Origin of the sequence: Microbacterium oxydans (genome assembly GCF_006540085.1) — a bacterium.
Classification (GTDB): Bacteria; Actinomycetota; Actinomycetes; order Actinomycetales; family Microbacteriaceae; genus Microbacterium; species Microbacterium oxydans.
The window spans coordinates 286,122-734,120 of sequence record NZ_BJOG01000001.1; the positions used below are offsets into that span (position 1 = coordinate 286,122).

424 protein-coding genes, 4 tRNA genes and 5 pseudogenes (1 of these 433 cut by a window edge) are annotated in these 447,999 nt (G+C 68.4%); 235 read left to right on the forward strand and 198 right to left on the reverse strand.

Going from position 1 to position 447,999, the window contains the following annotated elements; all coding sequences use genetic code 11:
- On the forward strand, nt 1-1,274 hold the 3' portion of the coding sequence (mobF, locus tag MOX01_RS01305; RefSeq protein WP_230979362.1) for a MobF family relaxase. The gene continues 322 nt to the left of window position 1, outside the view; 1,274 of the gene's 1,596 nt are visible here — the last part of the coding sequence; the start codon falls outside the window, past its left edge; it ends in the stop codon at nt 1,272-1,274.
- On the opposite strand, the gene MOX01_RS01310 is transcribed toward mobF, so the two are convergent.
- The 4 genes from MOX01_RS01310 to MOX01_RS01325 form a co-directional block, all read right to left on the reverse strand.
- Nucleotides 1,184-2,361 (reverse strand): IS3 family transposase gene (locus MOX01_RS01310; RefSeq protein WP_141368782.1). Its coding sequence is split into 2 segments (ribosomal slippage): nt 1,184-2,079 and nt 2,079-2,361, totalling 1,179 coding nucleotides; the frame shifts between segments, so codons are not numbered across the junction. The two genes, mobF and MOX01_RS01310, sit on opposite strands and share 91 nt — an antisense overlap.
- Complete coding sequence (locus MOX01_RS01315; protein WP_141368128.1) at nt 2,313-2,846, reverse strand: zeta toxin family protein; 534 nt, start codon at nt 2,844-2,846, stop codon at nt 2,313-2,315. The genes MOX01_RS01310 and MOX01_RS01315 overlap by 49 nt, the downstream gene beginning before the upstream one ends.
- On the reverse strand, nt 2,843-3,133 hold the full coding sequence (locus MOX01_RS01320; RefSeq protein WP_046747997.1) for a hypothetical protein: 291 nt from the start codon (nt 3,131-3,133) through the stop codon (nt 2,843-2,845). The genes MOX01_RS01315 and MOX01_RS01320 overlap by 4 nt, the downstream gene beginning before the upstream one ends.
- A gap of 100 nt (nt 3,134-3,233) precedes the next feature.
- Nucleotides 3,234-3,458, reverse strand: a complete 225-nt coding sequence (locus MOX01_RS01325) for a helix-turn-helix domain-containing protein (protein ID WP_197077685.1) — start codon at nt 3,456-3,458, stop codon at nt 3,234-3,236.
- A gap of 94 nt (nt 3,459-3,552) precedes the next feature.
- Here MOX01_RS01325 and MOX01_RS01330 point away from each other — a divergent pair, with 94 nt between their 5' ends.
- Nucleotides 3,553-4,206: a helix-turn-helix domain-containing protein gene (locus MOX01_RS01330; protein WP_141368129.1), complete on the forward strand. Its 654-nt coding sequence runs from the start codon at nt 3,553-3,555 to the stop codon at nt 4,204-4,206.
- Nucleotides 4,203-5,471, forward strand: coding sequence for a tyrosine-type recombinase/integrase (locus MOX01_RS01335; RefSeq protein ID WP_046747996.1), 1,269 nt, complete (start codon nt 4,203-4,205; stop codon nt 5,469-5,471). Before MOX01_RS01330 ends, MOX01_RS01335 begins: the two co-directional genes overlap by 4 nt.
- An 8-nt stretch (nt 5,472-5,479) precedes the next feature.
- On the opposite strand, the gene MOX01_RS01340 is transcribed toward MOX01_RS01335, so the two are convergent.
- A complete protein-coding gene (locus MOX01_RS01340) occupies nt 5,480-5,941 on the reverse strand; it encodes a GNAT family N-acetyltransferase (RefSeq protein WP_046747995.1) in 462 nt (153 codons plus the stop codon).
- Between the two features lie 169 nt (nt 5,942-6,110).
- Nucleotides 6,111-6,193: transfer RNA gene (locus tag MOX01_RS01345), tRNA-Leu, on the reverse strand.
- Nucleotides 6,194-6,338: 145 nt separating this feature from the next.
- Here MOX01_RS01345 and MOX01_RS01350 point away from each other — a divergent pair.
- Genes MOX01_RS01350 through pknB form a run of 7 tightly spaced genes read left to right on the forward strand, consistent with a single transcriptional unit; the run spans nt 6,339 to nt 15,199 of the window.
- Nucleotides 6,339-7,064, forward strand: a complete 726-nt coding sequence (locus MOX01_RS01350) for an FHA domain-containing protein (RefSeq protein WP_058630930.1) — start codon at nt 6,339-6,341, stop codon at nt 7,062-7,064.
- Nucleotides 7,061-7,579, forward strand: a complete 519-nt coding sequence (locus MOX01_RS01355) for an FHA domain-containing protein FhaB/FipA (protein WP_046747993.1) — start codon at nt 7,061-7,063, stop codon at nt 7,577-7,579. The genes MOX01_RS01350 and MOX01_RS01355 overlap by 4 nt, the downstream gene beginning before the upstream one ends.
- Nucleotides 7,580-7,586: 7 nt before the next feature.
- On the forward strand, nt 7,587-8,891 hold the full coding sequence (locus tag MOX01_RS01360; RefSeq protein ID WP_046747992.1) for a PP2C family protein-serine/threonine phosphatase: 1,305 nt from the start codon (nt 7,587-7,589) through the stop codon (nt 8,889-8,891).
- Entirely contained in the window at nt 8,888-10,273 is a 1,386-nt protein-coding gene (locus tag MOX01_RS01365; protein ID WP_141368130.1) for an FtsW/RodA/SpoVE family cell cycle protein, read from the forward strand. The genes MOX01_RS01360 and MOX01_RS01365 overlap by 4 nt, the downstream gene beginning before the upstream one ends.
- A 1-nt stretch (nt 10,274) precedes the next feature.
- Nucleotides 10,275-11,729, forward strand: a complete 1,455-nt coding sequence (locus tag MOX01_RS01370) for a peptidoglycan D,D-transpeptidase FtsI family protein (protein ID WP_141368131.1) — start codon at nt 10,275-10,277, stop codon at nt 11,727-11,729.
- Entirely contained in the window at nt 11,726-13,465 is a 1,740-nt protein-coding gene (locus MOX01_RS01375) for a protein kinase domain-containing protein (RefSeq protein ID WP_230977766.1), read from the forward strand. Before MOX01_RS01370 ends, MOX01_RS01375 begins: the two co-directional genes overlap by 4 nt.
- Nucleotides 13,466-13,510: 45 nt before the next feature.
- Nucleotides 13,511-15,199 carry a Stk1 family PASTA domain-containing Ser/Thr kinase gene (gene pknB, locus MOX01_RS01380; RefSeq protein ID WP_058630932.1) on the forward strand — a complete coding sequence of 563 codons (1,689 nt, stop codon included), beginning with the start codon at nt 13,511-13,513 and terminating at the stop codon, nt 15,197-15,199.
- Between the two features lie 31 nt (nt 15,200-15,230).
- Here pknB and MOX01_RS01385 read toward each other — a convergent pair whose 3' ends face one another.
- The 3 genes from MOX01_RS01385 to MOX01_RS01390 are packed head-to-tail and all read right to left on the reverse strand — an operon-like array spanning nt 15,231 to nt 16,838.
- The gene (locus MOX01_RS01385) at nt 15,231-15,863 is read right to left on the reverse strand and encodes an anthranilate synthase component II (protein ID WP_061016328.1); all 633 of its coding nucleotides are present in this window, start codon (nt 15,861-15,863) and stop codon (nt 15,231-15,233) included.
- On the reverse strand, nt 15,860-16,015 hold the full coding sequence (locus MOX01_RS19035) for a membrane protein (RefSeq protein ID WP_046747986.1): 156 nt from the start codon (nt 16,013-16,015) through the stop codon (nt 15,860-15,862). The genes MOX01_RS01385 and MOX01_RS19035 overlap by 4 nt, the downstream gene beginning before the upstream one ends.
- 28 nt (nt 16,016-16,043) lie before the next feature.
- Nucleotides 16,044-16,838: a class E sortase gene (locus MOX01_RS01390; RefSeq protein ID WP_058630934.1), complete on the reverse strand. Its 795-nt coding sequence runs from the start codon at nt 16,836-16,838 to the stop codon at nt 16,044-16,046.
- Between the two features lie 103 nt (nt 16,839-16,941).
- Between MOX01_RS01390 and MOX01_RS01395 the strand changes: the two genes are divergently transcribed.
- Entirely contained in the window at nt 16,942-17,181 is a 240-nt protein-coding gene (locus tag MOX01_RS01395; protein WP_045263578.1) for a cell division protein CrgA, read from the forward strand.
- A gap of 323 nt (nt 17,182-17,504) precedes the next feature.
- Here MOX01_RS01395 and MOX01_RS01400 read toward each other — a convergent pair whose 3' ends face one another.
- Nucleotides 17,505-18,401 carry a rhomboid family intramembrane serine protease gene (locus tag MOX01_RS01400; RefSeq protein WP_141368132.1) on the reverse strand — a complete coding sequence of 299 codons (897 nt, stop codon included), beginning with the start codon at nt 18,399-18,401 and terminating at the stop codon, nt 17,505-17,507.
- Between the two features lie 21 nt (nt 18,402-18,422).
- On the reverse strand, nt 18,423-18,980 hold the full coding sequence (locus MOX01_RS01405; protein WP_046747983.1) for a peptidylprolyl isomerase: 558 nt from the start codon (nt 18,978-18,980) through the stop codon (nt 18,423-18,425).
- Between the two features lie 147 nt (nt 18,981-19,127).
- Between MOX01_RS01405 and MOX01_RS01410 the strand changes: the two genes are divergently transcribed.
- A complete protein-coding gene (locus MOX01_RS01410; RefSeq protein WP_046747982.1) occupies nt 19,128-19,634 on the forward strand; it encodes a hypothetical protein in 507 nt (168 codons plus the stop codon).
- Between the two features lie 56 nt (nt 19,635-19,690).
- Nucleotides 19,691-20,146, forward strand: a complete 456-nt coding sequence (locus MOX01_RS01415) for an aminoacyl-tRNA deacylase (protein WP_171011004.1) — start codon at nt 19,691-19,693, stop codon at nt 20,144-20,146.
- Nucleotides 20,147-20,168: 22 nt separating this feature from the next.
- Here MOX01_RS01415 and MOX01_RS01420 read toward each other — a convergent pair whose 3' ends face one another.
- Nucleotides 20,169-20,591 carry an NUDIX hydrolase gene (locus tag MOX01_RS01420; protein ID WP_058630936.1) on the reverse strand — a complete coding sequence of 141 codons (423 nt, stop codon included), beginning with the start codon at nt 20,589-20,591 and terminating at the stop codon, nt 20,169-20,171.
- A gap of 157 nt (nt 20,592-20,748) precedes the next feature.
- Here MOX01_RS01420 and MOX01_RS01425 point away from each other — a divergent pair, with 157 nt between their 5' ends.
- The 4 genes from MOX01_RS01425 (at nt 20,749) to MOX01_RS01440 (ending at nt 23,231) form a co-directional block, all read left to right on the forward strand.
- Nucleotides 20,749-21,195 carry a DUF1801 domain-containing protein gene (locus MOX01_RS01425; RefSeq protein WP_061016333.1) on the forward strand — a complete coding sequence of 149 codons (447 nt, stop codon included), beginning with the start codon at nt 20,749-20,751 and terminating at the stop codon, nt 21,193-21,195.
- A 45-nt stretch (nt 21,196-21,240) separates the two neighbouring features.
- Nucleotides 21,241-22,365 (forward strand): M24 family metallopeptidase, encoded by a 1,125-nt coding sequence (locus MOX01_RS01430; RefSeq protein ID WP_061016335.1) that lies wholly within the window; start codon nt 21,241-21,243, stop codon nt 22,363-22,365.
- 103 nt (nt 22,366-22,468) lie between these two features.
- Nucleotides 22,469-22,753 (forward strand): HNH endonuclease, encoded by a 285-nt coding sequence (locus MOX01_RS01435; RefSeq protein WP_307723489.1) that lies wholly within the window; start codon nt 22,469-22,471, stop codon nt 22,751-22,753.
- 31 nt (nt 22,754-22,784) lie between these two features.
- Nucleotides 22,785-23,231 (forward strand): GNAT family N-acetyltransferase, encoded by a 447-nt coding sequence (locus tag MOX01_RS01440; protein WP_061016339.1) that lies wholly within the window; start codon nt 22,785-22,787, stop codon nt 23,229-23,231.
- Nucleotides 23,232-23,286: 55 nt separating this feature from the next.
- Here the strand turns inward: MOX01_RS01440 and MOX01_RS01445 are convergent.
- From MOX01_RS01445 to MOX01_RS01465, 5 genes are all read right to left on the reverse strand, one after another.
- Nucleotides 23,287-23,359: transfer RNA gene (locus MOX01_RS01445), tRNA-Ala, on the reverse strand.
- 25 nt (nt 23,360-23,384) lie between these two features.
- A tRNA-Ile gene (locus MOX01_RS01450) sits at nt 23,385-23,458 on the reverse strand.
- Nucleotides 23,459-23,542: 84 nt separating this feature from the next.
- Entirely contained in the window at nt 23,543-24,460 is a 918-nt protein-coding gene (locus tag MOX01_RS01455; protein WP_113680668.1) for a DUF4097 family beta strand repeat-containing protein, read from the reverse strand.
- Nucleotides 24,457-25,146, reverse strand: coding sequence for a LuxR C-terminal-related transcriptional regulator (locus tag MOX01_RS01460; protein ID WP_058630950.1), 690 nt, complete (start codon nt 25,144-25,146; stop codon nt 24,457-24,459). The genes MOX01_RS01455 and MOX01_RS01460 overlap by 4 nt, the downstream gene beginning before the upstream one ends.
- Complete coding sequence (locus tag MOX01_RS01465) at nt 25,134-26,402, reverse strand: sensor histidine kinase (protein WP_046747974.1); 1,269 nt, start codon at nt 26,400-26,402, stop codon at nt 25,134-25,136. Before MOX01_RS01465 ends, MOX01_RS01460 begins: the two co-directional genes overlap by 13 nt.
- Before the next feature lie 126 nt (nt 26,403-26,528).
- On the opposite strand from MOX01_RS01465, the gene MOX01_RS01470 reads away from it, so the two are divergent.
- On the forward strand, nt 26,529-27,239 hold the full coding sequence (locus tag MOX01_RS01470; RefSeq protein ID WP_046747973.1) for a VIT1/CCC1 transporter family protein: 711 nt from the start codon (nt 26,529-26,531) through the stop codon (nt 27,237-27,239).
- A 70-nt stretch (nt 27,240-27,309) separates the two neighbouring features.
- Here the strand turns inward: MOX01_RS01470 and MOX01_RS01475 are convergent, their stop codons facing one another.
- From MOX01_RS01475 to dnaA, 7 genes are all read right to left on the reverse strand, one after another.
- Nucleotides 27,310-27,714, reverse strand: a complete 405-nt coding sequence (locus MOX01_RS01475) for a DUF3566 domain-containing protein (RefSeq protein WP_017829919.1) — start codon at nt 27,712-27,714, stop codon at nt 27,310-27,312.
- A complete protein-coding gene (gene gyrA / locus MOX01_RS01480) occupies nt 27,711-30,266 on the reverse strand; it encodes a DNA gyrase subunit A (protein ID WP_046747972.1) in 2,556 nt (851 codons plus the stop codon). The genes MOX01_RS01475 and gyrA overlap by 4 nt, the downstream gene beginning before the upstream one ends.
- A 43-nt stretch (nt 30,267-30,309) precedes the next feature.
- A complete protein-coding gene (gene gyrB, locus MOX01_RS01485) occupies nt 30,310-32,400 on the reverse strand; it encodes a DNA topoisomerase (ATP-hydrolyzing) subunit B (protein WP_082108635.1) in 2,091 nt (696 codons plus the stop codon).
- A gap of 118 nt (nt 32,401-32,518) precedes the next feature.
- Nucleotides 32,519-33,037: a DciA family protein gene (locus tag MOX01_RS01490; RefSeq protein WP_058630953.1), complete on the reverse strand. Its 519-nt coding sequence runs from the start codon at nt 33,035-33,037 to the stop codon at nt 32,519-32,521.
- Entirely contained in the window at nt 33,030-34,220 is a 1,191-nt protein-coding gene (recF, locus tag MOX01_RS01495; RefSeq protein ID WP_058630954.1) for a DNA replication/repair protein RecF, read from the reverse strand. Before recF ends, MOX01_RS01490 begins: the two co-directional genes overlap by 8 nt.
- Nucleotides 34,221-34,315: 95 nt before the next feature.
- Nucleotides 34,316-35,458, reverse strand: a complete 1,143-nt coding sequence (gene dnaN, locus MOX01_RS01500) for a DNA polymerase III subunit beta (RefSeq protein WP_046747969.1) — start codon at nt 35,456-35,458, stop codon at nt 34,316-34,318.
- 495 nt (nt 35,459-35,953) lie between these two features.
- Entirely contained in the window at nt 35,954-37,348 is a 1,395-nt protein-coding gene (dnaA, locus tag MOX01_RS01505; protein WP_046747968.1) for a chromosomal replication initiator protein DnaA, read from the reverse strand.
- Between the two features lie 316 nt (nt 37,349-37,664).
- Between dnaA and rpmH the strand changes: the two genes are divergently transcribed.
- The 11 genes and pseudogenes from rpmH to MOX01_RS01560 all read left to right on the forward strand — a co-directional run bounded on the left by rpmH (nt 37,665) and on the right by MOX01_RS01560 (nt 46,799).
- Complete coding sequence (gene rpmH, locus MOX01_RS01510) at nt 37,665-37,802, forward strand: 50S ribosomal protein L34 (RefSeq protein ID WP_013584598.1); 138 nt, start codon at nt 37,665-37,667, stop codon at nt 37,800-37,802.
- Between the two features lie 6 nt (nt 37,803-37,808).
- Nucleotides 37,809-38,165, forward strand: a complete 357-nt coding sequence (rnpA, locus tag MOX01_RS01515) for a ribonuclease P protein component (RefSeq protein WP_082108634.1) — start codon at nt 37,809-37,811, stop codon at nt 38,163-38,165.
- Nucleotides 38,162-38,512: a membrane protein insertion efficiency factor YidD gene (yidD, locus tag MOX01_RS01520; RefSeq protein WP_141368133.1), complete on the forward strand. Its 351-nt coding sequence runs from the start codon at nt 38,162-38,164 to the stop codon at nt 38,510-38,512. The genes rnpA and yidD overlap by 4 nt, the downstream gene beginning before the upstream one ends.
- Before the next feature lie 3 nt (nt 38,513-38,515).
- Nucleotides 38,516-39,586: a membrane protein insertase YidC gene (gene yidC, locus MOX01_RS01525; protein WP_058630955.1), complete on the forward strand. Its 1,071-nt coding sequence runs from the start codon at nt 38,516-38,518 to the stop codon at nt 39,584-39,586.
- The gene (locus MOX01_RS01530) at nt 39,583-40,074 is read left to right on the forward strand and encodes a Jag family protein (RefSeq protein ID WP_046747964.1); all 492 of its coding nucleotides are present in this window, start codon (nt 39,583-39,585) and stop codon (nt 40,072-40,074) included. Before yidC ends, MOX01_RS01530 begins: the two co-directional genes overlap by 4 nt.
- A pseudogene (gene rsmG / locus MOX01_RS01535) lies at nt 40,040-40,734 on the forward strand (16S rRNA (guanine(527)-N(7))-methyltransferase RsmG). The gene MOX01_RS01530 and the pseudogene rsmG overlap by 35 nt, the downstream one beginning before the upstream one ends.
- Before the next feature lie 1,832 nt (nt 40,735-42,566).
- On the forward strand, nt 42,567-43,442 hold the full coding sequence (locus tag MOX01_RS01540; protein WP_230977767.1) for a ParA family protein: 876 nt from the start codon (nt 42,567-42,569) through the stop codon (nt 43,440-43,442).
- A complete protein-coding gene (locus MOX01_RS01545) occupies nt 43,442-44,413 on the forward strand; it encodes a ParB/RepB/Spo0J family partition protein (protein WP_174799742.1) in 972 nt (323 codons plus the stop codon). Before MOX01_RS01540 ends, MOX01_RS01545 begins: the two co-directional genes overlap by 1 nt.
- A gap of 60 nt (nt 44,414-44,473) precedes the next feature.
- On the forward strand, nt 44,474-45,922 hold the full coding sequence (locus tag MOX01_RS01550; protein WP_211368687.1) for a sugar porter family MFS transporter: 1,449 nt from the start codon (nt 44,474-44,476) through the stop codon (nt 45,920-45,922).
- 9 nt (nt 45,923-45,931) lie between these two features.
- Nucleotides 45,932-46,267 (forward strand): hypothetical protein, encoded by a 336-nt coding sequence (locus MOX01_RS01555; RefSeq protein WP_046747959.1) that lies wholly within the window; start codon nt 45,932-45,934, stop codon nt 46,265-46,267.
- Nucleotide 46,268: 1 nt separating this feature from the next.
- Nucleotides 46,269-46,799, forward strand: a complete 531-nt coding sequence (locus MOX01_RS01560) for a GrpB family protein (RefSeq protein ID WP_170224074.1) — start codon at nt 46,269-46,271, stop codon at nt 46,797-46,799.
- An 85-nt stretch (nt 46,800-46,884) separates the two neighbouring features.
- On the opposite strand, the gene trxA is transcribed toward MOX01_RS01560, so the two are convergent.
- The 4 genes from trxA to MOX01_RS01580 form a co-directional block, all read right to left on the reverse strand.
- Nucleotides 46,885-47,208, reverse strand: coding sequence for a thioredoxin (trxA, locus tag MOX01_RS01565; protein WP_021201395.1), 324 nt, complete (start codon nt 47,206-47,208; stop codon nt 46,885-46,887).
- A 65-nt stretch (nt 47,209-47,273) separates the two neighbouring features.
- A complete protein-coding gene (gene trxB, locus MOX01_RS01570) occupies nt 47,274-48,254 on the reverse strand; it encodes a thioredoxin-disulfide reductase (RefSeq protein ID WP_046747958.1) in 981 nt (326 codons plus the stop codon).
- Nucleotides 48,255-48,373: 119 nt separating this feature from the next.
- Nucleotides 48,374-49,990 carry a murein biosynthesis integral membrane protein MurJ gene (murJ, locus tag MOX01_RS01575; RefSeq protein ID WP_141368137.1) on the reverse strand — a complete coding sequence of 539 codons (1,617 nt, stop codon included), beginning with the start codon at nt 49,988-49,990 and terminating at the stop codon, nt 48,374-48,376.
- On the reverse strand, nt 49,983-52,205 hold the full coding sequence (locus MOX01_RS01580; RefSeq protein ID WP_230977768.1) for a DUF6049 family protein: 2,223 nt from the start codon (nt 52,203-52,205) through the stop codon (nt 49,983-49,985). The genes murJ and MOX01_RS01580 overlap by 8 nt, the downstream gene beginning before the upstream one ends.
- Before the next feature lie 97 nt (nt 52,206-52,302).
- On the opposite strand from MOX01_RS01580, the gene MOX01_RS01585 reads away from it, so the two are divergent.
- From MOX01_RS01585 to MOX01_RS01605, 5 genes are all read left to right on the forward strand, one after another.
- On the forward strand, nt 52,303-53,814 hold the full coding sequence (locus tag MOX01_RS01585) for a DUF7059 domain-containing protein (protein ID WP_174799743.1): 1,512 nt from the start codon (nt 52,303-52,305) through the stop codon (nt 53,812-53,814).
- Between the two features lie 28 nt (nt 53,815-53,842).
- Nucleotides 53,843-54,898: an LLM class flavin-dependent oxidoreductase gene (locus MOX01_RS01590; protein ID WP_141368138.1), complete on the forward strand. Its 1,056-nt coding sequence runs from the start codon at nt 53,843-53,845 to the stop codon at nt 54,896-54,898.
- 111 nt (nt 54,899-55,009) lie between these two features.
- The gene (locus MOX01_RS01595; protein WP_061015201.1) at nt 55,010-55,660 is read left to right on the forward strand and encodes a dihydrofolate reductase family protein; all 651 of its coding nucleotides are present in this window, start codon (nt 55,010-55,012) and stop codon (nt 55,658-55,660) included.
- Between the two features lie 35 nt (nt 55,661-55,695).
- Nucleotides 55,696-56,118: a GNAT family acetyltransferase gene (locus MOX01_RS01600; RefSeq protein ID WP_061015202.1), complete on the forward strand. Its 423-nt coding sequence runs from the start codon at nt 55,696-55,698 to the stop codon at nt 56,116-56,118.
- 50 nt (nt 56,119-56,168) lie between these two features.
- On the forward strand, nt 56,169-58,115 hold the full coding sequence (locus tag MOX01_RS01605; RefSeq protein ID WP_141368139.1) for an MSCRAMM family protein: 1,947 nt from the start codon (nt 56,169-56,171) through the stop codon (nt 58,113-58,115).
- A 20-nt stretch (nt 58,116-58,135) separates the two neighbouring features.
- Here MOX01_RS01605 and MOX01_RS01610 read toward each other — a convergent pair whose 3' ends face one another.
- The 10 genes from MOX01_RS01610 to MOX01_RS01655 form a co-directional block, all read right to left on the reverse strand.
- A complete protein-coding gene (locus MOX01_RS01610; protein ID WP_141368140.1) occupies nt 58,136-59,902 on the reverse strand; it encodes an alkaline phosphatase family protein in 1,767 nt (588 codons plus the stop codon).
- A gap of 41 nt (nt 59,903-59,943) precedes the next feature.
- The gene (locus MOX01_RS01615) at nt 59,944-60,987 is read right to left on the reverse strand and encodes an ABC transporter ATP-binding protein (RefSeq protein ID WP_141368141.1); all 1,044 of its coding nucleotides are present in this window, start codon (nt 60,985-60,987) and stop codon (nt 59,944-59,946) included.
- The gene (locus tag MOX01_RS01620) at nt 60,987-61,787 is read right to left on the reverse strand and encodes an ABC transporter permease (RefSeq protein WP_218867878.1); all 801 of its coding nucleotides are present in this window, start codon (nt 61,785-61,787) and stop codon (nt 60,987-60,989) included. The genes MOX01_RS01615 and MOX01_RS01620 overlap by 1 nt, the downstream gene beginning before the upstream one ends.
- A gap of 2 nt (nt 61,788-61,789) precedes the next feature.
- The gene (locus MOX01_RS01625; RefSeq protein WP_046748493.1) at nt 61,790-62,617 is read right to left on the reverse strand and encodes an ABC transporter permease; all 828 of its coding nucleotides are present in this window, start codon (nt 62,615-62,617) and stop codon (nt 61,790-61,792) included.
- Nucleotides 62,614-63,696: an ABC transporter substrate-binding protein gene (locus tag MOX01_RS01630; RefSeq protein WP_058630968.1), complete on the reverse strand. Its 1,083-nt coding sequence runs from the start codon at nt 63,694-63,696 to the stop codon at nt 62,614-62,616. The genes MOX01_RS01625 and MOX01_RS01630 overlap by 4 nt, the downstream gene beginning before the upstream one ends.
- A gap of 41 nt (nt 63,697-63,737) precedes the next feature.
- Nucleotides 63,738-64,208 carry a DUF3830 family protein gene (locus MOX01_RS01635; protein ID WP_017829890.1) on the reverse strand — a complete coding sequence of 157 codons (471 nt, stop codon included), beginning with the start codon at nt 64,206-64,208 and terminating at the stop codon, nt 63,738-63,740.
- Entirely contained in the window at nt 64,205-64,978 is a 774-nt protein-coding gene (locus MOX01_RS01640; protein WP_141368142.1) for a gamma-glutamyl-gamma-aminobutyrate hydrolase family protein, read from the reverse strand. The genes MOX01_RS01635 and MOX01_RS01640 overlap by 4 nt, the downstream gene beginning before the upstream one ends.
- Nucleotides 64,960-66,450, reverse strand: a complete 1,491-nt coding sequence (locus tag MOX01_RS01645; protein WP_141368143.1) for an aldehyde dehydrogenase family protein — start codon at nt 66,448-66,450, stop codon at nt 64,960-64,962. Before MOX01_RS01645 ends, MOX01_RS01640 begins: the two co-directional genes overlap by 19 nt.
- Before the next feature lie 115 nt (nt 66,451-66,565).
- Nucleotides 66,566-67,591: an Lrp/AsnC family transcriptional regulator gene (locus MOX01_RS01650; RefSeq protein ID WP_170224078.1), complete on the reverse strand. Its 1,026-nt coding sequence runs from the start codon at nt 67,589-67,591 to the stop codon at nt 66,566-66,568.
- Between the two features lie 239 nt (nt 67,592-67,830).
- Nucleotides 67,831-70,413: a fibronectin type III domain-containing protein gene (locus MOX01_RS01655; protein WP_141368145.1), complete on the reverse strand. Its 2,583-nt coding sequence runs from the start codon at nt 70,411-70,413 to the stop codon at nt 67,831-67,833.
- A 261-nt stretch (nt 70,414-70,674) separates the two neighbouring features.
- Here MOX01_RS01655 and MOX01_RS01660 point away from each other — a divergent pair, with 261 nt between their 5' ends.
- On the forward strand, nt 70,675-72,102 hold the full coding sequence (locus MOX01_RS01660; protein WP_141368146.1) for a CCA tRNA nucleotidyltransferase: 1,428 nt from the start codon (nt 70,675-70,677) through the stop codon (nt 72,100-72,102).
- Nucleotides 72,103-72,196: 94 nt separating this feature from the next.
- Here MOX01_RS01660 and treZ read toward each other — a convergent pair whose 3' ends face one another.
- The 5 genes from treZ to MOX01_RS01685 all read right to left on the reverse strand — a co-directional run bounded on the left by treZ (nt 72,197) and on the right by MOX01_RS01685 (nt 79,553).
- Nucleotides 72,197-73,948, reverse strand: coding sequence for a malto-oligosyltrehalose trehalohydrolase (gene treZ, locus MOX01_RS01665; RefSeq protein ID WP_141368147.1), 1,752 nt, complete (start codon nt 73,946-73,948; stop codon nt 72,197-72,199).
- 78 nt (nt 73,949-74,026) lie between these two features.
- Nucleotides 74,027-76,375, reverse strand: coding sequence for a malto-oligosyltrehalose synthase (treY, locus tag MOX01_RS01670; protein ID WP_141368148.1), 2,349 nt, complete (start codon nt 76,373-76,375; stop codon nt 74,027-74,029).
- The gene (glgX, locus tag MOX01_RS01675) at nt 76,372-78,546 is read right to left on the reverse strand and encodes a glycogen debranching protein GlgX (protein WP_141368149.1); all 2,175 of its coding nucleotides are present in this window, start codon (nt 78,544-78,546) and stop codon (nt 76,372-76,374) included. Before glgX ends, treY begins: the two co-directional genes overlap by 4 nt.
- On the reverse strand, nt 78,543-78,845 hold the full coding sequence (locus tag MOX01_RS01680) for a hypothetical protein (protein WP_046748502.1): 303 nt from the start codon (nt 78,843-78,845) through the stop codon (nt 78,543-78,545). The genes glgX and MOX01_RS01680 overlap by 4 nt, the downstream gene beginning before the upstream one ends.
- Nucleotides 78,846-78,980: 135 nt before the next feature.
- Entirely contained in the window at nt 78,981-79,553 is a 573-nt protein-coding gene (locus MOX01_RS01685) for a dihydrofolate reductase family protein (RefSeq protein WP_058631916.1), read from the reverse strand.
- 70 nt (nt 79,554-79,623) lie between these two features.
- On the opposite strand from MOX01_RS01685, the gene MOX01_RS01690 reads away from it, so the two are divergent.
- From MOX01_RS01690 to MOX01_RS01705, 4 genes are all read left to right on the forward strand, one after another.
- Nucleotides 79,624-80,190, forward strand: a complete 567-nt coding sequence (locus tag MOX01_RS01690; RefSeq protein WP_113680729.1) for a TetR/AcrR family transcriptional regulator — start codon at nt 79,624-79,626, stop codon at nt 80,188-80,190.
- A gap of 76 nt (nt 80,191-80,266) precedes the next feature.
- Nucleotides 80,267-81,595: a sigma-54-dependent transcriptional regulator family protein gene (locus MOX01_RS01695; protein ID WP_113680730.1), complete on the forward strand. Its 1,329-nt coding sequence runs from the start codon at nt 80,267-80,269 to the stop codon at nt 81,593-81,595.
- Between the two features lie 110 nt (nt 81,596-81,705).
- Complete coding sequence (gene exaC, locus MOX01_RS01700; protein WP_061017535.1) at nt 81,706-83,271, forward strand: acetaldehyde dehydrogenase ExaC; 1,566 nt, start codon at nt 81,706-81,708, stop codon at nt 83,269-83,271.
- Nucleotides 83,272-83,333: 62 nt separating this feature from the next.
- Entirely contained in the window at nt 83,334-83,690 is a 357-nt protein-coding gene (locus MOX01_RS01705) for a DUF779 domain-containing protein (protein ID WP_230977769.1), read from the forward strand.
- Between the two features lie 68 nt (nt 83,691-83,758).
- Here the strand turns inward: MOX01_RS01705 and MOX01_RS01710 are convergent, their stop codons facing one another.
- The 6 genes from MOX01_RS01710 to MOX01_RS01735 are packed head-to-tail and all read right to left on the reverse strand — an operon-like array spanning nt 83,759 to nt 89,397.
- Nucleotides 83,759-84,514, reverse strand: coding sequence for an ABC transporter ATP-binding protein (locus MOX01_RS01710; protein WP_113680731.1), 756 nt, complete (start codon nt 84,512-84,514; stop codon nt 83,759-83,761).
- On the reverse strand, nt 84,511-85,308 hold the full coding sequence (locus MOX01_RS01715; protein WP_141368150.1) for an ABC transporter ATP-binding protein: 798 nt from the start codon (nt 85,306-85,308) through the stop codon (nt 84,511-84,513). The genes MOX01_RS01710 and MOX01_RS01715 overlap by 4 nt, the downstream gene beginning before the upstream one ends.
- The gene (locus MOX01_RS01720) at nt 85,305-86,165 is read right to left on the reverse strand and encodes an ABC transporter permease (RefSeq protein WP_058631921.1); all 861 of its coding nucleotides are present in this window, start codon (nt 86,163-86,165) and stop codon (nt 85,305-85,307) included. Before MOX01_RS01720 ends, MOX01_RS01715 begins: the two co-directional genes overlap by 4 nt.
- Nucleotides 86,162-87,124, reverse strand: a complete 963-nt coding sequence (locus MOX01_RS01725) for an ABC transporter permease (RefSeq protein ID WP_061017527.1) — start codon at nt 87,122-87,124, stop codon at nt 86,162-86,164. Before MOX01_RS01725 ends, MOX01_RS01720 begins: the two co-directional genes overlap by 4 nt.
- 52 nt (nt 87,125-87,176) lie before the next feature.
- Complete coding sequence (locus tag MOX01_RS01730; RefSeq protein WP_141368151.1) at nt 87,177-88,673, reverse strand: ABC transporter substrate-binding protein; 1,497 nt, start codon at nt 88,671-88,673, stop codon at nt 87,177-87,179.
- A gap of 28 nt (nt 88,674-88,701) precedes the next feature.
- Nucleotides 88,702-89,397 (reverse strand): DUF1684 domain-containing protein, encoded by a 696-nt coding sequence (locus MOX01_RS01735; RefSeq protein WP_141368152.1) that lies wholly within the window; start codon nt 89,395-89,397, stop codon nt 88,702-88,704.
- Nucleotides 89,398-89,512: 115 nt separating this feature from the next.
- On the opposite strand from MOX01_RS01735, the gene MOX01_RS01740 reads away from it, so the two are divergent.
- Nucleotides 89,513-89,797 (forward strand): type II toxin-antitoxin system TacA family antitoxin, encoded by a 285-nt coding sequence (locus MOX01_RS01740; protein WP_061018296.1) that lies wholly within the window; start codon nt 89,513-89,515, stop codon nt 89,795-89,797.
- Entirely contained in the window at nt 89,751-90,293 is a 543-nt protein-coding gene (locus MOX01_RS19475; protein WP_170224080.1) for a GNAT family N-acetyltransferase, read from the forward strand. Before MOX01_RS01740 ends, MOX01_RS19475 begins: the two co-directional genes overlap by 47 nt.
- A gap of 16 nt (nt 90,294-90,309) precedes the next feature.
- Here MOX01_RS19475 and MOX01_RS01750 read toward each other — a convergent pair whose 3' ends face one another.
- Together MOX01_RS01750 and MOX01_RS01755 are read right to left on the reverse strand one after the other, a co-directional pair.
- The gene (locus MOX01_RS01750; protein ID WP_046748514.1) at nt 90,310-90,591 is read right to left on the reverse strand and encodes a DUF1905 domain-containing protein; all 282 of its coding nucleotides are present in this window, start codon (nt 90,589-90,591) and stop codon (nt 90,310-90,312) included.
- A 17-nt stretch (nt 90,592-90,608) separates the two neighbouring features.
- Entirely contained in the window at nt 90,609-90,989 is a 381-nt protein-coding gene (locus tag MOX01_RS01755) for a DUF1761 family protein (RefSeq protein ID WP_141368154.1), read from the reverse strand.
- A gap of 75 nt (nt 90,990-91,064) precedes the next feature.
- Between MOX01_RS01755 and MOX01_RS01760 the strand changes: the two genes are divergently transcribed.
- The gene (locus tag MOX01_RS01760; RefSeq protein ID WP_061018300.1) at nt 91,065-91,682 is read left to right on the forward strand and encodes a TetR/AcrR family transcriptional regulator; all 618 of its coding nucleotides are present in this window, start codon (nt 91,065-91,067) and stop codon (nt 91,680-91,682) included.
- Nucleotides 91,683-91,924: 242 nt separating this feature from the next.
- Here the strand turns inward: MOX01_RS01760 and MOX01_RS01765 are convergent, their stop codons facing one another.
- Nucleotides 91,925-93,004 carry a hypothetical protein gene (locus MOX01_RS01765; RefSeq protein ID WP_061018301.1) on the reverse strand — a complete coding sequence of 360 codons (1,080 nt, stop codon included), beginning with the start codon at nt 93,002-93,004 and terminating at the stop codon, nt 91,925-91,927.
- Nucleotides 93,005-93,014: 10 nt separating this feature from the next.
- Nucleotides 93,015-93,983, reverse strand: a complete 969-nt coding sequence (locus tag MOX01_RS01770; protein WP_058631926.1) for a hypothetical protein — start codon at nt 93,981-93,983, stop codon at nt 93,015-93,017.
- 135 nt (nt 93,984-94,118) lie between these two features.
- On the opposite strand from MOX01_RS01770, the gene MOX01_RS01775 reads away from it, so the two are divergent.
- Together MOX01_RS01775 and MOX01_RS01780 are read left to right on the forward strand one after the other, a co-directional pair.
- Nucleotides 94,119-94,937 carry a hypothetical protein gene (locus MOX01_RS01775; protein ID WP_141368155.1) on the forward strand — a complete coding sequence of 273 codons (819 nt, stop codon included), beginning with the start codon at nt 94,119-94,121 and terminating at the stop codon, nt 94,935-94,937.
- A gap of 191 nt (nt 94,938-95,128) precedes the next feature.
- The gene (locus MOX01_RS01780; protein WP_141368156.1) at nt 95,129-95,716 is read left to right on the forward strand and encodes a GNAT family N-acetyltransferase; all 588 of its coding nucleotides are present in this window, start codon (nt 95,129-95,131) and stop codon (nt 95,714-95,716) included.
- Nucleotides 95,717-95,766: 50 nt separating this feature from the next.
- Here the strand turns inward: MOX01_RS01780 and MOX01_RS01785 are convergent, their stop codons facing one another.
- Nucleotides 95,767-98,118, reverse strand: coding sequence for an arylsulfatase (locus tag MOX01_RS01785; RefSeq protein WP_141368157.1), 2,352 nt, complete (start codon nt 98,116-98,118; stop codon nt 95,767-95,769).
- 128 nt (nt 98,119-98,246) lie between these two features.
- On the opposite strand from MOX01_RS01785, the gene MOX01_RS01790 reads away from it, so the two are divergent.
- On the forward strand, nt 98,247-98,603 hold the full coding sequence (locus MOX01_RS01790) for an avidin-fold protein (protein ID WP_230977771.1): 357 nt from the start codon (nt 98,247-98,249) through the stop codon (nt 98,601-98,603).
- A gap of 6 nt (nt 98,604-98,609) precedes the next feature.
- On the opposite strand, the gene MOX01_RS01795 is transcribed toward MOX01_RS01790, so the two are convergent.
- Entirely contained in the window at nt 98,610-99,200 is a 591-nt protein-coding gene (locus MOX01_RS01795) for an Lrp/AsnC family transcriptional regulator (protein ID WP_269140002.1), read from the reverse strand.
- A gap of 150 nt (nt 99,201-99,350) precedes the next feature.
- Between MOX01_RS01795 and MOX01_RS01800 the strand changes: the two genes are divergently transcribed.
- From MOX01_RS01800 to MOX01_RS01820, 5 genes are read left to right on the forward strand one after another with little or no spacing between them, the layout of a single operon-like run.
- On the forward strand, nt 99,351-100,934 hold the full coding sequence (locus tag MOX01_RS01800) for an ABC transporter substrate-binding protein (RefSeq protein WP_046748521.1): 1,584 nt from the start codon (nt 99,351-99,353) through the stop codon (nt 100,932-100,934).
- 11 nt (nt 100,935-100,945) lie between these two features.
- Nucleotides 100,946-102,007, forward strand: coding sequence for an ABC transporter permease (locus MOX01_RS01805; RefSeq protein ID WP_058631931.1), 1,062 nt, complete (start codon nt 100,946-100,948; stop codon nt 102,005-102,007).
- Nucleotides 102,004-102,915, forward strand: coding sequence for an ABC transporter permease (locus MOX01_RS01810; protein ID WP_017203805.1), 912 nt, complete (start codon nt 102,004-102,006; stop codon nt 102,913-102,915). Before MOX01_RS01805 ends, MOX01_RS01810 begins: the two co-directional genes overlap by 4 nt.
- The gene (locus tag MOX01_RS01815; RefSeq protein ID WP_046748523.1) at nt 102,912-103,733 is read left to right on the forward strand and encodes an ABC transporter ATP-binding protein; all 822 of its coding nucleotides are present in this window, start codon (nt 102,912-102,914) and stop codon (nt 103,731-103,733) included. The genes MOX01_RS01810 and MOX01_RS01815 overlap by 4 nt, the downstream gene beginning before the upstream one ends.
- Nucleotides 103,726-104,565: an ABC transporter ATP-binding protein gene (locus tag MOX01_RS01820; RefSeq protein WP_058631932.1), complete on the forward strand. Its 840-nt coding sequence runs from the start codon at nt 103,726-103,728 to the stop codon at nt 104,563-104,565. Before MOX01_RS01815 ends, MOX01_RS01820 begins: the two co-directional genes overlap by 8 nt.
- Nucleotides 104,566-104,725: 160 nt before the next feature.
- Here MOX01_RS01820 and MOX01_RS01825 read toward each other — a convergent pair whose 3' ends face one another.
- A complete protein-coding gene (locus MOX01_RS01825) occupies nt 104,726-105,430 on the reverse strand; it encodes a hypothetical protein (RefSeq protein WP_227751218.1) in 705 nt (234 codons plus the stop codon).
- A 255-nt stretch (nt 105,431-105,685) separates the two neighbouring features.
- On the opposite strand from MOX01_RS01825, the gene rpsF reads away from it, so the two are divergent.
- The 4 genes from rpsF (at nt 105,686) to rplI (ending at nt 107,368) form a co-directional block, all read left to right on the forward strand.
- The gene (gene rpsF, locus MOX01_RS01830) at nt 105,686-106,054 is read left to right on the forward strand and encodes a 30S ribosomal protein S6 (RefSeq protein ID WP_021201450.1); all 369 of its coding nucleotides are present in this window, start codon (nt 105,686-105,688) and stop codon (nt 106,052-106,054) included.
- Nucleotides 106,055-106,059: 5 nt separating this feature from the next.
- The gene (locus MOX01_RS01835; protein ID WP_045262453.1) at nt 106,060-106,572 is read left to right on the forward strand and encodes a single-stranded DNA-binding protein; all 513 of its coding nucleotides are present in this window, start codon (nt 106,060-106,062) and stop codon (nt 106,570-106,572) included.
- Nucleotides 106,573-106,649: 77 nt separating this feature from the next.
- Entirely contained in the window at nt 106,650-106,904 is a 255-nt protein-coding gene (gene rpsR, locus MOX01_RS01840) for a 30S ribosomal protein S18 (protein WP_017829850.1), read from the forward strand.
- Between the two features lie 11 nt (nt 106,905-106,915).
- Nucleotides 106,916-107,368, forward strand: a complete 453-nt coding sequence (gene rplI / locus MOX01_RS01845) for a 50S ribosomal protein L9 (RefSeq protein WP_045262454.1) — start codon at nt 106,916-106,918, stop codon at nt 107,366-107,368.
- Between the two features lie 71 nt (nt 107,369-107,439).
- Here rplI and MOX01_RS01850 read toward each other — a convergent pair whose 3' ends face one another.
- The gene (locus MOX01_RS01850; RefSeq protein WP_046748527.1) at nt 107,440-108,138 is read right to left on the reverse strand and encodes a helix-turn-helix transcriptional regulator; all 699 of its coding nucleotides are present in this window, start codon (nt 108,136-108,138) and stop codon (nt 107,440-107,442) included.
- Between the two features lie 73 nt (nt 108,139-108,211).
- Here MOX01_RS01850 and MOX01_RS01855 point away from each other — a divergent pair, with 73 nt between their 5' ends.
- On the forward strand, nt 108,212-108,952 hold the full coding sequence (locus MOX01_RS01855) for an alpha/beta fold hydrolase (RefSeq protein WP_141368159.1): 741 nt from the start codon (nt 108,212-108,214) through the stop codon (nt 108,950-108,952).
- A gap of 13 nt (nt 108,953-108,965) precedes the next feature.
- On the opposite strand, the gene MOX01_RS01860 is transcribed toward MOX01_RS01855, so the two are convergent.
- Nucleotides 108,966-112,649: an efflux RND transporter permease subunit gene (locus MOX01_RS01860; protein ID WP_141368160.1), complete on the reverse strand. Its 3,684-nt coding sequence runs from the start codon at nt 112,647-112,649 to the stop codon at nt 108,966-108,968.
- 370 nt (nt 112,650-113,019) lie between these two features.
- Here MOX01_RS01860 and MOX01_RS01865 point away from each other — a divergent pair, with 370 nt between their 5' ends.
- Both MOX01_RS01865 and MOX01_RS01870 read left to right on the forward strand, forming a co-directional pair.
- Nucleotides 113,020-115,155: a CapA family protein gene (locus MOX01_RS01865; RefSeq protein ID WP_141368161.1), complete on the forward strand. Its 2,136-nt coding sequence runs from the start codon at nt 113,020-113,022 to the stop codon at nt 115,153-115,155.
- A 240-nt stretch (nt 115,156-115,395) separates the two neighbouring features.
- Entirely contained in the window at nt 115,396-115,740 is a 345-nt protein-coding gene (locus MOX01_RS01870; RefSeq protein ID WP_141368162.1) for a hypothetical protein, read from the forward strand.
- A 252-nt stretch (nt 115,741-115,992) separates the two neighbouring features.
- Here the strand turns inward: MOX01_RS01870 and MOX01_RS01875 are convergent, their stop codons facing one another.
- A complete protein-coding gene (locus MOX01_RS01875) occupies nt 115,993-117,546 on the reverse strand; it encodes a chaplin family protein (protein ID WP_141368163.1) in 1,554 nt (517 codons plus the stop codon).
- A gap of 104 nt (nt 117,547-117,650) precedes the next feature.
- Nucleotides 117,651-118,667 carry a hypothetical protein gene (locus MOX01_RS01880; protein WP_141368164.1) on the reverse strand — a complete coding sequence of 339 codons (1,017 nt, stop codon included), beginning with the start codon at nt 118,665-118,667 and terminating at the stop codon, nt 117,651-117,653.
- A gap of 557 nt (nt 118,668-119,224) precedes the next feature.
- Between MOX01_RS01880 and dnaB the strand changes: the two genes are divergently transcribed.
- The 3 genes from dnaB (at nt 119,225) to MOX01_RS01895 (ending at nt 121,633) form a co-directional block, all read left to right on the forward strand.
- Nucleotides 119,225-120,598, forward strand: a complete 1,374-nt coding sequence (gene dnaB, locus MOX01_RS01885; protein WP_082066285.1) for a replicative DNA helicase — start codon at nt 119,225-119,227, stop codon at nt 120,596-120,598.
- Between the two features lie 94 nt (nt 120,599-120,692).
- Nucleotides 120,693-121,151, forward strand: a complete 459-nt coding sequence (locus MOX01_RS01890) for a VanZ family protein (protein WP_141368165.1) — start codon at nt 120,693-120,695, stop codon at nt 121,149-121,151.
- Nucleotides 121,152-121,333: 182 nt separating this feature from the next.
- Nucleotides 121,334-121,633, forward strand: a complete 300-nt coding sequence (locus MOX01_RS01895) for a DUF1330 domain-containing protein (RefSeq protein WP_046748534.1) — start codon at nt 121,334-121,336, stop codon at nt 121,631-121,633.
- A gap of 62 nt (nt 121,634-121,695) precedes the next feature.
- Here the strand turns inward: MOX01_RS01895 and MOX01_RS01900 are convergent, their stop codons facing one another.
- The 4 genes and pseudogenes from MOX01_RS01900 to MOX01_RS01915 form a co-directional block, all read right to left on the reverse strand.
- Complete coding sequence (locus tag MOX01_RS01900; RefSeq protein ID WP_141368166.1) at nt 121,696-122,817, reverse strand: hypothetical protein; 1,122 nt, start codon at nt 122,815-122,817, stop codon at nt 121,696-121,698.
- Complete coding sequence (locus MOX01_RS01905; RefSeq protein ID WP_170224083.1) at nt 122,804-123,427, reverse strand: RNA polymerase sigma factor; 624 nt, start codon at nt 123,425-123,427, stop codon at nt 122,804-122,806. The genes MOX01_RS01900 and MOX01_RS01905 overlap by 14 nt, the downstream gene beginning before the upstream one ends.
- A 66-nt stretch (nt 123,428-123,493) precedes the next feature.
- A pseudogene (locus MOX01_RS01910) lies at nt 123,494-124,692 on the reverse strand (MFS transporter).
- Nucleotides 124,689-125,225, reverse strand: a complete 537-nt coding sequence (locus MOX01_RS01915) for a Chromate resistance protein ChrB (RefSeq protein WP_230977773.1) — start codon at nt 125,223-125,225, stop codon at nt 124,689-124,691. The pseudogene MOX01_RS01910 and the gene MOX01_RS01915 overlap by 4 nt, the downstream one beginning before the upstream one ends.
- An 86-nt stretch (nt 125,226-125,311) precedes the next feature.
- On the opposite strand from MOX01_RS01915, the gene MOX01_RS01920 reads away from it, so the two are divergent.
- Complete coding sequence (locus MOX01_RS01920) at nt 125,312-125,926, forward strand: class I SAM-dependent methyltransferase (RefSeq protein WP_061017386.1); 615 nt, start codon at nt 125,312-125,314, stop codon at nt 125,924-125,926.
- Between the two features lie 25 nt (nt 125,927-125,951).
- On the opposite strand, the gene MOX01_RS01925 is transcribed toward MOX01_RS01920, so the two are convergent.
- Complete coding sequence (locus MOX01_RS01925; protein WP_141368167.1) at nt 125,952-127,088, reverse strand: epoxide hydrolase family protein; 1,137 nt, start codon at nt 127,086-127,088, stop codon at nt 125,952-125,954.
- Nucleotides 127,089-127,149: 61 nt separating this feature from the next.
- Between MOX01_RS01925 and MOX01_RS01930 the strand changes: the two genes are divergently transcribed.
- The gene (locus MOX01_RS01930) at nt 127,150-127,860 is read left to right on the forward strand and encodes a helix-turn-helix transcriptional regulator (protein ID WP_197429237.1); all 711 of its coding nucleotides are present in this window, start codon (nt 127,150-127,152) and stop codon (nt 127,858-127,860) included.
- Here MOX01_RS01930 and uxaC read toward each other — a convergent pair.
- Together uxaC and MOX01_RS01940 are read right to left on the reverse strand one after the other, a co-directional pair.
- The gene (gene uxaC, locus MOX01_RS01935; protein ID WP_141368168.1) at nt 127,855-129,282 is read right to left on the reverse strand and encodes a glucuronate isomerase; all 1,428 of its coding nucleotides are present in this window, start codon (nt 129,280-129,282) and stop codon (nt 127,855-127,857) included. The two genes, MOX01_RS01930 and uxaC, sit on opposite strands and share 6 nt — an antisense overlap.
- On the reverse strand, nt 129,279-130,325 hold the full coding sequence (locus MOX01_RS01940) for a LacI family DNA-binding transcriptional regulator (protein ID WP_046748541.1): 1,047 nt from the start codon (nt 130,323-130,325) through the stop codon (nt 129,279-129,281). Before MOX01_RS01940 ends, uxaC begins: the two co-directional genes overlap by 4 nt.
- Before the next feature lie 116 nt (nt 130,326-130,441).
- On the opposite strand from MOX01_RS01940, the gene MOX01_RS01945 reads away from it, so the two are divergent.
- The 9 genes from MOX01_RS01945 to MOX01_RS01985 are packed head-to-tail and all read left to right on the forward strand — an operon-like array spanning nt 130,442 to nt 139,407.
- Nucleotides 130,442-131,800, forward strand: coding sequence for an ABC transporter substrate-binding protein (locus MOX01_RS01945; RefSeq protein ID WP_141368169.1), 1,359 nt, complete (start codon nt 130,442-130,444; stop codon nt 131,798-131,800).
- Between the two features lie 18 nt (nt 131,801-131,818).
- Nucleotides 131,819-132,748 (forward strand): carbohydrate ABC transporter permease, encoded by a 930-nt coding sequence (locus MOX01_RS01950; RefSeq protein ID WP_046748543.1) that lies wholly within the window; start codon nt 131,819-131,821, stop codon nt 132,746-132,748.
- Nucleotides 132,745-133,656 (forward strand): carbohydrate ABC transporter permease, encoded by a 912-nt coding sequence (locus tag MOX01_RS01955; RefSeq protein ID WP_046748544.1) that lies wholly within the window; start codon nt 132,745-132,747, stop codon nt 133,654-133,656. The genes MOX01_RS01950 and MOX01_RS01955 overlap by 4 nt, the downstream gene beginning before the upstream one ends.
- Entirely contained in the window at nt 133,653-134,486 is an 834-nt protein-coding gene (locus MOX01_RS01960; protein ID WP_141368170.1) for a sugar phosphate isomerase/epimerase family protein, read from the forward strand. The genes MOX01_RS01955 and MOX01_RS01960 overlap by 4 nt, the downstream gene beginning before the upstream one ends.
- The gene (locus tag MOX01_RS01965) at nt 134,483-135,601 is read left to right on the forward strand and encodes a Gfo/Idh/MocA family protein (RefSeq protein ID WP_141368171.1); all 1,119 of its coding nucleotides are present in this window, start codon (nt 134,483-134,485) and stop codon (nt 135,599-135,601) included. The genes MOX01_RS01960 and MOX01_RS01965 overlap by 4 nt, the downstream gene beginning before the upstream one ends.
- A complete protein-coding gene (locus tag MOX01_RS01970; protein WP_141368172.1) occupies nt 135,598-136,458 on the forward strand; it encodes a sugar phosphate isomerase/epimerase family protein in 861 nt (286 codons plus the stop codon). The genes MOX01_RS01965 and MOX01_RS01970 overlap by 4 nt, the downstream gene beginning before the upstream one ends.
- Nucleotides 136,455-137,681, forward strand: a complete 1,227-nt coding sequence (locus MOX01_RS01975) for a mannitol dehydrogenase family protein (RefSeq protein WP_170224085.1) — start codon at nt 136,455-136,457, stop codon at nt 137,679-137,681. Before MOX01_RS01970 ends, MOX01_RS01975 begins: the two co-directional genes overlap by 4 nt.
- Nucleotides 137,678-138,916 carry a D-mannonate dehydratase ManD gene (manD, locus tag MOX01_RS01980; protein WP_141368174.1) on the forward strand — a complete coding sequence of 413 codons (1,239 nt, stop codon included), beginning with the start codon at nt 137,678-137,680 and terminating at the stop codon, nt 138,914-138,916. Before MOX01_RS01975 ends, manD begins: the two co-directional genes overlap by 4 nt.
- Before the next feature lie 5 nt (nt 138,917-138,921).
- Nucleotides 138,922-139,407, forward strand: a complete 486-nt coding sequence (locus tag MOX01_RS01985; RefSeq protein ID WP_230977774.1) for a gluconokinase — start codon at nt 138,922-138,924, stop codon at nt 139,405-139,407.
- A 26-nt stretch (nt 139,408-139,433) separates the two neighbouring features.
- Here MOX01_RS01985 and MOX01_RS01990 read toward each other — a convergent pair whose 3' ends face one another.
- A complete protein-coding gene (locus MOX01_RS01990) occupies nt 139,434-139,889 on the reverse strand; it encodes an Lrp/AsnC family transcriptional regulator (RefSeq protein WP_141368175.1) in 456 nt (151 codons plus the stop codon).
- A 98-nt stretch (nt 139,890-139,987) separates the two neighbouring features.
- Here MOX01_RS01990 and MOX01_RS01995 point away from each other — a divergent pair, with 98 nt between their 5' ends.
- Both MOX01_RS01995 and MOX01_RS02000 read left to right on the forward strand, forming a co-directional pair.
- Nucleotides 139,988-140,611, forward strand: coding sequence for a LysE family translocator (locus tag MOX01_RS01995; protein WP_141368176.1), 624 nt, complete (start codon nt 139,988-139,990; stop codon nt 140,609-140,611).
- Between the two features lie 98 nt (nt 140,612-140,709).
- Nucleotides 140,710-141,198, forward strand: coding sequence for a hypothetical protein (locus tag MOX01_RS02000; protein WP_371861827.1), 489 nt, complete (start codon nt 140,710-140,712; stop codon nt 141,196-141,198).
- A gap of 188 nt (nt 141,199-141,386) precedes the next feature.
- Here the strand turns inward: MOX01_RS02000 and MOX01_RS02010 are convergent.
- A pseudogene (locus MOX01_RS02010) lies at nt 141,387-141,701 on the reverse strand (serine hydrolase); the annotation flags it as partial.
- A gap of 172 nt (nt 141,702-141,873) precedes the next feature.
- Between MOX01_RS02010 and MOX01_RS02015 the strand changes: the two are divergent.
- Entirely contained in the window at nt 141,874-142,476 is a 603-nt protein-coding gene (locus MOX01_RS02015; protein WP_141368177.1) for a hypothetical protein, read from the forward strand.
- Between the two features lie 54 nt (nt 142,477-142,530).
- Here MOX01_RS02015 and MOX01_RS02020 read toward each other — a convergent pair whose 3' ends face one another.
- From MOX01_RS02020 to MOX01_RS02045, 6 genes are all read right to left on the reverse strand, one after another.
- Nucleotides 142,531-142,758 (reverse strand): RNA-binding S4 domain-containing protein, encoded by a 228-nt coding sequence (locus MOX01_RS02020; protein WP_141368178.1) that lies wholly within the window; start codon nt 142,756-142,758, stop codon nt 142,531-142,533.
- 127 nt (nt 142,759-142,885) lie between these two features.
- Entirely contained in the window at nt 142,886-143,695 is an 810-nt protein-coding gene (locus tag MOX01_RS02025; protein ID WP_141368179.1) for a hypothetical protein, read from the reverse strand.
- A 79-nt stretch (nt 143,696-143,774) separates the two neighbouring features.
- Nucleotides 143,775-145,091: a sensor histidine kinase gene (locus tag MOX01_RS02030; protein WP_170224086.1), complete on the reverse strand. Its 1,317-nt coding sequence runs from the start codon at nt 145,089-145,091 to the stop codon at nt 143,775-143,777.
- Nucleotides 145,084-145,761, reverse strand: a complete 678-nt coding sequence (locus MOX01_RS02035; RefSeq protein ID WP_141368180.1) for a response regulator transcription factor — start codon at nt 145,759-145,761, stop codon at nt 145,084-145,086. The genes MOX01_RS02030 and MOX01_RS02035 overlap by 8 nt, the downstream gene beginning before the upstream one ends.
- A gap of 50 nt (nt 145,762-145,811) precedes the next feature.
- Nucleotides 145,812-146,345 carry a putative immunity protein gene (locus MOX01_RS02040; protein ID WP_058631951.1) on the reverse strand — a complete coding sequence of 178 codons (534 nt, stop codon included), beginning with the start codon at nt 146,343-146,345 and terminating at the stop codon, nt 145,812-145,814.
- A 2-nt stretch (nt 146,346-146,347) separates the two neighbouring features.
- Entirely contained in the window at nt 146,348-146,788 is a 441-nt protein-coding gene (locus tag MOX01_RS02045) for a DUF6194 family protein (RefSeq protein WP_141368181.1), read from the reverse strand.
- Nucleotides 146,789-146,867: 79 nt separating this feature from the next.
- Here MOX01_RS02045 and MOX01_RS02050 point away from each other — a divergent pair, with 79 nt between their 5' ends.
- Complete coding sequence (locus MOX01_RS02050; protein ID WP_141368182.1) at nt 146,868-147,608, forward strand: MerR family transcriptional regulator; 741 nt, start codon at nt 146,868-146,870, stop codon at nt 147,606-147,608.
- Here the strand turns inward: MOX01_RS02050 and MOX01_RS02055 are convergent.
- Entirely contained in the window at nt 147,580-148,329 is a 750-nt protein-coding gene (locus MOX01_RS02055) for a DeoR/GlpR family DNA-binding transcription regulator (RefSeq protein ID WP_141368183.1), read from the reverse strand. The genes MOX01_RS02050 and MOX01_RS02055 overlap by 29 nt on opposite strands.
- A gap of 54 nt (nt 148,330-148,383) precedes the next feature.
- On the opposite strand from MOX01_RS02055, the gene MOX01_RS02060 reads away from it, so the two are divergent.
- Both MOX01_RS02060 and MOX01_RS19040 read left to right on the forward strand, forming a co-directional pair.
- Nucleotides 148,384-148,749: a DUF4406 domain-containing protein gene (locus MOX01_RS02060; RefSeq protein WP_174799744.1), complete on the forward strand. Its 366-nt coding sequence runs from the start codon at nt 148,384-148,386 to the stop codon at nt 148,747-148,749.
- Between the two features lie 9 nt (nt 148,750-148,758).
- Nucleotides 148,759-148,935 carry a hypothetical protein gene (locus MOX01_RS19040; protein WP_046748560.1) on the forward strand — a complete coding sequence of 59 codons (177 nt, stop codon included), beginning with the start codon at nt 148,759-148,761 and terminating at the stop codon, nt 148,933-148,935.
- A 7-nt stretch (nt 148,936-148,942) separates the two neighbouring features.
- On the opposite strand, the gene MOX01_RS02065 is transcribed toward MOX01_RS19040, so the two are convergent.
- The gene (locus tag MOX01_RS02065; RefSeq protein ID WP_141368184.1) at nt 148,943-149,884 is read right to left on the reverse strand and encodes an SDR family oxidoreductase; all 942 of its coding nucleotides are present in this window, start codon (nt 149,882-149,884) and stop codon (nt 148,943-148,945) included.
- A gap of 121 nt (nt 149,885-150,005) precedes the next feature.
- Here MOX01_RS02065 and MOX01_RS02070 point away from each other — a divergent pair, with 121 nt between their 5' ends.
- Complete coding sequence (locus MOX01_RS02070) at nt 150,006-150,848, forward strand: helix-turn-helix transcriptional regulator (RefSeq protein ID WP_141368185.1); 843 nt, start codon at nt 150,006-150,008, stop codon at nt 150,846-150,848.
- A gap of 73 nt (nt 150,849-150,921) precedes the next feature.
- Here the strand turns inward: MOX01_RS02070 and MOX01_RS02075 are convergent, their stop codons facing one another.
- On the reverse strand, nt 150,922-152,304 hold the full coding sequence (locus MOX01_RS02075) for an LLM class flavin-dependent oxidoreductase (protein WP_141368186.1): 1,383 nt from the start codon (nt 152,302-152,304) through the stop codon (nt 150,922-150,924).
- A gap of 121 nt (nt 152,305-152,425) precedes the next feature.
- Between MOX01_RS02075 and MOX01_RS02080 the strand changes: the two genes are divergently transcribed.
- From MOX01_RS02080 to MOX01_RS02110, 7 genes are all read left to right on the forward strand, one after another.
- The gene (locus MOX01_RS02080; protein ID WP_211368690.1) at nt 152,426-153,883 is read left to right on the forward strand and encodes an adenosylhomocysteinase; all 1,458 of its coding nucleotides are present in this window, start codon (nt 152,426-152,428) and stop codon (nt 153,881-153,883) included.
- Entirely contained in the window at nt 153,880-155,175 is a 1,296-nt protein-coding gene (locus MOX01_RS02085) for an amidohydrolase family protein (protein WP_141368188.1), read from the forward strand. Before MOX01_RS02080 ends, MOX01_RS02085 begins: the two co-directional genes overlap by 4 nt.
- The gene (locus MOX01_RS02090) at nt 155,172-155,600 is read left to right on the forward strand and encodes a cupin domain-containing protein (RefSeq protein WP_046748566.1); all 429 of its coding nucleotides are present in this window, start codon (nt 155,172-155,174) and stop codon (nt 155,598-155,600) included. Before MOX01_RS02085 ends, MOX01_RS02090 begins: the two co-directional genes overlap by 4 nt.
- Nucleotides 155,601-155,679: 79 nt before the next feature.
- Complete coding sequence (locus MOX01_RS02095) at nt 155,680-156,531, forward strand: ABC transporter substrate-binding protein (protein WP_141368189.1); 852 nt, start codon at nt 155,680-155,682, stop codon at nt 156,529-156,531.
- Complete coding sequence (locus MOX01_RS02100; RefSeq protein WP_141368190.1) at nt 156,528-157,394, forward strand: amino acid ABC transporter permease; 867 nt, start codon at nt 156,528-156,530, stop codon at nt 157,392-157,394. Before MOX01_RS02095 ends, MOX01_RS02100 begins: the two co-directional genes overlap by 4 nt.
- Nucleotides 157,391-158,128 carry an amino acid ABC transporter ATP-binding protein gene (locus MOX01_RS02105; RefSeq protein ID WP_061018172.1) on the forward strand — a complete coding sequence of 246 codons (738 nt, stop codon included), beginning with the start codon at nt 157,391-157,393 and terminating at the stop codon, nt 158,126-158,128. The genes MOX01_RS02100 and MOX01_RS02105 overlap by 4 nt, the downstream gene beginning before the upstream one ends.
- 251 nt (nt 158,129-158,379) lie before the next feature.
- On the forward strand, nt 158,380-159,618 hold the full coding sequence (locus tag MOX01_RS02110) for a heparan-alpha-glucosaminide N-acetyltransferase domain-containing protein (protein ID WP_151485307.1): 1,239 nt from the start codon (nt 158,380-158,382) through the stop codon (nt 159,616-159,618).
- Nucleotides 159,619-159,678: 60 nt separating this feature from the next.
- Here MOX01_RS02110 and pnuC read toward each other — a convergent pair whose 3' ends face one another.
- Both pnuC and MOX01_RS02120 read right to left on the reverse strand, forming a co-directional pair.
- Complete coding sequence (pnuC, locus tag MOX01_RS02115) at nt 159,679-160,392, reverse strand: nicotinamide riboside transporter PnuC (protein WP_141368192.1); 714 nt, start codon at nt 160,390-160,392, stop codon at nt 159,679-159,681.
- 2 nt (nt 160,393-160,394) lie between these two features.
- The gene (locus tag MOX01_RS02120) at nt 160,395-160,922 is read right to left on the reverse strand and encodes a GNAT family N-acetyltransferase (RefSeq protein ID WP_141368193.1); all 528 of its coding nucleotides are present in this window, start codon (nt 160,920-160,922) and stop codon (nt 160,395-160,397) included.
- Nucleotides 160,923-161,507: 585 nt separating this feature from the next.
- Between MOX01_RS02120 and MOX01_RS02125 the strand changes: the two genes are divergently transcribed.
- The 3 genes from MOX01_RS02125 (at nt 161,508) to MOX01_RS02135 (ending at nt 165,623) form a co-directional block, all read left to right on the forward strand.
- A complete protein-coding gene (locus MOX01_RS02125; protein WP_141368194.1) occupies nt 161,508-162,380 on the forward strand; it encodes a hypothetical protein in 873 nt (290 codons plus the stop codon).
- 140 nt (nt 162,381-162,520) lie between these two features.
- Nucleotides 162,521-163,678, forward strand: a complete 1,158-nt coding sequence (locus MOX01_RS02130; protein ID WP_218028586.1) for a peptidoglycan-binding domain-containing protein — start codon at nt 162,521-162,523, stop codon at nt 163,676-163,678.
- A gap of 25 nt (nt 163,679-163,703) precedes the next feature.
- Nucleotides 163,704-165,623 (forward strand): ABC transporter ATP-binding protein/permease, encoded by a 1,920-nt coding sequence (locus MOX01_RS02135; protein ID WP_061018153.1) that lies wholly within the window; start codon nt 163,704-163,706, stop codon nt 165,621-165,623.
- A gap of 42 nt (nt 165,624-165,665) precedes the next feature.
- Here the strand turns inward: MOX01_RS02135 and MOX01_RS02140 are convergent, their stop codons facing one another.
- Nucleotides 165,666-166,880, reverse strand: coding sequence for a hypothetical protein (locus tag MOX01_RS02140; RefSeq protein WP_141368196.1), 1,215 nt, complete (start codon nt 166,878-166,880; stop codon nt 165,666-165,668).
- Between the two features lie 81 nt (nt 166,881-166,961).
- Between MOX01_RS02140 and MOX01_RS02145 the strand changes: the two genes are divergently transcribed.
- Nucleotides 166,962-168,311, forward strand: coding sequence for an HNH endonuclease (locus MOX01_RS02145; RefSeq protein WP_141368197.1), 1,350 nt, complete (start codon nt 166,962-166,964; stop codon nt 168,309-168,311).
- Nucleotides 168,312-168,444: 133 nt separating this feature from the next.
- Here the strand turns inward: MOX01_RS02145 and MOX01_RS02150 are convergent, their stop codons facing one another.
- Both MOX01_RS02150 and MOX01_RS02155 read right to left on the reverse strand, forming a co-directional pair.
- Nucleotides 168,445-169,362, reverse strand: a complete 918-nt coding sequence (locus MOX01_RS02150) for a DUF808 domain-containing protein (RefSeq protein WP_061018146.1) — start codon at nt 169,360-169,362, stop codon at nt 168,445-168,447.
- Between the two features lie 93 nt (nt 169,363-169,455).
- Nucleotides 169,456-170,181 carry a FadR/GntR family transcriptional regulator gene (locus MOX01_RS02155; RefSeq protein WP_046748580.1) on the reverse strand — a complete coding sequence of 242 codons (726 nt, stop codon included), beginning with the start codon at nt 170,179-170,181 and terminating at the stop codon, nt 169,456-169,458.
- Nucleotides 170,182-170,310: 129 nt separating this feature from the next.
- Between MOX01_RS02155 and MOX01_RS02160 the strand changes: the two genes are divergently transcribed.
- The 11 genes from MOX01_RS02160 (at nt 170,311) to msrA (ending at nt 183,508) form a co-directional block, all read left to right on the forward strand.
- Complete coding sequence (locus MOX01_RS02160; protein ID WP_052748768.1) at nt 170,311-171,909, forward strand: ABC transporter substrate-binding protein; 1,599 nt, start codon at nt 170,311-170,313, stop codon at nt 171,907-171,909.
- 90 nt (nt 171,910-171,999) lie between these two features.
- Nucleotides 172,000-172,956 carry an ABC transporter permease gene (locus MOX01_RS02165; RefSeq protein WP_141368198.1) on the forward strand — a complete coding sequence of 319 codons (957 nt, stop codon included), beginning with the start codon at nt 172,000-172,002 and terminating at the stop codon, nt 172,954-172,956.
- 1 nt (nt 172,957) lies between these two features.
- Nucleotides 172,958-175,009 carry a dipeptide/oligopeptide/nickel ABC transporter permease/ATP-binding protein gene (locus MOX01_RS02170; RefSeq protein ID WP_141368199.1) on the forward strand — a complete coding sequence of 684 codons (2,052 nt, stop codon included), beginning with the start codon at nt 172,958-172,960 and terminating at the stop codon, nt 175,007-175,009.
- Nucleotides 175,006-175,806 carry an ABC transporter ATP-binding protein gene (locus MOX01_RS02175; RefSeq protein WP_046748582.1) on the forward strand — a complete coding sequence of 267 codons (801 nt, stop codon included), beginning with the start codon at nt 175,006-175,008 and terminating at the stop codon, nt 175,804-175,806. Before MOX01_RS02170 ends, MOX01_RS02175 begins: the two co-directional genes overlap by 4 nt.
- Nucleotides 175,807-175,822: 16 nt before the next feature.
- Complete coding sequence (locus MOX01_RS02180) at nt 175,823-176,770, forward strand: dihydrodipicolinate synthase family protein (RefSeq protein WP_141368200.1); 948 nt, start codon at nt 175,823-175,825, stop codon at nt 176,768-176,770.
- Nucleotides 176,770-177,705 carry an ROK family protein gene (locus MOX01_RS02185; RefSeq protein WP_061015848.1) on the forward strand — a complete coding sequence of 312 codons (936 nt, stop codon included), beginning with the start codon at nt 176,770-176,772 and terminating at the stop codon, nt 177,703-177,705. Before MOX01_RS02180 ends, MOX01_RS02185 begins: the two co-directional genes overlap by 1 nt.
- On the forward strand, nt 177,702-178,388 hold the full coding sequence (locus tag MOX01_RS02190) for an N-acetylmannosamine-6-phosphate 2-epimerase (RefSeq protein WP_141368201.1): 687 nt from the start codon (nt 177,702-177,704) through the stop codon (nt 178,386-178,388). Before MOX01_RS02185 ends, MOX01_RS02190 begins: the two co-directional genes overlap by 4 nt.
- Entirely contained in the window at nt 178,385-179,314 is a 930-nt protein-coding gene (locus MOX01_RS02195; protein WP_141368202.1) for a DUF4862 family protein, read from the forward strand. Before MOX01_RS02190 ends, MOX01_RS02195 begins: the two co-directional genes overlap by 4 nt.
- Nucleotides 179,315-179,383: 69 nt before the next feature.
- On the forward strand, nt 179,384-182,338 hold the full coding sequence (locus MOX01_RS02200) for an exo-alpha-sialidase (protein WP_141368203.1): 2,955 nt from the start codon (nt 179,384-179,386) through the stop codon (nt 182,336-182,338).
- A 139-nt stretch (nt 182,339-182,477) separates the two neighbouring features.
- A complete protein-coding gene (gene msrB, locus MOX01_RS02205; RefSeq protein WP_113680086.1) occupies nt 182,478-182,966 on the forward strand; it encodes a peptide-methionine (R)-S-oxide reductase MsrB in 489 nt (162 codons plus the stop codon).
- On the forward strand, nt 182,963-183,508 hold the full coding sequence (gene msrA, locus MOX01_RS02210; protein ID WP_058632294.1) for a peptide-methionine (S)-S-oxide reductase MsrA: 546 nt from the start codon (nt 182,963-182,965) through the stop codon (nt 183,506-183,508). Before msrB ends, msrA begins: the two co-directional genes overlap by 4 nt.
- Before the next feature lie 84 nt (nt 183,509-183,592).
- Here msrA and MOX01_RS02215 read toward each other — a convergent pair whose 3' ends face one another.
- From MOX01_RS02215 to MOX01_RS02225, 3 genes are all read right to left on the reverse strand, one after another.
- On the reverse strand, nt 183,593-184,408 hold the full coding sequence (locus tag MOX01_RS02215) for an alpha/beta fold hydrolase (RefSeq protein WP_174799745.1): 816 nt from the start codon (nt 184,406-184,408) through the stop codon (nt 183,593-183,595).
- 156 nt (nt 184,409-184,564) lie between these two features.
- Nucleotides 184,565-186,016 carry a catalase gene (locus MOX01_RS02220; protein ID WP_113680087.1) on the reverse strand — a complete coding sequence of 484 codons (1,452 nt, stop codon included), beginning with the start codon at nt 186,014-186,016 and terminating at the stop codon, nt 184,565-184,567.
- Between the two features lie 67 nt (nt 186,017-186,083).
- A complete protein-coding gene (locus tag MOX01_RS02225; RefSeq protein WP_058632292.1) occupies nt 186,084-186,506 on the reverse strand; it encodes a Fur family transcriptional regulator in 423 nt (140 codons plus the stop codon).
- Nucleotides 186,507-186,706: 200 nt separating this feature from the next.
- On the opposite strand from MOX01_RS02225, the gene MOX01_RS02230 reads away from it, so the two are divergent.
- Entirely contained in the window at nt 186,707-190,255 is a 3,549-nt protein-coding gene (locus MOX01_RS02230; RefSeq protein ID WP_170224088.1) for a CLIPPER-2 domain-containing protein, read from the forward strand.
- Nucleotides 190,256-190,279: 24 nt separating this feature from the next.
- On the opposite strand, the gene MOX01_RS02235 is transcribed toward MOX01_RS02230, so the two are convergent.
- The 10 genes from MOX01_RS02235 to MOX01_RS02280 all read right to left on the reverse strand — a co-directional run bounded on the left by MOX01_RS02235 (nt 190,280) and on the right by MOX01_RS02280 (nt 201,203).
- Nucleotides 190,280-191,245 (reverse strand): squalene cyclase, encoded by a 966-nt coding sequence (locus MOX01_RS02235; protein WP_141368205.1) that lies wholly within the window; start codon nt 191,243-191,245, stop codon nt 190,280-190,282.
- Between the two features lie 42 nt (nt 191,246-191,287).
- A complete protein-coding gene (locus MOX01_RS02240) occupies nt 191,288-193,324 on the reverse strand; it encodes a hypothetical protein (protein WP_141368206.1) in 2,037 nt (678 codons plus the stop codon).
- Nucleotides 193,325-193,328: 4 nt separating this feature from the next.
- A complete protein-coding gene (locus MOX01_RS02245) occupies nt 193,329-194,312 on the reverse strand; it encodes a glycoside hydrolase family 130 protein (protein ID WP_113681481.1) in 984 nt (327 codons plus the stop codon).
- Nucleotides 194,313-194,341: 29 nt separating this feature from the next.
- Entirely contained in the window at nt 194,342-195,184 is an 843-nt protein-coding gene (locus MOX01_RS02250; RefSeq protein WP_141368207.1) for a carbohydrate ABC transporter permease, read from the reverse strand.
- Nucleotides 195,181-196,077, reverse strand: a complete 897-nt coding sequence (locus MOX01_RS02255; RefSeq protein ID WP_141368208.1) for a carbohydrate ABC transporter permease — start codon at nt 196,075-196,077, stop codon at nt 195,181-195,183. Before MOX01_RS02255 ends, MOX01_RS02250 begins: the two co-directional genes overlap by 4 nt.
- 4 nt (nt 196,078-196,081) lie before the next feature.
- Nucleotides 196,082-197,347 carry an extracellular solute-binding protein gene (locus MOX01_RS02260; RefSeq protein WP_141368209.1) on the reverse strand — a complete coding sequence of 422 codons (1,266 nt, stop codon included), beginning with the start codon at nt 197,345-197,347 and terminating at the stop codon, nt 196,082-196,084.
- Nucleotides 197,348-197,400: 53 nt separating this feature from the next.
- Complete coding sequence (locus MOX01_RS02265; protein WP_141368210.1) at nt 197,401-198,390, reverse strand: LacI family DNA-binding transcriptional regulator; 990 nt, start codon at nt 198,388-198,390, stop codon at nt 197,401-197,403.
- Between the two features lie 130 nt (nt 198,391-198,520).
- On the reverse strand, nt 198,521-199,462 hold the full coding sequence (locus tag MOX01_RS02270) for a J domain-containing protein (RefSeq protein ID WP_141368211.1): 942 nt from the start codon (nt 199,460-199,462) through the stop codon (nt 198,521-198,523).
- A 70-nt stretch (nt 199,463-199,532) separates the two neighbouring features.
- Nucleotides 199,533-200,186 carry an IMPACT family protein gene (locus tag MOX01_RS02275; protein ID WP_141368212.1) on the reverse strand — a complete coding sequence of 218 codons (654 nt, stop codon included), beginning with the start codon at nt 200,184-200,186 and terminating at the stop codon, nt 199,533-199,535.
- A 30-nt stretch (nt 200,187-200,216) separates the two neighbouring features.
- Nucleotides 200,217-201,203: an aldo/keto reductase gene (locus tag MOX01_RS02280; protein ID WP_061015895.1), complete on the reverse strand. Its 987-nt coding sequence runs from the start codon at nt 201,201-201,203 to the stop codon at nt 200,217-200,219.
- Between the two features lie 218 nt (nt 201,204-201,421).
- Here MOX01_RS02280 and MOX01_RS02285 point away from each other — a divergent pair, with 218 nt between their 5' ends.
- The 4 genes from MOX01_RS02285 to MOX01_RS02300 all read left to right on the forward strand — a co-directional run bounded on the left by MOX01_RS02285 (nt 201,422) and on the right by MOX01_RS02300 (nt 206,034).
- Nucleotides 201,422-203,545, forward strand: a complete 2,124-nt coding sequence (locus tag MOX01_RS02285) for an MMPL family transporter (protein ID WP_141368213.1) — start codon at nt 201,422-201,424, stop codon at nt 203,543-203,545.
- Entirely contained in the window at nt 203,511-204,842 is a 1,332-nt protein-coding gene (locus tag MOX01_RS02290; protein WP_141368214.1) for a sensor histidine kinase, read from the forward strand. Before MOX01_RS02285 ends, MOX01_RS02290 begins: the two co-directional genes overlap by 35 nt.
- Nucleotides 204,839-205,462, forward strand: a complete 624-nt coding sequence (locus MOX01_RS02295; RefSeq protein WP_141368215.1) for a response regulator — start codon at nt 204,839-204,841, stop codon at nt 205,460-205,462. Before MOX01_RS02290 ends, MOX01_RS02295 begins: the two co-directional genes overlap by 4 nt.
- A gap of 146 nt (nt 205,463-205,608) precedes the next feature.
- The gene (locus tag MOX01_RS02300; RefSeq protein ID WP_141368216.1) at nt 205,609-206,034 is read left to right on the forward strand and encodes a DUF2871 domain-containing protein; all 426 of its coding nucleotides are present in this window, start codon (nt 205,609-205,611) and stop codon (nt 206,032-206,034) included.
- 17 nt (nt 206,035-206,051) lie between these two features.
- On the opposite strand, the gene cycA is transcribed toward MOX01_RS02300, so the two are convergent.
- Nucleotides 206,052-207,521, reverse strand: a complete 1,470-nt coding sequence (gene cycA, locus MOX01_RS02305) for a D-serine/D-alanine/glycine transporter (RefSeq protein WP_113680369.1) — start codon at nt 207,519-207,521, stop codon at nt 206,052-206,054.
- Between the two features lie 155 nt (nt 207,522-207,676).
- On the opposite strand from cycA, the gene MOX01_RS02310 reads away from it, so the two are divergent.
- Complete coding sequence (locus MOX01_RS02310; RefSeq protein ID WP_061015887.1) at nt 207,677-209,149, forward strand: MATE family efflux transporter; 1,473 nt, start codon at nt 207,677-207,679, stop codon at nt 209,147-209,149.
- 134 nt (nt 209,150-209,283) lie between these two features.
- Nucleotides 209,284-209,706, forward strand: a complete 423-nt coding sequence (locus MOX01_RS02315) for a hypothetical protein (protein WP_127012806.1) — start codon at nt 209,284-209,286, stop codon at nt 209,704-209,706.
- Between the two features lie 4 nt (nt 209,707-209,710).
- On the opposite strand, the gene MOX01_RS02320 is transcribed toward MOX01_RS02315, so the two are convergent.
- Complete coding sequence (locus MOX01_RS02320; protein WP_141368217.1) at nt 209,711-211,420, reverse strand: AMP-binding protein; 1,710 nt, start codon at nt 211,418-211,420, stop codon at nt 209,711-209,713.
- An 83-nt stretch (nt 211,421-211,503) separates the two neighbouring features.
- On the reverse strand, nt 211,504-211,971 hold the full coding sequence (locus MOX01_RS02325) for an Lrp/AsnC family transcriptional regulator (protein WP_052748772.1): 468 nt from the start codon (nt 211,969-211,971) through the stop codon (nt 211,504-211,506).
- A gap of 112 nt (nt 211,972-212,083) precedes the next feature.
- Between MOX01_RS02325 and MOX01_RS02330 the strand changes: the two genes are divergently transcribed.
- Nucleotides 212,084-213,334, forward strand: coding sequence for a trans-sulfuration enzyme family protein (locus MOX01_RS02330; RefSeq protein ID WP_141368218.1), 1,251 nt, complete (start codon nt 212,084-212,086; stop codon nt 213,332-213,334).
- A gap of 54 nt (nt 213,335-213,388) precedes the next feature.
- On the opposite strand, the gene MOX01_RS02335 is transcribed toward MOX01_RS02330, so the two are convergent.
- Nucleotides 213,389-213,862, reverse strand: a complete 474-nt coding sequence (locus MOX01_RS02335; RefSeq protein ID WP_046748603.1) for an acyl-CoA thioesterase — start codon at nt 213,860-213,862, stop codon at nt 213,389-213,391.
- Between the two features lie 215 nt (nt 213,863-214,077).
- On the opposite strand from MOX01_RS02335, the gene MOX01_RS02340 reads away from it, so the two are divergent.
- The 3 genes from MOX01_RS02340 (at nt 214,078) to MOX01_RS02350 (ending at nt 216,884) form a co-directional block, all read left to right on the forward strand.
- Complete coding sequence (locus MOX01_RS02340) at nt 214,078-215,505, forward strand: hypothetical protein (protein ID WP_170224090.1); 1,428 nt, start codon at nt 214,078-214,080, stop codon at nt 215,503-215,505.
- 177 nt (nt 215,506-215,682) lie between these two features.
- Nucleotides 215,683-216,297, forward strand: coding sequence for a ClpP family protease (locus MOX01_RS02345; RefSeq protein WP_141368220.1), 615 nt, complete (start codon nt 215,683-215,685; stop codon nt 216,295-216,297).
- Complete coding sequence (locus tag MOX01_RS02350; protein ID WP_141368221.1) at nt 216,294-216,884, forward strand: ClpP family protease; 591 nt, start codon at nt 216,294-216,296, stop codon at nt 216,882-216,884. The genes MOX01_RS02345 and MOX01_RS02350 overlap by 4 nt, the downstream gene beginning before the upstream one ends.
- Nucleotides 216,885-217,009: 125 nt before the next feature.
- On the opposite strand, the gene MOX01_RS02355 is transcribed toward MOX01_RS02350, so the two are convergent.
- The 4 genes and pseudogenes from MOX01_RS02355 to MOX01_RS02370 all read right to left on the reverse strand — a co-directional run bounded on the left by MOX01_RS02355 (nt 217,010) and on the right by MOX01_RS02370 (nt 219,569).
- Nucleotides 217,010-217,339, reverse strand: a complete 330-nt coding sequence (locus MOX01_RS02355) for a helix-turn-helix domain-containing protein (RefSeq protein WP_058632823.1) — start codon at nt 217,337-217,339, stop codon at nt 217,010-217,012.
- A gap of 66 nt (nt 217,340-217,405) precedes the next feature.
- Nucleotides 217,406-218,322 (reverse strand): annotated as a pseudogene (locus tag MOX01_RS02360) (helix-turn-helix transcriptional regulator).
- Between the two features lie 69 nt (nt 218,323-218,391).
- Nucleotides 218,392-218,880 (reverse strand): MarR family winged helix-turn-helix transcriptional regulator, encoded by a 489-nt coding sequence (locus tag MOX01_RS02365; RefSeq protein ID WP_141368222.1) that lies wholly within the window; start codon nt 218,878-218,880, stop codon nt 218,392-218,394.
- A 29-nt stretch (nt 218,881-218,909) separates the two neighbouring features.
- Complete coding sequence (locus tag MOX01_RS02370; protein WP_061016920.1) at nt 218,910-219,569, reverse strand: GTP cyclohydrolase II; 660 nt, start codon at nt 219,567-219,569, stop codon at nt 218,910-218,912.
- A gap of 128 nt (nt 219,570-219,697) precedes the next feature.
- On the opposite strand from MOX01_RS02370, the gene MOX01_RS02375 reads away from it, so the two are divergent.
- Entirely contained in the window at nt 219,698-220,717 is a 1,020-nt protein-coding gene (locus tag MOX01_RS02375; RefSeq protein ID WP_141368223.1) for a zinc-dependent alcohol dehydrogenase family protein, read from the forward strand.
- Here MOX01_RS02375 and MOX01_RS02380 read toward each other — a convergent pair.
- Nucleotides 220,707-221,630: a DMT family transporter gene (locus MOX01_RS02380; protein ID WP_170224092.1), complete on the reverse strand. Its 924-nt coding sequence runs from the start codon at nt 221,628-221,630 to the stop codon at nt 220,707-220,709. The genes MOX01_RS02375 and MOX01_RS02380 overlap by 11 nt on opposite strands.
- A gap of 170 nt (nt 221,631-221,800) precedes the next feature.
- Between MOX01_RS02380 and MOX01_RS02385 the strand changes: the two genes are divergently transcribed.
- On the forward strand, nt 221,801-222,640 hold the full coding sequence (locus MOX01_RS02385) for a sulfurtransferase (RefSeq protein ID WP_058632828.1): 840 nt from the start codon (nt 221,801-221,803) through the stop codon (nt 222,638-222,640).
- Here the strand turns inward: MOX01_RS02385 and MOX01_RS02390 are convergent.
- Nucleotides 222,628-223,551 (reverse strand): hypothetical protein, encoded by a 924-nt coding sequence (locus MOX01_RS02390; protein WP_046748613.1) that lies wholly within the window; start codon nt 223,549-223,551, stop codon nt 222,628-222,630. The two genes, MOX01_RS02385 and MOX01_RS02390, sit on opposite strands and share 13 nt — an antisense overlap.
- A 306-nt stretch (nt 223,552-223,857) precedes the next feature.
- Between MOX01_RS02390 and MOX01_RS02395 the strand changes: the two genes are divergently transcribed.
- The 4 genes from MOX01_RS02395 (at nt 223,858) to MOX01_RS02405 (ending at nt 226,574) form a co-directional block, all read left to right on the forward strand.
- The gene (locus MOX01_RS02395) at nt 223,858-224,508 is read left to right on the forward strand and encodes an acyl-CoA synthetase (protein ID WP_141368224.1); all 651 of its coding nucleotides are present in this window, start codon (nt 223,858-223,860) and stop codon (nt 224,506-224,508) included.
- Entirely contained in the window at nt 224,505-224,861 is a 357-nt protein-coding gene (locus MOX01_RS02400; RefSeq protein WP_046748615.1) for a hypothetical protein, read from the forward strand. The genes MOX01_RS02395 and MOX01_RS02400 overlap by 4 nt, the downstream gene beginning before the upstream one ends.
- Nucleotides 224,862-224,906: 45 nt before the next feature.
- Nucleotides 224,907-225,074: a hypothetical protein gene (locus tag MOX01_RS19045; RefSeq protein WP_170224094.1), complete on the forward strand. Its 168-nt coding sequence runs from the start codon at nt 224,907-224,909 to the stop codon at nt 225,072-225,074.
- A gap of 66 nt (nt 225,075-225,140) precedes the next feature.
- Nucleotides 225,141-226,574 carry an MFS transporter gene (locus MOX01_RS02405; protein WP_141368225.1) on the forward strand — a complete coding sequence of 478 codons (1,434 nt, stop codon included), beginning with the start codon at nt 225,141-225,143 and terminating at the stop codon, nt 226,572-226,574.
- A gap of 12 nt (nt 226,575-226,586) precedes the next feature.
- On the opposite strand, the gene purB is transcribed toward MOX01_RS02405, so the two are convergent.
- Nucleotides 226,587-227,969: an adenylosuccinate lyase gene (gene purB, locus MOX01_RS02410; RefSeq protein ID WP_141368226.1), complete on the reverse strand. Its 1,383-nt coding sequence runs from the start codon at nt 227,967-227,969 to the stop codon at nt 226,587-226,589.
- 23 nt (nt 227,970-227,992) lie between these two features.
- Complete coding sequence (locus tag MOX01_RS02415) at nt 227,993-228,442, reverse strand: low molecular weight protein-tyrosine-phosphatase (protein WP_230977858.1); 450 nt, start codon at nt 228,440-228,442, stop codon at nt 227,993-227,995.
- Nucleotides 228,443-228,649: 207 nt separating this feature from the next.
- Between MOX01_RS02415 and MOX01_RS02420 the strand changes: the two genes are divergently transcribed.
- A complete protein-coding gene (locus MOX01_RS02420) occupies nt 228,650-228,907 on the forward strand; it encodes a hypothetical protein (RefSeq protein WP_061015386.1) in 258 nt (85 codons plus the stop codon).
- Complete coding sequence (locus MOX01_RS02425) at nt 228,904-230,250, forward strand: hypothetical protein (RefSeq protein WP_141368227.1); 1,347 nt, start codon at nt 228,904-228,906, stop codon at nt 230,248-230,250. Before MOX01_RS02420 ends, MOX01_RS02425 begins: the two co-directional genes overlap by 4 nt.
- Before the next feature lie 31 nt (nt 230,251-230,281).
- On the opposite strand, the gene MOX01_RS02430 is transcribed toward MOX01_RS02425, so the two are convergent.
- From MOX01_RS02430 to MOX01_RS02440, 3 genes are read right to left on the reverse strand one after another with little or no spacing between them, the layout of a single operon-like run.
- Nucleotides 230,282-230,683: a phage holin family protein gene (locus MOX01_RS02430; protein ID WP_046748621.1), complete on the reverse strand. Its 402-nt coding sequence runs from the start codon at nt 230,681-230,683 to the stop codon at nt 230,282-230,284.
- Between the two features lie 34 nt (nt 230,684-230,717).
- Nucleotides 230,718-231,098: a type II toxin-antitoxin system death-on-curing family toxin gene (locus MOX01_RS02435; protein WP_141368228.1), complete on the reverse strand. Its 381-nt coding sequence runs from the start codon at nt 231,096-231,098 to the stop codon at nt 230,718-230,720.
- A gap of 3 nt (nt 231,099-231,101) precedes the next feature.
- Entirely contained in the window at nt 231,102-231,308 is a 207-nt protein-coding gene (locus tag MOX01_RS02440; protein ID WP_141368229.1) for a ribbon-helix-helix protein, CopG family, read from the reverse strand.
- Nucleotides 231,309-231,407: 99 nt separating this feature from the next.
- Between MOX01_RS02440 and MOX01_RS02445 the strand changes: the two genes are divergently transcribed.
- From MOX01_RS02445 to MOX01_RS02460, 4 genes are all read left to right on the forward strand, one after another.
- Nucleotides 231,408-232,475, forward strand: coding sequence for a histidinol-phosphate transaminase (locus tag MOX01_RS02445; protein WP_061016369.1), 1,068 nt, complete (start codon nt 231,408-231,410; stop codon nt 232,473-232,475).
- 106 nt (nt 232,476-232,581) lie between these two features.
- Nucleotides 232,582-233,709: a pyruvate dehydrogenase (acetyl-transferring) E1 component subunit alpha gene (gene pdhA, locus MOX01_RS02450; RefSeq protein ID WP_141368230.1), complete on the forward strand. Its 1,128-nt coding sequence runs from the start codon at nt 232,582-232,584 to the stop codon at nt 233,707-233,709.
- 11 nt (nt 233,710-233,720) lie between these two features.
- Nucleotides 233,721-234,686: an alpha-ketoacid dehydrogenase subunit beta gene (locus MOX01_RS02455; RefSeq protein ID WP_058633009.1), complete on the forward strand. Its 966-nt coding sequence runs from the start codon at nt 233,721-233,723 to the stop codon at nt 234,684-234,686.
- A 28-nt stretch (nt 234,687-234,714) separates the two neighbouring features.
- On the forward strand, nt 234,715-236,061 hold the full coding sequence (locus MOX01_RS02460; protein WP_058632980.1) for a dihydrolipoamide acetyltransferase family protein: 1,347 nt from the start codon (nt 234,715-234,717) through the stop codon (nt 236,059-236,061).
- A 26-nt stretch (nt 236,062-236,087) separates the two neighbouring features.
- On the opposite strand, the gene MOX01_RS02465 is transcribed toward MOX01_RS02460, so the two are convergent.
- A complete protein-coding gene (locus MOX01_RS02465) occupies nt 236,088-237,308 on the reverse strand; it encodes an ROK family protein (protein WP_061016357.1) in 1,221 nt (406 codons plus the stop codon).
- Between the two features lie 100 nt (nt 237,309-237,408).
- Between MOX01_RS02465 and MOX01_RS02470 the strand changes: the two genes are divergently transcribed.
- From MOX01_RS02470 to MOX01_RS02550, 17 genes are all read left to right on the forward strand, one after another.
- Nucleotides 237,409-238,728: an ABC transporter substrate-binding protein gene (locus MOX01_RS02470; RefSeq protein WP_141368231.1), complete on the forward strand. Its 1,320-nt coding sequence runs from the start codon at nt 237,409-237,411 to the stop codon at nt 238,726-238,728.
- Nucleotides 238,725-239,663 (forward strand): carbohydrate ABC transporter permease, encoded by a 939-nt coding sequence (locus tag MOX01_RS02475; protein ID WP_058632982.1) that lies wholly within the window; start codon nt 238,725-238,727, stop codon nt 239,661-239,663. The genes MOX01_RS02470 and MOX01_RS02475 overlap by 4 nt, the downstream gene beginning before the upstream one ends.
- Entirely contained in the window at nt 239,663-240,541 is an 879-nt protein-coding gene (locus MOX01_RS02480) for a carbohydrate ABC transporter permease (protein WP_046748628.1), read from the forward strand. The genes MOX01_RS02475 and MOX01_RS02480 overlap by 1 nt, the downstream gene beginning before the upstream one ends.
- A 40-nt stretch (nt 240,542-240,581) precedes the next feature.
- A complete protein-coding gene (locus MOX01_RS02485) occupies nt 240,582-242,270 on the forward strand; it encodes a glycoside hydrolase family 13 protein (RefSeq protein WP_141368232.1) in 1,689 nt (562 codons plus the stop codon).
- 160 nt (nt 242,271-242,430) lie between these two features.
- Entirely contained in the window at nt 242,431-243,486 is a 1,056-nt protein-coding gene (locus MOX01_RS02490) for a metal ABC transporter solute-binding protein, Zn/Mn family (protein WP_141368233.1), read from the forward strand.
- Nucleotides 243,483-244,316 carry a metal ABC transporter ATP-binding protein gene (locus MOX01_RS02495; protein WP_058632986.1) on the forward strand — a complete coding sequence of 278 codons (834 nt, stop codon included), beginning with the start codon at nt 243,483-243,485 and terminating at the stop codon, nt 244,314-244,316. The genes MOX01_RS02490 and MOX01_RS02495 overlap by 4 nt, the downstream gene beginning before the upstream one ends.
- On the forward strand, nt 244,313-245,191 hold the full coding sequence (locus tag MOX01_RS02500; RefSeq protein WP_371861830.1) for a metal ABC transporter permease: 879 nt from the start codon (nt 244,313-244,315) through the stop codon (nt 245,189-245,191). Before MOX01_RS02495 ends, MOX01_RS02500 begins: the two co-directional genes overlap by 4 nt.
- Before the next feature lie 46 nt (nt 245,192-245,237).
- On the forward strand, nt 245,238-245,654 hold the full coding sequence (locus MOX01_RS02505) for a Fur family transcriptional regulator (protein WP_045263847.1): 417 nt from the start codon (nt 245,238-245,240) through the stop codon (nt 245,652-245,654).
- A complete protein-coding gene (locus tag MOX01_RS02510; protein ID WP_141368234.1) occupies nt 245,651-246,691 on the forward strand; it encodes a permease in 1,041 nt (346 codons plus the stop codon). The genes MOX01_RS02505 and MOX01_RS02510 overlap by 4 nt, the downstream gene beginning before the upstream one ends.
- A 4-nt stretch (nt 246,692-246,695) precedes the next feature.
- Entirely contained in the window at nt 246,696-247,586 is an 891-nt protein-coding gene (locus tag MOX01_RS02515) for a TIGR03943 family putative permease subunit (RefSeq protein WP_230977779.1), read from the forward strand.
- Entirely contained in the window at nt 247,576-249,465 is a 1,890-nt protein-coding gene (locus MOX01_RS02520) for a hypothetical protein (RefSeq protein WP_230977781.1), read from the forward strand. Before MOX01_RS02515 ends, MOX01_RS02520 begins: the two co-directional genes overlap by 11 nt.
- Nucleotide 249,466: 1 nt before the next feature.
- The gene (locus MOX01_RS02525) at nt 249,467-250,225 is read left to right on the forward strand and encodes a DNA-3-methyladenine glycosylase (protein WP_141368235.1); all 759 of its coding nucleotides are present in this window, start codon (nt 249,467-249,469) and stop codon (nt 250,223-250,225) included.
- A 190-nt stretch (nt 250,226-250,415) separates the two neighbouring features.
- A complete protein-coding gene (gene rpmB / locus MOX01_RS02530; RefSeq protein WP_017203559.1) occupies nt 250,416-250,652 on the forward strand; it encodes a 50S ribosomal protein L28 in 237 nt (78 codons plus the stop codon).
- Nucleotides 250,652-250,822 (forward strand): 50S ribosomal protein L33, encoded by a 171-nt coding sequence (gene rpmG / locus MOX01_RS02535; RefSeq protein ID WP_017203558.1) that lies wholly within the window; start codon nt 250,652-250,654, stop codon nt 250,820-250,822. The genes rpmB and rpmG overlap by 1 nt, the downstream gene beginning before the upstream one ends.
- 3 nt (nt 250,823-250,825) lie before the next feature.
- Nucleotides 250,826-251,131 (forward strand): 30S ribosomal protein S14, encoded by a 306-nt coding sequence (rpsN, locus tag MOX01_RS02540; protein ID WP_017203557.1) that lies wholly within the window; start codon nt 250,826-250,828, stop codon nt 251,129-251,131.
- Nucleotides 251,132-251,442: 311 nt separating this feature from the next.
- Nucleotides 251,443-251,730 carry an HU family DNA-binding protein gene (locus tag MOX01_RS02545; protein ID WP_017203554.1) on the forward strand — a complete coding sequence of 96 codons (288 nt, stop codon included), beginning with the start codon at nt 251,443-251,445 and terminating at the stop codon, nt 251,728-251,730.
- Nucleotides 251,731-251,818: 88 nt separating this feature from the next.
- Nucleotides 251,819-253,819, forward strand: coding sequence for a bifunctional copper resistance protein CopD/cytochrome c oxidase assembly protein (locus tag MOX01_RS02550; protein WP_082108679.1), 2,001 nt, complete (start codon nt 251,819-251,821; stop codon nt 253,817-253,819).
- 18 nt (nt 253,820-253,837) lie between these two features.
- On the opposite strand, the gene MOX01_RS02555 is transcribed toward MOX01_RS02550, so the two are convergent.
- Nucleotides 253,838-254,908 (reverse strand): hypothetical protein, encoded by a 1,071-nt coding sequence (locus tag MOX01_RS02555; protein ID WP_046748633.1) that lies wholly within the window; start codon nt 254,906-254,908, stop codon nt 253,838-253,840.
- Between the two features lie 113 nt (nt 254,909-255,021).
- On the opposite strand from MOX01_RS02555, the gene MOX01_RS02560 reads away from it, so the two are divergent.
- Nucleotides 255,022-256,416, forward strand: a complete 1,395-nt coding sequence (locus MOX01_RS02560; protein ID WP_046748634.1) for an ATP-dependent DNA helicase — start codon at nt 255,022-255,024, stop codon at nt 256,414-256,416.
- Between the two features lie 7 nt (nt 256,417-256,423).
- Here the strand turns inward: MOX01_RS02560 and MOX01_RS02565 are convergent, their stop codons facing one another.
- Together MOX01_RS02565 and MOX01_RS02570 are read right to left on the reverse strand one after the other, a co-directional pair.
- Nucleotides 256,424-257,071 (reverse strand): biliverdin-producing heme oxygenase, encoded by a 648-nt coding sequence (locus tag MOX01_RS02565; protein WP_046748635.1) that lies wholly within the window; start codon nt 257,069-257,071, stop codon nt 256,424-256,426.
- Between the two features lie 62 nt (nt 257,072-257,133).
- A complete protein-coding gene (locus MOX01_RS02570) occupies nt 257,134-257,448 on the reverse strand; it encodes a DUF2470 domain-containing protein (RefSeq protein WP_113680122.1) in 315 nt (104 codons plus the stop codon).
- Nucleotides 257,449-257,544: 96 nt separating this feature from the next.
- Here MOX01_RS02570 and MOX01_RS02575 point away from each other — a divergent pair, with 96 nt between their 5' ends.
- The 3 genes from MOX01_RS02575 (at nt 257,545) to MOX01_RS02585 (ending at nt 260,576) form a co-directional block, all read left to right on the forward strand.
- Nucleotides 257,545-258,837, forward strand: coding sequence for a serine hydrolase domain-containing protein (locus MOX01_RS02575; protein WP_141368236.1), 1,293 nt, complete (start codon nt 257,545-257,547; stop codon nt 258,835-258,837).
- Nucleotides 258,838-258,872: 35 nt separating this feature from the next.
- Nucleotides 258,873-259,889 carry a magnesium/cobalt transporter CorA gene (gene corA, locus MOX01_RS02580; RefSeq protein WP_046748637.1) on the forward strand — a complete coding sequence of 339 codons (1,017 nt, stop codon included), beginning with the start codon at nt 258,873-258,875 and terminating at the stop codon, nt 259,887-259,889.
- Between the two features lie 93 nt (nt 259,890-259,982).
- Entirely contained in the window at nt 259,983-260,576 is a 594-nt protein-coding gene (locus MOX01_RS02585) for an isochorismatase family protein (RefSeq protein WP_141368237.1), read from the forward strand.
- 16 nt (nt 260,577-260,592) lie between these two features.
- On the opposite strand, the gene MOX01_RS02590 is transcribed toward MOX01_RS02585, so the two are convergent.
- Together MOX01_RS02590 and MOX01_RS02595 are read right to left on the reverse strand one after the other, a co-directional pair.
- A complete protein-coding gene (locus tag MOX01_RS02590) occupies nt 260,593-260,808 on the reverse strand; it encodes a hypothetical protein (protein ID WP_058632992.1) in 216 nt (71 codons plus the stop codon).
- Nucleotides 260,795-262,180, reverse strand: a complete 1,386-nt coding sequence (locus tag MOX01_RS02595; protein WP_141368238.1) for an APC family permease — start codon at nt 262,178-262,180, stop codon at nt 260,795-260,797. The genes MOX01_RS02590 and MOX01_RS02595 overlap by 14 nt, the downstream gene beginning before the upstream one ends.
- Before the next feature lie 240 nt (nt 262,181-262,420).
- On the opposite strand from MOX01_RS02595, the gene MOX01_RS02600 reads away from it, so the two are divergent.
- Nucleotides 262,421-263,071: an MIP/aquaporin family protein gene (locus tag MOX01_RS02600; RefSeq protein ID WP_141368239.1), complete on the forward strand. Its 651-nt coding sequence runs from the start codon at nt 262,421-262,423 to the stop codon at nt 263,069-263,071.
- Nucleotides 263,072-263,147: 76 nt separating this feature from the next.
- Here the strand turns inward: MOX01_RS02600 and MOX01_RS02605 are convergent, their stop codons facing one another.
- Together MOX01_RS02605 and MOX01_RS02610 are read right to left on the reverse strand one after the other, a co-directional pair.
- A complete protein-coding gene (locus tag MOX01_RS02605; protein WP_141368240.1) occupies nt 263,148-264,158 on the reverse strand; it encodes an NADP-dependent oxidoreductase in 1,011 nt (336 codons plus the stop codon).
- Nucleotides 264,159-264,196: 38 nt separating this feature from the next.
- Entirely contained in the window at nt 264,197-265,393 is a 1,197-nt protein-coding gene (locus tag MOX01_RS02610; protein WP_061015131.1) for an MFS transporter, read from the reverse strand.
- Nucleotides 265,394-265,508: 115 nt separating this feature from the next.
- Between MOX01_RS02610 and MOX01_RS02615 the strand changes: the two genes are divergently transcribed.
- The 9 genes from MOX01_RS02615 (at nt 265,509) to MOX01_RS02655 (ending at nt 270,159) form a co-directional block, all read left to right on the forward strand.
- A complete protein-coding gene (locus MOX01_RS02615; protein ID WP_046748644.1) occupies nt 265,509-265,970 on the forward strand; it encodes a MarR family winged helix-turn-helix transcriptional regulator in 462 nt (153 codons plus the stop codon).
- Between the two features lie 10 nt (nt 265,971-265,980).
- Nucleotides 265,981-266,796 (forward strand): Rossmann-fold NAD(P)-binding domain-containing protein, encoded by an 816-nt coding sequence (locus tag MOX01_RS02620; protein WP_141368241.1) that lies wholly within the window; start codon nt 265,981-265,983, stop codon nt 266,794-266,796.
- Between the two features lie 44 nt (nt 266,797-266,840).
- A complete protein-coding gene (locus MOX01_RS02625) occupies nt 266,841-267,476 on the forward strand; it encodes a DUF1684 domain-containing protein (protein ID WP_046748646.1) in 636 nt (211 codons plus the stop codon).
- Nucleotides 267,477-267,629: 153 nt separating this feature from the next.
- A complete protein-coding gene (locus MOX01_RS02630) occupies nt 267,630-268,148 on the forward strand; it encodes an Asp23/Gls24 family envelope stress response protein (RefSeq protein WP_141368242.1) in 519 nt (172 codons plus the stop codon).
- Nucleotides 268,145-268,333, forward strand: a complete 189-nt coding sequence (locus tag MOX01_RS02635) for a DUF2273 domain-containing protein (protein WP_046748648.1) — start codon at nt 268,145-268,147, stop codon at nt 268,331-268,333. The genes MOX01_RS02630 and MOX01_RS02635 overlap by 4 nt, the downstream gene beginning before the upstream one ends.
- Nucleotides 268,333-268,725, forward strand: coding sequence for a hypothetical protein (locus tag MOX01_RS02640; protein ID WP_058632999.1), 393 nt, complete (start codon nt 268,333-268,335; stop codon nt 268,723-268,725). The genes MOX01_RS02635 and MOX01_RS02640 overlap by 1 nt, the downstream gene beginning before the upstream one ends.
- Complete coding sequence (locus tag MOX01_RS02645; protein ID WP_141368243.1) at nt 268,722-269,306, forward strand: DUF6286 domain-containing protein; 585 nt, start codon at nt 268,722-268,724, stop codon at nt 269,304-269,306. Before MOX01_RS02640 ends, MOX01_RS02645 begins: the two co-directional genes overlap by 4 nt.
- The gene (locus MOX01_RS02650) at nt 269,303-269,917 is read left to right on the forward strand and encodes a hypothetical protein (RefSeq protein WP_046748651.1); all 615 of its coding nucleotides are present in this window, start codon (nt 269,303-269,305) and stop codon (nt 269,915-269,917) included. The genes MOX01_RS02645 and MOX01_RS02650 overlap by 4 nt, the downstream gene beginning before the upstream one ends.
- Before the next feature lie 38 nt (nt 269,918-269,955).
- The gene (locus MOX01_RS02655; protein WP_141368244.1) at nt 269,956-270,159 is read left to right on the forward strand and encodes a hypothetical protein; all 204 of its coding nucleotides are present in this window, start codon (nt 269,956-269,958) and stop codon (nt 270,157-270,159) included.
- 43 nt (nt 270,160-270,202) lie between these two features.
- Here MOX01_RS02655 and MOX01_RS02660 read toward each other — a convergent pair whose 3' ends face one another.
- Nucleotides 270,203-271,207 carry a LacI family DNA-binding transcriptional regulator gene (locus MOX01_RS02660; protein ID WP_141368245.1) on the reverse strand — a complete coding sequence of 335 codons (1,005 nt, stop codon included), beginning with the start codon at nt 271,205-271,207 and terminating at the stop codon, nt 270,203-270,205.
- A gap of 162 nt (nt 271,208-271,369) precedes the next feature.
- On the opposite strand from MOX01_RS02660, the gene MOX01_RS02665 reads away from it, so the two are divergent.
- Genes MOX01_RS02665 through rhaI form a run of 6 tightly spaced genes read left to right on the forward strand, consistent with a single transcriptional unit; the run spans nt 271,370 to nt 277,623 of the window.
- Nucleotides 271,370-272,896 carry a sugar ABC transporter ATP-binding protein gene (locus MOX01_RS02665; protein WP_058633002.1) on the forward strand — a complete coding sequence of 509 codons (1,527 nt, stop codon included), beginning with the start codon at nt 271,370-271,372 and terminating at the stop codon, nt 272,894-272,896.
- A gap of 23 nt (nt 272,897-272,919) precedes the next feature.
- Nucleotides 272,920-273,912, forward strand: coding sequence for an ABC transporter permease (locus MOX01_RS02670; protein ID WP_113680124.1), 993 nt, complete (start codon nt 272,920-272,922; stop codon nt 273,910-273,912).
- Nucleotides 273,909-274,961 (forward strand): ABC transporter permease, encoded by a 1,053-nt coding sequence (locus MOX01_RS02675; RefSeq protein ID WP_141368246.1) that lies wholly within the window; start codon nt 273,909-273,911, stop codon nt 274,959-274,961. The genes MOX01_RS02670 and MOX01_RS02675 overlap by 4 nt, the downstream gene beginning before the upstream one ends.
- 46 nt (nt 274,962-275,007) lie before the next feature.
- Nucleotides 275,008-276,039: a rhamnose ABC transporter substrate-binding protein gene (gene rhaS / locus MOX01_RS02680; RefSeq protein ID WP_046748657.1), complete on the forward strand. Its 1,032-nt coding sequence runs from the start codon at nt 275,008-275,010 to the stop codon at nt 276,037-276,039.
- 58 nt (nt 276,040-276,097) lie between these two features.
- Complete coding sequence (locus MOX01_RS02685) at nt 276,098-276,460, forward strand: L-rhamnose mutarotase (RefSeq protein WP_058633004.1); 363 nt, start codon at nt 276,098-276,100, stop codon at nt 276,458-276,460.
- On the forward strand, nt 276,457-277,623 hold the full coding sequence (rhaI, locus tag MOX01_RS02690; protein WP_174799746.1) for an L-rhamnose isomerase: 1,167 nt from the start codon (nt 276,457-276,459) through the stop codon (nt 277,621-277,623). Before MOX01_RS02685 ends, rhaI begins: the two co-directional genes overlap by 4 nt.
- Before the next feature lie 2 nt (nt 277,624-277,625).
- Here the strand turns inward: rhaI and xylB are convergent, their stop codons facing one another.
- The 5 genes from xylB to MOX01_RS02715 all read right to left on the reverse strand — a co-directional run bounded on the left by xylB (nt 277,626) and on the right by MOX01_RS02715 (nt 283,923).
- Entirely contained in the window at nt 277,626-279,023 is a 1,398-nt protein-coding gene (xylB, locus tag MOX01_RS02695) for a xylulokinase (protein ID WP_141368247.1), read from the reverse strand.
- 118 nt (nt 279,024-279,141) lie between these two features.
- Nucleotides 279,142-280,158, reverse strand: a complete 1,017-nt coding sequence (locus MOX01_RS02700; protein ID WP_171011038.1) for a substrate-binding domain-containing protein — start codon at nt 280,156-280,158, stop codon at nt 279,142-279,144.
- 125 nt (nt 280,159-280,283) lie between these two features.
- Nucleotides 280,284-281,291, reverse strand: a complete 1,008-nt coding sequence (locus tag MOX01_RS02705; RefSeq protein WP_061015123.1) for an ABC transporter permease — start codon at nt 281,289-281,291, stop codon at nt 280,284-280,286.
- Entirely contained in the window at nt 281,288-282,880 is a 1,593-nt protein-coding gene (locus MOX01_RS02710; RefSeq protein ID WP_082738358.1) for a sugar ABC transporter ATP-binding protein, read from the reverse strand. Before MOX01_RS02710 ends, MOX01_RS02705 begins: the two co-directional genes overlap by 4 nt.
- Nucleotides 282,877-283,923 (reverse strand): NAD(P)-dependent alcohol dehydrogenase, encoded by a 1,047-nt coding sequence (locus MOX01_RS02715; RefSeq protein WP_141368248.1) that lies wholly within the window; start codon nt 283,921-283,923, stop codon nt 282,877-282,879. Before MOX01_RS02715 ends, MOX01_RS02710 begins: the two co-directional genes overlap by 4 nt.
- Before the next feature lie 156 nt (nt 283,924-284,079).
- Between MOX01_RS02715 and MOX01_RS02720 the strand changes: the two genes are divergently transcribed.
- Nucleotides 284,080-285,012 (forward strand): sugar-binding transcriptional regulator, encoded by a 933-nt coding sequence (locus MOX01_RS02720; RefSeq protein WP_046748663.1) that lies wholly within the window; start codon nt 284,080-284,082, stop codon nt 285,010-285,012.
- A 19-nt stretch (nt 285,013-285,031) separates the two neighbouring features.
- Here MOX01_RS02720 and MOX01_RS02725 read toward each other — a convergent pair whose 3' ends face one another.
- Nucleotides 285,032-286,480 carry a rhamnulokinase gene (locus tag MOX01_RS02725; protein WP_141368249.1) on the reverse strand — a complete coding sequence of 483 codons (1,449 nt, stop codon included), beginning with the start codon at nt 286,478-286,480 and terminating at the stop codon, nt 285,032-285,034.
- A gap of 53 nt (nt 286,481-286,533) precedes the next feature.
- Entirely contained in the window at nt 286,534-287,319 is a 786-nt protein-coding gene (locus MOX01_RS02730; protein ID WP_141368250.1) for an SDR family NAD(P)-dependent oxidoreductase, read from the reverse strand.
- A 117-nt stretch (nt 287,320-287,436) separates the two neighbouring features.
- On the opposite strand from MOX01_RS02730, the gene MOX01_RS02735 reads away from it, so the two are divergent.
- From MOX01_RS02735 to MOX01_RS02745, 3 genes are all read left to right on the forward strand, one after another.
- On the forward strand, nt 287,437-288,198 hold the full coding sequence (locus MOX01_RS02735) for a DeoR/GlpR family DNA-binding transcription regulator (RefSeq protein WP_058630755.1): 762 nt from the start codon (nt 287,437-287,439) through the stop codon (nt 288,196-288,198).
- 102 nt (nt 288,199-288,300) lie between these two features.
- Complete coding sequence (locus MOX01_RS02740) at nt 288,301-290,337, forward strand: bifunctional aldolase/short-chain dehydrogenase (protein ID WP_141368252.1); 2,037 nt, start codon at nt 288,301-288,303, stop codon at nt 290,335-290,337.
- Nucleotides 290,334-291,743, forward strand: a complete 1,410-nt coding sequence (locus MOX01_RS02745; protein WP_141368254.1) for a rhamnulokinase — start codon at nt 290,334-290,336, stop codon at nt 291,741-291,743. Before MOX01_RS02740 ends, MOX01_RS02745 begins: the two co-directional genes overlap by 4 nt.
- Before the next feature lie 74 nt (nt 291,744-291,817).
- On the opposite strand, the gene MOX01_RS02750 is transcribed toward MOX01_RS02745, so the two are convergent.
- The 3 genes from MOX01_RS02750 to MOX01_RS02760 form a co-directional block, all read right to left on the reverse strand.
- Complete coding sequence (locus MOX01_RS02750; RefSeq protein ID WP_141368256.1) at nt 291,818-293,359, reverse strand: serine hydrolase domain-containing protein; 1,542 nt, start codon at nt 293,357-293,359, stop codon at nt 291,818-291,820.
- A 163-nt stretch (nt 293,360-293,522) separates the two neighbouring features.
- Complete coding sequence (locus MOX01_RS02755) at nt 293,523-294,446, reverse strand: DUF1295 domain-containing protein (protein ID WP_141368258.1); 924 nt, start codon at nt 294,444-294,446, stop codon at nt 293,523-293,525.
- Nucleotides 294,447-294,463: 17 nt separating this feature from the next.
- Entirely contained in the window at nt 294,464-296,302 is a 1,839-nt protein-coding gene (locus MOX01_RS02760; protein ID WP_141368260.1) for an AMP-dependent synthetase/ligase, read from the reverse strand.
- 150 nt (nt 296,303-296,452) lie between these two features.
- Between MOX01_RS02760 and MOX01_RS02765 the strand changes: the two genes are divergently transcribed.
- Nucleotides 296,453-297,133: a hypothetical protein gene (locus tag MOX01_RS02765; RefSeq protein WP_141368262.1), complete on the forward strand. Its 681-nt coding sequence runs from the start codon at nt 296,453-296,455 to the stop codon at nt 297,131-297,133.
- A gap of 344 nt (nt 297,134-297,477) precedes the next feature.
- On the opposite strand, the gene MOX01_RS02770 is transcribed toward MOX01_RS02765, so the two are convergent.
- The 4 genes from MOX01_RS02770 to MOX01_RS02785 all read right to left on the reverse strand — a co-directional run bounded on the left by MOX01_RS02770 (nt 297,478) and on the right by MOX01_RS02785 (nt 300,030).
- Entirely contained in the window at nt 297,478-297,789 is a 312-nt protein-coding gene (locus MOX01_RS02770; protein WP_141368264.1) for a nucleotidyltransferase domain-containing protein, read from the reverse strand.
- The gene (locus MOX01_RS02775; RefSeq protein ID WP_141368266.1) at nt 297,786-298,415 is read right to left on the reverse strand and encodes a hypothetical protein; all 630 of its coding nucleotides are present in this window, start codon (nt 298,413-298,415) and stop codon (nt 297,786-297,788) included. The genes MOX01_RS02770 and MOX01_RS02775 overlap by 4 nt, the downstream gene beginning before the upstream one ends.
- A gap of 14 nt (nt 298,416-298,429) precedes the next feature.
- Nucleotides 298,430-299,113: a hypothetical protein gene (locus MOX01_RS02780; RefSeq protein WP_141368268.1), complete on the reverse strand. Its 684-nt coding sequence runs from the start codon at nt 299,111-299,113 to the stop codon at nt 298,430-298,432.
- 116 nt (nt 299,114-299,229) lie between these two features.
- Complete coding sequence (locus MOX01_RS02785; protein WP_141368270.1) at nt 299,230-300,030, reverse strand: hypothetical protein; 801 nt, start codon at nt 300,028-300,030, stop codon at nt 299,230-299,232.
- A gap of 705 nt (nt 300,031-300,735) precedes the next feature.
- Here MOX01_RS02785 and MOX01_RS19350 point away from each other — a divergent pair.
- From MOX01_RS19350 to MOX01_RS02805, 3 genes are all read left to right on the forward strand, one after another.
- On the forward strand, nt 300,736-300,987 hold the full coding sequence (locus MOX01_RS19350) for a type II toxin-antitoxin system RelE/ParE family toxin (protein WP_230977784.1): 252 nt from the start codon (nt 300,736-300,738) through the stop codon (nt 300,985-300,987).
- Between the two features lie 12 nt (nt 300,988-300,999).
- Nucleotides 301,000-302,097: a HigA family addiction module antitoxin gene (locus tag MOX01_RS02800; protein ID WP_141368272.1), complete on the forward strand. Its 1,098-nt coding sequence runs from the start codon at nt 301,000-301,002 to the stop codon at nt 302,095-302,097.
- A gap of 87 nt (nt 302,098-302,184) precedes the next feature.
- Complete coding sequence (locus MOX01_RS02805; RefSeq protein WP_141368274.1) at nt 302,185-303,735, forward strand: GAF domain-containing protein; 1,551 nt, start codon at nt 302,185-302,187, stop codon at nt 303,733-303,735.
- 10 nt (nt 303,736-303,745) lie between these two features.
- Here MOX01_RS02805 and MOX01_RS19050 read toward each other — a convergent pair whose 3' ends face one another.
- The 3 genes from MOX01_RS19050 to MOX01_RS02815 form a co-directional block, all read right to left on the reverse strand.
- Complete coding sequence (locus tag MOX01_RS19050) at nt 303,746-303,907, reverse strand: hypothetical protein (RefSeq protein WP_170224096.1); 162 nt, start codon at nt 303,905-303,907, stop codon at nt 303,746-303,748.
- Between the two features lie 197 nt (nt 303,908-304,104).
- Nucleotides 304,105-304,329 carry a zinc-ribbon domain-containing protein gene (locus MOX01_RS19555; protein WP_141368813.1) on the reverse strand — a complete coding sequence of 75 codons (225 nt, stop codon included), beginning with the start codon at nt 304,327-304,329 and terminating at the stop codon, nt 304,105-304,107.
- 16 nt (nt 304,330-304,345) lie between these two features.
- Nucleotides 304,346-304,419 (reverse strand) — tRNA-Gly (locus MOX01_RS02815).
- Nucleotides 304,420-304,521: 102 nt separating this feature from the next.
- On the opposite strand from MOX01_RS02815, the gene dcd reads away from it, so the two are divergent.
- Together dcd and MOX01_RS02825 are read left to right on the forward strand one after the other, a co-directional pair.
- Nucleotides 304,522-305,127 (forward strand): dCTP deaminase, encoded by a 606-nt coding sequence (gene dcd, locus MOX01_RS02820; RefSeq protein ID WP_045263886.1) that lies wholly within the window; start codon nt 304,522-304,524, stop codon nt 305,125-305,127.
- Between the two features lies 1 nt (nt 305,128).
- Entirely contained in the window at nt 305,129-305,638 is a 510-nt protein-coding gene (locus tag MOX01_RS02825; RefSeq protein ID WP_141368276.1) for a hypothetical protein, read from the forward strand.
- 10 nt (nt 305,639-305,648) lie between these two features.
- Here the strand turns inward: MOX01_RS02825 and MOX01_RS02830 are convergent, their stop codons facing one another.
- Both MOX01_RS02830 and MOX01_RS02835 read right to left on the reverse strand, forming a co-directional pair.
- Entirely contained in the window at nt 305,649-306,680 is a 1,032-nt protein-coding gene (locus MOX01_RS02830) for an FUSC family protein (protein WP_170224098.1), read from the reverse strand.
- 43 nt (nt 306,681-306,723) lie between these two features.
- Nucleotides 306,724-307,128 carry a hypothetical protein gene (locus tag MOX01_RS02835; protein ID WP_058630804.1) on the reverse strand — a complete coding sequence of 135 codons (405 nt, stop codon included), beginning with the start codon at nt 307,126-307,128 and terminating at the stop codon, nt 306,724-306,726.
- Nucleotides 307,129-307,198: 70 nt separating this feature from the next.
- Here MOX01_RS02835 and MOX01_RS02840 point away from each other — a divergent pair, with 70 nt between their 5' ends.
- A complete protein-coding gene (locus MOX01_RS02840; protein ID WP_058630805.1) occupies nt 307,199-307,621 on the forward strand; it encodes a MarR family winged helix-turn-helix transcriptional regulator in 423 nt (140 codons plus the stop codon).
- A 15-nt stretch (nt 307,622-307,636) separates the two neighbouring features.
- On the opposite strand, the gene MOX01_RS02845 is transcribed toward MOX01_RS02840, so the two are convergent.
- Together MOX01_RS02845 and MOX01_RS02850 are read right to left on the reverse strand one after the other, a co-directional pair.
- Nucleotides 307,637-308,542: an NAD(P)-dependent oxidoreductase gene (locus tag MOX01_RS02845; protein ID WP_211368697.1), complete on the reverse strand. Its 906-nt coding sequence runs from the start codon at nt 308,540-308,542 to the stop codon at nt 307,637-307,639.
- A gap of 24 nt (nt 308,543-308,566) precedes the next feature.
- Nucleotides 308,567-310,027, reverse strand: coding sequence for an MFS transporter (locus MOX01_RS02850; RefSeq protein ID WP_141368280.1), 1,461 nt, complete (start codon nt 310,025-310,027; stop codon nt 308,567-308,569).
- 116 nt (nt 310,028-310,143) lie between these two features.
- On the opposite strand from MOX01_RS02850, the gene soxR reads away from it, so the two are divergent.
- A complete protein-coding gene (gene soxR, locus MOX01_RS02855; protein WP_046748766.1) occupies nt 310,144-310,584 on the forward strand; it encodes a redox-sensitive transcriptional activator SoxR in 441 nt (146 codons plus the stop codon).
- Between the two features lie 27 nt (nt 310,585-310,611).
- Here the strand turns inward: soxR and MOX01_RS02860 are convergent, their stop codons facing one another.
- The gene (locus MOX01_RS02860; RefSeq protein ID WP_046748679.1) at nt 310,612-310,938 is read right to left on the reverse strand and encodes an NIPSNAP family protein; all 327 of its coding nucleotides are present in this window, start codon (nt 310,936-310,938) and stop codon (nt 310,612-310,614) included.
- A gap of 18 nt (nt 310,939-310,956) precedes the next feature.
- On the reverse strand, nt 310,957-311,814 hold the full coding sequence (locus MOX01_RS02865; protein ID WP_141368282.1) for an alpha/beta fold hydrolase: 858 nt from the start codon (nt 311,812-311,814) through the stop codon (nt 310,957-310,959).
- A 73-nt stretch (nt 311,815-311,887) separates the two neighbouring features.
- On the opposite strand from MOX01_RS02865, the gene MOX01_RS02870 reads away from it, so the two are divergent.
- Nucleotides 311,888-312,532 carry a TetR/AcrR family transcriptional regulator gene (locus MOX01_RS02870; RefSeq protein WP_046748681.1) on the forward strand — a complete coding sequence of 215 codons (645 nt, stop codon included), beginning with the start codon at nt 311,888-311,890 and terminating at the stop codon, nt 312,530-312,532.
- Nucleotides 312,533-312,602: 70 nt separating this feature from the next.
- Here MOX01_RS02870 and MOX01_RS02875 read toward each other — a convergent pair whose 3' ends face one another.
- On the reverse strand, nt 312,603-313,355 hold the full coding sequence (locus tag MOX01_RS02875) for a winged helix DNA-binding protein (RefSeq protein WP_141368284.1): 753 nt from the start codon (nt 313,353-313,355) through the stop codon (nt 312,603-312,605).
- 118 nt (nt 313,356-313,473) lie between these two features.
- Here MOX01_RS02875 and MOX01_RS19355 point away from each other — a divergent pair, with 118 nt between their 5' ends.
- Nucleotides 313,474-314,061, forward strand: a complete 588-nt coding sequence (locus tag MOX01_RS19355; protein WP_230977786.1) for a MarR family winged helix-turn-helix transcriptional regulator — start codon at nt 313,474-313,476, stop codon at nt 314,059-314,061.
- A gap of 46 nt (nt 314,062-314,107) precedes the next feature.
- Here MOX01_RS19355 and MOX01_RS02885 read toward each other — a convergent pair whose 3' ends face one another.
- The 5 genes from MOX01_RS02885 to MOX01_RS02905 form a co-directional block, all read right to left on the reverse strand.
- Nucleotides 314,108-314,287 (reverse strand): hypothetical protein, encoded by a 180-nt coding sequence (locus tag MOX01_RS02885; protein ID WP_141368286.1) that lies wholly within the window; start codon nt 314,285-314,287, stop codon nt 314,108-314,110.
- A 282-nt stretch (nt 314,288-314,569) separates the two neighbouring features.
- Nucleotides 314,570-315,487: a cation diffusion facilitator family transporter gene (locus MOX01_RS02890; RefSeq protein ID WP_058630809.1), complete on the reverse strand. Its 918-nt coding sequence runs from the start codon at nt 315,485-315,487 to the stop codon at nt 314,570-314,572.
- A gap of 49 nt (nt 315,488-315,536) precedes the next feature.
- Nucleotides 315,537-316,943, reverse strand: coding sequence for an MFS transporter (locus MOX01_RS02895; RefSeq protein WP_141368288.1), 1,407 nt, complete (start codon nt 316,941-316,943; stop codon nt 315,537-315,539).
- Between the two features lie 82 nt (nt 316,944-317,025).
- Nucleotides 317,026-317,535 (reverse strand): DUF3253 domain-containing protein, encoded by a 510-nt coding sequence (locus MOX01_RS02900; RefSeq protein WP_058630811.1) that lies wholly within the window; start codon nt 317,533-317,535, stop codon nt 317,026-317,028.
- 59 nt (nt 317,536-317,594) lie between these two features.
- Nucleotides 317,595-318,503, reverse strand: coding sequence for an Lrp/AsnC family transcriptional regulator (locus MOX01_RS02905; protein ID WP_227750885.1), 909 nt, complete (start codon nt 318,501-318,503; stop codon nt 317,595-317,597).
- Nucleotides 318,504-318,713: 210 nt separating this feature from the next.
- On the opposite strand from MOX01_RS02905, the gene MOX01_RS02910 reads away from it, so the two are divergent.
- The 4 genes from MOX01_RS02910 to speB are packed head-to-tail and all read left to right on the forward strand — an operon-like array spanning nt 318,714 to nt 324,380.
- On the forward strand, nt 318,714-320,051 hold the full coding sequence (locus tag MOX01_RS02910; RefSeq protein WP_058630812.1) for an MFS transporter: 1,338 nt from the start codon (nt 318,714-318,716) through the stop codon (nt 320,049-320,051).
- A gap of 52 nt (nt 320,052-320,103) precedes the next feature.
- Nucleotides 320,104-321,771 (forward strand): amidohydrolase, encoded by a 1,668-nt coding sequence (locus MOX01_RS02915; RefSeq protein WP_141368290.1) that lies wholly within the window; start codon nt 320,104-320,106, stop codon nt 321,769-321,771.
- Between the two features lie 10 nt (nt 321,772-321,781).
- Nucleotides 321,782-323,398 carry a thiamine pyrophosphate-binding protein gene (locus MOX01_RS02920; RefSeq protein ID WP_141368292.1) on the forward strand — a complete coding sequence of 539 codons (1,617 nt, stop codon included), beginning with the start codon at nt 321,782-321,784 and terminating at the stop codon, nt 323,396-323,398.
- A 34-nt stretch (nt 323,399-323,432) separates the two neighbouring features.
- A complete protein-coding gene (gene speB, locus MOX01_RS02925) occupies nt 323,433-324,380 on the forward strand; it encodes an agmatinase (protein ID WP_141368294.1) in 948 nt (315 codons plus the stop codon).
- Between the two features lie 105 nt (nt 324,381-324,485).
- Here the strand turns inward: speB and MOX01_RS02930 are convergent, their stop codons facing one another.
- The gene (locus MOX01_RS02930) at nt 324,486-325,436 is read right to left on the reverse strand and encodes a serine protein kinase RIO (protein WP_141368296.1); all 951 of its coding nucleotides are present in this window, start codon (nt 325,434-325,436) and stop codon (nt 324,486-324,488) included.
- Between the two features lie 277 nt (nt 325,437-325,713).
- Between MOX01_RS02930 and MOX01_RS02935 the strand changes: the two genes are divergently transcribed.
- On the forward strand, nt 325,714-326,910 hold the full coding sequence (locus MOX01_RS02935; RefSeq protein WP_058632341.1) for an MFS transporter: 1,197 nt from the start codon (nt 325,714-325,716) through the stop codon (nt 326,908-326,910).
- A 13-nt stretch (nt 326,911-326,923) separates the two neighbouring features.
- Here the strand turns inward: MOX01_RS02935 and MOX01_RS02940 are convergent, their stop codons facing one another.
- Nucleotides 326,924-327,856, reverse strand: a complete 933-nt coding sequence (locus tag MOX01_RS02940; RefSeq protein WP_141368298.1) for a helix-turn-helix domain-containing protein — start codon at nt 327,854-327,856, stop codon at nt 326,924-326,926.
- A gap of 169 nt (nt 327,857-328,025) precedes the next feature.
- Between MOX01_RS02940 and MOX01_RS02945 the strand changes: the two genes are divergently transcribed.
- Nucleotides 328,026-328,487 (forward strand): DUF3817 domain-containing protein, encoded by a 462-nt coding sequence (locus MOX01_RS02945; RefSeq protein ID WP_061015245.1) that lies wholly within the window; start codon nt 328,026-328,028, stop codon nt 328,485-328,487.
- Between the two features lie 25 nt (nt 328,488-328,512).
- Here MOX01_RS02945 and MOX01_RS19055 read toward each other — a convergent pair whose 3' ends face one another.
- From MOX01_RS19055 to MOX01_RS02960, 3 genes are all read right to left on the reverse strand, one after another.
- Nucleotides 328,513-329,172 (reverse strand): hypothetical protein, encoded by a 660-nt coding sequence (locus tag MOX01_RS19055; protein WP_058632338.1) that lies wholly within the window; start codon nt 329,170-329,172, stop codon nt 328,513-328,515.
- 48 nt (nt 329,173-329,220) lie between these two features.
- Nucleotides 329,221-330,171, reverse strand: coding sequence for an NAD(P)/FAD-dependent oxidoreductase (locus MOX01_RS02955; RefSeq protein ID WP_058632337.1), 951 nt, complete (start codon nt 330,169-330,171; stop codon nt 329,221-329,223).
- A gap of 129 nt (nt 330,172-330,300) precedes the next feature.
- Nucleotides 330,301-331,101, reverse strand: a complete 801-nt coding sequence (locus tag MOX01_RS02960) for a MerR family transcriptional regulator (RefSeq protein WP_141368300.1) — start codon at nt 331,099-331,101, stop codon at nt 330,301-330,303.
- Nucleotides 331,102-331,218: 117 nt separating this feature from the next.
- Between MOX01_RS02960 and MOX01_RS02965 the strand changes: the two genes are divergently transcribed.
- The 6 genes from MOX01_RS02965 (at nt 331,219) to MOX01_RS02990 (ending at nt 337,649) form a co-directional block, all read left to right on the forward strand.
- The gene (locus MOX01_RS02965) at nt 331,219-331,968 is read left to right on the forward strand and encodes a phosphotransferase (RefSeq protein WP_141368302.1); all 750 of its coding nucleotides are present in this window, start codon (nt 331,219-331,221) and stop codon (nt 331,966-331,968) included.
- A gap of 109 nt (nt 331,969-332,077) precedes the next feature.
- On the forward strand, nt 332,078-333,415 hold the full coding sequence (locus MOX01_RS02970) for an HNH endonuclease signature motif containing protein (protein WP_141368304.1): 1,338 nt from the start codon (nt 332,078-332,080) through the stop codon (nt 333,413-333,415).
- A gap of 162 nt (nt 333,416-333,577) precedes the next feature.
- Nucleotides 333,578-335,443 (forward strand): molecular chaperone DnaK, encoded by a 1,866-nt coding sequence (gene dnaK / locus MOX01_RS02975; protein ID WP_045263917.1) that lies wholly within the window; start codon nt 333,578-333,580, stop codon nt 335,441-335,443.
- Nucleotides 335,444-335,445: 2 nt separating this feature from the next.
- The gene (locus MOX01_RS02980) at nt 335,446-336,102 is read left to right on the forward strand and encodes a nucleotide exchange factor GrpE (RefSeq protein ID WP_046748698.1); all 657 of its coding nucleotides are present in this window, start codon (nt 335,446-335,448) and stop codon (nt 336,100-336,102) included.
- A gap of 7 nt (nt 336,103-336,109) precedes the next feature.
- The gene (locus MOX01_RS02985; protein WP_046748699.1) at nt 336,110-337,093 is read left to right on the forward strand and encodes a DnaJ C-terminal domain-containing protein; all 984 of its coding nucleotides are present in this window, start codon (nt 336,110-336,112) and stop codon (nt 337,091-337,093) included.
- Between the two features lie 142 nt (nt 337,094-337,235).
- Nucleotides 337,236-337,649 (forward strand): heat shock protein transcriptional repressor HspR, encoded by a 414-nt coding sequence (locus tag MOX01_RS02990; protein ID WP_058632345.1) that lies wholly within the window; start codon nt 337,236-337,238, stop codon nt 337,647-337,649.
- Between the two features lie 66 nt (nt 337,650-337,715).
- Here MOX01_RS02990 and MOX01_RS02995 read toward each other — a convergent pair whose 3' ends face one another.
- Nucleotides 337,716-338,648: a hypothetical protein gene (locus tag MOX01_RS02995; RefSeq protein WP_230977787.1), complete on the reverse strand. Its 933-nt coding sequence runs from the start codon at nt 338,646-338,648 to the stop codon at nt 337,716-337,718.
- Nucleotides 338,649-338,716: 68 nt separating this feature from the next.
- Between MOX01_RS02995 and MOX01_RS03000 the strand changes: the two genes are divergently transcribed.
- From MOX01_RS03000 to MOX01_RS03025, 6 genes are all read left to right on the forward strand, one after another.
- Nucleotides 338,717-339,877, forward strand: a complete 1,161-nt coding sequence (locus MOX01_RS03000; RefSeq protein WP_141368306.1) for a glycoside hydrolase family 183 protein — start codon at nt 338,717-338,719, stop codon at nt 339,875-339,877.
- 155 nt (nt 339,878-340,032) lie between these two features.
- Entirely contained in the window at nt 340,033-341,400 is a 1,368-nt protein-coding gene (locus MOX01_RS03005; protein ID WP_046748702.1) for an ABC transporter substrate-binding protein, read from the forward strand.
- Nucleotides 341,401-341,471: 71 nt separating this feature from the next.
- A complete protein-coding gene (locus MOX01_RS03010; protein WP_046748703.1) occupies nt 341,472-342,398 on the forward strand; it encodes a carbohydrate ABC transporter permease in 927 nt (308 codons plus the stop codon).
- Complete coding sequence (locus MOX01_RS03015) at nt 342,398-343,291, forward strand: carbohydrate ABC transporter permease (RefSeq protein ID WP_046748704.1); 894 nt, start codon at nt 342,398-342,400, stop codon at nt 343,289-343,291. The genes MOX01_RS03010 and MOX01_RS03015 overlap by 1 nt, the downstream gene beginning before the upstream one ends.
- Nucleotides 343,292-343,348: 57 nt before the next feature.
- The gene (locus tag MOX01_RS03020; protein ID WP_058632329.1) at nt 343,349-344,449 is read left to right on the forward strand and encodes a glycoside hydrolase family 183 protein; all 1,101 of its coding nucleotides are present in this window, start codon (nt 343,349-343,351) and stop codon (nt 344,447-344,449) included.
- Between the two features lie 109 nt (nt 344,450-344,558).
- Nucleotides 344,559-344,999, forward strand: coding sequence for a DoxX family protein (locus MOX01_RS03025; RefSeq protein ID WP_058632328.1), 441 nt, complete (start codon nt 344,559-344,561; stop codon nt 344,997-344,999).
- Between the two features lie 12 nt (nt 345,000-345,011).
- Here the strand turns inward: MOX01_RS03025 and MOX01_RS03030 are convergent, their stop codons facing one another.
- Nucleotides 345,012-346,145, reverse strand: a complete 1,134-nt coding sequence (locus MOX01_RS03030; protein ID WP_141368308.1) for a glycoside hydrolase family 172 protein — start codon at nt 346,143-346,145, stop codon at nt 345,012-345,014.
- A 103-nt stretch (nt 346,146-346,248) separates the two neighbouring features.
- Here MOX01_RS03030 and MOX01_RS03035 point away from each other — a divergent pair, with 103 nt between their 5' ends.
- Nucleotides 346,249-347,232 (forward strand): LacI family DNA-binding transcriptional regulator, encoded by a 984-nt coding sequence (locus tag MOX01_RS03035; protein WP_046748707.1) that lies wholly within the window; start codon nt 346,249-346,251, stop codon nt 347,230-347,232.
- Here MOX01_RS03035 and MOX01_RS03040 read toward each other — a convergent pair.
- Nucleotides 347,229-347,549 carry a hypothetical protein gene (locus MOX01_RS03040; RefSeq protein WP_046748708.1) on the reverse strand — a complete coding sequence of 107 codons (321 nt, stop codon included), beginning with the start codon at nt 347,547-347,549 and terminating at the stop codon, nt 347,229-347,231. The genes MOX01_RS03035 and MOX01_RS03040 overlap by 4 nt on opposite strands.
- A gap of 195 nt (nt 347,550-347,744) precedes the next feature.
- Here MOX01_RS03040 and MOX01_RS03045 point away from each other — a divergent pair, with 195 nt between their 5' ends.
- The 3 genes from MOX01_RS03045 to MOX01_RS03055 are packed head-to-tail and all read left to right on the forward strand — an operon-like array spanning nt 347,745 to nt 353,433.
- Nucleotides 347,745-349,238, forward strand: coding sequence for an FGGY-family carbohydrate kinase (locus MOX01_RS03045; protein ID WP_141368310.1), 1,494 nt, complete (start codon nt 347,745-347,747; stop codon nt 349,236-349,238).
- Complete coding sequence (locus tag MOX01_RS03050) at nt 349,235-351,802, forward strand: GH116 family glycosyl-hydrolase (protein ID WP_141368312.1); 2,568 nt, start codon at nt 349,235-349,237, stop codon at nt 351,800-351,802. The genes MOX01_RS03045 and MOX01_RS03050 overlap by 4 nt, the downstream gene beginning before the upstream one ends.
- Nucleotides 351,799-353,433: a fucose isomerase gene (locus tag MOX01_RS03055; protein WP_061015236.1), complete on the forward strand. Its 1,635-nt coding sequence runs from the start codon at nt 351,799-351,801 to the stop codon at nt 353,431-353,433. The genes MOX01_RS03050 and MOX01_RS03055 overlap by 4 nt, the downstream gene beginning before the upstream one ends.
- Before the next feature lie 14 nt (nt 353,434-353,447).
- Here MOX01_RS03055 and MOX01_RS03060 read toward each other — a convergent pair whose 3' ends face one another.
- On the reverse strand, nt 353,448-353,726 hold the full coding sequence (locus tag MOX01_RS03060; RefSeq protein ID WP_141368314.1) for a hypothetical protein: 279 nt from the start codon (nt 353,724-353,726) through the stop codon (nt 353,448-353,450).
- A gap of 238 nt (nt 353,727-353,964) precedes the next feature.
- On the opposite strand from MOX01_RS03060, the gene MOX01_RS03065 reads away from it, so the two are divergent.
- Nucleotides 353,965-354,792: a Rossmann-fold NAD(P)-binding domain-containing protein gene (locus MOX01_RS03065; RefSeq protein ID WP_211368699.1), complete on the forward strand. Its 828-nt coding sequence runs from the start codon at nt 353,965-353,967 to the stop codon at nt 354,790-354,792.
- Nucleotides 354,789-355,658, forward strand: coding sequence for an alpha/beta fold hydrolase (locus tag MOX01_RS03070; RefSeq protein ID WP_141368316.1), 870 nt, complete (start codon nt 354,789-354,791; stop codon nt 355,656-355,658). Before MOX01_RS03065 ends, MOX01_RS03070 begins: the two co-directional genes overlap by 4 nt.
- On the opposite strand, the gene MOX01_RS03075 is transcribed toward MOX01_RS03070, so the two are convergent.
- Complete coding sequence (locus tag MOX01_RS03075) at nt 355,655-356,509, reverse strand: helix-turn-helix transcriptional regulator (protein WP_141368318.1); 855 nt, start codon at nt 356,507-356,509, stop codon at nt 355,655-355,657. The genes MOX01_RS03070 and MOX01_RS03075 overlap by 4 nt on opposite strands.
- On the reverse strand, nt 356,506-358,449 hold the full coding sequence (locus MOX01_RS03080; RefSeq protein WP_061018003.1) for a heavy metal translocating P-type ATPase: 1,944 nt from the start codon (nt 358,447-358,449) through the stop codon (nt 356,506-356,508). Before MOX01_RS03080 ends, MOX01_RS03075 begins: the two co-directional genes overlap by 4 nt.
- A gap of 166 nt (nt 358,450-358,615) precedes the next feature.
- Between MOX01_RS03080 and MOX01_RS03085 the strand changes: the two genes are divergently transcribed.
- Nucleotides 358,616-359,545, forward strand: coding sequence for an endo-beta-N-acetylglucosaminidase H (locus MOX01_RS03085; RefSeq protein ID WP_230977788.1), 930 nt, complete (start codon nt 358,616-358,618; stop codon nt 359,543-359,545).
- Between the two features lie 16 nt (nt 359,546-359,561).
- Here the strand turns inward: MOX01_RS03085 and MOX01_RS03090 are convergent, their stop codons facing one another.
- From MOX01_RS03090 to MOX01_RS03105, 4 genes are read right to left on the reverse strand one after another with little or no spacing between them, the layout of a single operon-like run.
- A complete protein-coding gene (locus MOX01_RS03090) occupies nt 359,562-362,843 on the reverse strand; it encodes a glycoside hydrolase domain-containing protein (protein WP_141368320.1) in 3,282 nt (1,093 codons plus the stop codon).
- Complete coding sequence (locus tag MOX01_RS03095; RefSeq protein WP_113680770.1) at nt 362,840-363,772, reverse strand: carbohydrate ABC transporter permease; 933 nt, start codon at nt 363,770-363,772, stop codon at nt 362,840-362,842. Before MOX01_RS03095 ends, MOX01_RS03090 begins: the two co-directional genes overlap by 4 nt.
- The gene (locus MOX01_RS03100) at nt 363,769-364,656 is read right to left on the reverse strand and encodes a carbohydrate ABC transporter permease (protein ID WP_058632343.1); all 888 of its coding nucleotides are present in this window, start codon (nt 364,654-364,656) and stop codon (nt 363,769-363,771) included. Before MOX01_RS03100 ends, MOX01_RS03095 begins: the two co-directional genes overlap by 4 nt.
- 41 nt (nt 364,657-364,697) lie before the next feature.
- Entirely contained in the window at nt 364,698-365,999 is a 1,302-nt protein-coding gene (locus MOX01_RS03105) for an ABC transporter substrate-binding protein (protein ID WP_061018009.1), read from the reverse strand.
- 214 nt (nt 366,000-366,213) lie between these two features.
- Here MOX01_RS03105 and MOX01_RS03110 point away from each other — a divergent pair, with 214 nt between their 5' ends.
- A complete protein-coding gene (locus MOX01_RS03110; protein WP_141368322.1) occupies nt 366,214-367,524 on the forward strand; it encodes a glycoside hydrolase 5 family protein in 1,311 nt (436 codons plus the stop codon).
- Between the two features lie 36 nt (nt 367,525-367,560).
- On the opposite strand, the gene MOX01_RS03115 is transcribed toward MOX01_RS03110, so the two are convergent.
- On the reverse strand, nt 367,561-368,592 hold the full coding sequence (locus tag MOX01_RS03115; protein WP_061018012.1) for a LacI family DNA-binding transcriptional regulator: 1,032 nt from the start codon (nt 368,590-368,592) through the stop codon (nt 367,561-367,563).
- Between the two features lie 159 nt (nt 368,593-368,751).
- Between MOX01_RS03115 and MOX01_RS03120 the strand changes: the two genes are divergently transcribed.
- The gene (locus MOX01_RS03120; protein ID WP_141368324.1) at nt 368,752-371,745 is read left to right on the forward strand and encodes an alpha-mannosidase; all 2,994 of its coding nucleotides are present in this window, start codon (nt 368,752-368,754) and stop codon (nt 371,743-371,745) included.
- Nucleotides 371,746-371,859: 114 nt separating this feature from the next.
- Nucleotides 371,860-372,270 (forward strand): MmcQ/YjbR family DNA-binding protein, encoded by a 411-nt coding sequence (locus MOX01_RS03125; RefSeq protein WP_046748722.1) that lies wholly within the window; start codon nt 371,860-371,862, stop codon nt 372,268-372,270.
- Nucleotides 372,271-372,325: 55 nt separating this feature from the next.
- Here MOX01_RS03125 and MOX01_RS03130 read toward each other — a convergent pair whose 3' ends face one another.
- Entirely contained in the window at nt 372,326-372,913 is a 588-nt protein-coding gene (locus MOX01_RS03130; RefSeq protein WP_046748723.1) for a hypothetical protein, read from the reverse strand.
- A 125-nt stretch (nt 372,914-373,038) separates the two neighbouring features.
- Here MOX01_RS03130 and MOX01_RS03135 point away from each other — a divergent pair, with 125 nt between their 5' ends.
- Nucleotides 373,039-374,271 carry a glycosyltransferase gene (locus MOX01_RS03135; protein WP_061018016.1) on the forward strand — a complete coding sequence of 411 codons (1,233 nt, stop codon included), beginning with the start codon at nt 373,039-373,041 and terminating at the stop codon, nt 374,269-374,271.
- 6 nt (nt 374,272-374,277) lie between these two features.
- Complete coding sequence (locus MOX01_RS03140; RefSeq protein WP_061018019.1) at nt 374,278-375,522, forward strand: glycosyltransferase; 1,245 nt, start codon at nt 374,278-374,280, stop codon at nt 375,520-375,522.
- A 40-nt stretch (nt 375,523-375,562) separates the two neighbouring features.
- Here the strand turns inward: MOX01_RS03140 and MOX01_RS03145 are convergent, their stop codons facing one another.
- Nucleotides 375,563-376,081: a hypothetical protein gene (locus tag MOX01_RS03145; RefSeq protein WP_141368326.1), complete on the reverse strand. Its 519-nt coding sequence runs from the start codon at nt 376,079-376,081 to the stop codon at nt 375,563-375,565.
- Nucleotides 376,082-376,116: 35 nt separating this feature from the next.
- The gene (locus MOX01_RS19060) at nt 376,117-376,278 is read right to left on the reverse strand and encodes a hypothetical protein (protein WP_170224101.1); all 162 of its coding nucleotides are present in this window, start codon (nt 376,276-376,278) and stop codon (nt 376,117-376,119) included.
- 85 nt (nt 376,279-376,363) lie between these two features.
- Between MOX01_RS19060 and MOX01_RS03150 the strand changes: the two genes are divergently transcribed.
- Nucleotides 376,364-377,338 (forward strand): GlxA family transcriptional regulator, encoded by a 975-nt coding sequence (locus MOX01_RS03150; RefSeq protein ID WP_046748727.1) that lies wholly within the window; start codon nt 376,364-376,366, stop codon nt 377,336-377,338.
- A 134-nt stretch (nt 377,339-377,472) separates the two neighbouring features.
- On the opposite strand, the gene MOX01_RS03155 is transcribed toward MOX01_RS03150, so the two are convergent.
- Nucleotides 377,473-378,177 carry an NRDE family protein gene (locus tag MOX01_RS03155; protein ID WP_061015603.1) on the reverse strand — a complete coding sequence of 235 codons (705 nt, stop codon included), beginning with the start codon at nt 378,175-378,177 and terminating at the stop codon, nt 377,473-377,475.
- 68 nt (nt 378,178-378,245) lie between these two features.
- On the opposite strand from MOX01_RS03155, the gene coaBC reads away from it, so the two are divergent.
- The gene (gene coaBC / locus MOX01_RS03160) at nt 378,246-379,445 is read left to right on the forward strand and encodes a bifunctional phosphopantothenoylcysteine decarboxylase/phosphopantothenate--cysteine ligase CoaBC (protein ID WP_061015604.1); all 1,200 of its coding nucleotides are present in this window, start codon (nt 378,246-378,248) and stop codon (nt 379,443-379,445) included.
- Nucleotides 379,446-379,572: 127 nt separating this feature from the next.
- On the forward strand, nt 379,573-381,795 hold the full coding sequence (locus MOX01_RS03165) for an ATP-dependent Clp protease ATP-binding subunit (protein ID WP_082738409.1): 2,223 nt from the start codon (nt 379,573-379,575) through the stop codon (nt 381,793-381,795).
- A 118-nt stretch (nt 381,796-381,913) separates the two neighbouring features.
- On the opposite strand, the gene MOX01_RS03170 is transcribed toward MOX01_RS03165, so the two are convergent.
- The 4 genes and pseudogenes from MOX01_RS03170 to MOX01_RS03180 all read right to left on the reverse strand — a co-directional run bounded on the left by MOX01_RS03170 (nt 381,914) and on the right by MOX01_RS03180 (nt 386,887).
- A complete protein-coding gene (locus tag MOX01_RS03170; RefSeq protein ID WP_197429156.1) occupies nt 381,914-384,190 on the reverse strand; it encodes an ATP-binding cassette domain-containing protein in 2,277 nt (758 codons plus the stop codon).
- Between the two features lie 64 nt (nt 384,191-384,254).
- Nucleotides 384,255-384,842, reverse strand: a complete 588-nt coding sequence (locus tag MOX01_RS19360) for a nitroreductase family protein (RefSeq protein WP_058631747.1) — start codon at nt 384,840-384,842, stop codon at nt 384,255-384,257.
- A 138-nt stretch (nt 384,843-384,980) separates the two neighbouring features.
- A pseudogene (locus MOX01_RS19365) lies at nt 384,981-385,901 on the reverse strand (SLAC1 family transporter); the annotation flags it as partial.
- A gap of 77 nt (nt 385,902-385,978) precedes the next feature.
- Complete coding sequence (locus MOX01_RS03180; protein ID WP_058631741.1) at nt 385,979-386,887, reverse strand: LysR substrate-binding domain-containing protein; 909 nt, start codon at nt 386,885-386,887, stop codon at nt 385,979-385,981.
- 147 nt (nt 386,888-387,034) lie between these two features.
- Here MOX01_RS03180 and MOX01_RS03185 point away from each other — a divergent pair, with 147 nt between their 5' ends.
- Nucleotides 387,035-390,505, forward strand: a complete 3,471-nt coding sequence (locus tag MOX01_RS03185; protein ID WP_141368330.1) for a proline dehydrogenase family protein — start codon at nt 387,035-387,037, stop codon at nt 390,503-390,505.
- A gap of 107 nt (nt 390,506-390,612) precedes the next feature.
- Here MOX01_RS03185 and MOX01_RS03190 read toward each other — a convergent pair whose 3' ends face one another.
- From MOX01_RS03190 to MOX01_RS03215, 6 genes are all read right to left on the reverse strand, one after another.
- Nucleotides 390,613-391,701: an ABC transporter permease gene (locus MOX01_RS03190; protein WP_141368332.1), complete on the reverse strand. Its 1,089-nt coding sequence runs from the start codon at nt 391,699-391,701 to the stop codon at nt 390,613-390,615.
- Nucleotides 391,698-392,582 (reverse strand): ABC transporter ATP-binding protein, encoded by an 885-nt coding sequence (locus MOX01_RS03195; RefSeq protein ID WP_058631738.1) that lies wholly within the window; start codon nt 392,580-392,582, stop codon nt 391,698-391,700. The genes MOX01_RS03190 and MOX01_RS03195 overlap by 4 nt, the downstream gene beginning before the upstream one ends.
- Nucleotides 392,583-392,678: 96 nt before the next feature.
- Entirely contained in the window at nt 392,679-393,851 is a 1,173-nt protein-coding gene (locus MOX01_RS03200) for a benzoate/H(+) symporter BenE family transporter (RefSeq protein ID WP_141368334.1), read from the reverse strand.
- A 38-nt stretch (nt 393,852-393,889) separates the two neighbouring features.
- The gene (locus MOX01_RS03205) at nt 393,890-394,720 is read right to left on the reverse strand and encodes an SDR family oxidoreductase (protein WP_141368336.1); all 831 of its coding nucleotides are present in this window, start codon (nt 394,718-394,720) and stop codon (nt 393,890-393,892) included.
- Between the two features lie 272 nt (nt 394,721-394,992).
- Nucleotides 394,993-395,682, reverse strand: coding sequence for a response regulator (locus MOX01_RS03210; protein ID WP_141368338.1), 690 nt, complete (start codon nt 395,680-395,682; stop codon nt 394,993-394,995).
- A complete protein-coding gene (locus tag MOX01_RS03215) occupies nt 395,679-396,944 on the reverse strand; it encodes a sensor histidine kinase (RefSeq protein ID WP_141368340.1) in 1,266 nt (421 codons plus the stop codon). Before MOX01_RS03215 ends, MOX01_RS03210 begins: the two co-directional genes overlap by 4 nt.
- 149 nt (nt 396,945-397,093) lie before the next feature.
- Between MOX01_RS03215 and MOX01_RS03220 the strand changes: the two genes are divergently transcribed.
- From MOX01_RS03220 to MOX01_RS19280, 7 genes are all read left to right on the forward strand, one after another.
- Nucleotides 397,094-397,531, forward strand: coding sequence for a VOC family protein (locus tag MOX01_RS03220; RefSeq protein ID WP_171011015.1), 438 nt, complete (start codon nt 397,094-397,096; stop codon nt 397,529-397,531).
- Between the two features lies 1 nt (nt 397,532).
- Nucleotides 397,533-398,225 carry a winged helix-turn-helix transcriptional regulator gene (locus tag MOX01_RS03225; RefSeq protein WP_141368342.1) on the forward strand — a complete coding sequence of 231 codons (693 nt, stop codon included), beginning with the start codon at nt 397,533-397,535 and terminating at the stop codon, nt 398,223-398,225.
- Nucleotides 398,222-398,893, forward strand: a complete 672-nt coding sequence (locus MOX01_RS03230) for a dihydrofolate reductase family protein (RefSeq protein ID WP_141368344.1) — start codon at nt 398,222-398,224, stop codon at nt 398,891-398,893. The genes MOX01_RS03225 and MOX01_RS03230 overlap by 4 nt, the downstream gene beginning before the upstream one ends.
- A 35-nt stretch (nt 398,894-398,928) precedes the next feature.
- The gene (locus tag MOX01_RS03235; RefSeq protein WP_170224102.1) at nt 398,929-399,486 is read left to right on the forward strand and encodes an RNA polymerase sigma factor; all 558 of its coding nucleotides are present in this window, start codon (nt 398,929-398,931) and stop codon (nt 399,484-399,486) included.
- Between the two features lie 279 nt (nt 399,487-399,765).
- Entirely contained in the window at nt 399,766-402,396 is a 2,631-nt protein-coding gene (locus MOX01_RS03240) for a LamG-like jellyroll fold domain-containing protein (RefSeq protein WP_141368348.1), read from the forward strand.
- Between the two features lie 16 nt (nt 402,397-402,412).
- Complete coding sequence (locus tag MOX01_RS03245; RefSeq protein WP_170224104.1) at nt 402,413-408,700, forward strand: RHS repeat-associated core domain-containing protein; 6,288 nt, start codon at nt 402,413-402,415, stop codon at nt 408,698-408,700.
- Nucleotides 408,691-409,161, forward strand: a complete 471-nt coding sequence (locus MOX01_RS19280; protein ID WP_061015048.1) for a hypothetical protein — start codon at nt 408,691-408,693, stop codon at nt 409,159-409,161. The genes MOX01_RS03245 and MOX01_RS19280 overlap by 10 nt, the downstream gene beginning before the upstream one ends.
- A 604-nt stretch (nt 409,162-409,765) precedes the next feature.
- On the opposite strand, the gene MOX01_RS03255 is transcribed toward MOX01_RS19280, so the two are convergent.
- From MOX01_RS03255 to MOX01_RS03265, 3 genes are all read right to left on the reverse strand, one after another.
- Nucleotides 409,766-412,651, reverse strand: a complete 2,886-nt coding sequence (locus tag MOX01_RS03255; RefSeq protein ID WP_141368352.1) for a LamG-like jellyroll fold domain-containing protein — start codon at nt 412,649-412,651, stop codon at nt 409,766-409,768.
- A gap of 93 nt (nt 412,652-412,744) precedes the next feature.
- Nucleotides 412,745-413,554, reverse strand: coding sequence for a Cof-type HAD-IIB family hydrolase (locus MOX01_RS03260; protein WP_141368354.1), 810 nt, complete (start codon nt 413,552-413,554; stop codon nt 412,745-412,747).
- A gap of 11 nt (nt 413,555-413,565) precedes the next feature.
- Entirely contained in the window at nt 413,566-414,426 is an 861-nt protein-coding gene (locus tag MOX01_RS03265; RefSeq protein WP_061015384.1) for an exodeoxyribonuclease III, read from the reverse strand.
- 228 nt (nt 414,427-414,654) lie between these two features.
- Between MOX01_RS03265 and pyrE the strand changes: the two genes are divergently transcribed.
- Nucleotides 414,655-415,215 (forward strand): orotate phosphoribosyltransferase, encoded by a 561-nt coding sequence (gene pyrE / locus MOX01_RS03270; RefSeq protein WP_082108509.1) that lies wholly within the window; start codon nt 414,655-414,657, stop codon nt 415,213-415,215.
- Nucleotides 415,212-416,114 carry an ROK family protein gene (locus MOX01_RS03275; RefSeq protein ID WP_046746377.1) on the forward strand — a complete coding sequence of 301 codons (903 nt, stop codon included), beginning with the start codon at nt 415,212-415,214 and terminating at the stop codon, nt 416,112-416,114. Before pyrE ends, MOX01_RS03275 begins: the two co-directional genes overlap by 4 nt.
- Nucleotides 416,115-416,161: 47 nt before the next feature.
- On the opposite strand, the gene MOX01_RS03280 is transcribed toward MOX01_RS03275, so the two are convergent.
- From MOX01_RS03280 to MOX01_RS03295, 4 genes are all read right to left on the reverse strand, one after another.
- Nucleotides 416,162-416,398 carry a hypothetical protein gene (locus MOX01_RS03280; RefSeq protein WP_058631724.1) on the reverse strand — a complete coding sequence of 79 codons (237 nt, stop codon included), beginning with the start codon at nt 416,396-416,398 and terminating at the stop codon, nt 416,162-416,164.
- Nucleotides 416,399-416,402: 4 nt separating this feature from the next.
- Nucleotides 416,403-416,696: a hypothetical protein gene (locus MOX01_RS03285; protein WP_141368356.1), complete on the reverse strand. Its 294-nt coding sequence runs from the start codon at nt 416,694-416,696 to the stop codon at nt 416,403-416,405.
- Between the two features lie 119 nt (nt 416,697-416,815).
- Nucleotides 416,816-417,964 (reverse strand): MFS transporter, encoded by a 1,149-nt coding sequence (locus MOX01_RS03290; protein ID WP_141368358.1) that lies wholly within the window; start codon nt 417,962-417,964, stop codon nt 416,816-416,818.
- The gene (locus tag MOX01_RS03295) at nt 417,961-418,863 is read right to left on the reverse strand and encodes a MurR/RpiR family transcriptional regulator (RefSeq protein WP_058631721.1); all 903 of its coding nucleotides are present in this window, start codon (nt 418,861-418,863) and stop codon (nt 417,961-417,963) included. Before MOX01_RS03295 ends, MOX01_RS03290 begins: the two co-directional genes overlap by 4 nt.
- A 164-nt stretch (nt 418,864-419,027) precedes the next feature.
- Here MOX01_RS03295 and MOX01_RS03300 point away from each other — a divergent pair, with 164 nt between their 5' ends.
- The 9 genes from MOX01_RS03300 to MOX01_RS03340 all read left to right on the forward strand — a co-directional run bounded on the left by MOX01_RS03300 (nt 419,028) and on the right by MOX01_RS03340 (nt 429,049).
- A complete protein-coding gene (locus MOX01_RS03300) occupies nt 419,028-420,575 on the forward strand; it encodes an ABC transporter substrate-binding protein (RefSeq protein WP_046747452.1) in 1,548 nt (515 codons plus the stop codon).
- Between the two features lie 66 nt (nt 420,576-420,641).
- Nucleotides 420,642-421,613 carry an ABC transporter permease gene (locus MOX01_RS03305; RefSeq protein ID WP_046747453.1) on the forward strand — a complete coding sequence of 324 codons (972 nt, stop codon included), beginning with the start codon at nt 420,642-420,644 and terminating at the stop codon, nt 421,611-421,613.
- Nucleotides 421,610-422,497, forward strand: a complete 888-nt coding sequence (locus MOX01_RS03310; RefSeq protein WP_058631719.1) for an ABC transporter permease — start codon at nt 421,610-421,612, stop codon at nt 422,495-422,497. The genes MOX01_RS03305 and MOX01_RS03310 overlap by 4 nt, the downstream gene beginning before the upstream one ends.
- A complete protein-coding gene (gene murQ, locus MOX01_RS03315; protein ID WP_141368360.1) occupies nt 422,494-423,399 on the forward strand; it encodes an N-acetylmuramic acid 6-phosphate etherase in 906 nt (301 codons plus the stop codon). The genes MOX01_RS03310 and murQ overlap by 4 nt, the downstream gene beginning before the upstream one ends.
- Complete coding sequence (locus MOX01_RS03320) at nt 423,399-424,589, forward strand: anhydro-N-acetylmuramic acid kinase (protein WP_141368362.1); 1,191 nt, start codon at nt 423,399-423,401, stop codon at nt 424,587-424,589. Before murQ ends, MOX01_RS03320 begins: the two co-directional genes overlap by 1 nt.
- A complete protein-coding gene (locus tag MOX01_RS03325; protein ID WP_170224106.1) occupies nt 424,586-425,104 on the forward strand; it encodes a GNAT family N-acetyltransferase in 519 nt (172 codons plus the stop codon). Before MOX01_RS03320 ends, MOX01_RS03325 begins: the two co-directional genes overlap by 4 nt.
- Entirely contained in the window at nt 425,101-426,300 is a 1,200-nt protein-coding gene (locus tag MOX01_RS03330) for an enolase C-terminal domain-like protein (protein WP_141368366.1), read from the forward strand. Before MOX01_RS03325 ends, MOX01_RS03330 begins: the two co-directional genes overlap by 4 nt.
- The gene (locus tag MOX01_RS03335; protein WP_061015770.1) at nt 426,297-427,424 is read left to right on the forward strand and encodes a serine hydrolase domain-containing protein; all 1,128 of its coding nucleotides are present in this window, start codon (nt 426,297-426,299) and stop codon (nt 427,422-427,424) included. Before MOX01_RS03330 ends, MOX01_RS03335 begins: the two co-directional genes overlap by 4 nt.
- On the forward strand, nt 427,421-429,049 hold the full coding sequence (locus MOX01_RS03340) for an ABC transporter ATP-binding protein (protein ID WP_141368368.1): 1,629 nt from the start codon (nt 427,421-427,423) through the stop codon (nt 429,047-429,049). Before MOX01_RS03335 ends, MOX01_RS03340 begins: the two co-directional genes overlap by 4 nt.
- 44 nt (nt 429,050-429,093) lie before the next feature.
- On the opposite strand, the gene MOX01_RS19065 is transcribed toward MOX01_RS03340, so the two are convergent.
- Genes MOX01_RS19065 through MOX01_RS03360 form a run of 5 tightly spaced genes read right to left on the reverse strand, consistent with a single transcriptional unit; the run spans nt 429,094 to nt 431,986 of the window.
- Nucleotides 429,094-429,258, reverse strand: a complete 165-nt coding sequence (locus tag MOX01_RS19065) for a hypothetical protein (protein ID WP_170224108.1) — start codon at nt 429,256-429,258, stop codon at nt 429,094-429,096.
- Nucleotides 429,255-429,833 carry a YdeI/OmpD-associated family protein gene (locus tag MOX01_RS03345; RefSeq protein WP_046747459.1) on the reverse strand — a complete coding sequence of 193 codons (579 nt, stop codon included), beginning with the start codon at nt 429,831-429,833 and terminating at the stop codon, nt 429,255-429,257. The genes MOX01_RS19065 and MOX01_RS03345 overlap by 4 nt, the downstream gene beginning before the upstream one ends.
- Before the next feature lie 3 nt (nt 429,834-429,836).
- On the reverse strand, nt 429,837-430,658 hold the full coding sequence (locus MOX01_RS03350) for an HAD-IIA family hydrolase (protein WP_046747460.1): 822 nt from the start codon (nt 430,656-430,658) through the stop codon (nt 429,837-429,839).
- A 32-nt stretch (nt 430,659-430,690) separates the two neighbouring features.
- On the reverse strand, nt 430,691-431,320 hold the full coding sequence (locus MOX01_RS03355; protein WP_046747461.1) for a metal-dependent transcriptional regulator: 630 nt from the start codon (nt 431,318-431,320) through the stop codon (nt 430,691-430,693).
- Between the two features lie 9 nt (nt 431,321-431,329).
- The gene (locus MOX01_RS03360) at nt 431,330-431,986 is read right to left on the reverse strand and encodes a TetR/AcrR family transcriptional regulator (RefSeq protein WP_113681522.1); all 657 of its coding nucleotides are present in this window, start codon (nt 431,984-431,986) and stop codon (nt 431,330-431,332) included.
- 81 nt (nt 431,987-432,067) lie between these two features.
- On the opposite strand from MOX01_RS03360, the gene MOX01_RS03365 reads away from it, so the two are divergent.
- Nucleotides 432,068-433,681: an amidohydrolase gene (locus MOX01_RS03365; protein WP_141368370.1), complete on the forward strand. Its 1,614-nt coding sequence runs from the start codon at nt 432,068-432,070 to the stop codon at nt 433,679-433,681.
- A gap of 62 nt (nt 433,682-433,743) precedes the next feature.
- The gene (locus MOX01_RS03370; protein ID WP_141368372.1) at nt 433,744-435,189 is read left to right on the forward strand and encodes a Na+/H+ antiporter NhaC family protein; all 1,446 of its coding nucleotides are present in this window, start codon (nt 433,744-433,746) and stop codon (nt 435,187-435,189) included.
- A gap of 15 nt (nt 435,190-435,204) precedes the next feature.
- Here the strand turns inward: MOX01_RS03370 and MOX01_RS03375 are convergent, their stop codons facing one another.
- Both MOX01_RS03375 and MOX01_RS03380 read right to left on the reverse strand, forming a co-directional pair.
- Nucleotides 435,205-435,504, reverse strand: a complete 300-nt coding sequence (locus MOX01_RS03375) for a hypothetical protein (protein ID WP_046747465.1) — start codon at nt 435,502-435,504, stop codon at nt 435,205-435,207.
- A gap of 19 nt (nt 435,505-435,523) precedes the next feature.
- Entirely contained in the window at nt 435,524-436,792 is a 1,269-nt protein-coding gene (locus MOX01_RS03380) for an Nramp family divalent metal transporter (RefSeq protein WP_046747466.1), read from the reverse strand.
- Between the two features lie 94 nt (nt 436,793-436,886).
- Between MOX01_RS03380 and MOX01_RS03385 the strand changes: the two genes are divergently transcribed.
- Nucleotides 436,887-437,525: a TrmH family RNA methyltransferase gene (locus tag MOX01_RS03385; protein WP_046747467.1), complete on the forward strand. Its 639-nt coding sequence runs from the start codon at nt 436,887-436,889 to the stop codon at nt 437,523-437,525.
- A gap of 19 nt (nt 437,526-437,544) precedes the next feature.
- Here the strand turns inward: MOX01_RS03385 and MOX01_RS03390 are convergent, their stop codons facing one another.
- Nucleotides 437,545-437,856: a hypothetical protein gene (locus MOX01_RS03390; RefSeq protein ID WP_141368374.1), complete on the reverse strand. Its 312-nt coding sequence runs from the start codon at nt 437,854-437,856 to the stop codon at nt 437,545-437,547.
- Between the two features lie 118 nt (nt 437,857-437,974).
- On the reverse strand, nt 437,975-439,297 hold the full coding sequence (locus MOX01_RS03395) for an MATE family efflux transporter (protein WP_141368376.1): 1,323 nt from the start codon (nt 439,295-439,297) through the stop codon (nt 437,975-437,977).
- An 84-nt stretch (nt 439,298-439,381) separates the two neighbouring features.
- Here MOX01_RS03395 and MOX01_RS03400 point away from each other — a divergent pair, with 84 nt between their 5' ends.
- A complete protein-coding gene (locus tag MOX01_RS03400; RefSeq protein WP_061017836.1) occupies nt 439,382-439,951 on the forward strand; it encodes a DnaJ family domain-containing protein in 570 nt (189 codons plus the stop codon).
- A 66-nt stretch (nt 439,952-440,017) separates the two neighbouring features.
- Here the strand turns inward: MOX01_RS03400 and MOX01_RS03405 are convergent, their stop codons facing one another.
- Both MOX01_RS03405 and MOX01_RS03410 read right to left on the reverse strand, forming a co-directional pair.
- Complete coding sequence (locus tag MOX01_RS03405) at nt 440,018-440,506, reverse strand: DoxX family membrane protein (RefSeq protein ID WP_061017834.1); 489 nt, start codon at nt 440,504-440,506, stop codon at nt 440,018-440,020.
- Nucleotides 440,503-440,958, reverse strand: coding sequence for a DM13 domain-containing protein (locus MOX01_RS03410; RefSeq protein WP_061017832.1), 456 nt, complete (start codon nt 440,956-440,958; stop codon nt 440,503-440,505). Before MOX01_RS03410 ends, MOX01_RS03405 begins: the two co-directional genes overlap by 4 nt.
- Before the next feature lie 167 nt (nt 440,959-441,125).
- Here MOX01_RS03410 and MOX01_RS03415 point away from each other — a divergent pair, with 167 nt between their 5' ends.
- The 5 genes from MOX01_RS03415 (at nt 441,126) to MOX01_RS03435 (ending at nt 446,524) form a co-directional block, all read left to right on the forward strand.
- Nucleotides 441,126-441,860: a response regulator transcription factor gene (locus tag MOX01_RS03415; protein ID WP_058631705.1), complete on the forward strand. Its 735-nt coding sequence runs from the start codon at nt 441,126-441,128 to the stop codon at nt 441,858-441,860.
- Nucleotides 441,857-443,011 carry a sensor histidine kinase gene (locus MOX01_RS03420; protein WP_082738548.1) on the forward strand — a complete coding sequence of 385 codons (1,155 nt, stop codon included), beginning with the start codon at nt 441,857-441,859 and terminating at the stop codon, nt 443,009-443,011. The genes MOX01_RS03415 and MOX01_RS03420 overlap by 4 nt, the downstream gene beginning before the upstream one ends.
- A gap of 10 nt (nt 443,012-443,021) precedes the next feature.
- Nucleotides 443,022-444,986: a M13 family metallopeptidase gene (locus MOX01_RS03425; protein WP_141368378.1), complete on the forward strand. Its 1,965-nt coding sequence runs from the start codon at nt 443,022-443,024 to the stop codon at nt 444,984-444,986.
- A gap of 110 nt (nt 444,987-445,096) precedes the next feature.
- Nucleotides 445,097-446,062: a serine hydrolase gene (locus tag MOX01_RS03430; RefSeq protein ID WP_046747475.1), complete on the forward strand. Its 966-nt coding sequence runs from the start codon at nt 445,097-445,099 to the stop codon at nt 446,060-446,062.
- Between the two features lie 42 nt (nt 446,063-446,104).
- Nucleotides 446,105-446,524, forward strand: a complete 420-nt coding sequence (locus MOX01_RS03435) for a hypothetical protein (protein WP_141368380.1) — start codon at nt 446,105-446,107, stop codon at nt 446,522-446,524.
- A 12-nt stretch (nt 446,525-446,536) separates the two neighbouring features.
- Here the strand turns inward: MOX01_RS03435 and MOX01_RS03440 are convergent, their stop codons facing one another.
- A complete protein-coding gene (locus MOX01_RS03440; protein ID WP_058631700.1) occupies nt 446,537-447,979 on the reverse strand; it encodes an MFS transporter in 1,443 nt (480 codons plus the stop codon).
- Between the last annotated feature and the right edge of the window lie 20 nt (nt 447,980-447,999).

Here is a 447,999-nt window from a genome sequence, read left to right on the forward strand (position 1 = left end):
CCGCAGCGCTGCACCCCGAGGTATCTGAGGCGTTGGACCGTGCGCAGCAGGATGCGCTGGCGGAGATTCGGCGGTGGTTGGCGCTGCATTCGGTGACGCGGGTCGGCCCACGCGGCAAGCAGGAGGTGATGCCGGTCGAGCATATGCAGGTGGTCGGCATCACGCACCGCACCTCCCGGGCCGGTGACCCGCACCGGCACATCCACATGCAGATCGGGACGAGGGTGTGGGCTGCCGGGAAGTGGCGGGCGCTCGATACCGCCGCGGTCTTCCGCCAGCAGGGCGCGATCCGAGCCCTCGGCACCGCGGTGATCGCGGCGCATCCTGAGCTTGCGGAGGTGCTGGATCGGCACGGCCTCACCCTCGATCCCGTCACCGGTGAAGTGGTCGAACTGGAGCCGTATAACCACCTGATGAGTAAGCGCGGCGAGCAGGTGCGCCGGAACCTGGAACGCCTCGAAGCCGAATGGGAGGCCGCGCATCCCGGCGAGACGATGGGGCCGGTCGTCTCGTCGCGGTTGATGGCGCAGGCATGGGCGCACGAGCGGCCTGCGAAGAAGCCCACGACCCTGCGCGAAGAAGAAGCCTGGCTCACCGAACTCCGAGAGGCCGGCTACGACCCCGCGACCCTGCGACGGGCCACGCCCCGCGAGCCGGTTGCGCTGGATGAGCTGTCGGTGCAGCAGATCGCATCGCGCGCACTTGACCGTTGCGCGGCAGGCAGCTCGGCGTGGACGCGGCACACCGTGCAGGAGCACGCCACGCAGATCATCACCGAGGCCCGGGTGCGCGCAACCGGTCAGGAGTTGCGCGACCTCATCACCGTTGCGACGTGGCTGGCGCTGGAAGATTGTTTCTCCGTGCTCGCCCCTGGCGCTGCGACACCCGAGCATGTGGCGCATCTCACCTCTGTGCGCGTCGTGCAGGCCGAGGCCGAGCTGCGCGACCTGATCGCCGCACGAGTGCCGAAGCGCGAGCCGCGGCACCCCGACGTGCGCGAGGCGGCGCAGGCGCGCGGTATCGATGCGGGGCAGCAGCAAGCTGCTGCCGCCGTCGCATCTCCCGATCCGCTCGTGATCGTGGAGGGCGCAGCAGGCGCAGGCAAGACCACGATGCTGGGTGTCGCAATTGAAGTCGCGGCGCATCAGGGTCTGATGTCGGTTGTGTTGACTCGGGTTTCTCTTCACGCCGCGAGTGCGACGCTGCCTACATTAACAACTTCAAACTCCACTGGCGTCAGTCTGCCCAATCGACGCTGGCGACGTTTACGGTGATACTTCCCCTCGACCCAGGAAACGATCGCTAAACGAAGTTCTTCTCTGGTCGCCCACACCGTCCGATCAAGCACGTTCTTCTGCAGTAACGAGAAGAAGCTCTCCATCGCCGCGTTATCCCCGGCAGCACCCACACGCCCCATCGACCCCTGTAACTGATGCCGACGTAGCGCACCTTGGAAGTTTTGGGAACGAAATTGGCCGCCCCTGTCGGAGTGCACCACCGTCCCGACCGGACTATCGCGCTGTGTGACTGCGTTCTCAAGCGCCGTCACCGCAAGCGATGCCTGCATACGATCACCGATCGAGTAGCCCACGATCCGGTTCGACCAGACGTCTTTCACCGCGCACATATACAAACGACCTTCGTTCGTCCATTGCTCCGTAATATCGGTCAGCCACAACCGGTTCGGGCCGTCTGCGGTGAACTCACGCTCAACCAGATCATCACCAACCGGCTCACCCGTCTTGAGGTTACGGCGCCTGCGTTTGGTGATCACTGAACGAATACCTGCTTGGTTGCACAGCCGCCATACGCGCCGCTCGGTGACGGCGTAGCCGAGGTCCTGCATCTCGTCAGTGAGGAATCGGTACCCGAACTCGGGGTCCTCAGTATGGAGCTTACGCAGCACCCCGATGAGCTGCTGATCATCAGCTTCGCGTTTCGACACTGGCTGTTTCACCCACTGGTAGTACGCCTGTTTTGAGAAACCGAGCACCCGGCACGCCACCACGATAGGCACCCGCACCGGGGCATCTTTCGCGGCCATTTCTTGGACGAGCGGGAACACTATTTTGGGGGCGTGATGTGGATCTGTGACAAATATGCGGCCGCACGCCTGAGCACTTCGTTCTCTTGTTCGAGGAGCCTGTTACGGCGCATCAACTCACGGATCTGCGCATCCTCTGCCGGGGACACGTCTTTCGTTACGGGGAGGCCAGCATCTCGCCGGTCAGCGTCAGCCACCCATTTCGACAGCGCCGATTTCGAGACGCCAAGGTCGCGTCCCACTTCTCGTTGTGTTGCGCCCTGCCGCACTAACGCGACCGCGTCTTGTTTGAACTCTTCCGAGTATTTCGCCATGATGTACATCCTCCCTGCCAGCCCCGAAGAACTGGCGGACAAGAGTCAACCAAACCGACATCAGACCCGACCCGGTATCCGGCTTCCGCGAACCGGGTCGCGGTGCCGGTGACCATGCCCGGGTCGCGGAAGGTGCCTTCCAACAACACCGAGTACCGCCGCTCCAGGGCGTGATCCAGAGCGAGCTTCACCAGGCCGCCGGAGACGGGAGCGGTCGCCGCGGGCATCTCGAACGGGGCCCGGGTCGCGAGCCGCCGAAAGTCGGGATGGTACTCGCGGAGGTCGTCTCCCGTGATCTCGACCAGATCATCCGCGACGTGCTCGGCGAGGATCGCGTGCTGGGCGCGGGTCTTGCCCGCTGCGGGCTGCCCACCCAGGAGCACGAGCACCGGCTGCTCTTGCGGGGCGTGACCTGCGAACAGGTCATCCCGGGCCTCCTCCTCGAAGACCCGGCGCAACCAGGCACTGCTGCCGACCGTTTCGGTCATGCAGCGGCGGGGAGGGCGAGGTTCTCGAGTCGCCACACCTCGTTCTGCGCGATGATCTCGGCCCGATCCTCCGGGTTCAGCACGCGCGCCTGCTGCTTTACGAGGCGACGCCTGGCAACCCAGTGGCCACGGTCCTCATCGTCCTTGGCGTTGCGGGCCAGGTTCAGCAGTCCTGCGGACAGTACCGAGGCGTTGTGGCGGGCGATGTCGTAGAGCATGGCATCGGAGATTCCCGTGTAGTCCGGCCGGGCCTGCGGGGCAGGGGCAGTCAGGATGGTCTGGCTCATCGGCTGTTCCTCCGTTCCTGAACTCTTAGTCTACCGCGGCACCCTGACCGTGCCCAGGGCACGGCGGTGCCGAATCGGCACACCCGCACCCGGGGGGCGTTCAGGACTCGCGGCCCGGGGTGTCGTCGGCGAACAGGGCGAGGAACTTCTCGCGCGGGATCACGACCCGACGGCCAAGCCTCACCGACGGGATCGTACCCTCGTTGATGCTCGTGGTGATCGTGCGCGGATCGACGCCGAGCGCTTCGGCGGCTTCCTTGCGGGTGATGACCAGGCTGCGCCGCTTGCGCAGGTCTTCCATATCGAGAGTGCTCTGCCGCATCATCACACCATCCGTTCCAATCCACGCGCGAGAAGGTGCCCACCAGAATAGATCCACGGGTCTTGCGCTGTCAAGTATCGCAGTGTAGATTTCTTGTATGGAAACAGTACGGGTGCGGGGCAACCCCGCAGGACTCACGAACACGCACGTCGCCAACAACATCCGCGCCGCCAGGCAGGCGATCGGCATGGACTTGCGCACGCTTTCCGACGGGATCGCCGCCGCGGGCCGCAAGCTCTCCCCGTCGGGGATCAGCAAACTGGAGGCCGGGGATCGCCGGGTAGACGTGGACGACCTCACCGTCATCGCCTACCTGCTGCGCACCACCCCCGCCGCCCTCCTCACACCACCCGAGGGACAGACGACCCTCACCGGGGTGCCCGACGAGTACGAGTCGGAAGAGATCGACCGGTGGATGCGCGGCGAACTCGTCCTCACCGATGAGGGGCTGTTCAACTACTGGCAGCAGGAATGGGTGATCTGCACCGACCGTATCCACCACCTCGAAACCACCCTCGCGGGCATGACCGCGCCGAGCCCCGACGATCCCGAGAAGCCCAGCGCGCACCCGAAGACCATCGCCGCGTACCAGGAGCGCCTGGATACGGCGCGAGCCCGTGCGCGGGTGATCCGGGAGCGGGGTGTGCAACTCGACCCGGAGGGGCGCGTGTTCAACGCCGCCGACTACATCGACAACTACGCCGACACCCACCAGCCCGGCACGACAACAGCAAGGAGTAGCCTGTCATGACCGTCAAGAAACCATCCGCCCCCGAGCAGAACGGCGGAGGTGAGAAGCAGCAGCGTCGTTCGCGTTCCCGGCAGCCCGGCTCGATCCAGGAGTACCAGACGGACAATGGCAAGCGGTGGCGGTTCCAGATCTACGTCCTGAAAGACCCCGAGTACCCCGAGATGGGATCGCGCCGTCTCACCCGTTCCGGGTTCACGAGCACCGACGAGGCTAACGACGCCTTGCAGGAGGCGTTGAAGCAGCGCAAGCAGAACGAGAAGTTCGGAAACAAGGTGCCCGCCCTGGGCGCGTACGCGGATGAGTGGGTGGCGGGCTTGAAGCTCGCGGCGTCCACGATCAAGGGCTACAAGAAGATCATCCGCAACCACATCAAGCCCCAGCTCGGCACGATCCGGCTCGACAAGCTCACCGCCACCAGGATCGCCCGCCACTACCGCGACCTCGAAGACCACGGCCGCAAAGACGAATACGGCAAGGGCAAGCCCTTGTCGGCCAACTCGGTGCACAAGGTGCATGTCGTGCTCGGTGCGATCCTCGATGCCGCGATCGACGACGGACACCTGAAGGTGAACCCGGCGAAGAAGAAGCGCACCGTCAAGCCGCCGACCACGAGCGAGGTACGGGCGCAGAAACCCGAGATCGTCACCTGGAGCGCCGACCAGCTCACCCTGTTCCTCACCTGGAACCGCGACGAGCGAGAAGACGAACTGTTCCCGCTGTGGCGCCTCATCGCCTACACGGGCATGCGCAGAAGCGAAGCCCTCGCCCTGAAATGGAGCGACCTCAACACCAAGACGATGCGGGTCAGCATCCGCCGCGCGGTCGATACCGACGACTGGACGAAGACCAAGACCACGAAGACCGGCAACGCGCGCGTGATCGACGTGGACGAAGACACCCTGAAAGTGCTCGCCTCCTACAAGGTCGCCCGCGCGGAACTCTCGTTCACACTCGCCAAGGCCGACGCCTACATCTTCGGCGACGACGACGGCAAGCTCCGCTCACCCGACGCGATGACCAGCCGCTGGGATCGCCGCATGAACTGGCTCACCAAGAAGTACGACACCATGAACCGCGTCACCATCAAAGGGCTCCGTCACACCCACGCGACCCTGCTGCTCGAACTCGGCGAGCACCCCAAAGTCGTGCAAGAGCGCTTGGGGCACTCAACGATCACCACGACGATGAACATCTACTCCCACGTCACCCCGACCATGCAGAGGTCGGCCGTAGACCGCTTCGCCAACCATCTCCGAGGAACGTGACCCCAGAGCTACCGGAGCGGTTTCGTCAGATAGACGAACTCAAGATCGTCGTTGATCCTCTCGCGGCGAGACTCGACATACCCCTCACGCTGGTAGAGACGGATGTTCCCCTCGCTCAGATGCCCGGTGAACAGTTCCGCAGTCCTCGCACCGGCCTCACGCTCAGCAAGGTTCAGCAGCCGGGTGCCCCACCCCTGACGTTGCTGGTCGGGCGCGACGATCAACCGGCCGATACGCACGACATCGCTGTCGACCACCCACCGCACAGACGCCACAATCCGACCGCTCGCAACCCCGACCAGTCCGTCACTGCTCGTGAGTTCGTCTCGAAGCTCTTCAAGCGACTGGACAAGTGGAGGCAGAAACGGGTCGCCGTACAACTGCGCCTCGGTCGCGTAAGCGGCCCGCTGCAGAGTCAACACTTCACCTGCATCGGCCATCTCGATCGCTCGGGTTGCTGCCTCGGTCATGCCCCTATCTTCTCAGGCCGCGCCGGGCAGCCGAGAGTCATCCCCGGAGGTTGCAAGGCCCCGCACGGGGCACATCATACAGAGGCTTAGCACTTTTTCTAGCACTTCCAACGAAAATGGCCCCCGACCCGGAGTATAAAACTCCTAATCAGAGACCATTTTCCATTCGTGCGCGAGGGGGGACTTGAACCCCCACGTCCTTACGGACACTGGCACCTGAAGCCAGCGCGTCTACCATTCCGCCACTCGCGCGAGTGGTCTCGTTCCGAAGAACTCAACTTCCCAAAGATATCATGCGTTTTCGGGCTCGTTGCACACTCGACGGGGGTCTTCGGCGGCGTTCCCCCAGGACACCTGGCTACGATGTCCCTACCAGCCGGCATGCCAGAGGAGCCCAGTGGGACTACTTGACAGCTTTGAGAAAGGTCTCGAGCGCGCAGTGAACAGCGCGTTCGCCAAGACCTTCCGCAGCGGCATCCAGCCCGTGGAGATCGCTTCGGCGCTGCGGCGCGAAGCCGACACGAAGGCCGCTGTCGTGAGCCGCGACCGCATCATCGCGCCCAACAGCTACATCGTTCGCCTCAGCGACGACGATGCCGAGCGGATGCGCGGGCTCGGTGGCGCTCTCACCGATGAGCTGCATGCCCTCCTCACCAAGCACGCCACGTCGCAGGGGTACAGCTTCGCCGGCCCGCTCTCGATCACCCTCGAGGCCGACGAGAAGGTCGCCACCGGCACGGTGCGCGTCAGCTCCGGAACGGTCGAGGGCCGCGTCAGCTGGCAGGCCGTGGTCGACGTCGACGGCCGCCGCCACTCGATCTCGCGCGCTCGCACGGTGATCGGACGCGGTTCGGATGCCGACATCACGATCGCCGACGCCGGTTCGAGCCGCAAGCATGTCGAGATCCTGTGGGACGGCGAGCGCGCCATGATGCGCGACCTGGGATCCACCAACGGCACGAAGGTGAATGGCCAGAAGCTACGCGAAGCCGCGCTCCCCACCGACACCACGATCACGATCGGACGCACCGACCTGGTGTTCCGCATCGTCCCCGTGGCCGCCCCCTCGCGGCCGACGTCCAGAGGCGACGACGCCACCCGAGCGTTCGGAGCCCTCGGGTGAGTGAACTGATCCTCCTTCTGCTCCGCATCGGGTTCCTTCTCCTGATGTGGTTCTTCGTGTTCGGGGTGGTGTACTCGCTCCGGGCAGACCTGTTCGGAGTGCGCGTGCGCAAGCTGCCCGCCGAGGCGACCGCCGGAGCCCCCGCACAGGCGGCTGCGCCCGCGGCACCCGTCGCGAAGCCGGCTTCCGCCCGCCCCTCCACGGGCCCGGCGACGGTCGCGACAGCCAAGCGGCTCGTGATCACCTCCGGCCCGAAGGCAGGCCTGGAGCTGCCGCTCAGCGCCGACTCCCTCACGATCGGCCGCTCCAGCGAATCCGCTCTCGTGATCCGCGACGACTACACGTCCAGCCACCATGCGCGCCTGATGCTGCGCGGCGACGCCTGGGCGATCCAGGACCTCGACTCCACCAACGGCACCTTCGTCGCAGGCCAGCGCGTCTCCGGCTCGCCGGTCGCCCTCTCGCTCGGCACCCCCATCAAGGTGGGCGCCACGACCTTCGAGCTGCGAGCCTGACGCCGGCATGGTCTTCGAGGGCTCGAGCGTCGCGATCTCCCACACCGGGAAGGTCCGCTCCAACAACCAGGATTCCGGCTACTCCGGAGCGAACCTCTTCGTCGTCGCCGACGGCATGGGCGGTCACGCCGGCGGTGACGTCGCATCCAGCATCGCGATCCAGCGCCTCGAGCCGCTCGATCAGGCGTATGCGACGACGGAAGACGCACAGGCCTCGCTGCAGGCGGCGGCAACCACGGCCGCGGGCGACCTCATCCGTGCCGCGAAGGACCGTCCAGAGCTGGCGGGTCTCGGCACCACCCTCAGCGCGATCATCATGGTCGACGAGTACGCGGTCATCGGCCACATCGGCGACTCGCGCATCTACCTCTATCGCGACGACGCCCTGACGCAGATCACCGCCGACCACACGTTCGTGCAGCGTCTGGTCGACTCTGGCCGCATCACCCCGGAGGAGGCGCGCTACCACCCGCGCCGATCCGTGCTGATGCGTGTGCTCAGCGACATGGACTCCGACCCCGAGCTCGACATGTTCGTCATGCACACGCAGCCCGGCGACCGCTGGCTGCTCTGCTCCGACGGACTCTCCGGCGTGGTCGACGAGCCGCACATCCTCAAGGCCATGCAGCTCGGTCTCGCCCCCGGACGTACGGCCGACATCCTGCTCAAGCAGGCACTCGACGGCGGCGCGCCCGACAACGTCACGATGGTCCTGGTCGACGTCGGCGGACAGCACCCGATCCATTCGGGAACCCCCACGATCGTCGGCTCAGCGTCGAACCCCGACGGCGTGTACGTTCCTCCCGTGCGGGCTCCCCGCGGCAACTGGCTGCACCCGGTGCGACAGGCCGCGAACGAGCCCAGCCACTTCGAGCCGGCGCCCGAGTACCTCGAGGAGCTCATCGAAGAGGACCGTCGTCGCGCCAAGCGCCGGCGCCTCGGGTGGATCGCCGGCGCTCTCGTGGTGATCGTGATGCTCGGCGTCGCGGCCTTCGCTGCCTACAGCTGGACCCAGACCCGGTACTTCATCGGCGCCGATGAGGACAGCGTCGTGATCTTCCAGGGCGTGCAGCAGAACATCGGTCCGATCACGCTGTCCACCCCGATCCAGGACACCGACATCCTCCTCGCGAACCTGCCTCCGTATCAGCGGGCATCGGTCGAGCGCACGATCACCGCGCGCTCGCTGTCCGACGCGATGGCGATCGTGGACCGGCTCAAGGCGGGTGCCGACGCGAACACGATCGAGCAGACGCCGCTGCCCACGCCCATGCCGACCCCTGTCGAGACTCCGGCCGGGGGTGACGGATGACCACCGACGTCACAGCCGACACCAGCGTCATCAAGGCCCTCAAGCGCATCCGCATGCCCCAGAGCCAGCGCAACCGCGAGTTCTGGCTGCTGCTCTTCGCGTGTGCGATCAGCGGTGCCGCGCTCACGCTCGTCCAGCTGGGCGCGCTCGGGGTGATCGACCCGATGATCCTGGCGATCGGCGGTGGCCTCGCCGCCCTCGCGTTCGCGCTGCACATCGTGTTGCGCTTCGTGGCATCCGACGCCGACCCGTTCGTCGTACCGATCGCGACCCTGCTCACCGGACTCGGCATCGCGATGATCTACCGCATCGACATCGCCTTCAAGAACACCGGCTGGAACGCCTACTCGACCAAGCAGCTCGCGTGGACCGCGATCTCGCTGGCCGGTGCGATCGTGGTCGTGATCCTGCTGCGCAACTACCGGATCCTCTTCCGATACACCTACATCTTCGGACTCGCCGGAATCCTGCTCCTGCTGCTGCCCTTCGTCCCCGGGCTGCGCATCCCCGACGCGAACGCTGCGGTGTGGGTGTCGCTCGGCGGGGCCTTCGCGTTCCAGCCGGGCGAGCTCGCCAAGATCTGCCTGGCCATCTTCTTCGCGGGATACCTCGTGCGCACCCGTGAGAGCCTGACGTCGGTCGGCAAGCGGGTCCTTGGCATCACCTGGCCACGCATGCGCGAGCTCGGACCCGTGCTGGTCGTCTGGCTGATCTCGCTCGGGATCATCGTCTTCCAGCGCGACCTCGGAACCGGAACCCTGATCTTCGGGATGTTCGTCGCGATGCTCTACGTCGCGACGGGGAAGACCAGCTGGGTGCTCATCGGCCTGACCCTCGTGGTCGCCGGCGTCGCGCTCGCGACGCAGATCCTCAGCTACGTGCAGGGTCGCTTCATCAACTGGCTCTTCCTCTTCGACGCCAACCAGGTCGACCCGGACGGCGCCGGGTACCAGCCCATGCAAGGGCTCTTCGGCCTCGCCCGCGGCGGTCTGATGGGCACGGGTTGGGGCCAGGGACGCCCCGAGGTCACTCCGCTGGCCCACAGCGACTACATCATCACCAGCCTCGGCGAAGAACTCGGGCTGATCGGACTGTTCGCGATCCTCTGCCTCTACATGGTGTTCATCAGCCGCGGCATGCGCATCGGCCTCGCCGGTCAGGACGACTTCGGCAAGCTGCTCGCGACGGGTCTCTCGTTCACGATCGCCCTGCAGGTGTTCATCATGGTCGGCGGTGTCACGCGCCTCATCCCGCTGACCGGTCTGACCACCCCGTTCCTCGCGGCAGGTGGATCCTCCCTCGTGGCCAACTGGCTCATCGTGGCTCTCCTGCTGCGCATCTCCGACGGTGTGCGGCGCCAACCCCGGGTGGTGATCGGCTGACATGACGAAGGAACTCCGCCGCCTCAGCATCATCATGCTGTTCATGTTCATCGCGCTGTTCGCCGCGACCAGTTGGATCCAGGTCGTCGAAGCGGATGCGCTGGCCCAGAACAGCAACAACAAGCGCACCCGGCTCGACAGCTATGAGATCCAGCGCGGATCGATCATCGTCGACGGCGTCGCGATCGCGAGCTCGGTGCCGAGTGATGACCGCTACCAGTTCCAGCGCACCTACGCGGATGCTCCCATCTGGGAACCGGTGACGGGATACTTCAACCCGGCTCTGGGCTCGAGCACGGGCATCGAGAAGGCCATGAACGCTGAGCTATCCGGCACGGGGTCGAATGCCTTCCTCGGCGAGGTCGAGCGCATCCTCTCAGGCCAACCGCAGCGCGGGTACAGCGTCGAGCTCTCACTGAACACCGCGGCGCAGCGAGCGGCCTACGAGGCCCTCGGCGGCCTCAAGGGTGCTGTCGTGGCGATGGATCCGAAGACCGGACGGATCCTGGCCATGGTCTCCACGCCCGGCTTCGACACGAACCTGATGGCCACGCACGATGCCGATGCCGCGAACGCCACCTACGACCAGCTCGTCGCCGACGCCAACAAGCCGCTGTCCAACCGCGCCATCGCCGGCGACCTGAATCCTCCCGGTTCCACGTTCAAGGTCGTGGTCGCCGCTGCGGCCTATGCGAGCGGCAAGTGGACCCCGGAGTCGACGCTGCCCAACCCGGCCGTCTACACCCTTCCCGGGTCGTCCAACCGCGTCTCCAACGCGTGGGGCGGCACCTGCGGCCCCGGAGAGACCGCCACGATCGCCGAGGCGATCCGCCTCAGCTGCAACATCCCCATGGCCGAGCTCGCGGTCGAACTCGGCGACGACGCGATCCGCGAGATGGCCGACAAGCTCGGGTTCAACCGATCGTTCGACACGCCCCTGACGTCGACTCCCTCCAGCTACCCGCGGGCCCTCGACGACGCACAGACCGCTCTGACCGGTTTCGGCCAGGGAAAGGTCACCGCCACTCCGCTGCAGATGGCCATGGTCTCCGCCGGACTCGCGAACGACGGCGTCGTGATGAATCCGCGGATGGTCGACGCCGTGATCGGCAATGACCTCTCGGTCATCAAGGCGTTCCAGGACAGCGAGTTCGGACGTGCGATGGAGTCCGATGTGGCGAACGACGTGACCGCCGCGATGGTCGCGAGCGTCGCAACGGGAGCGGCCCAGGGTGCAAGAATAGACGGGATCGACGTGGCCGGTAAGACGGGCACCGCAGAGAACGGAAACAGGCCGCATACATTGTGGTTCACCGGCTTCGCGCCGGCGAACGATCCAGCGGTCGCAGTAGCGGTCGTCGTCGAAGACGGCGGCGGACAGGGACAATCAGGCAGCGGCGACACCATCGCCGCTCCGATTGCGAAGAAGGTCATAGAGGCGGTGCTGGGCAGATGAGGCCGACGCAGGGTGTGTCGTTCGGTGGTCGTTACGAGCTGCAGTCGCGTATCGCGATCGGTGGCATGGGCGAGGTGTGGGAAGCGACGGATCACGTCATCGGACGTACCGTCGCCATCAAGATCCTCAAGGACGAGTACATGGGGGACCCCGGGTTCCTCGAGCGCTTCCGAGCCGAGGCTCGGCACGCCGCACTCGTCAACCATGAGGGCATCGCCAGTGTCTTCGACTATGGCGAGGAGAACGGCAGCGCCTACCTCGTCATGGAGCTGGTGCCCGGCGAGGCTCTCTCGACCGTGCTCGAGCGCGATGGAGCACTCAGCGCCGACAAGACCCTCGACATCGTCGCCCAGACCGCGTCCGCTCTGCAGGCCGCTCACGCGGCGGGTCTCGTGCACCGCGACATCAAGCCGGGAAACCTGCTGATCACGCCCGACGGCCGCGTCAAGATCACCGATTTCGGCATCGCCCGCATCGCCGACCAGGTACCGCTCACCGCGACCGGCCAGGTCATGGGCACGGTGCAGTACCTGTCGCCCGAGCAGGCGTCCGGTCACCCGGCCTCCCCCGCCACCGACACCTACTCGCTCGGCATCGTCGCCTACGAATGCCTGGCGGGCAAGCGTCCGTTCACGGGTGAGTCGCAGGTGGCCATCGCCATGGCGCAGATCAACGAGCAGCCCCCGCCGCTGCCCCCGACCGTGCCGATCCCCGTCCAGAACCTCGTCATGGCGATGATCGCCAAGAAGCCCAGCGATCGCCCCTCGTCTTCTGCGACGGTGGCGCGCGCGGCTCAGGCTCTTCGCCGAGGCGACCTCAACTCCGCGGCCATCGCCGTGCCCGCGATCGCGACCGGCGGCATCGCCGGCGGAGACGACGCGACACGGATCCTGACGGCATCGGGAGACGACGGCACCACGCGCATCCTTCCCACCACGGCTCAGCTTCCCACCGAGGCTGCAGCCGAGGAGGAGAAGGAGAAGAAGAAGCGCAGCCCCTGGACCTGGCCGCTGATCGCTCTGATCGCTCTGCTGGTGATCGTGCTCGGCGGCACGTTGTGGGCGATGCTGGCGAACCAGGGCGGCGATGCCGATCCCACGGGTTCGCCGAGCAACACGCCGCCCCAGACCCAGACGCAGACGACACCGCCGCCGACCACTCCGACGCCGGAAGTGACGCGTGTGGACGTGACAGCCCTGAACCTGAACGGCATGGACTGCGGCGCCGCCACCTCCACTCTCAAGGAGGCGGGCTTCAACAGCGAGATCACCTGCGTCGACGGCGATCCTGCGCCGACCGATGCGGACGTCGGCAAGGTCTACCGCGTCGCACCGACCGGCAACGTCGAGACGACGCAGGCCATGACTCTCACGGTCTACGCGGCTCGTGCGGGCATCCCGACGCCGACCGACGCGCCGACGATCACCGGAAACCCAGTCGCGGGTTCGATGGTGACCATCTCCTGGGGAACCGGATTCACGTGCCCGAGCGGAACGACGCTTTCCGGCTACGTCGTGTCGGTGCAGAACGGCAGCTTCGTCTCCGGTGGGCCGAACTTCCAGCCGACGCAGCGCAACACGCAGGTGAAGATCGCCGACGCCGAGGGGCAGCAGCTCATCGTCACATACCAGGGCATGTGCTCCGGTGGCGATCAGCGCACTTCCGCGGCATCGCCCCCGCTCTCGGTGACGATCACGGCGGCCCCCGGCGACGGGGACACCGACACCGACGGGTAACCTGTAGTTCAGTTCAGCAAGCGTAGTTTTCCAGGGGGGTCATCCGTGTCCACAGAGCCACGAATCGTCGCGGGCCGGTACCGCGTCGACGAGCTCATCGGGCATGGCGGTATGGCGAAGGTCTACCGCGGGTACGATCTGACGCTCGGTCGAGACGTCGCGATCAAGATCCTCGACGCCGATCTGGCACGGGACACCACGTTCCGCAATCGATTCCGGCTCGAGGCCCAGGCCGCGTCACGGATGTCTCACCCTTCGATCGTCCGCGTGTTCGATGCCGGCGACCCCTCGACGAGCGACATCGGTTCCGACGAGCCGCCCTATATCGTGATGGAGCTCGTCAAGGGCACCCTCCTCAAGGACATCATCGCGGCGGGACCGGTGCCGGCGGCCGACGCCGTGCGCTATGTCGACGGCATCCTCGAGGCGCTCGACTACTCGCACCGCGCAGGCGTCGTGCACCGCGACATCAAGCCGGGCAACGTGATGGTGACCGACAAGGGTCAGGTCAAGGTGATGGACTTCGGCATCGCCCGTGCCGTCTCCGACTCGTCCTCCACGGTGGCTGAGACCACTCAGATCATCGGCACCGCCGCCTACTTCTCGCCGGAACAGGCCAAGGGCGAACCCGTCGATGCGCGAGCCGACCTCTACTCCACGGGTGTCGTCCTGTACGAGCTGCTCACCGGACGCCAGCCGTTCCGTGGCGAGTCGCCGGTGGCTGTCGCCTACCAGCATGTGAGTGAGACACCGGTCCCTCCGACCGAGGTCAACGAGGACGCTCCTCCAACGCTCGACCCGATCGTGCTGCGCGCACTCGCGAAGGATCCCTACCAGCGGTATCCGGACGCCGCTCACTTCCGCGCCGCCCTGGATTCCGCCATGACCGGCAATGCCCCGACGCGCAAGGAACTGGGAGCACTGACCAGCGAGCTGTACGGCGCGAGCCCGCGGCAGGCGCAGGAGACCGCGCGGTCGCTGCGGCAGTTGAGTGCGGACACCACCATGACCCGAACCCAGTCCGGACCACCGGTCGCCTGGATCTGGGCCGGAGTGGCACTGCTCGCGGTGCTGCTGGCATCGGTGCTGTTCTGGGTCGTCACGATCAGCATGCGCCCTCCCGAGGTGTCGAGCACGTCGCGAACGATCCCGAACCTCGTCAACGTGTCATCCGAGCGCGCACAGGACGACCTCGCGAACCTCGACCTCTCGTCGAAGATCGTGATCGAGACGAGCTCCGAGGTCTCCGAGGGAAACGTGATCCGCACCGACCCCGAGGCGGGGGTGTCGGTCGAGGAGGGCTCCACGGTCACGCTGTACGTCTCCAAGGGCGAGGAGACGGTCGTGATGCCCAAGATCGAGGGCATGGCACTCGACGACGCCACGAACGCGCTGAAGGCGGCCGGACTCGAACTCGGAACGGTCATCCAACGCAACGACAAGGCGTTGGCCGCGAACACGGTCATCTCCGCCAGTGAGAAGGCCGACGCCGAGCTCGATCCGGGTACCGTCGTCAACCTGGTCGTGGCCAGCGGCACGGTGACGCTCACCGACCTCGCCGGCTGGACCGTCGACGCCGCCACGGCCAACCTCACCGATCTCGGCCTGGTGGCCGTGCCGACGGAGACGGCGGAGTGCCCGGCCACGGAGCCGCCGACCGTGCACTCCATGTCGGTCGCACCCGGTGACGTCCCGGTCGGCTCGTCCGTCCAGATCTTCTTCTGCACCGGTTGACGCGCAGGTCCCGGTGAGCCGGACCGTACCTTCAGCGTGACAGGGGGTGCAGCGTCTCGGCGCGCGCGACCGCTCCGTCGTCGCCGCACAGTTCCAGCCAGTTCGCCAGGAGTCGGTAGCCTCCCTCTGTGAGCACGCTCTCCGGGTGGAACTGCACGCCCCACACCGGCAGGTCGCGGTGGGCCAGCGCCATGACCGTCCCCTCCTCTGTCCAGGCCGTCACCATGACCTCGGGTGGCAGGTCGGAGGCCGCGAGCGCGAGCGAGTGATACCGCCCTGCATCGAACGGCGAGGGGATTCCTGCGAACAGGGGAGAAGCGTCGTGCGTGACCGACGAGACCATCCCGTGCATGAGTTCGGGCGCCGCGGTGACGGGAGTCCCGAAGGCCTCTCCGATCGCCTGGTGTCCGAGACACACACCGAGCGTCGGCACCCGCAGCCGCGTGGCGACGCGCACGGCATCGATCGACGCTCCAGCATCGGCAGGTGCACCTGGGCCCGGAGAGAGCATCACCGCGTCGTACGCCGGCACCAGCTTCTCGAGTCGGGCGGCATCCGTCGCATCCGCTTCGATCATGTCGGCGTCTGCGCCGAGCTCCTGCAGGTATCCGACCAGGGTGTGCACGAAGCTGTCGTGGTTGTCGACCACGAGCACTCGCGTCATTCGACGTCGACCTCGCCGGGGGCGATGATCGGGCTCACCCAGGGGAACACGTACCAGAACAGTCCGTAGAGCACGGCGGCGATGACGATCACGAGGATGAGGACTCGCAGCCACCACGGGCCGGGCAGCAGGCGCCAGAGGGCGGCGTACATCAGGCTTCTCCCTTTCGGATGTCCATGATCACACCGAGGGTGCGGCCGGCGGAGGCGGCGGATCGGTCAGAGCGGTCGGCGGACCCTCGGCGCGTGGCTGGAAGCTCTCGAACACCCCGTAGGCGACGATGCGCTCGGCCAAGGAGTACAGCGGAGAGCAGGCCGTGAGCGTGATGTACTGCTCCCCGGTCTGCTGCTCGGGCATCTGCGGCACGTCGGCGAGCACATCGGTCTGGCTGGGCTTCACGTACTCGAGCGTGCGGAACCGGTAGGTGTACCAGCCGTCAGGTGTCTCCACGACGATCGCGTCGTTCAACTGCAGCTTGTCGAGCTGGTTGAACGGCTTTCCCCACGTGGTCCGATGCCCGGCCAGCGAGAAGTTGCCGACCTCGCCCGGCATCTTCGAGTTGGTGTAGACCCCGATCCCCTGCTGGTCGAGCGTGCGGGCACGGCTCGTCCCGCCGAAGATCCCGAAGTTGTAGTCCGCGCCGAAACGCGGGATGTGCATCTGTCCGAACCACTGCGCATCGGCTGGGGCCGCGGGCACGGGGGGCACGTATGCCGTGGTTCCGTCGTCTTCCTCGACGACGGGCGGGAGCGCCGGGGGCTCGGCCTGTGCCAGCGCCTGAGACACGGCTGCACCCTCGTCGTTCTTCTGGGCGCTGATGATGATGTCGCCGATCCACATCTGCCACGCGACGAAGAGCAGGACGATCACGCCGGCGGTGAGGAGCAGCTCTCCGAGCACGCTCGCGAACGTCGCGCGCGAGCGCGGCCGCTGTCGCCGCGGACGCCGCCCCCCAGGCACGACGGATGCAGTCATGCGGTGATCATATCCGGGAACGCTGAGCGCGCGCCGTGGCCTCTCCGTCTGCGGCGGCATCCTGGCCTCGGCGGAGGACAGGTCTCATGGGTACAATGACGGAATGGCACGTGACCGCAAGACTGAAGAACCCGCCGTCGAGCGCGCCGAAGGCGACGCCGCTCCCAACGCCGTGTGGTTCAAGCCGGTGATGATCGGCTTCATGCTCCTGGGGCTCGTGTGGATCCTTGTCTTCTACATCTCCGGCATGCAGTACCCGATCCCGGGGCTGTCGAACTGGAACCTGGCGATCGGCCTCGGCATCGCGCTGATCGGCTTCCTGATGACCACTCGCTGGCGCTGACGCCTCCACCTCTTCCAGAAAGGCCCCCTCGCATCGCGAGGGGGCCTTTCTCATACCCATCCCGGATTCCAATCCGCTCCGGTGTACAGCGGCAACGCCACCGAAGGTCGTAGGCGGGTTCCCGGAGCGAGCATCGGGAGGGACCCGCGAAGCGGGAGGGAGCCCGTTCTGCGAACGAAGGGAATCCGCCTACGACCGTCCCCCGGAGATGCCCGCCCACAAGTCCAGCCAGAGCGAAAGTTATCCACAGGTCCATCCACAGCCTGGGGAGAATTACACCGGTGTTATTCACAGGGGTTAACAACCCTGTTAACAACTCGGGATCAGGACAAAAGGATGAGCGGCGGCACGAAGGCGACGACGACGATCAACAGGACGACCAGCGCGGACAGCAGAACGATCTGCAGGGTTCGCTGGTCTCGACGCTTCGTCTTGACATAGATGAAGGCCACCAGCGCGCCGATGACGACTCCGCCGAGGTGCGCCTGCCAGGAGATCCGTCCACCCCCGAAGACCAGGCCGTAGACGAAGTTGATGCCGAGGATGACGAGAAGCCCGGTGACATTGGCGCCGAGGTGCCGGCCGACGATGAGCAGAGCGGCCATCATGCCGAAGATCGCTCCCGAGGCCCCGACCGTGGAGGTCAGCGGGGCGAGCACCGCCACCATGACCGAGCCGCCGAGACCGCTGATGAGGTAGAGGGCGAGGAACCGGACGCGGCCGAGCATGGGCTCGAGGCTCTGTCCGAGCATCCACAACGCGAGCATGTTGAGGGCGAGATGGATGAAGCTGCCGTGGGCGAAGACGGCGGTGAGCAGTCGCCAGGGCTCGAATGGCAGCGGCGAGAGGTTCGGGTACAGATACGGGGCCGCGAAGAGCATCTGCCCGGTGATCTGCTCGCCGATGCCGGGGATCAGCTGAACCAGTCCGATGAACGACGTGACGGCGAGGAGAGCGTAGGTGACGACCGGCTTGCCGCTGCGGGCCATCGCCATGGTCGCGCCGTTGCCGCCCCAGCGCCGGGCCGCCTTCTTCTGAGCGGGGGTGCGGTTCTTCTTGTCCGCGTTCATGCACTCGGGACAGATGACGCCGACAGCCGCCTGCGTCTGGCACTCGGGGCAGATGGTGCGCATGCACCGCTGGCAGAGCACGAAGCTCTGCCGATCCGGATGGCGGTAACAGAAGTTGTCGCGATTGCTCGTGAACTCTGGCGTGGTCATCCGGATCGGCCGCAGCTGTCGTCAGGCCGCGACGATGTCGATCGACTGCAGCACGACGGGCTCGACCGGACGGTCGCCCGGGCCGGTCTGCACGGCGCCGATCGCGTCGACGACTGCGCGGGAAGCGTCATCGGCGACCTCGCCGAAGATCGTGTGCTTGCCCTGCAGCCACGGGGTGGGGTCCGTCGTGATGAAGAACTGCGAACCGTTGGTGCCCTCGGGCTTGCCGGTGATGGCGTTGCGACGCAGGCCGGCGTTGGCCATCGCGAGGATGTACGGCTTGTTGAAGTCGAGCTCCATGTTGATCTCGTCGTCGAAGTTGTAGCCGGGGCCGCCGACGCCCTGTCCGAGCGGGTCGCCGCCCTGGATCATGAAGTTCGGGATGATGCGGTGGAAGATGACGTCCTTGTAGAGGGGTCCGTCGCCGGGCTTGCCGGTGGCGGGGTCGGTCCACTCCTGGGTGCCGTCGGCGAGGCCGACGAAGTTCTTGACCGTCTTCGGTGCGTGATCGCCGAAGAGGTTGATGACGATGTCACCGTGGTTGGTGTGCAGGGTTGCGACATGAGAAGCGTGAGCCATGCCTTCATTCTCGCAGAGCTTCCGGTGAGTTGGCCGAGGCCTGTACCCCTGATCAGGCGAAGAAGCAAGGGTCGGGCGATTCCCTCCCGGCTTCCAGCCTGTCGTGGCAAGATGGGGAACCCGTACTCCAATGGACAGGAGAGCATCGTGAGCCTCAGCCGCAAGCGGAAGAAGGAACTGCGTCGTCTTCAGAAGGAAGCGAACCAGCTCTGGGAGAACCAGCAGGTGCTCGTCGGTCACGCCGCCGATGTCGCCCGGGAGGCCGGACGTCAGCTCGGCAGCCTCAATCGTGAGCAGGTCGTCCCGGTCATCCAGGACACGTACAACCGTCGCGTCGCCCCGGTCGTCGACCGTGGCGTAAAGATCGGCAAGCACGTCGTCGACGACAAGGTCGTCCCGATCGTGGGCGGAGTCGTCGGTTCCGCCCTCACCGCGTGGGATGTCGCCAACGCGAAGCGTCACGGTGTGGCCGTCCCGGCACCCCGCGGTGCTTTCGGGAAGAAGCAGAAGTCGGGCCCGGGTCTCGGCTCCGTCATCGCTATCGTCCTCGGCGCGGCCGCGGCCGTCGGCGTTCTCTACGCCGCTTGGCAGGCACTGCGCGCCGACGACGAGCTCTGGGTCGCGGACGACCCGCTCGCCGCACCCGACGCGTGACCCCGTCCGATATCGCCTCCGTCGCCCCGGGTGACGGAGGCGATCGGCATGCGCGGGTGCGTGAAGCGGCCGCAGCCCGCGGTCTCGAGATCGAGATCCGTGAGCGCCCGGCGGCAGGCAGCCTGTTCGAGGCAGCCGAGCTCCTCGGCATCCCGCCGTCGGGCATCGTCAAGACACTCGTCGTGAAGCGCTCCGACGACACGTTCCTGTTCGCGCTGATACCGGGCGGACGCTCGATCTCCTGGCCGAAGCTCCGCGCCCTGGTCGGAGTGAACAAGCTTCGGCTTCCGGAAGCGGAGTTGGCTCTCGCGGCGACAGGCTACGAGCGCGGCACCATCGTCCCGATCGGCAGCACCACCGACTGGCCGATCTACGCCGACGAGTCCATCGTCGGTCAGCGCATCGCCATGGGTGCGGGGGCCCACGGATACAGTCTGTTCGTCGACGCAGACGACCTGATCGCCGCCTACGGGGCGACCGTCGCAGACATCTCCGTTCCCGAAGAGCGCTGACCCCGGCCGGGGCTCGGTCGGTTCAGAGGATCCCGGCCATCCGCATGGCGATGTCGACCAGCCGCACCCGCTGCAACTCGGCCACCGCCTTCACCGGAAACCACTCGGCCATGTCGGTCGAACCGCCGGTCTCGAAGCGCAGCTTGCCACCGGTGACCTCGGCTCGGTATACGATGCGCAGCGTGTGCAGCGGTTCTGCTGCCTTCTGCACTCGACGCCCCGCGGGAATCACACGGGAATGGATGCCGAGGAGCTCGCCGACCTTGACCGTGTAGCCGGTCTCCTCGCGGAGCTCTCGACGTACGGCGTCTTCCGGAGATTCACCCGGCTCGAGCCCACCCCCGGGCATCGTCCACGCGACGCGACGACCCTCCGTCCAGCGCGCCAACAGCAGCCGTCCGTCGTCATCGGTGACGACCGCGTACGCCGCGACACGCAGGTCCATGGACACACACTATCCGTCAGCGAAGGCGGTCAATGACCGTGCGTCACGCTCCGGAACCCGACGGTCCGCTCCGATCGATCAGGAATCGAGAAGCGCTCGGTCCTCCGGCCTCCGTAATGTGATCTCCACAACGGACAGCACCAGGAGAGGACCGATCATGGCCGAGAAAGAGAAGAACTTCAGCGCCGAGGAACGCGAGGCCATGCAGGCTGCCGCGAAGGAAGCCCGCACGCGCCGCTCCAGGGCGAAGAAGTCCCCGGAGGAGCTCCGCGCCGCGGGGGAGGCCGACATCAAGGAGGCGATCGAGAAGCTCACACCCGAAGACCAGGCCCTGGCGAAGAAGCTGCATGACCTGGTCTCCGAGGTCGCCCCCGACCTGGTCCCCCGCACCTACTACGGGATGCCGGCGTGGGGTCGCGACGGCAAGGTGCTCTGCTTCTTCCAGCCGGCCAGCAAGTTCAAGGTCCGCTACGGAACGTTCGGGTTCGAACCGATCTCGAACCTCGACGACGGAACCGTGTGGCCGACCGCCTATGCCGTGACCGACCTCACGAAGGCCGACCTCGAGTTCCTGGGCGAACGCATCCGACAGGCGATCAGCTGACGACACCCTGCTGCCCCGAGGCCGCTCGGGCAGTACCGTTGAGCCGTGAGCACTCTGCCCTTCCCCGCATCCGTGTACGCCGCCCGCCTCGCCGACGCCGCAACGCTCGCGGCTGAAGCGGGAATCGATGCCGTCATCGTGGGTCCCGGACCCGACCTGCAGTACCTGCTGGGCGTGGAGGGCGACACCATCGAGCGGCTCACCGCACTCGTTCTCGGTCCCGGAGTCACGCCCACGGTGGTGGTGCCGCGGATGGAACTCGCCAAGCTGCGAACCACGGCCGCCGGTGAGCTCGGCATCCGCGTCGCGGACTGGGTGGACGGAGAGGATCCCTACGCGCTGGTCGGCGAGGCAGCGGGTGCGGTGGCACGCGTCGGTGTGTCCGACGCCCTCCCCGCCCTGCACGTCATCCCGATCGGTGAGCGCCTGGGTGTGCGCCTCGAGCTCGCCACACCGGTGCTGCGCGAGAGCCGCATGATCAAGGATGCCGAGGAGATCAGAGAGCTGCGCCGTGCCGGAGACGCCATCGACGCGGTGCACCGGCGCGTGCCTGAGTGGCTTCGTGCCGGACGCACCGAACGCGAGGTGGCTGCCGACATCGCCGAGGCGATCGTCGCCGAAGGGCACCGCACGGTGGAGTTCGTGATCGTCGGATCGGGCCCGAATGGTGCGGACCCTCACCACGAGGTCTCGGACCGCGTGATCGAAGAAGGCGACGTGGTCGTGGTCGACATCGGTGGGGCTGTCCCGAGCGGCTACAACTCCGACAGCACCAGGACATACGTGGTCGGAACCCCCGACCCCGCCGCAGCTGAGCGCATCGGAGTGCTGGTGCGCGCGCAGCAGGCTGCGGTCGATGCCGTGCGCCCCGGAGCCACCGCCTCCGAAGTGGATGCCGCAGCGCGAACCGTTCTCGACGAGGCGGGCCTCGGGGAGGCGTTCCTGCACCGCACCGGCCACGGAATCGGAGTCTCGGTGCACGAAGAGCCGTACATCGCCCCTGGCAACGATCTGGTGCTCCGCGAGGGCATGGCCTTCAGCATCGAACCTGGTATCTACTTCGCCGGCGAATGGGGTGCCCGCATCGAGGACATCGTCGTCGTGACGGCCGAGGGTGGCCAGCGACTGAACGTCGCACCGCACGGGCTGACTTCGGTCGGCTCCGACTGAGACGCACCCGGATATGCAGCGCCGTCGCAAGGTATCGTCCGCCAATGCGTCGCCGGCGACCCGCGCGCGCTACGCCCGACGTCGACAGAATCGCCTCGCGCGCGTGGACAACGACCTCACCGATGAGCAGTGGTACGCCCTGATGGACGCCTGGGGCGGGTGCGCGTACTGCGGGGGAGACGGCGCCGCTCTGCAGCGCGACTGCATCCAACCCGTGTCCCGCGGCGGCCGCTACACGCTCGAGAACGTGGTTCCGGCGTGCGCCTCCTGCAATGCGAGCAAGCACAATGACGAGGTCACGGGCTGGCTGCGCCGCAAGAAGCTCGACGAAAGGACATTCCTCGTGCGGCACGCCACGATCCTCCGGGGGCTTCGGCCCGCCGAATGAAGCCGGTGTGCGCACTCGCTACTCTCGACTCATGACGACGATCGCTGCGATCACTGCCGAGGACCGCCCCGAATGGGAGGTGCTCTGGAAGGGGTACCTGTCCTTCTATGAGACCGACCTCGATGACGCGACCACGGCGGCGACCTTCAGGAGACTCGTCGACCGCGGATCGGGGATCCGTGGTGCGATCGCCCGCGATGACAACGGCGTCGCGGTCGGCATCGTCCACTGGCTGACGCACGCCGGCACCTGGACGATCACGGACTACTGCTATCTGGAAGATCTCTTCGTCGCGCCAGACGTGCGCGGCGGTGGTGTCGGCAGGGCGCTGATCACTCACGTGCGCGCATGGGCGGAGCAGCACGGGTCGTCCAAGCTCTACTGGCTCACAGCGGAGTCGAACACCACGGCGCGGGGCCTCTACGATCGTGTCGCGTCGCGGTCGGGCATGATCCACTACGAGATCGATCTCGACTGAAACGGTGACCGAATGAAAGAAGCCCCCGGCAGGTGCCAGGGGCTTCTTCATCCTGTGGAGCCTAGGAGATTCGAACTCCTGACATCCTGCTTGCAAAGCAGGCGCTCTACCAACTGAGCTAAGGCCCCGTGAGGGATTTCTTGAGTTAAGGAGTGGGGCTACCAGGACTTGAACCTGGGACCTCTTCATTATCAGTGAAGCGCTCTAACCGCCTGAGCTATAGCCCCGTCAACCTCCAAGACTTTACCGGAGAAAGACGGAAAATCCGAATCGAGGGGGAGCGCCCGGGAGTGTCTCCCCCTCGATCGTCTTCAGCGACCCGGTCGGATGGTCGCGGTGCCGGCCGAGAGGGAGACGTCGATCGTCCTCCGCGAGCTCGACGCCTCATCCACTTCGGCGTTCAGCGTGCCCGCGCTGATCTCCTGGGAGATCGCGTACTCGACGTCGGGAACGGTCAGATCGAGAGTGCCGGCACTGACGTCGATGGATGTCAGCGCGGGAGGCGTTCCCGTCAGCTCCACGGTGAGATCACCCGCGGAGACACCGAGGTCGGCCTGGGCGATGCCGTCGAGCAGGATGTCGGCACGACCGGCGCTCATCTGCACGTCGAGCTCTTTCGCGGCTCCTTGGATGTCGAGAGCACCCGCGTTCACACTGACATCGAGGATCCCGAAGTCTCCGGCCACATCGAGGCTGCCCGCATTGAGGTTCAGGTCGGCATCGAGTCCCGCGTCGCGAAGGCTCTCCGGGAGCGTGAGCACAGCGACCTCCTCCTCACCGAACCAGCCGCCGATCCACCATCCGAAGACCCCCTGCGGGCTCCGCACGACCAGCTCGTCGCCGTCACGTTCGAATCTCCACGGGGTACCGCGTCCGTTCGTGATGGCGAGTGTGGCCTCGTCGACGTCGCCGAACTCGACCCGCATGCTGCTGGCGTCGGCGGAGAGGTCGATGCTCTCCAGCCCGGCGACACCCACGCTCTGCACGGAGTCGGCACGGTTCGAAGTGGCGATGGTGCCGACGGCTGCCGCGGCTGCTGTTCCGCCGGCGCCGAGAAGTGCGAGCCCACCGACCACCGCCGTCACGACCATGACCGCGGTCGCACCGGACGAGCGGCCGGCGGGAGGAGGGGTCGGAGCCGCGTGCGGAGCGTCAGACTGCGGAACGGAGGCGGGTGGCGGGGTGAGCGGGGTGTGTCCGCCCTGGTCCCCGTTGTTGTCGGTGGTCATCGTGCCACTCCTGTCTGGCCGGTCGGCGGCGTCGTGCCACCGGTGTTCTCGATGTGGGCGAGGGCGGCGAGCACACGGCGGTTGCCCGACTCGTCCTGTTCGAAGCCCAGTTTCTGGAAGATGGAGGTGATGTGCTTCTCGACGCTGGCTTCGGAGAGGAACAGCAGTCCGGCGATCGCCTGATTCGACTTGCCCTCGGCGATCAGTGCGAGCACGGTGCGCTCGCGCTCGGTGAGCCGCAGCATCCGATCATCACGGTTACGCCGTGTCAGCAGCTGGGCGACGACCTCGGGGTCGAGCACGGTGGCTCCCTCGGATATCCGCTGCACGGAGGCGAGGAACTCCGAGACGTCGGCGACCCGATCCTTCAACAGGTAGCCGAGAGGGCCACCCTGCGCCGCGATCAGGTCGGAGGCGTAACGCTCCTCGACGTACTGGGAGAGCACGAGGATCGCGAGCGACGGGTGGGTCGACCGCAGACCGAGAGCGGCCCGGATCCCCTCGTCTGTGAAGGTCGGAGGGAGACGCACATCCAGGATGCACAGATCGGGTGCCTCCGTGACGACGGCCTGGTCGAGACCCTCGATGTCGGGAAGAGCGGCGACCACCTGGTGACCGGCGTCTTCGAGCAGACGGACCAGGCCCTCGCGCAGCAGGACCGAGTCCTCGCAGATCAGGATGCGCACGGGACGCTCACCTCCAGGCTGGTCGGGCCGCCCTGCGGACTGTCGAGGCGGAAGGTTCCGCCGGCGGCGAGGATGCGGTTCGCGATGCCGTCGAGGCCGCCGCCCGGCTGCACCTGCGCTCCTCCGATGCCGTTGTCCTCGACCCGCGCCCACAGCGTGTTTCCGTCACGCAGCCGCACGACCACACGGGCCTCGCTGGCTCGGGAGTGCTTCGCCGCGTTGGTCAGGGACTCGGCGATCGAGAAGTACACGGCGGCCTCGGCCTCGCGACTGCACCGACCGTCCATCCGCACGTCGAGGTGCACGGGGATGTGGGAGCGTCCCGCGAGTGCCGACAGTGCGGCGTCGAGCCCCCGGTCGTCCAGCACAGAGGCATGTATGCCGCGTGCGAGCTGACGCAGCTCGGTGATGGCCGCCTTCGTCGAGGTGTGAGCCTCGTTGATGAGTTCCTTCGCCGCACCGGGATCGCTGTCGATCTTTTGCTGAGCGAGCCCGAGCGTCATCCCCACGGAGACGAGACGGGGCTGGACGCCGTCGTGCAGATCGCGCTCGATGCGGGTGCGCTCGACATCGGCGGCGCGCACGGCCCCCTCGCGCTGGGCCGTCGAGGTGCGCACACGCTCGGTGAGCTCCGTCTCCCTGCTGCGGATGACGATCGCGAGCGACAGGGTGCGATGCAGCAGTGCGAGGCCGATGATCCCGACGACGCAGGCTGCGATGCCCAGGATCCCGATGAGCGGGGCCCACTCGGCAGGAATGCCCCCGCCGCCGAACGGTCCCATCACGGAGTCGACTCCGGTGAGCGGTGCGAACGAGACGACGATCGACCAGATCAGGCCCCAGAACAGCCGAAGCACGACCCACCCGAGCACGGCGGAGATGGCGAAGTTGGCGACAGCGCGCCACATGCGTCCATCGATCGCCTGCCGGCCCAATGCGCGCAGCCATCCGACGAAGCCGGGGCGGTCGCGTGGCTGCAGCCGCAGGGGGCCGACCGGAGTCCGGTACAGCGACCCGACCCGAGCGATCTCGAACCAGCCGAGACCGTAGAGGGCATAGACCAAGCCGACGAGCAGGACCAGACCGATACCGGCGACGAAGAGGAGTCCGAGTCCGGTACCGAGGAGGCCTCCGAGCGTGCCGAAGATGGCGCCGCCCAGGACGCCGACGCCTGCCAGATGCAGGATCGTGAGGAAGATGCGCAACGGCGGCTTCACCGCTGTTGCGGAAGCCGGGGTCGCAGTCTGAGTGGTCATGGTTCCAAGGTACGGCGGTGGGGGAGGCCACGACAGCGAGCCAACCGGACACTCCGATTCGGGTTTTCCGTAAGAGTTCCCGTGGTCGTCGCGGTTCGACCACGACGGTTCTGCTTCACTGGGGGCATGAGTACGCATGAGGGGGAACCGCACGGCACCGGTCTCGGTCAGCGGCTGAACTGGCTGCGCGCAGGAGTGCTCGGCGCGAACGACGGCATCGTCTCGGTCGCCTCACTCGTCGTCGGGGTGGCCGGCGCCACGACCGACAACGCCGCACTTCTCACAGCGGGAATCGCCGGCCTCGTCGGAGGCGCGATCTCGATGGCCCTCGGCGAGTACGTGTCGGTGAGCAGTCAGCGTGACAGTGAGAGGGCACTGATCGCGAAGGAGCGCGAGGAGCTCCGTACGATGCCGGCCGTGGAGCTCGACGAACTCACCCAGCTTTATCGCGACCGCGGGCTCTCGCCGGAGACAGCGCGCCAGGTGGCCGAGGAGCTCACCGCGCACGACGCCCTCTCCGCCCATCTGGAAGTGGAACTGGGCATCGATCAGGATGACCTCGTGAACCCGTGGCACGCGGCGCTCTCCTCCGCGGTGGCGTTCACTCTCGGAGCACTGCTGCCGTTGCTGGCCATCCTCCTTCCCCCTCCGGAATGGCGCGTGCCCGTGACGTTCGTCGCAGTGCTTCTCGCGCTCGCGGTGACGGGAACCCTGTCGGCGAAGATCGGCGGCTCCGCTCCGATGCGCGCATCCATACGGCTGGTCGTCGGCGGCGGACTCGCACTGGCGGCGACTTGGCTCATCGGCACCCTCCTCGGTACGACCGGCGTGGTCTAGCGATCCCGCGCCGAGCAACGACGAAGGGCGGGTGCCGCAGCACCCGCCCTCCGTGGATCCGTACCGAGGATCAGTTCGACATGAAGCCGACCAGCAGTCCGCCGGTCACCTTCACCGCGAGGTTGTAGATTCCGGCGACCACGGCGCCGAGCACCGTGAAGACGATCAGGTTCAGGATCGCCACCACGGCGGCGAAGGCCATCACCTGCGGCAGTCCCACGACCTCGGACAGCACGAACGTGTTGTCGGTGATGCCGAGCAGGAAGCTCTCCGCCGTCGTCATGATCCCCGTCGCCTGGAACACGAGGAAGATGAGGAAGAACGAGACCATCGTGACGACCGCGAGGGCCACGGCTCCGAGGAACGAGAGCTTCACGGCCGACCAGAAGTCCACGTAGACCAGTCGGAGGCGTACCTGCTTTCCGCTGGTCTTGCGGGTCGACTTCTTCGCCAGCTTGTCGGCCACTGTGCTCATGCGTCTGTATCCTCAGGGGTCTGGGTCGTCTCGGGGGCCTGGGTCTCTGCGTCCTCCGCATCGGCCTCTTCTTCGGCGAGGCCGCGCTCACCGTTACGGGCGATGGCGAGGATGCGGTCGGCCTCCGTCGTACGGGCGAACACCACTCCCATGGTGTCTCGACCCTTGGCGGGGACCTCGGCCACGGCAGAGCGTACCACCTTGCCGCTGGACAGAACCACCAAGACCTCGTCGTCCTCGGAGACGATCAGACCACCCGCGAGAGTGCCCCGATCATCGTTGAGTTTGGCGACCTTGATGCCCGTTCCGCCGCGACCCTGAACCCGGTACTCCTCCACCGCGGTGCGCTTCGCATAGCCGCCGTCGGTGACCACGAAGACGAACTTCCCCGGCGCGGCGACGGATGCCGAGAGCAGGCAGTCCTCATCGATCTTGAACTTCATTCCGCGGACACCGGCCGTCGCCCGGCCCATCGGGCGCAGGGCTTCATCTGTCGCCTCGAAGCGCACCGACATGCCTCGACGGCTGATGAGGAGGATGTCGTCCTCGGCGTTCACGAGCAGCGCGCTGACGAGCTCGTCCTCCTCGTTCAGACGGATCGCGATGACACCGCCCTGACGGTTGGTGTCGTAGTTGTCGAGACGGGTCTTCTTGACCAGTCCGTCACGCGTCGCGAGCACCAGATAGTCCGCCACCTGGTAGTCGCGGATGTCGAGCACCTGGGCGATGTTCTCGTCGGGCTGCAGGGCGAGCAGGTTCGCCACGTGCATGCCCTTGGCGTCGCGACCGGCCTCCGGCACCTCGTACGTCTTCGCGCGATAGACGCGACCCTTGTCGGTGAAGAACAGCAGCCAGTGGTGCGTGGTCGTCACGAAGAAGTGCTCGACGATGTCGTTCGCCCGCAGCTGGGCACCCTTGACGCCCTTGCCGCCGCGGTGCTGCGAACGGTAGTTGTCGCTGCGCGTGCGCTTGATGTAGCCCTCGCGCGTGACGGTGACCACCATCTCCTCTTCGGCGATGAGGTCCTCCATCGAGACGTCGCCGTCGAAGCCGTGCAGGATGTGGGTGCGGCGCTCGTCGCCGAAACGCTCGACGATGCCGGTCAGCTCTTCCCGGATGATGGTCCGCTGACGGCCCTCGTCGGCCAGGATCGCCTTGTAGTCGGTGATCTGCGCCTCGAGCTCGTTCGCCTGATCGATGATCTTCTGACGCTCGAGGGCTGCGAGCCGGCGCAGCTGCATCTGCAGGATCGCATCGGCCTGGATCTCGTCGATGTCGAGAAGCTTCTGCAGGCCCTCGTTGGCGTCGGCTGTTGTCTGCGAACGACGGATCAGCGCGATGACCTCGTCGAGCGCATCGAGCGCCTTCAGGTACCCGCGCAGGATGTGCATGCGCTTCTCGGCCTCGCGAAGGCGGAACTCGGTCCGTCGCACGATCACGTCGATCTGATGGGAGATCCAGTTCGAGATGAACCCGTCGATCGCGAGCGTCCGGGGGACGCCGTCGACGATCGCGAGCATGTTCGCGCCGAAGTTCTCCTGCAGCTGCGTGTGCTTGTACAGGTTGTTCAGCACGACCTTGGCGACCGCGTCGCGCTTGAGCACCACGACCAGGCGCTGACCCGTGCGGTCCGACGACTCGTCACGGATGTCGGCGATGCCGGTGATCTTGCCGTCACGGGCGAGGTCGCCGATCTTCACCGCCACGTTGTCCGGGTTGACCTGGTACGGCAGCTCGGTGATGACGAGGCAGGTGCGACCCTGGATCTCCTCCACATTGACGACCGCGCGCATGGTGATCGAGCCGCGGCCGGTGCGGTACGCCTCGTGGATGCCCTTGGTGCCGAGGATCTGCGCGCCGGTCGGGAAGTCCGGGCCCGGGATGCGTTGGATCAGGCCTTCGAGCAGTTCCTCGCGGGAGATGCCGGGGTTGTCGAGTGCCCAGAGCGCCGCGTCGGACACCTCGCGCAGGTTGTGCGGCGGGATGTTGGTGGCCATTCCGACCGCGATGCCGACCGAGCCGTTGACGAGCAGGTTCGGGAAACGGGCGGGCAGGACCGTCGGCTCCTGCGTCTGGCCGTCGTAGTTGTCGGTGAAGTCGACGGTGTCTTCTTCGATGTCGCGCACCATCTCGAGCGCGAGCGGAGCCATCTTGGTCTCGGTGTATCGCGGAGCCGCGGCACCCATGTTGCCGGGGGAGCCGAAGTTGCCCTGCCCGAGGGCCAGCGGATACCGCAGAGACCACGGCTGCACCAGTCGCACGAGGGCGTCGTAGATCGCCGAGTCACCGTGCGGGTGGTACTGACCCATGACCTCGCCGACCACACGGGCGCACTTCGAGAACGACTTGTCAGGACGGAATCCACCGTCGTACATGCCGTAGATGACACGGCGGTGCACCGGCTTGAGGCCGTCGCGCACATCGGGGAGCGCACGCCCCACGATGACGGCCATGGCGTAGTCGAGGTAGCTGCGCTGCATCTCCGACTGCAGGTCGACCTGATCGATCTTGCCGTGGTCGTGTTCCGGCTCGGTGCGTTCTTCGTCAGTCATCAATCAATCTCTCTGTCACACATCTGGTCTGAGCCCGCGGGCATCAGATGTCGAGGAAGCGGACGTCCTTGGCGTTGCGCTGGATGAAGCTGCGTCGGGACTCGACGTCTTCGCCCATCAGCACACTGAAGATCTCGTCGGCCGCGGCCGCGTCTTCGATGGTGATCTGCTGCAGGGTGCGAGTGGTGTGATCCATCGTCGTCTCCCACAGCTCCTTCGGGTTCATCTCACCGAGACCCTTGTAGCGCTGGATGCCGGCATCCTTCGGGATGCGCTTGCCGTTCTCGATGCCGTGCTTCAGCAGGGCGTCGCGCTCGGCGTCGCTGAACACGTACTCGTGAGCCGAGTTCGACCACTTGAGCCGGTAGAGCGGCGGCATGGCGAGGTACACGAAACCGGCCTCGATGAGCCCGCGCATGTAGCGGAAGAGGAGCGTCAGCAGCAGGGTGGTGATGTGCTGACCGTCCACGTCGGCATCGGCCATCAGCACGATCTTGTGATAGCGCGCCTTCTCGATGTCGAACTCTTCGCCGATGCCGGTGCCGAAGGCCTGGATCATCGCCTGGACTTCCTTGTTGCCGAGCGCCTTGTCGAGACGCGCGCGCTCCACGTTGAGGATCTTTCCTCGGAGGGCCAGGATCGCCTGGGTGTGAGGGTCTCGACCCTGCACGGCGGAACCACCTGCCGAGTCACCCTCGACGAGGAAGATCTCGCTGATCGACGGATCCTTGCTCGTGCAGTCCTTGAGCTTGTCCGGCATGGCCGCCGACTCGAAGACGCTCTTGCGACGCGCCGTTTCACGGGCCTTCCGCGCGGCGAGACGAGCCGTGGCCGCATCGATCGCCTTGCGGATGATGTTCTTCGCCTGGTTCGGGTTGCGCTCCAACCAGTCGCCGAGCTGATCGCCGACCACTTTCTGCACGAACGCCTTCGCCTCGGTGTTGCCGAGCTTCGTCTTGGTCTGCCCCTCGAACTGCGGCTCGCCGAGCTTGATCGAGATGACTGCGGTCAGTCCCTCGCGCACGTCGTCGCCGGAGAGGTTGTCGTCCTTCTCCTTGAGGAGGTTGTTCGCTCGCGCGTACTTGTTGACCAGGGTCGTCAGTGCCGCACGGAAGCCTTCCTCGTGCGTTCCACCCTCGTGGGTGTTGATGGTGTTGGCATAGGTGAACACGTTCTCGGTGTACGAGGTCGTCCACTGCATCGCGACCTCGAGCGAGATCTTGCGCTCGGTGTCCTCCGACTCGAAGGCGATGATCTCGTCGTTGACCACTTCGGCGTGGCGCACCTTGTTGAGGTACTCGACGTAGTCCACCAGACCGCGCTCGTAGAAGAACACATCGCCGGGCTGCTTGGTGACGGTCGCGCCGTCCTCCTCGACCTCGTAGGCCGACGACTCGCGCTCGTCGCGCAGCTCGATGCGCAGCCCCTTGTTGAGGAACGCCATCTGCTGGAACCGCGTGCGGAGGGTGTCGTAGTCGAACTCGGTCGTCTCCTGGAAGATCTCCGCGTCGGGCCAGAACGTGATGCTCGTCCCGGTCTCGTCGGTCGCCTCGCCCTTCTCGAGCTTCTGCTGGGGGACACCGCCGTCGGCGAAGCTGTGCCGCCAGACGAAGCCCTTCTGCTTGACCTCCACGTCGAACCGCGTCGAAAGGGCGTTCACGACGGAGGAGCCGACGCCGTGCAGTCCACCGGAGACGGCGTACGCGCCGCCGCCGAACTTTCCGCCGGCGTGCAGGATCGTGAGGACGACCTCGACCGTCGACTTGTTCGGGTCCGACGAGTGCGGGTCGACCGGGATTCCTCGGCCGTTGTCGACGACGCGCACGCCGCCGTCGGCGAGCATCGTCACCAGGATCGTGTCGGCGTAGCCGGCCAGCGCCTCATCGACCGAGTTGTCGACGATCTCGTAGACCAGGTGGTGCAGGCCTCGGGGACCGGTCGACCCGATGTACATGCCGGGGCGCTTGCGCACAGCCTCGAGGCCCTCGAGGATCTGGATCGAATCCGCGCCGTACTCTCCGGGCTGCTTCGCCTTGGGTGCGGGCTGTGGAGTCTGGGTCCCTGAGCCAGTCGAAGGGGCGGGGGTTCCCCCGGTGTTCGATTCCGTCTCGTCAGCAGGGGATTCAGGCGTCATCAGAGGGCATTCTCCACATCGATATCACGAACTCCCATTCTAGCGGAGTTTCGTCGAGAAATGCCGCTCAACGGCCGTGTGTGGGCCTCTGAGCGTTTCGACCCCCTCGGATGGTGCCCTACCCGTAGGTATCGCGTGGGCCCCGTCCTGGAACGGCTCTGGGACCCCATTTCCACGAGGGGACGTCCGGTCCGATGAACCGGAGGTTCTCCACGCCCGCATCCGGATACCGTCGACCGATCTCCGTGAGGATCGTCGCCCGCATGAACTGCAGGTTCTTCGCCCACGCCGTCGAATCGCACTTGACGGTGAGCAGACCGCGCTCCAGAGACACCGGCTCCGAGTGCTTCGCGGTGTCGGCCCCAGCGAGGTCGGCCCACTGCCGAACGAGGTCTTCCCGCGCGAGGGTGATCTGCCATCCCGAGTCCCGACTCAGCTTGTCGAGCACGGCGCCGAGCGCGCCGGGATCGCGCCCCGGCGTGAACGGAGCGTTGTCGTCGTCCGTGGTGATGCGCCGCTTGCGCTTCCAGCTCTTCGAGCTCGGCTGCAGGCCGCGCAGTCGCAGGTACGTGCCGATCGTCTCCGGGACGTCAGCCGGCGGAGTGGAGACCGGGGGAGTCGATGCCGCGTCAGTCATCCGTCCCCCTCTCGTCGCTGATCGTTCCAGCGCTGATCCGCACCACGTGCGCGTGCAGCACCTCGGGGATATCCTCCTCCACCGCTGCCGTCACCACCACCTGTTCGTATCCTGCCGTCAGGGCGGCGAGGCGCTGTCGACGATCGGCATCGAGTTCCGCGAAGACGTCGTCGAGGATGAGGACGGGATCTCCGGCCGGGGACTCGCTGCGCAACAGCTCGGCCGAGGCCAGCCTCAGCGCGAGGGCGACAGACCACGACTCGCCATGCGATGCATAGCCCTTCACAGGGAGGTCGCGAACACGCAGCACGAGGTCATCGCGATGCGGACCGGTGAGGGTGAGTCCGCGGTCGAGTTCGTTCGACCGCTTCGCCGCGAGCGAGGCGCGGAACAACTCGGCGATGTGCCCGGGATCTCCGAGCCGGTCGACCGATGATCCGGCGTTTCCTCCGTCCGCGGCATCTTCGCCCTCTTCGGGATCTCCTCCGCCGACCGAGAGGGCCCATTCCAGCTGCGGGCGGTGGTCGGCCCCGGCGATCGCCTCGTACGCATCGGCGACCGGCTGCTGCAGATCCACGGCCAGCCGCTGTCGAGCGGTGATGATCTCCGAACCGAGGGAGACGAGCTTGTCGTCCCACACATCGAGAGTGCTCAGCGCCTCGCCGCGGATTCCCCTGGCCCTGGCCGACTTCAGGAGCGCGTTCCGTTGCTTGAGCACACGGTCGTAGTCGGCGAGGACGGCGGCGAGTCTCGGAGTGCGCTGGATGAGGAGCTGATCGGTGAACCGACGACGAGCCGAGGGATCGCCTCTCACGATCTGCAGGTCCTCCGGAGCGAACAGCACGACGTGTGCATACCGGGGGAGCTCGTTCGGCTTCGACGGCGACCCGTTGATGCGCGCCTTGTTCGATCCCTGCCGGTTGACCTGCACCTCGGCGAGGACACGGCGCTCCCCGTGAGAGAGGCGAGCCCTGATGACGGCGAACTCCTGTCCGTCGCGGACCATCGGTGCGTCCGAGGAGACACGATGGGACCCCAGAGTCGCCAGGAACACGACCGCTTCGGCGAGGTTCGTCTTGCCCTGGCCGTTCCTGCCCACGAGGACGTTCGGACCGCGGTGGAGAGCGAGCTCGGCGGTCGCGTAATTGCGGAAATCGACCAGACTCAGGTGCTCCACAATCACGGAGTCAGCCTACCTTCGGTGTCCGACACCTGATTCAGTGTCGGTGAATCTCGGGGATGGGGAGGCGTTAAGCTCCCTGCTCTCGCCGAGCGGGGTCAGCGCAGGAGGAGGTTGGGCTGCAGCAGGTACTTGAACGAGTCGAGGCCGGCCTGATCGACCGAGGTCTGACTCGTGATGAGGACCGGGCTGAGCTTGTTGGCGTTGTCGCTCGATGTGAAGGTGACGCGCACGAACTCGCTCTTCACGGCGCCGAGAGCCTCGATCAGGTACTGCGGATTCAGTCCGAGCGTGACCTCGTCACCGCCGGAGAGGATCGCGTCGACCGACTCGGAAGCGCGCGCGTGGTCTCCGCCGGAGGCGTCCATGGTGACGCTGTCGTTCGAGAACGTGAAACGCAGCGGAGCGGCGCGATCGAGGACGAGCGATACGCGGCGGACCGCTTCGACCAGGTCGGCGGTGTTCACGACCGCGTAGTGGTCCGTCTGCTCGGGGAACAGACGACGCACCGGCGGGAAGTTGCCCTTGATCAGGAGCGAGGTGACGGTCTTGTTTCCTGCGGTGAACGCGATGATCTCGCGGTCGCCGGCTCCGGAGAACGCTACCTGGATCGTTCCGGCGTGTCCGAAGGTCTTCCCGACCTCCAGCAGCGTGCGCGCGGGAACCAGCGCGGTGGCCTCGACCGCTTCACCGTCCCACGGCACGTCTCGGAGCGAGACGCGGTAGCGGTCGGTGGCGACAAGACTCAGGGTCTGGCCGGAGACCTCGAGCTGCACACCCGTGAGGACCGGCGTGACGTCATCGCGTGAAGCCGCGAATCCGACCTGCGCGATGGCGGTGCCGAAGTCGTCGGCGGGAACGACTCCCGACGAGCCGGTGACCTCGGGGATGGACGGGTATTCCTCGACCGGCATGGCTGCGAGGGTGAACCGCGCGGAGCCACAGGTCACCGCGATGCCGCCGTCTTCCTCGACCGCGATCTCGATCGGAGCGTTCGGGAGGCGGCTGGCGATGTCTGAGAGAAGTCGACCGTGGACCAGGATCGTGCCCGGGGTCTCCACCGTGGCCTCGATCGTGGTTCGAGCGGAGGCCTCGTAGTCGAATGCCGAGAGCGTGAGGCCGGAACCGTCCGCCTCGATCAGCACTCCCGCGAGGATCGGCTGTGGGTTGCGCTGCGGCAGGAGCTTGACGACGAACGAGACAGCCTCGCTGAAGACATCGCGGTTGACCTGAAACCTCACGGGTGCTCCCTTGTCGTCGAACTGTGACGCGTTGTCGTCGGCCCTGCCGGTGCAGGGCTTCCCATGCTAGCCCCACAGTCCGGCGTATCCCTACGCCGAGGTTCCTGTCATTCGACGGTCGGCTCTCCACACCGTCTGGTGATCGGATCGCGCCCTGAATGACTTAACTCCTTAACGGTGTTAACAGCTGTGGATACTGTGGATAAGTCGGTGGATAGCAAGAGCGAGTAGGGAACTACACAGTTGTCAGTTGTGGAAACCCTGAGGAATCCGCGGGTTGGCGGGGGTGAGGTGCTCGAAGCCCCTCCCGGAGTTATCCACAGGTTTGGGTGATCGACCCACATTCGTCCCGATCGAATCCACGGTCATCCACAAGTTATCCACATGTGCATAGAGGTATCAATCGAGAGATCAGAACCCCAGTCCGGGTGACAAAAAAGGGGAGGTCCGCACCCGATCAGGTGCGGACCTCCCCTTTTTCCGAGACGCGGCGTGTCAGCGCCGTCCCAGCTGGGTCGTGATCTCGGTGACCTGGTTGTAGATGGAGCGACGCTCCTTCATGAGCTCGCTGATCTTCTTGTACGCGTACATGACGGTCGTATGGTCGCGGTTGCCGAACAGCTGCCCGATCTTGGGGAGGGAGAGGTTCGTCCGTTCCCGGCAGAGGTACATGGCGATCTGTCGAGCGGTGGCGATCTGCTGCGAGCGGCTGGACCCGTACAGGTCGTCGACGGTGAGCTTGAAGTACTGCGCGGTCGCCGTGATGATGTCGGTCGGCGAGATGATGTTGTCCTCTGCCGTGTCGATGATGTCGCGCAGCACGGTCTGGGCGAGCGCGATGTCGAGAGGCGATCGATTGAGGCTCGCGAACGCGGAGACGCGGATCAGTGCACCCTCCAGCTCGCGGATGTTGGATGACACCACCGTGGCGATGTACTCGAGCACCTCGTCGGGGATGTGCAGAGACTCGCTCTGGGCCTTCTTGCGGAGAATGGCGATGCGGGTCTCCAGGTCGGGCGCCTGGACGTCGGTGATGAGACCCCACTCGAAGCGGCTGCGCATCCTGTCCTCGAAGCCGGTGAGGAGCTTGGGAGCCACGTCGCTGGTGATGACTACCTGCTTGTTGTGGTCGTGCAGGGTGTTGAACGTGTGGAAGAAGGCTTCCTGGGTCTCGGCCCGCCCCTGCAGGAACTGGATGTCGTCGATGAGGAGGATGTCGACTTCCCGGTATCGCGCCTGGAAGGCAGCACCCCGGTTGTTGGCGATGGAGTTGATGAAGTCGTTCGTGAACTCCTCGCTGGAGACGTATCTGACCTTCACCCCCGCGTAGAGGGACTGCGCGTAATCGCCGATGGCGTGGAGGAGGTGGGTCTTGCCCAGTCCGGAGTCGCCGTAGATGAAGAGGGGGTTGTACGCCTTGGCCGGTGCTTCGGCGACCGCGACGGCGGCTGCGTGGGCGAAGCGGTTGGATTGTCCGATCACGAAGTTGTCGAAGGTGTACTTCGGGTTGAGGCGCGACTCGTGGCGCATCGGGGTGGGCGCAGGCTCCATGGGGGATTCGCTGCGCGTCTGCTCCTGACGACCGAAGTCGCCGACGGCGATCGGCGCGGTCTGCTGCTCGGCGAGCTCGTGGTTGACCACGACGCGGTAGGAGGTGACCTCCTCGCCGATGTGCGAGAGGGCCTCCATGATCGGGAGACGCAGACGCTTGTTGATCTGCGCGGCCGTGAGATCGTTCGGAACCTCGAGATAGAGCGTGGCCGACATCACTCCGGCCGGGACGGCCAGGCTGAGGAAGCCCTGCAGTTGGGGTGTCACCCGGTCGTCGTCGACCAGAAGCTCCTGCACCGTGGTCCAGATGGGGACATCGGGCTGGGCAGGTGAGGACATGACGCTCCGGACGGGTGATCGAGGCGGGGTCTACGTGCCGTGTCCCCTGTGGATAACTTAGGATGCCACGGTAGTCATCCCGGCTGTGAACGGCAACCTGCCCTTGGAATCACGCGGGCGTGTTGCGTCGACGCGAGGTCCGGAGGTTGTGGATAATGGCTGTGCACCCGGTACCGCGCGACGGCTCCGTGAGAGCCCAGATTTGCTCTGTGCGCCGGTAAGACGTACCCTTAGTTGGTTGACTTATGCCATTTTTGGCAGTACCCCATGTCTCCGGTCGAAGTGAACCCGGTGGCAGCATTCCCGGAGTGATTCCATGAGCAAGCGCACCTTCCAGCCCAACAACCGTCGTCGCGCCAAGAAGCACGGCTTCCGCGCCCGCATGCGTACGCGTGCCGGCCGTGGCATCCTCGCCGCCCGCCGCGCGAAGGGCCGCACCGAGCTCTCTGCGTAGTCCGCTGTGCTCGCCCGCCCGTATCGGCTGACTCGCGGGAGCGACTATCGTCTGGTCGTTCGTCGCGGATCCCGTTGTGGCGGGGCGCGTGTCATCACCTCGGTGTTGACCACGGGCGAGAACAGAGCCGCGAGGTTCGGATTCATCATCAGCAAGCAGGTGGGCACCGCAGTGGTGCGCAACTCCGTGCGTCGTCGGCTCAAGGCGGTGTGCGCGGAGGCGCTTCCACGGGTTCCTGAGGGCACGGATGTCGTCATCCGTGCCCTTCCTGCGTCTGCGACCGCCTCTTACGCGGAGCTTCGAGCCGATGTCGATCGGTGCCTCCGCCGCCTGGAGCCGGCGGCTTCCGCGGTGTCGGCATGACCGCCCTTCCGGGGTCGTCCGTCGGGACCGCACATCTGCATGCGCAGGACCTGGTGCGGAGCATTCCGGTGATCCCGCGGAATCTCGTGCTGGGGTTCCTCACCGCCTACCGCAAGGTCATCTCGCCGATGTATGGAGATGTCTGTGCGTACTACCCCAGCTGTTCCGCCTACGCTGTAGGTGCGGTGCAGCAGCACGGCGCAGTGAAGGGGGCGGCGCTCTCCGCATGGCGCATCCTCCGCTGCAACCCCTGGACCACCGGCGGCGTCGATGACGTCCGTCCGCACGAACACTTCCGTTACGACCTGACCGCACACGGTTTCGTCGTCCCTTCCCGAAAGGACTGATCGGTGGGTCTTGACCTTCTGCTCGCCAGCGCGACTCCCAGCCCTCAACCGGCGGGGGGTGGCTTCGATCTGATCGGCACCATCCTGTGGCCGCTCAAGTGGGTGGTCGAGCTGATCCTCGTCGCCTGGCACTGGCTGCTGACGGCTGTCGGTCTGCCCGCGGCCTCCGGCATCACCTGGGTGCTGTCGATCGTCGGACTCGTGATCGTCGTCCGCGCTGCTCTCATTCCGCTGTTCGTCAAGCAGATCAAGAGCCAGCGCAAGATGATGGAAATCGCTCCTGAACTGCGAAAAGTTCAGGAGAAGTACCGCGGCAAGAAGGATCAGCTCTCTCGTGAGGCCATGAGCCGCGAGACCATGGCGCTGTACAAGAAGCACGGTACGACACCGATGTCGAGCTGTCTGCCGCTTCTGGTGCAGATGCCGATCTTCTTCTCGCTCTACAGCGTGCTGAGCGATGTCAGCAAGCACGCTCGAGACAACATCGGTGGTGTCGGTCTCCTCAGCCCGGAGCTGACGAAGGAGTTCTACGACGCGAAGCTGTTCGGCGTGGCGTCGCTGCACGAGACGCTGGGTAACGCGATCGATGCGCAGAACACGACGGCCATCATCATCCTGGTCACACTCGTGGTGCTCATGATCGGGTCGCAGTTCTTCACGCAGCTGCAGATCATCTCCAAGAACCTGTCGCCCGAGGCCAAGACCGGCCAGGCGTACCAGATGCAGAAGATCATGCTGTACGTGTTGCCGCTGGGCTTCATCTTCTCGGGTGTCTTCTTCCCGCTCGGCGTCGTCGTGTACTGGTTCATCTCGAACCTCTGGACCATGGGTCAGCAGTTCCTCGTCATCCGCGAGATGCCCACTCCCGGTTCCGAAGCTGCCAAGGCACGCGAGGAGCGTCTTGCACGCAAGGGCAAGGCGATCGATTCCTCCGGCAAGGTCGTTCCGATGGCCGCCTACGAGGCTGAGCAGCAGCGTCTGCTCGAAGAGGCCGAGAAGGCGAAGGCAGAAGCACCGAAGCGTCAGCAGCCGGTCGGCAAGAAGCGTGCGAAGAAGAAGGGGAGCGGTTCATGAGCGAGACCATGACCGACAACACCGAGCCGACTGTGGCCCAGCTCGAGAACGAGGGAGACGTCGCGGCGGACTACCTCGAGGAGCTTCTCGACATCGCGGACATCGACGGTGATCTGAACCTGGATGTGCGGCAGGGCCGGGCATACGTCTCCGTCGAGGCTGAGGGCGATGCGCTGGCGTTGCTCTCCGCTCCGGAGACCGTGCAGGCTCTGCAGGAGCTGACTCGTCTCGCGGTGCAGAGCAAGACCGGTTCCTTCTCACGACTGATCCTCGACATCGCAGGCTCGCGCGACACGCGTCGTCGTCAGCTGGAGACCCTGGTCGACGCCGCGGCCGCCAAACTCGACGAGGGTTCCTCCCAGGCATCTCTGCCCTCGATGTCGAGCTATGAGCGCAAGCTCGTCCATGACATCGCCGCCGACCGGGGCCTTGTCTCCGAGTCCTACGGCGAGGGTGCTGACCGTCACACGGTCCTGCGCCGACGCTGACGTTTCACGTGAAACATCGGTCGAACGGGGACGATCATGAGTGATCTCGAGCAGGAGCCCTCTTCCGCTGCAGGTCTCTTCGGGGATCGTATCGACGTGGCGCGTGCCTTCACGGCTGCTCTTTCCCGCGAGGGGGAGGAGCGCGGCCTCATCGGCCCCCTCGAGCTCCCGCGCCTGTGGACGAGACACATCCTCAACAGTGCGATCGCCGCTCCGCTGTTCCACGGTTCGGTGGCGGATATCGGTTCGGGGGCCGGCCTACCGGGGCTCGTGCTCGCGATCGCGCGTCCTGATGTGCAGTGGACGCTGATCGAGCCGATGGAACGACGCGTCACTTGGCTCAACGAGCAGGTGGAGGCGCTGGATCTGTCCAACGTCGTGGTGCTGCGAGCTCGCGCGGAGGACGTACGTCCTCCGGAGGGCTTCGATGTCGTCACTGCTCGTGCGGTGAGTGCGCTCCGTACCTTGATCCCGCTGACCGCACCGCTGGTTCGTGACGGTGGCGAGCTCACTCTGCTCAAAGGCATGAATGCAGCGAACGAGATCGATGCCGCACAGAAGCAGATCAAGAAGTTCCGCCTCTCGGACGTTCGCGTCGAGGTGCTGGGTGAGGGAGTCATCCCCGAGACGACTCGGGTGATTCGCGCGCGCGTCCGCTAGTCACGTCTTCATCGAAGGGGGATGTTTCACGTGAAACATCCCCCTTCGTGTTCATCGGCAGGATCTCATCGCTCGGGCATCACCGTCTCCGTGCTTTCGCGCCCGTAATGCCTCGCTCCGCGCGCGACCAACCAGGGCTATCACGACCTCGACGAGACCGACTGCCCATCTGAAAGCGGATTCGCGCGCCGCACGCAGCGCGATGTTCGCCGGGAGAGGAGGCCCTATCGCCGCAGCTCCCCAGTTAGGACACCTCACCATCGCCATCACCATCGGCATCATGTCGCTCGAATGGTTCTGCATCGCTGGGAGAAGCTCGGAATCGTTGTGCACTACGTCTCGTGAGCACCACTAGCCAGGCATACTCGTGCGCTGCGTCGTGATGGCTCTGGTGCCGTCCGCGTACGCGGTGTTTCACGTGAAACGGGTACGCCAAAGAGGTGGCGTTCCGGGCGCGTGCCGATCTGGGAGGAGGGTTGTCGACTCGGACATCCGGCGTATAGCCCCGTGACATCCGGGGTGCGACATTCGCGGCACAACACCCCTGACGTGAAGCTCTGGCATAGACCCGGGGCGTTCGTGTTGCGCCAGCCCCGCATGATGGGGCGGTCCACGTGAGAGCTCGGTGGCCGGGAATCGTCCGGACTAGGTTCAAGTGAATCCCGACATCGAAGGGTGGCGGCTTCATAATGTTGCTCTTCTACCGTGTTTCACGTGAAACATGCAGATCGGACCGCTGATGAAGCCCTCTCCGTCGAGGAGGGGGCTTGCTCTGCGCGGTAGAGAACAGATCTGTCGCGCGCCCAAGTCCCTGAGACTAGACGGAGTGTCGCAGGCAGCCGGCGGTGAGAAGCTCCTGGTGGCTGCTCGGTGGATGGCCTACGACGGCTTCATGGTCTTGCCTCTCGACGGTGTTTCACGTGAAACATGCAGACCGGACCACCTATGCCGGCCCTCTGGTCGAGGAGAGTGGGCTGAGTCATCCTCTGTCGCGCGTCCGGTCCCTGACAACAGACGGAGTGTCGCAGGCAGCCGGCGGTGAGAAGCTCCTGGTTGCTGCCCGGCGGATGGCATACGACGGCTTCGTGGTTTCGCCGGTCGACGGTGTTTCACGTGAAACATGCAGACCAGACCGCCTCGGACGGCCCTTTGGTCGAAGAGAGTGGGCTGAGTCATCCTCTGTGCGGTAGAGAACAGATCTCGACGTGCGCCGGAAGCGCCTGAGGATAGACGGAGTGTCGCAGGCACCCGGGGGATAGAAGTTGTTGGTGGCTGCGAGTCGGATGGCGCCCGCCGGCTCTGCCGACACAGGGACATCTGAAACCACACGCGTGGCGCAACGCAGGGGCGGAGTTCCTCGCCGTGGCCGGTCAGAGGCGTGAGGACCACTCCCGTCTGAGTCAGTGGGTGGTGACACCGAAATATGACCGGCGCGACGGTGCCGAGCGCAGCGAAGCTCGTCACTCTGTCGGCGATACCATCAGGCGGCCCCGGCACACTCCGTCTACTGTGGAGACTCCTGCAAGTGGGGTGCGCTGTACCCGCCAGCACGGGAGAGGGCAGCCCGGCACGCTAGCTGTCGTCATCATCGCCACAGTGCGCACTGTTTCACGTGAAACATCCGCCGTGCGGCGCATGAAGCGGAGCGGGAGAAGCCGGTATGGCGGAGACTGGCCGCGGGAACGAGGACCCCGACGTGCTTCGCTCGAGCTGCGACAGTGCTCTCGTCATCTAACGTCTCTGCTTGCGATTAGAGTGGAACGCGGCCCCGAAAGGAGTGGATGTTTCACGTGAAACCATCCGAGAAGACATCCTCGAGCGAATCGTTCGGGATGGACACGCCGCTTGCGCGGGAACTCGCTGACCTCTCCGCCCGCAGGCGCGCACTCGAAGGGGTTGCCGTGGAGTTCACCGGCGAAACCCGCGTTCTCACGGTGTCGAACCAGAAGGGTGGAGTGGGAAAGACCACCACCGCCGTGAACATCGCTTCCGCACTGGCAGGGATGGGCGGGAATGTGCTGGTCATCGACCTCGACCCGCAGGGAAACGCATCCACAGCCCTGGGAGTACCCCACAGTGCTGAGGTCTCCAGTGTCTACGACGTGCTGATCGACGAGCTTCCGCTGGCAGACATCGTGCAGCAGAGCCCGGAGGATCCCAACCTCTTCTGCGCACCGAGCACGATCCACCTCGCGGGGGCGGAGATCGAGCTGGTCGCGCAGGTCGCTCGAGAGCATCGTCTTCGTCGCGCGCTCGACGTGTACCTCGCAGAGCACCCGATGGACTTCGTCATCATCGACTGCCCACCCTCCCTGGGCCTGCTCACGATCAACGCCTTCACCGCCGCGACAGAGGTTTTCATCCCCATCCAGTGCGAGTACTACGCACTGGAAGGATTGAGCCAACTGCTCGGCAGCATTCAGATGATCCAGAAGCACCTGAACCCGGTGCTCCACCTCTCGACGATCCTGCTGACGATGTTTGATGGGCGTACCCGTCTGGCACAACAGGTCGCGGAGGAAGTGCGGACGCACTTCCCCGAGCAGGTGCTGGAGACCGTGATCCCTCGATCCGTACGGGTATCCGAGGCCCCGAGTTTCGGCCAGACCGTGATCGCCTACGACGCCCAATCCGCCGGCGCGATCGCATACCGTGAGGCCGCTGTTGAGATCGCGTCGCGCAGAGCGACGCAGAGCAAGGAGAAATGATGGCGAAGCGCACTGGACTGGGCCGGGGCATCGGTGCCCTCATCCCCACGGCGGATCAGTCGGAACGTCCCGTCGATGTCTTCTTCCCGGGCGCGAGCCTGCGACAGACGAGCACCGAGGCGGCTCCCGTGGCCGATGCCGAGGCGCCGGAGCTCGAGAATGTCCCCGGCATTCATCTGGTCCAGGTCGACCCGAACAGCATCGTCGCGAATCCGCGTCAGCCTCGGACGCACTTCGACCCCGAGGATCTCGCAGAGCTGGTGCACAGCGTCCGCGAGTTCGGGGTGCTGCAGCCCGTCGTGGTTCGAAAGAACGCCGATGGCGAGTACGAGCTCATCATGGGGGAGCGCCGCACGCGCGCCGCGCGCGAGGCCGGCCTCGACGTCATCCCCGCGATCGTCCGTGACACCGCAGACGAGGATCTGCTGCGCGACGCCCTGCTGGAGAACCTCCACCGTTCAGAGCTGAACCCGCTCGAAGAGGCCTCTGCATACCAGCAGCTGCTCGACGACTTCGGAATCACCCAGGAGGAACTGGCCACGCGCATCGGCCGTTCCCGCCCGCAGATCAGCAACACGATTCGACTGCTGAAGCTCCCCGTCCCGGTGCAGCAGCGGGTGGCTGCCGGAGTGCTCACTGCCGGGCACGCGCGAGCGATCCTGAGTCTCGAGACACCGGAGTCGATGCAGCGCCTTGCGGACAAGGTCGTGAATGAAGACCTCTCGGTGCGCGCGACGGAGGAAGCGGCGAAGGCACAGCCCCGTGCCGGGTCGTCCGCGAAGCCGACCCCGGGTGCGCGACGCGCGTATCTGGATGAGGTGGCCGGCAAGCTCGGCGACCGTCTCAACACGCGTGTGAAGATCGCACTGGGAGCGCGAAAAGGGCAGGTCACTATCGATTTCGCTTCCATCCAGGATCTCAATCGGATTCTCGAGGAGCTCGGAGAAGGCGGTTACGGCTCGTCGAAGTGAGGTCCCGCCAGCGGCAGCGCTAGCCTAGACTCGCGTCATCGTGACGACGAGGGGGATGTCATGTCGAGAACAGCCGGTCCAGCAGCCATCAAGCGCCGTGTGATCGCGGTGAGCATCGCCGCCGCGTTGGGTGGATTCCTCTTCGGATTCGACACCGCAGTGATCAACGGGGCGGTCGACGCGCTCGCGGGCGACGTCTCCGGATTCGACCTCGGTACTGCGCTCAAGGGATTCGCCGTGTCGTCGGCCCTCATCGGCTGTGCCGTGGGCGCGTGGTTCGCCGGCCCCGTCTCCAACAAGTACGGACGCATCCCCGTGATGGTGGTCGCGGCCACGATGTTCTTCATCTCCGCGATCGGATCCGGTCTCGCCTTCAGCGTCGTCGACCTCATCATCTGGCGAGTGATCGGGGGACTGGGTGTCGGTGCCGCCTCCGTGATCGCGCCCGCGTACATCGCCGAGGTGTCACCCGCAGCGATCAGAGGTCGCCTGGGCTCGCTACAGCAGCTGGCGATCGTCACCGGTATCTTCGCCGCGCTGCTCTCCGATGCGCTGCTCGCAGGCATCGCCGGCGCGGCGGACCAGCCGCTGTGGGGACTCACCGCCTGGCGCTGGATGTTCATGGTCGCCGCGATCCCTGCGCTGGTCTACGGACTGGTCTCGCTGCGACTCCCGGAATCTCCGCGCTATCTGGTGCGCAAGGGCGAGCTGAAACGGGCGGCAGACGTGCTGGAGACCGTCACCGGCACGGTCGATGTCCAGGGCAAGATCGACGAGATCACCGGCACGATCAACACAGAGCGCTCGGAATCGTTGCGTGATCTGCGTGGTAGTCGCCTGGGGCTGAAGCCCATCGTCTGGATCGGCATCCTGCTGTCCGTTTTCCAGCAGTTCGTCGGTATCAACGTCATCTTCTACTACTCGACGACGCTCTGGCAGTCGGTGGGCTTCGATGAGTCCAGTGCTCTCCTGACCTCCGTCATCACCTCGGTCACGAACATCGTGGTCACGATCGTGGCGATCCTGCTCGTCGACAAGGTCGGTCGCCGGATCATGCTGCTGGTGGGCTCGGTCGGCATGACCGTGACGCTCGGCCTCATGGCAGTGGCCTTCTCGTTCGGCACACTGGATGCGCAGGGGACGGCGACGCTCCCCGACCCGTGGGCCACGATCGCCCTGGTCTGTGCGAACGGATTCGTGGTGTTCTTCGGTGCGAGCTGGGGGCCGCTGGTCTGGGTTCTGCTCGGCGAGATCTTCCCGAACTCCATCAGAGCCGGAGCCCTCGCGGTGGCCGCAGCGGCACAGTGGGTCGCCAACTTCTTCATCTCCACCACCTTCCCGGCCTTCGCCGAGATCGGCCTCACGTTCGCCTACGGGTTCTACGCGTTCTTCGCGCTCCTGTCGTTCTTCTTCGTGTTCTTCAAGGTGCCGGAGACCAAGGGCAAGGAGCTCGAGGACATGACGGAGAACATGAAGGTGGAGCGCCGGCGGGGTCCGCAGCCGACGTAGGCTGGGAGTATGACCGAGTCCGTACAGCGCCGCGCCAGCCTGGAAGTGTTGCGCGCCGAAGCGTCGGACGAACTCGCGGTCCTCATCCAGGAGCGGCTTCTCGGCGGAGAGGATCCGTGGGAGTTCATGGAGGAGCTCCCGAGCGTCGACGAACTCGTCGTCTACCTGTTGCGCGCCGACAACATCAATGCGAACGACGGTGTGCGCCCCAACGCGGCCAGGCACTACCGGGTGCTGCGGCAGATCGCCCTGGAGTACCCGGAGCTGACCTCGGCCGTCTGGGGCCTCCTCGACGAGAAGCAGCGCCATCGCCGCTGGGACCCGACCGTCGCCGACGCCTCCTGACGTGGAGGTCGTGCTCGTCCCGCATGACCCGACGTGGTCGGAGACCTTCGCACGTGTCGCGGCGGAACTGCGCAGGCATGGGAATCCGGACTGGCGCGTCGAACACGTCGGATCCACGGCGATCCCCGGGATGAGCGCCAAGCCGATCATCGACGTCGCGGTGCGCATCGCCGATGACGAAGACCTCGAGCTGCATCGACCTGGGCTCGAGGCCGCAGGATGGGCGGTCGGGAGCAGTGTGCGAAGCCATCGGGTGATGATCATCGAAGAGAACGGTGTACGCACGCGAATCGCCCACTTCTTCGAAGCCGCCGATTGGGATCAGGTGAACCAGCGCATCCTTCGCGACTGGCTGTTGCAGAACCCGGAGGATGCCCGGCTCTACGAGCGGGCGAAGCACGCTGCGGTTGACGCCTCGCGCAGGGGAGACGAGTCGTACAACGCGGGGAAGACCGCGGTGGTTCAGCTCCTCGTCGACCGTGCACGTGCTGCTCGCGGGCTGCCGTCGGTCTCCGTGTACGACAAAGACTGACCAGAGCGGTCCGCGGGACGACTCGGGGCGGACACGAGAAAGGGCCGCACCTCCCCGGGAGGTGCGGCCCTTCGTCTCGGGGGACTCAGCCGATGAACGCGGCCAGGTCCTTCTCCAGCGCGAACTTGGGCTTCGCGCCGATGATGGTCGTCTTGACCTCACCGCCGTGGAAGACCTTCATCGCCGGGATCGACGTGATCTGGTACTTCATCGCCAGCTCAGGGTTCTCGTCGACGTTGAGCTTGAGGATGGTGATCTTGTCGGGGTTGTCCGCCTGGATCTCGTCCAGGACCGGTGCGACCATACGACACGGACCACACCACTCGGCCCAGAAGTCCACCAGCACGGGACCGTCGGCCTGCAGAACGTCCTGCTCCCAGGTCGCCTGGCTCGTAGCCTTTGCACTCATCAGAGTTCTCCTTGATTCGAGGTTCGCCTGCTACAACAGCGGGCGAGGGAAAAGTGTTCCCGCCCCTACGCGGTGGCGGTGAGGATCTCCGCGGCCTCGGCGGCCGGAACCTCCACGGAAGGGTCTTCGAGGTCGGCCAGGAAATGCTCCGCGTCGAGAGCAGCGACCGTGCCGGAGCCGGCCGCCGTGATGGCCTGACGATAGGTGGGGTCGATCACGTCACCGGCAGCGAAGACTCCCGGAACCGACGTCTTCGACGAGCGGCCGTCGACCCAGATGGTGCCTTCCGGCGTGAGCTCGAGCTTGTCGTGCACGAGGTGCGTGCGCGGGTCGTTGCCGATCGCGATGAAGAGCCCGTCGAGCGGGAGGTCGCTGAGCGTGCCGTCGACCGTGGAACGCAACTGCACACCGGTCACGGAGTCGCCTCCGAGGACCTCGGCGACCTCGCTGTTCCACACGAACTCGATCTTCTCGTTCGCGAAGGCGCGCTCCTGCATGATCTTCGAGGCCCGCAGGGTGTCCTTGCGGTGGATCACGTAGACCTTGTCTGCGAAGCGGGTGAGGAACGTGGCCTCTTCCATGGCGGAGTCGCCACCGCCGACGACGGCGATCGTCTTCTCGCGGAAGAAGAACCCGTCGCACGTGGCGCACCAGGAGACGCCGTAGCCGGAGAGGCGCTCTTCGCCGGCGATGTCGAGCTTGCGGTACGCCGAGCCGGTCGCGTAGATGAGGGACTGCGTCTCGTGCTCCGCACCGCTGCCGAGGATGACCTTCTTGACGGGCCCCTCGAGCTGGAGTTCGGTGACATCGTCGTAGACGACCTCGGTGCCGAACTTCTCCGCCTGCTCCTGGAACTTGGCCATGAGCTCAGGTCCCTGGATCCCCTCGGGGAAGCCGGGGTAGTTCTCGACCTCGGTGGTGTTCATCAGCTCTCCGCCGACCTCGACGGAGCTCGCGATGAGCAGCGGCTTGAGGTTCGCCCTGGCCGCGTAGATGGCAGCCGTGAATCCGGCGGGGCCGGAGCCGATGATGATGACCTGACGCATGTGATCTCCGTCTTAGAAACTGCAGTCGAATGACCTTCGAATGCTTCAACCCATGGTAACCGCGAGGCATTCCCTGCGCAGGGTGGGGCGCAGGCGGCGGAGCGGGCTGGGTGGGTGGATCAGCGCCCGGGGAGGAACCGGCGGACGAGAGCAGTGCCGGCCTTGAGCTCGGGGGCGCGCATCACGGCGAGGATCGCGACGTAGACGACCACCACGACGAGGCCGATGATCGCGGTACCTACGGCGCCCTGGATCTTGTCGACCATCATCCATCCTGAGGTACCGCCGAGCAGGACGAATGCTCCCCAGCCGGCCAGCCCCGCCGGGATGCCGGCGATCGCGAACCGGCCGATGGCCGACATCCAGGAAGCCACCTGAAGGCCACCGATCTTTCGATGCAGCAACCAGGTGGCGAGGATCGTCTGCAGGATGCTCGCGATCGACTGTCCGAGCGCGACCGCAGCGGCGAGCGACGTCAGAGGGATGATCCCCGCCTCTCGCATGCCGAGGGCGACGAGAGCGGTGACGACGATGAGGACGCACTGGATGATCGTGAACCAGAACGGGGTCCGGGTGTCGTCGTAGGCGTAGAAGGTTCGCTGCACGATGAAGAGGATCGTGAGGGGGATGAGTCCGACGAGGTAGGCGATGAGCACCAGAGCAGCCGCCTCAGCGTCGTCGGCGGAGTCAGTGAATACACGGGATGCGGGGATGGCGGCAGCGGCGACGGCGGCGGCCGCTGCCACGATGAAGAACAACAGGGTTCGAATGCTTCGTGCGATGTCGGCCCGGACCTCATCGTCGCGTCCGGCGGCGGCGTGGCCGCTGATCTGGGTGAAGTACGGAGTCCCGATCGAGAGCACGATCACCGAGTACGGCAGCATGAAGATCAGCCAGGCGTTCGCTGTCACCGTGGCGGAGGCGCCGAGACCGGCCACCTCACTGACGATGTACCCCTGAAGAACCCCGGCGGAGAGGCTCGCGAAGGCCATGAGGAACGTCCAGCCCGCCAGGCGACCGACGTTGCCGAGCCCCACCCCCCGCCAGTGGAAGTCGGGTTTCAGTGCGAGGCCGGTGCGACGCCAGAAGACGAGGAGGACGACCGCCTGGAGCGCGATGCCGAGGGTGGCAGTGGCGCCGAGCAGGGTGATCATCTCCGGCGTCCAGTCGGAGGCCTTCGTGGACACGGGACCGAACAGTGCTCCGAGCGCGAGGAAGCCTGCGATGGACACGATGTTGTTGACGACAGGAGCCCAGGTGAACGGACCGAAGATCTTTCGTGCGTTGAGTGCCTCGCCCAACATGGCGTAGAGGCCGTAGAGGAGGATCTGCGGCAGGCACCAGTAGGCGAGTGCCGTGGCGAGGGCGAGAGTGGACTCGTTCGCCTTGCCGGCGACCAGATGCACCAGCCATGGAGCTGCTGACGTCGCGAGTCCCGTCACCACGACCAGAACGACCGTGCCCAGGGTGAACAACTTGGAGATGAAGGCGTTGCCGCCGTCGGCGTCCGCCGTCGCCTTGACGATCTGCGGGACGATCACGGCCGTGAGGATCCCCACGGAAATCAGGGAGAACACGCTGTTCGGAAGCTGGTTCGCGTAGGTGAACGCGTCGGCCGCTTCGGATGCGACAGATCCGAGCACACCGACGAGGACGATGCTGCGCAGGAGCCCGGTGACGCGTGAGACGAGGGTGCCGGCGCCGATGATGGCGCTCGCCCGGCCGAGGCTACTCATTCGTATCCGGGGTCGAGGACGTGTCGTGGGCCGATGACGTGCCGTTGCTCGGTGTCCCATCCGGTCGGGCGTTCACGGCGTCCTCTTCCAACGACTCGATCTCTGCTTCCACAGCCGCCTCCTCGGCGGCCTCGCGGCGCTTGCGGCGGACGGTGCGGATCACGCCGAGCACGATGAGGAGTGCGGCGAGGCCCCCGAAGACGATGAGGCCGATGGTCTCCCACTCCGCTCGTACAGCCACCCTGATCTTCTGCTGATCCTGGATCTGCACGCCGGTGGGGCTGTAGAGGCTGAGGCGCAGGTCGACCTCGCCGCTGCCGACCCGTGCGGACACCGGGACCTTGACGCGCTTGGTGGAGTTCGCCTCGACGACCGTCTCCGTCACCGGCTTCACCTCGAGTCGAGGGTCGGTGGGGGAGACGAACAACTGCACCGTCACCGGCCACGGCAGGTCGTTGCGCACGGCGATCGGCAGATCAGCGTTGGCGGTGAGCAGTTGGATCGTGCTCGACGGGGGGATGCTCACGGCGGCGAGCGTCTCCGAGGTGCGCTTCTGGTGCTCTTCGACCTTCTTCGCGAAAGCCTTCGCCGACGATCCGACGGACAGCGTCCGGAGGATCCTGATGCGTTCAGGGCTCAGCAGTACCTGCGGGTCAGCGAGGATCGACGAGAAGGCGGTGAGCGTTCCCTCGTCGGCCAAGAGGGTCGTCACCGCTGCCGCACGCGCGGGATCGGCTTCCGATGTGAGCGCGGCCGATGCGGGCGGGGTGGCGCGCAGTGCCGAGAGTTCGAATCCGATCGAATCGGCCGTCGAGATCGCGTCCCGCAGCGCGTCCGCATTGCGGTTCTCGTCGCGGTCGAGCCCGATCAGCAACGGGGCACCCGCGACGCGGCTCTCAGCCAGTGTCAGGAGCGCGGCGGCTTCGGCCAGGAGCCGTTGACGATCGACGGAGTCGGCCTCCGCGGCGACCTGGGAAAGAGTCTGCGACAGGCCGCTGTCGGTGACCAGGAGGTCGTGCCCGCCGACGGTGGCGTGCGCGGCGCTCTGTCCGCCCAGCGCTGCGGAGGAGACGATGGTGCTCGTCCCCTCACCCAGGTAGCTCGCGAAGGTGTCGAGATCCTCTTCTCGCAGTTCGTCGTCCGGCCAGAGGATCTGAGGGAGCGCGCCATCGATCGCCGTGAGCTCCGCGTCGTCGGGCAGCTGAGGAGTGCCGGTCGGGCTGGGCGTCGGGCCCGGTGTCGCGGTCGAGTCCGCCGTCGGCGACGACGTGGCAGGCGTCTGCGGAAAGTCGGCGGGGTTCAGGAACGTCGCCAACGTCGTCGGCTGCAGCAATGCGGGTAGACCCGCCTGCGCTTGCGCCGTCGCATCCGCATCACCGAACTGCAGTGCGAACCGCGTGTTCGGCAGAGCTTCCAGTCGGTCGAGCCAGTCCCGGGCGGTCTCCGGAGCCGCGGAACCCAGAGCGCGGATTGCGGCGAGAATAGCGGGATCGATGGCGAGCACCGCAGTGGTGCCGGCCACACCGTCGAGCTGAGCGGTCAGGGCACCCTCGGGTCCGGTGAGAGTACTGAGTTCCTCCGCGCTCAACAGCACGCCGTTGTCGGGGGTCGCCGTGAGCGGGACCATCACGCCGACCTGAGCGGTCTGGGAATCGGCGACGACGAGCACGCTGGTCGCCGTGGCCTCGACCGTCGCCGAACGATCCTCAGGCGTGTTCACCGTCTTGGCACCCGTGAGCTCCGCCCGCAGCGGGTAGACACCGGGGGCGAGGGCGCCGAGGGTCTCGGCAGGGACGAAGACCGTGTTCATGCCGGAGGCACCGGCATCGAGCGCGGCCGTCGTGTCGGAGCCGATCGTGTCGAAATCGCCCGGTGCCTCGCCCTCATCGAGCCAGTTCGTGACCGAGGCTTCGTCCGTCAGGGGAGTTCTGCTGAGCTCTACCTGCACCTGACCACTCGACAGCTTCGATTCCGTCTCGTTCTGCACCGTGAGCATCGCGGTGGTGGAGGAGCCGGGGGCGACGAGGCCGCGCAGACCCGCGGAGACGTGGAAGGCGACGCTCGCTTCCTCGTTGGAAGCGGACCCGCCGGCGGCGACGGCCGTGCTCGGTGCGACGACAGCGCACGCGCCCAGCACGATAGCGAGGACGGCGGTCCTGCCGGCGAGCCTTCGCAGGCGCGCACGGAGGCCGTGCTCGGGGGTGATGGCGGTCATGAGGGTCTTCCTCGAACGCCCGGAACGGGGCTGCTCGTGAGTACTGACCTCCTGATTCTAGGAGGCACAGGGAAGGAGAACCCTGAACACGCGTAGAGTGACGGCCGTGTCCGACACCCCCACACCTCACCCAGACCCTCTTCGCACCTCCGCGCTGGCCGCTGATCTCGATGCCGCCGACTTCCGGTCCGCACCTCTCCGTCGCCTGTGGGGCGAGGAGGCGGACGACGCCCTCGCCAGGGGGATGCGGGAGCCGATCCTGCGGGCCATCGCCGAGGACTCCGGAGTCCTGGCCACCCTCGGCCGTCTGCTGGTACTCGGCATGAGTCAGCCGCGTGCGGCGGTCGCCGCCGCGCTGCCGAACCTCGGAGTGGACGGACTCCAAGCGCTCGGACTCGCCACCGCGGATGCCGAGGTGGTGACCCCGACGGCCCTGTTGCGTCCGCAGTCCTTCGTGGATGCCGAGGGTGTCGGCGAGTGGTGGATCGCCAGCGACCTCGACGAGGTCGCCCTCGACGGCCCTCTCCCCGCCGATCATGTGCTCGGCGTCGGTGGAGCCTCGCGCACCCTCGCCGAGACGATCGTGCCCATCCAGGTCGATCGCGCTCTCGACCTCGGCACCGGGTGCGGGATCCAGGCGCTCCTCGTCGCCCGTCGTGCCGGCACGGTGGTCGCGACCGACATCTCGGTCAGGGCACTGGCGTTCGCCGAGCTCAACGCGCGGGTCAACGGGGTGACCAACATCGAGTTCCGTCACGGCAGCATGTTCGACCCCGTCGCGGGCGAAGCGTTCGATCTGATCGTCTCCAATCCGCCGTTCGTCATCACACCGCGGGTGGAGGGCGTCCCCGCGTATGAGTACCGCGACGGCGGACTGGTGGGCGATGCCCTCGTCGAGCAGTTCGTGCGGAGCGCTCCGGCGCATCTGACGCGGAACGGAATCGCGCAGCTGCTCGGCAACTGGGAGTCGCGGGCAGGGGTCACCGGTCTCGCCCGTCTGGAGGCCTGGGTGCCGAGCGAGCTCGACCTCTGGGTCGTCGAACGGGAGGAGCTGTCGCCGTTGGGGTATGCCGAGCTGTGGATCCGCGACGGGGGCACCACCCCGCGTGACCCGGCATTCACTCCGTTGCTGACCGCCTGGCTCGATGATTTCGCCGCCCGCGGCGTGACCTCGATCGGCTTCGGTTACGTGCTGATGCGTCGAGGTCTGTCGTCCCCTCCACTCCGGCGCACGGAGCGGATCTCCCAGCAGGTGTCGAACGTCGGTGCCGCGCTCGGAACCGGGCTTGTCGCGCATGACGCGCTCGCCGAGGGGATCCCCTCGACACTGCTGACGGCGCCCGATGTCACCGAGGCCCGCCACCTGCTGCCGGGCAACGACGACCCCAGCGTCATCGAACTGCGACAGGGTGGCGGTTTCGCGCGCACCGTGAACGTGGACCCTGCGCTCGCCGGGTTCGTCGGGGCCTGCGACGGCGACCTCACCGTGGTGCAGATCGTCTCGGCCCTGGCCGACCTCTTCGAGGTTCCCCTCGCAGACCTGTGGGCCGAACTCGAGCCCCGCATCAGATCGCTCGTGCTGGACGGCATCCTCGTACCGGGGGAATAGCTGAGGGATACATGCGTTGGAATAGATCATGAAGGCTTTCGGATTCCTCTCCTTCGGGCACTATGCAGACGTGCCCGGCTCAGCCACCCGCACCGCGGGCGACATGCTGAAGCAGACCATCGAGATCGCCGAGGGCGCAGACGAGATCGGTGTGAACGGCGCCTACGTGCGCGTGCACCACTGGGCGCGTCAGGCCGCCTCGCCGATGCCCCTGCTGAGCGCCATGGCCGCGCGCACGAACCGCATCGAGGTCGGGACGGGCGTGATCGACATGCGCTACGAGAACCCGTTCCAGTTCGCCGAGGAGGCCGCCGCTCTCGACCTGATCTCCGACGGCCGCATCGCCCTGGGCGTGAGCCGCGGTTCACCCGAGACGGCTCTGCGCGGCTATGAGACCTTCGGATACGTCGACGAGGAGGACACCGAGCGGGGCAGCGTGATCGCTCGGGAGAAGTTCGACCTGTTCCTCCGTGCGATCGACGGCGAAGGTATCGCCCCCGGAGATCCCCGCATGGTGGGTGCCGGCCGCTACCTCGCGATCGAGCCGCAATCCCCGACCCTGCGCGACCACATCTGGTGGGGATCAGGTTCGCGTCCGACGGCGATCGAGACCGGCCGCAAGGGACTCAACATGATGAGTTCGACCCTGGTGACCGAGGCCACAGGGCAGCCTTTCCACGAGTTGCAGCGCGAGCAGATCGACCTCTTCCGCTCGGCCTACAAGGAAGCAGGGCACACGGGCACGCCGCGCGTCTCCGTCAGCCGCAGCGTGTTCCCCCTGGTGTCCGACATGGACCGCGCCTACTTCGGACTTCGCAGCGAGGAGAACGCCGATCAGATCGGCATCATCGACGGATTCCGTTCCACGTTCGGCAAGACCTACGCGGCAGAACCCGACGTGCTGATCGAGCAGCTCCGACAGGACGAGGCGGTGATGGCGGCCGACACGCTGATGCTGACCATCCCGAACCAGCTCGGACCCGAGTACAACCTGCACGTGCTGGAGTCGTTCGCGAAGCATGTGGCTCCGGCGCTCGGGTGGAAGCCGAACACGGAGGGTCCCGTCCAGGGCGATCCGGTCTGAGCGGGATCGCCGCTCTTGACACGAGTCGCTTGACACGGAGCGCTGGAGCACTGACGCTGGGGAGGCTGCGCCGATCGACGCAGCCTCCCTTCATGCCTTCGGAGGCAGACCATGACCCGTGTTCGCGTCGATCTCAACATCTCGCTCGACGGCTTCGCCACGACGACGGACCAGACCCCCGAGAACCCCTTCGGTGAGGACTGGGGCCGGCTGACGGCGGCGTACACGGCCACGCGCACGTTCCACGAGCGTGTCTTCCTCGACACCAGCGGGACGGGAACGACAGGCGTCGACGAGAAGTACGCCGCGCACTACTTCGAGAACATCGGCGCCGAGATCATGGGCGCCGGGATGTTCGGGCTCCACGCCAACCCGGACGACCCGGACTGGCGCGGCTGGTGGGGCGAGGAGCCGCCGTTCCACGCCCCGGTGTTCGTGCTGACCCACACCCCGCGGCCTTCGATCGAGTTCGCCAACGGCACGAGCTTCCACTTCCTCTCGGCTTCTCCCGAGGAGGCGCTGCAGAAAGCGGTCGAGGCGGCCGCCGGAGCGGACGTTCGGATCGGTGGAGGACCCACGACCGTGCGCGAGTATCTGCGCGCGGGGCTGGTCGACGACCTGCACGTCGGCATCACCCCGATCCTCATCGGCAGCGGGATCCGACTCTGGGACGACCTGCGCGGACTCGAGTCCGGTTACCGCGTCGCCTCGGAGGTCGCGGAGTCGGGCGTCACGCACATCACCTTCTCCCGCGAGGATTGACGCCCGCAGCAGGGCGGGTCTGGGAGGCTGGACCGGTGCGCATCCGACCCTTCCACCCTGAAGACACCGATGCCGTCGTCGCCCTGTGGGAGGCGGCGGGGCTCACGCGGCCGTGGAACGATCCTCGGAAGGACATCGCCCGGAAGCTGACGGTGCAGCCCGAGCTGTTCGTCGTGGCGGAGGACGAGACGGGGCGCATCCTCGGCTCGGTCATGGCGGGCTACGACGGGCATCGCGGGTGGATGAACTACCTCGCCACGCAGCTCGACGCGCGAGGACTCGGAGTGGGCAGGGAGCTCGTGGCCCACGTTGAGGCCCGTCTGCGCGACCTGGGATGCCCGAAGGTGAACCTGCAGGTGCGTTCCGGCAACGCGCAGGTGGTCGACTTCTACCGCAGGCTCGGCTACGAGATCGATGACACCGTCGATCTGGGCAAGAGGCTCATCCCCGACGTGTGATCGCGGAGAATTCCCTTCTCGACGATCCGGTATACCAGTACTCTGACCGCATGCGTCTGCGTCGTAGGGGGATCATCGCCGGAGTCATCGGGCTCGTCGCCGTGCTCGTCGGCGCCATCCCCGCTGTTGCCGCCACCACGTCATGGGCCACTTGGCAACCGCTCGCGGGCACTGGAGGTGCCTTCACGACGACAGTCCAGGTGGCACCCCACCCTGCACTCACCGCCACCATGACCAGCGATTCGCGCGCAGGCCAGGTCGGCGTGATCACCGGTGCATCCACGTGGCTGGCCGAAGGGACCCCCATCGGAGCCGAGTACGGATCCAGCAGGGATCAGCCGTACCTGAACTTGCGGCCCAGGGCCGACAACGCCACGAGCCCGTCGACGACGACCTATTCGTTCGCCGCGCCGACCCCGACGTCGGGCTGGGCCTTCGCGTTGGGTGACATCGACTCCGACAGCGTGCGGATCCATGCCGTCGCTCCTGACGGGCACGTGCTCACAGCGGCGGAGATCGGCCTCAGGGACCTCTTCAACTACTGCGCTCCCGGGGTCGTGGGAAAGCCCGCGTGCACCGGCGCGGTCGGCGACGTGCCGACATGGGATGCCGCGACCCTCACCCTCACCGGGAACGCGGCAGCTGCCGACACCAACGGATCCGCGGCGTGGTTCGAGCCGTCGACTCCGATCCGCTCCCTCAGCTTCATCTTCACCCGGCGATCCGGTCTTCCCGTCTACCAGACGTGGTTCGTCTCGGCTGCGAATGACATCCGAGGATCGGTCGTCGACGTGGACACCGGGGCGCTGGGCGGTGTCGCCCTCGCACTCACCGACGGCAACGGCACGATCGTGGGCAGGACGACCACCGCGCCGGACGGCACCTACTCGTTCCCCGGGTTCATCGCCACGGACGGCTACCGGGTGAGTGTGACGGCACCGCAGGGCAAGATCGCGGTCGGTGAGACGACGACGTCGGTGAACCTCAGCAGCGGCAATGCGGAAGATGTCGACTTCACGGTGCGCGACATCGTGCCGTCCCCCGTCACCGGGCGCGTGGTGGACACGGAGGGAAACCCCATCGCCGGCGTCGTCGTGACGATCGACGCACAGACCAGGACCACCGACGCCGACGGCAGATATTTGTTCGACATGGTCCTCGATGGGCTGCAGGAGGTGACCATCGCCGTTCCAGCCGGGTACGCCGTCGACACGGCGCCGCCGGGCTTCGTGGTCCCGGCGGACAACGAGGATCTGATCACACTCACCGACTTCGTCATCGAGGCGAACCCGAGCCTGAGCGGGGTCGTCCGATGGAACGGCGGCGGTGTGCCAGGTGTCACAGTCACGGCCGTGCAGCAAGGGGGCGGCACCCTCACCACGGTGACAGGCGCGGATGGAGGCTACACGTTCCCCCGCCTTCCGGCCGGCAACTACACGGTCACGATGACGACGCCCGATGGCTACGCCGCGACATCTCCGCTCAGCCGCACAGCACCGGTCGCGGAGATGGACGTCACAGGCGTGGACTTCGACCTCGCCCGGCTGGGGGCGCTCGACGGCACGGTGCGCACCGACGGCGGTGAACCCGTCGGAGGTGTGGTGATCGATGTCTCCGGTCCCGTCTCGGCACAGCTCACGACGGGTGCCGACGGCACCTACAGTCTCGGCAGCCTCCCTCCGGGCAACTATGAGCTGATCGTGCGCGCGCCCGAGGGCACCACGATCGTCGGGGCGGGAACCCGCAGCGTCATGATCTCCGATGTCGGCGAGTCCGTCGAAGGACAGGACTTCACCCTCGCCGCGGCCGTCGTCCCACCGTCACCGTCGCCGTTACCCGAGCCGTCGACCGGGAGCTCGGACAGCAACGGCAGTGGTCGCCTTCCGGCGACCGGCCTCGGTGCCGAAACGTTCGCCTGGGCGGCAGGTGGTGCCGCGGTGATCCTGCTCGGGGCGACTCTTCTGGTCGTCGCCCGCCGTCGCGCCGGCCGGAAGTAACGCGGCGCCCGCTTTCGTGGTCAGCTGCCCTCGGGCGGTCCGAACAGCTCTTCGCCGTGCTCGTGGAGGAGCTTGTAGGCGTCGGCGAAGGTCTCCGGTTCCGGCTCCCCAGGTTTCCCGTAGCGCGCGAGGAGCAGGCCGAGCAGTCCGCGTGCGGGCGGAGTGAGCGGCTTCAGCTGATCCTTCTCACCGGGCTGGGGTGCCGTGTCCTCTGGATTCGGAGGCGTGTACGCGGGCGTGGTCACCGGCCAGTCGGACGGGTGCCGGGGTTTGTCGAGATTCACCACGTTCAGGAGAGTGTTCGCCGACGCGTCGCGGTCGTTGAGCGGCTTGAGTCCGTGCAGGCGCGAGAGGGTGGCGGTCACCGAGCCGTGATGCATCTCGTCGTGGATGATGCTGCCCCGCTTCGTGTAGGCCGACACCGCGATGGCCGGGACACGGCAGCCCAGTCGATCGAACGTGAAGCCCATCTCGCCCGGCCCGGTATCGGGGGTGGGCTTCGTCACGGCGGGCGGCGGCACGTGGTCGTAGCAGCCGCCGTGCTCGTCGAAGGTGATGAGCAGCAGAGTGTTGACGGCGTTCGACCCCTTCGGCGAGGCACTCGTGCGCACCGCCTCGTAGATGTCGTGGATGAGCCTGTCGCCCGCCCGCACATCCGAGATCGCGCTGTCGAACACGGGCTCACCGTCGACCTCGCTCTCACGCGGCGACCCGAAGGGCGGATGGAAGTCGTTGTGGTCGTAGACCATCCGCGGCTCGATGAAGGCGTAGGCGGGGAGGGTGCCGGCCTTCGCCTCGGCGTAGAAGTCCTCCATCGTGCCGAAATGGTCGGTACGCCAGTACTTCTCCAGCACCGCGGCATGCAGCATCCCCGTGAACGAGACGAGCTGGAGCTTGTCGATGTAGATCTTCCAGCTCACCTTCTCGTCCTCGAGCCGGTTGAACACCGTCGGCGCGGCCGGTGCATCCAGCCATTTCCGGTAGCCGCCGCCGGCCTGATTGGTCACGAAGCCGTGAGACGTGGAGGCGTGGAAGAACGAGCGGTTGCAGAACGTCTGCGATGGCACTCCGGCATACCAGTGGTCGAACACCGCGAACTCCGCGGCAAGCGTGGACAGGACGGGCAGCATCTCGGGGGAGAACGAGCCCATGATGTGCGCCGCCTCTTCGGGCTTCGGGTCGACGCCCTTGCGTAGACGCCGGAAGTTGATGATGTAGTCCTCGAGAAACCCCGACATCGTCGCCTTCTCGCCGTGGGTTGGGGCGTTGAAGGGGGCGGTCATCTCGTCGACGAAGAGGTCGGCGTTGGTCTTCGGGTCGACCGTGCCGAAGATCTGCGTGTTGACGTGCGGATACTCCTCGCCCGGATCCGGGTCGGGGAGGCTCATGATCCGGTCGGTGTCACCGGTGTACACGTGTGCATCGACGACCGTGCCATCGGACGAGGTGTTGCTGTACGAGCCGAAGTCGAGCCCCTCGAACGTCTCACCCTGCGGCAGGGTCTGCTTCGAGTAGAGGTAGCCGAGCAGGTTGTCGAACGAGCGGTTCTCGCCCATCACGACCACGAGATGGTCGAACCCCGGCTCGCTGCGCGGAGTGAGGGCGGCGAAGGGGTCGGCGTCGGCCGCGAAGCCGTCACGTGCATTGCCGGCGATCGACGCGCCGATCGCTGCCCCACCCACGCCGCCGACGACCGCGCCCGCGAGAGCTGCTCCGCCGACCTTGAAGAATCCCCGGCGGGAAGCATCGCGGGGAGCATCGGGGGAGGGGGACTCTTCTTCGGCCATGTCGCGATCCTACGACCGCGGGACGGTTGCCGTAGGGAGGACTAGGCGGCGGCGATCCAGAGCACGGCGCCGTCGCGCCAGCCCAGACCGGCCCTACCCTCAGGGATCGGCTCCTCGTGCCGCGGGCGGACGACGCGCATCCGCTTACCCGCAAGCTCCACGATGTAGACGATGTCGGCGCCGCGGTAGACGTGCGCGACGACCTCGACGCTCACCGGGGCATCCGCACCCACGACGGGGGAGAGGCGCAGGTCCTCCTGGCGGAGCACCACTTCTCCCGCTCCATCGGGACCGGCGCCGGTCATCGGCACCTGGATCGTGGTGCCGTCGAGGGTGGCCACCGCTCCGGAACGGGTCGCCGGAAGCAGGTTCGCCGCGCCGATGAAGTCCGCGGCGAAGGGGGTGCGGGGAGCACCGTAGAGCTCGGCGGGTGCGCCCTCCTGCTCGATCACGCCCGCGTTCATGAGCACGATGCGGTCGGAGAGGCTCATCGCCTCCTCCTGGTCGTGCGTGACGAACACGGTCGTGAGCCCGAGCGTGCGGTGCAGTTCCTTCAGCTCGACCTGCATGTCCTCACGCAGACGGGCGTCGAGGTTCGACAGCGGCTCGTCGAGCAGCAGTACGCGGGGCTCGAACGCGATGGCACGGGCCAGAGCCACGCGCTGCTGCTGTCCGCCCGAGAGCTGCGCAGGCATCCGATCGGCGAGGTGGCCCATCTGCACGCGCTCCAGCGCCCGCACGGCGAGCTCCTTCTGCTCGGCCTTCGACTTCTCGCCGGACATCCGCAGGCCGAAGCGCACGTTCTCGGCGACGCTCATGTGCGGGAAGAGCGCATAGCTCTGGAACATCATGCCGAGGTGCCGCTTCTCGGGCGGGAGCTTGGTCACATCCTGCCCCGCGATCTCGATCGTGCCGCTCGTCGGCGACTCGAGGCCCGCGATGCAACGCAGCAGCGTCGTCTTCCCGCACCCCGAGGGGCCGAGCAGGGAAACGAACTCTCCGGACTGCATGGAGAGATCGATGCCCTTGAGCACCGAGGTCCCCTTGAAGTCCTTGGTGAGTGAGGTGATGGTGAGTGTTGTCATCAGACGAACAACCTTCCCAGGCCGATGATGCGTTCGAGCACGATCATGAGGACGACGGTGAGCAGGACCATCAGGGTCGAGACGGCCGCCACGGTGGGCGACGTGCTGAACTCCAGCTGGCCGTAGATGGCGATGGGCAGCGTCTCCAGCTGCGGGGTGCGCAGGAAGAGGGCGATGACCGCATCGTCGAACGAGATGTTGAAGGCGAAGAAGGCGCCGGCCGCGATACCGGGACGGGCGATGGGGAGCACGACCAGGCGATAGCGATTCCAGGTGCTGGCGCCGAGGGTGCGCGCCGCCTCTTCCGTGAAGTGGTCGGCGCGGGTCATCACCCCGGTCACAGTGCGCATGACGTAGGGGATGGCGATCACCACATGGATCGCGATCAGCACACCCACGTTCGGCGCCCCGATCGTGAGGGACGAGATGGACAGCGCCCCGATCGCGAGGATGATCGTGGGGATCGTCAGCGGCGACATCAGCAGACCCTGGATGGCGGCACCGCCGGGAACCTTGAAGCGCGTGAGCGCGAGCGCAGCCGCGGTGCCGATGGAGGCGGCGACGATCGCGACCGTGACGCCGACCAGCAGGCTCAATCGGAACGGCTCGAGGTAGGTGTCGGAGGTGAGCGCCTCGACGTACCAGTCGAGGGTGAAGCCCTGACCGGGGAATGTCAGGAAGCGGTTCTCTCCGATGGAGGCACCGGCGACCACCATGAGCGGCACGAGCATGTAGAGCGTCACGACGACGCCGAGGATGATGGCGAGGACCCTGCCGAGGATCGGAACGGAACGGACCATGGTCACACCTTCTGCTTCCCGAGTCGGGACGTGGCCGCGAGCACGAGCATGACCCCGGCGAACAGCAGCACGGCCTGCGCGGCCGCGAACGACCAGTCGAGGTTGGTGGTCGCATCGATGTAGATCGTCTGGGCGAACACCGGGATCTGCGCTCCGCCGATGAAGCGCGGGGTGATGAACGAGCTCACCGAGAGGACGAACACGAGCGAGGCGCCGGCCACGATGCCGGGGATCGCGAGGGGGAGGACGACGTGCCACAGCGTGCGCCAGAACCCGGCGCCGAGGGTGCGTGCGGCTTCTTCGAGCTGCGGGCGGATACCCGAGATCACGCCGAGGATGCTGAGCACCGCGAACGGCAGGAGCACCTGGACCATCGCGATCACGACGCCGGTCTCGGTGCCGAGGAAGCCCTGTGTGCCCCCCACGAGGAACTCGGCCCCGGGGATCTTCATCAGCAGCCCTGACGGGCCCATCAGGACCACCCAGCCGAACGTGCGGACCACGACGCTGGTCATGAGGGGCAGGATGACGACGATCAGCAGGAAGGAGCGCACCTTCGAGCCGGCGCGTGCCATGACGTAGGACAGCGGGATGGCGATGATCAGCGTGATCACCGTCTGGATCACCCCCAGGCGGAGCGAACGGAGCGCCGCCTGGAGGTGATATTCACTCGTGAACAACCGGGTGAAGTTGTCGAGGGTGAACCCGCCTGCCGACGACTGCACGCTCATGAGGAGCATGCCGGCCACCGGGGTGACGAAGGCGAGCGCGAGCAGCACGATCGCCGGCAGGAGCAGGAGCCAGGGCTCCCTACGGGTTCGCACACTCATTTGGTGATCAGCGCATTCCACTCATCGGTCCAGGCCGGTCGCGAAGCCGCGACATCGCCGGGAGCGTAGACGACGACCGTCTCGAGCTCGTCGCCCGTCAGCACGTCGTCAGCGGCTTCGTCGGAGAGCTCGGTCTTGGTGTTGACCGGCGAGTACCGCATGTTCTCCGCGAAGACGGCCTGCGCTTCGGGGCGCAGTTCGAAATCGATGAAGAGCTTCGCGAGGTCGGGGTTGTCCCGGCCTTCGACTACGTTCGCCGTGATGAGAGAGGCGGTGACGCCCTCTTCCGGGACGATGAACTCCACCGGAAGGCCCGCGTCCTGCAGCGTGCCGGCGTAGTCCATCGCGTACGGTGCGAGCCACGTGTCGCGCTGTGCGAACGCGGTCTGCAGATCGGGCGAGGTCGGGACGACGATCGCGTCACCCGACGACGCCAGCGCACCCAGGTCGGTGATCGCCTGCGAGGTGTCGTCGATCCCGCCGCCGAGGGCGTCCGCGACACGGAGCATCGAGAGCACGCCGTACGTGTTCGAGAAGTCCGTGAGTGCGACGTGACCGGCGTAGGCCTCGTCGAACAGGTCGAGCCACGAGGTGGGCGCAGGAGCGTCGGCCTCGGTGTTGTAGACGAGTCCGATCGGTGCGAGCTGGATGACCGGGCCTTCACCGCGCTCGAGCCCGGCGGTCGCCAGGTCGATCAGGTCGCCGGTCTCGGAGAGGTCATCCGCGGCGATCGGGGCGATGAGCCCCTGCTCCGCAGCGGTGAATTCCTGCCCGCCGGAGAAGTGCACGACATCGATCTGCGGGCTCGCCTTCTGGGCGGTGACCTGCGCGAGGGCGTCGGCGCTGTACAGCGTGATCAGCTCGACCTTGGCGCCGGTCTCCTCCTCGAAGGGATCGACGACGGCCTCGATGAAGGCCTTCTCCCAGTCGCCGCCGAACGACGTGACCACGATCGTCTCGCCGGCGAACTCCTTGTCGCCGCCTGACGCTGCGGTGTCGTCACCGGTCGAGCATCCGGCGAGGACGAGGGCACCGGTGGCGACGAGCGCTCCGGCGGTGAGGATTCTTCGGGTATTCATGCACTGCTCCTTCGGGATGGGTCCAGCACTGAGTGAACGCCTTAGACCAGGCGTCCGATGGTGAGCTGCTTCGCGCCGTCGATGCGGATGGCCGCGCTCTCCTTGGCGAACTCGGCGAGTCCTTCGGTGATGCCGCCCCAGATGTTGACGGGTGTCCATCCGAGCGGGCCGAGAGTACGGGCACCACGATCGTAGAAGACGCCGATCTCGTACCACTCGAACGGCAGGCCGCCCATCTGCATGGGACGCTGCCAGTACCACTGCAGGTCACCCGGCGCCGGCACGACCTGCTGGTTCTCGAACGGTACCTTCTCGGGGTCGAAGTTCTGCGCCTCCTCGGGAAGGCCGACCATGACCTCGGGGCCCGCGTACATGGCGTGCATCGCCTGCATGGTGACCGGCTTCTCCAGCGCACCCCACATGGCCTCGCACGTGCGAGGGGCGAGGTCCTCGAACAGGGTGGCGACGGCGCGGACGCCGTTCTCGTACTCGAGGAAGACCTGCTTGGTCATCGTGTTCCTTTCTCTGCCGCGGGGTGTTCCGCTGCTCTTTCACGGGCGGCCGAGACGAACGCCGCGAACAGCGGCATCTCCTCTGCGGCCTCATCGGGGGCGATCATCTTCTCGGGGTGCCACTGCACAGCCCAGAACGGCCAGTCGCCGTCGGCCTCCACTGCTTCGACGATCCCGTCCGGTGCCCAGGCGACCGGGCGGAGGCCGGGTGCGGGGGCGTCGATCGACTGGTGGTGGATGGTGTTCACGGTCCGCTGTCGGGTGCCGTAGAGCGAGGCGAGGCGACTGTCCTCGGCGAGGAGGACCGGGTGCCGCGCCGCGAGCTGCTGGTCGGCGCCGCGCACCGGCTCGTGGTGCTCGGTGGCCGGGATGTCGACGAGGAGTGTGCCCCCGAAGGCGATGTTGCTCACCTGGAGCCCGCGGCAGATCGCCAGGACGGGGATCCCCCGGCGCCGAGCACCGAGTGCGAGCGCGATCTCATAGCCGTCGCGGGAGGGGTCGTAGTTCTTCCCCTCCTGCGGCTCGGCACCGTAGCGGGAGGGGTGCACGTCCTCGCCGCCGGAGAGCACGAGCCCGTCGAGGCGGTCGAGCACCTCGTCGACCCCCGCCGTGGGAGGCAGCAGCACGACCGCACCGCCGGCCGCCTCGACGGGAGAGGCGTACTCGGTGCCGAGGGTGTGCGCCGGGCGACCGCTGCCCAGGTCGGTGTCGATGGAACGGCGCCAGGTGGTGATGCCGATCAACGGGCGGGTCACGAGAGCTCGATCCACGTGGTCTTCAGGTCGGTGAACTTCTCGAGGGCGTGCAGGCTCTTGTCCCGTCCGAAGCCCGACCCCTTGACGCCGCCGAAGGGGATCGTCATGTCGCCCTCCTCGAAGCAGTTGACCCAGACCACGCCAGCCCGGAGCCGCCGAGAGAGGGTGTGGACGGCGTTCAGATCGTTGCTCCAGAGCGCCGCGGCGAGGCCGTACTCGGTGCCGTTGGCGATGGCGAGCGCGTCTTCCACGTCGTCGTAGGCGATGACCGAGAGCACGGGTCCGAAGACCTCGCGCCGGGCCACCTCGTGCGCGGGCGTGACGCCGAGCACGACGGGGGCGAAGTAGCTGCCGCCGTCGACGGCCTGGAATCGCTCGGCGCTGCCGGCGGCCAGCTCCGCGCCCTCGGCCTGGGCGCGCTCGACGAAGCCCGCGATGCCCGCGAGCTGCTTCTCGCTCACGATCGCCCCCATCGAGGTGGACACGTCGAACGGGTCGGCGGGAAGGCTCGTGCGGGCGACCTCGGCGGCGATCTCCAGGGCGAGGTCGCGCTCGGAACGCGGTACGAGCAGCCGAGAGGATGCCGTGCACATCTGGCCCTGGTTGTAGAAGCAACCGTCCGCGGTGGCGCGGACAGCACGCTCGAGATCGGCGTCCGGCAGCACCAGGCTCGCGGTCTTGCCGCCGAGCTCGGGCCAGACGCGCTTGCCGTTCGACGCGGCCGAGTAGCCGAGGAACATGCGGCCGACCTCGGGTGAGCCGGTGAAGGTGACGACGTCGACGTCGTGGTGCTCGCCGAGTGCGCGACCGGCGACCTGCCCGGTGCCCGGTGTGACGTTGAGCACACCGGCGGGGATGCCGGCCTCGTGGGCGAGCTCGGCCAACCGGAGTGCGGAGAAGGTCGTGTGCTCCGCAGGCTTGAGCACCACGCTGTTGCCGACCGCGAGTGCCGGGGCGAGCTTCCAGGCGGTCATGGTCAGGGGGAAGTTCCATGGCACGACGGCCGCGACGACGCCGGCCGGTTCGCGGGTGACGAGCGCGAGGCTGTTCGGGGCGGTGACGGGCATCTCGTCGAGCACCTTGTCTGCCGCCTCGCCGTACCAGCGGAAGCAGTTGACGACGGCGCGGAGCTCGGTCTGCAGCGCCTCGCGCACGGGCTTGCCCATCTCGAGGGAGATCGTGAGGGCGAGTTCTTCGGCGTTGTCGTGGATCTTCTGCGCGAAGGCGATCAGCAGCTGGCCGCGCTCCCTGGGGGCGATGCGCGACCAGGCGCCCGAGTCGAAGGCCGTGCGAGCCGACCGGACGGCGCGGTCGACGTCGGCGACGGATGCGGTGCTGATCGGCGGAAGGGCACGACCGTCACGGGGGCTCACCGGGATGAGGGGTGCAGCCGAGCCCTCCTCCCACACGCCGTCGATGAACATGCGCGTGCGCAGGGGCAGGGTCGCGACGCGATCCGCCCAATCGTCTCCAGTAGCCGTGAACACGGTGATCCTCTCCAGGGGTGATGGCCCTGGAGAGGATACTTGCTCTATTTCGCCACTAGGTCAAGCTGTTAAGAACGATCTCGCCATTTCGTTACATGTCAGTAACAGAATCAGACTACAAGCGGATCGCGCCGGTCGGCATATCGTTGGCCAGCGCCTCGGGTGCCTCATCGACGATCAGCGATCCGCGCAGCACCGGAGTGATGACCACCAGCGACTCCACGACTTCGAGGCCCTCGTGACCGGCCACCGCCGGGCCCGTGAGGAAGTCGTAGAACTCATCGGCGTCCTTCACGAGCACGTTCGCGAGCAGCTGTGAAGTGCCCGTGGTGGCGGCGATGAACTTGACCTCGGGCGCGGCCGCCAGAGCCGTGCCGACCTTCTCGAGGCGCGCCATCGGCACCCGAAGCCACACGAGCGCCTCGAGGCCCAGTCCGAACAGACTCGGCACGACCTCGGTGCGCGGATGCATGAGACCTCGACGGCTCAAGGACTCCATGCGACGCCGCGTGGTCGTCACGTTCAGCCCCAGGGAGCGGGCGAGCTGAGCCACCGGCATCCGCCCGTCCTTGAGCAGCAGTCGGATGAGGGCCTCCTCGTCCTCACTCAGGGAGTCGGCGGGATCGACCTCGGAGCCGGAGGACTCGTCGAGCATGCGGGCCTGCTCGTCGCTGAGAACCCCTGCACGCCAGTCGTGCCCCGACCGGAAGAACTTCAGCACCGTCGTGACATTGATCGAGTCGATGCCCTCGAGCTCGGGGAAGTCGGTGAACAGCAGCTCGCGGATCGAGGCGTCATCGTGAGGGAGCAGCATCCCGGCGATGTCGCTGCTGCCCTCGAGCACCGAGACCGAGGAGGCATCCGCGCGCCGGGCCAGGGAGCGCGCGACCTGCCACAGCGCGTGGGGTTCCGTCGTGATGCGGAAGAGCACTGCGCGAGCATGCAGCACTCGGGCGGGATCGACGTATGTGGAGACCCGCACCAGTCCGCGGTCGAGCAGCCGTTGCCCTCGCCGGGCGACCGTGCGCTCGGGCAGGTCGACCACGCGGGCGATCTCACCCCACGACGCGCGGCCGTTCACCTGCAGAGCCGCGGCGACGATCCGATCGGTCTCGTCGGCCATCACATCGTTCGCGGGCACGTGCTCTCCTTCACCGGGGACTCGGTGGAAGGTTATCTCAGTCGGCGGTGCCGTCGCGTGGCGGGGAGGGCTGGGTGGCTGGGGCGGCTGGGGCGGAAACGGAGACGATCCGAGCAGCGCAGGGCGTGTCGCGGAGCGACGCGCCGGGTGCAAGCCCATGGATCTGGGTTTTCGCCGGCTTCAGCGGCTGGGAGAGGGGCGTCGCCCGGGCTAGAGGCCCGGGCGACGCCCCTCTCGGACTACTCCGCCTCGGTGGTGTCCACCGTGGCGTGCCGGCGACGGCGGCGCATCGCGAACAGGCCGAGGCCCGCGGCGAGGAGCACGACGGCAGCGGCGATGTAGGGAAGGCTGTCGGCTCCCGTGGTGGCGAGGTCGCCGCCTGTGGAGCCGCCGTTACCTGCGGATCCGCCGTTACCCGCGGAACCGCCGTTACCCGGTGTCGTCGCTCCGCCACCGGACGCGGCCGTGACGCTCAGAGCTGCAGTGACCTCGGTGCCGTCGGGCTGGATCACGGCGAGCGTGTGCGCACCGGCCGGAGTGTTCGCCGGAATGGTCACCGTGCGCTGGAACGAGCCGTCCGCACCGGCGGTCGCCGTGCCCAGCTGCACCGGGTCGGAACGCAGCTCGAGCCGCAGCTGAGCGCCCTCTGCGAAGCCGCTGCCCGTCACCGTGACCGTGCCACCGGCCTGCACGGATGCCGCGCCGAGCTCGACCTTCGCCGGAGCCTCGGGCTCGGGGGTGACCGGAGGTGTGACGCCGGCCTCGGTCACCCACTTCTCGCCCGCATCCGACTTGGTCACCGTGAACGTGTCGTAGACGGCACCGACGGGGAGGTCCGTCGTGGCGTCCGTCTGCTTCTCGGCCAGGTACGACCGGTAGACCAGCTGATTCTTCGAGACGTCGATCACCTGGTAGGTCGTCACGCCCTGACCGCGCAGCACCTGGGTGGCGCCGTTGTTGGTCCAGACGTTCTTCTCCGGCGTCTCCAGGTCGTAGTGCTTCGCGCCCGAGTTCGAGACGACGTAGACCGGGCCCGTGGTGAGGCCGGGGGTCTCGGTCGCGTCGGTGTTCACGTATCCGCGGGCGTACGTGTGGTCGTGTCCCATGAGAACCAGGTCGATGTCGTTGCGCTGGAAGACCGGCAGCCACTCGGCGCGGAGGATGGGCTCATCGCGCCCGGCCGAGGCCGAGAACACGGGCTGGTGGAACGTGACGACGTTCCACTTCGACGGGCTGTTCTGCAGCAGCAGGTCGAGCCATGCACCCTGGAAGCGCGTCCACAGGGTGCCGATCTGCGACGAGGGGCACTCCGCCCCCGTGCACGACGGGAGGCCGGCCGGGGTGAGGAACGTCGTGTCGCGAGTGGCGTTCAGGGTGATGAAACGCACGCCCTGGTAGTCGGTGTAGTACGCGGTCTCTGCGGCGAACGAGCTCCAGTGGTCGAAGAACGCGCGGTACTGCTGCGCGACCTCGGAATCGCCCTTCGCCAGGTTCGCCAGTTCGCCGATGGAGCTGGTCGACGGGTTGTTGCGCGGGTACTCGAACGCCGCCTTCCACGCCGTGAGCAGCTTGTCGCCGGAGTACTCGTGGTTGCCGGGGGCGGCCATCACGTTCGTACGGACGGCCGAATCCTTCATGCCCTTGAACCAGTTGACCCACTCGTTCTCGTTGCTCGACGTGTTGATCAGGTCACCCGCGTGCACGGAGCCGATCGAGCGGGGAGCCTGCGCCTCGGCCTGCTTCACGACGCTCGGCCACGTGGTGTCCAGACCGATCTGGGCGTCGCCGTAGTAGATGAACTGGAAGTCGGTCGCGGACGGATCCGCGGTGCGGAAGGTGAACCAGTCGCTCCAGCTTCCGGGCAGGCCGACGCGGTAGCGGTACTCGGTGGCAGCGGTGAGACCCGTCACCGTCGCCGAGAAGTGCTTGTTCGGGTTGCCGTTCACGACACCCGCGTCGTACGCGTCGACCGTGCGGGTCTCTCCGCCGGCGGACGGGGCGATCTCGACCTGTCCGACCGTGTGCGAGGCGTCGCCTGCGAGCCAGGAGAACGACTGCGAGACGGCCGGCTGTTCGGTCGGGGTGAGGATGACGCGCGTCGGCGGCGCGACGACGGGGGTGCCAGGTGCGGAGGCCTTCACGAGGGTCAACGCGGACATGTCGAAGAAGATGTCGGAGCTGGTTGCGCGGTCCTGGAACAGCGACACCGCGATCGTGTTGGTGCCGTCGTGCAGGAGGGTTCCCTCGGCGCTGAACGTGCTCGTGAGCGGGTCGCCGTTGCCATCGCCCGCGTACTCGACGTTGGTGGTGTCGGTGATCCTGCCGTCGACGTAGCGGGCCACCTCCTGGCCGTTGATCCACACGATGATGGCGTCGTCGTAGGTGATGGTGCTCTGCAGGGCGGCGACCTGCTCGGCGACGCCTGCCTCGAGCTCGAACGTCGTGCGGAAGAAGTAGGTCGGCACGGTCGGGGCCGCCGTGCCGTCGAGGTAGTGGTTGAGCAGGGTCTTGGGCGTCTGCGGGCCGACCGGTGCGAGCTTCCCGCCCTTGGCGCCGAACGAGCCCGGAGCCGTCTTCCACGCGCTGTCGTCGTAGGCAGGCAAGGTCCAGTCGCGGAGGGCTGCGGGTGCGGGAGACGGGTCGGATCCGTCGTCGAGGTAGTGCCAGGCGGTGTCGCCGGTGATCAGCGAGCCCGTCGGCACTTCGGGGTCGGGGGCGGCAAGAGCCGCGGGGGCGACGACGGCGCCGCCGAGCAGGGCGAGGAGCGCGACGGACGTCAGTCCGCGACGCCGCCACCGCACCGCAGGGGTGGGGGAGGTCATGTCAGTCCTTCGAGGTGGGGTTTCCGTGCTCAGCCGCACGGGGCCCCTCCACCCCATCGAAGCGGGATGACCGGGCGCTGACCTCCTGGCGACAGGAAGGTGAACTCCGTTCACGATGTCGCCCGGCCGAAACGGAGACCGACTGCGCGGGGAGCGGCGTGTCGAGGGATGGCGCGCCGGCGCGCGGACGGATGGTCTGGGTTTTCGCCGGGGCGGGAGACGGCCCCGGCGCGGACGGCTCGCCCCGGTACGCTGGAACCCATGCTCAACATGGCTGACGGCCTCGCTCGTCTCGGTGCGCTCGCCGAGAACCCGGTCGTCCGCACCCTGGCGACTGCCTTCGACAAAGCGGGCTTCGACCTCGCGGTCGTCGGCGGTCCGGTGCGTGATGCCCTGCTCGGCCGTGACACGCACGATCTCGATTTCACGACGAACGCGTCCCCCGACGACATCCTGGCCATCGTCACGCCCATCTCCACCGCGCAGTGGGACATCGGTCGCGCGTTCGGCACGATCGGCGCACGCGTGCAGCGTGAACAGGTCGAGATCACGACCTATCGCGCGGACAGCTACGACGGCGTGACCCGCAAGCCCACCGTGGAGTTCGGCGACACCATCGACGGCGACCTCGTGCGCCGCGACTTCACCGTGAACGCCATGGCGCTGCAGGTGCCGTCCGTGAAGCTCGTCGACCCGACCGGCGGGGTGGAAGACCTCATCGCCGGCGTCCTGCGCACGCCGGCGGATCCTCGGGTGTCGTTCGGCGACGACCCGCTCCGGATGCTGCGCGCCGCTCGCTTCAGCGCCCAGCTCGGCTTCCAGGTCGAGGAGGCGACGGCCGCGGCGATCACCGAGCTGCGCGAGACGCTGAAGATCGTCAGCCCCGAGCGCGTCCAGTCCGAGCTGGTGCGCCTCATGCAGACCGACGACCCGGTGCGCGGCATCCGCGTGCTGGTGGACACCGGGCTGATCGACGAGTTCCTCCCCGAAGTGACCGAGCTGCGCCTCGAAGTCGACGAGCACCACCACCACAAGGATGTCTACGAGCACTCGCTGACCGTGCTCGCCCAGGCCATCGAGCTCGAGCACTCCCGTCATCCCGGAGCCGTACCGGATGTGCCGCTGCGCATCGCTGCGCTGTTGCACGATATCGGCAAGCCGCGCACGCGCAAGCTCGAGGCCGGGGGCGTCGTCACGTTCCACCACCACGACGTCGTGGGTTCGCGCATGGCGCGCAAGCGGCTGCAGGCGCTGCGTTTCGACACCGAGACCACGAACGCCGTCGCCACGCTCATCGAGCTGCACCTGCGCTTCTTCGGCTACGCCGAGGGGGCGTGGACGGACGCAGCCGTGCGCCGCTACGTGCGCGACGCCGGCGACCTGCTGGAACGCCTGCACATCCTCACCCGTGCCGACGTGACCACACGGAACAAGCGCAAGGCCGGCCGTCTCGCGAGCGCGTACGACGACATCGAGTCGCGCATCGCCGCGCTCCGCGAGCAGGAGGAGCTCGACGCCATCCGCCCGGAGCTCGATGGCAACCGCATCCAGCAGGTGCTCGGGATCGGACCGGGCCGCGAGGTCGGTGAGGCCTATCGGTTCCTGCTCGACCTACGCCTGGACGAGGGTGTGCTCGGTGCGGACGTCGCCGAGCAGCGACTGCGCGAGTGGTGGGCTGCGCGGGACTGACCGCGCACGGTGACCACGCACAGTGACCGCGCTCGGTGGCCGCGCTCGGTGGCCGCGCTCGGTGGCCGCACTGTGGTGGCCGAACTGTGGCGGCTCAGACCAGGGGCGAGGTCATGATCGCTGCACTGTCGGGCGGCAGCGTCACGAGCGAGTCCTCCCGACGGAACCCCGACGTGGAAAGCAGCACCCTGGTGCGGGCTCCCACGTCGAACGCCTGCGACGTCGATGCGAGGTTGACCACCACGGAGAGGTCTCCGCGGTCGATGCGGTAGACCCGCCGTTCGGGCGTGCCGTCGGTCTCTCGGACCTCCACCGCGGTGTGCGTGGAGTCGGGGTCGGTGAGGGCGGGCCACTCTCTTCGCAGCGTCACGAGGTCGCGGTACAGGGTGAGCATCCGCGCGTGCTCCGGATCGTCGAGCTCGCTCCAGTCGAGGTGGGAGCGGGCGAACGTGTCGGGGTCCTGTGGGTCGGGCACCGCATCCGGATCCCACCCCATGCGGGCGAACTCGGCGGTCCGCCCCTCGGCGACGGCGCGGCCGAGCTCGGGTTCGGGGTGCGAGGTGAAGAACTGCCAGGGGGTGGAGGCACCCCACTCCTCGCCCATGAAGAGCATCGGAGTGCCGGGGGCGGTGAGGGTCAGGACCGCAGCGACGGCCAGGCGATCCGGAGAGAGGGTGGCGGAGAGGCGGTCGCCTGCCGCGCGGTTGCCCACCTGATCGTGGTCCTGCGCGAAGGTCACGAGTCGCCACGTCGGCACTTCGGGTGGGATCGGCGCGCCGTGGGGGCGTCCGCGGAAGGACGAGAACGTGCCGTCATGGAAGAACCCGTGCTCGGTCACCTTCGCCAGGGCATTCTCTGCGGCGAAGTCGGCGTAGTAGCCGCCGGTCTCCCCCGTGAGGGCCACATGGACGGCGTGGTGCCAGTCGTCTGACCACTGCGCGGTCAGGCCGTAGCCACCGGCCTCACGGGGCAGGATGAGCGTCGGATCGTTGAGGTCGGACTCGGCGATCAGGGCGAGCGGACGATCGAGCTGCACCGACAGCGCGTCGACGCGTTCGGCGAGTTCGCGGAGGATGTGCACAGGGCTCTGATCGTGCAGAGCATGCACCGCATCGAGACGCAGCCCGTCGACATGGAAGTCCTGCAACCACATCAGGGCGTTGTCGAGGATGTAGTCGCGCACGGCCGGTTCGTCGAGGTTGACCGAGTCGCCCCACGCCGTGCTCTCGCCCTCGCGCAGGTAGGGGCCGAACAGGGGCAGGTAGTTGCCGCTCGGACCGAGGTGGTTGTAGACCACGTCCTGCACCACGGCGAGCCCGTGCCCGTGCGCGGCATCCACGAACCGCTGGTACGCGGCAGGGCCCCCGTACGCCTCGTGCACCGCGTACCAGAGCACTCCGTCGTAGCCCCAGTTCCAGCGCCCGTTGAAGGCGTTGACCGGAAGCAGCTCGACGTGCGTGACCCCCAGCTGCACCAGGTGAGGCAGGCGCGTGATCGCGGCGTCGAGCGTCCCCTCCGGCATGAACGTGCCGAGGTGCAGCTCGTAGACCAGGCCTCCGGCGAGCTGCCGTCCCGCCCATCCCGCATCGCTCCAGGCGAAGTCGCCGACGTCGAACGCCGCGGATGCCGCGTGCACACCGTCGGGCTGTCGGCGAGAGCGCGGATCCGGCCGCAGCTCGGGATCGTCGTCGAGGAGGAACCCGTAGCGTTCGCCGGTTTCGAGCTCGTCGCCGGCTCGCCACCATCCGCCTGACGTCGGATCGAGATCGGTCTGCGTCGTGCTGCCGTGTCGAGAGGTTCGTCTCAGCCGCACCCTGCTCGCCTTCGGTGCCCAGACCTCGATCATCGATACCCCGCCGTCATCGACACCCCGCCGTCATCGATACCCGCCGTCACCGTCGTGCCGTCATCGAGCACACGGATTTCATCGGGCGAGCTCGAGCAGAGCCACCGGATACGTGTCCAGCAGCTCGGCCAGCCGGACCGGCCCCGGTCCGATGCGTCGGCCGGTCAGCAGGTCGGTGGCGGGGAGGTCGGGGCGCATCATGACAGTGTCGCCCCATCCTCCGCGGCGCGCCAGCCCCATCGGAAGACGGGTGGCCACGACGGTGATCCCTCCGCGATGAGCCGCGACAGCATGGTCGGCTGCCGCGCCCTCGACGACAGCGGGACGGTAGAACCGGAACAGCTCGGGGTTGTCTCGACGGGCCCGCAGTGCTCGCGACGTGACGAGCAGCTTCGCCCGCGCAGAGTCGTCGACGGCGGGGAGGATGCCCCGCGCGACCTCCGCGTCGAGCTCCGCGAGCATCCGCCTCCGCAGCTCGAAGTCGACCGGTCGACGGTTGTCGGGGTCGACGAGGGAGAGGTCCCACAGCTCCGTGCCCTGATACACGTCGGGGACGCCGGGCGCGGTGAGCTGCAGCAGCTTCGCGGAGAGCGAGTTGGAGCGGCCGGCCGCCAGGATCTCGTCCACGAAGCGTTCCAGGATCGGGGCGGCTTTGCCCTCGAGCGCCTGCGCGATCGTCGCGAGGCCCTCCTCGAACGGCGCATCCGGATGCTGCCAGGTCGTGGCCTCCGCGGCCTCGCGTGCCGCCTTGGTCGCATAGGCGAGGAAACGCTCGGAGGAGAGGGGCCACGCACCGACCGCCGCCTGCCAGAGCAGGGCATCCAGCGGACCGTGGCCGGTGGTCGCGATGGTGCGGAGTTCACCCAGCACCTCGGCCCAGCGCTCGGGGATCTCGGAGAGGACCGACAGTCGGGCGCGCACATCCTCCGAGCGCTTCGTGTCGTGCGTCGACAGCGTGGTCATCGAGTGGGGCCATGCGCCGAGCCTGGCGTTCTGCCGCCGATGGAAGTCGTCGACCGTCACGGCGGGGATCGCGGGGTCGGCGCCCACCTCGGTGAGCGTTCCCAGTCGGGTCAAGCGGTAGAACGCGGTGTCCTCGACGCCCTTCGCCATCACCGCTCCAGTTACCTGTGGGAAGCGCTGCGCGACCTCGAGTCGGGGGTCGGACAGCAGCGGCTCGAGCTCGGCGAAGGCCGCCGAGAGGTCGGGGCGGCGTCGACGGGCCTCGGTGAACGCGACGCGCAGATGCTCGCGCCCCTCGGGGAGGTACGAGCGATAGACCGGGAAGCATGCCACGAGTTCAGCCAGGGCGTCATCGGCGTGCACGATCCCGTGGGGCAGAGTGCGCACGAGCCGGCGCACCTCCGCCTGCAGCAGCCCGTCGGCGATCATGCGCTTGGTGTCGTGGATCAGGTCAGGCCAGGCGGGGGCGGCCGGGAGCCCGGTCTCCGCACGCAGCCTCTCGTCGAGACTGTCGAGAGCGTCGACTCCCGCACGGTCGACGAAGAGCCGATCGATGTCGGCGAGAGCGTCGTATCCGGTCGTTCCATCGGTGCGCCACCACGCGGGCAGGGCTTCGCCCGGTTCGAGGATCTTCTCGACCAGCGTGTACGCCCGCCCCGTCGCGTCAGCCAGGCGCTCCAGATATCCGGTCGGATCGACGAGCCCGTCGGGGTGATCGACACGCAATCCGTCCGCGAGCCCGCTGCGGATCCATCGGATGATCTCGCGATGCGACTCCGCGAAGACGTCCGGCAGCTCGACTCGGAGGCCGGCGAGCTCGGAGACGGCGAAGAACCGTCTGTAGTTGAGATTGGTGTTCTGCTCCTCCCAGTAGCGGAGGTCGTAATGCTGGGCGGCGAGCAGTGCGGGAAGGTCGTCGGCCAGCTGCGCCGTGCCGGGGGCGAGCGGCAGCACGTGCTCGAAGTACGTCAGCACCCCGTCGGGCGCGTCGGGTGCCGGGGTCGTGTCGACGGCGAAGAGGCGCTCGGTGATCGCCTGTTCCGGTGATGAGCCCAGGATCGGCAGGATCAGACGCCCACCGCCGGCCGCCCAGTCGATGTCGAAGGCCGCCGCGACACGGGTCTCCCTCCCCAGACGCAGCACCTCCCACCACCAGGCGTTCTGGCGTGGGGCACCGACTCCCATGTGGTTGGGCACGATGTCGGCGAGGATCCCGAGCCCTGCGGCCCGAGCGGCGGCGGCGAAGCGCTCGAGTCCTTCCTCGCCTCCGCGCTCGGGGTCGACGCGTCCGTGGTCGACCACGTCGTAACCGTGGTTCGAGCCGCTGACCGCCGCGAGCACGGGGGAGAGGTACGCCCAGGAGACGCCGAGGTCGGCGAGGTAATCGGTCACCCCTGCCGCGGAGTCGAGGGGGAAATCGGCGGTGATCTGCAATCGGTAGGTGGAGAGCGGACGCAGGGTCACGACGCCGCCTGCCCGCTCTGGGCGCGGAGGGAGGCGTCGACCGAGTCGTCGGCGGCCTCCGGCACTCCGTCGATCTCCTGCAGCACCAGGGTCGCCTTGCCGTCGAGCGGGATGCCGTCCCCGGGCTCCAGCGCGCGATCCGCGGCCAGTTCGCCTGCGGTGTCGACGACGATCCGCCATTGCGCACCGTGGCGCTCGTCGGGGATGACGAGGTCGATCGGCTCGTCGCCGCTGTTGAAGTAGACGAGGAAGTTCACGTCGGTGACGGGGCGCCCTCGCGAATCGTTCTCGCGGATGCCCTGTCCGTTGAGGAACATCCCCACGGAGCGCCCGAATCCGGAATCCCAGTCCTCCGGGGCCATCGGTCGGCCATCGGGGCGCAGCCAGACGACGTCGGGGATGCGGTCGTCGTCGGACCGGCCGGGGCGACCGTCGAAGAAGCGGCTGCGGCGGAAGGTGGGATGCTCACGGCGGAGTCGGGCCACGGCGGCGGTGAACTCGACGAGGGGCAGGTCGGCCGCCTCCCAGTCGATCCAGGTGAGCTCGTTGTCCTGCGCGTAGCCGTTGTTGTTGCCGTGCTGCGTGCGGCCGAGCTCGTCGCCGTGGGAGATCATCGGCACGCCCTGCGAGAGCAGCAGCGTGGCGAGGAAGTTCCGCTGCTGACGCGCGCGGCGCCGGTTGATGTCGATGTCGTCGGTCGGTCCCTCCGCGCCCATGTTGTCGGAGCGGTTGTGGGATTCGCCGTCGTTGTTGTCCTCGCCGTTCGCCTCGTTGTGCTTCTCGTTGTACGAGACGAGGTCGCGCAGGGTGAAGCCGTCGTGCGCAGTGACGAAGTTGATCGAGGCGACGGGTCGTCGGCCGGAGTGCTCGTACAGGTCGGCGGACCCGGTGAGGCGGGAGGCGAACTCGCCGAGTGCCTGCGGCTCACCGCGCCAGAAATCGCGCACGGTGTCTCGGTACTTGCCGTTCCACTCCGTCCACTGCGGCGGGAAGTTGCCCACCTGGTAGCCCCCGGGGCCGATGTCCCACGGCTCGGCGATGAGCTTCACCTGCGAGACGATCGGGTCCTGCTGCACGAGCTCGAAGAACGCCGCGAGGCGGTCGACGTCGTAGAACTCGCGGGCGAGGGTCGCCGCGAGGTCGAAGCGGAACCCGTCGACGTGCATCTCGGTCACCCAATAGCGCAGCGAGTCCATCAGCAGCTGCAGGGCATGCGGGTTGCCCGCGTTCAGACTGTTGCCCGTGCCGGTGTAGTCCGTGTAGTAGCGCTTGTCCTCTTCGAGTCGGTAGTACGCCTCGTTGTCGATACCGCGCATCGAGAGCGTCGGGCCGAGGTGGTTGCCCTCCGCGGTGTGGTTGTAGACCACGTCGAGGATGACCTCGATCCCGGCCTCGTGCAGGGTGCGCACCATCGCCCGGAACTCCTGCACCTGCTGGCCGTGCTCGCCCGTCGCGGAGTAGGTGTTGTGCGGGGCGAAGAACCCCAGGGTGTTGTAGCCCCAGTAGTTCGACAGCCCCTTCTCCTCGAGCACGGAGTCGTCGACGAACTGGTGCACGGGCATGAGCTCCAGCGCCGTGATGCCGAGGCGCTGGAGGTGTTCGACCACGGCGGGGTGGGCGATGCCGGCGTAGGTGCCTCGGAGCTCTTCGGGGATGTCGGGATGCCGCTGGGTGAGGCCCTTCACGTGCGCCTCGTAGATCACGGTCTCGGCATAGGGGGTCTTCAGCGGTCGATCACCCGCCCATTCGAAGAAGGGATTGACCACGACGCTCTTGACCATCGCGGCCGCGGAGTCGTCGTCGTTGCGCGAGTCGGGATCGCCGAAGTCGTAGCCGAAGAGGGGCTGGCCCCAGTCCATCCGCCCGGCGACGGCCTTGGCGTACGGGTCGAGCAGCAGCTTGTTCGCGTTGAAGCGCTGCCCCTGGGCGGGGTCGTACGGTCCGTGCACGCGGTAGCCGTAGAGCTGCCCCGGCTGCACCGTGGGAAGGTAGCCGTGCCAGACGAACGCGTCCACCTCGGTGAGGGGCACGCGGGTCTCCGTGCCGTCCTCATCGAACAGGCACAGCTCGACACGCTCGGCGCCTTCGCTGAAGAGGGCGAAGTTCGTCCCCTGACCGTCGAAGGTCGCCCCGAGCGGATATGCGGTTCCGGGCCAGATCTCGCCGCTCATCCGGCGACGGTGTGGTTGCGGGTGCCGGCTGCCATGGCATCGACGATACTCACTGCACGCTCGAAATCGTAGACCTGCGCGACCTCCACCGAGCGGGGATACGGGTGGCCCAGATAGCAGACGAAAAGCGGTGGCACGACGTCGATGTAGCCGACGGGACGATCGTGGCTGACGACGTAGCGGTCGAAGCCGACGCGCTCGCACACGGCTTCGACCGCGGGCCGGTGAGCCGGGCTGTCGGCGGGGTGCGCGGAGGCGTGGCGGGCAGAGCCAGTGGGGGTGGGGGTTCGGACGTTCATGGCGCCTCCTGACTCGTGGGGTGCTCCCACGCTAGGAACCAGACCGCCCTTCGGGAACACCGTTGCCAGGGCGGCGAGGAGGAGGTATGGCGCGTCGTCCTCCTCGCCGTCCGGGCGTCAGGTCTCGTCGGGATGTCAGCTCTCGTGGGGGCGGCGTTGCAGTTCCGTGACGACGACGCCCGAGTCGTAGGCGACCGTCTGCACCGCATCGAACCGCTCGGGACGGTAAGAGCGCTCACGGAAGAGCGGGATGCCCGCCCCGAAGAGCAGCGGCTGCCGCTTCAGCACGAGTCGATCGATCTCGTCTGCGAGGGTTGCCGCGAGTGCGCCGCCGCCGCACAGCCAGATCGCTGCTCCCTCCTCCTGCTTCAGGCGTCGCACCACCGACACCGGGTGCTCCGCTGTCACTTCGAGGTTCTCGCCGTCCGCTGTTCTCGTACTGCTGAACACGATCTGGCGGAGGTGTCGATAGGGACTCGACAGCCCGCCCACGGCGTAGGTGTTCCACCCCATGAGGACGGTGTCGAACATCTCGCGCCGCTGCGGAACCCCGAGGGCTTCGGCGGCGACGGTCGGCAGCGTGTCGGCGAAGCGGGCATTGATGCCGTCCATGTGGTCGCCCTCGATGAGGAACGCGTCGAATTCACCGTTCGGACCGGCGATGTACCCGTCGAGGCTGACGGCGGCGTAGTACACGAGCTCTCGCATGGTTCTCCAATCACTACATCTGTAGCGGTTAAAGTACAACAGGCGTAGTGATTGCGCTAGGGTTCCTTCCATGGTGAAGAACGACTCGCGACGACGGACCATCGCGGATGCGGGACTCGCCGTGCTCGCACGCGAAGGATCACGGGGGCTCACGCACCGCGCCGTCGACGTCGCCGCTCAGGTCCCGATCGGCACGACGTCGAACTACTTCCGCAGCAGGGACGCCCTGATCGAAGGACTGGTCGAGCGGATCGGGGAGCGTCTCGCACCGAGCGCCGATGATCTCGAACGCCGGTCGAAGGCCGCCCCGGGACCCGCGCTCTTCGCCGACTACCTCCGCGACATCGTGCGACGCCTGACCGACGATCGGGACGTGACGCTCGCGCTGTTCGAGCTGCGGCTCGAGGGCGGTCGGCGGCCCGAGGTCGCAGCCGTCCTCGGTGCGTGGCAGCGCGCCGGGTTCGACGCCGACGTGGCTTTCAACACCGCGGCGGGACTCCCGGGAGGACGCCGCGAGATCGCCCTGTTCCACTATGCGATCGATGGACTCCTGCTCGACAGGCTCACGACGCCCATCGATCAGGAGACCTCCACCGACGACGTCATCGACGACCTGGTCGCCGGGCTCATCCGCTGACCCGACGGGGTGTTCCCTCGGGGGCGCGCTGCTCGTACACTGAGGCAACGCACGCTCTCGACGATCGGAGACCGCTGTGTCTGCGCCGTGGCAGGTATCCCGCGAGTCGCTTCCCCCGACATCGCGACTTCTCATCGAGCGTGCGCACGAGGAGCTGCTCGCCGGGAACCTCGAAGACCGGCGTCTGCAGGAGGTGCGGCCACTCGTCCGGGAGTCGTGGGAGCGGGCATGGCGCAGTCGCGTCGGCCCCGAGGGCGCTCCTCCTCTCGATCTCGTGAGCGACGAGCTGGACGCCTATCGGCTGGCGCATCCGCTCGCCTCCGTCATGGACATGATCCGTGCCCTCCTGCTGCCCGGCGAGGCCCAGGATGCCGGCGTCGTCATCGCCGTCGGCGACCAGGCGGGCCGTCTGCTGTGGATCGAGGGCGACAGGCAGCTGCGGTCGCTCACCGACGACATGGGCTTCGTCGCGGGAGCGAACTGGTCGGAGGATGCCGTCGGCACCAGCGCACCCGGAACCGCTCTGGTGCTCGGACAGTCCGTGCAGATCCGCGGCGCGGAGCACTACAACCGTCTCGTGCACCCCTGGTCCTGCACCGCGGCTCCCGTCCGCGACCCGGAGACGCACCGCGTGCTCGGGGTCATCGACATCACCGGGGGAGCGGAGGTCGTCTCGCTGCAGGCACGGCTGCTCGTGGATGCGACAGCCCGCGCCGTGGAGTCGGAGCTGATGGTGGCGCGTCTGCGGGCGCGCAGTGAGGCGCACCGGCCTCGTGCGTCGGCTGCGAAGTCCCGGGTGCCGGCAACGGCGCGGGCGACACTTCACGTGCTCGGACGCGATCGTGCCCGATTGGAGACGGAGTCGGACCACGAAGAGTCCGTGATCGAGCTCAGCGCCCGTCATGCCGCGATCCTGCTGATGCTCGGCGTGCACCGACAGGGACTCTCGGCCGAGCGCCTGTGCGAGCTCGTGTACGGACCGGGCGTCTCGCCCGACACGCTCCGCCCCGAGATGGTCCGGCTGCGGAAGGTGCTCGAGCGCACGGCTCCCGACCTCGTGCCGGAGTCGCGACCGTACCGCCTTCCCGTCACCCTCGACACCGACGCGCACGACGTTCTGTCGCTGCTGGACCGAGGTGCCCACAGGGTGGCGCTCACCGCTTACCGAGGACCGGTGCTGCCCGAGTCGACGTCGCCGGGTGTGGAGGAATTCCGCGAGTCGGTGCGCGCGGCGCTGCGGGAGGCGATGCTGTCCGAGGCGAGTCTCGACGTGCTGCTCTCCTATGCGGAGATCCCCGAGGGCCAGGGTGACGCCGAAGCCCTCCGCCTCGCGCTGGAGATGCTCCCCGCCCGGTCGCCGAAGCGCGCGGGACTGGTCGCGCGGATCGAGCGTCTCGAGGCCTGAGCCTCTGCAACCGGTCGCAACGTTGCGCATCGGGTCGCAACGTCGGTCGACCTAGCTTCGGGGAAGAGCCGCAGCACCGAAGCGCGGCGCACCCGTCGAAGGAGACCCCCATGACCATCGTCGAAGAAGACGTGTCCGTCGCCCCATCGTCCACCGCATACGCCGCCCCCGGGCAGCCCGGAGCCGTCGCGAACTATCGGGCGCGCTACGGCCACTACATCGGTGGCGAGTTCGTGGAACCCGTCAAGGGCCAGTACTTCGAGAACGTCAGCCCCGTCAACGGCAAGCCCTTCACCGAGGTCGGGCGCGGCACCAGCGAAGACATCGACCGGGCGGTCGAGGTCGCCTGGCAGGCATTCGCCGGCTGGGGCAAGACGAGCCCAGCCGAGCGGTCGGTGATCCTCAACCGCATCGCCGACCGCATCGAGCAGCACCTGGAGGAGATCGCGGTCGCCGAGACGTGGGAGAACGGCAAGCCCGTGCGGGAGACGCTCGCGGCCGACATCCCTCTCGCGGTCGATCACTTCCGCTACTTCGCCGGAGTGCTTCGGGCTCAGGAGGGCGGCATCAGCCAGCTCGACGAGAACACCGTGGCGTACCACTTCCATGAGCCGCTCGGCGTGGTCGGACAGATCATCCCGTGGAACTTCCCGATCCTGATGGCGGTGTGGAAGCTGGCGCCCGCGCTCGCCGCAGGCAACTGCGTGGTGATCAAGCCGGCCGAACAGACCCCGGCCTCACTGCTGTTCCTGTTCGACATCATCGGCGACCTTCTGCCCGCCGGCGTCGTCAACATCGTCAACGGGTTCGGCATCGAGGCGGGCGCTCCGCTCGCGCAGCACAAGCGCATCCGCAAGGTCGCCTTCACCGGAGAGACGACGACCGGGCGACTGATCATGCAGTACGCATCGCAGAACCTCATCCCGGTGACGCTCGAACTCGGAGGCAAGAGCCCGAACGTGTTCTTCGAAGATGTCGCCCGCTCGACGAAAGACCCGTTCTACGACAAGGCGCTCGAGGGGTTCACGATGTTCGCGCTCAATCAGGGCGAGGTCTGCACCTGCCCGTCTCGCGCCCTCATCCAGCGCTCGATCTACGACGGCTTCCTCGCCGACGGCCTGGAGCGGGTGGGCAAGGTCGTGCAGGGCAACCCGCTCGACCCCGCCACCATGATCGGAGCTCAGGCGTCGAACGACCAGCTGGAGAAGATCCTCAGCTACATCGACATCGGGAAGCAGGGCGGTGCGCGGCTGCTGACCGGTGGCGAGCGCGTCGACCTCGGCGGCGATCTCAGCGAGGGCTACTACGTGGCTCCGACCGTGTTCGAGGGCACGAACGACATGCGCATCTTCCAGGAGGAGATCTTCGGCCCGGTGCTGTCGGTCACCTCGTTCGACGGCTTCGACGACGCGATCTCGATCGCCAACGACACCCTGTACGGACTGGGCGCCGGGGTGTGGAGCCGCAGCGGCGACACGGCCTACCGCGCGGGACGGGCGATCGAGGCCGGACGGGTGTGGACCAACACGTATCACCAGTACCCGGCGCATGCGGCATTCGGCGGATACAAGCAGTCCGGCGTCGGACGGGAGAACCACAAGATGATGCTCGACCACTACCAGCAGACGAAGAACCTCCTGGTCTCGTACGCCGAAGGCCCGATGGGCTTCTTCTGAGTCACCTCTCCGGGCGGGCGCACGAGCGTCCGCCCGGACATATTCTCTGAAGGGAATGAACCGTGATCGGCGACGAGACCGTGGAACGCGTGGCCGTGACGGAAGCAGCGGCATCGCTCGTGCGCGACCTCACGGCCCAGCACGGACCCCTCATGTTCCACCAGTCCGGCGGCTGCTGCGACGGCTCATCACCCATGTGCTACCCGGTCGGCATGTTCATCACCGGGCAGGGCGACGTACTTCTCGGGGCGCTCGACGTCGGCCTGGAGCGGCCCGTCGAGGTGTACATGTCGGAATCGCAGTTCGAGTACTGGAAGTACACGCACCTGACGATCGACGTCGTGCCCGGCCGCGGTGCGGGTTTCAGCGTCGAGGGCCCCACCGGCATGCGGTTCCTGATCCGCTCCCGGATGCTCTGACCTACTCCGGTCGCGATATGACAGCCGAATCGGCGAATCCAGCTGTCATATCGCGACGGGAGCGGCACTCAGCGCGGCAGCCGCGGAACAGCGTCGACGAGTGCCCGCGTGTAGGGGTCCTGTGGAGCGTGCAGCACGTCGGACGTGGCGCCCTGCTCCACCACGCGGCCGTCCTTCAAGACCACCGTCCGGTCGCAGGCCGAGGCGATCGCGGTGAGGTCGTGCGACACCATCACGAGCGAGAGGCCGTTCTCGCGGCGCAGTCGATCGAGCAGTTCGAGCACCTGCACGCGAGTGGTCACATCGAGCGCGCTGACCGGTTCGTCGGCGAGCAGTACCCGGGGGCGGGAGACCACGGCTCGGGCGATCGCGATGCGCTGACGCTGGCCTCCCGAGAACTCGTGCGGGTAGCGGCGTGCGGTGTCGGCAGGAAGCCCGACCGCGTCGAGGGCCTCAGAGATGCGGCGCTGGGCATCCGCACCGGACGCCAGCCCCAGCGACCGCAGCGGTTCGCCGACGATGCGGTCGATGCGCTGTCGGGGGTCGAGCGAGGAGTACGGGTCCTGGAAGATCGGTTGCACGCTCGCGCGGAAGCGACGCATCTGGGCGCGGTCGCGCGGGTTCAGGGCGGTGCCCTCGAACAGCACCTGCCCGCCGAGCGGGGTGGCGAGCCCGAGCAGCAGTCGTAGGATCGTGGACTTTCCCGCACCCGACTCACCGACCAGGCCGAGCGAGTCGCCTTCATCGATGCTCAGAGAGACGTCGTCGAGCACGCGACGGGATCCGTAGGCGAAGCCGGCGCCGTGCAGTTCGAGGAGCGTCATCGTCCGCCCTCCTCGGCGTCGAGGAATGCGTCCAGAGCCCGGGCGCTGTCGACCAGCATCCGCGTGTACGGCTCGGCCGGCTCGTGCAGCACCTGCGCGACCGTACCCGATTCGACCACGAGGCCGTCGCGCAGCACGACGATGCGTTCGACCATGCGAGACACCACGGCCAGATCGTGGCTGATGAACAGCAGCGCCATGCCGCGCTCGTCGACGAGGCGTTCGAGCAGCGTGAGCACGCCGTCCTGCACGGTCACATCCAGCGCGGTGGTCGGCTCGTCGGCGATGAGCAGCTGCGGGCGCGCGGCCAGGGCGATGGCGATGGCCACACGCTGACGCTGACCGCCGGAGAGCTCGTGCGGGTAGGAGCGGGCGATGCGGGTGTCGGTCAGGGCGACCTCGCCGAGCGCGGTGGCGACGGCCTTCGCGAGCTCACCGCCACGCAGCCCGAGATGGCGTCGCAAGGGCTCCGCGATCTGACGCCCCACCCGCATCAGCGGATCGAGCGCGGTGAGGGGCTCCTGGAACACGATCTGAGCGACGGGACCGCGCAGCGGTCGCAGCTCCGCATCCCGCGCGCCGACGACCTGGTGCCCGCCGAGCAGCACCGAGCCCGATGCGCTGAGGGCGTCAGGGAGCAGGCCGGTCACCGCGAGCGAGGTCAGCGACTTGCCCGAGCCGGACTCGCCGATCAGCCCCAGGCGCTCACCCGCCGCGAGCGAGAACGACAAATCGCGCACGAGGGTTCCGGCGCCCGAGCGGACTGTGAGGCCCGTGACGTCGAGAATACTCATCGACTCCTCCGGCGGGTCGGGTCGGCGAGGTCGCGCAGACCGTCGGCGAGGAAGTTCACACCGAGCACCAGCGCGATGATCGCGATACCGGGAGCGATGGCACCCACCGGGGCGACGAGGACGGTGCCCTGCGCTTCTTGCAGCATCCGTCCCCACGATGCGTTGGGCGGCGGGGCACCGAGGCCCAGGTACGACAGGCTCGCCTCGGCGAGCACCGCGGCGCCGAACTGCAGCGCGAGACTCACGGCGAGGGTGGGAGCGATGTTGGGCAGTACGTGCTGGAACACGATGCCGAGCACCCCGGTACCGCTCGTGCGCGCGGCGGTGATGTACTGCTCCTGCAGCACGCGGCGCGCCAGGATGCGGGTGAGGCGGGCGACGACCGCCGACATCGCGAGTCCGATCGCGAGCACCGCCGACCACAGCGACGCGCCCTGCACGGCGACGACCAGCATCGCGAGCAGCAGCACGGGGAAGGCGATCACGACGTCGAGTCCCGCCGAGAGCGTGTCGTCGACCCAGGGGCGGGCGAAGGCGGCGATCAGCCCGATGATCGTGCCGAGGAGTGCGGCGATCGCGACGGCACAGGTGCCGACGATGAGGGCGATGCGTGCGCCCCACATCAGCTGCGAGAACAGGTCGCGTCCGAGCCGGTCGGTGCCGAGCAGGTGCAGCGCGCTGGGCCCTTCGAGGCGGCCGCCACTGGTGTCGGCGAGCGGATAGGGCAGCCAGAACAGCGACACCAGAGCAATCAGCACGATGAGACCCGTGAGCACGATGCCGATCAGCAGCGTCGCCTTCGGACGTCGCCGCACGGGTACGGATGCGGTGACCAGCTGTTCGGCGACGCGGCTCATCGGTTCCCCGAGACGCTCGTGCGCAGGCGCGGATCGATCAGGCGCTGCACGATGTCGGCGGCGAACCCGACCAGCAGCACGAAGAGGGTGCTGACGACGAGGACACCCTGGATCACCTGGAAGTCATGCTGCTCGATGGCCGACAGCAGCAGGCTTCCGAGTCCGGGCAGCGTGAAGACGCTCTCGACGACCACCGCGCCCAGCAGGGTGGTCGACAGCTCGATGCCGAGCACCGCGACGACCGGCACCGCGCCGTTGCGCACGCCGTGACGCAGCAGCGCCTCGCCCATGCCGGAACCTCCGGCTCGGGCGGTGCGCAGGTAGTCGCTGCCGAGCACATCGAGGGTGGCCGAGCGCACGTAGCGGCTGAGGGATGCACTCATGACGATCACGATCGTGATCACCGGCAGCGCGAGTGAGCGCAACGCGTCGGCCGGGTCCTCCCAGTCCTTGCGGGGGAAGCCGCCGGAGGGCAGCACGCCCAGTCCGAGCGCGAACACCCAGACCAGCACCACGCCGACCCAGAACACCGGAACCGCGACGCCGAGCTGCGCGAACCCCGACAGCACGATGCCGTACCAGCGGTCGGACTTCACCGCGGCGGTGATGCCGATCACGAGCGAGACGAGCAGCGCGATCGCGAAGGCGATGAGCGTGAGCGGAAGGGTCACGGCAAGGCGATCGGCGATGTCCGGTCCGACCGGACGCGAGCTGAGGAAGGACTCGCCGAGATCGAAGCGCAGCAGTTGGCCCGCCCACGTCGTGAACTGCTGGAGCAGCGGCTGGTCGGAGCCGACCTGGGCTCGCGCGGCCGCGATCTGTTCGGGGGTCGCATTGACCGAGAGCAGGGCATTCGCAGGGTCACCGGGGAGCAGGCGCAGCAACACGAAGATCGCGATCATCGCGACGACGAGCGAGATCGCGAGGAACGCGAGGCGGCGCAGCAGATAGGCGAGCATGGCTTCTCAGGATGACGTGGGGGATGCCGACGCGCGGCATCCCCCACGCACGTCAGGACTTGACGATGTCGTAGGCGAAGAACTGCGAGTTCAGGCCGTTGACGGGGTAGCCGCTGAGGTCGCTGGAGGCGACCACGATCTGCGGGTACAGGTACAACCATACGCTCGCGGCATCAGCGGCGATCTTCTCGTTGACCTGCTTGAGCAGGGCGGTCTGCTCATCCGTCGTGGCTGCCTGCTCGGCGTCGGCGACCCACTTCTGCACGTCGGCGTCGTTGTAGCCCCAATAGAAGTCGGGGTTGCCGTACCAGACCACATCGCGGTCGTTCACGTGCTCCTGCAGCGTCGCCTGGAAGTCCTGCTCCTTGAAGACCTTCGTGTACCACTCGTCGGCGCTGATGGTGTTGATCTCGACCGTGATGCCGACCTCGGCGAGCTGCGACTGCAGGAACTCCGCGACGGCGGGGTGCGGGTCGTAGCTCGGGGTGTCGAGGGTGAAGGTGAACCCGTCGGCGTAGCCCGCCTCGGCGAGGAGCTTCTTCGAGAGGTCCACGTCGTACGGGTTGACCTGCGTGAGGTCCTCGTACCAGGGGTCGGTGGGCGGCACCATCGAGCCGATCAGCGTGCCGTAGTCGCCCCAGATCGATTCGAGGAGCTTCTTCGTGTCGATCGCGGAGTAGATGGCCTTGCGCACGAGGGTGTTGTCGAAGGGAGCGACGCGGTCGTTGAAGGCGAGCAGCTCCTTGGTCGTGGACGTGCCCTCGCTGACGACGTAGTCGTCGGAGTCGAACTGCGTGAGCGAATCGGGGCTCTGCACGCTGGTGATGACGTCGATCTCGCCGGTGACGAGGGCGTTGTTCTCGGCCGTCGCGTCGGTGAAGTACGTGTAGACGACCTCCGCGTTCTTGGCCGGGTCGCCCCAGTAGTCGTCCCAGCGCTCGAGGGTGAGGGTCGAGCCCTTCTTCCACTCGTCGAGCGTGTAGGGGCCGGTGCCGTCTTCGGTGCTCGTGATGTCGCCGGCCTCGTCGTTCACGATCCAGACGTAGCTGAGGTTGTACAGGAACGAGATCGATCGCTGCGAGAGCGTGAACACGACAGTCTTGTCATCGGGGGTCGTGATGTCGGAGATCGTCTTGAAGCTCGACTTGCGGGCGGAGACCGAGTCCTCGGCGGTGACGGCCTCGATGCTCGACTTCACGTCTGCGGAGGTGAGCGGGTCGCCGGAGTGGAAGGTCACGTCGTCGCGCAGCGTGATCGTGTACGTCAGGCCGTCGTCGGACACCTGGGCATCTTCGGCGAGGAGCGGCTCGACCTCGCCGTCGTCGGTCAGCCGGTACAGGCCTTCGTAGACGTTTCCGGTCAGCGCTTCGGTCACGCCCTGGCCGCCGCCCTGGGTGTTGCTGAGGTTGGTGGGCTCGTACAGCGAACCGATGATGATCGTGGCGTCTTCGCTCGCGGTGCCGTCGTCGTTCGCGCCGGACGCGCAGCCGGCCACGAGGGCGAGCGTGGCGACGGCGCCGAGCGCGCCGAGGATGCGGGTTCTTCTCATGAGTACTCCAGGGTGAGCGGGTGCGGCGTCACGCCGCGTAGATGTCGAAGCCGTCGCGGAAAACGACGTTCTTCTCGCCTGCTCGGATAGGCAGGGGGAAGCGGTTGGATGCCGGCGGGAGCGGGCAGTTGTACTGGGCGCTGAAGCCGCAGGGAGGCACGAAAGCGCGGTTGAAGTCGAGGACGACGGAGCCTTCGTCGTCACGCAGCTCGACGAACAGGAAGCGCCCGGATCCGTAGGTCTCCAATCCGTTCGTCTGGTCGCCGAACACGAGCAGCAGCGTGCCGCCGTCGTCGAAGGCGGCGAGGGTGTACTCGTGGCCGTCGAGCTCGAGGCGGATGTCGCCGGGGACGACCAGGTCGCGCGTGCCGCCGTTGTCGCGGATGTGCTCGAACGACACCCTGCGTTCGCCGGAGACCGGGGTGAAGTGTCCTTCGAGCACCCATGCCGGGTCGTACTCGTAGGTGTCGATGCGGTCGAAGGCGCGGATGGCGGGGGAGTCGGCGTCCCAGACGCGCAGTCCGTGCTCGGCCACGCCGGTCTCGATGTTCGTGCGCTCGATCGGCGTCACGGTGACCGTGTCGGCCGCGGCGCGCTGTTCGGCGTCGAGGTCGGGGCGCTCCCCGGTCCAACGGGTCTCGACCAGGGCGAGGTTGCCGGTCGCGGACGTGACGGCGGTGCGGCGCTCGGCCTGCCAGTGGGTGTGATCTTCGCGTTCAGACATCACTTTCAATTCTCTTGCATGCAGAACGCGGTGGGGTCGGGCACGTCACTCGGGGTAACGCGGGTGTGGTCGCGGGAGATGCCCAGTGTACGGAGATCCGCCGTACACTGATCCCATGACCGCATCTGCATCTCCGCTCAAGAGCGCCCGGCTGGAATTCCGCGTCACGGCGGATCAGAAAGCGGCGATCGAGGAAGCGGCCGCGATCGAGGGTCGCACGGTGACGGACTTCTCCGCGTCTGCGCTCGTGGAGCGCGCGCAGGAGGTCATCGAGCGCGAACGCCGATTGCAGGTCGACGCTGTACGGTTCGAGGCCTTCATCGAAGTCATGGAGCGTCCTGCGCGTTCCATCGATGGTCTGCGCGAACTGCTGCGACGCGAAACCGTCTTCGTTGACTGACTTCCTGACTCCGCGACCACTCGCTGCCGGTGACCGGCTGTCGGAATTCCGTTGCGGCGAGGAGAGCCTCGATATCTGGCTGCGGGGCCGGGCGCGCTCGAACGAGAAGCGCGGGGCATCGCGCACAATGGTCTCCGCTACGCGGGAAGGGAGAGTGGCTGGCTACTACTGCCTGTCTTCCAGTGCCATCGACCGCGCAGGCGGACCGCCGCCACTCGCCGCAGGTATGCCCGCGTCGATCCCCATCGTGCTGCTCGGGCGTCTGGCGGTAGACCTCGAGTATGCGGGCCGCGGGCTCGGCTCCTCGCTTCTGCAACACGCGACCATGCGGGCGCTCGAGGCCGCGGAGGCGATCGGCGTACGGGCGATCCTCGTGCACGCGATCAACGACGAGATCGTGCCGTTCTACGAGAGATTCGGCTTCACGACATTCCCGGAGGCCCGGCGCACGCTCTTCCTCCCTGTCAAGGACGCGCGCGCGACCCTGGCCATCTGAGGCGAGTGGAGAGACCTCACCCGTTGAGGCGCTCGGTGAGATGCACCGTCACCTCGTCGCCGTCGCTCTTGCCGATGCGCTTGCGGATCGCGGCCGCGATCGGGAGCTTGTGCGTCCCGTCGCCGAGCGCCATGAAAGCTCCCCGGAAAGGCTCGCCGTCGACGGTGCCGGCGACCTTCACGAGTCCGCGCGTGCCGAAGATCGTCGCGGAGTCGCCGAGTTGCACGCAGGTCCAGGTATCGCCTTCGCGAACCTTTCCGAGGGTGGCGGTGAACGTGATGTCGAGTGGCGTGGGCATGGCAGTCTCCTTCTGGATCAGAGGAACGATCCGACGATCGCCCCGATGATGACGAGTTTGAGGGTCCAATCGAGCAGGTGGATGCCCGCCGCAGAGGGTGCGGTGCCCTCGTGTACGACACCGCCCATGAGCAGGGTGAGGGGGAGCGCGCTCAAAGCCAGCCCGAGGAGGGCCCCGGTGCCGATGCCGTGCCACCCGGCCGCGAGCATCAGACCGGCCACGAGGCACGAGGCGATGAGGCTGCGAAGCACGACGGATGCCATCTGCGCGACGACCGGAAGGCCCGGTCGGGGTGTGCTCGTCCGTGAGATGGCGGCCGAGACCGGGGGCAGGGCGTACAGCGCGGCGCTCGCGATGAACAATGCCAGCGTGGCGAGGGCGACGGCCAGAATGATCATGTCGACTCCTTTAGTACTTGCTGGTACTCAAAGTAGATCCGCAGCGCGGAACTGTCAAGTACTAAACTCTCAGGCGTGACTACGACGCCGCGAACCCCAGGGCGCCCCGCCGGTCTCACCGGTGATGCCCTGCTCGACACCGCCCGCGATGTCTTCCTCGAATTCGGGTACGCCGGGGCGTCCATGGACGAGGTGGCGAGGCGAGCGCGCATCTCGAAGGCGTCGCTGTACCGGGAGCACGACTCGAAGTCCGCTCTGTACGCGGCTGTCGTACGACACTGGGCGCTCGCGGGGCGAGACGCCATGCGACCCGCTCTCGAAGCGCTGAAGGCGAACCCCGACATCCGGGCGGGGCTCGTGACGCTCGGTGAGACCATGCGCGCCGGAATGCTGAGCGCTCCGGTCATGGCGATGCGTCGCCTCGTGGTCGCTGAGGCCCCCGCTCATCCCGAGGTCGCGCGAGATTACCTGGCGCAGAGCTGGGACACCAACATCCGCAATCTCGCTGAGGCGATGACCGAACTCTCCGATACGCACGGACTGGTCGTCGACGATGCGGAAGCCCTCGCGAGCGAGTTCACCTGGCTGGTCGTCGGTGCGCCGCTGAACGCCGGGCTTCTCGGTGGGGAGGGCGCTGCGCAGCCGGTGACCAGGGCCGTCGACCTGTTCTTGACCGCCTACGATCGTCGCTAGCTCGGAGCCAGGTACGTCGAGTCTCAGTCGCAACATATTGCAACCTCTGCCGGTATACCATTTGGGCATACGCCCAGCAGCGTCAGTCCCCAGCTGACCGTGGGCGGGGCGGCTCAGCCGTCATGCGGAGGGAGAGCGGATCTCTTTTCGATCCCGAGGGGGGATGGGGTGGGAGCTCGGTCCCCAGCCGGCACCCACCCCCACACTCGGGCTCTCCGCCACCGCCGCTCCGGCGCGATAGCTCAGTTCAGTCTGCTCAGGATCCAGAACCCGACGATCGCGACCAGGACGATGAAGGGTATCCACGTCCCTCCCCGCTTCAGGCGACGACCCTGCGGTGCGACGCCTGGTGGTGGGGTGAGCATGCCCGCAGGCGGGGCGAACGGGAGTGCGGGCGTCGACGGCAGCGCCGTGGCCGCTGTCTCGGCCGCGAGGCGTTCGTCGCGCCACCGCGCCCACTGATCGAACTTCGTCAGCAGTGCTCCGACGGTGCCGAACAACCAGGCCCAGGTGGCGGGGTCGAGGGTCGCGACCTTGCGCTGCGTGTACAGGAACAGCCAGTCGTCGACGATCTCCACGTCGAGCTCTGCGGCGTTGTCGATGAACCGCGCCATGATGTCGGGCGTGAACAGGTACAACGCATCGCGTTCGTATCCGCGGGGGCAGTAGAGCGTGAAGTGCTCGTCGAAGTCGCCTTCGAGCGACAGCCGTTGGCTCTTCTGGAACGACGCCGGCAGATTCGATCCGAATCCGTTGTTGCCCTTGGCGTCGAGCACGATGTTGGGCAGCGGCACATCGAGCTTCACGGCCACGTACCCCCAGCGATAGGTCGTGGAGTTCTTCCCCGACTGCACCGTGTACTGGTAGTTGCCGAACTCGACGAATCGCGGCCTGGCGCCCCTGATCAGATCGGTCGCCTGCCGTGCGCGCCCCAGGTGGAAGATCATGCCGGGCAGGGGCGGGTCGGCGACCTTCGGCTCATAGGTCATGCCGTTCGCCTCGGCGAAGCCGTGCAGCCGGTACCGCCGCACCCGCGCGTTGCGGACGCTCATCCAGATCATCACCCCGACCGCGGCCAGGAGCAGCGCGATCAGCACGAGGGGGATCGCCGCGGCGGCGGGAGACTCGCCGAACGACGCCAGGCTCAGCACCACGCCGACGAGGGTCGGGATCAGGACGACCGCGGCGATCGCGATGGCGACGATCCCGATGATCGTGGAGGCCGAAGGTCCCCCGGTGGGTCGGGAACGGAGCTCGGCCGCGAAGGCACGCACCTTCGCGGGATCGACGGGGTCGGTGAGGGGGCGGGCGTCGAAGCTCATCGGCGGGCGCTCAGCTGTTCACCGTGTCGGCGCCCCAGGTGAGGTCGGCGCCTTCCGGGATGGGGAGGGCTTCCAGCCGCTCGTCTGCGCAGAGCGCCTCGACCAGTGCGGGGGAGCCGGCCACGATCGTGGAGTCGAAGTCGACCTCGCTGACCATGACCCAGGAGCGGTCCTCCGGCCACAGCAGGCTCGGGCTCTGCGCCGAGGGCGGGAACCCGTGCTCCTCGGCAGGGCGATCACGCCACGGCACCTGCAGCACCCACTCCGGATCGGCGAAAGCGCGAGGGGGTGCGGAGAACAGCACGTGGTCGCGGCCGGGCAGTGCGAACCTCGGGCCTTCGGAGATCTCCCTCGACAGGATGCCCTCCTGCCAGGTGGGCCTGCGGAAGACGTTGTTGAACGGGTCGCGTGCGCTGCGGTCGAGCATCGCCTGATGGTTCGGGTCGTCCGAGAACGTCAGGAAGGATCGTGAGGGGGTGATCCCGAAGAAACCGAGCAGTCCCCCTCGTCCCTCCCACAGCGCGGCGAACCCGGAGTCGGGGGTCTTGGTGTGGTCCACGAGGTGAGCGGCGATGGTCGCCAGGAGGTGCGGATCGAGTTCTCCCTCCATCGGGGCCGTGAACTCGCGACCGTCGGGAGCGATCCGCGCGCCCCAATCCTCCTCGGGCGGGGTGCGCACGATCCGCTGCCACTGCGCGAGCGGATGCAGGACCGTGCCGAAGACCGCGGCGGTCTGCGCCCAGGAGACCGGCTCGTCGACGAACTCAGCCATGAGTGCGCGCTGCGCGGGCTCGGGCATGCGCACCAGCTCGTCGGCCGTCGGGATCGTCCGACCGCGCAGCGACCGGGCGATGGCCGGATGGAAGATGCGTGCGTACGCGGGGAATCCGCGGGGCACCGTCCCGTGCATGGTCTCGTAGTCTGCGTCGAGCCGCTCGCGCAGCCACGCTCCCGCCGAGGGATTGGACATCCACTCCATGCCCCCACGCTACCCGCCACATCGTTCTACGCGCGGTCGGCGGTTGCTGCGCAGATCTGACGCGGTGCTCTCCAGGGCCGGGCACTACGGTAGGAACCGCGTCACGCGAGCCGACGGTGGTGGGGGAGGGTCCGAATGCTGAATCAGGCCGAAGCGGTGCCCGGTGAGCGGGTCTTCCATCGGAATCCGCTCCGCTCGGCAGTGGGAGCGGTCGTGCTCTCGGCAGTGCTCTCCGCGGCGACGCTCTTCCTGCTCCCGAGGTTCCTGCCGGGCACCATGAAGATCTCGACCCGCGGCGTCGTGGTGCTCGTGGTCGCGATCGCGCTGACCGTGGCCGTGTTCGCCGGATTCTTCTGGTTCCGCAACATCCGGATCGTGGTGCGCCCCCATGAGGTCGAGATCGGCAAGCCCGGCAGCCGTGAGACGTTCGCGAGGGCGACGACGGCCTTCCGCTCGAAGATCACAGAGCACCGCACGAACGGACTGCCCAGCGGAACGACGCGCGCCCTGGTCGTGCACACCGGTGACCGCGAGATCACGATCGAGCTGCCCGGCTACACGCGGCCGCTTTTCAACGAGCTGATGGCGACGCTCAACCCGATCGCGCAGCCGGTGTTCGATGACCCTGTCGCGGCCGCGAGGGCCGGAGCGCAGCTTCCGACGCAGTTCACGGTCGACGCCACGGGGGAGCGGCGCCTGGCTTCGCGCATCACGATCGCCGCGGTCGTGTTCCTCGTCATCGCCGTCGGCGTCGGATTGCTCGTGCTGGTGCCGGGCTTCGTCGAGGGCGAGCTCTCGGCGCTGATCCTCCTCGCACCGTTCGCCGCGGTCGCGGCCATCGGATTCGGATTCGGGGCTGTGCAGCGCCGACGCCTCGTGCGGTCGATCCCCGCCCTCGTGTCGATCGACACCCACGGCATCCGCATCGATGGCGTGGACAACCCGTACACGTAGCTCAGCCGCATCTGGCTGACCCCGCCGGCCTATCCGGTCAAGCGCCTGCGACTCGCACGCGCCGGAGGCAAGACGACCACCCACCTGCTCGCCTCCTCTCGTGTGGGGATCACACCCGACTACGGCGACCTCCTGCTCGCCGTACGTGCGAGGACGGCGCACCTGCCGGGCCTCCTCTCCCTGGATCTCGAATGACAGGGCAGGGAGGGCACGACCCCGAGTACCCGATCGGCACGGAACGACTGCTCCTGCGTCCGATCGCCGCGTCCGATGCCGTCGCGATGCACCTCTACAAGTCGGATCCGGATGCCGTGCGGTATGTGCCGTATGCACCGTTGACGCTCGCCGATGTCGAGCAGCGCATCGCGACGACCTGGTCGAACACGCACTTCGCGAAGGAGGGCGACGCCGTGTCCCTCGCCGTCGAAGAGCGCGAGTCCGGTGCCCTGGTCGGCGACGTGGTGCTGTTCTGGCGCAGCGAGACCGACCGATCCGGCGAGGTCGGGTACATCTTCGACCCGCGGGTCGGCGGCCGTGGTTATGCGACGGAGGCCGTCGAGGCACTGCTCGCGCTCGGATTCGACGGACTGGGTCTGCACCGGATCGTCGCGCGAATCGACGAGCGCAACACGTCATCGGCTCGCGTCGCCGAGAGGCTCGGCTTCCGGCGTGAGGCGCGGCTGGTCGAGAGCGAGTGGTTCAAGGACGAATGGACGACGCTGCTGGTCTATGCGCTCCTCGAGGACGAGTGGCGCTCGCGCAGCGCTCCCCTGAGGTGATCGAGGGCGGCGGGGATCGGTGATCGCACGCCGCCCTCGATCAGGTTCGGCTACTGCTTGAGCATCGCCACGGCGAGCTTGTGCTTGTCGTCGATCAGGTGGGAGTGGTCGTCGTCTCCGAGGTCGATGCGCACCCAGTGCAGGGTTCCGGTGAAAGCGTTGCCCACCGCCTGGTAGTCGGGCGATACCGGTGAAGCCAGGTCGCAGCCGACGTCGACGGTCTCGTCGAAGGTGAATTGGAACGGGATCGTCTTGTGCACGCGACCCTCGCCGATCTTGTCGTCGCCGACGTAGAGCGAGACCGTGCCGCCCTTGGCGAGACCACCGCCGTCGTAAGCGAAGTGGGCCCGTACCTCCTGCTCACCGACCGGAATCTCGGTGTCGGAGCGAATGATGTCGACGTCGATGCCGAGCAGGTTGTAGGCGAACGCGAGGCGTCCGTCCTTCGTATAGAACGACCAGCCGCCGTACGCCCCTCCCTGCGCGATGAGCACGCCGTCCACACCGGAATCGGGCACCGACACCTGTGCGGTCACCGTCCAGGACTTGTTCTTGATGTTGATGGTGGTGTTCTCGCTGAGGCGCTTCATGCCGGGGTAGAACTTCTGGGTGCTGCTGAGCGAGAGGACCGGCCGGCCAGCGAGGTCGGGGTTGAACCGCTCGGCGGTGCGGATGTCGAGGGGAAGCACGTTGAACCGGGCCGCCTGGATGAGGAACAGCTGTTGCAGGTGGGCGAGCTTCTCCGGCTCCTGCTCGGCGAGGTCGTGGGACTGGGTCCAATCCTCGTCGACGTTGTAGAGCTCCCAGCGATCGTCGTCGAGACCGTGGTCGGAGCCGAGCCAGGGATCCTTGTGCTTCGCGACCGCCGTCCAGCCCTTGTGATAGATCGCGCGATTTCCGACCATCTCGAAGTACTGCGTCACGTGGCGTTCCTCTGCCGTGGCATCCGTGAAGGTGTAGTTCATCGCCGTGCCCTCGTAGGGGCGCTGGGTCACCCCGTTGACGCTCGTCGGCTCGGGGATGCCGGCGGCCTCGAGCACGGTCGGTGCGACATCGATGACGTGCGAGAACTGGTTGCGGATGCCGCCCTTCTCCACACCTCCGTTCGGCCAGCTGACGATCGTGCCGTTGCGGGTGCCGCCCCAGTGGCTCGCGACTTGCTTGGTCCACTGGTACGGCGTGTCCATGGCGTGCGCCCAACCCACCGCGTAGTGGTTGTACGAGCTCGGGGTGCCGATGTCGTCGATGTGGTCGGCCACGTACTGCTCGGTCTCGATGTCGTTCATGTGGTTGATCGTGAAGCCCTCGTTCGTCGTGCCGTGCATCGACCCCTCGGCACTCGCGCCGTTGTCGCCGATGATCACGTAGACGAGGGTGTCGTCGAGGATGCCGAGGTCTTCGTAGGCGTCGAGCAGGCGGCCGACGTGGTGGTCGGCGTAGGCGAGGAACCCGGCGTAGACCTCCATCTGACGTGCGAGAGCGGGCTTGATGAGGTCGCTCATCTCGTCCCACGAGGGGATGCCGGGGCTCCGCTCGGTGAGCACGGCATCGGCCGGGATCACGCCGAGCTCGAGCTGGCGGGCGAAGGTCTCCTTGCGGATCTCGTCCCATCCCTGGTCGAACTGCCCCTTGTACTTGTCCGCCCACTCGGCGGGCACATGGTGCGGGGCGTGCGTCGCGCCCGGTGCGAAGTAGGTGAAGGCGGGCACGTCGGGGGCGAGCATCTTCTGCTCCCGCGTCCAGGCGATCGCCTTGTCGGTCATGTCACCCATGAAGTGATAGCCCTGCTCGGGTGTGCCCCACGGCTCGACGGGTGTCGTGTTCTCGTAGATCGCCGGGTACCACTGGTTGGTCTCGCCGCCGATGAAACCGTAGAAGTACTCGAAGCCGTTGCCGGGGGTGGGCCATCCGTCGAACGGACCGATCGCGCTCGCCTGCCACACCGGGACCTCGTGGCACTTGCCGAACTGGGCGGTGTTGTAACCGTTGAGCTTGAGCGTCTCGGCGAGCGGAGCGCAGCTGTTCGGACGCAGCGAGTTGTACCCGGGGGCCGACGTCGCGATCTCGGTGATGCCGCCCATGCCGACCGTGTGGTGGTTGCGTCCGCTGAGCAGAGCGGCACGGGTCGGCGAGCACAGGGCCGTGGTGTGGAAGCGGGTGTACTTCAGCCCTGCAGCCGCCACGCGCTCGAAGTTCGGGGTGTGGATCGGGCCGCCGAAAGCGCTGGATGCGCCGAAGCCGACGTCGTCGATGAGCACCACGAGCACGTTCGGAGCTCCCGCAGGTGGGCGCACGGGAGTGATCGGCGGGAACGACGTGTCCGGGTCGGTCGCGTCGTAGGTGACCGTGCCCGTGTAGGCCAGGTCGGGGATCGGAAGACTGGAACGCTGGGGCTCGGACATGCTCACTCCTACGGCTCTCAGCGAGCAGAGCAGCCCGCTTCGCGCTCAGCCTAAGCAGGGCGGTGCGGGGTGTCACTACCCCGGGCGGGTGACTTTGCGGGTGAGTTCCGACGGGCATAATCAAGGGTGTGACTGCGACTGCAACCCTTCCCTCCCTCGACGGCCGCCGATTCCGGATGGTGTCGTCCACGACCTCGGCGGTCGACCCGGAATCCCCGAGCATCTTCGAGTACTTCGAACGCGACGGCGCGATCTGGGGCGGGTACGAGGGCGACACGGTCACCTTCGGCAAGTTCGTCGGCACCCGCACGGGCGACACGATCTGGGTGTCGTTCGTCCATGTGCTCAAGAGCGACGGCACGGTCGTGACCGGCGACGGCGAGAGTGAACTGGAGCTGACCGTCGACGGCGGCATCCGTCTCGTCGAGCACTACGAGATGCACGGTCTGCCGCAGCTGAGCGTGTGCGAGGAGATCTCGGCCTGACGCGGGTCAGCGCGGCGGAAGCGTGTCGCGCCCCGGCGAGGCGGGCGTCCACCGCGTCATGCCCAGTGGTGCGGTGACGCTGCTCCGTTCCGGAAGGTCGCCCGGCAGCAGGTAGGGGCGGCGGATCACCTCGTCGAGCACGACGACGCTGACCACCGTACGCACCTCGGGCAGCTGGGCGATCACCCCGGTGGAGAACTCGTGCACGCCGCTGACATCGACGGCCCGGATGAGGAGCATCGCATCGTGCTCGCCCGTCGTGATGGCGCACCATTCGACGTCCGGCATCTCCGTCACGCGTTCGCGGAACGACGCCCACGCCTGCGGCATCACCGTGACGAACACGAGCGCCCCGATCGACAGCCCGGCCTTCGCCTGATCCACGCGGGCACTGAAGCCGGTGATCACCCCGTCGTGCACGAGCGACTCGACGCGGGTGTAGGCGTTCGCGCGAGAGATGCCGACCTTGTCGGCGAGGGCGGCGATCGAGACACGACCGTTATCACGGAGCACTTCGAGGATTCTGTACGCCGTCTCGTCCAAGGGCGCGGCACTTCGTCCAGAAAGCTTCGACTCTTCCGCATGCTTGCTGGACATATTGTTACCCACAATCGAGGTTCTGGACAGAGCGTGCCGAGGTGACCCGCTCTTGCTGGACACATCGTCGCATATGATGCGAATCTGATCCACGGTCGTCCACATCGGTGGCGGCTCACCCGAATGTACTCCTCGCCCTTGGAGGCCCTCATGTCGTCACGCCGTATCACGCCGGTCATCGCGCTCGGAGCCGTCGCGCTCCTCGCGCTCGCAGGTTGCTCGGGAGGGAACTCGGCGAACAACGGCGGGTCTTCCGGGAGCTCCGACTCCCTCGTCATCGACACCGCGTTCTCGATCGAGACCACCGACCCGGGTCACACCTACGACCCGACCGGCAACATGATCGCCAAGGCGCTCTACGAGACCCTCGTCGACTTCGAGGGCTCCGACGTCTCCACCCCGGTTCCGGGCCTCGCGTCGTGGGAGCAGAACGACGAGGCGACCGAGTTCACCTTCACCCTCGAGGGTGACCGCGTCTTCTCCGACGGTTCGCCCATCGAGGCGAAGGACGTCGTGTTCTCGCTGCAGCGCATCCAGGGCATGGAAGACGCCAAGCCCAACTTCCTCCTCGGCGGCCTGACCATCACCGAGGTCGACGACAAGACGATCCAGTTCACGTCCGAGACCCCGCTGCTGCAGCTGCCCGCGATCCTCGCGAACCCGGCACTCGGCATCGTCAACTCCGATGTCGTGATCGAGAACGGCGGCGCGACCGACGGCACCGACTCGGCGCAGAAGTTCCTCGACGGCGCATCCGCCGGCTCCGGACCGTTCGTGCTCGACACCCTCGACCTCAGCTCGCAGGTCGTGCTCACCAAGAACGACGAGTACAACGGCGACGAGGCGACGGACTACAAGCGCGTCGTCGTGCGCAACGTCTCCGAGAGCGCGACGCAGCTCGCCAACCTCAAGGGCGGCGACTCGATGGTCGCGATGGACCTGAACGGCGACCAGGTCGCCGGTCTCGGCGACGACATCACCGTCGACTCCGTTCCTTCCGGTCAGACCATCTTCCTGCTGCTGAACCAGGGTGCCGCCGGCGGCGACCTGGCGAACGTCAAGATCGCCGAGGCGATCCGCTACGCACTCGACTACGACGCACTGCTGGAGCTGGCCGGTGCCGGCTCCGTCCAGGCGACCGGGGTCATCCCTCCCGGGTTCGAGGGCGCGCTCGACAGCGGTGTGAAGCAGGACCTCACCAAGGCCAAGGCCGCACTCGCCGAGGCCGGATACACGGGGCAGACGCTCAAGCTGCAGTTCCCGAACGACTACCCGGTCGGCGGCGTGGAGTTCACCCCCCTCGCCGAGCGCGTGCAGGCCCAGCTCGAAGACGCCGGCATCACGGTCGACCTCGCCCCCGCGCCGTTCGCGACCGAGCTCGACGCCTACGTCAACGGCACCGAGGGCTTCGGCCTGTGGTTCTGGGGCCCGGACTACGCCGACTCGGCGAACTTCCTGCCCTTCGCTCCGGGTCTGAAGGTCGGCCTCCGTGCCGGCTGGGCGGCCGAGGCCAACCCGGAGATCGCGGGCATCGCCGCCGGTGCTGCCGCAGCGACCGACTCCGAGCAGCGCACGTCCGCGTTCACCGCGTTCGCCGAGGCGATGCAGGCCGAGGGTCCCTTCGTCCCGCTCATCGTCCCCGGTCGCAACATCTCGTCTGCCGACAGCGTGAAGGGCGCCGTGTACAACTCCGTGTGGGAGATGGACATCGCCGAGATCACGCCCGCCGGCTGATCGGACGACTCATGACGACAGTGGCCGTGCAGAGGCAGGCGCAGCGGCGCCGCTCGCCTCTCGTCGGGTACCTGCTGCGGCGGGCCGGCACCTCCCTGCTCCTGCTGGTGGGCGTGACGATCGTCACCTTCGCGCTCACCAACCTGGTGCCGGGAGACCCGGTCTCGGCAGCGCTCGGTGAGGGCGCGTCGCAGAACCCCGCGACGCGCGAGGCGTTCATCAAGGCGAACGGACTCGACCAGCCACTGTTCGTGCAGTACTTCATCTATATGGGGAACCTCCTGCGCGGAGACCTCGGCACGTCGCTGGTGACCGGACGCCCGGTCACCAGCGACCTCGCCACCGCCGTTCCCGCGACGATCGAGATCGCGATCGGGGCGATCATCGTCAGCCTCGCCGTCAGCATCGTGCTCGGCACTCTTGCGGCCTACCGCCGCGGACTCGTCACCGACCAGGTCATCCGCGTCGTGACGCTCGTCGGCCTCAGCGTCCCGACCTTCTGGCTGGCGCTCGTCAGCTTCTACGTGTTCTTCCTCGAGCTGCGCATCGCGCCGGGCTCCGGCCGCATCTCGCCGTCGATCACGCCACCCCCGCGCGTGACCGGGCTCTACACGGTCGACTACCTCTTGAACGGCGACGCGGTCGGCTTCTTCGATGCCCTTGCGCACCTCGCCCTCCCGGTCATGGTGCTCTCGCTCGTGACCATCGGCCTGCTGACCCGCTTCATCCGCACCTCGGTGCTCGAGGTGCTCGGCAGCGACTACGTGCGAGCCGCCCGCGCCAAGGGACTCCCGGCCATGCGCGTCATCCTCGACTACGTGCTGCGCGGAGCCTCGCTGCCGATCCTCACGGTTGTCGGCGTCGCATTCGGTGCCCTGCTCTCCGGCACGGTGCTCGTCGAGTCGGTCTTCGCGTGGCCGGGCCTGGGAACCTACGCCTACAACTCCGCCGCGAACCTCGACCTGCCCGGCATCATGGGCGTCGGTCTCGTGGTCGGCGTCATCTACCTCCTCATCAACTTCATCGTCGACCTGCTCTACGGCGTGCTCGACCCGAGAGTGAGGATCGCATGAGCCGCATCGCTGCAGCGACCCCTGCCGGACGCTTCCGTTTCCGCTGGCCGCGTGCCTGGCGCACCCCGCTCGGCATCATCGGCACCGTGATCGCCGGTGCGTGGATCATCGTCGCCTTCACCGCGCAGTGGTGGGTGCCGTACCCGCCGAACGCGCAGGTGCTCCCTCGACTGCAGGCGCCGGGCATCGACACGCTTCTCGGCACCGACGGCAACGGCCGCGACATCTTCTCGCGTCTGATGACCGGTGCGACCGTGAGCCTGCCGCTCGCGCTCATGCTCGTGATCGCGGCCATGATCATCGGCACGCTCATCGGCGCGCTCGCCGGATACTTCGGCGGCTGGGTCGACGAGACCCTCATGCGCATCACCGATCTGTTCATGGCGTTCCCGACCGTGATCCTCGCGATGGTGGTGGCCGCCTCCCTCGGGCCGTCGCTGTTCAACGCCGTGATCGCGGCGATCGTGGTGTCGTGGCCGCAGTACTCCCGCGTCACCCGCAGCATCGTGCTGGGCCTGCGCGGGCAGAACTACGTGATCGCCGGTCGCCTGCTCGGCCACTCGCCGGCTCGCACGCTGTTCGTCGACATCCTCCCGAACATCGCCGGTCCGGTTCTCGTGCTCGCGACGCTCGACATCGGTGCGGCGATCCTACTCCTCTCGGGACTCTCCTTCCTGGGCCTCGGCGCCCAACCGCCGACGGCCGAGTGGGGGTCGATGATCTCCGGAGCGATGCAGAACTTCGACGCCTGGTGGCTCGGAGTCTTCCCCGGCCTCGCGATCCTCACGGTGGTGCTGGCGTTCAACTTCCTCGGAGATGCGATGCGCGACGTGCTCGACCCGACCGCCGAGATCACGCACGAGAAGGCGGCGGAGCACAAGGCGTCGGCGACGGGAGTGGCCGCATGACCTCGGCGCAGGGAAACTCGTCCCTCAGCATCCGTGACCTGACCATCGACATCGGGCGCCCGCTCGTGAAGGGCGTCTCGCTCGAGCTCGAGGCCGGCCGCATCCACGGCCTCGCCGGGGAGTCCGGTTCCGGCAAGACCCTCACCTCGCTCGCCGTGCTCGGGCTGCTGCCGCGTCAGGCGCGCGTCGGGGGATCGATCCTGCTCGCGGGGGAGGAGCTGGTGGGCCTGAAGCGCCGCTCCCTCAACACGGTGCGTGGTAAGCGGATCGCCATGGTGTTTCAGGATCCGTCGGCGTCGCTGCACCCGCAGCTGCCCGTCGGTCGTCAACTCACCGACCACATGCGCGTGCATCTCGGGCTCAAGGGTGCGGCGGCGCGGGCACGCGCCGTCGAACTGCTCGAGACCGTGCAGGTGCCCAATCCGACGGAGGCGCTGAAACGGTATCCGCACCAGTTCTCCGGCGGCCAGCGTCAGCGCATCGCGATCGCCTGCGCCCTCGCCTGTGACCCCGAGGTGCTGCTGGCGGATGAGCCCACCACCGCGCTCGACGTGACCGTGCAGGCGGGGATCCTCCAGCTGCTGCGAGACCTCGCCGTGGAGCGGAACCTGGCAGTGCTCCTCGTGACGCACGACCTCGGCGTGATGAGCGCGATCGCCGACACGGTGGCCGTGATGAAGGACGGCCGGATCGTGGAGCTCGCCGATCGCGAGACCCTGTTCCGCGATCCGCAGCACGAGTACACGCGCATGCTGCTCGCGGCCCTCCCGGGTTCGCGCATCGATGAGGCACCGGAAGGGCAGGCCGCAGATGAGTGAGGTCGCAGTCCTCGATGCGCAGGACGTGGTCGTGCGCTACCCGGGCAACCCGCCGGTGATCGCCGTGAACGGCGTGTCGATCCGGGTGGCCGCGGGGGAGACCGTCGCGCTCGTCGGTGAGTCCGGCAGCGGCAAGTCCAGCCTCGCCCGTGCCGTGGTCGGCATCGAGAAGATCGCCGCGGGGACCGTGCTCTTCCGGGATGCTCCGGTCGCCCCGCTCGGCATCCGGCGGCGGGGGCTCGCGCTCACCGGCATCCAGATGGTGTTCCAGGACCCGGCGACCTCGCTGAACCCCCGGCGCCGGGTCGGTGACCAGATCGCCGACGGGATCGCCACCGCCAAGGCGCGGGGTGCCGAAGGGTCCACGGTCGAGGAGTGGCTCGAGCGCGTCGGGCTGCCGACGAATGTGAGCACCCGCTTCCCGCACCAGTTCTCGGGCGGGCAGAAGCAGCGCATCGCGATCGCGAGGGCGCTGGCGGCTCGGCCTTCGCTGCTCGTGGCCGATGAGCCGATCTCGGCGCTCGACGCGTCGACCCAGACGAGTGTCGCCGGCCTGATGCGCGACCTGGTGGCCGAGTCCGGCGCGGGCATGCTGTTCATCTCGCACGACCTCGCCGTGGTGCGCCGCATCGCCGACCGCACGTTCGTGATGTTCGGCGGTCGCGTGCTCGAGTCGGGTCCGACGGATCAGCTCTGGGCCGCGCCGAGGCATCCTTATACGCAGGCGCTCCTGGCGGCGATCCCCGAGCCCGACGGCGCCGGGCGCATCCCTGCCGCCCCCACGGTCGACGACCGCACCGTGTGGGCGGAGGTTCCCCCGGTCGCGTACTGACCCGCGGTGCCTCCTGCGAAAACGGAGACGACCCCTCCCTCGGGCGGAGTGTCGAGGTGCGACACTCCGCGCTGAGAAGGGATCGTCTCCGTTTTCGCCGGCGGCCCTGCGGATGCAGCTCCTGCGGATGCAGCTCCTGCGGAAGCAGAGCGCGCGGATGTCAGAGTGGTGCGACGATGTCCTGCTTCACGTCCCACTCGGTGACTTCCTGGATGCTCTCGATCTTCTGGCCCTCGACCTCGGTGGAGGCGTTGGCGGCGAGCACCGCGTAATCGCTCGTGACCTCGAAGACCATCGCGACGCTGGTGCCCTGCGCCTCCGAGGTGCCGGTGAGGAGGAACACGTCCTGGCCCAGACGCGTGCCCTTGCCGGTGACGGTGTACTCGCCGGACAGCGTGTCGGCCACGCCCATCGGGTCGGACGCGTCGACGGCCTTCGCGGCCGTGCTGAGCGTGCTGATCTCCTGGTCGGTCGAGTTCTCGTCGGCGACCTGCCACTCGCCCGTCGCGGACTTGACCCACGCGTCATCGCCGATCACGATGACCGACCCGAACGTGGTGGTGGTCTCGACCGCGTCGTCGGCCGGGTTGTAGCGCGTGGTCGACTCCATGCCCAGGGTCGTCATCTTCGCGGAGAACCCGGCGGTGTCGGTCATGGCGGCCGTGACGCACTCCGCGAGAGTGGCACCGTCGATGGTCGTGCCCTCCTTCAACTCGGGGCAGTCCGCCTGCGGTGCTTCCGCCTCCTGCGAGGCTCCGGCACTGGGCTTCTTCTCGGCGGTCGAGTCCGATCCGCTTCCGGTGCATCCGGTGAGCAGCACGGCGGCGGCGAGCACGACGCCGACCCCCCATTTGTTGACGCGCATCGCGTTCCCCCTCTGGTCGAACGCCCGATGACCGTCATCGGGCACTCTTTCCAGCATGCCAAACACCCTAGGAGTTCCCGTCACCACCGACCGCTGTGTCGGGGTCTTGTTCGCGCCCGCACCGCTCTTCCGCTAGACTGTCGAGGTTGTCTGCCTTGCGGCGTCCATTCGGGATTCCAGAGGCGGGCACGTGCACACACCCTCCTGCTCCCGGGAAATTCCCGAGAGCCGTTCTAGTCCGAAGGAGGTGGGTAAGTGACGCACCAGTACGAACTCATGGTCATTCTGACCCCCGAGATCGACGAGCGCCAGGTCGCACCTACGCTCGACAAGTTCCTGAAGGTCATCACCAACGATGGTGGCTCTATCGAGAACGTCGACATCTGGGGCAAGCGCCGTCTCGCCTACGAGATCCAGAAGAAGACCGAGGGCATCTACGCCGTCGTCAACTTCACCGCGACCAGCGCCGCCACGCAGGAGCTCGACCGTCAGCTGAAGCTGAACGAGCAGATCATGCGCACCAAGGTGCTCCGCGCTGAAGAGGCTCAGGCGATGATCGCTTCCGAGGCCAAGCGCTCCGAAGAGAAGGCTGCCCGCAAGGCCGCCAAGGCTGCGAAGGCCTAAGTCTCATGGCCGGCGAAACCGTCATCACCGTGGTGGGAAACCTCACGGCCGACCCCGAGCTGCGCTACACGCAGAACGGGCTGCCGGTGGCGAACTTCACCATCGCATCGACGCCTCGGAACTTCGACCGTGCCGCGAATGAGTGGAAGGACGGCGACGCGCTGTTCCTCCGTGCATCCGTCTGGCGCGAGTTCGCCGAGCACGTGGCAGGTTCGCTGACGAAGGGCATGCGCGTCATCGCGCAGGGCCGTCTGCGTCAGCGCTCCTACCAGGACCGCGAGGGCAACCAGCGCACCGCGATCGAGCTGGAGGTCGACGAGATCGGCCCCTCGCTCCGGTACGCGACCGCGCAGGTCACCCGTGCGGCCTCGACCGGCGGTGCCGGCGGCGGTGGCGGTGGACAGTCTCGCCCCGCGCAGCAGCAGGTGTCGGAGGAGCCGTGGTCCACGCCCGGCTCGTCGACCAGTGCCGATGCCTGGAGCACTCCGGGCAGCTTCGGCGACGACACCCCGTTCTGAAAACACTTCTCTGGCCCTGAGCTGGACCCCTGGGTCCCTGAGCTCGTCGAAGGGCCGCTCATCACTAAGGAAAAACTATGGCTGGAAAGTCGAGCGGCGACCGCCGCAAGCCGCGGAAGGGTGGCAAGCCCACCGCTCCCGCGAAGTCCATCCGGGTCGGTGTCATCGATTACAAGGATGTCGCCACCCTCCGCAAGTTCGTCTCGGAGCGCGGCAAGATCCGCGCCCGTCGTATCACCGGTGTCTCGGTGCAGGAGCAGCGTCTGATCGCCACGGCGATCAAGAACGCGCGCGAAATGGCGCTCCTGCCCTACGCTGGCGCCGGCCGGTAAGGGGTATCGAGATGGCAAAGCTGATTCTCACGAACGAGGTCGCCGGGCTCGGTAGTGCCGGTGACGTGGTCGAGGTCAAGAACGGGTACGCCCGTAACTTCCTCATCCCGCAGGGCTTCGCTACGGCGTGGACCCGCGGTGGCGAAAAGCAGGTCGCTTCGATCCAGGCCGCGCGTCAGGCACGCGCGATCCACGATCGTGACGACGCTGTCGCACTGAAGAACGCTCTCGAGGGCACCAAGGTGCGCCTCACGGTCAAGGCCGGCAAGGAGGGTCGTCTCTTCGGCTCCGTCAAGACCGACCACGTCGCGGATGCTGTCGCAGCCGCGGGCCTGGGTTCGATCGACAAGCGCAAGGTGCACATCCCGTCGCCCATCAAGGTGACCGGTGAGCACGAGGCGACCGTGCGTCTGCACGACGATGTCACCGCAGTCATCACGCTGCAGGTCATCGCCGCCAAGTAAGCACACGCGGCAAAGCCCCCTGTTCTTCGGGACGGGGGGCTTTCTGCATCCTCGGATGAGGGAACGTCGCCTCAGAGGTCGCGGCCGTGCACGGGTCTGGCGTTCGCCGGGGGATCTCCGACCTCGTCGACGGTGTGGCCGGTGCAGGCCGCCGCTGTCACGCTGGCTCGTTCGACGCGCGAGACGGCGAACCACCGGATGGCATCGCGCAGTCGACACCAGCCGACCAGGTACCACCGCCCACCTGTGGAGGCGAACAACACGGGTTCGACGTCTCGGGTGGTCGCGACGCCGTCTCCCGATGTGTAGCGGATGCGCACGACGCGCTGCTCCGACATAGCCTCCTCCAGCGCCGACCGGACCGCGCGCGACGGCGACGGGGGTGCGTCGACCCAGACGCGGTGGGCGAGCTCGTCCGCACCGGCGCGGGTGCGCGGGTCGAGGACGTCGATGATCTTGCTCACGGCGGCTGCGGCCAGATCGCCGTACGGGGCATCCGGGCTCGCCGATACGGCCGCCATCAGGGCTACGGCCTGCGCGGGCGAGAGCGTCACGGGTGGCAGGGATGCGCCCGCCGCCAGCCCGTAGCCCCCACCCGGGCCGGGGCGTGACCACAGCGGCGCGCCGCTGCGCCCGAGAGCGGCCAGGTCGCGCTTGACGGTGCGCACGGAGACCTCGAACTCGCGCGCCAGACGCTCGGCCGACACGCCCCGCGAACCGCTGCGGCGCAGCATCTCCGACAGGGCATGCAGTCGCTCCGCACGTTTCACGGGCGGACCATCACGGAATTCATGACATAGATAGTGACACACACCTGTCTGCCGTGCAGCGCAGGCTGGTGGCATGACACACACGAAGAGCAGCCCGACCATCCTTCTCATCGCCGGACATTGGCTGGGGGCGTGGGCGTGGGACGAGGTCCTCCCGCACCTGGACGATGACGGCACTCGCGCGTCCGCGATGACGCTGCCCGGCCTCGACGCGGACGACCCCGACCGCGTCGCGAGGACCCTCGACGACCAGACGGAGGCGATACGCGAGGAGCTCGCCCGACTCGGGCCTTCGGCGGAACGGCGCGCAGTGATCGTCGCGCACAGCGGTGCGAATGCTCCGGTCAGCCTGATCCTCGATCGGCACCCTGAGCTGGTCGCACGCGTCGTCTGGGTCGATTCGGGACCGGTCGCATCCGGGAGTGTGTTCGCGCCCGACCTGCCGCACGACGTGGACGAGCTTCCCGTTCCGCCCTTCGACGTGCTCGGGCAGCAGGCGAGCCTGGAAGGCCTGAGCCCAGAGATGCTCGCCCGCTTCCGTGAACAGGCCGTCCCCGAGCCGGGCCCCGTGCTGCGCCAGTCCGTCGAGCTCGTGAACGACGACCGTCGTGCCGTACCCACCACCCTGGTGTGCTGCTCGATCCGGAGCGGGCAGGTGCGGGAGCTGGCGCAAGCGGGTCATCCGATGTTCGCGGAGGTCGCCCATCTGATGGACGTCGACATGATCGACCTCCCCACGGGGCACTGGCCCATGTGGAGCCGGCCGGGCGACCTCGCCGAGCTGGTCCGGGCGGCGGCCGCCCGGACCAGCTGATCGAGTCGGAGCGCTACTCGCGCTCGCCTGCGACCTCGAAGATGTCGGTCGGGATCTCGGCTGCCGCGGCACGCCGTTCCTCGCGCCGTGCGCGTCGCTCCGCGCGCTTCGCGATGCGGCGGTCCCGCCGGCGCTCCACCAGTGTGTAGAGGATCGGCACGAGCACGAGCGTGAGCAGCGTCGAGGACACGAGCCCGCCGATCACCACGATCGCGAGGGGCTTCGAGATGAACACGCCGCCACCGGTCAGCCCGAGGGACATCGGGATCAGGGCGAACACCGTGGCGGCCGCCGTCATCAGGATCGGACGGAGTCGCAGACGCGTGCCGTGCTCCACGGCGTCGTCGAGACTCGCGCCCGCCTCGCGGAGGCGGTTCACCAGGTCCATGAGCACGATCGCGTTCGTCACGACGATGCCGATCAGCATCAGCAGTCCGATCAGCGCGGGCAAGCCCATCGGAGTGCCAGTGAGGAGCAGCCCGAGGATCGCCCCGGTCGCCGCGAACGGGATCGAGATGAGCAGCACGAGCGGACCACGGAAGTTGCGGAACGTCGCCACCATCACCAGCAGCACGAGCACGATGGCGCCGAGCATCGCCAGACCGAGCTGGCTGAACGCCTCGTCCTGCTGCGCCGAGGCGCCGCCCTGTTCGAAGGTGACCCCTGCCGGCAGGTCGGTCTCGGCGATGGCCTTGTCGATGGCCAGTCCGGCGGCGGACAGTCCGCCCTTCTCCGGCGTCACCGTGAGCGTGACCTGGCGCTCGCCATCGGCGCGTGTGATGGTCGGAGCAGTGAGCTCCTCCTCGACCGTGGCGATCGCGGCGAGCGGGATCGCGGTGCCGGTGACCTCGGCGGCCGCCTTCTGCTCGGCCTCGGCTGCCTCGGCCTCGGCCTGCTGGGCGGCGGCGTCGGAGCGGCTCTGACGCAGGGCCTTGATCTGCTCGTCGGCGGCCGTGATCCCGGACTGCGCGCCGTCGATCGCACTCTGGAGTGCGGCCAGCTGTTCTGCACGCTCCGTCTGGGCCTTGAGCATGGCCTCGTCGTCGGGGCTCAGCGGGTCCGCCGGAACGATGGGTGCTGCCGACAGCTCGGCCAGTTGACGGTTGAGGGCACCGATCTGACCGGCCATCTCCGCGCGCTGCTTCGTGGCCGTGTTGATCTGCGAATTGAGTTCGTTCTCCGCCTTGACCTTGGCCTCGTTCGCCTTCGCATCGGCCTTGGCCTGGAGGGCGTCCGCTGCCGCCTTCTGCGCTTCGGCGGTCTGCTGGGGCGTGACCGGAAGCATGATCTCACCGAGCTTGTCGGCCGTGCGTGCCGATCCCGGCGTGCGCACGACGATGTCGCGCTCCTGGCCCTCGTACATGAGGGTGCCGACCGTGGTTCCGGACAGCGCCTCCTGAACGGCCTTGGCGATCATGGAGCGGTCGAATCCGAGGCGCGTGGCCAGAGGCTCGTCGACCTTCACGCGCAGCACCGGCTGTTCACCGGACAGCTCGCTCTTCACGGAGCGCACTCCGTCGGCGTCGGCCAGCTGCTTCTCGAGCAGGTCGCTCGCCGTCCGCAGCGCGGTGGGGTCGTTGCCCTGGATCTGGAGGGCGATGCCGTCACTCGCCCCCGCCAGGGAGGCGTCCTGCGCGGCGAGCTCGATCTCTCCGCTGTCGGGCAGCCCGTCGAGGGCCTTCTGCACCTGTGCTTCGACATCCGCGACCTCGGCGCCGTCCTCCACGCGGAGGTCGTACGTGATCGAGGTGGGTGTGCCGGGGGTCGGCACCGGGATCGACGTGGTGATGTCGGCGATCCCGTCGATCTTCCCGAGCGTCTTCTCGACGGGTTCCGCCGCGGCGACCAGATCGGCCGTGGCCTCCTTCGGCGGGGTCTGCACGACCTGGAGGCTCGCCTGGCCGGACGACCCCAGGAAGTCCGTCTGGATGAACGGGGTCATGCCGAGGGTCACGACCAGCAGCAGCGCGGAGGCCACGAGTGTGATCACCGGATGCCGACGGGTCGCGTTGAGGGCCGGCATGAACGTGCGCTGCAGGCGGTCCGGAGCGGAGTGGATCTCGTCGAGCTCCGACGGGATGTCGCTCTCGCGGGCGGGTTCGGCGGAGGCGGACGCCGTCCCGAGCGCTGCCGTCACCGCTGTCGTCGTCGCCGCGGCGGCAGTACTCCCATCCTCGACCGACTCCTCCGACGAGGGCTGCGCCTCCTCGGGGGTCGACGTCCGGTGTCGGGGTGCCTTGTTCAAGAACCACGAGGCGAGCACGGGCACGATGGTGAGCGACACCACGAGCGAGGCGAGCAGGGCGATCGAGACGGTCACAGCGAACGGGCGGAACAGCTGACCGGCGATACCTGAGACGAACGCGATCGGAAGGAACACCGCGACGGTGGTGAGCGTCGATGCGGTGATGGCGCCGGCGACCTGCCGCACGGATGCGACGATGCCGTCGATCGTGAGCGGACCATCGCCGCGTCGCCGCGAGATGTTCTCGATCACGACGATCGAGTCGTCGACCACGCGTCCGATCGCGATCGTGAGCGCGCCGAGGGTCAGGATGTTGAGAGTGTTGCCGCTCCACCACAGGCCCACGAGAGTGATGAGCAGCGACAGCGGGATCGAGACCGCCGCGATGATCGTCGAGCGCCATGAGCGCAGGAAGGCGAGGATCACGAGCACCGCGAAGAGCAGGCCGAGACCGCCTTCCACGGAGAGGTCGTGGATCGACTGCTCGATGTAGGGCGCCTGGTCGAAGATGGTGACGAACTCGGCGTCCAGGATCGGTGCGAGCCGGTCGAGCTCGGCGTTCACGCCGTGCGAGATGTCGACGACGTTGGCGCCCTGAGAGGGGATGACCTGGAGCGTGAGGGAGGGCTTGCCGTTGACGCGCGAGATGGTCTGCGCCGGAACCGTCTCGATCGAGACGTCGGCGAAGTCGGCCACCGCGACCGCGCCGTCGGGGGTGGGGACGGAGAGGGTCTGGATGTCCTCCAGGGTCGCCAGCCGGGATCCGACCGTGATCGAGAGGGGGCCCTCGGCCGAATCCGCCTGACCGGCGGGGAGCGCCGCTCCGTGGGCCTCCAGGAGCGGTCCGAGTGTGGAGGGCTCGACCTTGAGGCGCGTGACGTCTGCGGAGCGGAGGTCGATCGTGATGCGCTGCGTCTCCTGACCGGCGAGCGTGACGTCGCGAACACCTGAGACGGTCTTCAGCGCCGGGACGACCGTCTGCTGCAGGGCGTCCCCGAAGGCCTCCTGGTCGCCGCTGGTCCCCGCGCTCAGCACCATCGCGGGCAGGTCTCCCGCGCCCCCCGAGGCCACGTTCACCTCGGTGCCGGAGGGGAAGCCGGGCTTCAGGGACTCCGCCGCGCTGCGGATGGTGCGCAACGTCTCCTCGTCGTCTTCGCCGAAGGTCCACTCGACGAGGACCTGCGCGTCGCCGGTCGCCGTCGTCGAGGTGACGCTGGTCACGCCGGGTACGGCGCGGACCGCCTGCTCCAGCGGCTCGGTGATGGTGCTCGCCATCTCCTCGGGGGCAAGACCCTGCGACTGCGCCGAGATGAAAGCCATGGGCGCCTGCAGCGACGGCATCAGCTCCTGCTTGAGCGAGTTCATCGATATCAGCCCGAGGGCGACGATCGCGAGCGTCGCGAGCGAGAGGATGAGGCGGTTCTTGAGACTGCTGCGGGTGAGGAACGACATGGCGCGGTGGCGTGCTTTCGTGTGAGGCGCGACGGACGGACAGGCGGACGCGCGGCGGGTGCGGCCGGCGGGCAGCCGCCAGTCGTCGGGCCGTACCGGTTCCCGCCCGGTTCCTGCACAGATCGATGAGAGGCGACTGCGCAGCGGCGACACGGTCGATGCTTCGAGCCTGCCGGTTCGGCCGCACCGGGACATCCCCCCGAGGGCTGATACCGGTCATCCCGCGGGACGATGATCGGCCGGGAAGAGCACGGTTGCGGGAACGTATGCGGTTCTGCATACACTCCCGCAACATCGGCTGCGCTTGGCTCGAAGGCATGAGTGCTCTCCTGGTGAACCCCACGTCTCGTCGCCGAACCGGCCTCCGCGCGTGACCGTGGTCTCGTCGCCACCCCGGGCGGCGTGGGGAGATGCCGCGAAGGGGCTGCTGATCGTCCTGGTGGTCTTCTGGCACGTCGTGCTGAAGACGTACCTGCAGGTCGATTGGCGCATCGGCATCCCGATCCCCGGTGTCTGGGGACTCGCCAGCGATCTCATCTGGCCGTTCCTGATGCCGTTGTTCCTGCTCGTCTCCGGCTACTTCGCCGCCGGTGCACTGGCGCGGCCGTGGGCTGCCGTGTGGCGACCTCGGGTCGTGCGCTTCCTCTACCTCTATCTGGTGTGGACCCTCATCCACATGCTCGCGATGTGGGCGTTCCCCGACTTCCCCACGTTCGTTCCCCGCAGCGTGTCCGAGTTCGTCGAAGGGGTGACGATCAGCCCGCCGAACACCTGGTACCTCTACGCGCTCGCGCTGTACTTCCTCGTGGCCAAGGGGCTGCAGCGTCTTCCGCGCTGGACGCTCCTGGTCGCCGCATCGGCGCTGTCTGTCACAGTCGCCGCCGGCGTGGTCGACGTGGTGAGCAATCGAGGCTCGCTCCTCTACAACCTGCTGTTCTTCCTGGTCGGGGCCTATCTCGCGCCGCGGATCGGTCGTTTCACGGCACGGCCGCGGCGTCTCGCGGCAGGGGTGCTCCTGCTCGCCTACCTTGCCGCCTACGCCGTGATGCGAGTGACGGGCGCGGAGCAGGTGCCCGGCGTCTGGCCGATCGTGTCGTTCGTCGGAGTGACGATGGGTCTCGCCGTCGCGACCCTGCTCCCGGGGGTGCCGTTGCTGGGGAGAGGGCTGACATGGCTGGGGGCACGCACCCTGCCGGTCTACCTCCTCCACATGCCGCTCCTGGTGCTCGCGGATGCCGCACTGGTGGGTCCCCTGTCCGACGCGGGGAGCGCCGCACAGCTCGTGGGCGCGCTGGTGCTCCCGCCGTTGCTGACGGGTGCACTCGTGGCGGCCTGCGTCTTCCTCGCGCGGCTCACGGAGCGCGATGGGCTGTCCTGGCTCTGGGATCTTCCCCGGTTGCGGGCCGACCGGAAGAGTGGTGCCGCTCGCCCGCGCATCCCCTGGCGCACTCCGGTGGCGGTGCTGGTGCTGGTCGCCATCGCCGTCGGGCTGAGCGCGGCGGCGGCGTTCCCGGCGCGCACGTCAGAGGCGCGCGCTTCGTCTGCGACGCGCTCGGGGGAGGTGAGCATCGGAGCGGTCGGGGACGTCCTCCTCTACGACGTGCAGCACGCCGTGCCGGATGATCGCGGCCGGGCATACTTCGACGATGTCCGGCCGTGGTTCACGGAGGACATCGTCACGGGGAACCTCGAACAGGCGATCAGTGCGGAGACCGGGTACGACAAGTGCGGCCGCAGCGCGAGCTGCCTGGCGTTCCGGAGCGATCCCGATGCCGCCGCCCACCTGCAGGGCTTCGTCCTGCTCAACCAGGCCAACAACCACAGCCACGACTACGGGAGGACGGGTTTCGACGAGACGAGGACGCTCCTGCGTGCGGTGGGGATCGACGCCGTGGGGGAGCGCGACGAGATCGTCGTCACCCGCGTCGGGAGCACCTCGGTGGCGATGGTCGGATTCGCGCCCTACAGCGGCTTCAACCGCATCACCGACCTGCGGCACGTGCGGCAGCTGGTGCGCGCTGCTGCGGCGCAGGCCGACATCGTGGTCGTGCATGCGCACATGGGGGCGGAGGGCCCCGGCGCCGACGCGGTGACACCGGGCACCGAGTTCATGTACGGCGAGAACAGGGGAGACCCGATCGCGTTCGCGCACGCAGTGGTCGACGCGGGCGCCGATCTGGTGATCGGACATGGCCCGCATGTGCTCCGCGGGGCGGAGTTCTACCGCGGGCGTCTGATCGCCTACAGCCTGGGCAACTTCGGGGGCGGGGGAGTGTTCGGCGCCGAGGAGGAGACACGCTACGGCGCCTATCTCTCCGTCCGGCTGCGAGCGGACGGCAGCCTTGTGGCCGGGCGGGTGCGACCCGTGCGGTTCGAGTTCGACGGTGGCGCGCCGCATCCCGACTCGACCGGTCGGGTGACCGACCTGATGAACGAGCGGAGTCGGCGTGACTTCCCCGACACGGCGGCGCTCATCGACGAGGGCGGTGTGCTGCGGGTGCCATAGCGCGCGTCGGGGCTGGTCGAAGGTCGTCGAAGACTGGACGAAAGTCTCCCCGGTTCGGCGTAATGATCCGACCTCCCGTTCCATCTCTCAGGTGTGAGGGTTGCTCGGTCGAAAGGGGGCCGGGCATTGCGAGGGGTGAGGGAAATCGTGAGTGGTCGAAGCCCAGCGGATCGGCTTATGGATGAGTTGGAGGTCGAGTGCGGGGCGAGCGTGCAATGCGTCACGGATCGGGTCTCCGCCATGATGGGGATCGATATCGAAGTGCAGGTTCTCGGGGAGGCGGAATGGCAGGCGACGCCCAGGCACGTGTTGGTGGAGGGTGATCGCGCCAGGATCCCCGTCCGGGCTTCCGACCCGCGCTGGTACCGGTTGCATGTGGTCGTCCACGAACTCGCGCATCTGCTGAGCGGAGACTCCCGCTGCACCGCCCTTCCGATGTCGTTCGATCAGCTCCGGCGCCCTGCCCAGGCGCGAGTGCTCATGCATGCGGGTATCAGCGGCTTCGAGCCGGACGAACCGGGTGCAGACGAGATCGCCGAGCAGCAGGCCGATGTCCTCGCTCGTCGCCTGGGCGCCTTGCTCTGAACCATCGCGCGGGAGCGCATGAACCGCCCGGGCATCCGTCCGCACTCCCGGCCGGCACGCCGATAACCAGCTTCCGGGCGCGACGGATGCCCCGTGGGTGGGGATTCCACGGGGCATCCGCCCTTCTGCGCCGGCGTCGAACGACGGTGTGAGCTGGGGGCTACGACTCCGTCGACGTATGGGGTGGACGCAGCGGCGCACCGGCGGTGCGGGTCTCCTCCCCCGAGGACGAGCGCACCGCCGGCGTCATCGCTACGCCGTCAGCCGGCGGCGTCGCAGCAGTCCAGCGCCTCCGAGGAGAAGCAGGATCGCGGCGAGGACGATCAGTCCTTCAGCGGGCGCTCCACCCGTCATCGCGAGCCCGTGGGCCTGGCCGGTGGTCGCTGCGCCCGAGGCGAAAGCGGCTCCGGACGTGCCGGGGGTCGAGCTGGCGGGGTTCGTGCCCGGGATGGTGCCGGGGTCGGTGCCCGGGTTGGTGCCGGGATCCGTTCCGGGGTCCGTTCCGGGATCCGTGCCTGGGTCCGTTCCTGGGTCCGTACCGGGGTTGGTTCCCGTGCCGGGATCGGTCACCGTGGCCTCGCCGATCACGGAGATGGCGTTGCCGCCGAGCGTGATCGGCACGTTGACCGGCAGCGCCACCTGGGTGCCGCCGAGGATGCCGTCGGTTCCGGTGGTGGTGTTGCCTCCGGTGGCCGGGGCGGGAGTGTTGGTCCCGCCGGTTCCGGTGCGGGTGACGGTGGCGTCATCGAGGACGGAGATCGCGTTGCCGGTCACGCCGATCGGGGCGGTGACGGGTGCGGTGATCTGGGTGCCGCCGAGGACGCTGTCGGTTCCGGTGGTGGTGTTGCCTCCGGTCGCGGGAGCGGGGGATGCGGTCGCAGCCGCTCCGCTGCCCGTGGACGAGGTGTCGCCGAGCAGGGAGATCGCGTTGCCCGACACCGTGACGGGTGCCGTGACGGGCGCGGTCGCCTGCGTGCCGCCGAGGATCGCGTCGTCGCCCGAGGTGCCCGCCGACGTGGCCGGAGCGGACGAGCCAGACGGACCGGCGGTGCCGGCGCCCGTCGAGCTCGTGTCGCCGAGCAGGGAGATCGCGTTGCCCGACACCGTGACGGGTGCCGTGACGGGCGCGATGACCTGTGTGCCACTGCCGACGCCGTCCTCACCGGACGTCGTCGATCCGGTCGGGGTGGAGGGCGCCGGTGCTGCGGCTCCCTGCCCGGTCGGAGCCGTGCTCTCGGTGTCGCCGAGAACCGACACGGCGTTGCCCGTCACGGTGATCGGCGCGTTGACCGCGAGCAGTGCCTGGGTGCCCGAGAGCACTCCGTCCACGCCGTTCGTGGTCACGAGAGGCGCCCCGGCCGATGTGTCGGTCTGGGGAGCCGAGCTCTGGGGAGTCCCGGCCGGGGCGCTGGTCGTCGACGTGTCGGTCACGCTCACGGCGTTGTTCGACACGGTCACGGGAAGGTTGACGGTGACGGCGGCCTGAGTACCGGACGCCGTCCCCGACTCGCCGCTCGTCTCGGCAGGTGCCGGAGCGGGTGCAGGTGCAGGTGCCGGAGCGGGTGCAGGCGCCGGGGCGGGCGCCGGCGCAGGGGCTGGCGGGCTCGACACGACGGCGTCGCTCACCACGGAGATGGCGTTGTTCACGACGGAGACCGGGGCGGTGATCGCCGTCTCCGCCTGGGTTCCGGAGAGCAGTCCGTCGTCTCCGGTCGTCTCGGCCGCGTTCGCGACCGTCGCGCCGAAGAGCGTGATGCCCCCGGCGATGAGCGTGCCCCAGAGGGCCCGCTTCAAGGAAGTACGCATGATGGTTCTCCTGACTGGGTGGATCGTCTGATGGGTGCACGCGATCGGAGTGCGCGTGCAGCACGGCATCTGTCGTTCCTCGGAAGGAACGACGTGACGATCCGTCAGTCAGGAGAGACGTCGGTGTCGGCGACCGGCGAGGAGGGTACCTCGTCGTCGGAAGCGCCGGAGGTCCGCTCGCCAGCACGGAGCGGAGAAGCGTTCGCGTCGCTGAGACGCGCGGGGGACGTGCCGCTTCCGCCGCCGGAACCGGCAGAGGAAGACGCGGGAACCGCGGTGCCGAGCGGGCCTCCGGGCGGAGACCCCGCGGGCACAGGAGTGGTGTGGTCGAGGGCAGCGGTGGTGCTCTCGATCGCTGAGCGCAGGGTCGATGGAGGTGCCACGGGGGCGGACCCCGAGGTCGGTGTCCCTGATGGTGTCGCTGCGGCAGGCTGCGTCGCGAGGACGGCGGCCGCCACGACCGCGGGTTCGGCGATGACGCCGGAGACCTCGCCTGGATCCTGGATCGGTTCCTGGGTCGTCGGAGGATTCGTCGGGTCGATGGCTTCCAGTACGGGAGGGACGATCTCGTTCGTCACGTTCCCGAGGAGGGCCGTGGTGTGGTCGACGACATCGACCACGTCGCCGACCGCCGAGATCAGGCCGAGGTCGGAGGCGAGTCCGCCGACGACGGGGATGCCGGACACGGCCTCGAGAACCGGGTCGGTGATCTGCGAGACCGGCGCTCCGGTGAGGGTATCGGTGACCGGGGCGACGACGGTGGCCGCCGTCTCGGTCACGGCGTTCACGACGGGTGCCACTGTCGGCCCGACGACCGGTGCACTCGTGACCGGCTGCGTGACGGCGGCGACCACGGCGGGGGCGGCCTGCTGCACGGGGGCGACCACCTGAGTGACCACGGGAGCGACCACCTGCGTGACCACCGGAGCCACGGGGGTCGTGACGGTGGACACCGTCTCGCTGACCAGTGTGGTGAGTCCGTCGAGGGGGCCGTCTTCCTGTTCGTCCGCGTGCGCGGACCCGCCCGCGAAGAGCACGGCGAGCGTCGTCAACGCGAGCACGCCGATGCCACCCCAGAAGACGCCGGCAGATATGCCGCGTCGGGTGGCTCGAGCGTCCACGTCAACCTCCCCCTCAGAAGGCCAAGCACGTGTGCCTCCCCCTCAGAAGGCAACGCCTGTCGACGCAGGTGCGTCGATTGCGGGTGACGATACTCGCGCGCAGGCGATCTGTCTAGGGGGTTGTCCGCGGGTTTCTGCGGATGTCAGCGCGTGACGCGCCCGAGGAAATCTCGGCTTGACTTTCCCCAGGTTCTACACATCCCGAACGCGCAGAGGGCAACCTTCAACGCCCGATTTAAACTGATTTTCATCCACAGCCTGGGGAATCGATAAAAGCCTGTTCAAAGGCGATAAAAAAGTTTGGATACGCGCTCCTCCACGGGGTTATCCACACCCGTTGTGCACAGACACTCCAGGCTTGTTCGCACGCTCTCCACAGAGTTATCCACAGGCCGTCTTGCATGGGGAAACAGTCGCTCGTAGCGTGGGCGAGCGACCGAATGTCGGAAGCCTCTGTTCTGCTGTTCAGGACGGTGTGAGCGCCGAGACCCGAGGGGCCCGCCCCCGGACGTCGCACCACGACATCGCATCGGAAACGTCGCATCGAAGGGAAGACTGTGTCGATCGCCGACATCTCAGAGGAGCGCATGGGCGCGAAGCGCGCGCCGGAGCGCACGCCTCCCCACGATCTCCTCGCCGAGCAGAGCGCCCTGGGCGGAATGCTCCTGTCGAAGGACGCGGTCGCGGATGTCATCGAGACCCTCAAGGGCGCCGACTTCTACATCCCGAAGCACGAGCTGATCTTCGAAGCGATCCTGTCGCTGTATTCGCACGGCGAGCCCACCGACGTCGTCGCCGTCACCGATGAGCTCATCAAGACCGGCGAGCTCGGTCGCGCCGGCGGCGCCGACTACCTGCACACGCTGACGTCGATCGTCCCCACGGCCGCGAACGCCGGCTACTACGCCGGTATCGTCTCGGAGCGCGCCATCCTGCGCCGCCTCGTCGACGCCGGCACCCGCATCGTGCAGCTCGGCTACGCCGGTGAGGGCGATGCGACCGACATCGTCAACAACGCGCAGGCCGAGATCTACTCGATCACCGGATCCGAGACAGCCGAAGACTACGTGCCGCTGCAGATTGCCGTCGATGCCGCGCTCGAAGAGATCGAGGCTGCCAGCGGTCGCGACGGGTCGATGACCGGGGTGCCGACCGGCTTCAAGGAGCTCGACGAGCTCACCAACGGCCTGCACGGTGGTCAGATGATCGTCGTCGCCGCTCGACCCGCCATGGGTAAGTCCACGCTCGCGCTCGACTTCGCGCGCGCGGCGTCCATCGGTCACAACCTCCCCTCCGTCTTCTTCTCGCTCGAGATGGGCAAGAGCGAGATCGCCATGCGTCTGCTCAGCGCCGAAGGTGCCATCCCCTTGCAGAACATGCGAAAGGGAAACCTCGACCCGCGCGACTGGACCACGGTCGCCGCGACGCGAGGGCGCATCAACGACGCTCCGCTGTACATCGACGACAGCCCCAACATGACGCTCGTCGAGATCCGCGCGAAGTGCCGTCGCCTGAAGCAGCGCGAGGGTCTGCGCATGGTCATCATCGACTATCTGCAGCTCATGACCTCGGGCAAGCGCGTCGAGTCGCGTCAGCAGGAGGTCTCGGAGTTCTCGCGAAGCCTCAAGCTCATCGCCAAGGAGTTGCAGGTTCCGGTCATCGCCCTGTCGCAACTGAACCGTGGTCCGGAGCAGCGCACCGACAAGAAGCCCGCCATCAGCGACCTGCGAGAGTCCGGCTCGATCGAGCAGGACGCCGACATGGTCATCCTGCTGCACCGCGACTCGGTCTACGACAAAGACGTGCGTCCCGGTGAAGCCGACCTGATCGTCGCCAAGCACCGTAACGGTCCGACCGCGACGATCACGGTCGCGTTCCAGGGTCACTACTCGCGCTTCGCCGACATGGCTCCCGGCGGCGACTTCAACTGACCCGGGGATTCCGGCGCTGATCGCGTTCCACCTCTGAAGGTTGCCGACCGAAACGCATACGCTCACGCAACATCGGATGCGGTGGGGTGGACGTATGAACCCCTCTGCTCGCCCTCGCGCATCCTCCGGTCCCCGGCTGCTCGTCGCGGGTCTCGCAGCGCTGGCGGTCGTCGCCGTCACACTGACACCGCGCCGATTCGCGGGTCCTGCCCGCGCGCTCTTGATGGACTTCGCCCACGTCTTCGCCGCGCCGCTGGTCGAACCGATGAGCTATCTCCAGCTGGAGAGCACTCTCAATGCTCTGCTCTTCGTCCCGCTCGGAGCCGCAGTGGCGCTCGCGCTCAGCAGGCGCCTCTGGATACTCGCGCCCGCGCTGGTGTTCGGTACGTCGTTCGCGATCGAACACGTACAGGCCTCGATACCCGGTCGCGTTCCCGACGTGCAGGACATCGTCTGGAACACGGTGGGCGGCGTCGTGGGAGCAGTCGTGGTGGGGATCGTCCGAACAGTTCTCCGGCCGATCCGCCGATCTCGCGCTGGCGACGGAGAGTAGTCGTTGATGCTGCTCCGGTAGCGGTCAGCCCGGTCCTGGCCCGCACGAACACCGAGTCGGCGCCGAGCCCGCGTTCGAGCGGAATCGGCAGGATCGAGTCGATCGTCGGCGGTTCTCGGCCTGGTCGGACATACGCCGGTCGCTCAGGATGGATTCTCCGAGATCGACGGGAGAGCATCACGGTGACTGTCTATTGGGTGAACACGTTCACGAGCATTCGAGATCACGAGACGCTTGCGCGGTACGTCGAGCGCGCAGGTCCCGCGATGCGGGCCGGCGGCGGAAGGTTCCTCGCACGGGGTGCGCCTCTCGCAGTGCTGGAAGGCGAGTCGGCGTTGCGCACGACGATCATCGAGTTCCCGGATCTCGAGGCTGCGGTGGCGGCGTACCATTCCGAGGCCTATCAGGAGGCGCTGCGCATCCTCGGTGATGCCGCGACGAGGGAGATCCGGGTGATCGCGGCGGTGCCGGCGGCGGACTGAGCCCGGCGACAGTGCGCCTCCGCACCCGAGAGGATGCGGAGGCGCACTGCGGAGTGCCGGGCTCAGCCCACCGGTTCCGTCGTGAAGGTCACCGCGAAATCCGGAACCTCCTTCGGGAGGAAGGATGCGGAGCCGACCTCGACGGGAGTGGTGTCTTCGATGGACACGTTCCCGGGACCGGGGGGAACCCGGAGCAGGAACTTCTCGATCCGGAGGATGGAGCCGGTCGGGGGATTGACCGTCAGGCGGAAGCGGGCGTCGTCGGTCTCGTACACCAGGATCTTGTCGGCGGAGGCGTCGTTCTCAACGGCCATCCCGTCTGCCAGGGCGAGTGCCTCCAGGAACGTCGCGCGATACTCCGGGGAGGCGGAGAGGATGGGCACTGAATGTCCGAGTTCGTTGAGCATATGCTCCGCGGCGGGGATGTCGAGCCGTTCCTCGATGCTCGCGTACAGTCCGTTCGACTCCGGTTCGCCGTCCATGGGCATCCTCGCCGCTTCTGCTTTGGCAGCGATCAGTTGATCCTCCATGCCGGTCGTCCATGCGGCGAGGAAGGCCGCGGGGTCCGACGGGAAGTCGGTGGTCGACACCGGGAGTTCCCCGATGGGAGGCGCGTCGACGTCGACATCGCGCACCGTGAGGGGCTCCGCGCCGATGGGGAAGGATGACCCGTAGTACGAAGTCCAGGCGCGGTGGACGGCCGTGGCGTCGCCGTAGGTCTCGGTGGCGTGCAACTCGGTGTGCGACGTCTGCGACGAGCTTCCGTCCGCCGCATGGAGATACGTCACAGCCGATTCGGTGACGACGGCACCCGTGGCATCCGTCCTGAAGCTGCCGAACGGAGGGGACTGCTCATTCCGACCACCGACGAGGCGCAGGTGTCTGGTCGCCATGGTCACCTGGACCGGCTGCGCGGCAGCCGATCGGATGGAGGCCGCGGTCTCGTTGAGATAGGTCGATGCCGAGGCGGCCGGCGGTTGGCCGACGACTCCCGGCGGGATGAGTACGGAGGCGGCGACGGCGACCGCTGCGACCGCCGTGCCCGCGAGGGAGATCCCGATGATCCGTCCGAGTGGGCGGCGACGTCGCGACTGCGCGATCGCCTGGTGGAGGGCGCGGCGAGGTGCCTGCGGCGATGTGGGGTAGGTGGGCTTCATCTCCCGCACCGTGTCAAGGATGTCCATGGATGGTCTCTTTCTCGGCAAGTCGGATGTGGGTGGTCGCCGCGCGCGGCCGGTGGGGTGGAGCCGGCGACGGCGGGGGAGGAGCGGCGAGCTTCGCCCTGATGCGGCTGAGGCGTGAACGCACGGTACCGACCGGGATCGCGAGCGCCGCGGCGATCTGCTCGTATGTGAGATCGCCCCAGGCGTGCAGGAAGAGCACCTCGCGGTCACGGGCCGTCAGCGCGGCGATGCGGGGATAGAGGCGCTCGATCTCGCCTGCTGCATCGAGCTGCGAGGAGGAGCGGTCGTGATCGTCGGCAGCCACCTGGTCGTGCTGACCGACGGACGCCTGCAGCGCGCGCCAGTGTTGCGCCTGGGCCCTTCGGTGCTGTCCGAGGACATTCGTCGCGATGCCCATCAGCCAGGGCAGCGCGGAACTCCGCGTCAAGTCGTAGCGCCTCCGCTTGCGGAACGCGATCAGGAACGTCTCGCTCACGATGTCATCGCTCGCAGCCGGTCCGACGCGGCGGGCGACGTAAGCCGAGACGGCGCCGATATGTCGCTCGAAGATCTCGGAGAACCGTTCCGCGGCCTCGAGCGATTCGCGGATGATGTCGTTGTCGTTGCTCACACTAGGTATTCGTTCGGCACGGAGATCCGGTTCCATCGGGCGGCCTGCGTCGGCGACGAAAGTGCATCAGGTGTCGCTCTCCGCCCGCTCTCCTCCCGGTGATCGCGGCAGGACCCGGGTGGTCGCTCCCGAAGCGGCGACCACGACCGCGAGTGCCGCGAGACCCCAGGGAAGCGTCGCCGCCACCGCGACGGCTCCGACCAGCAGCGCCCACCGGCATCGCCGAGCTCGCGGCCGAGTTCGGCCGTGCCCATCGTGCGCCCCATCCGTTCGAGTGGTGTCGTCTCGGCGAGATGCGCGAAGGCGAAAGGCGTCGAGACGCCGATCCCGATGCCGAGCAGGGCGGCGGCGACGTAGAGACACGGGAGCACGGGGACGAACGCGGCGACCAGGATGCCGGCCGTGATCACCGCGAGGCCGAGTGTCATCGCGGTCCGATCGCTCAGGCGGCCGCTGTCGCGGAGCCTGCCCGCCCAGGGCTGGGTGAGTGCCGAGCTCAGCGCCAGAACCGAGGCGATCGCGATGCTCGCGAAGAGGGGAGCACCTTCACTGCTGGCGAGAGCGGGGAGGAAGCCGATCGCCGCACCGAGCGCGCCGGTGGACGCGGCGAGCACGAGCGTCGGGATGAGGAAGCCCCGCTCCGTCGTCTGACGGACCAGGTCGGCGACCGTGTACCGGGGTCGAGGCAGCGGCTCGAGTCGGGGCAGGGAGATCGCCACCCAGATCGCGGTGAGGACGGCGAGCGCGCTCAGGCACGTGAAGAGGAGGGGGAAGCCGCCCAGGAAGATCAGTGCGGCGCCGAGGAGAGGACCCAGTGTGTAGCCGAGGCCCTTCCAGGACCCGTATCTGCCGAAGTATCGCCCCTTCGCGCCCGGGGCAGCGAGCCGTGCGACCGTCGCCGAGGAAGCGGGCGAGAACGCCGAGGCTGCGGCGCCCTGCCCGAGCCGTGCGATCGCGAGGGCTGCCGTGCTCGACGACCACACCCCGACGAGCGATGCGACGCCGAAGCCCAGAAGCCCGAACACGATCACCGGCTTGGCGCCGATCCGGTCGGACAGCGAGCCGAAGACGGGTTTGAGGAACACCTCGGCGAGGTCGTAGATCGCCAGAAGCGCTCCCAGACGCAGGAGGTCGAGACCGATGTCCCCGCCGGTCGCCCCGATGCCTGCGGCGATGCTGTGGGCGCCGAACGCCGTCACGAAGCCGGCTGCATACAGCGGTGCGACCTGGCGGGTCGCCGGTGCGGCGGCGGTCGGCAGGCTCACGCGTGGACGGCCTGGTAGACGAGGTCGGCGAACCGGGCGAGATCCTGAACGCACGCGGCCAACTCGCGGTCGGCGTCCTTGGACGAGGCGGAGTCGAACACGTCGCGGGCGCGGATCGTGCGGTGCCAGCGCTGCAGTCGGTCGAGGCTCTGCTCCTCCTCTTCGAGCTCGGCCAGCGTGAACTTCTTCTTCTCGATCTCACGCGCGATCTCGGCGCGGTACTTCGCGCAGTCGGCGACGAACTCCGCCCAGTCATCTGCTCTCGCGGCGTCGAAGAGCTTCCGAAGGGCGGCGGTGTCACCGCCGTCGGCCTGGGTGCGAAGCACGAGGATGTCGCCGTTGCCGCGCTGTGCGAGCGCCCGCGCCCGGTCGACCCCCTCGACGCACGCAGGCACATCTGGCGTGACCCAGGTGCCCTGCCCTGCGGGTACCGCACCGAAATGACGCAGCTCGCGCCAGACCGCGACGCGATGCCGCGAGGGTGATGCGGGTACCTGCACCAGGAGCACGAGCCAGCCATCCGATTTCGTCACACTCGAAACTGTAACAGGTGTTACATCCATCTGTGGGCGAGACCTCGATAGCGTGGAGTCCGATCATCGCGAGAGCGGGGAGGGCCATGGCTCAGCAGGAGACGGAGGATGCGCGCGTGCGCGACGGGTATGCGGCGCGTGCGGTCGAGTACACGGAGTTGTTCGGCGACATCGCGCAGATGGATGACGTCGACCGGGAGCGCATCGGTCGCTGGGCGGACGGCGTCGACGGACGCATCCTCGACGTGGGGTGCGGTCCTGGACACTGGACGGCGTTCCTCGTCGAGCGCGGTGCCGATGCCGAGGGCATCGACCTGGTGCCGGACTTCATCGCCGGCGCCTCGGCGCGATTCCCCCACATCTCGTATCGGACGGCGTCTCTGGCCGATGCCGACATCCCGCTCGGTTCCTTGGGCGGCGTGCTGGCTTGGTACTCGCTGATCCACGCGACTCCGGATGGGCTTCCGCATCTGCTCGAGGCCGCTCGCCGCGGGACCCGTGAGGGCGGACATCTGCTGGTCGGCTTCTTCGACGGGGCGGACGGGCAGCCTTTCCCGCACGCCGTCACGACGGCGTACTACTGGTCGGTGCAGGGTATGTCGAACCAGCTCGAGCGCGCCGGCTTCTCGGTGCTCGACAGCGAGACCAGGGTGCAGGAGAGAAGGCGCCCGCACGCATCGATCAGCGCGGTCGCGATCTGATCGATGCGCACGGTGCCTGAGCGGATCAGGCGAGACCGCGGAAGAACCTGCGGATGTCGTCGGCCAGCAGCTCCGGCTCCTCCATCGCCGGGAAGTGCCCGCCCGCGGCGAACTCGCTCCAGTGGTCGATCGCACCGGCGGGATCCATCGTGCGCCGGATCAGGGGATGCGCGTCGAAGACGGCCCAGCCGGCGCGCACCCCGGAGGGCATGACGAAGTCCAGCTGGGCGTGCTCCGACTCGTAGAAGAACTGCGCGACTGAAGCACCGCTGCGGGTGAACCAGTAGAGACTCACGTTCGTCAGGAGCTGGTCGCGGTCGACATCCGGCGCCCCGTACCCGCCGTCGATCCTGCGCTTGAACTTCTCCACGATCCACGCGAGCTGGCCGACGGGCGAGTCGGTGAGGGCCGGTCCGACCGTGTCGGGTCGATGGTTGTGCATGCCGATGTAGCCGCGTTCCGCAGCGCTCGCAGCATGTGCGGCCTCGAGCTGGGCGAGCTCTTCCTCGGACAGACCATCGGGGGCGGGGAACATGGTGCCGACCAGCCCGAGCCACACGCGGTCGCTGGCGAAGTGCGTGCCGATGACGTGCTCCGGGTGCAGCGCGGCCAGTCTGCCGATGATCCCGGTGCCGACGTCCGTGCCGTGCGCCGCGAACCGGTCGTAGCCGAAGCGCGTCATGATCTCGGCGTAGGCGTCGGCGGTTCGAGCCAGATCCCACCCGGTCCCGGAGAGCGGGTTCGAGAACCCCAGTCCGGGCAGGGACGGGATGACCACGTGGAAGTCGTCCGTCAGCAGCGGGATCAGTCGCTGGTACTCGATGAACGACGCCGGCCAGCTGTCGCTGAGAAGCAGAGGCGTGGCTGCCGGGTTCGCCGAGCGCACATGGAGCACATGGAACGTCTGACCGTCGACGACCGTCGTGAACTGCTCATGCGCGTTGAGGGCCCTCTCCTGCGCCTGCCAGTCGAATCCATCGCGCCAGTGATCCGCGAGCTCCTGCAGGTAGGGAAGCGGGATCCCGCGGCTGAAGTCGGTGCGATCGTCACGTCCGGGAACGGGGAGCGGCCAGCGCGTGCGGGTCAGACGATCGTGCAGGTCATCGATGGCATCCTGCGGGATGTCGATGCGGAAAGGGCTGAGGGAGGTGTTCTGTGTCATGCTGTTGACGCTCTCAGGCAATGCGGAAGACCAGCTTCCGCATTTGCTGAGAGGATCAGACATGCTCGAGACCTCGGCCCGTCTGCTGGAACTGCTGTCATTGCTTCAGCTCAGACGCGACTGGACGAGTTCCGCACTCGCCGACCGACTGGGTGTGAGCACGAGGACCGTGCGCGCCGACATCGGCAAGCTCCGCTCGCTCGGTTATCCGGTGGATGCGCGCCCCGGCGTCGCGGGCGGATACCGCCTGGCCGCCGGAACCGCGATGCCTCCGTTGCTGCTCGACGACGACGAGGCGGTCGCGGTCGCCGTCGGGCTGGGGGTGGCCGCCACCTGGCGGCTCGGCGTCGAAGAGACCTCGCTCACCGCCCTCGCGAAACTCGAGCAGGTCATGCCCTCGCGACTGCGCCGTCGCGTCGACGCGATCCGTGAGGCGACGAGTGTGGTTCCTGGGGCCGAACCCCCGCTCGACCTCGCGGCGCTCAGCACGGTCGCCGCGGCCGTCCGTGCCCATGAACGGCTTCGCTTCGGCTACACGAAACCCGGCGGAGACGAAGAGAAGCGGCACACCGAACCGCAGCGCCTGGTGAGCTGGGGCTCGGTCTGGTACCTGCTCGCGTGGGATCTCGATCGTGACGACTGGCGCATCTTCCGCGTCGATCGCATGGTTCCACGGGCGTCGACCGGTGTGCGCTTCCGGCCCCGCGCGATCCCGGAGAGCGACGTCGTCGAGTACGTCGTCCGCAGGGTGACGAAGGCGTCCACGTCATGAAGCTGAGGCGGTACCCCCGGGCAGGCGGAACGTCGTCCTCGGGATGTCGTCCACGAAACGGTGCGCCAACGCGAAGGCCTGTTCTTCGGTGAGCCGGTGCTCGGAGACGAGTGCCGCCAGGTAGCCGGCGTCGAGTCGTCGGGACATGTCGTGCCGGGCGGGGATCGAGCAGAAAGCCCTGGTGTCGTCGACGAACCCGCTCGTCTTCGTGAACCCGGCACTGTCCGTCACCGACCGCCGGTAGCGGGCGATCGCGTCGGGGGTGTCGAGGAACCACCACGGCGCGCCGGCGTAGACGGACGGATAGAAGCCCGCGAGTGGTCCGATCTCACGGCTGAACGCTGTCTCGTCGACCGTGAACAGCACCATCCGGAACGTCTCGTTCGTGCCGAAGTCGTTGAGGATCGGGGTGAGCGGCCGCGTGAAGGCGGCGACGTCCGGCAGATCGTGCCCGCTGTCTGGGCCGAACCGCGCGAGCGTGTCACGGTGGTGGTTGCGGATGACGCCGGGGTGCAGCTGCATCACGAGTCCGTCTTCGGACGACATCTCGGCCAGCCGGTAGAGCATGTTGCGACGGTAGGCGGTCGCGTCTTCCGTGGTGGCGTCGCCCCGGAGCCCGGCGGCATGGATGCGCTCCGCATCGGCGCTCGTGAGCGGCTGCGACCCGGCATCGAGCACGCCGGTGTCGGTCGCTGTGCCGCCCGCTGCCCGGAATGCGGCACGGCGGCGGCGCAGGGCCTCGAGCAGCCCGGCGTAGTTCCCGGCATCGGTGCCGGCAGCTTCCGACAGCTCCGCGATCGCGATCGTCCAGCCCGCAGCCGATGGGTCCATGTAACGGTCGGCACGGAATGTCGGGAGCACATGCCCGTGGAAGGACGGATCGTCGCGCAGTCGTGCGTGAGCTGCGAGGTCGTCTGCGGGGTCGTCGGTCGTGGCGAGCACCTCGATGCGGAAGCGCTCGAACAACGCACGTGGGTGGAACTCGGCGGTGCGCAGCTGCGCGTCGATGTGCGCGTAGAGCTCGTCGGCGTTGCCCGCACTCGGCTGCTCCGTCACCCCGAACACCTCGGACAGCGAGGTCTCGAACCAGTAGCGCACCGGGGTTCCGAGGAAGACGTCCCAGTTCGCGCAGAACGCCCGCCATACCTCTTGCGGATCAGCGGGCGCGGCTCCCCGGCCCAGCGCGTCGAGGGGCACGCCGACTGCGTGGAGCAGACGCAGCACGTAGTGGTCGGGCGTGATCAGCAGTGTCGCAGGGTCTGGGAAGGGCTTGTCGTCGGCGAGCAATGCAGCATCGACATGGCCGTGCGGGGAGAGGATCGGCGCCGCGGCGACGGCGTCGTACAGCCTCCTGGCGAGCTCTCGCACGCCGGGATCGGCGGGGAGGAGTCGGTCGACGTGCGGGCTGAGTTCTCTGCTCATGATTCTCCTCCAGGGGTACGGCGCGGTGCGGAGCCGGTCGACTCCCGCACGGTCAGATGGGTCGGCAGCGCGGCGATGTGGCGGCGGGTGAGTGCGCTCGCGCCGATGCGCTCGCTCTGCAGTCGATCGAGCAGCATCGATACCGACAGCCGTGCGGCCTGTTCGACCGGAGCGGTGAGGGTGGTCAGCGGCGGGTTGCAGAAGTCGGCGCCGAAGATGTCGTCGCAGCCGACGATGCTCATGTCCTCCGGAACACGCACGCCTCGTTCCTTGAGCCGGATGAGCATGCCGATCGCGAGGAGGTCGTTGAACGCCACGCACGCGGTTGCTCCGGTGTTGAGTGCCGCATCCGCCGCGGCGGCGCCCGCTTTGGTGCGCGGCTGGTACGGCCCCACCTTCGTGTACTCGATGCCGAGCCGCTCGCACGCGGCCGCCACGGCCCGCCAGCGCAGGTTGCTCGCCCAGCTCGTCGGAGGGCCCGCCACGTAGCAGATGCGTCGATGGCCCAGCGAGGCGAGGTGCTCGACGGCCTGGTCGAAGCCGAGCGGTGTGTCGATGAACACCGACGGCACTCCTGGTACCGCCCGGTTCAGCGCGACCAGAGGAAGCTCGGCGCTGAGCTCGGCGAGCCGCTCGTCGGACAGGCGGGACGCGGTGAGGATCGCCCCGTCGTAAGAGCTGCGCAGCTCTTCGAGGGTGCTCTCCTCCATCTCCGGCGACTCCTCGGTGTGCACGAGGATCTGGGAGTAGCCCGCCACCCGCAGGGCCTGCTGGGTGCCGCGGATGATGCCGAAGTAGAACGGGTTGGTGACGTCGGATACGAGCACGGCGACCATGCGGGTCGATGGTGTCGCCGAGGCGTTCGACGCGGTGACGGGGGTGTAACCGAGGTCCTTCGCGATGCGGATGATGCGCTCGCGGGTGTCGGGGTTCCCGCGACCGGGGACGGCGAGTGCGCGCGAGGCCGTGGAGATCGCGACGCCGGCGGCATCGGCCACGTCTGCGAGGGTCGGCCGGTGCGGAGGCGGTGTGAGGGACGACATGGGGCAACAGAATCACAGGATGGCAATTACTGGCAATGGATTGCTAACAATTGCCACGCTTGCCTACCTTGGCGGAGACGCAGTCACGTCCACTCACTGTCTCGAAGGAGAGTTCAATGAAGTCTCGACCCCTGATCGCCCTCGGGGCGATGACCGCAGCAGCGATCGCGTTGACCGCATGCTCGGGATCCGGCGCTGGTACGGATGACGGCGGCACCGGTGGCGCTGTCGATGGGACAGGCCAGACGCTCACCGTGATGATGGCCGCGAACGGCCTCTACCCCGAGCAGCAGAAGGAATGGTTCGGGAAGGTCTCCGATGCGTTCGAGGAGAAGACCGGAGCCACCGTCGAGTTCGAGACCTTCGCCAGCGCCAACGACGAGCTCACGAAGATCCAGACCTCCGTGCTCTCCGGACAGGGCCCCGACGTCTACGGTCTCGGCACCACCTTCACACCCACCGCCTACGCCACGGGAGCCTTCGTGAAGCTCACCGATGCCGACTGGGACAAGGTCGGGGGCCGCGACCGCTTCGTGCCATCCACCCTGGGTATCTCCGGCCCGAGCGAGGACGACGAGATCGCCATCCCGTTCGTGAGTCGTCCCTTCGTGATGGCCTACAACACCGAGCTGCTTGCCGCCGCCGGCATCGAGGAGCCGCCGACGACCTGGGATGAGCTGACGGCTGCGGCCGCGAAGATCGAATCCGGTGATGTGCACGGCCTCGCGATCGGCTACGCCGACAGCTTCGACCCCTGGAAGTTCGTCTGGGGGATGAGCGTGCAGGCAGGCAATCCGCTGATCGACGTCGACGCCAAGAAGGCGGAGATCGACGACCCAGCCGTGGCCGCTGCGTATGACACCTACTTCGGCTGGTACCAGGACGGGCTCGTCGACCCGGCGTCTGTCGGGTGGAAGAACGCGCAGGCCGTCGCCGCCTTCGCCGACGGAAAGGCCGGCTTCCTGCCGATGACCTCCGCCAACTCCAAGCCCACGTTCGCGGGCTCGCCCGTCGCGGACTCCTACTCTTACGCGCTCCTGCCGACCATCCCGCCGGGGGAGACCGAACTCCCGAAGGGCGGAGAGGAAGCGGCGAGCATCCTCTCCGGCGACAACCTCGTCGTCGCGCAGTATTCGCCGAACCAGGACCTCGCCTTCGCGTTCATCGAGATGCTCACCAGCACCGAGTCGCAGCTCGACTACTTCGACACCTTCGGAGAGCTGCCCACCGGCGTGGAAGCTGCCGCGCAGGTCGAGAAGGACAACCCCGATCTGAGCGCCAACGTGCAGGCCGCCTCGCAGTCGGTGGCCACCCCGTTCACGGGCGCCTGGGGGGACACGCAGCTCGCCCTGACCAACGTGGTCGTCCAATCGCTGCCCGCCCTGCAGGGGGGATCGCTCAGCCAGAGCGCGATCGCCGCATCGATCGCCGAGGCTCAGGCGAGCGCGCAGTCGGCGCTCGACAAGTCCAAGTAGCGACGCGAGGACACGCACATGGCGATCGCCACCGACACGCGTCGGAAACGGACCGACGACACCCCGCCGAGCGAGCGGCCCCGCCCGCTGTGGATGCTGCTGCCCGGCGGGGTGCTGATGACACTGCTGATCCTGGTGCCGCTGCTGCTGGCCTTCTGGATCTCGATGCTCGACCTGGACCAGTACACGATCCGGCAGTGGCTGCAGGCGCCGTTCGTCGGATTGGGCAACTTCGTCGAGGCGTTCTCCTCCTCGCCGCTGCTGCGCGGGATCGGGCTGAGCGTCAGCTATGCGCTGATCGTGTCGGTGGCGGCGATCCCGATCGGAGTCACGGCGGCGCTGGCCACGCAGAACGCCTTCCGCGGTCGCGGGCTGGTGCGCTCCGTCTACCTGATCCCGTACATCCTCCCCGCCTTCGTGGTGGCCACGGTCTTTCGGGCGATGTTCCAGCCCGAAGGAGTGGTCGACGAGGCATTCGGCGTGTTCGGGGTCGACCCGGGGCTGTGGCTCAACGGGCCGCAGAGCTATTGGACCCTGGTCATCGCGCAGCTCTGGGTGAGCTGGCCGTTCGTGTACCTGTTGACGCTGGCCGGACTGCAGGCGGTGGATGCGGAGGTGCACGAGGCCGCGGCGCTCGACGGCGCGGGGTGGGGCATCAAGCTGCGCAAGGTCATCCTCCCGTATCTGCGCGGATCGATCCTGCTGGCATTCATCCTCACCTTCCTGCACAGCATCAACGCCTTCACGATGCCGTTCGTGCTCTTCGGGATACCGGCGCCGGTCGATGTCGAGGTGCTGCCGGTCCTCACCTACGTCACGGCGTTCCAGAGCTTCCGGTTCGGCCTCTCGGCGGCCATGGCGGTGGCCTCGCTCGCGATCGTCGCGATCCCCCTGTTCATCTACCTGCGCGCCGTGCGCCTGGACACCGGAGAGGACGCGAAGCGATGAGCGCCACCACCACGATCGCGCAGGTCAACCCGCGCCGGAGCCGCCCCGGCGGTCACAGCCAGGTGGATCGGCTGCTGCCGCGCCCGCTTCTGGCTGCCGCGAACATCGTCCTGTGCCTGCTCGTGTTCGGGCCTGTCTCGTACATGCTGTTCGCCTCGATCAATGCGGATGTCGCGGTCGCCGGCGGCGCGTACTGGCCGACCGAGCTCCGGCTCGACAACTACGTCAAGGTGTGGCGCAGCGTCGATCTCGCGGGAGGGCTGGCCAACAGCCTCCTGATCTGCGGCGCGGTCGCCGTCGTCTGCGCGGCCGTCGCGGTCTCGATGGCGTGGGTGTTGGTGCGCTTCACCTTCATCGGACGCGTCACGATCCTTCGAGGACTGCTCGGGCTGCAGTCGGTCCCCGGCACGCTCATGCTGCTTCCGGTGTTCGTGATGTTCTCGACGCTCTCATCGGTGCTGCGCATCCCCACCATCGGCACCCACTGGTCGGTGTTCGTCACTTATCTCACCTTCGCGCTGCCGTTCTCGACCTGGGTGATGGTGACGTACATCCGCGGACTGCCGCGCGAGCTCGAGGAGGCCGCGCGCATGGACGGTGCCTCGAACTTCCGGGTCCTCACGCGCATCGTGCTGCCGCTGAGCTGGCCGGGGATCGTGGTCTCCGCGATCTTCGCATTCCTGCAGGGCTGGAACGACGTGCTGTTCGCCTCGGTCATGACCAACCGCGACAGCCGCACCGCCGCGGTGGCCCTGCAGATCTTCGGCGCGACGCAGGAGACGGGAGCCGTGCCCCTGTACGGGCAGATGATGGCGGCCTCGCTCATCTGCGCGATCCCCGTCGTCGTGCTCTACCTCGTGTTCCAGCGTTATCTCGTAGGCGGTCTCACCGCAGGAGGAGTGAAATGACCCCGTGGAAGCTCTCAGGATTCGGTGACGAGATCGATCCCGATCCGGCCGTGCAGATCGCCGTGCTCCAGGCGCTCGGCGCGCGGCACATCGAGGTGCGCAGCGCGTGGGGGGTGAACGTCGTCGATCTCGACGAGTCGCAGCTCGCGCAGCTCGCGGCCGTGGTGCGCGAGCGCGGCATGGCGGTGTCGGCGATCGCGTCGCCGATCGGCAAGGTCGATGTGTCTCTGCCGGTCGAGCACGAGGTCGGTCGGCTGCAACGGGCGATCCGTGCGGCCGAGGTGCTGGAGACCCCGTACATACGCATCTTCTCGTTCTTCCGTGCGGAGCACCTCTCAGCGGACGACATCCGCGACGACGTGCTCGTGCGCATGACAGCGCTCGCCCGCACCGCCGAAGCGGCCGGGGTCACCCTCGTGCACGAGAACGAGAAGGACATCTACGGCGACATCCCCTCGCGCGTGCTCGACGTGATCGAGTCGGTCGGCTCCGACCGACTGCGCGTCGCCTGGGACAACGCCAACTTCGTCCAGGTCGGCGTCCGGCCGTTCACCGACGGCTACGCCAAGCTGCGGCCGCACCTCGAGTATCTGCAGCTGAAGGACGCTCTCGCCGCGACGGGTGAGGTCGTCCCGGTGGGTGACGGCGACGGCGAACTTCGCGAGACACTCACGGCCCTGCGCGACGACGGCTATGCGGGGTTCGCCTCGCTCGAACCCCACCTCACCGACGTCAACGCGCTCGGCGGCTTCTCGGGGCCTGAGGCCTTCGGTCGTGCCGGACGAGCCCTTCGCACACTCACAGACGAGATCGGAGTCACCCTCTCATGACCGACGGAATCCTCGACGTCGCCATCGTCGGATGCGGCATCATCGGCGTCAACCACGCCAGAGCGATCGCGGCCACCGCCGGCCTGCGCATCGTCGCGGTCGTCGACGAAGTGCCGACCGCGACCGATCGGCTGGCCGACCTCATCGTCGAAGAACTGGGCGGAGAGCGCCCATCCACGCACGCCGATATCGAGTCGATCCCCGACGACATCGATGTGGTCGTCATCTGCACCCCGAGCGGTTCCCATGTCGAACTCGCCGAGCGGGCGGTCACGCGGGGGATGCACGTCGTGCTCGAGAAGCCCCTCGACGTGTCGATGGAGCGCGGTCGCCGTCTGGCCTCGATCGCACGGGACGCCGAGGCGCACGGCATCCGGATCTCAGTGATCAGCCAGCACCGCTTCGACCCGGGCGCGGTGGCCGTCGCTGAGGCCGCCCACACCGGACGCCTGGGGCGGATCACGAGCGCTGTCGCCTCCGTGCCCTGGTGGCGCTCGCAGGAGTACTACGACTCGGGCGCCTGGCGGGGCACGTGGGAGCTCGATGGCGGAGGTGCCGTGATGAACCAGGGCGTGCACACCGTCGACCTGCTGCTGTGGTTCCTCGGCACCCCTGTCGACGTGTTCGCCCACACCGCGCTGCTCGCGCACGAGCGGGTCGAGGTCGAAGACGTGGCGGTCGTCACGGTGCGTTTCGAGTCGGGCGCGCTCGCCGTTCTGCACGCCACGACCGCCGCCTTCCCCGAGCAGCCGGTGCGGCTGGCCGTGCACGGCGCGCAGGGGACCGGCATCATCGAGAACGACCAGCTCGCGCGGTTGTGGGTGGACGGCGACACCGCCGACCGCAGCGTCGACTGGGTGCCCGAGGGGCATCGGCTCGGCGACGACCGTGACCCGCAGGCGTTCGCCGAGGGTCACGCCCGCCAGTACGCCGACATCGTCGAGAGCATCCGTGAGGAGAGAGCCTCGCGGGTCGGCGTACCCGAAGCGCTGCTGGCGCTCGCCGTGGTGCGCGGCATCTACGTGTCGGCGACCACCGGCTCTGCGGTACGCGTCGCCGACCTGATCGACGGCACCGTCGACGATGCGGACGTACGGACGGGAGGCATCGCATGAAGTTCTCGGTGTTCACGGCGGCGACCCCCGACTGGGAGCCGGCGGAGGCGGCTCGCCGCATCGCCGCGATCGGCTACGACGGCATCGAGTGGCGCATCACCGACCAGGACGAGGCCGACCCGCCCGGATTCTGGGCCGGGAATCGCGCGACCTGGCCGCTCGCCGGGCTCGAAGGGTCGGTCTCCGAGATCGCCCGCATCACCCGCGAGGCCGGGCTGGAGTTCAGCGGCATCGGCGGCTACGCGCTCGCACCCGACCACGACGATGTGCTGCGGACGCTCAGGGCCACCGCAGAACTCGGTGCGCGTCAGGTGCGCGTGCGCATCCCTTTCAACGACACCCAGGACTATCGCACGGTGTTCGCGCAGACCAGGGACGACCTGGAGTGGGCCTCCCGCGAGGCGGGGGCACTCGGCGTGAAGGTGCTCGTCGAGCTGCACCATCAGACGATCTCGGCGTCGGCGTCGGCTGCCCTCCGCCTGGTCGACGGCATCGACCCGCGCACCATCGGTGTGATCCACGACCTGGGCAACCTCGTGATCGAAGGGCAGGAGGACACTCGCGCCGGCCTGCAACTCCTGGGGGAGTACCTCGCGCACGTGCATGTGAAGAACGCCGTCTGGCAGCGCACCGGGCAGACCGGGCTCGACGGCGATGTGCGCTGGGAGTCGGCATGGGCTCCGCTTCGCGAGGGCATCGCCAGCGTGCCGGACTATTTCCGCGCCCTCGCCGAGGTCGGCTACGACGGCTGGGTGACGCTGGAGGACTTCTCGACGGATGCTCCGCTGGAGGAGCGCCTGATCGACGACCTCGCCTTCCTCCGCGCGTCTGCCGGCGCCGCCGGCATCGGATCGTGACCGGGCCTGCGCGCACGCAGCATCCCCCGCTCCGTGCCGCTCATCTGGGTCTCGGCGCCTTCCATCGGGCTCACCAGGCCTGGTACACCCAGCAGGCGAACGAGCGTGCAACCGCAGACGACGGGTGGGGCATCGCCGCTTTCACCGGGCGTGCCCCTGAGGCCGCAGAGCTGCTGTCGCGCAACGACGGCGTGTACACGGTGCTGGAGCGCTCCGCCGAGGGAGACCGGGCGACGACCGTGCAGTCGATCGTGCGGGCGGTACCCGGATCGGATGAGCGGGCCTGGCTCGACACTCTCACCGATCCTCGGGTCGCGGTTCTGACCGTGACGGTCACCGAGGCGGGGTACTCGGCCGGTTCCGGGGTTCCGCGGCGCATCGCCGACGGCCTCGTCGCGCGAGCGCGGGCCGGTGCAGGACCCATCGCGGTCGTGAGCTGCGACAACCTGCCGCAGAACGGTCGGGCGCTGCGGGACGTGGTGCGCAAAGCCGCCGGGCCCCAGGCTGTGCGACTCTCAGACATCGCGTCGTTCGTCGACACGGTGGTGGACCGGATCACCCCTGCCGTCACGCCGGCCGACATCGACGCCGTGCGGAAGCTCACCGGCCTCGACGATCCGTCCGCGGTGGTCACCGAACCGTTCGCGGAATGGATCCTCGCGGGCGAGTTCCCCGGGGGTTCTCCGGACTGGGCGCAGGTCGGAGCCAGATTCGTCGCCGATGTCGGGCCGTACGAAGCGCGCAAGCTCTACCTGCTCAACGCCGGGCACACCTTCCTCGCCGCAGCAGGGCGGTTGCGGGGCTACGACACGATCGCAGAGGCGTTCGGCGATGCCGACCTGCGCGCCGACACCGAGGCGCTGTGGGCTGCGCAGCGCACCGCGGTCGACCTGCCGGTCGCGGAGCTCGACGGATGGCTCGACGATCTGCGCCTCCGCTTCTCGAATCCGCGCATCGCCCATCGGCTCGACCAGATCCGTCGGGACAGTCCGATCAAGGTGGCGCTGCGCCTCGTCGCTCCCCTGCGGAGACGCCGAGAGGCCGGCGATGCCGCCGACGACGCGCAGCTGCACGCCGTGGAGAGCTGGATCCGCTCCCTCGTCGAACTCGACCCGACCGACCCCGCGACGGCCCTGATCGCCCGCACCATCTCCGCCCTGCCCGCGGCTGACCGCGCACGCACCGTCATCGACCACCTCACTCCCGAAGGGACCCTCGCATGAGCATCGACAAGGCTGAGGTCATCGTCACCAGCCCCGACCGGAACTTCGTCACTCTCAAGCTCACGACGGCCGACGGCATCTCCGGCCTCGGCGACGCGACCCTCAACGGGCGTGAGCTCGCCGTCGTCGCGTACCTCACCGAGCACGTCGTGCCGCTGCTGATCGGCGCCGACGAGGACCGCATCGAAGACACCTGGCAGTTCCTCTACCGGAGCGCGTACTGGCGCAGGGGACCCGTCACGATGGCCGCTGTCGCGGCGGTCGACATGGCGCTGTGGGATATCAAGGGCAAGAAGGCGGGGATGCCCGTCTACCAGCTCCTTGGCGGAGCCAGCCGCACCGGGCTTCTCGCCTACGGTCACGCGTCGGGCAAGGAGCTGCCTGAACTGTTCGACTCCGTGCGCGCGCACCTCGACCAGGGGTATCGGGCGATCCGGATCCAGACCGGTGTTCCCGGGCTCAAGGCCATCTACGGCATCGCTTCGCAGGCCGCCGACACCGGAGGGGGAGAAGCCCGGTACGACCATGAGCCGGCACGTCGAGGGGCGAGGCCCGTCGAAGAGGACTGGGATACCCGCGCCTACCTGAACCACCTGCCCGGCGTCTTCGAGGCGGTGCGCAACGAGTTCGGCCCCGACATCCCGCTGCTGCACGACGGCCACCACCGGATGACGCCGATCCAGGCGGCGAAGCTCGGCAAGGCTCTCGAGCCGTACGACCTGTTCTGGCTCGAGGACTGCACCCCCGCCGAGAACCAGGAGGCGCTGCGACTCGTGCGCCAGCACACGACCACGCCCCTCGCGATCGGCGAGATCTTCAACACCGTCTGGGATTTCAAGGACATCATCCGCGACCAGCTCATCGACTACGTGCGCGGGGCCGTGACCCACATGGGCGGCATCAGTCCGCTGAAGAAGACACTCGACTACGCGGCGATGTACCAGATCAAGTCCGGCATGCACGGGCCCACCGACATCTCGCCGGTCGGCATGGCGGCGGCGATGCACCTCGGCCTCGCGATCCACAACTTCGGCATCCAGGAGTACATGCAGCACGGCTCGCGTACCGACCAGGTGTTCCAGCAGTCCTTCACCTGGCGTGGCGGACTGCTGCACCCCGGCGACAAGCCGGGCCTGGGCGTCGAGCTCGACGTCGATGAGGCGGGCAAGTACCCGTACGAGCGGGCGTACCTGCCCTATAACCGGCTGGCGGATGGAACGGTGCACGACTGGTGACTCTGGTGACCAGGCCGATCGTCGTCATGGGGGTGTCCGGGGCGGGCAAGACGACGGTCGGCCGGGACCTCGCACATCGGCTCGGGGTCTCGTTCATCGATGCGGACGATCTGCACGGCTCGGAGAACGTCGCCAAGATGGCGGCAGGGATCCCTCTCGATGACGATGACCGGTGGCCGTGGCTCGACCGGGTCGGGGTGGCGCTCGCCGCGGACCCCGGGGTCGTCATCGCGTGCTCGGCGTTGAAGCGGAGATACCGCGATCGGCTGCGCGCATCGGCCCCTGACACGGTGTTCGTGCACCTCGACGCACCGAAGGAGCGGGTCACGGAGCAGGCGACTGCGCGCCGCGGTCACTTCATGCCACCCGCGCTGCTGGCGTCGCAGTTGCAGACGTTGGAGCCGCTCGGGGCGGACGAGGACGGGATCACGGTGACGGTGGATGGCACGGCCGGAGAGCTCGTGGAGCGCATCCGTCAGCATCTCGTCTGAGAACGTCCGCCACCTTCGAGCCGCGCTCAGGGGATCGGCACTGCGCGGTCCGCGCCGAGTCGCTTCATCACCATCGTCGACGTCAATCGCTGCACGCCCGGCAGGGCTCCGAGGGTGTTGTCGTAGAGCTCCTGGTACGAACCCATGTCACGCGTGAGGATGCGCAGCATGTAGTCGGGGTCGCCGAACAGGCGCTGTGCCTCGACGACCGCGGGGATGGACACCACCGCCTCTTCGAAGGCGACGATGGTGTCCTTGTCGGTGCGTCCGATCGTGACGAACACGATGGCCTCGAAAGTCAGGCCGACGGCTGCAGGGGCCACCACCGCCCGGTACCTCTCGATGGCTCCGGACTGCTCCAGCTCCTTGAGGCGACGATGGCACGCGGACAGGCTCAAGCCGACCTGGGAGGCGAGGTGGGTCGCGCTCATCCGGCCGTCGTCCTGGAGAAGAGAGAGAATCTCCCGGTCAAGTGCATCCATGGTGACAATCCTTGCAGCTCGAGGCGGCGATGGTCCGAAGAATCGAAGCACCTTTCGCGTGATCCTTCGTAGTCTCTTCCTCGAATCGAGGAGAACCGATGGATATCGCGCTGGTCATGCAGTTCTGGGTGGTCGCCGTCATGCTCGCGCTGACGCCGGGCGCTGATTGGGCCTATGCGATCTCCGCCGGCCTGCGTGCTCGCTCGATCGCGCCATCGATCCTCGGGATGATCGCGGGTTACACCGTCGTGATCGTCGCCGTCGCGCTCGGCCTCGGCGCGCTGGTCACCACGTATCCCGTCACCCTCACGACGCTGACGGTGGTCGGCGCGCTCTACCTGATCTTCCTCGGGGCGACGACGCTCGCCAGCCGCCCGGCGCCGATCGCCGAGAGCGGCGAGCCGATCGCCACGGGCGGATGGGCGCAGTTCCTGCGCGGCTCCGGCGTGAGCGGCATCAACCCGAAGGGCCTGCTACTCCTGCTCGCGCTGCTGCCCCAGTTCACGAGCGCGAGCGGATGGCCGTCGACGACGCAGATGCTCGCCCTCGGTGGACTGCACCTCCTCAACATCGCGATCGTGTACACGACCGTCGGCCTGCTCGCCCGTCGTCTGCTGCGCACGCGACCGCGCGCCAGCTCGGTGGTCACCCGGATCGCCGGCATCGCCATGACCGTCATCGGCGTGGGGATCCTCCTCGAGCAGGTGCTCGAGTGGCTGTGAGAACCGTGCGCTTTTCACCGGCCATCGACCGCCGCAACCCCGCACCGTCGAGGTAGCGTCGAAGAGGCGGACTGTGATCGGCGGGAGATGAGGACTGCGTGACTTCCATGGTGCGTACGACCACTGCACTCCGGCTGCTGCTGCCGGCCTTCCTGCTCGGCGCGATCATCGCGATCTCGTTCCTCGAGGCGCCGTTGAAGTTCCTCGCGCCGGGGGTCACGATCCCGATCGGACTCGGTATCGGACGACTCGTCTTCACCGCGTTGAACGTACTCGTGGGTGTCGTGCTGCTCGTGCTCACCGTCGTGACCGTGCGGGCGAGGGCCGGCCGTGCGGCACCGGGCATCCTCGCCGCGATCTGGGTCGTGTACCTCGTCGAGGTCGCGGTCATCCGTCCGGTGCTCAATCAGCGCAGCGATCTGGTGATCGCGGGTGCCGAGACCCCGGGGACGAACTGGGCGCACTATGCGTACATCGCCGCAGAAGTGGCCATCGTCGGGCTGCTCGTCGCTCTGACACTGGTCACGGTGCGCTCGGTGCTCGCCCTGCACGAACCGCGAGAATCGGTGGGTGAAGGGGCGTCCTGACGTTCAGTCCGCCGATGCCGAGAGCTGGTCGTGCAGGTTGAACACCTCGGTGAGAGGCGTGGCCGCCTGATCGGCGCGGCCTTCGAGCCCGACGAAGAACTCCGACATCGATGCCTCCCATCGCGCTGCGACCGGAGAGGCTGCGAGGTAGGCGCGTGCCGCCTCGTCGTCTCCCGCTCCTTCGCGGGGACGCCGGAGAGGAATCCCGCGGCGACGAAGACTTTGAGGGTGGAGGCGTAGCCGAATCTCTCATCCGCCCGGTACGAGATGGTCTCCCCTGTTCCGGTGTCCACGGCGCTGACGCCGATTCGGGCGGAGTAGTCCTTTTCCAGGCGCTGCAGCGACGCAGACAGGTCGATCGAGGTGGATGCTGTCGCGGTCGGCGGCGTGCTGGGTGTGGGAGGTCTGCTCGCGCCGTCGGACCCGGTGCACCCGGTGAGCGCGGCGAGCGTGAGGGCCATGGACAACGCGATCTGTCCACGCAGGCGGTTGGCCTTGCGCATGGAGTTCCTTTCGAACGGATTCCAGGGTTCCAGGTCCTCTGCAGGGGGTAACCCCACACATTCCGATCTATCGGCATACTTACAGCCTCAGCGCCTCCCGACTCCGTTAAGAGTGAAATGTTAGATGACAGCGGCCCAGATCGTGGTCGTACCGCACTGTCTGGAGGAAATCATGAAGTTGAAGAGTCGAATCGTCGCGGCGGGCGTCACCGCCGTCATGGCCGCGGGTGTCGCGTTCATCGGCGCCCCGGCCGCCAGCGCCGCGGATGGCGCACAGGTCGATCACCTCGGTGAGATGAACCACCCCTTCGCGCCGAGCGCCGACCCGAGACTGGGTGGCCAAGCCGGTGTCGGCTGGCTCCGAGGGCCTGACGGCTCGATCGGCGGCATGTCGAACGACCAGACCTTCGGCTCACCCGCCGCGGTCACGCTCGACGACAACGTCGATACGGTCCGTGCCGGCGAAACGATCAGCATCACGGTCTCGGCGACGAACACGTCGACGTTCGCTCGGGGTATCAGCATGGCCGTTCCGAGCATCAAAGGTGTGACGGCGACCGCGGCGGAGTCCACCAGCGGCACGCCGATCCTCAGCAACACGCATGTGTTCGTCGCGTTCGATGAGCTCGACCCCGGTGAGACCGGAACCATCGTGATCGACGCGAAGATCGGCAATGTCCCCGCGGGCACGAAGCTCCCGACGAAGGCGTATGTGTATCAGACGATGTACGGGCCGTCTTCGCAGATCGTCGACACCGACACCGTCGTCGACTAGTCCGTGCAGGTGGGGTGCGGTCGGTCTTTCGGGTCCAGCCGTGCCCCGCTGCGGTCAGGGACGGACGCGGACCGTGCGGCCCTCGAACGACACCAGATCGCCGTCGCGCAGCTGGCGTCCTCGCCGCCGATCCACCTCGTCGTTGACGGTCACGTATCCGTCGATGATGACCTCTTTGGCGTCGCCGCCCGAGTCGAGGAGGCCGGCGAACTTCAGGAACTGTCCGAGGCGGATCACCTCACCGCCGATGGAGATGTCGTCGATCGGATCGGTGTTCGTCATCCTTGAATGCTAATCGCCTTCGAGGTGGGGGCGTGCGCGCTCGCCGCGGTGCGGACAGCCACGATCTGAACGGCGACAGCACCCCCGGCGAAACGAGGGTGCTGTTCATCGGCCCGGCCCGGCCGGCTCAGTCGATATCGGTTCCGACGACCGCGAAGTCGGCGTTGAAGTCGATGTCCACCGAGCGGTTGTCGGTCGTGAGGACCGACGCGTCATAGGGGCTCACGTCGTCGCCGTCCACGTCGAGGTCGGTGATCATGCCCTCGGCCTCGGCGAGTGCGGCGGAGACCAGTGCGCGGATCGTCTGGTCGTCGAGAGCGAGTGCGGGACCCGTGTCGTCGCCGTCGGCCACATCGGTCGAGATGACGGATGCCGCCAGGCTGCTGTCGACGCGTACCTCGGTCTCGTCGCCGGAGGTCGTGGTCAGCTGCACCTCCCACGTGCCGTCGCGCTTGGCGTCGATCGAGGTCACCTCGCCGTCGGCGACCCCGCGTGCGGCGGCCGCGATCTTGATCAGCTCGTCGGCCGATGCGCTGCCGATGCCGGTCACGGGGCCTCGATCGTTCGAGGGGGCGTTCCCGCGGTCGTCGCCGCGGTCGTCTCCTCGCTGACCGTGGTCGTCCGCGTCGTCATGGCGGGGGCCGTCGGAGATCGAGGATCGATCGTCGTCGCCGAACTCGTCGCCGATCGCCGCACCTACGGCGATGCCGCCACCTGCGAGGACCACGGCCGCCGCGATGCCGCCTCCGATGAGGAGAGCGCGCTTGCGTCCGGGCTTCGGCTCGGCCGGTGCGGCAGGAGCCGCCGCCGGAGCGGTCGGGTACGCGGTGGCGTCAGGCGCCTGGGGCGCGGAACCCGGAGCCGGGGCCACCGGCAGTGTCTGCGCGTCCGGGGTGCTCTCGGGCGTCTGGTCGGGAGTGGGTGTCTTGTCGTCCATATCTCGATGGTCCCGCGCCGGCGCTGAAGCCTCCCTGAAGCGTCCTGAAAACGTCTTCAGGAACCGATACTCCAGGCTTTCAGCCGGCGAGGGGCAGGGTGAGGACGAAGCGTGCGCCGCCCCAGCGGGAGTCGTCGACCACGAGGGTGCCGCGGGCGGAGCCGGCGATTCCTCGGGCGATCGCGAGGCCGAGGCCGCTGCCTCCGGCGTCACGGCTGCGGGCCTCGTCGAGCCGGACGAAGCGCTCGAAGATCCGCTCCCGCTCCTCGGCGAGAACCCCGGCTCCGTCGTCTTCCACCGTCACGAACACGTATCCGTCCGAGGGGATCACCGCGATCGCCACCCGACCTCGACTGTGGCGGGCGGCATTGTCTGCGAGGTTGCGCACCAGCTGGCCGAGCAGGCGCGGGTCGCCGTGCACCCGTGCGGCATGGATGCCGGTACCGTCGACGTCGAGCCCCGCCGCGCGGAGTCGGCGCACCTCGCCGAGCGCGATGTCGTCGAGGTCGACCGCCTCGTCGAGCGTGCTCGCACCCTCGTCGAGGCGGGCGAGAAGCAGCAGCGATTCGACGATGCCCTGCAGTCGGAGCCCCTCTTCCGAGACGACCTCTGCGAGCTCGCCGATGCTGGTGACCTCGGGGTGGGCCTGGGCGAGCTCTGCGTGCTGACGGATGGTCGCAAGGGGAGAGCGCAGCTCGTGCGAGGCGTCGGACACGAAGCGTCGCTGAGCGGTGGCTGCGGCATCGAGGCGGTTGAGCATGCCGTTCATGGTGGTCGCGAGGGCAGCGATCTCATCCGCCGTCTCGGGCACCGGCACCCGCTGGTGCAGGCGTTCGGCAGTGATGCCGTCGACCTCTTCGCGGATGCGTTCCACCGGACGCAGCGCGCGACCCACGACCAGCCAGGTGGTCACGGCCACGAGCAGCAGCAGCAGCGGGACCGCGATGGCGAGCAACGTCGCGACCGTCGCCAGGGTCTCTGCGTCGTCGTCCATCGAGACCGCGAGCACGAGCGTCTGATCGCCGTCGATGTCTTCCGAGACCACCAGGACGGTGTCGCCGTCGACGGTGGTCGTCTGCGGGTCGTCGTCGGCGGGGAGCGGGGTCGAACCCAGTTTGTCGCGAGCCTCCTCGCTCGCGGCACGTACCGAGCCGTCCGGACCGAGGATCTGCAGGATCTCGTCTTCGAGAGCGTCCACCCCCTTGCCGCCCGGCCCGCCGGCACGTTCGGCGAGCTCGCTGAGCCGCTGTTCCGCAGCGCGCTCGGTGCTGCTGTGGATGCTCGCGCTCAGCACACCGTAGAACGAGAAGGCTCCGATCAGCAGGGCGACGGCGACGACGACGGTGGCACCGAGTGTGGTCCTGCCGCGCACCGTGCGCCAGCTGCGGTTAGCCACCGTCGGCCGCCAGTCGATAGCCCGCACCGCGGATGGTCTCGATGGCCTCACGACCGAACGGCTTGTCGAGTTTGCGGCGGAGGTGCCCGACGTAGACCTCGACGATGTTGGGGTCGCCGTCGAAGTCGTCGTCCCAGACGCCGTCGATGAGGGCGCGCTTCGACAGCACCTGCCCGCGATGACGCATGAGGTACTCGAGCACGGAGAACTCCCGAGCGGTGAGGCTCACCGGGGTCTCGCCGCGCCAGACCCGGTGTGCGGCAGGGTCGAGCCGCAGATCGCCCGCCTCCAGGATCGCCGGGCGGGCGACGGCTCCACGGCGCACGAGGGCGCGGAGCCGTGCGACGAGGATCGCGAACGAGAACGGCTTGGTGACGTAGTCGTCGGCTCCGGTCTCGAGTGCCTCGACCTGGTCCCACTCGCCGTCCTTCGCGGTGAGCATCAGCACGGGCGTCCAGTTCTCCTCGGCGCGCAGTGCTTCGCAGACCTTCCATCCGCTCATGCCCGGCATCATCAGGTCGAGCACGATCGCGTCGTACCGCGTCTCGCGTGCACGCCAGAGTCCGTCGACGCCGTTGTGCGCGACGTCGACCGCGAAGCCCTCGGCCTCGAGCCCGCGGCGCACGCCTTCGGCCAGGCGCACCTCGTCGTCAACCACCAGGATCCGCATTCCTCCAGTGTGGTCGGTCGACGCTGAATCCGGGCTGAAGCGGTCGAGGATCAGGTGGAGAGGTGTGCCTGGATCTCGAGGATCACTTCGCCGAGGGCTCCGGAGGAGAGGAGCCCGGGCCCGAGGGGTCCGGCTGTATCGGTGCCGAGCGGCGGGAGGTGCCGCAGCGCCGCGGCTGCTTCGGGGGAGAGGCGCGCGAGCTGCCAGCGCACCTCTGCGGCGCGGGCATCGGGTTCGTTCGGGTGCGCCAGCTCGACGCTTTTCGCGGCGTATGCGGCTGCTCCGAGGGCGTGAGCACCCATGTGTGCGACTCCTGCGGCCTGGGCTGCCGCACGGGCCGCGGCGACGCCGGCGGGGGAGGTGGCGCTGTGGGCGGCGCGTCCAGCGACGAAGCGTCGTCGGATCTCGCCCGCAGCCGTGAGCTCGCCCCGCGCGAATGCTCGTGCCCTGGCGATGGCGTCACGAGCCCGAGCGTCATCGGGTGCCTCGGCCTCGAACAAGGGCAGTACGCGTTCCGCGCAGTCAGCCGCCCACACCGCGACGATCCGGCGGTCGGCCTCGGTCATGCCCTGTGGGGTCGTCATGCTCACCTCGCCCGGCGCGCGGTGCGGCCGCGTGCTGCCTCGTGCGCTTCGCGAAGAAGGCTGAGCACCGCATCCGCCGTCCGCTCCGCGGGATTGATCACGCACACCCAGCCGGAAGTGCCGTAGAGCGGATGCCGGTGGAACACGTCGGCCGCGGTCGGATCGACGTCAGCACCCACGATCGACTCCGTCCTTTCACGCCCGATGTGGATGTTCACCCGGAAGCGCCCCGGAGTATCCAGGGCGGACGAGGTGTCATCGGGGTAGTCCTTCGTGATGATCGTGCCGTACGGCTGGGTGCGCTCCGGCATCCGCCCATCGGGGGCGTAGTAGAGGTAGGTGTCTCCCCACGACAGCTCCGGAAAGTCGCTGCCGGCTTCGGGTGTGACGACGAGGACGCCGTCGAGTCCACGGACCGTTTCGATGATCTCCTGCATTTCCATCCTTCAATGGTGAGGCGGAAGTGCTTATGTGGACTTGGGTGCGCAAAAGACAGGGGACCGGATGCAGAACCCTCAAGTCATGACGTTCACGACGATGCGGCTCGGAATGCTCGTCGGATACTCGACGCAGCAGGTGCGCGACCTCGAGAGTCTCGGCGTCATCCCCGCAGCGGAGCGTGGCGTGAACGGCTATCGCCGGTATCGGATGCAGCACGCCACGGCGCTGCGGGCCTATCGTGCGATGGCGGCCGCGCTCGGACCGGTGCCTGCTCGCCGGTTGATGCCCGTATTGATCGGCGGCTCGATCGAGGATGCCGCCGATCGGATCGACGATCTGCATGCGGACCTCGCCCACGAGCGTTCCCGGGTGCGCGAGGCGCTCAGGGCGCTCGACATCGCGGTGGCGGAAGCCGACGACGTGTTCGCCGCCGATGACGCGATGACCATCGGCGAGCTCGCCCAGGCTCTCGGCGTGCGCTCCTCGGCACTGCGCCATTGGGAACGCGCGGGTCTCGTGCATCCGCTTCGTGGCGACACGTCGACCCGTTCGTACGGATCGGTCGCGATCACCGAGGCGCGAGTCGTCGCTGCCCTTCGCTCCGGCGGTTACGGCATCCCCGCCATCTCACGCATTCTCGATGAGGTGCGCGCGCACGGTCGGACCGGGGAGGTGCAGCGCATCCTCACCGCGCGCCTGGGCGACCTCACCCGTCGTAGCGTCGCTCTTCTCGGCGCGGCAGGACACCTGCACGACCTGCTCGCCGATCGCTTCGGGGAGCAGGGGCATTCCTTCACGCCCGACCGCCGACCAGCGCCATGACCTCCCCGATCAGCGGATTCTCGTCGAGCGGGTCGGTGATGATCGCGGTGACGGCATCGAACGGCAGCACCGGGTAGCGCGAGGCGGCACCGATCTTCTCCTCGCTCGCCAGCACCACAGTCTCGGCGCATCGCGAGGCGATCGCCCGCTTCGTGACCGCATCGTCGAGCTCGCCGGTGGTGAGCCCGTGCACGGGGTCGACGCCCGTCGCGCCGACGAAGAACACGTCGGCGGCGAGGTGCTGGATCGCCTCCATCGCGAGACCGCCCCCGGCCACCAGGGAGTGCCGGGTGAGTTCCCCGCCGATCATGATCACGCGGGCGTCGGAATGCTCGGCCACGGTGAGGGCGACGGCGGGACTCGGGGTGATGACCGTGATGCCGGCGCCGGAGGGGAGCAGTCGAGCCATCGCGAGGGTCGTGGTCCCGGCATCCACGACGATCGTCGCTCCGGGACGGACGCGGGCGACGGCCTGACGCGCGACCCTCTCCTTGCTCTCGGTCGCGACGTCGTGACGTTCGCGCACCGGGGGTTCGGGGGCGGGGTTCGGCAGGGCGCCGCCGTATACGCGCTGGAGCTTCCCTTCGTCGGCGAGCTCGCGGAGATCCCGGCGGATGGCATCTTCCGACACCCCGAGTTCGTCGGCCACCGCCTTCGCGACGACCCTCCCGTCGCGGACGAGAAGATCGAGCAGGTGGTCTTTGCGCTGAGCGGCGAGCATATGTTTCCTCACGAAGTTGCACGATTGTGCATGATTAAGACTACAGTCATCCCCATGACGAAACCACTCCTGATCTTGATCGCCGGCCCGTACCGCTCGGGCACGAACGGTGATCCAGCCCTCATCTCCCGGAATCTCGCCCGTCTCGAGGAGGCTTCGGGTCCGATCTTCCGCCTCGGACACGTGCCGATGATCGGCGAGTGGGTCGCGCTGCCGATCCTGCGCACGCTCGATGCCGCCGACGCCGAGGGCGGTGACGTAATGTACGAGACGGCGCACCGACTGCTGCAGCACTGCGACGCCGTCCTGCGGCTGCCGGGGGAGTCGTCCGGCGCCGACAAGGACGTCGAGATCGCGCTCGATCGCGGGCTCCCGGTCTATCGGTCGCTCGAGGAGATCCCTTCAGCTTCGACTCCGTAGGCTGGAGGCATGACCAAGAACCTCTGGACCATCCTCGGCGTCATCCTCGCCGTCGTGATCGCGTGGTGGATCGTGAGCGCGCTGTTCTCGGTCCTCGCGTTCATCTTCAAGCTCGGGATCGTCGCGGTCGTGGCCGTGGTGGTCTTCCTCGTGCTGCGCGGGATCTTCAGCCGCAGCGACGACTGACCAGACGTCACCGCGGGTAGGTTACGCCGCTTAGCTGCTCCGAGAGGTCCCAGCTGCGCGCGGCATCCGCCGTGCTCCGCAGCGGACGGTACAGGGCCTGCTCGGCCGGAGCGCCGCCCATGTGGCCAGGACCGCGCGGGCCGTACAGGCGGCCGGGCAGAGCGGACGACGACGCTGCCGCGAACAGGGCGGGCAACGCGGCGCTCTCGGCCGTGCCGACGATCAGCCCGCGCTGGGACGCCCACCGGATCACCCTCACCTCGACGGTGTCGTCGGCGCGACCGAGTTCCGGACGGGCGGCGAGCAGGCTCGTGGGGGCGACTCCGGGGTGGGAGAGGTTCGACGTGATGCCCCAGCCGAGCGCTCGGCTGCGCCGGTCGAGTTCGAGCCCGAAGAGTCCGAACGCGATCTTCGACTGCCGGTAGGCCCGCATCCCGTCGTACGACTGCTCCCCGTTCGGATCCTGCCAGTCGATCGTTCCGCGGGCCGCGGCCACGCTCACCTGGGAGGTCACGCGCGCCTGCCCGGCGCTGAGCAGGGGGAGGAGGTGCGCGACCAGGGCGAAGTGCCCGAGATGGTTCGTCCCGTACTGCACCTCGAACCCGTCGACGGTCGTCTGACGGTCAGGCGGGGTCATCACCCCGGCGTTGTTGATGAGCAGATGCACGGGGCTGCCGTCCCTCCGCATCGCCTCGCCGAATTCCGCCACAGAGTCGAGCGATGAGAGGTCGAGCGGCGACGTCTGCACCTGCGCATCCGGCGCAGCGTCCCTGATGGTTGCGGCGGCGGCATCCCCCTTCCGCGGATTGCGCACGGGGAGCACGATCTCGGCTCCGGCACGGGCGAGACGCGTGGCGATGTGCAGGCCGATGCCGTCGCTCCCTCCCGTCACCATCGCACGGCGGCCGGCGAGAGAGGGGATGCGGATGTCGGGGATGCGCGTGCTCATGATGTGCTCCTTCGGGTCTTCCTCCAGCGTGCGTGCTGGGCGTCGCCGCAACCAGGACTCCCCATGCAGTGGATACCGGCACGGACGGATGCGAGGATCGGGGCGTCGGGAGGAGGGCCGGATGGTCATCGACAGGACGGCGCTCGCGGGGTTCCTGCGACTGCGGCGAGACAATCTGCAACCGGAGGACGTGGGTCTGGCGCGGGGGGCGCGACGGCGCACCGAGGGGCTCCGTCGCGAGGAAGTGGCCGCGCTCAGCCACATGTCGGCCGACTACTACGCGCGACTCGAACGGGGTGACGGGCCGCTGCCCTCGGAGCAGATGCTCGCCGCGATCGCCCAGGGGCTGCACCTCACGATCGACGAGCGCGACCACCTGTTCCGCCTCGCCGGACATCAACCGCCCGCGCGGGGCGGAGTCGGCGACCACATCGGACCGGGGATGCTGCGGATCCTCGACCGGCTGCAGGACACTCCGGCCGAGATCGTGAGCGAACTCGGAGAGACCCTGCGGCAGACGCCCCTCGGTGTAGCGCTCACCGGCGACACGGCACACCTCACGGGCATGGAGCGGAGCCTCGGTTATCGCTGGTTCCGCGAGCCATCCACGCGGGACCTGTACGACCCCGCCGAGCACGAGTTCCTGTCGCGGCTGTGGGTGTCTGGTCTGCGGGAGGTCATCGCCCGGCGGGGCCCCTCATCGCGCGCTGCCCGCATGGCCGACGCGCTGCAGGAGCACAGCGCGGAGTTCCGCGAGATCTGGGACCGTCATGAGGTCGGCCTCCGGCCCCGCGAGACGAAGCGCTTCGTTCACCCCGACCTCGGGCCGCTCGAGCTGACGTGTCAGAGCCTCGTCGATCCCGAGCAGTCGCAGTTCCTTCTCGTCTACACCGCGATCCCGGGGTCGGAGAGCTATGAGAAGCTCGCTCTGCTGTCGACCCTGGCTCCCCGGGTCTTCGTGTAGGGGACCTTCGAATCGCGCAAATGGTGGGAAACGGCGTCCACAGCACCCGTTTGCGCGATTCGAGGCGAGAGGGCTACGCCTTCGCGAAGGAGCCGACGCGGTACTTCGCGGCGCGGTGCGTGTCCTGCACGCGGTCGCCGCGGCCGTGGAGCTTGTTGCGGAGCGTGCCGGGCGCATATTCCTCGGGGTAGGCGCCACGCGCGCGCAGCACCGGGATCACGTGCTCGATGATGTCCTGCCACGTGCCGGGGGTGACCGCATAGGCGAGGTTGAAGCCGTCGATGTCGGTCTCGTCGACCCAGGACTGCAGCTCGTCGGCGATCTCCTCGCCCGAGCCGACGATCGTGGGGCCGAGGCCGCCGATCGCGTTGTGGCGCCCGAAGTCGCCGACCGTCCACTCGCGACCGAGGTCGGCCTCTTCCTTCAGGTGCTGCAGCACCGACTGGATCGCGTTCGACTCGACGTTCCCGACCGGCTCGTCCTCCGCGTACTGGGACAGGTCGACGCCCATCCACCCCGACATGAAGGTGAGTGCGCCCTCCGGGCTGGCGTAGGAGAGGTACTCGGCGTGCTTCGCGGTGGCCTCTTCGCTCGTCGCGGCGGTGATCACGGTGAGCAGCGTGTAGATGCGGGCGTCGTAGCGGTCGCGCCCCGCGGCTTCCAGGGCGTCGCGGATGCGCTTCACCGTGCCGGCGAGCACCTCCTTCGAGGGGGCGGCGACGAAGATGGCCTCGGCGTTCTCGGCGGCGAACTTCACCCCGCGCGGGCTCGCGCCGGCCTGGTAGATCACCGGTGTGCGCTGTGGTGACGGCTCGGAGATGTGGATGCCGGGAACGCTGAAGTGCTTCCCCTCATGCCCGATCGGGTGCACCTTGCCGGGGTCGGTGAAGATGCCGCGCTCGCGGTCCTCCACCACCGCGTCGTCCTCCCACGATCCCTCCCAGAGCTTGTAGAGCACCTCGACGTACTCGTCCGCGTGGTCGTAGCGGTCGTCGTGGGCGAGCTGGTCCTCCTGGCCCATGTTCCGTGCGGCGCTGGGCAGGTAACCGGTCACGACGTTCCAGCCGACGCGGCCCTGCGTGAGGTGGTCGAGCGTGCTGAGTCGTCGAGCGAACGGGTAGGGATGCTCGAACGCGGTGCCGGCCGTGATGCCGAAGCCGAGGTTCTCGGTCACCGCGGCCATCGCGCTGACCAGGAGGATCGGGTCGTTCACCGGCACCTGGGCGCCGTTGCGGATGGCGGCCTCGTTCGTGCCGCCGTACACGTCGTAGGTGCCGAGCACGTCGGCGATGAAGATGCCGTCGAAGGTCGCACTCTCCAGCAGCTTCGCCAGGTCGGTCCAGTACGAGATGGTGTTGTACTGCCGCGACCGGTCGTCGGGGTGGCGCCACAGCCCGGACGACTGGTGGGCGACGCAGTTCATGTCGAAGGCGTTGAAGCGGATCTGACGGGTCATGGGCTCCATGAAAGGCGAACCGCGCCGGGGAATCCAGGGTCGCCGACATGCACCGACACATTCGGGTGCGACAGCCTCCGCTCTGGCAGTCGGCACACCCGGCGGGCTCTACCCTTGACTGGTGACCGACGAGACCGCGACAGCCCAGCGTCTGGTGCGGCGCTTCGCCCGCGAGACCAACCTGCTCGTGGCCGGTCGGGATTTCTCCGTCGTCGGGACGGATGGTGTGGCCGACGAGCTGCGTCGACTGCTCCCCGCGTTCGGCGCGCATCTCGGCGACGCTGGCACGGTCGGCCACGGAGTCGTCTTCGCACCCGGTGCGACGCCCGAGATCCTGCTCGACGGCAAGGCTCTCCCTGCGCGTGAGACGGCTCCCGACCGTGTCGATGCGGCCGGACGTCACATGCCCGTCGCCACCGATCGCGCGCGACGCCTGCGCGAGGCCGGCACGGTGAAGGGTGTGCGGATCGGCATCGCGATGGTGCTGGAGCCGAAGACCGCCCAGCTCGCCCTGCTGCTGCGGGATGCCGGAGCGACGGTCGCCGTCTACGCCCACCCGGATGAGATCGACGTCGAGGTCGCCCAGGTGCTGCGATCCCGCGGAATCCCCGTCGACGGTGACCCGGCCCTGTCGGCAGCTGCGGAGCGCGCCGCCGCCGTGGCCTTCCTGCGCCGCGGCTTCGACCTGCTGCTCGACGACGGCTCGCACCTGATCCGTCTCGCGCACGAGGAGGGGATCGCGGCCGCGCTGCGTGGGGCGGCCGAGGAGACCACGAGCGGACTCACGCCCCTGCGGCTCATGGAGCGCGAAGGAGTGCTCGAGATCCCGGTCATCGCGGTGAACGACGCCCTCACCAAGACCTCTTTCGACAACCGCTACGGCACCGGGCAGTCCTGCGTGTTCGCGATCGCCGATGCCCTGGACGACGCCGGCATCGACCTTCGCGACCAGCCGGCCGTGGTCGTGGGCTACGGGCCCGTAGGAGAGGGCGTCGCCGCCCACCTGCGGGCGCTGGGCGTGCAGGTCGGCGTCACCGAGACCGACCCGGTGCGCGCACTTCGCGCCACGCACGACGGCTACCGCATCGGGCGTCTGCACGACCTCGCCCCCGGAGCGCTCGTCGTCTCGGCCACCGGTGCGCCGCACACGGTCGATGCCGAGGTGCTGCGCACGGCGGCGATCGTCGCGGTCGCCGGCGGTGTTCCGCACGAGGTCGACCTCGATGTGTCGACGCTGCAGTCGTACGCGGGAGCGGACGGGCAGAGATCGCCGTTCGTCGAGCGTGCGGGAGACGGCGCGCTCGTGATCGCGAGGGCCGGATGCGTGAACCTCGCAGCCGGCGAGGGCAACCCGATCGAGATCATGGATCTGTCGTTCGCCGTGCAGTTGTACGCCGTCGAGCACCTGCTCTCGCTCGCGCTGCCCGTCGGAGTGCATGCCCTTCCCGCCGAGGCCGACACCGCCATCGGCACGGCCGCTCTCGCCCTGCGCGGAGAGCGCATCGACCAGCGCAGCGCCGCCCAGATCGACGCGCTGCGCGAATGGCGCTCGCCGCGTTTCCGAGGAGAGTCCGCATGACCGCCGTGACCGTCTACTCCGCGGGGCTCGTCGTGCCGATCACCGCCCCGCCGATCGTCGACGGTGCGGTCGCCGTGCGCGACGGACGGATCATGCACGTGGGCGAACGCGAGTGGGTGCTGCGGTCGCTCTCGGAACGCGGGATCGAGGCGGAGGAGGTGCACTGGCACGGCGTGCTCACCCCCGGTCTCGTGAACGCGCACACCCACCTGCAGTACACGGGCATGGCCTCGGTCGGGCGCGGGCAGTACGACGGCTTCGACGACTGGGTGCGCGCGTTCGATCCGGTCTACGAAGGTGGGCGCGACTGGGCGGCGGACGCGGCCTACGGTGCCGCACAGGCACTGCGTTTCGGCACGACGGCCGTTGCGGATGTCGTGACCGACAGGGCGGCAGCGACCGCATTGCACGACGCCCGCCTGCACGGCATCACCTACTGGGAGGTGATGAGCTGGACCAACGCCGACTGGGCTCGCACCGGGCGCGAGCAGGTGGAGCAGGCGCTCGACGCGCTGCCGACGCCGCCGGGGACGGGCCTCTCACCCCACGCTCCCTACTCGCTCGACATCGAGCCGCTGCTGGAGATCCCCGACATCGTGCGCGAGCGCGGCGGACGCATCCACATCCACCTCGGCGAGGCTGCTTTCGAGAGCGAGTTCGCGCACGAGCACCCGCAGGCCTGGCACACGGCGGGGCTCGCGAGCTTCCAGGAGCTGCGCAAGGCCGGATTCGGCACCAGCGCCACCGAGTTCGTCGATCAGCTCGGCGTGCTCGGACCGGACTGCCACATCGCGCACGGGGTGTACATGAGCGCCAGGGACCGTGCCATCCTCCGGGAGCGCCGCACCACCGTGGCGCTGTGCCCGCGATCGAACGCCGTCATCGGGCTCGAGGAACCCCCGATCGCCGCGTACCTGCGCGAGGGCAGCCCGATCGCCGTCGGCACCGACTCGTTGTCGTCGAGCCCCTCGCTCGATGTGCTGGCCGATGTGGCCGAGCTCGCGCGCATCGCCCGCTCGCAGGGGTACACCGACCGCGACCTGCACGCCCGCCTGCTGGGTGCGGCCACCCTCGGAGGGGCGCACGCCATGGGCATCGACGTCGGTCCCGACCGCACCGGGTACCTCGCGGTGGGGGCACTCGCCGACCTCACGTTCTTCGACGTCCCGTCAGGCCCCGATGCCGTGGTCGAACTCGTCGAGCACGGGGCGGGCCGCACGGCCGCCACCATCATCTCCGGCGAGGTCCGCTACGCCGTCGACTCCTTCCCCGAAACCGGAGCACCCGCATGACACAGCGCCCCGCGACCGCCGAACGGCTCGACCTCGCCCCGCACCCCGAGGGCGGCTGGTTCCGTCGCACCTGGACGAGCCCGCTTCCCGTCGAGACGCCGAACGGTCCGCGCCCGGCGGCCACCTGCATCCACTACCTGCTGCTGCCGTCGGAACGGAGTGAGTGGCACGTCGTGACCAGCGACGAGCTGTGGCTGTGGCACGGCCCGGGGCGGCTCGAACTGAGTCTCGGTGGCGACGGCGCGGAGCCGGGGGTGGCGACCCCGGTGGTGCTCGGACCCGACGACGCGGCGCAGGTGCTCGTGCCCGCCGGTGTCTGGCAGGCCGCGCGGCCGCTCGACGCCGACGAGGTGCTGGTGTCGTGCTTCGTGTCGCCAGGTTTCGACTTCGCCGATTGGCGACTCGCCGCATCGCCTACTCTGTAGAGGCAGACCCGCCTCGACACCTGGCGGACCCGCCCTGCCCCGCGCTCTCCTCCCTACCCTTCTTCGCCCTGGAGTCATCGTGCCCTTCGCCCTCTCCCTCCGCCGCGCAGCCGCCGTCACCGCTGCGGCCGCCGCCATCGCGCTCACTCTCTCCGCGTGCACCTCGCCGTCCTCCGACTCCGGCAGCGGTGACGGGTCGGGCCTCTCGACCGTGACCGAGGGCAAGCTCACGATCGCCACCGGCGAGCCCAACTACGAGCCGTGGTTCGTCGACGACGACCCCTCCAACGGCGAGGGCTTCGAGGGCGCGGTCGCGAACGCGGTCGCCGAGCAGCTCGGGTACGCGGCCGGCGACATCGTCTGGGTGCGCACCACCTTCGACGGCGCCATCGCTCCCGGTCCCAAGGACTGGGACATCAATCTGCAGCAGTTCTCCATCACCGACGACCGCAAGAAGGCCGTCGACTTCTCGTCGCCGTACTACACGACCACCCAGGCCGTCGTGGCAGTGGGCGATTCGCCCGCCGCATCCGCGACCACCATCGACGAGCTCAAGGCCACCAAGGTCGGCGTCGCCAGCGGCACCACGAGCTACACGGTCGCGAAGGCTCAGATCGGCGAAGGCAACCTCAGCGTCTTCAACTCGGTCGACGACGTCGTGCTCGCGCTCAAGGGCGGCCAGATCGACGCCATGATCACCGACCTCCCCGGTGCCTTCTACGTCGTCGGCGCTCAGCTCGACGACGGCGTGGTCACCGGACAGTTCGCCGACGCGAACGGCGGAGACGACTTCGGCATCGTGCTGCCCAAGGGCTCCGCCCTCACGGCCGACGTCACCAAGGCGGTCGACGCCCTGCGCGAAGACGGCACGCTCGACGAGCTGCAGCAGAAGTGGCTCAGCGACGCGGTCGACGTCCCCGTCCTGAAATGACCTCGACCCCCGTCGACGCGCAGTGGCAGCCGAGCGAGCTCGAGCTGTCACGCCGCGCTCTGCGGCGCCGGGCCACCACGCGCTCGGTCCTGATCGCCTTCGGCAGCAGCCTCGCGCTCGCCGTAGTGCTGATCGTCGTCGTCGTCAACACGCCCGGTTGGGCGATCGTCAGCCAGACGTTCTTCGACCCCCAGGTGGCGCTCGAGAGCATCGGTCCGATCTTCCAGGGGCTGCTCGTCAACCTGCTCGTGCTCGTCATCGCCGTGGTCTGCGTCGCGATCCTCGGCACGCTCCTGGCCACCCTGCGCTCTTTGCGTGGCCCCGTGTTCTTCCCGCTGCGTGCGCTCGCTGCGGCGTACACCGACTTCTTCCGCGGCATCCCGCTGCTGATCGTGCTGTACCTGGTGGGCTTCGGCATCCCCGCGCTCGGGATCTTCCCGCGCATGCCCGCGATGTTCTGGGGCACAATCGCGCTGGTCCTCACCTACTCCGCGTACGTCGCCGAGGTGCTCAGGGCCGGCATGGAGGCGGTGCACCCCTCGCAGCGCATCGCCGCGCGCTCGCTCGGACTCACGCACGGGCAGACGCTGCGGATCGTCGTGATCCCGCAGGGCGTCCGCAAGGTCGTGCCCGCACTCATGAACGACTTCGTGTCGATGCAGAAGGACGTGGGTCTGATCTCCGTCCTCGGTGCGGTCGATGCCGTCAGGGCCGCGCAGCTGATGGTCGCCGAGACCTACAACTTCACCCCCTACGTCGTGGCTGGCCTCATGTTCATCGTGCTCAGCTGGCCGATGATCCGCCTGACCGACGTCGTCACGGCACGTCTGAACAAGCGCGAGCAGGCCGGAGGAGTCGTATGAGCGTGCCGGTGATCGAAGCCAAGGGCGTGCGCAAGCGCTTCGGCGACCACGACGTGCTGCGTGGCATCGACCTCTCGGTCGGCACGCACGAGGTGGTCGTGCTGATAGGCGCATCGGGTTCGGGCAAGTCGACGCTGCTCAAGACCATGAACCTCATCGAGGGGATCGACGACGGGCAGATCTTCCTCTCCGGCGAGGACATCACCGACCCGCGGGTGGATGCCGACGCCGTACGGGGGCGGATCGGGGTCGTGTTCCAGCACTTCAACCTGTTCCCGCATCTCACCGTGCTCGACAACGTCACGCTCGCCGCGGTCCGCGTGCACGGGATGCGCAAGGCCGAGGCGCGGGCGAAGGCGCGCGCGCTGCTCGAGACGCTCGGGCTCGGCGCCAAGGCCGACGAGTACCCCGACCGGCTCTCCGGCGGTCAGCAGCAGCGCGTCGCGATCGTGCGGGCGATCCTCACGCAGCCCGAGGTGCTGCTGCTCGACGAGATCACCAGCGCGCTCGACCCGCAGCTGGTCGGCGAGGTGCTCGACCTGGTGCGCGAGCTGAAGGTCCAGGGCGCCACGATCGTGATGGCCACCCACGAGATGTCGTTCGCCCGCGAGGTGGCCGACCGCATTGTGTTCCTCGAGCACGGCGTGGTCGTCGAGCAGGGTCCGCCCTCGCAGGTGTTCGACGCCCCGCAGCAGCCGGCCACGGCGGAGTTCCTGGCCCGCGTGCGGCACTGACACCCGCTAGGACCCGCACGCGCCGACTTCATCCGATCGACGGATAGAAGCGGTACTGAGGGTGGATGTGTGCCCTCGGGCGTTCGTATTGAGCTTGAGATCTCCGCTGAATCCTCGAGAGGTCTCCTTTGAGCACGCCCCACATCATCCCGTCATTCTCTGCGCCGACGGAGGACGCTTCGGTCGCAGACTCCGGCGACCGTCCGCGACGCGGAGGAGCCACCTCCACGGGTAGGCGCCGTATCGTCGGCGTGGATGTCGCGCGCGGACTCGCGCTGGTCGGGATGTTCGGCGCCCACCTGATGGTCGCAAGCGGTCCTGACTTCACTCTCTCGGATCCGTCGACGTGGCTGGACATCGTCAACGGGCGCTCCTCGATCCTGTTCGCCCTGCTGGCGGGGGTATCTCTCGCGCTGATGACCGGCGGTGCGCAGAACGCGACTGCGGACGAGCTGCGGAAGATCCGGTTGCGCCTGGTCGGTCGAGGAGCGGCGATCTTCGTGATCGGGCTGCTGGTCGAGCTGTTGGGCTCCGGGATCGCCGTGATCCTCACGCTGTACAGCGTGCTGTACATCCTGGCGGCGTTCACGGTGCACCTGCGCACCAGGGTGCTGGTGATCGCGGGGGCGGCGCTCGGCATCCTCGGTCCTCCGCTGCTCGCTCTGATCGGCACGCTCTCGCCGGATCTGGGTGGCCCTGGGCTGTCGCTGGTGCTGTTCGGCACCTACCCGATCACGGTGTGGGCGGCGCTGCTCTGCGCAGGTCTGGTCATCGGCCGCCTCGATCTGACCCGCGTGAAGACGGCTGTGGTCATGCTCGTCTGCGGTGGGCTGGTGGCGATCGGCGGATACACGCTGGGTGGGCTGCTCACGCCGCCGCAGCAAGATGTCACGACGTCGAGCTCCGCCTCCGGCTCGAGTTCGGGTTCAGTTCCGGGCTCGATGAGCATGGTCCCGGGTGACGAGGTCGACATCTCCGGGCTGACGTGCCAGACGAGCGACGGCATCGTCGCCTGCTTCGCGCCGGAGAAGGCCTCGCTGTTCGGTGGCGACGGCGGTGGCGACGTCGACGGCCAGTCGTACTTCGACCGGGTGGCGTCGCAGGACCCGCCGGCGAAGATGCTCGAGGCCGTCACCAACTTCTCCGCCCACTCCGGCGGGGTGCTCGAGATCCTCGCATCCGGCGGATTCGCGGTGGCGATCCTCGGGCTGTGCCTGATCGTCACCCGCTACGCGAGGTGGGCGGTGGCACCACTGGCCGCCTATGGTGCTGTGCCCCTCACCGGCTACGTCATCCAGGCGATCCTCATCCTGGCGGGTGCGGCGACCTGGCTCCCGAACCCGGTGCTTCCCAGGATCGCGTTGTCGCTGCTGATGATGGCCGGCGCACTCGTCTGGACGCGCACGGTCGGCAAGGGTCCGCTCGAACGGCTCACGGCGCGTGCGGCCGATGTCATGGCGCTGACCGTGAAGGGGAAGAGCCGGGCCTGAGGACTGCCTCGTTTCGAGGAGGGGCGACAGCGAGGCGGAAGGGCCGGGGGAGGGCGGAGCTCAGGCGAGCTCTTCCTCCTCCGGACGTCGTGGGCTCGGGTCGGGCGGCAGGATCTCGATCGGATGCGCGGCGGTGCGCTGTGCCCGCCACCAGATCACGAAGCCGACCGCGGTGAAGACGCCGTAGAAGACGTACATGAAGCCGGTTGCGTAGTAGCCGGAGCTGAACAGCAGCGGCACGCCGACCACGTCGACGGCGATCCAGATCAGCCAGAACTCGGTCCAGCCCTTGGCCATGCCGTAGGTCGCGAGCAAGGATCCGACGAACGTCCAGGCATCGGCCCACACCGGCTCCCACGATCCGAGCAGACGGAACAGCGGGGTCAGGGCGACCGTGCCGACGATCATCACGAGCACCATGCCGATGCGTGCGCTCGTCGGGGCCCAGCGGGGAACCACTCGCCCGCCGTCGAGATTCCGCCAGCGGATCCAGCCGTAGATGGCCACGGCGATGAACATGATCTGCCGACCGGCCTGCCCGAGCAGGTGCGGCAGCGACGGGTCGGGGCTCAGCGCTGAGCCCAGGAAGACCGTGAGAAGCAGCAGGTTGCCGATGATGCCGACCGGCCACGCCCACACCTTGCGGCGCATCCCGCCGAGGGCGCTCGCGAGGCCGAAGGCATTGCCGACGACCTCACGCACGAGGAGGGTCTGCCCGCCCGGCAGGATCCACTGCGAGTTGAAGGCTTCGACGAACCACTGCAGCAGGTCCATCGTCAGCTTCTCGCGTCGGGTGCGGTGCGATCGTCGAGCACGAGCTGGAGCATGCTCAGATCGAGCCAGCGGCCGAACTTCGCGCCGACCTGCGGCATGCGCCCGACCTCGACGAAGCCCAGGCGCTCGTGCAGGGCGATGGAGGCGGCGTTCCCGCTTTCGATGCCGGCGATCATCACGTGCATCCCGGCGTCCCGCGCGCGATCGACGAGCGCGGCCATCAGCGCCGTGCCGATGCCGCGTCCGTGCTGGCCGCCGAGGACGTAGACCGAGTGCTCCACCGTGAGCCGATAGCCGCTGTGCGGTCGCCACTGCGCGTACGACGCGTAGCCCAGCACCCCGGTGTCGTCGACGGCCACGATGACCGGAAAGCCACGGACGGTGCGATCGGCGAGCCAGGCGGTGCGGTCGGCGAGGTCGACAGCCTCTTCGTTCCAGATCGCGGTGGTGTGCAGCACGGCATGGTTGTGGATCGCGGTGATCGTCTCGAGATCGGCAGTCTCGGCATCCCTGATTCGCACGGCTGTCATCGGCGGGCGGTCTCTCTTCTTCTGCGCTTCGGGTGCGCATCCTTCATCGGCGCTCGGGTGCGCATCGCCGACGCTAGCAGGAGGAGCGCTGTTCGGGCGCGCTGCGACCGAACAGTTACGAGAGGCGGGGTGCGGGTGTCGCTCTTGTCCCCCGAACGGCCTACAGACGCGCGCAAAGATCATGTCTACTGTGTAGAACGTATTGTTTTAGTTGGCGGGTGCATCGGAGGATCTCATGTCGCTGGAACACGCGCGTCGCGCAACCTGGCGCACAAGAGCGGCCAGCGCGCTGATCGCACTCGTCCTGTCCGGGGTGGGAGTTCTCGCCTTGGCGGGCCCTGCCGCAGCCGCGCCGAGTGATTGCCCATCCGGGTACTTCAACAACGGGCGCTCCCAGAACTCCTACCTCTACAAAGGACAGAACCAGACAGGAGGGAAGGCCCTCCTTATCCTCCGGGGGCAGGGCTTCGGCAATGTGGGTAGCTACAACGACGAGATCGAGTCGGGATACTTCAGCGGCACCCTCAGTAGCGTTGGTTCGGCTCTATGCCGGTGACTTCTCCGCGCGTAGGTGGCCGCCTGGTCATGGCGACCGTCCTTGCGGTCACGGTTGCCGGGGGTCTGGTGGGGTGTACCGCGTCCGACAGTGAGACGGATGCGGGGGTGAGGAATCAAGCGGCTTGGAAGATGCCTCTTGATGAGTTCGTCGTGTATTCCCCGGACCTGGACAACTATGCGGAGCAGTTGTTGATCTCGGATTGTCTGGGTGCGCAGGGGTATGAGTGGCCGGTGCCGTGGCAGGATACCGACTTCCCCCGTGCGGAAGACTTCAACCGGGTAGGTCTGCGGCTGTTCAATCTGGAACTGGCAAAGAAGTGGGGTTACCATTTCGCGCGGCTGGATGATCCGGAGAGCGCTGAGCTGTGGTTGACATACACAGAGACAGTGGATTCGTACTTTCCGAATCAGGAACTGGATGACGCGCTCGTGGCCTGCACTGACAAGATCCGCGCGAAAGACAAGGACTTCGCATCCACCGCCGACGGGCTGAACTACAACGCTGAGCTATCCGCCCAGGCTTGGGACATCGTGGAGCAGGATCCGGATGTGGTCAAGGCGGTGAAAGCCTGGCGGGAGTGTCTGACCCCACAGGTGGATTACGCGGTGACTCAGGAGCAACCTTGGGAAGGAGCTCCTTATGAGGTGGCAGAGGTGTGGGGTGCGGTGACCGGGTCGTCGTCCGCGCCTTCGGCGGAGGAGCTTGCTGCGGCTGTTGCTGATGCGGAGTGCCAGGAGTCGAGTGGGTGGGCCTCGCTCTGGTATGAGCGGAATTGGGAGGAGCAGGAGAAGCTCGTCGCGGAGAACAGGGACAAGCTCGATCGGATCCGTGCGGACGCGATCGAACGGAAGAAGAAGCTGTTGACGATCGTGGCGGAGAACGCGCCAGCCGCGCCCTAGAGAGGCGGCGCGAGAGTTGGCTCGGTAACGAGCCTTGGCCGATCAGTGAGTGATGAGAGTCCGATGGATGAAGTCCGATGGATGAAGTAGGTGTGCCGGAGACGGCGAGACGGTCCCGTTGGATGGCCGTGATCGCTGTGGTGCTGATCGTGGCGCTGATTGGGGCGGGATTCTGGTTTGCTGCGCAGTTCCAGTCTTCGGCGCAGCAGGAGGCTAATGCCAAGGCGCCCGCCCCCGGGCCGGTCTTCGCGGAAGTCACGCAGGGTTCGCTGGCCGGAGAGGTTGGCTTCACCGGGCAGGCGGGGCCGTCGACGCAGACTCCGGTGACGGTGCTTCCGGTCGCGGATGCGTCGCTCACCGTCGTCACCGGACGCCCATTGGCGACGGGTGCAACCGCTTCTTCGGGGCAGGTTCTCACCGAGGTCAATGGGCGCCCTCTCTTCGGTGTGCAATCGGCTTTCTCCTTCTATCGCGACATGGGCGTCGGGGATCGTGGACCGGATGTCGAAGCATTACAGGCCGCACTGGTGGCGCGGTCGTACCAGCTCAACGCTGATGGGCGATTCGGAAGCGAGACGGCCACGGCGGTGAAGCGCTGGTATCAGGACAGCGGCTATGAAGCCCCCACTCGCAGTGCCGCGGCAGAAAAGACGAGCCCGGGAGAGGGCGAGAAGTCGGCGGAGACGAGCGCGAAGGTGCCGACTGCTGAGGGGTATGTTCCTGTCGCCGAAATTCTGGCGATGCCTTCGGCGTCCGCTCAGGTCGTGCAGGGCGTTCAGGTCGGACAGCGTCTGGCGGCGGAGGGCGTGCCGGACTTCATCCTCGGGTCGGCGGATCTGGTGGTCACGATCACGGTTCCCGTCACCGATCTCGGGGATGTGGTCGCAGGAGACGCGGCAGTGATCTCGATCGGTGGCACTGAGGTCGAGGGCACTGTGGGGGACATCCGCCCCTCCGGCTCGGCCGAAGACCCAGAGGGAACGGGCGCAAGCGCGGACGCGGAACAGGTCGCACCTGAGGTCACTTTCGCCGTGGTCCCGAAGGCAGCACTGCCGGGATCGGCCGGGCGGGCGCGGGTGACAGTGGTCAAGCAGATCGTGGCCGAGGACGCTTTGATCGTCCCGGTTCTCGCAGTCTCGGACCGAGGGCCTGACAAGACTGTTCTGACAAAGCAGCAGGCGGACGGAACGCTCTTCGAGGTGCCGGTCACGGTCCTGGGCACACTGCAGGGCGAGGTCGCCGTCGAGCCGCTCGAAGAAGGCGCCCTGGAGACCGGCGACCTGGTTCGAGTCGGTTGACGTGACGCTGATTCAGTTACGGGGAGTGCGTCGGACGTACTCGTCGGCAGGTCGGCCCGATGTCGATGCACTGCGCGGTATCGACCTGGAGATCGACCAGGGGGAGTTCGTTGCGATCGTTGGGCCATCGGGCGGTGGCAAGACGACACTGATGAACATTCTGGGTCTCCTCGACGACCCGACGGCGGGCAGCTATGTTCTCGACGGCGAGGAGGCTCGTGCCGGCGACGGCCGCCGTGCGGCGAGCGTGCGGGCACGGACGATCGGATTCGTGTTCCAGGCCTTCCATCTTCTCGAGGCCAGACCAGCCGTCGACAGCGTCGAGCTGAACCTGCTCTACCGGGGCGTGCCGCGTGTCGAGCGGCGTGAGAGTGTCCTCCGCGCCATCGACTCTGTCGGGCTCGCGGAACGCGCGTTCCAGAGCACCTCGACGCTGTCGGGCGGGCAGCGTCAACGCATCGCGATCGCCCGGGCGATCGCCGGGGACGCGAAACTGATCCTTGCCGACGAGCCGACCGGAAACCTCGACTCGGTCAACGCCGCTCGTGTTCTGGACGAGCTTGGACGCATCAATCGCGACGGGGCGACGGTCGTCGTCGTCACTCATTCGGCTGAGGTCGCGGCCCGGGCGCGTCGTGTGGTCCACATCGCCGACGGGGCGATCGTGTCCGACGAGCGACAGCCCGGCACCGGAGCGGATCCGGCACCCAAAGAGTCCGGGGATAGGTCGCTGGCTTCTGCAGTCGACGAGGGGCCCTTCCCTGTTCCGGGCGACGACGAGCAGGCGCAGCTCACCGGGCGCATCCGACTCGCCGACATACTGCGCGACGCCTGGGCGTCGGTGATGTCGAGAAAGTACCAATCGATCGGACAGGGGCTCGCCGTCGCCATTGCCGTGGCATTGACGATCACCACCCTCGGGCTTTCGGCATCGGCACGGGCCCAAGTGTCCGCCACGTTCGATGCTCACCTGAACCGCGAGGTCTCGGCGACGTGGTCGACGGGAGCCAAGCACTCGCTTCCGCCCGAGGAGGTTCCGCAGGCGATCGAGCGACTCAGCGGAGTGGATGCGGCCGCGGTCGTCATCGATCTCAATGTCAGCACGGTCTCGACGTTCGCGGAGGCACGCCAGATCCGGCCGCACGTCGCCATCGGAGACATCGTCGGCGCTGCGCGTCTCACCGTCGATGAGGCACCGTGGCATGAGGGACCTCTGGCTGCCGGTGAGGCCTACGTCGGAGATCTTCTCGCGAAGGACATGCAACTCAGCAGCATCGACGGCGCCCCCACGATCTCGGTTGATGGCATCACCTATGTCGTCGCCGGCATCATCACCACGTCCTCGCGCCTCCCCCTGCTCCGCGGTGAAGTGGTCGTCGGACCCCGCGACGACATCACGGCGAAAGGGGCCGTCGATGTGACGATGTTGGCCGTGACTTCCTCCGGCGCAGCGCAGCAGGTCGCCAAGCAGTTGCCTTCGGCACTGAACCCGTACGAGCCGGACCGGATCGTCGTCGCTGCGCCGACCGATTCTGCACAATTGAGAGGACAGGTCGAACAAGGGGTGCAGGCCACCCTCACCGCGTTCACGCTGCTCGCGCTGATCGTCGCGATCGCCGCACTCATGAACGCCACGCTCCTCGCTGTCAACGCACGCCGGGGTGAGATCGGCATGCGCAAAGCGCTCGGAGCCCGAGACCGACAGATCGGGGAACTCATCACCCTCGAATCCGCAATCGTCGGTGTCGTCGGAGGGGCCGCAGGTCTCGTGCTCGGCATGGCGGCAATCCTCGTCGTCACAGTGAGCCAACGATGGGCGCCCGTGTTCGATATCGTGCTGCTTCCCATCGCCATTGCCGTCGGCCTGATCGTCGGTGCCGGAGGAGGTGGATTGGCCTCCATCCGCGCCGCGCGTCTGCGCCCCGCCGAGAATCTCCGCAGCTGACATCCCTGCTGGACGTCGTGCGGGCGCGCTGCGGCCGAACAGTTACGAGGAGCGGCGCGCCGGTGTCGTGCTGACGGCCTCGCGCACGAGGATCGCTCGCCGCATGTCGGCCATGATCGGATCGAAGAACCGCTCCCGGTAGCGTGCCTCGCTCACAGCGGAGAACACGAAGGGGAGGGCGGCGATCACGGCGAGCAGAGTGGCGGCCTTGAGCAGGTTGACGGTGAGCGGCAGCTTCGCCCCGAAGAACTCCAGGGGCTGCACCGCGAGCGGCTGGGCGGCGCTGCCGGGACCGAGCCAGATGCCGACGACGCCCTGGGGGATCGCGATGCCTCCGATCACGATCAGCAGCGCCGCGAGGAGCCCGGCGAAGAACAGCGCCTGCACGAGTTGCGCGACGGTCATCGCGAGCAGGATGTTGATGCGCTGCGGAGCGTGCAGGCGCCCCGGTCGCCCGGGTGCGGGACGCCCCTCCGCCGGGGTGCCGACGAGCAGGGCGGCTCGCTGCTCCGCGGTCGGCGCGTGCGCGTGGTCATCGATCTCCGACGCGCTGACGCGCAGCACGACGATGCCGGCGAGCACCGCGACGACGAGGCCGACGAGGGCGATCGATCCCCATGACAGCGCGGAGGCCATCTGCCAGACCTCGGCAGAGAAGAACGAGAAAACCACCAGCATGAGGATCACGGGCAGCGCGATCGACGCCATGTGCCCGATCGCCGACGCATTGCGCACCGCCAGGCGCGAGGCCCAGGAGATCATGGCACCGCCGCCCATGCCGGTCACCAGGATGCAGAGGGCGAGCACGAGCGCCGTGCGGAGGACCGGCCCCACGGTTGAATTCGGGTGGGTGCTGTAGTCGTAGACGATCGTGAAGGCGAGGCTGACGGCGATCAGGACGAGGGCGACCGCCGTGCCGATCCCCGCAGGGAGACGCCGCAGCAGGGCTCGGACGAGGAAGTAGGCGGCCCAGGCGAGCGCCACCGCCAGCAGGAAGATCGTGAGGGCGAGGGGGACGATCAGAAGCTCCCACCCGATCGAGTCGTCGTCGAGGGCGAAGTCGAACACGACCTCGATCCCGTCCTGGAAGAGGTAGGCGGCCACCGCGACCCAGGCGATGAGCGGTGCGACGCGACGGGGGAGGTCGGTGAACCAGCGCCGCAACGGCACGAAGGTCGGAAGCCCCTGCTCGCGGAACCAGCGGTCGGCGTCGCGCTTCGTGCTGCGGGACTTCGGCGACGGCGAGGTGGCGGACATGGCGATGAGACTACGGCACGGCGGCGCATCGACTTATCCACACCCCTCCAATATATCGAAGATATGTTCTAAACTGGGGGCATGACGAACCCGCATCTGAGCCCCCTCCTCGAGGCCGTGGAGTGCCTCGAAGACGTGTGGGCGGATGCGTCGAACGCGGCCGAGCTGACCAGAGCACAGCTGCTCGAGGCGCATCGCACGATGGGGCTGGTGCGGCGTCGACTCGACGGCATCCACGCCGAGATCGCGGCGAGCATCGCGCGGGAGTCGCGCCCCGAGCTGGGAGCGGCGAGCCTGGCGAAGGAGCAGGGGTTCCGCAGCCCTGCGACCATGATCGCGGCGACGACCGGCGGATCGACGGGAGATGCGGTGCGCCTGGTGAAGGTGGGGGAGGCTACGGCTCCCCGGGCGAGCCTCCTGGGCGAACCGCTGCCGCCGCGTTATCCCGCGGTGCAACAGGCGATCGGCGCGGGCGCGCTGAGCGCCGCAGCAGCAGCGTCGATCGTGACCCTGCTCGATCGGGCCCGGCTGAAGGTCGGTCTGGAGCGGATCATCGAGGCCGAGCGACTGCTCGTCGAACGCGCCGCGGAGCTGTCGCTCGACGACGTGCGCAAGCTGGTCGTGCACGCCGAGGCCTGGCTCGACCCCGACGGTGTGGCTCCGCGCGAAGACGAGGCTCGTTCACGGCGCTCGCTGACGATGTTCGAGCGCGACGGGTCGCTGCACCTGACGCTGCAGACCGATGTCGCCTCCGGCGCGCCGGTGAAAGCGGCGATCCAGGCCCACGTCACTGCGACGTTCCAGGCCAGGGCGCACGTGCTCGATCCCGAGGCGCCCGATGCCGATCGACGCACGGTCGCGATGCTCCAGGCCGATGCGTTCGTCGAGATCTGCGCACACGCGAGCGGATGCGACAACGGCGGTCTCCCCGTGTCCGGAGCGACGGTCGTCGTGCGGGTGGGGCTCGACGAGCTGACCGGCGGCACCGGGTTCGCGACGGTCGACGGCCTCGGTGAGCCCGTCAGCATCGCCGCCTGTCGCCGGATGGCGGCGGGCGGTGGCATCATCCCCGTCGTGCTCGGAGGCGGAGGCGAGATCCTCGACTGGGGTCGTGAGAAGCGGCTGTTCACCCGTGCTCAGCGGCTCGCGCTGGTGGAGCGTGACGGCGGCTGTGTGATGTGCGGGCTCGCGCCGCAGCTGACCAGGGCGCATCACCTGCGTTGGTGGCAGCGGGATGCCGGGCCGACCGACCTCGACAACGGGGTGCTGCTCTGCGAGAGCTGTCACCACCGCATCCACGACAACGACTGGGAGATCAGGATCGAGGGGGTCGGGGTCGCGGCACGGGTGTGGCTCATCCCACCGCCCAACGTCGATCCGGAACGCAGACCGAGACTCGGGGGTCGAGCGCGCTACGACATCGCAGCGTGACTGCGTGTCGCGTGGGTGTGTGCGTGGAGTGAGGCGCGGGCGCGCGGGTTCGACTAGGACGAGGGTGCGGCTCGAGAGCGGCTCGAGAGCGGCTCGGGAGCGGGAGCGGGAGCGGCTCGGGAGCGGATGCGGCTCAGACGTGCACGTCGGCGGGGGAGGTCTCGCCCTCGTGGAAGCTGGGCGTCTTGCCGAAGAGCCGCGCGATGCCGAGGACGATCACGACGATCAGCAGTCCCAGTGCGAGGCCCGCGATCGCCGACACGAGCGTCTCGACCAGCCAGACCACGAATCCGCCGGCCGGCTCCAGGGCGTGCTCGATCCCGTGCAGCAGGTCGGTGGTGACGTGCAGCCCCACCTCGCCCAGGTTCACGAGCACCAGGTGGCCGCCGACCCAGAGCATCGCGACCGTGCCGAGGATACTGATGAAGCGGAACACCGCCGGCATCGAGCGCACGATCCTGGTGCCGGTGTGGCGCACGCGCTGCACCGGATTCTTCGCCATCCTCAAGCCGATGTCGTCGATCTTCACGAGCAGCGCGACCGCACCGTAGACGACGCCCGTCATGAGGAGGGCGATCACGGCGAGGATGGCCAGCGTCGCCCAGATGTCGAGCCCCTTCTCGAGGCTCGCGAGCGAGATGAGCATGATCTCGGTGGAGAGGATCAGGTCGGTGCGCACGGCGCCCAGCACGAGCTTCCTCTCGTCGCGCGCGCCCTCGTCGGCGTGGCCGTGCTGCACGCCGAACCACTCCAGCACCTTCTCCGCGCCCTCGAAGCAGAGGTAGGCCCCACCGAGGATCAGCAGATAAGGCAGCACCCACGGCGCGAACGCGGTGAGCAGCAACGCCACCGGGATGATGATCAGGAACTTGTTCGCCAGCGAGCCCAGGGCGATCTTGCCGACGACGGGCAGCTCCCTCGCCGGAGTGAGTCCCTGCACGTACTGCGGGGTCACCGCGGCATCGTCGATCACGACGCCCGCCGCCTTCGCCGACGCCTTCATCGCGGCGCTCAGGATGTCGTCGACGACGGCCAGAAGTCCAACGGACATGCGTGGGTTCCCCTCGTGAAGAGTGCAGTGCGGAGGCAACTCTATCGAGGAGGAGAGCCTCCACCGCGTCGGGCGGGGGCTCCGCATGTGATCTCAGCCCTGAGCGTCGCCCGCGGCACTCGCGAGCACGCGCTGCAGCGGCTCGTAGTGCTCGACGACAGCCCGGCGATACCGGTCGACGTCGCCGGAACGCGCCGCTTCGAGCATGTCGCCGTGCGCCTTCGCCGTCTTGTGGATGTCATCGGGCTGCGGGATCCCCAGCTGGGGGAGCACCGCCGTGTGGACATCCCAGAAGGCGCCGACGAGCTGCCCGACCAGGCGGTTGCCGATCGTGCCGAACAGGCGGGTGTGGAAGGCGCGGTCCTCCTCGAGGAAATGCTCGCCGCGCTCGGCCTTGTCGACCATGTCGGCGACCAGCGCGTCGAGCTCGGGGTCATCATCCGCCTTGGCCGCCTCCACGATGCGTTCGGCCATCGAGAGGTCCAGCGCCAGGCGCACCTCGACGACCTCGCGCAGCGCCTGCAGCGACCCCTCCGGCGACAGCACCCCGCGGAAGACGAGGGCCTCCACCATCGGATCCAGCGACATCGGTCCGACGTACGTGCCGTGGCCGTGACGCACGTCGACGATGTCGAGGGTCGAGAGGGTGCGGATGGCCTCACGCACGGAGGATCGCGAGACGTCGAGCTCGTCGCAGAGCTCCGCCTCCGTAGGCAGCGGGTCGCCCGGGGTGAGCCCGCGCGTCAGGATGAGCTGCTTGATCTGATCCGCCGTGGTCGAGCGCCGCATGCGTGACGCCCTACTCGTGGTGGACTTCATGGGGCTCCCTCTCGTGCCTGGCAGAAACGCTCCGATCATCTCACTCTTGTGATCTGATCGAACCTGTGTTTAGAGTACATCAGACATCAGATGTCCTCAAGATGTTCCCCCCACCACCCTGGAGCACACATGAACCGACACTTCACCCGCCGTCGCGCGGGTCGATTCGCGATGGCGGTCGCCGGCACAGTCGCCGCATCCGTCGCCCTCGCGGGCTGCGGCGCCGGCACCACCGCCACCCCCGACGAGAGCGCGGCCGCGAGCGAGATCGACCCGGACGCCATCATCGAGGCGGGGATCTCGTACACGCTGAACGGCAGCTTCGACCCGATGGTCGCCTCCGGCGCCGTCACGGTCTCGGCGAACTGGCATGTCTTCGAAGGTCTCGTCGACCTCGACCCGGTCACCCAGAAGCCGGCCCCTGCGCTCGCCGCCGACCTCCCGACGAAGATCGACGACACGACCTACGAGATCGACATCCGCGAAGGCGCGACCTTCCAGAACGGCGACCCGGTCACGGCGGACGACGTCGTCTTCAGCTACGACCGCGTGCTCGACCCGGACAACAACTCGCTCTTCCTGTCGTTCGTCGACTTCATCGACACCGTCACCGCGGTCGACGAAGACACCGTGCGCATCACGACGGACTACCCCTTCTCGCTGATCAACGACCGCCTCGGCGTCGTCAAGATCGTCCCGAAGGCGGTCGTCGAGGCCGATCCCGAGGACTTCGCCGCCAACCCGGTCGGCTCCGGCCCGTACTCGCTGGTCTCCGCGGTCCCCGAGGACAAGCTCGTCTTCGAGCGCTACGACGACTACAACGGCCCGCGCCCCGCGCTCGCCGCCGGCATGAACTGGAACCTGCTCGCCGACGCCTCGGCCCGCGTCACCGCGATGTCCACCGGCACCGTGCAGGCGATCGAAGACGTGCCGTACATCGACGTCGACACCCTCGCCTCGTCGGCCGACGTCGAGAGCGTGCAGTCGTTCGGCCTGCTGTTCATGATGTTCAACACCAAGGCGGCGCCGTTCGACGACGTGCGTGTGCGGCAGGCACTGCACTACGCCCTCGACATGGACAAGATCATCGGCACGGGCATGCTCGGCAACGCCACGCCTGCGACCTCGTTCCTGCCCGAGACGTACCCGAACTACCACGAGGCCTCGACGGTCTACACCTACGACCCCGAGAAGGCGAAGGAGCTGCTGGCGGATGCCGGCGTCTCCGACCTGTCGATCACGCTGCTGACGACCGACACCGGATGGGTCAAGGAGGTCGCCCCGCTGATCAAGGAGTCGCTCGACGCGATCGGCATCGACACCACGCTCGACATCGGACAGTCCGCGTCGATGTACGAGAAGGTCGACTCCGGCGACTACACGGTGGCCGTCGCCCCCGGTGACCCCTCGGTCTTCGGCGTCGACCCCGACCTGCTCATGAACTGGTGGTACGGCGAGAACGTCTGGACCCAGACCCGCACCAACTGGGCTGACTCTCCCGAGTACGCCGAGCTGCGCACGCTCCTCGACACCGCCGTCCAGCAGGAAGGCGACGAGCAGCAGAAGACCTGGGACCAGGCGTTCGACCTGCTCTCCGATCAGGCCGTGCTCTACCCGCTGTTCCACCGCAAGCTGCCGACCGCCTGGAGCAGCCAGGAGCTCGTCGGGTTCCAGCCCGTCCCCACCACCGGACTGTCGTTCCTCGACGTCGGCGTGGCCGCGAAGTAGCACCCGCACAGAAGCAGCACCCGAACAGGGGGCGCGCTCACCCGACGAGCGCGCCCCCTGCACCTCCCTCACCCTCGGAAGGAGCGGCACGTGTCCCACACGCTCCGCCTCATCGGCCGGCGACTGCTGCAGTTGCCGCTGATGATCCTCGGCATCACGTTCCTGGTGTTCTTCGTGATGTCCTTCTCGCCCGTCGACCCGGCCCGCACGGCGCTCGGCGAGACGGCGTCGCCCGCAGCCCTCGAGGCCTACCGCGAGGACCACGGCCTCAACCTCCCCCTGCTCGTCCGCTACGTGAACTTCCTGTTCGGACTCGTGCAGGGCGACCTCGGCACCTACTCCGCGCGCAGCCTTCCCGTGATCGATGAGGTCGCCCGTGCCTTCCCGGTCACCCTGGCGCTCACCTTCCTCGGGCTCATCATCGCCGTGATCGTGGCCTTCGTGATCGGCGTCCTCGCCGCCGTCTATCGCGACCGCTGGCCCGACCAGGTGATCCGCGTCTTCGGCGTCGCGGCGCTCTCCACCCCGTCGTTCTGGCTCGCCATCCTGCTCATCCAGGTCTTCACCCTCGGCCTCGGACTGCTCCCCGCCTCCGGCCCGCTCCCCGACTTCTGGGCCGATCCCTCCGGTTGGCTCGCCCGCATGACCCTCCCTGCGATCGCGCTCGCGGTGCCGGTGATCGGTCAGCTGTCGCGCGTCGTGCGCACCTCGATGGTCGAGGAGCTCGACCGCGACTACGTGCGCACCGCCCTCGGCGCCGGCATCCCGCGGGCGATCGTCGTCGGCCGCAACGTGCTGCGCAACGCCCTCATCACCCCCGTCACGGTGCTGGGGCTGCGCATCGGCTACCTGCTCGGCGGCGCCGTGGTGATCGAGATCATCTTCGCCATCCCGGGGATGGGAACCCTCATCCTCAACGGCGTCACCAACAACGAACCCAACCTCGTGCAGGGAGTGACGCTCGCGGTGGCGCTCGCCTTCGTCGTGATCAACATCATCGTCGACCTCCTGTACGTGCTCATCAATCCTCGAATCCGGGCGGTGTGACATGCGACGCAAACTCACGGAACGGCTTTCCGTCCCGGGCCTCCGCTGGGGCCGCCTGTCCCTCGGGTCGATCATCTGCATCGCCGTGCTGGCGATCATCGCCCTGGCCGCGATCTTCGCGCCTCTCATCGCGCCGTTCGACCCGCTGGCCTCCGGGACTCCCGTGCAGCCGCCGGGAGCGGAGCACTGGTTCGGCACCGACCGTCAGGGCCGCGACATCTTCTCGCGCCTCGTCTACGGCGCCCGCTACTCGCTCGTGATCGGTATCGGGGCGACCCTCGTCGCCCTGGTCGCCGCTTGCGTGCTCGGCACGATCGCCGCCACCGCCCCGAAGTGGATCTCCGAGACCCTCATGCGCGTCATGGACGTCGTGATGTCGTTCCCCGGCATCGCGCTCGCCGCGGTGTTCGTGGCGGTGTTCGGCAAGTCGCTGCCCGTGCTGGTGCTGACCATCGCGTTCCTCTACGTGCCGCAGCTCACCCGCATCGTCCGTGCGAACATCCTCGACCAGTACGGGGAGGACTACGTCTCGGCCGTGCGTGTGATGGGAGCGGGCACCCCGCGCATCATCGTGCGACACGTGGCGCGCAACGCGATGGCGCCGGTCCTCGTCTTCGCGACCGTGCTCGTCGCCGACGCGATCGTGTTCGAGGCCTCGCTGTCGTTCCTGCAGGCCGGCGTGCCCGATCCCGAGCCGTCGTGGGGCAACGTCATCGCCGCGGGCCGCAACCTGCTCATGAGCGGAGCGTGGTGGGCGACCTTCTTCCCCGGCATCCTCATCATGATCACGGTGCTGTGCCTCAACATCCTCTCCGAGGGGATGACCGACGCCATGGTGTCGCCGCGGGCGCGCAAGATCACGGCCGACGCCGCGAACACCGAGGAGTCCACGCACGAGCTCGAGGTCGCAGCGATCCCGGACGACACGCACGTGATCCCCACCGTCGACACCGCGGTGAACCTCTCCGTGCCGAGCGGCGTCCCCGACACCCTGGTGCCGCGCGCGGAAGTCGTCCCCCTCGCCGAAAGACTCGCCGAGCTGCGACGGCGCGAACTCACCCGCACGGATCGCCTCGAGTACACGGGCGACGAGAAGCCGCTGCTCGAGGTGCAGGACCTGTGCATCTCGTTCCCCCGGCACGGCGACGTCGACGTGGTCGACCACGTCAGCTTCACGGTGCGCCCCGGCGAGACCATGTCGCTGGTGGGGGAGTCCGGATGCGGCAAGTCGATCACCTCGCTCGCGATCATGGGCCTGCTCGACCCGAAGGCCGACATCCGCGGACGCATCCTGTTCGACGGCAAGGACCTGCTGCAGATGGCCCCGAAGGAGCGCAACGCGCTGCGCGGACACGACATCGCGATGATCTATCAGGACGCGCTGAGCTCGCTCAACCCGGCGATGCTCATCCGCTCGCAGATGAAGCAGCTCACCTCGCGCGGCGGCACCCGCACTGCCGAGGAGCTGCTGACGCTCGTCGGTCTCGATCCGAAGCGCACACTCTCCTCGTATCCGCACGAGCTCTCGGGAGGGCAGCGGCAGCGCGTGCTCATCGCGATGGCCCTGACCCGGGATCCGCGGCTGGTGATCGCCGACGAGCCGACCACCGCGCTCGATGTCACGGTGCAGGCCCAGGTCGTGGAGCTGCTCATGCGGCTGCAGCAGGAGCTCGGCTTCGCGCTCCTGTTCGTCTCGCACGACCTCGCCCTGGTGGCCGAGCTCACCCACCGGATCACGGTGATGTACGCGGGCCAGGTCGTGGAGCAGGGCACCACCCGCGAGGTGCTCACCCAACCCGTGCACGAGTACACCCAGGGCCTCCTGGGCGCTGTGCTCTCGATCGAGGCCGGCTCCGACCGTCTGCATCAGGTCTCGGGAGTCGTGCCCTCACCGCGCGACTTCCCGGCGGGCGACCGCTTCGCCCCGCGGTCCAGCGACCCCTCGCGGTATGCCGGCACCACCCCGGTGCGCCGACACATCGAGGGGACGGAGCACTACTACTCCGCGCATCCGGACGATGCGCCCGTCGAGGCGATCGGAGCAGGACGATGAGCGAATCCGTCATCGAGCTGAAGGACGTGCACGTCCGCTACAAGACCCGTGCGTCCTCACTCTTCCGTCCCGAGTACGTCGATGCGCTCGCGGGCGTCTCGCTCACGGTGAAGCGCGGGCAGACCCTCGGCATCGTCGGCGAGTCCGGATCGGGCAAGTCGACCTCGGCCAAGGTGCTGATCGGCCTCGAGAAGCCCACGAGCGGGCAGGTCGTGTTCGGCGGCGAGCCGGTGCGATCGTTCACGCCCGCCGTGCGCAAGCGGCTCGGGCGCATCCTGTCCGTCGTCTTCCAGGACCCGGCGACCGCGCTGAACGCCCGGATGACGGTGCGCGATGCGCTCCTCGATCCGCTGCAGGTGCACCGCCTCGGCAGCGCGGCGACCCGGAGCCGCAAGGTGCGCGACCTGGTGGGTCTCGTCGGGCTGCCGCCCTCGGCCCTGGACGCGCTGCCCAGCCAGCTCTCCGGAGGGCAGCGCCAACGTGTCGCCATCGCCAGGGCGCTCGTGCTCGACCCGCAGGTGATCGTCGCCGACGAGCCCACCTCGGCGCTCGACGTCTCGGTGCGGGCGCAGATCCTGAACCTGCTGACCGACCTGAAGGAGCAGCTCGGCCTCGGCATGGTCTTCATCTCCCACGACATCCAGACCGTCCGCTACCTCTCCGACGAGATCGCCGTGATGAACAAGGGGCGGGTCGTCGAGTTCGGCGACGCGGCCCGTGTGTTCGACGCTCCCTCCGACGACTACACCAGAACGCTGCTGGGCGCTGCGCCCTCGCTGCTCGAATCCCACCACTGAAACGACCGGAACACACATGTCTGCTGCCCCCTCCGCCCCCGTCTTCGCGGGCGTCGTCCCGCCCGTCGCCACCCCGTTGCTCGAGGACGGCTCGATCGACCACGCCTCGCTCTCCCGTCTCGTCGACCGTCTCGTCGACGAAGGTGTCTCCGGACTCTTCGCCCTCGGTTCCACGGGCGAGACCGCGTACTTCACCGACGACCAGCGCGTGGAGCTGCTCCGCACGATCGTCGCGGCGAATGCCGGCCGGGTGCCGATCATCGCCGGCGCGATCGAGCTCACGGCTCCCCGCATCATCGAGACCGCCCGCCGTCTGGTCGACGCCGGCGCGCAGGCGATCGTCACGACGGCTCCGCTGTACACGCTGAACTCCGCCGCCGAGGTCGCCGACCACTTCCGCACCATCGCCGCGGCCATCGACGCCCCGCTGTGGGCCTACGACGTCCCGGTCCGCGTGCACTCCAAGCTCGGCATCGAGCTGCTCGTGCAGCTCGGCAGCGAGGGCGTGATCCAGGGCGTGAAGGACTCCTCGGGCGACGATGTCTCGTTCCGCCGTCTGATCGCGGCGAACCGGGCGGCGGGGAGTCCGCTGCAGCTGCTCACCGGTCACGAGGTCGTCGTCGACGCCATGGCGCTCGCGGGTGCCGACGGCGTGGTCCCCGGACTCGCGAATGTGGAGGCCGCGGGATACGTGCGGCTGTGGGAGGCGGCCAAGAGCGGCGACTGGGTGACTGCCCGGGCCGAACAGGAACGCATGAACCGTCTGTTCGACATCGTGTTCCAGCCGCAGGGGCTGTCGGGGGATGCGACCGGTGTCGGCGCGTTCAAGGCCGCCATGCACGCCCGCGGCATCATCGATCACGCCACCATGGCTCGCACCGTGCAGGCGCTCGACGACGATGCGGTCTCCAAGATCCGCGACATCCTCGACGAGCTGCACCTGCTCCCTGTCGCCGTCGCCTGATGGGCGAGGTCGTCCTCGCCGTCGACATCGGCGGCACCAAGACGGCCGCAGCGCTCGCCGACCGCCACGACACGCTGCTGCGCACCGAGGTGGCCACGACTCCCGCCGCGGAGGGGCCGACGGCCGTCGTGGCCACCGTCGTCGCCCTCGCCGAGCGGCTGCTTTCCGGCACCGGGCTGCGCCTGTCGGGAGTCGGCATCGGCGCCGCCGGGGTCGTCGATGCCGGGAGCGGGACGATCGTCTCGGCCACCGACACCTTCGCGGACTGGCCGGGCACCCCTCTTGCCGCCCTCGTGCGCGCCGGGCTGGGGGCGCACCTGATCACGGATGCTCCCGTGCGGGTGCAGAACGACGTCGATGCGCACGCGGCGGGAGAGTACCGGCACGGGGCGGCGGCCGGGGCGGCGAGTGCGCTCATCGTCGCGGTCGGCACCGGTGTCGGCGCCGGACTGATCCTGGGCGACGATGCCGTGCGCGGAGCGCATCACGTCGCGGGGGAGATCGCGCACCTCCCGGTGCCGGGAGCCGCACACCTGCGCTGCCCCTGCGGCAGACCCGGACACCTCGAGGCGATCGGCTCCGGCATCGGCATGCACCGGCACTTCCTCTCGCTCGGAGGAGACCCCGGGATCACCGATGCCCGGGGGATCGCGGCGGAATCCGTTGCCGGTGACCCCATCGCCCGCCGCGCCATCGGCGAGTCAGCCGCAGCGGTCGGACGCGCCATCGCGGGAGCGGCCACGATCCTCGATCCCGAGCGCATCGTGGTCACCGGCGGCGTGCCGAACATCGGTGAGGACTGGTGGCGCCCGATGCGCGACGCCTTCCACGCCGAGGCGATCGATGCGCTGCAGAGCACGCCCATCCTGCCGGGTACTCTCGGCGACGACGCCCCGCTGCGGGGAGCTGCGGCATCCGTCTGGAGGAACCCATGAGACTCGCCGACCCCCTCGAGCAGCTGCGTGGCGGCCTGATCGTCTCGTGCCAGGCCTACCCCGGTGAGGCGATGCGCGACCCGCGGACGATGGCCCAGGTGGCCGCGGCTGCCCTCGTCGGGGGTGCCGCGGGCATCCGGGTGCAGGGAATCGGCGACATCCGTGCGACGGCCCACCTCCCCGTGCCCGTCGTTGGTCTGTGGAAGGACGGCGATCGCGACGTGTTCATCACTCCGACGCTCGACCATGCCAGGGCCGTCGCCGACGCGGGAGCCGACATCATCGCGGTCGACGGGACCCGTCGCGATCGTCCGGACGGGTTGACTCTCGGGGAGACGATCCAGGGTCTTCGCATGCACACCGACGCCCTGATCATGGCCGATTGCGGTTCGCTCGACGATGCGCTCGCCGCAGAGGAAGCGGGCGCCGACATCCTCGGCACCACCCTGTCCGGCTACACGGGCGAGCGCCCGAAGACCACCGGCCCCGATCTCGAGCTCATCGAGCTGATGGCGGCCCGCTGCCGTCGTCCGATCGTCGCCGAAGGGCGCATCCACACGCCGGCGCAGGCCGCGGACGCGATCGCCGCCGGTGCCTTCGCCGTCTGTGTCGGCACCGCCATCACGCATCCCTCGACGATCACGACGTGGTTCGCCGATGCGGTCGCGCGAGCCCGCGCATGACTGCGCCCGTCCTCGTCAGCGCCTATCCGGCCTCTCCGGCGCACGCGCGCTGGGACCCGGAGCTCGAAGGGGAGCTGCTGCCCGCGCTGTGTGCGCTTCCCGGGGTCGCCGGGCTCGAAGTGCCGTGGATGGGAGGCATCCACCCGCACGACGAGGCCTGGTTCCTCGCGAACGTGCCCGCCGTGCCGCTCGCCGTGACGCCGATCCCCTTCGTGATGGGGCGCCTGGGGAGCGACTCGCGATACGGTCTGGCGTCGACCGATGAAACGGGTCGCGCGGCAGCCGTCGACGACCTGCGCCGCGTCGCCGCCGACATCGCGCGCATCGACCGCGAGAGCGGCGCGACCGTGGCCGTGGTGACCCTGCACACCGCCCCGCGGGTGGCGGGAGCCGTGGAACCGTTCGTGCGTTCGCTGCAGGAAGCCGCCGCCCTCGACTGGTCGGGAGCGCGCCTGGTCGTCGAGCACTGCGATGCGTCGGTGCCAGGGCAGATCCCGGAGAAGGGTTTCCTCTCCCTCGACGATGAGATCGCGGCGATCCGGGCGGCCGGGGCATCGGTCGGGCTCTGGCTCAACTGGGGTCGCTCGGCGATCGAGCTGCGCGATGCGCACGCCGTGACCGCGCAGATCGCCGCAGCCGCAGCCTCCGGTTTCCTCGTCGGCCTCGCCTTCTCCGGCGCTGCGGCCGTGCAGAGTCCGTACGGTCCTCCGTGGGTGGATGCGCATCTGCCGATCGCCTCGACGCATCCGGAATCGGCCTCGCTCCTCGATGATGCACACGTCGCTGCGGCACTCGCGGCAGCGGGCGACGTCGCCTGGCTGGGGCTGAAGACGGCCCGACGCCCTGACGACGCCAGTGCCCGGGACGCCCTGCGCACCGTCGCGCGGAACCTCGAGGTGCTGCGTCGACCCTTGTTCGACGTCTGACCTCTCGCTAGAGTGACTTGAAATCAGACATCAGACGTCTGATTTCCGCACGAACAGAAAGGTCTGTCCATGCACGTTCCTCTCCCGCCCGCCTCTCGGAATGGCCGTGGCCGCCGTCGCCCGCTGCTGCGATACGGCACTATCGCGGCGCTCGTCCTCGCCCTCACCCTCCCCGCCACCGCAGCTTCGGCGGCCCCCGCCCCCGGGTACCTGACCGATCCGAACGCCGATCCGGGCGACTACCTCGAGCTGAACATCGGTGCCGACCGTACCGCCGCGAACTACTTCTACCGCATCCCCGCGCTCGCCCACCTCGGCGACGGCGTGGTCCTCGCGTCGTGGGATGCCCGACCGGGGAGCGCGGCCGACGCCCCCAACCCGAACTCGATCATCCAGCGCCGTTCGACCGACAACGGTCGCACCTGGGGCCCGCTGCAGATCATCGCGGCAGGGAAGACCGGAAGCGGCCAGTACGGCTACTCCGACCCGAGCTACGTCGTCGACCGGGAGAGCGGCCGCGTCTTCGCGTTCTTCGTGCACTCCAAGGACCAGGGATTCCAGGGGAGCGCCTACGGAGACGACGACGCGAACCGGCAGGTCATGGGCGCCGCGGTGATCCACTCGGACGACGGCGGTGCGACATGGAGCGCCCCGCGGCTGATCACCGACGTCGCCAAGACCTCGAACGGCACCACCAGCGCAGGCGTGTACACGCCCGTGGCGGGGGACGTGAAGGGCACGTTCGCGACGTCGGGCGAGGGCATCCAGCTGCGTTACGGCGCCCACGCGGGCCGACTCATCCAGCAGTACGCCGGCACGGTGCGGCAGTCGAACGGATCGACGGCGATCCAGGCGTACTCGGTGTACTCCGACGACGGCGGTGTCACCTGGGAGCGCGGCGAGTATGTCGGCACCGGCATGGACGAGAACAAGGTCGTCGAGCTCTCCGACGGCCGCGTCATGCTCAACTCGCGCGACAGCTCCAACGGCCGTCTGCGCAAGGTGGCGATCTCGACGGACGGCGGCCACAGCTACGGGCCGGTCACCCGTGACCCCGAGCTGCCCGACCCCACGAACAACGCCTCGATCACGCGCCTGCACCCGGACGCCCCTGCGGCCAGCGTCGACGCGAGGAAACTGGTCTTCACGAACGCCAACAACGGCGCCGACGGCAACCGCGTGAACGGGGCGGTGCGGCTCTCGTGCGACGACGGCGAGACCTGGCCGGGCCTGCGCACGCTCGAGACCGGCACGTTCGCCTACTCCAGCGCCACGGCGATCGACGACGGCAGGGTGGGGGTGCTGTGGGAGGCCGGATACACGAACACCATGCAGTTCTCCTCGTTCGACGAGGCGTGGATGAACGCGGTGTGCGCCCCGCTGTCGGTGCCGCAGACCGCTCTCACCCCCGGTGCGGCCACCACGGTTCCGGTCACCGTCACGAACCAGGAATCGACAGCGCTCAGCGGTGCCGTCACCTTCCACACTCCGACCGGCTGGACGGCGACCACGGCGCAGGTCACCGGCCTCGCACCGGGCGCGAGCGCCACCGTGAACGTGCAGGTCACCGCACCGCAGGGAGCCGCGGGCGCCCAGCGTCTGCAGGCCGCCTTCACCGCGGCCGACGGACGGCTGAGCCAGACGACCGCGACGCTCACGCTGCCGCAGTCGTCGGTGCTCGGCGCGACGCTCACAGCGACCAACACGTCGGCGGCGCGGAACGTCGTGACGAATCCGTACACCGTCGGCGAGCAGCTGAGCTTCCAGGTGCGGGTCGTGAGCACGGCGGGCATGAACACGGTCGTGACCCCGGCGGCGAACACCTTCACCACCGGCTTCGCCCCCACCGCGTGCCGGTGGCTGAACCTGCCGGCGTACGACGCCTACAACTGCAGCACCCCGCGGCGTACGCTCACGCAGGCCGACATCGACCGCGGCTGGTACACGCCGGAGTTCAGCTTCACCGTCGCGCCGGTCGACGGCTCGGCCCCCGCTGTCACCGTGACCCACGCGGCCGCGCCCGTGGTGCTGCGCGACGGCGTGCTCGCGGCGACGATCACGGGAACGCGGGCGGATGCCGGGCGAGACCTGGCGGCGACCCCCTACGCGGTGGGTGAACAGGTGCCCTACGGCTTCCGGGTCGACAACCGCAGTCCGGTCACGGTCTCGGTGGTTCCCGCATCCGGCGACTTCTCGCCCTTCCTCCCGCCGGGGGCAGGAAACTGTCGGTATCGGGACCTGCCGGTCGGCGCGGGGTACGACTGCGGGACCGCGCGCCACACGGTGACCCAGGCCGACATAGACCGCGGCTTCTTCGTCGCCGACACGACGTGGACGGTCGAGGCGGCAGGGCAGTCGACGAAACGCATCGCCGTGGTGGGCGGCGAGGTCGATGTGATCGTGCGCACCCCCGGGGTGTCCGGCGCAGCAGTGGGTGAGTGGGCGGACGGGAACGGGAACGGCGTGGCCGATGCCTCCGACACCGTGACGTGGACCCGCACCGTCGAGAACATCGGCAACGTCGCGCTCGATGCCGTGACCGCTGCCGGAGCGGACGTGGGGGTGCTCGCCCCCGGTGAGAGGACGACCCTCGATCCGATCGTCGTCCGGCTCACGACCGACGACATCGCGCGCGGGTCGATCGATTCGGCCCCCTTCGATGCGGCGGCGGTGAACGGGGCGCTCGAGGTCTCCGCTTCGATCGACGCCTCGCCGCTCGTGCTTCCCATCGCCGCCGCATGGAGCACCGGGACCGTGTATGCCGAGGGGCAACTCGTCTCGCTCGACGGGCGCCTGTGGCAGGCGTCGTGGTGGACGCGCGACCAGCGCCCAGGCGACCCCGTCGGTCCGTGGCAGGAGCTCGTATCCGACGCGGAGGGAGCGACCGTGTGGACGGCCACCCGCGTCTTCACCGCCGGCGATGCTGTCGTGCACGACGGCATGCGTTTCGAGGCGAAGTGGTGGACCCGCAACCAGCAGCCGGAAGCTGCGACGACCGGCGGCCCGTGGCGGACGCTCGACTGACGCTCCTCCGCAGAGGGGGCAGCCGACGAGCGTCCTGAAAACTCACAGCCCGTTCCCAGGGCTGCGGGACCAAATCGGGCCGCTCGTCGGTTCTTCTCTGAGACGGCGCAGCCAGCGACGTCGGAGAAGGAGCCAGATCATGTCGAACGACTACGGCAAGACCCCCGAGGCCGTCAGCGGCCTCACCCACCTGCAGTACGAGGTGACGCAGCAGGACGCCACAGAGCCGCCGTTCCGCAACGCCTACTGGAACAACCACGACGACGGCATCTACGTCGATGTCGTGTCCGGCGAGCCCCTGTTCTCGTCGACCGACAAGTTCGACAGCGGTACCGGCTGGCCGAGCTTCACGAAGCCCATCGACGCCGACGCGGTGACCACGCGCACCGACCGGTCGCTGTGGATGAAGCGCACCGAGGCCCGTTCCGCCGGTGCGGACAGCCATCTCGGACACGTCTTCGACGACGGACCCCGCGCCGAGGGCGGTCTGCGCTACTGCATGAACTCCGCGGCCCTCCGCTTCATCCCGGCGGACAGCCTGGAGGAAGAGGGGTACGGTCGCTACAGCGTCCTCTTCGCACGCCCCACCACCACCGACACCCCCGACACCGCTGAGGAGCAGTCATGACCGACGACGGAAACATCACCCGCACCCCTGGAACCGAGACGGCCGTGCTCGCCGGCGGCTGTTTCTGGGGCATGGAAGACCTGATCCGCCGTCAGCCCGGCGTGCTCGACACCCGCGTCGGCTACACCGGGGGCTCGAACGACCACGCGACCTATCGCAACCACCCCGGCCATGCCGAGGCGGTCGAGATCGTGTTCGACCCGACGAAGACGACGTACCGCGACATCCTCGCGTTCTTCTTCCAGATCCATGACCCGTCGACCAAGGACCGTCAGGGCAACGACATCGGATCGAGCTATCGTTCCGCGATCTTCCCGCTCACACCGGAGCAGGAGACGGTCGCGCGCGACACGATCGCCGACGTCGACGCGTCCGGTCTCTGGCCCGCGAAGGCCGTCACCACGATCGAGCCGGCCGGTCCCTTCTGGCAGGCCGAGGAGGAGCACCAGGACTACCTGATCAAGTACCCGAACGGCTACACCTGCCACTTCCCGCGTGCGGGATGGGTGCTGCCGAAGCGCGACGAGGCCGCCGCCGTCTGAGCGCATCCCGACGTGTGGCCCGGTCGCCTGTCGACCGGGCCACACGTGTGTCGGATGGGTCTCTGCGGGCTAGGACTCGGCGGGCTAGGACTCGGCGGGCTGGGACTCTGCGAGGAAGGCCACGGCCGCTTCCTTGAAGTCGCGGGAACCGGGGGCATTGAAGTGGTTCCGGTTCGGGATCTCGAAGAACCGACCGTCGGGGGCGGCCGCGGCCAGAGCCCGCGAGCCCTCGATGATCGCGTCCTTCGACCCGGTGGCGAAGAGGATCGGTCGAGTCGGCGCATCCGAGGGGTCGGGGTCGATCATGCCCGATGCCCGCATGCCCTCGGCGAGTGCGACGAGCGCCTGCAGGTCGTTGCCGGGCACCCGCTCGGTCAGCGCGATGTAGTTCTGTGTCGTCCGGTCGGCCACCGGCGTGCCATCGGCGATGTAGGCCCGCACCTGATCGAGGTCGAGCCGCGCGAGAGGGATGCCGTCCGGCACGCCTCCGAGCACCGCCCGTCCGATGCGATGCGGCAGCTCGCGGACGACCTCCCAGCCCACCCGCGCGCCGAGGGAGTACCCGACGTAGAACGCGTCGTCGACGAGGTACGTGTCCATCACGGTCTCGACGTCGGTGACCAGGGTGCGGATGCGATAGCCGTCGGGGTCGTGCGGCTTCTCGCTGAGGCCGTGCCCCCGCTGGTCGAGCGCCAGCACCCGATAGCCCGCACGCGTGAGCTCACGCACCCAGCCCGTGAGCACCCAGTTGTCGCGCGCGTTCGATGCGAAGCCGTGCACGATGACCACGACCGGGGCGTCGAGCTCACCCCAGGTGTAGGTCGCCAGCCGGGTGCCGTCGGCGGCGTACACGTGTTGGGGTGCGGGCATGCTGGTCAGGTCGGAGAGAGGGACGGCCACCTCTCCATCTTGGCCCTGTTCGCGGACGCGGGGCTCAGACGCCTTCGCGGGTCTGGGTGATGGGGCGGGCATCACCGGGCCACGGGGCACTGTGAGAAACGGCCCCCGGGGACCGAAGTCACCGGGGGCCGTTTCTCGTTCCGACGATCGCGAGGGTCAGACCCGATCGCGCAGGGCGGCACCGAGCTCGGCGTCGACGTTCGTCCAGTACTGGAAGAAGCGCTCGCGGATGGCGTCGACCGTGATCGAACGCCCCTGACCGGTCAGGGTCTCCAGGAAGCGCGCGCGCTGCTCACCGTCGAACACGTCGCGGTAGAGCGTGCCCGGCTGGCCGAAGTCGTCGTCCTCGGCGTGCAGGGTCGCGGCGGAGCGCTGGATCTCGCCGTCGGCTTCCCAGTTCACCTCGATGCCCTTCGACGGGTCGGCCTCCGGTCCGCCTGCCGCTCCGTAGGAGTTCGGCTGGTAGGTGCGGTGCGCGGCATCGTTGAACTGGTAGCGCATCGAGCCCTCGTGCTGGTAGTTGCGCGCCTCGCTCGCGTGCGGCTGGTTCACCGGCAGCTGGTTGTAGTTCGGGCCGATGCGGTGACGCTGGGCATCCGGGTAGGCGAAGATGCGCCCCATCAGCATCTTGTCGGGGGAGATGCCGGTGCCGGGCACCTGGTTCGATGGCGAGAAGGCGGCCTGCTCGATCTGCGCGAAGAAGTTCTCCGGGTTGCGGTTCAGGGTCAGGGTGCCGACCTTGATGCGCGGGTAGTCCTTCTTGGAGATGGTCTTGGTGAGGTCGAACGGGTTGAACCGGTAGTCCTTGGCCTCGTCGTACGGCATGATCTGCACGTAGAGGTCCCACTTCGGGAACTCGCCGTCGGCGATCGAGCGGAACAGGTCGCGACGGTAGTGGTCGGCGTCCGACCCGGCGAGCTGCTCGGCCTCTTCGTTGCTCATCGCCTCGACGCCCTGCTGCGAGATGAAGTGGTACTTCACCCAGAAGACCTCGCCCGCGGCGTTGATCCACGAGTAGGTGTGAGAGCCGTAGCCGTTCATGTGGCGCCAGCTGAGGGGGAGACCGCGGTCTCCCATGAGATACGTGACCTGGTGGGCGCTCTCCGGCGACAGGGTCCAGAAGTCCCACTGCATGTCGGGGTCGCGCAGGCCCGAGTCGGCCAGTCGCTTCTGCGAGTGGATGAAGTCCGGGAACTTGATCGCGTCGCGCAGGAAGAACGTCGGAGTGTTGTTGCCGACGATGTCGAGGTTGCCCTCCTCGGAGTACATGCGGAGCGAGAAGCCGCGCACATCGCGCCAGGTGTCGGGCGAACCCTGCTCGCCGGCGACCGAGGAGAAGCGGATCAGGGTCTCGCTCGTCGCTCCTGGCTGGAAGACGGCTGCCCGCGTGTAGGCGGACACGTCTTCGGTGACGACGAACTCGCCGAACGCGCCGCCGCCCTTCGCGTGCGGGTTGCGCTCCGGCACCCGCTCGCGGTTGAAGGCCGCGATCTTCTCGACCAGGTAGTGGTCGTGCAGGACGGTGGGGCCGTCGGCACCGACGGTGAGCGAATGCGTGTCGCTCGCGATCGGGGCTCCGGCCTGCGTGGTGGTGGCAGGTTTCGTCATGGTGTTCTCCTTCTCCGCGTGGGCACGACGATCACCCCCATCCGGGGACGGGCGATCGGCGGCCCTGCTACTGCGCGGCGTTCTGGCAACTGGGGCACAGGCCCCAGAAGGTGACTTCGGCTGTCTGGACGGTGAATCCCCCCGTCGAGGACGGGGTGAGACACGGAGCTTCACCGACGACGCAGTCCACATCGCCGATCGCACCGCAGGAGGTGCAGACGACGTGGTGGTGGTTGTCATCGATGCGCCGCTCGTAGAGCGCTGCGGAACCTGCCGGTTCGATCCGGCGGATGAGACCCGCCGTCGTCAGGTCCGCGAGGATGTTGTGCACCGACTGGATCGACGTGGTCGGCAGCACTTCGGACACGGCGCGGTAGACCCGCTCCGCATCCGTATGGGCCATGGAGTCGAGAGCCTCGAGAACGGCGACGCGGCCCGCGGTCGCCCGAAGCCCAGCGCCGCGAAGCGCCGAGTCGAGTTCTGTCTCCATCCCCCGAGGCTACCTTGTTTTTTGAATAACTCAAAAGAAAGAATTCCGGCATGCCGCGTCCGGCTGCGGGGAGAACCGGAGATCTAACCCAGGTGAGGTCCCAAAAGAGTCCTGGGAATCCGGCGAGCCCTCCGCTACTCTGGGCAAAATCACAGCTTGGGCGGCGTGGTGGTCGCGCGAGCGAAGCCGAGGGAGCCTCGATGCCGTCTCAGACCAGCCAGCCCGGTGTCCTGTCGTCTGCGCGAGAAAAGCAGCGCCGATCGTTTCTGGCTCGTCTTCGCGTCTCCCGTGCGCGTCGGAAGCCCTTTGCCGTCGTCGCGCTGCTGACTCTCGTGCTCGCTGGGCTCGTCGTCCCCGCGACGACGGCCACCGCCGCCCCCGGTGACGCCGCACAGCTGTACCTGGGCCCGTCCTACGAGGGGCCGACCGTCGGATCGGACAAGGATCTGACGGCACCGACCGAGTGTCCGTCGAACTCCGTCCTCACCGGGGTGCAGACGGAGAACCGGCAGAACGTCCCCACGAACAGTGCGAACTCGATCCTGGTGCGATTCAGCATCCAATGCTCGACGATCACCGTGAACAACGCCGGGATCGTCACCGGCACCGTGAATCCGACCTGGATCACCGGACCCACCTGGGATCAGAGCCGCGGCAACGTGCAGACGGGCACCTGCCCCGCCAACACTTTCGTGCACCGCATCACCGGCACGACTTTCGTCGGTGACAACGGCAGCCGTTGGCCGTCGTCGGTGCAGATCACCTGCCGCCCCATGACTCTCGCGCCGGCGGGCGCGATCCGCGTCGATCTGGCCGCGACCCCGACGGTCATCACCATCGGTGAGAACTTCAACACGAACGGGGGCCTCGACACGCCGACCCCGCGCTGCGGCCCCGCAGACACGACCGGCACCAGCGACATCCTGGTCCGCGGCTACCGCGCGCAGAGCGGCGGGGAGGGCATCGACGGGTTCAACCCCTCGTGCGCCACGGTCCCCGACGACTTCGGCGACGCGCCAGCCAGCTACGGTTCCGTCTCCCACGAGCTGAACGCCGCGACCTACCTCGGCTGGTCGGCCGATGCCGAGACCGCGATGCAGTACAGCGCGAACGCGACCGGCGACAACCAGGTCGGCGGAACCGCGCCGAACCAGTTCATCAACGATGAGAACGGCGTCGCGACCTTCGGGCCGATCACGGCAGGGGTCACCGGCAGCTACTCGGTCTCGGTGCTGGTCTCGAACAAGGTGGAAGGTGTGGCCGCGACGCTCGTCGGCTGGGTCGACTTCAACCGGAACGGCGTCTTCGACGCGAATGAAGGCGTGTCGACGGTCGTGCCGGCAGGAACTCCCGATGGCTCCTCCGTCACGCTCACCTGGCCGGGCATCATCTCCCAGACCGTGGCGGGGCCGACGTTCGCGCGGTTCCGGATCGCCAACGGCACCGGCTTGACCACGTCTACGCCCACGGGTACCGGAGACCCCGGTGAGGTGGAGGACTATGCCCTCACCATCGCTGCGGCGAACCCCGGAATCTCGCTGTTCAAGTCCGCGTCGCCGTCCGGTCCGGATGACTTCACGGTCGGACAGGTCATCGACTACACGTTCGTGGTCACGAACACGGGCGATGTGCCCCTCACCGACATCAGCGTCGACGAGACCGCCTTCACCGGCTCCGGCACTATGTCGACCCCGGTCTGCCCGACGACGCCTCTGGCTCCTGGGGCACAGGCGACCTGTACTGCGAGCTATACGCTCACACAGGCCGACATCGACAGCGGTTCCCTCTCCAACACCGCGACCGCGACGGGCGTCCCGCCGGGCATCCTCGTGCCCCCGGTCTCCCCACCCTCGACCGTGAACGTGCCGGCGACATCCACGGCCGCGCTCACCCTCGTGAAGAGCGCTGACACCGCAGAGATCACCGCAGCGGGGCAGGCCATCGCCTACTCGTTCCAGGTGACCAACTCCGGCAACGTGACGCTCACGAACGTGACCGTGGATGAGACGGCGTTCTCCGGCACCGGAACGCCCCCGGTGATCACCTGCCCGGCGGGAGCCGCCTCGATGATCCCTGGCGCGCAGATCACGTGCACGGCGACCTATACGACGACCGTCGCCGACTACAACTCCGACTCCCTCGACAACACGGCCACCGCGACCGGCACCCCGCCCTCGGGCACGCCGCCGGTGTCGCCGCCGTCGAGCGTCGAGATCCCCGTCGCCTCGGCACCGGGGCTGACCGTGGCGAAGACGGCCGATCGCACGCAGCTCACGGCGGCGGGCGAGACGATCAACTATTCGTTCCTGGTGACGAACACCGGCAACGTCACGCTCACAGGCGTGACGGTGAACGAGACGGCGTTCTCCGGGACGGGGACGCCTCCGGTGGTCACGTGTCCCGCCGGCGCGGCGTCGCTCGCGGCAGGGGCGACCGTGACCTGCACGGCGTCGTACGTCGTGACACAGGCCGACATCGACTCGGGCGGCGTGACGAACACGGCGACGACCACCGGTACCCCGCCTACGGGTGAGCCTCCGGTGTCTCCGCCGTCGACCGTCGTCGTCCCCCCTAACCCCGTGCCCGGCATCAGCGTCGTCAAGTCGGCGAGCCCGAACACCCCTGACGCCTATCAGGTGGGACAGGAGATCACCTACTCGTTCGTCGTGACCAACACCGGCAACGTCACTCTCACCAACGTGACCGTGAACGAGGAGGACTTCTCCGGTTCGGGAACGCTGTCTCCTATCCAATGCCCGGCAGGCGCGGCTTCCCTCGCTCCGAGCGTTCAGATCGTCTGCACCGCCACGTACGTGCTGACCCAGGCGGATGTGAATGCGGGGCAGGTCACGAACAGCGCGACGGCGACAGGGGTTCCGCCCGGTGGTCTCGTTCCTCCGGTCTCGCCGCCTTCTGAGACCGAAGTCCCCATCGTCCCGGCTCCTGCGATCAGCATCGTGAAGTCGGCGACTCCTGCGACGATGACGGCCGTGGGCCAGACGCTCGCGTACTCGTTCGTGGTGACCAACACCGGAAACGTCACCCTCACCGACGTGACGGTCGACGAGACGGCGTTCTCCGGCTCCGGTTCACTGTCCGCGATCGTGTGCCCGGCGGAGGCTGCGAGCATGCTGCCCGGTCAGATCGTCACGTGCACGGCGGAGTATCAGACGACGCAGGCCGACGTGGACTCGGGTCTCCTGACGAACACCGCCATCGCCACGGGCACCCCGCCGTCGGGGCAGCCACCGGTCTCGCCGCCTTCGACGGTCGAGGTCCCGTTCGACGGGACCAACTCGCTCGCCCTCGAGAAGCGAGCGAACCCGGTCGACGTCAACGGCAACGGTGTCATAGACCCCGGCGACCGTATCGAGTGGACGATCATCGTCACGAACACCGGCGCGCAGACCATCGACGACATCGTCGTCAGCGACCCCACGGCTGGTCCGGTCACCTGTCCCGCCACGAGCCTCGGCTCGGGAGCGCAGATGACCTGCACGGTGCCTCCACACACCGTCACCACCGCCGACGTCGGTCGCGGCCAGGTGCGCAACGTCGCAACCGCGACGGGTGTCCCGCCCGGCGGCGGAACGATCGTGCCGCCGCCGTCGGAGACGACCACGCGGGTGTTCCCGCCGCCGCCGCCCACGCTGGCGGTCACGGGAGGCACTCTCTCGGCCGCTCTCATGGTCGGGGGACTGATGCTCGTCCTCGGGGCCGCTCTCCTGCGCCGTCGGCGCACGACGTGACGTCGGCTCGTCGGTGCGGACGGTTCAGCGGCCGTCTGCACCGTCGAGCACGCGCGTGCCGATGAGGGTGAGCCATCGCGACGGCGCTCCCTCCTCGGCATCGACCGGGAACCAGGTGCGCCCGGGGAGCGCAGCGCCCTGCAGCCAGGTGCCGTCGTCCTGACGTGACCGCCTCACGAGATCGAGCGCATCGGTGATCCGCGGATCGGACACGCCTCCCTCGTGCAGGCGGGCGTCGCGGAAGTGGTCGAGTGCGGTCAGCGCGCTGTACTGGTGCCGACTCGGGTAGACGAAGTGCGAGACGAACGGGCCCACGAGCTTGCCCGTCGACTCGCGGTACAGCAGTCGGCGGCGCAGCAGATACTCCTCGCCCCGGTGCCTCGCCTCGCGCAGGGAATCGTCGCCGGTGAGACGCTCATACGACAGCATGCCGCGCAACGCATTGAGGGTCGAGTGGAACGAGGAGCGCACGGAATCGCCCTCCTCCGCCTCGCAGTTCCATCCGCCGTCGTCGAGCTGGTGCGCCGGGAACCAGCGGGCGAGTTCGGAGACATCGACTCCCAACCAGGCGCCGTTCGCCAGCGTGAAGGCGTTGATGCACACGTCGACCTCACCGCCCCAGAACGGCAGATCCTCGTACTCCCATCGGCAGTTGCGCGCAAGGCGCTCGGCTGTGTCTCCGAGCGCCGCGGCCTCGACGCCCCATTCCCGAAGCTGATTCAACGACCAGCTCGTGGCCGTCCAGGGCTGTATCGGCTGACGCGCCTCCTCGGTCTCGAAGTAGCCGCCCGGGAAGTGCGCTCCGCCGGCCCACTGCCCGTCGGCGTCCTGATGCGCGAGCAGGGCCGCACCCAGTCCCTCGGTCGCCACGCGTCGCCGGGTCGCCTGCCACACCCGTTCCGGTGCTCCCAGGAGGTCGCGTTCCACCTGCCAGCGCAGCGCCGGATCGGAATCGAGCAGCCAGTCCTTGGTCCGAGCCGTGATCGCCATGGGGGCACGCTACCCGTCGACCTGCGCCCCGGGAAGGCGGGTCTAGCTGCGCGTGACAGTGAAGCCGGCTCCGCGGACGCGCACCCTTCCCCCACCGACAGCCTGCCCGCGCTGCGAGCCATCGGCCTCGTAGGCGCGTCCCGACCCCGCAGCCAGGGGCGCGACGCGCTGGTCTCGCCCCGTTCCGTCGGCGTAGAGCACGGCGGTCCCGCTCGTGGTCGCGTACACGGCGGAAGCGACGGCAGGTTGGATCAGGAGTGCGTCGAGACGCACGTCTCCGCGGCTCGTGCAGCGCACGGTCACGGCCTCGCCCGGCAGATCTCCTCCCAGTCGCTGAGGCACGAGCATCCCGTCGGCCTCGGTCAACCCTCGCTCTCCTGTGCCGCCGGCGGGCGTGGTCGAGCGCCACAGCCGCTTCCGGCCACGGAACACCTCCCACACCGCGTCGCCGACCTCGGCGGACTGCCGCCAGATCAGGCCGTGCAGGATCCCGCCCGCCTCGGTCACGTCGAACTCGACCCATTCGCCGCGAGGGATGCGCACGTATGCGCCGCCGGAGAGGTTGCCTTCACCGATCCAGGCGCCGCCCTCCGGCTGCTCGACCGTTGAGCCGGGCGAGAGTCGTGCGGTCTCCGCCTCCAGCACCCGCAACCCCGAGAACGACCGCAGCCCGGTGATCGATGTCGCGAGGTCGGCCGCATCCCGGTTCGCGTCGAGCAGCTGCATGGTCAGCAGCCCGTGGATCGTCGACTCGGCACCCGAGTTGCGGTTCACCCGCCCGTCGGTCTCGACACCATCGAAGGTGACCCCGGTCGCTGTGTCGTACACCGGAACGCCTGCCGTGTTCGCGCCGAAGAACCATCCGGCGGCGAGTCCTGCGAGCACGCGGAGTCCTTCCCCTCCGACCGCGGACGCCTGGAGCGCGCCGGCCACGCGACCGTGCGCGCCGTAGGCGATCTGCGCTTCCGCCGGAAGCGGCGCCCACGCATTGTGCGGCCCGCCCGATGCGAGCACCTGCGGGGTGAAGCGTCCGGCATCGGACAGCGCGGCCTCCGACCAGGCTCGTCGACGCAGCAGCGCCCCTCCTCGGGCCAGAGCCTCGGGGGCTGCGGCGCCCCACGCGTGCCAGAACCCGAGCGATCCGGTCCACGGCAGAACGGCGCCGAACGGCCAGCCCTGCGAAGGGTCGCTCGCCATCGCCGCGACACCGTCGCCGTAGGTCTGCAACGCAGCGCGGCTGCGTGAGTCACCGGCCTCGGTCGCGGCGACCAGACCGAGCATGGCCTCGGCCGTGGCATCCGCTCCTCCGGCGATCAGCCACCCCGGCAGCCGGCGTCCGTCGCTGTGCACCCACTGCCCGGCGCGCGAGAGCGACTCCCGACCGAGCGCGTCGAGGCACAGGTGCAGGCGGGCGAGGAGGAATGCTGCGAACTCCGGATCGTCGCGACGGAAGGCCGCGTAGCCCTCGCCGAAGGCCCAGACCGAACGGGCGAGCCAGTACGACTCCGCCGAGTCGGAGGGGTCGGGCAGCTCGACAGGGACGGCACTGGGGGTCAGGGTGCCGTCCGCCTGCTGCCACAGCACCACGCGCCCGGCATTCGGACCGGAGGCGGTCTGCAGGAAGGCGAGTGAGCGGAGCACGTCGCGGGCCTCGTCACGGCTCTGCGCGTCGCCCGCTGCCTTCCATTCGCGCAGGAACACGATGGCTGCGCGGGCGATGTCGTCGGCGTTGTACGCGCCCTGCGACCAGTGTCCCGTCACCGCATCCCGTGTGCCACCGCCGACCGGGCGATAGCCGCCTGCGCCGTCGGCGTCGGCGTAGGTCCAGGGCGCGCGGACCGCCGGTTGCGCCTCGATTCCGAACGTGGTGTGGGTCGCGCTCGCGACGACGGGAACATCGGCGAGGAGGAATCGCAGGTGGGCGAGGTTCGTCAGCCGTGGTCGACGCGCAGCCTCGGACGGCAGCACTGCGGTGCCGGTCGCAGTGTTCGTCGCGCCCCTGGCGGCGTCGACGGGGAGGAGGGCGAGCGCGGAGGCCGCCGCCGTGAACGCCAGGAAGGTGCGTCGAGAGGCGTCCATGCCCTCACGCCTCTCCGCCGTCGCGCAGCGCGCGACCCCACGACTCGGCCGGATCGTGGATCGCGACCGCCAGAGTCGTGTCGGATTGCCCGTAGTACGCGAACCACTTTCCGTGGAACTTCACGAGCCCCTCCACGAAGGTCACGTTCGAGACGAGCCCGTGCATGTCCTCGAAGGTCTGCGGGCGCAGCCACGGCTCCTGCAGGCGGGCGATGACCTTCGTCGGCTCGTCCGGGTCGATGGCGATCTGCCCGCAGCGGTAGTCGACGTCGACGGTGCCGTCGTCGTGCACCACGCGGGTGGCGCCGTTCGTGAGGAACAGCAGCAGGCCGTTGTCGGTGACCACAGGGGAGGTGCCGATTTCGACCAGCGCCTCGTCCCAGGTGCCGGGCGTCGGCGAGTACATCGGCTCGGTGTCGGCGGTGCCGGGAGTCCAGTGGATCAGGTCGTCGCTGGTCGCCCAGTAGATCGCGCCCTCGCCGAAGTACATCCACCACTTGCCGTGCATCCGCTGCGGAACGATGACCCCGGCCTTGGACCAGTTGAAGCCGCGCGGATCCATGGTCTTGAAGGTGTCGAAGTCGTCGAAGAGCGGGCCGTGCTTGGTCCAGGTGCGCAGGTCGGTCGAGGTCGCAAGGCACAGCTGTGCACTCCGGCGGTCCCAGCCCGTGTAGGTGAGGTAGTACGTGCCATCGATCAGCGCGATGCGCGGGTCTTCGCACCCGTAGGTCTCGTAGTCCTCGGAGGGGGAGAGGATCGGCGCATCCTCTCGGGTGAACGTCACTCCGTCCGTCGATCGGGCGATGCCGATGTGGGAGACGATGTCGTCTGCGTGCGCCCGGTAGAGCAGCACGACCTCGTCGCCGTCGACGATGGCCGCCGGGTTGTAGAGGTTGGCCGACTCCCAGCTGTCTCCGCGCGGACGCAGGATCGGGTTGCCCTCGTAGGGCGTGAACGGACCGAGGGGGAAGGAGGCTCCGGAGAACATGGGGGCCCTTTCTTGCTGGGGGATGGAGGCTAGCCTTTGACGGCCGCGCCGAGATCGGTGGCCTTGAAGAAGCGCTGGAAGACGACGAACAGGATGACGACGGGGAACGCGAGCGCCGTGGCGCCGGCGAGGATCGCACCGTTCGGGTTGGCCGTGGACTGCGCCACGTTGGAGATGTAGTTCGCCAGTGACACGGCCAGCGGCTGCAGGCTCGCATCCTTCGTGATGAGGAAGGGCCAGAGGAACTCGTTCCAGGGGCCGATGAAGGTGACCAGCACGACCGTGACCAGCACGGGGCGGATGAGCGGGATCGCGACGGATGTCAGCAGACGGATCTCGCCCGCACCGTCGATCCGCGCCGCTTCGAAGATCTCCACCGGCAGCGCCTTGAAGAACTGTACGAAGATGAACACCGCCGTGGTGTTGATCAGGAACGGCAGGATCATGCCCATGTACGAGTCGCCGAGGCCGTAGTTGCGCGTGATCTGCACGTAGAGCGGGATCATCAGCAGCTGGAACGGCACCATCTGCACGAGCAGCATCAGCACCCAGATCACGCCGCGCCCACGGAAGTCGAGACGGGCGATCGCGTAGCCGGCGAGCAGGCCGAACACGACGGTCCCCAGCAGCACGCCGGCTGTGAAGATCAGCGAGTTCAGCAGGGAGCCGACCAGGTCGATGCGCGAGTCGATCGCGACGAAGTTGTCGACCGTCCACCCGCTCGTCGGGAACAGCTCGCTGGGGGAGTTCGTCGGACTCTCCTGGAACGCCCCCACGATCATGAAGTAGAACGGGAAGGCGAAGCCGATGGCCGCGATCGTGAGCAGGACGATGCTCAGGATGCGGGGGACTGAACGCGTGCGCTTCATCATCGCTCCCTGGTCGCGCGGTTGGCCGCCAGCGAGAGCATGCCGACGAGGATCACGAGGATCATGCCGATGGCCGCTGCGGTGTCGGGGTTCTGCTGCTGGATGCCCAGCTGATAGATCAACAGCACCGGTGTGGTCGACGCGCCGTCGGGCCCGCCCCCGTTGGTGAGCAGATACGGCTCGGTGAAGAGGTTGGCTCCGGTGATGATCGACAGGATCAGCACGAGCGTCGTGGCGCTGCGCACTCCGGGGATCGTGACGTGCCGGAAGCGCGAGAACACCCCGGCACCGTCGGTCTCCGCCGACTCGTACAGCTCCTTCGGCACGTTCTGCAGCGCCGCCAGATACAGCAGGATGTAGAAGCCGAGCTGCTTCCAGGTCACGTAGAACGCGATCATCGGCATCGCGAGTCCGCTGTTGACGAGCCACGACGGGTCGGGAGCGAGCGGGCCGAGGATCGTGTTGATCAGCCCGTTGCCCGAGAACAGCAGCATCCACACGCCGACCAGCGAGACGCTCGCCGTGAGATACGGCACATAGAACGCGACTCGGTACGCCGCGACCCACCGGATGCCGGTGTTCAGGGCCGCGGCGAGCACCAGGGCGAGCACGGCCGTGAGGGGCACGTTGATGACCAGGAAGATCAGGGTGTTGCGGAACGAGCCGAGCACCCGCGGGTCGGTGAGCACCGTGACGAAGTTGTCGAAGCCCACGAACGGGCGGTCGACCTCGGTGCCGGGAGCGGTGAAAAAGTAGTCGTGGAAGGCGATGTAGACCGCGAACGCGAGGGGGTAGGCGAAGATCGCGATCACGAACACGAAGTAGGGCAGCGCGAACAATCCGCCGATCGGTTGCGCACCCAGCCATCGGGTGCGCAACCTCTTCTTGTCGGTCATGGTGTCACTCGGCGACGAGCGCGTCGATCTTCTTCGCCGCGTTCCCGAGGAAGTCGTCGATCGACTCCTTGTCGAAGATCACGGCCGAGGAGTACTCGTCGCGGAATGCCTGCCACGCCTCGACGGAGTTCGGGATGCTGGGCACGTCGGCGGTCTTCTCGGCCTGCTCGGCGAACGCCACGTAGTTCGGGTTCGCGGCGAAGTAGTCGCCGTAGGTGTCGGTGAGGCCGGTGCGCATCGGCATCTGCCCCGTGGCCTCGAGCAGCTGGCCGTCGCTGTCCTCGCTGGTGGAGAACTTCAGGAACTCCCACGCCGTGCCCTGGTTCTTGCACGCCGTGAACATCGACACGCTCTTCGAGTCGGCGAACGTCGTGGGGGCCTCGCGGCCGTCGCTGGTCGGCACCGGCATGAAGCCGACGTCGACCGTGTCGGCGTAGGAGGGGATCGCCCAGGGACCGGCGAGCTGCATGGCGGTGGTGCCGGCCGACATCGCGTCATCGGTCGAGGCCTCGTTCGGCGACAGCTTCTCGTCGTAGAAGGTCTTCCAGAACTCGGAGACGGTGCGCCCGGCATCCGAGTCGAAGGTGGACTTGCCGTCTTCGACGAGCATCGTGCCGTCTGTCTCGGCCAGGTACAGCGGATAGAAGTCGAACCACGGCTGGTAGAACTCGCTGGTCGGTGCCGGCCAGATCGCGCTCTGCACGCCCGAGGCGACGATCGCCCGCGACCCCTCGAGGAACGAGTCGTACGTGTTCATCTGCGGGTTCTCGGGGTCGATGCCCGCGGCCTGGAAGAGCGCCTTGTTGTACATGACCATCACGGGGTTCGACTTCCACGGGAGCTGGTAGAAGCTGCCGTCGCTCGCGTAGGCGTCGACATCTCCGCCGCGCTCGGTGATGTAGTCGCTGCCGCCGTCGATCTTGCTGAGGTCGACGAGTCCGCCCTGCTTGACCCAGCCCGAGACCGCTGCCGGTGCCACGTTGTAGACGAGGCAGGGAGCAGTGCCCGCGGTGATCGCGGCGGTGATCGCCTCTTCCGACGATGAGCCGGCGGGGATCTCCTGGGCCTTGACCTTCTCGTCGGGGTGCTCGGCGTTCCAGGCCTCGACCACGGCGGTACCCCAGGCGAGTTCCTGCTCGTTGTTGGAGAGCCAGATGCTGATGGGCCCGGTGCCGTCGGCGGATCCTTCGCCGCCGCCCCCTCCGGCCGAGCATCCGGTGGCGATGAGAGCGGTGGCGCCGATCAGGGCGATTGCGCGGAGCTTCTTCATGGTGTCCTCCTTGACACTGCGGGTGATGACGCTGCGGGTGATGCGGATGCCGACTAGCTGGTGCTCTCCCGGAAGTGCACGACGTTGCAGTCGACGATCTCGGTGCGCGGCTGCGCGCCGAGGATGTCCGCCCGCAGGAGGCGGGCGGCGGCGCGGCCTCGGGCCGCGGGGTCGGATGAGACGCTGGTCAGCGCCGGGGACAGGTGGGCGGAGAGGTGATCGTCGTCGAAGCCCGAGATCGCGAGATCCTGTGGGATCGACAGACCCTGGGATCGGGCGTACGAGAGCCCGGCGATGGCCATGGTGTCGTTCGAGTAGAGGATCGCGGTCGGCCGTTCGGACAGAGCGAGGAGCTCGGCGGTGCTCGTGCGCCCGCTCGCAGCGGTGAAGTCGCCCTCGCGGAGCAGCTCGTCGTCGCCGATCGCTGCGACATAGGCGTCGGCACGCGCCTTCGAGTGCACGTACTCGAGCGGCCCGGAGACGTGGGCGATGCGTTCGTGTCCGGCTGCCCGGAGGTGCGCGATGATCTCGCGGACCGGGGCGGTGTCATCGGTGCGCACGCACGAGAATCCGGTCGGCTGGTCGTAGGCGCCCACCAGCACGGTCGGCAGACCGAGGTCGTCGAGGAACGGGACGCGCCAATCGTCGGTGCGCAGATCGAGCAGGAGCGCGCCGTCTGCGCGGCCGTGGGTGAGCGTGCGATAGGCGCGCTCTTCGGCGTCGCGGTCGGGGACGACCTGGAGCAGGAGTGCCGTCTCGGTCTCGGCGAGCACCGACTCGACGCCGGCGATGAACGCGGGGAAGAAGGAGTCGTTCGCGATGACCTGGGGGTCGCGAGCGAGCACCACGGCGACGGCGTTGGCCCGACGGGTGGCGAGGGCTCGCGCGCTCTGGCTCGGTGCCCAGTTCAGCTTCTCGGCCGCAGCGAGCACCTTCGCCTTCGTCTCGTCGGAGATCGGGCGGTTGCCGCTGAGGGCATGCGAGACCGTGGCCTTCGTGACGCCTGCTTCGCGAGCGACATCGGCGATGGTCGTGCGGCTCATGCCACCTCCTCGTGGATTCCGAACGCTCCGATGCGCTCATCGGTGAACCGGTTTGACGAGTGTAAACCGGTTTGATCGTGGAAGTCAACGATGCCCTCCGATTCATCCGGAGGTATGGCGAGAGGCGGGATCAGACGAAGCGGACGGTCTGCTGCAGCCGGGTGCGCACGTCGAACAGCTCGTTGCCGCCGATCGCTCGCGCCTGCGGGACGCCCTGGCGCAGCACCATGGCGAGGGCGCTGCGTCGTACCACGACGACCGGGACTCCGCGGCTCGTGCCCAGCGGCGTGACGGCCTGGGCGAGGTCGTCATCGGGCAGCACGATGATCGCGCCGCCGAAGCGCACGCGCGCAGCCTTGGCGATCGTGCGCATCCTGCTGAGCGCGGCGGTGACGGGCGCGCGGGTTCCCAGGCTCGGGCCGGTGATCTCGCCGCGGCGGAAGCCGACGACCCCTCCGAAGTCCTCCGACATCACGCCGTACAGGCCGGATGGGCCGAGCACCACGTGATCGAGCTTGTCGTCGGCATCCGCTCCCACCGCGACGTCGTGCCACACCGTGAAGCCCATGCCGAGGTCGGACACCGTGCGGGCCGTGGCCTCTTCTGCCAGGGCGTCGGCGAGGAGTCGACGCAGATCGCGCGGAGCCGAGCGCACGAGGGCGGGGTCGTAGGGATCGGGCACCTCGACGCCGCGGCCGACCCATTCGCGGATGAGTGCGAGGTAGCGCTCACGACGCCATCCGCCGGGGTGGCCGTAGGAGCGGGCGCGGGGGCGGGTGTCGGTGCGGGCTGCGGGCGGGCGCCACCCGCTCCACTCCGCCGCGGGGTCGGCTGCTGCGCCGGGCGTCGTGGTCGGTACGCCGGTGCGGCGGTCGTAGGCGGCGCGGCTCTCGACGGTGCCGACCAGCTCCCACGCGCGCTGCACCTGGATGAAGACCGCAGCGTCGCCGCCGGTGTCCGGATGCGTCTGGCGCAACCTCAGACGATAGGCACGGCGCAACTCGACGTCATCGACGGTGGGGTCGACTTCGAGGATCTCGTAGGCCGAAGCCGAGAGCGGACTGTCGAACATCGCTCTCCCTCCGCGACCGCGGCATCCAGGATATCCGCCGCTCCTTGTGGGTTGGCCGATCCGACAAGCCTCAGACGGGCACGTCGACGATGCGCTCCACCCCGAGGACCGGGGTGATCGAGCCGGCGGATGCCGCGGCCAGGTCATCGGCCAGGCGGGGGAGCTCTTCTTCGGGCGCCCACAGTTCGAGCGTGGCCATCGCCGCGTATGCGGGGTCGCCGAGCGTCGCGCCGTGATGCGTCGCCCACTCGCGCAGCAGATTGTCGTAGCGCCCCGCCTCGGCGTGCGGCACCTCGAGCGTGACCTGTCGGAGGGCCGCTCGCCGCACGAGCGAGGCCAGATCGAGCGCCTCGGACACGGCGGAGGAGTAGGCACGCACCAGGCCGCCCGCGCCGAGTTTCACGCCGCCGAAGTAGCGGGTCACCACTGCGACCACATCGGTCAGGTCGCGCCGCCGCAGCACTTCGAGCATCGGGATGCCCGCGGTCCCCGACGGCTCACCGTCATCAGAGGACCGCGCCTGATCGCCGAGCAGTCCGGTCACCATCGCGGTGCAGTTGTGGTTGGCGTCCCACGCCCGCTTGCGGATGCCGGCGATCACGGCCTCGGCCTGCTCGACAGAAGCCACGGGCTCGATGCGGGTCAGGAAGCGCGACTTGCGGATGACGATCTCGTGCTCGACAGCGGTCGCGATGGTCGCGGGGTAGCTGCGGGCCGAGGTCACCCGCTTCACGATACCGAGGCCGCACGTCGGTCAACGGTCGACGAACGCCATCTGCTGCGGGTTGTAGCGGTCGCCACTCACCCCGATGCGCGTCGCGAGGGTCGAGAGGTCGGCGACCTCGTCGGCCGAGAGCGCGACGGCCGTGCTCCCGGCGTTCTCCGCGATACGCGCGGTGCGCCTTGTGCCGGGGATCGGCACGATCCACGGCTGCTGGGCGAGCAGCCAGGCCAGCGCGATCTGCCCGGGGGTGGCCTCCTTCGCCGCGGCCAGCTCGGCCACGTGCGCCACGAGCGCCTGGTTCGCCGCCCGGTTCTCGGCCGTGAACCGCGGGATCGTGGCGCGGATGTCCCCGGCGGCGAAGTCGGCCGCGGTGTCGACGGTGCCGGTCAGGAATCCCTTGCCGAGCGGGCTGAAGGGTACGAAACCGATGCCCAGTTCGGCGAGCACCGGCAGGATCTCGGCCTCGGGGTCACGGGTCCACAGCGAGTATTCGCTCTGCAGTGCGGTCACGGGGTGCACGGCGTGGGCGCGGCGGATGGTGTCCGCCGACGCCTCGGAGAGCCCGAAGTGGCGCACCTTGCCTTCCGCGATCAGCTCGCCGACGGTCCCGGCCACGTCCTCGATCGGCACCTCGGGGTCGACGCGGTGCTGGTAGAACAGATCGATCACATCGGTGCGCAGACTCCGCAGCGAGGCCTCGGCCACCCGCCGTATCTGCTCGGGACGGCTGTTCAATCCGACACTCTTGCCGGACTCGATGTCCCACCCGAACTTGGTCGCGAGCACGACGCGATCCCGCAGGGGTTCGAGCGCCTCGCCCACCAGCTCTTCGTTCACGTACGGGCCGTACACCTCGGCCGTATCGAAGAAGTCGACGCCGTGATCGAGTGCCGACCGCAGCACGGCGATCATGTCGTCGCGGCTGCCCGGGTTGGGTCCGTAGCTCTGCGACATGCCCATGCAGCCGAGGCCGACCGCCGAGACCTGCAGGCCCTGTCCGAGAGTACGCGTGTGCATGGGGTGGTCCTTTCCTCGTGGTCGCAGACGGATCGGCGGCGCTGGACCCGACGTTACGCGCGGGCACGATCGCGAGGGAGTCCCTGACAGAACCCCGCTGACCGGAACCCCGCTGACCGGAACCCCCTTCCAGGTGTGGGCGGATCCATCGAACGGTGGAGAGGGGCGTCAGCCCCCTGTCCGATCCCCGCGACGGAAGCGGCGGCTGGACTGGATGCATGCTCCGCACCCTCCGTTCCCTGCCCCTGTGGCTCACCTCGCGGCACGGCGGGTGGATCTCCCTGCTCGTCGCGCTCGTCGCGTTCACCGCTCTGCTCGGCGCGCTGGGTCGGGCATCGCTCCCCGCGGGAAACGATGTGGCTCCGCCGGACTCCGAATCCGCGCGGGCGGCCGTGCTCGCCGCGGGCTTCGACGATGCGGACGAGGTCACGGTGCTCCTGGTCGCGACCAGAGACGACGGTGCGCAGCTCGGCGATGCCGACCTCGACGCCCTCTCCGATCTCGCGGCGGACGTCCGAGCCGAGACCGGGCGCGAGCCGCACGGACCGATCGTCAGCGACGACGGAGAGGCCGCGGCGATCCAGGCGACGCTGACCCTGGAAGACGACGATGCCGCCGCGGACGCCGTGCGCGATCTGCGCGGCACCGTGACGCAGCATCCGATCGACGGGGTGAGCGTAGAGGTCACCGGCGGACCGGCGTTCGGTGTGGACGTCGCCTCGGCGTTCGACGGAGCCGACTTCACGCTGTTGATGGTGACCCTCGGGATCGTGGCGCTGCTGCTCATCGTCACGTACCGCTCGCCTGTGCTGTGGATGGTCCCCCTGGTGGTGGTCGCGCTCGCCGATCAGCTGGCGAACAAGGCGACGGCGGCGGTCGGGGCGGGTCTCGGACTGCAGTTCGACTCCGGCATCGTGAGTGTTCTCGTCTTCGGCGCCGGCACGAACTACGCCCTCCTGCTGATCTCGCGCTATCGCGAGGAGCTCGCGCGCGAGACCGACCACCGCCGTGCCCTCGTGGGCGCATGGCGGGCCACTGCACCGGCGATCGTCGCCTCGAACGTGACCGTGGTCCTCGCTCTGTCGACCCTGACCCTTGCGGTGATCCCCGGTACACGCGGGCTCGGTATCGCGTCGGCCGTGGGACTCCTGATCGCGCTCGCCGCCGTGCTGCTGGTGCTGCCACCCGCGCTCGCCGTATGCGGGCGGCGCCTCTTCTGGCCGTTCGCGCCGCGGGTGGGCGACGCCGCCGTGACGGGTCGTGTGTGGGGTGCGGTGGCGCAGCGCGTCTCCCTGCACCCGTGGGTGCCCCTGGTCGGTGCGCTCGCGTTGCTCGGCGTCTTCGCGGGTGGTCTCGCGGGGGCCTCGGTCGGGCTCACGCAAGTCGAGAAGTTCCGTGTCGCTTCCGAGTCGGCGGCGGGTCTCACAGCGCTCGGCGAGCACTTCCCCGCGGGAGAGGCCCAGCCGATGATCGTGATCGGCGATGTGGCGGACACCGATGCGCTGACCGCGGCGATCGGCGATGTGCCCGGGGTGCTCCGGGTGTCGACGACGGGGGAGAGCACCGACGGCGCGCTCGTCCGGCTGCTCGTCGTGGGACATCCCGCGCCGGGAACGCCCGAGAGCCTCGACCTGGTCGGGGCAGTGCGAGAGGCCGCGCACGCCGTGCCCGGTGACGCCGTGGTCGGTGGCCCGGTGGCGGCCGACCTCGACGCCCGCGAGGGCAACCAGCACGACCTGCTCCTGATCGTTCCCCTCGTGCTCGCGGTCAGTCTGCTCGTGCTCATCGTGCTCCTGCGCTCCCTGGTGGCACCCGTGTTGCTGCTCGCGGTGAACATCCTCAGCGCGGTCGCCGCGATCGGTGCGGGCACCTGGCTGAGCCGAATCTTGTTCGGATGGGAGGCGCTGGACCTGCAGGTGCCGCTGCTCTCGTTCCTGTTCCTCGTGGCGCTGGGGATCGACTACACGATCTTCCTCGTCCACAGGACTCGCGTGGAGGCACGGACCGTCGGCACCCGTCAGGGGATGGTGCGCGCACTCACGGCGACGGGTGGCGTCATCACCAGTGCGGGCGTCGTGCTCGCCGCGGTGTTCGCCGCGCTCGGATTGCTGCCCCTGGTCACGCTCGGGCAGATCGGGCTCATCGTCGGCATCGGAGTGCTGGTCGACACCTTCGTGGTGCGCACACTGGTGGTTCCGGCGATCTTCGCGATCGTCGGCGAGCGGATGTGGTGGCCGGGAACCGCAGGGCGGAGACGATCCCGCGCGGATCGAGGCGGAGAACGGCCGGACGGGGGAGAATACGAGCATGCCGCCGTCGCCAGCACCCGAGATGCGAGCTGAGTCGTCGCGGCCGGAGTCGTCGCGGCCGGAGCGCGCGGCAGGCTTCCGCGCTCCGCGCACGTGGGCGAGCCTGGTGGGGTCTATCCGGATCGGCCAGGCCGTCATCACCGTGGTGCTGCTCGTGGTCGGAGCCTGGCGCGCTGCGGCGGACGGCGTCCCGCTGCCGTGGGTGCTCGCCCTCTCGCTCGTCTTCCTCGGCTGGTACGGAGGAGGGTTGCTGCTCAGCGAGCGCACCTCCGACCGCCGTCTGGCGACGTGGTGGCTGCTCGGACTCACACTCATCTGGCTCGGCGCGGTCGTGGTGTCGCCGGAGTTCGTCTGGCTCGCGTTCCCCCTGTGGTTGCTCGCCGGGTTCGTGATGCGCCTGCGCTGGGCGCTGCTGCTCAGCGCGGCCGTCCTCGTCGTCGTGGTGACCGCTCCGCTGCTGCACACCGGCACCACGACCTATGCGAACGTGATCGGGCCTCTCGTCGGCGGAGTCTTCGCTCTGGGGATCTCCCGCGGATACCTCGAGCTCGTCCGCGATGGACGGGAGCGACGCCGACTGATCGCCTCGCTCGTGGCCACCCAGGAGGAGATGGCCGCGCTGCAGGACGAGCTGGCTCGCACCCAGCGCGAGTCGGGGGCGAGCGAGGAGCGCACCAGGGTGTCGCGCGACATCCACGACACCGTGGCGCAGAGCCTGTCGTCCATCGGGATGCTCACGCGGTCCGCCCTGGAGGCGGACGACCCGGCGCAGCACACCCGTGCCCTCGAACAGATCGGTGCGCTCGCTGCGGAGGGGATGGCCGATGCGCGGCGCATCGTGAACGCCCTGATGCCGGCCGAGCTCGAATCCACCGCGCTCGGCGACGCCCTGGCCCGCATGCTCGAGCGCCTCGCCGAGGAGACCGGGATCGAGGCGACGCTGCACGCCGACGACGACCTGCCGTCGCTCGGCATCGACGCCGAGGTCGCCCTGTTGCGCACGGCGCAGTCGGCCCTCGCGAACGTCCGCTCCCACGCATCCGCGACCAGGGTCGTGGTCACCCTCGCGGACGCCGGCGACGCGGTGCGGCTCGACATCGTCGATGACGGGATCGGTTTCGACGCGCGGCAGTGGGACCGGCAGCGGGACGCGCAGGGTGGCGTCGGCAGCACGGGTGGTGGCTACGGTTTGCGTTCGATGCGCGCGCGCCTGCGAGAACTCGGCGGAGGGCTCGACGTGGAGAGCGCCCCGGGAGACGGCACCGCGCTCTCGGCGCACATCCCCTTCGGCGGCGCCGCTCAGGGGCGACGGAACGGAGGGGAGGGATGACCGCGGTGCGCGTGCTGCTCGTCGACGACCACCCCATCGTCCGGGCCGGCGTGCGCTCGCTGTTCGACCATCGCGGTGACGTCGAGGTGGTGGGGGAAGCGGCATCCGGTGAGGAGGCCGTGGCCCTTGCGCGGCACCTGCATCCGGACGTCGTGCTGTGCGACCTGCGGCTCGGGGAGGGCATGGACGGCGTGCAGACGACCGCCGCCCTCCGCGCGCAGGAACCGGCACCCGCGGTGCTGATCCTGACGACGTTCGACCGCGACGCCGAGATCCTGGGGGCCATCGAGGCGGGAGCCGCGGGCTACCTCCTCAAGGATGTGGCGCCGGACGACATCGCGCGCGCGATCCGCCAGGCGGCGTCGGGAGCGCTTGTGCTCACCCCCGAGCTCAGCGAGAGGGTGGTGCGGGTGATGCGTGCGCCGCGGGTGCGCCTGACCGACCGGGAGCTCGAGGTGCTGCGTCTGCTCGACACCGGAGCATCCAACCGCGAGATCGCGAAGACCCTGTTCGTCACGGAGGCCACCGTGAAGACCCACCTCGTGCACGTGTTCGAGAAGCTCGGTGCCGACAGCCGTGCACGCGCCATCGCCATCGCGCACGACACCGGTCTGCTCTGAGCCGTCTGTCTGCTCTGAACGGCTGGGTCCTCTGAGCGGCTGGGTCTTTCGCGCGGCTGCGCCCTGGACGGGCCCGTTCTCAACCGTTCGATGGATCCCCGGAACGGTCACCCCGGCGAGGCTGGGATCAGACCGAAAGGATTCCGATGCGCCGCCTCTTCTCCGCCGCGTTCGCCTACATGCTCGTGGGCGTCGCCTCCGGACTCTTCTACCGAGAGTTCACCAAGATCAACGACTTCCCCGAGGGCGAGTCGACGCAGCTCGGCCTGGTGCACACGCACCTGCTCGTGCACGGCTTCGTCGTCCTGCTGATCGTCCTGCTCCTCGAGAAAGCGTTCACGCTGTCCGAGAGCCGCCTGTTCGGCTGGTTCTTCTGGCTGTACAACGCGGGCCTCGTGCTCACGACGGCCACGATGATCTGGCACGGCAGCCTCACGGTGCTCGGCCAGGAGTCGAGCGGCATGATCGCCGGCATCGCAGGCCTCGGCCACATCCTCCTCAGCGCCGGCATGATCCTGCTGTTCCTCGCCCTCCGCAAGCGCCTGTTCGTCCCGAAGCCGGCCGTCGCCTGATTCGAAACGGGGAACCGTCAGTCCGCCTCCACCGAATCGTCGCGCAGGTGGGCGATGTGTGCCGCATGCCGCGCCAGGTGATTCGGCGAGCGTCGCACGAACAGCCACGCCACGAACAGCACCACGAACCAGATCGGTGTCACGAGCAGCGCGGTCAACGTATCGGGCTGGGTCGTGAGCGCCCACAGGATGAACACGAAGAACGCCAGCACGACGTAGACCATGGACACGCCGCCGGGCAGCCGGAACGTCGATGCGGCGACCTTGTCCTTGCGCGTGCGCCGGTACACGAGGTAGCTGCAGAGGAAGATCGTCCACACGAACATGAAGCACAGCGCCGAGACCGTGGTCACCATGTCGAAGGCCGTGCCGATGTCCTTGCCCGCATACAGCAGCACCACACCGGAGAGCAGCAGGATGCACGACAGGAACAGCGCGTTCTGCGGCACGCGGCGGCGGGAGAGGCGGGCGAACATGCGCGGGGCGTCGCCGTCCTGTGCGAGTCCGAACACCATGCGCGAGGTCGAGTAGATGCCGGAGTTGGCGCTCGACATGGCCGAGGTCAGCACCACGAGGTTCACGACGGTCGCGGCGATGCCCAGACCCGCGAGGGCGAACATCGCGATGAAGGGGCTCTCGCCTGCCACGTACTCGGTCCACGGGGTGACCGCCATCAGCACGATGAGCGCGCCCACGTAGAACAGCAGCACGCGGATCGGGATCGCGTTGATCGCCTTGGGGAGGTTGCGCTTCGGGTCCTTGGTCTCGGCCGCGGCGGTTCCCACGAGCTCGATGCCGACGAAGGCGAACACGGCGATCTGGAACCCGGCGACGAAGCCCATGAATCCGTGCGGGAACATGCCGCCCTTGTCCCACAGGTTCGAGAAGCTCGCGGTGCCGGCGTCGTGCTGGAACCCGGTGAAGATCATCACGAGTCCGGTCACGATGAGCGCGACGATCGCGACGATCTTGATCAGCGCGAACCAGAACTCCATCTCGCCGAACGCGGCGACGGTGGGCAGGTTCAGGGCGAGCAGGACCACGATCACGAGGATGCCGGGGATCCACAGCGGGATTCCGGGGATGAGTGCGTCCGTGTAACCGGCGATCGCGATCACGTCGGCGACTCCGGTGACCACCCAGCAGAACCAATAGGTCCAGCCGGTGAAGAACCCCGCCCACGGGCCGAGCAGATCGCTCGCGAAGTCGCTGAACGACTTGTACTTCAGGTTCGACAGCAGCAGCTCGCCCATCGCCCGCATCACGAAGAAGAGCATGAACCCGATGATCATGTAGACGAAGATCACGGATGGGCCCGCGACCGAGATGGTCTTGCCGCTGCCCATGAACAGTCCGGTGCCGATGGCGCCGCCGATCGCGAGCAGTTGGATGTGGCGGTTGCTCAGTGCGCGCCGCAGGTGCTGTTCCTCTCCGTCCGCGGCGACATCGCGCTCGCGTCCGGTTTCCCCCGTGTACTGCTCGGTCACTTTCTTCCTCCGGTCGTCGTCGACTGCGTCGATCCGAAGGTACCCGTCGACCGCGCGATGCTCGGAATCGAGATCCGCTATTCCGTCGCGCCGAATCGATTCGATAGGCTTGTCGCACCCCCGATCAACCCCCCAGTTCTGCGAGCCGCTCCTTCATGGCCACCTCTCTCACCACGGGCCGCCCGTGGCGCGTCATCCTTGCCTTCTCGATCCCGCTCCTCCTCGGCAACGTGGTGCAGCAGCTGTACCAGTTCGCCGATGCCATCGTCGTCGGTCGGCACCTCGGCGTCACCTCCCTCGCGGCGGTCGGCGCGACCGGCAGCCTGCTGTTCCTGCTGCTCGGGTTCGCCTGGGGACTGACGAGCGGTTTCGCGATCCCGATCGCCCAGGCCTTCGGCGCGAGGGATGACGCGGCCGTGCGCCGTTCGGTCGCGACCGGTGTTCTGCTGAGCGTCATCACGAGTGTGATCCTGACGATCGGAGCGCCCCTCCTCGCCGGTCCGATCCTCGCGCTGCTGCAGACGCCGCCCGAGTTGATGGCCGAGGCCACGATCTTCACCCAGATCAGCTTCCTCGGTGCGAGCGCGACGATGTTCTTCAACTACCTCTCCGCGATCATCCGTGCGATCGGAGATTCCAAGACCCCGCTGGTGTTCCTCACCGTGTCGTGCGCCCTGAACGTCGGGCTCGTCGTCCTGATGGTCGGGCCGCTGGAGTGGGGTGTGGGCGGAGCCGCACTCGCGACCGTGGTCGCCCAGGCGGTCTCGGTCGCCCTGTGCCTCGAGTTCGTGCGTCGTCGGCTGCCCATGCTCCACCTGCGCCGTGCGGACTGGCGGATCACCAGCGGTGACGTCGCTGAGCACCTGCGCCTCGGTCTGCCCATGGGATTCCAGGCGTCGATCATCGCGATCGGCACACTGACCGTACAGGTCGCGCTCAACACCCTGGGGGCGGATGCGGTCGCGGCCTACACGACCGGATCCCGCGTCGACAGTCTCGCGGTGGCCCTGCTGTCATCGCTCGGACTCGCTGTCTCGATGTACGCCGCGCAGAACCACGGGGGTCGGCGTCCCGACCGCATCCGTCGCGGTGTGGTCGAGGCGACCTGGATGGCCGTCGTCGCCGGCTTGGTACTCGGTGGACTGCTCATCGCCTTCGGTGCGCCGATGGTGCGTCTGTTCATCGGCGAGGGGTCGGACGACGTCGTCGACGAGGCGCATCGGATGCTCATCATCAACGGATGCGGGTACTGGGCGCTGGGCATGCTGTTCGTCCTGCGGGGAGCCCTGCAGGGACTCGGTCACACGCTCGTCCCCACGGTCACCGGCGTGATCGAGCTCGTGATGCGCGTGGGAGCGGCCATCGTGCTGGGCGCGTGGATCGGATTCGACGGAGTCGCCCTCAGCAACCCGCTCGCCTGGCTCGGCGCTATCGTCCTGCTCGTCCCCGCGTACGTCCGCGCGCACCGCGCCCTCGGTCGGCTGCCCATCGACCCGGCGGAGGCCACCGAGACCTCGGCCATCGCGATCGTCGGGCCGACCGACGGGTCGATGGTCGTGGACGCCGTGGTCACCCAGCCCGTCCGCGTCCTCCGCGCGCGCCGCCTGCGCTGGCCGCGCCGTCGCTGACGATCTCGTCGCTTTGTCCGCAGTGCACGGATATCCCTCTCCAGGATGATGCGGATCGCACTTGAGACGGATGCCCTCCCCGGGAGACACTTCTAATGTCGAATGAGTGGAGTAACCACTGACGGGGGGTCGTCATGACGACATTGAGAGTGGCCAGCGATCTGGCTGCGGTGATGGTGCCGATCGGTTACGTGGGTGCGGCGCTCGCCGCCATCTTCGCGATCGTCGCGGCGGTCGCCATCGTCCGGGGAGCCGGTGGGCTCGCCGGGGGCGCGGTGGGACTGTGGATCGTGGGAGCGCTGATGAGCTTCGCGGCGTCGTTCGCGCGCGACTGGACGCCGCTGATCCTGGCGGGCGGATCGCTCGTGGCGATGCTGATCGTCGGGAGCATCGTGCGTGCCATCGTCGACGCGGGCGGTGTCGGGCGCACCGACCGCACGGTCGAGGAGGCACTGCCGACCGCGATCCCGGCCTCGAAGGCTCCCCCCGCTCCGACGTCGAAGCCGGTGCTCACCAAGACCGGACCGGCGACGGCCTCGATCGCCATCGTCCGCTGAGCGCTCAGCGGTAGTCGCGGTCGCGGTGCTGTCCGCTCTCGTCGCCCGACTGCACCCGCTCCGCTTCGCGCGCCCTCAGCTCCACACGGCGGATCTTGCCCGAGATCGTCTTCGGCAGCTCGGGCACGAACTCGATGATCCGCACCCACAGATGCGATGACAGGCGCTCGTGCGCGTACGCGAAGATCGCACGCGCCGCCTCGGTCTCGGTGTTCGTGGAGTCCGGAGTAAGGCAGACGTAGGCCTTCGGCACGGCCAGGCGCGTGGGATCGGGGCTCGGGATCACGGCCGCCTCGACCACGAGCTCATGCTCGAGCAGCACCGACTCGAGCTCGAAGGGCGAGATCTTGTAGTCCGAGGCCTTGAACACGTCGTCGGAGCGACCCACGTAGGTGAGGTACCCCTCGTCGTCGCGCACGGCGATGTCGCCGGTGTGGTGGTAGCCGCCCGCCCGGGACTCCGCGGTCTTCTCAGGGTCGTCGTAGTACCCGGCCATGAGCCCGAGCGGCGGGTGCGCCAGGTCGAGCGCGATCTCGCCCTCTCCGTCGACGACCTCTCCTGTGACGGGGTCCAGCAGCACGACCGGGTACCCGGGCAGAGGTCGTCCCATGGACCCGACCTTGACGGTCTGCCCGGGGGAGTTCCCGATGCAGGCCGTCATCTCGGTCTGTCCGAAACCGTCGCGGATCGTTCCGCCCCAGGCTTCCCGCACCCTGTCGATGACTTCGGGGTTCAGGGGTTCTCCCGCGCCCACGAGCTCGCGTGGCGGGTGCGTCAGGCGGGCGAGGTCGGCCTGGATCAGCATGCGCCACACCGTCGGCGGCGCGCAGAAGGTCGACACGTGATGGGTGTCCATCACCTGCATGAGGGTGTTCGCGTCGAAGCGGGCGTAGTTGTAGACGAAGACGGTCGCCTCGGCGAGGAACGGCGAGTAGAAGCTCGACCAGGCATGCTTGGCCCACCCAGGCGACGAGATGTTCAGGTGCACGTCGTCGGGGCGCACGCCGAGCCACCACATGGTCGACAGGTGTCCGATCGGATACGAGGCGTGCGTGTGCTGCACGAGCTTGGGCCGGTTGGTGGTGCCGGAGGTGAAGTAGAGCAGTGCCGTGTCGGATGACGGGGTGGGGCCGTCGGGTTCGAAGCTCTTGGGCGCCGCTGCGGCGTCGTCGAAGGGCGCCCATCCGGACGGCAGGTCAGCGCCCACGCCGATGCGCAGGATGCCGGGGTCGATGCCGGTGAGGCGGTCGGCGAGCGTTCCGAGCGTGACGACAGCTCGTGCGCGCCCGTGATCGACGCGGTAGGCGAGATCCGCCGCGGACAGGAGCGTGGATGTCGGGATCGAGACGGCTCCGACCTTCGTGATCGCCAGCATCACCTCCCACAGCTCGATCGTGTTGTTCAGCATGACGATCACGTGGTCGCCGCGGCGGATGCCGATGCGGGTGAGCCAGGCGGCCACCTGGTCGGAGCGCGTCGAGAGCTCCCCGTAAGTCCAGGAGTGCAGGCTCAGATCGGCCTCCACGATCTGCACGGCCGGTCGGTCGGGTTTCTCGCCGGCGATGACGTCGAACCACTCGAGCGCGAAGTTGAACTCGTCGACCTCGGGCCAGACGAATCCCTCTCGCGCCGCGGCGTAGTCGGTCGCGTTCGTGAAGAGGAAGTCCCGCATCTCCCGGATGGTGTGCGTGGCGGCGGTGGCGCTGCGGCTCATGGTGCTCCCTTGCTCCTTGCTGGCGTGCACTCCATCCTGGCCCATGGGCCGGCGCCAGGAGAACGGTCAGCCAAGGAGAGCAGTCAGGGGGAGAGGACCCCCGGTCCGTCGCGGAGCTCGAAGACGAGCTGGGTCTCGGTGCCGCGGACGACGGGGTGGATCGTGATGTGCTCGAGCACGATGTCGCGCAGTGCCGTCGCGTCCTGCACGGCGACGTGCACCAGGAAGTCGTCGACACCGGCGACGTGGAACACCTGCAGGACACGAGGGATGCCGGCGAGCGCGTCGAAGAGCGCTGTGACCTTGGCTCCGGTGTGGTTGGCGAGGCGCACCTTGATGATCGCCTGCAGGGGGAACCCGAGAGCCGCCCCGTCGACGCGGATACGGGTGTCGCGGATCACACCGCGCTCGCGCAGTGCCCGCACCCGATGCGCGCACGTGGATTCGGCGAGACCGAGCCGATGCGCGAGCGCCTTGTTGGTGGTCTCGGCGTCGCGGGTCAGCACCGCGAGCAGCTCGAGGTCGATCTCGTCGAGTTGTGCTTTCGCCAACGTGAGGCCTCCTCGCCTGCGGGACATTGCACACAATAGCGTTCCGGTTCCTCGATTCGGTGTCCTCTGTCGAATTCCTGCGCTTCTGCCGTGATTCCGGCAACGTGGAGTCATGACTGCACCGCTGCATCCCGATACCGTCGCCGTCCACAGCGGGCGCTCCGATCTGGAGGGTCTCGGGGTGCATGCGCTGCCGATCGACCTGTCGACGACCAATCCGCTGCCCGACATCGAGCGCGGTGGCGACTCGTACGAGGCCATGGCGACGGGCGGTCGTCCTCCGGCCGACGGCAGCATGGTCTACGCGCGGCTGTGGAATCCGACGGTGGCTCGGTTCGAAGAGGCGCTCGCCGAGCTCGAGCACGCCGACGCCTCCGTGGCCTTCGCCTCTGGCATGGCCGCGATGACGGCGGTGATCCTCGCTCACACCGGAGCCACCGGCGCGCGGCACGTCGTCGCGGTGCGTCCGCTCTACGGCGGCACCGACCATCTGCTCGGCTCCGGGCTGCTCGGTGTCGAGACCACCTATTGCCACCCCGACGAAGTGGCGGCGGCCATGCGTCCCGACACCGGCCTGGTCGTGGTGGAGACGCCGGCGAATCCCACCCTCGACATCGCCGACATCGCCGACGTGGTGCGGCAGGCGGGCGCGGTCCCGGTCGTGGTCGACAACACGTTCGCGACCCCTGTGCTGCAGAACCCCATCGATCTGGGGGCCGCGATGTCACTGCACAGCGCCACGAAGTACCTCGGCGGCCACGGCGACGTGATCGCCGGCGTGGTCGCCTGCAGCGAGGAGACCGCGGAGGCGCTTCGCCGCGTGCGGGCCGTGACCGGCGGGCTGCTGCATCCGCTCGGTGCCTATCTGCTGCACCGCGGTCTCACCACGCTGCCGGTGCGGGTGCGGCACCAGCAGGAGAGCGCGCGTCGGATCGTGCAGTGGCTGAGCGACCGGCCCGAGGTGGCGGAGGTGTTCTATCCGGGACTCGACGGCGACCCGCGCGGCATCCTGCAGCGGCAGATGCGTGGCACCGGCGCGATGATCGCGATGCGGATGCGTGGCGGGTTCGCCGCGGCCTCCGCCGTCACGACGGCGACCGCATTGTTCACGCACGCGGTCTCGCTCGGCGGTGTGGATTCGCTGATCCAGCATCCGGCGGCGCTCACCCATCGGCCGGTGCCGCCGGAGGCCCGTCCGGCAGCCGACGTGCTGCGGTTGTCGATCGGGTTGGAGGACGTCGACGACCTGATCGCCGATCTCGCCCAGGCCTTTGCGGCCGTACCGGCCTTCGATGATGAAGCGCCGCTCACCGACCGGGTCACCTCCTCGCGCGACGCACACCGGGGGGCAGTGCGCGCCTGAGGGGGTGACTCAGCGCCCGCGAACCCGTCGGCTCGGCGCCGCATCGGCCGTGACTCACGGCGAGGGGAGGCGGATCGTCCCGGTCGCGAGGCGCTCCGTCGGCATCCGGTCGCGGTCGTAGGTGATCTCGTCGTACCCGTGCGGGGTCGGCACTCCGTCGTCGTCGAGGCTCACGAACACGATCTTGTCGATCGTGAGGATGCGCTTGCGCGTGATCATGTTCCTCGCCACCGCGCGCATGGTCAGCGACGTGGTGCCGAAATGCGTCGCCTGCAGGCCGATCTCGATCAGGTCGCCCTGCACGGCCGAGGCCTCGAAGTTGATCTCCGAGATGTGCTTGGTGACGGCGCGATAGTTGCCCAGCTGCACGATCGCGTAGATCGCCGCTTCCTCGTCTATCCACTTCAACAGACTCCCGCCGAACAGGGAGCCGTTCGCGTTCAGGTCCTCCGGGCGCACCCATTTGCGGGTGCGGAAGTTGAGTCCGTCCTCCGACCACTGCCACGCCGGTGCCTTCTTCTTCGCCATGCGCACGAGGCTAGGCGGCGCGTGAGTCGGAGATGTTACGGCCCGTTTTCGCGGAGGACACGGCCGTCGGCCACGTCCCTTTGTGCATACCTCACAAGAAACTCAGTGTCATGAGCGCTGGAACTTGGTTTCGAGCGGCAAATCCGTCACTCGCGCCTCGGCGCAGCCATACAGTCACCGGTGGCAACGACGCCACTGACCCCCGGGAGTCCTCGATGACGAGTACCACGCCCCATTCGCACGGAATCGGCATGCGCATCGCCGTCATCGTGCTCAGCCTGCTGCTGGCCGCCATGGTGGTCCTGTTCTTGGTGACCACCGGCAAGATCGCCGCCGGTGCCTCCGAACTCGCCGACGGCACGACATCGGCCAAGGACGGCTCGGCCGACCTGGCAGCCGGCGCTGCAGACCTCTCCACGGGCGCATCCCGCCTGGCCGAGGGCACCCAGGAGCTCGCAGCGGGAGCCGCCAGCGCGCAGGAAGGATCGCAGAAGCTGAGCGACGGTGCCACGACCGCAGCGACCGGCGCGACGACCCTGGCCGAGGGGGCGAACAGCCTCGCCGCCGGCGCATCGACCGCCGTGGTCGGTGCGGGCAAGGTCAGCGGAGGTGCGCAGACGGCGCTCGCCGGAGCGCAGGAACTCGCGACGAAGATGGCGCAGGCGGATGCCGGTGCGCAGACCCTCTCTTCCGGGATGTCCACCCTCGCCGCCGGTGTCAACGGCGCGCATGCGTATGCGAACGGCGTGCTCGTCGGCGCGACGCAGCTCAGCGACACCCTCGGAACCAAGGTGAACGCCGACGTGGTGGCTCTCGCGCAGCCGGGTGCGAAGACGCTTCTCCAGGGCGTCGCGGCCACGGCGCCCGGCCACTCGCAGCAGCTCGCCGACGCCCTCGCGGGGATGCTCGCCGCCGACCCGGAGAACCCGCAGCTGAAGGCTCTCGCCGCTCTCGCCGCCGGAGTCGACCAGGAGGTCGATGCGATGGCTCCCGTCGCGGCCAAGGGCTCCGACCTCGCGCAGGGACTCGTCGCGGCCGCTGCCGGATCGGCTCAGGTGACGGGTGGCGTGAATGCGCTCATCAGCGGTGACGCCGCCCGCCAGTGGCCAGGCACCGCAGCACTCGTCGCTCCCCAGGGCGTGCCCGCTCTGGTCGCCGGCGCCCAGGCTCTGCACTCCGGCACGACGCAGCTCTCGGCAGGCGCATCGAGGCTCGCCGCGGGCCTGCAGACCCTCTCGACCGGGGCATCCGCCCTCTACTCGGGAACGGCGAACCTCAGCGCAGGCGCGACTCGCCTGAACGACGGCGCGACGACGCTCGCCACCGGCGTCGGGACGCTGCAGACCGGCGCGGGCGACCTGAACGTCGGGATCGAGAAGCTCTCCGCGGGCGCCACCACCGTCGCGAACGGCTCGGGCGAGCTCGCGGCCGGCGGCGACAAGCTCGAGGCCGGTGCTGCCGACCTCGCCGCGGGCAACGGCCTGATCGCGGACGGGTCCGGCACGCTCGCCACCGCGACGGCCGGGGCTGCCCCGTCCATGACGCCGTGGGGCCTCGGTATCGCCCTCGCCGGGCTGATCGCGATCGGCTTCTGGGTCGGTCACCGCGTCTCCCATCGACGCGCGCTGGCCCTGGCGGTCTGACTCCCCGACCCCGCCCGGCCCCACCCCGCCCGGCCCCACCCCGCCCGGCCCCACCCCCGCCCCGCCCGGCCCACCCCAGCGCCCTGAGCGGATGTCTCCCACCGGCATCCGCTCAGGGCAGAGCCGCTCAGGGCGGATTCGCGCCGTCCGCGATGTGCTGCGGCCGATGCTGGGGGCATGAGCGAAGACAACCCCATCCCGCAGTTCGGTCCCGAAGCCCGGCGCGCGCTGTTCCACGAGCGGGTGCTCGTGCTCGACGGCGCCCTCGACGACGACAACGGCACGCTGCTGATGACGCAGCTGCTCGCGCTGTCGGTAGAGGACCCCACGGCAGACATCGCCTTGTGGATCCACTCGCCGGGCGGGTCCGTGCCCTCGATGCTCGCGATCCGCGACATCATGCGGCTGATCCCCAACGACGTCGCGACCCTGGCTCTCGGTCTCGCGTGCAGCGCCGGGCAGTTCCTGCTCTCCGCCGGCACCCCGGGCAAACGCCGGGCGCTTCCGCACGCTCGGATCCTCATGCATCAGGGGTCCGCGGGCATCGGCGGCTCCGCGGGAGAGCTCGAGACGCAGGCCGACGACCTGCGGCACATGCGCGACACCGTGCTCGGACTGATCGCCGACGACACCGGTCAGCCGGTCACGCGCATCTTCGAGGACTCGCTGCACGACCGCTGGTACACCGCGACGCAGGCGCAGGACTACGGCTTCATCGACGGGATCGTGGCCTCGATCGGCGAAGTGATGCCGCGACGACGCGCGCGCGTCGGTCTGGGGGTGGACGCATGAGCACCTACTCGATCCCCAACGTCATCGCGCAGCATCCCCGAGGCGAGCGCATCATGGACGTGTACTCGCATCTGCTCGCGGAGCGCGTCATCTACCTCGGCACCGGCATCGATGCGGGGGTCGCGAACGCCCTCATCGCGCAGCTGCTGCACCTCGACGCGGACAGCCCGGAATCCGGCATCCAGTTCTACATCAACAGCGAGGGCGGCGATCCAGGGGCCGCGCTGGCGATCTACGACACCATGCAGCACATCCGTCCGCGCGTCGCGACGACCTGCGTCGGCCAGGCCATCGGCCCCGCGGCGCTCCTGGTCGCTGCAGGAGACGTGGGGGAGCGGGCGGCCCTCGCCCACGCGCGCATCGTTCTGCATCAGCCCGCAGGGCAGTCGCGCGGTGCGATCCCCGACCTCATCCTCGCCGCCGACGAAGTGGTGCGGGTGCGTTCCGACATGGAGGAGATCCTGGCCAGGCACAGCGGTCGCACGGTCGCCGAACTCCGAGCCGACACAGACCGTGATCGGGTGTTCACGGCACCCGCCGCGCTCGACTACGGACTGATCGACACCGTGCTCGGCGCGCGGAGCTGAGGCGGCGTCCGGGCTGCCGGACGGATGCATGAGCGACGGGCGCCTGCATGACCGACGCGGGACCTGTGGTCATGCATCCGTCCGCCGCTCATGCAGATGACGGGTCAGCGACCACGGGTTCGGGGTCAGGCGGCGAGGGCGAACGCGCCACGCGAGGGGGCCGTCGATCGCAGACTGTCGGCCACGTCGCTGGTGAGCTCGATCAGAGTCGTGTCGAGCGCACCGGCGATCGCGGCGATCATCTCGCTCGACGGCTCCTTCAACCCGCGTTCCACCTCGGAGAGGTACTGCGGCGAGACGCCGGCCTTCTCGGCGGTCTCGGTGAGCGTCTCCTCGCGGTCGTGGCGTCGACGACGCAGCTGGTCGCCGAGGAGGTGACGCCACAGCGGCTCGGGGCCGTTCGACTTCGGGCGGTCGGAGCGAGGAGTGTGCGGGAACGAGATCAGGTCGGCCATGCCTCACGATAGGCCGGGGTGTCCGGACGGTTCGAGCGGTTCTGCTCAGAGCAGAACAGCGGGTGCTCAGGCGTCCGCGTGATCAGGGGCGGAGTCCGTGGAAGCCGAGGAGCCGGCGCCTTCGGTCGAGGGGGATGCGGCGGCATCCGTCGCCGCCCAGCTCGCGAGCATCCTCAACTTGTCGGCCGATGCCGTCCCTGGCTCCGCGGTGTAGGTCGAGAGGTGCAGCCCGGGATCGGCCGGGAGTTCGAAGGCCTCGTAGGAGAGCTCGATCTCCCCGACCACGGGATGCGCGATGCGCTTGACCCCGGTGCGGTGGAAGCGCACGTTGTGGGCGGCCCACAGCGTGCGAAACCGCTCGCTCCGCGTCGAGAGCTCGCCCACCAGGTCGGTGAGCTTCCGGTCGAACGGGTTGCGTCCGGCCTCCCCGCGCATCGCGGCCACGAGCTCCTGCGTGTTCCGATCCCACTCGGGGTAGAACTCCTTCGCGGTCCGATCGAGGAAGGCGAAGCGCGCGCTGTTCGGCTGCGGCTGCGCGAACACGGGCGCGTAGAGGGCGCGGCCCAGGGCGTTCGCCGCCAGGTAGTCGAAGTAGTTGTTGCGCACGATCGCCGGAGCTTCGGTCATGGCGTCGAGGAGGCGCAGGATGCTCGGACGCAGCTCTGTCGTCTTCTTCCGTGGTGCGCGGGCGACCGGCGAGGTGTTCGCGGCGCGGGCGAGGTCGAACAGGTGCGCGGTCTCGGCCTCATCCAGCTGGAGCGCACGGACAGCGCATCGAGCACGCTGTCCGATGCCCCGGACAGGTCTCCGCGTTCGAGACGCGTGTAGTAGTCGACGCTGACCCCCGCGAGCAGCGAGACCTCCTCGCGGCGCAGTCCGGGAACGCGGCGGTTGCCGCCGAACGCCGGGAGTCCGGCCTGATCGGGGGTGATGCGTGCGCGCCTCGTGGAGAGGAACTCGCGCACCTCGCTGCGGGTGTCCATGCATCCGACGCTACGCGCTCGACGACCGGACAGGGAGGTACTGGCGGTACCGGTGACCCGGGCCGTACGTCAGAGGGCCGCGGTCACGCCGGGGAGCAGCTTTCCGAGGATCGCCCCCAGCTGGTCGCGTTCCTCGCCGGTGAGGGGGTCGAGCACGAGTTCCCGCACCTGCTCGACGTGCACGGGGGCCGCCGTGCGGAGCATCTCCCGCCCGGCCGGTGTCAGCGTGGCCGAAAGGGTGCGCTTGTCGGAGCCGCAGGAGGTGCGCTCGACCCAGCCGCGCTCCTCGAGCGAGTCCAGCGCGTGACTCAGGCGCGAGCGGCTGAGGCCGGCGATGCGGGCGAGCTCGGTCATGGTCACGGCGCTCTCACCCCGGCCGGCCAGGGCGATGAGGATGGCGTAGCGGGCGTGGTTGAGACCGACCTCTTCCTTCAGCGTGCGGTCGAGCACCTGAGGGAGCAGCTGCACGAAGCGGATGACCGGCAGCCAGGTATCCATCTCGGTGTCGTCGAGCCGACGCGGATTCTGCTCCGCCGTCCCGTCCGCCTCCGAGGTCATGGTGCCGTCCCGTGCTGTCGCGCCTGCCGTCATGCCGCGGACAGGTCGAGGGTGTGCGCCGTGTGGTCGCGCTTGGCCTGCAGGTAGCGGGAGTTCGACTCCGACAGGTGCACCTGGGTGGGTACACGGTCGGTCACACGGACCCCGAGGGCTTCGAGCTGCACCGCCTTGTCGGGGTTGTTGCTCAGCAGGCGGATGCCGTCGACGCCGAGCGCGTGCAGCATCTGCGCCGCCACCGTGTAGTCGCGCTCGTCCTCACCCCGGCCCAGGGCGACGTTCGCCTCGTACGTGTCGAGGCCGGCATCCTGCAGGGCGTACGCGTCGAGCTTGGCGTACAGGCCGATGCCGCGCCCCTCCTGGCGCAGGTAGAGCAGGAAGCCGCCCTCCTCCGCGATGCGCTCCACGGCCTCGCGCAGCTGAGGGCCGCAGTCACAGCGTTCCGACCCGAACACGTCGCCCGTCAGGCACTCGCTGTGCGGGCGCACGAGCGGGGCCTCGCCGCCGTCCTCCGCGCGATCGATCGCCGCCCGCCAGTCGCCCAGCCCGAGCAGCAGGTGCTCGCGGCCGTCGGCCAGCCCGTCGAAGGTGACCACGTCGGCGGTCGTGGAGAAGCCGTCGCCGAATCGCAGCGGGACGCGGACGCGGGTGCGTTCCGTCGCGACCGGAGCGACGGTTGAACTTTCAATCATGCCGGGTGCAACGCGGCCTGCTGCGGAGTATTCCCCGTGGAGCGGATTCCGAGGGGTTCCCTCAGTACCTCCCATCCGCCGTGGAATCGGAGTTGACTGGGGGTCACGCGACAGAAGGAGCATCACGAATGCGCGGAGTAGTCATGCACGCCCCAGGCGACGTCCGGGTCGAGGACAGGGAGAAGCCCACCATCACGCGGCCGACCGATGCCGTGATCCGTATCGCCGCGACCTGCATCTGCGGGTCCGACCTCTGGTCGTATCGCGGTGCGAACCCCGTGGACCACGATCCGATGGGACACGAGTACGTCGGCGTGGTCGAGGCCATCGGTGACGAGGTGCAGACGCTGGAGGTCGGCGACTTCGTGGTCGGCTCTTTCATGGCATCAGACAACACGTGCGAGATCTGCCGAGCGGGATACCAGTCCCGGTGCGTGCACGTCGTCCCGATGGGCAGGTACGGCACGCAGGCCGAGTACGCGCTCATCCCGCACGCCGACGGCACCCTGGTCGTCACTCCAGGACAGCCGGACGCCGACCTCATCCCGTCTCTGCTCGCCGCATCCGACGTCCTGGGAACCGGATGGTTCGCCGCGGTCGCCGCCGAGGTGGGGCCGGGCAAGACCGTCGCGGTCGTCGGCGACGGCGCGGTGGGTCTGCTGGGCGTCCTGGCCGCACGCGAGCTCGGCGCGGAGCGCATCATCGCGATGAGTCGCCATGCCGATCGGCAGGCTCTGGCGCGCGAGTTCGGTGCCACCGACATCGTCGAGGAGCGGGGGGACGAGGGGGTCGCCCGCATCAAGGAGCTCACGGACGGACTCGGCGCGCACTCCGTGATCGAGGCGGTCGGCACGCAGGAGTCGATGATGCAGGCGATCCGCTCCACCCGTCCCGGCGGCCACGTCGGCTACGTCGGTGTCTCCCACGATGTCGCCCTCCCCGGCGAAGAGCTCTTCTTCTCCGGAGTGCATCTGCACGGCGGCCCTGCTCCCGTGCGGCGCTTCCTCCCCGAGCTCATCCAGCTGATCTGGGACCGGAAGATCGATCCGGGCAAGGTGTTCGACCTCACGCTGCCGCTCGAGGACGCGGCGGAGGGCTACCGCGCCATGGACGAGCGACGCGCCACGAAGGTGCTGCTCACGGTGTGACGTGCGGAGGCGTGGGCTCCTGCGGGCGTCGTCGCTGTCGCTGTCGCACGAGCTTCACCTCGCTCGCGAGGATCCCGAGCACGACGAGTGCGCCGCCGATGAGCGCGGTCGCGGGCAGGCGCTCGCCGGCGAGGCGTCCGATGACCCCCGCCCACACCGGCTCTCCCGCGTAGATGATGGTCGCGCGCGTGGGGGAGACCGACTTCTGCGCCCAGTTCATCGTCAGCTGGATCAGACAGCTCGCCGCCCCCAGTCCCACCGCGCAGCCGACCCAGATCCAGGAGAAATCGGGAACCCCCTCACCGACCACCGGCATGGTGAGCAGTCCCAGCAGGCCGGCCGTGAGCAGCTGCACGATCGTGATGCGTCCGAGGTCGATCCTCCCGGCGAACAGGCTGATCAGGATGATCTCGGCTGCGATCGGCAGGGTGCTGATCATGGTCGCGATCTCACCGGTGCCGAGCGTCAGGGCGAAGGCATCCGGACCCGCAATGAACAGCAGCCCCACGAACGCCAGTCCCGCACCCGCGAACGCCATGGCCGGGGGACGCTTGCGGAACACGGCCCACTGGGCCAGCGGCACCATCGGCACGTACATCGCGGTGATGAACGCCGAGGTGCTGCTGTCGATGGTCTGCAACCCCAGCGTCTGCAGGCCGTAGCCGAGGTAGATCATGACGCCGATCGCGATGCCGGCGCCGATGTCGCGCCAGCGGATGCCGCGCAGAGCGCGTCGGAAGATCACGACGCTGATGAGCCCGGCGATGAGGAAGCGGATGCCGACGAAGAACCATGGCCCGGAGTGCTCCATGGCCCAGTGCACGAGCAGGAAGGTGCCGCCCCAGACCGCGGTGATCGCGATGAGCGCGGCTTCCTGGGGGCGCAGACGCATCCACCGGAGACGAGAGGGCATCGTTGCCCCTTTCTCGACGTTGCCGGATAGAGCCTAACGGGCCGCAGTCGTCGTTCGAATCGCGCGGATGGTGCCGAACAGCCGTCGGATCGAGTCAGTTGCGCGATGCGAAAGTGACGGGAGAAGACGGCCGGGCGCCGATGCCGCTGCGGACTCGGTAGCCTCGCAGCATGAGCGACTTCGTGAGTGCCGTCGAACTGAACGACCTGCTGACCGGGGGTGCGCCGGTGCGTGTGATCGACGTGCGCTGGCGCCTCGATCGTCCCGACGCCGGACACGACGACTACCTATCGGGCCACATCCCCGGCGCGGTGTTCGCCGCTCTCGACACCGAGCTCGCCACGCACGGCGAGGCCGCGGAGGGGCGCCACCCGCTCCCGTCCACGGCCACGCTCCAGGACGCGGCCCGTCGCTGGGGGGTGCGATCCGGCGACACGGTCGTCGCCTACGACGACTTCAAAGGCATCGCCGCCGCCCGCGCCTGGTGGCTCCTGCGGCAGGCCGGCGTCGACGTGCGCGTGCTCGACGGCGGCATCAGGGCATGGCGGGCTGAGGGGTTCGACATCGCGACGGACGACGTGAGTCCGGAGCCCGGCGATGTCGTGCTCGACCCGATCGGAGACGATGCGTTGTCGATCGACGAGGCCGCGGCCTTCCCGGCGTCCGGGGTGCTGATCGACGCGCGGGCCGCGGATCGGTACCGAGGCGACTCGGAACCGTTCGATCCCGTGGGTGGTCACATCCCCGGTGCGCGCAATCTTCCCGAACCCGTGCACTTCGACGCGGACGGGAAGATCCTCGACAGGGAGACGATCCTCGCGACCTTCGCCGAGGTCGGCGTGACGCCGGGGACGCCCGTTGCCGCGTACTGCGGTTCGGGTGTGACGGCTGCCCACACCGCACTTGTACTGCACGAGGTCGGCATCGAGGCCAAGGTCTTCCCCGGTTCGTGGAGCCAGTGGTCGAACACCCCGGGGCGTCCGGTCGCGGTCGGCGATCAGCCCGGTTGATCCTCGCGGGGGCCGTACCCCCACTGCAGGCCCAGCGCGCCAGGCCCGAAAGCCCGACGCACCAGGTGGACCGAGTTCCCGCGAGGCGGCGGGAGGGGGGTGATCGTGACCCCGTCCGGCGTCTCGATGTGCTCCTCGCACCAGTCCGGGATCGCGTCGGGGTGGAAGCGCGTCCACACCAGCAGCTCCCTGGCCTTCTGCGCCAGCGCGTGGCCGGTGTCGTGGGTCTCCGGGTAGTCGGGCGGATACTCGACCGACCACTCGACCATCGCGGTCTCCGGCGCTGTCAGGGGGACGTCGAGTTCGAACAGCACACCGTGCACCTCGCCGTCCGGGTGGGAGTAGCGCGCCGCGATCCTCCCCCCTGACACGGCCTTGAGCAACGGCGCCGGCGTGCGGACGCCCGGGGTGATCTCCAGGAACGGTATCGCCGTGATCGTGCCCACCGTCGACTGCACGATGCTGCGCGTGATGCTGTACGCGACGTTGCCGTCGGCCCCGACATCCGTCACCGAATGGGTGGTGAGCTCGCGGGAGGTGTCGGGGTAGGCCGCCCCCAGCGCCCGGAAGGCTTCGATCACGGCCACCTCGAGCTCCTCCTCGTCGATCGGGAACTGGTTCGGCCCGAGGGGGCCCGTGCGATTGGTCGAGCGGAGCATCCTGCTCAGCGCGCCGACGCGGAGTCCGAGGAGCTCCTCGATGTCGGCGAGGGCTGCCAGCGACTGCGCGCCCTCCGGTCGCCTTGCGCCCGACCGCCAGTAGCTCAGGGTCGCCATCGACACGCGGTTGCCCCGCGCCTTGAGCTGCCGCTGCAGCCAGGACAGGGTCACAGGTTTGGCGTTTATCGCGTCGCGCAGGGCGCTCGCGAAATCATCGTGCTCGGCTCTGCGCGCGTCATCTTCGAGATTCATCACAGATCCCCTCCGGTATGTGAAGATCAGCGCTTTAGAGTGAGCATACGACCGCACGCGCGTACCTCAGGGGACCGGGTGGGCATGTGGGGTCACTTGGCCGTCTTCGCGGGCAGGGTGCCCGTGCCTGCGAACGACCGGCCTGACGCAGTGATGCCCCCCTTGCTGCGTATGTCGTGAAGCCCGGCAATCGATCTGGGGAGATCCGCCGGGCTTCACGAATCCTCCCCCCGCACGGCTCCCGGCGTCGCGACCACGCAGCCTTGCGTAGACTGGGAGCAACACCCCGGAGGACTCAGGACCGTCATGTCTGCCCCTGCTCGCGCATTCACCATGCGCCACGTGCAATTGCTGCGCGCGCTGTTCGCCGCCGTCGCCGCGCTCATGATCACGTTCTCGTCTGATCACTCCGCACCCGTCGGTCTGTCCGTCTTCAGCGGTTTCGTGTTCCTCACGGCGCTCGTGCACGTGCTCGCCGCCTGGCTGGTGCTGCCGGCCGGATCGCGCTGGCCGTCCGTGCTGCTCGCCGCCGTCGGGGTGGTCGCCGGCCTCGTGAGCGGCATCCCCGTCTGGCGGTCTGACGATCTGTTCTTCGTCGTCGTCTCCTCCTGGGCGATCGTCAGCGGCGGCGTCGAGCTGCTCGCCGGCATCCGCTCCCGTCGTGCCGGCGGCATGCTGTCCCGCGACGCGATCTCCGTGGGGGCGCTGGGCGTGCTGCTCGGTATCGCTCTGCTGCTGATCCCGTCCGGGTTCCTCCAGGAGTACACGATCGACGAGGCCGGCACGTTCGTGCTCTCCGGCATCATCCTGGGCGTCGGCATGTTCGGCGGCTACGCGGCGATCGTCGCGGTGTTCCTCGGCATCGCCGGCCTCACGCCGAAGCAGGCCGACGCGGTCACGACGGCATCCGATTCGAACGACAGCACCGCTCCTGCGGGGCACGGAGGAGAGCGATGAGCGACGAGAAGCCCACCCGCCGGGACATTCTGCGACCCCTGCACCTGCTCCTCATCGCACTCGGCTGCGGTGTGTTCGCCATGGTCGTCACGCTGGTCTCCACCGGTGCCTTCACCGCGCGGGTGAACGCCTCCATCGCCAACGGCACCTACGAGGGGCTGACCCCGATCGCCCTCGGACTCGTCGTGGGCGGCGGCGCGTTCATCGTGACGCTGCTGATCCTCGCGATGCTGATCCTCGCCGTCGATCCCGCCGACGTGACGAAGACGATCGATCGTCCCGTGCTGTACGACCCGGAGCCCGAGGGCGAGAACCCCGATTCCGCGGCGCCCGGTCGCTCCGCCTCCTCCTGATCCGATAGCCCCTCGAGCAGGTTCCGCGCGCGGGGCGGGTATCGCGTGGACTGCACCTGGCGGGACGGCAAGGTCGTGTCCTACGACGTGGTCGCCGACCGCGCACCGAACATGAGCAACGTGGTCGTGGTCGTCAACGGGGAACGTCGCAAGGTGAAGCCGGGCAACCCGAAGAACGGCAAGCCCATGCGCGACCTCGGTCCGGCGCACTGATCGGGGGCGGCGAGCGGGACGGCGACGATCCGGAATACCGGTGGGGTGGATCGGCTTGCACCTGAGGTGACTGCCCCCGTCGACCGCGCCTCCATCGGACTCCGGTCGGAGCGCGGACCCATCCTCGGCGCGCTCATGCTCGCCACCGGGCTCATCGCGATCGACGCCACGATCCTCGCGACCGCCGTCCCGAGCATCGTGCGCGACCTCGGCAGCTACCAGCAGTTCCCCTGGCTGTTCTCGGTGTACCTCCTGGCGCAGGCCGTGAGCGTGCCCATCTACTCCCGCTTCGCGGACACCGTGGGCCGCAAGCCGATCATCCTGCTCGGCATCGCCCTGTTCCTGCTCGGGTCCATCCTCTGCGGGTTCGCCTGGAGCATGCCGGCGCTGATCGTGTTCCGCATCGTCCAGGGCATCGGAGCCGGTGCCGTCGCACCGATGTCGATGACCATCGTCGGTGACATCTACACGGTCGCCGAACGTGCCAAGGTGCAGGGATACGTCGCGAGCGTGTGGGCCATCTCCTCGGTGGTGGGTCCCGCGCTCGGCGGCATCTTCGCCCAGCTCGACGCCTGGCGATGGATCTTCTGGATCAACGTGCCCCTGTGTCTGATCGCCGGGTGGATGCTGCTGCGCAACTACAAGGAGCAGAAGCAGACCCAGAAGCACAGCATCGACTACGGGGGAGCGGTGCTGCTCACCATCGGGCTCACGGCGCTCATCCTCGGCATGCTGGAGGGAGGAAACGCCTGGGCGTGGCTGTCCGTGCAGAGCGTCCTCTGCTTCGGGATCGGCGTGGTCGCGCTGCTGGCCTTCGGGGTCGTGGAGCGCCGTGTCGCCGAGCCGATCGTCGACCTGCGGCTGGTGACGCGTCGGCTCATCCTCACGACCACGTTGGTCTCGCTCGGCATCGGCGCGCTCATGCTCGGTGTGACGAGCTTCGCCCCCGCCTACCTCGAGGGATCCATCGGCATCGCTCCCCTGCTGTCGGGTCTCGCGGTGGCAGCTCTGACCCTCGGCTGGCCGCTCGCCGCCGCGAACGCCGGACGGCTGTACCTGCGCATCGGCTTCCGTCGCACCACGCTCATCGGCATGAGCATCACGACGCTCGCCGCCATCATGCTCGCTGCCGTCGCCTCCTGGCCGAACCCGTTCGTCATCGCCGGCATCGCGTTCCTCCTGGGCTTCGGGCTCGGGTGGAGTGCGGCCCCGACGCTGATCGCCGCCCAGGCCTCGGTCGGCTGGGGCGAGCGCGGCGCGGTGACGGGGATGAACGCCTTCGCGCGGTCGGCGGGAAGCGCTGTGGGCGTCGCCGTGTTCGGCGCGATCTCGAATGCGGCCATCGCGCGGGGTGCGGGCGCGGACGACCCCGACACGATCATCCACGCGTCGGTGTGGGTGTTCGTCGCCGTCGCGGTGACCGCGGTTCTCACTCTCCTGGCGGCGTCGTTCATGCCGAAGGACAGCGTCGAGGAGCACTCCGGCGAGTCGGGCTCCTAGCTCCTCCCGGGTTCAGCGCGCGAGGCGCTCCGCGATGCCCGTGTAGGTGGCCGGGGTCAGCGCGAGCAGGCGCTGTTTGGCGGCGTCGCCGATCTCGAGGCCCTGCACGAACTCGGCGAGGTCGGCGGCACCGACCCGGTGACCACGGGTGAGCTCCTTGAGGAGCGCGTACGGGTCGGTGATCGAGGAGCGGCCTGCCACGACCTCGGCGCGGATGACCGTCTGGATCGCCTCGGCGAGCACCTCCCAGTTCACGTCGAGGTCGGCGAGCAGCACGTCGCGCGACAGCGATATCGTGTTCAGGCCGCGGCGCAGGTTGTCGAGCGCGAGCAGCGAGTGCCCGAACGCGACGCCGATGTTGCGCTGCGTGGTGGAATCGGTGAGGTCACGCTGCAGGCGGCTCGTGACGAGCGTCTGGCCGAGCGATGCGAGCAGGGCTCCCGAGATCTCGAGGTTGGCCTCGGCGTTCTCGAAGCGGATCGGGTTGATCTTGTGCGGCATCGTCGACGAGCCGGTGGCACCCGCGACCGGGATCTGCGCGAAGTAGCCGAGCGAGATGTAGGTCCAGATGTCGGTGGCGAGGTTGTGCAGGATGCCGCCCGCGTGACGCACGCGGTCGTACAGCTCGACCTGCCAGTCGTGCGACTCGATCTGCGTCGTGAGGATGTTGAAGCCCAGGCCCAGTCCCTCGATGTACTCGCGGGCGATGGTCGGCCAGTCGGCGTCCGGGTCTGCCGCGAGGTGGGCGGACCAGGTGCCGGTCGCGCCGGAGAACTTCGCGAGATACTCGGAACCGGCGATCTGGCTGCGCACGCGCTCCAGGCGCCAGGCGAAGACCGCGAGCTCCTTGCCCATCGTCGAGGGCGTTGCGGGCTGGCCGTGCGTGCGCGAGAGCATCGCGGCGTCGGCGTGCTCGACCGCGAGCTCGCGCAGCTTCGCGATCACGGTGTCGAGGGCCGGGAGCCAGACCTCCTCGACCGCGCGCTTGACGGTGAGGGCGTAGGACGCGGAGTTGATGTCCTCGCTCGTCGCGGCGAAGTGCGTGAGCTCGGAGATGCGGTCGAGGCCGAGCGTCGAGAGCCGGTCGCGCACGAGGTACTCGATCGCCTTCACGTCGTGCTGGGTGACGGCTTCCTTCTCGGCGAGCCAGTCGATCTCGGCCTGACCGAAGTCGCGGTAGAGCGAACGCAGGCGCTCCTTGTCCTCGTCCGACAGCGGGCTCGTCTCGAACAGCGAACGGTCGGTGAGCGCGATCAGCCACTCGACCTCGACCTCGACGCGTGCCCGGTTCAGGCCCGCCTCGGACAGGAAGTCGGCGAGACCGGTGACGGCGCCACGGTAGCGGCCGTCGAGGGGGCTCAGGGGCTGGGGCGGGAGCGAAGGCTGGAAAGTCAGGGGAGTCCTCCTGATCGGGCCCCTCAGAGGCGGGGCGTGCGGGGGAGACGCAGAGCGGGTTCGAGCTGGCGGAACAGGCCCCGAGTCGCCGCCTCAATCATACCGAGCACGGAATCGAACATCTCCGCGCCCGCGTAGTACGGGTCGGGCACGTCGTGGGTGGTCGCCGTCGGGTCGAAGGCCAGCAGCAGGGTGACCTTCCCCTCCTCGTCCTCGTCGTGGGCCCATTCCCGCAGGATGCGCTCGTGCGTGCGGTCGAGCGCGACGACGAGATCGTTGTCGGCGAAGGCGGCCGCGGTGAACTGACGGGCGCGGTGCTGGGAGCCGTCGTAGCCGCGACGCGCCAGCGAGTCGATCGTACGGTGATCGGCACGCTCGCCCAGATGCCAGTCGCCTGTTCCGGCGCTGCGCGAGACGATGCGCGGGCCGAGTCCCTGCCGCTCGGCGAGGTCGCGGAAGACGACTTCGGCCATGGGAGAGCGGCAGATGTTCCCCGTGCAGACGAAGATCACGCGGAAGGGATCCGGGGATGTCACAGATACATTCTGCCCGCCCATGGCCGTCCTGCACAGCGCGAACCTGCTCGCGCGGCCCCTGCACACCATGGGCGGGCGACCACCTGTCCACGGGTTGCGTATTCCGGGCGACCCGCGTGGAGCGCGATCCCGAATGCTGGAGCCATGTACTCGTTCGTACCCGAGCAGTCCGGTGGATCCGCGCAGTCGTGGGGCCAGGCCTTCGCGCACCGGGGGATCGGTGATGCCATCACGACGCTGGAGGAGGCGGGAGCGGTGCTGGTCTCGCTCGTCGACGCGACGGACTGGAGCTCGGAGGGGTTCCGCGCGCTCCACGAACTCCTCGCGCGGGTACGCGATGACACCGGAACGCAGCTCGGGAGTCTTCGGATCCGGCAGTGGGAGCTGGAGGGATCGGAATGATGGGGGCCGCACGCGCGCACGACGCCTCCGTTGCCGGCGGCCTGGAGATCGACCACGGCGGCGCGATCGCGATCGACACCGAGCAGTTGCGCGAGGTCGGCGCGCACCTGCGGACGGTCGCGGCGCGATACGAAGAGGCTCGGGATTCGGTGGTCACCGCTGCGGAGGCGATCTCGTCATCCGATGCTCCAGCGCTGCGCGTCGACATCGGCGCTCTGCGACTCAGCGGCGAGCGGATCGGTGCACTCGCTGCGGAGATCGAGAACGCCTGCACGGGAACGCTGTTGATGGCCGACGCATTCGAGCTGGTGGAACTGCGGGCACAGGCCGAGGCGCTCGCCCTCACCGACGCCGCGGCGGCGAACGACGTGCGCGCACGGGCCGACGAGATGATCGCCGACGACGAGCGCGTGGGGCGGATGGCGGACTGGCTGGTCGCCGGCTGGGAGCGACGGAGGTTCGAAGGGCTCGGAGATCAGTACGACCTGGGTGGGATGCTGCCGCCGATGTTCCTGGTCGGGGCGCTGGTCGGGCTCGCCTCGGGGTATGGGAAGGTGCGGCCGGGGGTGGCGGGATCCGAGGTGCCGGGCGTGAAGGCTCCGATCTCCGTGCCGGTGGATCCGGTGCAGGTGACACCGGTGAAGACGTCGACTCCGCGCGCGCCGGACGACCTCGCCGGAGCGTTCAGGAGGATCCCGGGCGGGGGAGCCCAGGTCGCCGTGGAGAAGTACACGATGGTCGGCGGCGCGACCCGCTATGTGGCCTACGTGGCCGGTACCCAGAATTCACTGCTGTCCCTGAAGAAAGGCGCGGAGCCGTGGGACATGACCTCGAACATCGAGCTCTATCAGGGCGCTACGTCGGCGTCGTACCAGGCGACTCTCGATGCTCTGGCGGCCGCCGGTGTCGAACCGGGCGATCGCGTCGACGTGGTCGCGCACTCGCAGGGCGGGATGATCGCCACGCGACTCGCCGTGGAGAGCGAGTACGAGGTGTCGATGCAGATCACGGCGGGGAGCCCCACCGAACCGACACTCCGGGAGGAGCAGACGCTGATCCAGCTCCGTCACACCGACGATGTCGTATCGGCGCTCGCCGCGGGCGGGTCGGCAGAGGGGACGGGGTCGCCCGACAGCTTCACCGCCTCGCGGGTCGGTGATCCGGGGGACGGCGTCGAGGACCTGCGGTTGAAGACCCACGGTCTCGAGACGTACATCGAGACCGCCGAGATGGTGGATGCGTCGACCGACCCTCGCGCGGTGGCTCTCGACGGGTACTGGGATGAGCTCGGGCGGGCCGTCGAGGTCGAGCGCACCGAGTACCGCGCGGAGCGGAGCGGGTGACCGTGGTGGCTGTCACCGCGGTGTCAGCGGGTCAGTCGCGACGGCTCTTGCTCTGCGGGCGCAGGATGAATCCGAAGATGCCGTTGATCACCGAGATGATCAGTGCTGCGAGCACGCCCCACCAGAAGTCGCCGACCGTGAGACCCCAGCCGAATCCGCTCGTGATCCAGGCGGTCAGCCACAGCAGGAACCCGTTGATCAGGAAGCCGATCAGGCCGAAGGTGATGATGTAGAGCGGGAACGCGACGATCTTCACGACCGTTCCGATGATCGTGTTCACGAGTGCGAAGATCGCGGCCACCGCGAGCAGGGTCAGCACCAGCTGCAGCGTCTCGCCGGGCGGGAAGGCCCTGATGGTCACCTGCAGGGCAGGGATCAGCGTGACGACCCAGAGGGCGAAGGCGTTGACGACGACGCGGATGATGAAGCGCATAGTCCGACCAGTGTCCCACGGACTCTCGTGCGTGTCAGTGTGCGGTGTCTTCCACGATGTGTTCGGCGATGACCTGTGCGATCTGGTTCAGATCCAAACGGCTCTGTGCGACGTCGAGAACGAGGTCGAATGCCTCGTCGTTCGTGAATGTCACTTCGTATCCGTTGAGGCGGATGAAGATGAAAATGAGGTACAGCGAGATCCGCTTGTTGCCATCGAACAGTGCATCGTTCTGCGCCACCGAGCTGATCAGAGCCGCGGCTTTCTCCTCGAAGGCCGGGTACGCATCGGTTCCGAACATCCCCGCGGCTGGTCGAGCGAGTGCGGAGAACAGCAGGCCCTCATCGCGGACATGCAGGCCGAGCTTCGCGGTCAGGGCGAGGGCCTGCTCCGGTTCGATGTACTCGATCGGCATCGCTCAGGCGTCTTCGAGCCGCTTGAGCGTCTCGGCGTAGCGCGCGGCGACGTCGTCTGCGATGGCGAGCACGCGGTCGGTCTTGGACTCGCTGTTCGCGAATCGCGCCACCGCCTCGATGATCACCGCATGCTTCGACGTGTGTCGGGCGCGTGCGATCGCCTCGAGCTGGGCATCGAGTTCTTCCGGGAGTCGCACCGTCATCGCCATACCAGAATGGTACCACCGGGCATCGAGCCGCGACAGGGGGCGAACGAGCGCGATCCGTCCCCTCGGGCTGTGCTCGCCCGCCCTCGTAGACTCGACCTCGTGACCGAGCCGATCCTGCCCCGCATCCGTCCCGCCATCGCCGCTCTCGCTCCGTATCGCCAGGGAAAGCAGGCCGGCCCCGATGCGTTCAAGCTGTCGAGCAACGAGAACCCGTTCGACCCGCTGCCGTCGGTGCTCGACGCGCTGCAGAGCACCACTCCCATCAACCGCTACCCGGATGCCACCGCCGGTCGCCTGCGCGCGCGTCTCGGTGCGCGCTACGGGGTCGAGCCCGACCAGGTGCACGTGGCCTCGGGCAGCGTGTCGATCCTGCATCAGCTGATCCTGGCCACCGCCTCGGTCGGCGACGAGGTCATCTACGCGTGGCGCTCCTTCGAGGCGTACCCGAGCCTTCCGCTCGTCGCCGGAGCGACCGGTGTGCAGGTGCCGCTCACCGCCGACTCCCGCCATGACCTCGAAGCGATGGCGGATGCGGTGACCGAGCGCACCCGCGCGATCATCCTGTGCACGCCCAACAACCCGACCGGTCCGATCATCACCTCGGCCGAGTTCGCCGCCTTCGTCGCGCGGGTGCCCGGCGACATCCTGATCATCCTCGACGAGGCCTACGCCGAGTTCGTCACGGCGCCGGGTGCGGTCGACGGTCTGGCGGAGCGCGTGTTCGAGCAGCACCCGAACGTGGTGGTGCTGCGCACCTTCTCGAAGGCCTACGGTCTCGCCGGGCTGCGCGTCGGCTATGCGATCGGGCACGAGAAGGTGCTCGACGCCGCCCGCACGACCGGCATCCCGCTCTCGGTCACCTCCGCTGCCGAGAACGCCGCGATCGCCAGCCTCGACGCCGAATCGGAGCTCCTGGAGCGCGTCGCCGTCATCGTCGAACGCCGCGGCCGTCTCGTGGAGGGGCTTCGTGCACAGGGGTGGGAGGTGCCGGACTCCCAGTCGAACTTCGTCTGGCTGCCCGCGGGCGAACGCACCGACGAGGTGGCTGCCGCATTCGTCGAGAACGACCTCATCGTGCGTCCGTTCTCCGGCGACGGCATCCGCATCTCGGTGGGCGAGGAGGACTCCATCGCCCGCGTGCTCGAGGTCGCCGGCTCCCTCCGCTGAGTCGCCGCATTCCGCGCGTTCTCGCGGATTTATCCGGTTTCCAGGCATTTACGAGGGCGTCCTAGGTATGCGTGACCTGGCATGCGGGCGCGGGTAGCGTGAGAGCGTGACCACCTCCGAGACACCCCTTGTGAGCGTTCTGGACGAGACCGGACGGTACGCTCCGTCCGCCGCCGCAGAACGGTACCTTCCTCTGATCGACGCGATCGGCGATGCGGAACTCGAGCAGTTCTACCGGGACATGGTCGTCATCCGGGCCATCGACACCCAGGCGACGAACCTGCAGCGGCAGGGCCAGCTGGCTCTGTGGCCCCCGAGTCGCGGGCAGGAGGCGGCGCAGGTCGGCTCCGGGCGCGCGCTCCGCGCGCAGGACACGATCTTCCCCTCCTACCGCGAGCACGCCGTCACCCGCATCCGCGGCGTCGATCCGGTCGACATCATCAAGTTGATGCGCGGAGTCTCGCACGGCGGGTGGGACCCGACCGACCCCAAGAACGGCAACACCCGGCTGTACACGCTGGTGCTCGGATCGCAGGTGCTGCACGCCGCGGGCTACGGCATGGGCCTCGCCTTCGACGGACGCACCGGCTCCGGTGATCTCGACCGCGACGAGGCGGTCATCGTCTACTACGGCGACGGCGCATCCAGCCAGGGCGACGTGCACGAGGCGATGGTCTTCGCCGCGAGCTACCAGGCTCCGACGGTCTTCTTCCTGCAGAACAACCACTGGGCCATCTCGGTGCCCGTCTCCACCCAGTCACGCGTGCCGCTCGTGCAGCGCAGCGCGGGCTACGGCATCCCGAGCGTCCGTGTCGACGGCAACGACGTGCTCGCCAGCTACGCCGTCTCCCGTGTCGCGCTGGACGAAGCTCGCGAGGGCAAGGGGCCGCAGGCCATCGAGGCCGTGACATACCGGCTCGGCGCCCACACGACGAGCGACGACCCGACCAAGTACCGGGGCAGCGACGAGGAGCAGTACTGGGCCGGTCGCGATCCCATCGTGCGGATGCGGGCCTTCCTCGAAGCGCGCGGAGCGTCGGAGCAGCTGTTCGCCGATGTCGAGGCCGAGGCGGCCGATGCCGCAGAGGATCTGCGCGCCCGCACGGTCGAGCTCGGGCCGCCCAGCGCCGACAAGATGTTCGACCACGTGTACAGCGAGCCGCATCCGCTGATCGACCAGCAGAAGGCCTGGCATGCGCAGTACGAGGCGTCCTTCGAAGGAGGAGCCCAGTGACTCTGGAGACGATGCCGCTCAGCAAGGCGCTGAATGCGGGTATGCGCAAGGCGATGGAGAACGACCCGAAGGTCCTGCTCATGGGCGAGGACATCGGCAAGCTCGGCGGCGTCTTCCGGGTGACGGAGCATCTGCAGCGCGACTTCGGCGACCGCCGGGTGCTCGACACCCCGCTGGCCGAGTCCGGGATCGTCGGCACGGCGATCGGCATGGCGATGGTCGGGTACCGCCCGGTGATCGAGATCCAGTTCGACGGATTCGTGTTCCCCGCGTTCGACCAGATAACCACGCAGCTGGCGAAGCTGACCAACCGGCATGAGGGCGCGATCAGCATGCCGATCGTGATCCGCATTCCGTACGGCGGACACATCGGTGCGGTCGAGCACCACCAGGAGAGCCCGGAGGCGTACTTCGCGCACACCCCCGGCCTGCGTGTGGTGTCGCCGTCGACGCCGAACGATGCGTACTGGATGATCCAGGAGGCGATCGCGTCGAACGACCCGGTGATCTTCATGGAGCCGAAGAGCCGGTACTGGCAGAAGGGCGAGGTCGAGCTCGACGCCTCGGCCGTTCCACTGCACTCCTCGCGCGTCGTGCGCACGGGCAGCGACGTGACTCTGGTCGGACACGGTGCGATGGTCACCACTCTCCTGCAGGCCGCCGCGCTCGCCGAGGCCGAGGGCACGAGCTGCGAGGTCGTCGACGTGCGCTCGATCTCGCCGGTCGACTACGAACCCCTCCTCGACTCGGTGCGCAAGACCGGACGCATGGTCTATGCGCAGGAGGCCCAGGGCTTCGGCAGCATCGGCGGTGAGATCGCCGCGACCGTCATGGAGCGCGCGTTCTATGCGCTCGAGGCTCCGGTGCTGCGCGTCTCCGGCTACGACACCCCGTTCCCGCCCGCGAAGCTCGAAGGCGCATACCTCCCGGATGCCGACCGCATCCTCGAGGCCGTCGACCGCTCGCTGGCATACTGACACTTCCGCTCGGCCGAAAGGACTCGTCATGAGCACGCAGAACTTCACCCTTCCGGACGTCGGAGAAGGCCTGACCGAGGCCGAGATCGTGGCCTGGAAGGTCGCTCCTGGCGACACCGTCGCGATCAACGACGTGGTGTGCGAGATCGAGACGGCCAAGTCGCTCGTCGAGCTGCCGTCGCCGTACGCGGGCGTGGTGGGCGAGCTCCTCGCTGCCGAGGGCACGACCGTCGAGGTCGGCACCCCCATCATCACGTTCCTGACCGAGCCGGCGGCCGGCACTGCGGCCGCTCCGGCTCCTGCAGCGCCGGCGGCGGAAGAGGGCGGCGGCTCCGTGCTGGTGGGCTACGGCACGGGAGGCGGAGCCACCTCGCGGCGCAAGCGTCCGGCCGAGCGGCCCGTCCGCTCCTCGGTGGGGGTGATCGCGAAGCCGCCGATCCGCAAGCTCGCGCGCGACCTCGGCGTCGACCTCACCGCGGTCGCCGCGACCGGTGCCGACGGGGAGGTCACGCGCGACGACGTGATGAAGCACGCCTCGCAGGCGAGCGTCTTCCGCAACATCGAGACCCCCGAGTGGGGGACCGTGCGCGAGGAGACGGTGCCCGCCCCGCAGGCCGCGCCGGCAGGACTCGCTCGCGGCCTCACCGCAACGCGTCCGTCGGCTGCAGGTGACGACCGCACCGAGTCGATCCCGGTCAAGGGTGTGCGCAAGGCCACGTCGTCGGCGATGGTGCAGAGCGCGTACTCGGCCCCGCACGTGACGGTGTGGAAGGAGATCGACGCCACCCGCACGATGGATCTCGTCAAGCGCCTCAAGGCCTCGCCCGACTACGCCGACATCAAGGTCTCGCCGCTGCTCATCATGGCCCGCGCCGTGATCTGGGCCGCCCGTCGCACCCCGATGGTCAACGCCGCCTGGATCGAGACCGAGTCCGGAGCCGAGATCGCCGTCCGCCACTACGTGAACCTCGGTATCGCCGCCGCCACCCCGCGCGGCCTGCTCGTGCCCAACATCAAGGACGCGCAGGACCTGAGCATGAAGGAGCTGGCGCGGGCGCTGAACCGTCTCACGCTCACGGCCCGCGACGGCAAGACCCCGCCGGCCGATCAGCAGGGCGGCACGATCACGATCACAAACATCGGTGTGTTCGGGATGGATGCCGGAACCCCGATCATCAACCCCGGCGAGGCCGGGATCGTGGCGATGGGAACCATCAGTCAGAAGCCGTGGGTCGTCGACGGCGAGGTGCGCCCCCGTTGGGTGACCACGGTGGCCGGATCGTTCGACCACCGCGTGATCGACGGCGACGGCATGAGCCGCTTCATCGCCGACGTCGCCTCGATCCTCGAGGAGCCCGCACTGCTCGTGGACTGACCCGCGTCACGCACGTGACCGCCCGATCACGCACTTTGGCGCAGACGTTCCTCCGCCAACCGCGGCACCGCGTGCTCCCTGGCCGCGCGTCGGGCGGTCGCCACGGCCCCGCGTGAGACGACCTCCGCGCCGAGTGTCGACGCGAGGATCTCCGGAGCGGGCAGGTGCAGCTCCTGGGGGAGGATGCGGCGGGCCGCGGTCAGCACGGGCTCGATGCTCTCGGCGACCGCTCCGCACACGATGACGCGAGCCGGGTCGTACATGCTGCCGAGCACACCGACGACGCGGGCCACGGTGGCCCCGACGCGGGAGGTGATCAGCACCGCGTCCCGGTCGCCCGACGCGGCGAGGGTCAGCACGAGTCGAGGGTCGATGCGACGTGTGCCGACGAGGCGTCCGACGGCGCTGTCGTGAGAGATCTCACCGGAGTCGACTGCCGCGCGCACCTGGTCCTGTACGGCATAGCGCAGGCCGAACGCCGAGCCGACACCCACGATGTGGTCGAACACGACGCCCTCGCCGACACCGCCGTGCGCGCCGTGCAGCACGTGCCCGTCGACCACCACGCCGCCGCCGAAGCGCTCGCTCGCGAGCAGGGCGACGTAGTCGCGGCATCCGATCGCGGCTCCCTCGGCCCCTTCGGCGATCGCGGCGAGCTGGGCGTCGTTCTTGATCTGCACGACGGGTGCCCAGCCCTCCAGTGCCTCGGCGAGCCCGGGGTTCGTGCGCTCCCAGAAGCCTTCCGGGTGCGGGGGCGAGATGCCGTCGCGGTTTACCGGTGCCGCGACACCTACGCACACGGCGAGCACCTGCTCGCGCGCGACCCCGGCTTCGGTGAGCGCATCGCCGAGGCGCCCGAGGATCGTCGCGCGCCGCTCGGAGACCGTCTGCGTCGGATCGAACTCCACCCGGTGGTGCACGAGCGTCTCGTCGAGCAGGTCGGCCACGGTCACGGCGAGGTGGGTGTCGCCCGCATCGACGCCGATCACGACGCCCAGGTCGGCGGGCAGCACGAAGCGGCGAGAGGGTCGCCCTGCGCGGTAGGTGCCGGCGGCGCGGGCGTTGGGGAGTTCACGGAGGATCTCCGCGCCGACCAGGGTGTCGATCGCGTCGATGGCGGTCGAGCGGGTCAGCGAGGTGCCGGCCATGGCCTCGGACGCGGTGAACTCGCCAGCCGTCCAGGCGAAGTCGAGCACGGCGCTCACGCTCGCTCGACCGGTGCCCAAGCCTGCGGAGACATCTGCCACGGCGCTTGACCTTCCTCTCGTCCAATGAGAGAGTACCGTTCGACAGAGTAAATTCGCTCACTAGATTTAGTGCACGGATCTACAGGATGGAAGGACGACGGTGTCTGGCACACGAACACGCGCGGCGCGAGCGGTGGCCGCGGCCCTGGGGGTCACCCTGGTCGGCACGGCGCTCGCGGGATGCGCCCCCGGCTCGGGAGCGGAGACCATCCGCTTCACCTTCAGCAAGCGCGAGGCGATCGAGTTCATGACCGCCCTCGTCGCCGAGTACAACTCCTCGCAGAGCGACGTGAAGGTCGAGATCGACACCTCGGGCGTCGACGTCGTCTCGGCGAGCTTCGTGCGGGGCAACCCGCCAGACGTCATGCTCGCCAACTACAACTACGAGATCGCCCGTTTCGTGCAGCGGTGCGCGCTCACCGATCTCTCCGAGACCGACGCCGCTGCGGGCATCCGCGATGACCTGCAGCCGCTCATGGACCAGTACGGCTCCTGCGAGGGCCGCACCAGCGCCCTGCCGTACTCGGTGATGGCCGCCTCCGTCATCTACAACAAGGAGATCTTCGACGCTCAGGGCCTCGAGGTGCCGACGACGTGGGACGAGCTGCTTGCGGTGTGCGAGCAGCTGAAGGCCGCCGGCATCGACCCGTTCTACGGCACCTTCAAGGACGACTGGACCGTGGGCCAGGGGTGGTACGACTACACAGCGGGCGGCTCCGTCGACGTGATCGACTTCTTCGATGCACTCGCGGCCGAGGGGGCGGACGTGGGCCCCGACTCCGAGGCCTCGTTCTCGAAGGACTTCGCCGAGCCGATGGACAAGATGCTGCAGCTCGCGAACGACTACACCAACGCGGATGCCCCGAGCCGTGGCTACGGCGACGGCAACCTGGCCTTCGGCAAGGGCGAGGCCGCGATGTACCTGCAGGGTCCGTGGGCCTTCAGCGAGATCGCGAAGACCGCACCCGACCTGCAGCTGGGCACCTTCCCGCTGCCGATGACGAACGACCCGGCCGACCTCGGGGTGCGCGTGAACATGGACCTCGCCGCGATGATCCCCGAGGGGTCGCGCCATCAGGCGGCCGCCCGCGACTTCCTCGAGTTCCTCTACGAGCCGCAGAACATCGAGGAGTACAACGCCTCGCAGCTCGGCTTCACGCCCACGAAGGGCGCTTCCGCCCCCGACGACCCCCGGGTCGAGGGGATGGTCGAGTACTACGACAACGGGCAGATCTATCAGGGCCCGTCCGTGCTCGTGCCCAAGACGCTTCCGATGATGAACTACGCGCAGGCGATGGTACTCGGGGCTTCTCCGACCTCGATCCTGCGCACCATGGACGCCGACTGGGCACGCATCGCCTTCCGGGCGCCGATCCCGTCGACCCAGGACAACGCCGCCGGCGAGGAGGGCGCATCATGAGCACCACGACAACTCCCTCTGCTTCCGACAGCACGACCGTCATCGTCACGGGTGGCGACCGGAAGCTGCGACGCCACACGCGCCGCGTCGAGCCGATCTACTACCTGTTCCTGCTGCCGACGCTCGTGATCTTCACCCTCGCGATCACGGTGCCGGGGGTCATCGGCATCTTCTTCAGCTTCACCGACTCGATCGGCATCGGGGAGTGGAGCTTCAACGGACTGACCAACTACATCGCGCTGTTCAGCGATCCCTCGATCCTGCAGAGCTACCTGTTCACGTTCGGTTTCTCGATCGCCACGGTGATCGTCGTGAACGTGATCGCCTTCCTGCTCGCGGTCGGACTCACCTCGCGCATCCGCTTTAAGACGGGCCTGCGCACCATCTTCGTGATCCCGATGGTGATCTCGGGCATCATCATCGCCTACGTCTTCAACTTCCTGTTCTCCAACTCGATCCCGGCGGCGGGAGCAGCAGCGGGCATCCCGTGGCTCGAGACCAGCCTGCTGGCCAACCCCGACCTCGCCTGGATCGCGATCGTCATCGTCACCGCCTGGCAGGCCGTGCCCGGCACCCTGCTCATCTACATCGCCGGCCTGCTCTCTGTCCCCGGCGAGGTGTACGAGGCGGCGAGCATCGATGGCGCCAGCAAGACGCAGCAGCTCACCCGCATCACGTTGCCGCTCGTCGCGGGATACGTGGTGATCAACGTGATCCTCGGGTTCAAGGGCTTCCTGAACGCCTACGACATCATCGTCGGTCTCACCAACGGCGGGCCGGGCACATCGACCCGCAGCGTCGCGATGACGATCATCGCGGGCTTCAACGGCGGCGACTACGCCTACCAGATGGCCAACGCGACCATCTTCTTCATCGTCGCCGTGCTCATCTCCCTCCTCCAGCTGTCGCTGACGCGCGGAAGGAACGCACTCTGATGTCGACGCAGACACTCACCACGATCCCCACCTCAGGGAAGAAGCCGCGCATCCGCATGGAGCGCGTGAACTGGTCGGGCACGATCATCCTGATCCTGTGCGCCGTCACCGTGCTCCTTCCGCTGTACGTGACCATCTCGATGGCATTCAAGACCACAGGACAGGCGGTCGACGGCAACGCCTTCTCTCTCCCGGCGCCGTTCAGCATCGACGGCTTCGTCGAAGCCTGGACGCTCACGAAGTTCCCGGTCGGCGCGGGCATCTCCCTGCTCGTCACGGCGGGCACCGTGATCGCGACCATCGTGCTGGCGGCCTTCGCCTCCTACGCCATCGTGCGCAACTGGGACCGACGGCTGTTCCGCTACTCGTTCTTCTACCTGCTCGCGGCGATGTTCATCCCGTTCCCGGTCGTGGCCCTGCCGCAGATCCAGCTCACCGGACGCGTCGGACTCGACAACCCGTTCGGCGTGATCATCCTCGCCACCATGTTCCAGCTGAGCTTCAGCGTGCTGCTGTTCACGGCGTTCCTGCGGTCGATCCCGATCGAGCTGGAGGAGAGCGCGCGCATCGACGGAGCGACCACCTGGCAGACCTTCTGGAAGCTGATCTTCCCGCTGCTCGCCCCGATGAGCGCGACCGTCGGCATCTTCGCGTTCCTGTACGCCTGGAACGACTTCATGATGCCGTCGCTCATCATCGCCGACCCCGCGCTGCAGACGCTCCCCGTTCGGCAGAACCTCTTCCAGAACCAGTTCAGCAACAACTACAACGTCGCCTTCGCCTCGTACCTGATGGCGATGGCCCCCGCGATCGTGGCCTACCTGTTCACGCAACGGTGGGTCATGGAGGGCGTCACGCAGGGCGCCGTCAAGGGCTGACACCGCACGACCACCGCAAGAGAGAAGGAGTTCTCCCCTCATGACCGACGCGCTTCTCGTCGAGACCCGCACCGCCGAAGACGCCGCCTGGTGGCGTCAGGCCGCCGTCTACCAGATCTACCCGCGCAGCTTCGCCGATGCGAACGGCGACGGCATCGGCGACATCCCCGGCATCGTCTCCCGGGCCGACTACCTCCAGGGCCTCGGCATCGATGCGGTATGGCTCAGCCCGTTCTACCCGTCCGCACTCGCCGACGGCGGATACGACGTGGCCGACTACCGCGACGTCGACCCGCGGCTCGGCACGCTCGACGACTTCGACGACATGGTCGAGGCGCTGCACTCCCGCGGCATCCGCGTGATCGTCGACATCGTCCCGAACCACTCCTCCGACCAGCACGAGTGGTTCCAGGAGGCGCTCGCCGCCGGACGCGGGTCGGCCGCGCGCGAGCGCTACATCTTCCGTGAGGGCACCGGTCCCGACGGCTCCGAGCCGCCGACCGACTGGGAATCCGTGTTCGGCGGCAGCGCGTGGGAGCGCGTGGCGGACGGGCAGTGGTACCTGCACAACTTCGCCGTGGAGCAGCCCGACCTGAACTGGGACCACCCCGAGGTGCGCGCCGACTTCCTGAAGACCCTGCGCTTCTGGTCGGACCGCGGCGTGGACGGGTTCCGCATCGACGTCGCCCACATGCTCACGAAGGACCTCAGCGAGCCGCTTCCCTCGCGCGCCGAGCTCGACGCGATGGACCGCACCTCGGGCACGCACCCGATGGTCGACCGCGACGACGTGCACGAGATCTATGCCGAGTGGCGCTCGGTCTTCAACGAGTACGACCCGCCGCGCACGGCCGTGGCCGAGGCGTGGGTGGACACCCCGGAGCGCCGTGCGAAGTACGCCTCGGCGGAAGGACTCGGCCAGGCGTTCAACTTCGACCTGCTCGTGGCCGACTTCGACGCGCGGCAGTTCCGGAGCATCATCGCCGACAACCTGCAGCAGGCGCAGGAGACCGGATCGTCGACCACCTGGGTGCTGTCGAACCACGACGTCACCCGTCATGCCACGCGCTACGGCCTCCCTGCCCTGAACGGACGACCGGTCAAGCAGGGCACGGAGTGGGTCAAGGCCGGCGGTCCGGCGGACGGCCTCGACCGCGAGGGCGGACTCCGCAGGGCCCACGCCGCGACCCTGCTGCTGCTCGGCCTTCCCGGCAGCACGTACCTCTATCAGGGCGAAGAGCTCGGCCTGCACGAAGTGGCGCAGATCACGCCGGAACAGCGTCAGGACCCCGGGTTCTTCCGCGGTGCGGAGTTCGACGGGCTCGGCCGTGACGGATGCCGTGTGCCCCTTCCCTGGACGGCGGCCGGCTCCTCGTACGGCTTCGGCGCCGAGGGCGCGCACCTGCCGCAGCCCGAGTGGTTCGCGGAGTACGCGGTCGACGTGGAGGCCGCCGATCCGGCGTCGACGCTGTCGCTGTACCGCGAGGCCCTGCGCCTCCGACACCTGCTGCAGACCGGGGAGACCCTGGAGTGGATCGACACCGGACGTGCCGACGTGCTGCGCTTCACCCGGCCGAACGGATGGCAGGTCGTGTCGAACTTCGGCACGGAGCCGTTCGACCTCGGGGATGCGGCCGCGGATGTCGTGCTCGCGAGCGCCCCGCTCGACGGCTCTGCGCTCCCCGGGGAGGCCACGGCCTGGATCGCACCGGCCGGTCTGCTCGGCTGAGCTTCCGCACCTTTGCCGAAACGGAGATGATCCGCACCCCGCGCGGGGTGTCGAGCACTGACACGCCGCGCGAACGTCGGGTCGTCTCCGTTTCGGCCGTGGGTGACCGAGCGGCCGTGACGATTTGATAATGGTTCTCATTAGCGTTTAGAGTGAGAGCATGAAGAAGCCCGTCGTCGCCCTCGCCCTCGCATCCGTCGCCGCACTCACGCTGGCCGGATGCTCGACCCCCTCGGCGGGAGAGGGCGACGACGGCACCATCACGGTCGTGGCGAGCACGAACGTCTACGGAGACATCGCGTCGACCATCGGTGGAGACCGCGTCGACGTGCAGTCGATCATCACGTCGGCGTCGCAGGATCCGCACTCCTACGAGGCGAGCGCCCGCGACCGGCTGACCGTGCAGAAGGCCGACCTCGTGATCGAGAACGGCGGCGGGTACGACGCCTTCATCGACACGCTGCTGCAGGATGCGAAGGATCCGCACGTGGTGACGGCCGTCGAGTACTCGCACGACTTCCCCGGCAACGAGGGGCACGACGACGAGGGACACACGGACGAGGCCGACCACGATCACGCCGATGAGACGGCCACCGAGGCGCCCGAGGAGAGCACAGCTCCTGAAGAGGACGCCCACGATCACGAACACGCCGAGGGCGAGGACGGCCACGAGGGGCACGACCACATCGAGGGCTTCAACGAGCACGTGTGGTTCGACCCGCACACGATGATCCATGTCGTCGAGGCCATCGCCGATGAACTGACCGAGCTCGACCCCGACGGCGCGAAGGAGTTCGCCGCCAACGCCGCCACGCTCACCGCCGACCTCGAGGGCTTCGAGACCGAGCTCGCGACCCTCAAGGCGGAGGCGCCGAACGTCAACGTCTTCATCACAGAACCGCTGCCCGGCTACCTCGCGGCCGCCGCCGGATTCACCGACGTCACCCCGGAGGGCTTCGCCGAGTCGGTCGAAGAGGGCACTGACGTCGCGCCCGCCGTGCTGCTCGAGGCGCTGAACGTGATCGACAGCGGACAGGTCACCGCGCTGCTGACGAACGCCCAGACCGGTGGGTCCGAGACCCAGCGCGTCGAGACCGCGGCGAAGGACGCCGGGGTTCCGGTCGTCGCCTTCACGGAGCTGCTCGAGGACGGATCGTCGTACTCTGAGTGGATGAGTGACGCGATCAAGAGCCTCGCCGCCGCCGTCCAGCCGTGAGCGGCGCCCTTCAGCGCGAGAAGCCGGTACTCCAGATATCCGACGCGTCCCTGCACCGTGGGGATCGCGAGCTGTGGTCCGGCCTCGATCTCACGGTCGAACCGGGGGAGTTCATCGCCGTGCTCGGTCCTTCCGGATCGGGCAAGACCACGCTCCTGCGCAGCATCCTCGGCCTGCAGCCGCTGTCATCCGGGACGATCCGCGTGGCGGGTGAACCCGTCCATCGGGGCAACTCCCGCATCGGGTACATCCCCCAGCAGCGGAATCTCGCCCCCGACACGAGCATGCGGGCCCGCGACCTGGTCGCCCTCGGGGTGCAGGGCAGCCGCTTCGGCTTTCCCATCCCGCACCGCGGCGACCGGGCGAAGGTCGACCGACTGCTCGACGCGGTCGGTGCCTCCCACTTCGCGGATCGCCGCGTCGGACTGCTCTCGGGCGGCGAACAGCAGCGGCTCCGGGTCGGCCAGGCCCTCGCCGACGAGCCCGCACTCCTGCTGTGCGACGAGCCGCTGTCGAACCTCGACCTCGCCAACCAGGTCGCCGTGACCGACATCATCGACCGACAGCGCCGTGAGCGCGAGGCGGCGGTGCTGTTCGTCACCCACGACATCAACCCGATCCTGGGCCGGGTCGACCGCATCCTCTACATCGCCGGCGGGCGGTTCCTGCTGGGAACCCCCGACGAGGTGCTGCAGACCCGCGTGCTCACCGACCTCTACGGCACCCCGGTGTTCGTGCTCCGCGCCGGAGATCGTCTGGTCGTCGTGGGCGTGCCGGACGCCGAGCCTCACCACGATCACGGCGATCACGCGCACGGGGGAGCGGCATGAACGCGGCGGCAGCCATCGCGCCCATGGTCGGCTGGGATGACATCTTCTCCTTCCAGGACTACGGCGAGCTCGTCGCCCTGCTCGCGAACTCGATCATCGCGGGAGCCGTGCTCGGGATCGTGGGCGGCCTGATCGGCGTCTTCGTGATGCAGCGCGACCTGGCCTTCGCCGTGCACGGCGTGAGCGAGCTCTCCTTCGCGGGGGCGGCGGCGGCCCTGCTCTTCGGCGGCAGCGTGGTGGCCGGATCCCTCGGCGGTGCCCTCGTCGCCGCGATCCTGATCGGCGTGCTCGGGGCCAAGGCCAGGGACCGCAACTCGATCGTCGGTGTGCTCATGCCGTTCGGTCTCGGTCTCGGAATCCTGTTCCTGTCGCTCTACGACGGCCGCAGCGCCAACCGCTTCAGCCTGTTGACGGGGCAGATCGTCTCGGTCTCGAGCCCCGACCTCGGGTGGCTGATCGGCATCAGCATGGTCGTGCTCATCGGGCTGCTGGTGATGTGGAACCCGTTGCGCTTCGACTCGCTCGACCCGGAATCGGCCGCCGCCCGCGGGGTGCCGACCCGCGCCGTGAGTCTGCTGTTCATGGTGCTGCTCGGCCTGATCGTCGCCGTGAGCGTGCACATCATCGGCGCGCTCCTCGTGATGGCACTGCTGGTCACGCCGGCCGCCGCCGCGATGCGCGTCACGGCCGGCCCCATCGCGGTGCCGTTGCTGGCTGCGCTGTTCGGGTTCGTCTCCGCGGTCGGCGGCATCCTGCTCGCCCTCGCCGGAACGCTGCCCGTGAGTCCCTACATCACCACGCTGTCGTTCACGATCTACGTGATCTGCTGGATCGTGCAGCGCTCGCGTGCCAGGGTTCGCCGGGTCCAGGCCTGAGATCCACTCCCAGCCCCCGCTGATCGCCGCGGCCTAGACTCTTCTTATGGCTCAGCGGAACACCTGGCAGCGCGAACGCGTGCGCGAAGCACTCGCCGACGCGCGCGGATTCGTGAGCGCGCAGAGCCTGCACGCCTCGCTGCGCGATGACAACACCGGCATCGGCCTGGCCACGGTCTATCGCGCCCTCGCCGGGCTCGCCGCCTCCGGAGACGCCGACTCGCTGCAGAGCCCCGAGGGTGAGGCGCTCTACCGGGCATGCACCACGCAGGGCCACCACCACCACCTGATCTGCCGGTCCTGCGGTCTGACCGTCGAGATCGAGGCCAAGGACGTCGAGCAGTGGGCGCACCGCACGGCTGCCCTGCACGGATTCACCGAGGCCGCGCACGTGGTCGACATCTTCGGACTGTGCACTCCGTGCGCGAACAAGCGCGATGCCGAGAGGGCCGCGTCCGCGTGAGCTCCTCGGCAGCAACGGCGACCCGTCACGGCCACTCCCATCGCCCGGCACCCTCGCCGCGTTCGGCATGGATCGGCGTCGGCCTCGGCGTGGCCATCATCGCCGCCCTGTTCCTGATCGATGCCTTCCTGCCGAAGCTGTTCCCCGCCTCACTGCCCACCCGCGCGCAGGACGGCCTCACGCTCGCGCTGAGCGTGCTCATCGAAGCCCTGCCGTTCGTGATCCTCGGTGTGCTGCTGTCGATCGTGGTGCAGGTCTGGCTTCCTGCCGACGTCATCCACCGCTGGCTGCCGAAACGCGCGTGGGCCCGTCGTGCGGTGCTGTCGCTGCTCGGCATGCTGATCCCGGTGTGCGAGTGCGGCAACGTTCCTTTCGCCCGTGGACTCATGATGCGCGGCCTCGCGCCGGCGGAGGCGATGACATTCCTCATCGCCGCACCGATCGTGAACCCGATCGTGATCCTCACCACGCACGCGGCGTTCGGCTGGGACGGCGGCATCCTCGTCGCCCGCCTGGTCGGCGGCTACCTGATCGCCAACCTGATCGGCTGGATCTACAGCCGCCACCCCGACCCCGACGGCATGCTCACGCAGCGTTTCGTCGACACCTGCGATCGGGTGACCCACGAACCGGGCACCCCTGTGCGCCGCAGCCTCACGCAGTTCCTCATCGAGCTGCGCGCCGTGATGCCCGCGCTCGTGATCGGCTCGGCGCTCGCCGGAGCCGTGCAGGTGCTCATCCCGCGGGAGTGGCTGCTGGCGATCGGCTCCAACCCGGTGCTGTCGATCGTCGCGATGATGGCCCTCGCGATGACGGTGGCCATCTGCTCGAATGTCGACGCCTTTTTCGCGCTGTCGTTCGCGTCGACGTTCTCGTCCGGCGCGATCGTGGCCTTCCTGCTCGTCGGGCCGCTCGTCGACATCAAGATGCTCGCGCTCATGCGCACGACCTTCACGGGCCGCACGCTCGTCGGGATCGTCGGCATCGTGCTCGCCGCGGCCTTCGCCATCGGGATCGGGGTGAACGTCCTTGTCTGAGCACGTGGCACTGTCTGAGCGCGTGGCGCTGTCTTCGCCCACCGCAGCGCGCGTTCGCGCTCTCGGCACCCGCTGGCTGGGTGTGGGGCTGGCCGCCGTGATCTCGGTCGTCACCCTCGGTCTCGGTCTCACCGGACGCCTCACCCTCTACATCAGCCCCGAGTCGGTGTGGTTCGCGTGCACAGCCGCCGTCGTCACCCTGGCCGGTGCGATCTGGTCGTGCACCCTCCCGCTCGGCGAGGAGAGCGACCACGGTCACGATCACGGGCATGCCCCTGCGCCCACACGCCGCAAGTCACGCGCGGAGAGCGCCGCCCGGGATCACGCCGACCTGGATCACGCCGACCCGGAGGACGGCGACGGGCGCCCAGCCACTGCGCCCTCGTCGCGCCGCACGCTTGCCGGGGTCGCCGCCGTCACGGGTGGCGTCATCGCCTCCGGGGTGGTGGTGGCCGGCCTCGTGCTGCCGCCCGCCTCGCTGTCCGTCGAGCTCGCGATGTCGCGCGCGGGAGAGCAGAGTGCGTTGTTCGCCGGTGCCGACACGGTGGCCCTCGGCGTCGCCGACACCTCGACGTTCGGCGTCGGCGACTGGGCGAGCGTGTTCGCCGCAGCGACGAACACTGCCGCGTATGACGGTGCGCCGGTGAAGCTCACGGGGTTCGTGACCCCGGACGATGCCGACGACGGCGTCAATCTCACCCGCCTGGTCATCACGCACTGCGTGATCGACGCGCAGACCGCCATCCTCCCCGTCGACGTGAAGCCCGACGACTACGCGACCGGCCAATGGGTCGAGATCACCGGAACCGTGCGTGCGGATGCCGATGGGAAGCTCCGCATCGAACCGACCGACGTCGTCGCGATCGACGAGCCGGGGGACCCCTATGAGTACTGACGACGAGCGCCCAGAGGTGCCCGCCGTCCCGCGCACACGCGCGGAGATGCGTGCGGCGCGAGAAGCCGCCGAGGCAGCGGAGGCGGAGCGGATCGACCGCGTGATCGCCTCCGCCGAACACGTCGCCGCGGCGCCGGACCACGATCCGCACACCGCGGATCCCTCGTCTGCCGCTACGGCGTCCGCGGATCCCTCGTATGCCGACCAGCCGGATGCCGTCGCAGACGAGGCAGTCCTCCGTGAAGCTGCCGTCCGTGAGGCTGCGGTGCGCGAGGCGGGCGACCGTGAGGTCGCCGAGCAGGAGGCCGCAGCCCGGAAGATGGCAGCCTTCGAGGCTTCAGCCCGAGAAGACGCGGAGGCGACCACCCTTCCGCCCGTCCCGCTCGCGACTGAGCCCGTGTTCGTCGGCGCGGCCCCGGACGTCGAGAGGGAGCGCGCAGAGGCCGCGGAGCCGAACACGCCTCCGGCCCCTCGCGTCGCGGCAGAGCCGGAGCCCGTGCAGACTCCGGGGAGCCGTCGTCGCTTCGTCGTCACGCTCGCCGCCGTGCTGGGTGTCCTCGTCATCGTCGGAACGGGGCTGGGTGTCGCGAGCCTGCTCCAGGGACCGCGCATCAGCGACGTGCAGGTGAACGCCGCGCAGGCGATCGAGTCCTCAGGCAGCCGCGTCATCCTCACCGCGAACCAGGCGCTCGCCGACATCGACCCCGCGCAGGTGACGGTCGAGCCGGCGGTGCCGTTCACCGTCGATGCCTCCGGTCGCGGCGTGGGGGTGCGATTCACCGTCCCGCTCGACGATTCGACCGACTACACGATCCGCGTGGCCGATGTCGTCGGTGCCGGAGGCGGCCCGACGACGACGCTGACCACGAGCTTCACGACGCCGCCGTCGAACATCTTCCTGCTACGCCGCGACGTCGAGGGCAAGGACAAGATCTTCCTCACCGACCTCAGCGGAGAGAAGGCCGTCGCGGTGTTCGAGCACGACAAGATCAACGACTTCCGTGCGACATCGACGCAGCTCGTGGTCTCGGTCGAGGAGGACGACGGATCCCGCCTGCTCGTGATGGACCGCGACGGCAAGAACCAGCGTGAGCTGAAGCTCCCCGGTGACGGCTACGTGGGGGCGATCCAGGTCTCCGAGCGCGGCGGCCTCGTCGGCTACAGCTACTCGGACAAGGAGCTCAGCGATACCGAAGGGCGCGCGAGCGTCCTCGTCACGCAGTCGCTGAGCGGCGACGACGACCCGCAGATCATCGAGGTCGCCGGTGCCGAGGCGAGCGTGTTCGTGTGGCAGTTCGTTCCCGACAGCGCGGCCGTGCTGTTCATCGACTTCGACGGAGCGCTCTCGCTCGTCGACCGCTCGACCGATGCCGGCGTGCAGTCGCTCGGTCTCGCGGCCACCATCCAGGGGATCTCCCGAGGCACGTACACCGCGATCGTGGAGCGGCTCGACGGAGCCGTGGTCGAACTCGATCTGGCCGACGGCTCGGAGCAGCCCCTCGCCGCTTCGGACCCCGACTACGGCACGGCGAGCTCCATCACGCCGTTCCCCGGCGGCACACTGCGTCACGTCGTCGCGCGTGACGAAGAGGGTCTCCCGATCGGACAGGTGGTCGTGCGGGTGGACGACGACGGTGCGGCGACCCCGCTGGTCGAGGTCGGGTCGACGGACTCGATCCTCCAGGCCTGTGCATCGCCGAGCGGTCAGTATGCCGCCGTCGTCGTCGCGCCAGACCTGGCGAACAACGCCTACGACGGGATGCTGCTGCCGCTTCCCGAGAACGTCGAGACGCACCTGATCGACATGGACTCGGGCAAGGAGCTCGTGGCCCTCACCGGCTTCGACGCCTCGTGGTGCCAGACGGCCCCGAGATTCTGAGATGACCGGCGGCCCCGACCCCGTGCGCGGTGCAGAGCCGCAGGAGGCTCTGCGCCGCGCCGTCCGCACCGACCTGAGCGGCTCCGCCGTCGACGTCGCTCCGCGCCTGCTGGGTGGAGAGCTGCGCACGTTCATCTCCACAGCGACGGAGGCGGACCCGGTCGAGGTGCGGCTGCGCATCACCGAGGTCGAGGCCTATCACGGGCAGGGCACGGGGGAGATCCCCGACCCCGGCTCGCACGCCCGCATGGGACGGACGGCGCGCAATTCGACCATGTGGGGTGAGCCGGGGCGTCTCTACGTGTACCTGAGCCACGGCATCCACTCCTGCGTCAACGTCGTGTGCGGACCGGAGGGACAGGGCGACGGCGTGCTGCTCCGGGCCGGTGAGGTCGTGGCAGGGGTGGAGGCTGCAGCCCTGCGTCGTGGCGTCGCCCTTCCGCTCGGGCGTATCGCGCTGCGGGACCTCGCCCGCGGGCCGGGCCGCCTCGGGCAGGCTGTGGGCCTGCGACATCCGCTGCACGACGGGATCGACGCCGTCACGGCAGGCCAGCAGCACGGGGCGCGGGCGGAACTCTGGCTGGGGCCGCAGCGCGACGACGTGGTGAGCGGCCCTCGGGTCGGAGTGGCAGGCGTCGCGGGGACCGCGGCATTCCCGTGGCGCTTCTGGATCGAAGCGGATCCCACGGTTTCCCCGTTCCGATGGGGACGCGGTGCGGCCGAGGCGTCGAGTCGCGCGAACGGCTCGATGTCGGCCTGAGCTGGTGCCGTGTGCGCGATGCGAACCGCGGCGCCGGCCGTGCTAAACTGACTCTTTGTCTGCGCACACTCCTGTGCGCAGTTCGCATGCTTCCCCTTCTGCGGCCGAGAGATCGGCGGGTCGTGGTCGTGTGCAGACAAGGGATCTTGGGTGGGGCCGTCCGGCCTCACGGTATAGAAGGAGTCACATCATGGCAGCAGTGTGCCAGGTGACCGGAGCTGTTCCCGGCTTCGGACACAATGTCTCGCACTCGCACCGCCGGACGAAGCGCCGCTTCGACCCGAACGTGCAGAAGAAGACGTATTTCGTTCCCTCGCTCGGTCGTAAGATCACGCTCAACGTGTCCGCCAAGGGCATCAAGGTGATCGACGTCCGCGGCATCGAGAACGTGGTCAAGGACCTCCAGGCGAAGGGTGTGAAGCTCTAATGGCCAAGAAGGCTCAGGACGTCCGTCCGATCATCAAGCTGCGTTCGACGGCAGGTACGGGTTACACGTACGTGACGAAGAAGAACCGCCGCAACACCCCCGACCGCCTCGTGCTCAAGAAGTACGACCCGGTCATCCGTCAGCACGTCGAATTCCGAGAGGAGCGTTGATCAATGGCTAAGAAGAGCAAGATCGCTCGCAACGAGCAGCGCAAGGTCATCGTCGAGCGTTACGCCGAGCGTCGCGCCGAGCTGAAGAAGACCCTGATCGACCCGAACGCCACCGACGAGGCCCGCGAGGCCGCACGCGTCGGCCTGCAGAAGCTGCCGCGCAACGCGTCGCCGGCTCGCGTGCGTTCGCGCGACGTCATCGACGGCCGCCCCCGCGGTGTCCTCACGAAGTTCGGCATCTCGCGTGTCCGCTTCCGTGACATGGCACACCGTGGCGAGCTGCCCGGTGTCACCAAGTCGAGCTGGTAAGTCTCAGCAGACAGTCGATAGGGGCGAGGATCTTCGGATCCTCGCCCCTTTCGCGTCCCTGCACCGCGAGCCGGGTCAGGTGATCACGCCGGATCAGGCCGTTTCCTGGACCTGCTCTCCCGCCCGCCGAGGCCCCCGAACATGTGACTGGAGTGACAAAAGTGACGCGACACGCCCAGTAATTGCCCAAAACCCGCGAAATGACGCGGAAATGAGGGTGGTCGTTGGTACATTCAAGGCGGTCGACAGACCAGGAGCATCCGCTCCGACACCCCACAACGATGCGACGGTCTTCGTCGCTGGAGGATGACATGGCTGACAAGTCCATCACCAAGACCGAGCTCGTCGCGAGCATCGCTTCCGCCACCGGCCAGAGCCAGGCCACCGTCTCCGGTGTCCTCGACTCGCTGTTCGCCACGGTCTCCGACGCTGTTGCCAAGGGCAGCAAGGTCTCCATCCCGGGCTGGATCTCCTTCGAGCAGGTCGACACCGCTGCTCGCACGGGCCGCAACCCGCAGACCGGTGCCGAGATCAAGATCCCGGCCGGCAAGCGCGTCAAGGTGACCGCTGGTTCCAAGCTCAAGGCTGCCGTCAAGTAATTCGACCGCACCTCTTCGAAGGCCGCTCCCGTTCCGACGGGAGCGGCCTTCGTGCTTTCTCATCGCCGGGCGCGCCTAGGCTGGAGGGGTGAGTTCCCGCAGCGAGTCGACGAGTCGGATTTCGGCGTATCGCGTCTCCGGCGTCGCCATCCTCCTCGTCGCCGCCCTCGTGGCCCTGGTGCTGGCGCTCCTCGTGGGCGGCGGGGCCAAGCCGCCCCTGCTGCAGGACCCCGGTCCGTTCGTGCTCTGGGGCACGCCCGTGGCCAAGCTCGTCATGAACGTCTCCGGTGCCGTCATGCTCGGCTCGCTCGTGCTCGCGCTCTTCGGTCTGCGCGCGGGGGAGCGGTCGTTCGATGCGGCTCTGAACATCGCCTCGGTCGGTGCCGCCGTGTTCACGGTGTCCGCGGGCCTCGCCGGGTTCCTGGCCTTCATGGCCGCCTTCAACCCGAAGCTCAGCATCGAGCGCGAGTTCGGCTCTCAGCTCGGCCGCTTCCTGCTGGAGCTGCCACTGGGTCAGTCCTGGCTCATCACCACCATCTTCGGTGCCATCATCACGGTGCTGGCGTTCGCCTGGCGCTCGTGGACGCCCACGCTCATCACAGCGCTGCTCGCCGCGGCGTCCTTCCTCCCCCTCGCGACGCAGGGGCACGCCGGAGACCTCGCCGGGCACAACATGGCGGTGAACTCGATCCTGCTCCACACGATCGGCGCCGCGGTCTGGCTCGGTGGCCTCCTGCTGCTCGTGCTGCTGCGGGGGCGGACCGACGTCGACCCCGTGCGCCTCGTCGGCCGCTACTCCTCCCTGGCGATCGCCGCGTTCGCCGTGGTGGCGTTCTCGGGGGTCACGCGGTCGGTCGTCGCGGTCGGGAGCTGGGAGGCCCTGTGGGCGACTCCGTACGGCTGGATCGTGCTCGCCAAGATCGCCCTCCTCGGGGGCATGGGACTGCTGGGCGCCTGGTACCGGGCCCGCCTCATCCCCAAGCTGACGGGTCAGCGCGCTGCGGGCTGGTTCTGGCTCCTGGTGCTGTGCGAGGTCGCGCTGATGGGCCTCGCCTCGGGTGCGGCAGCCGCTCTCGCACGCACGCCTCCGCCCACCGGTGAGGTCGCTGCCTTCGCCCAGACCCCCGCACAGATCCTCACCGGCTCGACGCTGCCTCCGGAGTTGACGCTGGAGCGCTGGTTCACCGCCTGGGACTTCGACGTGCTCTGGCTCGTCGCTGCCGGCTTCGGCCTGTTCCTGTACCTCGCCGGCGTGCGACGCCTGCGGCTGCGCGGCGACCGGTGGCCGATCCATCGCACCGTGTTCTGGGTGCTCGGCATGCTGTTGCTGGTCTGGGTGACCAGCGGCCCGCTCAACGCGTACCAGGAGTACCTGTTCAGCATCCACATGATGGGCCACATGATGCTGTCGATGGCCATCCCGCTGCTGATGGTCTCCGGCGCCCCCATCACGCTCGCCCTCCGCGCGATCCACAAGCGCGACGACGGCACGCGCGGTGGTCGCGAATGGATCATGTGGGCCGTGCACTCTCCGTTCGCGCGCGTCGTGACCCACCCGTTCGTCGCTGCCGCGATCTTCATCCTGTCGCTGTGGGCCTTCTACTTCACCGATCTGGTGCGGTGGTCGATGTACGAGCATCTCGGCCACGAGTGGATGGTGATCCACTTCCTGATCTCGGGCTATCTGTTCGTGATGAGCCTGATCGGCGTCGACCCCGTCCCGTACCGTCTGCCGTACCCTGGCCGTCTGATCACCCTGATCGCTGTGATGGCGATGCACGCCTTCTTCGGCATCGCCATCATGATGCAGGAAGGCCTCATGGTCGCCGACTGGTTCGGCTCGATGGGGCGCGACTGGGGTGTCGACCCGATGATGGACCAGTACGTGGGGGGCGGCATCGCATGGTCGATCGGCGAGATCCCCACCCTGATCCTCGCGATCACCGTCGCGATCCAGTGGAGCCGAAGCGACACGAAGCTGCAGAAGCGCCGCGACCGGCATGCCGACCGCACCGGGGACGCGGAGCTCGAGGAGTACAACGCCAAGCTGGCGGCCCTCGCCGAGCGCGACAGCCGCGAGGGGCGCTGACGCCGAAGCGGGGTCCGGTCAGTCGACCGGGGCTTCGCTGGGGGAGCCGACCCTGATCGATGCCGTGCCGTCCGGCAGGATCGTGATCGTCCCGTTGAGCTGGAACGGCACGTCTTCGGACAGCGGCTGGACCTTGCCGTCGAACAGCGACCTGATGTCGACGTCGACGTGGGCGACCGCGTCCGTCGACGGAATCTGCCACTGTCCGCCGTCGGGTGCGACCGTGACACGGGGCTGGGTGGCGATCGACCACTTCGGAGCGGACGCGAGACGATTCGTGACCCGCAGGCCGAACGGGCAGGCGGTCGGCTGGAGGACCTCCTGCGTCGTGCACTCGGCGAGGAAGGACTCGACGCGCTCCTGGACCACGTCGATGAACGCCTCCGTCGGCTCGGTCTGCACATCGAGCGGCGTGATGGCCAGCGGTGTGTCCGCGAGAACCCCGTGGCCCGAGGCGGTCGAGATCGGGGTGTCGACCGTCACCGCATACAGTCCCGGTGTGAAGACGAGCAGGGGCAGCGGGTCGAGCGAGGCGGCGTCGACCCCGTCGACCGAGATCTGGCGCCTGTCGACCTCGAACCCGTTCACGGCGAACCGGTCTGCGCCACGCAGCGTCAGATCCACCACGGCCAGCGGGCTGGTGGTGAAGCGCCAGTTCGGGGTGACGCCCGCCCATCCGTCCTGCTCGATCAGGAAGGTGCTGGTTCCCGGATGGCCGCTCGCCCGGTAGTCGACGGTGACGGCCGTACCGCCTTCCGCCGGCTCCTCGGAGGTGACCTTCACATCGGTCAGGGGGGCGAGCGCGGCGTGACGGAGCATGGCCTCGGACGCGGCGGGATCGATGCCGGCGGCGTCGAGGGTCTCGCGATCGACCGCGACACCCGGCACGCGCAGCGCGTCGGCGGCGCGGCCGGAGGAGAGCAGGTCGAGGTAGCGCACCACGAATGCCGACGGTCCGTAGAACTGCTGGTAGAGCGTGGCTCCGCCTGCCCCGAGAGCGGCGACGAGCACGAGGCCGACGACGGCGAGCATCGCCAGGTCGACCCCCAGGCGCGCGCGCCGGGGCGCGCTCGCACGTGCCCGGTCCATGGCGTCAGTCTAGGAGGGCGTCCTGGGGGGACGCCGAGCGTCGGCGGCCGTGCGCGGATGCCGGGACGTAGCATGGACGAGCGCCCTGTCCGTCCGCTGCCCCTGTGAGAACCGTGTCCCTTCCCGCCCTGTCCGAGGAGCAGCAAGAGCTGTTCCGGCTCATCGAGGACACCGGTGAACACGTCTTCATCACCGGACGAGCCGGGACGGGCAAATCGACCCTCCTTCAGCACTTCGCCTGGAACACGAAGAAGCAGATCGCGATCTGCGCGCCGACCGGCGTCGCGGCGCTCAACGTCGAGGGGCAGACGATCCATTCGCTGTTCCGACTTCCGATCGGCCTGATCGGAGATGCGGACATCGATCAGAACGATGCGACCCGCCGCATCCTGAACGCGATCGAGACGCTCGTGATCGACGAGATCTCCATGGTCAATGCAGACCTGATGGACGCCATCGACCGCTCGCTGCGGCAGGCACGGGGCCGCAGGGGTGAGCCGTTCGGCGGCGTGCAGGTGGTCATGTTCGGCGACCCGTATCAGCTCGCTCCCGTGCCGCCGCGCGGCGACGAGGCCCGCTACGTGCAGGACCACTACCGCTCGTTCTGGTTCTTCGACGCGAAGGTGTGGGCGGGAGGTGGCGGTGGGACCGGCGAGTCGGATCAGGACGGCCTGTTCGCTGTCGACACGCGGGCGGAGCTGCACGTGCGCGAGCTCGTGCAGATCCATCGCCAGTCCGACGACGGGTTCAAGGCCATGCTGAATGCCGTCCGCTACGGGCGCGTCACCGCCGAGATCGCCGGGGTGCTCAACACCCAGGGCGCGCGGACGCCGCCCGATCCCGAGCCGGGTGAAGTGCCGATGATCACGCTCGCCACGCGCAACGACATCGTGAACAGCATCAACAGTCGACACCTCGCTGCACTGCCGGGTAAGGAGCAGACCGCGCGCGCAGAGGTGAGCGGAGACTTCGGGAGGGGCGAGGCCGCGCTCCCCGCCGAGTCGGAGCTGAAGCTCAAGGTCGGCGCGCAGGTCATGTTCCTGCGCAACGACACCGCGATGTCTGGCGAGCCGCCGCGCTGGGTCAACGGCACGATCGGGACGGTGGTGCGCATCCTCGGAAGTGCCGTGCGGGTCGACATCGACGGCGAGGAGGTCGACGTCGAGCCCGCCGTATGGGAACGGTTCCGCTACGCGTACGACCAGAACACCAAGAAGCTCACCCGCGACGTGGTGGCCGAGTTCACGCAGTTCCCGCTGCGGCTGGCGTGGGCGGTCACGATCCACAAGTCGCAGGGCAAGACCTACGAGCGCGCGATCATCGACCTCGGCTCCGGAGCGTTCGCACCGGGACAGACGTACGTGGCTCTCAGCCGACTGACCTCGCTCGAGGGGCTCTACCTGTCGCGTCCGCTGCGCCCCCGCGACATCCGCGTGGACGAGGACGTGCGTCGGTTCATGCGCGACGCCTGGCTGGCCGCATCGACGCCGGAGCTGCCGAAGAGCTGAGCGCGGGTCAGGCGGCGGCGCGTGCGCGGTCGAGGTCTTCGAACAGCTCGGTGTTGAAGCGGTAGGCGAGCAGCACCTCGTCGATCACGCGCTCGCGCTCGGCATCGTCCCACGGCGCGGCGTCGAGCTGCTCGCGGTACACGTCCTTGAACGCGGCGGGGTCGGCGATGTCGTCGAACAGGTAGAAGCCGATGCCGTTGGTCTCGAAGCCGAAGCGGCGAGCCATCACGCGTCCGATGAAGATCCCGCCGGACAGGTCGCCGAGGTAGCGGGTGTAGTGGTGCGCGACGAAGCCGCCGGCCCAGGTGGCGCCGACCTGCCGGATGCGGTCGACGTAGCGCTGCGTCGTCGGCAGGGCGACGATCCGCTCGCGCCAGTCGGCTCCGAGCAGGAACTCGAGGTCGGCTTCGAGCGCCGGGAGCCGGGTGAGCTTGTCGGTGATGAAGACGGAGGCCACGGGATCCTGGCGCATGCGGTCACCTGCGGATTCGAGCGCCTCGTAGATGAAGTAGTGCTGAGCGACGAGCGAGATGTAGTCCTCGCGAGACCCTTCGCCCTTCAGGAGGTCGGACATGAAGCCGGCGGTCTCGCTGCGGGAGTGCGATCCGGACGAACGCTCGCGCAGGGCGGCGGAGAAGGAGAGGATCTCGGGCATGAGGCAAGTGTAAGGCTTGCCTTACCTCAGGGGAAGTCCGAGTCGGCAGGCGTGCGCAGTCGTCAGGCGTGCGGTCGGGGCTCGACGCCCAGGCGCGCGCACGCGGCGTCGTAGAGTGCCACGACCTCCCGGCGCACGGACGGGCGGTCGGCGATCGGACCGCCGGGCCACGGCACGCGCAGCTCGGTCACGATGCCGTCGCGGGTGATGTCCCATGTCCCCGCCTCGCCGTCGAATCCGGTCATGACGGAGTCCGTGATGTGCGCGTCCGAGGTGTCGGCGAAGGCTCGTGCGATGAGCAGGTTGTCGTCGGTGTGGTCGCCGTTCATGTGGCGGAGGACGGCGGTGATCACGTCTGCATCGAAGGTGTGGGGCACGCTCCCCACCCTATGTCGACCTCCGACCCCGTCGCGGGGCCGACTTTCAGCATCGGCGCTCTAGACTCGGGAGACACGTCTTCGGGGGTTCTATCCATGCAGCTTCTCTCGTCGCGCCGGTGGCGCGCCGCAACGGCGACGGCGGCCGTGCTCGCTCTCGTCCTCACCGGATGCTCTTCCGAGGAGTCCTTCTCCTACACGCCTCCCGCTCAGGTGGACGGTTCGCTCCCTGACGACACCGTCGCCGCGATGCAGGCGGCCGTCGAGAACGCGATCACCGCGTCCGGCGCGTCGGGCGCCATCGTCGGCGTCTGGGCGCCCTGGAGCGGAAGCTGGGTGGCGGGCATCGGCACTCAGGATCGCGAGGGTGGAGCCGAGCTGTCGACGGACATGTCCTTCCGCATCGCGGACGTGACCCGTCTGATGACCTGCGACGTCCTCTACGCCCTCGCCGACCGGAAGGTGGTCGAGCTGGACGCGAACGTCGCCGACTACGTCTCCGGTGTCGCTGACATGCGCGAGGAGGGTATCACCCTCCTCGACCTCTGCAACGGGACCAGCGGTGCCGGGTCCTCCGAGGAGACCGTGAAGTCGGCCTGGCTGAACACCCCCGACCGGGTGTGGTCCCCGCTGGAGCTTGCGGGCTTCGGCCTGGCACGCGACCGGGTCGCACCGCACACGACGTTCCGCGACTCCGACGCCGGCTACCTGCTGCTCGGCCTTGCTCTCGAACGCGCCTCGGGCATGACGGCCTCCGAACTGATCGCGGAGTACGTCACAGAGCCGCTCGGACTCTCGGACACCTCGCTGCCGGGACCGACCCCAGCGAAGCCGGGAAGCGGGGAGTCCCTGAACGGACACTTCCTGAACGCCGTCGAGGGCGGATACGACTGCGCGGCACCCGTCGACATCAGCACGCTGTCGTCGAGCACGGGCTTCACCGATTCGGGCGTCGTGTCGACCATCACCGATCTCGGCCGGTATGCGCAGGCCGAAGCCCAGCAGGCGCTGCGCACGAAGGACAAGCCTGACCGCTTCGGCGACCCGTTGCCGGCCAGAGACGGCGCACCGTCTTGGTACCAGGCCACCGGTGGCGCCTACCTGGTCGGCTCGATGATCGGCCAGCACGGGTGGACCCCGGGTTACGCCACCGCGGCATACTCCGACCCGGCGACCGGATTCACCGTGGCCGTCGTGCTCAACGACTCCACGGGTGGAGCGCTGTTCGCCCAGCAGCTCTCGTGGGAGCTCGCCGCCATCGCGTCGAAGGCCCCGGCAGCGGCTGGTCAGACGGCACCGGAGTTCGGGCTGCCGTTCACGGCGGAGCAGTACCACCAGGGCACGGCCGAGGCCGCGCTCCCGTGCGTGGCCCCGCCCGCCGCCGAGTGAGCCGCTCCGACTGACAGTCGCGCGAAGGGGTGACGATGGCGATCATCGACAATGCGATCTACGTGGATGGCGTCCGCACCGAGAACCCGGTGACGCTCAGCGAGACCTTCGAGCGCATGCGCGAGCGCGGCGGCATGGGCTGGATCGGCCTCTACCGGCCGAGCGAGGAGGAGATCCGCGAGGTCGCCGACGAGTTCGGCATCCATGCGCTCGTCGTGGAGGACGCCCTCTCCGGTCATCAGCGCGCCAAGCTCGAGCGCTACGGCGACGTGCTGTTCATGGTGCTGCGACCCGCCCGCTACCTCGATGACGTCGAAGAGGTCGAGTTCGGCGAGGTGCACGTCCTCGTCGGGCCGGACTTCGTCGTGACGATCCGGCACGCGGAAGCCCCCGATCTCGGTCGTGTCCGTCGGCGCCTGGAAGCCGACCCTGCGCTCCTCTCCCACGGCCCGGAGGCCGTGCTCTACGCCATCCTCGACGAGGTCGTCGACGAGTACACGCCCGTGCTCGCCGGACTCGAGAACGACATCGACGAGATCGAGAGCCAGCTGTTCGAGGAAGACACCGACGCCACGCAGCGCATCTACGACCTGGGCAGGGAGGTCATCGACTTCCAGCGTGCAACGCAGCCGCTCTCGGGAATGCTCGAGGCGCTCCTGCGCGGGTCCGACAAGTACGAGGTGGGCGAGGAGCTGCGCCGCTACCTTCGCGACGTGCTGGATCACACCCTGCGCGTGAGCGACCGCGCGACCACGTTCCGCACCGTGCTCGACAACGCGCTCACGGTGGAGTCGACCATCGTCGCGCGTCGCCAGAACGAGGAGATGCGGCGGATGACGGAGCTCAGCATCCGTCAGAACGACGAGGTCAAGAAGATCTCGGGGTGGGCGGCCATCCTGTTCGCCCCGACGCTCGTCGGCACGATCTACGGCATGAACTTCGACCACATGCCCGAACTGCACTGGCTGCTCGGCTACCCCATGGCGATCGCGATGATGGTCGCGCTGGGCTTCGGCCTCTACGCCGCGTTCAAGCGCAAGGGCTGGCTCTAGGTGCCGTCGCGGTGGCCGGAGCTGTCCGGAATCGCATGCTCGGCGACGGTTCCTCTCCTTGCCGACGAACCAGGCACCGGCGACGATGAGCGGATGAACGCTCACTCCGACACCGCCCTGCTCGTCGTCGATGCGCAGGAGTCGTTCCGTCAGCGCGCCGATGACTGGGCGACCACCGCGAACCCCGCCGTGCTCGAGAACATCGCACTCCTCGTCGCGCATGCCCGTCGCGTGGGGGACGAGGTCGTCTGGATCACCCACTCCGAGCCCGGGTCCGGCGGCGTGTTCGACCCGGTCAACGGGTTCGTGCGCGTGATCGACGCTCTCGAGCCTCTCGCCTCGGAGCCGGCGCTGACGAAGACCACCATCAACGCCTTCGCGTCGACCGACCTCGAGGAGAGGCTGCGCCGTGACGGCATCCGCCGGCTGGTGGTGTGCGGCATCCGCACCGAGCAGTGCTGCGAGACGACGACGCGGGTGGCGGCCGACCTCGGCTTCGAGGTCGAGTTCGTCACGGACGCCACCACGACGTCGTCGATCCCGGCGGCGGGTGCTCTGGCGGCGGTGTCGGGGGAGGACATCATGCGACGCACCGAGAGCATCCTCGCCGCCCGCGGTTTCGCCACGGTCGGCAGCACCCGGGAGCGGGTGGGCGCATCCGTGGATGAGGCGCCCGCCGCGCCGTGACCCTGAGCAGGGGGACTCAGTCCTCGGGGTCGGCCTCTGGCATGCCGGGCCCCGGGCCCGGACGCACCGGCGCCTCGGGGGCGATGTCGATGCGGGTGTTGCCGTCGTGCTCGGTGACCTCGACGCGGGGGGCGGCGTCGGCCTCGGTGGCGTCGGGGGCTGATGTCAGCTGATCGTGTCGCTTCTCCGCGCTCGTCATCTCGTCGTCCGACGTGTGTTCAGGCGTGCTCATGGTTCTCCTTCTGGTCGCCGGCGGGCTCTCCGCCGGAGGGGGCGTTCTTCTTCTCCGCATGTCTTCTGCTCCAGCGCGCCAGCGCGTAGAGCACGCCGCCGACCGCGAGCAGGATCGCCCCGAAGAGCCACACCGCAGGTCGCTGCTGGGTGAGCAGCAGGATGCAGGAGGCGATCCCGAGCACGGGCACGAAGGTCCAGACACGGAAGTGGTCGTGCTCGACGCGGTCGCGACGCAGCACCAGCACGGAGACGTTGACGCTCAGGAAGACGACGAGGAGCAGCAGCACCACGGTCTCGGCGAGGGTGGCCAGATCGCCGACGAGTGTCAGGCCCATCGCCACGAGGGTGGTGGTGAGGATCGCGACCCATGGGGTCTTGCGCTTCGGGAGCACGCGTCCGAGAGCGGAGGGAAGCAGCCCCTGCTCCGCCATGCCGTAGGTGAGACGGCTGACCATGATCATCGTGAGCAGGGCGCCGTTGGCCACGGCGACGAGCGCGATCAGGCTGAACAGCCACGACGGGATGCCTGCTCCCGTCGCCTCGACCACGGCCAGCAGCGGGCCGCTCGACTCCTGCAGCTCGGCGGGCGGCAGGGCGATCGAGCTCGCGAGACCCACCAGGATGTAGACGGCGCCGGCGGTGATGAGGGCTCCGAACAGGGCGCGGGGATACGTGCGACGCGGGTTCTTCACCTCTTCGATCATGTTGGCGGAGGTCTCGAAACCCACGAAGGAGTAGTAGGCGATGACCGCTCCGGACAGCACGGCGATGGCGACGCCGGTCCCCTCAGGGCCCTCGACGGTGCGGGAGGCATCGCCGCCGCCGCCGAAGAAGAAGACCGCCACCACGGCGATCACGATCACCAGGCCGCTGAGCTCGATCGCGGTCATCACGAGGTTGGCGCCCATGGATTCGCGGATTCCGCGGGCGTTGAGGAGGGCGACGAGTGCGAGGAAGGCGATCGCGACAGGGATGGTGGGCAGGTCGAGGAAGGTGCCAAGGTAGTCGCCGGCGAACGCGATGGCGAGTCCGGCCGCGCTGGTCACGCCCGCCGCGAGCATGCTGAACCCCACCAGGAACGAGACGAGGGGGCTGTGGAACGCGCGCTCCGCGAACACGGCAGCGCCCCCAGCGCGAGGGTACTTGGTCACGAGCTCGGCATACGATCCGGCCGTGAGCATGGCGAGCAGCAATGCCAGGAGCAGCGGGGCCCACAGCATCCCCCCGACCTTCTCGGAGAGCACACCCATCAGCGCGTAGACGCCCGCACCCAGCACATCGCCGAGGATGAACGCGAACAGGAGGGGGCCGGTGATCGCTCTCCGCAGGCGGGTCGGGGATTCGGCCTGCGGCGCGGTCTCGGTGGTCATGCGAGCAGGCTAAACGAGCGCTCAACGTTCCGACCACGGGGTTGACATGGCCGGACCGGACCACGAGGCAGGCGGCCGTCTTCCGTGCCTCCGCCCCGGAGTACTCAGCGGATTCACAGAAAGTCCGCGCGGCTCCCGGAATCGCGGCCGGCGCGGCGATATCCTCGGTGCCGCACGAGGGGCGGACCGGCCGGATGCGCGGGCTTCCTCTCTCGAACTCCCAAGACAAGGGGCTCTCTCATGACCGGTACCGCACGCAAGGCGCTCGCAGAAGCGATCGCCACCTTCCTCTTCGTCCTCGCGATCATCGCGGCAGTGAACAGCGACAGCCCGCTGACTCCGCTCGCGATCGGTTTCACCCTGATGGTGCTCGTGTTCTCGACGGGCCACATCTCCGGTGCTCACCTCAACCCGGCCGTCTCGGTCGGTGTCTTCCTGCGCGGCGGCATCAGCGTCGTCGACTTCATCAGCTACCTCATCGCCCAGTTCGTCGGTGGTGCGGTCGCTGCGCTCGTCAGCATGTCCGTGTGGCCGGCGGGCGAGAAGGCCATGGTCATCGAGGTCGGCCCGGCGTTCCTGGTCGAGGCGCTCTTCACGCTGATCCTGGTGTGGGTCGTGCTCAACACGGCCACGTCGAAGGACACCGCCGGCAACTCGTTCTACGGGCTCGCGATCGGTGCGACCGTGTTCGTCGGTGCGGCGACCGTCGGATCGATCTCCGGTGGTGGCTTCAACCCCGCCGTCGCACTCGGCCTCTCGGTGAGCGGCCACTTCGCGTGGAGCTCGCTGTGGCTCTACATCGTCGCCCCGGTCGTCGGTGCCGTGATCGCGGCGATCCTGTTCCGCGTGCTCAACACGGACGACGCCAAGAAGATCGCCGCTGCGGAGTAACCACCGCTGCATGCACGAAGCGCCGCATCCTCTCCCGGGGTGCGGCGCTTCTGCGTGGGGCGGCGAGCATCCGTCGTCAGAGTCCGCCGTGCGGCGGATGCTCGTGGGGGCGACGGCTCGTAGCGGTGGTGAGCACGATCTTCCCGGACGCGCGTCCGGCGATGGACCTCGTGTATGCCGCTCTGACCTCCTCGAGCGGGTGCACGGAGTCGATCGGCATCTCGACGCGACCGTCGGCGATCAGCTGCGCGATGATCCCGAGCTCTTCGGTGCCGGCAGCCGACCCTCCGACGCCCCGGACCGGATGCCGCGCGCGGGCGTCGTAGTCGGCGATCGTGTTGATGCGGTCGGCGGGAACGCCGAGTGCGAGAGCCAGCTCGACCGAGCCGTGGCCGACCGTGTCGAGGACGGCGGTGACGCCCTCCGGCGCGGCGGCGCGGAGCAGATCCGCGAGAGCAGGCCCGTAGGGGAGAGGCTCGATGCCGAGGCGGCGCAGCAGGGGGTGATTCCTCGGGCTGGCCGTTCCGAGCACGCGGGCCCCGCGCAGCACGCAGAGCTGGGCGGTGAGGATGCCGACACCACCGGCTGCACCGCTGACGAGGACGACATCACCCGCGGTGATCCCCAGTGACCGCACGCTGGCGACGGCTGTGCGGCCGGTGACGTTGAGGGTGCCTGCTTCGACGAGACCGAGACCTGCGGGAACCTCGACCAGCACGGCGGGGTCGATCACGAGGTGGTCCGCCTGCGCGTGGTAGCGGAGCCCACCGAACACCGCATCGCCGATCCGCCAACCGCGCGCGTCGTGAGCCCGGGCTTCGCCCGCCCCATCGCCGAGCGCCTGGATCGTGCCGGAGAAGTCGTAGCCGTTGCCCGAAGGGAGGCTGCGCTCGTAGGGATCGTGCATCGGCCGTCCGCTGAACAGCTTCCAGTCCACCGGGTTCACTCCGGCGGCCGCTATGCGGACGAGCACTTCGCCGCGGGCCGGGCGCGGTACCGCTCGACGTTCGAGTTCGAGCACCTCGGGGCCGCCGAAACGGCGGAACACGACGCGTCGTGATGTCGTGTCCGCCGGTTCGGATGCCATGAGGCCAGCCTAGGAGCCGGTGAGGGTCCGGGCGCGGCTCAGTCGACGGGCACGGGTGTGGTCGCGGTGGGGGTCGCCTCGCGGGTCGCGGTGCTCCGCGCACGCGCGGCGGCGGCGACCATCACGATCAGGGCGATGGCGGTGAGGATCGCGCCCAGCCAGATCGGGGAGGTGTAGCCGAGTCCTGCGGAGATGCCGAGTCCGCCCGCCCAGGCGCCGAGTGCGTTGCCGACGTTGAACGCGCCGATGTTGGCCCCGGAGGCGAGGGTCGGAGCGCCTCCGGCGTACTTCATGACACGGCTCTGCAGCCCGGGAACGGTGCCGAATCCGAAGCCGCCCATCAGGAACAGGGCGATGATCGTCGCGATGCCGGACTGCGCTGACATCGCGAACACGGCGAGGACGACGACGAGCGCGGCGATGAAGATCAGGAGAGTACGGTCGATCGCGCGGTCGGCGAGACGCCCGCCCAGCCAGTTGCCGAGCACGAGGCCGGCGCCGAAGAGCACCAGCAGCCACGGCACGGCGGACGACGCGAATCCGCTCACCTCGGTCAGCGTGTAGGCGATGTAGGTGAAGGCGCCGAACATCCCGCCGAACGCGAGGATCGTGATGACGAGCGAGAACCAGACCTGTCCCGAACGGAACGCCGCCAGCTCCCCGCGGAGGCTCACCTGTTCGGTGGGGCGGGGGAGGCGCGGCACGAGCAGGGCGATACCGATGAACGCCAGCACGCCGATGCCCGAGATCGCCCAGAAGGTCGAGCGCCATCCCAGCTCCTGGCCGAGGAAGGTGCCGAACGGCACTCCGAAGACGTTCGCGGCAGTGAGGCCGGTGAACATGATCGCGATCGCGCCGGCCTTCTTCTCGGGGGCGACCAGGCCGGCGGCGACCACGGAGCCGATGCCGAAGAACGCGCCGTGACAGAGGGCGGCGACGATGCGGCCGACCATCGCTGTGCCGTAGTCGTCCGCGAGCGCGGTGAGCACGTTGCCGATGATGAAGAGCACGATCAGACCGAGCAGCACGGGCTTGCGGGGCAACCGCGTGGCCGCTGCGGTGAGCACGAGTGCGCCGACGACGACGGCGAGTGCGTAACCGGAGATGAGCCAGCCGGCAGCCGACTCGGTGACCCCGAAGTCTCGGGCGACGTCGGGGAGCAGGCCCATGATCACGAATTCGGTGAGCCCGATGCCGAACGCCCCGATGGCGAGGGCGATCAGTCCTAGAGGCATGACGACTCTCCTGATAGATTGGAGGGAATGTTTGCAGGCGCGGCATATTGCGCGTCGAAGGACAATGATTGCACACGCAAGTATATGGCGCAAGCAACTATCGCGGAGGGTGGCCATGGGAATCGGTGACGACGCCGTCGAGGTGCGCGCACAGGGGTGGCGCACGCTCGCCGCGCTGCACGGGCTGATCGAGACTGCTCTCGAGCGGCGCCTGGGTGAGACGGTCGAGCTCTCCGTGGTCGAGTACACCGTGCTCGATGCCCTCGATCGCCAGGACGGGTGGCACATGCGCATGCAGCAGCTCGCCCGTGCGGCAGCCCTGAGCCCCAGCGCCACCACGCGGCTGGTGAACCGGTTGGAGGATCGAGGCCTCCTCACGCGCATCCTCTGTGCCGACGACCGTCGCGGCATCTACACCGAACTCACTCCCGCCGGCCGCGAGCTGTACGAACGTGCGCACCCCATCCACGATGCGGCGCTCGAGCAGGTGCTGGAGGAAGCAGCGGCGCAGCCCGAGCTCGCTCCCGTGGTCGATGCGCTGCACGGCGTCGCACTCCCTGTGCTGACCGCCGGCTGAGCGGAGCTCCGTGAGCGCTCTCGATCCGGCACCCCGCCGCACCCTCCTCGTCGGCTACGGCAAGCTCGCCACCCGCCTCGCGCCGCTGCTTCTCGCCCGCGGCGAGGAGGTGATCGCGCTCCGACGCACCGAGGGAGCACTTCCCGACGGGGTCGGGGGCATCGCCGCCGACCTGGCGCACCCGTTGCCGACTTCTCTCGAGCGGGTCGACGCGGTGCTCGTCACGCTGCCGCCCGGCGATACCGAGACCTCTTACCGCACTGCTCTGGGGCACCTCGCGTGCGCCCTCCCGGATCCTCCCGCCCGGACGGTCTTCGTCTCCTCGACGGGGGTGTTCGAGGGGGCGGATCCTGATCATCCTCTGACGGAGGAGGACGAGCCGACGCCGACGACACCGCGATCGCGCGGACTCGTCGACGGCGAGAGGGCCGCGGTGGAGCTCTTCGACGCCGTCGTCGTGCGCCCGGCTGGCATCTACGGGCCGGGGCGGGATTTCCTGGTGCGGAAGGTGCGCGAGGGCGCGGCCGTCGATCATTCCCGCCGCACGAACCGCATCCACGAGAGCGACCTTGTGCGCACCCTCGACCTGCTGCTGCGGATGGACGACCCGCCTCGCGTGCTGCATGCCGTCGACCAGGGCCCCGCTCCACTCGGAGACGTCGTGCGGTTCCTCGCCGCACGGCTGAATGCGCAGGTGCCGCCGGATTCGGGGCCGGCCGGACCGCGCGGCGTCGTGTACGACGGGACTCTGCTGCTCTCCCTCCTCGGTGGCCTGGAACACCCGACGTACGAGTCGGGCTACGCGCGGATGGTCGACACCGCCTGACGGGGGCCGCACCGGATCTCCGCGACGGCGTCTAGCCTGAGGGCATGACCAGCGCACCTGCACGCACCGCCCTCGAGGTCGTCGACTGGCGACGTCGGGTGTTCGCCCTGTACGACGCCGTGCGCGGCGCCGACTCCGCGGAGGAAGCGCACGAGCTCTGGCGGATCGAGCGCGACGATCTGATGCTCCACCACCCGGCGACGCCGCTGCTGCCCGAGGACCGAGCGCTGTTCGAGGGACTGCCGATCGCCTCGTACGACGCACAGTGGCGCTTCGAGCTGCCGATCCTCCCCGCCGACCCCGGGGGGTTCGACTTCGCGACCGGCACCGACGGCATCGTGCCCTTCGAGCGGATCGGGCGCGTGGAGGTGCCGGATGCGGGGTCGCTCGATGTCTGGCGACTGACCACCTACGGCGGCGGGCTCTTCGTGCCCGTGCGCGATGCGCTCGCCGGTGGCGTCGGCGGGACCTACGGCGGCGGACGCTATCTCGTCGACACGATCAAGGGCGCCGATCTCGGATCCGATGCGGCGCGTGGCACGATCGTGCTCGACTTCAACTTCGCCTACAACCCCTCGTGCGCCTATGACCCGGCTTGGGCGTGCCCGCTCGCGCAACCGGGCAATGTGCTCTCCGTTCCGGTCCCCGTCGGCGAGATGTACGGCGGCGCGGGCGTCTGAGTGCCCCGTCGGCGAGCGCTCCCGGGCGATGCGGAAACGACTTTGTGACGAATCCGCCGGCACATCCGTCCTATCTCCGAGCGAGCGTTTCGCTCCCGGCGGGAGTTCCACACGGGACCCACGGCCGGTCTTCAGATCGAGATGGGACACCTCATGGCAAATCAGGACCAGACCACCCCCGCTCCGGCCGAGAAGGAGCTCACACAGGCCGCTCCGAAGGCCGCAGGCGCTTCCGCGTCGCGCGTCGACCGGTCGAGCGGATTCTCCTCTTCGCGCGTCCCCGCCGACGAGAACGCCGCGGGCAAGACCACCATCGCCGACGGTGTCGTGGCCAAGGTCGCCGGCATCGCCGCGCGTGAGGTCGCCGGCGTCTACGCACTCGGTGGCGGAGGCGCACGCGCCTTCGGCGCCATCCGCGACGTGATCAACGCGACCGACCTCGCGCAGGGCGTGAAGGTCGAGGTCGGCGACACGCAGGCAGCGGCCGACCTGACCATCGTCGTCGAGTACCCGGCGCCCATCCAGGACGTCGCCAACAACGTCCGTGCCGCTGTCGCCGGTGCGATCAGCCGTCTGGTCGGTCTCGAGGTCGTCGAGGTCAACGTCGAGGTCAACGACGTGCACGTGCCCGGTGACGACAGCGACGACAACGAGGAGTCGCGCGTCTCATGAGCGCCACAACGGTCGGCGCCCTGATCGGCGCACTGCTGGCCCTCGCCGCCCTGCTGTTCGGGTTCTGGGGATTCCTCCTCATGGCTCTCTTCGCGGGCATCGGGGCGCTCGTCGGCCGGATCGCCTCCGGCAAGCTCGACGTCCGCGGACTCGCCGACGTCTTCACGGGGCGGCGTACCTCCTGATGGGTGCCGACCAGCACATCGCCGGCGGCGCGCTCTCCGGAGCCGCCGCCGGCGGGGCCGCCGTCCGCGGTCGCGTCGAGGTGAAGGACCGCGTCTACCGCACCGTCACCGAGAAGGCGTCCGCGACGTTGATCGGGGTGCCTCGCAGCGACGTGAAGGTCGATGTCGCGGAGCACCCGCGCGGGGTCACCGTGCGCATCGCCACGCCCCTTCCCGTCCCGAGCCTGGACGACACGGCAGCGATCGCTCGGGCCGTGCCCGTCCTTGAGCGGGCACGCGAACTGCAGGAACAGCTGCAGCAGAACCTGAGCACGATCCTCGGGCGCAACGTCATCCGCATCAACCTCACCGTCACCGGTGCCGTTATCCCGGAAAGGAGACGAGTGCAATGAGCACCCCGGTCCTGCGCCGCGTCATCCGACGCGAGACGCACTCGCCGCGAACCGTCGCGATGTTCGTCGCGGTCGTCCTGCTCATCCTCGCCCTCGCGTACATCGGACTCGAGATCGTGCTGAGCCTCGCCGCGCAGCCCGCCCTCCTGGTCGGTCCTACCGCAGCGGCGGGCTGGCTGATCGGCTTGCCCACGGCACAGCCCGCCGGTCTCGTGATCGCCGGCAGCGTCGTGCTCGCCCTGATCGGACTGGTCTTCATCGTGCTCGCCGTCACACCGGGACGCCTGTCGAGGCATGTCCTCGATGCGGGTGGACGCGCGGTCGTCGTCGACAACGGCGTGATCGCCAGCGCCCTGGCCCAGCACCTCGCCGAGGAGACGGGTCTCGCCCGCGACAGCATCACCGTCGGTGTCGGACACCGCACCGTCGACGTGACCGTGCGGCCCGGCATCGGAGTGCCGCTGGACAAGGCCGACGTGCAAGCAGCGGCCGAAGCGGAGCTGCAGACCTACCGGCTGACCGACAAGGTGCGCACCCGTGTGCGCATCGAGCGTCCCACCGAGAAGGAAGACGAGCTGTGAACAACACGAATCGTGCGTTGAACCGCATCCTGCTGCTGATCATCGGGCTGCTGTTCCTCGCCCTCGGTGCGGTGGGCATCGCCATCATGAGCTGGCCCACCCTGTCGGACATCTGGACCGCGGCAGGCAAGGACGCCCGGTCCTGGCTCGACCAGGCCATCGCCGCGACCGCGATCGCCGGTGGCGGCCTGTCGTGGATCGGCATCGGCGCCGTCGCAGCGATCGTGGTCGTGATCGTGCTGCTGATCCTCGCGCTCACGAGCATCGCGGGGCGTCGGTCGAAGACGGTGCTGCGTTCCAGCGGAGCGCAGAACCCGCTGGGTCGGGTGACCGTGAACGAGTCGTTCGTCTCCGACGCCGTGAAGAACTCCCTCACCACCCGCGATGAGGTTCTGTCCGCGCAGGTCACCGCCAATGACATCCGTCGCCGTCCTGTGCTGCACGTGGCTGTGACGCCGCGTCAGAACACCGATCCGCGAGAGCTCGTCGACCACGTCGATCGCCTCCTCGCCAACCTCGCCGTGCTGACGGGGCGCGACACCGACACCTTCGTCTCGGTGCACACGAGCCTGCGGGCTCGCCTCGCCCACGACCAGCGTCGGCTCTCCTGACCCGACGCTCCTCCGCAGCCCCCCAGAAAGCAGGCATCATGCGCAACAAGATCCTCCTCATCGTCGGCGTCGCCTTCGTCGCGTACGTGTTCGGGAGCAGAGCGGCGACGGTGCAGATCAACAAGGGTGAGTCGGTGAGGCATCAGCTGGTGCGGATGTGGAACGACCCGAAGGCCAGGAAGCAGCGCCGGAAGACGGCGGAGAGAGCGGCGAAGAAGGCGAAGAAGGCGCTCAAGCGCTGAAGCCCTCGAGCGCTGAAAGCCCGACGCGGCGACCGGCTCGCTCTCAGGCCGGTCGCGCGGTCGACTCCCGCACGACGAGCTCGGGCTGGAACACCACGCGTTCCCGCCCGGCGTGACCGCCGGCTTCTCGCAGCATCAGATCGACGGCCGTGTATCCGATGAGTTCGGCGGGCTGGCGGATCGACGAGAGCGGGACCACGGCGGCGGCCGCGAAGTCGATGTCGTCGTAGCCGATGAGGGCGATCTCGTCCGGGACCCGGATGCTGCTGCGCATCATGAGTGCTTGCAGTACCCCCATCGCGAGGAGGTCGTTCGCGGCGAAGACGGCATCGGGTCGATCTTCGGGTGCACGTGCGCTGAGGGTCTCGCCGGCGGCACGGCCCGAGAGCACGCTCAGCGAATCGGTCAGGATCACTTCGAGGGAGATGCCGGCCTCGTTCGCGGCTCTGCTGGCTCCCTCCAGGCGGTCGACCACCTGTCGGATGCCCATCGGACCCCCGACGAAGGCGATGCGTCGTCGTCCCTGCGCCGCGAGATGCTGCACGGCGAGGTAGCCACCGCCGACGTCGTCGACCGATACCGAGGAGAAGCTCTGGTCGGCGACTTCCCGGTCGACGAGCACCACGGTGGTGCCGCGATCGCGCAGACGTCGCAATCGCGGGAGGTCGTCGGCGAGCGGAGAGATGAGCAGACCGGCGATGCGCTGCTCCTCGAAGAGGTCGATGTAGGCGCGCTCGCGTTCGACCTTCTCGTCGCTGTTGCCGAGTGTGACCGTCATCCGCGCCTCGGCGGCCCGTTCCTCGGCGCCGCGGGCGATGTCGGTGAAGAACGGGTTGCGCACGTCGAGCACGACCAGGCCTATCGAGCGACTGTGTCCTGCGCGCAGCTGCCTGGCGGCGTCGTTGCGCACGAAGCCGAGCTTCTCGATCGCCGCTGTGACGCGTTCGACGGTGGCGGGAGACACCTTGTCCGGGTGGTTCAGGACGTTCGAGACGGTCCCGACCGAAACGGATGCGGCGAGTGCGACATCTCGAACACTGACGACCACGGCGTGATTCCTTTCCGCGCCATCCGCGAAACCTGTCCCTGAAACGTAGCACCGACCAAACCGTGACTTGACAGGAAGCCAGCGAGAGTCATAAATTTCAGATGCTCCGCTCTTTAAAACGATTCAATCCGCAGGGATGATCCTGCAGCTTAGGTCCGATCGATGACGATTCCCTCTGACACCTCCGGTGCTCCGCCGGCGCTCGAACTCCGCGACATCCGCAAGTCGTTCGGCGCGGTGGTCGCCCTCCGTTCCGGGACGCTGTCGGTCGACGGCGGGTCCATCCACGCCCTGGTCGGCGAGAACGGCGCGGGCAAATCCACCCTCGTGAAGATCGTCGCCGGTCTCTACCAGCGCGACGACGGGGTGTTCCGGTTCCATGGAGAGGACGTGGACTTCTCCTCCACCGCGCAGTCCAAGAGCGCGGGCGTCGCGGTGATCTATCAGGAGCCGACGCTGTTCCCCGATCTGTCCGTCACCGAGAACATCTTCATGGGCCGACAGCCGACCGGGCGCTTCGGCCGTATCGACCGCAGGGGGATGCGCCACGAGGTCGAGCGCCTCTTCACCCGGCTCGGGGTCACCATCGATCCCGACCGTCCGGCGGAGGGGCTGTCCATCGCCGATCAGCAGGTCATCGAGATCGCGAAGGCCGTCTCGCTCGACGCGAGTCTGCTCGTCATGGACGAGCCGACGGCCGCGCTCTCCGGCGTCGAGGTCGAGCGGCTCTTCACGATCGCGCGGAGTCTGCGCGACGAGGGTCGTGCGCTCATCTTCATCTCGCACCGCTTCGACGAGGTGTTCGCGCTGTGCGACACCGTCACGGTCATGCGGGACGGTGCGTACATCGCCACCAGCGCGATCGCCGACACCTCGGTCGAGGAGATCGTGCACCAGATGGTCGGTCGCGAGGTGACCGAGCTGTTCCCCAAGCAGCAGACGACCGTCGGCGCGCCGCTGCTGGTGGTCGAGAACCTCACCAGTCCCGGCGTCTTCCACGACATCTCCTTCACCGTGTGCGCGGGCGAGATCGTCGGTCTCGCCGGCCTCGTCGGAGCCGGACGCAGCGAAGTGGTGCGTGCCGTCTTCGGCGTCGACCCGTACCGCGAGGGCTCCGTCACGATGCAGGGCGCACGCATCCCCCGCAGCCGACCCACCGAGGCCATGCGTGCGGGCCTCGCCCTCGTGCCCGAGGACCGCCGCAAGCAGGGGCTCGTGATCGAATCGGGCGTCGGCGGCAACATCACCCTCTCCATCCGCCGCCAGCTCGCGAAGCTGGGGTTCCTCACCACCGGCATCGAGAACCGCGCTGCCCGGGAATGGGCGACCAGGCTCGAGGTCAAGACGCACGCCCTCGACACGGTCGCGGCGACACTCTCCGGTGGGAACCAGCAGAAGGTCGTCCTCGCCAAGTGGCTCGCCACGAAGCCGAAGGTGCTCATCATCGACGAACCGACCAGAGGGATCGACGTCGGCACCAAGTCGGAGGTGCACCGACTGCTCTCCGAGCTCGCGGGGCAGGGGATGGGGATCCTCATGATCTCGTCCGAGCTGCCGGAGGTGCTCGGCATGGCCGACCGCGTCCTCGTCATGCGCGAAGGGCGCATCACCGCGGAGATCGCCCGCGCGGAGGCGACTTCCGAGAACGTCATGTACGCCGCCACGCACGCATCGGAGCTCTCCTCGTGACCACCGCCATCCCCGTCTCGTCGATGACGAAGAAGCTCTCCGCGCTCGGTCGGGCGCGCGAATTCGGCATCCTCCTCGCCCTGGCACTCGTGATCGTCGCCGCCACGACGAACAACTCCAACTTCCTGTTCAGCCCCGACGGCTGGCGTGACCTGCTCCTCACGCCCTCGATCCTCGTGCTGGTCGCTGTCGGGCAGGCCATCGTGCTCATCACCCGCAACGTCGACCTCTCGGTCGGCTCGGTCATGGGGCTCACCGCCTACCTCACCGGCCGCCTGTTCATCGACGTGCCCGGCATCCCCATCGTGATCGTGGTCGTGGCCGCCGTCGTCTTCGGTGCCCTCCTCGGACTCGTCAACGGGGCACTGGTCGCCTTCGCCAAGGTGCCGGCCATGGTGATCACGCTCGGTACGCTCTACGCCTACCGCGGCATCAACGTGCTGTGGACCGGCAGCGACCGGGTGAACGCGTCCGACATGCCGAAGGACTTCCTGGCCCTCGGCACCGGGCAGCTCGTGGGCATCCCGATCCTCACGATCGTCGCCCTCATCGTGCTCGCCGCGGCCGCCTGGTACATGAAGAACACGCGCGGTGGTCGGGAGTACTACGCCATCGGATCCGATCCGGCGGCTGCGGAGCTCTACGGCCTGCGCGTCACCCGTCGCGTGCTGACCGCCTTCGTCGTCTCCGGGGCGCTCGCCGGTCTCGCCGGAGTGTTCTACGCGGCCCGCTACGGCACCATCAACTCGCAGGCCGGAGCCGGGTGGGAGCTCGACGCGGTGGGTGCCGCCGTGATCGGCGGCGTCGCCATCACCGGCGGAATCGGCTCCGTGTGGGGCGCGGCGATCGGTGCGGTGCTGCTGCTCACGATCAACCGGGCGCTCCCCATCCTCGGCATCCCCGACTTCTGGCAGCGTGCCGTCGTCGGCCTGCTGATCATCGGCGCGATCGTGCTCGACCGCGTGCTCGCCGTCCGCCAGAAACGACGGCTCATCGAAGCGAGGGACAAGTCATGACCGCCGCGACCACGACCGCGACCACCCGGGTCATCCGCGACTTCGACAAGCCGCTCTGGCGCCGCGTGCTCCTCACCAGGGAGATGGCGATCGTCGCCCTGCTGATCGTCGTCATCATCGTCTCCACGAGCACCGTACGCGGGTTCGGGCAGCCGATCACGCTGACGTACCTGCTCCTCGACATCGCGCCGATCCTCCTGATCGCCCTGCCCATGACGCTGGTGATGATCACGGGCGAGATCGACCTGTCGGTCGGCAGCATGGTGGGCCTCTCCAGCGTCGTCACGGGGGCTCTCGTGCAGGGTGGGATCCCCTTCGAGGTCGCGGCTCTCGCGGCGCTGCTCGTCGGTCTGGTCGGCGGCGCCTTCAACGGATTCCTCGTGACCGTCGTCGGTCTGCCGTCGCTCGCCGTGACCATCGGAACGCTCGCGCTGTTTCGCGGCCTCGCGGTCGGCCTGCTCGGAACGACGGCGGTCACCGAGTTCCCGGAGTTCTGGACCGATCTCGCCAAGGCGAAGCTCGCCGGCACCACGATCCCCGTCATCATGATCCCGTTCCTGCTCCTCCTGGTCGCGTTCATCCTGCTGCTGCACTACACACCGTTCGGTCGTGGCGTGTACGCGATCGGCCTCTCGAAGGACGCCGCACGGTTCTCGGGCGTGCACGTGGAGCGCACGAAGTTCATCCTCTTCGTACTCTCCGGAGTGGTCGCCGCGTTCGCCGGGATCTTCTACACCCTCCGCTACGGCAGCGCGCGGGGCGACAACGCCACCGGCCTCGAACTGCAGGTGATCGCGGCGGTCGTGCTCGGCGGCGTCTCGGTCTTCGGCGGCCGAGGCAAGATCTACGGGGTCGTCGCGGCGGCGCTGCTCATCGGCTCGCTCGCCAGCGCACTGCGTCTGATGAACGTGACCTCCGACGTGATCAACATCATCACCGGCGCCCTCCTGGTCATCTCGGTGGTGGCCGCGAGCTTCCTCGCCTGGCTGCAGAAGGCTCGTCGCAGACCGGGACGATCGACCACCGGCGCCGCACCCACAGCTTCATGACGCCGACGCCGCGGTTGCGGCACACCCTCACGAAAGGAACAGAACAATGATGTTTGCACGTAAACGCGTGACCGCTGTCGCTGCGCTCGCGGTCGCCGCCGCGGTCGCCCTGTCCGGATGCACGAGCACCGGTGGCGACGGTGGCGGAGGCGACGGCGGTGACGGCAACCTCGCCGTCACCTTCCTGCCCAAGAACCTCGGAAACCCCTACTTCGACACCTCCAGCAAGGGTGGCAAGGCCGCCGTCGAGGAGTTCGGCGGCACGTTCGCCGAGGTCGGGCCGGCCGAAGCGACTCCCGACGCCCAGGTCAGCTACATCAACACCGCGACGCAGCAGGGCGTCGGGGCACTCGTCGTCTCGGCGAACGACCCGAAGGCCATCTGCGACGCGTTGAACGAGGCCCGCGACGCGGGAGTGAAGGTCGTCACCTTCGACTCCGACACCAACCCGGAGTGCCGCGACGTCTTCGTCAACCAGGCGGATTCGGAGGGCATCGCGAAGGCGCAGGTCGACCAGATCGCCGAGCAGATCGGCGGTGCGGGAGAGATCGCCGTCCTCTCGGCCTCGGCGAACGCGACCAACCAGAACGCCTGGATCGACCTGATGAAGGACTACCTCGCCAGCGACTACCCCGACATCACCCTGGTCGAGACGGTCTACGGCGATGACGACGACCAGACGTCGTTCGACAAGACCGCGGCCCTGCTGCAGACCCACCCGAACCTGAAGGGCATCATCTCGCCCACGACGGTCGGCATCGCCGCAGCCGCCCGCTACCTGTCCACCTCGGACTACAAGGGCAAGGTCGCGCTGACGGGCCTCGGCACGCCGAACCAGATGCGCGAATACGTCGAGGACGGCACGGTCACGTCGTTCGCCCTGTGGAACCCGGAGGACCTCGGCTACCTGGCGGCCTTCGCGGCGCAGGCGCTGATCGAGGGCGACATCACCGGCGAGAAGGGCGACACCTTCACCGCCGGCGACCTCGGTGAGTACACGGTCGGGGAGGACGGCGTCGTGGTGCTCGGCGATCCGTTCGTGTTCAACGCCGACAACATCGGCGAGTTCGACTTCTGATCACCTTCGGGCGTCCGGCCGGCACGAGTGTCGGCCGGACGCTCCCGGAAAGGTCCCCATGATCCGCGTATGCGTGAAGCTCCAGGTGCGTCCGGAGCTTCTGGACGAGTACCGCGAGCGTCACGCGCCGGTGTGGCCGGAGATGCTCGCCGAGATCGCCGCGGCCGGTCGCCGCAACTACTCGCTGTTCCTCGCTCCCGACGGTGAGCTCATCGGCTACTACGAGACCGACGACGATGTCGCGGCGCAGGCATACCTGGCCGCGTCGCCGGTCGCCGCCCGCTGGGAAGCCGAGATGGCCCGCTTCTTCGTCGGCCTCGACGGCCGCCCTGACCAGGCGGCACCCACACTTCCCGAGGTGTTCCACCTCGAAGACCAGCTCTCCACCTCCGGTCTCCCCAACGAAAGCAGCGCATCGTGAGCATCCTCAGTCCCTCGAACCTCGCCATCCTCGCCCAGCAGGGCATCGAGCTTCCCAGCTGGGCCTTCGGCAACTCCGGCACGCGTTTCAAGGTGTTCGGCACTCCCGGCACCCCGCGGGACCCGTGGGAGAAGATCTCCGACGCCGCACAGGTGAACCGCTACACGGCACTCGCGCCGGCGGTGGCGCTGCACATCCCGTGGGACGTGGTGGATTCGTACTCCGACCTGCGCACGCACGCCGAAGACCACGGGGTGACCCTCGGCACCGTGAACTCCAACACGTTCCAGGACGACGATTACAAGTTCGGTGCCCTCACGCACGAGGACGCGGCCATCCGGCAGAAGGCGATCGACCACCACCTCGCCTGCATCGACGTGATGGATGCGACCGGCAGCCGCGACCTCAAGATCTGGCTGGCCGAGGGGTCGAACTATCCCGGGCAGGCCGACATGCGGGGGCGTCAGGATCGACTGCAGGACTCACTGCAGAGGATCTACGACCGCCTCGGCGACGACCAGCGCCTGGTGCTCGAGTACAAGTTCTTCGAGCCGGCGTTCTATCACACCGACGTTCCGGACTGGGGAACCTCCTACGCGCAGGTCAGCTCCCTCGGTGACAAGGCGATGGTCTGCCTCGACACGGGCCACCACGCGCCAGGCACGAACATCGAGTTCATTGTGATGCAGCTGCTGCGCCTCGGCAAGCTCGGCTCGTTCGACTTCAACTCGCGTTTCTACGCCGATGACGACCTGATCGTCGGAGCCGCCGACCCGTTCCAGCTGTTCCGCATCCTGTTCGAGGTCATCCGCGGCGGCGGGCTGAACAACCCCGACGTCGCGTTCATGCTCGACCAGTGCCACAACGTCGAGGACAAGATCCCCGGCCAGATCCGCTCGGTGCTGAACGTGCAGGAGATGACCGCCCGTGCGTTGCTCGTCGACCGCGACGCCCTCACCGCCGCGCAGAAGTCCGGGGACGTGCTCGGAGCGAACGCCGTCTTCATGGATGCGTTCTACACCGACGTGCGTCCGGCCCTCGCCGAGTGGCGCGAGACGCGCGGTCTTCCCGCAGATCCCATGGCCGCGTACCTCGCATCCGGATACCAGGAGAAGATCGCCGCCGAACGTGTGGGCGGTGTGCAGGCCGGCTGGGGCGCCTGAGCTCAGCTCCGCGCGGCGTACTGCTCGCGGATGATCGGCCGATGGTCGACCGCGAATGCACGTGCCTCGCCGTCGTGCCACGACGGACGCTCGCCGGTGAGCGCCCACGCCGCCTGCACGGCAGCACCGCGGGCGACCGCCTCGTCGACTCCCGGCACCACGATCGGCACGTCGAAGACCTGCGCCGCGATCCGCGAGACCGCCGGGTTGCGTGCGGCGCCACCGATGAGCAGGATGCGCGAGGCCGGTACCCCGCACCGGCGGATGGCGTCGAGGCCGTCGGCGAGCCCGCACAGCAGTCCTTCCACCGCGGCACGCGCCAGCGTCTCCCTGCGCGTGGAGGCGAGCGACATGCCGAACAGTGTGGCCGTGGCATCCGGACGATTCGGGGTGCGCTCTCCCTCGAAGTAGGGCTGCAGCACCAGTCCGCCCGCACCCGGCTCTGACTCCAGCGCCAGGCGTGCGAGTTCGGCGTGGTCGACGCCGAGCAGACCCGCGACGGCATCGAGCACCCGCGCCGCGTTGAGCGTGGCGACGAGGGGAAGATGGTTCCCGCTCCCGTCAGCGAAGCCGGCGACCGCTCCGGTGGCGTCGGCGATCGGGTGTTCGGACACGGCGAAGACCGTGCCGCTCGTGCCGATCGAGATCACGGCGTCGCCCGGTCGGGCATCGAGTCCGAGCGCGCCCCCGGCGTTGTCCCCCAGACCCGCGCCGACCACCGTGCCCGTGCGGGTGACGCCCATCCTCTCGGCAGGTCCGAGCACCTTGGGGAGGCGCGGGACGCGACCGAACGCTCGCGCGAGCAGATCGAGATCGTAGGCACCGGTCGAGGCGCTCCAGTACGCAGTGCCGCTGGCATCGGAGCGGTCCGTCGCGAGCGCCTCGAGGTCGGGGCCGAGGTCGCTGGCGCCCGTCGGCCCGAAGCCGCGCAGCCGCCAGGAGAGCCAGTCGTGGGGCAGGGCGACGGCAGCGACCCTGGCCGCATTGGCCGGCTCGTGCTCGCGCAACCACCGCAGCTTCGCGCCCGTGAACGACGCCACAGGCACGACTCCGACCCGGCGCGCGTATTCCTCGGCACCGACTTCGGTCACGAGCGCCGCCGCGGCCTCGGCGCTGCGGACGTCGTTCCAGAGCAGGGCGTCACGCACCACGCGCCCCTGCACGTCGAGCGCCACGAGCCCGTGCTGCTGGGCGGCGACCGAGATCGCGGCGACGTCGTGCAGTCCGCCGGCATCGACGATCGCGCTCTGGAGTGCCGACCACCAGGCCTCGGGGTCCACCTCCGTGCCGGACGGATGCGCCGCCCGGCCGGAGCGCACGATCTCTCCCGTCTCCAGGTCGTGCACACTCACCTTGCAGCTCTGCGTGGACGAATCCACCCCGGCGACGTATGTCGGCATCCGCTTCTCCCTCATCCGTGAACGACCAGTCCGTGGAACACCAGTGCGTGAGACACCAGTCCGTCGAACGCCAGGGCCGCGAAGACACCGAAGCATCTCCGCGGCCCTGGCGCTGCTGTCACTCGGACTGGCCGGTGAGACCCTCGTAGGCGATGTTGCCGCTCTTGAGGTTCTTGTTGGTCATCTCGCTCAGGTTCTTCAGGAACGCGTCGCGCTCCGTGACCACGTGACCGATCGCCTCGTCGACGTTGTCCTTGGTGATCGCGGGCATCAGGTAGACGGGGTTCTCCTTGACGTCCTCGCCCCGCACGATGGCGGCGGCGTAGGCGACACCGGCCGACAGCTCGACCGTGCCGTTCTGCAGCGAGGTTCCGATGAAGTCACCGTTCTTGACGGCCTCGAGGCCGTCGGCGATCCCGTCGATGCCCACGATCGGCACGTCGGTCATGCCGGCTTCCTTGAGCGCCTGCAGTGCACCGAGGCCCATGTCGTCGTTCTGGGCGATCACGCCGTCGATGTCATCGCCGAAGGCCGAGATCCAGTTGCTGACCTTGTTGACGGCCTCATCGCGCTTCCAGTTCGCGGTGTCCTTGGCGAGCACCTTCACGTCGGGGTTCTCGGCGAGCACGTTGTCGATGCCCTTTCCGCGGTTGATCTCGCCCGAGCCTCCGAGCGGTCCCTGCAGGATGATGACGTTTCCCTTCCCGTCGAGGGCGTCCATCATCATCTGCGCCTCCTGCTCACCCGCGGCCACGTCATCGGGCTGCACCGAGCCGGTGAGGTCTTCGCTGTTGAGCGAGGCGTTGACGTCGAAGAAGGGGATGTCGGCGGCCTTCGCGGCGGCGATCTGCGGCTGCAGTGAGTCGGCCTGCACGGGGATGACGACGATCGCGTCGACACCGGCCGTCACGTACTGGTCGACCTGGCTGGCCTGGGTGTTGACGTCGAGGCCCGCGGAGTTCCACAGGATCTCGATGTTGTTCTCGTCGGCGTAGCGCTCGATGCCCTCTTTGCCCTCCGTGACGAAGGACGACATGTCGTAGACGCTCACGCCGATGGTGATGCGCTCCTGACCGCTGTCGTCTGCGCCGCCGGCGTTCGCGTTCGGGTCGCCGGCGCCGCACCCGGCGAGCATCAGTGCTGCGACGGAGGTGACGGCGAAAGCCGCGGCGATGCGGCTCTTCTTGGTGAACATGGGATTCCTCTCGTTGGGTGGTGCGATGAAGCAGGGTCTTCTTCGTCGGGGTGGTCGTCGGTGTGCTAGCGGCTTCGTCGTCGGGTCGCCCACACGTCGACGGCCACCGCCGCGACGATGAGCACGCCCTTGATGACCTTCTGCCAGTACGCGGGCACGGTCAGGATGTCGAGACCGTTGTTGAGCGTCTGGATGAGGAGCAGGCCGAGGGCGGTTCCCCAGATCGAGCCGCGACCGCCGAGCAGGCTCGCCCCGCCGATCACGACGGCAGCGATCGCGTCGAGCTCGTACCCGACGCCGAGGTTCGGTGCGCCGAGGGTGACACGGCTGGCGAGCATGACGCCGGAGATCCCCGCGAGCATGCCGGAGATGGCGTACACGCTGAAGATGGTGCGGCCCACGTTGATGCCGGCGATGCCCGCGGCGATCGGGTTGCCGCCGATCGCGTACACGCGCATGCCCCACGTGGTGCGGCGCATGATGATCGCGAGTCCCAGGATGCCGACGATCATCAGGATCACCGGGAGCGTGAGCCCGCCGAACTGCGCGTTGGCGATGCGGGAGAAGTCGGCGGGCAGCCCGGTGATGGGGGCGCCGTTGCCCGCGACATAGGCGACGCCGGATGCGAGAGTGAGCATCCCGAGCGTCGCGATGAAGGGTGGCACTTTGATCACCGAGACCACGAAGCCGTTGATCGCGCCGGCGATGAAGCCGACGACGACACCGGCGACGATCGCGAGCCAGATGTGGTCGGGGAAGGCCTTCGCGGTGAGGCTGCCGAAGACGGCGGATGCGGCGATGACACTGCCGACCGACAGGTCGATGCCGCCGGTGAGGATCACGAGCGTCTGTCCGAGGGCGATCAGGGCGAACGGTGCCGCGGCGACGAGGATCGTCTGCAGGTTGTCGACCGTGCCGAAGCGCGCGCTGCGGTAGAGGAAGAAGGCGATGATGAGCACCATCACGATCACCATCGCGTAGCGGATGGCGAGGTCGCCGAACCAGGTGGGGCTGAAGCGCTTCACTTCCGACTCGGGCACGAAGGTCTGCGCGGCGGTGCGGGTGTCGGTCATCGGTCGTCCTTTGCGGAGGGGGCGGTGTTGCTGGCGGGGGCCTCGGAGATGTCGAGTCCACTCGCGAGGCGGAAGATGCGGTCCTGCACGTCGGGCTGCTGGAGGGCGGCCCGGTCGAGCTCGGCGACCACGCCCCCGTCCTTGAGCACGAGAGCGCGATGCGACAGCGCGAGGATCTCCGGCATATCGCTCGAGGCCATGACCACGGCCATGCCGGAGGCGGCGAGGTCGGTGATGATGCGGTAGATCTCGCTGCGGGCGCCGATGTCGACGCCGCGGGTCGGCTCGTCGAGCAGGAGGACCTTGACCTCGCCGGTGAGCCAACGCGCGAGCACGACCTTCTGCTGGTTGCCGCCGGACAGCGTCTCCATGAGCTGCCCGAGGCCGCGGCTGCGCAGCCTCACCGAACTCATGACCTCGGAGACCGCGTCGACGCGGCTGCGGCCCTTGAGCCATCCCGCGACGGAGAACTGATCCATGCGCGGCAGGGTGGCGTTCGCCAGGATGTCCATGCTGAGCACGGCGCCAGCGCCCTTCCGGTCCTCCGGGACCAGCGCCATGCCTGCGGTGATCGCGTCGGCAGGGCGTCCGCGGCGGACGCGACGGCCCCCGACGGCGATCTCGCCGGCGGTCGAGGAGCGCACTCCGAACAGCGCCTCGATGAGCTCGGTGCGTCCGGCGCCGACGAGCCCCGCGAGTCCGACGATCTCGCCGCGGCGCACCTGCAGGTCGACCGGCTGCGGAGCCGGCGTGTAGTCGAGGCCGCGCACCGAGAGGGCGATGTCGTCGGACGCGGGCGGCAGGTCGGGGAAGAGGTCTTCGAGCTCGCGGCCGATCATCGCGGTCACGATGTCGTCGTCGCTGAGTTCCGAGAGCGGCGCGTCCGCCACGAGGCCGCCGTCGCGGAGGACCACGACCCGATCGGCGATCGCGCGGATCTCCTCCATCTTGTGCGTGGTGAAGAGGATCGCGACGCCGCGGTCGCGCAGCATCCGCATGTTCTCGATCAGACGGGCCACCTCGCGTTCGGCGATCGCGCTGGTCGGCTCGTCCAGCAGCAGCACGCGAGCGCCGGTGCTGGTCGCCTTGACGATCTCGACGATCTGGCGCAGGCCCACCGGCAGGGACCCCATCCGCGTGGATGGGTCGATGTCGACGCCGAACTCCGCGAGCATCTCCTTGGCCTCTCTGGCCATGCGACGACGATCCACGAGCCCGAGGCGCCCCCGCAGCTCCCGTCCGACGAAGATGTTCTCGTACACCGTGGTGTCGAGGATCGAGGCGAGCTCTTGAGGCACGATGGCGATGCCGCGCTGGTGGGCGTCACGTGCCGATCCCGCGGCCAGCTCCTCGCCCCGGACCAGCACCTGGCCGGCGTCCGCCTTCATCTGGCCGGAGGCGATCTTCATGAGCGTCGACTTGCCTGCGCCGTTCTCGCCCGCGAGCGCGGTCACGGTGCCCGGCTCGAGATGCAGCCCGACGCCCTTGAGCACTGGTACCCCGCCGAACGCCTTGCGGATGTCGATGCACGCGAGCATGTCGGGCTGCTCGTCGAGGGTGATGCTTCCCGTGCGCTCGAGGTCGGTCATACGTCCCCCGCGTGCTCGCGGCCGGGGCGCACGATGCTCTTCAGCGTCGAGGGCTGCGCGGCGGAATCGAGTGCCTCCCGGACCTCGGCGATACCGAACGTTCCGGTCACGAGGGCGTCGAGGTCGACGGCGCCGGAAGAGACGAGCTCGATCGCGGTCGGCCAGGTGTTCGCGTAGCGGAAGATGCCGGTGACGACCAGCTCGCGGTTCTGGATGGTGGAGACGGGGAGGGCGATCTCGTCGGCACCCATGCCGACGAGTACGGCCACGCCGCCGGGCTTCAGCGCGGAGATGCCCTGCTTCACGGCGACAGGGGAGCCCGAGGCGTCGACGAAGGAGTCGTATCCCGAGCCGAGGGGACCTGCGGCGGGGTCGACCGCCTCTGTCGCGCCGAAGCGCAGGGCGACCTCTCGGCGTTCCGCCATCGGATCGCTGATCACGATCTCGGTGGCGCCGAAGGCCCGTGCGGTCTGCGCGGTGACGATGCCGATGGGGCCGGCCCCGGTGATCAGCACCCGGCTGCCCGGGCGCACCCCCGCCTTCTGCACGGCGGCGATGGCGACGGACAACGGCTCCATGAGCGCCGCGGCGTCGTCGCTCACGGAGTCGGGCACGGCGTAGGCGAAGTCGCCCTGGATCGCGACGTACTCGGCGAAGGCGCCATCGATGGGTGGGGTGGCGTAGAACTCGATCTGCGGGCAGAGGTTGTAACGGCCGCTCCGGCAGAACTCGCACACACGGCACGGGCGCTGCGGTTCGATGGAGACGCGCTCGCCGAGGCGGGAGTGGTCGATGTCGGCGCCGACCGCGACGATGGTGCCGCCGGCTTCGTGGCCGAGGACGAGCGGCTCCTCCACGACGAAATCGCCGATGCGTCCCTCGTGGAAGTAGTGGACGTCGGAGCCGCAGATGCCGACCGCGTTCACCCGGACGATCACCTGATCGGGGGCGGGGGCCGGCACGGGGCGGGTCTCGATCGTCAGCTCGCCGGCTCGGACCAGCACGCTCGCACGCATGGTCGTCGGCAGTTCAGTGCGCTTCATCGGGCTCCTCGTGGTGCGTGTGCAGTCGCGCGGTCGTGATTGCTCGACCGACATTAGCCATGCGTGACGGATGAGACAACCAGGTGCTCAGATGAGCGCAAGCGGTCGGATCCGGATATGCTGATCGGACTTGGCGGCGTGAGAGGAAGAGGCGACATGGGACCCGATGAGCTGGTGCGGATCTCGCACGTCGCACGCCGGCATTACCTCGAAGGGCGGACGAAGATCGAGATCGCGGAAGAGCTCGGTCTCTCGCGCTTCAAGATCGCCCGGATGCTGGAGGATGCGCTCGAGCAGGGGCTGGTCAAGATCACGATCGAGGCGCCGGACTCGCTCGATCTCGACCTGTCGATGCAGCTGCGCGCTCGGTTCGGCCTCACACGCGCTCTCGCGGTGATCACCCCGGGGACGACGCCCGAGCTGATCCAGGACCGATTGGGTCGTGCCGCCGCCGACCTGCTCAGCGAGATCGTCACCGACGGCGACGTGCTCGGGCTCACGGCCGGTCGCACCCTGACCGCGATGGCCGGGCACCTGCGCACCCTGGCGACGTGCGAGGTCGTCCAGCTCGCCGGGGTCGCCGCGCCGACGCCCGAGAACGGCGTCGAGGTGATCCGCCAGGTGAGTCGGATCTCGGGCGGTCGCTCCCGCGCCATCTTCGCGCCCCTGCTCGTGGAGACCGCAGCGACCGCCTCCGCTCTGCGGCGCGAACCCGGCATCATGGAGACCTTCCGCCGGTTCGACTCGGTGACCAAGGCCGTCGTCGCGGTCGGATCGTGGAGTCCGCCCGACTCTCAGCTCTACGACAATGCGGGGAGGGCGGGCGCGCTCGACGAGTTGCTCGCCGCCGGCGTCAAGGCGGAGATCTGCGCGACGCTCATCGACGAGAACGGAGCCGTGGTGGGGTCGGTGGCCGAGCGGTCGCTCGCGGTGTCCACCGAGCAGCTGCGGCACATCCCCGAGGTGATCGCGGTGGCCGGCGGCCCGTCGAAGACAGGTGCCGTCATCGCTGCGCTGCGTTCCGGGATCGTCGACTCCCTGGTGACGGACGCGGCTCTCGCCCGACGGCTGCTCGAGTCGCCGGTCTGAGCGCGACCTGCGCACCGCATCAGCGCGGGGCGGGTTCGTAGTTCCGCAGCTCGGTGGAGGCGCGCACCATGCGGCGCAGGTCGGCGAGGCCTCCGTGCACTGCGCCGTGCGCACGGGCCTGCACCAGGAGGTTCCCCATCGATGTGGCCTCCGATGGCCCGGCCGTCACCGTCCGGCCGGAGCGATCCGCGACCGCCTGGGCGAGGATCGACGACTCGGAGCCGCCCCCGACCAGATGGATCACCCGCACGTCCACGCCCGAGAGCGTCGCCGCTTCCTCGACCTGCCGGGCGACGAAGGCGCCGAGGCTCTCCAGCACCAGCCGCACCACTCCGGCGCGGTCGGTCGGCATGCGTCCGCCGGACTCGGCCACGAGTTCGGCGATGCGCGCGGTCATCTGCCCCGGTCGCAGCAGGCGGGGGTCGCCGGTGTCGACCAGCACTCCGGCGCTCGGGGCGGCGTCCGCACGGGCCAGCAGGTCGCGGCGGGCGGCTGTGCTGCGCGCCCCCCAGTCGTCGAGCCCCCATTCCCGCATGCATTCGTTGACGATCCAGAGTCCCGCGGCTATGCGCAGGAACCGTACGGTGCCGTCGAGGCCGAGCTCGTTCGTGAAACCCGCTTCGCGGGCCTGGTCGCTGGTGATGAGGTGATCGACCTCGACGCCGGTGAGGATCCACGTGCCGCACGAGACGTACGCGAAATCCTGATCGCGGGCTGGCACGGCGATCACCGCGCTCGCGGTGTCGTGTGAGGCCACGGCGGTGATGTCGGTCGCGTCCCCGGGGGCGAGGATCCCCTCGGAGACACGGCCGGTCACCGTGCCGGGGAAGACGACGTCGGGGAAGATCCTCGACGGCAGGCCCAGAGCCTCGATCCGGCTGACATCCCAGCCGCCGCCGCGGGGGAGTGCGAGGCCGGTGCTGGAGACGTTCGTGGCCTCGGCGACGTCCGCGGCGCCGAGCCAGCGTCCGAGCAGATCGGGCATCAGCAGCATCTGCTGCACGGTGTCGAGTCGTCCGGCCTCCCGGTCGGCCGCCAGCTGATAGATCGTCATGATGGGGAGCGCGGTGACCCCGGTCGTGCGGAAGGCCTCGGCGGCGGGCAGGATCTCCTCGACGATCGGGAAGCTGCGCTCGGTGCGGGCGTCGCGCTGATGGAAGGGAGCATCGAGGAGACCGTCGTAGCCGAGCAGGCCGTAGTCGCCCGACCACGCGTCGACGCCGATGCTGGTGAAGGCCGGCCCCTCCCTGCGCAGCCGGGTGAGGCCGACGAGTGCATCTCGATACAGCCGTTGTGCGTCCCACCGCAGGCCGAGCTCATCCGTGAACGCACGGTTGCGGAACCGGTGCACCCCGTCGATCCGCAACCGCTCGCCGTCGACGGTCGCGCTCACGACACGACCGCTGGACCCGCCGAGATCGACGGCGGCAGCTCGGAAGGTCGCCGAGCCGAGGGGCAGTTCGGGCATGCCACTCAGCCTATGGCCGGGCCTCTGGTTCGGGCCTATGGTCCGGTGAGCCCTCAGACGCTGGTGTATCCCCCGTCGATGAGGATGCTCTGCCCCACGACATAGCTCGAGCGCTCGCTCGCGAGATAGACCAGGAGGTCGCCGAGCTCTTCGGGTTGTCCCATGCGCCCCGCCGGGATGCGCCGCACCCACTCGTCGGCCATCTCGGGGTTCTCCGCCACGAAGTCCCTGGTCATGTCGCTGGCGAAGTATCCGGGGGCGATCGCGTTGACGCGGATGCCGAGAGGCCACCATTCGATCGCCGCGCTCTTCGTGAACATCGACACCGCGGCCTTCGAGGTGTTGTAGGCGGCCTGGGTCTGCGGGATGTTCACGGCGAACGCCGACATCGACGACACGTTGACGATGCTGGCCGGGTTGCCGCGGTCCGCCTCGACGTGCCGGCGTGCGAACTCACGGCTCGTGACGAAGGTGCCGGTGACGTTGACGTCGAGCACCCGCCGCCAGTCGTCCGTGCTGGTGTCGAGGAGGGGCGCGCCCGATGTGATGCCGGCGCTGTTGACGAGCACGTCTGCCGCGCCCAGCCGCTCGCCGATGATGTCGAAGGCGGCGGCGACGGATGCCTCAGAGGCGACATCGACGCTGACGCCCAGGCAGCGTCGACCCGAAGCGGACTCCAGGGCATCGGCGGCTTCGGCGACGGTGTCGAGGCGGTCGAGGAGTGCGACCTCGGCGCCCCCGGAGGCGAGGGCCTCGGCCATGGCGTAGCCGAGGCCCCGCGCTCCGCCGGTGACGACGGCCACGCGGCCGAGGAGTGGTTCCGTGGTGTTTCCGAGCATGAGCAGAGCCTAGCGGGGGCGCTCAACCTGGAACACTCACCGCTCATATGAGCGCGCGCGATCGAGGTCGCTGGTCGCGCGATCCGTCTCATCGCGCGCACCGGATAGATTCCTCCCATGGCTCTTTCCGGCAATCTCGAGGCGCAACGACGCCGAGACGAACTCGTCGAACTCGCCAACGGCCCCCAGGGTGTGATGATCGAGGCTGCGGCCGAGCTCTTCGCGGTGTCGTCGATGACGATCCGTCGAGACCTGCTCGAACTCGAGGCGGAGGGTCGTGTGCGCCGCGTGCGCGGCGGGGCGACGGCGGCGCCGCGCGCCCGCCCCTTCGATGCGCGTCGGGCCATCAGGGCCAGCGCGAAGCGAGCGATCGCCGAGAAGGCCCTGCGCCTCGTCCCCGCCCAGGGGAGTGTCGCCTTCGATGCCTCCTCGACGGTCAACATGCTCGCGTCGGCGATCGGGCCGCGCGCAGGGCTCACCGTCTACACGAACTCGTTCGAGTCGTTCCAGGTGCTGCAGCCGCTGGACGGCGTCACCGCGGTTATCTCCGGCGGCACGGCCGAGCCCACCACGGGCAGTCTCGTCGGGCCGATCGCCCGCCGGAGCATGCGCTCGGTCTACTTCGACGCGTTCTTCTCCTCGGCGGATGCGCTCGACGGCGCCGACGGCACGTCCGAGGTGTCGGTCGAAGAGGCCGAGCTGAAGCAGGCGATGGCCGCGAACGCCGGAACGACGGTCGTGTGCGTCGACTCCAGCAAGCTCGGCCGTCGCTCGGTGGCCCGCGCGCTCGACGGCGATGAGATCTCCGTGCTGATCACGGAGCTCGATCCCGCGGACGAGCGGCTGGATGCCTTCCGAGGGATCGCGGACATCCTCTGATCACCGGAACCCTTCTCCTTGACGTCGGTTCGTGTTATCTTTCACATGAAGTAACAGTACGAGTGTGCACGGTCGTGTGCACCGCCCCTGTCTTGGAGAGTCATGACCAACGCCACCGCCGCCGCTCTGATCGCCCGGTCGAACCGCCTCGGCGCCGACCCGAAGAACACCAACTACGCCGGCGGGAACACCTCCGCGAAGGGCACCGAGACCGATCCGGTGACGGGGCAGCCGGTCGAGCTGATGTGGGTCAAGGGTTCGGGTGGCGACCTGGGCACGCTGACCGAGCAGGGCCTCGCGGTGCTGCGCCTCGACCGCATGCGCGCTCTCGTCGACGTGTACCCCGGGCTCGACCGCGAGGACGAGATGGTCGCCGCGTTCGACTACTGCCTGCACGGCAAGGGCGGGGCTGCGCCGTCGATCGACACCGCCATGCACGGCCTGGTCGACGCCGCCCACGTCGACCACCTGCACCCCGACTCGGGCATCGCGATCGCCACCGCGGCCGACGGAGAAGCGCTGACCGCGAAGATCTTCGGTGAGAAGGTCGTCTGGGTGCCGTGGCGGCGGCCCGGCTTCCAGCTCGGACTCGACATCGCCGAGATCAAGAAGCAGAACCCGCAGGCGATCGGCTGCATCCTCGGCGGACACGGCATCACCGCCTGGGCCGACACCTCGGAGGAGGCGGAGGCGAACTCCCTCTGGATCATCGACACCGCAGCCGCCTACATCGCGGAGAACGGCAAGGCCGATCCGTTCGGCGGCGTCCGCTCGGGCTTCGAGGCCCTCCCGGCTGGGGATCGGCGTGGGCGCGCGGCGGCCCTCGCCGGCACGATCCGCGGCATCGCCTCGACCGACAAGCCGATGGTCGGGCACTTCACCGATGCCGACGTGGTGCTCGACTTCGTGGCCTCCGAGAAGGCGCCGACGCTCGCCGCCCTCGGTACCAGCTGCCCCGACCACTTCCTGCGCACCAAGGTCAAGCCGCTGATCCTCGACCTGCCGGCCACCGCATCCGTCGAGGAGCAGATCGCCCGCCTGCACGAGCTGCACGCGCAGTACCGCACCGACTACCAGGCCTACTACGACGCGCATGCCACGGCCGAGTCGCCTGCCATCCGCGGCGCCGACCCGCTCATCGTGCTGATCCCCGGCGTGGGCATGTTCTCGTACGGCGCCAACAAGCAGACCGCCCGCGTCGCCGGCGAGTTCTATGTGAACGCGATCAACGTGATGCGCGGCGCCGAAGCGCTCTCGACGTACGCTCCGATCTCGGATGCCGAGAAGTTCGACATCGAGTACTGGGCGCTGGAGGAGGCCAAGCTGCAGCGGATGCCGAAGCCGAAGTCGCACCAGGGACGCATCGCCTTCGTCACCGGTGCCGCCTCCGGCATCGGCAAGGCCATCGCCACCCGTCTCGCCGCCGAGGGTGCGTGCGTCGTGATCGCCGACCTCGACCTCGAGAAGGCGCAGGCGGCGGCCGCCGAGCTGGGGAACACCGATGTCGCGATCGGCATCGCCGCGAACGTGGCGGATGCCGACGCTGTCCAGGCCGCGTTGAACGAGGCTGTGCTCGCCTTCGGCGGCGTCGACCTCGTGGTCAACAACGCTGGGCTCTCGCTATCGAAGCCGCTGCTGGAGACCACGGAGAAGGACTGGGATCTGCAGCACGACGTGATGGCGAAGGGGTCGTTCCTGGTCTCGAAGGCCGCCGCTCGGGTGCTCATCGACCAGAAGCTCGGCGGCGACATCATCTACATCTCGTCGAAGAACTCGGTCTTCGCAGGACCCAACAACATCGCCTACTCCGCGACCAAGGCCGACCAGGCACACCAGGTGCGGCTGCTCGCGGTCGAGCTCGGCGAGTACGGTATCCGTGTGAACGGCATCAACCCCGACGGCGTGGTCCGCGGCTCGGGCATCTTCGCCTCCGGGTGGGGTGCGAACCGTGCCGCCACCTACGGGGTCAAGGAGGAAGACCTCGGTCAGTACTACGCCAACCGCACGATCCTCAAGCGCGAGGTCGTGCCCGAGAACGTGGCGGACGCGGTGTACGTGCTGACCGGTCCCGAGCTCAGCCGCACCACGGGCCTGCACATCCCGGTCGACTCCGGCGTCGCCGCGGCGTTCCTGCGATGAGCGTTCGCGCGGTCGCGGCCGTCGATCTCGGGGCGACCAGCGGCCGCGTGATGATCGGGCGGATCGGGGAGGGGCGGCTCGAGCTCGAACTCGTGTCCCGCTTCCCGAACGGTCCCGTGGAGCGGGAGGACGGACTGCACTGGGACTTCGACGCCCTGTATGCGCACGTCGTGGACGGGCTGGCGGAGGCGGTGCGGCGGGAGCCGACGATCGAGAGCATCGGGATCGACTCCTGGGCCGTCGACTACGGCCTGCTCGCGGACGGCGTTCTCCTCGCCGAGCCGTTTCACTACCGCGACTCCCGCACGGCTCAGGGCGTCGCCGAGGTGCACGCCATCGTGCCGTTCTCTGAGCTGTACGCTCGCAACGGCCTGCAGTTCCTGCCGTTCAACACCCTGTACCAGTACCGGGTGGACGAACGGATGACCGCGGCCGACACCGTGCTCCTCGTCCCCGATCTGGTCGCATTCCTCCTCACCGGTGCCAGCGTCGCCGAGCGCACGAACGCCTCCACGACGGGCCTGCTGAGCATCGACGACGGTGATTGGGACACCGACCTCGCGACGCGCATCGGCATCCCGCCGCGTCTCCTGCCTCCGTTGGTCGACCCCGGCGCGGTGATCGGGTCGCTGCGGCCCGAGCTCGCCGAACTCGTCGGCAAGGCTCTCCCCGTGATCGCCGTCGGGTCGCACGACACCGCCTCTGCCGTCGTCGCCGTCCCCATGACATCGCCCTCAGCCGCCTACATCTCGTGCGGCACGTGGGGCCTGGTGGGTCTGGAACTGGCGGAGCCCGTGCTGACGGATGCGGCGCGCGAGGCGAACTTCACGCACGAGCTCGGCGTAGACGGTCGATACCGCTTCCTGCACAACGTCACCGGCCTGTGGCTGCTGAGTGAGAGCGTGCGGGCGTGGGAAGCTCAGGACGGTGCACGCATCGACCTGACCGAGCTGCTCGCGGAGGCGGCCGCCGTATCGGACGACGTACCGCTGTTCGATGCGAACGATCCTTCGCTCAGTGCACCCGGCGACATGCCCAGCCGCATCGCGACGCTGGTCGAGGCGTCAGGAGCATCCGCTCCGACGGAGCGAGCCGTGTTCACGCGCAGCATCGTGGAGAGTATCGCCGCGGCGTTCGCCGAGACCGTGCGCGCGGCGTCCGACCTCTCCGGGCGTGAGGTCGACGTGATCCACCTCGTCGGCGGCGGATCCCTGAACGCGCTCCTCTGCCAGGCCATCGCCGATCGTTCGGCCCTGCCGGTGCTGGCCGGCCCCGTCGAGGCGACCGCGCTCGGCAACGTGCTCGTGCAGGCGCGTGCGCTGGGCGCAGCGGTCACCGACCTGGAGGGGCTGCGCGAGCTGGTCGCCGCCACGCATCCGGTCCGTCGGTTCGAGCCGCGCGGCTGACCGCTCCGCTACCGCGCGGCTGACCGTGCGGCTGATCGCTCCGCTGACTCGATGGCGCCCTGACGGGCGCGACGTCAGATGACGTGCGTGTTCGGCAGCGAGCTCACGGTCGGGCGGGCGTAGGCGCGGCGCCGGGCGGAGATGTCGGTCGGGCGGGCGGCGCGCGGAACGCTCCGATCGACCGCCACGACCTCGAACTCCTGGATCTGCGCCGGCCGCACCGGGGTGAGGTGGATCATGCAGATCAGCTCGCCGCGCTCGCCGGGGATCGACCAGGTGATGTCGGCCGGTGTCGCCGCGGAGACGACTTCTGGCGTGCCGAGGTCGTCGCGCAGCGGACCCACCAGGGCGATGAGCTCCTCGATCGCGGCCCGGCGCTGGAGGAGCGGGCGGTCGAAGTCGATGTTGTCGGCGAAGATCGCGGCAGCGGCGTCGTCATCCCAGAACCGGATCAGCGCGTCGGCCGCGGACATCAGCAGACGTGTCTCCGGCCACGGCTGCACGGTGCGGGCGGGGGCGTCGTGAAAGGCGAGTGCGCGGAACAGCGCCTCCTCCGAGAGGGCGACCGGGTTGCTCCGGTGGCTGTTCGTCAAGACGACGATGCCCATGCCGGACCCCGCGTGCCACACCATGTTCAGGATGAACCCCGGGAGGCCGCCGCTGTGCGTGACGATGCGTCCGCGGTGCAGGTCTTCGCGCACGAAGAGGCCGAGCGCGTAGCCGCCGGCGACGAACTTCCAGGAGCCGTCGGGGCGGGCCTGCAGCGAGGGGATGTCGACCTGATGGATGCGCTGCAGCTCTCGTCGTGAAGCCCGGCTCACCACGGAATCGTCGCTGCCAGGCAGTGTCGATGCCGCGAGGAACCTGACCCAGACACTGAGGTCGTTGATGGTCGACTGCATGCCACCGGCCGCGGCCATGGCGTCGGACACTTCCGACGGGAAGCCCACCCAGTCGCCCGCGCTGTCCAGCGAGTAGCCGACCGCCCTCGCGAAGCCGCCCTCCGGAGCGCGGTTGTCGAACCACGTGCTGTTCATCCCCAGCGGGCGCAGGATCTCATCGGTGACCCAGTCCTCGACACGGCGGCCCACGGCTGTGCCCACCGCGAGACCGGCCATCGTGAAGCCGATGTTGGAGTACTCGAAGGCGCTTCCGGGGTGGGTGCTGTAGTTGAAGCCGGGTCTGATCCGTTCGACCAGCTCCGCTTCGGAGAGGCCGAGGAACGGGTCGACCCAGGAGTTGTCCTCGGTGAGACCTCCGCCCATGCTGAGCAGCTGCCGCAGGGTCGGAGCGATTGCCGGTTCGTCGCCCACGGTCCCGTGCCATTCGGGGTAGAAGTCGGTGATGGGCGCCTCCAGGTCGAGGAGGCCGCGGTCGCGGGCGAGCAGGGCACCGAGCGCGACGAAGCTCTTGGTCATCGAGGCGATCGGGAAGACGGTGTCGGCGTCGGGAGACGTGCCTTCGTCGTCGGCGGTGCCGAACCCGCGCGTGTGCTCCAGGCCGTCGGGTCCGACGAGGCCGTACACCAGACCAGGCGACTGACCCGCGGCCGTGTACTGCCCGAAGAACGCGTCGAGCTGATCGACGAGCGGCACGACGAGGGTTTCGCTGGACATGGAGACTCCCTTGTTCTCGCGGTCGGCATTCGGCCGTCGCGCTGGTTCGTCTCCACACTCTCGTGTGCCGGGCTCGAAGTCATGTCCGCGGGCACCGAGTGTCGGCTCCTGCTTGTGCGAGGTGACGAAGAAGCGGCTCGGAGCGGGCTGGCCGGGACCCCGTCTACCCGGCAGTCTCCCGCATCGCGGGCCGGGTGAGCTTCGGGATCAGTACCGGAGTCTGTTCGCGGTAGGCGACGTAGTCGGCCCGGTCGCCCCACTTCTTCTCGGCGCGCGCTTCGAGCAGGGGGATGCCGCTGACGCGGGTGAGCAGCAGGATCACGAACAGGGGGGAGAGCAGCGCGACCCACTGCCATCCGACGAGCACGGGGGCAGCGGTGAGGAAGACGCCCACCCAGATGACGATCTCGCCGAAGTAGTTCGGGTGACGGGACCGCGACCATAGGCCGGTGCGGATGAACTCGTCCCGGTTGCGCGGGTCGGCGCGGAACGCCGACTTCTGGGCGTCGGCGACGATCTCGATCACCATGCCGAGGGCCCAGACGACGATGCCGACGACGGTCAGCCATCCGATCGGCGCGCGGGAGGAGGCGTCCGCACTGATCGCGATCCAGGCGGCGGCCGCGGTCAGCGACACCCACGCACCCTGGATCACCCACACCTGCAGGAACCGCAGCGGCGACCCCTTGATCTGGTCGAAGCGCCCGTCGGATCCGGCCTTGTGCACGCGCACGGCCAGGAACGAGCCGAGGCGCGAGGCCCACAGCATGACCATCGCCGCGAGGATCCAGCTCCGCGCGTCGGGCATCGGCGTCGACAGGACGAGCGCTGCGGAGATCAGGAAGAACGTGAGGCTGCCCGTCAGGTCGAAGAACCGTTCGGTCTGCAGCAGCATCGCGGGGATGAACGCGATGACCTGGATCGCGAAGGCCGCAGCGACGGCGAGGGCGAACAGCGGCACGCCGCCGATGGTCGCACCGCCCTGGCTGCCGGCGATCGCGACGAGCGCGCCGACCACGAGGGCGACGACGATCGTGATGAGAGAGGAGCGCGAGGAGCTCGGACGGGTGGGGGTGGGGGAGGACATGGTGTGCTTTCCGATTCTCAGAGGTACAGGTCTTCGACGGCGACGGCGGCGCGATCCAGCACGACGCTCCGCTTCAGCTTCATGGTGGGGGTGACGAGTCCACGGTCGTCGAGGTCGGCGAAGACCACGCTGAACCGGCGGACCTGCTCGCTGCGCGCGACGAGCGCGTTGGCCTCGTCGACGGACCGCTGCAGGTGAGCGTGCAGCGCCGGGTCGTCCACCGTGCGGATGTCGGTCGGGCTGGTCGTGCTGGTCGAGGGGATGCGGCTGCCCTGCGCTTCGGCCCAGGCGCCGGCCTGCTCCGGATCGAGCACCAGCAGCGCGGAGAGATACGGCTTCCCCTCGCCGACCATGACCGCGTGCGAGACGAGCGGATTCGCCTCGACTGCGCTCTCCCAGCGGGTCGGCACGATGGTCTTGCCGTTCGAGGTGACGATCACGTCTTTGAGCCGTCCGTCGAGGATCAGCCTTCCCTGCTCGTCGAGCCGCCCGAGATCACCGGTGCGGAAGAAGCCGTCGATGAACGCACCGTCGTCGTGCGCGGGGTCCCGGTAGCCGTCGAAGACGCCGATGCCGCGGGCGAGCACTTCGCCCTCGTCACTGATGCGGACCGTGAGCCCTGGCAGCGGTGCGCCGACAGTTCCCGAGGCGATGCGCCCTGGCAGGTTGCCGGTGAGCGGTGCGGTCGTCTCGGTCAGTCCGTAGCCCTCGATGACGGGAACCCCGATGCCGCGGAAGAACAGCGAGAGGTCGGCGTCGAGGGCGGCGCCGCCCGACAGGATGTAGCCGACCCGCCCGCCCATCACCGTGCGAAGGCGGCCGTAGAACAGTGCATCGAAGAGGCGGTGGCGCAGGCGCAGGCCGACGGTGCGTGCGGCGCCACGACCGGCATCGACTCGCTCGGCGCTGCGGCCCCACGCGATGGCCGTCGCCTCGGCATGCGCCCAGATCTTCGTGAGTCCCTTGTCGGCGGCCTTGCCCGCGGCGGCCGCCTGGATCTTCTGCAGCACCCGTGGCACGACCACCAGGAACGTCGGTCGGAGGGTGTCGAGCGTGGCGACGACGGTCGAAGGGTCGGACAGGTGCGCGATGCGCATGCCGCTGGCAAGGCAGATCAGCTGCAGGCCGCGCGCGAGCACGTGAGCGAGCGGGAGGAAGATGACCGTGTTGCCGGACTCGTTCACGATCTCGCGGTAGGCCGCGGCGATGTTCAGCACCTGACCGAGGAAGTTGCGATGCGTGAGCACGACGCCCTTGGGCTCGCCCGTCGTTCCCGAGGTGTAGACGATCGTCGCGGGGTCATCCTGCGTTGCTGCCGTCCTGCGGGCCTCGAGCTCCTCGTCGGTCACGTCGATGCCGCGGGCGGCCAGGTCGAGGAGGGTCCACGGCGAGGTCTCGGCGCTCATCACCCACGCCCCGAGGGTGACTCCGCCGGCGTGCGAGAGCGCCGACTCGAGCAGCGCCGCATGTTCGGTCGTACCGCCGATGGCCAGGCGCACACCGGCATCCGCGACGATCGCGTCCACCTGTGACCCCGACGAGGTCTCGTAGATCGGCACGACGACAGCACCGGCGTACCAGGCCGCGAGGTCGGCGACGGCCCATTCGTAGCGGGTGGGCGCCATGATCGCGATGGGGTCGCCGATTCGGATGCCCTGGGCGATGAACCCCTTCGCCAGAGCGCGCACCTCGTCCTCGAACGCGCGGGTGGTGACCGGCCGCCAGGAGCCCGTCGACGCGTCCTCGACCTCGAACGCCACATGGTCCGGTGCGGCGGCGGCCCGCGTAGCCAGCAGGTCGGTGACGTTGCGGTGGCCGTCGAGGGCGGCGAGCGGTGGTGTCGACGATTCGATCATCGGGGCTTCTCTCGGTCGTGCGGACGGCGCGGAGGGCGCACGAAATCGCCCTTCCTGTCTCTGTTCGGAACCGATGACGATTCGGATGGGATGCTTTTTCGCGGCCGTCCAGGCATCGAGAACGGGAAAGCGATCTGCCAGTATGGCGTCATGTCCGGCACGCAGAAGGTCGCCCCCGCGCTCGTCGTGATCGGTGTGACCGCCGCAGTGCTCGTCGGGTGCACCTCGCCGGTGGCAGTCCAGACGCCCAAGGCATCCGCTCCCGCGGTCGACCTCCGGACGGCGGCCGAGGCTGCCTCGACGCCGAAACCGACGGAACCGGAAAGATGCTCCGGCATGTCAGAGGTCTACAGCGACGGCGACGGTCTGTATTGGGAGCGCCACGGAACGCTCCGTGATCTCGGCGCGCGCGAGTTCGCGCGGGGCGAGGTGACAGTCGATGAGGACGGCACCCCGGTGACGTATATCGTCGAGCCCGGCGACGTCGAAGCCGTGGTCGCTGAACGGCTCTGCGCGTACCCGAACCTCGGCTCGATGAACCACCGGCGGGATATCCACCCTGGGCAGGTGCTCTGGCTCACGCCCGACCCCGATCTTCCCTGGGTGCCGTACTACAGCCCTCATGACGCCCCCGGTGGGTTTCAGCAGATTCCATATCAGCAGGCCATCGAGTCCGCGGGCGCGGCGGTCGATGCCGGTGACGTGGACACCGTGCGGGCGATCTGGAACGGCACGCTCAAGGGCATGTTCGCGACCCAGGAGACCATCGACGCCGTTCAGAAGGTGGTCGATTCCGGCGACCTCGAAGCGCTCCGCCAGCTCTTCTCCTGACGCCGCTCGGTCACGGACCCTTCGGCGGGGAGAGCTCGGTAAGCCACACGTGGTGTCACTTCTAGAGCTATTCCGGACTACTGAGCGGCTCTTGCCCTGTTGTTCGGACTGAAGTTCACGCGGTTCTCTGCGATCTGCTCGGAAGGGAGTTCCACAGCTACTCCGGACAAACGGCGCAGATAAATTCCAGCTCAACCAAGATTTCGATTCGAGATGACTGGACTTGTGAGTCGCGCATGAGCATCGCTTACCCTGCCGTCGTCGCCGATTGAACTTGCCGTCCTGCCAACGCCTCGGTCCGGGGATTGGACCACGGTGAGGATGAGGCGAGCTTAGGTCTGTCTTCAATCGTTGGTTCGAAGCGGCTCGGCACTCGATACTCGCTCTGCGAGCGTGACATGCAGGAACTGCAGCTCCGCGACCTCGTCCGGCATCATGGCGATGAGGTCAATTGGTGGGGTGCTGAGCTCCCAGTAGTCGGCCGCGACAAGACGCCGGAGGGCTCCAGCGTCGGTGTAAATGATGAGGACATCTATGTCCCGCGGGTCTTCAACACGGAGGGCTGATCCAAACAGCCACAACTCCAGACCACCGATGCTCGTCGCGGCGTCGTGGAGGCGCAGCAGTGCGTCCCACCGCGCGAGATGAGGGTTCAAAGCCTCGCTATGCGGGCGAAGAAGTCGTTGAGGAGGTACACCTCAACTCCGACTTCCTCGCTGGCCTCCTGGACCCTAGTGCTCAGCCCTCGACAATTGGGATTGGTGATCACGAAGGCGTCAGGCGTCAATCCAGGGTGTTGAGCGAGAAGGTCACGGAGCTCGCTCACCGGGAACTCGTACCGGTCATGGGTGATGATCTCGAGATCTAGGCCGTCCGTTCGTGCGATACGCCACGATTGTGTCCCGATGCGTACGACGTGGGTGACGCGGCGTGCTTGGAGCAGGCGTGACTTGAGGTAGATCTCATCCTGGTGGAGGAATGCACCGATCTCGCCAGTCGACCCCAGGGCCTGCTTCACGTGCCCGAACGGCGCGACCAGGACACCGGCGCTGGTGGCGGCTTCGACGACTCCGATCCCGACGGCGCGTCGAATCATGACGATGGCCTGACATGCCGGATGCGCGGCAGTGACCCGTTCGAGGTCTGCAACTTCAAACGGGACACCGGAGGCTTCACCGACATAGATGAGCACGTCACCGTGGATGGCCGTTCCTTCGATGTGCACACCCCCGGATCCGACTTCATGCGCGTAGTAGCCGGATTCCGCGAGCTTGTCGATCACCCACGATGCCATCGTCATGATTGCTCCTCGAAGACGTCCCGAATGTGTTCCGGGAATCGAACGGTCTGGGCTGCCCAATTGCCGGCCAGGTGGCGGTCTCGGAGTTGTGCCTCGTGAATCTCGAACTCCGCCACCACTGCGAGCTCGGCGTCGGTTAGTAAGTGTCTGTTCGCGTGGAAGATTCTCAGAATCGTGGCGTTGTTCGGGATGATGGTGGTTCTCACGAGGTCTGACCAGCGGTCGGCGCGGTCGATGTCCCGGATATCGTCGTTAGGTCCGTACAGCTCAAATACTCGCTTGTTGCTGGCGAACAAGGGGCGTACCTGGGCGAGTGCTTCCTCCCGTCGCAGGAACACGGGACTTCCAAATGCTGTCTCGCGAGCATCCTGGCTTCGCTTCTTCCACGCGCGCAACATGGTGACGTCGTACAGTTTCGGCGACTTGTCGATCTTGGTATGACACGTCGGGCAAAGGAGAAGGAGGTTGTCCGCCTCTGCTCGCTCCAGGTCGCTGAGCCTTCCCCCGTCATCCGCGCCTCGCGGGCCGTCCGGGCTGGCGGCGATGATGTGTGCCCGCTCAGCGATGGGCACGTCGCTGAGCGCGTGGAGGTCGTTAGCGCACTCTGGGTTCTGGCAGTACCCCGCAGATTCGGACCAGAGGTAGTCCTGGACGGCTTTTGATGGGTTCTTTCTCGGCACGATGTGGATCCCTCGAATCAGTGACGCTGGATAGCCATCCGCGTCGTGATGATTCTTTCGCTGACTGATGGATGACAGTGGATGCGCATCCCCGCCGGACCGTATCATGGCTGAGGTTATGGATGGTCGCCGGACTCCCATGCAGCTTCAATCGCCTTCGCCTGCTTATTCGCGTCCGTCAGCCACTCATCATCCCATTCGCCGGCCACGACATAGTCTGACGCTCGCTGCAGCACCATCTTGAGGTAGTCCCAGCGGGCGGGCCCGTTGTTCTCCTGCTGATCTTCGGCGAACCCGATTTGGATGATGTCGTAGGCGTTCTGGATGTCGATGAAGAAGTACATCGCGGCTTCGCGATTCGGCAGCATGAGCCCGAGGTCCGCTGCCGCCATGTAGTCCTCTTGCCGCACCTGATTCGGGCCCTCCTTCCCCATCTGGGCGCGTACTTTGCGCAGAGCGACCAGCATCTCGCGACCGGCTTGCTCGGCTCGAATGTGGTGTTCGTCACGCAGTCGCCGATCCTCTGCAGCTGCAACCAGGTCGTCCTCGCGTTGCTGCGCTTTCGCTGCGAGGTCGTCCTCGCGCTTCGTCGCCGCGGCTCGGAGAGAGTCGTCCCGCTCTTGGTCAGCTTGTCTACGCTCCTCTTCGCGAGCCGCTGCAGCTTGCGCGCGGGCGTCCTCAAGCTTCCGATCCTCGAGATCTTTTGCATCCTGCTGCCGCTTTGCCTCGAGATCTTTGGAGTCTTGCCGCTTCGCATCCTGGTGTTTCGCAATCGCGTTGACGACGAGAGCTAGGAGGCCAAAGACTCCAGTGATTACCGCTGCTACGCCGGCGCCTTGCAAGACGGACCAAACGGTGACAGCGGATTCATTTGTCTCGGTCGCAGCAGACAGCATGAGAGCCAAAACGATGTTCATATTCGAACGTTAGCGGGTGGAGGCAGTGGCGGATGCGTGAAGCGCGTTGTCCGTCGATGGGGCTGCTGCGGCCCTCCCCGAATCGGGCCGTCGGCCTCCGCCGCGCGGGTACGCGCGTCGCGGCTCTGCCACCCTGGAATCGTGCTCCTGATGTAACTCCTACATCGCCGTACTGTGCGTCCACGCTGACTAGAGCCCGGTCCCGCGCCCAGCGTTCTGTCGAACGTTGTCCGACGCGCGCCGCGTTGGACTTCGACGCGGACGCTCTTCTGGAGGTTGCGACGTTGTCACTGCCGCGCCACGCGCGCCACGGAGACATACCTGCGGGATCTGGGTATAGGCCGTAGCGGGTGGTGGATGCGCCAGCCTTGAAGGAGTTCGCGGCGCGAGTAGCGTCGGGAAGGCTGTCGAACTCTCCCCTGCCCACGCGACCATCTGGTCGTTCGATCCGTACAGCCACCACGACGGGCGGTCGCCGGTGTCGTTTGTCACCAGAAAACGCGAGTAGTTCCCCAACCAATCGATGATTCCCGCGAGCGAGTCCTTCCGTCGCGGTGGGACGTGAACCTCCGAATCCGCTTAGATGGTTCCCAAACTGGAATATCGCGGCGCATCCTTGCGCTACAGTGTAACGAAGTCGGTGACATCATGGAGGTTCGATATGAGGACCGGAAGCTAGAGAAGCTGTGTACGGACGAACGCGAGATGAAGCGTCGACGCGCAGACATCGCCCCGCGGCTTCGTCTGCGGATCAAGGCGCTGGAGGTCGCGAACAGCATCGGAGACCTGGCTACGGTCGATCCGCTCGGCGGCTGGCACGTCTTGACTGCTGATCTCGATGGTGCATGGGCGGGCAAGCTCAGCGCGAATTACCGCCTCCTGGTCGCGCCGGTCGGGGAGAGCGACGCAGAAGAAGCCGTCATCGTCACAGTCATCGACATCATCGACTATCACTGAAAGGGGAGCACGATGTCCACGCACACCAACTACGCTGTTGCTCCCGGTGAGTACCTCGCCGAGTGGCTCGACGACTCAGGCACTACCCAGCAGCAGGCGGCGAGTCGCATCGGGGCGAGCCGCAAGCAGATCAATGAGATCGTGAACGGACGGGCGCCCATCACTGCGGAAACGGCATTCAAGCTACAGCGCCTTACACGCATCGAGGCTGACACGTGGCTGCGACTCGAGCTGCAGTACCGCACCGATCTCGCACGCCTGCACGACGAACAAGAACTCGCTCAGCACGTATCGAAGATTCCCGCAGCGACGGCGTCGTACCTTCGCTCGCTGGGCGCCACGACCGCGTCTGCGCGGGCCCCAGGGAAGCTCGTCTCCGACTTCCTCGCATTCCATTCCTTCGGGACATGGCAAGCATTCGAGGAGAGCGTTCAGCGTTCCCACGACGGTGAGTACGCTCTCGCGGCACTCACAGAGAACAAGGCCGCCTTCGACCTGGTCGCCTGTTCGACGTGGTTGCGCGCCGGCGAGCTGTCCGAAGCGTTCGAACGGGGGCAGCGGTACTCCTTCGACGAGGAGGCGCTCCGGGCACTTATCCCGCACCTGCGGGAACGAGCTGCGTATCCCGACGATGCCATGCTCCATGATCTTGCTGAGCTCCTGTCATCGGTGGGCGTAGTGTTCGCCATGGTCGAGCCGCCCAAGAGCTTCCCGTTGTACGGGATGACACGGTGGATCAACAATCGCGTTCCGATGATTCAACAGTCCGGCCGTCGAGCGAAGGATGGCTTCATCATCTGGACGTTCTTCCATGAAATCGGCCACGTCCTGAACGATCCGCGCGGCGAGATGCACTACGAGCTCTCCTCGAAGAAGGTTCGCTCCACGAAAGCGGAGAAGGCCGCCAACGCGTTTGCGTTCGAGTCGTTGTTCGGTGAGGACGGATTGGAGCCGTTCGATGGCTTGACGAGCGACCGCGCGATTCAGCGCGCCGCGCGTGAGGTGGGGGTGTCCCCGGGGGTTGCAGTGCAGCAACTGCATCGGTACCGGAAGCTCCCGTACAACTATGGCAATCAGCTGTTCGTCGATGTCGAATGGGGGAAGGCGTAACCTCGCGCTCTGCGACAAGCCTCAGGGCGCGTTGCAAGGCAAGCCCAAATTACTGTGCGAAGCCACCATCCATTCTTCGAGGATCACATGACCCTCGAGACCATCAGCAAAGCGGCTACCGTAGGTGGCAGGCTCATGCTGTACTGCGGTGCGGGCGTAACTATCGACCGCACCGGACACAGCTGGGGCTCGCTCATCCTGTCGCTGCTACCGGAGCGGAAGCACAAGACTCGTCCCGATATGCCGACACGGTCGCAGGTCGGCGGCTTGAACGGTCGCGCTCCGGAATCGCTCGCCTCCAGCGTCGTCTACCTTCTGCGCGCGAACTCGGGTGGCGGGGAAAAACTGCGTCGCACACTACGCGAGCGCCTTCGCGCGTCTCTTTACCAGGAGGAAGGTCGCTGGCAAAACGGCCGGATCGTAGAGGAGATCGTTCTTCTCGCAGCATTGCGGTCTGCCCGTGGAGACGAGACGACGATTCTCACCACGAACTACGACACCTACCTGGAGCAGACCCTGGACAAGGTTCGCCAGAACCTCCCGGATTCAATGCCTGCTCCGGGGCTGCGCGTCTTTCGGGCGGGCGTTGAGACGCCGTTGCGCGTCGTGGAGCCCCACCTGATTGATCCGACAGACCCGGGCGCGTTCGTCGACATCGTCTACCTGCACGGCCGGCTCCCGAGAGCCAAGAAGGGGACCGTTCACTGGCCCCTGGTCCTCGACGAGAACAGCTATGCAGCGACTGCGAAGCCGGTGGAGAAGACTATCGCTGACGCACTCGAGGGCGCGTCGCTCGCTCTGATGCTCGGCACCAGCCTCAGTGATACCCCGCTGGTGCGGGCGCTCAGCACGACTCCTCGCGACGGCTGCGAACGCCTGGCGGTGCTTCTTCGCGCCGACTTCGCGCACAACAACGATGCCGATGAGGAACTAGCGCTAAATCTTGCCCGACACCGCGCGGCGGAACTCGGCGTCGGGCTACTATTCCCTGACTTTCCCGGACAGGTCGCGCAGCTGCTTCGCGAGGTGGTACTGCGGAGAATCTACGCGGTGGCGCGCCCGGATGTGCCGGAAAGCCTGCCCTATACGGACCGAGTGGATGCGTGGTGGACGGGCTGGTCAGCACGCGCGGGGAAGGACCCTGACCTCATCAAGCGCGTCCGGAAGACCCTCGGGCGGATGTACAAGCTGATGGAAATCGCTCCGCCCGCCTCGCCGCTCGATGTCGAACCCGAACGGTTTCAAGTGGAGCTCTGGGTGCGTGAGGCGCCGGTCGCTCAGCACCGTAGTTTGCGGCGGTGGGCGCGCGCAGGAGACCGCCAGGTGGATGGGCTCGGGGGAAAGGTTGCTGATTTGGAGGTGGGCAGCTACCTTGCTCCGGTCCGTGCATTCGTCGACGGCAGACCGCGCCTGCTCAGCGTCGAGGATCTGGACGGCGGACGCCATGACCTCACGCAGTACACGTGGAAGGCTTTTCTCTGCGTACCAATTCGCACCTATGGCGCCATGGTTGGGGTGATGTGCCTGGCGAGCACGCGGTCCGTTCAAGACAGCGCGATGAACCGGGACTCGAAGACGACAGCCGACCTGGTGTCGCGTCTACGGCTCGACGGATCAAATCTTCTCGCCGTGGACTAACGTCCGGTCATCAGAACGCGGAGCGGTGCGCCGCAGCAAAAAGAGCGCGCTGGTCACGCGCTTCGCGCTCGCGGTTTCCGCGATTCGCTTCCTGCACCAGTCGGGTGCGTGCGTTTCCAGCGTCGTTCTGGCGGGTGTTCCCAGTCTCGCTGCGCATCGTGTTGCGGTTCACGTTGCCTCCATTACTAGCGTAACTGTTCGCGACAGTCTTGTCGCCACGAACGTTCGCGTCAAGCCGACGAGTATTGTCGTGTCCGTCGGTGCAACAAAGAACTGCCGTGTTCCCATCCCTGCGCGGTAGTTTTCGGACGCAGAGCTGAAACGCATGCGAGGTTGACACCGCGGTGCTGTTTCCGCGCCTCTTGATTCTCACCGGTTCCCCGGCCGTTGATGCCACGGGCACTCCACGCACCCGCCCGACAGTCGCCGGTTCGGGATGCTCTGCTCGGTCTCGTGGCCGTCCTTGCACCTCCAGTGGTGCCTGTCGTTTGACCCGCGCATCACCTCGTTCGGGTACTTGCGGTTCCGCCAGGGGTGCCAGTCGCCGATGAGAGTCGGGTCTGTGGTGGCGAAGTCGTTGAACCCGGCGAGGATGAGGCGGCCGGCGCAGTGGAGGGGCTGACGGGAATCGAACCCGCGCTGTCTGCTTGGGAAGCAGAAGTTCTACCATTGAACTACAGCCCCGTACCCGCATCCGAGGAGCGGGCGAACGCCAGCCTACCCGTCCGGTGCCCTTTGGCCAAAGCAGGCACGGCGTCGGAAGCCCCTGGCAACTAGGCTGGTGCCGTGCTTCTCAGCGACCGCGACATCAAGGCAGAACTCGCATCCGGCCGCATCGGCCTCGACCCGCGTGAAGACGGGATGATCCAGCCGTCGAGCATCGACGTGCGTCTGGACCGGTACTTCCGCCTGTTCGACAACCACAAGTATCCGTTCATCGATCCGTCGGTCGACCAGCCGGAGCTCACGCGCCTGATCGAGGTCGACCCCGACGAGCCGTTCATCCTGCACCCCGGCGAGTTCGCGCTCGGGGCGACGTTCGAGCAGGTCACGCTGCCCGACGACATCGCGGCACGTCTCGAGGGCAAGTCGTCGCTCGGACGCCTCGGACTCATCACGCACTCGACCGCGGGTTTCATCGATCCCGGCTTCACAGGGCACGTCACGCTCGAACTCGCGAACGTCGCGACCCTGCCGATCAAGCTGTGGCCGGGCATGAAGATCGGTCAGCTGTGCTTCTTCCGGCTCACCTCTCCCGCCGAGAACCCCTACGGATCCGGCCCCTACGGCAACCGCTACCAGGGTCAGCGCGGACCGACGGCCTCCCGGTCGTTCCAGAACTTCCATCGGACGGATGTCGGCACCACCGACGTCGGAGCAGTCGGAGGCTGAGATGACCGACGCGAGCGGTACCCAGCCGGAAGAGCCCGTCATCCCGGAGCAGGCATCCTCCCTGGAGGAGCCGCGCTCGTCGGAAGGGCTCGAGCTTCCGGACGAGTCGCTGATCCCGCCCGCCGACGTCGTGATCCCGCCGCCTCCGCCCGAGATCCCGATCCCGGACGGGCTGCTGACCCCGCCGCCGTCTGATCTCCCGTCCGCCGACGCGGTGATCCCGCCGCCTCCGCCCGCGACGCGGCGCGCCGACCGTGCCCGTCCGACTCCCGCCATCCTCGAGGGGGAGCCGCCCGCCGCGGTGGCCGATGACTGGGCGCTGCCGTCCGTCGCACCCGAGGTGCCGACGTCGGGTGGCTACCGCGTGCTCACCATCGTGATCTTCGCGTTCCTGTTCCTGCTCCTCGTCGCCGCGATCGTCGTGGGCGTGTACCTGCTGAACACCACCAGCTTCCCGTTCGCGGGCGCCGACGTCGCAGCGTCGTCGATTTCAGGCGTTCCGCTCCTGTGACCTGCTGAGCTCAGGAGCGTTTCCGGGCCGTCCTGCGTCGAAGTGCTGCCGAGGCGACGGCGACGATCGTGCCGACGGCCACCCCGATCACGGTCTCGATCGCGCGGTCCTGCAGCAGCATGTCGACGGGCGTGGGTGCGGCCAGGTGCACCATGAGCAGGGCAAGCGGGGTGATGAAGATCATCGCGATGCCGTAGTTGCGGCCGACGAACAGCTCGGCGGCGGCCTGCAGCACGACCACGAGGGCGATCACGGCGAGTGGGGGCAGGTCGATGGCGAGGATGCCGGCGGCGACGAGCACTCCGAGCAACGTGCCGACAAGGCGCTGGATGCCGCGGATCACGCGGGCGTTGAGCTGAGGTCCGCTCACGGCGGCCACCGCGCCGACCGCCGCCCAGTACCAGTGCGAGTCCATGATCAGCAGCCCGGCGAAGCCCGCGCCCAGGATCGCGACTCCGACCGACGCGGCCATCTCGCCCGCGATCGGGCCGACGGGCTGCAGGGTCTTCGGCGGCACGTCGTCGGTGCTGCGGGTGAGGATGCCGATGAGGGCGGTGATGGCCAGGCCGAACAGCACGCTCGGTCCACCGACCAGCAGCACGTCCCCGAAGGAGGCGGCGGTGGCGGGGATCGTCGCGCAGGCTCCGACCGCGAACACCGGGAACAGCGGCCCCGGCGGGTGCCACCGCATCGTGTAGGCGAGCAGGGTGACGGCCGACGCGATGACCGCGACCACGAGGATGCTGGCCGGGGCCGGGGCGGCGAGGACCGACAGTGCCGTGCCGACGAGCATCGAGGCGAGGATCACGCCACCGGCGCTCGCCTGCATGCGGATGCGGTCGCGGAACACGTCGTGCCGCCCGTAGAGGGCGGCGAAGGCGCCGAAGCTGGCGTAGATGCTGAGGTCGAGGCGTCCCAGTGCCCAGAGCACGAGTAGGGGGACGGCCACGCTGACCGCGGCGCGCAACGCCACCCGGTGGTCGCCGCGGTGCGGCTCGACGCGCAGAACGCCGGTCCACACCCTTCCCCGCGAATCCGCCACTGATCCAGCCTACGTCCGACTCCCGACCGCCTCCGTCGTCGGGTCAGACTGCCGAGGCGCGTAGGAGCAGCCGGGTCTTCTCCAGGATGTGGTTCAGTGCTCGTGTGGCGGCGAGCGCGTCGTCGTGATCGACCTCGTCCCAGATGGGGCCGGCGACGCGCGCGATCTCACGGCTGATCGCGGCCACCAGTGTCGTGCCCGTGGGGCTGAGGTGAGAACCCTCGACGAGTCCCCGCTCCTGGAGGGCGCGGAGGAAGAGCGCGGAGTCGGGGTCGTGTAGACGGTCAGCGACGAACCTGTCCACGCTGCCCTCTCCCTCGAACTGGGAGACGAGGCGCAGCGTCACCCATTCCCGTTCCGACAGGGCATGGGGGGAGAGCAGGGTGAGCAGGAGGGCGTTCAGCGCCTTCTCCGTCTGGCCGATGAGCTGCGGGCCGAAAGGGATCATGAGGGCTCCATATCGTTGGTGCGGCCAACGGTAGCACATCATTGGTGATGCCAACGAGTAGCATCGGTTCATGGATCGACTCGAACACAGGGCGACGTGGTGGGTCAGTCGGGCGCACCTGCGCTCCCACGCGCTTCTGCAGGAACTCTTTGCCGACGTGGGCGCTCGCGCGTACCACTACCGGTTGCTTGCGGCAGTGGAAGAGGCGGGCCCGATCAGTCAGGCCGACCTCGGACGCGCGACCGAACTCGACCGCAGCGACGTCTCGGTGGCACTGGTCGTGCTGGAAGAGGGCGGGTTCGTCGCGCGTGCCCCTCATCCGTCCGACCGCCGTCGGAACCTCGTCAGCCTCACCGCAGCAGGCCGCGCCGAGCTCGCCCGGCTCGATGCGGTGGTCGATCAGGCCCAGGAGCAGTTCCTGGCGCCGCTGACCGCCGACGAGCGTGCCGTGTTCCTCGACCTCACCCGCCGGGTCGCTGTCGCGACCGATTGATCGCCCTCCGGCGGGTCACTCGTCTTCCGCCTCGTCGCGGTGGGGCCGCTCGTCGTTCAGCACCTCGAACAGGCTGGAGAACCCCTGGTCGCCGTGGCCGTCGGAGATCCGGCGATCCATCAGCCGCCTGATCTCCCGCATGCGCACCGTGTCCATGCCGAGCGCTTCGCGATGGCTGACGAGGTCGTCCATGAGTGCTCTCTGCACGTGCAACGAACCCAGGTCGGGCCCGTACTCTCCTACGGCCACGGCCTCGCCGAAGCTCTTCACCAGCGGCACATATCCCTCGACGGTCCCCGCGACGCGCTCCGCGAACCCCACGACATCGGCCCCCTCGGCGGTGATCAGTGCGAACGTATGCAGCAGTCCGATCAGGAACTCGTAGCCGACCGCCACCTGAGCGAGGAACTCGACGGCCGCGTGGCCCGCATCCTCTCCGTGGTATCCGACGGTGCCGAGGTCCTCCAGCGCCCCGCGGTGCGTGTCGAAGCCGACGCGATCTCCGCTGAAGGAGAGGAGCACCTCGGGTGACCCCACGGCGGCGGGGTCGCCCATGATCCCGCCGTCGACATATCGCGCGCCGTGCGTCTGCGCCCACTCCCCGGCGGCTCTGGCCTGGGCAGGAGAGCCACTGGTGACGTTCACGATCACCTTTCCTCGTGCCGCCCCGGCGATCGTCTCGAAGACCGCCTCCACGGCGGTGCCGTCGAGCAGGCACACGATCACGAGCGGGCTCGCGGCCACCGCATCGGCGGCCGTCCGGGCGACATCGGCACCGAGCGCAGCCAACGGTGCCGCTCTGCTCCCGGTGCGGTTCCACACGGTGGTCGGGTGGCCGCGTCCGACGAGCGTCCTCGCTATGGCTGTTCCCATCTTGCCGAGGCCGATGACGGTGACGGGCGTCCTCGGGTTCTCATCCACGTTCATCCTTCATGTCCCTCTCGTTCAGTCGGTGGCGGGTTCGGTGGCGGGAGTGGGAGCGAGGGGTGGGTCGTCGTCCGTCGAGGAGAGGCCGATGCCCCAGCTCGCGCCGCGGGCGACGAAGACTCCGAGCGCCGTGACGGCCGCGAACGCGAGCATGAGCAGTCGGGCGGCATCGACGACGTCGGGCATGGCGAGGTTCACGAGCACGCCGGCCATCGCCGAGCTGAACGCACTCGCGATGATGAAGACGGTGTTGACGGCCGCGGCGGCCTTGGCGCCCTCCTCTTCGCCCGAGGTGCTGCTGAGCGCCGCCACGGTCAGGTGGGGGAAGCCGATGCCGATGCCGGCTCCGGCGAGGAACAGTGCGATGAACCACAGGGCGATGACGAGGACGGAGGGGCCCTCGTGCTGGAGCAGGCCGTAGGCGGTCAGCCCGGCGGCGACCACGAGTGGACCGAGGGTGATGAGCGTGCGCCGGGACCGGATGCCCATCGCGTTCGCGCTGAACACCTGTGTCACCGACCATCCGAGGGACAAGGCTGCGCCGAGGAGCCCGGCGACGAACGGGGCGAGCCCGCCGATCTCCTGCCCGAACAGCGGGATGAATGCCTCGGTGCCGATCGCGAAGGCCAGCACGGCGACCGTGACGTAGACCCACCCGAGCGATGATCCGTGCGCGAAGGTGACGCGCGGCAGGATGCCGGTGCGACCGCGACGCTCGTGGCGCAGGAACCAGGCACCGAGAACGACACCGACGGTGATGGCGACCCCGGTGCCGAGGCCGCTGGGGACGACGCTCGCGATGCCCACGGCGGCGACCCCGCCGGCCAGCAGCAGGAGCGAGCCCCAGGGGAGTGACTCGCTCGACCGCGTGCGAGCGGTCCGCGGCAGTGCGCGGACCACGACGATGCCGATCAGCGCGGAGACCACGGCCAGTCCCACGAAGGTCACCCGCCAGGCATCGAGCTGCGCGAAGATGCCGCCCACGACGGGGCCGACGATGTTGCCGACGCCCCACATCGCCGAGACGAGCGCCGCGCCCCGCGCCCAGAGCCGCTCGGGGAGTGCGCGCTGGATGAGCGCGTAGCCGAGTCCGGCGAGAAGTCCGCCTCCGAGGCCCTGCACCGCCCGCCCGGCGAGCAATGCCCACATCCACGGACTCGCGGCGCAGAGCAGCGACCCGAGAGCGAACAGGCCGAGGGCGAGCAGGTACGCCCGGACGGCGCCCTGCTGGGTGAGAACACGGCTGACCATCATCGAGCTCACCACGGAGGCCAACAGGAAGGTCATCATCGTCCAGGCGTAGAACTCCGCCCCGCCGATGTCTCCCACGATCGTGGGGAGCAGGCTGGTCGTGAGGTAGACGTTGCTCGCTTCGAGGAGCACACCGCCTGCGAGCACGGCGGCGGTCGGTGCGTAGCGGCGGCCGAGGAGTTCGCGCCAGCTGCCGGCGGGGGCGGTGCGTTGCGGAGTCTGGGTCATCGGGGGTGCCCTTCGTGGCGTCGATGGGGCGGGAGAGCCGCCCGGCGGCGCCGTGTCTCGGCGGCCGTTCGTCACGCTAATACCTCGAGTAAACTCGAGGTCAAGAGGAGGCGATGATGTCTTTGGAGCCCGACGATCTGCTGGCGATCGGCGAAGTCGTGCGACGCTCCGGCGTTCCCGCGACAGCGCTGCACTTCTACGAGCAGCTCGGCCTCATCGCCTCGACACGGACCTCGGGCAACCAGCGCCGCTACCGGCGCCACATGCTGCGTCGGATCTCCCTGATCGTCGTCGCCAAGCGGCTGGGCATCCCGCTCACCGATGTGCACGAGGTGTTCCAGAGCCTCCCGGTGGACGAGCCGCCATCGCAGCGGGACTGGCAGCGGGTGGCGAAGCTCTGGCGCGCACAGCTCGACCTCCGGCGCACACAGCTCGAGCATCTGCGCCGCGAGCTCACGGGGTGCATCGGCTGCGGGTGCCTCTCCCTCAAGGCGTGCCGACTGCTCAACCCCGAGGATGCACTCGCAACGGACGGTCCAGGACCGCGCCGCATCTGACGGCGGGCGCAAGCCGTTCGGGCGCCGTCAGTCCTCCGGATCGAGGTCTGTCGGCAGCAGCGGTCGCATGAAGGTGCGTTCGTAGCGCAGCACGCACCCGCTCTCGTCGCGGATACGGTCCGCCTCGATGAACTGCGGATCGACCCCGAAGCCCTTTCGGTACACCTCGTAGTCAGCGAGCGACGGGAAGGTGAACAGTGCCAGGGCCTGATCGCTCGCTCCCTCGGAGGGAAGGAAGTAGCCGTGATGTCTGCCGCCGTGATCATCGACCAGCCGCATCCAGGCGCGCGCGAACTCTTCGAAGGCGTCGATCTTGTCCGGATCGATCGTGTACGTCACGACGCAGGTGATCACGAGGTCAGGTTACCCCGGTCACCGCATGTGCGGAGAGGCCGTCAGCGCGATGGCGGCATCGAGCGTCGCATCCGCCGACAGCACCCTCGTGTGTCCCTGGCCCTCTGTGCGCACCAGACGCGACCGTGCGCCGTGGGCGTCGTGCAGACGGAGCGAATCGTGGTCGGGCATCCTCCGGTCGCCGCGGTCGTGCACCACGAGCAGGGCGGTGTCGGCGGGGAGAGGGCGCTTCACGGCGTCGTATCGTGCGGTGACGGCGGACTGATCCATGTGCAACCTCCTGCGGAATCGCTCCGACAGACGGGCGGTCGTCGCGGCGTCGAGGTGCAGGTCTGTGGCGAACTGTGCGAGGAAGGCGTCGGGGGCGGCGGCGCCGGCGATCACGGCGACGGCCGGAACCGGAACGGTCGAACGGGCTGCGGTCAGTGCCGCCAGCGCCCCGAACGAGTGGCCGACGATCACCACGAACGGCCCGTGCTCGGCCTGCAGCTGCTCGGCCGCGTCGATCCAGTCGCGGATGTCGGTGCTCCGCCCGGACGATGAGCCGTGCGCAGGAGCGTCGAACGCGATCACACGGAACCCCTCGGAGCGCAGTTCCCGCACCAGCGGCGCGAATTGCGAGGCTCGCCCTCGCCAGCCGTGCAGGAGCAGCGCGGTGTGAGGTCCGGTGCCCCATTCGTAGGTGACGACCTCCTGACCGCGTACCGTGAGCCGGCCCCGTCGGGCGTCGGCGTGCGTGGGAGCGTCCGCTTCACTCACCCGCATCCGCGGCGACGTCGTGAAGAACAGTCGATAGGCGATGTCGCCGGCGAGCGTCGGCGAGACAGCGGCGGCGAGCGGGATGCTGCGGGCGAGCAACGCGGGCACGGACGGCATGGAGGCTCCTTCGCCGGAACAATACGAACGATCATACGTATAGTAAGCGAACGATCGTTCGTATACTAGGTGTGTGACCGAGAGCGCTGTTCTGGACGGGCGGAGGGCCCGTGGTGATGCCTCGCGCCGCATCGTGCTGCAGAGCGCGACCGACCTCGCATCGGTCGAAGGGCTCGACGGACTGAGCATCGGGCGGCTGGCTGAGGCCTCGGGGTCGAGCAAGAGCAGCATCGCCACGCTGTTCCAGAGCAAGGAGGGGCTGCAGCTCGCAACCGTCGCCGCCGCCCGCGAGATCTTCACGGCGCGGATCGTCGAGCCCGCGCGAGTCCATCCGCGCGGGCTGCACCGTCTCGCCGCGCTGCTGCACAACTCGCTGTCGTACTCGCGGGACCGGGTGTTCACCGGCGGATGCTTCTTCGCGGCGACGGCCGCCGACGTCGACTCGAAGTCCGGACCGGTGAGCGATGCGGTGCGGTCGGCGCTGGTCGACTGGTACGGCTATGTGGAGGCCCAGCTGCGTCACGCCGTGGATGCCGGAGAGGTCGAGGCCGACCCCGAGGTGCTCGCGTTCGAGCTCGTCGCCCTGAACGAAGAGGCCAACTCGCGCTCCCTGCTGCTCGATGACGCCCGGCCGTACGCGATCGCCGCCGCCGCGATGCGAGCGCGGCTGCGTGCCGCCGGGGCGACCGAGTCGGCCCTGCTGCTGCTCGACCTCTGACTCTCGGGCGCTGAGAACGCGAAACGCCCCACCCGAGTGTCGGGTGAGGCGTCTCGCAGTGTTGCGGGGGTCAGGCGTCGCGCCCGCGGGTGAATCCCGCATCGAAACCGCGCTCGAAGGCGTGCTGAGCGATCCGCTCCGCACGGTGCGGACCGTGTCCACGACCGCGTCCGTGACCGTGCTCGCCGTGACCGTGCTCGCCGTGACCGTGCTCGCGGCTGTGCGCGTGCCCTTGCTCGCATGCGTGTTCGCGGTCGAAATCGTGCTCCCGGTCGTGTTCGAAGCCCCGCTCGACTCCCGCGCCGAAGCCACGACCGAAGCCGCGTCCGAAGGGTCGTCCGAAGCCGTGGCCGAATCCGCGACCGTGGCGGGGTGCGCCGAAGCCGTGACGGCGTCCGCGGGGAAGAGGGGTCTCCTCGTCCCATCCGAACGCGCGGGCGATCTTCTCGAGCGAGGCGAGCGTGGTGGCCATGTCCTCAGGGGAGACGGCTTCCTCCACCTTGGTGCGGATGTCGTCGACGATGACGCCGAGGCGATCCTTCGCGGCGCGACCGTCGTCGGTGAGCGCCCAGCCGTCGCCCTCGGGAGAGACCCAGCCGCGCTCGACGAGCCGATGCAGCTTGTGGCCGTTCAGTGGGCGGTCGGACGGGGCGGTGCCGTCGACGATGTTGAGCATGCGCCAGTCGCGACGACTCGCGTGTTCGCCGTCGAAAGCGGCGGCGAACTCGGCCGCCATCAGGCGGTCGGCGGCCTTCAGCCAGTAACCGAAGGGGCGGGAGGTGTTCTGTGGTTCAGAGATGTTCTGTGATTCAGAGGTGTTCATGAGAAGTCCTTTTGTCGGGGTGACGTAGTTGTCAATGTGCATGTGTATGTCACAGTGCATGTACATGTAGTGTGACATGAGATTCCGATGCATGTCAAGTCGCATGTAAAATCACCTCATGGCCACCGAACCGAACGATCCCGCCGAAGCCATCGCGCAGGCGCTGTCCCGTCTGCGCGGACGGCGTCCCGGTGAGCGCGGCCCGGGGGGAAGAGGCGGTCGCGGTCACGGCAGCCCCCACGCGTGGCAGGACGGCCCGCACGGCGGCCCCGGCGAGGGGCACGGTGGCGACGATCCGCACGACCACTTCGCGCATCACCGGGGTCATCCCGGGATGCCGCCCTGGATGTCCGACCCTTCGGGGCGTCTCGGCGGCCCCGCCCGCATGCGTATGTTGGAGGCGCTCGCCTCCGCCTCCACCCCGCTCAGCGTCAGCGATCTCGGCGCGGCCATCGGGGTCGACCAGCCCCGCGCCTCACGGCTGGTTCAGCAGGGAGTCGAACGCGGATTCGTGCGCCGCGAGGCCGACCCCGACGACGCACGGCGCACCCGCATCGCGCTGACCGACGAAGGACGCCGCCTCGCCCGCGGCATGCGCGGCGAGCGTCGCGAGATGCTGACGACCGCGCTGACCTCGTTCACCGAGGAGGAACGCGTCGAGCTCGCCAGACTGCTCAACAAGCTCGCCGACAACTGGCAGCGCTGAGGGGAGCCTCGAAGCGGCGGCGTTAGCGGCGGAGTTAGCGGCCGAGCTAGCGGCGGAGGCCCGCGACGTCGGCGGCGACGTCGATGACGGAATCCACCGGGATCGCCGTGTCGGCTGATGCCGAGAGCAGCATGCCGGTGGCCACGATCGTCACCGTGCCGCGAGGGGAGAGCAGCTGAACCGAACCCACCTCGCCGAGAGTTTCGCCGTCGCCCAGCAGCAGCACCCGTCCATCGAGAGCTGCAGCGCGCGGATCGTCGATCGCCCCCCCCGGAGCGTGCTCAGCTCGTCCGTGCTCCAGGTCGTCTCATCGATGCCTACCGCGAGGGAGGCGTAGTCCTCGAGAGCGGTGGACGCGGAGGCCACCGCGTCGTTGATCCAGACACAGGTGGTGCCGGAGGCGTCTTCCGAGGAGTCGTCGGGCGAGAAAGCGAAGCCCGCGGTGATCGGCGCTGCGAGCGGCTCGATGTCCGCGCAGGTGATGACGGTGTGCGCCGAGTCCGCAGGCTCAGGCCGACGCGAATCCCACCGACGGCTCGTCGTCTACCGATAGGGACAGCACAGCGGTCTCGACCGCGTCGTGCTGCTCGATCCGCTGCTCCAGGTCTCGCAGCTGCCGCGCCACGTCGTGCTCGCGCGCATCGCCGGCGAGGTCGACCTCCGCCACGATGAAGAGTCGATTCGGACCGACGTACTCGATGTGCAGGTAGGTCACCCGCTCGACCTGCGGCAGGCCCAGCAGGGCGCTCCCCACCCGCGCGCGCAGTTCCGGTGCGGCGGTCGCGCCCACGAGGAAGGCGATGTTCCGCCGGATCAGGATGATCGCCACCACCCCGAGCAGGACGCCGACGAGGATCGAGCCGATGGCATCCCAGGCGGCGACGCCCGTGATCTGGTGGAGGAGGATCGCTCCGCCGGCGAGCACGAGTCCGATGAGTGCGGCGGAGTCCTCGAAGAACACGGCGCGCAGTGTGGTGTCGCTCGTCTCCAGCACGAAGTCCCAGGTCGACGATCCGCGCTCCTTCGCGAGGCGGCGGGATTTCACCATCGCCTGCGTGAACGATGCGCCCTCGAGCACGAACGAGACACCCAGCACGATGTACGCCACGGTCGGGCTCTCGACAGGGCCGGTGTCGGACAGTTCCTGGATGCCGTGCATGATCGACACGATCGAACCGGCGGTGAAGATCCCGAATGCAGCGATCAGCGACCACACGAAGGCGTTGCGACCGTAGCCGAGCGGATGCCGCGCATCCTTGGCCTTCGCCCCGCGGCGGTCGGCGATGAGGAGGAACACCTCGTTCCCCGCGTCCGCCCACGAGTGCGCCGCCTCGGCCACCATCGAAGCCGACGAGGTGATGATCGCGGCGACGGTCTTCGCGATCGCGACGAGGATGTTGGCCAGGAAGGCGAGGATCACAGTCACGCGGTCAGGCTACTCCCGCCCCGTGGCTCACAGTCTCCGCAGGACTCTCTCAGCGTGGAGCCTTGACGGGGAGCAGGAGCAGGAAGCCGGCGATCAGCACGACCACGATGCCCAGGATTCCGTAAGCGGTCTGGCTCGTCAGCACGATCAGCACGGTCCAGGCGCCTGACGCCATCCAGCTCGCCGCGCGCCCGGTCGTGGCGTAGAGACCGAAGATCTCGCCCTCGCGTCCGGCCGGCGTCACTCTGGCGAGGAAGGATCGGGCGGCAGCCTGGGCGGGGCCCACGAAGGCGCACAGGATCAGACCGCCGACCCAGAACACCATCACGCCGGCGTCACGGAGGAAGAACACGGCGAGACCGGCGACGATCATCGACCCGATCGAGGCGAGGATGATCCGCTTCGGTCCGAGCCGGTCGTCCAGCCGGCCGGCGGCGATGGTCGAGATGCCGGCGATCAGGTTCGCGGCGATGCCGAAGATGATGATGTCCTGCGCGCCGAACTTGAACACCGCGGTGCCGATGATGGCGCCGAACGCGAAGACGCCTCCCAGCCCGTCACGGAAGACCGCGCTCGCCAGCAGGTACCAGAAGGTGGGCCGCGTCTCCTCGTTGCGGTAGAGACCTGCGACGTCCTTCACCAGCAGCGGATACGAGGCGAAGAAGCCGACCTTGCGCTCCGGACGGCCGAGTGACGGCTCCGGCACGTTCAGGAAGATCGGGATGCTGAAGATGATCGCCCAGACGGCGCATCCGACGGCGATCAGCCGGTAGGCCAGCCCGTTGTCGGTCGACATGCCGAACCAGTCGAAGGTGTCGAGCACGACCACGATCATGAGCGCGATGATGCCGCCGAGGTAGCCGAAGCCCCAGCCGAGGCCGGAGATGCGACCGACGTTCTTCGGGTTCGCGATGCCGATGAGCATCGCGTTGGAGTTCACCGCCGCGATCTCCTGGAACACCGTCGCGGCCGAGATCAGGGCGACGCCCAGCCAGAACAGGCTCGGCATCGGCTCGACGAACCAGAGGCCGAGCATGCACAGGATCAGCGCGCCGGTGCCGATCCCGAGCCAGAGCTTCTGACGCCCCGCCGCATCCGCGCGTTGGCCGAGGACGGGCGCGAGCAGCAGGATGCCGAAGGCCGCGATCGTCGAGCCCAGACCGAGACCGGACGCGAGGTCCGCCTCCGCGGCGAGCCGGACCGGATCGTCCACGTCGAGCGACGCGACCTCGGGCGGGAGGAAGCCCTCGCCCACGAGATAGAGCGCCGTGAACACGAACGTGAGGATGACGGTGTTGAACGGCTGCGTCGCCCAGTCCCACAGCGCCCACGAGTAGACCTGCTTCTTCGGGGCGGGCGTCTCGCCGCGCAGGTCCAGGCCGACGACGGCCACGGCGCCGCTGTTCGCAGTCGCCACGGGCTCGGGCACGGCGCTGTGCCCCTCGGTTTCGCTCATTCTCGAAGTCTGGCGGTGCCGGGTGAACGCCTGGTGACGGCGCGCCGCGCGGTGCGGCGCGGAAACGTGGTGGTGGGGCTCGTCAGAGGGCGGGCCCGCGGCGGATGCGGACCGGACCACGGGCCTCGTCGATCCGGACGGCCTCCCCCTTCTGCGTCACGACGATCTCTCCGCTCTCCGCCAGGGCCGCGGCCACGCGTCGGACGTCGGGCATCCGTGAACGCCAGGACTCCCCGCCGATGGCGCGGGCCACGTCGCTCGGACAGATCGATGACTCCGAGCGCTTGCGGGTGAGGGTTCGGATGGTGGCGGCGATCCGATCGTCCGCGGCTTCCGGCTCTGGGTCCTCCCACCATGGGGCTCCGCGCTCGCCGAGTGCGGTCTTGGCGTCGTGCACCCGGCGACGGGCATCGTCGTCCGAGGTCTTCACCGCTCGCCGCGCGGCCATGAGCTCATCCACCAGTTCCTGTCGCAGCGTGTCGGGGATCGACGGATCGCTCGCACGCCAGCGTCGCCCGTTCACGACGATGTGGTGCCCGTCCGCCGTGCGCTCGGGACCGGACTCCGTCGCGGAAGACTCCTCGCTGCTCATGCGGGCAGCCTGCCCCTGTCGGGCCGCGTCCTCCATCCCCTTGACGCAGGGGCCGCGCCTCAGTCCGTCCGCAGTGGACGCAGCGTGCGGGCGTAGTCCTCCTTCAGCACGGCGAGGTGCAGCCAGGCCTCGATGCGCGTCACTCCGGGCAGCGCACGCAGGCGTTCCAGGCTGGCGTAGAGCGCGCCGGCCGAAGGCTCGACCAGAGTGGCGACCGCGTCGAAGCGGCCGAGCGTGCGCGCGGCGAAGTCCACCCCACGGCCGCGACGCAGCTCGTCGATCACGGCGTCGTCGTCGTCTCCGAGGGTCATGCCCACCCCCATCGACAACTGCCGGTGCGCGAGTCCGCGCGCCTCGACCGCACTGATCTTGATCACGCCGGCATCGATCAGCCGCTGCACCCTGGTCGCGACGGCCGAGGGGGAGAGGCGCACCTCTTCGCCGAGCGCGCGGAAGCTCTTGCGCCCGTCGGCCTGCAGCTGCTCGATCAGCGCCTCGTCGATCGCGTCGAGGGTGACGCCGCCGTGATACTCCGACACGAAGAAGCCCTTGATCACGGTCGAATAGATGATCGTGCTGATGTCGAGCACCCCGTCGATCGCTCGGATCAGGGCCAGCAGGTCGTGCAGCTCCGACATCGACCCCACGCGCACTTCGGTGACCACGTCGTGCGCGCCGCCGACCGCCGACACCAGCACGGTCTCGCTCATGTCGCGCAGGTGCTCCGCCACGAGCTCGACCGATCCATCGGTGCGGATCGAGACGTGGGCGAGGACGTGCTGGCCGAGGAACACGGGGTCGACAGCGGCGACGACACGCACGGTGCGGTCGGCGAGCATCGTGCGCAGTCGCGCGGCGACAGCGGCTCTGGACTGCCCGAGCCGCTCGGCGAGGGAGAGGATGCTCGCCCGGCCGTCTTCCTGCAGCGCGCGGATGAGTTCGGCGTCGAAATCCATGGTTCCGCCCATTTCGTCAGTTTCCTGCGATCGCACGCTTCGCCGTGCGCAAGTTCAGTGTAGGAGAGGTGATTGCCGTCGGGAAGACGCGCATTGCACAGATGCGCGATCATATATCCAGTGAATCCCCGTTATCGCTGGAGTTCTGCCCTTGCCGACGGGCGCGCACCTCCGTAGCATCCTTCGCTATCCGACATCTTCCGCAAAGGAGCGGGCACCCCCATGACCACTACCCCCACCAGCGGCACCCACAGCCGGGCGCGCCGCGCCGGCATCGCCGCCTTCGTCGGTACCACCATCGAGTGGTACGACTTCTACGTCTACGCCACCGCCGCGGCGCTCGTCTTCGGTCCGCTGTTCTTCCCGAGCGGAGACCGGCTGGCCGAGACCGCAGCGGCCTTCGCGACCTTCGCGGTCGCCTTCCTCGTCCGGCCCCTCGGTGGCATCATCTTCGGTCACATCGGCGACAAGCTCGGCCGACGCACGTCGCTCGTCATCACGCTGGTGATGATGGGCGCGGCCACGGTGCTCGTGGGCTGCCTGCCCACCTACGAGAACATCGGCATCCTCGCCCCGATCCTCCTGATCCTGCTCCGTGCGGTGCAGGGCCTCGCGGTCGGCGGCGAGTGGGGTGGCGCGGTGCTCATGAGCGTCGAGCACGCCCCCGAGAAGTCGAAGACCTTCTACGGCGGTTTCACGCAGCTCGGCAATCCGGCCGGTGCGCTGCTGGCATCGGGCATCTTCGCGATCATGACCCGTATGGGCGACGACTTCATCATCAACGGTGGCTGGCGCATCCCGTTCCTGCTGTCGATCGTGCTGGTCGGCGTCGGCTTCTGGGTCCGTTATCGCGTCGAGGAGACCCCGGTCTTCGAGGCGAAGGTCGAGGGCCGCAAGCAGTCGATGCCGCTGGCCTTCGCGCTGCGCACCAACTGGCGCCCGATCCTGCTCGGCATCGGCATCCTGCCCATCTCGACCGGCGGTTACTACCTGGCCACCACCTTCGCCACGGCCTATGCCACCGGCGACACGGTCGCGATCAGCGAGCAGGTCATCCTCGATGCCATGACGATCGCCTCCTTCGTGGAGTTCGTCGTGACCCTCCCCGTCGCCTGGCTGGGCGACAAGTGGGGGCGGAAGAACGTCATGTACATCGGTCTGATCACCTCGGTGCTCACCTTCGTGCCGTTCCTGCTGATCCTGCCCGGACGCATCGAACCGCTCATCTTCCTGTTCGCCTCGCTGGTGCGCATCGCGATGAGCGCCACCTACGCACCGATCGCCGCCCTGCTCTCGCAGATGTTCCGCCCGCAGGCCCGCTACACCTCGATCGCCCTCTCCTACGGTGTCGGCGCAGCGGTCTGGGCCGGATTCTCGCCGTGGTTCGCGACGCAGCTGATCGCCTGGACGGGCAGCATCTGGTCGGTGATCGCGATGTTCATCGGCATGGCCCTCATCGCCGGAATCTGCACCCGCCTCGCGCCGCAGCACTCCGACGAGGCTCCCGTGACGGCGTCCTTCACCGCGCGTACGGACACCACGGCGAACCGGCTGCCCTGACCGGCGCCGCCACCTCCGCCTCCCGTACGCCACGACCGCGAACAGGTTCCCCATGAGAAAGCTCACCCCCTTCGACCGTTCGGCTCAGACGGCTCCCCTCCTCCTGACCGCGCACGCCATCCATACCGCGGATGACGACGCCACCACGGCAACGGCGATGTTGACCGATCGCGGGCGCATCCTCGCGATCGGTACCCCCGCCGAGTGCGAGGCGGCGGCGGAGGGGGTGGGCCTCTCGCCCGAGCGCATCGATCTCGGCGACGCCGTGATCGTCCCCGGCTTCGTCGACGCGCACGCGCATCCGCTCATGTTCGGGCAGATGATGAGCTGGGTCGACTGCGGCCCCGAGAAGGCGGGCAGCATCCCCGAGATCGTGGCGCTGCTGAAGGCGGCTGCCTCCGACCTCCCCGAGGGGCGCCCGGTTCGCGGCTACGGCTACGAGCAGCGCAACCTCGCCGAGAAGCGCCACCCCACCCGGTTCGAGCTCGACGAGGTCGCCGCCGACCGCGAGGTCTACCTCATGAACGCCTCGGGTCACGGCGGTGTGGTGAACTCGTACACGCTCGCCATCAACGATGTCGACAGGGACACCCCGAACCCCGACGGCGGAGAGTTCTTCCGCGACGCGGACGGCGAGCTCACCGGGGAGCTGTCGGATGCGGCCTGCAACATCCTCACCGGCGTCCACGGGGTGAAGATCGGCCACCACGGTCCGAACTTCCACCTCGCCGACGAGCCCGAGGAGCATCTGCGTCAGCTGGACGCCGCGACCCAGCGGTTCCTGGCCGGTGGTGTCACCTCGATCGGCGACGCCCAGGTCACGCGCCGCGAGTTCGACATGTACCTGCGCCTCGCCGAGGCCGGGCGCCTGGAACTGCGCGTGTCGATGTACCTGCTGTCGCACCTGCTCGACGAGGCGCTCGAGATGGGTCTCGTCGGACAGTTCGGCAACGCGCACCTCAGCTTCGCCGGCATCAAGTTCTACGCCGACGGCACGCTGGGCGGCTGGACCGCATACTTCCCTGACGGCTACGTGGGCGATCCCTGCCGCACTGGCCAGCTGTACCACGAGCCCGCCGAGTACGAGGGGCTCATCCGCAAAGCGCACGCCGCGGGGTTGCAGACCGCGACCCACGCCCAGTCGCCCACCGCGATCGAGATGGTCGTGTCCGCGATCGAGGCCGCGCTCGCCGAGCACCCCGATCCCGACGCCCGTCACCGCATCGAGCACTGCGGCCTGCCGACTCCCGAGCAGATCGAGCGGATGGCCGCCTCCGGCATCCGTCCGGTCAACCAGACCCAGCACTACTTCAACTGGGGCGAGGGCGTGGAGGAGGCCATCGGCACTCCGGGCGAGCGCTTCAACCCGCTGGGCGAGTTCGAGCGCGCGGGCGTGCCGTTCACGATCTCGTCCGATGCCCCGGTCGCCGAGCCCATCCCGCTCGAAGCCATCCAGACGGCCGTGACCCGAGTCACGCGCCGGGGGCACAAGCTCGGGCCGGACGACCTGCGCGTCTCGGCGCTCGCAGCTCTGCGCGCACACACGATCGAAGGTGCCGTGTCGATCGGCCGCGAAGACGATCTGGGGTCGCTCGAAGTCGGCAAGTACGCCGACTTCGCGGTGCTCTCCGGCGATCCGCTGGCCGTTCCCGCCGAGGAGATCTCGGCGATCACGGTGCGCGAGACCTGGGTCGACGGCGTCCGTCGTCACCGAGTGTGAGGATGATCCGATGAGCAGCGACACCACAGCGGCAGAGCAGTACGCCGACACCGCCGGGCGCGCCGTGCTGGAGACGATCCGCGCGTACGGGGTCACCGCGATCTTCGGCATCCCCGGCACCCACAACCTCGAGCTCTACCGCCCGCTCGCCGACCTCGGCATCCGCGCGGTGACGAACCGTCACGAGCAGGGCTCCGGCTACGGTGCCGACGGGTGGGCCCAGCAGACCGGCCTCCCCGGAGTCGTGATCACGACCTCCGGTCCCGGATTGCAGAACGCCATGAGCGCGATCGGCACGGCCTTCTGCGAGTCGCGCCCGCTCATCGTCCTCTCGCCGGGAGTGCCGCTCGGTGCGGAGTTCGCCGACGTCGGCACACTGCACGAGACGAAGGACGCGACGGCGATGGTCGCCGCGATCGCCGAGTGGTCGCGGCGGGTGACCAGCGCCGCCGAGGCGGTCGAGGCCGTGCACGATGCGTTCCACCTGTTCCGCACCGGCCGTCCGCGCCCCGTTCACATCGAGATCCCGCTCGACGTGCTGGAAGCGCCCGCCGACGTTCCCGCCGAGGCGCGGCAGCCGCGTCCGGTCCCTGCGCGGGTCTCGGGTGAGTCGGCTGCGCTCGCCGAAGCGGCCCGGCTGTTGGCGGAGGCGAAGACCCCGGTGATCGTCGCCGGTGGGGGAGCCGTGGATGCCGCGCACGAGGTCACCCTCCTGGCCGAGCGTCTCGGAGCCCCGGTGCTGACCACGCTGAACGGCAAGGGCGTGGTCGACGAGCGGCATCCGCTCTCGCTCGGGTCGAACCTTCGTCTCGCCGCGGCCCGCGCGGTCGCGGAAGATGCCGACGTGCTGCTCGTGGTCGGCTCGAAGCTCGGCGAGGCCGAACTGTGGGCGCCGCGGCTCGAAGCCGGGGGCGTGGTCATCCGCATCGACATCTCGCTCGCGCAGCGCGACAAGAACCTCGCCGCGACGGTCGGGATCACGGGGGATGCAGCTGCCGTTCTGGACGCGCTGTCGACTGCCCTCCCCGCCGGTGTACGCCCGGCGCGTGACCTCACCGCCGAGCGCACCGCGATCGCCGCCGAGATGCGCGCGACCGCCCCCGACACGGTGGCACTGGCTGAGATCATCGTCGAGGCCCTGCCCGACGACGCGATCGTCGCGGGTGACTCGTCCCAGATTGTCTACATGGCGCTCGGCAGCGTGCTGTCGTCGGCGCATCCGCACTCCCTGCTCTACACCCCGACCTACGCCACCCTCGGCTACGGTCTTCCGGCAGCGATCGGTGCCGGAGTCGCGCAGACCGAGCACCCGGTCGTGACCGTGATCGGCGACGGCGCCCTGATGTTCTGCGTGAACGAGCTGGTGACGGCGGTCGAACAGCGCCTCGACATCACGATCGTGTGCGTCGACAACGGCGGGTATGCCGAGATCCGTCAGAACGAGGTCGACCGCGGCATGGAGCCGATCGGCGTCGACCTGGTACAGCCCGACTGGGCAGCGCTCGCCTCGGCCTTCGGCGCGACCGGGCGGCGGGTGGAACGCCGTGACGACATCGCATCGAGCATCCGCGCCGCGATCACCGACGGGGGAGTGCAGCTGGTGCACATCCCGCAGAGTGCGCTCTGAATCCCTCGACATCCCCGACGAACAGGAACGAGCAATGACCGACAACATCGGCCCCATCGACGCCTCCGTGAACCCGCGGTACTCCGGCATCGCGACCTTCGCCCGGCTGCCGCGTATCGAAGACGTGCCGCGTGCGGACATCGCCGTCGTCGGCATCCCCTTCGACTCCGGTGTGAGCTACCGACCGGGCACGCGCTTCGGCCCGTCGCACGTGCGGGAGTCCTCGCGGCTGCTGCGCCCCTACAATCCCGCCCAGGACGTGTCGCCGTTCGCGATCGCGCAGGTGGTGGACGCCGGTGACATCCCGGTCAACCCGTTCGATCTCACCGAGGCCGTGACCGAGGTCGAGCGCGCGGCGCTGGCGCTCGGCGAGCAGGTGCAGCGCATCGTCACGATCGGCGGCGACCACACGGTCGCTCTGCCACTGCTGCGTGCGGTGGCGGCGAAGCACGGGCCCGTGGCTGTGCTGCACTTCGATGCGCACCTCGACACCTGGGACACCTACTTCGGGGCCCCCATCACGCACGGCACTCCCTTCCGACGCGCGAGTGAGGAGGGGCTGATCGACCTCACCGCGAGCTGCCACGTCGGCACCCGTGGCCCCCTGTACTCCAAGCAGGACCTGGAGGACGACGAGCGCCTCGGCTTCTCGATCGTGTCGAGCGAATACATCGAGGAGCACGGGGTCGAGGCCGCCATCGCCCGCATCCTGCAGCGCATCGGCGACAAGCCGCTGTACGTGTCGATCGACATCGACGTGCTCGACCCCGCCCACGCGCCCGGCACCGGCACCCCCGAGGCCGGCGGGCTGACGAGCCGCGAGCTGCTGCGGATCCTGCGGGCCCTGGCCTCGCAGAACATCGTCGGGGCGGATGTGGTCGAGGTGTCGCCCGCCTACGACCACGCGCAGATGACCGGCATCGCCGCGAGCCATGTGGTCTACGAGCTCGTGACCCTGCTGGCCGCCCGCCTCGCTGCCTGAGCCCCCCCGGACCGCCGCCGGCCTGCCCCCGCCTCCTGAGTCGCCCCGCCTCTCGATTCAGCGACCGGAGCAGCGGGGCGTGCGGAGCAGGGCGGGCGGGGCGTGTCAGGCGTACGAGGCGGCGAGCAGCTCGGCGAACAGCTCCTCGGGGTCGCAGTCGACGCGTCGCCGGGTGAACCACTCGCAGATGTTCATGCAGTCGCGGTGCAGCAGGTCGAGGCCCTGTGGGTTGGCGATGATGTCGACGATCTGCGGCAGGTCGATCACGCGCACCCGCCCTTCGTGCACGAGCAGGTTGTATGCCGACAGGTCGCCGTGCGCGAAGCCGGCTGCGGCGAAGGTCTGCATCAGGTCGACCGTCTGCGCGTAGAAGTCCTGCAGCTCGGCGCGATCGCTGCGCACCTGGGCGAGGCGGGGCGCGGCCGTGCCGTCGGAGGTGCCGAGGAACTCCATCAGTACCTCGGTTCCGTTCACCTGCACCGGGTACGGCACGGGTGCGCCGAGCTCCCACATCCGGCAGAGCGCCTCGAACTCGGCGAACGACCACTGCGCTGCGGCCACCTCCCGGCCGTGGACCGACTTCCGTGCGAGCGCGCGCGTATCGCGGGTGTTCCGGGTGCTGCGGCCCTCCGTGTAGATCGACGAGCGGTGGAAGCTGCTGTGCTCGGCGCTGCGGTATCGCTTGGCGGCGAGCAGGCTGTGCTGCGTCGGGTCGCCAGGCACCGCGCGTTCGAGCAGGAACACGTCGGCTTCCTTGCCGGTCTTGAGGATGCCTCGCTCGGTGTCGAGCGCCCCGGCCGAGGTCACGATCCACGCGGGCCGGGGTTCGGGACCGCGCTCGGACGGTGTGACCGCCGGCCACGTCGTCCACCGCTGGCCTTCGCCGGGGTCGACCTCGGCGAAGGCCAGCTCGGTCTCGAGGGAGTCGAACACGGTGCCATCGAACGCTGGTGCGCCGAGTCCGGTGGCGTCGAAGGATTGTGCGTCGAAGGATTGTGCGTCGAAGGAGGGTGCGTCGAAGGACGCGGCTTCCGAGGAAGCGAAGAGATCAGACAAGATGTGGCTCCGGGAGCAGGAGGCCACACCAGGATCAGGAGCGGGTGGCCTCGGAGGGAAGGTGGTCGGCGGAGAGCGCGACAAAGACGGTGTTCATGTCCTCGGCTCCTTCCGCTCGGGCTTCCCGGGTTCCTCCCGGTGCGTCGTCGAGCCTAGGGCGTCGACCACACCGTGTCCAGAGGCGGAGTGAGCCCGCTGGAACCGGACCGGACGAATGGTCGGATGCGGCGGACGCCTGATCGGGCGTCGGCCTCCGCGGACTGCGAGTGTGGAGAACATGACCACGACTGCCCCCGTCCCCACCCTGCCGCCGTCCGCGGCTGTCCGCATCCGCTACGGCGGACTGATCGTCCTGATGCTGATGGGGTTCCTGCTGGTCACGGCCGAGTTCCTTCCGAACGGCGTCCTCACCGAGATGGCCGACGGGCTCGGGGTCACCCCGGGGCAGGCAGGGCAGACCGTCACCGTCACCGCGCTGGTGGGGCTCGTGGTCGCTCCGACCGTCGGACTCATGTTCCCGCGGCTCGATCGGCGGTCGCTGCTCGTATGGATGGCGCTCGCGGCCGCCGTGTCGAACCTCATCGTCGCGATCGCCCCGAACCTGATCATCGTGCTGCTGGCGCGCTTCCTGCTGGGCGCGGCGATCAGCGCGTTCTGGGCGATGTCGATCACGGTCGCGGCACGGCTCGCGGGACCGGAGAATCTCGGTCGCGGTGTCATGTTCACCTCGGCGGGGGTGTCGCTGGCGACGGTGGCGGGTGTGCCGCTGGGTGTCATGCTGAGCGAGCTCGTCGACTGGAGGATGGTCTTCGCCATCGCCGGTGTGCTGATGGTCGTCCTCGCCGTCGTCCTGCGTTTCGCGCTGCCCTCGGTTCCGGCCGAGAGGGCGTCGAGCCTGCGTCTGCTCGTGGACACGCTGCGCCGCCCGGGGATCGGTCTCGGCATGGTGGGCCACGTCCTGGTCGTGCTCGGACACTTCCTCGCCTACACCTATGTGCGTCTCGCGTTGGAGCGCATCCCCGAGGTGGACGCCTCGACCATCGTGGTGCTGCTGGCGCTGTTCGGCGTCGGCGGGCTCCTCGGCAACATCACGATCGGGCTCGTCATCGACCGCACCTTCGCGTTCTTCGCGGTGTTCGCACCGCTGGTGATCGCCGTGTCCGTGATCTCGATGATCCTGTTCTCCGGGTCGATCATCGGCGTCGGCATCGTCGTGCTGGTGTGGGGCTTCTTCTTCTCGTCTTGGTTGATCGTCGCCAACACCTGGGTCGGTCACCGCATGCCGGATCGTCTCGAAGCGGGAGGCAGCCTGGTGGTCGTCGGGTTCCAGGGAGCGATCACGCTGGCGGCGGGCATCGGCGGTCTCCTCGTCGACACCCTGAACGTCGAGCTCGTCTACGTGATCGGCGCGATCGCGCTGCTCGCCGGTGCGGTGCTCTTCGGCGTCTCCAACCGGGTCAGCAGCAGGGACTGAGCCGCGCGCGGCCTCAGGCCGAGACGGGGAGGCGGTGGGCGAGCCGCCACGACGAGGGGGTCATGCCGGCGCGGCGTCGGAACGCACGGCTGAACCCCTCGTCGGAGGCGTATCCCAGCTCGCGCGAGATGTCGGAGACACTGCGTCCGGCCTCGAGCATGCGCTTCGCCGCATCGACACGCACCTCGGTCACATAGTCCGCCGGTGAGCGGCCGACCGCGCTGCGGAACCTCTCCGCGAAGGTCGACCGCGACATGGCGCCGATGCCGGCCAGGCGCTCGACCGTCCAGTCGCGTCCTGGCTCCTCGTGGATGGCGTCGACGACGCGGTCGAGGAATGGATCGTTCGACAACGAGGGCCATCCCGTCGGCGCGCAGCCGTTCGCCGCCCATGCCCTGATCAGGGACAGCAGCACGGTGGTCGCCATCATGCGGCAGATGATGGGGTCGCCCTGGCGTGCGGGTGTCACCGTGTGATCGATGATCCCCATGTTGAGGGCGAGGGCTGCGGCGGCGGGCTCCACGGCGTCGAAACCGGTGACCGTGAGGAACGGGGGCAGCAGGGCGGGGAGCGGGGATGCCGCATCCGCGAGCTCGATGTCGGCGATCATCAGACTCGTGTCGTCCTGTGCTTCGAGGACGAAGGGCGAACGACCGAGCGTCAGGAACGCGTCCCCCGCCACGAGCATGTCTCGGCGGGCCTTCGGGTCGAGGGCGAGGGAGTCGAGCGAGAAGCGCTTCGAGTCGGTGTCGACGTCGAGTCGGCAGCCGTCGCCGAGCGGCGGGTGCCCGTTCACGCCTCCTGCGGCGACGTAGACCAGGGTGATGCTGTCGGCCGGGATGGGCAGCAGCGATCCCGCGGGCAGCGAGGCGCGTCGACCGATGCCGACACGGAGGTCGACGGAGCCGAGCACGTTCGAGAGCGCATCCGCATCCACTGTCACCATGCCTTCGGCAACGCCGTCGGGCCGTTCGCTATTCCGTCGCGCCGTCTGTGGTGGCCTTGCGATGATGCGCTGTGCGGTGTCGGCGCTCCGCTGACCGACCTCAACCATTCGGTTGATTCGGAGCCCTGAGCGTGCGGATACGGTGGAGGGACACCACCCGAGGAGTACCTTGTTCCGCACCCCCGACCGCCTGTTCCGAGTTCTCGCGATCGCCGAGGCGATCACCTGGACGATCCTGATCTCCGCGATCATCGCGCGCGCCGTCGGCGCTCCAGGAGTCGTGGTGACCGTGGGCGGTGGCATCCACGGGTTCGTGTTCCTGTCGTACGCCGCGACGGCGATCCTGGTCGCGCTGAACCAGCGCTGGCATCCCGGCGTCGGCGTGCTCGCGGTGGCCAGCGCCATCGTCCCCTATGCGACGATCCCCATGGAGATCTGGCTGCATCGCACCGGCCGACTCACCGGAGACTGGCGCCTCGAGGCGACGGACGATCCGCGCGATCGGCGCTGGTACGACCGGCTGATGCGGTGGTTCCTGCAGCGGCCGTGGGTGCTCGCGCTGCTGCTGGTCGTGGGCATCGTCGCGCTGTACGTCATCCTGCTGCTGATCGGCCCTCCCGGCGGGAAGTGAGCCGACGCGGGCCGTCCTCCGCCGATCAGGGCGTGACGACGACCGCGTTCTCCTCGTTGATCTTCGCCATGGTCGCCTCGGCATCCCCGGCGGTGCAGTCCACGATCACGGAGAGTCCCACCCCGGTCTGGGTGAAGGCGCGTGCGGCCATCAGCCAGGTGCGGCTGCCGTCCACTCCGACGACCTGACGCGTCTCGACTCCGCCGTTCCCTCCCGCCATGTAGCTGAACTCACCGGTGGTGGCGAGCGGCGTGATGTCTGCCGTCGGCATCTGCAGCAGCACGCCGAGGATCGCGTCGGACGACGCGCTGTCGTCACCGGGGACCACGGCGACGTCGGTCGTGTGACCCTGCCAGAACCGTGCCGTGCACGTGCCGTCGACCGTGCCGTAGGTCCACCCGCCGTTGCCGTCGTCCGGCGCGACGATCTTCCACCCGTCGTCGACGACGAGACCGTCGCCCCACTCGATGTAGGTGTCGCTCGTGAGATCGAGCCCTTCCGCGAAGGTCAGGGTCGAACCGGAGGGGCCGTCGGCCGGTGCGTCGGTTTCCGTGCCCGCAGAGGGAGCGTCGGAGGGCGAGCCCGTCGGGATCTGCGCGTACAGACATCCGCTGAGGGACAGGACGGCCAGGGTGGCGACGGCCGCGGCGGTCAGGCGCAGGGAGATCGAGAAGGCGCGCGTCATGCCGGTCAGCCTAGTCCGGTCCCGTTGCGCTCTCACGCCGATGATCGTTCAGTGCGCGGTGGCCACGCCGATCGAGTCGTGCACCATGACCGCCGCGACCCGAGCGCCCGCACCTGCTGCGACGATCAGCTGCTGCGGTCCGGGAGCCGCCGCGTCGCCTGCAGCGTAAAGTCCGGGTACGTCCGTGCGCCCTGAGCGGTCGATGCGCAGATGCCCGGCGTCATCCGTCGCCGGTGCGATCCCCTCGAGGAACGACAGCGTGCTGTGCCATTCGGGGCGTACGAATCCGCCGTCGATGGCGACCGTCGTGCCGTCAGCCAGGCGGATGCTCTCGATCTGACCTCGGTCGCCGACGAGCTCGACGATGGGTTCCCGGCGTAGCGCGATCCCGGCGGCGGCGAGTTCGACCTCCTCCTCCGCCGTGACCACATCCGCGCCGTGGGTGAACACCGTGAGGTTCTCGGTCAGGCGACCGATGAGGCGGGCACGTTCGGCGATGTCCGGTGCCTCACCGATGAGGGCGAGGCGACGACTCCGGAGCTCCCAGGCATCGCAGGCGGCGCAACTGAACAGACTCATGCCGTAGTAGCCACGGAGGTTCGGCACCTCGGGGAGCGTCTCGCGCAGGCCGGTGGCGAGCAGCACGGCGCGTGCCGTCACCGTCGTCTCCGCCTCGCGGCGCCCGATCTCGGCCGCGAACCCGCCGTCGCTCGGGCGAAGCGAGGTGACGCGGGTGCGCCGTCGCACCTCGACGTCCGGATAGGCCGAGAGCTCCTCCCTCGCGAGCCGGCGCAGCTCCTGCGGCGGGATGCCGTCGCGGGTGAGGAAGCCGTGCGACCGCAGGGTCGCAGCATTGCGTGGACGATCGGCGTCGATCACCAGCACGCGCATGAGTGCGCGGCCGAGGTTGAGGGCGGCGGACAGACCGGCCGGCCCGCCGCCGACGATGAGCACGTCGTAATCGGTGCTCTCGCTCCCACCCATCGCCGCAGATCTCATCCGCACGGTCCTTCCGAGAAAGGGACGGATCCATGCCGCGGCGTCTGCCGGGCGACACCGCCGGGGCGGCCGGTAAGGCTCGCCTTACTCTCATCCTGCCACGGTTCGACGCCCGCGGCGCCGTGTGCCTCAGCCCCGCCGCACGGGCTGCTGCAGTTCCGTGACCCAGTCCGACTGGTCGTCGGAGACGGCGCGCACGTAGAGATCGCGGCAGGGGCCGTCGTGCGTGAGGCCGCGGGCCACGATCTCGGTGTGGATCGCGTGCCAGCTCTCGGCGATGTGCTCCATCGAGCCGAGGTGGATGCCGCACACGGCCTCGTCGGCCGGAGGCAGCTCGATGATCTCGAGACCTTCCCGTGCGGGCCCGGCATAGATGTATCCGGCGATGACCTGCAGGGCGTCGTCGAGGGTCTCGTACTGGGCGATCGGGGTCGCCAGGGAGTGGTCGTCGCCGATGATGTCCGCCACAGTGTCGAACGCGGGACCGACGACACCTGCGACGGCGGGCTGGTCGGCCACGATGGTGCGGATCGCGGCCAGGCGGACGGCGGGGAGCGGCTTGTCGATGATCTCGATCTGGGACATGTGATTCTCTCTCTCGATGAGGTGGAGGCGCCTTTCCACGTCGACGAGTCTCTCTGCGGCGACGCGGTGCTCCTGCTCGACCTCGGTGCGACGGATCCGCAGCAGAGCGGCGATGCGCTCGGCATCGACGCCACGGTCGAGGATCGCGGAGATGTCATCGAGCCCGAACCCCAGCTGGCGCAGGGCGACGATCCGGTGCAGCCGTTCCAGCTGTGACGGATCGTAGGAGCGATAGCCGCTGAACTCGTCCACGTGGGCGGGCATGAGCAGGCCGGCGGCGTCCCAATGCCGGAGCATCCGGTGGGTCACCTGGCCGATCTGCGCGAACGCTCCGATGGACAACATGCCTCAGTTCTCCCGTCTGCCACTGTGTGAGGGTCAAATGAGTGTGAGGGTCAAATGGCTCTCGGGGTCAAGTATCGCGGTGGGACGGCGGGGGCATCGGCGCGCTAACGTCGACGCGTGGACGAAGAGGTGCTGGCCGGAGGGAACGCGAGCGGGGCCGTGGTGCGCATCGGCGACACGGTGCGCAAGGCGTGGACGGCGGCCACTCCGAGCGTCGATCATTTCGTCGCGGCGATGCGGGTGGCGGGGGTCGATGCGCCGGAACCGCGTGGCCGCGACGAACGGGGCCGGCACGTCGTGGAGTTCGTGCCGGGAACCCTGGCCATGGACGGTGAGCGGCTGACGGTGGCCGAGCTGAGGCGCATCGGCTCGATGATCCGAGGGATCCACGACGCCAGTACCCGCTACACGCCGCGGGCGGACGCGGTCTGGGAGACGGCGATCGTCGCGCCCGGTGCCGAGCTCATCTGCCACAACGATCTGGCGCCATGGAACCTCGTCGTCGGCGACCGCTGGGTGTTCATCGATTGGGATGCCGCCGCTCCGAGCACCCGGCTCTGGGACCTCGCCTACGCGGCACAGGCGTTCGCCCTGTCGGATGTCGGACGAGACCCGGTGGATGCGTCTCGGGATCTCGCTGCGCTGGTCGATGGATACCGGGCGGACGATGTCATGCGCCGTGATCTGCCTCGCGGCATGGAGGACCGGACGGCGGCGATGCTCGCGCTGCTCGAACGGTCTCACGCCGTCGGTGACGAGCCGTGGGCCTCGATGTACGTGGACGGGCACGGCGACCACTGGGCGGACGCGCTGCGGTACGTCCGGGAGCATCGAGCGGTGTGGGCCGGAGCCCTCGGCGGGGGCTGAGCGGCTTTCCGGAGTGCTCTCGGGTGCAGCGACGACCACATTCCGGCATATCGTTTTTCTGCCGTGATCTGGGGCTTCGAATGTCGGTGGCCCCTGATTCACTGCAGGTATGACGGCACTGGCTGACGCGACGCTCGAGCAGGTGGGCGCGCTCGCCGCGCTCACCGAGATGCTCGTCGAGGTCGAGCGCACGATCAGCAGTCTGCAGGCCGCGCGCGACGGCATCCTGGCGTTGGGGTCACGGATCGCTCTCGAGGTCGCCGACCAGGCGGAGCATCCCGATCACGGCGACATGTCGGCGCGCACGGTGGCTGCCGAGTTCGCCGCCGCCCTGCGGGTGAGTGATCGGACGGTGCAGCGCCGGATGGCAGACGCGGCATGGATCGTGGAGCGCTTCCCACTGGTCTGGGAGGCGCAGGGCGCCGGTCGCATCAGTGCGGCGCACGCCCGGGTCATCTGCGAAGCCGGGGAACACCTCGATGAGGGGGCGACTCTTGATGCCTATGCGACGCAGGTGATCGCCTTCGCCGAGTCGGAGTGTCCGGGGCGAGTGGGCCGCATGGCTCGGCGGGTGGCTGAACGATTCCAGGCACGGTCGATCGAGGACCGGCACCTCGACGCACGGGAGAAGAGATCCGTGTGGGTGAAAGACGTCGGCGACGGGATGTCGCAGTTGGGCCTGCTCGGGCCGTCGACGCTCGTCCACGGCGTCTTCGACCGGCTGACGCAGATGGCCAAGATCGTGCAGGGAGCGGATGAACCTTCGGGTCCGGAATCGGCCGCTGCCACCACCGATCCGCCCACCACCGATCCGTGCACCTCTGATCCGTGCACCTCTGATCCGCGCACCGTCGCTCAGCTCCGTGCCGACCTCGCCCTCGACCTGCTTCTCGCGGGTGCTCCGATCGGGCACGACGCTCCCGAGGGGCTCCTCTCGGGTGTCCGTGGAGCGGTGTCGATCACCGTTCCCGTCACCACCCTGATCAGAGGCGGCGGGGCGTCGGCCGAGTTGAACGGTTGCACTCCCATCGACCTCGACACCGCTCGCGCGCTCGCCGGAGCGGCCTCCGGATGGGATCGAGTGCTGACCCACCCGATCACCGGCGCGCTTCTCGCAGTCGACCGCTATCGTCCGGGGTCTGATCTGAAGCGACATCTGAGAGCGAGGGATCAGCGCTGCCGATTCCCCGCCTGCGGATATGCCTCCACTGATTGCGACATCGATCATCATCACGACGCCGCTCTCGGGGGAGCCACTCGCGAATCGAACCTCGGCCACCTCTGTCGGCGCCATCACATGCTCAAACACCACTCTCCGTGGATGGTCGAAGCTCTGGGTGCCGGTGTCTACGCCTGGACGAGTCCGACCGGCAGGGTCTACGTCGACCGGCCGCCCCTGCAGAACACCGTCACCTTCACCGAAGAGCTCGCGGTGGCCCCGTTCTGAGCTCTTCCTCAAAGTTGAGCCAGTTCATATCAAGTTCATTTGACTCCTCGTCGACCCCCAAGTACACTTGAGTCATCGCGACTCAGGTTTTCCTGATCGCCGCAGATTTCTGAGACACAGAGAACTTCCCACGAAGAGAACTTCCAACAAAGGAGAGAACACATGGCACGTGCTGTCGGTATCGACCTCGGAACCACCAACTCCGTCGTCAGCGTCCTCGAGGGTGGCGAGCCCAAGGTCATCGCCAACGCAGAGGGCTTCCGCACGACCCCTTCGGTCGTAGCCTTCACCAAGGACGGGGAGGTGCTCGTCGGTGAGACCGCGAAGCGCCAGGCCGTCACCAACGTCGACCGGACGATCGCTTCCGTCAAGCGCCACATGGGCACCGACTGGACCTTCGACGTCGACGGCAAGAAGTGGACGCCGCAGGAGATCTCCGCGCGCATCCTGATGAAGCTGAAGCGCGACGCCGAGGCGTACCTGGGCGACACGGTGACCGACGCGGTCATCACGGTCCCCGCGTACTTCAACGACGCCGAGCGTCAGGCCACCAAGGAAGCCGGCGAGATCGCGGGCCTCAACGTCCTGCGCATCATCAACGAGCCGACCGCTGCCGCTCTGGCGTACGGCCTCGACAAGGGCAAGGAAGACGAGCTCATCCTGGTCTTCGACCTGGGTGGTGGAACGTTCGACGTCTCGCTGCTCGAGGTGGGCAAGGACGACGACTTCTCCACGATCCAGGTGCGCGCCACCGCCGGTGACAACCGCCTCGGTGGAGACGACTGGGACCAGCGCCTGGTCGACTACCTGATCAAGCAGTTCAAGGAGACCACGGGCGTCGACGTCTCGGGTGACAAGATCGCCCTGCAGCGTCTCAAGGAAGCTGCGGAGCAGGCGAAGAAGGAGCTGTCCTCCTCGACGTCGACCAGCATCAACCTGCCGTACCTGTCGCTGACCGACTCCGGCCCCGTGTCGCTGTCCGAGACCATCACCCGCGCGAAGTTCGAGGACCTCACGAAGGACCTGCTCGACCGCACCAAGAAGCCGTTCGAGGACGTCATCCGCGAAGCCGGCATCAAGGTGTCCGAGATCGACCACATCGTGCTCGTCGGTGGATCGACGCGTATGCCCGCGGTCGCCGAGCTCGTCAAGCGCGAGACCGGCAAGGACGCCAACAAGGGTGTCAACCCGGACGAGGTCGTCGCCGTCGGTGCCGCCCTCCAGGCCGGTGTCCTCAAGGGCGAGCGCAAGGACGTCCTGCTCATCGATGTCACCCCGCTGAGCCTCGGTATCGAGACCAAGGGCGGCATGATGACCAAGCTCATCGAGCGCAACACGGCCATCCCGACCAAGCGCAGCGAGACCTTCACCACGGCAGACGACAACCAGCCGTCCGTCGCGATCCAGGTCTTCCAGGGCGAGCGTGACTTCACGCGTGACAACAAGCCGCTCGGCACGTTCGAGCTGACGGGTATCGCCCCGGCTCCCCGTGGCATCCCGCAGATCGAGGTCACCTTCGACATCGACGCCAACGGCATCGTGCACGTGTCCGCCAAGGACAAGGGCACCGGCACCGAGAAGTCGATCGTCATCTCCGGCGGCTCGTCGCTGTCGAAGGAAGACATCGAGCGCATGGTGCGCGAGGCCGAGGAGCACGCGGCCGAGGACAAGGCGCGTCGCGAGGCCGCCGAGGTCCGCAACCAGGCCGAGACGCTCGCGTACTCGATCGACAAGCTGATCACCGAGAACGACGACAAGCTGCCCGAAGACGTGAAGACCGAGGTCAAGGCCGATGTCGACGCGCTCAAGACGGCTCTGGCCGGTGAGGATGACGACGCTGTGAAGACCGCGTTCGACAAGCTCAACCAGTCGCAGTCCAAGCTCGGCGAGGCCATCTACGCCTCCTCGCAGGCGGATGCCGCTGCCGGCGCTTCGGCTGACGGCGAGGCCCCGGCCGGTGACGCTCCCTCCTCCGACGAGGACGTCATCGACGCCGAGGTCGTCGACGACGAGGACGAGAAGAAGTAACCATGACCGACAAGAACTTCGACGAGAACCAGAATCCTGAGTCCGCCGAAGGTCGCAGCGAGGGGTCGGATGCTCAGGCATCCGGCCCCGCGCCGCACCACCAGGACTCCCGCGATGCGCAGGCCGCCGAGGGCTCGGACGAGACCCCGGCAGACGGCGCTCCCGACGACCTGACGGTCGACGACATCCTCGGCGCGACCCAGACCGGCGAGGCCGCGGCGGAAGACGCCGTGCTCGCCGACCTCGAGTCCACTCTGCTGAACGACCTCAAGCGTCTGCAGGCCGAGTACGCCAACTACCGTCGCCGCACCGAAGAGCAGCGGCAGGTCGAGATCGAGCGGGCGAAGGGCGAGGCCGCCAAGGGCCTGGTCCCCGTGCTCGACGACCTCGATCGCGCGGCCCAGCACGGTGATCTGGTCGAGGGCACGCCCTTCGCCGTGATCGCCGAGAAGGTGCGCACGGTCGTGGAGCGTCTCGGAGTGGTCGCGTACGGCGAGAAGGGCGAGGAATTCGACCCGCAGCGTCACGAGGCGATCTTCCAGCAGCCGACGCCCGGCGCCGAGAAGACCACGATCCTCGAGGTCGTCGAGGTGGGCTACCGTCTCGGTGATGTCGAGCTGCGCCCTGCGAAGGTCGTCGTCGCTGTCCCGGAAGGGTAGGTGATCGATGGCCAGCCAGGATTGGTTCGACAAGGACTTCTACAAGACCCTCGGGGTGTCCAAGGACGTCAGCGATGCAGAACTGAAGAAGACGTACCGCAAGCTCGCGCGCAAGTATCACCCGGACTCCAATCAGGGTGATGCCAAGGCCGAGGCGAAGTTCAAGGAGATCAGCGAGGCCTACTCGGTGCTCTCCGATGCGGAACAGCGCAAGGAGTACGACGAGATCCGCGCCATGGGCTCCGGTGCCCGCTTCACGGCGGGCGGCCAGGGCGCAGGCGGCTTCGAAGACGTGTTCAGCCGTTTCGGCCAGCAGGGCCGAGGGCAGACGGCGGACTTCGAGGACATCTTCGCGATGTTCAACCAGGGCCAGGGTGCGAGCTTCGGCGGCGGACGCTTCGGCCAGCCGAGCGGCGGCTACCGCGGCTTCGGCGGGCCGCAGCGCGGTGCTGACGTGACCGCGCGCACCACGCTCGACTTCGTCACCGCCGTGCAGGGCGAGACCATCTCGCTGCAGGGCGAAGACGGCAAGCCGTTCAAGGTGAAGATCCCCGCCGGTGTCGCCGACGGCCAGAAGATCCGTCTGCGCGGCCGCGGCCGGCCCTCGCCCGATGGTGGGGAGAGCGGTGACATCGTGGTGCAGATCACGGTGCGCCCGCACCCTGTCTTCACGCGCGACGGTCTCAACCTGCGCGTCGTCGTGCCCGTGACCTTCACGGAGGCGACCCTGGGGGCGACCATCGAAGTCCCGACCCTCGGCGGCGACGTGGTCAAGCTCCGCGTCGCACCGGGCACCCCCTCAGGGCGGGTGCTGCGGGTCAAGGGTCGCGGAGTCGCGACGTCGAAGGGCACGGGCGATCTGCTCGCCGAGCTCCAGGTCGCGGTGCCGACGCACCTCGACGAGGCCGCACGCGCGGCGCTGGAGAAGTTCCAGGAGCTCGAGCCCGATGAGAACCCGCGAGCCGAGTTGATGGCGAAGGCCCGGCGATGAGCAGTCGTCGGGATCACATCGCCGGGACAGGCGTTCGCGCCGGATCAGGCCGTTCTGTGAAGAACGCGCCTGTTCCGGCGCCTCTGCCTGAGTCCGCGCGTACGACAAGAGACACGGGTAGGAGAGGAGAGGGGAATCGATGATGAACGCCGACACCCCGGTGTTCGCGATCGCGGCCGCCGCCGAGCTCTCCGGCCTTCACCCTCAGACGCTGCGGCAGTACGACCGCATCGGCCTCGTCGTCCCCGGCCGCACCTCGGGCGGCTCGCGCCGCTATTCGTCTCGCAACATCGAGCAGCTGCGCGAGGTCGCACAGCTCTCCTCCGAAGGGGCGAGCCTTCCCGCGATCGCTCGTCTGCTCGACCTCGAAGACGAGAACAGGGCGCTGCGCAACCGGATCGCCGTGCTCGAAGCCGCCCTGCGCACCGAGCGGGAGAATCGCCCCGGCGTGCGCGTGTTCGCCGCGGGTTCCGCGGGCGTCGTGCCCATGCCGACCGGTCGCCGCCTGCGCCGCTCGACCGAGGTCGTGCTCTGGGACCCGCGAGGCAGCGCCTAGAGGCAGCGCCTGGAGGCAGCGCCTAGAGGCAGCGCCTGGAGGCAGCGCCTGGAGGCAGCGCCTCGATCAGAGCGGCTCCACGGAGAACCGGAACGCCGCACCATTGCGGAACGGTTCGACGATCTCGAAGTTCTCGTACGCGGGACCCCCGGGGATCGGCGAAGAACTCGCCCAATAGGACCAGCGGGCGTTGACCACTGCCTCGAGCGCCGGGTGCGGGTCATCCACGCGCCAGGTCTGCACGGCTCGACGACCGAGGAAGCGCCAGTGTTCCGCGGTATCAGCGGAGTACTCGACGGACCAGGGCTCCTCCTCGTCGCCGGTGGCGCTCACCATCGCCGATTCCCCGTCGCGGGTCAGGTCGGCGAGCGGAAAGCGGCCGTGAGCGGTGAACGCGGTGCCCGAGAACTCCGGCCACAGCTCGGCAGGCGACACCACGCGGTCCGCCAGGTGCAGCAGCCGCAGTCGTGCCCAATTGCCCATCGTCGCGGTGAGGATCAGGTGAGAGAGCGGCACAGATGTCGCCCTCGTGAACCCCGCGACCTCCACCTCGTGCGGCCGGTCGGCGAAGAACCGTACCCTCACACTCACATCCGCACCGTTGGCGAAGCGTTCGACGCCGATCCAGACGGTGAGCGTCTCCACGCCCTCGACGGTACCGATCCGTCCACGGGCCGGGGCCGTCGACGGCATGGAGTTCGCACCTGCAGAATCGTCCGCCGACCAAAACCTCTTGCCCTGCTCGCCGGGATCCAGCGTGCTCGGCTCCATCTCTGAGAATCCCCGTTCTGTCGCGCCCTCCGGGACCGGCTCCACGGCGATGAAGTTCACCAGCCGCTCGTGGGGGTGGTCGAGGTAGGGGGTGAAGACGCGCAGGAGCCCGCGCGGCCCCGGTGTCGGCGGGATTCCGACCTGGAGCCCGCCGACAGGCCCCCACCGGGGCTCGGTTGCGCCGTCACCAGAGGGCCGAAGCCAGTGGGGTATTGCGAAGTCGAGCATGTCGATGACCCTAGTGTGTTGAAATCGATTTCGCTAGATTCGAGGCATCACGTCGATCGAGGAGGATCATGTCCCGCCCTGTCGCCTTCCTTCCTGTCGACTTCCGCCGAGCGGCCGTGGCGGTATCCCTCGTTCTGGCCGTCGCTGTTGTCGGGTGCAGTGGAGAGGGCGGTGTGATCGTCGATCCCGATCCTGACAAACCGTTCGTGCTCGATGGGGTGTCCGGCCTCACCGAGATCGCGCAGCTCACGGGGCCGGGCGCCATGAACGACACGGAGTCGGTCTCGGTCGCGGGCACCGACCTCGGATCGATGGTGAACGTCGGTGACAAGACCTTCTTCTTCTTCGGCGACACGTTCGGCGAACGCGAGCCCGGGTCGATCGGTGGGCAGGGCGGGTTCTGGCGCTCGAACGTGGCTGCGTGGACAACCGACGACGACCCGTCGGACGGCATCGAGTTCGAGGGGTGGCTGGAGGATGAGGTCGGCCTCGCCGCGCCCCTCATCGAAGGCGATCACGACGCGAACGGCGCCGGTGGCGAGGTCACGAAGATTCCGACCTACGGCTTCGCTGTCGGAGACGCGATCTACGTCTCGTACATGTCGGTGCGTTTCTGGGGCAGTCCTGGAGCCTGGGATTCCAACTACTCCGCCCTCGTCGTCTCGCGGGATCACGGATCTACATGGCGCCCTGTCGAAGGCGTGGAGTGGCCGGGTGACTCGAACTTCGTGCAGTTCGCGACGGCCGAGGTGAGGGACGGCGACGCGGACTGGATCTATTTCTGGTCGATTCCGTCCGGCCGATTCGGTGGTGTTCAGCTGATGCGCGTCCCGGCCACCGAGGAAGCCGTCGAAGACCAGTCGGAGTACTCGTACTTCGCAGGTCTCGAAGGAGGGACGCCGCAGTGGAGCGACGACCTGCGCGACGCCGAGACGATTCTGGAAGGCACGGTCGGCGAGCTCTCGGTGATGTGGTCGACGTATCTGGACCGCTGGATCATGACCTATTCGGATGCCGGTTCGGCATACATCCGTGAGGGTGTCACGCCGTGGGGCCCGTGGGGCGAGGCGATCGAACTCGTTCCCCGCGAGGACCATCCCGGGTTGTACTCGCCGTATCTGAATCCGCGATACGTGAGCGATGGCGGACGTCGGATCTACTTCACGCTGTCGCTCTGGGATCCGTACAACGTCTTCTGGTTCTCCGCAGACCTGGAGCGCGCAGAGTGATCGACGCACGGATCATGCCTTGCGTATGAAATCGATTTCGCCTACTCTGGCGCATACCCGATCACCGACGATCCAGGGATGCGACCGGGGCCCGTCGGCGGCAGCCGAGATCACCGCAGCGACTCGATGAGGAGTCCGTTCCTGAGGAGGAACCCATGAGAATCACAACTCGTACGCGCAGGGCCGCGATCGCCGCTCTGGGCGCGCTCACGGTCGGCGTCATGCTGGCCGCGTGCGGTTCCGGCACGCCGGGGGAGTCTGCCGGCGACGGCGGCGGAGAGGACGGCGTCACCACGGTGCAGTTCTGGCACCGGACGTTCACGCCTGTGGAGAACGAGTGGTACGCCGACATCGTGAAGAAGTTCAACGCCTCGCAGGACAAGATCAAGGTCGTCGATACCGAGGTGCCCGCCGACGCGTGGGACCAGAAGATGAAGGCGGCCCAGGCCGCCGGTAAGGCCCCGGACGTCTACACCAGCTCCGCCAACCTCTACGACCTCGTGAACGCCGGATCGGTGCACGAACTCGACTCCATCGTCCCGAAGGACGCCCTCGACGAGATCCTCGACAACGCGAAATCGATCTCCGAGATCGACGGCACGCACTATGCCTATCCACTGCTGCTCGAGCCTCAGACCGTGCTGTTCTGGAACAAGGACATGTTGGACGCTGCCGGTGTCGATTCAGGGAGCGCCCCGGCGACATGGGACGATCTCCTCGCCGCCTGCGCGAAAATCCAGCCGACGCTTTCCGACGGGCAGTACTGCATCTCGCCGGCGCAGGATGCGGTGACAATGGCGTGGTCGACCGTGGGGCAGCAGTACAACTTCGCCGGACACCTGGCGCTCACCGACGACTGGACCGCCCCTGACATCGACAACGAGGGCTACCGGAGCCTGATGGAGCAGTACCAGCAGCTGTGGGACAAGGGATACATGCCCAAGCAGCCTCTCGCGGCATACGTCGCAGGCGAGGACTTCGGTCAGCAGAAGGTCGCCTTCAAGGTGTCCGGTTCGTGGATGATGTCCGAGATCGGCTCGGACTACACCGACCTGCTCAGCAAGACCGGCGTCGGTGCCTTCCCGAGTTCGTCGGATGCGGACGGCCGCACAGCCACCACGATGGGCAACTTCACCTGGGTTGTCGACGCGAAGAGCAAGGCCCCCGAAGCAGCCGGCGAATTCCTCGCCTGGGCGATCGGCGGCGAGCCGCAGAACCTCGTCCCATTCTTCGTCGACACACAGTTCACCAAGGTGCCGGTGCGTCAGTCCGTGCAGGATGCCGTCGCGGCGAGCGAAGAGGCCGCTGACGCTCCGTGGTCGAGCATCATCGTCGACGACATCGCGCCGGACGCCATCCCCGGTTCCACCTACCCCTGGGATGTCAATCTCGCCGTCGGCACGGCGATGGAATCCGTGATGAAGGGCTCCGCCTCGGTGGATGACGCGATCAAGACCGCGAATGCGGCGATCCAGACCGTCATCGACCGCGACGGGCTGTCCGACAAGGCACCAAAGAACTGACGTCGCTCACTGTTCGGGGGTCGGCCCCGTCCCCCGAACAGTGAAGGACACGAGATCACGACGAGGTGGATATGGCCAATCAGGCTGTGCAGGAACGCCGGGCGATCCGGCAGCGGCAGAACCGTTACCGCTATCGCGACAACAGGACCGCGTACTGGTTCCTGCTGCCGCTGGTGGTGCTGCTGGGGATCTTCGTGATCTGGCCGGCCATCTACGCCGGATACCTGTCATTCCAGGACTGGAGCTTCTACAAGGACCCGGAGTTCGTCGGCATCCGCAACTACGCCAACGTGCTCAAGGATCCGCTGTTCCTCGCGACCATCGGTCGCGGCTTCGCCTTCGTGCTCCTCACCGTGCCGATCATGCTCGTGCTGGCGTTCCTCTTCGCAAGCCTCGTCGTGACCGTGTCTCGACGGGCGGCCAGCCTCCTGAAGGTCAGCATCTACATCCCGACGATCATCTCCGCCGTGATCGCGTCGATCATCTTCGTGCTGATCTACAACTACTCCGGCGGACTTCTCAACGCTTTCCTCGGTACCTTCGGCATCGAGCCGATCGCCTGGATAGGTGATCCCAAGTGGGCGCTCCTCGCCATCGCGGTCCCGGCGATCTGGCTGGGCATGGGACTGACCTCGCTGATCATGGTCGCCGCGATGGTCGACATCCCGGCGGAGTACTACGAGGCGGCGGCGATGGAGGGGGCCAACTGGGGCCAGAAGACCGCGTACATCACCATCCCGCAGATGAAGAACGTGGTGCTGTACCTGCTCATCACCGGTTTCGTCGCCGCGATCCAGCAGTTCGAACTGCCCCTCGTCATGACCCAGGGCGGTCCGCTGGATTCCACAACCCTGCCGAACCTGTTCATCTTCAACCACTTCCGCAACGATGTGAACGTCGGCTACTCGATCGCCGCAGCGCTGTTGCTGTTCGTGGTGCTGGGTACGATCTCTGCCCTCGTCTTCAAGTTCGTCAACTCCGAGAGGCTGGTGGACTGATGGCCGTCATGCAGGAGACCACGCGCATCGTGCTCGCCGGCAGAGAACCTCGCTCGACCAGGCCGCCGCGCAGCGCCGGAGGCTGGCTCGTCGTCATCGGCAAGGTGATCCTGGGTGCGCTGTTCGTCATCGCGTCGCTGTTTCCGCTCGCCTGGATGGTGATCGCCGGCTTCAAGTCGAAGACCGAGGTCGTGGAGACCCCCTTCCAGTTCTTCCCCGAGGTGTGGCTCTGGCAGAACTACGCGCAGATCCTGGCCGATCCGACGTTCCTGCGCACTCTGCTGTGGACGTTCTTCGGTGCCGTGCTGTTCACCGTGGGCAGTCTCGCCGTGAACTCGCTCGCCGCCTACGCCTTCGCACGTCTCGACTTCCGGTTCAAGAAGACGATCTGGGCGATCGTGATCACGACGATGTTCATCCCCGGCATGACGATCCTGCTCACGAGCTTCATCGTGGTCACCCGCCTCTCCATGCTCGACACGCTGGCCGTGCTGGTGATCCCCGGGCTTGCGAGCGCCGGCATGGTGTTCTTCATCCGGCAGTTCTACCTGAACATCCCCAAGAGCTTGGAAGAGGCCGCGATGCTCGACGGGTGCGGTCGGTTCGGCATCTTCGTGCGCATCTTCCTGCCCTTGTCGAAGCCGCCGTTCGTCGTGATGGGGATCACCGCATTCCTCGCGTACTGGAATTCGTACGTCTGGCCGATCCTGACCATCACCTCACCGGAGCGGTTCGTGCTCCAGCAGTATCTGGCGACGTTCCGCTCCGAGCGCAGCACCGAGCTCGGCCTCTTGATGGCCGGGTCCGTGCTCGCCGCAGCGCCGGTGATCATCCTGTTCCTCATCTTCCAGCGTCAGATCATCGGCAACATCAAGATGGCAGGCCTGAAATAGCAGCACTCTGCAGCACCACCGGCACCCGCCACCCGGCGGCAGCGAGAGGAGAGATCGATGGAGATCGAGCAGAACCAGGAGTCATGGCTCAGCCGCAGGGGCGTTCTGCAGGGAGCGGTGGTAGCGGGAGCGGCGTTCCTGGCTGCGACCGGCCGGCCCGCTCCCGCGGCCGCCGCCGGACTGTCCGTGACGAGGGTCAAGGTGCTCGCCGGCACGCAGAGCCCCGTGCAGTACGGCATCGGGGCCACGGATCTCGGGATCCCCGCTCGCACACCGGATGGTCGGATGCTCTTCATGTTCGGCGACACGTGGGCCGATGGTGTCGGCGGCGCGAACTGGCGTTCCCCCGTCGCTCTCTACTCCTCGACGACGAACCTCGCCGCGGGAGTCGCGTTCAACGGGAGCGCGGGTGCCGGAGCGAACACGCAGGGCGTCGCTCCGCAGCTCTGGTATTACCCGCACGACGCCTACTTCACGACAGTGATCCCCTCCGATGTGATCACCGTCGGATCGCGAATGTATCTGCACGCGATCGTCAATGGCCCTCAGTTCGGAGCCGTGCGCTGGACGGAACTCTGGAAGTCGGACGACAACGGCGCGTCCTGGCAGCACACGGGGCTGCAGTTCCCCGCGGATATGGCGGGCGGCAAGTTCCAGTGCATCACGTGGGGCGAGGGCAACGACGGCTACGTGTACATCTACGGCACGGGCTTCCAGCGCGACAAGGGCATCGTGCTGTACCGGGTGCCGTCGAACAACATGACGACGCTCTCGGCCTATCAACCGTGGGGCTTCGCGAACGGTTCATGGGGGTGGGGCAAGCCCGTCACCGAGGTGCTCGGCGGCAAGTTCGGTGAGATGTGCCTGCGACCGCTCGGCGGGAAGTGGATTCTCACCTGGTTCAACTCCGGCGCGTATCGGATCGACGCGATGGTCCTGAACACGCCGACCGACAACCTCTACACGGCCACGAAGACCACTCTCCTCACCGGCACCGAGTGGAACACGGAAGATGCCTCGCACGTCGCGCAGCTCTACGGCGGCTACATCATCCCCGGGTCGACCCTGTCGGACCTGCACCTCAGCGTGAGCCAATGGAACACGGGCAACAACAGCGTGTACCACTCGGAGCAGTTCCGCGTGCAGGGGCTGGTGTAGGCGGGCGCGTCCAGGAGACCGAAAGCAACGCTTCCTAGCTTGGGGAGCAGGGAACGACCCTGCTCCGCGCCTGGCGCGCGGGTGTCCTGCCACGAAGGAAGAACTCCTCATGACGAACACCAAAGCCCCCTCTGCCGCCGCCTCGACCGGCCTCCTGGTCCTCCGGGTCGTCGTCGGCGCGATCTTCGCCGCCCACGGCGCGCAGAAGATCTTCGAGTTCACGCTGCCCGGGACCATCGGCAGCTTCGCCGGCATGGGAGTGCCGTTCGCCGAGATCGCCGCCCCGCTGGTGGCGTTCCTCGAGCTCGTCGGCGGCATTCTTCTGATCATCGGATTCCTCACGAGGCCGGTCGGCATCCTGCTCACCATCGACATGGCGGTGGCGCTTCTCCTCGTGCACCTCCCCGCCGGGCTGTGGGTCGGGGACGGGGGCTACGAGTTCGTCGCGGTCCTCGGTGTCGCCGCGCTCGCGCTGGCGCTCACGGGAGCCGGCCGTTTCTCCATCGACGGCGCCCTGCTTCGCGGTCGTGCCCCTGCCTGGCTCGCCTGAGAGTCGCCGCGCTCAGTCCTGAGGCTCGCGGGGCGGAGTGGCGCCGATGTCCGGCACCGGGGCTGTGCCTAGGTGCACCTCCAGGTCGTCGGCCGTCGGCGTCTTCGGGCGCCGCGCGGTCGGGCGGTCGAGGTAGAACAGTGCGGTGGAGGCGATGTCGTCGCGCAGCGGTAGGTACCGCCAACCGCTGCGCCATCCGAGCGCCTGGATGTCGACCTTCGGGATACCGGTCGCGAAATGGATCGGGTCGAGCAGGTGCCAGCGGTACATGCCGAAGCGCTGCTGCGACACATACAGCCCGTCGGGACGGATCACCTGGGGCATGCCCAGATAGGGAGTCGAGAATTCCGTGTAGCCCTGGCCGGGGATGTCGAAGTTCCAGGCACCGCCGAAGTAGTCCTCTGTCCCCGTGCCGCAGATCGTCGGATAGTCGGTGTCGTCGTCGAGGTAGAACTTGATCTCGCCTTCGCCCCACCATCCGTTGGAGTTCACGCCCCAGGCGATGTACGTGCCGACGTACTGACCCTGCCCTTCGACGCCCTCCAGAATCACGTGCGGGGTGAGATCGGCCAGCGGGTTCGATCGACGCCACTGCGCGTGGAAGTACGCGTCGTTCGAGTGGTCGCCTCCGACCTCGTAGGTCACCTGGTAGTAGACACGCACGTCGACGACGGAGGTGTTCTCGAGGGTCAGTCTGGCGCCGTCCTTGAACGGCATCGGCCAGTAGGAGTTGAATCCGCCGTGCGGGTTCGCAGCGATCGTCTGCGAGTTCACCTGCGCGAAGACTCCCCAGGCGTTGCAGAAGAAGTCGCCGTACGGCACCTCGACGGCGGGTTCGTCGGCGCCGTCCCAATATGCGCGCAGCAGCAGGGTGCGCCAGTTGTCGGTATGGGTCGTGATCCAGAGGTGGGTGATCTTGCCCGCACCGGTGATGTTCGCGAGCTCGAGCGTCTCGCCGGCCTTCATGTCCATGCTGGGCGAGATCTTCCAACCGGGACCGAGGTCACGAGCGTTCATAGCGCCCGTGCCCTCGGTCGCGCGGCCACCGCCCCCAGCGGATCCGTCGAAGTTCTCGGGGGAGATCGATCGGGTCTGCACCGGTCGCAGCGCTGCGAGGGATGCCAGATCAGAAGCAGAGGAAGTCATGGGCGCCAATGTAATCGATTTCAGATGAGAACGCCAGAGAATCGAGGTGTGCGCGATACTGTTGCTTTCACGTCCGGCGCGTCCGGGCAGGCAGTGAGGGTGCATGGCCACGATCTATGACGTCGCGGAACTCGCGGGTGTCTCCCCGGCGACCGTCTCGCGTGTGTTCAACGGCACGAGCGTGTCCGAGGAGAAGGTGGCCGCCGTGCGCGACGCCGCGGCCCGGCTGAACTTCACGCCGAATCGCACGGCTCGTACACTCCGACGCCAGAGCTCCGAGGTCATCGCGCTCGTGATCCCGGACATCGAGAACCCCTACTTCACGGAGATGGCGCGAGGGGTCGAAGACGTCGCCTCCGAGGCGGGCTACTCGGTCGTCCTGTGCAACTCCGACGCGCAGATGGAGAAGGAGGCGACATACCTCCGTATCGCGATCTCCGAGCACATGTCGGGGATCATCATCGCGACGGCCGACGAGCGGTCCAACCTCGAGGGCATCCTCGCGACGGGGCGTCCCGTCGTGGCGGTCGACCGCAGCACCACGTACGACATCGACGGTGTCGTGATGGCGAACCGTGCAGCGGGCACGTCCGCGACGCAGGATCTGATCGACGCGGGCTATCGTCGCATCGCCTATATCGGCGGGCCCGAGCACATCGATACCGCGGCGGAGCGAGCCGCAGGATGGCGCTCCGTGCTCGCTGCGGCTCAGCCCGACCTCGACCTCGACGAGCTCGCACGATTCGCGACGTTCCGCGTGGAGGGGGGCCGTGCCGCTATGGAGGAGCTCCTCGCGCTTCCCGAGCCGCCCGATGCCGTGGTCGCCGGGAACAACCTCATCGGCGTCGGCGCCATCCAGGTGCTCACCGAGCACGGGCTCACTCCGCCGCAGGTCGGTGTCGCCGTGATCGGGTCACTGCCCTTCACGACGCTGTCTCCCACCGCCGTCACCGTCGTTCGCCTGCCGGCGCGCCACATGGGTGTGACGGCGGCGCGGATGCTGCTCGAGCGCATCAAGGGCGACCGGCAGCCCTCGCGCACCGTGGTGCTGCGCAACGAGATCCAACCCGCCAGCCAGCGGGTCTAGCGGGAGCCCCAGAAGCGGGTCGCCAGGTGGGCGACCTCTTTGTCGAGCTCTTCGAGTCGTCGATCGACAGAGCCCAGTCGCGCGTCGAACGTCGCCTCCAGAGCGTCGAATCGGGTGTCGACCCTCGCGTCCATCGCCTCGAACTTCGTCTCCATCGCCTGGAGCTTCGTCTCCATCGTCTCGAACCGGTATCCCAGCTCGCGCCGGAGGGACGATGTCATCTTGTCGTTCTGGCGGATGAGGACGGTCAGCGCCCCCAGCATGAAGGCAGCGAACACGCCGATCAGAGTCCAGACCTGGGGTTCGTTCATCTGCATGGCTCCATCCTGCGGGGGAGTCCTCAGATTGTCACGGTATTCCAGTGCGGCTCGGGCTCGAGCCCGTGAAGAGTGGAGAGCGCGCGCTCCCCGCAGATCGTGCAGGAAAGGTCGGATCTTCTTGCGATGTGAAATCGATTTCGCATAAAGTGGCCACAGGTTTCAGATTCTGTGCCCGGTTTCAAGGAGGACACCATGCGCTGCACCCTCGGGGTGGACATCGGCACGTCCAGCAGCAAAGGCGTGCTGGTGGGGGTCGACGGCACGATCATCGCGTCGGCGAGCCGTGCGCACGAGGTTCGCCGCCCCCACACCGGCTGGGTCGAGATGGACGGCGACGTGTGGTGGGACGAGTTCGTCTCGATCTCTCGCGAGCTGCTCGAGACGGTGCCCGATGCCGAGGTGGTCGGAGTCGGTGTGAGCGGGATGGGGCCGTGCATCCTCCTCGCCGACGAGGATGACCGCCCGGTGCGTCCCGCCATCCTCTACGGCGTCGACACGCGCTCGACGGCGCAGATCGATCGGATGACGGGCGATCTCGGCATCGAGGAGATCACGCGCGTCGGCGGATCGACGCTCACCTCGCAGGCGGGTGGCCCCAAGATCGCCTGGATCGGGGATGAGGAGCCGGAGGCCCTGGCGCGTGCGCGACGCCTCTTCATGCCGGCGTCGTGGCTGACCAGGAACCTCACCGGGGCGTATGTGCTCGACCACCAGTCCGCGAGTCAGGTCTCGCCGTTCTACGACATCGAGGCCGAGAGCTGGTACGGGCCGTGGTGGGAGCTATACGCGGGCGGTATCGAGCAGCCCGCACTGCTCTGGGCGGGCGACCTGGCAGGAGAGGTCACCGCCGGCGCGGCAGCGGCAACCGGCATCCCGGCGGGAACACCCGTGATCACGGGCAGCATCGACGCCTGGACGGAGGCGGTCAGCGTCGGCGCGCACGAGGTCGGCGACCTCATGCTCATGTACGGGACGACGATGTTCCTGGTCGCGACGGGGGCGGAGACCCTGCGCACCCCGTCGATGTGGACCACTGCGGGAGCGTTCGCCGGCACACGCAACCTCGCGGGCGGGCTCTCCACGTCCGGCGCGCTGACCGCCTGGTTGAAGGATCTGACCGGGGCGGATTACCCCGAGCTGCTGGCAGAGGCGGAGCTCTCTCCACCCGGTGCGAGGGGATTGCTCGTGCTGCCGTACTTCGCCGGGGAGCGTACCCCGATCCAAGACCCTGATGCCCGGGGCGTGATCGCCGGACTCACGCTCGAGCACACGCGAGGCGACCTCTATCGTGCCGCTCTCGAGGCCACGGCGCTCGGCGTGCGCCACAACGTGGAGACCATGCGCGCGGCGGGTGCCGACATTCGTCGGATCGTCGCGGTGGGCGGGGGCACCCAGGGGCGGCTCTGGCCGCAGGTGGTCTCCGACGTGACAGGTCTCGCGCAGGAGGTACCGCAGACGACGATCGGCGCGAGTTACGGTGCGGCCTTCCTCGCCGCGACCGCGATCGCCGCGCCTGACGCGACGCCGGTGATCACGGACTGGAACCCCGTCGCGGAGACGATCCGGCCTGATGAGGCGCTGCGCCCGGCCTACGACGACCTGTTCGACAGATACGTGCGCCTCTACGCGGATTCGAAGGACGTCGTGCACGAACTCGCAGACACGCAGCGCGGAGCATCCGCATGACCCGCGAACGGCGCGCCCGCGGTATCCCGCACACGTCGCAGGCGACGGCGTTCCCGCTGGGAGGCATCGGGACGGGCAATGTGTCGATCGGTGCCAGGGGAGAGCTGCGCGACTGGGAGCTCGAGAACCTTCCGGACAAGGGGCGTCGCAACCCGCACTCCTTCTTCGCGATCCATGCGGCTCCGGAGGGCGGCGACGCGGTCACCCGAGTGCTCGAAGCGCGGCTCGGCGGGCGTCACGATGCAGACGCGGGCTACGCGTTCGACCAGCTCGCGGGCCTCCCGCGACTCGATGCCGCGACGCTGCACGGCGAGTACCCGGTGGTCGACGTCGACTTCAGCGACGCCGTCCTACCGGTCGACGTCTCGCTGCACGCCTTCACACCCCTGGTGCCTCTCGACGCGGACGAGTCCGGCATCCCGGCAGCGGTGCTGCGTTACCGCGTGACGAACCCTGGGTCGGTCCCGGTGGCGGTCACGGTCGTGGGCAGCATCTCGCACACGGCGGGGCGTGGCACCCCGGGGCCGGATGCGCCATGGGGGATGCGTGCGACGCAGACGGTGCGCTGGCGCGACGACGGCGAGGTGCGCGGACTCGACTTCGGGGTGGATCTGCCCGAGGATGACTTCGGCTACGGGACGCTGAGCCTCACCACGACGGATGCGGCCACGACCGCCAAGCCGCAGTGGGTCACCAGCTACTGGCCCGACGGTGCACGGCTGTTCTGGAACGATCTGACTGACGACGGGCTGCTCGCGGCGGAGCCGAGGCTCACGCTGGAGGATCGGCCCAGAGGGCTCTTCGCCGAACCCGATGCCGATCCGGACGCCGCGCCGCTGACCGAAGCGGAGATGCTGGCGAAGCTTCCCCGTCTGCGCACCGGCTCGCTCGGCATCGTGCACGTCCTCGCTCCCGGTGAGAGCCGCGACTTCGAGTTCGTGCTGTCGTGGAGCTTCCCGAATCGTCGTCGTGGGTGGAACGGGCATATCGTGTTCGCCGACCCGAACCTCGACGAGATCGTGCGGAACCACTACGCGACGCTGTGGCCGGATGCCTGGGCCGCCGCTGCCCACGTGCACGCGCACCTCGCAGAGCTCGAGGAGACGACGGATGCGTTCGTCGAGGCGCTGTACGGCGGGAGTCTCGATCCGGTGCTGATCGATGCGATCGGAGCGAACATCGCGGCCGCCCGTTCCACGACCGGCTTCGTCATCGAATCCCCGAACTCCGAGCTGGGCGATGGACCGGTGTTCGCGGCGTGGGAGGGATCTTTCGATCACGGCGGCTCGTGCGAGGGCACCTGTACCCACGTGTGGTCGTATGCGCAGACCCTCGCCTGGCTCTTCCCCTCGCTCGAAAGAAGTGCTCGGCGGGTGGAGTATCTGCTCGAGACGGACGAGTCCGGGGCGCAGAAGTTCCGCGGCAACCGCGTCTTCGGAGGTCCCTCCTGGTTCATGGGTCCGGCCGTCGACGGACAGCTCGGCACTCTGCTCCGCCTGCACCGGGAATGGCGCTTCAGTGGAGACGACGACTTCCTGCGTGAACTGTGGCCCGCAGCCGCTCGCACCCTGGACTACGCGATCAGGGTATGGGATCGCGACGGAGACGGGCTCCTCGACGGGGAGATGCACAACACCTACGACATCGAGTTCCACGGGGCAGAGCCCCTCGCGAACGGCGTGCACCTCGCGGCGCTCCGGGCGGGTACGCGCATGGCTGCCCATCTCGGTGAGGACCGGCGGGCGGAGGCATGGTCGGCTCGAGCGGACCATGTCGCCGCGGCGATGGACGAGACGCTGTGGAACGGTGAGTACTACCGCCAGGTGATCGGCGATGCCGACGCGCACCGGTACCAGTACGGCGATGGCGTGCTGTCGGATCAGCTCCTCGGGCAGTTCCACGCATTCGTGAACGGCCTCGGGCACATTCTTCCCCCGGAACGAGTCGATTCGGCGCTTGCCGCGATCGTGGCGCACAATCACCGTGACGACCTGTCTGCGCACGAGAGCACGCAGCGCGTCTACGCCCTGAACGACGAAGGTGGGCTCCTGCTCGCATCCTGGCCGCACGGTGGACGCCCGGCGATCCCCTTCGTCTACTCCGACGAGGTGTGGACGGGAGTCGAGCATCAGGTCGCGGCCTCGCTTCTCTATGCCGGCCGCGTCGATGACGCGATCCTCGTCGAGCGTTCGTTGCGCGGGCGGTATGACGGGCGTCACCGCAGTCCGTGGAACGAGATCGAATGCGGCAACCACTACGCACGATCGCTCGCGTCGTGGGCGCTTCTGCTCGGAGCGAGCGGTGTGCAGTGGGATGCCCCAAGCGGCGAGCTCTCCTTCGCTCCGGCGACCGGCGGTGATCTCCGCAGCCTGTTCACCACGGGAACCGGCTGGGGGCGTGTCGAGATCGACGAGCATGAACTGGCCATCCATCTCGACGGCGGCACGCTCGATGTCGCAGACCTGCGGCTGCGCGGCCGGACCGTCGGCCGCGACATCCGACTCCGAGCCGGGGATACGCATCGTTCCCGGCTCACCCCGACCCCAACCCCGGAGGCATCATGACCACCTACACCCTGCCGACGACGGCATCCCGCCCGACGACCGCTCCGAAGACCGCGTATCTCATCACGTCCGGAGACCTTCGTGAGTCGGCGAACGTGGCGGGGTGGCCCACCCAGGTCGAGCTGGAGACCGGCGTCACCGGGGTGCTGAACGCCCTCGGGTGGGAGGTCATCCGGCCCTTCGGCGTCGACCCCGAGACCGGGCACGGATTCATCTCGAGCCAGCGCATGGGCCTCGAGGTGTTCACGCGCATCCCCGTCGACGCGCCGCTCATCGTCGCGATCGCCAACTGGCAGTACTCGCACCATGTGCTCGCCGGACTGCGATCCCACGAGGGGCCGATCCTCACGGTCGCGAACTTCGCCGGCGATTGGCCGGGCCTCGTCGGCCTTCTCGGGCTGAACGCGGGTCTGACCAAGATGGGCAAGCCCTACGCGACCACCTGGTCCGTCGACTTCGCCGATGAGTGGTTCACCGACGGCATCAAGGAATGGACGGAGTCCGGCGCCATCACGCACGACAGCTCGCACGTCCGACCGCTGCCCGCGCTGCCGGACAGCCCGGAGAAGCAGCTCGGCGAGGCGCTCGCGGCACAGCTGCTCTCCGAGAAGGCGATCATCGGCGTGTTCGATGAAGGCTGCATGGGCATGTACAACGCGATCTTCGACGACGAGCTGCTCAACCCGACCGGCATCTACAAGGAGCGCCTCTCGCAGTCGGCGTTGTACGCCGAGATGCTCGACGTCACGGACGATGAAGCCGACGCCGCGTACGACTGGTTGATCGATGCGGGGATGACGTTCCGCTACGGCGAAGACGGCGTCACCGAGCTCACCCGCGACCAGGTGCAGTGGCAGCTGAAGATGTACATCGCCGCGCTCCGCATCGCCGACGACTTCGGGCTCGACGCGGTCGGCATCCAGTACCAACAGGGCTTGAAGGACCTGGTGCCCGCCTCAGACCTGGCCGAGGGTATTCTGAACTCGACCGAGCGCCCGCCGGTGACCTCGCGCGACGGCTCTCGCGTTCTGCACGAGGGACGGGCCTTCCCGCACTTCAACGAGGCCGACGAGGGTGTCGCCGTGGACGCGCTCGTGACCGACCGGGTGTGGCGCGCGATGGGGCTCGTGCCCGACAACACGCTGCACGACGTCCGCTGGGGCGAGGACTACGACGGACAGTTCGTCTGGGTCTACGAGATCTCGGGGTCGGTGCCGGCATCGCACCTCGGAGGCTGGCAGCACGCGGAGGGATGGCGGCAGGGTCATGTGTTCTTCCCCGCGGGCGGCGCCACGATCAACGGCGTCTCGAAGCCCGGCGAGGTCGTGCTCTCCCGAGTGTTCATCGCCGAGGGCATCCTGCAGGCCGACATCTTCCGGGCGTCGGTGGTCGAGCTGCCGGCGGAGGAGACCCAGCGGCGGAAGGACGCCACGAACCCCGAGTGGCCGATCGCCCACGTGGTGCTGCACGGCGTCTCGCGCGACCAGTTCATGGCACGGCACAAGGCGAACCACGCGCAGCTCGTCTACGCGCCCGACGCCGAGACCGCGGACAAGGCCCTGATCGCGAAGGCCGCGATGTTCGACGGGATGGGGATCAAGGTCAACCTGGTGGGAGACGTGACGATCTGATCGGTCGCTGCACATCACTGCGAGCGCCAGAAGCGGGTCGCGAGGTTCGTGAGTTCCCTGTCGAGGTCGTCGACCTTGATCTCGATGCGGTCGAGCCGGGCATGGAGCCCATCGATCCGGGCCGAGAGCGTGCCTTCGACGCGGTCGATCTTCGCCGAGAGCGTGCCTTCGACGCGGTCGATCTCGGCGCGGATCACCCGGCTGAGCTGCGTCGTCATCAGCGTCATGCCGCCCAGCATCACTGCTGCGAAAACGCCGATCAGAGTCCATACCTGCGGATCGTCCAAGCGCATGCCTCCAGTCTGATTCCGGAGGGCAAGGTTGTCACGGTATTCCGGTCGTGACGTGCTGTCATCCCGGTGGCTGTGGAGCGAATGGCGTGTAGAAGCACCGTGCAGAAGAGGTCAGGAATCGGTTGCAGCCGGAGACTCGGTGACCAAGGGCAACCTGCTCGACGGGCGAGAGCCGTGAACATGCACGCGAAGCGTCAGGCCATGGGCCGCGGTGGCGACGGCTTCGAGCATGGAAGGCATGACACTTCATGAAGAGGAAGGGGCCCCGGTCGTCGTACTCGGAGCCACCGGAACGACGGGCTCGCAGGTGGCGGATCTGCTGGAGGCCGCGGATGTGCGGGTGCGACGCGCCTCCCGCCGCTCGCCGTGGCGGTTCGACTGGGACGACGCGAGCACCTGGCGGTCGCTGTTCGACGGTGCCGGGGCGGTGTACGTGGTCCTCCCCGAGGATCCGATGGACCTCACCCCCTTCACACGGATGCTCGCCGACGCCGGCGTCGAGCGCGCCGTGGTGCTCACCGCACGAAACCCGGGGGTCAGCGGTGACGGCATCGCGTCCGGAGCGGAGGAGGTGTTCGGTGCCGCCGCGCCCGCTTCGACCTTCCTGCGCCCCTCATGGTTCGCGCAGGGCTTCACCACAGGTCTCTTCGCCGCTCAGCTGGATGCCACCGGCGAGCTGCGGCTGCCGGTGGGAGATGGGAGGGAGCCGTTCATCGATGCACGCGACATCTCCAGAGTCGCAGCGACGCTCCTGCGATCGCAGACGCCGGGCCCGTCGCACGTCGAGCTCTCCGGCCCGCAGTCGCTCTCGTTCGCCGAAGCCGTCGAGATCGTCGGGCGGCGCACCGGGCGTGCCCTGACCTTCGCCGACATCGGGGTCGACGAGTGGCGGGGATCCGTCGCGCCCTACCTGAAGCCGCGGATGGTGGATGCCCTCGCCAACCTGTTCGACGCGATCCGCGCCGGGCGCGATGATCATCTCTCCGACGGCGTCCACGATGTGCTCGGCGAACAGCCGCACTCGCTGGAGGCCGTGGTCGCCCGGGAAAGCGCGGTGGCGCGGTGACCGGCGAAGTGGCCACCGGGCCGATCCCCCGAGGGGTCAACAGGCGGATGGTGCTGGGCGCGGCGCTGGGGGTGACCGCCGCGGTCGCTGCCGGAGCGGGCGGGGCGATCGTCCCGTCCGGCAGTGCTTCCGCCTCCCGTTCCCGCGCCGACCTCGTGCTCATCCACGGCGGATCGCACGGCGGCTGGGCCTGGCGGCGCGTCGTCGACGAACTCGATCCTCGCCGGGGACGGATCCTCACGCCCACCCTGCCGGGAGTCGGCGATCGTGCACACCGTCTCGCGCCCGACATCCGCTTCCAGGACGGCGTGGACGACATCGTGGCGACGATCGATGCCGAGGAACTGCGTGACGTGGTGCTCGTCGGACACAGCATCGGTGGTGCCTATGTCTCCGCCGTCGCCGAGCGGATCTCCGATCGCCTCCGCGGCGCGGTGTACCTCGACGCGGTCGTCGTAGATCCCGGGGAGCGGATCCTCGACGTGCTCACCCCCGCGAGTCGGGCCGCGCTGCCGACCGTGGTCGCGCAGGCGGGTCAGGGGTACTACGTCCCCAAGCCGCAGGATCCGACGATGTTCGGGGTGACGCGTCGGAACGACGTCGAATGGCTCGACCGCAGGCTCACCGGGCACCCGTGGAGCAGTTGGAGCGACGTCGTACCGATCACCGGCCCGATACCCGATGTGCCCCTGCTCTACATCGACTGCACGGCCCCGCCGTTCGCCGATGTCGGCCCGTCGAAGGACCGTGTGCGTGCGCGGCCGGAGCGATGGTCCGTCACGAAGCTCGCGGCGGGACATGACGCCCTCGTCACGGCCCCTGCCGACGTCGCGCGTCTGATCCGGCGCTTCAGCGCGGGAGTCTAGCCCCGGACGCGGCTCGGCGCGGGATCCACGTAGTTGCGCGGACTCGCGCCGAAGCGGCGTTTGAACGCGGTGCTGAGCGCGAACTCGTCCGAATAGCCGAGCCGATCCGCGACGTCTTTCAACGGCATGTCGGGAGAGGCCTCGAGGAGTTCGAGCGCGTGCGCCATGCGCCACCGGGCGAGGTGCGACGACGGCGTCGCGCCGACGACCTCTCGGAAGAGCTTGGCGAACGCGGAGCGGGACATGTGGGCGTGCGCAGCCATGTCGGAGACCGTCCAGACCGTTCCGAGCTCGCTGTGCACCGCCTCGAGTGTGGCCCCGATCCTCGGATGCGCGACGCCGCCGATCCAGCCCGGTGGTGTCGGCGCCGTGTCGATCCAGGCGGCGACCGCCGCGCACACCGCGACTTCGGTGAGCTTGCAGAGCAGGCTGTCGACGACGGGATCGCGCCTGCCCTCGGCGTGCAGCAATGCGACCACGGAGGCCAGCAGCGGTGTGCTGTCGACCACGATCGTCCGGGGGAGCTCCTGCTCGAGGAGCGTGTAGACGTGTCCGCGACTCTTGAACGCGATCGCTTCGACACCGAAGACAGACCGCATCTCGGAGCTGCTCTCGGCCTGGATCTCGCGGGTCAGAGCGATGGCGTCTCCCTCGGCCGGGCACACCACGGCGAGCTGGTCCGAGCGGACGAGGTGGCGTCGTCCTCCGATATCGACGTGAAGGTCGTCGTGCTCCGGGATGACGAGGAGCTGCGGGGGTGCGCCATCGCTGGCGACCGGCGATCGATGGGCCTCGCAGCGCCGCGACGAGATCACTCTGATGCTCGAGAGGGCGCGATCCACCGAACTCACTCGACCCCCTCGCTGCGCGGCAGACGCCCCGTCACTCCATTCTCTCCCCGTGCCGGGGCGACGGCTCCGGGCTCCTCCTGCGCGGTCGGGCGCAGCCCGCTGGGTGGTCCGCTGAGCGCCCGCAGGGCGTAGAGGATGGTCGCGAGGTCGACGAGTTCCTGGACGAGCGCACCGACGACCGCCGGGATGACGCCGGTCATCGCGACGATCATGAGCCCGACGCTCAACCCGATGCCGATCCAGATCGCGGTCAGCGCGACCCGGAGCGTGTGGCGGCCGATCGAGACGGCGTCGACGACCTTCGCGAGCGAATCGACGAGGATCACGACGTCTGCGGCATCGCCGGCGGCAGTGGCTCCCTTCGCCCCCATCGCGATACCGATGTCTGCGGCTGCCAGCACGGGCGCGTCATTGACGCCGTCGCCCACCATGAGCACCGGGCGCGGCTGCATCTCGGCGGCGAGCCGCACCTTCTCGGGCGGCAGCAGCTCCGCGTGGATCTCATCGATGCCGAGCTGGCGTCCCACCGATTCCGCCGTCGAATCCACGTCGCCGGTGAGCATCGCGACGCGATCGACGTCGTGCAGCCGCAGCCACGAGATGACGGCGGACGCTTCGGGGCGGGCGGCATCGGCGAGCACGAGCACGCCGGCGAAGCGCCCGTCCACCGCCACGTAGGCCGCGGCTTCGCCGGGTTCGAGCTGCGCCCGGACGGTGTCGGGTGCGAGCGAGGCGACGTAGGCGGGCTTTCCGACCACGACGGTGCGCCCGGCGATCGTTGCGGCGACCCCGTTCGTGGCGGTCTCGCTGGCTTCCCGAGCCGCGTGCAGGACGAGCCCCCGCGCATCGGCGGCGCGCCGGATGCCGTCGGCCAGCACGTGCGAGGAGTACTGTTCCGCGGATGCGGCCAGCTGCAGGATCTCGTCGGCGTCGAAGCCCGCAGCGGGGCGGACCTCCACGAGCTCGGGGCGGCCCTGCGTGAGCGTCCCGGTCTTGTCGAACGCGGCGGAGCGCACCCGGGCGATCTGTTCGATCACGGCCCCGCTCTTCATGATCACCCCGGATTTCGCTGCCCGTGAGAGGCCGCCGAGGAATGCCACGGGCGCCGCGATGAGGAGGGGGCACGGCGTCGCCAGCACGAGCACCTCGGCAAAGCGCGTGGAGTCGCCGGAGATCGCCCATGCGGTGCCGGCGAGCACGAGCGACACGGCGGTGAACGGGATGGCGAAGCGGTCGGCGAGGCGGACGATCGGCGCGTGCGACGACTCGGCGGAGTGCACCAGCGCGACGATCTGCTGGTACTGGCTGTCGGCACCGGTGCGCAGTGCTCTGATGCGGACGGCGCGGCTTCCGTTGATCGCCCCGGACAGCACCTCCCCGCCCGCCTCGCGCGTGACCGGCATGCTCTCGCCCGTCAGCGAGGACTCGTCGAACGTCCCCGTGTCGGTCAGGAGCGTCGCATCCACCGGCACGATCTCGGAGGGGCGCACCAGCAGCACGTCGCCGACCGCGACATCGTCGATCGGCACGTCGCGAGCTTCGTCGGAATCGGGCGAGTCCGGGTGTACCAGAACATGGGCGATGCGAGGCGAGCGGTCCAGCAGCGCCGACAGATCCCGCTTGGCCCTGCGTCCGGCGAAGTCCTCTAGCGCCTCACCGCCGGAGAGCATCAGCACGATGATGAGCGCAGCGATGTACTCGCCGACCGCCAGCGTGGCGACCATCGCGACGACGGCCAGGATGTCGAGCCCGACGTGTCCGTGCAGCACGTCGCGTACCATGCCGACCAGTGTCCAGACCACGACGGCCGACACGTACACCGTGGCGAGCCAGCGGCCGATCCCCGCTTCGTCCACCGCGTGCAGCACCCCCACCGCAGCGAAGACCAACACGGTGAGCGTGATCACGGGGTACCGCCACAGCGGTCGAAGCGCGCGCATGCGTCCAGCATCCCGGGAAAGCGGTATCGGCGCCAGTGCCCGTGCGAGGCACTGTTCATGACAGTGGCCGGCACTCTTTCGGCCACATCGCTTAAGCGATATAGTCGGCCGCGAGACGCACCGATGCGGCTCGATCTGGACACGACGACGAAGGAGACGAACTGTCATGAGTCAGCCGAAAGCCAGTAACCACCGTTTCCGTAGAGCACTTGCAGCCGCTGCGGCCCTCGCGCTCGCGGGGATGGGGGCGGTCGCCGGATCGACCGCGGCCGCTGCGGACGACACGGCCGCCGAGCCGAAGCTCGCTGTCTACGTGGAGGTCAACTCGAACGATTTAGCGAATGTCGCCGACTACACGCTCGCCGATTCGGGTCGGCCGGCCGTCGACCTGGCGATGATCTTCGCCGCCAACATCAACTACGACGGCGAGAAGGCCTACCTGCACTTCAACGAGCGCGTCACCGAGACGCTTCAGGATGCGCAGAACCAGATCCGACCGCTGCAGGCCCGCGGCACGAAGGTGCTGTTGTCCGTGCTGGGGAATCATCAGGGCGCCGGGTTCGCGAACTTCACGTCGTTCGCGGCCGCGGACGCCTTCGCCGCCCAGCTCGCCGACGCGGTCACGACCTACGGCCTCGACGGCATCGACTTCGACGACGAGTGGACGAACTACGGCGCGAACGGCACGCCGCAGCCCAACGCGCAGTCCTTCGGGTGGCTCGCCTCGGCGCTGCGTGATCGCCTCGGCCCTGACAAGATCATCACCCTGTACGCGATCGGCGAGACCTACACCGTGACGGACTTCACCCGGTTCGATCCCGCAGCGGTGATCGACCACGCCTGGAACCCCTACTACCCGTCCTACAACGCCCCCACGGTGCCGGGTCTCGAGGACAGGGCGCGCCTCGGCGCGGCCGCGATCGACCTGTCGAACGTGAGCTCCGCGACAGCCGCGGACTACGCCCAGCGCACGGTCTCCGACGGCTACGGCGTCTATGTGGCGTACAACCTGACCGCGACCGACCAGTCGGGGCTGCTCTCCGGGATCACGCAGGCGCTCAAGGGAGAGGCGACCGAGTACCGAGCGGCTCCGTGAGCGGCACGAGACCCGATCAGTCGAGATCGAAGAGCTCGATCTGACGGAGCGTGACCTCGGCTTCCGCCCGGACGCGGATCGCCGAGGTCACGACTCGTTCCGTGAACGTGAAGGGCGTCGTACGGTCGGCCGGGAGCTCGCAGACATGGGTCGTCCCGACGGTCTCCCACTCACCCGCAGTCGTCAGGTGCTCCCACAGCAGCGCGGAGGAGGAGGCCTCTGAGGTCGTGGTCACCGTGACGTCGCTGACACTCTGCGGCGAGGGGAACCGCCATCCGATCCAGTCCCCGGTGTGCAGGGTGCTCTCCTGCCGACCTTCGAGGGTGAGGCCCGCGCCATCGTCGAAGAGGTGCTCGGGGTTCGTGACCCCTGACGAGGCGAGGGGGTATCCGTCGCGCGACGTCAGATCCTGATGCCAGGGCACCGAGTGCTGCTGCGGACCCGCGACTTCCAGCGCCAGGAGGGGGTCGGTACCGAACCGCAGCTCGAGAACGGAGTCTCCGACCAGCGCATCGATCGGCAGGTCTGCCGACGTCAGGGTCACGCCGTCGAGTCGCGCCTCCTGCAGCACATGGGCGGACGGAGCGGAGCGTCGTGACCGGATCCGCAGCGTCGAGCCGTCGCCGCGAGCCACACGGATGTCGTCGAACAGCGGGGACCCGATCCGGAGTCGTCCCGAGGCGAGCTCCAGGGGATAGAGCCCGAGTGCGGCCCAGAGCCACCACGCGCTCATCTCGCCGTTGTCCTCGTCGCCCGGGTACCCCTGGCCGATGTGGGCGCCGGCGAACAGGCGCCTGGCGAGGTCGCGCACGACGGACGCGGTCTGCCACGGGCGGTCGGAGAACGCGTACATGAAGGGGATGTGGTGGGCGGGTTGGTTGGAGATCGCGCACATCCCCGACCGCAGGGCGCGTGCCTCCCGCTGCTCGTGGATCACGGTGCCGTATGCACCGCCGAAACGCTCGTCCGCGGTCTCGGGTTCGGCGAAGAGCGCGTCGAGATGGCGGCCGAGGCGTTCGGGGCCGCCGTGGAGGTCAGCCAGTCCGGCGCCGTCGTGCACGGCTCCGACCGACATGCCCCAGGCGTTCGTCTCGACGTTGTCTCCGCCCCAGGAGCGTGGGTCGAAGCCTCCTGCGAACTCGCCGAGGGAATCCCTGCCGCGGAAGAATCCGGTGTCCGGGTCGAACAGGGTGCGATACGACCGCGCGCGGTTCGCGAAGTAGCGGGCGAAGGATCGATAGCGGGCAGCATCCGATGCGGACTCGCACTCGGCGGCCAGCTGCGCGGCGAAGTGGCCGAGGGCGGCATCGCTCACCGCGTTCTCGATGCTCCAGCTCATGCCCTCGGGCACCTCCGAGGAGACGTACCCGGTGAACCGGCCGGTCGCGATCCCCTTGCGGCCACGGCGTGCGTCGGGCCCCGGCTCGCAGGCGTTCCGCCACCCGCTCTCGAAGGCGGCCGCACGGTCGAACCCGACGCCCCAGCGGGCGGCATCTCCGAAGATCTGGTCGCTGGAGGTGCCGACCATGCTGTCGACGTAGCCCGGGGCACTCCACCTCGCCATCCAGTCGCCCCGACGATACTGCTCGAGCTGCCCGTCGAGCAGCTCTCCCGCGAGGGCGGGGTCGAGCAGGGCGAGCGCCGGCCACTCGGTGCGATAGGTGTCCCAGTAGCCGTTGTTGACGACGAGCTCACCGTCGACGATCGGTGGGGTATCGCCCCAGGACGCACGCGCAGCGAACACGTCGGCGAACCGCCAGACGGGCACCTCCGCCGTTCCGACGTTCTCCGCGGCGCTGTTGGGGTACAGGTGCATCCGGTGGAGGGCGGCGGCGATCCGGGAGCGGTGCTCTTCGTCGGCGAGCGAGCGATAGGGGAGGTCGGCGTCCGCCAGCGGGGGGATCGTCACGCGCGACAGCAGCCGATCCCACTGGGCAGCGGTCGCATCGCGCAGCTCCTCGTAGGCGATCGACGCCGGCGCCTCGGTCTCCAGGGCACGTCGGGCCTGTTCCACGGAGAGGAAGGAGATGCCGATCCGCACCTCGAGTGAGCCCCGTCCGGAGACGTGGCCCGCGACCGCACCGCGTCCGTCATCATCGAGCGGACCGTGTGCGAAGGTTGGCCCGTCCCCACTGGCGTCCTGGTCGGGGTGCATCACCACTCCGGCGAAGAAGCAGCGGGGAGCGTTGCCCCACTCCTCGGAGCCTTCAGGGATCCAGCCCTCGAACCCCCCGGCGTCCGTCCAGGCGAGGCATCCTTCGTCGCTGAGCTGGTCGATGACGAAGCCGATGCGGGCGTCGGCGTCGGAGCTGCACACGCGGAACGCGCCGGTGTGGGCGGTCGTCGTCAGCTGGACGCGCAGGCCATCGCCGAGCTCTGCCGCGTACTCGTGCGGCCGCGCCCGTTCGGTGCCCGGTGTGATCCAGCGCCGTCGCCCTGCACGGCTCGATGTCGGGTCTCCGAGGAAGGGCATCAGCTGCAGCACGGAACGGTCGCCGAGCCAGGGGCTGGGCTGATGCGAGAACTGCAGGGCCTCGAGTCGTCGCCCCTGCGGGTCGTCGTGCACGAACGGGCGATACGGCCAGCGCGAATCCTCCGCATCGGTCGCCGGCGTGACGAACGTGAACCCGTGGGGCACGGCGACCGCCGGGATGGTGTTGCCGCGGGAGAATCGTGCACCCGAGTGCGAGCCGCGGCGGGTGTCGACGCGTTCCGCGGGTGCGAGGTCGGCCGGCGTCGGCACCCTCTCCTCGACCATGAGCTGCACGAAGCCCGTGCAGCGCGAGGGGAGGTCCGCGGCATCGGCACGGGAAGCATCGGCAGGGGAAGCATCGGCAGGGGAAGCATCGGCAGGCAGAGCCGCGGTGCCGAACACGACCTCGACCATCCCCGCGCGACCGGCGAAGGGAGCGAGGGCGACGGTGTCGGCGTTCCATTGCTCCGGCAGGCTCCACCGGGCGTCGAACTGCGCCTGCGCGGTGACCGGGAAGTCGTAGCGGTCCCGCACGGCCGCGTCGTCGCTCAGCCGCGAGCCGTCGGCGAAGCGCACATCGACCGTCACAGCGAGTGAGGCGTGCGGTGCCAGCGTCGCCGCCGGCCCGTCCGCGTAGAACGCCCAGTGCAGCACGGTGTCCTGGGTGATCTCGACAGCGGGGAGATCCGGAACGTCGAGCCGCTGCTCGCCGGCGGACGGATCGAACGAGAAGGCGAAGACCGGAGCCCGGAGCACGCCGCTGCGGGGGCGGGAAGACGGGGGATCGGCCGGGCCGTCCGCCGGGATGAGGTGCACGCTGCTCACCCCTTGATCGCGCCTTCCTGCACGCCCTTGAAGAAGAACCGCTGCGTGAACGAGAACATGATCACGATGGGGACGAGGGCGATCATGGTGCCGGCCGCGATCAGACGCGGGTCGACCGAGAAGCTGCTGTTGAGGTAGGCCATGCCGACCGTCAGCGTGTACTTCGCGGGATCGGAGAGCACGATCAACGGCCAGAGGTAGTCGTCCCAGGCGCCGATGAAGGCGAAGATCGCCACCACCGAGACCATGCCGCGGATGTTCGGCCACACGATGTGGCGGATGCGCTGCCACGTGGTCGCGCCGTCGACGGTGGCCGCGTCGAGCACGTCCTTCGGGATCATGCGGCACGCGGTGGCGACCAGCAGCACGTTCATGGCGCTGATCGCTCCGGGCAGGAACACTCCCCACAGGGTGTCGGCGAGGCCGAGCGCACGGATCGTGAGGAAGTTGCTCGTCACGGTCACCTCGCCGGGGAACAGCAGGGTCGACAGCAGGATGCCCATCACGATCCACTTGCCGCGGAACTTCATGCAGGCGAGCGCATAGCCGGCGAATGTGGCCAGGATCACGTTGCTGATCACGGTGCCGACGGAGACGAGCAGCGAGTGCCACGCATACAGGTACACGGGCACGACGTCGGCGACCCTGGTGTAGTTCTGCAGGGTCGGCTCGCGCGGGATCAGCTCCGGGGGGAAGGAGTAGATGTTCTCGGTCGCGCCCTTGAACGAGGTCGACAGCTGCCACACGAACGGTCCGATGACCAGGAAGAGCACGAGCACCAGCAAGGCGTATCGGCCGATCAGCCCGCCGAGAGTCGGCTTGCTGAAGTCGCCGGAGCCGCGGTGCCGGAAGATGCGCTCGCGCGCGGGAGCGGGAGCGTCCTGCGGCTTCTCATCGCGTTCGGGCGCGGTGATCGTCTGAGCGGTCATGCGGGAGCCTTCGCCTTCTTCTCGCGGTTCATGAACGCGATCGCCGCGAGCGGTATGAGCGTCAGGAGGAACAGGGCGACGCTGATCGCAGAGGCGTAGCCGATGTTGCCGTTCAGGCCGGAGCCGACCTGGCGGATGAGCATCACGAGCGACATGTCGTAGCCGCCGGGGCCGCCCGTGCTCTTGGACAGCACGTCGAGCTCGGCGAACACGCGCATGGCCGAGACGGCGATCAGCACCGCGATGAGGAGCATCGCGCCGCGGACCGACGGGATCGTCACCGAGAGGAAGCGGCGGAACGACCCGGCGCCGTCGAGCATCGCGGCCTCGTGCAGTTCCTTCCCGACGTTCCCGAGGGCAGCGAGGTACACGACCATGTAGTAGCCGAGTCCCTTCCACACCGTGAGCAGGATGGCGCACCCGAGCAGCAGCCAGCGGTCGACGAGGAAGGGCATCGGCTTGTCGATCAGGCCGAGGAAGTCGAGCGTCTGGTTGATGATGCCGCGGCTGTCGAACAGCCATGTCCAGATGAGGGCGACCACCACGACCGAGGCGATCACGGGGAAGTAGAACGTGGTGCGGAAGAACGAGATGCCCGGCAGCTTCTTCTGCACGAGGAGGGCGAGCAGCAGCGGCAGGATCGTGAGCAGGGGCACGCACACCACCACGTAGATGAGACACGTGGTGAGGGCGTTCCAGAACATCTCGTCGCCGAACATGCGCTCGTAGTTGGCTCCACCGACGAAGCCGGGCGTGCGCAACGGCCTGGCGTCGGTGAAGCTGAGGAAGACCGTGTTCAGGAAGGGCCAGAGCGCGAACACCAGCACCCAGATCACGGCGGGGGCGATGAGCAGCCACGGTGTGTACCACTTGTGGGATCTCATCGTCTTCCTCCGGCTCCTGGTGCCGGTGTCCGCGCGCATGCTCACTGGTCCACGCGGTTGGCGTTGGCGTACTCGACGATCTTGTCGAGCTGGGCCTTCGGGTCCGCTTCGCCGTTGACGGCGAGGGCGATCTGCTGGGTCATGTAGGTGGCCATGTCGGACGTCCACTGGAACGGCAGGGCCTTGGCATCCTTCATCGCACCGAACACGGTGTCGATCGCGGCGAGCTGCTTCTCGTCGGTGACGGTCGAGGCGATGCTGTCGACGACCTGGTCTCCACCTTCGGCCGTGCCCGGCGCGGTGCCGACGGCCAGCGACGAGAACGCGACCTGGTTCTCCTGGTTCGTCGCGAACTCCGCGAACGCGAGCGCGGCTTCCTTGTTGTCGGAGTCGGCCGAGACGTTCAGTCCCTGCACGTACAGGGGTGCGACCCCGAGGCGGGGCGTTGCGACCGTGTTCTCGAGCAGTGCCGGGGCGTCCTTCTGCAGGTCGGTCGTGAACCCGGTGCCGCCGGTCGTGAAGGCGACCTTCTCCTGGATGTACGCCTCGGCGTTCCCGCCGTAGTCGCCCGTGAGGGCCTCGGCGGGCATGGCGCCCGCGGCGTAGGCGTCGGCGTACTTCTGGATGATCGCCGCAGCCTCGTCGGTGTTGAAGTCGAACTCGCCCTTGTCGTCGATGACCTCCATGCCGGCGGCCGTGAACGTGTCGAGCGCCGGGATGGAGGAGAGCAGCTGCACCTTGCCGCCAGACTCCGTCGCCACGTCTTCCGCGAGGGTGAGGAGCTCGTCGACCGTGGTCGGCAGGTTCTGCTCGGTCACCCCGAACGGCGCGAGCTGCGCGAGGTTCCACCACGAGGCGTCGCTGGAGAGGTACCAGGGGAGGCCGTAGGTTCCCTCGACACCGGGGTAGGCGCTGTACGCCTCCCATGCGCCGGTGTTGTAGGTCGACTTCAGATCGGGATCCGCGGTCTCCAGGTCGACGAGCTTGCCTGCCGCGACGAGCGGGTAGGCGATGTCCGGCGGCAGGTTCAGCACATCGGGCAGGGTGTCGGCGTTCGCCTGGCTCAGGATCTTCTCCTGGTAGCCGTCGCCCGGCTGGTCGAGCCACTCCACCGTGACGTCGGGGTGCTCCTTCTCGAACGCGGCGATGAGGTCTTCGAAGTACGGGGTGAACTTCTCGTTCTTGAGCGACCAGGTCTGGAACTGGATCTTCCCGCTCAGCTCGCCCGATGTGTCGATGGGGCCGGAAGCACCGGAGGATGCGCCGCCTCCCGTGCAACTCGTCAGCGCCAGAACGCCGATGGTGAATGCTGCCAGAGCGACAATGCGTGTGGGAACTTTCATCGTGCTTCTTCCTCGAGGCGGGCGAATCCGCGCGGCAGTCCGATCGGGGACTACAACGCTTTAGCAGATGAAACCATCCGATTCCGTCCCTGTCAAGACACCCGGCCGCGAGATCACTGTCTGCGCGCAGGACAGGGTGCATCCTCTGTTGCTCAAGCGTTATAGTGGTGCGAAATCCGCCCTCTCCGGAGGGCACGTCCGAAAGGTCTGACACATGACGCAGCGCGGCGCCCTCGATGCTCCTCTGAGGTTCGGGGCGAACTACACGCCGTCGAAGAACTGGATGCACTCCTGGCTCGACTTCACCCCCGACGACGTGCGTCGCGACTTCGCCACCCTCGCCGAGCTCGGGCTTGACCATGTGCGCGTCTTCCCCCTGTGGACCGTGCTGCAGCCGAACCGCACGCTGATCCGCGAGAAGGCGATCGACGACGTGCGCGCCGTCGTCGACATCGCCGGCGAGTTCGGCATGGATGCCAGCATCGATGTGGTCCAGGGGCATCTCTCGAGCTTCGACTTCGTGCCGTCGTGGTTGTACACCTGGCACGACAAGAACATGTTCACCGACCCCAGGGCGCTCGAGGGGCAGATCGCACTCGTCGACCGCCTGGGGCGAGCGCTGAGCGAGGCGCCGAACTTCCTCGGGCTGACGCTCGGCAACGAGACGAACCAGTTCTCCGCGCACACGCATCCGTCGCCCTGGCCGGTCACGCAGGACGAGGCCGGGGGGTGGATCTCCGCGCTGCTGTCGGCGGCGGAGGCGGCAGCGCCAGGGCTCCCGCACGTCCACAGCGAGTACGACGCGGTCTGGTACATGGACGGGCACGGCTTCACCCCCGCCCATGCCTCCCGTCTCGGCGCGATGACCACGATCCACTCCTGGATCTTCAACGGCACCGCCCAGCGTTACGGCGGGCGTTCCGTCGCCTCCGACCGTCATGCCGAGTACCTGATCGAGCTCTCTCGCGCCTTCGCGACAGACCCCGACCGGGTGGTGTGGCTGCAGGAGGTGGGCGCCCCCTCGAACTGTCTCACCGACGACGAGATGCCCGGCTTCCTGGAAGCGACCGTGCGCTGGGCCGTGCGCACCGAGAACCTCTGGGGCATCACGTGGTGGTGCTCGCACGACGTGAGCCGTGACCTCGGAGACTTCCCCGAGCTCGAGTACACCCTGGGGCTGATCGGTCAGGACGGCGCCGCGAAGCCCATCGGTCGGCGTCTCGCCGAACTCATCCCCGAGCTGCGCCAGCGCGTCGCCCCGCCCGCGCGGGACACCGCGATCGTGGTCGACGTCGACGAGCGTGAGGTTCCCGTGAGCCGCGCGGCACTGAGCCCAGGGGGTGCCGTGTTCCAGGCATGGGTGGACGCCTGCGCCGCCGGACTCGATCCGACACTGGTCACCTCGCACGACGCACTCGACCCTGTCGCGCTCGACGCGCGCGGTATCCGCCGCCTGATCCGCCCCGACCTCTCGGCGGATGTCGTCGACCCCTACGGCTCGGTGAACACGGTCGTTCCCGGCTGATCCGGGTCGGGCGTTCGTCTCAGCCCGTGCGAGTGCTCAGTCCGTGCGAGCGGGCGGAGCCGTGCTCTCGCGCGCCGTGAGCACGGGAGTCGGGCCCTCGACGCTCGGCAGATTCGCTCCTGCCTCGATCTGCTGCAGCAGCAGGGTGGCGGCACGCTCTCCGAGTTCGAAGGTGTCGCGGGTCATCGCCGTGATCGACGGATTGATGAGCCCGGCGATGACCGAGTCGTCGAAAGAGGCGAGGGAGACATCGCGAGGGACGGCGCGGCCCATCTCCTGGGCCACACGGAGACCTGCGACCGCCATCACGTCGTTGTCGTAGACGATGGCCGTCGGGCGCTGTCGCCCCGACAGCAGTGTCCGCGTCACCGCGGAGGCGCGTGCGGGTGAGAAGTCGGTGGTGATGACCTCGCCGTCGAGGCCGTCGGCGGTCATGCGCTCGAGCACCTGGGCCCGCAGTCGCGTGTGCTCGAGCTCGGCAGGCCCAGCGACGTAGGCGATGCGGGTGTGTCCGAGCGCTGACAGGTAGGAGAAGAGGGTCTCGGCCACGGTGTCGTCGCCGATCCAGACGCTGGGCACCGAACCCTCGGGGGAGGGCTCCGACCCGATCATCACGGCGCGGGCGTCGAGGGCTTCGATGCGCCCGACCCTGGGATCGTCTTCGCGGGGGTCGATGAAGATGAACCCGTCGACCTGATTGGAGGAGCGCCACTGCCGGTGCACCTCCATCTCCTCCGCGACATCGGCGACGAGTCGCAGCTGCAGGCTCACCTTGCTCTCCGACAGACGCGATTCGATGCCGGCGATGAGGTCGGTGAAGAAGGCCTCGGAGCCCAGGGAACGAGCGGGGCGGGCGAGGGCGAAGCCCACCGTGTTGGCGCGCGCGCCGACCAGTGCGCGCGCCGCGGAACTCGGCTGCCAGCCGTTCTCCTCGACGATCGCGAGGATGCGGTGCCTGGTCTCCTCGCTCACGCCGGGGCGCCCGTTGAGGGCGAAGGAGACGGCACCGGGGGACACGCCAGCCATGCGCGCGATATCGGCGATCGTGACGCGTTTCGCCGGACTCATAGTCCCTCACCCTACTTGATCGGTTTAGCCTCGGGAAAGAAGCCGGATCGTGCCCTAGACTCGTGCACTAGATCGCTTTAGTACAACAGATAGCATTCAGTCACAGCGCATCACCGCAGACCCGAATCAGCCCTCACCGTCGAGCCCGGAGACCCACTCATGCATGACGACACCTCGCTCACCGTCGGCCGCGTCAAGCGCGTTCTCGAGGAGCGCATCCGCCCGGCGATCCACTCGGCCTCCGCGCCGCTCGGCGTCGAGATCCACGAGCTGCCCGGCGAGCCCATCGCCCCCGCCGAGGGACTCGCCCTCGACTACGCGCCCGGCGTCGTCGGGACGCCGTGGGGGCCCGCCTGGGGCACCACCTGGTTCAAGCTCACCGGACGCGTCCCCGCAGAGTGGGCGGGCCGCCGGGTCGAGGCGCTCATTGACCTCGGCTTCGACGTGAACATGACCGGCTTCCAGTGCGAGGCCCTGGCTTATCGTCCGGACGGCACGCCGATCAAGAGCATCAACCCGCGCAACCAGTGGGTGCCGATCGCCGAGACCGCCGCGGGTGACGAACCCATCGAGCTGTACCTCGAGGCGGCGTCCAACCCGGTGCTGCTGGACTACCACCCCTTCCTGCCGACGCAGGAGGGCGACATCCTCACGTCCTCGAAGGAGCCGCTCTACCGCGCCCGCCGGATGGACCTGGCGGTGTTCGAGCCCGAGGTGTTCGACCTGTCCCTCGACCTCGAGGTGCTGTTCGAGCTGCAGGCGGAGCTCCCTGCCACGTCGCCGCGCCGCATGCGCATCCTGCAGGCCATGGACGACGCGCTCGACGTGCTCGACCTGCAGCACATCGTGGAAACCGCCTCCGACGCCCGCGCCCGACTCGCCGACGTGCTGGCCGCGCCCGCCGAGGCGAGTGCGCACCGCATCTCGGCCGTCGGTCACGCGCACATCGACTCGGCCTGGCTGTGGCCGGTGCGCGAGACGATCCGCAAGGTCGCGCGCACGACCTCGTCCATGACCACGCTCATCGAGGAGCAGCCCGAGTTCCAGTACGGGATGTCGAGCGCGCAGCAGTACGCCTGGATCAAGGAGCACCGCCCCGAGGTGTGGGAGCGGGTCAAGGCCGCGGTCGCCGCCGGACGCTTCCTGCCGCTGGGCGGCATGTGGGTGGAGTCCGACACCGTCATGCCGACGGGAGAGTCGCTCGTGCGGCAGTTCTCGCACGGGCAGCGCTTCTTCGAGCGCGAGTTCGGCATCCGCTCGAAGGGCGTGTGGCTGCCGGACAGCTTTGGCTATTCGCCGGCCCTTCCGCAGCTGATGCGCCGTGCCGGGTTCGAGTGGTTCTTCACGCAGAAGATCTCGTGGAACCAGCAGAACGTGTTCCCGCACCACTCCTTCCTCTGGGAGGGCATCGACGGCTCGCAGGTGTTCACGCACTTCCCGTCGATGGACACCTACAACTCGCAGCTGAGCGGTATGGAGGTGGCGAAGGCCTCCCGTCAGTTCAAGGAGAACCGCCTCAGCTCGCGGTCGATCGCTCCGGTCGGCTGGGGCGACGGCGGCGGCGGCACGACCCGTGAGATGACCGGCAAGGCCGAGCGTCTGCGCGACCTCGAGGGCAGCGCGCAGGTCGTATGGGAGCACCCCGACGTGTTCTTCGACGCCGCCAAGGCCGAGCTGCCGAACCCGGCGGTGTGGGTCGGCGAGCTCTACCTCGAACTGCACCGCGGCACGCTCACCAGCCAGCACGCCACGAAGGCCCTGCACCGCTGGGCCGAGCACGCTCTGATCGAAGCAGAGCTGTGGGCCGCCACCGATGCCGTGCGCACCGGTGCCGAGTACCCGCAGGCGGAGCTCGACCGGCTGTGGCAGGCCGTACTGTTGCACGAGTTCCACGACATCCTGCCCGGGACATCGATCGCGTGGGTGCACCGCGAGGCCGTCGCCGTGCTGTCCGACGTGCTGTCGGATGCGCGCGACATCGCCGACGCCGCGCGCCGGTCGCTCGCCGGCGAGGGTGACCGCGAGCTGCGGTTCGAGCCGAGCTCGGTCGCCGGTGGTCGGGCGCTGGGCGCCGCGTTCGTGGGGGAGTCGACGGTCGCACCCGTGACGCTCGTCGAGGAGGCCGATGGCTGGCGGGTCGAGAACGACCTCGTGTCAGTGCTCGTCTCGTGCGAGGGGCTGATCGTGTCCGCCGTCGACAAGGCGTCGGGCAGGGAGACGGTCGCCGCAGGCAGGGCCGCGAACCTGTTCCAGTTGCACCAGGACTTCCCGAACATGTGGGACGCCTGGGACATCGACCGGTACTACCGCAACAGCGTCGACGACCTCACGGGGGTCTCCTCCATCGAGGCATCACTCGTGAACGGTGTCGCGCAGATCGTCGTCGTGCGCCCGTTCTCGGAGTCGACCATCACGCAGACGATCGTGCTCGCGCCGAAGTCGCGCACCGTGCTGCTGCGCAATGACATCGACTGGCACGAGACCGAGAAGCTGCTCAAGCTGGCGTTCCCGCTCGACATCCAGGCGTCGCACACCGAAGCCGAGACCCAGTTCGGCTACCAGGCGCGCGTCACGCACACGAACACCAGCTGGGAGGCCGCAAAGTTCGAGACCTCGATGCACCGGTTCGTGCTCGTGCGCGAGCAGGACTTCGGTGCGGCCCTCGTGAACGACTCGATCTACGGGTACGACACGACGCGCGAGGTCGGCGAGGACGGGGTCACCACAACCGTGCGGCTCTCCCTGCTGCGGGCGCCGCGCTTCCCCGACCCGGACACGGATCACGGTCCCCACGAGATCGAGGTCGGCTTCGTGATCGGCGCCGACGCCGCGATCGCCACAGCCGAGGGCATCCGCATCAACAGCCTGCCCACGGTTCTCCGCGGGGCGCGCGAGGTCGAGCCGCTGGTCTCGGTGCAGGGCGAGGGCATCGTCGTGTCGGCCGTGAAGCTCGCCGACGACGGTTCCGGCGACGTCATCGTGCGTGTGTACGAAGCGCTCGGGCGTCGTGCGGTCGGCGAGCTGTCCGTGGGCTTCGACCACAGTGAGGTGCGCGAGGTGAGTCTGATCGAGGACGAGATCGACGATGCACGGACGGGCGGTGCGCTGCGACTGCGTCCGTTCGAGGTGCGGACGCTGCGTATCGTGCGTTGAGCATCGCGCGTTGAGTATCGTGCGCTGAGCCCGCGTGTGCTCCTGCTCTCGCGTGTGTGGGTGATGTGCGCGGACCCGTTGTAGTGGCAGGGCGAACGGGTGCAGGATGGCGGGATGGTGAGCATCGACGATGTGCGCGCGATCGCCCTCGCCTTGCCCGGCGCCGAGGAATCCGTCGGCGGTCACACCGGAGCGGCGGCCTGGCGGCTGAAGAGCGGCCAGTTCGCGTGGCTTCGCGGACCGAGAACGACCGATCTGCGACAGCTCGCCGAGGCCGGGCGTGAGTGGCCCACCGGTGATGTGCTCGCGGTGCGGGTCGCCGACCTCGAAGAGAAGGATGCCCTTCTGGCCGCCGAGCCGGATGCGCTGTTCACGATCCCCCACTTCGACGGCTACCCGGGACTGCTCGTCCGTCTCGATGCCGTCGACCGGGGCCGGCTCGAAGAGATCATCACCGATGCATGGCTGGCGCGTGCCCCTGCGAGAGTCGCGAAGGCATGGTTGGATTCGCACGGACTGGAATGACGCGGGATGCGATCCGCGGCCTCCCGGGAATCACACGGGGAGCGGGAGAGCGATGTCAGGCAGGCGGCAGTCTCAGCACGTCGGGGGACTCGCCGCCCGTGAGGTCGTCGGCGATGCGGAGGCTGCGCGCGAGGTCGTCCAGCGCGCCGATCAGCGTGCCGAACCGCTCCTTGTCGCTGCACACGGCCGTCAACGTCACCAGGTGCGTACCCGTGTCCCAGGTGTACGTCGCGAACGGCGGCGAGGCGGGCGACGGCGGCATCGGGACGAGCAGTTTCTCGCCGACGCCGAGCCTCGTGGGGAAAGACTCCGTGTCGTCGTAGTCCATCGGCATCGAGGCCCGGGCGATGCGCACATCAGGCGTCAGGACCTGCGCGGTCGCCATCGCCACGACCAGCTCGGGCTCCGCCTTCCACGTCCACACCAGCACGCGTCCGTCCGCACGCTTCATGAGCATCGGCGCCGCCTGGCTCATCGCCCACGCGCCGAACCTCGAGCCGGGTCGTTCCGTCGCTCCGACCGCGGCGTTGACCTGGCCGAGCAGCATCCGGATCGCCGCCTTCCGGTGGCGGCGGCCCTTCCAGCCGAGCGAGTCCGTCACGGGAATCCACAGCTGGGGATCGGCGTCGGCACTCAGTCGCATGACTCCACGGTAGCCGGTGCGTCTGAGTGATGCCCGGTACGCCTCGGCGGCACGATCAGGGCCCTCCGGTAGAGTGGCCAGCGCCCGACCAGGGCTCTCCCTTGGCCGCCACATCGTAAGGCAGCATGTCTGTGACCTCCTCCGACGATCCGATCGATCCGTCGAGCGGCTCCGCCGCCGAATCCGCGCCCCGACCGTTGAAGATCGTGATCGGCTGCGACACGTTCGCGCCCGACATCAACGGCGCCGCCCGCTTCGCCGAGCGCCTCGCCGCCGGCCTCGTGCAGCGCGGACACGACGTGCACGTCGTCGCCCTCAACCAGGCCTACCGCCGCGCCGAGCCGCGGACCGAGGTCATCGAAGGCGAGCCGATGACCCTGCACCGGCTGCCGTCGGTCCGCTGGCCTCCGCACGACTGGCTGCGTTTCGTATGGCCCTGGCGCTCGAAGCACTACGCCCGCAAGGTGCTCGACCGGGTGCAGCCGGACGTGGTGCACATCCAGTCGCACATCGTGATCGGTCGCGGACTGGCGCGCATCGCCCACGAGCGCGGCATCCCCGTCATCGCGACCAATCACGTGATGGCCGAGAACATCCTCGATCACACGACCATGCCCAAGTTCATCGACGACCTGGTGCTGAAGTTCGCCTGGGCCGACGCGAAGCGCACGTTCGACCTGACCAGGGCGATCACCACGCCCACCCGCCGTGCCGCCGACTTCCTCGAGAACACCGTCGAGGTGAAGGGGGTCATCCCCGTCAGCTGCGGTATCGACCGTTCGCAGTACACGCCGGTCATCGGTCCGCGCGAGAAGAACCGCATCGTGTTCGTCGGACGCCTCACCGCCGAGAAGCAGGTCGAGGTCATCCTCCAGGCCATGACGAAGCTCGACCCCGCGCTCGAGACCACGTTCGACATCGTGGGCGGGGGCGACCAGCGCAAGCAGCTGGAGCACCTGACCGCCCAGCTCGGTCTCTCCGACCGGGTGACCTTCCATGGGCGCACCACCGACGAGGAGCTGCGAGCCCTGCTGTCGCGGGCGAGCCTGTTCGTGATCGCCTCGATCGCCGAGCTGCAGTCGATCGCGACCATGGAGGCCATGGCTTCGGCCCTGCCCGTCGTCGCGGCCGATGCCGTGGCCCTCCCGCACCTGGTGCACGACGGCGAGAACGGCTACCTGTTCGAGCCGGGGAATGCCGACGAGCTCGCTGCACGCCTCACCGACGTGCTCACGGCGGAGCCCGCGGAGTACGAGCGGATGCAGCAGGCCTCGCTCGACGGCGTCCTGATCCACGACATCAACCGCACCCTCGACACCTTCGAGGCGCTGTACCGCGACGAGCCGCTGCCGGAGTAACCCGCCATGCACATCGTCTTCTTCGGCGATCAACACCTCGACTCCCTCGGGGGAGCGCAGGTGTCGATGCGGCTCCAGCGGGAGTTCCTGGAACGCGCCGGTCACACCGTGACGGTCGTGGCTCCGAAGATGCACGGATCGCGCGCGTCGGCCGGCACCCACGGCGGCGCGTACGTCGACCTGCCGTCGATGCCGATCACGACGGATCGCGAATACTCGATGAGCTGGCCGGGGCGCGGCACCGATCGCTTCCTCGACAAGGCCATGACCCGCCGTCCGCCCGTCGACCTGGTGCACGTCCAGGCCGACTTCTGGGGAGCCTTCATCGGACACCGGTATGCGCAGCGCCACGGCATCCCGGTCGTGCACACCATGCACAACCGGGTCGACGTCGGTATCGCCGCCGTCACTCCGCTGCACCGCCCGGTGCTCGCGGCGCTCAACGCCTGGCGCGGCATCGCCCTGCGCGGCATCGCGATTCCGTCGAAGGGGGGATACCCGGCGAAGGGAAGCGACGGGTGGGCGTTCCTGCGCGGCCTCGCCGCCGGGGCGTCCGCCGTGACGGCCCCCTCGACGCACTTCGCCCGCCGCCTCGAGCAGCACGACGTCTTCCCGCACGTGGACGTGATCTGGAACGGCATCGACGACGACGTCCGCGAGCAGACGCTCGCGGACAAGCCCGCAGACCGCGTGCCGGGGAGACCGCGGTTCGTCTGGCTCGGCCGGATGAGCCCGGAGAAGCGCCTCCTTCCGTTCCTCGAGGCGTTCGTCGCTTCGGGAGTCGTCGCCGATCTGGAGATCATCGGGGGAGGCGCTCAGCGCGCAGCCGCCGAGAAGATCGTCCGCGCACGCGACGGCGTGCACTTCGCCGGACGCCTCACCTACCCGCAGACGTTGGCGCGCATCGCCGCCGCCGACGCGCTCGTGCAGACGTCGATCGGCTTCGAGACCCAGGGGATGACCCCTTTCGAGGCAGCCACCCTCGGAACGCCGTCGGTGATCTGCGACCCCGACATCGCCGCGGAGCTCGGCGGCGGGCTGTGGGCCGTACCAGAGCCGGATGCGGAAGCAGGATCCGGGGTGGAGCGGGAGGCTCGCCGACGCGTCGCGCTGGCTGAGACGCTGCGACGTGCGGCAGACGACATCGCGCGTGGGGCGGCTCCTGTTCCGCTGCCCGAGGTGGCCGAGGCGTTCCGACAGTCATCGCGCACGGCGGCGATGGTCGAGGTCTACGAACGGGTGCTCGCATGATCACGACGGCGCCGGCAGTCGTGTCTTCGAGCAGGCAGCCTCAGAAGAACTGGTAGAAGAGCGACGACATCCAGGTGGTCGCCATGCCGATGGCGCCCACTCCGGCGATGCCGATCGCGATGCCGGCGAGCAGGTGCGGGCCGGGCCGGCGTACGGCGACGAGCCCGAGGATGAACGCCAGGACGTATGCGACGAGGCTCACCACGCCGACCAGGCCGGAGAGGGCGTTGTACCAGCCGTAACCGTCAGCGGCGAAGTAGGCGAACGGCGCCGTCAGCGAGATGACGAGATTGACGGCGAAAGCGATCACCGCGATGAGGAACGCGACCCTTCCGAGCGGGTTCCCCGTGTCAGCGGGGTGCTGCGGCGCACCATAAGACGGAAGCGGTGCCGGCGGGTACTGGGGTGCTGCGGGGTACTGCGGGGCGGGGTGCTGCGGGGCGGGGTACTGCGGGGAGGGGTTCTGCGGTGCTGCGGGGTTCTGCGATGTCGTCGGGTACTGCGGAGACGCGGGCAGGTGCGGGGCGGGGGGACCGGAAGGTCGCTGAGGCTCGCTCATGACGACGAGCGTAGCCCCCGCGGTCATGGTGCTGGTCAGCGATAACCGTGCCCCGACTCGGCCTGCTGCCCGACATCGCGTTCTGCGAGGCGCGTCCAGTCGGTCGGGGTGCGACGGTATCCGTCGCGGCGCAGTTCGACGAAGGTGGCGATCGTGGCCCACGCGGCGAGGGCGAGGAGTGCGATGAGGAGTATCATGGCAGAAACGCTACGTTCGATGCCGAACCGCCACGAGTGGCAGAATAGACTCTGAACGTATGAAAACTGCCAACCGGGAGTGTGTATGAAGACGGTCGCCTGTGTCATCCAGGACGGGTTCGCGCCCTTCGAGTTCGGCGTCGCCTGCGAGGCGTTCGGCCTCGACCGCGCCGATGACGGGGTGCCGAACTTCGACTTCCGCATCGTCGCTCCCCGTGCCGGCGTCGTGACGTCGAAGATCGGCTTCTCGGTGAACGTCGAGCACGATCTGGCCTTCGCCTACGAAGCCGACCTCGTGGTGTTCTGCCCTCTTCCCCGGGAGAACTGGGGCGACGTGGATCCGCTTCTGGTCGACGTCGCCCGCCATGCGGTCGACCGCGGCGCGTGGGTGATGAGCGTGTGCAGTGGATCGTTCATCCTTGCCGCTGCCGGGGTGCTCGACGGTCGACGCGCCACCACGCACTGGATGTACGCGCACGTCATGGCCGACATGTATCCGCAGATCGACATCGACCCCGACGTGCTGTTCGTGCAGGACGGCAAGATCATCACGAGTGCCGGCACCGCGGCGGGCATCGACGCCTGCCTGCATCTGCTCCGGCAGGAGGTGGGTGCCGAGCTCACCAACCGCATCGCCCGCCGGATGGTCGTGCCCCCGCAGCGCGACGGAGGCCAGGCACAGTTCATCGATCGCCCCATCCCCGTCGTCCCCACCGATTCGCTCGCCGCGGTCGCCGACTGGGCTGTCGAGCACCTGCGCGAAGACCTCGGTGTCGACCAGCTGGCGGCCAGGGCCCTCATGTCGCCGCGCACGTTCGCCCGCCGGTTCAAAGCCGAATACGGCGCGACGCCGGCGGCCTGGCTCGCGCGTCAGCGCATCATCCACGCGCAGCGGATGCTGGAGCGCACCGACCTGCCGCTCGAGCACATCGCCGACGAGTGCGGATTCGGTTCAGCGGCTGTGCTGCGGCAGAACTTCGCGAGAGTGCTCGGGCTGACCCCCACCGCCTACCGTGCGCGGTTCTCCTGTGCCGAGGAATCCGCGGTGCCCGCGGCCTGAGCCGGGCGGGTCCATCACGCAGCCGGATTCAGTGTCCAGGCCGGATTCAGTGTCCAGGCCGGATTCAGTGTCCAGGCCGGATTCAGTGTTCAGCCGGGGTCGCTGCTCAGCCAGGGTCAGTGTTCAGGCCGGATTCAGTGTTCAGACCAGTGCGCCGGTGCGGGCAGTGCGACGTCGCGCACCTCGACCCCGTCCTTGGTGACGGCGGCGATGCAGTAGAGCAGGGACTGCGTGGGGTAGCCGTGCGGCCGGTTGTCGCGGATGATCGCCCTGTCGTCTTCCGGAGGGAGCGCGGTCGAAGATGCGAGCAGGGCCGTCCACTCGGCCGTCCAGTCGTCGCTGTCGGCGGTCGGACCCAGGGCGCGGAATTCGGGCAGCCACGCCTGGATCCGCGGAGTCGTCGCATCGTCGAGATCGTCGTGCGCGATCATGTGCGTTCCGGGCTCGATGGGTGTTTCGCGAAGCTCGACGCCGTCCCACGAGAGCACTCTCGCGCCGGCGGGGCCCACCTCGAGCAGGTTGAAGCCGTGCATCGGCAGCGGTGCGACCGGCGATCGGCCCGTCACCGACTCCAGAGCGAGGGCGCCGCGGGACACCGCGTGAGCTGCGGGGAGGTCACGCACGTCCGCGCGGTTCAGCAGCACGGCGAGTCGTCCTTCTGCCGGGTTCGCGGCCAGCCACGCGCCGCCCGCTCGGCGGTCGCGGATACCCACCACGCCCGGAAAGTCGTCCGGCCACCACGCTCCGAGGGAGTCCCAGGTCCGCAGCGGGTCTTCGTCGCGGACCGCCAGAAGTCGTGCGGATCCGGCATTCTCGACATCGATCACGACCGTGCACACGGCATCAAGTCTAGGTCGGCGGAACGATCGTCGGCCCGCGACGGTGGATGCTGGGGCAGAATCGAGACGTGAACATCGTGGTCGGAGTCACAGGCGGCATCGCCGCGTACAAGACGGTGCATCTGGTGCGCCTGCTCACGAAGGGCGGCCACGACGTGACCGTGGTGCCCACCGCGGATGCGCTGCGCTTCGTCGGGCTGCCTACATGGGAGGCGATCAGTCGTCACCCCGTGACAACGAGCGTGCACGAGGATGTGGCACGGGTGCGGCACGTGGCTCTCGGTCAGGCGGCCGACCTCGTGATCGTGGCGCCGGCGACCGCGAACTCGATCGCGAAGATCACTGCCGGGCTCGCCGACGATCTCCTGGGGACCACCCTGCTCGCGACCGAGGCCCCGGTGCTGATCGCTCCGGCGATGCACGCCGAGATGTGGCGGAACAGGGCGACACAGGCGAACATCGCGACCCTGCGGGAGCGCGGTGTGCACCTGGTGGGTCCTGCCGACGGTGAGCTCGCCGGTGGTGACAGCGGTCCCGGCCGGATGTCGGAACCCGAGGAGATCTTTGCCGCCGCGCAGGCGCTGCTGGCTCCCGGTGACCTCGCCGGCGTGCGGGTGGTGGTCTCGGCCGGCGGCACTCGCGAGCCGATCGATCCCGTGCGTTTCCTCGGCAACCGCTCCAGCGGCCGGCAGGGTGCGGCGCTCGCCGCGGAGGCGGCCGCTCGCGGAGCCGAGGTGACCCTGGTGTCGGCGAACATCTCGGGTGACGTGCTCGCCGATGTGCGGCATCCGTCGATCCGCGTCGTCGGCGTGGGCTCCGCGATCCAGCTCGCAGAGGTGATGAAGCGTGAGGCCGCAGAGTCGGACGTGATCGTGATGGCCGCCGCGGTCGCCGACTACCGACCGGTCGCGGTCTCGGAGCGCAAGCTCACCAAGGAGGGCGGCGGGGTACCCGCCATCGAGCTGATCGAGAACGAGGACGTCGTCGCAGCCCTGGCCTCTGCACGTCGCCCGGGTCAGCTCGTCGTCGGCTTCGCAGCCGAGACTCCGGAGGACGAGGCCGAACTGCTCGCTCGCGCTCGCGGCAAACAGCAGCGCAAGGGTGTCGACCTGCTGGTGGTGAACGAGGTCGGCTGGGAGCGCGGGTTCGAGAGCGCGGAGAATGCCGTGCACATCCTGGGCCCCGGGGGTGCGGTGGCGGCGACCGTCTCCGGCTCCAAACGCGCTGTCGCGTCCGCGATCTGGGACGCGATCGGACGGGAGCGCTGACGAGGCGGACGGACTGGAGGAGAATCTCGGCGAGTGCTAAACTTGAGTCAATAAGACTCAACTTTGATCCCGTCCTCCGACTTGGTGGGCGGGAGACGACCAGAAGGAGCAACTCCAGGAGGAGCGCATGACCACCCCGCAGACCGGCAACCAGAACCAAGAGCAGCAGTCCGCCCTCGAGCAGTTCGGCATCAACCTCACCGACCGTGCCCGCGAAGGCAAGCTCGACCCCGTGATCGGACGCGACAGCGAGATCCGTCGGGTCAGTCAGGTGCTCACCCGACGCACGAAGAACAACCCCGTGCTGATCGGCGAGCCCGGCGTCGGTAAGACCGCCGTCGTCGAAGGCCTCGCCCAGCGCATCGTCGCCGGCGACGTCGCCGAGTCCCTCAAGGACAAGGAGCTGGTCACGCTCGACATCTCCGCCCTCGTGGCCGGCGCCATGTACCGCGGCCAGTTCGAGGAGCGGCTGAAGCAGGTGCTCAAGGAGATCACCGAGTCCGACGGGCAGGTCATCACGTTCATCGATGAGCTGCACGTGCTGATGGGCGCCGGTGGCGGTGAAGGCTCGGTCGCCGCATCCAACATGCTGAAGCCGATGCTGGCCCGCGGCGAGTTGCGATTGATCGGCGCGACCACCCTCAACGAGTATCGCGAGTTCATCGAGAAGGACGCAGCGCTCGAGCGCCGCTTCCAGCAGGTCTACGTCGGTGAGCCCACGGTCGAGGACACGATCGCGATCCTCCGCGGCCTCAAGGGTCGGTACGAGGCGCACCACGGGGTGACCATCTCCGACAGTGCTCTCGTTGCGGCTGCGGCCCTGTCGAACCGGTACCTGCCCGCGCGTCAGCTGCCCGACAAGGCGATCGACCTGATCGACGAGTCGATGTCGCGGCTCAAGATGGAGATCGACTCGTCTCCGGTCGAGATCGACCAGCTCAAGCGTCAGGTCGACCGGATGAAGCTCGAGGAGCTCGCCCTCAAGCGCGAGAAGGACGCTGCGTCCAAGGAGCGACTGAGCGCCTTGCGCGAGCAGCTCGTCGGCATGGAGCGACAGCTCGCCGAGCTCGAAGCCCGCTGGGCGCGCGAGCGTCAGGGTCTGAACCGGGTGGGCGAGCTCAAGAAGCAGCTCGACGACGCGATCACGCAGCGCGACCTCGCCATGCGCAATGCCGACTACACGAAGGCTTCGAAGCTCGAGTACGAGACGATCAAGCGCCTGGAGCGCGACATCGCGGAGGCCGAGCAGGCGGAGGACACCGCGTCGAGCGAGCCTCGCATGGTCAACGAGCAGGTGACCGAGGAGGACATCGCGGCCGTGATCGCCGCGTGGACCGGCATCCCCGTCGGCCGGTTGCTGCAGGGTGAGAGTGAGAAGCTGCTGCACCTGGAGAACGAGCTCGGCAAGCGCCTGATCGGGCAGAAGGACGCCGTGAAGGCCGTGTCCGACGCCGTCCGCCGTTCGCGCGCGGGGATCAGCGACCCCGGTCGTCCGACCGGATCGTTCCTGTTCCTCGGCCCGACCGGTGTCGGCAAGACCGAGCTTGCCAAGGCGCTGGCGGAGTTCCTCTTCGACGACGAGCACGCCATGGTGCGCATCGACATGTCGGAGTACGGCGAGAAGCACTCGGTGTCCCGGCTCGTCGGCGCCCCTCCCGGGTACGTCGGCTACGAGCAGGGTGGTCAGCTGACCGAGGCCGTGCGTCGCCGGCCGTACAGTGTGATCCTGCTCGACGAGGTCGAGAAGGCGCACCCCGAGGTGTTCGACGTGCTGCTGCAGGTGCTCGACGACGGTCGGCTGACCGATGGGCAGGGGCGCACGGTCGACTTCTCGAACGTGATCCTGATCCTCACCTCGAACCTGGGCTCGCCCATCCTCATCGACCCCGTGCTCGCACCCGATGAGAAACGCGACCAGGTGATGGCGCTCGTGCGGCAGGCGTTCCGTCCGGAATTCCTGAACCGCCTCGACGACATCGTGATGTTCTCGGCGCTGAGCGAAGACGACCTCGCACAGATCGTGGAGCTCTCGGTCGACCAGCTGCACGACCGGCTGAAGGACCGGCGACTCACCCTCGCGGTCACTCCGGATGCGCGGGCCTGGCTCGCCGAGCGCGGGTACGACCCCATGTTCGGTGCTCGTCCGCTGCGCCGCCTCATCCAGAGCGAGGTGCAGAACAAGCTCGCGACCGCGCTGCTCTCGGGCAACGTGCACGACGGCGACACGGTTCGCGTCGACGTGGCCGCCGACGGGATGGGCCTCGTGCTCACCTCGACGACGCCGGAGCCCGAGGCCGACTCCGACTCCGACGAGGATGACGTGATCGAGGCGGAGCTCCTCGAGGACTGACACGCCACGACTGAGCTGAACCGCTCGGACACAGAAGAGGGACCAGCGGGTGATCCGCGGGTCCCTCTTCTCGTGGGGTCTCGGCTTTGACGTGCGGGCTCAGCACTCTCGTGCAGGCTCAGCCGCGCAGACCGGAGGCCGCGGCGAGTGCGCGACCGGTGAGGGAGTCGTCGTCACGCACGATCTCGGACGGCGTCCCGCTGAAGATCAGGCTCCCGCCGTCGGATCCCGCCCCCGGACCGATGTCGATGATGTGATCGGCACGGGCGACCACTCGCAGGTTGTGCTCCACGACCACCAGCGTCGCTCCCTCCTCGAGCAGGTCGTCGAAGAGGAGGTTGATGGTGTCGACGTCGGAGGGGTGCAGGCCGGAGGTCGGCTCGTCGAGGATGATGCGGTCCGCCCGGTCGCGGTGCGGATCGCTGAGGTGGCGGGCCAGCAGCAGACGCTGCTTCTCCCCGCCGGACAGCGTGTCGAGCGACCGGCCGACCGGGATGTATCCCAGTCCGGTGCGCTGCACCCAGGCCAGGGCCTCGACCACGTCGGCATGGGCGGAGAAGAGGGCGCTGACCTCGGCCGGTGGTGCCGCCAGCACGTCGGCGATCGTGGCGCCGTCGACCCGCACGGCCAGAGCGGTCGGGTTGAAGCGCAGCCCGCCGCACGCATCGCAGGGGAGGGACACGTCGTCGAGGAACGCGAGCTCGGTCGTGATGTGGCCGCGGCCGCGACAGGTGGGGCACGCCCCGCGGGAATTGAAGCTGAACCAGGAGGGGTCGAGGCCGGAGGCATCCGCGAACACCGCCCTGACGGTGTCGGCGATGCGAAGGATGCTCAGGGTCGTGGATCGGACGCCGCCGCGCAGCGGTTCCTGTCCGACGACCGTGAAGTCCGGGTGCTGGCGTGGCAGCTCCGTGGTCGCGAACGAGCTCTTGCCGGAACCGGCGACTCCCGTGACGGCCGTGAGCACGCCCAACGGGATGTCGACGTCGAAACCTCGCAGGTTGTGCGAGCGCGCATCCCGCACCGTGATCCGGCCTGACGGTGCCCGTGTCGCTCGACGGATCGGCAACGGCTCGGCGAGCAGGCGCCCCGTCAGTGTGTCGCCGGCGCTGAGCTCGGCCGGCGTCCCCTCGAACTGCACGAGCCCACCGGCAGACCCCGCACCGGGACCGAGGTCGATGATGTGGTCGGCGACCGCGATCACCTGCGGGTGATGCTCGACGACGAGGATCGTGTTCCCGGCATCGCGCAGTCGTTGGAGCAGGGCGACGAGGCGCTGGATGTCGGCGGGGTGCAGCCCGGTGCTCGGCTCGTCGAACACGTAGGTGACGTCGGTGAGCGCGCTGCCGAGGTGTCGCACGATCTTGACGCGCTGCGCCTCGCCGCCGGACAGCGTCGCCGACTCGCGGTCGAGCGCGAGGTAGCCGAGGCCGACCGAGAGCAGGGCGTCGAGCGCATGACGGATCCCTTCGACCGCCGGTGCCACCCGTGGGTCGTCGAACTCCTCGAGCAGCGCGTGCAGCTCGGAGACCGGCATGCGCATCCAGTCCACGATCGAGCGCCCGGCGATGAGGCTGGCCCTCGCGGCTTCGTTCACGCGCGCGCCGCGGCAGTCGGGGCAGGTGTGATGCGTCACGAGTCGGTCGAGCTCTTCGCGCACGGAGGCTGACATCTTCACCGGACGCTGCTTGAGGAACACGTCGCGCATCCGCGTGATGACCCCGTCGAAGCGCGCGCTCTGCGGGAAACGCGGGTCGGGGTCCTCGAGCTTGAGCTTGTCGGCATAGAGGAATTGGTCCATCTCCTCGGCCGTGTAGTCCTTGAGCGGCTTCTCGCGGTCGAACAGTCCACAGTAGGCGAAGCGTTTCCAGCGGTACACGCCTGGACGGAACAGGCTGAACCGCACCGGGCCCTCGTCGATGTTCTTCTCGGGGTCGATCAGTTCATCGATGTCGATGTCGTACACCGTGCCGAGCCCTTCGCAGGTCGGGCACATGCCGGAGGGGTCGTTGAACGAGTACGCGGGGGAGTAGCCGGCTGACGGCTCGCCGACGCGGGAGAAGACGAGGCGCACGAGCGAGGCCAGATCGGTCGCGGTCGCCACGGTCGAGCGCGCGTTGCCCGTGAACCGACGTTGGTCGATCAGCACCGTGAACGTCAGACCGTCCATCGCCTGCACGTCCGGAGCGGGCAGCTGCGGCAGTCGCGAGCGGATGAACGTCGAATAGGAGTCGTTCACGAGCCGCTGCGCCTCGGCGGCGATCGTGTCGAGCACCAGCGACGACTTGCCCGAACCCGAGACCCCGGTGAAGACGGTCAGCAGCTTCTTGGGGACGTCGACGGAGACGTCGCGGAGGTTGTTCGTCCGTGCGCCGGTGATGCGGAGCATATCCATCCGCACACGCTAACGGGGCCCCCGGACAAACCGGAGACCCCGTTGACGGCGTCGGCGGGAGCGGTCAGGCGCTGAGGACGACCGTCTCGTCGATGGGGCGACGCACGCGCGGGGCGACCTCGCGCTGCTGCAGCACCTCGGGCAGGGCCTCGATGTCGCCGAACTCGCCGACGGCGAAGACCGTGACCGGCACGAACCGGGCCTCGAGGTCGGCGAACTCACGGACCACCTCGGGGTCGAAGCCGCTCATCTGGTGCACGAGCAGGCCGTCGTGGTGGGCCTGCACCGAGAAGTGCGCGACCGCCTGGCCGAGGTCGTAGAGTGCGTGCGTGATGGGGGTGCCATCGGCGGTGGCGGTCTCCGCGATCGCGACGACGAGAACCGCGGCGTTGCCGGCCCATGCCTGGTTGAAGCCCATCAGGGCGTCGACGACCTGGGCGTGGAGTGCAGTGCCGCGACGGGCGACGATGAAGCGCCAGGGCTGGATGTTGTTGGCGGACGGGCTCCAGCGGGCGGCCTCGAGGGCGGTCGCGAGCTTGGCCTCGTCGATCGAGTTCTGCGCGTCGAAGGCGCGGGGGCTCCAGCGGCCGGCGAGGACGTCGAGGACGGGGTGCTCGGTCGGGGCGGTGCGGTCGATCACGGGGGTGCTCACAGAAGTGCCTTTCGGAAGGAGTGGATCGGACTCCTTCGTCCGGGTACACGGGAGCCAACAGATGTATGTGCATGCATATTCCCGGATCGTCCGGATGCCCTCGATGGCCGAATCCCGCAGCGACCGGATGCCGATCGCGGTGACGAACAGCGTGACGGCGATCGCGAGCGCCACGGCCACGGGGCCGGCGGACGACACCTCGGCGACGTCGAGCCAGGCGATCGTGTAGGTCGCGACGGCCGCGACCGGGAAGGTGAACGACCAGAAGCCGAGTGTGAAGGGGAGCCGACGGTAACGCGGGATGGTGGCGACCTGCGCGGCGACGAGGAGCGTCATGAGACCGGCGAACGCGAACGAGAGCGGCGATGCGATGCCGTCGGTCAGGGCGAAGAGCGCGAGTCCGCCGACGGCCGGCGGGGCCATCAGCACCGCCAGGCTGGGGGTGAGCGCATCCGGCAGCGGGGGGCCGGCGACCAGGCGCACGAGCACGAGCGTCGTCATCACGACCCAGAAGAGGCATCCGACGCCGAACGCCGCCAATCCGAGCCCCGGCAGCCCGAGTGCCTCCGCGGCGGTCGCGGTGATGAATCCGCCGGCGACCGGCGGCAGGATGTACCCGCCGTGGATCGCGGCGAGCTCGATCCGGCCGGCCATCCAGGTGCTCACCAGCCAGCCCGCCCACACCGCGGTGCTGGTCATCGAGGCGATCACGATCGTTGAGCCCGCGACGGGGAGCGAGGGAAGCAGCCGGATGCCGATGAGCATCCCTACCAGAGGGAGGATCGCGGCGAACGGTGCCTGCACGGGGTCGCGGAGCTGCGCGCGCAGAGGTGTGCCGCTGCGCACGCCTCTCACGGTGTGCGCGGCGAGCAGTCCGATCGTCGCCATCGCCGACAGGCCCCAGAAGGCAGGGGCGACGGAAGCGGGCACCGGGGCGACGGCGGTGGCCGCCGACCAGGTCGACGCGACGCCGGCGAGGCCCAGCGCGATCGCCAGAGTGCTCAGCGGGATCCGTGCGGGAGGATTCCGGCCGGAGCGGGTGCGAGTGGAAGAGGACATGTCGAGGTAACCTCTGACATTTTACTCCGGGGTTCACGAAGGCGGCGCGGATGCCGAAGGCGGCGCAGACCCCGAGGCTAGGCGGCGAGGTCGTGCGAGGCCGCGTCGGCGAGTGCGCTGCGCACGGCGCGGATCGAGGGAGCGTCCGCAGACACACGCCTCGCGGAGGAGAAGATCTCGCGCCGAGGCTCCTGCGGCAGCGGTGCCAGGTCGACCGTCGGGGTGTCACCCGCCCACACGAGCTCCGGCAGCAGTCCCACTGCGAGTCCGGCATGGATCAGCCGCACGTGGGCGGTGAGGTCGGCGATCTCGAAGCGCACATCGGGCTCGAACCCGGCGGTGCGGCACAGCTGCTCCGCCCAGGCGCGCGACGCGGTGCCGGCAGGTTCCAGCACCCAGGGTTCGTCGCGGGTCGACCACAGCGCGGCGACGGCGTCGGCGTGCGCGGGGGTCCCTGGCCGCCGCGCGAGGGCGATCGCGTCGTGTGCGAGCGCCACCCGGTCGAGGTCGGCGTGGATCGGGCGTGTGCGGCCCGGGTACTGCTCGGCGAGGATGAGGTCGAAGTCGCGGCTGGACACTCCGACGAGTCCGGTCTCCGGGTCGGACTCCGTGACCTCCACTCGCAGGGCGGGATGACGTTCCTTGAGGGCTTCGAGCCCGCGGGGCAGGAGCGAGTGTGCCGTGGACTGGAAGACCGCGATGCGCACGGTGCCCGTGACCTCGGTCAGGGACTCGGCGACGGCGACCTGGGCGTGCTCGAGCTGGTCGAGGATGCCGATGGCCTCGGCGACGAGCACGTTCCCCTGCGGCGTGAACTGCACCCCGCGCCCGACCCGGCGCAGCAGCGGCACGCCCACGTCGCGCTCCAGCGCACTGAGCTGCTGCGACACCGATGCCTTGCTGTAGGACAGGGCGTCGGCGACGGCCGACAGTGTCCCGCGACGCGACAGCTCCACCAGCATCCGCAGTCTGTTCACGTCGAGCACGGCGGGTCCTTCGTTCGGCGCCTATCGTTCAGTGGAACTGAACAGAATCCACGCAAATCGGTTGATAGACGGAGCCTACCGAGCGGCAGGACAATGATCCAGCCGCACACGAAATCCCGGTGTGCGCTCTCTTGGAAGGTCCCACCGATGCCTGTCGCCGCCGACACCACCACCCCCCGCACCGAAGACGTCGCCGCCCTGGTGCAGCGCTGGCTCGCCGAGAGCGAGACCCACCCCGTCGAGCCGGCCGCCCAGCGCCTCTCCGAGGTGCTCAAGGACCCGAACGGACTCGCGTTCACGGTCGGCTTCGTCGACGGCGTCATGCGCCCGGAAGACCTGCGCGTCGCCGGCCGCAAGCTCGCCGAGCTGAGCGACATCACCCCGTCGCTGCTGCCCGGATACCTGCGCGCCGCGATCAAGACCGGCGGCTTCTGGGCGCCGAAGCTCCCCGGCGTTGTCGTGCCGATCTCGCGCCGCGTGCTGCGCGCCATGGTCGGGCACCTCGTACTCGACGCCACTCCGTCCAAGCTCGGCCCCGCCATCGCGAAGCTGCGCAAGAGTGGCAACCGCCTGAACCTCAACCTGCTCGGCGAGGCCGTGCTCGGAGAGCGGGAAGCCGGACACCGGCTGCAGGGCACCCGTGACTTCCTGGCCCGCGACGACGTCGACTACGTGTCGATCAAGGTCTCCAGCGTCGTGAGCCAGCTGTCGATGTGGTCGTTCGACGAGGCCGTGGCGGACGTCGTGGAGAAGCTCACCCCGCTCTACGAGCTCGCCGCGCGTGCCGAGGCCAAGGGCAAGGCCAAGTTCATCAACCTCGATATGGAGGAGTACCGCGACCTCGACCTGACGATCGCGGCCTTCACGAGCATCCTCGACCAGCCGGGCTTGGAGAACCTCGAAGCCGGCATCGTGCTGCAGGCGTACCTCCCCGACGCGCTCGGCGCGATGCAGCACCTGCAGGAGTGGGCAGCCGCCCGTCGTGCGAAGGGCGGAGCGCCGATCAAGGTGCGCGTGGTCAAGGGCGCGAACCTGGCGATGGAAGAGGTCGACGCCGCGATCCATGGCTGGCCGCTCGCGACCTACGGCACCAAGCAGGACTCCGACACCAACTACAAGCGGGTGCTCGACTGGGCGATGACGCCCGAGCGCCTGGACGCCGTGCGCATCGGCATCGCCGGCCACAACCTGTTCGACATCGCCTACACCTGGCTGCTCGCACAGGCCCGCGGGGTGGCAGACCCGACCGGCGCCGATCCCCTCGTCGAGTACGAGATGCTGCTGGGCATGGCGACAGGTCAGGCCGAAGCCGTCCGCAAGGACGTCGGCCGTCTGCTGCTCTACACGCCGGTCGTGAACCCGGCGGAGTTCGACGTGGCGATCGCGTACCTGGTGCGCCGCCTCGAGGAGAACGCCAGCCCGGAGAACTTCATGTCGGCGGTGTTCGAACTGGCCTCCAACCCCACGCTCCTCACCCGGGAGCGGGAGCGCTTCGAGCGTTCGCTTGCCGCGCTCGCGAACGACGATCCGCAGTACGTCCCCGCCGCCCATCGGGTGCAGGATCGGACAGCTGAGGCTCCCGTGGGAACGACCACGGGCTTCGCGAACCAGGCCGACACTGACCCCGCCATCGCGGCGAACCGTGCCTGGGGTCGCGAGATCCTGAGCCGTTCGGTCGGCTCGACGCTGGGTCTGGACAGCATCGCGCTGGCCAAGGTCGAGACGGACGCCGAACTCGACGGCATCTTCACCGCAGCGACCGCCGCCGCCGAGAAGTGGGCAGCGCTGCCGGCCGCCGACCGTGCCGCCGTGCTGCACCGCGCCGGCGACGAGCTCGCCGCGCGCCGTGGTCAGCTCATCGAGATCATGGCCCACGAGGCGGGCAAGACCATTGCCGAAGCCGACCCCGAGATCAGCGAGGCCATCGACTTCGCGCACTACTACGCCGAGCGCGCGAAGGACCTGGAGACCGTCTCCGGTGCCGAGTTCGTGCCGTCGAAGGTCACCGTGGTCACTCCTCCCTGGAACTTCCCGGTGGCGATCCCCGCCGGCGGTGTGCTCGCGGGCCTGGCCTCGGGCTCTGCCGTGATCATCAAGCCGGCCAAGCTCACCCAGCGCTGTGGCGCCGTGATGGTCGAGGCACTGTGGGCCGCCGGTGTGCCTCGGGACCTGCTCGCGCTCGTCGACCTCGCGTCGCGCGACCTGGGCACGCGCCTCGTCGCCGGCCCCGCGGTGGATCGCGTGATCCTCACCGGGGCGTATGAGACGGCGCAGCTGTTCCGCTCGTTCCGCTCCGACCTGCCGCTGCTCGCCGAGACCAGCGGGAAGAACGCGATCATCGTCACCCCCTCAGCCGACCTCGATCTCGCGGCCGCCGACGTGGCCCGCAGCGCGTTCGGCCACGCAGGGCAGAAGTGCTCCGCCGCGTCGCTCGCGATCCTCGTCGGATCCGTCGCCGACTCGAAGCGGTTCGAGCGTCAGCTGGTGGATGCGGTGACCTCGATGCGCGTCGGCCTGCCCGACGACCCGGCCACGCAGATGGGTCCGATCATCGAGCCCGCGAACGGCAAGCTGCTCGCCGCGCTCACGAAGCTCGAGAAGGGCGAGCGCTGGCTGGTCGAGCCGCGCAAGCTCGACGACGAGGGCAAGCAGTGGACGCCCGGCGTGAAGACCGGTGTGCGCGAGGGGTCGTACTTCCACCTCACCGAGTTCTTCGGCCCGGTGCTCGGCATCATGCACGCCAAGGATCTGGACGAGGCGCTGCGCCTGCAGAACGCGGTCGACTACGGTCTCACGGCCGGCATCCACTCGCTCGACTCCGACGAGGTCGCCACCTGGCTCGACCGTGTCGAGGCCGGCAACCTCTACGTGAACCGCGGCATCACCGGGGCGATCGTGCAGCGTCAGCCGTTCGGCGGCTGGAAGCGCTCGGCGGTCGGCGCCGGAGCCAAGGCCGGTGGCCCGAACTACCTCTTCGGTCTCGGCGAGTGGGCTCCTGCGGAGCTTCCGGCCGCGGCGCCGGGTGCGGCCGTCGTCCCCGTCGTGCGGGCACTGCTGGAGGCGGCGTCCTCCGAGGTGGACGCGACCGAGGCCGAGTGGCTGCAGCGTGCTGCCGCGTCCGACGAGCATGCCTGGATCGATGAGTTCGGCGCCGTGAGCGACAAGTCCGGCCTCGGGGTCGAGCGCAACCTGTTCCGCTACCGTCCCGTCGCCGTCGACGTGCGCATCGCCGACGACGCTCCTCTGGTGGATGGCCTCCGTGTGCTCGCAGCCGCCCTGCGCAGCGGCAGCCCGTTCACAGTGTCGGCGCCGGCACTGCCCTCTCGCGTCGAGAAGGCCCTGCGCGCGCACGGCGTGACCGTCAAGCACGAGTCGGACGCGGCGTGGACCAAGCGCTACGCCAAGGCCGCGAACTCGTGGCACCGCGTGCGTCTGGTCGGCGGCGACGCCGCGGCGCTGCACGACGCGCTCGGCGGAAGCCCGGATGTGGCGGTCTGGTCGCACGCCGTGACCGGGGCGGGACGGGTCGAGATGCTTCCGTTCCTGCACGAGCAGGCCGTATCGATCACGAACCACCGCTTCGGCAACCCCACCACCCTGGCCGACGGCGTGATCTGACCTGACCCTTCGCCGAGACCCATCGGCCACAACGAAACCCACCGTCGCTGACGTCTGCGACGGTGGGTTTCGGCGTGCGGGATGGGTCTCGGCGTCAGGGGAGGGGGCTAACCCCGCAGCGCCTCGCGGAGCTTGACGCGGGAGCCCATGCGCAGGAGCGAGTTCTCGTAGATCTTCGCGCCGATGACGATCGCCGCCACGCAGCTCGCCAGCAGGATCACGAGGCTCAGCAGCGGCTCCCACCACTGCGCCTCTCCCACGAACAGGCGCATCGGCATGCCGACCGGGGCGGAGAACGGCACGTACGACATGATCGTCAGCACCAGCGGGTTGTCGTTGAAGACGATGACCAGGATGTACGGCGCCATGATGAGCATCGTGATCGGTGTCGTGGTGGACCCGATGTCCTCCTGGCGAGAAACCATCGACGCCGCGGCCGCGAACATCGCCGCCAGCAGGATGAAGCCGAACAGGAAGAAGATCGCGAACCAGATGATGGGCGCCCCCAGCGTCGTGAGCACCTCCCGTTGACCGGTGACGATCAGACCGATGGTGGCGACCGCCGCCAGGGCGAGGATCTGCCCCATCGCGAGCACGGTGTTGCCGATCACCTTGCCGGCGAGGAGCGTGCGGGCCGGGATCGCCGAGAGCAGCACCTCGACCACGCGGGTCTGCTTCTCCTCCACGACGCTCTGTGCGATCGTGCCGCCGAACGTCGCCGCAGCCATCATGAAGACGAGCCCGAACGCGATCGCGATGAAGTAGCGCAGCAGCGGGTTGGTGGTCGCCGGCTCGAGGCTGACGATCTCGGGAGCGATCGACAGGGCCGAGACGATCTCGCCCGGGGGATCCTGCATCGCGATGATCGTGTATCCCGACGGTCCGTCGCCTTCGATCACCGCGGCATCGACCTTGTCATCGCGCACGAGCTGTTCGGCTGCGGCCCGGTCGGCGACCGTGGTGACCTCGACGTTCGGGATGGCCGAGACGGCGGAGGCGGTCTCCGCGGTCACGGCGACCGGCGTGGTCTCGGTGTTCTTGCTCGCGAACCCGCCGAACAGGATGCCGGCGAGGGCGAGGACCAGCAGGATGCCGGTGGAGATCAGGAAGGCCTTGCTGCGCAGCTTCGATCCGATCTCGCGCTCGGCGACGAGCCAGATGCCGTTCGAGCTGCGAACGGGGGAGGGGGTGCTCACTGGATGACCTCCTTGAAGATCTGGGCGAGGGACGGATGCTTGGGGGCGAAGCTGGCGACATCGCCACGCTGTACGGCGGACTGCAGCACGCGCTGGGCCGTCTCAGGGCCGTCCGCGTCGAACAGGGCGTAGCCGCCCTCGAAGTCGACCACCGTGACACCGGGCTCGGTGCGCAGCCACCCGGCGTCTCCGGCCGAGACCAGCTCGTACCGGTCGCGCGCGTGCTCGGCGCGGAGTGCGTCGCGTGAGCCCGCCGCGCGGATCGTGCCACCGGCGAGGATGACCAGGTCGTCGCACAGCCGTTCCACCACGTCGAGCTGGTGGGAGGAGAACAGGATCGACGCCCCCTTGGCCGCGCTGGACTGCAGGACACCCGCGACCACGTCGACGGCGAGGGGATCCAGGCCGGAGAACGGCTCGTCGAGGATGAGCACCTCGGGGTCGTGCACGAGCGAGGCGGCGATCTGCGCGCGCTGCTGGTTGCCGAGCGACAGAGATTCGATGGTGTCGTTCAGCCGCTCACCGAGCCCGAGTTCCGTGAGCAGCGAGGTCGCCCGCTCCATCGCCTCCTGCTTGCCGAAGCCGTGCAGGCGTGCGAGGTAGACGATCTGCTCGAGCACCTTCATCTTCGGGTAGAGGCCGCGCTCCTCGGGCATGTAGCCGAAGCGGCGCCGGTCGGCGGTCGTCAACGGAGCACCGTCCAGATCGACGCGTCCGCCGTCCGACGACAGCAGCCCCAGCACGATCCGCATGGTGGTGGTCTTGCCGGCGCCGTTGCCGCCGACGAAGCCCGTGAGCCGCCCGGGGGCGACCGTGAAGGACACGTCATCGAGCACGCGCCGAGAGCCGTAGCTCTTGGTGATGCCGGAGAGTTCGAGCATTCCTGTGGTCATACCCTCACGCTACGGAGCACACGTGTCTCGGACATCCCCCGCATGGCGGACTCCGCAGGATCACCCGAGCGGGGGAGGAGGAGGTCAGTTGCGCGCGGTGTGCAGCACCGTGCGCACGAGGAGGCCGGCGACGAGGGCCCAGAACGCGGCGCTGACCCCGAGCACGGCGATCCCTGACGCGGCCACGAGGAACGTCACCACGGCGGGGATGCGCTCACCCGGGTCGTCGATGGCCTGCTGCACGGACGATCCGAACGCGGCGAACAGCGCGAGGCCCGCGACCGCCGGGATGACGGCGGCAGGTGCCAGCAGCACGAGCGCGGCGAAGGCCGCCGAGAACACGGCGAGCACGAGGTAGGACACTCCGGTCGAGACCCCGGCGACCCACCGCCGTTTCGGGTCGGGGTCGGCGTCCGGCGAGGCGGCGAGCGCGGCGCTGATCGCGGCGAGGTTGATGGCGTGCCCGCCCGCCGTCGCACCGAGCGCCGTGCCGACCCCGGTGACGAGCATGGCCGGGCGCCACGGCACCTCGTATCCGAAGCTGCGCATGATCGCGACGCCAGGGACGTTCTGAGACGCCATCGTCACGATGAACAACGGCAGCGCGAGGCCCACGAGGGCGCCCACCGTGAACGTGGGAGCGGTGAATTCGAGGCGCGGCAGCAGCAGACGCGGATCGAACGAAGCGCCATCGCCGATCAGGGACACCGCGACCACCACGGCCGCAGCGGCGAACGCGAGCGGCACGGCCCAGCGCGGGGCGAGCCGCGCGAACACCAGCCAGGTGAGGACGACGGGCACCACACCCCAGGGATTCGCCACCAGACCGGTGATCGGGGCGAGGCACAGGGGCAGCAGCACTCCGGCCAGCATCGCCTGCGCGATGGACGGAGGGATGCGAGCGATCAGGGCGCCGAGTGCGGGCCACAGCGCCGTGAGCAGGATGAGCGCGGCGGTGACCAGGAACGCACCGACCGCGGCAGGCCAGCCGCCTTCGACCGTGCCCGTGGCCACGAGGAGGGCGGCCCCCGGCGTGGACCAGGCGACGGTGATCGGCATCCGATACCGCCATGCGAGCACGACGCATGCGAGACCCATCATGAGGCTGACCGCGAGCAGCCCGCTGGCCGCCTGCGCCGCGTCCGCCCCGACGGCGTCGAGTCCGGTCAGCACCACCGCGAACGAACTCGTGAACCCGACGAGTGCCGTCACCACTCCCGCCAGGATCGGGCGGGACAGGGGTGCGGCGTCGGGCATGGCTTCGAGGCTACCGCGGGTGGTGCACCGTCGCCCGGTCAGTCGCCGAAGAACAGCCGCGTCGACTCCGCGACGAAACCCGTCTGTCCCAGGTGTTCTCGCAGTCGGTGGTACTCGTGGGCGTCGACCCCGGCGACGTACGTGATCTGATCGGTGCCATCCGTGACCGCGCCGTAGGCGATCTCGGCGATCTCTTCGGCAGAGGAGCGCGTGGCGTCGCGAGCCGGGTCGCGGAATCGCCGAGTCGCGGCGACGAGCGCATCAGCGTACACGGCGTGGCTCGACTGATCGAGGCTCCGACCACCGAAGTCGGTGCGGATCCCTCCGGGGGCGAGTGTCTTGACGCGGATGCCGAACGGCTTGAGCTCGTAGGACAGGCTCTCGCTCCAGCCCTCCACGCCGAACTTCGCCGCGTGATAGAGCGAGTTGAACGGCATCGTGACGAGACCGCCGATCGAGGTCGTGGTGAGGATCACTCCCGAGCCCTGCCCTCGGAATGCCGGAATGAACTCCTTGGTGACGCGCATCGGGCCGAGCAGGTTCGTCGTGAGGTTCTTCACGATCTGTTCGTCGCTGCTCGCCTCGAACGGTCCGGCGAGGCCGTATCCCGCGTTGTTGAAGAGCACATCGACCGGATGTTCGGCGAGGGTCTCCGCGACCACGCGCACGATAGCTTCGGCATCGTCGACGTCGAGCCGTTTGAGGATCACCCCGGGCAGGGCGCCGAGTTCCTGCTCCTTCTCGGGGTCTCTCATCGTCGCGATCACCCGCCAACCCCGTCCTGAGAACAGCGTGACGGCCGCGCGGCCGAGTCCGGTCGACGTGCCGGTGATGAAGATGGTGCCGGGTCTCGGCTCCGAAGCGCTCATGCGAGTCGCCGCACGCGGGGCGTCAGCACCCGGGACCAGTCCTGACCGCCGACGCGGAAGAGGGCCTGGTGTGACGACGCCGGGGCCTTCCCGTGCGGATGCTCGACAGTGGATCTCATCTCCGGCAGTGCTGGCGCGTTCATTCTCATCCCTCGGGCGTCGGTGGTCTCCTACGTCGGAAGAGATGGGGAATCCGCGCGTTCATTACGGAGAACGGGCGGATTGCTTCGACGGCGGTGTCGTGGGGGACCGAGACGGTGCGACGGCCGTGGCTAGGCGAGCCCCATGCGATGGGCGAGCACGACCGCCTGCACGCGATCGCGGGCGCCCAGCTTCTGCAGGATGCGTGAGACGTGCGTCTTGACGGTGGCTTCTCCGATGAAGAGCGCCTGCGCGATCTCGGCGTTGCTCCGAGCGTCGGCGAGCAGCGTCAGCACCTCGGCCTCGCGCTCGGTGAGAGGCTCGACGAGCACGACCGGGATGGCGCCGCCCGAGGGAGGAACGGAGCTGGGGGCGGACACCGGCGGGGGCGTCGCGGCGAAGCGTGCCAGCACACGGCGCGTCACCTCGGGGGCGAGCATCCCGTCGCCGGCGGCGAGCGCCCGGACGGCCGCGATCAGATCTTCGGGACCGGCGTTCTTGAGCAGGAAGCCGCCGGCTCCGGCCTCCAGTGCCCGGTACAGGTAGTCGTCGCGGTCGAAGGTCGTGACGATTGCGATGGCCGCGTGGACCGCGGGGTCGGCGACGATGCGTCCGGTCGCTTCGATCCCGTCCATGTCGGGCATCTGCACGTCCATCATGATGACGTCGGGACGGAGGGCGGATGCCTGCGCCACCGCCTCCGCACCGGTCGACGCCTCGCCGACCACCGCGATGTCGGGCTGCGTGTCGAGAATCGTGCGGAAGCCGGCGCGCAGCAGGGCGTGGTCGTCGACGAGCAGCACGCGGATCGGATCGTTCATCGGCTCGCACCCGTCCCGGTCGCCGCGGCGAAGGGTACGCGGGCGCGCACGCGCAGGCCCCCGAACGGCCGGGGGGTCACCTCGAGCGTGCCACCAGAGGCCGTGGCGCGCTCGCGCATGCCCAGTTGGCCGAGTCCTGGCCGCAGCTGCGCCACCGGTCGTCCCGTGTTCACGATCTCGACCTCGACGCCGTCGTCGTCGTAGCGCACGCGGACGTCGGCGGTCGCGTCGGGTCCGGCGTGACGGCGGGCGTTCGTCAGCGATTCCTGCGCGATGCGGTACAGATTCACGGCGACGACCGAGGGAACGGGCGCGGGCTCGCCGATCACCGTGTACGCGGTCGGCAGTCCCGCCTCGGTCGAGGCCTCGGCGAGTTCTGCGATGTCGTCGAGAGCCAGGGTCGAGGCGCCGTCGGTCGGCTCTCCTCCCGGGGTCCGCAGAGTCTCCAGCAGTTGGCGCAGCTCGTGGATGGCGTCGCGCGCCGACCCCTCGATGCCCGTGAGGATGCGAGAGGCCTCCTCCGGATCCCGCTCCAGCACCAGGCGCGCGGCCCCGGCCTGCACGCCCATGACGGACACGTGATGGGCGACGACATCGTGCAGCTCTCTGGCGATGCGCACCCGGTCGAGCGCGACGGCCTGGGCCGCGGTGACCTCGCGTTCGCGCTCGAGCTCGGCCGTCCGCTGCTCGAGCACGGCCAGCTGTGCCGCCGCTGCCCACGAGCGCTCGCCGAAGTAGTAGGCGCCGCCGAAGTAGAGCACGTTCAGCAGCAGTTGGATGAGCATGAAGGCCACGTAGGGCGACATGGCTCCGGCGATCACATCCGCCTTGTCCGCCTCGCGGATCGCGTCGCGGTACATGGTGATCAGCAGCCACACGAACATGCTGACGATGATCCCGACGCGCACGATGAGCGCACGCCGGCGGTTGTTCATCCAGGCGCCGACCGTGTAGATCGCGATGAACATGGCGATGTTGCCGACGTAGATCTCGGGGATGCGGATCGTCACCGCGGTGAAGTAGGCGGCCACCACGATGACGGCGACGGTGCCTGGCCAGCGCCGGCGCACGGCCAGGGGAGCGGTGACGACCACCGCGTACACGAGGGCGGTCCACAGCGGCGCCTGTTCGTCGCCGTACATCTCCGCGATCGAGGAGAGCGCTGCGCTCAGCACGGCACCGACGAACAGCACGGTGGCGAGCACGAGATCGCTGCGCCGTTCGCGCTCGGTCGGCGTGCGGATGAACGGGGCGGCGGACATCCCTCCACCGTAGGGCGGGCCGTGGCGGCGCCGCATCCCCCGTGTGGGGGATCGTTCCGAACTTGCTATTGACAAGCACGATTGTTTTTAACAAGCTTTCCCTCAACGAGCTCACCGACCGATGAGCTCACACCTCCGGAGGAGCCATCATGACCAAGGTGTTCGTCAACCTGCCCACCACCGACCTCGAGCGCGCGAAGGCCTTCTACACCGCGCTCGGCTGCGAGATCAGCCCCCAGTTCACCGACGAGAATGCGGCGTGCGTCGTGTGGAGCGAGGACATCTACTTCATGATCCTCAAGCGCGAGTTCTTCTCGACCTTCACCGACAAGCCCATCGCCGACCCGAACGAGGTCGTCCAGGTCTCGGTGGCGTTCAGCCAGGACTCCCGCGAGGAGGTCGATGCGATCCTCGCGAAGGGTCTGGCGGCCGGTGGCGCCGAGCCGAAGCCCGTACAGGACTACGGCTTCATGTACTCGCGTGACCTCGACGACCCCGACGGCAACTCGCTCGGCTTCCTCTACATGACGCCCGAAGCCATCGAGAACGGCCCGGATCACGTGGCCGACACCGCCACGTCGGCCTGACATGGCGGCGCGCAGCTACGGCCAGTACTGCGGTGTGACGACGGCCGTCGAGCTGATCGGGGAGCGGTGGGCGCTGCTCATCGTCCGCGATCTGCTCGTCGGACCGCGTCGGTATACCGACCTCAAGCAGGGCCTGCCGCGCATCCCCACCAACATCCTGTCCACGCGACTGAAAGAGCTGCAGGAGGGTGGGGTCGTGCGACGTGTGCCGCTGTTGAACTGCGGACTCGTGTACGAGCTCACCTCCTACGGGCGCTCCTTCGAGCCGATCATGCTCGCCCTCGGACGCTGGGGCTTCCAGGCGATGGGAGACCCGGACGAGGGCGACGTCGTCACGGCCGATTCCCTCACGATGGCGATGCGCACGGCGTTCGTCACCGAGAGCGCGCTGGACGCGGAGTACGAACTGCACGTCGGCGATGTCGCCCTCCGTGTATCGGTGCGCGACGGCGAGCTCCGCGTCGCGCAGCTCGCTCCTCCGGCGCCTCCCGTCGGCGGGCGCATCCCCGAAGGAGAACCGGATGCGGTGATCGTCGCCGGTCCCGGCATCCGCCGCCTCATCGGCGGCGAGGTCACCCCGGCGGAAGCGCTGGCACAGGACCTCGTCGCGGTCGTCCGTGGCGATGCATCGCTGTTGGACTCGTTCGCCGACACCTTCCACATCGCACGACTGACAGTGGGGAGCACGACATGAACAACCAATATGCCGATGAACAACAGGCGCCCGATGAACAACAGACACCCGGTCGCATCCTGATCGACCTCTTCACCTCTCTCGACGGAGTCGCCCAGGGTCCCGGCGGCACCGATGAGGACACGTCGGGCGGATTCCGGTTCAGCGGGTGGCAGGCCGGATACCCCTCCTCCGGCGTCGGACCCGAGATCGAGAAGGGCATGCGCGGTCTCGATGCGCTGCTGCTCGGGCGGCACACGTACGACATCTTCGCCTCGTACTGGCCGCATCACACCGAGGGCGAATCCGGCGACATCGGCACGCTCTTCAACCGCGTGCCGAAGTACGTCGCGACCCGGGATGCGGATCTCGCGCTCGACTGGGAGGGCAGCACGCGCGTCGGTGTCGACCTCGCCGCGGAGATCGCGGCGATGCGGACGGCCCATCGTGAGGTGCATGTGATCGGCAGCATCGATCTCGTGCACACGCTGCTCACTGAGGGTCTCTTCGACGAGCTGAACCTCTGGGTCTACCCACTGCTGCTCGGAGCGGGCAAGAAGGTGTTCGACGACAACGCGTTGCCGAGGGTGCTGCGTCTACTCGAGCCGCCGATCACCGACGACGCCGGGGTGACACTGCTGCGCTACGCACGGACCGATCGGGTGCCGGAGGTCGGCACGTTCGATTGACATGAAGCGCGCCCCTGGTGCAATACGATCCGAACGTGGGGGTTGGAAAGCAGTCGCGGCAGGCGGAGCGCGTCGCAGCCTTCCAACGGGTCTTCGAACAGAATTGGGCTCGTGTTCGACACCACATCGAGTGCGTGATCGACGACCCGGATGAGGTATCGGATCTCGTCTCCGACGTGTTCACGCTCGCGTGGTCGAAGCTGGATGAGCGCAAGCCACTCGGCTTGATCTGGCTGCTGCGCGCCGCGGACAACAAGCTCAAAGATCGTGAGCGCAGGAGACGATCCGAGGTCAGGGCGATGGATGCCCTGCGTCACGGGGTCGGGGGCCGACACCAGTCCGACGTCCTCGATGCCATCGCGGTGCGTCATGCGATCGAGACCGCCTTGACCCCACGGGAGAAGAGGATAGTCGTCCTCTTCTACTGGGACCGATTGGCCGCGGGGGAGATCGCCGAGCTGCTGCGTTGCTCGCAGTCGGTGGTCTTCACGACATTGAGCAGGGCGCGGGTGAAGCTGGAACGGGAGCTCGGACTCGACCGCCTCCCCGACGCCTCCATTGCCCGAGCGGCGAATACCTTACAAAGGGATTGATCGAGGAGATGGATATTGCGCACGCTCCCAGCTGAACCATAGCTTTCGTCTGTGAATCTCCTTCCTTCGGGTTCGCGCAGGCTCGCGCGTTCCGGCCTCGGGTCTGTCTGCGTCCTCGCCATCGTCCTGAGCGGAGGAGCGTTGTCGGCATCGGCCGCGCCGACGGCAGGTGCAGCAAGAGAGCTGTCGGTGCAGTCGTTCCGCGATATCCGGGAGCGTGCGGTCTCGTCTGCGGCATCTGCGGCTCGCGCTACCGGGGAACCGGTACCGGTCGTGGGGATGATCACCCCCACAGAGCAGACGCTGGCGATGCCGGATGGGACGATGCGGTACGAGGCATCGAGCGTGCCGGTGCGGGTCGAGCGGGGCGGTGACTGGGTACCCGTCGACACGACACTCGCATCGACCGGCGAGTGGTTCGAGCCGATCGCCTCCGCGGCTCCCGTGCGCTTCTCGTCAGGCGGCACCGACCGGCTCGCTCAGGTGCAGGCTGAATCGGGCGAGTGGATCACCGAGATCTGGCCCTACGGGATCCTGCCGACCCCGGCGGTCGAAGGGGACACCGCGACCTATTCTGAGGTGCTCCCCGGTGTCGACCTGAAGATGGTCGCGACGAAGACCGGGCAGGCGTCGATCTACGTCGTCAAGACCGAGGAGGCAGCGCAGTCCGCGAAGCTCGACGGGCTTCACGTCGTCGTCGAGAACGCAGAGCTGAGCGCGGACTCGACGGGCACCGTCACCGCGGAGACAGGGGATGAGTCGAGCATCGTCGCCGGTCAGCCGCTGTGGTGGGACTCCTCCGAGGGGGGCACCTATCGCGAGCCGGGCGGCGAAGCGCCGCCGTTGCCCGTGACGCACGACGTGGGGGCGGACCGAGTGCTGCTCGACGTGGGCGATTCGGTGACGAAGCACGAGAAGCGCGACGGGGATGTCGTGTATCCGATCTTCGTCGACCCTGACTGGTCGTCGGGGATCACAGCCTCCTGGTACACGGACGCGGCCTATCCGAACCAGTCGTACCTGTCGGCGGGGGCTTCCGATGTGCTGCGCGTCGGCATCTACCAGCAGTATCGCTCGGACATGTTCTTCCAGTTCCCCATCGGCGCTCTGGCGGGGAAGGTCGTGACGAGCGCCCGACTGAACACCACTCAGCTCGCGGTCGCGTCCAGCGGGGCGGGTGCGATCCAGGTCCACACCTATGGGATCAAGCCGACCGGGTTCACCTGGGCGCAGGAACAGGCGTGGAACGCGGCAGGAACGGGTGGGTGGAGCGCCCCGCTGCAGGCTCCGTGGTACGGCCCCGGCCTGGGCTCGGCGCCGATGGCGGTGGGCTGGAACGTGACATCGGGCGTGCAGGCCAAAGTGGGGGCGTCTGCCATTCAGTTCGCCTTCACTTACACGAATGCGAACCTGCCGTCGCGTCGTCACTACAGCCGCGCGGCAACGCTCATCGTCTCTTACAACACCCTGCCGAACACGCCCACGGCCCCGTCGTTCACCTCCCCTTCGCGTGCGTGTGGCACCGCTGCGGCTCCGGCCGCGGTCGGTCAGACGGACGTCGCAGTCGCGGTGAATCAGACGGATCCCGACGGAGGAAGCGTCGGTACCAACTTCTACCTGGCCAAGGCCGGCAATCTCGGTGTCCTCGTGCAGACACTGGGGTCCGGCCTCGCCGCCGGAGGGACGAAGACAGTGACGTTCACCGGCCTGGTCGATGGCGAGACGTACGCGTGGCGCGGGAGAGGTCAGGACACGACGCATCATGGCACCGGCTACAGCGAGTGGTGCTACTTCACGGTGGATACGACGAAGCCGGCTGTGCCGGTGGTGGAGGCCCCGACGGGTGCTTCCTATGCCGTCGGGACTGGAGTCCCGTTGTCGGTGACCGGGGCAGCGGATGTCGCGGGATACGTCTACTGGGTGACCCCCACGCAGCTGGTCGCCCCTGCGCCTCCGGTGCCGGCTGACGGCACGGTCTCCGTGGCTGCGGCCCTTCCGAACTGCGGGACCACAGTGACCAACAGCGTCCGGTGGGCCTGCAAGACCGGCAGCGGTGCGACGACCGTCACCGTCGCGCCTGTCGACTCGCTGTCGACGGTGTGGGTCTCCGCCTACGACAAGGCGGGCAATCAGTCTGCTCCCACAGGGCATCCGCTCTATCCCGGCGGGAACACCGGGACCCCGGCCACCGCCGCGAACCTCGACGCGGGACACGCCTGGCAGCTCACGACGATGTCATCGCCGCTTCCGGAGGCGATTCCAGACTCCAACCCATGGATCGGTGCGAACGCCATCGACCTCATGATCCCCGCGACTGCGTCGACGACCACGACGGACCTCCCCGACTTCCCGGTCGCCTCGCCCGTGCTCTCCACGAACGTGGCGACCGCCGGATACGAGATCACCGCCCTGGCGGCTCCCGTCGACGCGTCCAAGAGCTTCTCCTTCAGCCTCTGGGTCAAGCCGGCACACGTGGCGCCGACGTCCCAGATCATCGCCATCCAGCGGGGCCAGGGCATCGGGACGATGCAGTTGCAGATCACCAGCACCGGCAAGTACGCCTTCTGCCTCGGCGAGCAGTACGTGAACATGAGCAACACCGCCCGCGACAACAACTGCGTCACCGGGGGAACGGTCCTGCCCAGCACTTGGCAGATGGTCACCGGGATCTGGGATGCCGCGAACCAGCAGCTCCGCCTCCACATCGGCAACTCCATCACGCCGGTCGCCGTCAACGGCCACGTCAACGGCAGCGGTGATCGCTCGGCGAACGGAAGCTTGATGTTCGCCCCGGGCCCCGACAGCCTCCGGTTCATCGGGCTCATCACGAACCCCGTCATGGTCCCCGGTGTCGTCGACCATGCGCAGCTGGCCCGAATGGCCGCCTTCGAACTCCCCTTCACCGACTGAGTACCGGAGACTGACCATGGCGCGTCGGAGCACCCGCACGATTCTTGCTGTTCTCACCACCTCGGTGCTCGCGTGTGGAGTGCTGGTCGCGGCTCCGGGAGCAGCCTTCGCCGAGTCGCCGACACCGACCGTCGAGACCCCGGTCTTCGGCGATCCGGTACCGGGTTCGACGGTCAGCGAGGCGGATGCGGGCGCCGACCCGCTCTCGTCGGTGAACTCGGCCACCCCCGAGGTCATGGAGATGCCGTCGCTGGAGAGCACCGACATCGTTCTCGAGCAGTCGGATCTGGAGGGCGTCACGACCGACGCGGCGGAAGGCGCGGAGGGGGCTGCGCCGGCGACGGTGGCCGGGGAGTGGAAGCCGCTCGGCGATACGGGGCTTGCCATCGCACCCGCGTCCGGCGTCGGGGCGGCGGAGAAGGAGAACGCAGCCGAGAACGATACCGAGAACGCGGAGGGGGAGGAAGACGACGCGGCGCCGCAGAGCCCGTCCGTGGTCGTGGAGATCCTCGACGAGAAGGCGGCGGCCAAGAAGGGGCTCGACGGCATCGTCGTCTCTCTGGCGCAGCAGGACGCGGAGGAAGAAGGGGAGCCGGTCGCGGTGCGGATGCCTCAGCAGCTGCTCGCCGGTGCCTATGGCGGCGACTTCGCGAGTCGCCTGGAGTGGGTGCAGGTGCCCGCGTCGACGAAGCCGGAGGACGTGTCGGAGAAGGCCGTCCCCGTGGCGACCGCGGCGACGGACGAGGGGCTGGTGCTCACACCGAAGGTCTCGAAAGAGCCGATGATGCTCGCGGCGGTGTCGGGCGCGAGCAGCGCGAACGGCACGGGCTCGTATGCGGCCACACCGTTGAAGTCGTCGTCGACGTGGGACGTCGCAGAGCAGACCGGCGCGTTCACGTGGAACTACGACATGGCCGTCCCCGCTCCCGGTGCGGGGCCGACGCCATCGGTGGGCCTGTCATACAACTCGCAGTCGGTGGATGGGCTCACAGCATCGACGAACAACCAGCCGTCGGTGGTGGGTGAGGGATGGGACCTCACCGCCGCCGGGTTCATCGAGCGCAGCTATATCCCGTGCGCGAAGGATGACGGTGCCAGTGGTGCGGTCACGACATCCGGCGACCTGTGCTGGAGAACCGACAACGCCACGGTATCGATGGCCGGGCGGTCGGGCGCGCTCATCAAAGACACGGCCAGCGGTGTCTGGAAGCTGCAGAACGATGACGGCACCCGCTTCGAGCGCCTTGTCGGTGCCGCGCAGGGCTGTGCGGCGAACGGAACGGTGAACAACGAGTGCTGGCGGATGACAACGACCGACGGCACCCAGTACTACTTCGGTCTCAATCAGCTCCCCGGGTGGTCCGCGGGCAAGGCGACGACGAACTCGACCTGGACGGTGCCGGTGTTCGGCAACGATGCGGGGGAGCCGTGTCATGCCTCGACGTTCGCGGCGTCTTCCTGCTCGCAGGCGTGGCGGTGGAACCTGGACTACGTCGTCGACGTGCACGGCAATGCGCAGACGATGTACTACACGGCGGAGACGAACAAGTATGCCAAGGGCGGTTCGGGAGCGACCGCGTACCAGCGTGGCGGTGCCCTCACGCGCATCGAGTACGGGCTGCGGGCCACGGACCTCTTCGCATCGAAGGCCGCGGGGTACCGCGTTCTCTTCAGCTACGACGGGAAGGGCCGATGCAACGATGCCACCGGGTCATCGTGCACGGCTGCGGCCCTCGACAGCGCGGTGATGCCGGCGAATCCGGCCAAGTATCCCGACGTGCCGTTCGACCAGCTGTGCACCGGAACCTCGTGCAGTGCTTCGCAGATCGCACCCTCGTTCTTCACGAACGCGAGCCTCGTGAAGGTGGAGTCGCAGGCGAAGGTCTCGGGCGAGTACTCGACCGTCGACTCCTGGGCGCTCGGGCACTCGTACCCTGATCCCGGCGACGGGACATCGGCCGCGCTCTGGCTCACGCAGGTGCAGCGGACGGGCACAGCGGCAGGGCAAGCGGCGATCGTGGAGCCGGCGACGGTGTTCTCCGGCGTCACGATGCAGAACCGGGTGTGGGTCGTCGATGGTCTGGCCCCGCTCGACAAGTGGCGGTTGAGCTCGATCAAGACGAGTCTCGGCGGCGTGATCAGCGTGAATTATCAGGGCCAGCAGTGCACGCCGGCTCAGGCGGCAGGAATCCTCGGCGACCTGCCGAACAACACGAACTGGTGCTTCCCGGAGTGGTGGGTGCCGCAGTCGACCATCCCGCTCGGCGGACGGCAGGACCTGTTCCACAAGTACCCGGTCTCCTCGATCCTCGTCAACGGTGTGACGGGGGGCCCGCTGAGCCAAGTGCAGCAGACGCAGTACTTCTACGGCACGCCGAAGTGGCGGTACAACGATTCGCCCCTGACAGTGGCGAACTCGCGCACGTGGAACGTGTTCGCGGGGGTGAACACCGTGGAGGTGCGTGAGGGCGACCCGGCCGTACCCGTGGCCCAGAAGGTGTCGAAGTACACGTACTACCAGGGCATGAACGGAGACAGGGCGGCTGCCGGCGGAGGCACGAAGACGGTGAACGTCACCGGCACCAGCATCCCGGACGACCGCTGGTTCGGCGGACAGCCGTATCAGCAGCAGACGTTCAACGGTGTCGGCGGAGCTCTGGTGTCGACGCAGGTCAGCACGCCGTGGGCCTCGAACGTCACCTCCAACGACGGCGCGCGGCAGGCGCGGATGGGTGGCGTGCAGAAGACAGTCGTCACCGAGCCGCTGTCGACCGGTGGTAACCGCACGCTCGAGACCCGTACGACGTTCGACGGAACCTACGGCTATCCGTTGACGGTGTCGACGGTCCCGTCGGATGCCACGGGCAAGTGCGTCACGACGACATACGCCGCCGCGAACACCTCCGCCTGGATCATCGGTCTCCCGAGCGAGGTGCGCACGGTCAACGCCGCGTGCGACGGCGTGGCCGGCGCGCAGTTCCCGCGCGACCTGGTCAGCGACGTGAAGACCAGCTACGACGGCCTGGCCTGGGGCGCGGCGGCAACGAAGGGGCTGCCGACGTCCGTGCAGGTGGTGGACAAGTACGACAACGGTCAGCCGCATTGGGTCACGAAGGAGTCGTCGACTTATGACTCCCTCGGACGCCTGCTCACGAAGACGGATCCGCTGGGGCGTACGACGTCGACGGCCTACACTCCGGCGACGGCCCTACCTCTGCTGTCCACGACCGAGACGAACGCGGCGCCGTTCTCCTGGCAGACGGTGACGACGCTCGAGCCGACGACCGGCGCGAAGACGAAGATCGTCGACCCCAACGGGTCGACCACGACGATCGCGATCGACGGTCTCGGGCGTTCGACGAAGGTCTGGCTGCCGCTGCAGCCGCAGGCCGCGAACCCTGCGGCGCCGTCGATGTCGTTCTCCTACACGCTGTCGCAGACCGCCCCGAATGCGATCAAGACAGACACCCTGACCGGTGGTGGCATCGTCTCGAGCTACCAGCTCTTCGACGGTCTCGGGCGAGAGACGCAGACCCAGAGCCTCGCCGTCGGAGGCGGCACGGTCGTGAAGACCACGAACTACGACAACCAGGGGCGACAGTACTTCGTCGACAACGACTACTGGACGGCATCCATCGCTCCGGGAACGGCGTTCTTCACTCCGGTGACGGAGAACAACATCCCCTCGCAGGTCATCACCGTGTACGATGCCGTCGGACGCGCGCTGACGTCGACCCTCAACACCACGGGGTCCGTGCACTCGCAGACGATCAACGCCTACCCTGGTGCAGATCGGGTCGACACGGTTCCGCCGGTCGGGGGCACCTCGACGAGCACGTTCACGAACTCCCTCGGGCAGAAGACCAAGCTCATCCAGTACCTCGCGGCCGGCATCACCGGCACCGGACAAACGACGACGTTCGCCTACGACGGTGGCGATCGGATGACGAAGATGACCGATCCGGCCGGCAACGACTGGACCTGGACGTTCGACCTGCTCGGCAACCGGGTCGGTCAGGACGACGCCGATTCGGGAGTCACGACGGCCACCTACGACCTCGCCGGGAACATGACCTCGACGACAGACGCCCGCGGGAAGACCGTGACGACGACCTACGATGAGCTCAACCGCAAGACGGCCTCGTATGCCGGCACATCTTCGGGCGCGATGCTCTCGTCGTGGACCTACGACACGGTCAAGAAGGGGCTCGTCACGACGTCGACCGCCTACACGGGGTCGACTCCGGGCGCCCCGGGCCTTGCCTACAAGACCACAGTCGGCTCGTACGACGCGGCGGGCAATCCACTCGACACCACGCTCTCGATCCCGGCAGGTGCACCCGCGTTTGCGGGCACGAGCTACAAGACGACGCTCTACTACAACGCGGACTCGTCGTTGCTGGCGAAGCAGATGCCCGCGATGGGTGGCCTGCCGGCCGAGACGATCCGCTACAGCTACGACTCCTGGGGCAAGCTGAGCGGCGTGCGCGGCACCTCGATCATCCTCGCGAACACCGTGTACTCGCCGATCGGGCAGCTGTCGCAGTTCAACCGGGTCAACGGCTCCACGAGCACCGCGTACTCGACCTACGGCTATGACGCCGCGACGGGGGCGGTGCTGTCGATCAAGGACAACGCAGTGTTCGGCGATCTGGGGCACTATGTGGCCGACCGGGCGTATACCCGCGACGCGGTCGGCAATGTCACGTCGGCGACGATGAGCTCTGTGCTGCCGACGGCGGGGACGCAGAAGGCCTGTTACGCGTATGACTCGCTGCGCCAGCTGAAGTCGGCGTGGACTCCGAACGCATCGACGGAGTGCGGGGCCACACCGTCGGCGAGCGGGATGGGTGGCCTAGAGCCGTACTGGCATGAGTACACGTATGACAACGCCACCGGAAACCGCACGGGACTCGTGAAGCGTTCGACGATGGGATCGACCACCACCGCGACTTACACCTACGCGGCAGCGGGCGGCGACCGTCCGCACGCGGTCAACGCTGTGGCAGGCCCGGCCGGAGTGGGGCCGGGATCGTACTCCTACGATGCGGCAGGCAACATGACCGGACGCCCTGGCCAGACGATCACGTTCGACGACGCGGGCAAGGTCTCGAAGGTCGTGGCCGGGTCCACGACGCAGGACACGGTCTACAACGTCGACGGCAGCATCCTGCTGCGCACCAACACGACGGAAGGTTCAACGCTATTCGTCGGTGACACCGTGCTGAAGCAGGCGACGGGATCGACGGTCGTCGCGGGCGTACGGACGTACAGTGGTGTCGAGGGCAAGCCGATCGCGGAGAAGTCCGCGAAGACCGGAACCGCCGGCACAACGCTGGCGTGGTTGTTCTCGAATCTGGAGGGGACGGTGGACGTGCAAACAGTGGCGAACGCGACAGGCACGACCACGCGCATGCTCCGTGATCCCTACGGTGCCCCGATCGGATCGTCCGGAGTGTGGGGCAGCGGCACCGGGTACATGAACAAGCCCGTGACCGCGTCGACGGGCCTGACCACGGTCGGTGCGCGCACCTACGACCCCGTGCTCGGGAAGTTCCTGTCCGTGGACCCTGTGATCGATACGAACCTGCCGCAGCAGAACACCGGATACACGTACTCGGGCAACAACCCCACCACGTACATGGACCCGAGCGGAATGAAGTTCGCCTTCGCGATGGCCTCTGACGGCGGGAGCAAGGCGCCAAAGAAGGCGAAGGGGTCGCCGTTAACAAACTCGTCCCGGCTCGCTGCTTTCACATATCAGCAGTACACGACGTGGACATCTTCAGCGACAAACAAAAACGTGGTGAAAGTTGCGCGCGAGAAGAACGCCGCCTTCCGCGGAATTCTCAACGATGCGCTTGCTCTCCGTAAAGGTCTCGGATCAGGAGCGATCGGCCTCATGATCGATGTGCCGTGGAATCCAGAGGCTGCGTCCGCGGCGTTCACTGTATACGACAAGTTCAAGACCGGCGGCGATTGGGACGCCAAGGTTGGAATTCTCGACAAGTTTGGACTATCCGGCGCTGACTATCCGGATCGATCCGACGGAAAGACGGTGCGTGTCGACGTCTACGGAAACGTCATCTACGGCGCGATGCTCGCAAGCTATGGTATTCCCGAGGGCGTCGCTATCCAAGCGGCCAACGCTCCCGGCGACGATGTCGGCTATAAGAACGATAAGAGTGACGACGCTGCCGTGAGCATTGGCTACGAAATGTATAAGCAATATCCGGATGGATTGACCAGTACTCAGTACTACAACTTCATTCTGAAGCACTGTGGAGAGATCGCGTGCAAGTGAATAAAACCGTGCTGTGGGGAGTGCTGGGGGCGGGGGTGGCCATCTTCCTCGTGGTGACATGCGCGGTCTTGGTCATTCCTGCCCTCACGAAGACACCGGGGCCCGGCGATCAGTTCGAGTTCCCGATCAGTTGGCAGCGATCGAAGGACCCAGACGTCCCGGATGCGGCCAACACAACCATCGAGCTCTACGAGGACGGAACTGCTCGACTATCGGGAATCTCATTGGGGCACATCGAAACGTCTGCTGACGCCCGGCTTTGTGTCGCTGACGCCAGCGAGGGAGATGCTGGCGATGCGCGTTGGGACGTGGACGACGACGGTGTACTTCACGTCCGTAGCGTCGACGGAGAAGCGGTCTTCCTGCCCGGGGCAGGACGGTTCTCGGGCGCCGACTGGTCCGAGCTTCGCGAACCTTTCTGTGATGGGACTTTCGTTGACTTCAGTCCATCGCGGGATTGAAGCGGAGGAGCGCTGCCGCACGGCGTGTGCGGGGTAGCAGTTCTCCGATGGCACCACCTATGAGCTTCGCTTCCGGGACTGCACGTGTCTGCTGAGTCAGTGATTGGGCCGATACTGATCGTGATCGGGCTTGCCCTGATGCTCTTTCGCGGTCCTGTTTCACAGATCTTCCATCACGGCATGGAGAGGATGTACGGAGAGCCGCTGGCGGATGATCTAACGTCGCCCGAGAGGACACCGCGGAGGATGCTCATCGTGGGGATACTCTTCATCGGCTTCGGCATTTTTACTCTCGTCGGCGCACTTCTGCGGTAGCGGTGGCTGCGATCGATATCGTTCAGGCAGCGCTGTGCCAGGCCCCTGCTCGGCATGCGAGCGAACGCGCGGCCGCTCCGGGTGCTTGGTGCCGTTTGTGGCGTCTTCCTAATCTGACTGTTCGTGTGAGCCTGACTTCAGGCCATTCGGTCGTCGTGGCGTCAACGGGAAAGCAAGGCACCCCGTGGGCCGCGCGTGCTGATTCCTAGGTGAGAAGACGCGTGCTGAATCATAGGTGAGAGAACTGAGAGCGCGAGAGCGTTTCCCTCCGAGAAGCGCTCTCGCGCTCTCAGTCGGTGAACGGGAGCTCGAAGGCGTTGAGCCGGGCGAGCTGGACGTGATTGATGACGCCGGGGACCATGACGGGGTTGGCGATGAGACCTTCGAATCGTCCTGTCATGGGGGCGGGGCCGAAGACGAGGGGTCCGCTGGCTGAGCGGTCGCCGGCTCCGTTGATGTGTGAGTTGACGGCGACCGGCGTGATCGAGTTGCCGACGAGGAGTCGGAGCTGCTTGTTCGTCGCATCCCAGATGCCGGTGAGCATCTGCCACGATCCGGGCGTCGCGGCTCCGCCGGTGGCGCAGTTGCTCGTCGGTGTCGTGCTGGCGGAGTTGACGGGGTAGTCGCCGAGGCAGAACGCGTAGGTGCCTGCACTGGTGACCTGAAGCTGGACGGAGCCGCTCGAGCCTCCTCCCTGCATCGCGATCTTCTGGGAACCTGTGGCAGGCAGATACCGGGTCTTCACCCACACGCTGAACGTGAAGCTGTTCATCGCGTTCACGGCGGGATACATCGTGCTCACCTCCATGGCGCTTCCCCCGGCGGTCGACAGCACCGGGGTCTCGATGGGCGGGTCGGGCAGATCCGTCGAGGTGGTGGAGCTGGTCTCGGGTATCAGCAGGTCGATGCCATCAGCGCCGATCCACGGGTTGGAGTCCGGGATCGTGTTCGGCAGCGGGGTGGACATCTGTGTGACCTGCCACGCGTGTCCCGCGTCGAGGTTCGCCGCAGCAGCGGGGGTTCCGGTGTTGCCGCCAGGGTAGAGCGGTCGGCCGACCGCGGCGGACTGGTTACCTGCCTTGTCGTAGGCGGACACCCAGACGGTGGACAGCGCGTCCGTCGGGGCGACGGTCAAAGTGGTCGCTCCGGACGGGGCTTTGCATGCCCAGCGCACGTTCCGGGTGATCGCGGTGGCGCAGTCGGGGAGCGCGGCCGCGATGGAGACCGTCCCGTCGGCGGGTACGGGCGGGGCGGGCGCGACGAGCTGGGTGGGAGTCACCCAATAGACGTATCCGGCGACGTCGGCCGCCCCGGTCACGGCCAGGTTGAGGCCCGTCCCGACGGTGTAGGAGGCGTTGGTCGGCGCGGTGACGGTGGGAGTGGCCGGCTTCGTCTTGTCGACGGTGAAGTAGCACCAGGCTGTCGGGGCGACGCCGTTGCTGCGGTGATCGCTGCCCCAGGCGCGCCACGCGTATGTCTCACCATCGGTCAGTGTGGTGAACGTGACCGACTTGTACCCCTGCGCACCGAGCCCTCCGGGCTTGTCCTGAACGGCAGCGTTCAGGTTGGAAGCCTTCATGAGGTGGAAGTTGGTGTCGACATTGCCGGGGTCGGGGTCAGTCTGGTGCACGCGAACGGTGACGTCGCTCTGCCCGATCGGGGTGGGGGCCGCGGCGGTTCCGCACTGTCGGCTCGGCGACGTGAAGACCGGGTCGGTCGGGGCGTTGGGGCGTGTGTTGTAAGACACGGTCAAGGTCGCGGCGCGGCTGAAGTGGCGTCGCGAGACGACCGTCTCGTTCTGGGGCGCGAGCCCGAGCTGGAACCAGGTCTGTCCGACGTAGGCCTGAACGCCTGCCGTGACGTTCCAGCCGACGGCCTCTGGTCCGCTGCTGCACGATCCCGGGTTCTGAGTGTCCAGAACCGGTCCCCACAGCGAGTGGTTCTGCTGGTTCCACGTGAACCCTCCGGCCTGTGGGCCGAAAGCACGCACCTGGACGGGGCTGTTCGGGCAGGAGGCCCATCTGATCTGCGTCGCGCCGAGCTGGGCCCCGAGGATGTCCTTGCCGGCGAGCGGGCTGATGATGAACTGGTAGAAGATGTTGCCTCGGAAGTTCTGGTACCGGCCCATGCGGAGCACATCCGACGTGCTCGCGTTGAGGTACGACTGGTCGGGATAGGCGGCGTCCGTGTACCAGGATGCCTGAGCGCCGGCCGACCAGTCGGGGTCGATGAAGATCGGGTAGGTCACGTCCTGGCCCGAGTCCTTCTCATGCGTAGCGACGGAAGCTCCGACGTCGAGCATCACGCGATCCTCACCGACGTCGTGCGTGACCGGCAGCACCGGCTCGGTCGCTCCGGGCTCGCGGAAGTCGCCTCCCGAGGAGGAATCCCACCAGAGGGGTTGCCCCGCGACGATCTGCGAACCGTCGGCCGCCTCTGCTTCGACGGAGCCGTTCTTCTTGGTGGTCAACGCGGCGTCCTGGATCACGACATGAAGATCGTCGAGCGCCGCCGACCGCGCGGCTTTCTCCGTCTTGACTACGTAGACCGATGCCTGCCCGGTCTTGGTGGCCACCATCTTCAGGTCAACGTCGGGCAGCACGTTCGCGTAGGTGGCCGTGTCTCCGTCGACAGTCGGGGCGGGGAGGGTGCCGTAGGGCCAGGTCTCGGTGACCCACTCTCCGGAGGCGGTCTGCACCTGTGCGAGTTCGTTGTTCCCGCCGGCGGAGAAGCGGACGGGTGCGGCCGACGCGATCGGTTCCCACCACCCATCCGTGCGAGCGAGTGTCGTGTCCACCGGGACCCACGTGGAATCCTGCTCCACTCTGACGGGCACTGTCGACGTCTCGTAGCGCATCGTCCCATCGGGCATCGCCACGTGCTGCTGGGTGGGGGTGATCATCCCGTCCACGGGGACGGGCTCGCCGGTCGCCTGCGCGGTGGAGATCGCCGCCGTGACCGCAGCCTGTTGGGCAGCTCGGAACGACGTGGCGGACAGGGCCTTCCCCACTCCCGGCCCCGCTGCCGGGGGTGCCGCACTCGCGGAGAGCGACCCGCCGCCGAAGACGATCGCGGCAGCGCACACGCCGCCGAGGAGAGCCAGGCCTCTGCTGCGGCGGTCTCTGGCGGGAACGGATGCGGGATAGCGGGTGCGCGCGGCGCGGGGGAGCTTCACAACCGCAAACTATGGGCGTCGTCTGCCGCCCCGCAATATCGATTCACTCGATGAATCCGATTGTCAGGTATTCGCTCGACGTGCAATAGCGGCTCAGCTGAGCAGGCGCTCGATCACCCGCGCCACACCGTCCTCGTCGTTCGAGGCGGTCGTGTCGTCGGCAGCATCCTGCACCAGGGGTTCGGCGCCTGCCATCGCGACGCCGTGCCCTGCCCAGCGGAGCATCTCGACATCGTTGAGCGCATCGCCGAAGGCCACCACGTCAGCGCGGTCGATGTCGAGATGCTCGCAGAGTCGCGCGAGGCCGGTGGCCTTGGTGACGCCCTCCGCCATGACCTCGACGAACGGGGCGCCCGACAGCGTCGCCTCGAAGCCGGTGAGTCCGAGCGAGCGCAGGGTGTCGAACAGGGCGGCCGGGGCGAGCTCGGGGTGGCGGATCACGAACTTCAGGCTCGGCGCGGACAGCACCTGCTCCAGCGGGACGCCGCCCATCGTGGCGGGGTCGCGCTTGTGGTCGGAGAGGGCGGCGATCGCCGCGTAGCCGTCCTGGGCCACGAACGTCTCTCCGGCATCGCGCACACTCGCGAACAGCAGGCCGGGGATGCTCGCGCGCAGAGCTTCGGCGAGCGCGCGGATCGTCTGGGGCGGCAGCTCCTCGGCGAACAGCATCCGCCCGTCGTCGAGGCGCACGGCATAGGCGCCGTTGCTGCACAGCGCCCACCCGTCGAAACCCGCGTCCGCAGCGATGGCACGCAGGCCGATCGGCTGGCGCGCGGTGACCGGGACCACGTGGATCCCGCGGGCTCGGGCGGCGTCGAGCGCGGCGCGGGTGCGCGGAGTGACGGCCGACGACGAATCGAGCAGGGTGCCGTCGAGATCGGTGGCGATCAGCCGCACGCGCACGTGATCGGCCCTCAGGAGAAGATCATCGGCATGTCGTCGTCGTCATCGGCGCCGCCCGTCCCGAGACGACGGCTGTCGAGGTCGACGACCACCGGGACATGGTCGCTGGGCTGCTCGCCCTTGCGCTCGTCGCGGTGGATGGACGCGCCCTGCACGGCCTCGGCCAGCGTGCGCGAACCGAGCACGAAGTCGATGCGCACACCTTCGTTGCGCGGGAACTTCAGGCGCTGGTAGTCCCAGTAGGTGAAGCCCTCCGGGATCAGCGGGCGCACCACGTCGGTGACCCCGGCGTCCTGGAACGCGAAGAACGCGTCGCGCTCCTGCGGGGACACGTGGGTCGAACGGCCGACCACGATGTCGGGGTCGCCGTTGTCGACGTCGAACGGGATGATGTTGAAGTCGCCCACCAGGGCGAGAGGCAGATCGGGGTTCGCCGACAGCTCGGCCGCCGTCGACTTCTTCAACTGCTCGAGCCAGTGCAGCTTGTAGAGGTAGTGCGGGTCTTCCAGCGAGCGGCCGTTCGGCACGTACAGGCTCCACACCCGCACGCCGTCGACCATCACGCCGAGCGCACGTGCTTCGAGCGGCGCATCCGGCCCCTCATGCCCCTTCGCGAAGCCCGGCATGCCGTCGAACGAGGTGCGCACGTCGGTGACCGGGAGGCGGCTCGCGATCGCCACGCCGTTCCACTGGTTCAGCCCGTGCACCTCGACGTGGTACCCGGCCTCTTCGAACGGTCCGTAGGGGAACTGTTCCGGCTTGCACTTGATCTCCTGCATCGCCAGCACGTCGATGTCCTCTCGGACGGCGAACTCGACGGTGCGGGTGACACGGGTGCGGATGGAGTTGACGTTCCAGGTGGCCAAGCGCATGCGTCAAGCCTAGTTGCGTCATCCGACACCCGAGCCCGCGCTGGGTCCGTCGCCCGCGACCTGTGTGGCGGCCACCTTGCATGGCCACCACCTGCATGGCCACCACCTGCATGGCCACCACCTGCATGGCCACCGAACGGATGCATGAGCCGCATGGCCGGACGTTCATGCATACGGTCAAACCTCATGCATCCGCGCAGTGCGCCCCAGGCTCCTACACTGGATGCCGTGACCGCACTCGACGCAGACCGCCAGACGCTCCTCGACCTCATCAAGGACGAGGCGGTGTTCCACGGCGACTTCACCCTTTCCAGCGGCAAGAAGGCGACGTACTACGTCGACATGCGAAAGCTCACGCTGGACCACCGCGCCGCTCCCGCGATCGGTCGCATCATGCTCGACCTGATCGGCGACCTCGACGTCGTGGCCGTCGGCGGCCTCACGCTCGGTGCCGATCCGATCGCGAACTCGGTGCTGCACGCTTCGGTCGCAACCGACACCCCGCTCGACGCGTTCGTCGTGCGCAAGGAGCCCAAGGACCATGGGCGCGGCCGCCAGATCGAAGGCGCCGACGTCAAGGGCAAGCGTGTCGTCGTGCTCGAAGACACCTCGACCACGGGGCAGTCGGCGCTCAAGGCCGTCGAGGCCCTCCGCAAGGAAGGCGCCGAGATCGTTGCCGTTGCCGTGATCGTCGACCGCAAGACCGGGGCGCAGGCCGCGATCGAAGCCGAGGGTCTCGAGTGGCGCGCCGCCTTCGACCTCGACGATCTCGGACTCGACCCGCAGTGACGCGCTACGCCCTGGCCGTCGACGTCGGCGGAACGAAGATGGAAGCCGCGCTCGTCGGCGAAGACGGCCGGCTCGTCGAGGGAAGCCGGAGTCGACAGGCGACGGGTCGCGAAGCCACTCTCGATTCACTCGATGCGTCGGTGGTCGCGATCGTCGAGCACGCGCTGGCGGCTCTACCCGCGGACGCCGAACTCGTCGGGGCCGGCGTCGGCAGCGCCGGACCGATCGACCGCACGGTCGGGGCGATCATGCCCGTGAACATGCCCCTGGCACGCGGGTTCCGTCTCGAGGACTCGGTGCGCGCGGCGGCGTCCACGGTGCTGGGGCGCGACGTGCGCACTCTGCTCGGTCACGACGGCGGTGCGCTCGCCCTCGCCGAATCCTGGCTCGGGGCCACGCAGGGCGCCGGTGCCTCGCTGTCGATCGTCGTCTCGACCGGTGTCGGCGGCGGGTTCGTCGCGAACGGCGCCTATATCCCCGGGGCCACCGGCAACGCCGGCCACCTGGGTCAGGTGCGTCGCGAGGGTGGTCTGACCCTGGAGGAGATCGCCTCCGGGCCGGCGAGCGCCGCCTGGGCGCAGACGCAGGGCTGGAGCGGTGCCACCGGGGAGGATCTGGCCCGTGACGCAGCCGCCGGAGACACTGTCGCTCGTGCGGCGATCGAGCGCTCCGCCCGCGAAGTAGGCGGTGCGTTGGCGGATGCCGCGACCCTCGTCGACCTCGACGTCGTCGCGATCGGCGGCGGATTCTCGCGGGTGTCCGAGGACTACATCGACCTCGTGCAGACAGCGCTCACTGCCAGCGCGGCGCACGAATACTCGCGGCGCGCCCGAGTCGTGCGCTCTGGGCTGGGCGACGAGGGGCCGCTCATCGGCGCCGCCGCGCTCGTGCTGCGGTAGCCGCCGCCCTCGTGCTGCTGTAGCTCCCTCCGACTGCGCTGCTCAGCTCAGCGGTGGGCGCTGAGCAGGTGCCGGGGTGGCCCTTCGAGGCGGGCCACGGAGATCTTGAGATCGGTGACGTCGGCGGCGACGGCGTCGATGCGGGTGCTGAGCTTCTCCTCGACGGCGTCGATACGGTCGTCGATGCGGCGGACCATCCAGGTGCCCGCGGCGAACAGGCTCGTACCGAGGGTGAGCACGACGCCGATCGCGCTGAGGACGATGGTGACGGTCTCCGTGCTCACTGTCTCATCCTCGTCCCGCGGTGAGCAGGTGCCGGGGTGGCCCTTCGAGGCGGGCCACGGAGATCTTGAGATCGGTGACGTCGGCGGCGACGGCGTCGATGCGGGTGCTGAGCTTCTCCTCGACCCCGTCGATGCGGGTGCCGAGTCTCTCTTCGACGGCGTCGATGCGGGTGCTGAGCTTCTCGTCGACGGCGTCGATGCGGCGGACCATCCAGGCGGCGCCGACGAACATGCTCGTGCCGAGCGTCACCACGACGCCGACGGCGCTCATGATGGTCGCGAGGGTCTCCGTGGACACGCGTGCTCTCCTTGCTCGGCCGGGTACATCGACGACGTTACGCCGCTCATCCCGGTGTGCGCGCCGGTATTCCAGCATCTGTGAAGATGTCGCGGAGGTTGCGCGATGTGGAGAAGAGGTCAGTGCGCCGCAGGCGTCTTCCGCGGCGCACGGCCGGCGATGAGAATCAGCACCGGCACCAGCGCGCACAGCACCGCCGACACGAAGAACGTCGCGCTCGACGCGGGGTCGCGTCCGATCAGGAGGATCGCCGTCGGCACGAACGTGCCGCCGACGGCGCCGCATGCGACGAGAGCACCGGTCACGGCGGCGCTGCGAGCGGGATCGAGGCGGTCGAGCGCGAGGCCGAGGATGAGCCCGTAGCTGGGGGCCAGCAGCACGACCACCACAGCCAGCGCGATGAGCGCGCCCCCGGGGGCGGACTCCACCAGCATCCCGGTGACGGCCATCAGCACCGCAGCGGTGCTCGTCGCGGCGACCAGGATCACCACCGGCGACACCGCGAGTCGGCGCAGGGCCGCGGCACCGAAGCGCCCGATCGCCATGAGCGCCCAGAACGCCGAGGTCCCCAGGGCCGCCACACCGGGGTCGAGCGCGAGCGTCCGTGCCGGGATCACGGCCGACCACCCCGAGAGCACGGTCTCCACGCCGACGTAGAGCGGCAGCGCCACCGCGAACGGGAGCAGCGCGAGCAGGCCACGCGCATCGCGATGGGTCGGCTTCTCGGAGCGCGTGAAGGCGGTCGCCGGCCCTGCGAGCATCACGACGGTCAGGAGGGGTACGAGTGCCAGCACTCCGAGCACCGGCCGGATGTCGGATCCGGCGGCGACAAGCAGTGGCGTGACGGCCGCGCTCACGGCGACCGTGCCGAGGAGGGCGCTGAGCAGACCCGTCGCGCTGCCGACCGTCGCGGACTTCGCCGCCACGGATCCCGAGGCCTCCACCAGCCCGAAGCCGAACCCGGCGACGGCGGCTGCGGTGATGAACATCGCCGGCGTGCCGGCCAGAGCCACCACGACGATGGCAGCGGCCTGGAGCGCGCTGCCGAACATCAGAGCGCTGCGCGGCGGCCGGTGCATCAGCAACGGCCCGGACACCAGCACTCCGACGAGGAGCCCGGCGAACAGTGCGGGCACCGCGACGCTGAGGTCGGCCGCCATCGCCCGTTCGGCGGAAGGCAGGATCGCCGGCAGGAAGGCGGCCGTGACGCCGAGTCCCGCGAAGGCGGTGAACAGCCCGGCCCGTGCGCGTCGGGCGTCGTCGATCACGCCCCGGTCGTCCGCACGCGGTGCACGGCGGCGAAGGTGTCGCGCAGCGCCTCCATCGAGCGATCGTAGTTCGACTGGGCGACACCGATGAAGATGCAGTCGACCACCATCAGCTGGGCGATCCTGCTGCCGAGAGCTCCGGAGCGGAAGCCGGTCTCGCGCGCGGCGGTCGTGAGCACGATGTCGGCCTGATCGGCCAGCGGAGCGCCGGCGTGGTTGGTGATCGCGATGGTGGTCGCTCCCGCCTGACGGGCCAGCAACAGGAACTCGATGGTGTCGGTCGTGGCACCGGTGTGGGAGACCGCGATCGCGACGTTGCCCGGCCCGAGCGTCGCCGCCGAGGTCCAGGCGGCATGCGGGTCAGACCACTCCAGAGCGGTGCGCCCGATGCGGGTGAGCTTGCGCTGCAGGTCGAGCCCCACGATGGAGCTGGCGCCGACACCGAAGATGTCGACCCGGGTCGACGAGGTGATGGCGTCGACGGATGCGCGCAGCGATTCGGTGTCGAGCACCTTGGCGGTGTCGGCGAGGGAGAGGGTCTCGGCGAGAGAGACCTTCGCGACGATGTCGGTCAGGGTGTCGTTGCGATCGATGTCTCCGGAGACGGCGGGCAGCGCGGCCGTGTCGAAGGTCTCGCGCTCGACGTCGCGCAGCACGTGATTGCGGAGTTCCCGCACGTGCTCGTAGCCGAGGCGCTTGCAGAACCGGACGACCGAGGTGGTGGACGTGTCGCAGCGCTGGGCGAGCTCGGCGACCGAGAGGCCCGCGGTTCCCGCGGGGTCGGAGAGGAAGAGATCGGCGATGCGCTGCTCGCTCGGACGCAACTCGGGGCGGATCGCCCGCATGCGGACGAGCACGGGGTGTGCGCCGGCTTCGTCGCGGGCGGCTTCATGAGGCATGGGGTCTCCGATCACTGTTCATAACAGTAGAGGAACTTCTGTTACATCAGTAGTGGCGTTCGTGTACTTTTGGTACCAACCAAGACCGACGACGTTCACGGGGCGGCAGGCAACAGCGCCTGACCCGACGCCACGGCGGCCGTCACACTCAGGAGGATCCAGCAATGAGCACAGCACGCTGGGCGTCACTCGGCGCTCTCACGGCGACGGGCCTCGCCTTCGCCCTCGTCATCACCGGGTGCTCCGCACCCGCATCCGACCCGAAGCCCTCAGAAGGCGCTGCCGGAGGCGACCTCGTCATCGGCGTCACCAGCGACCCCGACACCCTGTTCCCCTGGAAAGCCACCCAGTTCCAGGCCGTCAACGTGCTGCAGAACCTCTACGGCACGCTGACCGAGTTCGACGAGGACCTGAACGTGGTTCCCGGCCTCGCCGAGTCGTGGGACGTCTCCGAAGACGGCCTCACCCTGACCTTCCACCTGCGCGAGGGCGTCACGTTCGCCGACGGCAGCACGTTCGGTTCGGAAGACGTGAAGTACTCGCTCGATGCGATCGCGGCCGAGGCCACGGCTGCCGTCGCGCGCAGCTCTCTCGCCTCCGTCACCGCGGTCGAGGCCACGGACGAGAACACCGTCACCCTCACGCTCAGCGCTCCGGACGCCGCCCTGCCCGCCAACCTCGCCGTGATCAACATGGCGATGCTGTCCTCGGACGACACCGAGGAGGGTCTGAACACCACGCCCAACGGCACCGGGCCCTTCATCCTGGATGACCGCAAGGCCAGCCAGTCGCTCACGCTCGCCAAGAACGACGACTACTGGGGTGACGCCGCACTGCTCGACACCGTCGAGTTCCGCGTGATCCCCGACGAGTCGTCGATCGTCTCGGCGATGCAGTCCGGCAATGTGCAGCTGGCCGTGTTCGACGACCCGCTCGTCGCACAGACCGCCGAGGGCGCCAACGTCGAGGTCGCCACGACCCCGCAGCTGAGCTACCACGCCCTGCAGCTGAACGCGCAGCGCGGCGACCTCGCCGACGTGAACGTGCGCCTCGCCATCCAGTGCGCGATCGACCGCCAGGAGGTGCTCGACACCGCAGCCCTCGGCGAGGGCGAGGTCACCGGCCCCATCACCTCTCCCGCATACAAGTCCGACCCCGATGCACGCCCCTGCCCGGAGCGCGACCTCGACAAGGCCGCCGAGTACCTGAAGAAGGCGGGCAAGGAGGACGGCGTCACCATCAAGACGATCGTCTCCCAGGGCGAGTACGCCACCTCGGTGAACGAGGCGCAGAACCTGAAGGCGCAGTTGGCCGACGCCGACATCACCCTCGACCTCGAGGTGCTCGAGTCCGGTGCGTTCGTCGACCGCTGGATCGCGGCCGACTTCGATGCCGCGGTCGCCCTCAACGGCGGTCGTCCCGACCCCGACGGCATGTACGGCCGCTACTTCACCAGCACCGGAAACCTGAACAAGGTCGCCGGCTACTCCTCGCCCGAGCTCGACGCGCTGTTCGCGGAGGGACGCCAGACGGCCGACCCCGACAAGCGCAAGGACATCTACGCGCAGGTCTCCGAGAACCTCGAGGACAACGCGGCGTGGATCTGGCTGTTCACGAGCTACACCTACACGGCGACCGCGTCGACCGTCGACGGCTTCGTCCCGATGGTGAACGGCTCGCTGCAGTACCTGCGGACCACCTCCATCAAGTAGCGGATCGAGGGGGCGCGGCCGCCCCGCGCCCCCTCCTTCCCCGACGACAGGCACCCACACACGCGCATGTTCAGACAGCTCCTCCGCAACAGCGTGCTGCGACGCATCCTCGCAGCCCTCGGCACGCTCCTCGGCGTCGCCATCTTCGTCTTCCTGATGCTGCGCGCCATCCCCGGCGACCAGATCAGCTCCGGCCTCGGCACCGAGGCAGCCGCGCTCACGCCCTCGCAGCGCGCCGCCCTCGAGGCGTACTACGGCCTCGACCAGCCGCTCATCGTGCAGTTCTTCTCCTGGCTCGGCAACATCTTCACGGGCAACCTCGGATTCTCCTCCCGGGCACAGACGAGCGTCCTCGACCTCACGGCCGCAGCCCTGCCCGTGACGTTCGAGCTCGCGATCATCTCGATCGTGATCGCGCTGGCCATCGGCATCCCGCTCGGCATGCTCTCCGCCTCGAAGCCCGACTCGTTCCGCGACGGCGTCGGACAGGTGGTGGGTCTCGCCGGTCTCTCGATCCCCGCGTTCCTGCTCGGCACCGCGTTGCTCGCCATCCTCGCCCAGTCGTTCGGATTCAACCCCAACGGGCAGGCGTACGCGACGCTCTTCGAGGACCCGCTGCTGAACCTGCAGCAGATGCTGCTGCCCTCGATCGTGCTCGGCTTCGGCATCGCCGCGCCGATCATGCGCACGACCCGCACCGCGGTGCTCGAGATCCGCTCCAACGACTTCATCCGCACCGCCAGGGCGAAGGGCGTGCCCCCGCGTCGACTGCAGGTGCGCCATGTGCTCGGCAATGCCCTGGTGCCGATCGTCACGATGACCGGTCTGCAGTTCGGCTACCTCCTCGGAGGTGCGGTCGTGGTGGAGCAGATCTTCTCGCTCCCCGGCATCGGACGCCAGGTGCTGCTGGGCATCCAGCAGAAGGAGTACGCGCTCGTGCAGAGCACCGTGCTCGTGATCGCCCTCGCATTCGTCATCGTCAACCTGCTCACCGACCTGCTCTACCGGGTCATCGATCCTCGGGTGCGTGCCGCATGACCGACATCTCTCAGACTCCGACCATCGCGCCCGGCGGCGGGCGCACCATGGAGCGCGTGCGTCTCCTGCTGCGCAGCCGCAGCGGTCTCGCCGGCCTCATCATCGTCGTGCTGCTCGCGGTGCTGAGCCTCGTCTCGGCGTTCGGCCTGCTGCCGTTCGATCCGCTCGCGCAGGATCCGCCGTCCCGTCTGCAGCCGCCGTCCGCCGTGCATTGGTTCGGCACCGACCAGTTCGGCCGTGACGTGTTCTCGCGCGTCGCAGCCGGCGTCGCCAACTCGGCGCTCATCTCCGTGGTCGCCGTGGCGTTCGCGACCGTCGTCGGCACGGTCTGCGGACTCATCGCCGGGTTCTACCGCGGGTTCTCCGACGGGGCGATCACCGCGATCACCAACGTGCTGTTCGCCTTCCCGCCGCTGCTGCTCGCCCTGTCGCTGGCGTCCGTGTTCGACCGCAACTGGTTCACCATCGCCGTGGCCATCGCGATCGTCTACGTGCCGATCTTCATCCGCGTCACGCGCGGACCCGTGCTGTCGCTGCGCGAGGTGGAGTATGTCAAGGCGGCCAAGAGCACGGGGCAGAGCCGCATGGCCACCATGTTCCGACACGTGCTGCCGAACATCACCTCGATCATCATCGTGCAGGTCACCCTCTCCCTCTCGTGGGCTGTGCTGACCGAGGCCTCGCTGAGCTTCCTCGGACTCGGCACGCCGCCGCCGGCGCCCTCGCTCGGGTCGATGATCTTCGAGGCGCGGACGCTCGTCACGATCGCCCCGTGGACGATGATCGCGCCGGGCGTGATCGTCGTGCTCCTCGTCGTCGGTCTGAACCTGCTCGGCGACGGCCTGCGCGACAGCCTCGACCCTCGGAACAGAGGAAAGCGATGACCATGGAGGATCTCGGCGCCCTGGCCACCGAGGCCAGCGACCCCCGTTACGCGGAGCTCGACCGGATGAGCGTCGCCGAGCTCGCGCAGACCATGAACGAGGCGGATGCCACGGTGCCGGCCGCGGTGCAACGCGCTCTGCCGCAGATCGTGCCGGCGATCGAGGCGACGGCCGCCCGCATGGCGCAGGGCGGACGCCTGGTCTACGTCGGCGCAGGAACTCCCGGTCGCATCGGCGTGCTCGATGCCTCCGAGTGCCCGCCCACGTTCAGCACCCCGCCTGAGCTCGTGTTCGCGATCATGGCCGGCGGTCCGGGTGCGATCGTGAACCCGGTCGAGGGTGCGGAAGACGACGCGGAGGCGGGAGCTGCGGCCATCGACGCGGCGGGGATCGGTCCGCTCGACACCGTGGTCGGCATCGCCTCCAGCGGACGCACGCCGTACGTGATCGCGGCAGTGCGCCGGGCACGCGAGCGCGGAGCGCTCAGCATCGGCCTTTCGTGCAACGTCGACACCGCGCTGAGTGCCGCCGCCGAACACGGCATCGAGGTCGAGGTCGGTCCGGAGGTGCTCTCCGGCTCCACCCGTCTCAAGTCGGGTACCGCGCAGAAGCTCGTGCTCAACATGTTCTCGACCATCTCGATGGTCCGGAACGGCAAGGCCTACGGCAACCTGATGGTGGATGTGAAGGCCACCAACCACAAGCTGCGCGAGAGGGCGATCCGGATGGTGCAGACCATCGCGGACGTCGACCGCCCCGCCGCCGTCGCCGCCCTCGAGGCCGCGGCCTACGACGTGAAGCTCGCGTCGATCATGATCCGCCGCGGTGAGGACCTCGCCGCGGCCACCGCACGACTGGACGCGGCCGATGGTCGGCTGCGCACCGCACTGGAGGAGAACTGATGCGCGTCCTCGGACTGATCTCCGGCACCTCGCACGACGGGATCGATGCCGCCGTCGTCGACTTCACGACCAGCGGAGGGTTCACCGACCACGGCGTGGATCTGCGCGGGAGAGTGCTCGCGGCGACGAGCGTGCCCTACGCGCCCGAGCTGCGGGCACGGCTGATCGCGGCACTGCCGCCGGCGCAGACCACCCTTGCCGAGGTCGCCGAGCTCGACACGCTCATCGGCCAGGCGTTCGCCGAGGTCGCCGCCGACATCGCCGCAGAGGTCGGCGGCGTCGATGCGGTCTGTTCGCACGGTCAGACCGTGTACCACTGGGTCGACGGCGCCCACGCGCTCGGCACCCTGCAGATCGGTCAGCCCGCCTGGATCGCCGAGAAGGTCGGCGTGCCCGTGGTATCCGACATCCGCATCCGCGACATCACCGCGGGCGGACACGGAGCTCCGCTGGTGTCGTTCCTGGACGAGCTGCTGCTGCGCGGCCGCGCCGGCGTCTCGGCGGCGCTGAACCTGGGTGGCATCTCGAACATGACCGTGGTGCGGCCCGACGGCCTGGTCGCCTATGACATCGGACCGGCGAACGCACTGGTCGACGCGGTCATCGTGGAGCACGGCCTCAATCCGCTCGGCTACGACGACGACGCCGCGATCGCCCGCACCGGACAGGTCGATGAGGCGCTCCTGGCCGCGCTGCTCGACGACCCGTACTACGCGCTCACTCCGCCGAAGAGCACCGGCAAGGAGCACTTCCACCTCGGCTACGTGCACGAGCACCTGGCAGCGCAGGGCCGCGAGATCGCGGTCGCCGATGTCGTGCGCACGCTCACCGAGCTGACCGTGCGCACCGTCGCGCGCGACGTGGAAGCCGCCGGGATCGGATTCCTCGCCGTGTCAGGTGGCGGCTGCCGCAACCCGCTGATCCTCGAGGGGCTGCGCGCCGCGCTCCCCGGGACCGAGGTCGTGCTGGCGGACGAGCTGGGGGCTGCGGCCGACAGCAAGGAGGCGATCCTCCTGGCGCTGATCGGCTGGTCCACGATGCACGGCGTGCCCGCGATCGTCCCCGGCGGCACGGGAGCGCGCGAGCCCCGGATCCTCGGCACCATCACGCCGGGCGTCGGCCCGCTGCAGATGCCGGAGCCCGTCGCCGCCATCGACTCCCTCGTGCTCACGGAGGCCCCGGCATCGTGAGTCTCCAGGTGCGCCCCGCCACCCCGGATGACCTGTCCGGGGTGCTCGGCGTGTTCCTCGCCTGTTGGCGGGAGAGCTATCGCGGCGTGCTCTCGGATGCGGCGATCTATGCGATGACCGACGAGCGGGCGGAAGCGCTGTGGGGTCGGGTGCTCGCCGACCCGCGGGGCGTCGTGCTGCTGGCCGAACGCGAGGGCGAGATCGTCGGGATCACCCGCTACGCCGCCCCCACCGGTGATGACACCACCGCAGACGACGACCGTGTGGACGGGGCCGTGCACTCGCTGTACGTCTCGCCCCGAGCCCACGGCGGCGGGATCGGCGGCGCACTGCTGGCACGCGCGTCCGACGACCTGAGGGCGGCGGGGGCCGAGGCGGCGACGCTCTGGGTGTTCGCGGCCAATGCCCCCTCGATCGGGTTCTACGAGTCGAAGGGCTGGCACGCAGACGGGGCCACCCGCACGCAGCCGGAGTTCGGCGAGCCGGAGCAGCGTATGCGCAAGGAGTGGGCATGAGTGCGGGATCGAACGCCGTGGTGGGTCTCCGCGTGCTCCGGGTCTCGTCGCCCCTGGTGCGCCCCTTCGTCACGGCCGTGCGCCGCACCGACCACCTCGACGTCGTGCTCGTCGAGGTCACGGATGCCGACGGTCGCCACGGATACGGGGAGGCCGCCACGAGCTGGCGTGTCACGGGGGAGAGCCCGCCGAGCGTGGCCGCTGCCGTGGCGGGGCCGCTCTCCGAGGTCGTCCTCGGCCGTCGCGCCGATGACGCAGGGATCGCAGCCGACATCGCACGGTCCGTCTGGGGCAATGCCGCCGCCCGCAGCGCGATCGAGTGCGCCGTCGCCGACCTCGCCGCCCGGCAGCGGGGATCGTCGCTCGTTGCCGACCTCTCTCGCAGCCCCGCTGCCGCGCACAACTCCTCAAGACCGTCGCGCATCCGCACCGACATGACCCTGTCCGCGGGGGAGCCGTCGGCGTTGGCGCTGCTTTCCGAGGAACACGTCACCGCGGGCTTCGGCTGCCTCAAGATCAAGGCCTCCGCCGCGCACGACACCGTCGCCGGACTCCGTGCCGTCCGTGCCGCGGTCGGGCCCGAGATCACGCTGCGCGTCGACGCGAACCAGGCCTGGAACGCCGAGACGGCGATCCGCATCATCCGTGCCGGAGAGGACGCGGGGCTCGGGGTCGAGCTGGTCGAGCAGCCGGTCGCCGCGCACGACCTGGACGCGCTCGCCGCCGTGACCGACGCGGTGGACACCCCGATCATGGCCGACGAGTCGGTGCGTACGGCGCGCGATGTGCGTCGGATCTCCGACCGCGGTGCCGCCGACCTCGTGAACATCAAGCTCGCCAAGACCGGCGGTCTCGCCGAGGCGCTCGCTGCCGCTGAGGCGGCGCGTGCGGCCGGGCTCGGCCTCGTGATCGGCTGCATGATGGAGTCGCACGTCGGAGTGAGCGCCGCCGCCCATCTCGCGGCCGCCGTCGCCCCGGATGTCGTGCACGATCTGGACGCGGCGTTCTGGCTGCAGAGCTCGCCGGTGACCGGCGGAGTCGCGCTGACCCGGGATGAGCTCGATCTCGGCATCGAACTCGGCATCGACCTCGGCATCGAACTCGGCAGGGGGAACGGCATCGGCGTCACGGGTCTCGTCGCCGAAGAGTCGGAGATCCTCCTCGACCTCTCCGCGGGAGCAGGGGTGAGTGCATGAGCGCCGACGCAGCGGTCTCCGTGGTCCTGGCCGCACCCTCCGCCCCGCGCGGCGTCGTCGCGGGTGTCATCACGGACGCCGGGCGCGATGTCGCCGCCGGCGGTCTGGCCGACCTCGCCGGGACCGCCATGACCACCGGCACCGCCTTCGACATCGCCTCGGTGTCGAAGGTCGCCGCGACCACCACCGCGGTCCTCCGGCTGGTCAGCGGCGGCGAGCTGGGCTTCGACGACCCGGTCGACCGCTTCGTCCCCGGCACCGCCTGCGCGCCCGGGACGACCGTCCGCCACCTGCTGCAGCACCGTGCCGGTCTCTGGGAGTGGCAGCCGCTGTACCTCGACCGCGAGCATGCCGGGGATCCGGCGAGGGCGATCGACGCGATCCCGCTCCGATACGCCCTCGACGAAGGTCGACACTACTCCGACCTGGGGTTCATGCTGCTCGGTCGAATCATCGCCGCGATCGCCGGACAGCCCCTGGACGCCGCAGTGCAGGAACTCGTCACCGCGCCGCTCGGTCTCGCCCGCACCGGCTACGGTCCCGTCGGTCAGCCCGTCGCCTCCTCCGCTGTCGGCGATGCCGCCGAGCGCCGGATGGTCGCGACCGGAGTGCCGTACCCCGTGCTCACCGCGGACACCGACTTCGCCTGGCGCACCGACGAGATCAGCGGTGTCGTGAACGACGGGAACTGCTTCCACGCCCTCGGTGGCGTGTCCGGGCATGCGGGGTTCTTCAGCACCGCCGACGACCTGTTGACCCTCGGTGCCGCGCTCGCCGCACCCGAACGGCACCCGGAGCTCTGGGAGCCGGATGCCGTGGCCGAGCTGTTCCGAGACGGCCCCGACACCGGCCAGGCGCTGGGGTGGCGCAGCGACACGGTGGCCGTCGCCGGTCGGCCCACCCGGATGCTCTGGCATCCCGGCTTCACCGGATGCGCGCTCGGGATCGTGCCGGGGACCGGTACGTCCGCGGTGCTGCTGACCAACCGACTCTTCGCCTCCGAACCCGTGCCGACCGAGACGCTGTGGCGCGCAGCGCTCCCCGCGCTCCTGCCCGGCGGCACCGATCCCGGCAACAACGCTTCTGACAACGCTTTCGACACTGAAGGAACGAGTACCCCATGAGCACCACCGAGCCCGTGCTGAGCATCAGCGGCCTCGCCGTCGCCTTCCGGACCGGTTCCGAGCTGGTCACCGCGGTCAGCGACGTCACCATCGACATCGCCGCAGGTGAGACCGTCGCGGTCGTGGGGGAGTCGGGGTCGGGCAAGTCGACCACTGCGGCCGCGGTCAACCGTCTGCTGCCGGAGAACGGCGTGATCACGGCCGGCAGCATCCGCTTCGACGGTCGTGAGCTGACCGATCTGCCCGAGAACGCGATGATCTCGCTGAGGGGCGCCGGGATCGGGCTCGTGCCGCAGGATCCGATGTCGAACCTCAACCCGCTCATGCGCGTGGGCGAGCAGATCGGCGAAGCGCTCGAGGTGCACGGGTACACGCGCGGCGACGCCACCAAGGCACGGGTCGTCGAGCTGCTGGAGATGGTGGGGATCGCCGATGCCGCGCAGCGCGCGCACCAGTATCCGCACGAGTTCTCCGGCGGCATGCGTCAGCGTGTCCTGATCGCGATGGGCCTGGCCTGCAAGCCGCGCCTGCTGATCGCCGACGAGCCCACCTCCGCGCTCGACGTGACCGTGCAGCGCCGCATCCTCGACCAGCTCGATTCGCTCACCGACGAACTCGGCACTGCGGTCTTCCTGATCACGCACGACCTGGCCCTCGCCGCCGAGCGCGCCGACCGCATCGTGGTGATGTTCCGCGGTCGTGTGGTCGAGGAGGGCACCTCCGCCCAGGTGCTCGGCGCCCCGCAGCACGAGTACACCAAGCAGCTGCTCGCCGCGGCTCCGAGCCTCGCCTCGCACCGTGACGCCCTGCCGCAGCGCGAGACCTCAACGGGTACGCCGTTCGTCGAGATCCGCGACCTCCGCAAGGAGTTCGCCCTGCGCGCGCCCAAGCCGGGGGAGCCCGAGACGTTCACCGCCGTCGACGGGGTCAGCTTCGAGATCCGCCGCGGCACGACGGTCTCGATCGTGGGCGAGTCGGGATCCGGCAAGTCGACCACGGGGAACATGGTGCTCGGCCTCGAGGATGCCACGTCGGGGTCGATCCTGTTCGACGGGCTCGACCTGACCACGCTCCGGCGCAAAGAGCTGTTCGCCCTGCGCCGTCGCGTGCAGCCCGTGTTCCAGAACCCCTACGCCTCGCTCGACCCGCGTTACACGGTCGAGCAGTCGATCGCCGAGCCCCTGCGCGTGCACCGCATCGGCACCGCGGCCACCCGGCACTCGCGCGTGCTCGAGCTGCTCGAGCAGGTGGCCCTGCCCGCGGCCATGGCCGAACGACTGCCGCATGAGCTCTCCGGAGGGCAGCGTCAGCGCGTGGCGATCGCCCGGGCACTCGCGCTCGAACCCGAGCTGGTGGTGCTGGACGAGGCGGTGTCGGCCCTCGACGTGCTGGTGCAGGCGCAGATCCTCGACCTGCTCGCCGACCTGCAGAAGCGGCTCGGGCTCAGCTACCTCTTCATCAGCCACGACCTCGCGGTGGTGCGCATGATCTCCGACGAGGTGCACGTCATGCAGCGCGGTGTCGTGGTCGAGAGCGGCACCCCCGAGCGCATCTTCGACGCCCCGCAGCACCCGTACACGCGAGAGCTCCTCGCCGCGATCCCCGGGGCGTCTCTGGCGTCCTGATCGCGCTCGGTCGTCGACCACCGCCGTCGTCGACGACCGCAGGTTCAGCGCTTGCGGTCGTCGTCGTCCCAGGGGCCTTCCCACCAGCCGGCGCGGTCGTCGTCGCCGCGGCCGCGCCGACGGGAGCGGACGAACTGCACGATGAAGACCGTCAGCGTCGACAGCAGGATCACGAACATCACGAGGAACAGCAGGTCGCTCTGGTTCATGGGCGTCTCCCTTCCGCAGCGTCCGCCACGATCTTGGCGATGCGCGCCGCCCGGGTCTCCGGTCTCTTGGCCATCGCGATGTGGGTGAGTCCGAACTTCTTCACCGACTTCGGGAATGCGTCCCAGTTCGCGCGCGCGACGGGCAGAGCATCGAGCGCGGTGGTGAGTTCGTCCGGCTCGATACCCGCCTCCGGTCCGTCGAGCACGGTCCACGAGCCGTTCGCCTTCGCCGTCTCCAGCGCTCGGATGCCGGCGGGTGCGAGCATTCCTGCCGCTTCCAGTTCGGCGATGCGCGCCTTGTTGGTGGCCGCCCACCCGCTGCCGGGACGCCGCGGCGAGAACCACTGCCCGTTGGCGCGGTCGTCCGTCCCGTCGCCGAACACGCGCACGGGGCCGTCGATCCATCCGAAGCAGAGCGCCTGACGGACGGCATCCTCGTAGCCGACGCCGTCCGACGCCCCGCGCACGCTCAGCAGCCAGACCCCCGCCGTGCGCTCGTGATTCTCCTCGAGCCAGGCGCGCCACGCCGCCGCATCAGCGGCCCGGAACCGTTCCCCCTCGTCCAGCGCGCCCACGGGCTACTTCTTCGTCTTGCCCGGCTTCACCGTCGTGATCGTCTCGGTGATCCGCGGCAGCAGGTCGGCCACCGACTGCACGATCTCGTCGGGGCGGAACGGGTACTTCTCGATCTCGGCCTGGTCGCTGATCCCGGTGAGCACCAGCACGGTGTGCAGGCCCGCCTCGATGCCGGCGACGACGTCGGTGTCCATGCGGTCGCCGATCATGCCCGTTCGCTTCGAGTGCGCGCCGATCTTGTTCAGCGCCGAGCGGAACATCATGGGGTTCGGCTTGCCGACGACGTAGGGCTCCTTGCCCGTGGCCTTCGTGATGAGGGCGGCGATGGCTCCGGTGGCCGGCAGCGGACCGTCGGTGCTCGGCCCCGTGGCGTCGGGGTTCGTCACGATGAAGCGTGCGCCGCCGATGATGAGCCGGATCGCCTTCGTGATCGCCTCGAAGGAGTAGTTGCGCGTCTCGCCGACCACCACGAAGTCCGGGTTCGTCTCGGTCATGATGAAGCCGGCGTCGTGCAGGGCGGTGAGGATGCCGGCCTCGCCGATCACGAAGGCCGAGCCGCCGGGGAGCTGCTGCTTCAGGAAGTCGGCTGTCGCGAGCGCCGAGGTCCAGATGCGCTCCTCCGGCACATGCAGGCCGCTGATGCGCAGGCGTGCGGACAGGTCGCGTGCGGTGAAGATCGAGTTGTTGGTGAGCACCAGGTACGGGATGCCGGCGCTCTCCCATCCGGCGAGCAGTTCGGATGCTCCGGGGATGGCGTCGTTCTCATGGACGAGCACGCCGTCCATGTCGGTGAGCCAGCATTCGATGTCGTCACGTTTTGCCATGTGCACAGCCTAGGGGCCGCACCTTTCCGGCGTCAGGCCGTGAGCCAGATCGCGTCGGCGGCGTGCGCGACCTCGGCCTCCGCGCCGCCGACGGAGAAGCCGCCGTCGGTCACCTCGACCTCGACGCCCACGGCGATCCCGGCAGCTTCGACGGCGCGGAGCACCTCGGGGTCCTGGTCGCTCACCCGCAGCACGCGGCCGACGTGTCCGACAGGGGCATCGGCGAGCAGCACGAACGGAGCGCGTTCGATGCGGCCCTCGGCGTCCGGGATCGCGTCGCCGTGCGGGTCGAAGCGGGGGCGTCCCAGGCGCGCATCGATGCCCTCCAGCAGCCGGTCGCTGATGGTGTGCTCGAGCACCTCGGCCTCGTCGTGCACCTCGTCCCAGCCGTAGTCGAACTCCTGCACCAGCCAGGTCTCGACCAGGCGGTGCCGGCGCACCATGGCCAGCGCGCGCTTCGTCCCTGCCTCGGTCAATCGCACCGCTCCGTAGGGCACGTGCGAGACGAGTCCGGCGGCGGCGAGCTTCTTCACCATCTCGGTGACCGACGATGGCGCGATGCCGAGCTTCGCGGCCAGCACCGAGGGGGTGATCGGTGCGTCCTGCCACTCGGTATGCGCGTAGACGGTCTTCAGATAGTCGTCAGCTGCAGGGGATGCCACCCGCCCAGCCTACGTGGTGCTCTCGCGCGCCCATGCGGTGAGTCCGTGGATGAGCGCCCGCACACCGATCTCGAACGTGCGGCGGGCGGGGTCGGTGCTGAGCCGGGCCCTGGCGGCCTCGGCCTCGGCGAAGGTCGGGAACTGCGGGGCGAGCTCTCCCGGTGCCATGTTGTCGGCGGGGGCGAGGGCGTCCAGCGCGGAGCCGATGATGAACGACTCCAGTGCCACGATGGCGTCCACGATGGTCTCGGTGGGCCACTCGTCGTGCGCGAGCAGGCGTGCGATCTGGTCGTAGTCGGCGAACGAGCCTTCGTCGGCATCGATCGGCGAGGTGGCGAGCATCACCATGGCCTCCGGTGCGGCGATCGCGGCGTCGCGGTAGCTGTGCGCCCAGGTGAGCAGTGCGTCCTCGACGGGCAGCTCGTGGAGGACGGGGGAGACGAGCGCACGGCTGACCTGCCCGCGCATGGCCCGGATCACGGCGTCCCGGTTTGCGAAGTGGTGATAGAGCGCGGAGGTGCGCACGCCGAGCGATTCCGCGAGTGCGGTCATGGTGAACTGTCGCGGCGTGCGCTGGGCGCTCAGCCGGAACGCGGCCTTGAGGATGCGCTCCTCGGTGAGCACCTGGGTCGACGGCCGCCCGACGCTGCGCGGAGATTTCGTCATCGTGCTCGATTCTGCTCAGGTGTCTGGTATTTTATTGAAACTCTTTCAATACTGAACTCTTCAACGGACGAAGGCACAGTCATGACCGGTTTCGACGCCGACACCATTGTCACCGGCGCACGCGTGGTGACGATGGACCCGCGCCGCCCGTTCGCCACAGCCTTCGCCGTGCGCGAAGGGCGCTTCCTCGCGGTCGGGGACGATGCGCTGGTCCGAGAGCTGCGCGGACCTCGCACCCGCGTACGCGATCTCGGTGGAGCGGCCGTCACGCCTGGCCTCATCGACGCGCACCTGCATCCGATCCAGGGGATCGAGCTGACGGCGGGCATCGACCTCGGCGGTCTGACCACCGGGGCGGCGCTGCTCGCCGCCCTTCGCGTCGAGGCCGACCGCGCGCTCGCCGAAGATGCGGACCCGTGGGTGCGCGGCTGGAATCTCGACTACGACGTGTTCCACGACCTGCCGATGACCGCCGCCGCGATCGAGGACGCGGTGCGCGGACTCCCGGCGCTGCTCATCGTGTTCGACGGGCACACCGCTCTCGCCAGCCGCGCCGGCCTGGCCCGGGCGGGCATCACCGGCGCACGCGCGTTCGAGGATTCGTCGTGCGTGGTCGTCGATGCCGACGGCCACCCCACAGGGGAGCTGCGCGAACTCGGCGCCTACGAGCCGGTACGTCTGAGCGCGCCCGCCCGGACCCGTGAGCAGACCCTTGCCATCGGGCACGACCTGCTGCGCGGACTGCGCGACTCCGGACTCACCGGCGGCACGATCATGGACGGCGGCTTCGCCACGCTCGATCTGCTCGATGCTCTGGAGCAGGGTCCGGGTCTTCCCGTCCGCATCGTCTCGGCGATCGACCACGAGCCCGGCTTCGACGAGGAACGGACGATCGAGAACCTGCGGATGCGGGACCGACGCGGCGAGCGCTGGCGGGGCGGATCGGTCAAGCTCTACGCCGACGGCGTGGTCGAGACGGGGACCGCCTGGCTGCACGCGCCCGATTCCGCCGGCGAGGGACTGGAGCCGTTCTGGAAGGACGTGGCCGCGTACGGCCGCACCGTGCGCCGATACACCGAGGCCGGGTTCCAGGTCGCGACGCACGCGATCGGCGACCGGGCGGTGGGCGAGGTCGTCGACGCGTACCTCGCGGCCGGCGTACGCAGCGCTTCCGGCGCCCCGCATCGTATCGAGCACCTCGAGACGACGACCGACCGCGATGTCGCTCGCATCGCCGCCGCCGGGATCACCGCCTCGATGCAGCCCCTGCACATGCAGTGGCGCAAGGCGGACGGCTCGGACGACTGGTCGCACCGGCTCGGACCCGAGCGTGCCGCGCGCGCGTGGCGGGTGCGCGACTACTGGGATGCGGGAGCCCCTCTCGCCCTCGGGTCGGACTGGCCCATCGCGCAGAACGATGCTCGTATCGGCCTCGCATGGTCGATGCTGCGCCGACGGCCCGGTGACCCTGATGCGCCCGTGTTCGAGCCCGACCAGGTGCTCACCCCGTACCAGGCGCTGCACGGCTACACCGTGGGCGCCGCCCTGGCTCAGGGAGATGCCGACCTCGGCCGCATCGCCCCGGGGTTCAAGGCCGACTACGCCGTGTGGGCGGAGAACCCGCTGCACGTCTCCCCGGACGACCTCCCCGACCTTCCCGTACAGGGGACGGTCGTCGGCGGCGTCGAGCCCTGACCCCGGCTCGCCGCTCCCTCGCGCCCGCATCCTCCACACTCCTTCACACTGAGGTGACCCCCATGCCCGAATTCGGCGCTCTCGCGCTCCTGCCCATCGTGGTGATCCTGATCGTCGCGGTCGCCACCAGACGCACCCTGTTCGCCCTTTTCTGCGGCACCGTCGCCGGGGCGCTGATCCTCGGCGGCTGGGGCGGCTTCGACGTCTGGGTCGAGTACACCGGCACAGCCCTCTCCAACGAGACGGCGCAGTGGCTGCTGCTGATCGTCGCGCTGTTCGGCATGCTGATGATGCTGTTCGAGAAGTCGGGCATCGTCACCGATTTCGCCGACTGGGCCGAGCGGTTCGTCACCTCCCGGCGCAAGTCGCTGGTGCTGACCTTCCTGCTCTCGATCGTGCTGTTCGTCGACGACTACCTCAACGTGCTCACCACCGGCACATCGATGAAGCGGGTCACCGACCGCTACCGGGTTCCGCGCACCCAGCTCGGCGCGATCATGAAGATGACGGCCGCGCCGATCGCCGTCCTCATCCCCGTCTCGACGTGGGCTCTGTTCTTCTCCGGGCTCTTCGAGGCGCAGGGGGTGACCGTCGGCGGCACCGGCTTCGGGGCGTACCTGCAGGCGATCCCGTTCATCTTCTTCGGTTGGGCAGCCCTGGCCGTCGCCCTCCTGATGAGCGTCGGCTGGCTGCCGAGGTTCGGCGCGATCAAGCGCGATGCTATCCGTGCCGAGCGCGATGGCGACGTCTTCCCGGTCGGCACGACCGACGAGGAGCGCAGGGCCGAGGGGACGGCTCTCCTCGCCGAGCTGAAGGCGGACGACCCGGACGGCTCGACGGCGCAGCGCGTGGCGACAGCCCTCGCGACGTCGAACGAGACCGGGAGAAAGCCGCAGCCGTGGGGATTCCTGATCGCCATGGCCGTGCTCGTCGGAGTGACGATCGCGACGAACGCCAACGTGGTCGCCGGCACCGCCGCGTCTCTCGCGGTGACGATCGTGATCGTGCTCGTGCAGCGCCGACTCCGCATCCGCGGGGTGCTGGACGCCGCGCTCGAGGGCATCGAGAGCATGCTGTTCGTGATGGTGCTCACCGTGCTCGCGTTCATGGTGCAGGAGATGAACATCACCCTGCAGCTGGCGGAGTTCGTGATCCAGGTCACCGAGCCCGTGCTCACTCCGGCCCTGCTGCCGGCGATCGTGTTCGCGGTGTGCGGCGTCTACGCCTACGCGACGGGATCGTTCTGGGACCTGGCCGCCGTCATCACCCCGGTCGTCCTCCCTCTCGCGATCGCGCTCGGAGCGGATCCGATCCTCGCGGGTGCCGCCGTGTTCTCCGGTGCGGCGCTCGGCAGCACCACGTGCCTGTACGGCGACGGCATCATCCTCGCGTCGCGGTCGATCGGCATCAAGCCGATCAATCTGATGCTCGCGATCCTGCCCTACGCGGGGATCGCGGCCGGATTGTCGTTCGTGCTCTACCTGGTGACGGGATTCGTCACGGCGTAGTGCCGTCAGCGCGGGTTAGTTCGCGACGGCGACCAGGATGCCGAACGCGGCCTGACCCGCGAAGAAAACGACGAGGAACCCGAGGAGCGCGGCGGCCAGAGACAGGCGGCCGTCGAAGTCCTCGATGTCGGCCATGCCGATCTTGCGTGCCCGGAACGCCAGCACGAGTGTGGCGATTCCGAGGGCGAGCTGCACCCACGGGCTCGCGAGGTCGATGACCTTCGGGAAAGCGATCAGCACGGCGCCGATCACGCCCGTCGCGAAGCCGGTCCAGGTGAGGATGCGGACGTTGCGGCGGGCGTTCTCGGCAGACATGTGTCGAGCCTATCCGGGCTCAGGCGCCCGTCAGCACCAGCCAGAGCAGGGCGCCGTTGAGCGCGATCAGGAGCACGGAGGCGATCACACCTGCCGCCGTCGTCCAGCGGCTGTTCACCCAGGAGCCGAGGGTGCGTCGCTGCGCGGTCAGGGCGACCAGGGGGATCAGTGCGAACGGGATCCCGAACGACAGCACCACCTGGCTGAGGACCAGCGCGAGCGTCGGGTCGAAGCCGATGCCGAGGATCACGAGCGCCGGGATCAACGTGACCAGTCGACGGGCGAGCAGGGGGATGCGCACATGCAGCAGGCCGTGCATGATCTCCGCCCCGGCGTAGGCGCCCACGGAGGTCGACGCCAGCCCTGAGGCGAGCAGACCCACGGCGAAGAAGGTCGCCACGACCGGCCCGAGTCCGGCAGCGAGCGCGGCGTGCGCGCCCTCCAGGGAGTCGGTGCCCTCGACTCCCGCGAGGTTCGCGGCGGCGAGCAGCAGGATGCACAGGTTCACGGAGCCGGCGACCACCATGGCGATCGACACGTCCCAGCGGGTGGCCGTGAGCAGGCGGCGGATGCGCGACGCCTCGGTGCGCACGGCCTCGTCGCCGATGTGGTCGGTCGCGGCGCCGAAGCGGTCGCGGGCCAGGGAGGAGTGCGCGTAGATCGCATGCGGCATGATCGTCGCGCCGAGGATGGAGGCGGCGAGCAGGACCGAGCCGGTGTCTTCGAACCGGGGCACCATGCCGCCGATGACGCCCGCCGGGTCGGGGGGCGCGACGAACACGCCTGCGACGAAGCCGATCGTGATGATCGCCATGAGCGCGATGATGACGAACTCGAACGGACGGGCACCGCGACGGCTCTGCACCGTGAGCAGGATCATCGAGACCGCGCCGGTGATGAGGCCGCCGAGCAGCAGCGGCACGTCGAACAGCAGGTTGAGGGCGACCGCGCCTCCGATGACCTCGGCCAGGTCGGTCGCCATCGCGACCAGCTCCGCCTGCAGCCAGTATGCACGGCGGGCCCAGGGGCGCGTGAGCCGTGAGCCCAGCAGCTCCGGGAGGCTCTGCCCGGTGACGACCCCGAGCTTGGCCGACAGGTACTGGATCAGCCAGGCCATCACGTTGCCCGCGACCACGACCCACACCAGCAGGTAGCCGTACTGCGCCCCTGCGGTCATGTTGCTGGCGACGTTGCCGGGGTCCAGATACGCGACGCCCGCGACGAGGGCAGGCCCGAGCAGCCACAGACTGCGCGGAGCCCTGGCCGGGGGAGCGGTCGGGTTCGTCATCGGAGCGGAAGCATTTTTAGGCACACCGAAACCGTAGCGTATTTTTCGGTGGACCTAAATATCCCGGAACGTGTGGCGGCGCTAGCCTGGCGAGATGGATGACGCGAGCACAGGATCGATCGCCCAACCCGGGTACGGCGTGGGCCCGTGGCCCGGAGGCGAGACGGCCTGGCCGGAGGGCGAGCAGTACGACCCTGAGCTCCTGGCGGCGGGGGACACCCGCAACGTGATCGACCGCTACCGCTACTGGCGGATGGAGGCGATCGTCGCCGACCTCGACACCCGGCGGCATCCGTTCCACGTCGCGATCGAGAACTGGCAGCACGACATGAACATCGGGTCGATCGTGCGCAGCGCCAATGCGTTCCTCGCCGACACCGTGCACATCATCGGCCGCCGCCGCTGGAACAAGCGCGGTGCGATGGTCACCGACCGCTACCAGCACGTCGTGCACCACGAAGACGTCGAGACGTTCGCCGCCTGGGCTGCGGCCGAAGGAGTCCCGATCATCGCGGTCGACAACGTCGAGGGAGCGGTACCCGTCGACAAGGCCGATCTGCCGCAGCGCTGCGTGCTGCTGTTCGGGCAGGAGGGGCCCGGCCTCTCGGCCGAGGCGCTCGCCGCTGCGTCCGCCCACATCGAGATCACCCAGTACGGATCCACGCGCTCGATCAACGCCAGCGCCGCGGCCGCCGTGATCATGTACGAGTGGTGCCGGAGATACGCGGCCTGAACCCGGCTCGTGTGATCGGTCAGCCGCGGTCGATGCCGAAGATGTGGCGATAGATCGCGCTCACGTCGCGATCGAGATGATCCATGCGCTCATGCACCGCCCGGATCTCCGTGCGCACGCCGGCGAACTCGCTGCCCGTCTCGGTGCGCACACTCGCGAACTCGTTCCGGAACTCGGTGCGCACGCTCGCGAACTCGTTCCTCATCTCGGTGCGCACGCCCTCGAATCCGTTCTGCATCGTGCGCAGGAACATCGTCGAGATCAGTGTGATCGTGCCGAACATCCCCGCGGCGAAGACGCCGATCAGAGTCCATACCTGTGGCTCCGTCATCCCCAACATCCCTTCAGTGTCCCTCGATCCTCGTCGAGGGCGCCAGGGGTCGGCGACGTAGTATTCCGCGGATTCCGGGCGTTGTGGAGAAGTCGTGATCGCCGGGTTCGGTGCAGTGTCAGGCCGTGGCGGAGAGCCAGCGCCCCGAGCGCACCCGCCAGCCCAGAGTCCCGAGTCGCGCGAGCAGGTACACGCCGAAGAAGGCGACCGCGAGCCACACGAGTCCCGCGGTGCCGTCGACCCCCGTCGCCGTGACGATCCACAGCGCGGGGAGGAACGGCACGAGGTTCAGGCCGCCGGCGATCGCGAGGTATCGGGCGTCGTTCGCGCCCATGAGCACCCCGTCGAGCACGAAGACCACACCGGCGATCGGCTGGGCGACGGCGAGCACGAGCAGCGCCGGTTGCACGAGGGAGGCGATCGCCGCTGATCCGGTGAAGACGATGCCGAGCACCCCCGACAGTGCGGCGATCAGCGCGCCGACGATCACGCCGAACCATGCGCCCCAAGCGACGGTGCGGGCCAGCACACGGTGCACCTGCTGCTCGTCTCCGGCTCCGAGTTCCTTGCCGATGAGCGCTTGCGCTGCGATCGCGAGGGCGTCGAGCGCGAACGCGGCGGCCGAGAAGATCGTGAAGACGATCTGCCATCCGGCCAGCTCGTCCGTGCCGATTCCGGTGGCGACGCCCACGGTCGCGAGCAGTGCGACGCGCAGGCTCACGGTGCGCAGGAACAGCCAGCCGCCCGATGTCGCGGTGCTGCGAAGACCCGCGCCCTGTGCGCGCAGCGAGGCGCTGTGCCGGGTGGCGAGACGACGGACGACCAGCACGTAGGCGGCGACCATCCCCCATTGCGCGGTCACGGTGCCGGCGGCGGAGCCCGCGATGCCCCAGCCGAGTCCGTAGATGAAGAGCCAGTTGAGCAGGGCGTTCGCGCCGAACCCGAGGCCCGCGATCCACAGCGGCGTCATGGTGTCCTGCATTCCGCGCAGGAGTCCGGTCGCGGCGAACACGATGAGCATGGCGGGAAGACCCCACATCGAGATCACGAGGTACTCGTTCGCCTGGGCGGCCACGGCTTCGCTGGCACCGAACAGCGAGACCAGCCACGGCGAGGAGACCGCTCCGATGACCGCGAGCACGGCGCCGAGCCCGAGGGCCAGCCACATGCCGTTGACTCCCACCGAGACGGCCTCTCCCGGCTGCCCCGCTCCGAAGCGCCGGGCGACGGCCGGCGTCGTGGAGTAGGCGAGGAAGACCATGAGTCCCACGATCGTCTGGAGCACGGCTCCTGCGATGCCGAGCCCGGCGAGCGGTGTGGTCCCGAGGTGCCCGACGAGCGCGGCATCCACGATCAGGAACGCGGGCTCCGCGATCAGCGCGCCGAGAGCGGGGATAGCCAGCCTCAGGATCTCTCGGTTGAGGGAGGCGCGCGCGGTCATCCTCCGAGCCTATGACCTGGCGCCGACCTCGCCCGCTGCCATGGACGTAGGGTGAAGGAGACCCGGATGTCACGGAGGTGCATCATGACGGACCCCAGAGACGCGGCGGCGCGGTACCTCGCACGCAGGAGCGAGCGTGCGGACGCCGACGGGAGCGCGGACGGCGACGCGAGCGAGGAGTCGGGGGCCGCACCGGGTTTCGCCGCTGCCGTCGATCCTGCGGCGTTCATCGAGACGGCGATCCAGGTGGCGATCCGTCGCGGAGAGTTCGACGATCTCCCCGGCGCGGGCAAGCCTCTCGAAGGGCTCGGGACCCACCACGATCCCGACTGGTGGATCCGCCGCAAGATCCAGACCGAGAACCTGACCGGCCTCGGGCCGCCCGCGATCCTGCTGCGCACCGAGGACAGGGAGTTGGACGACCAGCTCGACCTGCTCGGGCGCGAGTCCGATGTGCGCGACGTGCTGGAGGACTTCAACCGTCGCGTGCGGGAGGCGCGTCGCCAGCTTCAGGGCGGTCCGCCGGTCGTGACACCCCTCCGTGACGTGGATCACGAGGTGGCCGCCTGGGCCGAGCGCCGTGCCGCACGCCCGGCCCCTGCCCCTGCCGAGCAGCCGCGTCGCCGGCGCTTCCGCGCTCGACGACGCGACTGACCCGGACGCCCGCCCCTCCGCGACGCGATCCGGTCCCCTCTCGGCAGGTTCAGCCCTCCCGTCGCTTCAGCCCTCCCACAGGCCTGAAGCCGTCTCGGTGCCTTGTGCGCGACGCGCACGAAGCCATCCATCCACTCCGAGCCGTGCAGCGGCCGGGACGAGGAGCACGACAGCGGAGAGCATGACCATCGCCGGATACTGGGCGATCAGCTGATCGGCGCTCCAGTAGAGCATCAGTGTTCCGATCGACAGGAAGGCGGTGATCCTGGTCAGCAGGCCCGCGACCAGCAGCACGCCGAGGGCGACCTCGAGGGCGGGCATCACCACGCCGAACAGCTCGGGCGCCGCCCCCATGAACGACCCGAGCGGGGCGAAGAACCACGGCACCCGAGGGTTCCCCTCCGTGCTCTGTGCCACCAGCTCGATGTCGGCCGCCCCGAACCCCGCGCGGTACTTGAGGATGCCCTCGATCAGCCAGAGCACCCCGACCGCCACCCTGGCCCCGCCGCCGAGCAGCGAGAGGACCAGGGCGCGTGCCGGCCGCGCTCCGCTCATGAGAGCTCGGCTGCCCCGAACACGGCCTTCGCCTTGTCGCAGTGGATTACGACGTAGGAGTACTCGGACGTGTCGATGCCGTCGAGGGCGAAGGTCTGCGTCGCGGTGTCGAACGAGACCGCATCGACGAGCATGCCGGCGGAGACCGCGGCCTCGTCGGTGCCGTTCGTGAGGTAGACGTGCAGGTCGGGTCCCTCGTCGGACGAGAACCCGGACAGGGCGATCTCGTCGTCGGACACGGTCACGGTGCCCGAAACCTTCTTCTCGTTCAGACCCATGAAAGTGCCGGTCTTCTCGGACATCTTCATCTCGGTCGTCGACGTGCCGGGATCCGCGCTCTGCGACGCCGACGACGAGGGCTTGGTGTCCTCGGTGGCGGCGGGGGAGCTGCACGCCGCGAGGGCGAGAGCGAGAGTGACGGCCGCGGTGGCGGCGAAGGCGGTCTTGCGCATGAGGTTCTCCTGTTCACGGTGTGTGCGACTGTGTGTCCGGAGCGACGGAGGCCGCGGCGGATCGCACTTCGAAGAACGCTACGAACGCGCGGAGGGCGATGGGGGAGACCTTTCAGAACCGTAAGGAACCGCCCGACGGCGCTGAGCCCGCGACTAGTGTCGACCCCATGCAGCAGGAGACCCCCAGGGGGCAGGAGGCACCCGGGCAGCAGACGACCGAGGTGGTGGTCGTCGAGGACGACCCCACCGTCAGAGCGGCCGTCGGCGCGTACCTGCGGGCCAACGGCTACGAGGTGTCGAGTTTCGGAGACGGTGTCTCGGCGCGCACAGCCCTGCGCGAGAGGACGCCGGACGTGGTGATCGTCGACCGCATGCTGCCGGGGATCAGCGGGGACGAGCTCTGCCGCGACCTGCGCTCGTTCTCCGATGTGCCGATCATGATGCTGACCGCTCTCGGGCAGGTGGACGACCGCATCGAAGGGTTCGAGTTCGGCGTCGACGACTACCTTGCCAAGCCCTTCTCGCTGCGGGAGCTGTCGATGCGCGTCGGCGCCCTGGTCCGCCGCGCGCAGGCCGTCCAGGCCGCGGCGGGCGAGGTGCGCGCCGGAGTGTTCGCGATCGATCCGCTGCGTCGCCGTGTCTGGGTGCGTGGCGAGGAGATCGCCCTCACCGGCCGCGAGTACGATCTGCTGCTCTTCCTCGCGCGCAACGAGGGGCGAGCACTCGGGCGGGAGGAGATCCTGCGCGAGGCGTGGGGGTGGAGCTTCGGCGAGGCATCGACCGTCACGGTGCATGTGCGCCGGCTCCGGGAGAAGATCGAACAGGATCCGCGCGACCCCGTCCACCTGCGCACGGAGTGGGGCGTCGGCTACCGGTTCTCGACCGACGGGGACCGATCATGATCGTGCTCGCCGCACCCGATGTGCTGCTGATCGTGCTGACGTGCCTGCTGGCGGCCGTGGTCGTCGCGGCGCTCACCCTCGCCCTGTTGCGAATGCTCCGGCGCCGGTCGGTCCGTGCGCAGCTCATGCTGGTCGCCAGCGCAGGGGTCGTCACGATGGCGGCTTCGGTCGTCGCGATCGCGGTGGAGATGTACATCTCCACACACGACCTCACGGTGCTGCTCGCCGTGATCGGGGTGTCCCTCGTCCTGGGGCTGGCGACCGCCTGGGTCGCGGCGAGAGCGATGAGGGCGTCGTTCGACCGTTTCTCGGCATCGCTCGAGGAGATGGGCCGCGGCGGAGTGATCGTCGCGGGAGCCGGCGGATCCCGCGAACTGGACGGCCTGTCGATGCAGCTGGCCGAGGTCTCGGCGAAGGTGGATGCCGCCAACGCCGAGCTGGAGCGTCTCGATTCGGCCCGGCGGCGCTTCTTCGCCTGGATCTCTCACGACCTCCGCACTCCCCTGACGGCGGTGCGCGCGCTCGCCGAGTCGATCGAGGACGGGGCTGCCGACGCACCGGAGCGCTTCGCCGGGCAGGTGCGGGCGCAGGTGGAGACGATGAGCCGCATGGTCGACGAGCTGTTCGAGCTGTCGAAGCTGACATCCGGCGCCGTGCAGCTGCAGACGCAGCAGGTCGAGCTGCTCGATGTGGTCTCCGACGCGGTCGCCGACGTCGCGGTCGCGGCTGCCGCACACGACGTGCGCATCGTCGAGCGCGGGGTGGGTGGGCACGTGCTCTGGGCCGATCCGCATCAGCTCGGGCGCATCATCGTCAATCTGCTGACGAACGCGATCCGGCACGCGCCACGCGGCACGGAGATCGTCATCTCCGCCACCGAGGCGGACCGGAACAGACTCGTGCTCGGCATCCTCGATCACGGAGCCGGAGTGGCGGTGGAAGACCTCGACCGCATGTTCGACGTGGGCTGGCGCGAGGACGCCGCCCGCACCTCGGCCGGCGATCAGGGCGGTGTCGCCTCCGGAGCGGGGCTCGGACTGTCGATCGCCCGCGGCCTCGCCCGTGCCCACGGCGGCGAGGTGTTCGCCGAGCGCACCGACGAGGGATTCCGCATGAACGTGCTCCTGCCGTTCGGGGGAGGCGGGTCATAGGCTGGAGCGCATGACTGACGTTCTTCCCGTGGGCCTCGCCCTTGATGAGTTCAGCTCCGACATCCGCCCCCAGGACGACCTGTACCGCCACGTGAACGGCGCCTGGCTCGCCCGTACCGAGATCCCGGGCGACAAGGCGCGCTGGGGCTCGTTCCACCTTCTCGCCGAGCAGGCGGAGAAGGATGTGCGCGCCATCATCGAGGAGTCGCAGGACGCCGCGGAAGGCACGCTCGCCCGCAAGATCGGCGACCTGTTCGCGAGCTTCATGGACACCGAGCGCATCGATGCCGCCGGTGTCGCCCCGCTCGCCGAGACGCTCGCCGAGATCGATGCGATCGCCGACGTTCCGACGTTCCTGCGCACGGTGGGCGCCTACGACCGCGACGGCCGCGCCTCGATCATCGGTCTCTACGTCGACGGCGACCCCGGCGACCCCGAGCGCTACCTCCCCGTGCTCGTGCAGGCGGGTCTGTCGCTTCCCGACGAGAGCTACTTCCGGCTCGACACCTTCGCCGACACGAGGACCGCGTACCGCGCGCACCTCGAGCGTCTGCTAACTCTGGCCGGCGTGGGCGATGCCGCGGCGAACGCCGACCGCGCGATCGCTCTCGAGACCGAGTTGGCGGGCCACCACTGGGACAACGTGCGCAGCCGTGACGCCGTGGCGACGTACAACCTCAAGACCTGGGACGAGCTGCAGGCACTCGCGGGCGTCGACCTGGCTCCGTGGCGCGAGGCGGTCTCGCCGTCGAACCCCACCGCTTTCGACGAGGTCGTCGTCGCGCAGCCCAGCTTCTTCGAGGGGCTCGGTTCGCTGCTGACCCCCGAGCGGCTGGACGACTGGAAGGCCTGGCTGCGGGCGAAGGCCGTGCACGCCGCCGCCCCGTACCTGACCGACGACCTCGTGCAGGAGAACTTCTCGTTCTACGGCACCGAGCTCACCGGAGTGCCGACGATCCGGGAGCGCTGGAAGCGTGGCGTCTCGCTCACCGAGGGGGCGCTCGGCGAGGCCATCGGCAAGGTCTACGTCGAGCGGCACTACCCGCCGACGGCGAAGGCCGCCATGGACGAGCTGGTCGCGAACCTGATCGAGGCGTATCGGCGGAGCATCACCGACCTCGAGTGGATGACGGCCGAGACCCGCGAGCGCGCGCTCGCCAAGCTCGACTCGTTCACCCCGAAGATCGGGCATCCCGAGGTGTGGCGCGACTACTCCAGCCTCGAGATCGACAGGGGAGACCTGTTCGGCAACGTGCGCCGGGCGTCGATCTTCGAGCACGACCGCAACGTCGACAAGGTGGGCAAGCCCATCGATCGCGACGAGTGGCACATGCCGCCGCAGATGGTCAACGCGTACTACAACCCGTCGATGAACGAGATCGTCTTCCCCGCGGCCATCCTGCAGTACCCGTTCTTCGACGCAGGGCGTGACGCCGCGGCGAACTACGGCGGCATCGGTGCGGTCATCGGTCATGAGATCGGGCACGGCTTCGACGACCAGGGCAGCCGCTACGACGGCGATGGACGCCTGCAGGACTGGTGGACCGATGCCGACCGCTCGGCGTTCGAGGAGCGCACCAAGGCGCTCATCGCGCAGTACGACGCGCTCGTCCCGGAGGGCCTCGATGCCGAGCACCACGTGAACGGCGCGCTCACCATCGGCGAGAACATCGGCGACCTCGGCGGTCTCGGCATCGCGTTGAAAGCATACGAGCTGTCGCTGGACGGCCAGGAGGCCCCGGTCATCGACGGGTACACGGGGGTGCAGCGCCTGCTGCTGTCATGGGCGCAGGTGTGGCAGCAGAAGAGCCGTGACGCCGAGACGCTGCGCCTGCTCACGATCGACCCGCACTCGCCCAACGAGTTCCGCTGCAACCAGATCGTGCGCAACATCGACGCCTTCTACGAGGCGTTCGGCGTGACCGAGTCCGACGCGCTGTGGTTGCCTGCGCCGTCGCGTGTGACCATCTGGTGACAGATCGTCGCACTCTGTGAATCATCCCCCGGCGGTGGGGTTACGATAGCCCTGCCGCCGGGGATCGCCTTCCCGCGGTATCCCGCACATCCACCCCCCTAAGGATCAGCGTGGGCGCTCTCGAGCCTGGTGAAGGCTTCCGCAACTCCTCGGCCCCCGAGTCTCTCGACGGTGCCCAGGAGGCCTCGGGTGCTGGGCGCCGTTCGCAGCGCACCAGCCGCCGGCTTCCGCGCCGCGCGGCGGCGGGACGACGCTCGTTCACGGCCACGCTCCGTGCGCTGGAGGGGCTGGTCGATTCCGGAGCGCAGGTCTCGGTGCACGTGGTCGACCTCGACAACCATGTGCATGTGCTGGCCGGCGACGACCACGTGACGATGCCGATCGCCGGTCTCGGCGTGGTGCCGCTTTTGATCGAGGTCGCTGCGGGCTTCCAGAGCGGTGCTCTCGATCCGTTCGAGATCGTCGAGCGCGAGAGTGTCGACGCCGTGGAGACCTCGGGGTTGTGGCGGCATCTGCACGCGCCGGCGCTGCCCCTGGAAGACCTCGCGGTGATGGCGGCGACCGCGGGCGATCCGATCGCGGTGAACGCCCTGCTGCAGCGGGTGGGGCATGATCGCGTGCGTGAGCGCATCGAGTCGCTCGGACTGCGCCGCACGGCTCTGCTCGATCGCTTCCGCGACCGCCGCGGCCCCGACGACGCCCCGCAGGTGGCCGTGGGGTCGGCGCGCGAGCTCGCCGGGCTGTTCTCCGCCCTCGTGAACTCGCAGGTGGTCGATGTCGCCGTCAGCGCACAGGTGTCCGAGTGGCTCAGCCTCAACCAGGATCTGAGTCTGGTCGCGGCCTCCACCGGCCTCGACCCTTTCGCCCACGATCACGATGCGCACGGCCTGCTGTTCGTGAACAAGACCGGGAGGGATCGCGGAGTGCGGGCCGAGGCGGGTGTGCTGGCCGGGCCCCGAGCCGGTGTCGCGTACTCGCTCATCGTGTGCTTCGACGACCTCTCGATCACCCACCGTCTGCGCGCGCACGACGCCTTCCGCGTGCTCGGCGTCGAACTCATGGAGTACACGCACTGACGTCGACGCGGGCGAGCTCACCCGCACCGCTAGCATCGGGGGATGCCTCGATCTGACTGGACCCCGCATCGCCGCGACGACGGCGAGCTGCTCGGGTGGATCCATCCCGAGGGTGAGCACTGGGTGGCGGTCGACGTGCTCGGACGCCCCGCGTCGGTTCCCACCGAATGGCTCGACGCCGAAGCGGCACTCGAGGAGCACGGCATCGCCTGGCTCGCCGACCCCTGGATGCTCGAGGGCGAGGCGCTGTTGGACGGCGAGGCCGACCGTCCGCTCCGGGTGCGCATCCTCGAGGTGACCCCCGACGAAGACGGTTCGCCCGGTCGAATCGTCGTGAAGATCGACGACTTCGGCGACATGACGCGTCCGGCTGCTGCGCAGTTCGTCCTGGCATGGCCGATCCCGGACCGCCTCCGCCCGCCGCGCGCCGACGACCCCGACCCCCGCACGATCGCCGGCTGACGCCGACGCGTCTCAGCCCGGCAGCGAGGGGCGCTGCTCGGAGCTCCGCTGCTTCGGGATGAACAGCGACAGCACCACCGCGATGATGCCGGCGGCGATGGCGAGCCAGAAGCACACCTCGAAGGCAGCGCGTGTCGGGACGGCGACTCCGCCGACGTCGACGCTCATCGCGGCGAGGACACCGCCCATCACCGCCGAGGCGCTGGATGTGCCGACCGATCGGAACAGGGCGTTCAGTCCGTTGGAGGCTCCGGTCTCGTTCGCCGGGACCGAGCGCATGATGATCATCGGCATGGCCGCGAACGTGAACCCGATGCCCACTCCGATGAAGATGTTGGCCACGAAGATGTGCCACACCTCGGAAGACCACAGCAGCACGAAGACATAGGCGAGCACGATCGCGCCGGCACCGACTGTGAACAGCGGACGCGGTCCGACGGTGCGCTCGAGCCAGCCGGAGAGGGGCGAGATGACCATCATCACGAGACCGGCCGGCATGATCACGAGGGAGGCGGCGAGCATGTCGAGGCCGAACCCCGCACCGCCGATCGTCGGCATCTCGAGCAGCTGTGGGAACGTGACGTTCGAGGCGAAGAGCGCGAAACCCATCCCGATCGCGGCGATGTTCGTGAACAGCACCGCGGGGCGGGCGGCGACACGCAGGTCGAGCAGCGGATCCTTCGTGCGCAGCTGATACCAGCCCCACACCAGCAGCACCACGAGTCCGCCGATGATGCAGGTGAGCGTCAGGGGAGACGTCCATCCCCATTGCGCACCCCGCGAGACGAAGAGCAGGATGCCCGTGAGGCCGATCGCGAGTCCGATGGCTCCGATCACGTCGAGCCGCCCGGGAGAGCGCAGCACATCTTCGGGGATCACCGCCAGCACCAGGGCGAGGCCGACGACACCGAGTGCCGCGGCGAGCCAGAAGAGCATGTGCCAGTCGGCGTTCTGGGCGAGGAGCGCGGCCACCGGCATCCCGATCGCGCCGCCGACGCCCATCGTGGCGCTCATGAGGGCGACCGCGGTGCCCAGCCGTTCAGGAGGGAGCACATCGCGCATGATCGCGATGCCGAGCGGGACGACGCCGGTCACCGCACCCTGCAGCGCGCGGCCGATGATCACGCCGACGATCGAGCCGGAGACGGCGGCGATCACGGACCCGAGGATCAGGATCGCGAGCAGGGCGATCACGACACGGCGTTTTCCGTACATGTCGCCGAGCCGGCCCGAGATCGGGGTGGCGACGGCGGCGACGAGCAGCGTGATCGTGACGACCCAGGTGGTGTCCTCGCGGGAGGCGTTCAGCAGCTGGGGCAGCTCGGCCTGCAACGGCACGACCAGCGTGAACATGAACGACGAGCAGAGCCCCGCGAAGGCGAGGACCGCGACGATCGCCCAACGGGGAGGAGTGCGGGAGAGACGCTTCCTCGCTCTGTCATCGCTCGCACCCATCGGCTCAGGCTATCGCCGAA

What these genes read in the sequence shown, in the direction of transcription:
- MOX01_RS01825 (WP_227751218.1), bottom strand. Translation starts at nt 105,430, where the DNA reads ATGCGCGTCAACAAATGGGGGGTCGGCGTCGTGCTCGCCGCCGCCGTG.
- MOX01_RS02740 (WP_141368252.1), top strand. Translation starts at nt 288,301, where the DNA reads ATGACCAACGCCACCGCCGCCGCTCTGATCGCCCGGTCGAACCGCCTC.
- MOX01_RS01770 (WP_058631926.1), bottom strand. Translation starts at nt 93,983, where the DNA reads ATGGAGTGGATGTCCAATCCCTCGGCGGGAGCGTGGCTGCGCGAGCGG.
- MOX01_RS03305 (WP_046747453.1), top strand. Translation starts at nt 420,642, where the DNA reads ATGTTCAGACAGCTCCTCCGCAACAGCGTGCTGCGACGCATCCTCGCA.
- MOX01_RS02505 (WP_045263847.1), top strand. Translation starts at nt 245,238, where the DNA reads ATGGCTCAGCGGAACACCTGGCAGCGCGAACGCGTGCGCGAAGCACTC.
- MOX01_RS01610 (WP_141368140.1), bottom strand. Translation starts at nt 59,902, where the DNA reads ATGGCCGAAGAAGAGTCCCCCTCCCCCGATGCTCCCCGCGATGCTTCC.
- MOX01_RS03205 (WP_141368336.1), bottom strand. Translation starts at nt 394,720, where the DNA reads ATGAGCGCTTCGGAGCCGAGACCCGGCACCATCTTCATCACCGGCACG.
- MOX01_RS01370 (WP_141368131.1), top strand. Translation starts at nt 10,275, where the DNA reads ATGACGAAGGAACTCCGCCGCCTCAGCATCATCATGCTGTTCATGTTC.
- MOX01_RS02665 (WP_058633002.1), top strand. Translation starts at nt 271,370, where the DNA reads ATGACGATTCCCTCTGACACCTCCGGTGCTCCGCCGGCGCTCGAACTC.
- MOX01_RS01470 (WP_046747973.1), top strand. Translation starts at nt 26,529, where the DNA reads ATGAGTACGCATGAGGGGGAACCGCACGGCACCGGTCTCGGTCAGCGG.
- MOX01_RS19475 (WP_170224080.1), top strand. Translation starts at nt 89,751, where the DNA reads ATGGTCTGCGCGAACTGCTGCGACGCGAAACCGTCTTCGTTGACTGAC.
- MOX01_RS02675 (WP_141368246.1), top strand. Translation starts at nt 273,909, where the DNA reads ATGACCGCCGCGACCACGACCGCGACCACCCGGGTCATCCGCGACTTC.
- MOX01_RS02045 (WP_141368181.1), bottom strand. Translation starts at nt 146,788, where the DNA reads ATGGAAATGCAGGAGATCATCGAAACGGTCCGTGGACTCGACGGCGTC.
- MOX01_RS02545 (WP_017203554.1), top strand. Translation starts at nt 251,443, where the DNA reads ATGGCTGACAAGTCCATCACCAAGACCGAGCTCGTCGCGAGCATCGCT.
- MOX01_RS02040 (WP_058631951.1), bottom strand. Translation starts at nt 146,345, where the DNA reads ATGACGACCCCACAGGGCATGACCGAGGCCGACCGCCGGATCGTCGCG.
- MOX01_RS02435 (WP_141368228.1), bottom strand. Translation starts at nt 231,098, where the DNA reads ATGCCGATCGAGTACATCGAACCGGAGCAGGCCCTCGCCCTGACCGCG.
- MOX01_RS02420 (WP_061015386.1), top strand. Translation starts at nt 228,650, where the DNA reads ATGTACTCGTTCGTACCCGAGCAGTCCGGTGGATCCGCGCAGTCGTGG.
- MOX01_RS02670 (WP_113680124.1), top strand. Translation starts at nt 272,920, where the DNA reads ATGACGAAGAAGCTCTCCGCGCTCGGTCGGGCGCGCGAATTCGGCATC.
- MOX01_RS02685 (WP_058633004.1), top strand. Translation starts at nt 276,098, where the DNA reads ATGATCCGCGTATGCGTGAAGCTCCAGGTGCGTCCGGAGCTTCTGGAC.
- rpmB (WP_017203559.1), top strand. Translation starts at nt 250,416, where the DNA reads ATGGCAGCAGTGTGCCAGGTGACCGGAGCTGTTCCCGGCTTCGGACAC.
- MOX01_RS03170 (WP_197429156.1), bottom strand. Translation starts at nt 384,190, where the DNA reads ATGGATATGCTCCGCATCACCGGCGCACGGACGAACAACCTCCGCGAC.
- MOX01_RS03310 (WP_058631719.1), top strand. Translation starts at nt 421,610, where the DNA reads ATGACCGACATCTCTCAGACTCCGACCATCGCGCCCGGCGGCGGGCGC.
- MOX01_RS03115 (WP_061018012.1), bottom strand. Translation starts at nt 368,592, where the DNA reads ATGAGTCCGGCGAAACGCGTCACGATCGCCGATATCGCGCGCATGGCT.
- murQ (WP_141368360.1), top strand. Translation starts at nt 422,494, where the DNA reads ATGACCATGGAGGATCTCGGCGCCCTGGCCACCGAGGCCAGCGACCCC.
- MOX01_RS01755 (WP_141368154.1), bottom strand. Translation starts at nt 90,989, where the DNA reads ATGATCATTCTGGCCGTCGCCCTCGCCACGCTGGCATTGTTCATCGCG.
- MOX01_RS01325 (WP_197077685.1), bottom strand. Translation starts at nt 3,458, where the DNA reads ATGATGCGGCAGAGCACTCTCGATATGGAAGACCTGCGCAAGCGGCGC.
- MOX01_RS03200 (WP_141368334.1), bottom strand. Translation starts at nt 393,851, where the DNA reads ATGCCCGACGCCGCACCCCTGTCCCGCCCGATCCTGGCGGGAGTGGTG.
- MOX01_RS03420 (WP_082738548.1), top strand. Translation starts at nt 441,857, where the DNA reads ATGATCGTGCTCGCCGCACCCGATGTGCTGCTGATCGTGCTGACGTGC.
- MOX01_RS19355 (WP_230977786.1), top strand. Translation starts at nt 313,474, where the DNA reads ATGGCCACCGAACCGAACGATCCCGCCGAAGCCATCGCGCAGGCGCTG.
- MOX01_RS03240 (WP_141368348.1), top strand. Translation starts at nt 399,766, where the DNA reads ATGATCACCCCCACAGAGCAGACGCTGGCGATGCCGGATGGGACGATG.
- MOX01_RS02900 (WP_058630811.1), bottom strand. Translation starts at nt 317,535, where the DNA reads ATGAGCAGCGAGGAGTCTTCCGCGACGGAGTCCGGTCCCGAGCGCACG.
- MOX01_RS02760 (WP_141368260.1), bottom strand. Translation starts at nt 296,302, where the DNA reads ATGATCGAATCGTCGACACCACCGCTCGCCGCCCTCGACGGCCACCGC.
- MOX01_RS02315 (WP_127012806.1), top strand. Translation starts at nt 209,284, where the DNA reads ATGACGACATTGAGAGTGGCCAGCGATCTGGCTGCGGTGATGGTGCCG.
- trxB (WP_046747958.1), bottom strand. Translation starts at nt 48,254, where the DNA reads ATGCGTCAGGTCATCATCATCGGCTCCGGCCCCGCCGGATTCACGGCT.
- MOX01_RS01365 (WP_141368130.1), top strand. Translation starts at nt 8,888, where the DNA reads ATGACCACCGACGTCACAGCCGACACCAGCGTCATCAAGGCCCTCAAG.
- MOX01_RS02995 (WP_230977787.1), bottom strand. Translation starts at nt 338,648, where the DNA reads ATGCTCGACTTCGCAATACCCCACTGGCTTCGGCCCTCTGGTGACGGC.
- MOX01_RS19065 (WP_170224108.1), bottom strand. Translation starts at nt 429,258, where the DNA reads ATGAACCAGAGCGACCTGCTGTTCCTCGTGATGTTCGTGATCCTGCTG.
- MOX01_RS01930 (WP_197429237.1), top strand. Translation starts at nt 127,150, where the DNA reads ATGCTCGAGACCTCGGCCCGTCTGCTGGAACTGCTGTCATTGCTTCAG.
- MOX01_RS02985 (WP_046748699.1), top strand. Translation starts at nt 336,110, where the DNA reads ATGGCCAGCCAGGATTGGTTCGACAAGGACTTCTACAAGACCCTCGGG.
- MOX01_RS02525 (WP_141368235.1), top strand. Translation starts at nt 249,467, where the DNA reads ATGACCGGCGGCCCCGACCCCGTGCGCGGTGCAGAGCCGCAGGAGGCT.
- MOX01_RS02225 (WP_058632292.1), bottom strand. Translation starts at nt 186,506, where the DNA reads ATGGAGACAGAACTCGACTCGGCGCTTCGCGGCGCTGGGCTTCGGGCG.
- rpmH (WP_013584598.1), top strand. Translation starts at nt 37,665, where the DNA reads ATGAGCAAGCGCACCTTCCAGCCCAACAACCGTCGTCGCGCCAAGAAG.
- MOX01_RS02125 (WP_141368194.1), top strand. Translation starts at nt 161,508, where the DNA reads ATGGCGACCGTCCTTGCGGTCACGGTTGCCGGGGGTCTGGTGGGGTGT.
- MOX01_RS02980 (WP_046748698.1), top strand. Translation starts at nt 335,446, where the DNA reads ATGACCGACAAGAACTTCGACGAGAACCAGAATCCTGAGTCCGCCGAA.
- MOX01_RS03065 (WP_211368699.1), top strand. Translation starts at nt 353,965, where the DNA reads ATGACACTTCATGAAGAGGAAGGGGCCCCGGTCGTCGTACTCGGAGCC.
- MOX01_RS03095 (WP_113680770.1), bottom strand. Translation starts at nt 363,772, where the DNA reads ATGACCGCTCAGACGATCACCGCGCCCGAACGCGATGAGAAGCCGCAG.
- murJ (WP_141368137.1), bottom strand. Translation starts at nt 49,990, where the DNA reads ATGAGTAGCCTCGGCCGGGCGAGCGCCATCATCGGCGCCGGCACCCTC.
- MOX01_RS02270 (WP_141368211.1), bottom strand. Translation starts at nt 199,462, where the DNA reads ATGTTCGACAGTCCGCTCTCGGCTTCGGCCTACGAGATCCTCGAAGTC.
- MOX01_RS02940 (WP_141368298.1), bottom strand. Translation starts at nt 327,856, where the DNA reads ATGGTGACAGTGGATGCGGATGCGCTCTCGAACGTGCTCGGCTCCGTC.
- MOX01_RS02630 (WP_141368242.1), top strand. Translation starts at nt 267,630, where the DNA reads ATGGCAAATCAGGACCAGACCACCCCCGCTCCGGCCGAGAAGGAGCTC.
- MOX01_RS02865 (WP_141368282.1), bottom strand. Translation starts at nt 311,814, where the DNA reads ATGCCGTCCGTGCCCGCGTTGCTCGCCCGCAGCATCCCGCTCGCCGCC.
- corA (WP_046748637.1), top strand. Translation starts at nt 258,873, where the DNA reads ATGGCGATCATCGACAATGCGATCTACGTGGATGGCGTCCGCACCGAG.
- MOX01_RS01490 (WP_058630953.1), bottom strand. Translation starts at nt 33,037, where the DNA reads ATGACTGACGCGGCATCGACTCCCCCGGTCTCCACTCCGCCGGCTGAC.
- MOX01_RS19040 (WP_046748560.1), top strand. Translation starts at nt 148,759, where the DNA reads ATGACCAAGAACCTCTGGACCATCCTCGGCGTCATCCTCGCCGTCGTG.
- MOX01_RS02180 (WP_141368200.1), top strand. Translation starts at nt 175,823, where the DNA reads ATGTCTGCTGCCCCCTCCGCCCCCGTCTTCGCGGGCGTCGTCCCGCCC.
- MOX01_RS02595 (WP_141368238.1), bottom strand. Translation starts at nt 262,180, where the DNA reads ATGACCACCGAGACCGCGCCGCAGGCCGAATCCCCGACCCGCCTGCGG.
- MOX01_RS02480 (WP_046748628.1), top strand. Translation starts at nt 239,663, where the DNA reads ATGTCGACGCAGACACTCACCACGATCCCCACCTCAGGGAAGAAGCCG.
- MOX01_RS02615 (WP_046748644.1), top strand. Translation starts at nt 265,509, where the DNA reads ATGGGAATCGGTGACGACGCCGTCGAGGTGCGCGCACAGGGGTGGCGC.
- MOX01_RS02345 (WP_141368220.1), top strand. Translation starts at nt 215,683, where the DNA reads ATGAGCGAAGACAACCCCATCCCGCAGTTCGGTCCCGAAGCCCGGCGC.
- manD (WP_141368174.1), top strand. Translation starts at nt 137,678, where the DNA reads ATGAGCATCGACAAGGCTGAGGTCATCGTCACCAGCCCCGACCGGAAC.
- MOX01_RS02920 (WP_141368292.1), top strand. Translation starts at nt 321,782, where the DNA reads ATGAGCAGCGACACCACAGCGGCAGAGCAGTACGCCGACACCGCCGGG.
- MOX01_RS02585 (WP_141368237.1), top strand. Translation starts at nt 259,983, where the DNA reads ATGAACGCTCACTCCGACACCGCCCTGCTCGTCGTCGATGCGCAGGAG.
- MOX01_RS02375 (WP_141368223.1), top strand. Translation starts at nt 219,698, where the DNA reads ATGCGCGGAGTAGTCATGCACGCCCCAGGCGACGTCCGGGTCGAGGAC.
- MOX01_RS01615 (WP_141368141.1), bottom strand. Translation starts at nt 60,987, where the DNA reads ATGACAACACTCACCATCACCTCACTCACCAAGGACTTCAAGGGGACC.
- rplI (WP_045262454.1), top strand. Translation starts at nt 106,916, where the DNA reads ATGGCAAAGCTGATTCTCACGAACGAGGTCGCCGGGCTCGGTAGTGCC.
- MOX01_RS02310 (WP_061015887.1), top strand. Translation starts at nt 207,677, where the DNA reads ATGGCCACCTCTCTCACCACGGGCCGCCCGTGGCGCGTCATCCTTGCC.
- gyrA (WP_046747972.1), bottom strand. Translation starts at nt 30,266, where the DNA reads ATGACTGACGAAGAACGCACCGAGCCGGAACACGACCACGGCAAGATC.
- uxaC (WP_141368168.1), bottom strand. Translation starts at nt 129,282, where the DNA reads ATGAGCAGAGAACTCAGCCCGCACGTCGACCGACTCCTCCCCGCCGAT.
- yidD (WP_141368133.1), top strand. Translation starts at nt 38,162, where the DNA reads ATGACCGCCCTTCCGGGGTCGTCCGTCGGGACCGCACATCTGCATGCG.
- MOX01_RS01860 (WP_141368160.1), bottom strand. Translation starts at nt 112,649, where the DNA reads ATGTCGTTCCTCACCCGCAGCAGTCTCAAGAACCGCCTCATCCTCTCG.
- MOX01_RS02700 (WP_171011038.1), bottom strand. Translation starts at nt 280,158, where the DNA reads ATGCTCGCCGGGTGCGGCGCCGGCGACCCGAACGCGAACGCCGGCGGC.
- MOX01_RS02895 (WP_141368288.1), bottom strand. Translation starts at nt 316,943, where the DNA reads ATGAGCGAAACCGAGGGGCACAGCGCCGTGCCCGAGCCCGTGGCGACT.
- MOX01_RS02050 (WP_141368182.1), top strand. Translation starts at nt 146,868, where the DNA reads ATGACGTTCACGACGATGCGGCTCGGAATGCTCGTCGGATACTCGACG.
- MOX01_RS02935 (WP_058632341.1), top strand. Translation starts at nt 325,714, where the DNA reads ATGACCACGACTGCCCCCGTCCCCACCCTGCCGCCGTCCGCGGCTGTC.
- MOX01_RS02370 (WP_061016920.1), bottom strand. Translation starts at nt 219,569, where the DNA reads ATGATTGAAAGTTCAACCGTCGCTCCGGTCGCGACGGAACGCACCCGC.
- MOX01_RS03010 (WP_046748703.1), top strand. Translation starts at nt 341,472, where the DNA reads ATGGCCAATCAGGCTGTGCAGGAACGCCGGGCGATCCGGCAGCGGCAG.
- MOX01_RS03300 (WP_046747452.1), top strand. Translation starts at nt 419,028, where the DNA reads ATGAGCACAGCACGCTGGGCGTCACTCGGCGCTCTCACGGCGACGGGC.
- MOX01_RS01330 (WP_141368129.1), top strand. Translation starts at nt 3,553, where the DNA reads ATGGAAACAGTACGGGTGCGGGGCAACCCCGCAGGACTCACGAACACG.
- MOX01_RS01420 (WP_058630936.1), bottom strand. Translation starts at nt 20,591, where the DNA reads ATGGACCTGCGTGTCGCGGCGTACGCGGTCGTCACCGATGACGACGGA.
- pnuC (WP_141368192.1), bottom strand. Translation starts at nt 160,392, where the DNA reads ATGGACCTGCTGCAGTGGTTCGTCGAAGCCTTCAACTCGCAGTGGATC.
- xylB (WP_141368247.1), bottom strand. Translation starts at nt 279,023, where the DNA reads ATGCCGACATACGTCGCCGGGGTGGATTCGTCCACGCAGAGCTGCAAG.
- MOX01_RS02090 (WP_046748566.1), top strand. Translation starts at nt 155,172, where the DNA reads ATGACACAGCGCCCCGCGACCGCCGAACGGCTCGACCTCGCCCCGCAC.
- MOX01_RS03050 (WP_141368312.1), top strand. Translation starts at nt 349,235, where the DNA reads ATGACCCGCGAACGGCGCGCCCGCGGTATCCCGCACACGTCGCAGGCG.
- MOX01_RS01395 (WP_045263578.1), top strand. Translation starts at nt 16,942, where the DNA reads ATGGCACGTGACCGCAAGACTGAAGAACCCGCCGTCGAGCGCGCCGAA.
- MOX01_RS02475 (WP_058632982.1), top strand. Translation starts at nt 238,725, where the DNA reads ATGAGCACCACGACAACTCCCTCTGCTTCCGACAGCACGACCGTCATC.
- MOX01_RS03220 (WP_171011015.1), top strand. Translation starts at nt 397,094, where the DNA reads ATGACCAAGGTGTTCGTCAACCTGCCCACCACCGACCTCGAGCGCGCG.
- MOX01_RS01990 (WP_141368175.1), bottom strand. Translation starts at nt 139,889, where the DNA reads ATGGATGCACTTGACCGGGAGATTCTCTCTCTTCTCCAGGACGACGGC.
- MOX01_RS03320 (WP_141368362.1), top strand. Translation starts at nt 423,399, where the DNA reads ATGCGCGTCCTCGGACTGATCTCCGGCACCTCGCACGACGGGATCGAT.
- MOX01_RS03230 (WP_141368344.1), top strand. Translation starts at nt 398,222, where the DNA reads ATGAACAACCAATATGCCGATGAACAACAGGCGCCCGATGAACAACAG.
- MOX01_RS03125 (WP_046748722.1), top strand. Translation starts at nt 371,860, where the DNA reads ATGGTGAGCATCGACGATGTGCGCGCGATCGCCCTCGCCTTGCCCGGC.
- MOX01_RS02520 (WP_230977781.1), top strand. Translation starts at nt 247,576, where the DNA reads ATGAGTACTGACGACGAGCGCCCAGAGGTGCCCGCCGTCCCGCGCACA.
- MOX01_RS19350 (WP_230977784.1), top strand. Translation starts at nt 300,736, where the DNA reads ATGAAGCGTCGACGCGCAGACATCGCCCCGCGGCTTCGTCTGCGGATC.
- MOX01_RS02245 (WP_113681481.1), bottom strand. Translation starts at nt 194,312, where the DNA reads ATGTTCTCCGGAGCCTCCTTCCCCCTCGGTCCGTTCACGCCCTACGAG.
- MOX01_RS02500 (WP_371861830.1), top strand. Translation starts at nt 244,313, where the DNA reads ATGAACGCGGCGGCAGCCATCGCGCCCATGGTCGGCTGGGATGACATC.
- MOX01_RS01475 (WP_017829919.1), bottom strand. Translation starts at nt 27,714, where the DNA reads ATGAGCACAGTGGCCGACAAGCTGGCGAAGAAGTCGACCCGCAAGACC.
- MOX01_RS01550 (WP_211368687.1), top strand. Translation starts at nt 44,474, where the DNA reads ATGTCGAGAACAGCCGGTCCAGCAGCCATCAAGCGCCGTGTGATCGCG.
- MOX01_RS03085 (WP_230977788.1), top strand. Translation starts at nt 358,616, where the DNA reads ATGAGTCAGCCGAAAGCCAGTAACCACCGTTTCCGTAGAGCACTTGCA.
- glgX (WP_141368149.1), bottom strand. Translation starts at nt 78,546, where the DNA reads ATGAGCGGCGAGATCTGGCCCGGAACCGCATATCCGCTCGGGGCGACC.
- MOX01_RS02835 (WP_058630804.1), bottom strand. Translation starts at nt 307,128, where the DNA reads ATGATCCCTTTCGGCCCGCAGCTCATCGGCCAGACGGAGAAGGCGCTG.
- MOX01_RS01950 (WP_046748543.1), top strand. Translation starts at nt 131,819, where the DNA reads ATGGCGATCGCCACCGACACGCGTCGGAAACGGACCGACGACACCCCG.
- MOX01_RS03100 (WP_058632343.1), bottom strand. Translation starts at nt 364,656, where the DNA reads ATGAGATCCCACAAGTGGTACACACCGTGGCTGCTCATCGCCCCCGCC.
- MOX01_RS02120 (WP_141368193.1), bottom strand. Translation starts at nt 160,922, where the DNA reads ATGACAGCCGTGCGAATCAGGGATGCCGAGACTGCCGATCTCGAGACG.
- MOX01_RS03040 (WP_046748708.1), bottom strand. Translation starts at nt 347,549, where the DNA reads ATGCAGATGAACGAACCCCAGGTCTGGACTCTGATCGGCGTGTTCGCT.
- MOX01_RS03030 (WP_141368308.1), bottom strand. Translation starts at nt 346,145, where the DNA reads ATGACTTCCTCTGCTTCTGATCTGGCATCCCTCGCAGCGCTGCGACCG.
- MOX01_RS02065 (WP_141368184.1), bottom strand. Translation starts at nt 149,884, where the DNA reads ATGAGCACGCGCATCCCCGACATCCGCATCCCCTCTCTCGCCGGCCGC.
- MOX01_RS03165 (WP_082738409.1), top strand. Translation starts at nt 379,573, where the DNA reads ATGACCACCCCGCAGACCGGCAACCAGAACCAAGAGCAGCAGTCCGCC.
- MOX01_RS01635 (WP_017829890.1), bottom strand. Translation starts at nt 64,208, where the DNA reads ATGACCAAGCAGGTCTTCCTCGAGTACGAGAACGGCGTCCGCGCCGTC.
- MOX01_RS03350 (WP_046747460.1), bottom strand. Translation starts at nt 430,658, where the DNA reads ATGGCAAAACGTGACGACATCGAATGCTGGCTCACCGACATGGACGGC.
- MOX01_RS03105 (WP_061018009.1), bottom strand. Translation starts at nt 365,999, where the DNA reads ATGAAAGTTCCCACACGCATTGTCGCTCTGGCAGCATTCACCATCGGC.
- MOX01_RS02390 (WP_046748613.1), bottom strand. Translation starts at nt 223,551, where the DNA reads ATGAATCTCGAAGATGACGCGCGCAGAGCCGAGCACGATGATTTCGCG.
- MOX01_RS02960 (WP_141368300.1), bottom strand. Translation starts at nt 331,101, where the DNA reads ATGTTGTCCATCGGAGCGTTCGCGCAGATCGGCCAGGTGACCCACCGG.
- MOX01_RS01440 (WP_061016339.1), top strand. Translation starts at nt 22,785, where the DNA reads ATGACGACGATCGCTGCGATCACTGCCGAGGACCGCCCCGAATGGGAG.
- MOX01_RS03415 (WP_058631705.1), top strand. Translation starts at nt 441,126, where the DNA reads ATGCAGCAGGAGACCCCCAGGGGGCAGGAGGCACCCGGGCAGCAGACG.
- MOX01_RS02280 (WP_061015895.1), bottom strand. Translation starts at nt 201,203, where the DNA reads ATGCACACGCGTACTCTCGGACAGGGCCTGCAGGTCTCGGCGGTCGGC.
- MOX01_RS02715 (WP_141368248.1), bottom strand. Translation starts at nt 283,923, where the DNA reads ATGAAGCGCACTGAACTGCCGACGACCATGCGTGCGAGCGTGCTGGTC.
- MOX01_RS02295 (WP_141368215.1), top strand. Translation starts at nt 204,839, where the DNA reads ATGACCGCGGTGCGCGTGCTGCTCGTCGACGACCACCCCATCGTCCGG.
- MOX01_RS03335 (WP_061015770.1), top strand. Translation starts at nt 426,297, where the DNA reads ATGAGCGCCGACGCAGCGGTCTCCGTGGTCCTGGCCGCACCCTCCGCC.
- MOX01_RS03005 (WP_046748702.1), top strand. Translation starts at nt 340,033, where the DNA reads ATGAGAATCACAACTCGTACGCGCAGGGCCGCGATCGCCGCTCTGGGC.
- MOX01_RS02355 (WP_058632823.1), bottom strand. Translation starts at nt 217,339, where the DNA reads ATGGCCGACCTGATCTCGTTCCCGCACACTCCTCGCTCCGACCGCCCG.
- rpsR (WP_017829850.1), top strand. Translation starts at nt 106,650, where the DNA reads ATGGCTGGAAAGTCGAGCGGCGACCGCCGCAAGCCGCGGAAGGGTGGC.
- MOX01_RS01815 (WP_046748523.1), top strand. Translation starts at nt 102,912, where the DNA reads ATGACCTCGGCGCAGGGAAACTCGTCCCTCAGCATCCGTGACCTGACC.
- MOX01_RS01870 (WP_141368162.1), top strand. Translation starts at nt 115,396, where the DNA reads ATGATGGGGATCGATATCGAAGTGCAGGTTCTCGGGGAGGCGGAATGG.
- rpsN (WP_017203557.1), top strand. Translation starts at nt 250,826, where the DNA reads ATGGCTAAGAAGAGCAAGATCGCTCGCAACGAGCAGCGCAAGGTCATC.
- MOX01_RS01940 (WP_046748541.1), bottom strand. Translation starts at nt 130,325, where the DNA reads ATGTCGTCCCTCACACCGCCTCCGCACCGGCCGACCCTCGCAGACGTG.
- MOX01_RS01595 (WP_061015201.1), top strand. Translation starts at nt 55,010, where the DNA reads ATGACCCGTGTTCGCGTCGATCTCAACATCTCGCTCGACGGCTTCGCC.
- MOX01_RS02330 (WP_141368218.1), top strand. Translation starts at nt 212,084, where the DNA reads ATGACTGCACCGCTGCATCCCGATACCGTCGCCGTCCACAGCGGGCGC.
- MOX01_RS03020 (WP_058632329.1), top strand. Translation starts at nt 343,349, where the DNA reads ATGGAGATCGAGCAGAACCAGGAGTCATGGCTCAGCCGCAGGGGCGTT.
- MOX01_RS02185 (WP_061015848.1), top strand. Translation starts at nt 176,770, where the DNA reads ATGGGCGAGGTCGTCCTCGCCGTCGACATCGGCGGCACCAAGACGGCC.
- MOX01_RS03265 (WP_061015384.1), bottom strand. Translation starts at nt 414,426, where the DNA reads ATGCGCTTGGCCACCTGGAACGTCAACTCCATCCGCACCCGTGTCACC.
- MOX01_RS03365 (WP_141368370.1), top strand. Translation starts at nt 432,068, where the DNA reads ATGACCGGTTTCGACGCCGACACCATTGTCACCGGCGCACGCGTGGTG.
- MOX01_RS01660 (WP_141368146.1), top strand. Translation starts at nt 70,675, where the DNA reads ATGCTCAACATGGCTGACGGCCTCGCTCGTCTCGGTGCGCTCGCCGAG.
- MOX01_RS01605 (WP_141368139.1), top strand. Translation starts at nt 56,169, where the DNA reads ATGCGTCTGCGTCGTAGGGGGATCATCGCCGGAGTCATCGGGCTCGTC.
- MOX01_RS02840 (WP_058630805.1), top strand. Translation starts at nt 307,199, where the DNA reads ATGGATCGACTCGAACACAGGGCGACGTGGTGGGTCAGTCGGGCGCAC.
- MOX01_RS03405 (WP_061017834.1), bottom strand. Translation starts at nt 440,506, where the DNA reads ATGAGCGGAGCGCGGCCGGCACGCGCCCTGGTCCTCTCGCTGCTCGGC.
- MOX01_RS02625 (WP_046748646.1), top strand. Translation starts at nt 266,841, where the DNA reads ATGACCAGCGCACCTGCACGCACCGCCCTCGAGGTCGTCGACTGGCGA.
- MOX01_RS01775 (WP_141368155.1), top strand. Translation starts at nt 94,119, where the DNA reads ATGCTGAATCAGGCCGAAGCGGTGCCCGGTGAGCGGGTCTTCCATCGG.
- MOX01_RS03225 (WP_141368342.1), top strand. Translation starts at nt 397,533, where the DNA reads ATGGCGGCGCGCAGCTACGGCCAGTACTGCGGTGTGACGACGGCCGTC.
- MOX01_RS02285 (WP_141368213.1), top strand. Translation starts at nt 201,422, where the DNA reads ATGCTCCGCACCCTCCGTTCCCTGCCCCTGTGGCTCACCTCGCGGCAC.
- MOX01_RS01375 (WP_230977766.1), top strand. Translation starts at nt 11,726, where the DNA reads ATGAGGCCGACGCAGGGTGTGTCGTTCGGTGGTCGTTACGAGCTGCAG.
- MOX01_RS01740 (WP_061018296.1), top strand. Translation starts at nt 89,513, where the DNA reads ATGACCGCATCTGCATCTCCGCTCAAGAGCGCCCGGCTGGAATTCCGC.
- MOX01_RS03330 (WP_141368366.1), top strand. Translation starts at nt 425,101, where the DNA reads ATGAGTGCGGGATCGAACGCCGTGGTGGGTCTCCGCGTGCTCCGGGTC.
- MOX01_RS03015 (WP_046748704.1), top strand. Translation starts at nt 342,398, where the DNA reads ATGGCCGTCATGCAGGAGACCACGCGCATCGTGCTCGCCGGCAGAGAA.
- MOX01_RS03110 (WP_141368322.1), top strand. Translation starts at nt 366,214, where the DNA reads ATGACGCAGCGCGGCGCCCTCGATGCTCCTCTGAGGTTCGGGGCGAAC.
- MOX01_RS02020 (WP_141368178.1), bottom strand. Translation starts at nt 142,758, where the DNA reads ATGACGAACACCGATCCGATCGACGACATCTCCATCGGCGGTGAGGTG.
- MOX01_RS03055 (WP_061015236.1), top strand. Translation starts at nt 351,799, where the DNA reads ATGACCACCTACACCCTGCCGACGACGGCATCCCGCCCGACGACCGCT.
- MOX01_RS01710 (WP_113680731.1), bottom strand. Translation starts at nt 84,514, where the DNA reads ATGACGCTCCTCGAACTGCACGGCGCCGGCTTCGCCTACGGATCCCGT.
- rhaS (WP_046748657.1), top strand. Translation starts at nt 275,008, where the DNA reads ATGATGTTTGCACGTAAACGCGTGACCGCTGTCGCTGCGCTCGCGGTC.
- MOX01_RS01545 (WP_174799742.1), top strand. Translation starts at nt 43,442, where the DNA reads ATGGCGAAGCGCACTGGACTGGGCCGGGGCATCGGTGCCCTCATCCCC.
- MOX01_RS03195 (WP_058631738.1), bottom strand. Translation starts at nt 392,582, where the DNA reads ATGCTCGAACTCTCCGGCATCACCAAGAGCTACGGCTCTCGGCGCGTG.
- MOX01_RS01765 (WP_061018301.1), bottom strand. Translation starts at nt 93,004, where the DNA reads ATGAGCTTCGACGCCCGCCCCCTCACCGACCCCGTCGATCCCGCGAAG.
- MOX01_RS02955 (WP_058632337.1), bottom strand. Translation starts at nt 330,171, where the DNA reads ATGAGATCTGCGGCGATGGGTGGGAGCGAGAGCACCGATTACGACGTG.
- MOX01_RS02085 (WP_141368188.1), top strand. Translation starts at nt 153,880, where the DNA reads ATGACCGCCGTGACCGTCTACTCCGCGGGGCTCGTCGTGCCGATCACC.
- MOX01_RS03060 (WP_141368314.1), bottom strand. Translation starts at nt 353,726, where the DNA reads ATGCGCTTGGACGATCCGCAGGTATGGACTCTGATCGGCGTTTTCGCA.
- MOX01_RS01580 (WP_230977768.1), bottom strand. Translation starts at nt 52,205, where the DNA reads ATGACCGCCATCACCCCCGAGCACGGCCTCCGTGCGCGCCTGCGAAGG.
- MOX01_RS02220 (WP_113680087.1), bottom strand. Translation starts at nt 186,016, where the DNA reads ATGACGAAACCTGCCACCACCACGCAGGCCGGAGCCCCGATCGCGAGC.
- MOX01_RS02070 (WP_141368185.1), top strand. Translation starts at nt 150,006, where the DNA reads ATGGTCATCGACAGGACGGCGCTCGCGGGGTTCCTGCGACTGCGGCGA.
- exaC (WP_061017535.1), top strand. Translation starts at nt 81,706, where the DNA reads ATGACCATCGTCGAAGAAGACGTGTCCGTCGCCCCATCGTCCACCGCA.
- MOX01_RS02140 (WP_141368196.1), bottom strand. Translation starts at nt 166,880, where the DNA reads ATGTCCGCCACCTCGCCGTCGCCGAAGTCCCGCAGCACGAAGCGCGAC.
- MOX01_RS02025 (WP_141368179.1), bottom strand. Translation starts at nt 143,695, where the DNA reads ATGGACGACAAGACACCCACTCCCGACCAGACGCCCGAGAGCACCCCG.
- MOX01_RS01900 (WP_141368166.1), bottom strand. Translation starts at nt 122,817, where the DNA reads ATGGACATCCTTGACACGGTGCGGGAGATGAAGCCCACCTACCCCACA.
- MOX01_RS02610 (WP_061015131.1), bottom strand. Translation starts at nt 265,393, where the DNA reads ATGCCTCTAGGACTGATCGCCCTCGCCATCGGGGCGTTCGGCATCGGG.
- MOX01_RS03295 (WP_058631721.1), bottom strand. Translation starts at nt 418,863, where the DNA reads ATGCCTCATGAAGCCGCCCGCGACGAAGCCGGCGCACACCCCGTGCTC.
- MOX01_RS01855 (WP_141368159.1), top strand. Translation starts at nt 108,212, where the DNA reads ATGACACACACGAAGAGCAGCCCGACCATCCTTCTCATCGCCGGACAT.
- MOX01_RS19060 (WP_170224101.1), bottom strand. Translation starts at nt 376,278, where the DNA reads ATGATACTCCTCATCGCACTCCTCGCCCTCGCCGCGTGGGCCACGATC.
- MOX01_RS02230 (WP_170224088.1), top strand. Translation starts at nt 186,707, where the DNA reads ATGCCGTCTCAGACCAGCCAGCCCGGTGTCCTGTCGTCTGCGCGAGAA.
- MOX01_RS01455 (WP_113680668.1), bottom strand. Translation starts at nt 24,460, where the DNA reads ATGACCACCGACAACAACGGGGACCAGGGCGGACACACCCCGCTCACC.
- MOX01_RS01970 (WP_141368172.1), top strand. Translation starts at nt 135,598, where the DNA reads ATGAAGTTCTCGGTGTTCACGGCGGCGACCCCCGACTGGGAGCCGGCG.
- msrA (WP_058632294.1), top strand. Translation starts at nt 182,963, where the DNA reads ATGACCGACGACGGAAACATCACCCGCACCCCTGGAACCGAGACGGCC.
- MOX01_RS01800 (WP_046748521.1), top strand. Translation starts at nt 99,351, where the DNA reads ATGTCGTCACGCCGTATCACGCCGGTCATCGCGCTCGGAGCCGTCGCG.
- MOX01_RS02365 (WP_141368222.1), bottom strand. Translation starts at nt 218,880, where the DNA reads ATGACCTCGGAGGCGGACGGGACGGCGGAGCAGAATCCGCGTCGGCTC.
- MOX01_RS02635 (WP_046748648.1), top strand. Translation starts at nt 268,145, where the DNA reads ATGAGCGCCACAACGGTCGGCGCCCTGATCGGCGCACTGCTGGCCCTC.
- MOX01_RS01385 (WP_061016328.1), bottom strand. Translation starts at nt 15,863, where the DNA reads ATGACGCGAGTGCTCGTGGTCGACAACCACGACAGCTTCGTGCACACC.
- MOX01_RS02260 (WP_141368209.1), bottom strand. Translation starts at nt 197,347, where the DNA reads ATGAAGAAGCTCCGCGCAATCGCCCTGATCGGCGCCACCGCTCTCATC.
- MOX01_RS01875 (WP_141368163.1), bottom strand. Translation starts at nt 117,546, where the DNA reads ATGCGTACTTCCTTGAAGCGGGCCCTCTGGGGCACGCTCATCGCCGGG.
- MOX01_RS02710 (WP_082738358.1), bottom strand. Translation starts at nt 282,880, where the DNA reads ATGACCGACCTCGAGCGCACGGGAAGCATCACCCTCGACGAGCAGCCC.
- MOX01_RS03000 (WP_141368306.1), top strand. Translation starts at nt 338,717, where the DNA reads ATGTCCCGCCCTGTCGCCTTCCTTCCTGTCGACTTCCGCCGAGCGGCC.
- MOX01_RS02655 (WP_141368244.1), top strand. Translation starts at nt 269,956, where the DNA reads ATGCGCAACAAGATCCTCCTCATCGTCGGCGTCGCCTTCGTCGCGTAC.
- MOX01_RS19035 (WP_046747986.1), bottom strand. Translation starts at nt 16,015, where the DNA reads ATGTACGCCGCCCTCTGGCGCCTGCTGCCCGGCCCGTGGTGGCTGCGA.
- MOX01_RS01540 (WP_230977767.1), top strand. Translation starts at nt 42,567, where the DNA reads ATGGACACGCCGCTTGCGCGGGAACTCGCTGACCTCTCCGCCCGCAGG.
- MOX01_RS03215 (WP_141368340.1), bottom strand. Translation starts at nt 396,944, where the DNA reads ATGTCCGCCGCCCCGTTCATCCGCACGCCGACCGAGCGCGAACGGCGC.
- MOX01_RS02805 (WP_141368274.1), top strand. Translation starts at nt 302,185, where the DNA reads ATGACCCTCGAGACCATCAGCAAAGCGGCTACCGTAGGTGGCAGGCTC.
- MOX01_RS02145 (WP_141368197.1), top strand. Translation starts at nt 166,962, where the DNA reads ATGACGAACCCGCATCTGAGCCCCCTCCTCGAGGCCGTGGAGTGCCTC.
- MOX01_RS03035 (WP_046748707.1), top strand. Translation starts at nt 346,249, where the DNA reads ATGGCCACGATCTATGACGTCGCGGAACTCGCGGGTGTCTCCCCGGCG.
- MOX01_RS02440 (WP_141368229.1), bottom strand. Translation starts at nt 231,308, where the DNA reads ATGGCGATGACGGTGCGACTCCCGGAAGAACTCGATGCCCAGCTCGAG.
- MOX01_RS02785 (WP_141368270.1), bottom strand. Translation starts at nt 300,030, where the DNA reads ATGAACATCGTTTTGGCTCTCATGCTGTCTGCTGCGACCGAGACAAAT.
- MOX01_RS02290 (WP_141368214.1), top strand. Translation starts at nt 203,511, where the DNA reads ATGCCGCCGTCGCCAGCACCCGAGATGCGAGCTGAGTCGTCGCGGCCG.
- MOX01_RS01730 (WP_141368151.1), bottom strand. Translation starts at nt 88,673, where the DNA reads ATGAGAAGAACCCGCATCCTCGGCGCGCTCGGCGCCGTCGCCACGCTC.
- MOX01_RS19055 (WP_058632338.1), bottom strand. Translation starts at nt 329,172, where the DNA reads ATGACGCGCGCCTTCTCGATCTCCCTGCGCCTGACCGCCGCGGCCGTC.
- MOX01_RS01400 (WP_141368132.1), bottom strand. Translation starts at nt 18,401, where the DNA reads ATGACCACGCCAGAGTTCACGAGCAATCGCGACAACTTCTGTTACCGC.
- MOX01_RS01890 (WP_141368165.1), top strand. Translation starts at nt 120,693, where the DNA reads ATGAACCCCTCTGCTCGCCCTCGCGCATCCTCCGGTCCCCGGCTGCTC.
- MOX01_RS02875 (WP_141368284.1), bottom strand. Translation starts at nt 313,355, where the DNA reads ATGAACACCTCTGAATCACAGAACATCTCTGAACCACAGAACACCTCC.
- MOX01_RS01335 (WP_046747996.1), top strand. Translation starts at nt 4,203, where the DNA reads ATGACCGTCAAGAAACCATCCGCCCCCGAGCAGAACGGCGGAGGTGAG.
- MOX01_RS02750 (WP_141368256.1), bottom strand. Translation starts at nt 293,359, where the DNA reads ATGTCCAGCGAAACCCTCGTCGTGCCGCTCGTCGATCAGCTCGACGCG.
- rpmG (WP_017203558.1), top strand. Translation starts at nt 250,652, where the DNA reads ATGGCCAAGAAGGCTCAGGACGTCCGTCCGATCATCAAGCTGCGTTCG.
- msrB (WP_113680086.1), top strand. Translation starts at nt 182,478, where the DNA reads ATGTCGAACGACTACGGCAAGACCCCCGAGGCCGTCAGCGGCCTCACC.
- MOX01_RS01750 (WP_046748514.1), bottom strand. Translation starts at nt 90,591, where the DNA reads ATGCCCACGCCACTCGACATCACGTTCACCGCCACCCTCGGAAAGGTT.
- MOX01_RS02235 (WP_141368205.1), bottom strand. Translation starts at nt 191,245, where the DNA reads ATGGCGATCACGGCTCGGACCAAGGACTGGCTGCTCGATTCCGATCCG.
- MOX01_RS02765 (WP_141368262.1), top strand. Translation starts at nt 296,453, where the DNA reads ATGTCCGGCACGCAGAAGGTCGCCCCCGCGCTCGTCGTGATCGGTGTG.
- MOX01_RS01925 (WP_141368167.1), bottom strand. Translation starts at nt 127,088, where the DNA reads ATGACACAGAACACCTCCCTCAGCCCTTTCCGCATCGACATCCCGCAG.
- MOX01_RS01685 (WP_058631916.1), bottom strand. Translation starts at nt 79,553, where the DNA reads ATGCGAGAGCTCGTGTACTACGCCGCCGTCAGCCTCGACGGGTACATC.
- MOX01_RS03425 (WP_141368378.1), top strand. Translation starts at nt 443,022, where the DNA reads ATGACTGACGTTCTTCCCGTGGGCCTCGCCCTTGATGAGTTCAGCTCC.
- MOX01_RS02105 (WP_061018172.1), top strand. Translation starts at nt 157,391, where the DNA reads ATGAGCGTGCCGGTGATCGAAGCCAAGGGCGTGCGCAAGCGCTTCGGC.
- MOX01_RS01625 (WP_046748493.1), bottom strand. Translation starts at nt 62,617, where the DNA reads ATGAGTGTGCGAACCCGTAGGGAGCCCTGGCTCCTGCTCCTGCCGGCG.
- MOX01_RS02155 (WP_046748580.1), bottom strand. Translation starts at nt 170,181, where the DNA reads ATGAAGTCCACCACGAGTAGGGCGTCACGCATGCGGCGCTCGACCACG.
- MOX01_RS02300 (WP_141368216.1), top strand. Translation starts at nt 205,609, where the DNA reads ATGCGCCGCCTCTTCTCCGCCGCGTTCGCCTACATGCTCGTGGGCGTC.
- MOX01_RS02725 (WP_141368249.1), bottom strand. Translation starts at nt 286,480, where the DNA reads ATGCCCGAACTGCCCCTCGGCTCGGCGACCTTCCGAGCTGCCGCCGTC.
- MOX01_RS02425 (WP_141368227.1), top strand. Translation starts at nt 228,904, where the DNA reads ATGATGGGGGCCGCACGCGCGCACGACGCCTCCGTTGCCGGCGGCCTG.
- MOX01_RS01405 (WP_046747983.1), bottom strand. Translation starts at nt 18,980, where the DNA reads ATGGCTCACGCTTCTCATGTCGCAACCCTGCACACCAACCACGGTGAC.
- MOX01_RS01795 (WP_269140002.1), bottom strand. Translation starts at nt 99,200, where the DNA reads ATGTCCAGCAAGCATGCGGAAGAGTCGAAGCTTTCTGGACGAAGTGCC.
- treZ (WP_141368147.1), bottom strand. Translation starts at nt 73,948, where the DNA reads ATGATCGAGGTCTGGGCACCGAAGGCGAGCAGGGTGCGGCTGAGACGA.
- MOX01_RS03210 (WP_141368338.1), bottom strand. Translation starts at nt 395,682, where the DNA reads ATGAACGATCCGATCCGCGTGCTGCTCGTCGACGACCACGCCCTGCTG.
- MOX01_RS01390 (WP_058630934.1), bottom strand. Translation starts at nt 16,838, where the DNA reads ATGACTGCATCCGTCGTGCCTGGGGGGCGGCGTCCGCGGCGACAGCGG.
- MOX01_RS02335 (WP_046748603.1), bottom strand. Translation starts at nt 213,862, where the DNA reads ATGGCGAAGAAGAAGGCACCGGCGTGGCAGTGGTCGGAGGACGGACTC.
- MOX01_RS01780 (WP_141368156.1), top strand. Translation starts at nt 95,129, where the DNA reads ATGACAGGGCAGGGAGGGCACGACCCCGAGTACCCGATCGGCACGGAA.
- MOX01_RS01620 (WP_218867878.1), bottom strand. Translation starts at nt 61,787, where the DNA reads ATGGTCCGTTCCGTTCCGATCCTCGGCAGGGTCCTCGCCATCATCCTC.
- MOX01_RS02460 (WP_058632980.1), top strand. Translation starts at nt 234,715, where the DNA reads ATGAGCACGCAGAACTTCACCCTTCCGGACGTCGGAGAAGGCCTGACC.
- MOX01_RS03395 (WP_141368376.1), bottom strand. Translation starts at nt 439,297, where the DNA reads ATGACCGCGCGCGCCTCCCTCAACCGAGAGATCCTGAGGCTGGCTATC.
- MOX01_RS03135 (WP_061018016.1), top strand. Translation starts at nt 373,039, where the DNA reads ATGTCTGTGACCTCCTCCGACGATCCGATCGATCCGTCGAGCGGCTCC.
- MOX01_RS02195 (WP_141368202.1), top strand. Translation starts at nt 178,385, where the DNA reads ATGACTGCGCCCGTCCTCGTCAGCGCCTATCCGGCCTCTCCGGCGCAC.
- MOX01_RS02970 (WP_141368304.1), top strand. Translation starts at nt 332,078, where the DNA reads ATGACGGCACTGGCTGACGCGACGCTCGAGCAGGTGGGCGCGCTCGCC.
- MOX01_RS02265 (WP_141368210.1), bottom strand. Translation starts at nt 198,390, where the DNA reads ATGAGCCGCACGACCATCGCCGATGTCGCTCGCGAAGCAGGCGTCACG.
- gyrB (WP_082108635.1), bottom strand. Translation starts at nt 32,400, where the DNA reads ATGACGCCTGAATCCCCTGCTGACGAGACGGAATCGAACACCGGGGGA.
- MOX01_RS02600 (WP_141368239.1), top strand. Translation starts at nt 262,421, where the DNA reads ATGACCGGTACCGCACGCAAGGCGCTCGCAGAAGCGATCGCCACCTTC.
- MOX01_RS01995 (WP_141368176.1), top strand. Translation starts at nt 139,988, where the DNA reads ATGGATATCGCGCTGGTCATGCAGTTCTGGGTGGTCGCCGTCATGCTC.
- MOX01_RS02455 (WP_058633009.1), top strand. Translation starts at nt 233,721, where the DNA reads ATGCCGCTCAGCAAGGCGCTGAATGCGGGTATGCGCAAGGCGATGGAG.
- MOX01_RS02400 (WP_046748615.1), top strand. Translation starts at nt 224,505, where the DNA reads ATGAGCGACGAGAAGCCCACCCGCCGGGACATTCTGCGACCCCTGCAC.
- MOX01_RS03185 (WP_141368330.1), top strand. Translation starts at nt 387,035, where the DNA reads ATGCCTGTCGCCGCCGACACCACCACCCCCCGCACCGAAGACGTCGCC.
- MOX01_RS01720 (WP_058631921.1), bottom strand. Translation starts at nt 86,165, where the DNA reads ATGAGCCGCGTCGCCGAACAGCTGGTCACCGCATCCGTACCCGTGCGG.
- MOX01_RS02755 (WP_141368258.1), bottom strand. Translation starts at nt 294,446, where the DNA reads ATGTCCTCCCCCACCCCCACCCGTCCGAGCTCCTCGCGCTCCTCTCTC.
- MOX01_RS01725 (WP_061017527.1), bottom strand. Translation starts at nt 87,124, where the DNA reads ATGCTCGCCTATCTGCTGCGCCGCCTCGCGTTCCTCGCGATCTCGCTC.
- MOX01_RS01320 (WP_046747997.1), bottom strand. Translation starts at nt 3,133, where the DNA reads ATGAGCCAGACCATCCTGACTGCCCCTGCCCCGCAGGCCCGGCCGGAC.
- MOX01_RS02255 (WP_141368208.1), bottom strand. Translation starts at nt 196,077, where the DNA reads ATGACCGACAAGAAGAGGTTGCGCACCCGATGGCTGGGTGCGCAACCG.
- MOX01_RS01785 (WP_141368157.1), bottom strand. Translation starts at nt 98,118, where the DNA reads ATGTCCGAGCCCCAGCGTTCCAGTCTTCCGATCCCCGACCTGGCCTAC.
- MOX01_RS03120 (WP_141368324.1), top strand. Translation starts at nt 368,752, where the DNA reads ATGCATGACGACACCTCGCTCACCGTCGGCCGCGTCAAGCGCGTTCTC.
- MOX01_RS01555 (WP_046747959.1), top strand. Translation starts at nt 45,932, where the DNA reads ATGACCGAGTCCGTACAGCGCCGCGCCAGCCTGGAAGTGTTGCGCGCC.
- MOX01_RS02565 (WP_046748635.1), bottom strand. Translation starts at nt 257,071, where the DNA reads ATGCCCGAGATCCTCTCCTTCTCCGCCGCCCTGCGCGAGCGTTCGTCC.
- MOX01_RS03410 (WP_061017832.1), bottom strand. Translation starts at nt 440,958, where the DNA reads ATGCGCAAGACCGCCTTCGCCGCCACCGCGGCCGTCACTCTCGCTCTC.
- MOX01_RS02590 (WP_058632992.1), bottom strand. Translation starts at nt 260,808, where the DNA reads ATGAGCACGCCTGAACACACGTCGGACGACGAGATGACGAGCGCGGAG.
- MOX01_RS02075 (WP_141368186.1), bottom strand. Translation starts at nt 152,304, where the DNA reads ATGACCCGTCAGATCCGCTTCAACGCCTTCGACATGAACTGCGTCGCC.
- MOX01_RS02850 (WP_141368280.1), bottom strand. Translation starts at nt 310,027, where the DNA reads ATGACCCAGACTCCGCAACGCACCGCCCCCGCCGGCAGCTGGCGCGAA.
- dnaA (WP_046747968.1), bottom strand. Translation starts at nt 37,348, where the DNA reads ATGTCCTCACCTGCCCAGCCCGATGTCCCCATCTGGACCACGGTGCAG.
- MOX01_RS03045 (WP_141368310.1), top strand. Translation starts at nt 347,745, where the DNA reads ATGCGCTGCACCCTCGGGGTGGACATCGGCACGTCCAGCAGCAAAGGC.
- MOX01_RS02250 (WP_141368207.1), bottom strand. Translation starts at nt 195,184, where the DNA reads ATGATGAAGCGCACGCGTTCAGTCCCCCGCATCCTGAGCATCGTCCTG.
- MOX01_RS01805 (WP_058631931.1), top strand. Translation starts at nt 100,946, where the DNA reads ATGACGACAGTGGCCGTGCAGAGGCAGGCGCAGCGGCGCCGCTCGCCT.
- MOX01_RS03080 (WP_061018003.1), bottom strand. Translation starts at nt 358,449, where the DNA reads ATGCGCGCGCTTCGACCGCTGTGGCGGTACCCCGTGATCACGCTCACC.
- MOX01_RS02490 (WP_141368233.1), top strand. Translation starts at nt 242,431, where the DNA reads ATGAAGAAGCCCGTCGTCGCCCTCGCCCTCGCATCCGTCGCCGCACTC.
- MOX01_RS03400 (WP_061017836.1), top strand. Translation starts at nt 439,382, where the DNA reads ATGACGGACCCCAGAGACGCGGCGGCGCGGTACCTCGCACGCAGGAGC.
- MOX01_RS01425 (WP_061016333.1), top strand. Translation starts at nt 20,749, where the DNA reads ATGGCCGAGAAAGAGAAGAACTTCAGCGCCGAGGAACGCGAGGCCATG.
- MOX01_RS02745 (WP_141368254.1), top strand. Translation starts at nt 290,334, where the DNA reads ATGAGCGTTCGCGCGGTCGCGGCCGTCGATCTCGGGGCGACCAGCGGC.
- MOX01_RS01945 (WP_141368169.1), top strand. Translation starts at nt 130,442, where the DNA reads ATGAAGTCTCGACCCCTGATCGCCCTCGGGGCGATGACCGCAGCAGCG.
- MOX01_RS03370 (WP_141368372.1), top strand. Translation starts at nt 433,744, where the DNA reads ATGCCCGAATTCGGCGCTCTCGCGCTCCTGCCCATCGTGGTGATCCTG.
- MOX01_RS03340 (WP_141368368.1), top strand. Translation starts at nt 427,421, where the DNA reads ATGAGCACCACCGAGCCCGTGCTGAGCATCAGCGGCCTCGCCGTCGCC.
- MOX01_RS02605 (WP_141368240.1), bottom strand. Translation starts at nt 264,158, where the DNA reads ATGGCATCCGAACCGGCGGACACGACATCACGACGCGTCGTGTTCCGC.
- MOX01_RS01835 (WP_045262453.1), top strand. Translation starts at nt 106,060, where the DNA reads ATGGCCGGCGAAACCGTCATCACCGTGGTGGGAAACCTCACGGCCGAC.
- MOX01_RS03435 (WP_141368380.1), top strand. Translation starts at nt 446,105, where the DNA reads ATGCCTCGATCTGACTGGACCCCGCATCGCCGCGACGACGGCGAGCTG.
- MOX01_RS02555 (WP_046748633.1), bottom strand. Translation starts at nt 254,908, where the DNA reads ATGGACCGGGCACGTGCGAGCGCGCCCCGGCGCGCGCGCCTGGGGGTC.
- MOX01_RS03380 (WP_046747466.1), bottom strand. Translation starts at nt 436,792, where the DNA reads ATGACGAACCCGACCGCTCCCCCGGCCAGGGCTCCGCGCAGTCTGTGG.
- MOX01_RS03245 (WP_170224104.1), top strand. Translation starts at nt 402,413, where the DNA reads ATGGCGCGTCGGAGCACCCGCACGATTCTTGCTGTTCTCACCACCTCG.
- MOX01_RS02825 (WP_141368276.1), top strand. Translation starts at nt 305,129, where the DNA reads ATGACCGACGCGAGCGGTACCCAGCCGGAAGAGCCCGTCATCCCGGAG.
- MOX01_RS01590 (WP_141368138.1), top strand. Translation starts at nt 53,843, where the DNA reads ATGAAGGCTTTCGGATTCCTCTCCTTCGGGCACTATGCAGACGTGCCC.
- MOX01_RS02645 (WP_141368243.1), top strand. Translation starts at nt 268,722, where the DNA reads ATGAGCACCCCGGTCCTGCGCCGCGTCATCCGACGCGAGACGCACTCG.
- MOX01_RS03390 (WP_141368374.1), bottom strand. Translation starts at nt 437,856, where the DNA reads ATGACGGAGCCACAGGTATGGACTCTGATCGGCGTCTTCGCCGCGGGG.
- MOX01_RS03025 (WP_058632328.1), top strand. Translation starts at nt 344,559, where the DNA reads ATGACGAACACCAAAGCCCCCTCTGCCGCCGCCTCGACCGGCCTCCTG.
- MOX01_RS02735 (WP_058630755.1), top strand. Translation starts at nt 287,437, where the DNA reads ATGGCTCTTTCCGGCAATCTCGAGGCGCAACGACGCCGAGACGAACTC.
- MOX01_RS01360 (WP_046747992.1), top strand. Translation starts at nt 7,587, where the DNA reads ATGGTCTTCGAGGGCTCGAGCGTCGCGATCTCCCACACCGGGAAGGTC.
- MOX01_RS01965 (WP_141368171.1), top strand. Translation starts at nt 134,483, where the DNA reads ATGACCGACGGAATCCTCGACGTCGCCATCGTCGGATGCGGCATCATC.
- MOX01_RS02015 (WP_141368177.1), top strand. Translation starts at nt 141,874, where the DNA reads ATGAAGTTGAAGAGTCGAATCGTCGCGGCGGGCGTCACCGCCGTCATG.
- MOX01_RS02035 (WP_141368180.1), bottom strand. Translation starts at nt 145,761, where the DNA reads ATGCGGATCCTGGTGGTTGACGACGAGGTGCGCCTGGCCGAAGGCGTG.
- MOX01_RS03375 (WP_046747465.1), bottom strand. Translation starts at nt 435,504, where the DNA reads ATGTCTGCCGAGAACGCCCGCCGCAACGTCCGCATCCTCACCTGGACC.
- MOX01_RS02240 (WP_141368206.1), bottom strand. Translation starts at nt 193,324, where the DNA reads ATGGACGCCTCTCGACGCACCTTCCTGGCGTTCACGGCGGCGGCCTCC.
- MOX01_RS01340 (WP_046747995.1), bottom strand. Translation starts at nt 5,941, where the DNA reads ATGACCGAGGCAGCAACCCGAGCGATCGAGATGGCCGATGCAGGTGAA.
- MOX01_RS02485 (WP_141368232.1), top strand. Translation starts at nt 240,582, where the DNA reads ATGACCGACGCGCTTCTCGTCGAGACCCGCACCGCCGAAGACGCCGCC.
- MOX01_RS02200 (WP_141368203.1), top strand. Translation starts at nt 179,384, where the DNA reads ATGCACGTTCCTCTCCCGCCCGCCTCTCGGAATGGCCGTGGCCGCCGT.
- MOX01_RS01690 (WP_113680729.1), top strand. Translation starts at nt 79,624, where the DNA reads ATGGTGAAGAACGACTCGCGACGACGGACCATCGCGGATGCGGGACTC.
- MOX01_RS02340 (WP_170224090.1), top strand. Translation starts at nt 214,078, where the DNA reads ATGACGAGTACCACGCCCCATTCGCACGGAATCGGCATGCGCATCGCC.
- MOX01_RS02150 (WP_061018146.1), bottom strand. Translation starts at nt 169,362, where the DNA reads ATGTCCGTTGGACTTCTGGCCGTCGTCGACGACATCCTGAGCGCCGCG.
- MOX01_RS02415 (WP_230977858.1), bottom strand. Translation starts at nt 228,442, where the DNA reads ATGGCCGAAGTCGTCTTCCGCGACCTCGCCGAGCGGCAGGGACTCGGC.
- MOX01_RS01680 (WP_046748502.1), bottom strand. Translation starts at nt 78,845, where the DNA reads ATGAACGTCCGAACCCCCACCCCCACTGGCTCTGCCCGCCACGCCTCC.
- soxR (WP_046748766.1), top strand. Translation starts at nt 310,144, where the DNA reads ATGTCTTTGGAGCCCGACGATCTGCTGGCGATCGGCGAAGTCGTGCGA.
- MOX01_RS01315 (WP_141368128.1), bottom strand. Translation starts at nt 2,846, where the DNA reads ATGACCGAAACGGTCGGCAGCAGTGCCTGGTTGCGCCGGGTCTTCGAG.
- MOX01_RS02190 (WP_141368201.1), top strand. Translation starts at nt 177,702, where the DNA reads ATGAGACTCGCCGACCCCCTCGAGCAGCTGCGTGGCGGCCTGATCGTC.
- MOX01_RS01655 (WP_141368145.1), bottom strand. Translation starts at nt 70,413, where the DNA reads ATGACCTCCCCCACCCCTGCGGTGCGGTGGCGGCGTCGCGGACTGACG.
- MOX01_RS03145 (WP_141368326.1), bottom strand. Translation starts at nt 376,081, where the DNA reads ATGAGCGAGCCTCAGCGACCTTCCGGTCCCCCCGCCCCGCACCTGCCC.
- MOX01_RS03150 (WP_046748727.1), top strand. Translation starts at nt 376,364, where the DNA reads ATGAAGACGGTCGCCTGTGTCATCCAGGACGGGTTCGCGCCCTTCGAG.
- MOX01_RS03385 (WP_046747467.1), top strand. Translation starts at nt 436,887, where the DNA reads ATGGATGACGCGAGCACAGGATCGATCGCCCAACCCGGGTACGGCGTG.
- MOX01_RS03440 (WP_058631700.1), bottom strand. Translation starts at nt 447,979, where the DNA reads ATGGGTGCGAGCGATGACAGAGCGAGGAAGCGTCTCTCCCGCACTCCT.
- MOX01_RS01735 (WP_141368152.1), bottom strand. Translation starts at nt 89,397, where the DNA reads ATGTCTGAACGCGAAGATCACACCCACTGGCAGGCCGAGCGCCGCACC.
- MOX01_RS02385 (WP_058632828.1), top strand. Translation starts at nt 221,801, where the DNA reads ATGAGCGACTTCGTGAGTGCCGTCGAACTGAACGACCTGCTGACCGGG.
- MOX01_RS02990 (WP_058632345.1), top strand. Translation starts at nt 337,236, where the DNA reads ATGAACGCCGACACCCCGGTGTTCGCGATCGCGGCCGCCGCCGAGCTC.
- MOX01_RS03140 (WP_061018019.1), top strand. Translation starts at nt 374,278, where the DNA reads ATGCACATCGTCTTCTTCGGCGATCAACACCTCGACTCCCTCGGGGGA.
- MOX01_RS01630 (WP_058630968.1), bottom strand. Translation starts at nt 63,696, where the DNA reads ATGAATACCCGAAGAATCCTCACCGCCGGAGCGCTCGTCGCCACCGGT.
- MOX01_RS03130 (WP_046748723.1), bottom strand. Translation starts at nt 372,913, where the DNA reads ATGCGACTGAGTGCCGACGCCGATCCCCAGCTGTGGATTCCCGTGACG.
- MOX01_RS01920 (WP_061017386.1), top strand. Translation starts at nt 125,312, where the DNA reads ATGGCTCAGCAGGAGACGGAGGATGCGCGCGTGCGCGACGGGTATGCG.
- MOX01_RS01810 (WP_017203805.1), top strand. Translation starts at nt 102,004, where the DNA reads ATGAGCCGCATCGCTGCAGCGACCCCTGCCGGACGCTTCCGTTTCCGC.
- MOX01_RS02160 (WP_052748768.1), top strand. Translation starts at nt 170,311, where the DNA reads ATGAACCGACACTTCACCCGCCGTCGCGCGGGTCGATTCGCGATGGCG.
- MOX01_RS01955 (WP_046748544.1), top strand. Translation starts at nt 132,745, where the DNA reads ATGAGCGCCACCACCACGATCGCGCAGGTCAACCCGCGCCGGAGCCGC.
- MOX01_RS02575 (WP_141368236.1), top strand. Translation starts at nt 257,545, where the DNA reads ATGCAGCTTCTCTCGTCGCGCCGGTGGCGCGCCGCAACGGCGACGGCG.
- MOX01_RS02640 (WP_058632999.1), top strand. Translation starts at nt 268,333, where the DNA reads ATGGGTGCCGACCAGCACATCGCCGGCGGCGCGCTCTCCGGAGCCGCC.
- speB (WP_141368294.1), top strand. Translation starts at nt 323,433, where the DNA reads ATGACCGACAACATCGGCCCCATCGACGCCTCCGTGAACCCGCGGTAC.
- MOX01_RS01530 (WP_046747964.1), top strand. Translation starts at nt 39,583, where the DNA reads ATGAGCGAGACCATGACCGACAACACCGAGCCGACTGTGGCCCAGCTC.
- MOX01_RS01960 (WP_141368170.1), top strand. Translation starts at nt 133,653, where the DNA reads ATGACCCCGTGGAAGCTCTCAGGATTCGGTGACGAGATCGATCCCGAT.
- MOX01_RS02060 (WP_174799744.1), top strand. Translation starts at nt 148,384, where the DNA reads ATGACGAAACCACTCCTGATCTTGATCGCCGGCCCGTACCGCTCGGGC.
- MOX01_RS02705 (WP_061015123.1), bottom strand. Translation starts at nt 281,291, where the DNA reads ATGACCGACACCCGCACCGCCGCGCAGACCTTCGTGCCCGAGTCGGAA.
- MOX01_RS02395 (WP_141368224.1), top strand. Translation starts at nt 223,858, where the DNA reads ATGTCTGCCCCTGCTCGCGCATTCACCATGCGCCACGTGCAATTGCTG.
- MOX01_RS02055 (WP_141368183.1), bottom strand. Translation starts at nt 148,329, where the DNA reads ATGCTCGCCGCTCAGCGCAAAGACCACCTGCTCGATCTTCTCGTCCGC.
- MOX01_RS01820 (WP_058631932.1), top strand. Translation starts at nt 103,726, where the DNA reads ATGAGTGAGGTCGCAGTCCTCGATGCGCAGGACGTGGTCGTGCGCTAC.
- MOX01_RS02100 (WP_141368190.1), top strand. Translation starts at nt 156,528, where the DNA reads ATGACCTCGACCCCCGTCGACGCGCAGTGGCAGCCGAGCGAGCTCGAG.
- MOX01_RS02910 (WP_058630812.1), top strand. Translation starts at nt 318,714, where the DNA reads ATGACCACTACCCCCACCAGCGGCACCCACAGCCGGGCGCGCCGCGCC.
- MOX01_RS02430 (WP_046748621.1), bottom strand. Translation starts at nt 230,683, where the DNA reads ATGCGCTTCATCATCCGCGTCGTCGTCAACGCCTTCGCCCTCTGGGTC.
- MOX01_RS03360 (WP_113681522.1), bottom strand. Translation starts at nt 431,986, where the DNA reads ATGACGAAATCTCCGCGCAGCGTCGGGCGGCCGTCGACCCAGGTGCTC.
- MOX01_RS01465 (WP_046747974.1), bottom strand. Translation starts at nt 26,402, where the DNA reads ATGACCACTCAGACTGCGACCCCGGCTTCCGCAACAGCGGTGAAGCCG.
- MOX01_RS02170 (WP_141368199.1), top strand. Translation starts at nt 172,958, where the DNA reads ATGCGACGCAAACTCACGGAACGGCTTTCCGTCCCGGGCCTCCGCTGG.
- MOX01_RS02720 (WP_046748663.1), top strand. Translation starts at nt 284,080, where the DNA reads ATGGGACCCGATGAGCTGGTGCGGATCTCGCACGTCGCACGCCGGCAT.
- trxA (WP_021201395.1), bottom strand. Translation starts at nt 47,208, where the DNA reads ATGAGTGCAAAGGCTACGAGCCAGGCGACCTGGGAGCAGGACGTTCTG.
- MOX01_RS02175 (WP_046748582.1), top strand. Translation starts at nt 175,006, where the DNA reads ATGAGCGAATCCGTCATCGAGCTGAAGGACGTGCACGTCCGCTACAAG.
- MOX01_RS02905 (WP_227750885.1), bottom strand. Translation starts at nt 318,503, where the DNA reads ATGGGCGGAACCATGGATTTCGACGCCGAACTCATCCGCGCGCTGCAG.
- MOX01_RS02915 (WP_141368290.1), top strand. Translation starts at nt 320,104, where the DNA reads ATGAGAAAGCTCACCCCCTTCGACCGTTCGGCTCAGACGGCTCCCCTC.
- MOX01_RS02320 (WP_141368217.1), bottom strand. Translation starts at nt 211,420, where the DNA reads ATGAGCCGCAGCGCCACCGCCGCCACGCACACCATCCGGGAGATGCGG.
- MOX01_RS01715 (WP_141368150.1), bottom strand. Translation starts at nt 85,308, where the DNA reads ATGAGTATTCTCGACGTCACGGGCCTCACAGTCCGCTCGGGCGCCGGA.
- MOX01_RS02730 (WP_141368250.1), bottom strand. Translation starts at nt 287,319, where the DNA reads ATGCTCGGAAACACCACGGAACCACTCCTCGGCCGCGTGGCCGTCGTC.
- MOX01_RS02380 (WP_170224092.1), bottom strand. Translation starts at nt 221,630, where the DNA reads ATGCCCTCTCGTCTCCGGTGGATGCGTCTGCGCCCCCAGGAAGCCGCG.
- MOX01_RS02350 (WP_141368221.1), top strand. Translation starts at nt 216,294, where the DNA reads ATGAGCACCTACTCGATCCCCAACGTCATCGCGCAGCATCCCCGAGGC.
- dnaK (WP_045263917.1), top strand. Translation starts at nt 333,578, where the DNA reads ATGGCACGTGCTGTCGGTATCGACCTCGGAACCACCAACTCCGTCGTC.
- MOX01_RS02800 (WP_141368272.1), top strand. Translation starts at nt 301,000, where the DNA reads ATGTCCACGCACACCAACTACGCTGTTGCTCCCGGTGAGTACCTCGCC.